Source organism: Haloferax sp. Atlit-4N, assembly GCF_003383025.1.
Lineage (GTDB): Archaea > Halobacteriota > Halobacteria > Halobacteriales > Haloferacaceae > Haloferax > Haloferax gibbonsii.
In genome coordinates this window covers 822,944-1,266,344 of the sequence record NZ_PSYY01000001.1, presented here as the reverse complement: position 1 = coordinate 1,266,344, position 443,401 = coordinate 822,944, and the positions used below count along the sequence as shown (strand labels likewise).

The following is a 443,401-nucleotide window of genomic DNA, read 5'->3' as shown; positions in this document are numbered from 1 at the left end:
GGGCGTGAGCGCCCCCGGTGAGGGCCCCCAGGAAGGCTCGCCGATGGCCTGACGGCTCGGCGACCTCGCACAATCCGGACGAACAATTATTATGGTCTGTTCTGTCTGTCGAGCCATGGCAGTCGAGTACGAGGCCGAGTCGGAATCGTTCGAGTGGGACATCCCCGAGGACTACAACATCCCCGCGGTCATCGAATCGCACGCCGACGCCTTCGGCGACCGCGTCGCCCTGAAGTTCCGCGACGCCGACGGCGGCCGCGAGGAGCGGACCTACGGCGACCTCCGGGACGACATGAACCGCTTCGCCAACGCGCTCGAATCCATGGACGTCGGGAAGGGCGACCGGCTCATCCACCTGCTTCCCCGCGACCCCGACGTGTTCGCCGTCCAGCTCGGCGCGCTCAAGCGCGGCGCGCTTCTCGTCCCCAGTTCCTCGATGCTCAAGCCCAAGGACATCGCGTTCCGCGCGAACGACTGCGAGGCGACGACCGCCGTCGTCCACGAGTCGCTCGTCGGCATGGTCGACGAGGTGCGCGACGAGACGCCGCTTTCGAACTTCGTCGTCCTCGGCGGCGACGCCGACGGCTGGTCCTCGTTTTCCGACCTCGTCGCCGACGAGTCCGCCGACCACGACGGCCCCGACCTCCGGGCCGAAGACCCGATGTCCATCAACTACACGTCGGGGACGACCGGCCAGCCCAAGCCGGTCCGCCACCGCCACCGCTGGATGCGCTGTTTCGAACTCGTCAACGCCCCCTACTGGTGGGGCGTCACGGCCGACGACGACCTCTCCGACGAACTGCTCTGGGCGACGACCGGAACCGGCTGGGCCAAGTGGTTCTGGAGCCCCGTCGGCGTCGGGCTGACGACCGGCGCGACCCAGTTCGTCTACCGCGGCGACTTCGAACCGGGCGCGTTCCTCGACATCATGGAAGAAGAGGGCGTCACCCGCCTCTGCGCCGTCCCGACCCAGTACCGGATGTTCGCCCAGCGCGACCTGGGCTCGTACGACCTCCGACTGAAAGAGGCGCTGTCGGCGGGCGAACCGCTCAACCGCGAACCCATCGAGGCGTTCCGCGAGGCGTTCGGCGTCATCCCGCGAGACGGCTACGGCCAGACCGAGACGGTCGCGCTCCTCACGAACTACCCCGGCATCGACGTGAAACCCGGCAGCATGGGCAAGCCGACGCCCGGCCTCGGCACGACCATCATCGACGAGAACGAGGCGGAGGTCGGCGTCGACGAAATCGGCGAAATCGCCGTCCCGGTCGGCTGTCCCGGCATCTTCGACGGCTACTACGAGAAGCCGAACCTCGACGAGAAGACGTTCTCGGGCGACTACTACCGCACCGGCGACCTCGCCTCCCGCGACGAGGACGGCTACTTCTTCTTCGAGGGGCGCGCCGACGACATCATCATCTCGGCGGGCTACCGGATCGGCCCCTTCGAGGTCGAAGACGCGCTCGTCTCCCACGAGGCGGTCGCGGAAGCCGCCGCGGTCGCCAGCCCGCACGAGGAGCGCGGCAGCATCGTCAAGGCGTTCGTCGTCCTCACCGACGGCTACGAGGGCTCCGACGACCTCGTGGACGAACTCCAGTCGTTCATGAAAGCGCAGACGGCCCCGTACAAGTACCCGCGCGAAATCGAGTTCGTCGCGGAACTGCCGAAGACCTCCTCGGGGAAGATTCGCCGCATCGAACTGCGCTCGCAGGAACGGGACTGAGCCGCGTCGCCCGGGGAACCCATTTCCCCTTTGTCACCTTTCTTTAGGCGTCGTCGCTTGGTGACGCCCATGTACATCGCGGACCAGACGTGGCCCGAACTCGGCGACTACGTGGCCGAATCGTCGCTCGCGGTCGTCCCCCTCGGCTCGACGGAACAGCACGGCCCGCACCTCCCGCTCGCCACAGACCACCTCATCGCGGAGGCGTTGGCCCGCGAGGCGGCCGACCGGACCGGCTACCTCTGCACGCCGACCGTCAACGTGGGCGTCAGCCCGCACCACCGCCAGTTCCACGGGACCATGTGGGTGGACGCGCCGCAGTTCCGCGACTACGTGGAGTCGATGACGCGGAACCTCGCGTACCACGGCGTCGACCGGGTCGTGTTCGTCAACGCCCACGGCGGCAACGTCCAGCACCTCCGGGAGGTCGGTCGCCGCCTCCGCGACGACGGCACCATGTACGCCATCGAGTGGATGTGGGACGAGTCGATTCCGGACCTCGTGACGGACCTGTTCGACCACCCCGGCCCCCACGGCGGGCCGAAGGAGACCTCAATGATCATGCACATCGCCCGCGACCTCGTCCGCGAGGGCGAACTCGACTCGGCCCGCGACGGCGGCGTCGTGGACCTGAGCGACGCCCACCTCCGCGAACACGGCGCGCGGACGTTCTACGACGCCGTCGAGAACTCCGGAAACGGCGTCTTCGGCGACCAGACCGACGCGTCGCCCGAAGCCGGCGAGGAACTGTTCGAGGCCGCTGCGGACCAGCTCGTCCGCCTGCTGTCGTGGCTCGACGACCAGCCGATTGCGGACCTGCTCGCGCCCGCGCACGTCGACCCGCAACCGGGCTCGCGTCGCTAATCAATCGACTGGCCGACACGCTCTTTTCTCCGCCGCCGAAGGGACGCCTATGACCGTCTGGGTCCTCGGCGACCAACTCGACCCGTCGGCCGCGCCGCTGCAGTCCGACGACCGCGTGCTGATGATAGAGGCCCACGCCTTCGGCGACCGACTGCCGTACCACCCCCAGAAGCTCGCGCTCGTCTTCTCGGCGATGCGGCACTTCCGCGACGACCTCCGCGAGCGCGGTTACGAGGTGACCTACGTCGAAGCCGAGACGTTCGGCGAGGGGCTCGACCGCTACTTCGACGCCGCGCCGGGTGACGACCTCGTCGCGATGGACCCGCCCAGTCACGGCGCGGGCGAGCGGCTTCGGGAACTCGTCGCCGCCCGCGGCGGGTCGCTCACGCTCGTCGAGAACGACCTGTTTCTCACGACGCCCGCCGACTTCGACGACTGGGCTGGCGACGCCGACGCCTACCGACAGGAACACTGGTACCGACACGCCCGCCGGGAGACGGGCGTCCTGATGGACGGCGACGGCCCCGTCGGCGGCGAGTGGAACTACGACGACCGGAACCGAGAGACGCCGCCGGAGGGGTGGACGCCGCCCGAGGCCCCGCGGTTCGAACCGGACGAGACGACGCGCGAGGTCATCGGGTTCGTCCGCGAGCGCTACCCCGACGCGTGGGGGTCGCCAGAACCGTTCGTCTGGCCGGTGACGCGCGAGGAGGCGAAGCAGGCGCTGTCGCACTTCGTCGAGGTCCGCCTTCCCGAGTTCGGCCCGTATCAGGACGCGATGGTCGACGGCGAGTGGGCGCTCTGTCACTCCCTGCTGTCGGCGGCCATCAACCTCGGCCTGCTCCACCCGCGCGAGGCGGTCGAGGCGGTCGAGGAAGCTTACGAGGCGGGCGACGCCCCGCTCAACAGCGCCGAGGGGTTCGTCCGGCAGGTCCTCGGCTGGCGGGAGTTCGTGCGGCACGTCTACCGGCGGTCGATGCCCGAACTGGCCGCGGCGAACCAACTCGACCAGACCGAATCGCTCCCGGAGGCGTACTGGACCGGCGAGACGGACATGCGCTGTCTCTCGGAGGCCGTGGGTCACGTCCGCGACCGCGGCTACGCCCACCACATCGAGCGCCTGATGGTGCTTTCGAACTTCGCGCTCGTCTACGGGGTCGACCCGGCGGAACTCGACCGCTGGTTCCACCTCGGCTTCGTCGACGCGTACCACTGGGTGACGACGCCGAACGTGGTCGCCATGGGCTCGTTCGGCACCGACGTGCTCTCGTCGAAGCCCTACGCCTCGTCGGGGAACTACGTCAACGAGATGTCCGACTACTGCTCGTCGTGTCCCTACGCGGTGTCGAAGACGACCGGCGAGAACGCCTGCCCGTTCAACGCGCTCTACTGGGACTTCCTGAAGGAGAACGAAGAACGCCTCCGGGGAACGGGCCGGATGGGGCTCATGTACTCCCACGTCGACCGGAAGGACGACGACGAGTGGGACGCCATCCGGGCGCGGGCCGACGAGATTCGGCGGATGGGCCGAGCGGGAACGCTCTGAGGCGAGCGACCGGAGCGACGACGAGCGACCACGACCCGACCGAGGCCGGCGACCGCGGGGCGCGAACGCCGCGGCTGGCGGGGTGAAAATGCAGAACTCTGTTCGCTGTCGAGTCGTCGTCGGGCGGAACGCGCCGGACTCAGAGTCGCGTGACGTTGACCGCTCGCGGGCCCTTGTCGGCCTGCTCGATGTCGAACTCCACTTCTTGGCCCTCTTCGAGGTCGGGGCCGCCGATGTCCTCCATGTGGAAGAACACGTCGTCGTCGTGGTCTTCGGTCTCGATGAAGCCGTAGCCGCCGGAGGACTTGAAGAATGCAACCTTACCTTTCGCCATTGCGTGTCGAAATGCACCGCTATCGGCCATAAGGATTCCGCCGATTGCTACCACAGACCGTGGTACTGTTTACTACCCTCCGAGTCAGTCGTCGCGCGGCTCTCGGCCGAGCGTGTGGAACTCCTCGTTCGGCCGCATGTCGGCGAACATCGCCATGCGGTTGCTGAGGTTGAAGAAGGCCGTGACCGCGCCGATGTCCCAGACCGCCTCCTCGGAGAAGCCGGCGTCGCGGAGTCGCTGCAGGTCGTCCTCGCCGACCTCGACGGGCGACTCGGTGAGTTTCACCGCCACGTCGAGCATCGTCTTGTGCTTCTCGGGGATGTCGGCGGTGCGGTAGTTGGCGACCAGTTGGTCCGCGAGCAGCGGGTCTTTCGCGTAGATGCGGACCAGCGCGCCGTGGGCGACGTTGCAGTAGTAACAGTGGTTGACGCCGGAGACGGCCACGATTATCATCTCGACCTCGTGGCGTTCGAGGTCGGTGTCCTCGACGAGGGCGTCGTGGTACTCGAAAAAGGGCCGGAAGTGCGAGGGCTTGTACGCGAAGGCGGCGAAGACGTTCGGGGTGAAGCCGGCGCGCTCGGTCTCGTCGTCGATGCGCTCGCGCAGGTCGTCCGGGAGGTCGTCGCGGTCGGGCACCGGGAAGCGGCGCATGGCGTCGTCGTCCATGCGTCTCCGCTCTCCCGGGCGGACCTTAACGATTCCTCAGGTTCGAGGGGCGCTCGCCGTCCCGAGTCCGGGGTCGCTCAGAGCGCGACCGAGAGGTACGCCGCCGCGGCCACGGCGAACACGCCGACGGCGAACAGGCCGTAGTTGGCGACGGTGTTGTCCGCGGTCCACAACGAGAGCGTGAACTTCCGGGACGAAAGCGGCCACAAGGGGCGGATGCCGGCCGGCGTGAGCACGTCGGCCAGGAGGTGCGCGAGGACGGTGAGCGCGCCCACGGCGAAGCCGAACGCGCCGAGCGCCGTCGCCGCGGCCTCGGGTTGGCCGGCGTTGCTGGCGAGGAGGTACGCGCCGCCGCCGCCGACGCCGCCGACGAGGGCCGCAAACAGGACCGTGTGGGTCGGCCCGCGGTGGGAGATGCCGGGGACGCGCATGTCGTAGTCGGGGAGCATCGCCAGCCAGCACATCGCCGCGCCGGCGGCGAACGCGAGTTCCGGGCGGCCGGCCTGCACGAGCGCGAAGCCGAGGGGGGCGAACACGAGGAGCGAGACGCCCCAGTGACCGAATCGGTACATCTGGTGTGCCCTCGCGCCCGCGGCGAACAAAACCTTTCGGCCTCCGCGACCGTCAGGGGAGCAATCGTTATCCCCGGTGGCCGCGATTTCCGCGGCATGAGCCAACACCTCTCGTCGTTCCTCTCGGGCCTGTCGGCGCTTGAGGTGACGGCCCTCGTGCTCCTCATCTCGGTCGGCGGCGCGTTCGTCATGGAGAAGGTGGTCATCCGCCTCCTGTTTCAGTACACCAGCCGAACCGAGACCTCGCTCGACAACATCGTCGTCCAAGAGCTTCGGTGGCCCATCGTCGTCACCGTCTCGTTGACCGGTATCTTCCTGTTCTCCAGGGCCCCCGCGGTCGCCGAGGCGCTCGTCGTCGATTCGGCGACGCTCAACGACTTCTTCGGCCTGCCGTCGCTGTCTGTCGGCATCGTCGTCTGGGCGTGGGCGCTCAACCGCCTCGTCAACCGCCTCGTCGAGGCGGTCAAGGACAAGGGCAGTCGCTACGACTTCGCGCCCGTCTTCTCGAACGTCTGGACCATCGTCGTCTCGGTCGGAACCATCGGCGCGCTGCTGTACATCTGGGGCATCGAAATCACGCCGCTTTTCGCCGGCGCGGGCATCGCCGGCATCGCCGTCGGCTTCGCCGCGAAAGACACCGTCGCCAACTTCTTCGGCGGCATCGCGCTGTACTTCGACGACACCTACAAAATCGGCGACTACGTCGTCCTCGACTCCGGTGAGGCCGGCACCGTCGTCAAGGTCGGCATCCGCTCGACCACGCTTCTCACCCGCGACGAACTGCTCGTGACGGTGCCGAACTCGGTGCTCAACGCCGCGAAAATCATCAACGAGTCCGCGCCGAACCGCCGCCGCCGGCTGAAGGTCCCGGTCGGCGTCGCCTACGGCACCGACGTGGACGAGTTCGAAGAACTCCTGACCGATATCGCCCTCGACGAGCCGCTCGTTCTCGACGCGCCCCGCCCGCGCCCGCGGTTCCGCCGGTTCGGCCCCGACGCGCTGGAGTACGAACTCGTCTGTTGGGTCAACAGCCCGCTCAAGCGCGGGAAGGCGACGCACAACCTCAACCGCGAGATATACAAGCGCCTGAACGACGCGGGCATCGGGATTCCGTTCCCCCAGCGAGACGTGCACGTCCACTCGGCCGACGCCGAGGCGACCAGGCAGTCGCCCGCGGCCGGACTCTCGAACGGCGGGGTCCGGCAACCGGCTCGCACCCCCGACGTGGCGGGCGAGGGCGCGGCCGACGAAGTCGCGGACGCGGACGCGGAAGCGACGACGGACGAAGACGACAGCGCCTACGACGAGTGAGCGACCGGCGTCGGCCGCCGCGAACGCCCGCGACGACCGCCCGCCGGGAACGTTAACCGCGGCGCGGCCGTGGCTCGGATATGCTCCAACTCGGCCCCGTGGACGGGCTCATCGAGACGTTCGGTCCCTTCGCGATTCCAGCCTTGCTGTTCGTCGCCGGGTTCGTCGGCTACCTCGTGCTCGTCGCGCTCGGGCGGACCGGCCGCGACGAGACCTGAGCCCGCTCCTCGACGACGATTCTACTCTTCGACGACGATAGTACCCGTCATGCCGGCGGCCTCGTGGGTACGCGGTAGTACGCGTGTTCGCCGGCCGTCTCGAAGGTGTGGCTGTAGGACTGGCCAGAGTAGACCTGCCTGATTATCGCAGAGAATCCGATTTCACGCGGGTCCAAAAGATTGTGCGGCGCTCGCTTCAGTCGGCCGTCGCCGACTCGTCGCCGCGGAACCGGTCCAGCGCCGACTCGAAGTCGCCGTCGTCTTCGACGGTGTCTTCCCACTCTTCGAGGCCGCGCTCGGCGCGGGTGCCCGCGATGGTGTTGTCGAAGAAGAAGGCGATGAGGCCGCCGACTGCCATACCGGTCGAACCGATGACGAAGACGGTGTCGGCGACGAGTTGGGTCCCGAGGACGGGGCCGACGAGCGCGACCTGCCGCATCCCCTCGCGGAACGCCGCCGCGCTCCCGACGTTACCCATGTAGGCGGGGACGGCGAGGCCGGCGAACATGGCGACGCCGACGATGAACACGTTACGCGAGGAGTCGAGGTCGACGTACTTCAGGTTCGAGAGGCCGACGGCGACGATTTGGCCGAACATGGCGACGTAGAGGCCGCCGACGATTGGGTCGGGAATCGTCGCGATGAGCTGTCCGAAGTAGCCGACGAAGCCCATGACGAGCATCACGACTGCGCCGACCTGCACGACGTAGCGGGAGGCCACGCCCGTGAGACCGATAGCGCCGATGTTCTCGGAGTAGGAGGTCGAGCCGCTGCCGCCCATGACGGCCGAGAAGACGTTCATCACGCCCTCCATGCCGATGCCGTGGTTGATGCGGCGCTCGGAGGGCGCGCCGACGCCCGAGAGCCGGGCGACGGCGTGGTAGTCACCGAAGGACTCGACCATCGAGGCCGCGACGCCCGCGAGCATCCCGATGATAAAGGAGGTCGTGAACTGCGGGATGCCGAAGGCGACCGAGCCCACGACGGGAAGCGCGACCGTCGTCGTCCCCGCGCCGCCCGCGAAGCCCCACTGCAGGGGGTAGATGGTCATGAGCGCCGGGGCCTCGACGACCGTCTGGAGGTTCACGTAGCCCGCCGCGCCGGGGGCGATGACCCCCGCGACCGAGAGGCCGGCGGCGACGACGTACGAGACGATGACGCCGAGCAGCACCGGGAACAGCTTGAACGCCGGGTGCGCGGTGTCGAGGTACTGCGAGAACAGGACGATGAGCGCGAGCGTCAGGCCGAGGAGCCACCAGTTGTTGGTCGCCGACGCGACCTGCGGGGCGTTGAAGAGCGACAGCCCGATGAGCGCGATGGTCGGCGCGATGACGACCGGCGAGATGAACTTTCGGAGACGTCCGAGCAGGCCGAAGTAGCCGACGAACACCTCGACGACGGCCGCGACGATAATCGCGCCCTGCAGTTGCAAGAGGGCGCTCTGCCACGCGACGCCCGACTGGTCGGCCGCCGTCGCTACGCCGATGACGGCGAGCGCCGGCGCGAGCATCGAGAAGGGCGCGCCCTGCACGATGGGATAGCGGTTCCCGAACGTCGTCTGCATCAGCGTCGCGATGCCGGAGACGACGAAGAACGTCCCGACGAACCGCGGCACCACGTCGGCGGGCATGCCGAGGGCTCCGGCGAGGATGAGGGGGACGGCGATGTTCGCGCCCACCATGGTGAGGTAGTGTTGGGCGCCGAGAAGGAGAGCGGTCGGAAGGGGTGGTTTGTCGTCGATACCGTACTGCACGAACGAGGAGGGAGAGGAGTCGTCCGTCACGACCATCCCCCCGTGTGTGGTGGTTCGCTCCCGAGCATGGTTGTCCGAGGATTTTGTTCAGACTATATATGTCCTGCTTTTCGCGCGCGTTCGGGGGGTAACGACTTTGTTTCACCGGTTTCATTCGTGACGCGTGACCGACCGACACGGACGTTCGAAGACGGGGAACCGCGACCGGTGGCTGTTCGGGTGGGCGCTGGGCTACGCCGCGGTGGGCGCGTCGTCGCTCGTCGTCCCGCTGTACGCCATCGAACTGGGAGCGAACGCGCTGTTCGTCGGCCTCATCGCCGCGACCGCCGCCTTCGCCGGCGCGCCGGGCGCGGTGCTCTGGGGCCGGCTGGCCGCCCGCGCGAAGCGCAGGCGACCGTTCATCCTCGTCGCGCTCGTGGCGACCGCCGGCGCGCTCTCTCTCACGGCCACCGTGTCGTCGCCGGCCGCGGTCCTCGTCGCCAACGCCCTGTTGTGGTTCGTCGTCGCCGCGGCCGCGCCGGTGTTGAACCTCATCGTCGTCGAGGGCGTCCCGTCGAAGGACTGGGACCGCCGCTTCGGCGTCCTCAACCACTATCAGGGGTACGGCTGGCTCGGCGGCCTCGTCGTCGGCGCGGTCTGGTCGGCGCTGGCCCCGCGGCTGTTCGGTCTCGACGCGCTCGCGGTCCAGCGGCGGTTCCTCGTCGCGGCCGCGGTCGCCGCCGCGCTCGGTGCCGTCCTCGTCCGCGTCTGGTACCCCGAGCGCTCGACGCTGTCGGCGCGGCGGTTCGCCCGCGTGTCGGCCAGTATCCGCCGGCAGAGCGGCCTCGTCGGGCGTTCGGTCCGCGCGGTCCCGTACGGTCCCTCGCGGCTCTACTGGGCGCTCCAGAGCCTCGACCTCGACGACCTCCGGGCGCGGATGAGCCCCGAACTCCTCCGGTACCTCGCGGCCGCGACGCTGTTTTTCGTCGGCTTCTCGGTCTTCTTCGGGCCGCTGCCCGCGTACCTCGTCGGCTCCGGCCGGACCGCCGACGAGGTGTTCGCCCTGTTCGTCCTGTCGAGTCTCGGGTCGGCGGTGAGCTACGCGAAGGTCGGCGCGTTCGCGGCGCGACACGACCCCCGTCGCCTCCAGGCCGGCGCGCTGGCGACTCGCGGACTCGCCTTCCCGGCGGTGGCGGTCGTCGGCACGCAGTTCGCGGCGCTCACCGCGCTCGTCACCCTCGGCGCGACGTTCCTCGTCATCGGCGTCACGTGGGCGGTCATCGCGGTGACGGCGACGGGGATGGTGACGCGACTCGCGCCCGACCGGATTCGCGGGGAGGCCCTCGGCGCGTACACGGCGCTTTCGAGCCTCGGCGGCGGAGTCGGGTCGGCGCTCGGCGGGTTCGTCGCCGACGCCGCCGGCTACGTCGCCGCGTTCGGCCTCGCGGGCGTCGTCGTGGGCTGTGCGCTCGTCGTGGTGTTACTCACCGGCGGGCGGGGCGTCGCGGCGGGAGAGCAGTCGCTCGCCGATTAGGTTCTCGAAAACGAAAGCGGGGCCGGTCGCGGGACGTCCCTACTCGATGGCGTGCACCGGCGAAATCCAGACGACGAGGTCGCCGTCGCGCTTGATGACGCCCTCGATGGAGTCGTCTTTTTCGAGTGGCGGGTCCTCCACGTCGTCCATCGAGACGCGCACGACCTGGTACACCTCGTCGACGAGCCAGCCGGTCGCGGCCTCGTCTTCGAACTTGTTGGGGTCGAAGATGACGATGCGCTTCGACTCGCCCTCGTCGTCGATGCTGAGAAGCGACTTCGGGTTGATGATGGACGTGGTCCGCCCGCGGAGGTCCATCACGCCCTCGACGTAGTCCGGCGCGTTCGGAACCGCCGTGAGCTGGCCCTTGTCGACGATTTCGCTCACGTACTCGATGTCGACGCAGTACGTCTCCGGGCCGAGTTGGAATTCCAGCACCTGTACTTCTTCGGCGGAGTCCTCCGCGTCGGTCTCGTCCGCGCTCATCTCGGTCGTGATTGCATCTTGTCGCATGGTCATCCCCGGCGGCGACATCCGCCGCCACCTGTCTGCTTCAGAGTGGTGAGATTCAGCGTATAAAGATACGTACCCGATTATCAGCCGTGATTATCCTCGCCGAGTGTTTATATACCCGATTTCCGAACCTCGGAGGTAGATGAGCGGTCAACGAAACGGCACACTAACGAATCCACCGAGCCCTCGGCGGGGGGGCCACTCGGCGTCGTCGAGTTCCCGCCGACCCGGAACCGCCGGGTGGGGACGATGAGCGCGTCCGCCGGCGCGGACCCGACTCGCGCGGTCGTCGTCGACGACTCGCGGTTCATGCGGACGCTGATTCGCACGCTCCTCGAGGACGCCGACGTCGAGGTCGTCGCCGAGGCGGCCGACGGCCGCGAGGCGATTTCGGTGGTCGAGGCGAACCGACCGGACGTCGTGACGATGGACATCGAGATGCCCGAGATGAACGGGCTCGACGCGGTCGAGGCCATCATGGAGGAGTGTCCGACGCCCGTCCTCATGCTCTCGGCGCACGCCGAGGAGGACGCCGACGTGACGTTCGAGGCGCTCGACCGAGGGGCGGTCGACTTCGTGACGAAACCGGGCGGCGAGGTCACCTCCGAGATGCCCCGCGTCAAGCGGGAACTGGTCGAGAAGATTCAGTCCGCCGCGGCGGTCGACCTCTCGGCGACGCGCCGGGGCTCCCGGCCGCCGAAGACGGAGCCGAAGCCGGCGGCGACCGCGGGGTCGAAACCGGCGTCTTCGGGGACGAGCGGGTCGCTGCCGACCGAGGGCTCGACGCTGATTATCGGCGCGTCCACGGGCGGGCCGAACGTCGTCGAGCGGTTGCTCGCGGCGCTCCCCGAGGAGGCCGGCCTCCGCGTGCTGGTCGTCCAGCACATGCCGGCCGGCTTCACGAAGCGCTTTGCGGCTCGGCTCGACGGCCGCTGTGACTACGAGGTCCAAGAGGCGAGCGACGGCGAGCGAATCGGCCCCGGGCAGATTCGCATCGCGCCCGGCGGTTCCCACCTCCTCGTGACCGGCGACCGGGCCGGACGTCTCCGGCTCGAACTCTCCGACGACGAGCCGCTTCACGGCGTCAAACCGGCTATCGACCTCACGATGGCGTCGGCCGCGGAGGCGGTGGACGCGCCGCTGGCCGGCGTGCTCCTCACCGGCATGGGCCGCGACGGCGTCGAGGGGATGACCCGAATCAAGCGGGCGGGCGGCCACACGGTCGCACAAGACGAATCGACCTCCGCGATCTTCGGAATGCCGAAGCGGGCCATCGAGGCCGGCTGTGTCGACACCGTCTCGGCCGACGGGCGAATCGCAGACGAAGCACTCCGCGGGCTCACTACCTGACCATGGACGAAGAACTCTACCAAGCATTCATCACCGAGAGCGAAGAGAGCATCACGCAGTTGAACAACTCCCTGCTGTCGCTGGAGTCGAACCCGGACGACACCGAGGCCATCGACGACATCTTCCGGCAGGCCCACACGCTGAAGGGGAACTTCGGGGCGATGGGATTCGACAACGCCGCGACGGTCGCCCACGCCGTCGAGGACCTCCTCGACGAGATTCGCCACGAGCGACTCGACGTGACGGCCGAGCGGATGGACCTCGTCTTCGACGGGATGGACCTCATCGTGGAGATTCTCCACGACATCGAGGAGAACGGCGAGTCCACCATCGACCCGACCGACACGGTCGAGGAGGTTCGCGCCGCCGTCGAAGACGGAGGTGACGCGGGAAACTCGAACCCGGCGGCGTCTGACGAGGCCGACCGCGAGTCGGTCGACCTCGACTCTCTCGCCGCCGACTGCGTCGACGCCGATGCGCTCGATGCGACCACGCTCACCCACGCCCACGTCGAACTCGACGCGGGCCAGATGAAGGGCGTCGACGCCGGCATCTTCCTCAGTAGCATCCCGGAAGAACTCGACGTGGTCGGGGCGAACCCGAACCGCGACGCCATCGAAGACGGCGAGTTCGGCGACGGCTTCGACCTGTTCGTGGCCGAGCGCGACGCCGCCGTCGTCGAAAGCGAACTCGGCGGGCTCTGGAAGGTCTCGACGGTCGAGACGACCGACGTGTCCGACGCGCTCGCCGCCGGCGACGAGGCCGCGGACGCCGACGACGCTCCGGCGGCCGAGTCGGAGGTTGACGCCGACGTTGACGCCCCGGCATCGGACGACTCCGACCGGTCTACTGACGCCGACGGCGCTGTCGACAGTGACAGTGATAGCGACGCTGCGTCCGACGACGCACCCAGCGTCGACGACGGGAGCGAAGGAGACGCCGACGAGGCCGAGTCGACCGAGAGCGACGAAGAATCGGAGTCCGGCACGGAGAAGAAAAAGGAGGCACGCTCCATCTCCGCGGTCAAGTCCGTCCGCGTGGACGTCGACCAGCTCGACGAACTCCACGAGCTCGTCGAGCAGTTGGTCACGAGCCGCATCAAGCTCAGAAACGCCATCGACGTGGGCCAGACGACCGCGCTCGACACGCTCGACGAACTGGACAAGATATCCTCGAACCTCCAGAACACCGTGATGGACATGCGGCTCATCCCGCTGAAGAAGGTGTTCGACAAGTTCCCCCGGCTCGTGCGCGACCTCGCCCGCGAGCAGGACAAACGCGTCTCGTTCAAGGTCGAGGGCGCGGACATCGAACTCGACCGCACCATCCTCGACGAGATTTCCGACCCGCTGATGCACGTCCTCCGGAACGCCGTCGACCACGGCATCGAAGCACCCGACGTGCGCGAGGAAAACGGCAAGTCCCGCACGGGGACCATCAGGCTCTCCGCGCGCCGCCAACACGACACCGTCATCGTGACCGTCGAGGACGACGGCGGCGGTATCGACGCCGACGCCGTCCGCGAGAAGGCCGTCGACAAGGGCGTTGCGACCCGCGAGGAGGTGAACCAGATGCCCGACAGCGAGGTGTACGACTACATCTTCCACCCCGGCTTTTCGACCAACGACGAAATCACGGACGTGTCCGGCCGCGGCGTCGGCATGGACGTGGTGAAGACGACCGTCGAATCGCTCGACGGCTCGGTGTCGGTCGAGAGCGAACCCGGCGAGGGAAGCACGTTCAACATCCGGCTGCCGGTGTCGGTCGCCATCATCAAGGTGCTTTTCGTGCAGGTCGAAGACCGCGAGTTCGGCGTCCCCATCAAGTACATCGACGAGATAAGCCGGCGCGACCGCGTCCAGACGGTCAGCGGCGCGGAGGTCATCGTCCACGAGGAGACCATCTTCCCGCTGATTCGGCTCCGCGAGGCGCTCGAAATCGACTCGCCCGAACCCGACGACGGCATGGTGGTTCGCATCCGTCCCGACGACAGGCAGGTCGCGCTCCACTGCGACGGCGTGACGAAACAGGAGGAAGTCGTCGTGACGCCCCTGCAAGGACCGCTGTCGGGCGTCGGCGGGCTGTCGGGAACGGCCGTCATCGGCGACGGCAACGTCATCCCGATTCTGGACGTCTCGACGCTCGAACTCCCCGCCGACGGCCAACAGGCGATGCGCGAGTTCGACCCGAGCCAGCTCCCCGACACCGCCGAGGAGGCGGCCGACTGATGCCCTCGTCGGCGACCGACGACCCGGCGTTCGGCCGGCTCTTGGACTACATCGAAGACTCCCTGCAGTTCCAGACGAGTTCGTACAACGACGCCTACCTCGACCGCCGAATCTCCGCGCGGATGCGGCGGCGACGCGTCGACGACTACGGGTCGTACCACGACCTCCTCACCGACGACGAGGAAGAACAGCAGGCGCTCCTCGACGCGCTGTCGGTCAACGTCACGAGTTTCTTCCGCAATCCCGAGGTGTGGGAGGCGCTCCGCGGGGTGCTCCGCGACCTGAGTTCGCGGGGGAGCCGCCACGACCCCATCAAGATATGGAGCGCGGCCTGCTCGGACGGCCGCGAGGCCTACTCGCTGGCGATGCTCGCCCACGACGACGACCGCGTCGACGAGCGCCGCATCGAAATCGTCGGCACGGACATCAAACGCGAGATTCTCCGCGCCGCCAGGGCGGGCGAGTACCGCGCCTCCGAGACGAACGACGTGGGCGAACAGCTCGACCCCATCGGCCGCTGGGAGCGCTTCGTCGACCGCGACGACGACACCTTCCGGGTGAAAGACGCCGTCACCGACATGGTCCGCTTCGAGCGACGCGACCTCATCCGCGAGGAGCCGCCGGGGACGTTCGACCTCGTCGTCTGCCGGAACCTGTTCATCTACATCAACGCCGAGTCGAAGCGGGCGGTCTTCGAGACGCTCGGCTCCGCGCTGAAGCCGGACGGGTACCTCACCATCGGTATGACAGAGACCATCCCGCCGACGTGTAGACAGCAGTTCGACCCCGTCGAGAAACGACTCCGCATCTACCGCGCGAGCGACGCCGCGGTCGGGAGGTGAGCGATGAAACCCGGTGAGCAAAAACTCGGAGACACCCGCGGGCGGTTCCTCCAAGTCATCAAGAACGGCCGGGAGATACACGACGTCGACTGGACGAGCGGCCGAATCCTGCTTTCGAACAGGCGGCTCATCCTCGCGGGCACGGGCGGCAAGCGGACGATTCAGCTCTCGAAGATACAGGAGTTCGGCGGCCGGTACGACGTGAACCAGCGCATCGCGACCGTCTCCGACTACTTCAGCGTCCACATCCCGTCGGGCGTCGTCCTGCTCGCGCCCGTCGACTACGACGAGTTCGAGACGGACTTCTTCGGGGCGCTCCTCAACACCGAGCAGTTCCTCGCGCGACATCCCGCAGTCGCCGGCGGCGTCGTCCAGAACACCGAGTGGGAAAAGTCCCGGCTCAAAGTCGAAGCGGAGGCCGTGAGCATGGCGACCGTCGGCGGCAAGTTCGTCGAGGTCCGCCTCGACGACATCGGCGACGTGAAGACCGGCGAGCGGACCATCGTCGACGAACACCGGAGCGTCATCGAGGTCGAACACTCCGACGACGAGGGGACGAGCCTCCAGACGTACATCTCCGGCTCCGACCGCGCCGTCAGTTTCCTCTACACGCTCCTCCGCGAGGGCGAGGAGCTTTCGGAGACCTCTATCGAGCTGAGCGAGACGGACAAACAGGTCCTCACGGCGCTGTACTCCGGCGTCTCCCCGTTCGACATCCCCAGCTTCCTCGGCCTCGACGTGGACGAAGTCGAGGAGCTCTTTCAGCGGCTCATCGACCACAACGTCGTCGAGGAGATTCGCGTCCGTCACGAGGTGCAGCTCAACGCCCGCGGCCGCAGCATCGCCTCCGACGCCATCAACGAACAGTAGTCAGCACTCGGTTTTTCGCGGCGCAGTCGCCGGACGGAGAGCGACGCGTCGCGCTCGTCAGTCGTCGCTCGCGCGCCGCGAGGCGCGTTCGAGCGCGATTCCGGCGTAGACGCCTCCCAACCAGACCCCGGCTAAGAGAACGATGCCCCGCACGCGCTCGCCGGGTTCGAAGCCTAGACCGTGAATCGCAAGAATCGGTAACAGAGCGCTCAAGACCCCGATTATCGTGTACCAGAAGTGGTCGTTCGGCCCGGACCACCGCCAGCGGTACGCGGGAAAGGCAACGAACCCGAAGCCAGCGATTGTGTACGTGAGAAGCAGGGTGACGCCGACCAACGCGTTGCCGTGTCGGAAGCCGAAGGAGTAGCTGACCGCACTTCCGATTCCCAGTCCGACGAGCGCCGAAGTCCGCGTCCGCATAGTGACAGAATTGGTTGAAGGGCTGATAGTTCTTCGCAACTACCGGACGGCACCGGTTCCGCCGGAAAACAGCTTCAGACGTTCACGTCTTCGATTTCCTCGTTGACGACGAACCGCCCCTGCGGCGTCAGCGAGGTCGGAAGCTCGTCGTCGCCGATGAGTTCCTCCTCGTGGAGCTTCTCCAGTTCCGCGTCGAGGACTGCCTCTTCGACGCCGAGGAGTTCGCTGAAGTCGACTTCCGCGGCCATCTCGCCGGCGGAGTACAGTCCGACGAGGACTTCGAGGCCCTGTTCCGTGACCTCGACGTTGCGGACGCCGGACTTTATCCAGTGGTAGACGAGTCGGAGGTAGCGCCCGAGGATGTTCATCTTCCGTCGCGAGTCGAGCGTTATCTCGGAGGTGACCGTCTGGCCCTGCTTGACGTGCTGGACCGAAAGCACCAGCCGCTTTTCGCCGTCGACGGTCCGTTCGAGCACCTCGAAGAAGATGACGCTCGCGAGGTCGATGTGGAACGGGTCGCCGTTCTCCGTGAGTGGGCCGTCGTCGTCGGGGAACGTGACGGCCTCGTAGTCGAGGTGGAGCCCGGAGGGTTGTCGCTCCGTGTCGAGGACGCGCCCGCCGATGCGGGCCGGGTGGGTGACCTGCGCGCGCGAGCCGTTGAGCGCCGCGCGGAACAGCAACAGCGAGAACTTCTCGATGGTATCTCGGTCGCCGCCGATGACGGTCGTCCGGCGCTGGCGACCGATGATGTAGCCGACCATCACCGTGTAGTCGAAGAACTCCTCGACCTCCGGGGGGACCTGTCCGACGGCGATGTCGAAGATGGAGGTGATGGGGATGACGGTCTTGGCCTTCGACGTGGCGAGGATGAGCCGGCGCTGGCTCATCAGGACGCGCCCCTTGACGGGCTCGAACGAGGCGTTGCCGCCGGCGACGAAGTTGGCGACGAAGTCGACGACGATGGACTCGCCGTCGCTGGTCTGTTTTTCCGTCTGTCTCTTCGAGCGCGCCCGCTCTTTTTCTTCGCGTTCGTCCGACGGTTCGGACTTCTTCCGGCGGTACGCCTGTAGGAGGTCGCTTTTCGCCACGTCGCCCCCCTCGGGCGCGCGGGAACGGGCCTCCTGTGGGGTCTGTTCGCCTGCCGCGTCTGGCATCGAATCTCGGGTCTGTTGTCCGTCTTCAGTCATATACTAATCAGCGCTCCTGCGAGCGACGAGGTGGCGACCGCCATCAGGGAGCCCACCCAGACGAGCATCACGAAGTGCAGGTAGGCGTTCGCCTTGTGTCCGCCGTCGACCATCCGAATCATGAGCGACGACAGGAGGGCGTTAAACAGGATGATGAGCGTCAGCATGTACTCGATGAAGGGCACGTCGTAGACGCCGGCGTAGATGAGCGTCCCGAACTGGAGGCTGTCGAGGTTCATCTGCGTCGAGAAGGACGCCAGAATCTCGACGACTTCCAGTCCGATGAAGAACGCGAACGACGCCGAGGCCGTGATGCCGTAGAGGACGCCGATGAGGGTGACCGTCGACTGCTTTCGCTGTCGGCGGAGCTTGATTATCTCGTTCATGTTACGGCTGATGAGCTCGCCGAGGAGCTTCGGTTTGCCACCCATCGACCGGCCGACGTTGTACATCTCGGAGAACTTCTGGACGAGGTAGGAGTTCGTCTCCGCGGTGAAGAAGAACCACGACCGGTCGGGGTCGAGCCGCATCCGAAGCCGCGTGTACAGCCGCGATATCTCCCGCGAAAGGACGCCGAAGTCCTTCGTCTTGAGCGTCTTCAGGACGGCCGTGGTCGTGCTCTGTTTCGCCGTCTCGGACGCCCCGAGCGCGCGGATGAACCCGGGGTACTCCTCGTCGCGCTCGCCGATGCGTTTCTCGTGGCGGCGCGCGACGATGCCGGGGACCGCAAGCGGCGTCAGCGGCGTCGAAATGAGGAGCGGAATCGGGAGTTCCATCATGATGGGCCGGACCGTCTCGCCGACGACGGTCAGGTTGAACGTGCCCAACGCGAGCACGAGCACCATCGTGATAGAGAGACCGACCGCGCCGTACAGGGTGATGTCTATCTGCCGGTCCGCCTTCGTCCGGTACTCGCGCTGGTGGAACCACAGCGGGTCGTACGGCGACATCGTCCGGATGACGAAGTAGAACCCCAACTGCACGAAGACGAAGAGCACGATGACCGCGCCGATGGTCATCGTCGCGTCGGTCCCGGTCAGGATGGGGAGGACGATGGCGTTGATGATGGCGAAGGTCATCGACAGAATCATCGAGAGATAGAGGTCCTTCATGACCTCCAGGTTCCCGAGGGCGCTCTCGTAGACGGTGATGTACTTCTGAATCATCGCGTTCTGCTCGCCGAGGAGGAAGTCGTCGATGCTCTGGCCGGCGTTGATGGAGTACGCGAGCCTGTCGAGGAAGTCCGCGAGGGGCTTCGACGGGACCTCTCGGGCCCGGCGCTGACAGGCGTCGTCGAGCGACTGGTTCCACGCGTCGACGAGCTGGACGATGCGGTTCATCTCGGTCGCTAGCTCGCCGTACTCCTCCTCGCGCGCGAGCGTTCGAAACACGGCGACGCGGTCGATGTTCGTCGTCGAGAGCACGGTCATGTGCGTGATGAGAAGGTGGAGTTGGTTCTCCAGACTGCGGCGCGTCTGCTCGACGAGGAGGCGCGGGTAGAGGACGGCCCCGCCCAACAGCAACACCCCGAGGAGGAACACGGGAATGCGGACGAGGAGGGGAAGCGGGAGCGCGATGGCGCCGGCCAGAGAGAGCATGAAGAACACGATGGCGGGGCCGAGCACCGCGAGCAGGTACCGCGGCAGCGCCATCGGCATCTTCTCGTAGGACTCGATGATGTCGCTGATGAAGTCCCGAACCTGCACCGCCTGCATCGACGCGCTCTGTTCCCCTGCCATGTCGTTACACCCTCGCCATGTCGAACGGCAGTCCCTCGACGCCGTCGCGCTGGTAGTCCTCGATGAGTTCGTTCACCTCGTGGTAGCCGAGGACGTTCTCCTGAATCGCCCGGCGGACGAGTTCGGCGCGGAACTGGATGTCGTCGTATATCTTCCGCGTGTCGTCGTAACCGAGGAGCGTCGCGACCTTCTGTTCCATGATGAAGGAGTTGTTCATCCCCTGGAAGATAATCTCGTCTTGGACGGGGTCCCAGTAGAACGCCTCGCGGGTGACGACGCCGCCCATCTCCTTCGAGTAGCCCTCGATTTCCTGCACGCTCGTCACCCGGCGGAGGATGTCGTTGCCCCGGCGGACGCGGTTCTGGAACAGCGCGATGTCGCAGTTGTCCATGAACGTCTCGGGGACGTTGATGGGGTCGCCGGTGAAGCGCTGAATCATGGAGACGATGTCGGACGCGTGGAACGTGAGCATCACCGGGTGACCGGTCTGGGCCGCCTGGAACGCCATGCGACCCTCCTCACCACGGACCTCCCCGACGATGATGTAGTCGGGGCGAGAGCGCAGCGCGGCCGCGACGAGGTCGAACATGTCGACTTCGGAGTCGGAGCCGCGTCCCTCGCGGGTGAGGAGTTGCTGCCACGTGTCGTGCGGCGGGAGCACCTCGGCGGTGTCCTCCGCGGTGTATATCTTCGAGTCCTGCGGGATGAACGAGAGGATGGCGTTGAGCGTCGTCGTCTTCCCCGACGCCGTCTCACCGACCACGAAGATAGTGCGTTCGTTCTCCAGCGCGATCCAGAGGTACGCGGCCAGTTCGGGCGAGAGCGTCCCCCACTTGGCGATTTGGAACACCGAAAGCGGCACGTCGTCGCCCTGACGGATGGTGAGCGACGACCCCTTCAGCGACACGTCGTCGGAGTAGATGATGTTGATACGCGAGCCGTCGGGGAGCGTGGAGTCCACGATGGGGTGGGCGTCGGAGACGGGGTCGCCGATGCGTTCGCCCATGTTGCGGAGCCAGTTATCGAACTGCTCCGTGCTGTCGAACTCGACGCTCGTCTCCAGCAGGCCGAACGTCCCGTGGTCGACGTCGACCTGGCTGGGGCCGATGACGTGAATGTCCTCGTTCTCCGGGTCGCGCATGATGGGTTCGAGCGGCCCGAGGCCGACGATGTCGCGGACGAGTCGGTACTGTATCTTGTCGTAGGTCGTCTGGGAGACCTCGATGCCGGCCACGTCGAGCCGCTTGGCAACCGAGCCGAGCGGCCCGCGGTCGTCGCCCTCGATGTGGACGATTTCGGAGAGCAACTCCTCGATGCGCTCTTCGTAGTCGGCGCTTTCTTCGGGCGCCGGCTTCGAGACGCTGCGTTCGAGCAGTTTGTCCTTGACCCGGCCGAACACCTCGAGCTCGTCGTCGTCCATCTCGGGTTCGATGGTGTAGTACTTCGTCGTCTCGCCGAAGTTGCCGTACACCTGGCAGAACACGGGGCCGCCCAGCGGGTAGATGATGTTCGGACGCCGGGACTCGTAGTCGCCCGGCTCGTCGACGAGCATCGGGAACTCGCCGGTGATCTGTCGGAACCGCTTGAGGTGGTCCCGCAGGTGCGGCCACTGCATCGCGAGGCGCTTGAGGTCGTCCGACAGCCTGGCGGAGCCGTGTTCGCTCGCCATCTACGCCACGCTCCTCGATTCGATGACGAGCCCGATTCCCGACCGGACCGAGAAGCCGACGCGGTCGCCGACCTGCTGGCCCATCCCCGCAAAGCGCTTCACGAAGATGTTCCGTCGGACGTCGTTTCCGACCTCCACCATCTCCAGTTCGAAGTAGACGTCGGCGATAGAGCGGAACGGGCCGATAGAGCCCTCGTCGACCGACGACGGGTCGACGGTGATGATGATGGTCTTGCCCTTCGTCGTCAGCTCGCGGAAAAACGAGATGATTTCGAGGGCGGCCTGCCGCTCGTCGTTCTGCCGGACCAGCGCCTCGAACTGCGGGTCGTTGCGCAGGATGGCGTCGAACGTGTCGATGATGATGACGTCGGCGTCCCAGAGCGTCTCGGCGTCCATCAGCCGGCGGAGGAGCTGCTTGCGCTCCTTCTGGCTGCTGCCGCCGGAGAGCGCGCCGCTGCTGTCGATTTCGGCCTGTAAGAACAGGATTCGCTCGTCGAGCAGATGCTTGACGATGTCGTACGAAAGCGAGTGCATCTGGTCGAGGAAGCCGCGGACGCCCAGCTCGGTCGAGACGAGCGTCACCACCGTTTCCTCGTCGCAGAAGCCGTAGCTGAATCGCTGCGACAGCACGCTTTTTCCGGCGCCGTAGTCCCCTTCGATGAGGACGATTGCACCCTTGGGGATGCCGCCGCCGAGTTCCTTTTCGAGACGGTCGTGCCCGGATAGCCCGAGAGAGAATTGACTGCTCATGATACGCGGAATTCGAACACCTCTTCGTCACCGTCGACGACGACGGTCATCCGGTAGTCGCCCGAGCTCAACGCGATGTCCGTCACCGTGAGTTCGATGACGTTGCTCGGCCGCCACTCGGTGCCGTCGACGACGTTCACCGTGACGTTGGTCTGATACTGTCCACCGACGATGATATCGAAGCCGCCGCTGGTCGCCGGGAGCGTCCTGAGGCCGGTGTTCTTGACGTATACCGAGAGGTTGTCGTTCGCGCCGTCGTAGACACCCGCCTGCGGGTCGCTTATGACTTCGATGTCGGTTCTGATCTCCGTGCTCACGTCGCCGCCGCGCTCGTCGAGCGAACTGCTGATGCCGGTCACGGTGTCGATGAGGACGCCCGAGACGCCGGCGGCGACGACGATACTGGCGATGAACAGGATGAGGCTCGGAACGGAGATGTCTGCCATTTAGTTCACCGCCCCCGTGGCGGCGACGCCGCTTCCGGTGACCACTTTCACGCGTGCGGGCGTGGGGTCGGCGTCGACGACGAGACTGAGGTTCTCGCCGGCGTACCAGAGGTCGGTTCCGGCGTCGCCGTCGACGGTCGCGTTGGCCGCCGGCACGTCGACGTAGGTGTTGTCGACGAGCAGGGTGGTCTCGCTCACCGAGAGCGTCTCCGAGCCGGCGTTCGTCAGGTTCACCGTGAGGCTCTCGTTGCCCGCGTCGTAGGTCGCGTTCGTGACGGCGATGTCCGTGTTCGTCCGTTCGAGGGCCCGCTCCGCGTCGGCGTCCTGCGCTTCGAGAACGTTCTCCGACGCGTTCGACGTCGCTGTGTACAGCGTCCCCGTGGCGACGAGGACGCCGAGGAAGATGACGGCGGTCGAGCCGCTAACACCGAATCCCATCGAATCTCCTCCCGTAGGCGACTAACTCCTCGTACAGTTGGCCCCGCGGGACGTCCTCCGCGAGCCGGCAGACGTACGCGAGGCTCGTCTGGTGGTCGTCGATGCGGAGTTCGCCCCCGTCGGCGTCAGCGACCGACGGCGCAATCTGTCCGACGTGGGCGTTCAGTTCGCTCTCGACGGCGCGCGATATCCAGTCCTGCTCCCGATACTGGCGGAGCGCGCGCGACGCGCCGAGCGCGCCGCCGACCGCGACGAGGTGTTCGACCCATTCGAGGACGAGTACCTCGGAGACGTAGTTCGACGGGAGAGCCGCCAGGTAGGCGTCGGACTCCTCGACCGCCGCGGACGGCTCGGGTTCGGCGGCCGCGTCGTCCTCGTCGTCGTCCGAAAGCTCGTCTTTGGCCATCGCCGCCGTGGCGTACTCCGCCTCTAGCTCGTCGAGCGTCTTGCGGACGTCACCGTCGGCGTCTTCGACCTCGGGTTCGTGTTCGGGCTCTGATGGTTCGTCGCTCGGGTCGTCGGTCTCGTCGGCCTCGTCGGCGACCGCTTCGAACTCGTCTTCGATGCCGCCGACCGGCTCGTCTTCGAACCCGTCTTCGAGGTCGACCGCCGCGTCGGCGAGGTCCGTTTCGGCGTCGTCCGCCTCCATTTCGTCCGCCTCTGCTTCGTTCGCCTCCGCTTCGTCTTCTTCGTCCCAGCCACCGCCCTCCTCGTACTGCTCTTTGAGGTCGTCGAAACTCGCGCCGCCCGCGGCACCCGAGTCGTCGGCTTCGTCGGCTTCGTCGGCCTCTTCGTCGCCGTCGTCGAGGGCGTCCGCGGGGCTCTCGCGCTCCGCTTCCGCGAGTTCGTCTTCCGCGGCGAGTTCCGCTTCCTTCGCGCCCTCCTCGGCGTCGAGTTCGCCGAAGTCGTCGTCGAAGAACGACTCGGCGTCGGCGTTCGCCACCTCGGGGTCGAGGTGCTCTTCGTCCTCGGCTTCCGCCTCGAAGAGCCCGAACGCTCCGCCGCCGTCGAGGCCGCCCATCTCGCGGGCGTCGTCGACGAACGGGTTGATGCCGCGGGTGACCATCTCGTAGATGTCGAGCAGTTTGCGAATCGTGTCGTCGAGCTCTTCGACGGTCTCACCGATCTGTTTGTTCTCTTCGCGGACGGTGTTCATCCCCGACGAGATGGCGCTTACTTCGTTCTCGAGTTCGCCGACGCGATCTTCGAGCTCTGCGAGTTCCTCGCTGTTGTCGTCGTCGAATCCGCCGAAATCGTCATCGTCGAATCCGTCGTCGAGGTCGTCGCCGAAGTCACCAAACTCGTCGGAGAGGTCGTCTATCCCCTCCTCGAATCCAAGTCCATCGTCTGATGACATGTGTTGTTCTTCCGTCTCCGTTTCGTCCCCGGCGTCAGCCGTGTCTTCGTCGTTCTGCCACTCCATCATGCTCGCAGCGAGCACCTCCGTACCGTTCGCGGGGCGCTTCGTTCGAGCGACGGCCTGTCACCCGGCCGAGCGGCGGACCGGCCGGGGCGGTCCGACGGACTCGGGGGAGCAGGTAACATTGGTGCAAGGTACGTAAGTCGGTACAAGAAAGTTCCCGTCCCGTTATCAGTCGCGATATTTTAGACGTTCGGAATTTTCGCCCGTCAAGTATGTAATAAAAGTCAGACGGCGCCGTAGCGGCGGTAAGAAGAATTATCCGGCGTCGGCACGGACGTTCTTCCGACAGCCAACACACGTTCCAACACAATCATGACAGAACTAGTCAAGACCGGTGTCGAAGGACTCGATTCCATCCTGAACGGCGGTATCGTCAAGAACGCCGCGGTGCTCATCAGCGGAAACCCGGGGACGGGAAAGAGTATCCTCGGCCTCCAGTACCTCTACAACGGCGTCGACCAGTTCGACGAGGGCGGCCTGTATCTCACCTTCGAGGAGACCGAAGACGACATCCGCGAGGCGGCCGAGTCCATCGGCTTCGACCGCTGGCACGAGTACGTCGAGTCCGGAGATATCAAGGTTTACGACAAGCGGACGCTCCTCCGCGACGGTGACTTCTCGACGACGCTCGACCGCATCCTCGGCGACCTCCAGGACACCAACTACGACCGACTCGTCCTCGACTCGCTGACGATGTTCCAGCTGTTTTTCGACGACGAGAAAGAACAGCGCCAGTACCTCCTGAAGTTCATCGACATTCTGAAGGACAGCGGCCTCACCTCGCTTCTGACCACCGAGCAGTCGGCCATCTTCCCCGAGACCGACATCGGCCTCGAGAACTTCCTGACCGACGGGAACATCTACCTCATCCAGAGCCCTGCGGGCGCGACGAGCAACCGCTACGTCTGGGTGGCGAAGATGCGCAAGCAGAGCATCAAGAACTCGATGTTCCCGCTGGAAATCGCACAGGGCGGCATCAAGATATACGAGCAGGCGGCCGGGTTCTCCATGGTCGGGGAGTCGCCGCCGTGGTTCGGCGAAGAGACCGAATAACCGCGGACTCGGCGGCGAGCGACCCCGGTCCCGACGGTTCCTTTTCTGTCTTCGCCGAATCGACTGTTCTGACGTCCCCGGACGCGGAGCGCGCGCCGCGCTCGTCAACTTCGCTCGGGGTCATTCGCTGCAGACGTCTCGACTCGACCGTGATAGTCGTCTCCCGAGCGAGCGTCGTCGATGCCGGCGTCTGAGAGCGTTGCCGTCTCAGTCCAATCGCTCCTGTGTGCGCGGTGTCTACGGACGCACGACAGCGCCGCCGCTCGGCGGCTGAGGTCGATAAAATGAACGGAAAGCGTGAAGTCGGGTTACAGTTCGACCGGTTCGCCCTGCGTCTTGCCCGCGAGCTGCTGGGGCATCGTCAGGATGACCTGCGTCGTACCGCCCGTGCGGGAAGTGATTTCGAGGGTGACCTGCTCGCCCGTCGAGAGGCCGCCGACGAGGTCGGTCTCGTCACCGTTGCTGTCCTCGATGGCGGCGGTGTCGATCTTGACCTCGTAGCGGTCGTTCATGCTGTTGAGGACACCGAACGAACTGTCGTCGTCGGTGACCTCGGTGAGACCGAACTCATCGGCGTCGGGGTTCGGCTCCGTCCCGTCGCCGTCGTACTGCGTCTGGTTAGTCAGAGTCTCGACGCTGTCACCGCTGAGGTACTTAATCGAGGTCTCGTTCATGTCCACCGCGTCCGAGCCGGCCGCCAGACGAACGGTGAGCGTGATGTTGTCGATGTCAGCCTCTCCGCCGACCGTTCCGTGCGTGTTGAGGACTTCGACGCGGTTGGTGACCTTGTTCACGGACTGCTCACCGGCGTCTTCGGCAGTCGCCTGCAGGAAGCCGGCCGTGTTCACGAGGACGCCCGCCGCGATTGCGGCGACCAGAACCATCGCGATGAAGACGATGAGCGTACCGATACCGACCTGACCGCGGTCGTCGTCAGTAATCTTGTTAAACATATGAATCTCCTTAGAGCGCGATCGGGTCGTTGTCGTCCTTACCCGCGAGCTGCTGGGGCATCGTCAGGATGACCTGCGTCGTGCCACCGTTGCGGCTGGTGATGTCGAGCTTGACCGTCTGGCCCGTCGCCGTTCCGTTGGCGGAGGAGCCTTCGACCGTCGAGGTGTTGATGACGATCTCAGCGCGGTCGGACTGCTCGTTGAGGACCTCGAACGAACCGTCGCTGTCCTCGAGGACGCCCGCGGTGAAGTTGTTCCCCGTCGTCAGGTTAGCGGGGTCTGCGGTGTCAGCGTTGTTGACGGTGTCGTTGTAGGTGAGCGTCCGCGCGGTCGTCTCACTCAGGTACTTGACCGTCGTGTCTTCAAGAGAGACACTTCCGGAACCGGCCGCGAGGCGGACGGTCAGGAAGACTTGGTCGACCGTGCGTTCCTCACCGGACTGGTTGACCAGCCCGTGCGCGTTGACGACGTCGACGCGGTTGGTGACCTTGTTCACAGATTGCTGTCCAGCGTCCTCGGCGGTAGCTTGCAGGAAGCCAGCCGTATTCACGAGGACGCCCGCCGCGATTGCGGCGACCAGAACCATCGCAATGAAGACGATGAGGGTCCCGATACCGACCTGACCCCGGTCTTCTTTGATGTTTTCGAACATGGGTTTCGTGGGTTTGGTCCCACACTCAGCGGGGAGCGGGGAACCGTCACTCGTCAACTTGGAGAGGTGCTACATAACGCTACGGCCCCCAATATCAAGAATGATATCACACGGCCGGTACGTCGATAAGTAAACTTCTTCGCACGCTCACGCGAGACGCTAGTCGACACTTACCTCAGGAAATATAAGAAAAGAGTCCGGAGCCGGAGCGGTTCAGTCCTGCGTAATCTTCCGCCACACGTCGTCGAGTTTGTTCTTCACCTCCGGGCGCTCGGTGACGCTGACCGTGTAGTCGTCGCCTTCGAAGCGGACGACGATTTCGTCGACTTCGCGGCGGTAAACGTTCGTCCGGCGGTGCTCGTCGGAGAGAACCCGGTCGTGAAGTTCGAGGAGGCCCGCCGCCGTCAGTTCCTCGATTCGGCGATAACAGGTCGCGATGGGGATATCCAGCATCTCGCTGAACTCCTGTGCCGAGTGCGGTTCGTCCGCGGCACGGAGGATGTCAGGGTTGTATTCGTTCCCCAGTGCGGAAAGGGTCCTGTCAGACTCCATAGATGGAAATTTATCGGAACGCACCGCTTGTCAATGTGTTGGTTGTCTCTCTGCCACGTTCTCAGTCATAGTAGTGAGTCTGTCACGCCCGGTGACGATGGGATTATATGCCACGGCACCGAGCATTCGCCGATGGACGACGAGGACGAACGTCCTCCCAATCACCCGCGGGAACAGGGTGTCGTCGGGGCGGACGAACTGGATATCAGCCGCGACGAGCACGTCGCGGCGCTCGACACGGGCCGGTACGTCATCTCGACGGGAGAAAACAGGCCGCCCGCGCCGGTCGACGACGGGGGCAGTGACGGTGACGGTGACGACCGCCGACCGCCCGGTCCGGACGGAGCGACCCAATCCGACTCCGAGCCGACCGGCGAGCGAGGAGAGAGCGACCGGAACACCGGCGCTCCCGAACTCGTCCTCCCGAAAGACCCGAAAAAACGGGCCGTGCTCGCCCGCCGGCTGCTCGCAGAGCGCGTCGGGGCAGTCAACGCGGACCACGCGCTCGTCACCACTGCCCTCGTCGATGGCGAGGTAACCCGCCACGAGACCGTCTCCGACGACGTGACCGAGGTCGTCAACTCGTTTCTCTCGTGGTACGCCGACGCTGTCGGCAGCCCCGACACGCCGCCCGACGAGGTGCTCGGCATCCTGCTTTTAGCCTCGGAAGTACAGGTCACCTATCCCGGTCGGGCCGTCGAGGCGCTCGCGACCGCGAACGGACTCGACCGCGACGACAGTATCGGTGACCTCCTCGACGCCGTCGAAGAGACCGGCGCTTCGTTCCCGCCGCGTCGACGATGATGCGACGGTGACAGGTTCCGGTTCGAGCATCGGAGCTCCCGAATCTCCGGGCGACACGATGTGACGCGGGCGAATCGCCCGTCCAATGCCGTATCATCCTTGATAATGGGGAGGAAGGGTTTATGGTGTGATTTTCGGAAATCTGGAGGTATGGCAAGCAAGGTACTGGTCGTGGACGATTCTGCGTTCATGCGGAACCTCCTCAAACAGCTCCTCGAGGGTGAACACGAAGTCGTCGGCGAGGCCGAAAACGGGGTCGAAGCGGTGGAACTCTACCGCGAACTCGAACCCGATGTCGTCACGATGGACGTCGTGATGCCGATTCGAAACGGCATCGAAGCGACGTCCGAAATCAAGTCGCTCGACGCCGGCGCATCGGTCATCATGTGCACGTCGGTCGGACAGGAAGAGAAGATGCGCGAAGCGGTCGAAGCGGGGGCAGACGGCTACATCACGAAACCGTTCCAGAAGCCGAACGTGCTCCAGGCTATCGCCGACGTGATTCAGGCAGAGGCATGAATCTCGACGTCCGGTCGCTTCGCACGTTCAGTCGGCTCGCCCACTCGGGCGCGGAGAAAGCCGCGGGTTCGCTGACCACGCTCGCCGGCATCGACACGTACGTCAACGTCACCAAGGTGGAACTCGGGACGAAGGCGGACGTCGAAAACGAGTTCGCCGAGCGCGACCTCGTGAGCGTCCACATCGGCTTTTCGGGCGGGTTGGACGGTCACACCGTGTTGGCGTTCTCGCCGGAGTCCGCAGAGCGTCTGGTCGACGCGCTGATGCCGGGTATCGACGCCACCGACGCCGAGGGTGAACTCGCCGAGAGTAGCCTGAAGGAGGTTGCGAACATCATGCTCGGCGGCTTCATCGACGGCTGGGCCGACTACCTCGACACCACCGTCGACATCACGACGCCGACCTACGTCGACGACGAAAACGACGGCCCGCTCGACCACGTCGACGCCGAGGGGTTCGAGAACGGCGGCGACGACGAGCACGTCCTCGTCTTCCGTAACCAGTTGGAGGCCGCGGACAACGCCATCGAGTTCGACCTGTACATGGTGCCGACCGCCTCGTCCATCGGGACCATCGTCGAGGCGAGCGGCGAGGACGGCGCGCTCCCGGTCGAGTCGTTCGCCGCCTTCTCCGAGATGATAAACGACGGCGCGAACCAGGCCTCGGAAGACATCACGGCGATGACGGGCATCGACACGACCGTCGAGGTGAGCCGGCTGAGCTTCGTCCCCATCGAGGGCGTCCCCATGTCGTTGACCGACGCGGTCCGCCGCGGCGTCGTGTTGGAGTTCAGCGGGACGCCGAGCGGTTACATCGCCATCCTCTTCGACGAGCCGTCGGCAGAGAACATCGCGAGCAGCCTCCTGCCGGGCATGGAAGGCGACGAGGCGATGCGCCAGAGCGCGATTCAAGAGATTGGCAACATCACCACCTCCGGCTTCCTCGACGGCTGGGCCAACGCGCTCGAGACGACCATCGACATCTCGCCGCCGAAGCACGTCCACGACATCGGGTCGGCCATCATCGACCCGCTCGCGACCGACCTCGCGCAGTCTCAGGAGTACGCGTTCCTCATCGATTCGACCATCCGGACGGACGACGACGAGTTCACCTGCGACATCTACGCGCTCCCCGACGAGACGGAGCTGCGCAAGGCGCTCAGGAAGCTCTCTCCCGCCGCGTGAACCCTCCGTAGAGGCACCCAGTAATGCAAGTATACACCACGGACACGCCCGCGGCTCGCTCCGGTCGAATCAAGGTCGGAATCGCCGATTACGCCGTCTCCGGCGACGAGAGCACGCTGACCACGAGCGGTCTCGGCTCCTGTATCGGCGTCGCGTTGTACGACCCCGAGACCGGCGTCTCCGGTCTCGCACACGCGATGCTCCCGGAGGCGGACGACGGCAGCGAGCCGGCGAAGTTCGTCGATACCGGCATCGAACTCCTGCTCTCGGAGATGCGAGCCGCCGGCGCGGACATAGACCGCGTCGTCGCGAAAATCGCCGGGGGAAGCACCATGTTCGACTTCACCTCGGCCGACGGCGACGGCAGTATCGGCGATAGAAACGTCGCCGCGACGCGAACGACGCTCGACGGGTTCGGCATCGACGTCGTCGCCGAAGACGTCGGTGGCTCCCACGGCCGCTCGTTGGAGCTCGACAGCCAGACCGGCGACCTCCGCGTTCGGAGCGCGAAGAGCGGCAACCACGTTCTCTGAGGGCGTCACCGGCCGAAGTTCGGCTCGACGACCGTCTCTCCTGTCTCTCGGCCGTCTCAACTGCGTCGAGCGCCGCCCGCGAGCAGGGAACCGAAAGCGGCCGACGCGTGAGAACCGACCGAAGCCGGTTCGACTCCCCATCCGAGATATCAGTTCTGATAGCGCCTCGAATAGATTTATGTCGCCTCCTTCGAATGCTTTCACCGAAACGGTACGATATCGCGTGTGACACCGCGAACAGCGCTCCGCGCTCTCCGCCGCCCTGAGTCGGGGGACTCGGGGGAGTCGTGCCGTCCCCAACGAGGTGACCTATGTACTTGGACCCGGACGAATACGACCCAGACGAACTTCGACGTATCGCGCGTGACGCCCCACGGCCCAGACGGAACGGTGACGGCCGGTTCGACGACAGCCGATTCGACGACGGCAGATTCGATGACAGCCGATTCGATGACGGCCGGTTCGACGACCGGAGTCCGTTCCGGTTCGACAACCCGCTTTTCGACCGGAGCCGACAGGAGGCGTCCGAAGCCCTCCGGTCGAGCCAGCTCGAACACCTGCTCGTCCACCAGTCTCGCGACGAGGAAGACGGCGTCGAAAAGCCGTACCTCCGCTCGCTGCCGGACAAGTACGGCGCGGAACGCGTCGTCTTCGACTGGCTCGAGTTCCTCGTCCTCAAGGGCGGGTTCAAGCGGGCGATGGACGCCCTCCGGTACTACCAGACGGTCGACTGGGTCACGCCCGGCGTCGAGGAGACGCTCCGGGACTACCTCCTCGGGTTCTCCGCTGACGTCGACGAACCGACCGACCTCGACGTCGACGACCACCTGCTGAGTCTGGTCTACGTCGCACGTCTCTCCTCGATGGTGTGACGCCGACCGACGGGTCTCGAATACGGTCTCTCCTTCCGACAACCGAGTGTATACCATGACTGCGCGAACCACCCGCCCGCCGAGTCCGAACCGAGTTGATACCGCATGACGAACGACGCAGCCGCCGCTACCGACGCTGGTGTGACCTCCGAGTCCGACGAGACCGACGTGCCGACGGCCGTCGGCGTCAAGTTCGGGAGCGCCCGGACGGCGCTCGCCTTCGACGACGGCGACGCGGCGAGGACGGTTCACCTCCCCTCGCGCCTGACCGACGGCGAAGACGCGCCCGCCGGCGACGAGGGCGTCCACGACGGCGGAGAGACAGTCCGGGTGTCCCCCGAGCGAGTCGAGTTCATGCTCCGCTCGGGCGTCCCGGCGACCGCCCGCGACGCCGAGTCGTTCGAGCGGTTCGTCCGCGAACTCTGCGCGCGACACGACCTCCCCGCCGAGAGCGCCGTCGTGTACGCGATGCCGACCGTCGACGACGATGTCGGCCTCGCGAACTTCGGCACCGCGGTCGGCGAGTGCGGCATCGGTGAGGCGCTCGCGCGAGGCTTCCCCGAATCGCTGTGCGCGTCGATTCCGGCGCTCGGCGACGGAATCGAGGCGGTCGACGAGGTCTTCGTCGCTCTCAACCTCGGCGCGACGAACCTCGAAGCGTGCGCGTACCGACGCGGAGAGCGGTTGCTCCCGTTCGTCTCCGCGGAGGCGTCCGGCGACCGCGTCGACCGGCGCATCGCCGAAGCGGTCGAAGCCGAGACGGGCGGGCGAGTGACGATCGACCCCGCCACCGCCCGCGAGTACAAGGAGACCCGCGCCGACTTCGGCGGGTTCGACCCCTTCACCGACGCGGTCGAACGCGGGAGCGAGGGCGCACACGAGTTCACCGTCGAACGGGGCGTGATGGAGCCGTTGGACGACTATCTCGACGACGTGGTCGCCGAGCTCTGCGATTTCTTCTCGCGACTGGCGAGCTCGCACATGAAAACCTATCAGCTCGCTCGCGCACGCCCGCTCGTCGTCTCCGGCGGGATGGCGTGCATTCCCGGACTGGTGGAGGAACTCGAAGCGCGTCTCGCCGCGGAACTCGACCGCCCGGTGAGCGTGGTCGTCCCCGACGACCCGGTGACCGCCGCGGCCGAGGGCGCACACAGACTCGCGGTGCGGCTCCGCGACGCGGCCTGAACGCTCGGCTCTCGGGTCGTCTCGTTTTCTGTTCGACTCACCCAGTCGCTGCGTAACTCAGTCCGTCTCCGACTCGGTCGCCACCGTTCCGCCGTCGCCGACGGAGACCGCTCGGTCGGCGCTCCGGAGGCCGACGATTGCGACGGTTCCCCTGGGGTCGTTCTCCGCGAACCGGAGCCGACCGTTCGAGCGGTCGATTATCCACTGGACCAACCAGAGCCCGAGCCCGCTGATGTGTTGGAGCGGCGTCTCGGTCCCCGATTCGAGGACGGAGAGCTCGGCGTCGGGGACGCCCGGCCCGTTGTCGGCGATTCGAATCTCCACGTAGTCGGTCGAGGTCGCCCTCCGCTCGACCGTGACGCCGACTTCCGGAATGACGCGGTCGTTGTGTTCGAGCGCGTTGTCGATGAGGTGTTTGATGGCCGATTCGATGAGGTCGTCCGCCGAGACCCACATCTCGTCGGGGAGGCTCCGGTGGACGATGGCCTCGGGGTAATCGGACTCGATGTCGTCCAACTGCGCCTCGATGCGCTCGACGACCTCGACGGGTTCGATTCCGGACGACCCGCGGGTCAGCGTCGTGTCGATGTGGCGAGTCTGCTCGCCGAGTTCGACCAGCGACGACGCCTTCCGCTTTATCGTTCGGGCGTGGTCTTTCGACTCGGCGGGGATGCGCTCGTCGAGGAGGAGGTCCGCGTGGCCGAGGATGACGTTCATGTCGTTTCTGAGGTCGTGTCGAAGGACGCGATTCAGCACCCGGAGGCGCTGTTCGTAGCGATGGCGACTGGTCACGTCCCGCGAGTTCAACACGACGCCGTCGACGGCGGGGTCGTCGAGGAGGTTCACACCGACCGTCTCGAACCGCCGCCACACGCCGTTCTTGTGGCGGATTCTGAACTCCGAGCGCACGGGAGAGTCGCCGGCTATCACCTCGTCGAGGCAGCCGGCGACCCGCTCTCTGTCTTCGGGGTGGACGAGGTCGAGCACCGACTCGCCGACGAGCGCGTCGGTCTGATAGCCGAGCACCTCGGTCATCGAGGGGCTCGTGTAGGTCCGTTCGCCGTCCTCGTTGAGGACGGTGATGACGTCCCGGGAGTTCTCGATGAGCGCGCGGAACTCCTCTTCGGTGTGCCGGCGCTCCGTCACGTCGTAGAAGACGAGCAAGAGTGCGCGGTCGTGCGTCTGGTCGCCGACCGCCTCGGAACGGATCTCGAAGTAACGACAGGTGCCTCCGTCTTCGACGACCGCCTCAGCCCTGTCTCGACCCTCCAGAACCGTCCGGACCTCGGCCGGAACGCGAACGCTTTCGAGGACCGACTCGCCGATGCACTCGTCGACCGGCCGCTCTAGGAGCTCCGAGGCGGCACCGTTCGATTCGACGATTCGGTCCTGTTCGTCGAGGACGACGACTGCGTCCCGCATCTCCGAGAGAATCGCGTCGCGGGCGATGGGTGTGATGTCGAACAGCTGGTGTCTGAAGAGCGCCCAGAGCACGACGACCGAGCTGACGCCGATAGAGAGGGGAACCGGGTTGATTCGAATCGGGAAAAAGAACTCACCGGCGAGTGCGGCGAGAGGTATGAGACCGGCGACGACGAGGAACCCGGCCTGTCGTCGATGGATGCTCGAACTCCGGAGATACGTCTTTCCGATGACGGTCAGCCCGGTGAGGGCGACGCCGGAGCCGTAAATCACGTGTACGACGAAGAGGAGTTCCGGACCGGGTGGGACGAGAAGGTGCAGACCGGCTCCTCCGGAGGTGTCCGGTGCGCTGGCCGCCCAGAGGTCGAGCGAGGACCCGAGGAGTCCGTGGGAGTGGTTCGTCAGCGCGAGGGCGATTGCGACGGCGGGCTCGACGGCGAGGAAGCCGACCATTCGGGTGGTGAGCAGTTGGTCCTCGCCGGCGTAGACGAGGGCGAAGATGAGCCATATCGTGGGGAGGACGGCCGCGCCGGCCCACGCCAGATACGCGTAGAACAACTCGGCACCCGGCGTCGTCGCGAGAAAGGCGAAGCCGTACGCGGTGGCCCAGATACTTCCGGAGAGCGTCAGGAGCGCGAACGGGAGGCGGACCCGCCGAGAGTAGAGTCGGAACCGACCGAGGACGACGAGCGTCACGACCCCCGCGAGGATGCCCGCGGCGAACAGCGCGTACGCGTACGGGAACTGCCCAACGCTGGTCATGAGTTGGTCGTGGTGCGCATCTGTGAGTCTCTGGAACTATTCTTTCCGATGAGTGTCACATCGGAGCGATATCAAACGTGTATCCGTTTCTGAACTTAAGCGGTTCGCCCTCTCTATCAACGCTGATACTTGGTTTCGGTTGAGAGACGAGCGGCCGGTTCGAGCGCCTCGTACGCCTTAATAAGGCCTTCATTCTCTGAATGGTCGGTTACATTATCAGAGATAACATCACGAGTAACGCCGACGGTTCTCGCGCGGCGCAGAAATGTCGATATTCGGACGTTCGCCCGAACGCTTAATTCGGATGGATGCACACGCAGGGATAGATGCCGCGCGAGTCACGTCGTCCCAACGTCGCCGAAGGCCCGAGCGGACCCGGACCCCGTCGGGACACCAGCGACCGGTCGTTCGACTGGGTCGACGCGCCGACGAATCGGACGTGGAGCGACGTGGCCCACGAGCGCCTGCTCGCGACGACCGCGGCGGTCACGTCGGACGGCGAGCCGTTTCTCGACGAGGTTCCGCGGACGCCGCGGGCCGAGCGGGTGCTCCTCGAGTGGTGCGTGCACCTCGTCGAGCGATTGGGCGGCCGCGGCGCGCTGGAGATGGCGTCGTACTACCGCGATATCGGCTGGATCGGCGACGGCCCCCACGACGCGATTCGCGAGCGCGTCGTCTCTTTTACCGTCCCCTCGGACTTCGAGGACGCGCCGACCGAAGAGGACCACGTCCGCAGTTTCTCGTACGTCGCCCGGCTGTCGGTGATGGCCGACTCGGAGTGAGAAGAGGACGGCTTCGACGAGTCCCTAGAGTCCGAGTTCGCGACCGATGATGAGGTGTTGAATCTCGCTCGTCCCCTCGCCGATTTCCATGAGCTTCGCGTCGCGGTAGAACCGCTGGGGGGCGAAGTCGGTCGTGTACCCGTAGCCGCCGAGCACCTGCACCGCGTCTTCGGCGACTTCGCGGGCGGCCTCCGAGGCGTCGAGTTTCGCCAGTGCGGACTCTCGACTGACCCGCTCGCCGGCGTCGTACCGCGTCGCCGCCTTGTGGGTGAGCAGTCGCGCGCGCTCGGTCTTGCGGTGCATCGAGACGAGTTTGTCGCGGATGGCGTCGAACTTCGCAATCGGCCGGTCGAACTGCTCGCGCTCTTGGGCGTACGATTTCGCGTGGCCGTACGCGCCCTCGGCGAGTCCCACCGAGAGCGCCGCGATGGAGATGCGGCCGCCGTCGAGCGTCTTCATCGTCTGCTTCCAGCCCTCGCCCTCCTCGCCGAGAAGTCGGTCTTCCGGAACCCAGCAGTCGTCGAAGGAGAGCTCGCAGGTCGGCGAGCAGTTGAGGCCCATCTTGTCCCACTCGGTCGTCACCTCGAAGCCGTCGTCGTTCTCCGGGTCGACGATGAACGTCGAGATGCCGTCGTAGCCCGCACCGGGGTCCGTGACGGCCTTCACGAGGACGGAGCCGGCGACGCTCGCGTTCGTGATGAACTGCTTCGTTCCGTTGATGACGTAGCCGTCGCCGTCCCGCTCCGCGACGGTGTCCATGTCGCTGGCGTCGCTCCCGGAACCGGGTTCGGTCAGGGCCCAGCCGCCGAGGTACTCGCCGGTCGCGAGCGGCGTGAGCCAGCGCTCCTTCTGCTCGTCGGTGCCGAACAGCTCGATGGGCTTCGACGCGAGGCTGACGTGGGCGGCGTACGACAGGCCGATACCGCCCGAGACGCGACCGAGCTCCTCCACGACGAGGGCGTACATCAGCTGGTCGCCGCCGAGGCCGCCGTACTCCTCGTCGATGGGGACGCCCATCACGTCCAACTCGGCCAACTGGTCGAATACCTCCGCGGGGAATCGGTGTTCGTCCTCGATGTCCTGCGCGATGGGGGCGATTTCTTCCTCGCAGAACTCGCGGACGGTGTCGCGAATCATCCGGTGTTCGGCCGGGATGTCGAAGTCCATGCGACCAACTATCGCCGTGTCGGACATAAACTAATCGAACGACCATGAAGGATTGTGCCGTCGCGGGCGGCGAAGCGGGGGCGGCCGACCGGTTTCGGACCGACCATTCCCGGCTGGTCCGCTCTCACCGCGTGGGAATAGGCGTCCGGGTCTTTTTGCGCCGCGGTCCGAGGCTCTCGTATGTACTCCCACATCCTCTTTCCGACCGACGGAAGCGACTGCGCCGACGCCGCCTTGGACCACGCCATCGAACACGCCCGCACCTACGACGCGACGCTCGTTGCGCTCTACGTCGCCGACGTGCGCGAGGTCGGCTACGCCGCGCCCGCGCTCTCGCTCGAACGGGTCCGAGAGGCGCTCCTCGAAAGCGGCGAGCAGGTGTTAGGCCGCGTCGCTGAGAGGGCCCGCGAGGCCGGCGTCGAGGTCGAAACCGTCGTCACCGAGGGCACCCCCGCGAGCGAGATTATCCGCCACGCCGACGAGCGAGACATCGACCTCGTCGTGATGGGCACCCACGGCCGAAGCGGCATCGACCGCTATCTCATCGGCAGCGTCGCCGAGCGCGTCGTCCGCGGCTCCGACGCACCCGTGTTGACCGTCCGACAGGAATCGGCGTAGGCCCACGAGGTTAAGCCGCCCCTCGTCTTACGGGGGTGCATGGACCTCCGTCGGCTCGTCCGCGGCCGCCTCGGGTGGCCGCGTCTGGAGACGGTCGCCCGCGAACTCGCCCGGCGATACGACCGCGACACCCTCCACATCCGATTTCTCGAGGCGGACAACTGGCTTTCGACCCCGATGGTCGTCGACGACGAGTGGTTCGTGAAGGTCATCTCCAAACAGAACTCGCTCGTCCACGCCGTCTTCACGACCGGACGGAACCTCGGCGCGTTCTCCAGCGGGACGGAGGGTTTCTTCGGCCACTTCGGGACGCCGCTCGAGATGGCCGAACACGAACTCGAAGCGACGAAGCGACTCCGAAACATCGGCCTGCAAGCGCCCGCGCCGGTCGAGGCGTTCGAGGTTGACGGCCTCGGCGTCCTCGTCCTCGAATACCTGCCGAACTTCCACACCCTCGACACCGCCCCGCGGGAGGAGGTCGAACGGCTCGCGCCCGAGCTGTTCGCGGCGCTCGCGGAGATGCACGACAACCACCTCGCCCACGGCGACCTCCGGGCGGAGAACGTCCTCGTCCGCGAGGACGGCATCTACTTCATCGACGCGACGAACGTCAACGACGAGGGGATGCGCGACGCCCGCGCGTACGACCTCGCCTGCGGGCTGGCGGCGCTCGAACCGCTCGTCGGTCCCAAGAAAGCCGTCGCCGCGGCGCTCGACTCCTACGAGGTGAACGCGCTCTTGGACGCCGTCGATTTCCTCGACTTCGTCAACATCCGGCCCGACCACGACTTCGACGCCGCGTCGCTCAAAGGCGAGATAGAAAAGCACGCGGCGTAGCTGTCTCCGGTTCCCCGTGTCTCGACGTCCTCCGACTCACTCGCAGGGGAGCGTGCCGTCGTAGCTCGCGTCGCCGACCACGACGACCCCGCACATCGCCTTCGAGCCGTGGACGCCGCAGTCGTACTGGTAGACGCCGGGGTCGTCGAACCGGTAGGTGACCCGCCCGTCGCGGCCGACCGTCTCGGACTGAAACGACCAGTCGGTCGCCGCGTCGTCGAGGCTCGCGGCGCGGACGTTATGCCGAAGCGCCTCTCTGTTCTCCCACGTGACCGTCGTCCCCGACTCGACCGACAGCCGCATCGGCGAGAAGGCGACGCTCTCCATGGTGACGAGCGGGTCGGACCCGTCGTCCGACGCCGGTTCGCTCGTCGGCGTTGGCGACTCGGTCACCGACGTTGGCGACTCGGTCGGTGTCGGCGTCGCCGTCGTGTCCGGCGACGTGGCCGTCTCCGGAGACGCCGTCGTCGCGGTTGTGGTCGCGGGCCCAGTCGGCTCCGTCTCGTCGTCCGTCTCTCCAGCGTCGTCGCCGCCGGTACAGCCGGCGAGCAGTCCGAGTCCGGCGGTCGCGGCGGCGAGGGCTCGTCGTCTCGTGAGTCGCATACCGGTGGTCGGGCCACCCGAAGAATAAGCGATGTCCCAAATTCCGCCCGACTGACGCCCCATCCCGCCGGGAACGGCGGGGGTCGTGGGCGGACCGCAGTTCAGCGGGAGTTCGGACGCGAGTCGCGGGCTACTCGCCCTCGACGCCCTCGTAGTCCGCGCCGCCCATGTAGAGCCGCGAGACTTCGGGGTCGTCGAGGAGGCCGTCGGCGTCGCCCTCGTAGGCGACGGTCCCCTGGTCGAGGACGTAGCCGCGGTCCGAGATGCCGAGCCCCTCGCGGGCGTTCTGCTCGACCATCAGGACCGCCGTCCCGAGTTCGTTCACCTTCTTCACGTCCTCGAACACCGACTTGACGATGTTGGGCGCGAGGCCCGCCGAGGGTTCGTCGATGAGGAGCACCTCGGGCTCCATCACGAGCGCCCGGGCGAACGCGAGCACCTGCCGCTGGCCGCCCGAGAGCGTCCGCGCCTTCGCCGAGCGCTTCTCGTCGAGAATCGAGAACTGGTCGTACAGCTCGTCGATTCGCGCTTGCAGGCCGCTCTCACGGGCGACCCCGCCCATCTTGAGGTTCTCGTCGATGGTGAGGGACGAAAAGACGTTGTCCACCTGCGGGACGTAGCCCATCCCGACGCGGACGAGGTCCTCCGGCTCCTCGCCGGTGATGTCCCGCCCGCTCAGTTCGACCGTCCCGGTCCACGGCTTGAGGAGGCCGAACACCGTCTTGAGGACGGTCGACTTCCCCGCGCCGTTCGGCCCGATGATGCAGACGATTTCGTCGGATTCGAGGTGGAGCGTCAGGTCCCGGAGGACCTGCACCTCGCCGTAGCCGCTGTCGACGCCCGAGACGTCGAGTGCGCGCTTCATGGGCCGGTCCCTCCGAGGTACGCCTCGATGACGCGGTCGTCCGAGCGGACTTCGTCCGGCGAGCCCTCCATGAGCACCTTCCCCTGGTCGAGGACGATGATGGGGTCTGCGAGGTCCATGATAAACGGCATGTCGTGTTCGATGATGAGGAAGGTCTGACCCTCCTCGTTGAGTTCGCGGATGAACCGCTTGATGTCGTTCGCGAGTGTCGGGTTGACCCCGGCGACCGGCTCGTCCAAAAGCAGGATGTCGGGGTTCGTCGTGAACGCCCGCGCCAGCTCGACGAGCTTCATCTGCCCGCCGGAGAGGTCGGTCGACGGCTGGTCGATGAGGTGCCCGATTTCGAACCGTTCGAGCAACTCGCGCGTCTGTTCGATGTTCGCCCGCTCCTCTTCGGTGACGTCGGAGCCGGAGAAGAAAAGCGAGAAGATGGACTCGCCTTTCTGCGGCCCGGGACCGACGAGCATCGCCTCGCGGACGGACATCCCCTCCAGCCGCCGGGGCGTCTGGAAGGTCCGAACGAGCCCTTTTCGGGCGCGCTCGTGCGGTTCGAGGTCGGTCACGTCCTCGCCGTTGACGGTGACGTGACCGGCGTCGTTCTCGTAGAAGCCGGAGATGAGGTTGAACAGCGTGGACTTGCCCGCGCCGTTCGGACCGATCATCCCGGTGATAGTCCCGCGTTGGACCTCGATGGAGACGCTGTCAGTGGCGACGAGGCCGCCGAACGCCTTCTCCAAGCCGGTCGTCTTCAGGACGACGTCCGACTTATCGAGGCGGGCACCCTCGTACGCGTCGTCGTTCATCGGTCGTCACCCCCGTTCGAGGAGGTGCCGCCGTCCGGGGCGGCACCCGACGCGGACGCGCCGCCGGCACCGCTCCCGTCGCGCGCCGCCGGCCAGATGAGTTCGTCCTTCGGCGGAAGGAGTCCGTCCTGCCGGAAGCGCATGATGAGGATGATGAGCCCGCCGACGAACAGCAGTCGAAGCGGGGCCAGGTCGACGCCGAGCGTCTGGATGAACCCGATGTCGTTGAGGAAGCGGGTCCCCTCGCGGATGGCGATGACGACGGCCGCGCCGACGACCGCCCCGCGGTTCGACCCGGTCCCGCCGAGGATGACGGCGATCCAGATGTAGAACGTCGTCAGGGGAACGAGGTCGGAGGGGTCGATGTAGAGGTTCAAGTGGGCGTAGAACGCCCCGGCGATGGCCATGATGACCGAGCCGATGACGAACGCCTGCATCTTGAACTGGTAGGTGTTTTTGCCGAGCGCCTTGGCGAGGTCCTCGTCGGACCGGATGGTCCGGAGGACGCGGCCCCACGGCGACCGGTGGACGCGCCGGAGGAACAGGTAGACGACAGCGATGAGAAAGACCACGACGGCGGCCGTCGTCGCGGCGTCGGTCAGCGGCAACCACGACAGGAGTTCCGGGATGCCGCTGATACCGCTCGACCCGGCGGTCCACTGGTCCTCGTTCAGGATGATGGCGCGGATGACTTCGGCGAGTCCGAGACTGGCGATGGCGAGGTAGTCCTCGCGCAGGCGGAGCGTCGGGATGCCGATGAGCACCGCGACGAACGCGCTCACGACGATGGCCGCGAGGAACCCGAACACCGGGTGGAGTCCGAGTCCGAGCGGGGAGTTCGGCGCGGTCAACAGCGCGGCGCAGTAGGCACCGATGCCCCAGAACGCCGCGACGGAGAAGTTGATGAGCCCGGCGTAGCCCCACTGGACGTTGAGTCCGAGCGAGAGCAGGGCGTACATCCCGACGAGCGCGATTTGGAACAGGAGGAACCGCGGCCCGATGACGCCGGTGAGGACGCCGACGACGAGCAGCACCGTGATGAGTCCGAGCGTCGCGAAGATGCGCCGCTCGGTCGCGTCGCGGACGAGCGTCTCGCTCACCCACGAGGACACGGCGCTCATCCGCTATCACCCGCGATTCCGCTCGGGCGAACGAGCAGGATGGCGACCATGATGACGAACGCGACGGCCGCGGCGTACCGCGAGCCGACCGGGATGATTCCCCACTGGTTGAAAAGCGGAACCAGTTCGTGGACCATCCCGATGACGAGGCCGCCGAGCATCGCGCCGTAGACGGAGCCGATGCCGCCGAGGATGACGGCGGCGAAGATGATAAGCAGGATGTCGAAGCCCATGCGCGGGCGGACGAGTTCCTCTAACCCGAGGAAGACGCCGCCGGCCGCGGCGAGCGCGCCGCCGATGAGCCACATGGCGAAGATGACCTCTCTCGTCCGAATCCCGCTGACGCGCGCGAGGTCCGCGTTGTCGGCGGTCGCGCGCATCTTCCGGCCGAGGGTCGTCCGCGTCAGCGTCAGGTGCAACGCCGTCACGAGGACGACAGTGAGCATCACGACGACGAGGTTGCGCGGCGTGACCGCGATGCCGAGCGTTTCGCGGACCCACGGTATCGGTCCCTGTCTGGGCACGCCGTAGCGCTCCGGCTCGGTTCCGAACGACAGGAACACGAGCGCGCGATAGACGAGCGCGACCCCGATACTGGAGATGAGCAGGCCGATGGAGTCGGACCCCTTCACCGGTTGGTAGACGACGCGGTCGGTGATGACGGAGATGACCGCCGCCGCGCCCATGCCGAACGCGAGCGCGAGGAAGAACCAAAGCGGCAGGCCGAACACGCCCGCGTCGCCCAGCATCGGTCGGAGGAACCCGACCGAGAACAGCGCGGAGAACGCCCCCACGGTCATGAGGTCGCCGTGGGCGAAGTTCGCGAAGTCCGCGATGCTGTAGACGAGCGACAGCCCGATGGCCGCGAGGACGATGATGCTCGAAAACACCACGCCGTTTGCGACGTACTGGAAGGGGCTGACTTGGAGCGGTATCACGGCTCGGTGGCCCCCCGAAGGGTCGTTCGGCGTCCGTTCCGTGCGTGCATGGTTAGCTCGTGATGTAGTCGCCGAAGACGTACTCGTGGTCCTGGACGCTGTAAATCTGGTAGTAGCCCGGCGGGTCGCCGTTCTCGTCGAGGTCGACCGGACCGCTGACGCCCTGATAGTTGATGTCGCTCGGTGAGCCGCCGTCGCGCAGGACGGCCGCGGCCTCCTCGAAGTTGAAGACCTCCTCGCCCTCGGGGCGGGTCACGTCGCGGACGACCGACGAAAGCGCCTCGCCGGAGAACTCGTCGGCAGCCTCGATGGCGAGCGCCGCCACCGTGACGGCGTCGTAGGCGTATGCCGACCAGACTGTCGGCGTCGCGTCGTAGTTCTCTTCGAACGCGGAGACGAAGTTCTGGTAGTTCTCCTGGTCCTGCGGGGCGCTCTCGGTGATACCCTTCATCCCGTCCATGCTGCCCGGGGCCGTGTTCTCGATGATGGAGTCGGCGACGGTTGACTCCGCGCCGTAGTAGTCGACGGTCGTGTTGTAGCCCTGGTCGAACCCCTCGTTGACCATGACGGTGTACTCGTTCGCGTAGGTGATGAAAATCCACGCCGAGGCGTCCGTCGAGGCCATCTCGGTGAGGATGCCGCTGTACGACGACTGACCCTGGTCGTGGGGCTCGTTGTAGGCGACGGTACCGCCGAGTTCGGACTCGAACGTCTCGGCGAACACGTCCGACAGCCCCGTCCCGTAGTCGTTGTTGATCCACGTGACGGCGACGGTGTCGTGGCCGTCGTCGCTGACGAGGCTGGCGAGCGCCTGCCCCTTCGCCGCCCCCGAGGGACTCATGCGGAGCAGTTCCGGCCGCGACGTGAGTTCGGGGCTCGTGCTGTTCTGGCTGATCTGGACGACGCCGGCGTCGTTGGTGACGCTGTCGTGGATGGCGATGGAGACGCCCGAGCCGACGGAGCCGATGAGGAGCGGCACGCCGTCTTGGTTGACGAGCTTCTGTGCGCCGTTGACCCCGCCCTGATTCGTACTCTCGTCGTCCTCGACGGAGATTCTCAGCGACCCACCCTCGGAGCCGATGCCGACATCGTTGATGGCGGCGAGCGCGAGTTCGCGACCGCGGGTGTTGCGCTCGCCGTAGGGCGCGAGCGACCCGGTGAGCGAATCGACCATGCCGATGGTGTACGACTCGCCGCTGCCACCGCTTTCCTCGGTCGTCGTGGTCTCCTCGCCGCCGCCACCGCCACTCTCCTCAGTCGTCGTGGCCGTGGTCGTGTCTTCGTCTTCGCCTTCGAGACAACCGGCGGTCGCCCCGACAAGTGAGAGTCCCGACAGCTTCAGCAGCGTTCTGCGGTCCATGTCGTGTGGTGACATAACAAGCTATGCTCCCCAATTATCGTAAATATACCTGTAACCGTCCATGGTCGGTGCGGCGAAACCCGCCGGACGAAACGAGTATCCGCGTTTTATTTCACCAATATTTTTCAGAATTATTTGGTAGGGTCTCTCTTTAGGGTACGTGTCTCACAATAGCCGGCCATGATACCCCCCATCGCGAACAACTTCGTGGCGGGTGAGACGGCCGACGGGGCGGTCTCGCACGTCGAGTCCCTGAACCGCGACGGCATCGCGGGGATACTGAACCTGCTCGGCGAGCACTACACCGACCGGGCCAACGCCGACGCCGACGCCGACGCGTACGTCGACCTCGTCCGCCAACTCGGCGCGACGAACCTCGACGGCTGTGTCTCGGTGAAGCCCTCGCAAATCGGCCTCGACATCGGCGACCGCGCCTTCCGGGAGAACCTCGACCGCATCGTCGACGCCGCGGACGCCGAGGGCGTGTTCGTCTGGGTCGACATGGAGGACCACGAGACGACCGACGTGACCCTCGACGCCGTCGACGACCTTGGCCACCGGACGGGCGGGAACGTGGGCGTCTGCGTGCAGGCGAACCTCAAGCGCACGCGCGACGACCTCGAACGCCTCGCGGAGGTGCCCGGGAAGGTCCGTCTCGTCAAAGGCGCGTACAACGAGCCCGCGTCCATCGCGTACAAGGAGAAGTCGAAGGTGGACGAGGTGTACGAAGAACTCCTCGAGTACATGTTCACCGAGTTCGACGACGGCGTCGCGGTCGGCAGTCACGACCCGCACATGATCGCGCACGCCCGCCACCTCCACGAGCGGTACGGGACGCCCTACGAGGTACAGATGCTCATGGGCGTGCGCGAGGACGGCCAGCGCGACCTCGCGGACGCCGACATCGAGATGTGGCAGTACGTTCCCTACGGGGACAAGTGGTTCTCTTACTTCTACCGGCGCGTCCGCGAGCGGAAGTCGAACGCGCTGTTCGCGCTCCGCGCCGTCGCCGGCATCTGAGTCGGAACGGGGACCTCGGCTCGCCTCGCGCTACTGCGGGTCGAGCAGTTTCGATTCCGCCTTTCGGAGGTGTTCGAGCAGCGTCGTCTTCGAGATGTCCATCTCGGCGGCGAGTTCGCGGGTGGAAACCTCGCGGGGCCAGCGGTAGTAGCCTTCCTCGCGCGCGAGTTCGAACGCCTGCCGCTGACTCCGGGTGAGCGTGTCGAGCCGCCGACTGCGCTCCGGTTCCGCGCCCTCGGACGTGGAGATGGAGGCGACGCGAATCTCGGCTCCGGTCTCGTCCATGACGGTCTCGATACGCGGCTGTATCTCCTCTCGCGCGCCCGCGAACCAGACCTCCCACCGCTCTCGGCCGTTTTCTATCTGCGTGGGGGCGCTGTGGACGAAGCCCTGCTTGAGCAACTGCGGACACATCATGTCGCTCGGGTCGTACTCCAAGAAGAACTCGCGGGCGACCGGGCCGGGCGCGACGTGCTTTCCGCGGGAGTCGAACCGCTCTTGCAGTTCCAACACTTCGCCGGTGAGGTCCGAGTCGGCGATGACGTCGAGGAGCGTTTCGACCTCGTCGAGCGACTCGCCGTAGGCGGTGAACAGCCCGTTCGACCGCTCGACGCCCGCGGTTGGGGCGTCGTAGATGGCGTGTGCGAGGATGCCGCCGTCGTACTCGCTCGTCGATTCTATCGCCCAGCAGTTCGGATGCCACAGGTCGAGCGTGAGGCGCGTGCCTTCACCTGACGTGCGCTCGCTCATACACCGGGTAATACGCCGCTACGTAAGATGTTGTCTGTGGTCGCTCGGGGGCGGACCGACGCGTCGACTCGGGCGCGTCCCTTCCATGGGAGGGTCCGGGGTTATTAATCCTAGTTGTGACTCTAGAGTCATATGCCGCAGGACGAATATCGACACTATATCGACGGCGAGTGGACGGACGGAACCGGCGACGAGACGTTCGAAAGCACGAACCCCGCGACGGGCGAGTCGCTGGGGACGTTCCGACGAGGGACGCCCGAGGACGTCGACGCCGCGGCGGCCGCGGCCGACGAGGCGTACGAGGAGTGGCGCGAACTCTCGCACATCGACCGCGCGGAGTACCTCTGGGACATCTACCACGAACTGCGCGACCGCACCGAAGAACTCGCGGAGGTCGTCACCAAAGAGTGCGGGAAGGAGATTTCCGAGGGCCGCGCCGACGTCATCGAGGCGTACCACATGGTCGAGTGGGCCGCGGGCGACGCCCGCCACCCCAAGGGCGACGTGATTCCCTCCGAGATTCCCGCGAAGGACGCCTACATGCGCCGCAAGCCCCGCGGCGTCGTCGGCTGTATCACCCCGTGGAACTTCCCCGTCGCCATCCCCTTCTGGCACATGGCCGTCGCGCTCGTCGAGGGCAACACCGTCGTCTGGAAGCCCGCCGAGCAGACGCCGTGGTGCGGTCAGATTATCGCCGAGATGTTCGAGGACGCCGGCATCCCCGACGGCGTGTTCAACATGGTGCAGGGCTTCGGCGACGCCGGCGCGACCATCGTCGACGACGAGCGCGTCGACTCCGTGCTGTTCACGGGCTCCGCCGAGGTCGGCCATGAGGTCGCGAGCAAGGTGGCCCAACAGCCCGGCAAACTCGCCGCGTGTGAGATGGGCGGCAAGAACAACATCGTCATCACGGAGAAGGCGGACCTCGACATCGCGGTCCACTCCGCGACGATGTCGTCGTTCAAGACCACCGGCCAGCGCTGTGTCTCCTCCGAGCGCATCGTCGTCCACGAGGACGTGTACGACGAGTTCAAGGAGCGCTTCGTCGAGAACGCCAAGAGCGTCTCCGTCGGCGACCCGCTCCGCGAGGACACCTTCATGGGCCCCCTCATCGAGGAGGGCCACAAGGAGAAGGTCACGAAGTACAACGAACTCGCGGAGAAGGAGGGCGTGAACGTCCTCGTCGACCGCACCGAACTCGACGCCGACGAGATTCCCGAGGGCCACGACGACGGCCACTGGGTCGGACCGTTCGTCTACGAGGCGGACCCCCACGACGACCTCCGTTGCACCCACGAGGAGGTCTTCGGCCCCCACGTCGCCCTGCTCAAGTACTCCGGCGACATCGAGGACGCCGTCGAGATTCAGAACGACACCGACTACGGTCTCGCCGGTGCCGTCATCTCCGAGGACTACCGCCAGATCAACTACTTCCGCGACCACGCCGAGGTCGGCCTCGCCTACGGGAACCTCCCGTGTATCGGCGCGGAGGTTCACCTCCCGTTCGGCGGCGTGAAGAAGTCCGGAAACGGCTACCCCTCGGCCCGCGAAATCATCGAGGCCGTCACCGAGCGCACCGCGTGGACGCTCAACAACTCCAAGGAGATTCGCATGGCGCAGGGCCTCTCCGCGGACATCAAGACCAAAGAAGACGAGTAAGGTCGGTCACCCGCCGCGGCCCCGCATCTGTCCCACGTTTTCGTTCCGTCGTTTCACCCGTCGTCCGCAGACTCTTCCTCTCCGCGAGCGGCCGCCGTAACGTAGACGCCGGGCATCTCCGTCTCCTCGACGGTCAGCGTCACCTCCTCGTCCTCCTCGGCCGGGCGGTCGGTCACGACGGTCACTGCTTCGATGGGGTCGCGGCGGACGAACGCCCAGACGAGGTCGAGTATCGAGGGGTGACCGCCCTTCCGGATGACGAGCACGTGCCGCGAGTCGGCCAGCGCCCGGAGTTCCGGCGACAGGTCCTCTTCGTCGAGTTCGTCCGGCGGGATGGCGTGCAGCACGTCGCCTCGAATCGTCTCGGTCATGGTGTCTCCACGGCCCCCGGCGGAAAGAAGCGTGCGCTCCGAGGCGCGGCCGGTATCGGCGACCGACGGCGCCGTGGCTCGGAGTGAAGCGGTCGTCAAAAGGCGGAGGCGAATTCGCCTCCCACCGAATCTCGTGTCACCAGTTGGCGAAGTGAGACGAGGGGAGTGCCCCCACCGGGCTTGGGGGCGTGAAACGACGTGGCCACGTCGTTTCGGATGCCGCAACGGACCCCGAAACGTTGCGGCGGGTGCGGCGGATGTGGAGTCGCCGACGACTGGCGAGAAAAGCGCCTATTGCGTCGGCGACTTTCGCTTAGGAGCCGCGATGTATAAACCCACCGCAACAGGGGTTCCCACGCCCCGTGAGCGCACGGTTCCCGCGGTCCGTCGCTCCGGACTCACCGTGAATGAGCGGTCGTCTCCGGCCTCAGGCGGTCGCTTCGAACTCGCGCCGGAGCGCCGATTCGAGGTTGTCGAGTTCGCGGTCGAGGTTGCGCTCGAAGAACGCCTCGACACCCGGCAGCCGGCCGTCGACGATGAACTCGTTGACGAGGCGGCTGCCGCCGTCGTGCTCTTCGATAGTGTGTTCGCCCGTCACTCGCATCACCCGCGACTTGCCGACGAACTTGACGTGCGTCGGCTCGTCGACTTCGATGTCTTCGGTCTCGACGGTCACCGTCGAGCGGATGAGCGGAATCGGCAGTTCGAGGTACCACGTCGCGTGGCGGCCGTCGTCGGCCACGTCGAAGCGGTCGACGACGCTGATAGCCCCCGCTCGCTTGGCCGGGTCGGCGATAAACTCCCAGACGCGCGCGCCGGGAGCGTCGAACTCGAAGGTTCGTTTCACGCGGACGGTCATGGGATACCATCACACCTCCACAGTAAAAAGCCGTGGAATCGCCTCAGCTTCGGGTGACGCGCCACGTCGTCGAGCGGGCGCGTCCCCACTTCTCGATTTCGACGTCCTCGGACTTCTCGGCCAGCCGCGGCAGACGGGACCCGACCTGCTTCGCGGTGAGACCGATGGCTTCGGCGATGTTCTTCGCCCGGAAGTAGCCCTCTCCACGGCTGACGCTGTCGCGGAGGTAGGCGAGAATGCGTTGTTCCTCGTCGGTGTACTCAGTCATCCTCGGGCCGTCTAGGGAATGGGCGTTATTAACGGTTACCCGTGTTCCTCAACGTTGATAGCTACTGGAACAGATGCGCACCGCAGACTGCCAGCGAGGCCGCGATAATCGCGACCATGAATCCGAGCGCCTTCGTCAACTGGTCCGGTCCGGCGACCATCAGCCCTGCGCCGACGAGCGTGAGCACGCCGAACAACGCCGCAAAGCCGATGGACTTGTCGGATTGCACCGTCTTGGTTTCCATGTTTCCGACCTTCGCGGGTGCGCACTTAGTTCATTCGACACCGCCTGTCGTGGGGCGGCGTGACGGGGGCGCGAGGCGTGCGGTGCGGTCCCACGGACCGACCCCGCGCTCGGCCGTTCGACATATGTACCACTAGTCTCGTGTGTCCACAACGATGGGACTGACATCCGCGCTGTTCGGCGGAAAACTCCGTATCGCACTCGTCGCGCTGGTGCTCGTCGCGGCCGGCGTCGGCGGGGCGTACGCGACCGGCGTCATCGGCGCGCCGAGCGTCGACCGGGTCGACAACCGGTTCGCCGGGGTCAACCAGACGGCGACGGTCATCGAGACCGACCTGTACGTCTCGAACCCCAACCCGCTGTCCGCGAACCTCTCGGGCCTCGAAGTCGACTACGGCGTCGAGATGAACGGGATTCGGATGGCGACGGGCGAGAAGGAAGGCGTCTCTATCGGGCGGGGGACCTCGGCGGTCCCGCTCCGGACGACCCTCGAAAACGAGCGCATCCCCGAGTGGTGGGTCTCGCACATCCAGAACGGCGAGCACACGGACCTCGTCGTGGACGCCAACGTCTCCTCGGAGACGCTGGGACAGACCTTCCAGGCGCCCGAGATAACCCGGAGCATCGACACCGACCTGCTGTCGGCGTTCAACTCCACGGAGACCCGCGAGATAGACGCGGACTCGCCGGTCGTCTCGGACCCCGTGTTGTACGTCAACGAGACGAGCGCCGAGTGGGGCGAGTCCACGAGCGAGCGCACGGCGCTCGAACTCACGTTCGTCGTCCACAACCCCAAGCCGTACCCGATTGCGGTCTCCGAACTCGGCTACGACATCTCCATGAACGACGTGGACGTGGGCGAGGGGACGACGAACTCCGAGTACGTCATCTCCCCGAAGTCGACGGAGACCATCGAGGCGACGACCTACATCCAAAACGACAAACTCGACGAGTGGTGGGTCTCGCACCTCGAACGCGACCAGACGACCGACCTGCGTATCGACTTCTACGCGAACCTCGACGCCGGCGGCACGACCCTCCGCGTCCCACTCGACCCGCTGACCTACGAGAAGACGTTCGAGACGGACATCTTCGGGAACAAGGCGGCGTCGGCGGGGAACGAGACGGCGACTGAGACGACGACGGCGACCGAGACGACCACGGAAACCGCGACCACCTCGACCGCGACTACAACTGAGACTTCGACAGACACCGCGACTGCGACGACAACGACGACAACGACGACAACCGAGACGACAACGACCACGTCGGACGACGAGACCACCACGTCGGACGGCGGGACCTCCACGACGGACGACGGCCTCCTGTAGCGGCCGCGTTCCGCCCCGCGGCGGCGGGGAGTCGAACCGTCGTTCGACCGTCCCGATTCGCCGAGAAATCTTCGGTGATTCCTGACTCAGCCGACAACCCTTTACCGTCGGACGAGATATTCGATGATATGACACGGAGTACCCACGCTCCTGATCGAGTTCTTCTCCCGTAATGAGAACCCTGTGTCCGTCGAGAGCGACGACGAAACCATCGTCGTCTCCTTTGGCGACCAGTCCTGTGAACTGTCCCGAGACGCCGCCGCCGACCTGCAGGAGGCTATCGGCTCGGCGCTGACCGAGAAACGAGAGTTCTTCCGCACGGCCGGCGAGTACCGTCGGGACGGCAGCTACGTCGTCTCCCGCCGCGGCGCGGACTCCACCGGCAACGCGAAGGTGTTCACCAGCTTCGACGAACTGCGTCGGCTGTACGACCGCCTGCCCGAGCGCTTTACCGCCGAGGACATCGGCCGAACCGGCATCACGGGGTCGCGGCGTCACATGATACTCCGGCACTTCGGCGAGCATCCGGCGTTCGACTGCCGCATCGCCAGTCGCAACCCGCTGACGGGCGAAAAAGAGTCGTCCGAGACCGAGAACAACGAGGCGATGGAAGTCATCGCCGACTGAGCGCGACGGCGCGCCGCCCGCGGTCTTTCGTTTCTCAGTCTATCGTGACGTGGTCCGACTCCTCGTTGAGCGCGAGGTTCGACGCGATTTCGGCGTTCCGCATCGCGTACTGCGCGGTCTGCTGGAGGCTCACGAGCACCTCGCGAATCTGGAGGAGCTTCTGGTTTTCCATCTCCGGGAGGTCGTTGAGGATGTCGCGCTCGCGGTCGCTTATCTCGCGGAACAGCTCTCGGCACTCGATGGTGAGGTCGTAGTCGCGCTCGACGACGGCCCGAACCGCGGTCGTCGTAATCTCGTCGACGTGGTCGGTGAACTCGCGGATGCGCCGCATCGTCGACTGGTCGACGTCGATGGTGTGCCCCTCGGCGTCCATGACGATGTTGGCGATGTCCTCGGCGTTGTCGGCGGTCAGTTCGAGGTTCTTCGCCACCGAGCGGTAACCGATGAGCGGGAAGCCGGAGTCGAGGCCGACCGCCCGCGCGAGGTTGGGGTTCTGGTAGGACGTGAAGATGAGCCGGAGCAGGAGGACGAAAATCTTGTTCGCCTGTCGCTCGCGGTTGAGCGCCCGCTGGGCGAGGTCGGGGTTGCCGTGGGCGAGCGCCTTGATGGCCTCGCCGCGCATCGTGCTCCCCGTGTTTTCGAGGCGCTCGAGCAGATTGTCGAGGCTGAAGTCCTCCGCGTCGACCGAGCAGCGAATCGCGATTCGCTCGGGCGTCTCCTCGATGACGCCGAGGCCCATGAGCTGGGTCTCGGCCTTGTAGACGGCGTTGATGTGGTCCGAATCGAGCGCGCCCTCGCTTTTCTCGATGTGGATGACGCGCCGTCCGAGGACGTACTGCGCCACGATGGCGCGTTCGAGCGCCTCCGCGTTCAGACTGTCAGCGCGAATCGTCGCCTTCGAGTCCTCCGTGTTGACCGACTCGGGAAGCACGGTCAGCGTTCCCTTGCCGCTCGTCCGAATCGTCACCTCGTCGCCCTTCTCGACGTTGTGTTCCTTGGCCCACTCCGCTGGAAGCGTCATCGCCAGCGTGGAGGGACCGAGACGCTGGACTTTCCGGGTTTCCATGTCAGTCAGAACCCATCCAATGACCTTAAATCTCACTATATTACACCCTCCATGAATAATGCCTTGTGGTTCTCATTGGAGATGGTTCCAAATATTAAATCATTCACGTCGAGCGTCCGGGACGGGGGGAGAGAACCGTCCCGTAGACCGGCGTATTAACGGCGCATTTCTCCGGAACGTCGTCGATACGGACAGATTATGACTGTCCAGACGGTTCATAACTTTACTTCTCCGACACCTCGTAATAAGTGCCTCCCTAGCGACAGGACTGCGGAGGTAACGGGGAGCAAGATGGTATCGAAAACCACACGACAAGAGATGGAGGGAATGCTCGGTCAAGTCCCGGGTTGGATGGAGAGCTTGGCCGAACCGGCGAGTGAGCACAGTTGGGGGCTCTTCCGCGACCTCAACCTCGGGAAAGACACCGAACTATCCGGGCGAGAGAAAGCACTCATCGGGGTCGGCGTCGCGGCCGCGACCAACTGTCCGTACTGTACCTACTTCCACAAAGAAGAGGCACGGTTGGACGGCGTCACAGACGAAGAACTCCGGGAGGCCGTCAACCTCGCCGCCGACACGAAGTACTTCTCGACGGTTCTCCACGGGAACGAGACCGACCTCGACGATTTCAAGACCGAAACGGACGAAATCGTCCAGTACATCACGGAACAACAGGCACCGGCTGACGACTGACGAGACGGTCGACGGGAGCGGCCTCTCGCTCGATTTTTCTGTTGGCGCGACGAGTCGACCGCGACTGAGGTGCGCCGCTCACTCGATTTTCATCATCCGCCGCTCGACCCGGCCCACGCGGACTTTCGTCCACCCGCGGAGGTCGGCGTCGAGGACCGGGTCGTCGGTGTCGACCCGGAGGACCGGAATCGCGTCGAGTTTCGACCGCGAGGCGACGACCGACACGTCGCAGCGGCGAATCACGTCGGGAGAGAGTTGGGGGTTGCCGCGGCCGAAGACGAACCCCTGTCCGCCGATGGGCGTGACGACGATGACGTTCTCCTCGCCGAGACTCGCCAGAATTTCGGCCTCGGTCGCGTCGCGGGCGAGTACCTCGCCGTCGCGGTAGACGTCGACGCCGAGCGGCGACCCGTCGATTCCCAACTCGGCTTTCACCGCGCCGACGGTGCTTCCGGGCCCGAGGACGTAGGTGACGCCCTCGGTCGCACGGATGTCGTCGGCGACGCCCGCGGCGAGCGCCTCGACGGTCCCGCCGCCGGTCTGTTTCGACGACTGGAGGTCCTCGGCGACGGGGACGTGCGCGACCGCCCGAAGCTCCGGCCTGACCTCGCCGGCGCGGTAGTCGTCCTCGTCGATGTCCATGACCTCGCGGGCCTCGGTCCGCTCGAACGAGGTGACGACGTGGGCGGCGTCTTCGGGCGAGACGGCGAAAACGGAGGAGTAGACCTTCACGCCCGCGGGGACGCCGAGCATCGGGACGTCGGTCCCGTCGAGCGCCTCGGCCACGTCCGCCGCGGTGCCGTCGCCGCCGACGAACAACACGAGGTCCGCGTCGGCGTCGACGAACGCCTCGACGGCGGCGACGGTGTCGGCCGCGCTCGTCTCGTCGCCGGACGGACCGCCGAGCACGTCGGGGTCGAACCCGGCGTCTCGGGCGGCCGACGCGCCCATCTCCCCGCCCCACGCGAGCAGTTCCGCCTCGGGGTCGGCCTCGAAGAGCCGCGAGAGCGCCCGTCGCGCCCGCTCCGGCGACCGCGGCTCCGCGCCGCGCGCTCTGGCCTCCTCGACTTTCCCGTCGGTTCCCTTCAGGCCGACCCGGCCGCCCATCCCCGCGACGGGGTTGACGACGACACCGATTCGCATGACTGAACGAACCCGCGCCCGGGGGAAAAGCGACGCGGTAGCCGGCGGTCGAACCGCCCGCCGCGAGCGGCGGTGCCGCGGGCAGCGCGCGTCGACCACGGCGGCGACGTTCAGCCCGCGCCGACCGTCGCCGGAACCTCACCGTTTAACAAGGGGACCGAGCAATTGTCATCCATGATTCCGTTAGAATCCGCCGGACAGGTGCTGCCGACCTCTGAGACGGCCGCGACCGTGCTTCTCGTGGGTATCCTCATGACCGCCGGGTGGCTCTGGTACCTCCAGCGCTGACCCGTCGGCCGACCGACCCTATTCTTCGTACGACTCGACTCGCGCTTCGAGCCACGCGGCCGCCGATTCGACGGTCCCCTCGTCGGCCCCGGCGAGTTTGATTCTGACGTGGTCGCCGGGGTAGCTCCCGACGGTCACGTCGAACTCCGATTGGACGGCCTCGAACCGCTCGATGAGCGAGCTTTCGGGCTCCGACGTGTGGACGAACCGGACGTGAGTCCGCTCGCCCGCGAACTCGTCGGCGACGCGGGCGAACATGGCTTTCATCTCGCCGGGGACGCCGGGGAGCACGTACACCGAGCCGACGACCGCGCCGGGCGCGACGCCCTCGTCGTTCGGGAGCATCCGCGACCCCGCGGGAAGGTCGGTCGTCCCCTCCACGAGGTCCGCCGCGGAGTAGCCGCCGTTCGTCTCCAGCCACTCCTCGGCGTCGGGGTTCCGCTCCAGAGAGCGACCGAACGCGGCCGCGACGGCCTCCATCGTCACGTCGTCGTGGGTCGGCCCGAGCCCGCCGGTGACGACGACGGCGTCGTACTCGGCGTGGTATTCGTTTACCACGCGGGCGATGTCGGCGACGCGGTCGGGGACCGTCGTCACGCGCTCGACGGAGACGCCCCGCTCTGTCAGTTCCGTGCACAACCACGTGGCGTTCGTGTTGACGGTGTCGCCGGCGAGGAGTTCGTCCCCGACGGTGACCACGGCGACTTGCATATCCCGAGGTAGCGGGCTGCGAGGCAAAAAAGCGTTCACACCGGCGACCCGAGTCGGCCGACCGACGCCGCGTCTATCGGGCGTCCGTCAGCGGTCGTCGTCTTCGACGTCCAAGCCGAGTTCCTGTCGGCGGTCGCGGAGCGCCTGAATCTGCCGGCGGTAGTAGAGTATCCCCGCGCCGCCGACGAGCACCGAGACGGCGGCGACCGCCGCGAAGATGCCGAGGTCGCGCTGGAGGTAGAACTGCACGACGACGTTCCCGTCGGTCACCTCGGGCCACCGGATGTGGAGCCGGTCGTCGACGACTTCAGTCTCGTAGCCCGACGGCCGGACCGACCCGAATATCGGGAAGTCGACGCGGCGGTCGGCGGGCAGGACGACCTCGTAGCTCCCCTCGACGAAGACGGGAAGCGAGAACCGCTTCGGCGAGGACGACGAACTGAAGGCGACTTTGCCGGCGCTCCCGGCGTCCGCGGGGAGCGTGACGTTCGTGATGCGGTCGTTCTGGGTCACGTCGCCGCCGCGGGCCTTCAGTTCGGTCCCGTTGATGACGGTCCCGTTCTCGTAGCGGTAGCGGACCGCCTCGACCGGAAGCGGCGTCCGACTGCCGAAGCCGTCGAACCGGTAGAGCTCGACGAACGAGTCGTTCATCTCGTAGACCGCGCGGAATCGGCCGTTGTCCTGGACGGTGATGTGCGCGTCCGTCTCGGCGGTCCACGCGTACTCGCCGTCGGGCGCGGCGTCGAGTCGGTCGTTCGAGACGCTGGATGTGCCGCCGAGACAGCCGGCGGTCACGAGGAGGAGGGCGAGCGCGGCGATACCGACGAGGAGTCGCCTGTTCATCGTCTTACTGGCCGATGACGCACTTCAGTTCGGCCGGCAGGTACGAGCCGATGCTGGCGAGGAGGCCCGGCGGGTCGGTCTCGTCCCGGCAGACGATGCTCTGTTCGAGGAGGCCGAGGCGCTCGACGGTCACGATGTCCTTCGCGTGACCGGCGCGGTTGACCGTCGCGCGGACCTCGCCGCGGGTCGCGCTGTTGACGTTGACGCGACCGCTGCCGCGGGTCCAGTCGTAGAGGCGGTCGACCTGCTCGTCGGCCAGCCGCGAGGGCTCGTCGTCGCCGCCGTAGACGAACGTCAGCGGCATGTGCTGGACGAGGCCGAAGCGGTCGCGAATCTGCGTCGCGGAGCCGCGGCCGAGGCCGAGTTCCTCGGTCGGGATGCGCACCTCGATGCCGGCGTCGAGGACGAAGCCGTCGTCGTCCCAGTGTTCGAGCGTGCCGACGTAGGTCTCACCGGCCGAGAGGTGCGGCGTGACTTCGCCCCACTCCTCGCGGAGGACGTTGCGCGCGACCGTCTCGTCGTCGCCGGAGACCGTCACGGAGATGAAATCGTCGTCGCGGACGCCGATGTCGTACTCCACGTCGAGGTCGCCGATGTCGTTGGCGACGAGCGAGGTGAGGCTGTCGAGCGCGCGGTCGCGGGCGTCGCCGTCGATGTAGCACTTCGTTGCGAGAACGACCATTCAGTTCGTCCCCGTCACTTCGACGTTGAGCTCGTCTCGAAGCTCTTCGATGCGTCGTTCCATCGCGTCGACGAGGTCGTCGTTGTCCATCGGTTCGAGGGGCGCGCCGGTCTCGGGGCACTGGAAGCCGAGCTCCATCGCCTCGGAGAACTCGAAGCGGATGCCGGCGGGCTCCGAGAGGTAGAACTCGTGGTCCCGCTCGTAGTCGAGTCGCTCCTCGAGCGCCTCGAGGAGGCGGTACATCTCCTCTTCGAGGTTCTCGGGGATGTTTTCGTAGTGGAACGTCCAGAGGTAGGTGAGCCAGCCGGAATCCTCGTCGCGGACGCGACGATACGACGCGAGGTCGTTCTCGTAGAGGATAAAGAGCGCACGACGCACGTCGTTGAGCTCGAGCCGCAGTTCCTCGGCGAGTTCCTCGTCGGTGACCTCGCCGTCCGGGGGTGCCGCCGCGACCGGCATCCCAGTGGGCCCAACCAACTCGTGGAGGTACTTCTGGATAACAGGGTCGTTCAGTAACTCCTCAAAAGCCATTGTGCGAAATGGCGTCAGGAACGCCATTAAGTCTTATTACTCCCGGGCAGCGGAGAACCGCCGGCGGGCGCGCCGACGCGTCCGATTACTCCTCGTCGGCCGGGACGACTTTCTTGCCCGTCGCCATCGGGACGACCCGGTTTTCGGCGTCTTCCCACTCGCGGTCGAGCTCGCGCCCGTCGAACAGGCGGTCGAGGAACACCGCGAGGCCGGCGACCTCCGAGTGCGGCTGGTTCGTGACGCCGACGTTCCAGTCCGCCCCCTCGTACACCTCGAAGGGGACCTTCTCCCCGCCGACGACGACGAGAAGCGGTTCTTCGGCGTGCGCCTCGCGGATGTCGGCCTCCACGTCCTGAACGCGCTCGCCGTACATCGTGAGGTGGACGACCTTGCCCTCCCAGTTGCGGATGACGCCGTTGAGCGCCTCGGTGAGTTCGACCTCGAAGGGGCCGCCGAACCGGCCCGTGATGTCCTCGACGGTCTCCATCGAGTGGCCGGCGTTGTCCGGGAGGATGACCCGGTCAGCGCCGAGCGCGCGGGCCGTCAGGCCGACGTGCGTCGTCATCCGGTCGTCGCGCCCCGGCCGGTGTCCGTACCGGAGGACGGCGACCTCGGGTTCGTTGTGCATGTCTCTCCGAAGACGGCGGGGGAAAGTGGCGCTTTCGGAACGCGGGCGGCGGCGCGGCGGTCCCTCGTTCGTTCGTCTGTTCGTCCGCCTGTCTATTCGTCCACCTGTCTGTCCCAGCGGTCGAGATTTATCTGCGCGCCCGCCGCAGACGTATCCATGAGCCACCGCCCCGAAGTCGGCGCGGGCGTCGAGCGCGCCGACCTGTCGAACCGAACCGTGCTCGTGACCGGCGCGACCTCCGGCGTCGGCCGCGAGACGGCGCTCGCCCTCGGTCGTCTCGGTGCGACCGTCTTCGTCCACGGCCGCGACCGGGACGCGGGTCGGACCGTCGCCGCGGCCGTGGAGGACGCCGGCGGCGACGCGGTCTTCTTTCGCGCCGACCTCGCCGAACGGGACACCGTGCGCCGCCTCGCCGAGGCGGTTCGCGACCGGACCGACCGCGTGGACGTGCTCGTCAACAACGCCGGCGCGCACTTCTCGACGGGCGAACTGACCGCCGACGGCGCGGAGAAGACGTTCGCCGTCAACCACCTCGCGCCGTTCGTCCTCACGCACGGGCTCCGCGACCTGCTTCCCGACGACGGTCGCGTCGTCACCGTCTCCTCGGAGGTCCACCGCCGGTTCGAGGGCCCGCTCGACGCGACGAGCCTCGACGACTACGACGGTCTCGACGCCTACGCCCGGTCGAAACTGGCGAACGTTCGCTTCACCGTCGGGCTCGCCGACAGGCTCGACGGCCCGACCGCGAACTGCTGTCACCCCGGCTTCGTCCCGTCGAGCGGCCTGTGGCGCGACGCCTCGCTCCCCGTCCGCGCCGGGGTCGGCCTGCTCTCCCGACTCCCGCGCCGACTCGTCGGCGGCTTCGCGGATACGCCGGCGACGGCCGCCGACACGCCCGTCTACCTCGCCGCGTCGCCGGCCGTCGCGGGAGTAACCGGGTCGTACTTCTCCGACTGCGCGCCGGCCGAGCCGTCGGCCGCGGCGACCGACCCCAAGCACGTCCGGGAGCTGTGGCGGCTGAGCGAGGACCTGACCGGAATCTCGTGGCCCCGGTAGCGCGGGCCGTCACCGACGCCCGGCCGCGGCCCGGAGGGGAAACGGACTTATCACTCGGTCGAATCATCTGAGCCATGTCGCTGGAACTCTCCGACAAGCGCGTCCTCGTGACCGGGGGCGCGGGACTCGTCGGCTCTCACCTCGCCGCGCGCCTCTCCGAGGATAACCACGTGGTCGTCGCCGACGACCTCTCGAAGGGGGACCGCGAGCAGGTCCCCGACGGCGTCGAGTTCGTACAGGCCGACATGACCGACCCCGACGACGTCGCCGAGGCCGTCACCGAGGACCTCGACATCGTCTTCCACTTCGCGGCCTACACGGACACGAACTACGGCAATCCCCGTCAGCTGTTCGAGGAGAACACCGAGATGACCTACAACATCCTCGAACGGATGCAGGAGGTCGGCGTGTCGAACATCTCCTTTACCTCCTCGTCGACGATTTACGGCGAGGCCCCTCGACCGACGCCCGAGGACTACGCGCCCCTCGAACCAATCAGCATCTACGGCTCCTCCAAGCTCGCCGACGAGGGCCTCTTGTCGACGTTCGCCCACTCCTACGACGTCACGGTCTACATGTACCGCTTCGCCAACATCGTCGGCCCGAACCAGCGCGGCAACGTCATCCCCGACTTCATCGAGAAGCTCCTCGAAGACCCCGAGACGCTCGAAATCCTCGGCGACGGCCGACAGGAGAAGTCCTACCTCCACGTCGAGGACTGCATCGACGCGATGTGCCACATCGTCGAGCACGCCGAGCGCGACTACAACGTCTACAACCTCGGCACGCGGACGACCACTTCGGTGACGACCATCGCGAACATCGTCGCCGACGTGCTGGACCTCGACCCCGAGTTCGAGTACACCGGCGGCGACCGCGGCTGGACCGGCGACGTGCCGAAGATGCGCCTCTCCATCGAGAAGCTCTCCGCGCTCGGCTGGGAGCCCGACGGGTCGAGCGACGAGGCCGTCCGCCGCGCGGCCGAGGAACTCGCCGAAGAGCTCCGCGCCGAGTACGAATAACGCCGACCGATACCCGCGGCCGACACCGCGGGGCGACGCCCGGCGGGCCCCGCAGTTCGCCCCGGGAGCGAGCCACCTTTCTACCGCGACTCCCTACCCCGGAGCGTGCAGGTCGTCGGCTACGATACCGGAACTCCCGCGCTGTTCGTGAGCGAGAGCGGCGGCATCGACTCGGTCGCGCTCGACCCCGGCACCGAACTCGACTACCGCCTCGGCGAGCGCCACTGCGCGGGCACCGTCCACGACGACCGACACGTCTCCTGCGACAACGACCGCGCACCCTACTGCTCGGACCACCGCCACACGTGGGTCTGCGCGAAGTGCACGGGGACGTGTCTGAAAGACGAGATGGACTGTTACGAGGACCACGCGGTCTACCTCGCGGCGTTCGCCCCCGACACGTTCAAAGTCGGCGTCACCCGCGAGTGGCGGCTCGACACCCGCCTGCGCGAGCAGGGCGCGGACCGCGCGGCCCACGTCCGAACGTTCTCCGATGGCCGCGTCGCCCGCGAGTACGAGGCCGAACTGGCGACCGAGATTCCGGACCGCATCCGCGTCCCGACCAAAATCGAGGGGTTCGGCCGGGCGGTCGACGCCGCGGCGTGGGACGCCCTCGTCGCCGAGTTCGACCCCATCGAGACGTTCGTGTTCGACTACGGTCTCGACCTCGACGGCTCGCCGGTCGCAGAAACCGTCGCCACGGGAACGGTCCGCGGCGTGAAGGGGCGCGTGCTCGTCCTCGACCACCGCGGGACGACCTACGCGGTCGACATGCGCGACCTCGTCGGCCACGAACTCGGCGACGGCGGGACCGACCGCGACCTCCAGTCGAGCCTCGGCGCGTTCGGGTGAGCGACGTCACGATTCTCAGAGACCGTCAGCACTTTCCGGGAGGACGGCCAACTCGCTCTCATGGCTGACGACGAACCCGCAGACGAGACGCAGACGCCCGACGAGGGCGACGACGGCGAAGAGGAGAAGTCGTTCCGCGAGCGGGTCGAAGAGATTCGACAGCGCCGCGAGAAAGAGCGCGAGGAAGGCGAGCGCCCCGACCCCGAAGAGATGATGGGCGGCGGCGGCCCCGGCGGCATGGGCGGCGGCGGCAACCCGTTCGCGCAGATGATGAGCGGCATGATGGGTGGCGGCGGCCCCGGCGGTATGGGCGGCGGCGGCGGCCCCGGCGGCATGGGCGGCGGTCCCGGAAGTATGGGCGGCGGCCCGCGCGACCCCGAGCAGGGAAGCGGAAGCGACGAACAGCTCGTCCGCGAGGTCCGACAGCTCCGCGACGAGGTCCGCGACGTGAACCGCGAACTGCGCCGCATCGCCGACGCGCTCGAAGGTCGCGACTAACGCGGTTTCGCAGTCGGTCTCGCTGTTTTTTATTCCGACGCCAACCGGTCGTAGAGCGCCGCGAGTCGGTCGACAGAGCGGTCGACGCTCACCTCGTCACGGCGGTCGAGACACCGCGCGCTGAGTGCCTCGCGTTCCGCCAGCGCCCGCCGAATCCCGTGGCGGAAGCCGTCTAAGTCGCCTGACTCGTAGTGGTAACCAGTCACGCCGTCGAGGACGGTGTCCTCCAGCGCGCCCTCGTTAACGCCGACGACGGGCGTCCCGCAGGCGTTGGCCTCCAGCGCGACGAGCCCCTGTGTCTCGACGGGGCTCGGAAAACAGAACACGTCGAGCGCGGAGTAGAACGCCGGCAGCTCCTCGCGGTCGAGGAAGCCGAGGAAGTGCGCGTCCACGCCGAGGTCGTCGGCGAGGGCTGACAGCTCGTCGCGGGCGGGGCCGTCGCCGCCGAAGACGAGCGTCGCGTCGAGGTCGGCCGCGGCCCGGACGAGTTCGTCGAGACGCTTCTCGTAGCCGTGGCGGCCCGTGTAACCGATGAGCGGGCCGTCGCCGAGGTCGTAGCGGCGGCGGAAGTCGTCGCCCTCGACGGGTTCGAACCGCTCCACGTCGATGCCGTTCGAGAGGACGACGATTTCGGCCTCGACGCCGACCTCGTCGACGAGGCGGCGCTCGGCGTCCTCGCTCGGGACGATGACCGCGTCGGCGCGGTCGAAGAACCATCGCTCGTACCGCTCGGCGGTGCGCTCGACGCCGCGCTCGATAGCGCCGACGGAGCTGAGGTACTCGGCGTACTCGCCGGTCGGGGTGTGGTAGGTCGCCACGAGCGGGAGGTCGCGCCGGCGGGCGAGTCGGAGGCCGGCCAGTCCGAGGCCGAACGGGGTGTGGGCGTGGACCACGTCGACGTCGTCGACGGCCCCCGGAATCCGCGGCGCGCCGATTCGAATCCCCTCGTAGAACGGGAAGGGAAGGCTTCGGACGCCGTACTCGCCGGGCTCGGGGTCGTAGTCTTCGTCCGCCGGGAACACCACGTCCATGCGACCGCCGCGGCGGTGCCACCGCTCGCGCCACGTCTGAATCGTGTAGGTGACGCCGTTGACGGTCGGTAGGTACGTGTCGGTGAACGCGGCGACCGACTGCATGGCCGTTCGTGCGACCCCGACGGGATAAACCGTTGTGACTTCCCGCTGGACTGTCGTGTGTTACCGAATCAATCGGCCGCCTCCCGGGGGTCGGCCAACGAGACTCGCCGGTCGGGGGGCGGCCACTCAGCCTTCGAGTCGCCCGGACAGCGCGTCCTCGTACGTCTCGACGAGCCTGTCGCCGACGCGGTCGAGGCTGTGTTCGGCGGCCGTCTCGCGGGCGTTCTCGCCGAGTCGCCGCCGGAGGTCGGGGTCGCGGGCGAGCAGGTCGAGCGCCCGGCGGAACTCCGCGTCGGTCGAACACTTCAGGCAGTCGTGGCCGTGGGTGTAGAACTCCTCGAACACCGGGATGTCGCGGAGGACGACCGCCTTCCCGCAGGCCATCGCTTCGAGGACGGCGATGCCCTGATTCTCGTTTTTCGTCGCGAAGAGGTAGACGTCGCCCGCGCCGAACGCGCCGCGGATGTCGTCTATCCACCCGGTGAACGTGACGTTCTCCGGGGCGTTTTCGACCCAGTATCGAACTTTCTTCGAGGCGTGCGGGCCGGTGTCGTAGGGGCCGAACCACGCGAAGTCGTAGTCGGTCTCCTGGGCGAGCGTGCAGAACGTCGTGAGGCCCTTGCGCTCGAAGACGTTGCCGACGGTGAAGACGGTCATGCCGTCGAGGTCGTACCTCTCTCGGTACTCGTCGCGGAGGTCCTCGAAGCCGTCGAGCGCCTCGGTGTCGACGCCGTTCGAAATCGGTCGAATCGGCGCGTCGACCGGGTAGGATTCGAGCGTTCGCTTCGTGTACTCGGAGGGACAGAGCACCACGTCGGCCTGCGAGTAGAACCACTTGAGGTACTTCCCGAGGGCGGGGGCGACCGCGGTCGACCCGCGGAAGCTCTCGGCGAAGTCCTCGCGGGTGACGTGCGAGTGGAGCACGAGCGGGATGTCGTTCCGTTTGGCGTGTCCGGCCACGGCGAGCGACCCGGGGCCGATGAGGTTGCAGTGGGCCACGTCGTAGTCGCGGACGACCCCGTCGCCCCGCAGGAGGCCCGCGGCACCCGCGGCGGCCGACTCGGGCCACGGGGAGGTGACGACCTCCACGTCGGTCGTGGCGAGGGCCGCCCGCTGCTGGTCGGTGGCGGTGCCGATGCCGCTGCGTTCGAGTTGCGAGGCGAACTCGAGGTAGTTCAGGACGCGCACAGTCGCCGTTTTTCCGGGTGGGGTATCACAGTACCGGCTTCGGCTCCGCGTCGCGGTTCGGAACGTCTTTGTCCGGGCCGCTCGCCCGAACGTGTATGAACATCGCGGAGGAGCGCATCGACCGACTCCACGACCTCGCCCGCGAGGCGGCGAGCGACCGCGACCACGAGCGCGCCCGCGAGTACGTCCGCCTCGCCCGCCGGGTCGCAGAGCGGAACCGCTGCGGCCTCCCGAAGGCGTTCCGCCGGTTCACCTGCGACGACTGCGACGCCTACCTCCGTCCCGGCGTCAACGCCCGCGTCCGGACCCGCGCCGGCGGCCGCGTCGTCGTCAGATGCGACTGCGGGGCGACGAAACGCTATCCGTACTGACCGCCCGCCGGCGATTCCGGCAGTATCGACCCGTTCTCGCGTGTGTACGACAACCAAACGGCCGCCAAAGCCTTACTATTGAAGCCCTCTGGCACATAGTGGAGGCCACACATGAACACGCAGGAGCTGCGAAAGGAGGCCCACGACGTCGACGTGACCGTCTGGGTGGGTAAGAGCGGAATCGAAGCGGTGGTCGGCGAACTCAACGACCAGCTGGCCGACCGGAACCTCGTGAAAGCGAAGTTCCTCCGGGCGGCGCTCGGCGGCACGACGGTCGACGAGGCGGCGGCTGACCTCGCAGACCGGGTGAACGCCGAACTGATAGAGACGAGGGGGAAGACCGCGGTCTACCACCGATGAACGCGCTCGCACTCCCGCTCCAACTGCAGGGTGACGGCGGCGCTATCGGTCGACTCCTCACCCAGCAGAACGTCCCGTACGCCGAGACGCTCGGGACGCTCCTGGGTCTCGTTCTCGGCTTCGTCGTCGTCTACATCGTCGGCAAGGCGGTCGTGTCGTCCGCGCTCAACCGCGTCCTCGACCGGCGCGGCGCGGAGGAACACGCCAAAAAGCCCCTGATGAAAATCGCGACCCTCGTCGTGGCGTTCGTCGCCCTCGGCGCGGGGTTCGCGTTCGCCGGCCTCGGCAACATCCTGCAGTCGCTCGCCACCATCGGCGCGGCCGCGACGCTCGCTATCGGCTTCGCGATGCAGGACGTCATCGCCAACTTCGTCGCCGGCATCTTCATCTTCACCGACAAGCCGTTCCGCATCAACGACTGGATTGAATGGGACGGCAACTCCGGCGTCGTCGAAGACATCTCCTTCCGCGTGACGCGCGTTCGCACCTTCGACAACGAACTGCTCACCGTGCCGAACTCGCAGCTCACCGACGGCGTCATCAAGAACCCCGTCGCGAAGGACAAACTCCGCCTGCAGGTGCCGTTCGGCATCGGCTACGACGACGACATCCAGCAGGCGACCGACATCATCCTCGACGAGGCCGAAAACCACGAGGGAATCATGACGACGCCCGAGCCGTCGGTCAGACTGACCGAACTCGGCGACTCGTCGGTCACGCTCAAGTCGCGCATCTGGATTTCCCAGCCCAGCCGCGCCGACTTCGTGAAGACCCGCGGCGAGTACGTTACCGCCGTCAAAGAGCGGTTCGACGAGGAGGGAATCGACATCCCCTACCCGAACCGCACCCTCAGCGGCGAACTCTCGGTCGGCGGCGCGGAGCGCCTCGCGCAGTCGAACGACTGAGGAAAAACAACGCCGACCGCGGGACCGACCCGCGGCGGTCGACCGCGACCCGATTTTTCCGACTCCCGACGCGCTGCCTAGAGTTCGATGCGCTCGACGAGCCTGTCGTCGGACTTCGTGTTGACCGCGACGATGCGGACGTGTTCTTCGAGACCGGAGCCGTCGAGTTTCGCCTTCAGGAGGTTGTCGACCTGATAGACGCCCGCGGCGTTCACCATCTCGATTTCGACGAGGACGGGGGAGTCCTCGCCGGGCTTCAGGACGACGTTGTTGATGGCGCGGCTGGAGAGCGTGTTGATGCCGCGGCCGCCCTTCTCGTAGGGGATGCGCGACCGGCCGCGCTCCATGTCGAGCGCGTCGGCGACGCGGATGACGCCGGCTTCGAGCGTGAGCGGGTCCTCCTCGCGGTGGTGACAGAGGATGGCGTGGAGGACTTCCGCCTTGATTCGGACCGCGTCGGCGAGGCCGTAGAACTCGGGGAGGAAGCGGTCGAGCACGTCCGACGCGAGCGGAATGGAGTAGTACGCGTGGTTGTCGCGGTGGACGATGTGACCGATGTCGTGCAGTTGCGCCGCGAGGGCGATGATGACCGCTTCGTCGGCCTCGTCGAGTCCCTGCTCGGCCGCGCCGTTGAACTCGCAGCCGCCGGCCTTGAGCAGGTCGTACAGCCGAAGCGCGCGGTTCAGAACGATTTCGATGTGCTTCGGGCCGTGGTCGTTGTAGCCCTTGCGCGTCACCGCGTTCACGTTCTGCGCTTCGAGGAGCGTCGTCACTTCCTCGTCGTCGAGGAGCGCGGGGAGCACCTCGTTGAGCTTCTCGTCGGGGAAGGCGTGGTCCGCCTCGGGGTCGTAGACGCGGCCGCCGTTCAGGGTGTCTTCGGTATCGCTCATGAACCGCAGGTGGTCGCACGGAGAGAAAAGAACTTGGGCTCCGAATCAGGTGCGCTAACGCGTCTCGTGGCGGGGTGCGCCTACGCGGCCTCGGTCGGTTCTTCGAGCTTCGCGGCGGCGGCCTCGACCGCGTCGTAGTCGGGTTCGACGCCGGGGTCGTCGCTGACCCACGCGTAGGTGACCTCGCCGTCTCCGTCGACGACGAACACCGCGCGCTTCGCCACGCGGTTGACGCCGAGGCTCGCGAAGTCCATCGCCACGTCGTAGGCGTCGACGAGTTCGCGGTTCGTGTCGCTGATGAGTCCGAAGTTGAGGCCGTTCTGCTCGGCGAACTCCGTCAGCGTGAACGGCGTGTCGATGCTGATGCCGTACACCGTCGCGCCGACGTCCTCGAAGTTGGCCATCTGGTCGCGGAAGGTGCACATCTCGGTGGTGCACGTGCCGGTGAAGGCCGCGGGGAAGAACGCGAGGACGATGGGCGCGTCGTCGAGGTTCTCGGAGAGCGTGAACGACTCGATGTCGCCGTCGATGTCGGTAAGCGGTGCGGTGAAGTCCGGGGCTGCGTCGCCGACTGATACCATACGGGTGGCATTCGACTCCGCACACATTATTTCACCGTCGTCGGAAATTCAGGGGACCGGTGGTGACGGACCGACCCAGTCGGCGCAGCGGAACGCCCGAGCGTGTCCGGCACCCCGGCCACAAGCTTTTCGTAGGAGCTACGCGCCGAGACGCGTCGATTCGGGCGATGCGGGAGTTCCGGTACGCCGATATTCCGTCTTTCCAGAACCCGCAGAAGGCAAAAAGCCTATAATTGCCACTAGGTAACGCAGAAATAGCGATGTTCGAGACCATCACTCCACTGTTCCCGGGACTCCCGGGCGGGCCCGAGCTGCTCGTCGTTCTGCTCATCGTCGTCCTGCTGTTCGGCGCGAACAAGATTCCGAAGCTCGCTCGGTCCTCCGGGCAGGCCATCGGCGAATTCCAGCGCGGCCGCGAGGAAATCGAGGACGAACTGCAGGATATGAAAGGCGACGACGAAGACGAAGACGACGCCACCGAGAGTTCGGCCGACTCGGTCGAAACCGAATCCGCTTCGACCAAATCGTCGAACTAACCGCAGCTCACTCTCTCTCTTCTGCCCGCGCAGGGCGAACCACGCGATTTTTGACCAGTCCTGAGAGATTGCGCCGTAGGGCGTGTGGCCTAGTGGACAGGGCGAGAGGTTCCTAACCTCTCGATCGCGGGTTCGAATCCCGTCACGCCCGTTATCGTGATGAGCGGAGCGAATCCGATAACGCAACGTGCGGGATTCGAATCGGGGAGCGAACGTCAGTGAGCGACCGGGGTTCGAATCCCGTCACGCCCGCTTCGCTCACTTCGTTCGCTCAGCGGCCGCGACGGACATCGCGAATCCTCCGGATTCGCTCAATCCCGTCACACCCGTTCGCCACTTCGTTCGCTCAGCGGCCGTTCCTGAGTCCCACTCGCTCTGCTCGCGGGATTCCCGTCACGCCCGCTTCGCTCGTCGCGACGCTCCTCGCTGCACGGCCGTGGTAGAATCGCAAACCCTCGGTTCCAATCCCGTCGCAAACGCCTCTGACTCACCGCTCTTTCGTCTCCACGGCGGAATCCCGGCCCGCAACGGCGACGGTCCGTCTCCCGTGTTGCACGACATATCAGAAAACAACTATCCCGCGGGCGTCCCTCGATTCGCCCCGGTTCACGCCGCGATAAAGCCCCGATTTAGCCGGCCGTCTGGATGCGTCGCCACGACCTTCCCTGATAAAATAGTATAAAAATACAACTTAAACAGGACTTAAACTGTGAATTAGCTGAGAAAAAGACTTTTCCATCGGCCCGGATACCCGGTGACAATGGCAACCGACGACGCCGACGGAGGGGAGCGAAAGGCGTTAACGGGTGATGTAACGCCGCCCGTGGAGAGCGACACCGCTCCGGAGCAGGCGTCGAACGCGCGCGTCGGGTCGTACACGTGGGCAGACTTTCTCGAGGAGTACGGAAGCGACGGCGACGTGGAAGCCCTCTACGGGACCGACCCGCGGACGCGACGCGACGCGCCCGGCACGTCCCGGTGGGAGGAAGACGACGAGCGGGCGGCCTCGACGCCGACCCGGACCGACTGGGACCGCGTCGACCTCGACCCCGAAGAGTACCTCGACTGTCACCCGGTCGACGCGGCGGAGTTCATCGGTAAGCGCGGCGCGCACGCGACGAACATCAACGAGCAGTTCGAGGCGTTTTGCGACCCCGAGACGACCCCCGTCGTCAAGGACGTCTGGCTGTGGGAACACTACAAGCGGGAGTACTACTACGAGGACGACGGTTCCCGCCCGCGGGATTCCGAGGGCGAAATCGTCCGCTTCGACGCCGAGGAGGCGCTCGGGTTCGACCCCGACTACATCGAGAACGCGCTCGCGCGGGCCGGCCAGCGCGCCGAGGAACTCGACGCCGTCGTCGAGGAGCGCACGGTCGACGTGGACCCCGAGTTCGACGAGGACGCGTTCTTCTCCAGCGTCGACGGCACGACCACGCTGGCGAACCGCTACGACCTCGAGAAGGCCGTCCCGATGGAGAAGAAGACGCACTTCCGCGAGGTCGAGCGCTACTGGGTGAACAAGCCCTACGCGTTCGTCATCATCTTCCACTCCGTCAAGGAAAACGAGAAGAAGTACTACGTGGTCGAACCGCACCTGAACCGCATCGAAGACGACCTGACGGAGTTCCTCACGAACAAGCTTCGGACCGCCATCAAGTACGGCGACGAGAGCGTCGTCGAGGGCGGCCGCGACAACCGCGGACGGGTCATCGAGGCCGAGACGTACGAACTGCTCTCGCGGTACGACCTCTACGACCCGCCGGCGACGGCATCCGCGGCTGGCAAAAGCGACGACGGCTCAGACGCTGACGGGGCGTCGGCTGCCTCTCCGGGCCTCGCGTCTCGGCTCGGACTGGGCGGCCTCCTCGGTGGCGGAGGTGGGTCGCCGGACGGCTCTTCGGCGACTCCCGCGACCGCCGGGCGATTCGGCGGACTCGGCGGCATCGGGTCCCGACTCGGGTTCGGTTCCGTCTTCGGCGGTCCCGCCCGCGACGCCGACGATGACGCCCCGCTCGGCGGCATCGACGGTATCGCCGCCCGACCCGAACCGGCGGTCCTCGCCGACGACGCCGACGACCTGAACGACTACCAGGTGCGAAAACTCCAGTACTACCTCCGCCGCGACTTCATCGGCTACGAGCGCATCGACGGCATCAAACACGACATCAACGTCGAGGACATCTCCTGCGACGGCTACAACTCGCCGGTGTTCGTCTACCACTCCGACTACGAGCAGATCATCTCGAACGTCTACCACGGCGAGGGCGAACTCGACGACTTCGTCGTGAAACTCGCCCAGCGCTCCGGGAAGGGCATCTCGAAGCGCCGCCCGCAGGTGGACGCGACGCTCCCCGACGGGTCTCGCGCGCAACTCACCCTCGGTCGCGAGGTGTCGGACCACGGGACGAACTACACCATCCGCCAGTTCAAGGACGTCCCCTTCACGCCCATCGACCTCATCAACTGGTCGACGTTCTCGCTGGAGGAGATGGCGTTCCTCTGGCTCTGCATCGAGAACGACAAGAGCCTCATCTTCGCGGGCGGCACGGCGTCGGGAAAGACCACCTCGCTCAACGCCGTCTCGCTTTTCATCCCGTCGAACACGAAAATCGTCTCCATCGAGGACACCCGCGAGGTCGAACTGCCCCAGCGTAACTGGATCGCCTCCGTCACCCGGCCGTCGTTCGCGGACGACGACAAGGGCGACGTGGACGAGTTCGACCTGCTCGAAGCCGCGCTCCGCCAGCGCCCGGACTACATCGTCATGGGCGAGATTCGCGGCGAGGAGGGCCGGACGCTGTTTCAGGTCATGTCCACGGGTCACACCACCTACACGACGTTCCACGCCGACTCGGTCGGCGAGGTGCTCAAGCGGTTTACGACCGCGCCCATCAACGTCTCGAAGACGATGTTCACCGCCCTCGACCTCGTGTCCATCCAGACCTCGACGCGGGTCGGCGGCAACAAGGTGCGCCGGAACAAGTCGCTCACCGAAATCAACCACTACGACCCCGAGAACGACGAGATAAACGTCCAAGACGTCTACCAGTGGCAGGCCGAGACCGACGAGTTCCTCCAGATGGGTTCGTCGAACACGCTCGAAGAGATCAAGTTCGACCGCGGCTGGAATCAGGAGACGCTCGAACTGGAGATTTTCAAGCGACAGGTCATCCTCGCGTACCTCATCGACCGCGGGCTCAACACCTACACGCAGGTCGCGGCGACGTTCCAGGCGTTCATCAACGACCAGGACACCATCCTCGGGCTGATGGCGACCGACGACCTCGAACGGAGCCTCGAAGACCTCCGGGAGATGGAGTCGGTCCACATCAACATCGACCCCGAGAGCGAGGCGATGGTCCCGCGACCCGACCCGCCGGAACACGTCCGAAAGCTGGCGAAGGAAATCCTCCGCCGGGCCGAAGACGAACTGTTCCCCGACTACCGCGACCGCGACGTGGGCGAGGTCGCGGAGGCGCTCAACCACATGCGCGACGAGCCGGACGTGGAGGCGACGCCCGGCGAGCGCGGCGAACTCGACTCGCTCGACGCGTCGACCCGAGACCCCGAACTCGACGAGGGAGACGACCGCGACGAACTGGACGCCGGCGACGAAACCCCCGAAATCGAAGGCGACGACGGGCCGTCCTCGCTCGACGGCGAGGACGAGACGCCGGCGCTGGAGGCGGGGCGCGACGAGGCGGACGCGGACCGCGAGGGCGACGAGCCGACCGGCTTCGGCGACACCAGCGGGGCGTTCGGCTTCGACGACGCGCCCTCCTTCCCCGACTCCGACGGCGACGACCCGGACCTCGACGACTTCTTCGGCGCGTTCGGTATCGACGACGAGTCGGACTCGGCCGCGGCTTCGGACGGCACGGCGGGGCGAGGCGAACCCGACAGGGCCGCCCCCGACGATGAGGCCGACGCCGACGACGCGGCCGACGAGACGTGGGGCGGGTTCGAGGCCGCCGAGGCCGACGACCCACACGAGGGCGACGAGGCCGACGACGCGGGCGCTCGCGGGGCCGACTCCGGAGAGGGCGAGTAGATGAGCAACCTCGATTCGAAGACCTCGGGCGGTCTCGACCGCAGCACCGACACCCTCGGCGACGCCTTCTACCCGCTGTTTCAGCTCATCTTCGACGAGGACGGCGAGTTCGTCGCCGACATCGAAGAAAAGCTGCAGCAGGCGCGGATGCCCGACACCGTCGAACTCTACCTCTCGCGGGCGCTCGCGGTCGGCGTGCTCGTCGGCCTCGCGCTGTGGCTCGTCGGGATGGTCGTCGGCTACGGCGTCTTCGCGCTCGGCCTCGTCTCGGCGGACTCGCTGAGCCTCGGCATTCCGGTCGGAAGCGAGTCCACGGCGGCCACGCTCCGGTCGCTCGCGATGCCCGCAGCCGTCGTCCTCTCGGGGCTCTTCTTCGGGTCGCTCGGCTTCGCAGGCGGGTTCGGGACGCTCGTTGCGATTCCGTACTCGACCGCGTCCGCCCGCAAGCGCGAGATAAACATGCTCCTGTCGGACTCCATCTCGTTCATGTACGCCCTTTCGGTGGGCGGGCTGAACCAACTGGAGATTCTGGAGGCGATGGCGCGCGCCGAAGACACCTACGGCGAGGTCTCCCGGGAGTTCCAGAGCATCGTCCAGGAGACGGAGTACTTCGGCACCGACTACCGAAACGCCATCCGCCAGCAGGCGATTTTGACCCCCTCGGACGACCTCTCGCAGTTCCTGACGGACATGCTCTCTATCGTCAACTCCGGCGGCAACATGCAGGGCTTCCTCGACGACAAGAAGGACAAACACCTCCGGACCGCGAAACAACAGCAAGAACAGACGCTGGAGACGATGGAACTATTCGGCGAGATGTACATGACGCTCTCGCTGTTTCCGCTGCTTCTCATCATCATCCTCGTCATCATGAGCATGCTCGGGGAGGCCCAGTCGAGGCTGCTGTACGCGACCGTCTACGGGCTCATCCCGCTGACCGGCGTCGGCTTCCTCGTCCTCGTCTCGACGGTCAAGCAGGACGAAATCGGCGACGGCTTCCTCAGCCCCGAAGACGAGAGCGACCGCCTGCAGGGCCAACAGCGCGAGGGGCTCGTCCACATGGGGCTCGTCGAGAGCTACGTCGGCGAGTTCAGCCTCTTTTCGCGCATCAAATCCCGCGAGGGGACGTTCAAGACGAAAGAACTCCTGCGCCGCCCGCATCTGTTCTTCAAGCGGCATCCGCTTTTCACCCTCGCGCTGACGGTGCCCGCGGCGCTCTCGCTCCTCGCCGTCTCCGTCGTCGAAGGTGCCGCCCCGACGACGTGGGACGGGATGGTTTCCAACCCCGTCTGGGGGACGTTCATCTGGTTCTACGTCCCGGTCTACCTCGTCGCGGTGCCGCTCGCCGTCTTCCACGAGTGGAACGTCCACTCGCGGGCGGCCATCACCGGGAAGCTCTCCGACAACCTCCGAAAACTGTCGAGCGCGAACGACACCGGCCAGACGCTCCTCGAGTCCATCAAGACCGTCTCGGACACCTCCTCGGGGAAGCTCGCCGACGAGTTCGAGGTGATGTACGCGAAGGTCCACTACGGGATGAGCCTCAAGGAGGCGCTCGTCGAGTTCAACAACAAGTACCACATCCCGCGGCTCGCCCGGACGGTCAAGCTCATCACGAAGGCCCAGGAGGCGTCGAGCCAGATAACCGAGGTCCTGACGACGGCCGCGCAGGCCTCCGAGAACCAAGACGACATCGAGCGCGAGCGCATCTCGCGGACCCGGATGCAGGTCGCAATCATCCTCATGACCTACGTGACGCTGCTGGCGGTGATGGCCATCCTGAAGACGCAGTTCCTCGACGTGATGGCCGGCCTCTCCTCGCAGGCGTCGAGTTCCGGCGGCGCGACGACCGGTGGCCCGAGCTTCGGCGGCGGCATCGACCCCGACCTGCTGTCGCTTCTGTTCTTCCACGGCGTCACCATCCAGGCGATGCTCTCGGGGTTCATCAGCGGCTACATCCGCAACGCGGACCTCCTCTCGGGGGTCAAGTTCGTCGTCATCCTCCAGACGCTCTCGCTCGCGGTGTGGATGGTGGTCGGCTGATGCGGCGACGCGGCCCGCCGGACGACCGACGCGAGACGAGCGGCCGGAGCGCCCGCGCCCAGACGACCATCGACTTCGCCGTCGGCGTCGGCATCTTCCTCCTTGCGGTCGCGTGGGTCGTCGGCACCATCCCGCAGATTCTCGACCCCTTCGAGGCCGAACAGGACCGCCCGCTCGTCGCGAACCGCGCCGCCGACTCGCTCACCCAGCGCCTGCTCGTCGACGACGAGAATCCGGACGTGCTCGACGCGGTCTGCACCGAGGCGTTCTTCGACGGGGACCCGCCGCCCGGCGACTGCGACTACGGGAGCGCCGACCCCAACGCCGCGACCGGAATCGACGCGTCCTACGGCCTCAACGTCACGCTCTCGCGGGGTGGGACCGTCGTCGAGACGACCGGCGAGCCGGTCTCGACAACCCGGAGCGTCGTCGCCGCCCGGCGGGCCGTCCTCCTCGACGGCGAACTCCACGAGCTATCGGTGAGGGTGTGGTGACCGTGTCTCGCGCACAGGCCCACGCGCTCGAAGCCATCGTCGCCGCGATGGTGCTCCTCGCCAGCGTCACGTTCGCGCTGCAGGTGACCGCGGTGACGCCCCTGACCGCGAGTACGTCGAGCCAGCACATCGAGAACCAGCAGGCCGCCGTCGCCGACGGCGTCCTGACGGCGGCCGCCGAGACCGGCGCGCTGAAGCGGACGGTGCTGTTCACGCACCCCGAAAACGGGAGCTTCTACGGCATCGACGCGCGCGGCTACTACGTCGACGGCGGCCCGCCGACCGCCTTCGGGGCGATGCTCGACGAGTCCTTCTTGGACCGCGGCATCGCGTTCAACGTCTACGTGCACTACCTCCGCGACCGGGAGGTCCGCCGGACGAGCCGACTCGTGTTCATGGGTGAACCGAGCGACCACGCCGTCTCGCGGACTCGGGTCGTGACGCTCGCGGACGACGACGCGCTGACCGAGCCGGGAACGTCGCCGGGCGGCGAGCCGCGCGCGGTCGAGACGACCAAGACGCTCGAATCGGTCGCCGCCGCGAGCGACGAGACGTATTTCATCCAAGACGGGAGCGCGGGGCCGCTCTACGGCGTCGTCGAAGTGGAGGTGGTCGTATGGCGGATGTGACCGACTCCTTCGAGCGCGCGAGCGACGAGGCGACGGGAGCCGCGCGCTTCACCGGCGACGACCGCGGCCAACTGATGCTCGTCGCCGCGCTCGCAATCGCGGTCCTCCTCGTCGGTCTCGCGCTGACGCTCAACACCGCGATTTACACGGAGAACCTCGCCACGCGGACGACCGATACGAGCCTCGACGGGGCGGTGAGCCACGGCCGCACGGTCGAAGCCGGCGCGGGAGTCCTCCTCGACGAGACCAACCGCGAGGGCGGAACGTACGCCGAACTCGCCGGCTCGTTCGACGAGACGTTCGGCAACTGGAGCGACGCGGCCGCGACGCTCGCCGCGGTCAGGGGAGCCGCGACGAACGCCTCGCGCGTCGACCACGTCGAGGGCACCCGAATCTCGCAGACCGACGCGGCGCGGAACTTCACGGACGGGAGCGAGTCGACCGACTGGACGCTCGCGAGCGACGTCGGCGTCCGCGGCGTTCGGTTCAACGTCTCGCGCGACTCGCTCGCGACGAGTAGCGGGTCGGCGTTCGAACTCGTCGTCGACGACGGGACGAACGTCGTCGAGACGGAGGTCTACCGGAATTCGACGCGGGCCTTCGTGACCGTCGAGGACGCCGGCGGGACGCGGGCGACCTGTAGCGTGGCGGCCGACGCGGGCGATTACGTCACGATTGACGTTGCCGACGGCCGACTCAACGGGACCGCCTGCGACCCGCTCGACGCGGTCCACACCGACCTCGACGGCACGGTCGCGGTCTCGTACCGGAACGCCGTGCAGGCCGAGGGGAGCTACGAACTGTACGTGAACGAGACGAACGCGACGGTGTTCGACGCGGCGAAGTACGCGTCCGCCGAGAGCGGGTCGTCGCCGGTCGCAGAGCAGGCGCTGTACGCCGTCACCGTCTCGTACGTCTACGAGACCGGCGAGACGTACGTCTACCGAGAGCTTCGGGTCGCGCCGGGTGAGATTGCGTGACGCCGCCGACGGCTCCGGACGGACGCGGGGACCGCGTTCGGCGCGGGAGCCGCGGGAGCCGCGCCCGCTCCCGCTCCCGTTCGACCGACCGCGGCGTCTCGACGGCGCTCGGCTACGTCCTCACGCTCTCCATCACGGTCGTTCTCATCTCGGGGCTGTTGGTCGCCGCCGGCGGCTTCGTCTCCGACGAGCGCGAGCGGGTCACCGAGACGGAACTCGACGTGGTCGGAAACCGGCTCGCGGCCGGCGTCGAATCGGTCGACCGAATCGGGGCCGCGCCGGGCGAGTCGCGGGTCGAGGCGACGGTTCGACTGCCCCCGAGGGTCGCTGGCACGACCTACTCCATCGAGGTGGTGTCGGGGTCGCCGAACGAACTCGTGCTCACTTCGACCGACCCCGAGGTGACGGTTCGCGTCCCCGTCTCGACCGAGACCTCGCTGACCGCGAGCCGGGTCGACGGCGGCGACGTGACCATCACCTACGACCCGTCGTCGGGGCTGGAGGTGAACTCGTGAGCGACCGCGCGGTGAGCGACACCCTCGGGTTCGTCTTCGTCTTCGCCATCGTCCTCTCGATGGTCGGTCTCGTGTCCGCCGTCGGGATGACCGGTCTCCAAGACGCCCGCGACGTGGAGCGCGTCAACAACGCCGAGCGCGCCCTCGACATCCTCGGCGACAACATGGAGGACATCGCCGACCGCGGCGCGCCGAGTCGGGCCACGGAGGTGAAGTTGCAGGACGCCCGCCTGACACTCGACCGCCCCGTCGAGTTCGTCGTCTCCGGGGAGTTGACGTCGGACCCGTCGGTCAACTTCACGAACACCTACGACGTCTCGCCGGTCGTCTACGCGGCCGATTCAAGCGACGAACGAGTGGTCTACGCGTTCGACGCGCTCCTCAGGACCCGCGGCGACAGCGGGACGTTCGTCCGGCGACCGTCGTTCGTGCTCACCGAAGAGCGGGTGTTGATTCCGGCGTTCGTGACGCGCCCCGACGAGGAGGCGACGACCTCGGTCGGCGGGTCGGGGACGTTCCTCATCCGAGCCGACAAGGCCGCGAGCGACGTGTTGGCCGCGCGGACCGACGGGCAGTACGACGTGAATCTAACCGTTCGCTCCCCGCGTGCGGCGCTCTGGCGCGCGGAGCTATCGAGCCGTCCCGACGTGACCTGCGACCCGGTCGTCCCGGCCGCGACGCCCGACGGCTATCCGAGCGTCTCGTGTTACGTGAACGGGGCCGACCGCGTCTACGTCGTCTCGACGTCGGTCGATATGACGTTCGCCGACTGAGGATAGGACGCCGCCACGGCCGGCTCCGGTCGCTCACTCGACGTCGACTTCGACCTCGTTTTCGGTGACGTGCAGGAAGGTGATGAACTGGCCGCCCTCGGCCTGGTCGTAGACGAGTTCGCCGCGCGAGCCTGCCTCGTCGACGCTCTGGCTGTTGCCCGGACCGTCCGTGACGGTCAGTTCGAACTGCGGCGCGGCCAGCGAGAAGTAGTGGTTGACGACGAAGTCCATCCGAGCGGTGTCGCCGTCGGCCTTCGAGAACGTCTGGCCGCCGTCGGCGTCGTGCTCGTCGAAGGTGACGCTGTCGTAGGCCTCGCCGTCGACGATTTCGGGGGCGAACTGCCACTTGTTCTGGTTGCCGAAGCCCTTGTCCGACTGGATGTCGCCGTAGGTCATCGTCTCCGAACTCGTGAAGTCGACGGTGAGTTCGGGGGTGCTGGTCGTGCAGTCGATGCTCACCGCGTCGCTCGTGTCCGGGTCGAGGTCGGTCGCCTGCCAACCGTGGTACCTGCCGTCCTCGGTGGCGTAGTAGAGCGTCAGGTCGAACGTGCCGTCGTAACTCCCGCTCTTGCACTTGTCGTCCGCCTGCACGTGGAGTTCGAGGTCCTTCTGGTCGCCGTCGTAGTACATCCCCCACTCCATGTTCTGGAGGTGCTGGTCGTTCGAGAGCGTGAGCGAGAACGCCGAGACGTTGTGGTTCGCGGCCATCCCGCGCACGTCGACCGACGTGCCCTCGTTCGGCATCTGGAACTCGCCGACGAGCCCGAGCGTCTCCAGTTCCACGCTCGCGGTCTGATTGGTGTCGTCGACCGTCACGGTGCCCTCACTCCGCGACTCGAAGAACGAGGCCCAACCGCGGTAGTGGTCGCTGTGGACCGTCACGACGACCGTCCCGTTGCTGACGGGGTTGTCGAAGGTGGCCGGTATCGTGTCGTAGCTCGCGGTGTCGTTGGGGTAGACGCGCCGAGCGCGCTCGGTCGCCGAGACCCTCGCGGACACGTCGCCCGACGCGGACCCGTCGCCGGCGACCCGAACGACCGGAAGCGTCAGCGTCGCGCCGCGGTAGTGGAACTCCGGCGGCGAGACCATCGTCGTCCCGCCGTCCTGCGTGCGCCAGACGCCGCCTCCTTCGTAGGCGATTCGGGCGTCGCCGTCGCGGTACTCGACGCTCCCGAGCGACTCGTTGTAGAGCTCTTGGTCGTCGCCGGCGTCCGTGTAGTTCTTGTGCGTGACGCGTATCCAGCCGGTGTCGTCGTCGACGACGTAGGTGCCGCCGCCGGTCCCGCCGAGGTCGACGAACTGCGTCTCTCCCTCGCCGAGCGCGGAGATGGCGACCCGCGAGTCGAACAGCGTCATCGAGTGCTCGGCGCGCGTCAGTTGGGACTCCTGTTTCGTCTCCTCGAGGGCGACCCCGCCGAGCGCGACGACGGCGGTCGTTCCGGCGACCGTAATCGCCAACAGGAGAACGACCGCAATCGGCGAGGTCTGCGCCGTCCGGTCTCTGACGACGCGATAGACCAGTGGAACACGGGGACGACCGCTCATTACCTGACTGAAGGCGACGCGGGGTGAAAACCTCGCGGGGTACCTGACAGTCTGGTAAGTGGAACCGTTCGCTGGGGCTGACCTGCGCCGCGTCGACCGGTTCCGTGTCAAGGAAAACGAATTTCACCGGGATACGAGACAGACAGACGAGTGACCGATGTCGGAGGACGCCGAGACGACAACCGGGCGGACGACGCGAAGGCGGAGAACCATCGACCGCGAGCGGATATTTCGCCGCGACGACTACACGTGTCAGAACTGCGGGCGCGAGTACGACGAGGGCTCGCACATCTTGGAGGTCGCCCATCAGCGCCCGGCGCGGGATTTCGAGAACCCCGACGATGCCGACGCCCCCGAGAACCTCGTCACGCTGTGTCCGAACTGCCACCGGCGGTTCGACATGGGCGAACTCGGCGACAGAATCGCGTCGAGCCTCCAGCGCGACTTCCGCGAGCGGGCGAAAGCGAGAAACCACGCGAGCACGGTCGAGGCGTTCGCGGGCGACGCCATCGAGATAACGAAACTGAACGTCCTCATCGCGAGCGTCTTCGGGACGGGCGTCACGGTGCTCCTCCAAGCGGACGTCGTGACGGACGTCTCCGCGTTGGTGAACTTCGGCGTCGGGTTCGGCGGACTCGCGTGGGTGCTATCCACGGGGTTCACCCTCTTGGCGTATCATTCGTGTCGCACCTCGGGAGCGAGTTCCAGCGCCATCGAGGAGGTCCTGGAGGGCGGCGACGACGACGAACTCCCCGAGGAGACGACGAAGATATACTACCGAAACGCCAGGCGGATCGGCATCGCAATCGGCCTGACGCTCAGCTGCGTCCTCCTGCTCATCGCGGGAATCGCCCTCGCGGCGACGGGTGATGGTGGGCTCGCGGCGCTCGTCGAGTAGATAGCGTGTATTGACCGATAGAGCACCCACAGGCGAGTCCCGATTGGTTCATCACCCGGTTCAATTGCCGGACTCACCGGGAGTCCCGCGAGCAGAACGAGACGGCACTGCCGTCTCGCATGACATGCGGGCGACTCGCGGGTCGCCCGCAGACGGAGCGAGTGGGACGTCGGCGAGTCCACGAACGACTGAAGGGAACGAAGTGACCGAAAGGAAGTGAGTGGACTCACCGGGATTTGAACTCACTCGCAACGCTCCGCGTTGCTCGCTGCTCAAATCCCGTCTCGAACAGACATCAATACAGTCGATACACGCCGCTCGCTACGCTCGCCGGTGGTATCGACAGAAGTTGATGGGCTCGCCGGGATTTGAACCCGAAGGAAGACGTGCTCGCTCACACGGTTCGCTGCGCGCGACTTCCAGGGCTTCAAATCCACGCGCTCGCTGCAGCGAGCGCTCTGCTCGCCATTTCTTCACTCCGTTCAGAAATGGACTCGCCGGGATTTGAACCCGGGGCCTCTCCCATGCCAAGGGAGTGATCTACCCCTGATCTACGAGCCCTCAAACGCAATCATTCATTCCCCGGTCGAATAAATAAGGGCTTCGAATCGTTCGACTGCTGTGGGGTGCGGACACAGATCGCATTCCGTCGGGGCCTTGCCTACGCGGGCCGAACTTCACAAACGTACACATCCGTGAACAGGTTTCGGAACGTCCCCATCCAATGCTCTTGGGTGTCCTGAAACTGGTCTGTGTGTGCTTTGACTTCCACGAGAACCGGGCCGCCGAACAGCTGTTGGTCGATACCAACGAGGTCTGGTGCGCCGGAGAACCCGAGTGCCTCACGCAAGCGCTCGAGGGGTTCGGTTCGGTCGAATATTTCGGTGAGAACCGTTTCAGACGTGTCGGTCCGCATCGGTCCGGCGATTTCGCGGAGGCCCCGTTCAATCGCGTCCGCGAATCTGACACGTGAAAATCGACCGTGTTCGTCCAGATTGTCGGTCTCCCACGCCGGCTCCGTATTGCATCGTTTGACATCCTCCCCGCGCTGAAGCGCGAGGATTCCCGACCGCCGTTGGGATATTGTGGTTTACGACGTGACCTGTTCTTGAGGTGCGAACGCACCAGTGTCCTTGTCAAACAACAACGTCGATGGCTGTGCCAACCAGCCGTTACTCCTATTCACCGACAAACTCGGTGAACTCGGAGATACTTTCTGCCGAATGTTCTCAGCACCGTTCACATCTGCATTCGCCACCGTACCGCACTCGTCACAGACGTACAACCCACGCTCCACGCGATTCACCTTACGCTTCCGACCACAACACGAACACGACTTCGACGTATCACGCTCAGACACCCGCTCAACCGCGATGCCCTCCATCTCGGCCTTGTATTCCAGCATTGAGGTGAACCGGTCGAACGCCCACGAATGCAGGTCGAGATTGCCGTGCTTGCCCCAATTCTTCGACTCACCGTTCCCCTCGTCCTCACGGATTCCCGAGAGGTCACCCACCACAATCGTTCCAACTTCTTCGTCCACACACCGTTGGACGATGTGTTTCGAAAGGGCGTGGAAGTAATAGGTGCGACGAGCCGACTTCTTCTGGTTCAACCGCGTCGCTTGGTCGGAGTCGGAGTCGCCACATCGAGCGATGCGCTTGCTGAAGTAGTAGTCGTCCTGCTTCAGACAGTTGAGCGGATACAGTTCGCTGTGGCCGTCTTCGTAGGCGAGTGCGGCAAAGTTGTTGATTCCGAGGTCAACACCTACGGTTTTCTCACCGGGCGCTTCGCTCACTTTACCTTCGACTTTGCAGACGAACTGTAGTTCCCACTCGGTTCCTGTCCAAACTGCTCGAACCTGTTGAACGCTCTCTACGGTGGAGAGGTCAACGTCAGGTCTTGTCTTGTATTCACAGAGGATGAAGTCCGACCAATACTCCTTGAGGTTCGAACCTTTCGAGAGTCGGACCCTCCCGTACTTGGTGTCGAGTTTGAAACCGGCGGCTTTGAACGTCACCGTGCTTCGGGGGTGTTCGTTGCCGTGTTTACGGTACTTCGGCGGGTTAGCCCGTGTCTCTCCGTTGCGTCGTTTGCCGTACCAGCCGGTGAACGCCTCAGCGAGTTCTTGCAGGACTCGCTGACTTGACTGCGAATGTAGGTCATCATAGCGTTCGTGCGACTTGAGGTACGAGGTGAGTTCGTTGTGACCGGGAATGTGGCCTATCTCCGACCACACGCGGTCGCAAACCCACCGTCCGACGTTCCAGAGTTTCGACGCTGAGAACCCGAGCGAATCGAGGTCGTCAGACACCTGTTGCTGGTTCCTGATGGAAGCAGTGTAGGTGCGGGTGACGACCTGTTTCGCCATACGTAACCTATGTCGAGAATATTACTTGAAGGTATGGATTACGCAGCGTGGAATATCCTGCCGTGCAATCAAGCGGTGGGTGTGTCGTTGATTGTCGGATTCATCCCCGCCCTAAAGGACGGGGCTTTCTCCTCGATTCTTCGTAACCGCTGTCGGCGTTATCCCGTATTGGCTTGTTGGAACGGCCGAGACGCGTTCCGAACGTTTCTCCGCTCCCGGCAACGAACCGACTCGTTTTTTCCGTCGCTGACGGAACGATTCGGTATGACTGACGACGACGCTCCCGAAGTCCCGGTCGTGTGCGAGGCCTGCGACACGACCACGCGCGTTTCGCTCTCCGAGGTCGCGGACGCCATCGAGCGACACAACGAACAGGTCCACGACGGGGACGACATCGCGCAGGTCGACCCCGAAATCGTCAAGCACGTGACCGACCTCGCGGCGAAGGACATGAGCGTGTTCGAAGACGAGGCGTGAGCCGCGGGAGGCGCTGGCGCGCCGCATCGGCTCTTTTCAGCCGCGGTAGCTCGGATACCGATTGCCGGACTTGTGGGACACCCGTAGCGGGGCAAACAGCTGACCCGGAATCCACCAGTTGTTCGAGTGCGAGTCCACGAACGACTGACGGAACGAAGTGACCGAAAGGAAGTGAGTGGACTCGCCGGGACTGAGCAAACCGGAGGTTTGCGAAGGTCGTGAACGGAGTTCACGGGATTTGAACTCACTCGCAACGCTCCGCGTTGCTCGCTGCTCAAATCCCGTCTCGAACAGACATCAATACAGTCGATACACGCGCGGCTCGCTGCGCTCGCCGGGAGTCCCGCGAGCAGAGCGAGTGGGACGTCGGCGAGTCCACGAACGACTGACGGAGCGAAGCGACGGAAGAAAGTGAGTGGACTCGCCGGGATTTGAACCCGAAGGAAGACGTGCTCGCTCACACGGTTCGCTGCGCGCGACTTCCAGGGCTTCAAACCCACGCGCTCGCTGCAGCGAGCGCTCTGCTCGCCATTTCTTCACTCCGTTCAGAAATGGACTCGCCGGGATTTGAACCCGGGGCCTCTCCCATGCCAAGGGAGTGATCTACCCCTGATCTACGAGCCCGCATCCTCCGATAGCCGTCGCCCGTTTAGAAGCCCTTCGATTCCGACCGAGGCGAGTTGAGGCCGAGTCGAATCCGAGTCGAAACGGTTTAACCCGGCGCGCGTGGACAACCCGATGGGAATCCAGCACGGCCGCAAATCTGACTCGCCCGGTTCGGGCTTGGGATTGCGGTAGTGCCCCAGCAGTCGGTGAGACGACTGCGGGGTACTCGTTTCTGCGGTCAGTGCGGTTCCAACCCGCAACAATGGCACGAATGCACACCCGCCGCCGTGGCTCGTCCAGCTCGGACAAGCCGGTGGCAGACGAAGCACCGGAGTGGAGCGACGTCGACGCGGCTGACATCGAAGCCCGCGTCGTCGAACTTGCAGAACAGGGCAAGGACCCGAGCCAGATCGGCCTGTCCCTGCGCGACGAAGGCGTCAAGGGCGTTCCCGTCCCGGACGTCAAGCTCGCCACGGGCAAGAAGGTCACCACCATCCTCGAGGAGAACGACGCCGCAGGCGACCTCCCCGAGGACCTCCGTAACCTCATGGAGCGCGCCGTCCGTCTCCGCGAGCACATGGAGGAGAACCAGCAGGACAAGTCCAACCGTCGCGCCCTGCAGAACACGGAATCGAAGATTCGTCGCCTCGTCTCGTACTACCGCGGCGACAAGCTCGACGACGACTTCACCTACAGCTACGACGTCGCTGTCGAACTCCTCGAAGAATAACTGAATGTCCGTGAGCCCCGCCGAACAGACACCCGCCGCCGACGCCGCCGCGACGCTCCGCGAGGCGACGTTCGTTCGCCTCCGCGTCAGCGCGAGCGGTGCCGCCGTCGCGGCCGCCGGTGTCATCGGCCGGGCGCTCAGGACACTCGACGTCCCCTTCCGCATCCGCGCGACCGACGCCCCGGACACTGTCGCAAACGACGACGTTGTGGCAGTCGTGGGCCTGTCGAACGCCGATGCGGACCTCGAACTCGACCCGACCGACGCCGTCTCTATCGTCCGCGAACTCGGGGTCGACCCCGACCCGGCGGTCGCGCTGGCCGGCTTCCACACCGCCGGCGTAGCCCCGGACGACGACCTCGCGGACGCCGCGGCCGACGCGGGCGTCGAAGCCGGACCCGGCGTGGCCGTCCCGACGGGCGACCTCGCAGACGGGCTGGCGCACTCGACGCTCGTCCACGCGTCGTTTTCGGCCGACAGGGAGCGCGCGCAGGCGACGCTCGCCGAACTGTCGCTCCCGGCCGAACTCGACGCGGACGCCCGCAGACGCGTCGCCTCCCTCGTCGCCATCGACGCGACGACCGGCGAGGCGACCGCCCGAGCGGCGACCGCCGTCGAGCGCGTCTTGCGCTCGGAGGCGACCCCGAACGGGCCGTTCGAAACCGTCGGCGGCTTCGCCGACGTGCTCGACGCGACCGTCCGGGAGTCGCCCGGAACCGCCGTCGCGCTGGCGCTCGGACACGGCGTTCGAGACGCGGCGCTCGACGCGTGGCGCGACCACGCGCAGGCGACCCACGGCGCGCTTCGCGAGGCGACGACGGGACGCTACGAGAGCCTCTACGCGCTCTCCTGTGACCTGTCGTCGCCGGGGCGACTCGCCACGGTGGCGAGGCTCGCCCGCGACTTCCGCTCGCCCGAGCCGACCGTTCTCGCGGTCGGCGTCGGTGCCGCGGCCCTCGTCTCGACCGGCCCCGCCGGACTGGACGAGGACCTCGCCGCGGCCGCGGACGAACTGCCGGACGCGTCCGCGACCGGGTCGCCGTCGGAGGCGACGATGACGTTCGACTCCGCGGCGGAGCCGAGCGACGTCGTCGCGGCCGTCAGGGAGGTGCGCCGATGACGCGGCGCTCGACCCTGCGGACGACCCACGACGACCCCGGTATCGTCGCCGGCGCGCTCGAACCGGACAACACGGAGTCGATGCGCACCCGAGTCGAGGGGGACGAACTCATCACCACAATCGAACGCGATTCGACCGGTGGCCTGCACGCCACGGTCGATGACTACGTCGTCAACGTGACGGTCGCCGAGACCGTCATCGAAGCCACACGAACGCACACAGACACTAACCATGAGTGAACGATCCGTCTCCAAGCAGAAGCGCGGAAAGCGATGGTACACCGTCATCGCTCCCGAGAATTTCGACCGTAAGGAACTCGGTTCGACCTTCGCGGACGAACCCGAGAAGATCAACGGTCGCACCGTCGAGTCCACCCTCGGCGAACTCAACGACGACCAGGGCGCGAACAACGTCAAGCTCACGTTCAAGATTACCGACGTGGGCAGCGACGCCGCCTACACCGAGTTCATCCAGCAGGAGCTCACCCGAGACTACCTCCGTAGCCTCGTCCGCCGCGGCGCGTCCAAAATCGAGGCCAACGTCACGGCTATCACCAAGGACGACTACCGCGTCCAGGTCCAGCCTGTCGCCTTCACCACGAAGAAGGCCGACCGCAGCCAGGAACACGAGATTCGTCGCATCATGACGAAGCTCACCCGCGAGGCCATCACGGGCCACACCTACGACGCGCTCACCGAGAGCGTCGTCGAAGGTCGCCTCTCGTCGGCCATCTACGGCGACGCGAAGGTCATCTACCCCCTGCGCCGCGTCGAGGTCAAGAAGTTCTCCCTCGAAGCCCGCCCCGAAGAGGTCGAGGCCGAAGAGGAAGCCGCCGTCAGCGTCGACGAGGACGACGTCGCAGTCGACGTCGACGAAGAGACCGAAGCGTAAGCCCGTCTCGCCGACGGCCCGACTTCGAATTTCGACTTTTTCGCGATAGCGCGCGGAGCGAGAGCCACGCCGCTCTCGGCCGTTGAATCCCGGGCGCGACGGTACGCGCCGAGTTTACTCCTCGACGACGATGGTGCCGACCATGCCGGCTTGCTCGTGGGGGATACAGAGGTACTCGTACTCGCCGGGCACGTCGAAGGTGTACGTGTAGGTCTCGCCGCTCCCGATGAGCCCGCCGAGCGAGTTAGAGTAGGCGTCGCGGGCGGCCTGCTCGGTCTCGTAGTTCCCGCTGGCGAAGAACGCGGCGTCCTCGGGAAGCGTGCCCTCGTAGGCGGTAACGGTGTGGCCGCGCGAACTCGTGTTCCGCCAGACGACCTCGTCGCCGACCTCGACGGTCAGCGTCGGCGGGTCGAACGCGACCGCGGTCATTCCGATGTCGAAGTCGTCGCCCGAAGCCATCAAGGTCGCACAGCCCGCGAGGCCGGTCGTCGCGGCCGCTCCGGCCGCCGCGAGGAACTGACGCCGCGTCCGACCGCCGTCCGAGGACCCGTGGTCTCGCATAGTCGCCTCTCGGGACGCGACCGATAAATGTCGCATGGTTCGCTCGCCGAACCGCCGAATCGACCGGGACCGGCCGGAACGCCGCCGGTTCGAGGTCGGTGCGCGGAGCCGCCCACCGACGGACGGAACGTAAGAGGGAAAGGGAAGGTACGCAATCGCATCGGTATGAGACCCCGATTCGTCGGTCGGTTGGGGCCCGCCGACGTGGTCACCGCCGGGAACGCGGCGCTCGGATTCGTCGCGGCGGTGCTGACCGCGGTCGACGTGCGCCTCGCGGCCAAGGCCATCCTGCTCGCCGCGATGGCCGACGGCCTCGACGGCGTGGTCGCCCGGCGCTACGGGGGAACCGACGCGGGCCCGTACCTCGATTCCCTCGCGGACGTGGCCTCCTTCGGCGTCGCCCCCGCCCTGCTCGTCGTCACCGTCGTCCGCGAGATGTGGGGCTTCGACCGGATTCGGGTCGTCGCCGGCGTCGCCGTCGCCGCACTGTTCGTCGCGGCCGCGGTCGTCAGACTGGCGCTCTACACCGCCTACGACAGCGGCTCCGACGAGACGGTCGGCGTGCCGACGACGCTCGCCGCGACGATTCTGTCGGCGGGCGTCCTCGTCGGCTTCGTCGAGCCGATGTTACTCGTCGTCCTCTCGGCGGTTATGGCCGCGCTCATGCTCTCGGACGTGACCTACCCGGACCTCCACGCGCAGGACGCGCTCGTCATGGGCGTGGTGCAGGGCCTCGCCATCGTCTGCTCGGGGACGCTCGGGCAGGGCTTTTCGTTCGGCTTGCTGTTCTTGGCGCTCGGCTACCTGTTTTTGGGGCCGCGCTTCTACTGGGGCTAATCGGCGCGACGAGAGCCGCGCGCCAGAGTCACATCCCCATGTCGGCCGCGTCGTCCGGGACCGGCAGGTCGTGCGGCGAGACGCCGAGGAGCTCCGCGGCGTGGTCCAAGGCCATGTCGAAGCCGTAGTAGCGTTCGAGTTCGTCGCCGTCGGCGGTCGGGCGGACTTTTAGCATGGCGTAGCCGTCGATGTTCTGGGCCACGGCGGCGGTTCGACCGTCGCGGTCGAATTCGAGGACGCGCTCAGAGTCGGTGACGTAGTACCGCGCGGTGACGCCGTTCGCTTCTTTGGTTGCGTCGGTCATGCGAGGCGCTAGGGAGTAGGGACTGTCTAAACTACCGGTTCCGGCGGGCGAGTCGTCGCGGCGGGCCGGCGGAACGAAAGTGACGTGTGTGTCTCCGCCGAGGGGTGAGCTATGTGGTTTCAGAGCGGCCGCCGGCGCGACCTTTGTGCCATCCTCTACGACGCGGGCGAACTCCGCGGACAGAAGCTGAAGACCCGACTGGAACGCTACTACGACCTCCGAATCGACCCCCAAGCGTTCTACGGGACGCTCGACGCGCTCGTCGAGGGGGACCACCTCGAACGGCGAACCGAGGGAATCTACGACGTGTACGGCCTCACCGACGCGGGCGCAGACCGGGTCGAATCGTACCACGCGTGGCTCGCGGAGCGGGTCGAAAACGGAGAGCGCCGGGTGGCCGACACAGCCGACGCGGACGAATCGGTCGTCGACTGACGGCTACTTCTGGAGCCAGTCGCCGATGGTGTTGCGGAGAATCTCGCTCGTCCCCTCGTAAATCTCGTTGAGCTTCGCGTCGCGGTAGTAGCGCTCGGCGGCGAAGTCCTTGGTGTAGCCGTAGCCGCCGTGAATCTGGATGCCCTCGTTCGCCACCTCGCGGCTGATTTCGCTGGCGTAGAGCTTCGCTTGCGCGGCCTCCTTGATGAACGTCTCGTCGCGTATCTTCAGGTCCGCGGCCTTGTGCATGAGGAGCTTCGCGGCCTGGACCTTCGTGTCCATGTCGGCCAGTTTGTGCTTGATGGCCTGGAAGTCGCCGATGGGCTGGTCGAACTGCTCGCGCTCGCCGGCGTACTTCACGGCGTCGTCGAGGGCGGCGCGGGCGATACCGATAGAGCGCGCCGCGATGGTGATGCGGCCGCCGTTGAGCGTCTTCAGCGCCTGCACGAAGCCGTCGCCCTCGTCACCGAGGAGCCGGTCCTCGGGGATGCGCATGTCGTCGAAGCGGAGTTCGGCGGTCGGACAGCCCTTGTCGCCGAGTTTGTGCTCCGTGCCCTCGACGACGAAGCCATCGTCCTCCTCGGGGCGGACGACGAACGACGAGATACCCTTGTTGCCCGCGTCGGGGTCGGTCTTGGCGAAGACGACGACGGTGTCCGCGACCGAGCCGTTCGAAATCCAGAGCTTGCCGCCGTCGACGACGTACTCGTCGCCGTCCTTGACCGCCGTGGTCTCCATGGCCGGCACGTCGCTGCCCGCGCCGGGTTCGGAGAGCGCGAACGCGCCGATGTCGGTGCCCTCGTTGACCGGCGTCAGGTAGGTCTGCTTCTGGTCCTCGTTCCCGAACTCGTAGAGCATGTTGCCGGCGAGGCTCGTGTGGGCGGCGACGATGGTGCCGAGGCCGCCGGAGCCGCGGGAAATCTCCTCGAGACCGATGGCGTAGGAGTGATAGTCGAGGCCGGCACCGCCGTACTCCTCGGGGAAGGGCATGCCCATCAAGCCGAGTTGGCCCATCTCGCGCACGAGGTCGGCAGGGAACTCGTCGGTCTCGTCTATCTCCGCCGCGCGAGGTTTGACCTCCTCGTCGACGAACTCCGAGACCATGTCCTTGATTTGCTTCTGCTCCGCAGTGAGCGCGAAGTCCATACGTGAGTCTGTCATCGACTATGCTTATGATTTTCTCCTGCGCCGTCTCGGCCGTTTGAGCGTGGACTCCCCCACGAGACTTTTTATCCCCCCTTCCGTAATACCGGTACGCTTCGAATGTCTCGACACGCCGATGCCCGGCCACCGGCAACTGATGACGACCTCGATTGGTGTCACGATGCAGTTCAGGGGGTCTCTCGTACCTTCGCCCTCACGGTCGACGTCCTCGACGAACCGATGGCGTCGCACATCTGTATCGGATATCTCCTCTGTCGAATCGCCGACACCGTGGAGGATTCGTCTTCAATCGCGCCCGACGAGCAGGCACACCTCCTTCGACTCTACGACCGCGCGCTCGACCCCGACGACGACACCACCGTCGACGAGTTCGTGAGCGCAGTACAGCCGCACCTCCCCCCGGAGGGCGAACAGTCCGACGACTGGATGGTCGTCGCCAACACCGCTCGGGTCTTCCGGACGTTCGAGGCGCTTCCGGAGGACGTGCGGGAGGCGGTCACGCCGCCGGTCCGCGAACTCGTCTCGGGCATGGCGATGTTCGTCGAACGCTACTCCCAGACCGGCGGGCTCCGCATCCAGTCCCGCGAGGAGTTAGAGGAGTACTGCTACTACGCCGCCGGCACCGTCGGCAACCTCATCACGAACCTCGTGACCCGCGGCAACGTCGACAGCGAGCGCCGCTCGCGGCTCTACGACACCGCCGAGGAGTTCGGCCTGCTCCTCCAGCTCGTGAACATCGCGAAGGACGTTCACGACGACTACACGGCGGAGAACAACGTCTACCTCCCCGCCGACTGGCTCGACGACGCGGGCGTCCCCCAAGAGGAGGTCGTCGCCCCCGAGCACAACGACCGGGCGGCCTCGGTGGTCAAGCGGACCGCCGACCACGCCAAGTCGTTCCTCGACGACGCCCAGACCTACCTGGAGACGGTGCCGCTCCGCGAGGGCAACACGCTCGCCGCGTGGGCGATTCCGTTCCTGCTCGCGGTCGGCACGCTCCGCGAACTCGTCGCCAACCCCGAACACGCGGTGACGGGTGAGGGGGTCAAAATCTCCCGCCAAGAGGTGTTCGCCGTCGTCTCCGAGATGAACGGCGCGAGCGCCGAGTCGCTCGCCGAGATGCGCGAAATCATCTCGCGCCAGCCGTTCCACCGAGCGACGACGAACGCCGACTGAACGACGCAGAGGCGCTGTCGGTCGGGCCCGGTTCTGTCTCGCTTCTCTTCTCGCGTCGCTTCGCGCCGAGCGCCGCCGAACGCGCCGGCAGCTTCGGGTCTCGCGAGCGCCGTGTTTCGCACCCGCGGCGGTCGCCGTCGGAACCGCGGTCCGAGACCCATGCGGTCCCGTGACGAACGCAGTTTGGGAGGATTTTTAGTAACCCAAGCATAACGGGCGTCTATGAGTACCGAAGAAGCACACGACGACCACGGCCATCACCTGCCGGCGGTTCAGGACTGGCCGCGCGGCTTCGGCGAGGCGAGCTGGTGGCCGTTCGTCACCGCCGTCGGGGGCGCGGGCATCTACGCCGGTGCCGGGCTGTACGTCATGGCACAGGACGGAATCGTCGGCCAGACGGCGGGCCCCGCCGTGTTCATCGGCAGTATCTTCCTCTTCCTGGCCGGACTCTACGGCTGGTTGTACCACGCGTTCGTGAGCCACTTCTGGTCGCGCGACGCGAGCCAGAAGAGCGCATCGAAGCTCCGTTGGGGCATGATTGCCTTCCTCGGCTCCGAACTCGGGACGTTCGGCGCGCTGTTCGCGTACTACTTCTTCATCCGCGCGGGAACGTGGCCACCGCAAGAGCTACCGCATCTCACCGGGTCACTGGTGTTGGCTAACACCGCCATCCTCATCGTGTCCAGTTTCACGCTCCACTGGGCGCACGTCGCCATCCGCGAGGAGAACCACCGTAACTTCATCCTCGGCCTCGCCGTCACGCTCCTGCTCGGCGTGATATTCATCGGCGGGCAGGTCTACGAGTACTACGAGTTCATCGTCCACTCGAACTTCTCCATCACCGACGGCATCTTCGGGTCGGCGTTCTACGGCCTCACCGGCCTGCACGGCCTCCACGTCAGCCTCGGCGCGGTGCTTCTCGGTATCGTCTTCGTCCGCGCGCTCCGCGGACAGTACTCCGCCGAGCGTCACGTCTCCGTCAGCACGGCCTCGATGTACTGGCACTTCGTGGACGTCGTCTGGATATTCCTCGTCGTCGTCCTCTACGTCGGCGCGGAAGTCGGCGCGTAACCCCCGTCGCCGCGACGCGACGGCGACCGATTCTTTTTTAATCTACTCCTCCGAGAGCCACGGACGCCGGCACGTCCTGTCGAGGGATGGTAACGGGCGTCCACTGCCATGGGTTGTTCGGACCACGTCCTCGGACGCGACGTGGACGTGTCGGACGTCTCGACCGCCGAGCGGCGGGTCCGGTACACCGACCGAGAGCCACGCCCACGTCCGCGACCGTAACCCTCGCCCGCGACCGCTCACCCGAACTGTTCGTTGAACCGGTAGATGTCCTCGTCCACGCCGGCGACGATGAGGTCGTCGTCGGCCTCGACTCGGAACTCCGGGCCGATTTCGGTGACGAGCGCGCCGTTTCGCTCGACGGCGATGACGGTGCAGTTCGTCCGAGCGCGAACGTCGGCCCCGGTGAGCGTCCGTCCCACGAGGCTGGGCGCGTGGGTCCGGACGATTTCTATCTGCGACTGGGGCGCGATGACCTCCTCGTCGAGGACCGTCGAGGCGAGCATCCGGCCGGCGACCGTCGACAGCGCGAGGACGTAGTCCGCGCCGGCGCGGTAGAGTTTGGCGATGCTCTCGGTCTCGTTGGCGCGGGCGATGACCTCCGTCTCCTCGGAGACGCGCTCGGAGACGAGCGTGGCGAACACCGCCGTCGTGTCGTTGTCGAGCGCGAGAAGGACGCCGCGAGCCTCGGTGACGTTCGCCTCCGAGAGCGTCTGCGGGTCGGTGATGTCGCCGACGAGGTCGACGCCGGGTTTGTCCCGCTTGTCGACGACGAGGTGCGGGACGCCGGCACTCGCCAGCGTCTCGGCCGCGGTCGAGCCGACCTCGCCGTACCCGGCGACGATGACGGTCCCGCGGCGAAACCGCCGCGCCGACGACAGCGTCAGCGCGCGGAGCTCTTCGAGCTGCTTCTCGCGGCCGACGACGAGCAGGATGGTGTGCTCGTCGATGACGGCGTCCGGGGCGGGCGGGGAGACGAACTCGCCGGTGAACCACGCGCCGATGACGTTGACCCCGGTGACTCCGCCGATGCCGCTCTCGGCGATGGTCCGCCCCTCGACGGGGCTCCCGCGCTGGACGAGCAGCTCCGCGACCTCGAAGTCCTCGCCGATTTCGATGGCGTCGCCGAGTTCCGAGGAGATGGACGTGGTCGCCTTGCCGGCGAGGCTCTCGCCGAGCAGTCGGCGCGGGGAGACGACCCGGTCGGCTCCGGCGTAGCGGTGGTAGTCGGCGACCTCGGGGTCCTCGATGAGGCTGACGACGCGGGCGTCGGGAGCGGCCTGCTTGGCGGCGAGGATGATGCTCGCGTTCGTCTCGTCGTCGTCGTCGGCGACGATGGCGAGCGCCTCGGCCGCGTTCGCGGCTTCGAGCGACTCGATGGCCTCGGGGTCGCCGTGGACGACCTCGTAGCCCTCGCCGTACAGTTCCTCGGCGCGGTCGCGGTCGGCTTCGAGAATCACGTAGGGCACGTCCATCGAGTCGAGTTCGTCCACGAGGGCGTCGCCGCGGGGGGTGAACGTACAGATGACGACGTGGTCCGTGCGCGTCGAGGTCGTCGGCGGCGCGGTCCGCAGGGCGTCTTCGACGAGCGGGACGAGAAACAGCGGGAGCGTGAGGAAGACGGTCGTGACGCCCGTGAGTTGCATCAGAATCGACAGCATGAGCAGCGGCGGGTGGTCGACCCAAAACCGGGTCTGTTCGCCGTAGCCCGTCGTCGTGAACGTCTCGACGACGACGTGGACCGCCTGCAGGAAGGTGATATCTTCCCCGGCGAAAAAGCCCGCCGCCCACTGGTAGGCGATGGAGAACGCGAGCATCAACAGCCCGGCTCCCGCGAGATAGCGACCGAGTCGCCGCTTCGCCTTCGACAACCCGGGGCCGTCGCCCGAAATAGACATAGTCGGGCTATGAGCGCCGGTGGCTAAAAGCGTCCTGACGCGGTAGTGCTCTCATGACCCGCCGACGGGACGCCGCGCTCGCGGGGTCGGTGCTCGTCCCCGCCGCGGTCGCGGCGGTCCTCCTACGGACGCCGGTGACACCGGGGCCGGTCCTCGTCGGCGTCGTCGGGGCGCTCGCGCTGGAAGCGGCGCTGTCGCTTCGGGCGTCGAGCGTCCGCGCGCTGTGGGAGCGACGAACCGTGCAGGCCGCCTCCGTCGCGGTCGCCGTCGTCGGAACCGCCCTGGGTGCCGTCGTCTTCGGACGCGCGACGCTACTCGCCGTCGCGGCCGGGCTCTCGACCTATCTGTTCCTCCTCGCCGCGGTCGAACTCCGGAGCCGTCGCCGAGGAGATAGCCGCCCGTGAGTCGGTCCCGCCGACCTGTTACGCGAGGAATACTTAACCCGCGCCCGTCCACCAGTACGGGTATGTGTAGCACACCGTCCGACAGCCGAGGCGACAGTCCGCGACCGTGACGCTCTCGGGGAGCAGCGGGGCGACTGCTCGGACGACCCGCCGGACGAGACGCCGCGTGCTCGAAACCGGCGGCGCGGCGGCAGCGGCCACGCTGGGGTTCGGCGCGCTCCTCGCGACCGAGTGGGTGTGGCTCGTCTCGCGCGCCGAGCCCTCGCCCGAGACCGCCGCGGCGACGTGGGCCGCCGGAACCCTGCTCGTCGTCGTCGGCCTCTGCGCGTACGCCTACGCGAACGCGGACGAGAACGTCGCGCCCGGCGGCGGAGCGACCGAGTCGGAGCCGGGGCGACCCTACGACGGCCTCGGGCTCCCGACCGCTGTCACGCTCGCTCGCGGCTTCCTCGTCGCGGGCGTCGCGGGCATCGCCGGCGTGGCGCTCTACGGGCCGCTGAGCCCGTCGTGGGCGTGGGCCGCCGCCGTCGGCTACGGGGCTGCGGCCGCGCTCGACGCCCTCGACGGAGCGCTCGCCCGCCGACTCGACCGCGTCAGCCGACTCGGCGCGCGACTCGACACCGCGGTCGACGCCTTCGGCCTCCTCGTGGCCCCGCTGGCCGGCGTCTTCCTCGGAGAACTCGCGTGGTGGTACCTCTCGGTCGGGGCGGCGCGGTACGTCTTTCTCCTCGGCCTCCGGCTCCGCGAGCGAGCGGGCCGACCGATGTTCGACCTCCCGCCTCGCGCCTCGCGGCGCGTCCTCGCCGGCGTCCAGATGGCCGTCGTCCCGCTGGCGCTCGCTCCCGGCGTCTTCGACGCGTGGATGCCCCTCGTGACCGGCGTCGCGGCGGCGGCGCTCCTGCTCGGGTTCGCTCGGGACTGGGGCTACGTCTCGGGCCGGGTCGGGAGAGAAGGCGACGGAAACGCGTCAGTTCCGGAGTAATCAGTCGAGTTCGGCCAACACGTCGAGGTTGTGGGCGACGTACGCGAGTTCGTCGCCCGCGAGGTCGTCGTGCCGGGCCTCGAGCCACCCGTCGAGGCTCTCGCGGTCGACCGCAGCCGACTCGCCGACCGACTCCTCGACGAAGCCGAGGACGCGGTCGAGGAAGATTCGCGCCTCGTCGTCGTGCGGCGGGTGGACGACCCAGTCGGAGCCGCCGGCGGCGACGACCGGCGCGCCGAGGTCGGGAAGGACCGAAAGGAGGTCGGAACCGGTGTCCGGCCCCGCGCGTTCGCCGCCGCGCATCGTCTCGTGATACGCGCCGAGAACCGCGTCGTCGTCGGGGTGACTCGGGCGGAACGCGGTTCGGCCGTCGAACGTGATAGGCGCGTAGAAGAGCCCCTCGTCCGTCAGCCGCGAGAGGAGCGCGTCGACCGCGCGGCGGAGCGGGAGCACGTCGAGGACCGCGTGCGCGACCACGAGGTCGATGGCCTTCGGGAGGACCGTCATCGCCTCGAAGAGGTCGCTCGTCACGTAGGTGAGAGAGACGCTGCGACCGTGGCGCTCGATGCGGAAGCCGTCGGGCGTCGGCTCGGCGGTCCAGCCGGCGGCGCGCGCCCACTTCGCGAACGCCGCGGCCGCGTGGTCGGCCATCCCGCGCTTCCGGTCGACCATGACGTACTTTATTTCGTCGTGCGCGTCGAAGACGCCCCACGAGAGGAGTCGCCGACACATCGCGCCCGTCCCCGCGCCGACGGAGACGACGCGAAGCGGCTGTCCCGACCGCGACTCGGCGCGCGCTTCCAGCCGGTCGATGAGACTGGCGAGGGTCGGTCGGTGGAGCGCGCGGTCGTCCACGGACTCCTTCGCGCGGAGGTAGTGGACGAACCGGTCGTCGTGGCTGGTCACGACCGCCCCGTCTCGGCGGACTCGTATAACCGTTCTCCCGACGCCGGCCCGACGGGTACGAGCGAATCGGTTACAGTGGGCACGCTGAAGTGTGAACTGAGCGAAACGTTCGCTCGATTCGCCCGGAAAGTATTTGATTCGGTTCCGGTGATGTAACCCCAAATGGATAGCGAGATTATCGACGCGGTGACCGGGTGGGACTCCGCGCCCGCCGGACGAGGCTACGGTGGCCTCCGGTCGCTCGCGGACGACGGCTTCACAGGAGCCGTCGTCGCTGGCATGACGTGGGGATTCATGCTCAACGGCCGTCTCCTCGGCGTCTTCGACGGGACGGTCGCGGATTTCGAGGGTGAATCGTTCGAGGCGCACCGCGCACCGGACCCGGCGCTGCCGCTTCTGTACGCGATGCGGGAGACCGGCGGCGACATCCGCGCGCAGTACTACACCGAGGAGACGCCGCTGGGGGACGCCGACGGAACGCTCTCGGCGGGCGGCTTCACCGGCTACGTCGAACTGTCCGAGAACGTGCTCTCGGGCGACTACTACGTTGTCTACCACGGGGGGAAGTCGATGAGCGCGGCCTTCGTCGGCAACAGCAAGCGACTCGTCACCGGCGACGACGCGTTCGAGCGCGCGAGCGACGAGGTCGGCATCTACAAAGTCTACGACGTGGACCTCGACCTCGTCGATATCCCGGAGCCCGAGTCCGACGAGGACGAGGACGCCGCGGGAGTCGCCGCGGCGGGCGGCGAGGCCGACGTGACGGACACGTCCGAAGAGCCGGAGACGCCGACGACCACGACCGCGGACGAGCCGAGTACGACCGCGGCAGCCGACGACGTCGCGTCGGAGCGCGCTGCCGACGGCGACGACAACCCCGCCGACGGGGAGCCGGAGCCGGCGACGGCCGACACCCCGGCGAGCGCGGAACCCCCGGCCGAGACCGCGGCCGACCCGGAGCCATCGACGCCCGACGACGACGGCACCGAGACGACCGACAACCCGTCCGCGGGCCCCATCGAGTCACAGTCCCCGGAGCCCGCCGAGACAGAGGCGGCAGCGACGGACCGGCCGGCGTCCGACGAACCGGCCTCGCCGATGTCCGAGGGGCCCGTCGTCGCCGACGCCCCGCAGAAGAACGGGGAAGCGTCGTCTCCGGACCCGCTCGCGGAGGACGGCGCGACCGACGACGACGTGTTCTCCGCCGAGGCGCAGTGGCGGAACGCCCGGTCGATACCCTCGCTCGACCCCCGCGACGCAAAGGGCGAGGCCGTGGACGACCGCCCCGGAACCCCCCGAAGCCGTCGGGGGAACACGACGCAGGCGACGCATCACCGTCCGTCCCGGAGTGGGACGGGCGGCGAGGCGCGACCGTCGCCGAAAGACCAGTCGAACCAGCAGCAGTCCCAGCCGACCGAACAGACGCCGGACGAGCCCGCCGTCGACCCGGCGGAAGCCGAGTCGCTGAAAGAACGAGTCGAGGCGCTGGCGACCGAACGCGACCGGCTCGAATCCGAGCGAAACGCCCTCCGCGAGGAGCGGGACGAACACCGCTCGCGCGCCGAGGAGCTCGAAGACCGCGTCGCCGAACTCGAATCCGAGGTCGAACGCCTCCGCGACCGGCTCGACGAGGCGGGTGTCCGGTCGACCGACCGGTCTATGTCGGCCGACGAGGCGCTCCGCGGGACGAACCTCTTCGTCCGCTACGCCCAGAAAGGGCAGGCGACGCTGGAGAAGGCCCACGACGGGCAAGCCTCCCGTGAGGAGGTCATCGAAAACCTCCGGCTGGAACACCACACCACGTTCGACACGGAGGGGCTCGGCATCGACGGCCAGCCCTACGAGGAGTTCCTCCGCGGGACGCCCGAGTACGGCTTCGCCAAGTGGGTCGTCACCGACCTGCTCTACGAAATCGGCGAGACGGGCAACCGGTCGAGCCTCGCCGGCGTCTTCGACTCGATTCCGAAGGCCGACCGAATCGAGCTGTACGGGAGCGTCTCGGTGCCCATCGGCGACGGCGAAACCGAGTCGCGGCAGTTCGACGTCATCGTCCGCGACCAGATGGGCGAGCCGCTGTTCGTGGCGAACCTGAACGACTCGCGGGACCCGGCGACCCAGCCGATGGTCACCCAACTCATCAAGGACTCGAAGGCCGTCGCCGACGCGAAAGAGACCCTCGGCTCGGCGTTCGTCGTCACGAGGAGCTTCTTCGAGCCGGAGGCGCTCGAAGCCGCCACGGCCGAGACCGGCGGCGGCCTCCTGAGTCGGTCGAAGCGCAAGAGCTTCGTGAAGCTCTCGCGGAAGCAGGGGTACCACCTCTGTCTGGTGGAGGCCCGCGGCGGCGAGTTCCACCTGAACGTCCCCGACCTCTGAGTCGGCGACGGCTCGCGTCGACCGGCGCCGTCGCTGTGTTATTTTTCGTTCTCGCGTTCCGCTCGCGGTCGCGCGCGAAGCGCCGCGGCTGTCGACGTTACTGAACGATAGTGAAACGACCGCGGGGCTCGGAGCGCGTCCGCGGCGAGTGTCCGTGGTGTCGTGTCGGAACCGTTCGGTACCGACTGAATCGAAGCGCAGCTAACGCGGTCGGTCCGATGTCGTGCCCGGAAAGACTCGTCGGACGAAACAGGATAGAACGACCGCGTGCGCCAGAAGTGTGGTTAGTTCTCGATTTCGGCCGCTTCCTCGATCTTCATCGATTCGAGTTTGCCGACGATTTCGTCGAGCTTGTCGTCGAGTTCGTCGACGAACTCTTGGGTGCGCTCGGTGGTGATTGCGCCCTGGCTGGAGGGTTCGATGAGGTTCTCTTCTTCGAGAACGCGGAGGGAGTAGCGGACCTTGTGGTGCGGGTAGCCTGTCTCGTTGGACATCTTCACGATGCCGATTGGCTCACTTTCGATGACCATCTTCAGGACCTGGAGATGGCGCTCCAACATATCGACTTCCTTCTCAAGTCGGTCTATCATGCCATTTGTTAACTCTTCTTGGGAGGCTTTAAGCCTTGCCCTCCGGGTCGGCGAATAATGAGATAACGCGACCTTAACGAGGACACTAATTAACCGTTGTGTTATCCGTCGTCACGCCAATGCGTGTTCATGGCGTATTCTTCGGCGACGACTCGATAATTAGGCACGAATGTGCATTGCTCGTCGGCCGCGACCGTAATCTGTTTAGTGCGGCGCGGGGAACGGCCGACGTATGACTGTTACCATCGTCGGTTCGCAACTCGGCGACGAGGGCAAAGGCGCGCTCGTCGACCTGTGGGGCGGCGACGCTGACATCGTCGTCCGCTATCAGGGCGGCGACAACGCCGGCCACACCGTCGTCGAAGACGGCGAGGAGTACAAGCTTTCGCTCGTCCCGAGCGGGGCCGTCCGCGACAAGGTCGGCGTCCTCGGAAACGGCTGTGTCATCAACCCCCGGACGCTGTTCTCCGAGATCGACGACCTCCGCGAGCGCGGCCTCGACCCCGACGTGCGCCTCGCCAAGCGCGCGCACGTCATCATGCCGTACCACCGCCGCCTCGACAACATCGAAGAGGAGGCGAAGGCCGACTCGGACCTCACCGTCGGCACGACCGGTCGCGGCATCGGCCCCACCTACGAGGACAAGGCGGGCCGCCGCGGCATCCGCGTCGGCGACCTGCTCGATCCCGACGTGCTCCGCCAGCGACTGGAGTACGTGGTTCCCAAGAAGAAGGCGCTCATCGAGGACGTGTACGGCCTCGAAGCCGGCGAGGAGTGCGACGTCGAAGCGCTCGTCGAGGAGTACACCGAAATCGGCCGCCGCCTCCGCGAGGACGACATGGCCGTCAACTGCGGCGACTTCCTCGCCGAGCGCCGCGAGGCCGGCGACAACGTGATGTTCGAGGGCGCACAGGGCACCCTCATCGACATCGACCACGGGAGCTACCCGTACGTGACCTCCTCGAACCCGACCGCGGGCGGCGCGGCCACCGGCACCGGCGTCGGCCCGACCGTCGTCGGACAGGGCGAGGTCGTCGGCATCGTCAAGGCCTACCTCTCCCGCGTCGGCGAGGGCCCGATGCCGACCGAACTGAAAGACGACGACCGCGAGGAGGAACTCGCCGACTTCATCCGCGAGAAGGGCGGCGAGTTCGGCACCGTCACCGGCCGTCCGCGCCGCATCGGCTGGCTCGACATGCCGATGCTCCGCCACGCCGCCCGCGTCAGCGGGTTCACCGGCATCGCGGTCAACCACCTCGACGTGCTCGCCGGCCTCGACGAGGTCACGGTCGGCCACGCCTACGAACTGGAGGGCGAGGAACGCCTGACGATGCCCGCGACGACCGAGCGCTGGGGCGAGTGCGAACCCGTCCTCAAGGAGTTCGACACGTGGCCGGAAGTGGACTGGGCGGCGGTCGCCGAGGAGGGTTACGACGCCATCCCCGACGCCGCACAGGACTACCTCGAATACCTCTCGGACGAACTCGACGTGCCGATTTACGCCGTCGGCGTCGGCCCGGGCCGCGAGCAGACGGTCCACCTCGAAAACCCGTTCGACAACTGAGCCTCGACGACCGGCCACCGATTCGCGGCTGACGCGACTGCGGCGGCCGTCCCCTCCGCCGAGCCCGCCGCGACGGCGGCGAACCCGTACGCTTTTACTTCGCGCAATCCACCGTCACGACGATGAAAGAATCCCTGATGGACATCCTCTGTGACCCCCTCGACAAGAGCGAACTCGAGCTGGAAGTCGACGAGCGCGACGGCGACGAAATCCTCGAGGGGCGGCTCATCGGTACGGTCACCGGCGAGGTGTACCCCATCGAGGACGGCATCCCGAACCTCCTGCCGCCGGACATGCGCGACGACTGAGGCGCGCACCTCATCGGACCTGAACGTTTTTCTATTCTCGTATCGACGGTGAAGCCGTGTCGAACGCGCCGCTCACCGTCACGCTGAACGACGAGCGCCCCCACGACCTCTCGGTAGCGCCGTCGTTCGCAACGAACGGCCCGTTCTCGGTCGAACTCGTGAACAAGGGACAGGCGGTGCACGTCCACCTCCACATCGACGACGAACTCTCGCGCGCGGCGAGCCTGTCCGAAGGAAATCACTTCGTCGACGGCGGCCAGACGAAGCACGTCGAGGTGTTCGTCACCCCGCCGCCGGAGCCAGTGTCGGGGAAGCTGAAGATAGTCTCCGGCCACGGCTCGGAGACGAGGTACGTCGACGTGACCGTCGAACCCGGCGAGGGCGGCAAACCGCCGGTCGACGTGGACGAGACGCTCTCGAAGCCCAAGCAACCCGACCCCGAGCCGAGCGTGACCGAAAGCATCGCCGACGTGTTCCCGAGCGTCGACCCGCGGGCCGCCCCGCTTTTCGGCCTCGCGCTCGTCGCGCTCGTCCTCGCGGTGGCGCTCGCGTCGGTGTTCGAGAGCTTCGCCATCACCCTCGGTGCCGGCGTCGTCGTCGGCGGCGTCCTCGCGGCGCTGGTGCTGACGATGCGGTGACGAAATCGGAAAACGAAACGCGGAGCGCTCGCGGCGCGACCTACTCGTCGTCGGACGCGTCGGTCGGGACGCCGCCGAGGTTGCCCTCGTCGTCGAACAGTTTCGCGCGCAGGAACCGCGCCCGGTAGCGGTTCGCGCCCTCGTACACGTCGCCCTCGCGGATGTCGTCGGTGCGGTCGTCCGCGACGGCCTCGATGATATCTTCGACCTGTTCCTTCTCCGAGGGCGTGAGTTCGAACTCGTACGTTTGGGTCCCCTCGCCCTCCAGCCGCGTCCACTTTCGGGACGCCGCGATGACGACGGAACACGGCTCGCGGCACGGGAACGCGCCGTCGCCGCCGTCCACGTCGAGGTCGGTGTCGTCGTCGTACTGCCACTCGCGGCGCTTGACGCACTGGCTGTCGTCGCAGCAGGCCTCCGCGACCCAGTCGACGTGCTCGTGGCCGTCGCCGCGGTTCCACGTCTTCACGACGCTGTACATCCCGGTCTGGCGGCCGATGGCGTCCTCCCAGTGGGCCACGTCGAGTTCGCCCCGGCGCTCGCGGTACCAGTTCGGCACCGACGCGGGGTAGAACGTCTCGACGGTCTCGACGAGGTCGCGAGCGTCGAGGTCGGGGAACACCCAGCCGCCGGCGAGGTTGTTGCCGGTCTTCAGCGGGCGATAGCGCCCCTTCTCGTCGTAGGTCGCCAACTGGCGGGCCGCGAGCGGTTCGCGGTAGGGGTCGAGGTCGTCGCGGTCGGCGTCGACCTCGTCGGCGTGGCGGAGTTCGTAGGACCGCTCGCCGTGGTCGTCGACGGTGACCGTGACGAGCAGTTGGCCCCACTCGCGGCTGACCCCGTCTCTGAGGGCGTCGTAGCGCTCGGGGACTGAGGCGGCGTCGCCGTCGTTCTCGCTGTCGTCTCCGTCTCCGTCTCCACCGTCGTCGCCTCCCGCATCGACGGACGCGCCCTCGACCCAGCGGAGGAACGCCCGCCGCTGGGGGCTGGACTCGCCGACGACCTCGGACCAGAAGTACCAGTTCGTCGCGTAGTCGTCGTAGTCGGCGAGGGCCTCGCGGAGACCTCCTTCCGTGAGCCCGTTCAGCGTCGAATCGGCGGTTTCGAGGCGGAATCCGTCGTCGGAACGGGAGACGGTGAACCCGTCGAGGGAGACGCCGTCGCCGGTCGCCGCGGCGTCGACGAGGGCGTCGAGGTGGTGCCCCATCAGTTCGCCTCCTGCGGCGTCTTCCGGGTGCGTTCGCGCACGACTTCGAGGCTGTTACCGATGTCGGCGCCCGCGTCGGCGGCGCGTTCGAGCACCACGTCGGCCATGAGTCCCTCGGTCCCGACCGCGCCGGCGTACCAGATGCGGTGGCCGTCGACCTCGGCGGGCACGTCGTAGCCCGTGCGGTAGTCGTCGGTCAGGCCCATGTCCTCCGGGATGTCCTCCTGGGTGTGGAACCCGTCGGCGATAAACAGCGGGACGACGACCACGTCCTCGGACTCGAAGTAGTCGGTCACGTCGTCGACCTCGGGTTCCTCGTCCATGTAGAGCGCCTGCACCTCGTCGAAGCGGTCCATCTCTCGGATGCGGTCGGCGTGGTACTCGATGGCTTTCGCGGAGTTCTCGTTGCGCTCGGTGCCGTGGCCGACGACGGCGAGGCCGAAGCCCTCGCCGACGTTCGGGTCGCCGGTGACCGTCTCGGCGCGGCGGACCAACACGTCGGTCATCGCCGCGTGGGTTCCGACCGGCCCGCAGTAGTGAATCGTCTTCTCGGGCACGTCCGTCGCGGAGAGGGTGACGTGCGACGCCGACAGGCCGTCGGAGTCCCAGTCGGCCACGTCCCACCCCTCGAGGCGGAGTTCGCGCGGGATGACCTGCTCCGTGAAGTAGCCCTCGCTGATGAAAAGCGGGACGACGTACACCTCGTCGGCCTCGACGGTCCGGAGCACCTCGCGAATCGACGGCTCTTCCTTCCAGAAGCCGGTCCGCACCTCGTCGAACGCGCCCACCTCGCGGACCGTGTCCGCGTGGTCGTAGGTGGGGGCGCTCGAATCCGGGTTCAGGTGCGACCCGTGCGCCACGATGACCAGGGCTTGCATGTCCGGGGGTTACGAGGCGACTGTCTTATGGACTTCGCATCGAAGAAAGGAATCTTCGGATTCGGACAACTCGCGTTCGCCACTCGTTCAGGAGACGCGAGACGGGGCGCGGGGAGTCGCGACCCGCGGACGACCGCGACAGCGCCCGGCGAGCGGCGCTTTTTTGCGCGCGCCCGACGACCCGGCAGACATGTCCCTCGCCGCCGACGCTCGCGACGCAGTCCGCGAACGACCGTACCTCCTCGCCGCGCTCCGCGCGGGCGTCGTCAACTACGCCGCCGCCGCGGCCGAACTCGACCTCGGCGACGACGAGGCGGTCGCGGCCGCGCTCCGCCGGTTCGCCGCCGACCTCCCGCCGCTCGAAGCCGACCCCCGAGACGCCGCCGTGACGATGCGAAGCGGCGTCGGCCTCGTGGGCGAGGACGTCGAGGAGACCGACGGCGACCCCGTGCTCTCGGTCGCCGGCGTCGACCTCGCGGGCGGCGGCCCGCTCACGGCTATCATCGCTGAGGGCGAGGTCGACCCGAAAGTCCTCGCCGCCGTCCTCTCCCGACTCGACGCCGAGTCCGTCGTCGTCGACGCCGCCGGCGTCGCGGGCGACGCGCTCGCCGTGGTCGTTCCGCGCCGACAGGGGGCCGCCGCCCTCCGCGTGGTCGAAGCGGCCGTCAGCGATTTATACGTCTGATTTCCGGCTATCAACCGTGATAGCCGGCGGCCGGCGCTTATTACCTCGGAGCCGGTGAGTACGTCAATGGTTTCGCCCAGCCCCCGCGACGACGCCGGGAACATCTCGCTTTCATCCACGGAACTCCTCGACGAGCTCGACCTCGACGCCGACGAGTTGGGCTGGCGGCAGTCGTTCGTCGGCTTCGACGACGAGGACGCCGCGCGCCTCGCGGACCTCCGGGGCGTCGTCGAGGCCCGCGACGAGGCGCTCGTCGACGGCTTCGTCGAGCCGATTCTCGCCAACGAGCGGACGACGGACGTCATCGACCGCTCGAAGACCGACCTCGACGGCCTCCGCGCGGTCGTCTCCGGCTACTACCGCTCGTTCACCGACGGGAACTACGACCGGAACCACTACGCGGCGCGCACGCGAATCGGCCTGCTCCACGACAAACTCGACATGCCGCTGCACTACTTCGGCGGGATGTTCGCCAACGTCACCGGCATCTTCGCGGACGAACTCCGCGAACGCGCCGTCGCCGACGCCACCGAGTCGCTGTCCGGCGACGACGCCGACCGCGTCGAACGCGCCGTCGAGGAGGCGTTCGCCGATATGATGGCCGTCGTCCGCGGGCTCAACCTCGACCGACAGGTCGTCAACGCCACCTACCTCTACTCGTACTCGCTGGACGTCCGCGAGGAGGTCCGCCGAGCCAGGGAGAGCCGCGGGAATCTGGAGTCGGTCGCGTCCCAGCTCCACGAGGAGACCGCCGGCACGAGCCAGAGCATCGCGGAAATCGAGGGGCTGGCGGCCCGACAGGCCGACATGACCGAGGAAATCGCCGCCGAGCTGTCGAACCTCAGCGCGACCGTCGAGGAGGTCGCGGCCACCGCCGACGACGTGTCCTCGCGGAGCGACGAGGCAACCACGCGGGCCGAGGAGGGCCGCGCCGAGGCCGGCGAGGCCATCGACGCGATGCGGCAGGTCGGCGACGACCGCGACGAGATCACCGTGAACGTCGAGGCGCTCGTGGCCGCCATCGACGAGATTCAGGACATCGTCGAGGTCATCGACGAGGTGGCAGACCGGACGAACCTGCTCGCGCTCAACGCCTCCATCGAGGCCGCCCGCGCCGGCGAGGCCGGCTCCGGGTTCGCCGTCGTCGCGGACGAGGTGAAGTCGCTCGCCAACGAGTCGAAGTCGCAGGCCGAGCGCATCGGCCAGATGATAGAGGACGTGACCGACCATATCGAGGACACCGCCGAGGCGCTGTCGTCGGCCGACGAGAACATCGACCACGGCATCGAGCGGGTCGAATCGACCGTCGAGAGCCTCGACGAGATAACCGACTCGGTCGCCGACGTGACCGACGGCATCGACGAGGTCGCGCGGGCGACCGACGAGCAGGCGACGCTCACCTCCGACATCGCCACCTTCGTCGACGACGCGGCGACGCAGGTCGACGAGGTGACCGCGGAGATAGACCGCATCTCCGAGAGCGTCTCCGAGCAGGCCGAACAGGCCGCCGACCTCGACACGGCCGTCGACAGTCTGGACCGCGAGGCCGACCTCGAATCGTTCCGCCGGCGCGCGGAGACGACGACCGACGGCGGCGTCGCGACCAGAGGCGGCCACTACGCGCTCGCGTCGGCGACGAACGCCGACCGCGCGGTCAGCAGAGACACGACACCGACGAACGCGACCGGCGACCGAGTCGGCAAAGCGGGGCCGGCCACGACCGACGGCGATGCGACCGACGGCGACCCGACGGACCGGATTCCGGCGTTCGTCAAGCGACTGCTCTCGGAGGAGACGCTGGCGAAGATTCGTCGCGGCGAGGCCGACCGTCCGGAGTGGACGAAGTAGCGGCGGCGACGGGGGCGACGGCCGCGAGGGTGACGACTGCGAGAGGGAGACGTTTGGCCCCGAGAGACCGACCGCGCTTCCGACGGGTTGAAAGTGGTCCCGGAAGTAGCCGAGTGTGATGACCCTGTCCGTGACCAACACCCTGACGGGAGAGCGCGAGGAGTTCGAGTCGCACGGCGACGAAGTGTTGCTCTACGTCTGCGGACTGACGGTCTCGGACGACGCCCACCTCGGCCACGCCCGCCTGTGGATGCACGCCGACCTGATGCACCGCTGGCTGGCCTACGAGGGCTACGACGTGCGCCACGTCGAGAACTTCACCGACGTGAACGAGAAGATAGCCGCCCGTATCGGCGAGGGCGACCTCGGCGACGACGAGGCGAGCGTCGCCGAGCACTTCGTCGGCGACGTGATTCGCGACATGCGCGGGCTCAACCTGAAGCGCGCCGAGGTCTACCCGCGCGTCTCCGAGCACATCCCCGAGATTATCGACCTCATTCGGACGCTCGTCGACCGCGGCCACGCCTACGAGTCAAACGGCTCCGTCTACTTCGACGTATCAACGTTCGACGACTACGGGAAGCTCTCGAACCAGAAACTCGAGGAACTGGAGTCGCGGGCCACGAAAGACGAGCGCTCCGAGAAGCGCAACCCGACCGACTTCGCGCTCTGGAAGGCCGGCGCGGTCGACCCCAAGACGGCCGCCGAACACCGGAACCCCGACCTCGAACCGCTCCACGAGCCGTGCGGCGAGACGTGGGAGTCGCCGTGGGGCGAGGGCCGACCCGGCTGGCACATCGAGTGCTCGGCGATGTCGATGACGCACCTCGGCGACACCCTCGACATCCACGTCGGCGGCCGCGACCTCGTGTTCCCGCACCACGAGAACGAAATCGCCCAATCGGAGGCGGCGACCGGCCAGCAGTTCGCCCGCTACTGGCTCCACGTCGGCCTGCTCCAGACCGAGGGCGACAAGATGAGTTCGAGCCTCGGCAACTTCTTCACCGTCGGCGACGCCCTCGACGAGTTCGGCGCGGACGTGATTCGGACGTTCTACCTCTCGACGGCCTACGGCTCCGAACAGACGTACTCCGAGGAGACCATCGCCGAGGCCGAAGAGCGCTGGGAGCGCCTCGAACGGGCCTACGAGGCCGCCGTCGACGCGGTCGACAGCCCCGACGCCCGGACGAAAGTCGAGGCGACGGAACTCCGCGACACCGTGACCGAGACCCACGAGCGCTTCCGCGAGGCGATGAACGACGACTTCAACGTCCGCGAGGCGATGGCCGAGCTGCTCGGCCTCGCCGGCGCGGTCAACCGCCACGTCGCCGACGCCGACGAGTACGACTACCGCGCGCTCCGGCGGGCAATCGAGGCGTTCGAGGACCTCGGCGGCGAGGTGTTCGGGCTCTCGTTCGGCGGCGCGGGCGAGGGCGGCGACGTGTCGGTCGCGGAAGACCTCGTGCAGCTCGTCTTGGACGTGCGCGAGGCCGAGCGCGATGCCGGCAACTACGAGCGCGCCGACGACCTGCGCGACGACCTGACGGCGCTCGGCGTCGAGGTCGAAGACGGCCCCGACGGCGCGACGTTCCGCTTCGAGTAGTCAGTCGAACCGAAACAGCACAACTGCGAGGTCGTCTCGCGCCGCCTCGTCGGCCGCGGTGCGACCGCCGCCGTTCTCCGAGAGTCCGAGTTCGCGAGCCAACAGGCTGTGCGCCGCGGCGTAGCGGTCGAGCAGGTCCGCGGCGAACTCCCCCGTGACGACCTCGCCGGTCGCGTCCCGCCGCCGGCCGCGGTACCACAGGCGGCACGCCATCGGCCGGCGGAAGTTCTTCCACCAGTTGCTCTCCGCTTCGGGCGTGACGGCGACGAGACCGCCGCCCGCGACGGCGTAGGCGACGGGGAACGTGTACCGCCGGCCGCTCTTGGGGCCGACGTAAGAGACGAGCACGAACCAGCGACTGGCGAGTCGATGGAGCGGTGAGCGGAGCACGCGACGCAGAAACGGGTTGGCGAACCGCTGTTCGAGGGTTCGCTGTGCGTCCGAAACGCGGGCGGTGGCGGTCGTCGGGGACATCTGTTCGCGTATTCGTACGACCCCGCCGGAGAAAAACCGGTCACACGCCGAACGGGTGCGAGGCAGGTGCGAAGCGGGTCACATCGTGAACAGGTGCGAGTCGTCCGGGATGTCGAACAGCCCCATCCTGACGCCCGCGTCGAGCCAGCCGTAGCCGTACGAAAACGACGCCAGCGCGTTCACCCAGTCGTCGTCGGCCTTGAAGTGCCGGCCGTCGTCGAGGTAGGATCCGGCCATCTCCAGGCAGTCGGCGGCTGCGTCGCCGAGGTGCGTCTCGTCGGGGACGGCCTGCACCGCCTCGTCGAGCGCGTCGGCGAGCATCCCCTCGTAGCGGTTCGTCTTCTCCTGTAGGTCGGCGGCCATGCGGAGTGATGCGTCGGCGACGGATACCGGTCTTTCGCTCCGCGCGCTTCGGAGCCCGTGGCATGCGTTATCGTGCCGGTGTTGTAGCGCTCCTCGCAATACAGCGAAACCTTAAGACACCGGTGTAGCGAACTATCGGCTATGACAGAGGACGCCGATTCGTTCGTGGAACACAGGAAACTCATCATCGCCGGCTCGGGCATCTCCGGGCTCTCGTCGGCCATCTACGCGGCCCGCTCCAACAACGAGCCGCTGGTGCTGGAGGGCGACGAGCCGGGCGGACAGCTCACGCTCACGACCGAGGTCGACAACTACCCCGGCTTCCCCGAGGGCATCTCCGGGCCGGAGCTCATCAACAACATGAAAGAGCAGGCCGAGCGCTTCGGCACGGAGATTCGCCACGGCATCATCGAGGACGTGGACGCCTCCGAGCGCCCGTTCACGGTCACGCTCAAGAACGGCGACGTGTACACCGCGGACGCCATCATCGCGGCGTCGGGCGCGTCGGCCCGCACCCTCGGCATCCCCGGCGAGGAGAACCTGATGGGCTACGGCCTGTCGACGTGTGCGACCTGCGACGGCGCGTTCTTCCGCGGCGAGAAAATCATGGTCATCGGCGGGGGCGACGCCGCCGTCGAGGAGGCCAACTTCCTCACGAAGTTCGCCTCGACGGTCTACCTCGTCCACCGCCGCGAGGAGTTCCGCGCCGAGGACTACTGGGTCGACCGCCTGATGGAGAAGGTCGACGAGGGCGAAATCGAACTCATGCTCAACACCGAGGCGACGGAGCTTCACGGCTCGCCCGAGGAGGGCGTCGACCACGTGACGCTCGTCCGCAACCCCGAGGGCCACCCGAGCAACAAGCTCGACGACCCCGAGACCGAGGAGTTCGACTTCGACGTGGGCGCGGTGTTCTACGCCATCGGCCACACGCCGAACGCCGACTACCTCGAGGGGACGGACGTCCAGCGCGACGACGACGGCTACATCGTCGCCAAGGGCGGCTCCGGCGGCGGCCAGACGGCGACCGACGTGCCCGGCATCTTCGCCGCGGGTGACGTGGTCGACTACCACTACCAGCAGGCCGCGACCGCCGGCGGCATGGGCGTGAAGGCCGCCCTCGACGCCGACGACTACCTCGAAGAGCTCGAACGCGAGGAAAAGCGGGCGGCCGCGGGCGCGGCCGAGTAAGGCGAGCGAGCGACCTCCGCGCTCGGCGTTCGGGTTTCACCCCACTCGATTTCTCTTCGGCTCCCTACGTCAGCGACCGCAACAGCCACGCGAGGATGAAGCTAATCGCCACGAAGATGAGGTAGACCCCCGGCGAGAAGCGCACGTCCACGACGCCGACCGCGCCCGCGACCGCCACGGCGAAGAGGACGAGTCCGACGCCGACGAGACCGTTCCCGAGGATGTTCGGGACCCCTCGTTTGGTTTCCATAGCCGCGGTTGGACTCGCCGAAAAATAAGCGTAGGGGGCTCTGTTGAAACCCTCAGTCGCTGATAGTTTTCTGAAGCCGTGCTGAATACAGGGAGCTAGTCGGTCAGGGAAAGCACTTAGGAGAGTAGACATATTGTCGGCCTATGTATCGTCGTGCCCTCCTTGTGACACTCGGATTAACCAGCGCAGGTTGTCTCTCAACGAATGACCCGACTGGGACCACATCTCCGACACCAACGTCGCAGACGGAGAGTGGAGGCTTGACGGCGAACGTTACGACCGTCACATATGATGGGACTGCTGGAGAGAACGAGGAGGGTGTGTCACTGTCTGCCGACTGTGACGCTCAAAGCGCGACACTCACCGGTTGGTTTTCAACCAACAGTTGCCGGACAATCACCATCCAGTCACTCCAATACGACACCGCCGAGAGGCGCGCAGAGCTGGTATTGTATCCACGGTGGACCGAATCAGAACCCCCTGAGAAAGTTGACTGTGCAGGAGCATCGTATCGCTATCAGGTCGAGCTTCAGGCACAGGACCAACTCCCGACAGACCTCAGTGTAGTCTACGAGCGGGCTGACGACAGGTCTTCAACGCAATTCACCGTCCGAAACAGTGAGTGTTCGTGAACAAACTGCCTCTAAGTTCAGCACACATCACCTGACAGGGATTGAGGTGGTCTCAGAGACCGTGCTGAATACATTCTCTGAGTGTTGCACGCTGCTTCTGACAGCATCCAGAGAGATCTCTGCGGTCGTGCTGAATACAGAGCGCATATTCAGCAGTTGCAGCTGATAGTGGAACGCACTTGCAGTACTCGGTGTGAATGGGTTATTCTCTCATCGGGGTGCCGTCCCCCCGCAGGAACCCGTATCCTATCAACAGCATAAGTACGAGGACGCCGACCGATGTTTCAGTCGCGTATTTGAGTCCAATCCCAATCATCAGCAGTAAATTTGCTACCAACAGAAAGAGGGCGGCATCTAGCCGCTTCTGGAGGGCCGTCTCGTTCATAGTGTCGTGTCACGAGGGGAGCGCGATAGTCATGACGGCTGTGAATACCCATCACCGCGCAGTTCGGACAGGACTGACCAGCAGCTCTCTTCCCCATCGAATGGTATCGGACGTCAGTGCTGAATGCACTCTCTGTCTGTGTCACGTATCTCTTGTCAGAACCTGAGGGTTTCAACAGAGCCGCGTAGGGTGCGTTCCCAGCGGGTGAAAGGGAACTTCAGTCGGCCGCGCCCGGACTCGCGTCGGCACCCGCGCCGCGCTCTTCTGGCGTCAGGTAGCACTGCGGGTCGGGACCGAACAGTTCGCCCGTCGCCGCGAGCGACCGAAGCCGCGAGGAGCCGCGGCAGACGTCCTGATACTGGCACGAAGCACACTTGCCGGTCAGATGCTCTTCCCGCTCGCGGAGCTTGGCGAGAAGCGGGTTCGACTCGTCGTCCCAGATGTCGCCGAACGGCCGGTCGCGGACGTTGCCGAGGCTGTACCCCTGCCAGAACTGCGTGAGGTGGACGTCGCCGCGGTAGTCCACGTCGGCGACGCGCTCGCCGGTCGGGTCGCCGCCGTTGACGCGGAGGTACCGGTGAATCCGCTCGGCGTGCTCGGCGTCGAGTTCGTCGCGGGCGTACTCGACCACGTAGGCGGAGTCGGCGTAGTTGCCGACCAGAAGCGTCTCTATCTCCTCGCCCTCGGCGTGGTACTCGCGGGTCATGTCGAACAGCCGGCGGACGGCGCGGCGCTGGGCCTCGTCGTCGAGGTCGGCGTCGGCGATGTCGCCGCCGCGGCCGCCGTAGTCGAGGTGGTAGAAGCAGAAGCGGTCGACGCCCACGTCGTACAGCAGGTCGACCACGTCCTCCATGTCGGCGGCGTTGTGCTCGGTGATGGTGTACCGGAGGCCGGTCTTGAGCCCCACCGACAGGCAGTTTTCGATGCCGCGGACGGCGGCGTCGAACGCGCCGTCTTTCCCGCGGAAGCGGTCGTTGCGCTCCTCTAACCCGTCGACTGAGACGCCGGCGTAGGAGAGCCCCGCGTCGCGGAGCGCCCGGGCCTTCTCCTCGGTGATGAGCGTCCCGTTGGTCGAAAGCACCGCCCGGATGCCGGCGTCGGTGGCGTAGTCGACGAGTTCGACGAGGTCCTCGCGGACGAGCGGCTCGCCGCCCGAAAACAGCAGGACGGGCACGTCGTAGGCCGCGAGGTCGTCGATGAGCCCCTTCGCCTCGGCGGTCGAGAGCTCGCCCTGTGCGGGGTCGAGGTCGGCCCCGGCGTAGCAGTGTTCGCAGTAGAGGTTACAGCGCCGCGTCGTGTTCCAGACCACGACCGGACGTTTCTGTTTCTCCTCGCGTATCTGGTCGATGTCGGCGTCGGGGTCGTCGTAGCGGAGGCCGTCGCCCTCGGCGCCCTGCCCGCACAGGAGCTTGCTGATGGAAATCACTCGACCGACACCCCGTTTTCGGCACGGCGGGCGGCCCCCGCCGTCTCGCCGTCCGCCGCGTCGCCCTTCGCGGCGAGGTCGTTCCCGCCGAGTCGGAGGAACTCGTCGGCCGGCGCGAGCCAGAGGTCCGCGTCGCCGTCGCCGAACAGCGTCCGCGCCTGCTCGGTCGCGAGGTCCTCGGCGGGCGCGCTCACGCTGCCGACGTGGCGCATCGGCTCGGCCGACGCGTCGCGGTAGAACACTTCCCACTGGCGGCTGCCGTCGATTCGCGGTCGTCGCCTCGGGTCGTCGTCGTCCATGTCGTCGCCTTCGGGTGGAGTGGCCACGCTCGTTTCGCCCGTTTTCAGCGCGTGGGAATCGAAGCTTTAGACTTGTTCGGCCACTCACTACGGCCAGCTAATGACGCAACGGTTCACCCGGCGGTCGGTTCTCCGCGCAACGGCGGCTTCGACAGGTATCGCGCTGTTGGCGGGCTGTTCGAGTTCGTCCGGCGACGGCTCCGGCGGCGCGGACGACGGCGGCGACTCGTCCGGCGGGGAGGACACCGCCGACCGCGAGATGCGGGACTTCGGCGGCTGGTTCGACCGGACGGGGAACTACGACGGCGTCCACGACCTGACGGGACAGGACACCGTCACGGTCGCGGTCGGCGCGGACGGCAACGGCGGCGGCTACGCGTTCGCCCCCGCCGCAGCCGAGGTCTCGCCGGGGACGACGGTCGTCTGGGAGTGGACCGGAAACGGCGGCACCCACAACGTCGTCAACCGCGAAGACGGGCTGTTCGAGTCGGAACTCACCGTCTCGGAGGGCCACACCTTCGAGTACACGTTCGAGGAGTCCGGCGAGTACAAGTACGTCTGCGTCCCGCACGAGACGCTCGGCATGGTCGGCGTCGTCGTCGTCGAGTAAGCGCGCGTCGTCGTCCTCGCGTCGTCGTCCGCGCGTCGTCGCGGGCGAGTGAACTCCTCGCCCCTCAGTCCGCGGGCAGGCCGGCCGGCGTCGGCGTCACGCGGACCGCAGGGCGTCGTTCAGCGGTGCGGTACAGAGGACGCAGCCGGTCTCCCGGAGCGTCCGCATCATCGGCTCGTTGACCCGATAGCGCTCGCCGCACTCGGGACAGGTCACGTCGAACTCGCGCATCGTTGCTCACCGGGTAGCGGTACGCCGCGGAGACCCGAGGGGGCGCACCCTGCATTCGCGGGGGGCTGATACCCCGTCGGCGCGTCTCATCTCGTCACCCCTGAAGGATGGCACCCATGAGCTTCTTTTGCGCCATGGCGAGGTGCTCGGAGAACGTCGAGGTCGTGATGCCGAGTTCGGTTGCGACCTCGCCCTTGTTCGCGCGCCGCGGGTGGTCGAAGTAGCCCATCTCGTGGGCCGTCTCCAGCACCTCGCGCTGGCGGTCGGTGAGCTGGCCGCGCTCGACCAACACGAGGTCCCGCGACTCGTCGGACGACGACTGGAGCAGTCGGCGCACGTCCACAGAGCCCGACGACTCCCGAAGGGAGGCGACCACGTCGCGGAGCGTCTCCACGTCGGGCGCGTGGAAGGTCAAAAACAGCGCGCCGTCGCGCGTCTGGACGTCCACGACCGGGCAGTCGAACGCCTCGACGCGCTCGCAGGGACAGCCGATGCCGCCCTCGCGGTCGAACCGGTAGACGCTCCCGTCGCCGTACTCGAACAACTCCTCCATCTCCTCTGGGACCTCGGCGTCGTCGTCGAAGACGAACTCCTCGACGACCGACCCGCGCTCGTTGGGAGCCATGCTCCGCGAGAGCGCGTAGCCCGAGGTGTCGCCCTCGGAGACGGTCGCGACCGGACAGCCGTCCGGCCCCGTCACTTTCAACTCCGCTCTGATGCCCGCTGCGCTCGTCATAAGAGTATGCAGTCGCTCCACCCCCTGATATAAACACCCCCGATACACCGGGCCTTTATATCGTGGTTCGTTTCCCCCGCCGACTGCCGTCGCGCGGACCACGGCGGGTCGCGGGGTGTATAAAGCGCCCCGCATATTCTGGGTGCCCTTCGACGGGCGACGCGGGCTAATCTACGGGCGAGCATGCAGACCGGCCTCAGACGCACGCCGACCGGACCGAAGCCCGCCGAACTGGAGGCGGAACAGGTGCTGGAAGCGCTCTCGGACCGCGCGTGCCGGCGAATCCTCACGACGCTACAGAGCGCGACCGAGCCGATGACCGCACAGGACCTCTCCGAGGTGTGCGACGTGCCGCTGTCGACGACCTACCGGAAGGTCGAACAGCTCTCGGAGGCGGCCCTGCTCGAAGAGACGCTCCAACTGCGGGCGAACGGGACCCACACCCACCAGTACCGGTCGAGCGTCGAGTCGGTCACCGTCTCGTTGAACGACGACCGAGGGCTCGAAGTCGCCCTCGGCGGAGACCGCTGATGGGGTCGGAGCCGGCGCACCCGCCGGACTCGGGGCGCGAACACCCCGTCCGCCCGCGGCTCGCGTCTCGGATGACCACGCATCCCGACGGGCGCGAGGAGTGCACGATTTACCCGGCCGACGCGACGCCCGAAGCGCAGCTAACCCGGTGGCTATCGGCGTTCGAGGGAAGCTTCGTCGACCTCGAAGCGATGGAGTGAGAGCGGCGTTACAGTCGGTCGGCGTCGACGCCGTCGTCGCCCTTGCTCCACGGACGCGGGCTGTCGAGCGCCATGAGGTACTCTTCTAAGAGGGTCGGAAACGCCCGCCCGCGGAGGTTTCGAAGGCCGAAGTCGGCGGCCCAACTGATGATGCCGGTGTCCTCCGTGACGACGCCGGCGTTCAGTTCGCGGGCGAGGATGAGGAGGTCGAAGTCCTCGCGGGAGTCGAGGACGCCCTGTCTGAGCGCGCCGCGGTAGTCCTCGCGGAGGTCGGAGATGACCTTGTCCACGTCGGAGAGCTTCGACCCGCCGTTGGACCGCTGTTTCGACTCCTCGGCCTTTCGGACGGCCTTCTCGGAGACGCGGAGCCCGCGGTTGACCCGGTCGGACATCTCGTCGATGAAGCGGTAGACGACCTCCGCGGGGATGTACACCTCGTAGCGGTCGGGGTGTTTCTTGATGACCCACGTGTCGAGTTTGCCGAGTACGTCCTCCGAGACGCCGCGCTCGCGCAGGATGTGTTCCAGCTCCGCGGCGATGGACGGCGGCATGTAACACGAGATGTTCAGGTCCAGCCGCGCGGCGGCGATGGTGTCGAGGAGCCGTTCGATTCCCTCCTCGAACGTCTCGTCGTCGTCTCGAATCTCCTCGGAGAGAAACAGCGAGGTGTCGAGCACGAACCGTTGTTTCAGCGGGTACTCGGCCATCGGTCGTCAATTGGTACCGCGGCACTATGACCCTTCCCCGTGATGAACGTGAGAGGAACCGCCGGAGAGACGGTCAGAACAGCGGTTCGATGCGGTCGTCGCCGGTCGAGACGAGGTCGTCGAGCGACGCCGCGCTGGACTCGCGCTTGGCGAGCATGTCGCGTTGGGTCTCGATGGCGACCGCCTGCAACTCTTTCACCCGCGGCACGTCGTAGACGCCCGACAGGAGCACGACCGCCGCGACGAAGTCCGAGTCGACGGGGTAGTCGCCGCCGCGAATCTCCATCGTCCCGGTCTCGTCTTCGAGCCACGTCCGCGCGCGCTCGATGCCGCGGCGCGAGAGCACGTCCGACGGGCCGGCGATGACGACGAGGCCGCGCTCCGCGCCGGCAATCTCGCAGGGCATCGTGAGCCGGCCGAGGGCGGCGCGGCGCACGAGACTGGTGATTCGGTTCGTCGAGTCGCCGCCGTCCTCGGCGTCGGCCTTCCCGCCGGAGAGCCGGGAGAGCAGGCCGCGCTTGGGGCGGTCGAGTTCGACGGCGGCGTAGCCGATAGTCGAGACGCCGCCGCTCCCGAGCGTGTTGATTATCTCGGAGGCGTCCACGACGGACTCCGCAACCGCGCCGGAGCCGTCGCCCTCGCCGGCGCTGAACAGCACGCCGAGGCGGCGAGCGAGTTCGGCGTTGAGGCTGCCGTAGCCGGATTCGAGCGACTCGCCGGTCTTCCGCCAGGCGTCGTTGTCGAACACGATGAGGTTGTCCACCTCGCGGACGAACGTCTGGAGCGACCGCGCGGCGTTGAGCGTGTAGATGCCGCCTTCGTCCCGCGCGGGGAGGATACCGAGGCCGTAGACGGGCTCGGTGTAGATGTGCTTCAGTTCGCGCGCGATGACGGGCGCGCCGCCCGAGCCGGTGCCGCCGCCGAGCCCGGCGACGACGAGAAACGCGTCTATCTCGTGGACCGGGAGGTCGTCGACCATCGAGAGCACGTCGCCCACGTCCTCCGCGGTCACCTCCGCGCCGAGTTCGTTGTCCGCGCCGACGCCGTGGCCCTTGACGCGCGTCAGACCGACGAGCACCTGCCGCGATTCGGGGACGTTTCGGAGCCCCCGGAGGTCCGCGCGAGCCGAGTTGACCGCGATGGCGTCGACGACGAACCCCGTCTTCGTCCGCCGCTCGTAGTCGACGAGGGCGTCGACGACCTTGCCGCCAGCCTGTCCGATACCGATGAGTGCGAGTTTCATGTCCGTGTTCCTCTCAGAAAACGAACCACTAGACGCGCGCTCAGGCCTTGAATATGCTGTGCGTAGCGCTGTGCAACGACAGCTTAATCGGAGAACAGGTCGGCCGCCGTGTCGTCGCCACCGGCGTCGTCGTGGGTCGGTTCTGCGTCGTTCGCGCCGGCGTCGGCGTCGCCCGGACCGGTTTCGCCGTCGCGGGTGCCGTCCGCGCCGTCGTCGCGCTCGCGGAACGAGTCGCAGGCGAGTTCGCCGACGACCGAGAGCAGGTCACCGGGTTCGACGATGGTGCCGCGCTCCCGGAGGCGCTCGTAGACCGCGAAGCCCTCGTCTCCCGCGTAGTTTCGCTCAGAGAAGGGGCGTTCCTCGACGAGGACGAGGCGGTCGGCCTCGGCGGCCGCGTCGAGGTTGGCGAGGTTGCCGTCTCCGACCTCCACGTCGGCGACGACGGTCACGTCGGCGGCTTCGACCCGCGACTCGACCGCGGCCCGCGCGGCGTCGTCGACGGGCGAGTACGGCGGCACGGTCACGAGGTCCGCGCCGACCCGGCGGGCCGCCTCGGCGTCCGTGTCGCCCTCGTTGAGCGCGCCGGCTGAGAGGGCGTAGCCGGCCGCCGAGAGCAGGTGGAGCGCCCGCGCGCCGGTGCCGCCCCCGCCGACGACGTGAACCCGACCGTTGGCGTCGTCCGACGACGGCGGGAGGGCGGTCACGTACACCGAACCGGTGACGGGGTGGCGGGAGACGACCGCCTCGGCGTCGAAGGCCTCGCGTAAGTGCTCCTCGGAGAGCACCGCCGCGGGGTCGCCCGCCGAGAGGATGCGCCCGCCCGACAGGAGGACGAGCGCGTCGCAGTAGTGGGCCGCGAGGTTGAGGTCGTGGATGGCCGCGACCGCGGTCGTCCCGTCCGCGACGAGGTCGGAGACGAGTTCGAGCGTGCGGACCTGGTGGTTGATGTCGAGGCTGGCGGTGGGTTCGTCGAGGAGCAAGACGGGCGTCTCCTGTGCCAGCGCGCGGGCGATGAGGACGCGCTGGCGCTCGCCGCCGCTGACCTCCGTCACCGGGCGGTCGGCAAGCGACTCGACGGCGGTCCGACGCATGGCGTCGTCGACGGCGGCCGTATCGCGCTCGCGCCAGCCGTCGAACCGCCCGCGGTGCGGGGTCCGCCCCATCTCGACGACGTCGCGGACGGGGAAGTCGAAGGTGACGCTCGTCGTCTGGGGGACCGTCGCCACGAGCCTGCTCGCCGCCTTCGACGACAGGGCGTGCACGTCCTCGCCGACGACGCGGACCGACCCCTCGTCGGGCGCGAGCGCGCCGTTGAGCGTCCGGAGCAGGGTCGTCTTCCCCGCGCCGTTGGGACCGATGAGGCCCACGAACGTTCCCTCGCCCACGTCGACGGAGACGGAGTCGAGAATCGAGTGTCCGCCGAGCGAGAGCGACACGTCGTCGAGTCGAATCGCCGGGCCGGCGTCGCCGAAGGGGTCGGAGTCGGCGGAGTCCGCGTCGGCACCGAGGTCGGTGTCGCCGGAGCGGTCGAAGTCGCTCACGGCGAGCGCACCTCCCGCGTGCGGAGCAGGTAGAGGAAGAACGGCGCGCCCACGGCGGCGGTGACGACGCCGACCGGTATCTCCGCGCCGCCGGAGCGGGCGACGGTGTCGGTGGCGACGAGGAACGATGCGCCCGCCAGCGCCGACGCCGGGAGCAACACCCGGTGGTCGGGGCCGACGAGCAGTCGGAGCATGTGGGGGACGACGAGGCCGACGAAGCCGATGACGCCGGAGACCGAGACGGCCGCGGCGGTGACGACGCTCGCGGTGGCGAGGAGCAGTTGTTTCGTCCGCTCGACCTCGATTCCGAGGGCGTGGGCGTCCTCCTCGCCGAGCAGCAGGACGTTCAGGTCGCGGGCGTGGACCAACAAGACGACGAACGGAAGCGGCAGGACGAGCGCGAGCATGCCGACCTCGCTCCACGTCGCGCCCGCGAGGTGGCCCATGAGCCAGAAGACGACCTGTCGGAGGCTCTCGCCGCTTTGGAGGAGGAGAAACGAGATGACCGCGCCGAGGAACGTCTGGATGGCGACGCCCGCGAGAAGCAGGGTCGCCACGGGCGTCCGACCGTTCTCGCTGGCGAGGAGGTAGACGACGAAGGCGGTGACGACGGCGCTGACGAAGGCCGCGCCCTCGAGACCGAACGGAATCGAAAGCGAAAGCACGATGGTCGCGACCGCGCCGACGGCGGCCCCCGAGGAGACGCCGACGATGGAGGGGTCGGCCATCGGATTGCGGAAGAAGCCCTGCATCACGGTTCCCGCGGTGGCGAGCGCGAAGCCGACGAGCGCCGCGAGGAGGATGCGCGGCAGGCGGACCGACAGCACGATGATGCGGGCGGGTCTCGGTACGGAGAACGCGAACGGCGAGACGAACTCCAGCGTCGGCGTCGGAACCGGCCCGACGAGGGGGAGGACCGTCGCGCCGCCGAGGGAGACGCCGACCGGGACGGGAACCGCGTCGGCGAGGATGGCGGCGACGGTCCGGGGCGGGATGGTCACGGCCCCGATGCCGGCGCTCACGACGACGACGAGAAGCAAGAGCCCGGAGAGGCCGAGCGACCACGTGGTCGCCCGCGTGCGAACGCTCATTGAACACAACCGCGCTTTCAGTAGGTAAATATTTATTGAACAGTCGCTGAGGCCACTACCGTGAACCGACAACTCGTCGTCGCCCTACTGGCGCTCGCGACCGTGTTCGCCGGGGTTCCGGCACCGGCCGCGGCCGCGGTAGACCAGACCGCACAGCAGCAGCCCGCGCAGTGTACGTTCCCGATGACAGTCACCGACGCCACGGGAACCGAAGTCACCATCACCGACGACCCCGAGCGGGTCGTCACGACCAACCCGAGCGCCGCCCAGACCATGTGGGAACTCGGCGCGCGCGACGAGGTCGTCGGCGTCTCGCAGTACGCCATGTACCTCGACGGCGCGTCGGAGAAGGGGAACGTCTCCGGCTCCGGCGGCCTCAACGTCGAGGCCGTCATCGGCCTCGAACCCGACCTCGTGCTCGTCCCGAACTCCTCGTACAACGCCGAGCCAGACCGCGTCGGACAGCTTCGCTCGGCGGACATCTCGGTCGTCGTCTTCGAGTCCGGGAAGTCGCTCGACGCCGTCGCCAACAAGACCGAGCGCGTCGGCCGCATGACCGGCAACTGCGAGGCCGGCGTCGAGCGCGCGGGCGAGATGCGCGAGTCGATGGAGCACATGCGACAGGCCCTCGACGGCGCGGAGCGTCCCGTCGGTCTCAACTCCTTTTTCGGCTACACCTCCGGCTCCGAGACGTTCATCTCCGACATCATGACGACCGCCGGCCTGCGCAACGGCGCGGCGGAGGCGAACCTCACCGGCTTCGCCCAGATTAACGAGGAACTCGTCGTCGACATGAACCCCGAGTACATCGTCGTCCCCGACCACGCGCCGGTGCCGAGCAGTCCGGCGTACAACAGCACGACGGCGATACAGGAGGGCAACGTCATCGTCATCGAGGCGCACAAGCTCCAACAGCCCGCCCCGCGCGCCATCGAGGCGAGCGAGGAGATTCTCGAAGCGGTCCACCCCGACGCCTACGAGCGCTACCAGCAGCTCGAAACCGAGTCGGCGACGGACGCCACCGAGAACGCAACTGAGACGACCGCGGACGCGGACGCGACCGAAACCGACGCGACCGAGTCGCCCGCGACGACCGAGTCGTCGGAATCGACCACCGAGAGCGACGCGCCCGGATTCGGCGTCGTCGTCGGCCTCGCCGCCATCGGCGCGGTCGTCCTGCTCGCGCGTCGCCGGTAACCGGACCGACCCGCGCGTCGTTTTCCACTTCTCGTCGTCCGGCTCCGTGAGACCACAACCGTATTACCGGCGGATGGCGGACACACGGGTATGGTCGAGAACGTCATCTACCCCGCCTACCTCGACGCCGCGCTCTCGCGCAGCGAGGGCCGACGGGTCGCCCAGTCCGCGGCGGTCGAAGCGCCGACCGTCGACGAGATTGCGAAGGCCGTCCAGCAGGTCGGCTACGACGCCGTCATCGAACGGGACAAGCGGTACTCTCGGGAGTTCGAAACCCGCGGGCGCGTCCTCGTGAACAACGCCGACGACGCCACGAAAAACGACATCGTGCAGGCGGTCGCCGCCTACGTCGGAATCCTCCGCGACTGATGCGGCGAATCGGCACGGTCTCCCGAACGGCGCAGGGACTCGCTATCGTCCGCCTCGACGACGACGACACGCCCGACATCGGAACCATGGTCCTCGACGAGTCGCTGTCGACGGTCGGCCGCATCGTGGACGTGTTCGGCCCGGTCGACCGCCCCTACGTCGCCGTCACGGCGGACGACGGCTCTCCCGCCCGACTCGTCGGCAACAAGCTCTACGCTCGCTGACGACTCCAGAGCGCAACCCCCATACTCCTCGGGTGGGAACGCCCCTGCATGTCACGCCGCGCCTATCGGGGGGTCGCCCTCGCCGCCCTCATCTTCCTCGTCGTGCAGGTGGGTGCGCTCGCCCTCGTGCCGACGTTCTTCGAACAGGGGTACCAGACGGTCGAAGACCCCACCGACCCGACGAACAGCCTCCTCTACATCGGCGCGATTATCGTCATGACCGCGTTCATGCTCGCGGCGTTCAAGTACGACCTCGACCAGCTCATCCGCCTCGTCATCGTCTTCACGAGCGGCCTGCTCGCGTGGTACGTCTTCGCCGCGCTCGTCCCCAACGGGTTGGTCGCCATCGCCCTCTCGGCGGGCGTCTCCCTCGCCCTGCTGGTCTACCCCGAGTGGTACGTCATCGACGCCGCCGGGGCGCTCATGGGTGCCGGCGCGGCCGCCCTGTTCGGCATCAGCTTCGGCCTCCTCCCGGCCATCGTGCTCCTTTCCGTCCTCGCCATCTACGACGCCATCAGCGTCTACAAGACGAAGCACATGCTCGACCTCGCGGAGGGCGTGATGGACCTCCGCATTCCGGTCGTGCTCGTCATCCCGACGACGCTGTCGTACTCGCTTCTCGACGACGACTTCGCCCGCGACGCCAACGAGGTCGGCGACGGCGAGAACGCGACTGACGGGGGCGAACCCGCGGGTGCGGTCGACGCGGAGACGGCTGACGCAGAAGCGGCTGACGCAGATACCGATGCCGATGCCGACGCCGACGCCGACGAGTCAGACCCCGGCGACCGCGACGCGTTCTTCATCGGCCTCGGCGACGCGGTCATGCCGACCGTGATGGTCGCCTCGGGCGCGTTCTTCTCCGAAGCGCCGTCGCTCGGTTTCGGTGCGCTCCCGGCACTCAATCTCCCGGCGCTCCTCGCCATGGTCGGGACGTTCGCCGGGTTCGCCGGGCTGATGTGGGCCGTGATGAAGGGGCGGGCGCACGCCGGCCTGCCGCTTCTCAACGGCGGCGCGATAGGCGGCTACCTCGTCGGCTCGGTCGTCGCGGGCGTCCCGCTCGTCTCCGCGCTCGGCCTCGCGCCGTACCTGTAAAAACCGGCGCCGTCGAAGTTCTCTGCCGGTGATTGTTTGTTGCGGCTGTGCTGGATAGAGCGCGAATCGGTCATGGTAACTTGCCGGGCTTCGGTCGTCCGAGTCGGCAGATGGAGAGCTATTCTTCAATCGTGAGTGTATAGCTCCACTCAAACTCTTCCCATGTCGTGTCCGCTCTAACTTTCGGCACAAATGATTCGGTAAAGCGGTGTTCCCCTGCGGGAAGACAACCCATATCTTCGGGTCGGTTACTCACCCACTTGTCCATCGTGGCCTCCAATATTTCCCGCTCCGGGTAATGCAGTACAGTGTATTCGGTCTGAATGCACTCTCCCGCATCGAGTGACTGCCATCTAAGCACGTCAGGAAGAACGAAGTGAACAAGATTCGTCTGCCAGCACCCCTCGACCGAGCGGTCCGGGATAATCTGTTCGTCTGTTCCGAAGGCGTGTTTCTGTACCTGACGGTCACTCGGAATGAGAACAAGCCATCCTTGGCCTTCACTCCAGATACTGGAGTACGGCTGGATTGCGCCGAAGCCAACCGTTTGCTCTTCGGAGGAAAGATTCTCAAATGAACCCCGAATCTGAGCAGGTGCATCGGATGAGAAATCGCGTAGCTTCTCCATACTGAGCTGGAAGGGTTTCTTGCTGGGTTGAGGGCCTTCAGTAACCGTGATACGAGGGTAGCGCCCAGAAGCCATAGAAAATCACGACTCCCCAACCAAGTAACATTATTGAACCGATTTGGGCGAAATCAGTACGCTAAGACGGTAGTTGATACGGACCCCAACTGAACGAGAGGTTTAGAATGTGGTCTGTGGGTAGAGCCTCTTTGTCGTGCTGAACTCACCCTCTACGTCTCGCACCCCATCTCTCCCACCTCTCTAGAATCCCAACAGCGGCGTAACGTCCGAGTTCCCCGACTTCACCTCACTCTTCGTCCGCGCCCTCGCGGACGCGAACCGCCATCCCCGCCTCGAAATCGAGCATCGCGTCCGCGGAGAGTTCCGCGCGACCGACGCCCAGCAGGTCGCCGTCGGGGCCGACGACGCACACCTCGTCGCCCGAGCGAACCGCCGGGTCGGCGTCGGTGACGAACTTGGCGAAGGCGTTCTTGCCGTCGCTGACGAACGGAACCGACTCGTCGCCGACGCGGACGACGTAGGCGTCGCCGTCGAGACTGTCGTAGAGGCGGCGGCCGCCGGCGACGCCGAGCGTGAACCGGCCGTCGGTGCCGTAGGAGGTGACGCGGTCGCCCTCGACGTACACCTGTCGCGGGCGGCCGCTGCGCGAGCGCGAGAGTTCGATGTCCGCGTCGGTCGGGAACAGCGCGTCGCCCGCGCCGGCCCCGAACTGGTAGTCGGCGACGACCCGGAGGTCGTCCAAATCGGTCGCGTGACCTTCGGTCATACCCAGTCGTTCGCCCCGCCGGCTAAAGTGGGTCGCGGTCCCGCCCGGCCGCGTGTACCGGGTTAGCACGCACGTTCGAGACGGAAAGCCCTAAGTACGGGACAGACCCCCGTCGGAGTATGTCTGTGGACGTTCGACTCGCCGCCGTGGGGACTGTGCTGCTGCTCGCGAGCAGCGCGCTCCTCACCCAGACGGCGCTCGACTGGCGGCTCCCGACGGTGCTCGCCGCCATCGCGGCGTTCGGCGCGGTCGCCACCGTCGCCCGACTGGCGACGCCAACGGCCTGACACGCCGCTCGCGGGCTCGGCCGCGACCCCAGTACGCCGCCGTCTCGACCCACCCGTTTTACGTATTATCGCATCGACACGTCGAGGTATGGCTGCGATTAGCTCCCTCCAGACCGCCCTCCGAGGCATCCGTTCGAACCCGGTGTTGTTCCTCGCCGGGCTCGCCTTAGGTCTCGTCACGCTCCCGCAACTCGCCACGCAGTTGGCGCAGATACCCATCGTCCCGACCGCCCTGATGGCGGTGACGTTCTTCGTCACGCCGTTCGTCGCCGCCGGCCTCTACGGGATGGCCGACGAGGCGGTCGACAGCGGGGGGTCGACCTCGCTTTCGACCCTGACCGACGTCGGCCGCGAGAAGTACGTCCCGATGCTCCTCGCGAACATCGTCCAACTCGGCATCGTCATCGCCTTCGGTATCGTGTTCCTCATCGCCGCGGTCGTCATGGCCATCTCGCTCGGCCTCGGCGGCCTCGCCGCCGGCGGTGGCGACGTCTCCAACTTCGCTCTCGGCGGCGGCTTCCTCGTCGGCCTCGCCGTGCTCGGCCTCATCGGGCTGGCGTACTTCGTCGTCATCTTCCTCGTTCAGTTCTACCCCGTCGCGGTCGTCGTCGGCGACAAGGGCGCAATCGAGTCGTTCGGCGAGAGCTACCGACTCGTCCGGAACAACATCGTCCCCTCGCTCGGCTACTCGGTCATCCGGTTCGTCGTCGGCCTCCTCATCAGCATCCCCGTCACGGGATTCATCGTCTTTCGGACGTTCCAGAACGTCCAGCAGGTACAGGACGCGGCGAACCCCGCGGCGGCGCAGGCGGGTCTCGGATTCTCGCCGACCGAAATCGCCGCCATCGCCGCCATCTCGCTGGCGACGCAGATGGTTCTGGCGACGTTCCAGTACGTCTACGCGGTCGCCTTCTTCGAGGCCCACGACTCGGGCTCGAACGGACCGGCCGGAACGGCCGGGCCCGATATCGACGGCGACTCGGTGATTCCGCAGTTCGAATAATCGCCCTGCGACCTACAGCAGGAACGTCTCTTTTCGTTCGGAGAGGTCGATGAACGCGTCCGCCGCCTCGACGAGTTCGTCCGCGGTGGACTCCTTGAACGCCATCACCTCGACGCGGACGCCCTCGTGGCGGAGGTGGGTACAGAGCCGCTCGAAGTCGCCGTCGCCCGAACAGAGGACGACCGTGTCCACGTGGTCGGCGAGGCTGACCGCGTCGAGCGCGATGCCGAGGTCCCAGTCGGCCTTCTTCGAGCCGTCGCCGAACGTCTTGATGTCCTTGATTTTCGTCTCGAAACCGATGTCGACGAGTGCATCGAAAAAACTCCCCTCGTCGGGCGAGTCCGCTCGGATGACGTAGGCGATGGCGCGGGTGAGCGCGCGGCCCGCCGTTCCCTTCTTGAGGAGCGACGAGTAGTCGATGTTCCGCGAGTACAGACTCTGTGCCGTATGGTAGAGGTTCTGCGCGTCGGCGAGGATGGCGACGCGCTGGTCGGGGTGAATCTCGGTCATTCGTACGACGCTTGGGCGGCGCGGGCTAATAACCGTCCGGGGAGGCGGGCACGCGTCGGACGAGTGTCCACCTCGGTGACCGGAAACCGGACGGAGAGCGCCCCAAAGCCGCCGGAGGCGGGCCGTCGAGGTCCGGCAGGTCCTGCAGACGACGCAAGTTATATTACGCTTCCAGCACCTGCATCCGGTGTGAACGACGCGACGCGGCCCTCGGAGGTCACCACACCCTCGACAGCGTCGCGTGCCGCTTTCTTTTCGAAAAAACGTGCGTACTGAATCGCTCGTTGCGGGAGTAGCGACCCCGTCTCGGGCGGCCTTCGGCTGACGCACGTTCCGGTCACACGACCGATACCGACCTTCCCACGACCGTCACCACACCCATCACCGACACATGACATCATTCGACTTCCGCGGCGTCTATCCCGCGATGACCACGCCGTTCCACGACGACGGCAGTATCGACTTCGAACAGTTCCAGGCCGACGTGCGACGCCTCGAAGAGGCCGGCGTCGACGGCATCGTGCCCGTCGGTTCGACCGGCGAGTCGGCGACGCTCACCCACGACGAACACGTCGAGGTCGTCGAGGCGGCCGTCGAGGCCGTCGAGGACGTGCCCGTCGTCGCCGGCTCCGGGTCGAACTCGACCCGCGAGGCGCTCGAACTCTCTCGGCGCTCCGCCGACGCCGGGGCCGACGCGCTGCTTCTCATCTCGCCGTACTACAACAAGCCCGAGCAGAGCGGTCTCGTCGAGCACTACCGGACCATCGCCGACGAAATCGACCTGCCGCAGATCGTCTACAACGTCCCCGGGCGCACCGGGAGCAACATCCTCCCCGAGACGGCCGCGACGCTCGCCGAGCACCCGAACATCACCGCCTACAAGGCCGCCAGCGGCGACCTCGGCCAGATTTCGGAGGTCGTCGAGCGGACCCGAGACGAGCAGTTCGCGGTGCTGTCGGGCGACGACGCGCTCACGCTCCCGATTCTCTCGGTCGGCGGCGTCGGAGCCATCTCGGTCACGGCGAACGTCGAGCCCGCGCGCGTCGGCGCGATGGTCCACTCGGCGCTGCAGGGCGACTACGAGCGCGCCCGGGACATCCACCACGACCTCGCCCCGCTGAACCGCCACCTGTTCTCCGAGACGAACCCCATCCCGGTCAAGGAGGCCATGGAGATTCGGGGTTACGGCCCGGCGAGCCTGCGCCCGCCGCTCACCCGCCTCACCGAGGAGAACACCGAGGAACTGCGCCGCCTGCTGTCCGACCTCGAAGCCGAACAGGCGATTCCGGACGGGGGTGCTGCCGAGTGACGGTCTCTCTCGGCGTCACCGGCGCGACCGGCCGCATGGGCGGGGAAGTCCTCGCCGCGGCCGCCGACCGCGACGACCTCTCGGTCGCCTTCGCGGTCAGCCGCTCGCCCGGCGACGAGGTCGAGGGCGTCGCCGTCGAGGACGCGGCCGACTTCGCCGACCTGCTCGCCTCGCGCGACCCCGACGTCGTGGTCGACTTCACCGGCCCGGGTTCCTGCATCGAGTACGCGTCGGCCTGCGCGGAGGCGGGCGTCGGCTTCGTCACCGGGACGACCGGGCTGAGCGAGGGCGGCTTCGACGCGCTCCGCGAGTCCGCATCGGAGGTCCCGGTGCTGTACGCCTCGAACTTCTCGCGCGGCATCGCGGCGCTCCGCCGGGCCGTCCGCGAGGCGGTTCCCGCCCTCGACGGCTACGACATCGAACTCACGGAGACGCACCACAACGCCAAGCGCGACGCCCCGAGCGGAACGGCGCTGACCATCCTCGACGACATCGACGAAGCACGCGGTGAGTCCCCGCGCGTCCACGGCCGCGAGGGCGAAGCGCCCCGGTCCGAGGGCGAAGTCGGCGTCCACGCTCGCCGGGCGGGGGATATTGCCGGTGAGCACGAGGTATTACTGGCTGGAAATCACGAGTCTCTTTCACTCACGCACCGCGCGGGGTCGCGGGGTGTCTTCGCCGCCGGCGCGCTCGACGCCGCGGCGTGGCTCTCCGACCGCGACGCCGGGTGGTACGACTTCACCGAGGTACTCGAATGAACCTGGAATCCGACGTACGAGACCTGTGGCAGCGATACAACGACGGCGACGTGGACGCCGAATCGGCGACCGTCGACGAACTCGACACGCTCGACGCGTTCCTCGACGCCCTCGAAGCGGGCGAGGTGCGCGCCGCCGAGAAGACCGGCTCCGACGTGACCTCGTGGGAGGCCAACGAGTGGGTCAAGCGGGGCATCCTGCTCAACTTCGGCCTGCGCGAGACGCTCGCCCGCGAGTACGGCGACGTCCGGTACCACGACGTGCTCCCCCTGCGCGACACCGAAGACCTCGGCGAGCGCGGCACGCGCAACACCCCGGACGGCACCGCCATCCGCCGCGGCGCGTACCTCGGCTCCGACTGCATCATGATGAGCCCCTCGTTCGTGAACGTCGGCGCGCACGTCGGCGACGGCACGCTCGTGGACTCCTGTGACACCGTCGGCTCCTGCGCGCAGATCGGCGCGAACGTCAAGCTCGGCGCGAACACGCTCATCGGCGGCGTGCTCGAACCCGTCGAGGACGCCCCGGTCGTCGTCGAAGACGGCGCGGCGCTCGGCGCGGGCTGTCGAGTCACCTCCGGCTTCGTCGTCGGCGAGAACTCCATCGTCGGCGAGAACACGCTTCTGACGCCCCGAATCCCCGTCTACGACCTCGTGGACGAGGAGATTTACTACGGCCACCTGCCCGCGAACCGCCGCGCCTTCACGCGCTTCGTGGAGTCGTCGCTCGGCGACCACGACCTGTTCGCCGGCGGCGCGTACAAGCCCGCGGTCGTCGCCCTCGACATCGAGGACGACACCCTCGACGCCACCCGTCGAGAGGAGGCGCTGCGCGAATGAGCGGCGGCGGGCCGGCCGTCCGGCGGCTCTCGGACTGGGACCGCGAGCACCTGCTGTCGCTCGCCGACGAGTTCGGCTCGCCGCTGTACGTGACCGACCTCCGTCGCGTCCGCGAGAACTGTCACCGACTCCGCGAGGCGTTCCCCGAGGCGCACGTCAGCTACGCCGTCAAGGCCCACGCCGGTCGCGCGGTGCTCGAAACCGTCCGCGAGGCCGGCGTCGACGCCGAGTGCGCCTCCGCGGGCGAAGTCGAGCGCGCCCTCGACGCCGGCTTCCCCGGCGAGCGCGTCCGCTACACGGCGGTCAACCCGCCGGACGCCGACCTCGACCACGTCGTCTCGCGGTGGGAGTCGAACCCCGAGATGACCGTCACGGTCGGCGCGGCGGACACTATCGACCGCCTGCGCGAGCGCGGCTTCGACGGTCGGCTCTGCCTTCGCGCGAACCCCGGCGTCGGCGCGGGCCACCACGAGAAGGTCACGACCGGCGGGCACGCGAAGTTCGGCATCCCCATCGACCGCGTCCCCGACATCGCCGCCGACGCGCGCGACGAGTTCGACCTCGTCGGCGTCCACGCCCACGCGGGAAGCGGCATCTCCGGCGACGACCTCTCGGCGCACCGCGAGTTGGTCCGCCGGATGGGCGACCTCGCCCGAGAGGTCGGCGACCTCGAATTCGTCGACGTGGGCGGCGGCTTCGGCGTCCCCTACCGCGAGGACGAACCGCCGCTCGACCTCGACGCCGTCGCCGACGCGACCCGCGAGGCGCTCGGCGAGGTGGACGCGCGACTCGCAATCGAACCCGGCCGCTACGTCGTCGCCGACGCCGGCGTCCTCCTCTCGCGGGTCAACACCGTGAAGGAGGCCCCCGAGACGACCGTCGTCGGCATCGACGCTGGTATGACGACCCTGCTCCGACCGGCGATGTACGACGCGTACCACGCGATTTCGAACCTCTCTCGGCCCGACGCCGACCCGGTTTCGACCATCGTCGCGGGCCCCGTCTGCGAGACGAGCGACGTGTTCGCCGACGGCCGCGAACTCCCCGAACCCGAGCGCGGCGACTGTCTCGCGCTCGGCAACGCGGGGGCGTACGGCTACGAGATGGCGAGCACCTACAACTCTCGTCCGCGCCCCCCGGAAGTCGTCCTCGACGCCGACGGCCCCCGACTGGCCCGCCGGCGCGAGACCCTCGACGACGTCACCGCACTCGAACGAACCGCATCCGAGCACATCCCCAACTGACCAAGCACCAACACAGAATCATGAGCGTACTCAACACCGTTCCCTTCGAAAAGTTCCACGGCACTGGAAACGACTTCTTCGTCGTCGACGCAGACGACCCGGTCCCGGACCGACCCGCCTTCGCCCGCACCCACTGCGACCGCGAGGCCGGAATCACCATGAGCGAGAGCGAACGCCGCGGCGCAGACGGCGTCCTGTTCCTCGCGCTCGAATCGCGCTACGACCCGCCGCGGGTCGTCATGACCCTCGTCCAGCCCGACGGCTCCGTCGCCGCCATGTGCGGCAACGGCGCTCGCGTCGCGGCCGCGTGGGCCGCCGAGCGAACCGGCACGAACGAAGTCATGATAGACACGCCCGCCGGGACCCGCCGCGCGAGCCTCGACGGCACCGACGTGACCGTCGAGATGGGCGCGCCCTCGTTTGCGCCCCGCGACGTACCGCTCGCGTCCGACGACGAACTCGTCGACACCGAGGTCGAGGGCCTGACCGTCACGGCCGTCAACACGGGCGTGCCCCACGCCGTCGCCTTCGTCGACGACGTGGACGACGTGGACCTCGAATCGGTCGCGCCGGCGGTCCGTCACGCACCGGTGTTCACCGAGGGCGCGAACGTCACGCTCGCCTCCCCCGACGGCGAGGGCGGCTTCCGTCAGCGCACCTTCGAGCGCGGCGTCGAAGGCGAGACGCAGTCCTGCGGCACCGGCGCGGTCGCCGTCGTCGCGGCCGCGAAGCGACTCGGACACGTCTCCGGTGACGACGCCGTAACCGTCACCCCGCCGGGCGGCGCGCTCTCCGTGACCGTCCCCGACGAGGGCTCCGCGCTCCTCGGCGGACCCGCCGTCTACGAGGGCGACGGCGAAGCCGACATCGTCTTCCGCGAGCGATGAGCGGCGACGCCGACGGGTTCGACCCCGTGGCGTTCCTCGAACGGGCCGTCCCCGTCGCGTCGAACGACGACGTGGGCGAGATGCGCGACCTGCTGGTCGAGACGCTCGAAGCCGAGGGCGTCTCCCCGACCGTGGACGACGCCGGCAACACCGTCGCCTCGAAGGGAGCGGCGGAGCCGGCGACGCACCTCGTCCTCAACACGCACATCGACACCGTCTCGCCGCACGTCCCGTACGACCGCGACGATGGCGTCATCCACGGCCGCGGCTCCTGCGATGCCAAGGGCCCACTCGCGGCCCTGCTTTCGGCCTTCTTCGCCGCCGACCCCGGCCCCGACGCCCGAGTGACGCTCGCCATCACGCCCGACGAGGAACTCCTCTCGACGGGCGCCGCCGAACTCGACCTCGACGGCGACATGTACATCGTCGGCGAGCCGACCGGCCTCGACGTCTGTACGGCCGCGAAGGGTCGGTTCGAGGGAACGGTGTCGCTGTCGGGCGTCGCCGCGCACGCGGCCGAGCCGCAGTCGGGCGTCAACGCCGTGGACGCGCTCGCGTCGGTCCTCGACGCGCTCCGGTCGTTCGACGACGACCGCGAGGCCCACCCCGAACTCGGCCCGGCGACGCTGACGCCGACGATGGTCGACGGCGGCGCGAACTCGAATCAGGTGCCCGCCGACTGCCGACTCGTGGTCGACCGCCGGAGCGTCCCGCCGGAGACGGCCGAGGGCTTCCGCGAGGAACTCGAATCGACGCTCCGGGCCGCCGCGCCCGACGACGTTGGCGTCGACTTCGCGCTCACGGAGCGCCCGACGCCGTTCCTCGAAGCGTTCGCGACCGACCCCGACCACGAACTCGTGACGGCGCTCGCTGCGGCCTCCCGAGACGCCGGCGGGCGGGCGGACGTCCGGCCCTTCACGGCCGCGACCGAGGCCTCCTACTTCTCGCCCGCGCCCGTCGTCGTCTTCGGTCCCGGCGACCTCGCCGACGACGAGGGCGCGGTCGCGCACGCCGACAGAGAGTACGTGCGCACCGACGACGTGCGAACCGCGGCCGCCGCGCTCCGCGCCGCCGTCGCCGCGCTCACCGCCTAACTGTTAATTAATCAAAACGTACTTGTTGTCCGAACGATACGTTTCGGACGATGCGCCCTCCCCATCTCGTCGTCTCCCTCCTCGTCGTCGTCGCGCTGTCGCTTCCGGGAGCCGTCGCCGCCGACGGCACCGTTATCGACCACTCCGGCGAGGGACTCACGCTCGACGCGGCCGATGACGAGCACATCCACGGGACGACCTCGTTCTCGTCCGGGACGCTCATCGGCGTCCGCGTGAAGTCCGTGGGTGACACCCACCCGTTCCTCGTCTCGAAGGCCGTCCGCGTCGGCGAAAACGGCACGTTCGACGTCACGTTCGACCTCTCGGAGCTGTCCCAGCTCCGCGGCGGTCCGGTTCAAGTCTCGATTCGCCACAACCAGCAGTCTATCTACCAAGAAAACGCCACGCTCGTGACGCACAACATGCCCGGTGACTCGACGCTCACGCCCGACGTCGAGACCACGGCGACGACGACCGAAACGGCCCCGCCGTCGACGGCGACGACGACCGATTCGCGGTCCGGGTTCGAGGTCCCCGGCTTCGGCGTCGGTGCGGGCGTCGCCGCGCTCTGCCTCGCGTCGTTCGCTGCGTACGCCCGGTTCTGACGGTCCGTCGCCCTCCCTCGCGCCGGAGCCCCGGAACGCAACGCCCTTTTCCCACCCGTTCCTGTGTCGGCGTATGTACGAGGCGGTCTACGCACACCCCGACGGCGAGAGTACGGCCAGCCGCGCCGCCGTCGCCGCCGGTCGGTACGACTACGACGGCGTCGTCGTCCGCGCGCTCGACGCCAGCCCCGACTACGACCGCCTGCGCGACGACCTCGACGTGGACCTCGTCGACGCCGTCGAAATCGACGCGTCGAACCCGGAACGCGCCAGCGGCGCGGTCGGGAACTACCGCCCGCAGCGCGAACTGCTCATCCTCCGCGGCGGCACGAACGCGCTCAACCGCTTCGCCGTCGAACAGCCGCGAGTGGACGTGCTCTCGCGTCCGATGGACGGCGACGGCAACTTCAATCACGTCCTCGCCAAGGCCGCCCGCGACAACGGCGTCCGCGTGGAGTTCGACTTCGGTCCGGTGCTTCGAAGCGACGGGGGGACTCGCGTACAGGCGATTTCGGCCCTTCGGAAGCTCCGCGAACTCGTCGAGTACTACGACGCGCCCTACGTCGTCTCCGCGACCCCGTCGTCGCACCTCCACCTGCGGAGCCCCCGCGAGCTGGCGGGGCTGGGCGAGGTCATCGGCTTCGACCCCGAGCAGGTGCTCGACGGCCTCCGCGAGTGGGGTCGCCTCGCGGCGCGCAACCGCGAGCGCATGTCCGAGTCGTTCATAGCCCCCGGCGTCAAACGGGGACGGTATGAAGAAGACGATTGAGGAACACGCCGCCCGCTTTTCCCACATCGCCGCGGAGTACGACGATTCGCAAGACAGCGATGAGTACCGCGCGTGCGTCTCGCTCGTCGTCCACTACGCCGACCCCTCCCCCGAGGACGTGGTCCTCGACCTCGGCACCGGAACGGGCGCTATCGCCCTCGCGCTCGCCCCCGACGCGAAGCGCGTCGTCGGCCGCGACATCAGCGAGGGGATGCTCGAACAGGCCCGAACCAAGGCGGCCGAAGTCGGCATCGAGAACGTCGAGTTCGGCGAGGGCCGGTTCCGCGAACCGAACGTGGACGACGACGAGCAAATCGACATCGTGGTCACGAACTTCGCCATGCACCACCTCTCCGACGAGGAGAAACGCGAGGCAATCGGGGTCATCGGCGACCTCGAACCCCGGCGGTTCGTCCTCGGCGACGTGATGTTCTTCGGGACGCCCGACCCCGACGAGCCGTTTTACTCGCCCGAGGTGGACGACCCCGCGACCGTCGGCTTCCTCGCCGACGCGCTCACGGACGCCGGGTTCGTCCTCACGGCCGTCGAGTCTGTCCACGAGCAGGTGGGCGTCCTCGTCGCCGAGCGAGCGCCGACCGCCGACGAGTGAACTGAGCCGATGAAACACCTGCCCAAACACCTCCGGCCGCGGCGGCGGTACCTCGCCGTCGAAGTCGAGACGTGGCCCGACGCCGACCTCGGCCGCGGGCCGTTCCAGCGCGAACTCTGGTACGCCGCCCAGAACCTCTACGGCGACGCCGGGAGCGCCGACGCCGACCTCACCGTCCTTGGATTCGACTACGCCGACGGTATCGCCGAGACTATCGTCCGCGCCCGTCGCGGTCACGTCGAAGACGCCCGGGCCGCGCTCGCCTGCATCGACGCCGTCGGCGGCGACCCCGTCGGGGTGAGAGTGCGAGGCGTCTCGGGGACAGTGCGTGCCTGTTCGGAAAGGTATTTACACGGCCGGGCCGGAATTTCCGAGGAGAGAACCGTCGTGTTCGAGAACGAATCCCGAACCGCCGTCGTCCGCGACTCACTCTTGGACGTCGGCGGTCCGGACGGGTTCACGGGCGCGACGCAACTCGATTTCGAGTGATATTCCATGCAGGGACAAGCGCAACAACAGGCGTACGACCGCGGGATTACGATCTTCTCGCCGGATGGTCGACTCTATCAGGTCGAATACGCTCGTGAGGCCGTCAAGCGCGGCACCGCGAGCATCGGCGTGCGAACGCCCGAGGGCGTCGTCCTCGCGGCGGACAAGCGCTCTCGATCGCCGCTGATGGAGCCGACGAGCGTCGAGAAGATTCACAAGGCGGACGACCACATCGGCATCGCGAGCGCCGGCCACGTCGCCGACGCCCGCCAGCTCATCGACTTCGCCCGCCGCCAGTCGCAGGTCAACCGCCTCCGCTACGGCGAACCCATCGGCATCGAGACGCTGACCAAGGAAGTCACCGACCACATCCAGCAGTACACGCAGGTCGGCGGCGCGCGCCCGTTCGGCGTCGCGCTCCTCATCGGCGGCGTCGAAAACGGCACCCCCCGTCTCTACGAGACGGACCCCTCGGGGACCCCCTACGAGTGGAAGGCCGTCTCCATCGGAGCCGACCGCGGCGACCACCAAGAGCACCTCGAAGAGAACTTCCGCGACGACCTGACCCTCGACGAGGGTATCGAACTCGCGCTCGAAGCCATCGGCTCGACCAGCGAGGAGGGCACCTCGCCCGACGGCGTCGACGTGGCGACGGTCTCCGCGGAGACCGAGCGCTTCGTCGAGCTGTCTAACGACGAAATCGAGAGCTACCTCGAAGCCAACGACCTGTTGGCGACCGAGGACGACGAACAGACCGAAGAGTAAACCGCGTCCCGCGGTTCCCGTTCTCGCGCGTTCTTCTTCGACTCCCATCCCCCCGAGCGACCGCACCGTCGGCTCGGACGCGGCGGGCGGAGCGTCGCGTCGCTCACGGTCGGTGACGGGTGCAAGCGAGACGCTGAACGGGATGAAAACAGACCCGGACGGAAGGGAAAACGGACCGGAAACAGAATCGGGAAAGCGGTCGTCTATCGGGTTCTCGAACGAGACCGCGGTCGTCTCAGTACTCCTCGTAGGCGAGATTCATGAGCCACTGCGAGAAGGCGTTGCTGTTGGCGTTTATCTCTTCTTCACCGATGAGCGGCGAGAGCATGTCGCCCGCCATCAGCATCGAGAAGCTGAGGTCGCGCGCGGCGGGTTCGAGGTAGTAGGTGGTGTGGCCGTTGTAGACGGTCTCGGTTCGCTTGATGAGACCGAGCGACTCCAGCACCTCGGCGATGCGGCTCCCCTTCCGGGAGGAGATGTCGAGTTCTTTCCAGAAGTCGCTCTGGTGGATGCCGCCCGACTCGCGGATGAGTTCCAGTCCCGCGTGCTCGTCGGAAGAAAGGTCTTGCTCGGCTTCGCTCGCGCTCATACCACCTACACGTCGTGCGAGCGGTTTAATCCTGACGTTCGACCGGTTCGAAGGCGGTCTGACACGGCGGGCCGTCGGCGAATTCGTAGGCGAATTCCGCCTCGCCGAGCGTGATGACCGACGACGAGCGCGTGCCGAACCGACCCTCCGGGTCGTGGACGCAGACGCCGAAGTCGTGGTCGCCCAGCGCCGCCTTCGCCCGCTCGCGCCACGCAGTCACCGACTCGTCAGGCTCGGGCTGGAGCGCCTCCTCCAATCGCCGGGCGTTGTCGGCCTGCCGCTCCCCAACTTCGGGCCGTCGCTCGGGGACGAACCACGAGTCGGGCGTGCCGACGTTGACGACCACGCGGACGCCGGGGTCGAAGTTCCGAACCGAGACGCTGCCGTCCCACTCGAAGAACAGCGCGGCGTTCTCGTCGGCGACGACGAGGTTGAAGCCGTCGTAGGTGTGGTCGTCGACCGCGTGTTCGACGAACCGGGCGGCGTCCTCGGCGGTCTCACGGCGGAGCGCGTCGCGGACGAGGTGCCCCCGGGAACGCTCGCCGCCCCCCGCGACCTCGACCCAGCGGTTGGTGATGCCGACGAAGACGCCGGCGTCGTTGTAGCCGACCCACGTCCCGCCCGCCTCGGCGTCCCGCGGGGCGACGATTGCGGGACCGTCGCCGTCGTCCCACCGCCGTGGCGGTTCGGCGGGCCTGCCGAGTTGCTCGTCGCGGTTGGCGGCGACGACGACCGGCGCGTCTTCGAACACCTGCCACGCGAGGATGAGTGTGCACACGAAGAGAGAGTAGGCACCCGGCGCAGAAAAACACCGGCTCCGACTGCTGACCCGGCCTCCGGCTCCCGGTCCAGTACCTGATTCGGCTCCCGAACGACCGGGAAACGCCACTCACTTGTCGGACCGCTCGTCGAGTTTCGTTTCCAGTTCCGCCACTCGGCGTTCGAGGTCCCGCCGCGGTTCGAGCACCCGCGAGGCGACCGCCTTCGCGGCGAGGCCGCCGGCGAGGAGAAGTATCAACAGGAGGGGAACGGCGACGACCAGCACGTGTGGGAACTCCGTCGAGAGCCAGTACGGGAGGAGGGACATACGCGAATCGAATCAAGTGTGTGACAAGAATTTGTCGAAGCGCGGGACCTGAGCCGGCAGCCGCGTCTCAGTCTTCGCTCTCCGAGTCGCCTTCGAACCGGCTCGGGTCCCGCGAGGCGAGCGCGACGTTCACGGCCGCGACGTTCTCCGGCACGTCGTGGACGCGGACGATGTCGGCCCCGCGGTCGGCGGCGATGGTCGTGCCCGCGACGGTCGCCGCGAGGTTGTCGCCCGGCTCCTCGCCGACGAGCGAGAACATCGACTTGTGGGAGTGGCCGACGAGAATCGGACAGCCGAGCGCGGCGAACTCGTCGGCGCGCCCGAGGAGTTCGAAGTTCTCGGCCTTCGACTTCCCGAAGCCGAGACCGGGGTCGACGATGAGGTTCCGCCGGGGGATGCCCGCCTTCTCGGCGAGTAACACCAGTTCGGTCAGTTCGTCGATGACGTCCTCGACCACGTCGTCGTAGTCGACCTCGCGGGACGGGTCGACCGGCGCGTCGATGCTGTGCATCACGATGACGGGCGTGTCGCGCTCGGCCGCGAGAAAGCGCATCTCGGGGTCTTCGAGGCCGGTCACGTCGTTGAGGATGTCCGCGCCGGCGTCGAGGGCGGCCTCGCCGACGGCCGCCTTCCGGGTGTCGACCGAGACGAGCACGTCGAGGTCGGCGATGGCCTCGATGACGGGCGCGACGCGGCGAATCTCCTCGTCGACCGGGACCTCGTCCGCGCCGGGACGGGTGCTCTCGCCGCCCACGTCGATGATGTCTACCCCGGCGTCGACCATCGCCCGCGCCTGTTCGACGGCGTCGTCGATGTCGTAGAACTCCCCGCCGTCGTGGAAGCTGTTCGGCGTCACGTTCAGGATACCCATGACGGCCGTGCCGTCGTCCCACGGGTACTCGCCGGCGTCGTCGCGGTCGGTGCCGCTCGCGCCGAACGCCTCCCGAATCTCCGCTGCGACCCCCGCGAGCGCGTACGGCCGGGCTTCGAGGGCCGCCGTCAGTCGCTCGAACTGGTCGAGCGTCCCGGTCAGGACCACGTCGACGAGTTCGCCGCCGAACTCGTGGCCCGAGACGGCGCAGTCGCCGCCGACGGACAGCAGTTCCTCGCGGAGCACTCGGGCCTGTCGGCGCTGGACGCGGGTGTGGACAGTTCGATTGACCGCCCGCTTCGCGCGCGCCCCCCGGTCGGCGGCGTCCGACACGTTCGCGCGTTCGAGCGTCCGGCGAGCGTCGTCGAGGGTGCGGTGGGATTTCGGGACGACCGCCCGCGTCCACGTCGTGCGCGCCTCGGCGACGACGTACAGCGAGCCGACGACGAGCACGCAGTCGTCCGGGGCGGCGCGGGCGCGAGCCAGGTCGAGCGCCGAGGCGACCGCGCCGCCGGTCTCCACTTCGGGGCCGTCGAGTCGCTCGAAGACGGACGACAGAATCTCGGGGTCTTCGCCCCGCGAGATGTCCGCCTTGCAGGTGACGACCGACGCGACCTCCGGGAGCGCTCCGACCATCTCGCTGTGGTCCTTGTCGTGCATCGCCCCGTAGACGAGGTGGAGGTCGTCGTAGTCGAACTCGTCGAGGACGGTGGCGACCTGCGCGCAGGCGTCGGGGTTGTGCGCGCCGTCGAGGACGACCGTCGGCTCCGTGCCCATGACCTCGAACCGACCCGGCCAGTGGGCGTTTCGGAGGCCGCGGTGAATCGCCTCCTCGTCGATGTCGGGGCGGACCTGCCGGGCGATCGAAACGGCGATACCGGCGTTTTGCGCCTGATACGCGCCCAAAAGCGGGATTCGAACGTCGAGCGTCTCGTCGTCGGTCTCGACGGTGACGGCGGCCTCCTGGTGGTTGACGCGGCCGCCGTAGGAGGCGCGAACGTCGGCGTCGGAGCCGGCGTCGCCGACGGTCAGCACGTCGCCGACCTCCTCGCGGATGACCGACAGCGCCTCGCCGGTCGCCCCGGTTACGAGCGGCGCGTCGGCGGGCGCGACGGCCGCTTTCGTCTTCGCGATTTCCGCGACGGTATCGCCGAGGACGGCGGTGTGTTCGAGCGAGACGTTGGTGACGGCGCTGGCGACCGGGTCGACGGCGCTCGTCGCGTCGAGTTCGCCGCCCATCCCGACTTCGAGGACCGCCACGTCCACGTCCGCGCGGTCGAAGTACCACAGCGCGAGCGCGGTCACGGTCTCGAAAAAGGTCAGCGGCTCGCCGTCGGCGGCCCGCTCGACGAGGTACGGCTTGGCTTCGGCCACGAACGTCGACAGCGCGGCCTTCGGAATCTTCCGGCCGTCGACGCGGATTCGCTCCCGCACGTCGTCGAAGTGCGGCGAGGTGTAGAGGCCGACGTGCGCGCCCGACTCGCGCAGTATCGCGTCGACCATCCGGGCGGTGCTTCCTTTGCCGTTCGACCCCGCGACCTGCACGAACGACACGCCTTCGTGGGGGTCGCCGAGGTGAGAGAGCAACCGCTGAATCGACTCGGTCCCCGGCTTGACCTGAAACCGCCGGAGGTCGAAAAGGAAGTTCACCGCCTCGTGGTACTCCATACGCGTGAGAAACCGGACGGTGGGCTTAGGCCTAACGCTCCACGTCACTCCTGCGACACGACGCCGGTCGCCCGACAGCCCCGACCGCCACCGCCGTCATCGGCGACGCTCCGCGGGCGACCCGGAACGTCACCGGAGTGCGCTTAACGCGCCGGAGTCAGTCGATATGAACGACGAGCACCGGGCGCTTGGCGTTCTCGATGACGCGCTCGGTGACGCTCCCGAGCGAGGTGAGTTTGTCGCGACCGGTCCGCCCGTGGGTTCCCATGACGACCACGTCGACGTCGTGTTCGTCGGCGTAGTCGAGGATGACCCGGTGCGGCACGCCGTCGCGGATTGCGGTCGCCGTCGAGGCCTTCCCCTCGCACTTCTCGGCGCACCGCTCGACCGCCTGTACCGCGTCGTCGCGGAGCGACTGGATGACCGCGTCCTGTTGGTCGCCGCCGGCGGCGAGGTACACCCGCTGGTCGACGACCGACAGCACGTGAATCTTCGACTCCGCGTCGGCGAGTTCGAGCGCGTGTTCGACCGCCTGCATCGTCCCCTCGCTCCCGTCGGTCGGCACCAGGATGTGTTCGTACATACCTCTGTGTTCGCCTCGCCGACACTTGAAGGGACACCGTCGGTGTTAGGACGTGGGAACGGTCTCGGGGCGTCTGGAAGTGAGAGAGGAGATGCCCAGTCGTGCCCAAAATCGCGCGAGACTCACATTCGTTCATCTCACTGACTTCCGTCACTAATCGTGGCGGAAACACCGAAGCACTCCCTCCGGTCGTGCTTCGAGCTTTAGACGCTCCTTCGCTCCGCTCAGTCGTGTCTAAAGCACCGCTGGCCGGTGAAGACCATCGCAATTCCGCGCTCGTCGCACGCCTCGATGACGTCCTCGTCGTTCACCGAGCCGCCGGGCTGGATGACCGCCTCGATGCCCGCGTCGGCCGCCTTCTCCACGCCGTCCGGGAACGGGAAGAACGCGTCGGAGGCCATGACGGCTCCCTGCGCGTCTTTGCCCTCGGCGTGTTCCTCAGCCTTCATCGCGGCGAGTTCGACCGCGTCGACGCGGGAGACCTGCCCCATGCCGACGCCGACCGTCTCGGTGCCCTTGGCGAAGAGAATCCCGTTGGACTTCACGTGCTTCAGGACCTTCCACGCGAACAGCATCGTCTCCAACTGCTCGTCCGTGGGTTCGGTCTCGGTGACGACTTCGAGGTCGTCCAGCGTCGGCGTCCAGAGGTCGCGCTCCTGAACGAGTCGCCCGCCGACGAGCGCCTTCTCGGTGTACGTCTCGGTCCGGTCGCCGAGTTCGCCCACATCGAGGACGCGGAGGTTCTTCTTCTCGGTCAGCACGTCGAGCGCGTCGTCGGTGTAGCCGGGCGCGACGACGACTTCCTTGAACGAGTCGATGATGAGTTCGGCCGTCTCGGCGTCGCACTCGCGGTTGAGCGCGACGATGCCGCCGAAGGCGCTCATCGGGTCGGTGGCGAGGGCGTCGGCGTAGGCCTCCGCGAGCGTGTCGGCGGTGGCGCAGCCGGCGGGGTTCGTGTGCTTGATGACCGCCGCGGCGGGCTCGTCGAACTCCTTGATGATGTTCAGCGCGCCGTCGGCGTCGTTGTAGTTGTTGTACGAAAGCCCCTTCGCGCCCTCGTTGAGCTGGGGCGCGCCGACGACCGACGCCTCGTCGCACGTCTCGTCCACGTAGACCGCGGCGTCCTGGTGCGGGTTCTCGCCGTAGCGGAGTTCGTCGTAGCGGTCCTCGGAGGTGACGCGGCGCTCGGGCAGCCCGGCGTCGACGTCGCCCTCGACGGTGACGGAATCGTCTTCGACCGTCACGCGGCCCTCGGCGAACCAGCGGACTGCGCGCGGGTAGGCCTTGAACTCGGCGTCGTAGAGGACGCGCGATTTGAGGTCGTCGGCGTCGTCGTCGGTGTAGACCGGAACGGCCTCCTGCGTGACGATGGGGCCGGCGTCGACCTCCTCGTTGACGACGTGGACCGTACAGCCGGTCGTCTTGACGCCGGCGTCGAGCACCTGTTCGTGGGCGTCCATGCCGGGGAACGCGGGGAGCAGCGACGGGTGGACGTTGAGCGTCGTCGGCGCGGCGTCGAGGAACGTCGAGGTGAGCACGCGCATGTAGCCGTCGAGGCAGACGAGGTCGAAGTCGTAGTCCGCGAGGGCGTCGAGGATGCGCTCCTCGTGGGACTCGCGGGCCTCGTCGTCGCCGCGCTCGACGACTTCGCTGGGGATGCCGTGTTCGTCCGCCCAGTCGAGGACGGGCGCGTCGGCGCTGTTCGAGACGACGACGCCGAGTTCCGCCCCGCCGGGGGCGCGGTCGGCGACGTTGCGAAGGTTTCGTCCGCGGTTGCTCGCGAGACCGGCGATGGTGACCATGTGAGAAAGGGGACTCGCGGCCCTCAAAGTGGTTGCGGTCCTCGACGGCAATATATACTCGATTGTGTATATGTGCGACGACACGCAGCCGCAGAGCGCGTCTGAGTGGGCATACTTGTGCGCAAGTATCGCCTCCGCGGCGGCGACGAACCCCCGGCGTTTAACCTCCCCCATCGTGACGACTCAGACATGACCGACGCCGACCGGCACGACCCGCTGTACGCGGTGTCCCCGCTCGACGGGCGATATGCCTCCCGAACCGCACCCCTCGCGCCGCACGTCAGCGAGGCCGCCCTCATGCGCGCCCGCGTTGAAGTCGAAGTGGAGTACCTCCTCGCGCTCGCCGACCTCGACGCGACGCCGCTTTCGTTCTCCGAGAGCGAGCGCGCCGACCTCCGAGCGCTCTACGAGGCGTTCGACGCCGACGACGCCGACCTCGTGAAACGGCTCGAAGTCGAGGGCGCGGAAGGCTTCTCGGCGACGAATCACGACGTGAAGGCCGTCGAGTACTTCATCCGAACCGAGACCGACGAGTCGGTCCACCCGTGGATTCACTTCGGGCTCACCTCCGAGGACGTGAACAACCTCGCCCAGCGTCTCATGGTGAAGGGCGCGGTCGAGGAGGTCCTCGTGCCCGAACTCCGGGACACCCGCGACGAACTCGTCTCGCTCGCGCGGGAGTTCCGCGACGTGCCCATGCTCGCGCGCACTCACGGGCAGCCCGCGACCCCGACGACGTTCGGCAAGGAGATGGCCGTCTACGCCGCCCGTCTCGGTCGGACGCTCGCCCGCGTCGAGGCCGCGACCGACGAACTCGCCGGCAAGCTCGCGGGCGCGTCGGGCGTCTACGCCGCCCACGTCGCCGCCTACCCCGACGTGGACTGGCGGGCGTTCTCCCGCGAGTTCGTCGGGTCGCTCGGCCTCGAACACACCGCGCTCGCCACGCAGGTCAACCCCTGCGACGACCTCGCGGCGCTGTTCGACGCCGTCCGCGGCGTCAACAACGTCCTCGTCGACCTCGACCGCGACGCGTGGCTCTACGTCTCCGACCGCTATCTGGGACAGGAGGCCGTCGAGGGCGAGACCGGCTCGTCGACGATGCCGCACAAGGTCAACCCCATCGACTTCGAGAACTCCGAGGGCAACCTCTCGAAGGCCAACGCGGACCTGACGTTCCTCGCCGACTACGTGACGACCTCGCGCCTCCAGCGCGACCTCTCGGACTCCACGGTCAAGCGCAACGTCGGCGCGGCGTTCGCCCACTGCCTCATCGGCTACAAGAAGACCCAGACCGGCCTCGGCAAGGTCGTCCCGAACGAGCAGGTCATGCGCGACGAACTCGACGACACGCCGGCCATCATCGGCGAGGCCGTCCAGACGATTCTCCGCCGCGAGGGCGACACGCAGGCCTACGAGCGAGTGAAGGAGCTCACCCGCGGCCGCGAGGTGACCCTCGACGACTTCCACGACCTCTTCGCGGACCTCGACGTTGACGAGGAAACTCGCGAGGAACTGCTCGCGCTCACGCCCGCGACGTACGTCGGTCTCGCGGACGAACTCGTCGACGACATCGAGAACTGAACCGTCGACCGGGTCGTCGGAACGTCGGCCCGGCGAAGCGGTACGCTACTTTCTGCGGTCGGTCGAACGCGTCGCTGAGCCGAGCGACCGTCAGGAGAAAACCGAGACCGCCTCAGAAGCCGACGGGCACGGGGTATCGGCTTCGGTGCGGTTCGGGCACGGGTTCGGCGAGCGCCGGCACGGTTGGGCTGGACAGGCTGGTCCGCGCGAGGCGGTTCGTCATGGGCTGGTGCGACGACGCAGGGCGCTCACCGTGGCTGAATTATTTACTCATCATAGAATAAGTCTTTTGGTGGGGTGGTGCATTGGTGGGGGTATGAAAGCAATCGCCGTCAAGCGCGGGGAAGACAAACCGGTCGTCATCGAGAAGCCGCGACCGGAACCCGACGTCGGGGAGGCGCTCGTCCGAACGCTTCGGGTCGGCGTGGACGGGACGGACCACGAGGTCATCGCCGGCGGCCACGGGGGGTTCCCCGAGGGCGAAGACCACCTCGTGCTCGGCCACGAGGCGGTCGGTATCGTCGTCGACCCGAACGGCACCGAACTGGAGGAAGGCGACATCGTCGTGCCGACGGTCCGCCGCCCCCCGGCGTCCGGGACGAACGAGTACTTCGAGAAGGACCAACCCGACATGGCTCCCGACGGGATGTACGCCGAGCGCGGTATCGTCGGCGCGCACGGGTTCATGTCCGAGTACTTCACCAGCCCGTCGGACTACCTCGTCCGCATCCCGCGCTCGCAGGCCGAACTCGGCTTCCTCATCGAGCCCATCTCCATCACCGAGAAGGCCCGCGAGCACGCCTACGCGAGCCGCTCCGCGTTCGACTGGACCCCCTCGTCGGCGCTCGTCCTCGGCAACGGGAGCCTCGGACTCCTGACGCTCGCCATGCTGAAAGCCGACGATAAGGGCTACGAGGACCTCTACTGCCTCGGTCGACGCGACCGCCCCGACCCGACCATCGACATCATGGAGAAGCTCGGCGCGACCTACGTCGACTCCCGCGAGACCTCGGTCGAGGAGATTCCGGACGCACACGAGCACATGGACTTCATCTACGAGGCGACCGGGTTCCCCAAACACGCCATCCAGTCGGTACAGGCGCTCGCGCCGAACGGCGTCGCGGCGCTCCTCGGCGTCCCGAGCGACTGGGAGTTCGAGGTCGACGCCGGCGCGTTCCACCGCGAGATGGTTCTCCACAACAAGGCGCTCGTCGGCAGCGTCAACTCCCACGTCAAGCACTTCGAGGCCGCGACCGTGACGTTCACCAAGCTCCCGCGGTGGTTCCTCCGCGACCTCGTCACCGGCGTCCACCCGCTTTCGGAGTTCGAAGCAGCATTCGAAGACGACGACACCACTATAAAAACGGCCATCGAATTCGATACTGTATGAAGAACGTCGACGACCTCATCGCCAGCGCGGCGGAGCTCGCGGACCGTGGCCTCTCGAAGGGCGAGATTGCCGACGAGTTGAACGTCTCCCGCGAGACCGCAAGCTGGCTGGTCGAACGGAGCGGCGCGGCGACCGAACCCGAACCCCAGGTAGAGCCCGACGGCCCCGACGACATCCACGTCGATTGGAACGCCATCGGCAGCGGCGGCAAGCGTCTCACCTACGTCGGGCGCGCGCTCGCCGACCTGCTCATGGAGACGAACGGCGAGGCCGACGTGACCGTCGGTATCGAGAAGGCGGGCGTCCCCCTCGCGACCTCCGTCTCGCGCGAACTCGAAACGACCCTCGCCGCCTACTCGCCCGCGAAACACCAGTGGGACGAAGGCGACATCGAGGACCTCGGCGGCGGCTTCTCCCGGAACTTCGCCCCCGTCGAGGGACGGAACTGCTTCATCGTCGACGACACGGTGACGAGCGGTACGACCCTCCGCGAGACTATCGACGCCATCCGCTCCGAGGGCGGCGAACCCCTCGCGTGCGTGGTCATCGTCGACAAGCAGGGCGTCGAAGAGATAGACGGCGTCCCGGTTCACTCGCTCATCAACGTCGTCCGCGTCGGCGAGCAGTAACGCCCAGCACGGGCCGCCGCGCAGTCGGAGTCGGCCCTGCGGACCGAACCCACCGGCGACGCAACTCCTTTGTCCGCCCGGCGGTTATCTGGGCGCATGACGTTCCAACCGGAGAGCTTGGACCCAGAGGAAGTACAGTCCCGCGTCGACGAAGCCGTCGCGGACAACCGCGTCGTCCTGTTCATGAAGGGTAACCGCCTGATGCCGCAGTGCGGCTACTCCGCGAAGGCGGTCGACCTCATCTCCCAGTACGTCGACGAGTTCGAGACCGTCGACGTGCTGCCCGCGCTCCCGCACTACCGCGAGGCGCTCAAGGAGAAAAGCGACTGGGAGACCATCCCCCAGACGTTCGTCGACGGCGAGTTCGTCGGCGGCAGCGACATCCTCGAAGAGCTCGACGAACGCGGCGAACTCGAAGCGACGCTGACCGGCGCGAACTGACCGCCGGAAGCGACCCCGGCAGACCGCCGGACCGCGGCCCGACGCCGACTTCTTATCTGTCGCCTAACGAGAAGGGGAGGCCATATAAGCCTCGAACTCGTACATGCACACAGGTATCGCCATCCGGGTGCGCCCGCACCGTGGCTCTCGTCGATACCGAAGCCAACAATGTCAGGCCGCGTATATCGACTCCATTCGACGTTGGAACTGCCACTCGAAGACGTGATGGACTACTTCGAAAACGACCCAGAACTGCCGCCTGAGGTCGAGAACGTAGACATCACCCGCCGAAACAACACCCTCATCATCAAAGCCGTCTCCGCCGACGACAACCTCAGCAAGTACACGCCGACGGCCCAGTTGAAAGCGAGCGTGACGGAAAATCGCGTCTACGAGGAAGAGCCGCCCCGAGCGGGCGCGCCCAACTGGGGAGACGACGAAGAAGAGGAGATACCCTCCGAACTCGTCGAGTTCGCCTGCTTCAAAGGCGACCTCGAAACCGTGCTCCAGAACACGGCGCTCCAGTACCCGATGTTCCTCGTCCTCCGCGAGATCGCGATGCTCTCGGAGAAGGGGACGCTGACCGCTATCACCGAGGAAAGCGACGAACTCCAGGCGACGCGCATCGTCGAGGGCGAAGTCCGCGCCGCCTCCGTCGAAGTCGTCGAGAACCCCCAGCAGAACGGGTCCTCGGACAGCGGAATCAACTGGCGCGACAACAAGTTCATCTCCTAACCGCGTCGTATCTTCCCACCCCGTCACCGCCGAGCCACGTGAGTCAGCGGCCCAAATCGTGTTCGGCGGTATCACGCATCACACTAATCCTCGGGCAAAAAGCATTTACACCGCCTAATTAGATGTAATTACACATCATGTCGGAAGCCGAAGCCTTCCCGGACTACCTCGACGTCGACTACACCGACGGCGAGGGCGAGACGCCGGAGGACTACCCGAGTATCGAGGACAAAATCGAGAAGGCCATCGAGGTCACGAAGCAGGGACTCGAGCAGTACGAGAACCCCGCCGTGATGTGGACCGGTGGCAAGGACTCCACGCTCACGCTCTACTTCATCAAGGAGGTCGCAGAGCGCTACGACCTCGAAGTCCCGCCGGCGGTCTTCATCGACCACTACCAGCACTTCGACGAGATCATGGACTTCGTCAAGCACTGGGCCGACGAGTGGGACCTCGACGTCATCTGGGCCCGCAACGAGGACGTCGGCGCGTACGTCGACGAGAACGGCCTCGAACCCGGCGACGACATCCCCGTCTCGGAACTCTCCGAGCACAACCAGCACCACATCCGCAACATCCTCGAGTACGAAGAGGACACCTTCCCCTTCCTGCTCGACACCTACGTCGGCAACCACCTGCTGAAGACCGTCGCGCTCAACGACACGCTCGAGGAGTACGACATCGACGGCGTCATCTCCGGCGTCCGCTGGGACGAACAGGAAGCCCGCGCCGACGAGACGTTCTTCAGCCCCCGTCACAACCCCGACATCTACCCCCCGCACGACCGCATTCAACCCATCCTCCAGTTCGAAGAGAGCGCCGTCTGGGACGCCTTCTGGTACTTCGCGGTCCCGGACACCGTCGAGAACTACCCCGAGGACGGCTACGTCCCCACGAGTGACACCGACCTCCCCGAGGGCGTCACGCAGGAGGACGTTCCCGTCTCGCCGAAGTACTTCGCCGGCTTCCGGAGTCTCGGCAGCGAGGTCTCGACCGACAAGTCCGCCGAGGAACCGGCGTGGCTGCAGGACATGGAAAACACGACCGAGCGCGCGGGCCGCGCCCAAGACAAAGAGGACCTGATGGAGCGCCTGCGCGACCTCGGCTACATGTGAAGTCGGTCGACGGCTAACCCGACGAGACGTTCTTTTTCGACGCTGGCTCCCCGACGCCGACTGCAGAGAGTGACCGCGACTGCGACTGTCTCGCAGCGGAAACAGGGATATCCTCGGCGAGCGACATCTGTGGCATGAGCCTCGCGTTCCCCGACTATCTCGACCTCGACTACGCCGACGGCCGAGACCAGACCGCCGCCGACTACCCGACGCTCGAAGACAAACTCCAGAAAGCGGCCGCGGTGACCGCGACCGCCCTCGAACAGTACGAGCGCCCGGCCGTCATGTGGACCGGCGGCAAGGACTCCACGCTCGTCCTCTACGTCGTCCGCGAGGTCGCCGCCGACATGGGCGTTCCCGTCCCGCCCGTCGTCTTTATCGACCACTTCGAGCACTTCGACGAGACCGAGGCGTTCGTCCGCGAGTGGGCCGACCGATGGGGCCTCGACCTCGTCGTCGCCCGCAACGAGGACTTCGCGCGACTCGGCGCGTCGCCCGGCGACGAGATTCCCCTCTCGAAGCTCGGCGACGACACCCGCCGCGAACTCGCCCGCCTCGGCTACGAGGGCGAGACCATCGTCCTCGACGCCGACACCTTCGAGGGTAACCACCTGCTGAAGACCGTCGCGCTCAACGACACACTCGAAGACCGCGGCTTCGACGGCGTCTTCTCGGGCGTCCGCTGGGACGAACAGGAAGCCCGCGCCGACGAGACGTTCTTCAGCCCCCGTCACGACTCCGAGAGATATCCGCCGCACGACCGCGTCCACTCCATCCTCCAGTTCGAGGAGGCCGACGTGTGGGCGGCGTTCTGGAACTACATCGTCCCCGACTCGGTCGAAGGCTACCCCGCGGGCCACGTCCCCGCCGCCCTCGACGACCTGCCCGAGGGCGTCGAACCCGCCGACCTCCCCGTCTCGCCGAAGTACTTCGAGGGCTACCGCTCGCTCGGCACCGAATCCGGCTCCGCGAAGTCCGACGACCGACCCGCGTGGGTGCAGGACCTCGGCGCGAGCGCGGAACGCGAGGGGCGCGCGCAGGACAAAGAGGACCTGATGGGTCGGCTTCGCGACTTGGGTTACATGTAATGCGAGCTGCTCGAAACGAGTCCGCGGCGTCCACACCGTAGCGCCTATCTCCCCCAACACGCTATCGCCTCCATGACAGCCGAGTGGGTCAGCCTCTTTTCGGGCGGGAAGGACTCCTCGTGGGCGCTCTACCGCGCGCTCGAGGAGGGTCTGAACGTCACCCGTCTTCTGACCGTCCACCCCAGCGACGACTCGTACATGTACCACGTGCCGGCGACCGACCTCGCCGCGCTCGCCGCCGAAAGCACCGGCATCGAACTCGTCGAGGTCCACCCCGGCGACCTCGAAGCGACCGACGCCGACGACTCGGGCGCGCAGGGCGACGCCGAACTCGAACCCCTCGAAGCGGCGCTGTCGGACCTCCAATCGGAGATCGACCTCGCGGGCGTCACGGCCGGAGCCATCGAAAGCGAGTTCCAGACCAACCGGATTCAGGCGATGTGCGACCGCCTCGGAATCGACCTGTTCGCCCCGCTGTGGCAGGAAGACCCCCGCGAACTCGGCGACGCCATGCTCGAGGCGGGCTTCGAAATCACCATCATCCAGGTCGCGGCCCACGGCCTCGACGAGTCGTGGCTCGGCCGGACGCTCGACGCCGACGCGCTCGACGAACTGGAGGCGCTCAACGAGCAGTACGGCGTCCACATTCTCGGTGAGGGCGGCGAGTTCGAGACGCTCGTCACCGACGGCCCGCACATGGACCGCCCCATCGAGCTGGAGTACGAGACGGAGTGGGAGGGGACTCACGGCAGGCTCCGCATCACCGACGCGTACCTCGGCTAAGAAAGAGCGTCCGCGGTTACAGTTCGGACCGCGTTCGCGTTACTGGCCGTTCGTCAGCCGCGAGTGCGCCCCGATGAGGGCGTTCGAGAGGTCGAGGCTCTCGATGTGCGTCTCCTCGTCGACGATGGAGTTCTTCAGCTCCGCGTTTCGGATGACCGCGCCGGGGAAGACCACGGACTCTTCGAGCACGGAGTCTTCGACCACCGCGTTGGCCATCACGTGGACGTTGGTGCCGACCTCGGTGTTCGTGAGCGTCGCCGACTCGTGGACGAAGTTCTCGCCGCCGAGGTACCACGCCACGGCGTCGAGGTAGCTCTGGGGCGTGCCGATGTCGAACCACGCGCCGTCGAACGTGTAGGCGAACACGTCGCCGTTCTGCTGGAGCCACTGCATGAACCAGCCGGGCTCGTCGGGGTTGTTGTCGCCGGAGAGATACTCGTCGAACTTGGGCAGGTCGTCCGCCGGGAAGGCGTAGCAGGCGATGGAGACGAGCGTGCTCTTGGGGTCTTCGGGCTTCTCCTGGAAGTTGATGACGCGGTCGCCGTCGAGTTCGACGAGGCCGTAGGACTTCGCGCGCTCCTTGTCGCCCACGTCGTAGGCGGCGAGACACGGCTCGTTTTTCTCGTAGAAGAAGTCCACGAAGTCGCCCACGTCGAAGCTGATGAGGTTGTCGCCCGCGATGACGACGAGGTCCTCTTCGACCTCCTCGCGGTCGATGAGCTGGGCGAGCGCGCCCACGACGCCGAACTTCTCGTCTTCCTCGCTGGTGTCTTCGACCGACAGCGTCGGCTTTTCGAACGGCGATTCGTCGATGTACTCCTCGAACGCGCCGGCGAAGCGCTCGTTCGTGCTCACGAACACCTCAGAGACCCGGTCGTCGGCTTCCAGGTCTTCGAAGATGGTGTCGATGACCGTCTGGTCGCCGACGGGCAAGAACATCTTGGGTCGGTGTTTGGTAATCGGCCACAGACGCGTTGCGTACCCACCGGCAAGGACGACTGCCTTCATATCCCCCAAATCCCGCCACGTGGACAAGGCCTTTTTGCATCCTCTCTATTCTGCTGACACTTCCGGGCGGAAGGCGGCGCAAGGGATTTTCCCTTCGACTCCAAATCGAGCGATATGACAGCCCGGGAGTCCGACACGACGGCCCGCCAGCGCATCGCCGACGCCCTCCGCGACGACCCCGCGACGGCCTCCGAGCTTTCGGCGAGCGTCGGCGTCTCGGTATCGTCGGTGTACGGCCACCTCCAGCACGTCGCTCAAACAGTCCACGGAGCGGACGGCGAGCAGTTCCTCGTCGCGCCGCCGGAGTGCAAACACTGCGGCTTCAGCGCCTTCGACGACCCCGTGAACTACCCCTCGCGGTGCCCGGAGTGTCGAAGCGAGGGCATCGAAGAGGCCGTGTTCAAAATCGAGTAGTCGGTCGGTCTAAAACGACGCCACGGTCCGATTGTGGTAGTCGAGGGAGTCGGCGTCGAGGTCGTGGTCCTCGCGGACCGAAAGCGAGGTGCCGTCCAACTCGCGTTCGTAGGCGTGGGCGATAGTGTACGTCTCGGGGTCGACGGCTATCATTCCGTAGTCGAAGTCAGCGTGGTGGTCCGGACAGAGAACGAGGAGATTCGCCTCGACGTCCGGGCCGTCGTGGGGCCGCCCGAGCGGTTTGAGATGGTGCGCCTCCGCGTAGCCGTCGTGGACTCCTCGACGGCGACGCTCTCCACAGATCTGGCACGTGTGAGAGTACCGCTCTTTCAACTCGGTCGCAAGCGCCGTGTTTCGAATGATTCGGCTTCGCGTCGTCTCGGTGCGTTCCGCGGGCGCGAGGTCCGCCGCGGCTTCTTCCTCGTCGATCCGCTCTCGCCTCTCGTGACGGCGGCGGAGCACGAATCGGTAGACGTCCCTGTCGTCTCCCTCGAACGGGCCGTGCGCGTAGTCGACGACTTCGACCTGACCCTGGTACTCCCAGTCAGCCCCGGCCGACCCTCGATGGAAGAAAAATATCGGTAACGGATGGTGTTTGGCCCGCGCGAGGAACTTGTTGCCACCGGTGAGCGTCTGGTCGCCGGTCCGCCCCTCTCCGATGTACGTGAACTGGCCGCCGGTCACGTCGTCACCGTACGGTCCGGTGTCGCTCGAAAAGAGGCGGAGATACCGCTGGTCGTCGTCGTCGTAGCAGATTTCGATGCCGCGGCCCGTCATTCCGCGGTCGAATCGGGACCGGAGTTCCGACCCGCTCAACCGCTCTCCGGGTTCGAGCGAGAGCCCTGCGAGTTTCACGACGGAACCGACGGACGAGTCACGAAAAAGGGTTCCCCACGATGGTTCGTTGCCACCGGGCGGTGCCGCTTATGCCGCGTCTAACTCGTCCAAGAGCGTCCGCGCCGCCGCCGACGAGGAGCCGGGACCGCGCGCGGTGATGAGGTCGCCGTCGACCGTGACGCTGGTGTCGCTGTCGAGTTCGGCGTCCCAGACGCCGCCGGCGGCCTTCACCTCGTCTTCGACCCAGTACGGGAGCTTTCGGCCGTCGGGCATCAGGTCGTTTTCGTCGACGATGCCTTCCTCCCACTCGTTGGGGAAGCCGGTGACCTCGCGTCCCTCGACGAGGAACGAGCCGTCGGCCTCGCGGGTGAACCCGAGGATGCCGACCGCGTGACAGACGACGAGCGCCTTCGAGTCGTCGCCGGCGACCGCCTGCAAGAGCGCCTGTCGGGCGTGTCGGTCCTGATTGACGTCCCACGCGGTTCCGTGGCCGCCGGGGAACACCACGGCGTCGTACTCGCGGGCGTCGACCTGCGCAATCGGCTCCGGATTCTGCAGTCGCTCGTCGTTCTCGTGGACCTCGACGACGCGTTCGGCGAGTTCCTCGCCGACCTCCTCGGGGTCGATAGAGCGCTCGTCGACGACCGGCGGCGCGCCCGTCGGCGTCGCGACCGCCACGTCCACTCCGGCGTCGGTCAGGGTAGTGAGCGGCTCGATGCATTCCTCTCCCCAGTAGCCGTCTTCGCTGACGATGAAAAGCGCCGATGTCATCGCTCCCGGGTACGGTCCGGCCACAAAAAGGCCCCGCGGAGGCGGAAATCCGCGGGGGAGGGCGGCGCGACGGTGAGGCGTCGTGGCCGCGTCGGTGTCGGGTCAGTCGTCGCCGTGTTCGTCGACGATGACGACTTCGCCATCTTCGACGGTGACGTTGATGAGCGTCTTGACGTGGTGGTCCGAGTCGTCGAGTTCGTTCGGGCCGGCCTTCTTGATGATGGCGACGGTGTCGACGACGTCCGCGCCGATGTGGTCGAGCGCGTCGAGGACGGCCTTCATCGTGCCGCCGGTCGAGAGCACGTCGTCGAGGACGAGCACGCGGTCGCCCTCGTTCACGTCGTTGATGAACATGTCGCCCTCGGAGTAGCCCGTCTGCTGGTGGAGCGAGACCTCGCCGTCGAGGCCGTACTCGCGCTTGCGGATGACGACGAGCGGGATGTCCGTCATGAGCGAGACGGCCGTCGAGATGTGGATTCCCATCGCCGCGGGCGTGACGATTTTGTCCACGTCTTCGAGGTTCGCCTTGCGGATGATCTTGATGACGATCTCGCGCAGGAGCCCCGGTTTCAGCATCGGAACGCCGTCGCTGATGGGGTGGACGAAGTACTCGTAATCTCCTTTTTCGATGATCGGCGCGTCGAGAAGGGACTGACGCAACTGGTCCATGGCGCCCGTTTTCCCGGTTAGGCATAAAATGTGGCGGTTCGATGGCTCTCGGACACGCCGACCCACGTCTCGCGGTATCGACTACCGTGGACCGACCGACGCCGAGCGCGACCGCTCTCCGACGACGGTCTCCGCACGGAGCGCGCCGCTCCGTGGACGGTTACATCCCGCCGAGAAGTTGTGACGCGGTCTTCACCAGCGGTTCGACGGTTTCGTCGGGCTCGACGAAAAGCAGCATGCCACGGCCGCCGCAGTAGACCTGCAACACACCGTAGCCGTCGCGTTCCTCGAACCGGTACTCGACGCTGTTCTGTACCGGACTAAGCCCGGAAAACAGCCCGCGCTCCATGAACTCGCGCCGAGTCTCCTCGGCGAGCGAACTCAGGTGCGTCACGAGTTCGTCGCGACTCCCGAAGTCCTCGCGGACCGACTCCCCGACGTGAAACAGGTCGAAGGCCGTCGCACCGTAGACGGCGACCAGAGAGACTGCCCCCTTCGCAGTCCCCCGAAGCGCGTCCATCGCGACCTCGCTGTCGGGCCCCGGTCCGTTGACGGATGCCATCCGTGACGGGTCGATTATCATTCGTTTCCCCCCTTGCCCTGACGCTGCGCGTCTCCCTGCCCGGAGCGCGCGCCTGGACGTATCATAGATGTCCGATTGTGAGTCAGTATTATAAATTTGAGGGTCACACTGGAGGTAATAATTCGCCCCCGCCAAATCCGGCCGGAGACCACCTGAAACCGTCGTCTACTACGAGACCTGACTCCCTGATTTGACCCCGGTCTCGAGGGCGGCGTTTCGACCCCCTCGTGGCTGGCAGGAACCGTTACGAAACGTGTCCGCGATCGGGATATCGCACAAACACATTGGTTTTTAATGAACTACAGTACCCGGATTTTCAGTTATCTCATCTCAAAACCAACAGACAGCGTAGTGGTTCGGGGTCGGTTCCGCCTTCTCCAGCATCCTAGGACGATTCGACAAATATTATCCTTTCATTTTGTCGATTGGCTACAAAACCCGATTGAAATATAAGCTTCCGTCCCATAGATAGCGTGAGTGACCGAACGCTGCGCCCAGTTTGAGTCACGACCATACCCATGATACACCAACCACTCGTACTCGGTGGAGAGCACGCGGGTCGCGCGCTCGCCGAGCGACTACTGGAGGAGTACGAATCCGTCACGTTCATCGACGAGAACGAGGCAGTGGTCGCCCACGCGATCGAACGCGGTATCGACGCGCGAGTCGCGGCGTTCGACGAGCCACAGTCCCTCCGAACCGCGTGGAACGCAGACGCGGACGCGGTCATCGTCGTGGGGCGGGTCGACCCGACGAACCTGCTTCTCACGCAGGCCTCGCGGACGACGTTCGACGTCGACCGAATCACCGTACTCGTTAACGACCCGCAGAACACGGACGTGTTCGAGGACCTCGGTGTGGAAGTCATCTGCGCCACGTCGCTCGTCACTGACATGGTCGTCGGGTCGAGCGCCGAACCGGCAGAGGACGCCCGAGCGGGAGGATAAACGTGGAAAAAACGCTCGAACGAGACCTCGGTCTCTTCTCGGTGCTCGCGATCAGTATCGGGGCGATGGTCGGCAGCGGAATCTTCATTTTACCGGCGCTTGCGATCGACATCGCGGGTCCCGCGGTTATCCTGGCGTACTTGATCGCCGGCATTCTCGTGCTGCCCGCGGCGCTGTCGAAATCCGAGATGGCGACGGCGATGCCCGAAGCCGGCGGCACCTACCTGTTCATCGAGCGAGGGATGGGCCCACTGTTGGGAACCATCGCCGGTATCGGCACGTGGTTCTCGCTCTCGTTCAAGGGTGCGCTCGCACTCGTCGGCGGCGTGCCGTACCTGCTGTTGCTGTTCGACGTCCCCTCCACGGTCGTCACGCCGGTCGCGCTCGCGCTCGCGGCGCTCCTCGTCGTCGTCAACCTCGTCGGGGCGAAACAGACCGGGAGGCTACAGGTCGGAATCGTCGCCATCATGCTCGTCGCGCTCGTCTGGTTCGTCCTCGGCGGGACGCCGACCGTCGAGTCGACGAACTTCCGTCCGTTCTTCAACGGCGGAGTCGGCGGCTTGCTCACCGCGACCGGTCTCGTGTTCGTCTCCTACGCGGGCGTGACGAAAGTAGCGAGCGTCGCCGAAGAGGTCGAAGACCCCGACCGAAACATCCCGCTCGGCATCCTCGGGTCGCTCGGGTTCACGACGGTCCTCTACGTCCTCATCGTCGCCGTGATGGTCGGAGTCACCGACCGCGGCGTCCTCGCCGAGAGCGCGACGCCGATGGCGCTCGCCGCGGAGGCGTCGCTCGGAACCGCCGGCGTCGTCGCCGTCGTCGTGGCTGCGGTCCTCGCGCTGGTCAGTACCGCGAACGCCGGGGTTCTCTCCTCGTCGCGGTACCCGTTCGCGATGAGCCGAGACAAACTCGCCCCGCCGTCGCTGTCGACGATTAGCGACCGGTTCGGAACCCCGAGCACGTCGATTACCCTCACGGGCGTCGTGCTGTTGCTCCTCATCGCGTTCGTTCCGCTGCTCGACATCGCGAAGCTCGCGAGCGCGTTCCAGCTCCTCGTGTTCGTCCTCATCAACCTCGCCGTCGTCGCGTTCCGAGAGGGACACGTCGAGTACGAACCGTCGTTCACCTCGCCGCTGTACCCGTGGATGCAGGTGTTCGGCGCGGTCAGCGGTCTCGTCCTCCTCACGCAGATGGGGACCGTCCCGCTCGTCGGCGCGGTCGTTCTCACAATCGCGGGTGCCCTCTGGTTCTTCGTCTACGCCCGGTCTCGCGTCGACCGCGAGGGCGCGGCCGCCGACGCTGTTCGCCAAGAGGTCAGCCGCAACGCGGTCGAACGAGCCGAAGCGGCCATCCAAGCGCACCGCGACGAGTACCACGCCCTCGTGGCGATTTCGCACGACATCTCGAAAGCCAGAGAGCGGGCGCTGATTCAGGTGGCTTCGAGGCTCGCTCGCGCCAACGACGGGCGGGTCACGGTCGCGCGGTTCGAGACGGTGCCGGACCAGACGTCCTTGGCCTACGCGTCAGCGGTCGAATCGCCCGCAGACGTCGAGTTCGAACGACAGACCGACGAGCTCGACGACGAGTTCGGCGTGCCGATACGGTGCGGCACCATCGTCACCCACGACACGCGACACGCGGTCGTCAACTACGCCGACAACCAGGACGTCGACTTCCTCCTCGTAGAGCACCCGACGGGGACAAAGCGCGTGAGCGAGCGGCTCTTCGGAACCGACACGTCGTGGATTCTCCGCCACGCACCCTGCGAAGCCGGTCTACTCAAGGGACCCGAACTCGACGGGATTCACACCGTCGAACTGCTCGCGAGCCAGGGGCCGTACGACCCGACGAAAGTCGCCGTCGCGGACGCGCTGGCGAGCGAGTCCGAGGGTCGAATCCACCTGAGCCACTGCGGGGACACCACCGACTCGGCGGCCCGGCGACAGTCCCTCGAACAGTACAAAGCCGACATCGCGGAGCTGTGTAGCGCTCCCGTCGAGATGGGGACGCTCTCCACGGACGGTGGCCGCCACGCCCCGTCGACCGAGAGCGACCTCCTCGTTGTGGCCGCCGACGAGTGGAACGGGGCGTCGGACGCGAAGGCGGTCATCGACGAGTGGAGCGGTTCGGTACTCGCGGTTCACGGTCAGGACGCGGCTCGGCGCGGGCGACTCATGCGCGCGCTCGACCGTCGGTTGTTCTGACCCCGGCGGACAGTTCACCGCGTTCCGCGCGTTCGTCGGTGGTTTACGCGACCAAAACACATATTTTCAGGAGCCCCATTGGTCGGCTCATGGCGTCGACATCCATCGACGAGCTCGATAGATACATCCTTTATGCGCTGCAGAAAGACGCGCGACACACGTCGGGAAACGATATCGCGTCCGCACGTAACGTCTCTTCGAGCACGGTTCGAAACCGGATTTCGAAGCTCGAATCGAGCGGGATTATCCGGGGGAGCCACCTCGACATCGACTACGAGGCGCTCGGCTACCAGCTCCACACGATCATCTTCTGTACGGCGCCGATTTCGAAGCGAGAAGAACTCGCGAAGAACGCCCTCTCGGTCGAGGGAGTCATCTCGGTTCGGGAGATCATGTCCGGCGAGAAGAACGTCCACATCGTCGCGCTCGGTCGAAACAGCGACGACCTGAGTCGCATCGGGCGCGAACTCAGCGATATGGGGTTCGAGATTGCGGAAGAAGAGATAATCCGCAACGAGTACACCTGTCCCTACAGCCCGTTCGCCGGAGACTCGACGAACGAGCCGTAACCCCGGATGTCGACGCCGTTTCAGCGGTCTCGATTGGACACTGCGACCCGCGTCTGACCGTCGGATAGCGGAAAGGGTTTTGCTTGGCTTTCGCTACAGACACGTAGTACCAATGAGCCAGTATCGAACGTCCCGACGAATCGTCCGGTCCGACTTCGGAGGTGGCTGATGCCCGATACGAGTTCCCGTATTCTCGTTCCGGTCGGAGAGTCGTCCACGTTCCGGAACACCGTCGCATACGCGGTCCGCGAGGCGCGGCGCATCGCCTCGGAGACCGGCGAAGAATCGACCGTTCACTTCGTGTACCCCGTCCGATGGCAACTGGTCGACGAGAGCGAGCGTTCAGCGGCCGACGCCGTCGCCGAAACCCTCGAACGGGCGCGCGTCTGGGCGAACGACGACCTCGACTACGACGACGACGGCGACCTCGACGCCGAGGACGTCTCGGTCTCTATCGAAACCGCCGTCGTCGGCGAGGACCGATACCTCTTCTCACCGAACGATTTCGCCGAAGTACTCCTCGAGTACGCTCGTGACCGCGGCCTCGACCGCATCGTTCTCGACCCGGAGTACCAACCCGGTGGGAGCGCACCGATGCTCCAGCCCCTCGAGTTCGAACTCGCGCGGTCGGGGCTACTGGTCGAGGAAGCGCCGGTCGACCGCGTCGTCGAGCGCAGCCGACTTCCCAGCCGAGCGAACGTCTCGAAGGCCCTCGCGATGTTCGGCGTCTCGTTCGGGTTCTACCTCCTCCTCGCGGGCGTCTTCGACACGTTCAACCTCGTCACCGGCGCGGTCTCCGCCGGCGTCGTGACGGCGGTCTTCGCGCGCATCTCGTTCGTGAACACGCCGTCCGCGACCGGAAGCGTCGCCCGAATCGCCCGCTTTCTCCTCTACGTTCCCTACCTGTTGTGGGAGATCGTGAAGGCCAACTTCTCCGTGGCCTACATCATCCTCCACCCGGACCTCCCCATCGACCCGGAGATGCAGCGGTACCGGGCGGCGATTTGGGGTGACCTCTCGGTGACGACCCTCGCGAACAGCATCACGCTCACGCCGGGGACCCTGACCGTCGATATGGACCGCGACAGTCTCATCATTCACTCGCTCACCGGCTCCGCCCGAGACGGGCTCGCGGGCGGCGCGCTCGAACGCGCCGTTCGGTTCGTCTTCTACGGACGCTCGGCGGCGCGTATCCCGACGCCCGCCGAGCGCGGGACGATAGCCTCGTGGACCGACGACGACCAAACGGACGGTGACGAGTGACGATGCTCGGACAGCTCTCGACGTTCGAGACGGTGTTACTCGGTGCCGCGGGCGCGTTCATCACGTTCGCGGTCGTCCTCCTGTACCGCGTCGTCCGCGGACCGACGATGGAAGACCGCGTCATCGCGATCAACGCCATCGGGACGAACACGGTCGTCGTGTTGGCGCTCGTCGCCGCCGCGTTCGGTCTCTCCGGATTCCTGGACGTCGCGCTCGTGTACGCGCTCTTGAACTTCCTCGCCAGCATCGCCATCTCCAAGTTCATCGTCGAGCGCGGGGGTGTCCTCTGAGATGACGCCCCTCGAATACCTCGTCGTGGGACTCGTCCTCGCGGGCGTCTTCTTCAGTTTCGTCGCGGTCGTCGGAATCATCCGACTGCCCGACCTCTACACCCGCGCCCACGCGACTTCGAAGAGCGATACGCTCGGAACGGTGCTCTCCCTCGGCGGAATCGCGCTCCTGTTCGGCGCGGAGGTCTCCGCCGTCAAGACGGTCTTGCTTCTGTTGTTCATGCTCATCACTAACCCGACGGCCGCTCACGCCATCGCACGGGCGGCCCACGACCAAGGTATCGAACCGTGGACCGCGAGCGATGAGGAGGGCGACTGAACGTGCAGTTACTCCTCTACGGCGTGTTGCTGACGTTCGTCGTCTTCGCCGCGCTCGCCGTGGCCTTCCTCCGAGACATCCTCAGCGCGATTATCGCGTTCGCCGGGTTCAGTTTCGGCGTCGCAATCGTCTACATTCTCCTCAGAGCGCCCGACGTCGCGCTGACGGAAGCGGCCGTCGGGGCGGGTGTCACGACGGTGTTGTTCCTCCTGGCAATCGTCCGAACGGTCCGGCCGGGCGGGGACCGACTCTTCGAGCGCGTCGCGTGGGGGCCCGCGATAATCGCGACCGGTCTCGTGGGCGTGTTGCTCACGACGGTTCGGTCGCTCCCCACTATCGGCGACCCGACCTCGCCGGTCGCGACCTCGGAGATCACCCGGTATTACCTCGAAAACGCCTATCCGCAGACCGAAGTCGAAAACGTCGTGACGGCGATTTTGGCCGCCTACCGCGGGTTCGACACGCTCGGTGAGGCCGCGGTCGTTCTCGCGGCGGGGCTCGCGGTCCTCGTCGTCCTCCGCAAGGAGGTGTACGTATGAGCGCCACCGACGGCTCTCTCAGCGCGTACGTCGAGAGTACGATTATCATGACGACGGTTCGCGTCGTCAGCCCGTTCGTGTTCACGTTCGGGCTGTTCGTCATGTTCCACGGCGCGGAGTCCGCCGGCGGCGGGTTCCAGGGCGGCGCGATTGTCGCGTCGAGCATCATCATGCTCGCGTTCGCGTTCGGTATCGAGCCGACGCGCGAGTGGCTCGACGACAGCGTCATCCGACTCCTCGTCGGCGTCGGCGCGACGACGTTCGTCGGTATCGGAATCGGTGCGCTCGCGTTCGACGGGGCGTTCCTGGAGTACGCCGCCTACGGTATCAGCCACGGCGTGAAGTACGGTATCGAACTCGTCGAACTCGGAATCGGCGCAATCGTCGCGGGCGTCATCGTCTCGCTGTTCATGAACCTCGCGGGTGGATTCAACCACGACTCCGGAGGTGACGACGCGTGATCGACCTCCTCACGACGCACTACAACTACGTCGCGAGCATCCTGCTGTTCGGTATCGGACTCTACGTCGTCATGGGCAGTCCGAACCTCGTCAAGAAGATCATCGGTATGAACATCTTCCAGGTCGGCATCTTCCTGTTTTTCGTGACGACCGGGTACGTCGACGGCGGGGCTCCGCCCGTGGTCGGCCACGGCGAAGAGACGTTCGTGAGCCCGCTTCCGCACGTGCTCATCCTGACGGCTATCGTCGTCGGGGTGAGCCTGACGGCGGTCGCGCTCGCGCTCGTCATCCGCATCTACGACGGCTACGGTTCGCTGGACGAAGACGTCATCAAGGAGGTGCAGGTCGATGACTGACGCGCTCGTCCTCCTCGTGGTCGTCCCCATCGCCGCGTCGCTGTTCCCCGTCGCTCTCGGGGGGCGGTTCGAGCGAATCGGTTGGTTCGTCGCGGCCGCGATGGGCCTCGTCCACCTCGGACTCTCCGCGACCGTCGCGGCGCGGGTTCTCGACGTCGGCCGGATCTCGTACGCCGTCGGTGGGTTCGAACCGCCGTTCGGCATCGAACTCGTCGCCGACGGCATCTCCGCGCCGCTGCTCGTGCTCGTGTCGCTTTCGACGCTCGGCGTGCTCGCTTACGCCCGCCGCGCGGGGCCGCACTCGAACGCGTTCTACAGCGAACTCGCACTGCTCACGGCCGGCATCTCCGGTGTCTTCGCGACCGCGGACGTGTTCAACCTGTACGTCTTCCTGGAGATTACGGGACTCGCGACCTACGCCCTCGTCGCCAGCGGTCGGTCGCCGAGCGCGGCGTTAGCGAGCCTCAAGTACCTGTTCGTCGGGACCATCGGCGCGTCCCTCTACCTGCTCGGCGTCGGGTACCTCTACATCATGACGGGGACGCTCAACATGGCGGACCTCACCGAGGCGGTCGCGTCTGTCGGCTACTCTTCGCCGGCGATACTGGCGAGCTTCGGGCTCATCGTGACGGGTCTCCTGGTCAAGGTCGCCGTCTTCCCGCTGCACACGTGGCAGCCCGGCGCCTACGCCGAGTCGCCCGACACCGTCAGCGCGTACATCTCCGCGCTCGTCTCGACGGCGGCCGGCTACGCGCTCGTCCGAATCATCTACGCGGTGTACACGACTGAGTTCCTCGACGAGGTCTCGCTCGCCGGCGACGCCCTCGTGGTGCTCGCGTCGGTGAGTATCGTCGTCGGGGCGGTCCTCGCGGTCATGCAGTCCGACCTCAAACGCATGCTCGCGTACTCCTCGGTCTCGCAGTTCGGTCTGGTCGTCGCCGCAATCGGCCTCGCGAACGAGACGGCGCTCGTCGGAGCGGTCGTCCACCTCGTGGGCCACGCGGTGATGAAAGGCGGGCTGTTCCTCACCGTCGGCGTATTCGCCACCGGTCTCGGCGTGCGGACGGTCGAGGACTTCGCGGGACTCGCCGCGAAGGCACCGGTGTCGAGCGCGGCGTTCGCCGTGCTCGCCTTCTCGATGGTCGGCATCCCGCCGGCCGTCGGGTTCGTCGGGAAGTGGAACATCGTCGTCGGTGCGGTCGAAGCCGGCGCGTGGTCCGTCGCGGCCGTCGTCGTGGTGAGCACGCTTCTCACCCTCGCGTACTTCGGCCGGGTCATCGAGCGAATGTACTTCACCGCGCCCGAACCCGAGGCTGACGCCGTCTCGACCGACGGCGGAAACGAAACCGTCGAGGTGTCGTTCGGCATGCGCGCGGTCGTCGTCGTCTCGGCGGTCGCCGCGGTGGTGCTCGGCGTTCTCGGCTCCGACCTCATCACCGTCATCCAACCGGCACTGGAGGTGTACTTCTAAATGACAGACGTTTTCTCACTGAGACCGCTCGCGGCGGTGCTAGCCGCGGCGGTCGGTATCGTCACTATCGTCGCATCGAAACGCAGTCCCAACGTCAGGGAGGGCTTCACCGTCCTCTCTGCGGTCTCCGCACTGGGTATCGTCGCAAGCATGGTTCCGGGGGTTCTCAACGGGACGACGTACGTCACCGACCTCGGGACGTTCGTCCCCGGAGTTCGGTTCGTCCTCCGGGCCGACCCGCTCGGGATGATATTCGCCCTGCTCGCGAGCCTCCTGTGGCTCATCACGAGCTTCTACAGCATCGGCTACATGCGCGGGCTGGACGAACACGCCCAGACGCGGTACTTCGCGGCCTTCGCGGGGAGCGTCAGCGCCGCCCTCGGCGTCGCGTTCGCCTCGAACCTCATCGTCCTGTACGTCTTCTACGAGCTGTTGACGGTGGCGACGTATCCGCTCGTCACGCACGACGAGACCGAGGAGGCCCGAAAGGCCGGTCGGAAGTACCTCGCGTACACCTTCGGTGGCGGGGTCGCCGCCCTGGCCGGGACGGCGCTCGTGTTCTTGACGACCGGAACCGTCGAGTTCTCCGCTGGCGGCATCGCCGCGCTCGCGAACGCCGACCCGGTCGTCGCGCGGGCCGCGTTCGCGCTGCTCGTCGCCGGCTTCGGCGTGAAGGCCGCGCTCATGCCGGTCCACTCGTGGCTCCCCGACGCGATGGTCGCCCCGACCCCGGTCTCCGGGTTGCTCCACGCCGTCGCGGTCGTCAAAAGCGGCGTGTTCGGTATCGCCCGCGTCATCCTCGACGTGTACGGTCCCGACGCAGTCGGCTCGCTCGGAGTCGGCCTTCCGCTCGCCGCGGTCGCCGCGTTCACCATCGTCGTCGCGAGTATCATCGCTCTCCGACAGGACAACCTCAAACGGCGGTTGGCGTACTCGACGGTCAGCCAGCTCTCGTACATCGTCCTCGGGTTGGCCCTACTCTCCCCCGCGGCGCTCGTCGGCGGGCTGCTCCACATCCCCGCCCACGCGTTCATGAAGCTCACTCTGTTCTTCTGTGCGGGCGTGATTCACGTCGAGACGCACACCGACGATATCAGCGATATGGCGGGAATCGGCCGGCGGATGCCGCTGACGATGATTGCGTTCACCGTCGCGAGCCTCGGGATGGCCGGCCTGCCGCTGGTCGCCGGGTTCGTCAGCAAGTGGTACCTCCTCATCGGGAGCATCGAGACGGGACAGACGGTCTTCGTGTTCGTGCTCTTGGCGTCCGGCCTGTTGAATATCGGCTACTTCTGGCCGGTCATCTACCAGGCGTTCTTCCAGACGCCGGAGGACTCGGACGCGAAACCGCTCATCGAGTTCCCCATCGGCGGCGTGCGGGCAGTCACCGACGGCGGGTCGAAAGACTCGGTCGCCGAGGGTGAGCAGTACGCCGTCGACCGGAATCCGAGCGACCACGTCGCCGTGGCCGACGGCGAGTCCGACCACGACGCCGCGACCGACGGCGAATCCGACCACGACCACCACCACGGCGGCGCACCGGCCGGCGGGTGGGAACGTCGTCGACTCGGCACCGAGAGCACGTGGTTCATGATGGCCCCGATTACGATTGCCGCGGCCGGCGCAATCGTCCTCGGGGTCGTTCCCCAGACGGCGGTGTTCCTCGCGCTCGTCCAGCGCGTCGTCGCCGACGTGACGGGGGTGGTGTTCTGATGTCGACAGCCACACTCCTGCCGCCGGCGTTCGTCGTGCTCGCGGTCGCGCTCGTCATGCCGTTCGTCTCGCGTCGGGTCGGGCACGCGCTGGGCGTGCTCTCGACCGGCGGGGTGGCCGTCTGGTCGCTTCTCGCCCCGGCCGGCGCACACCTGCCGGTGACGTTCCTCGGCTTCGACGCCGTGTTGTTCAACGTCGACGAGTTCTCCCGGTTGATGGGGATTATCTTCGGCCTCATCGGCGCGGCCGCCGTCCTCTACTCGTACTCGTCGGACGCGCGGAACATCCAGACGGCCTACGCCCTCGGTTACGTGGGGACGAGCCTCGGCGCGGTCTTCGCCGGCGACTGGCTCACCATGGTGTTCTTCTGGGAACTCATGGCGGTCACGAGCACGCTTCTCGTCTGGGACTACGGCGGCGAAGCGGTGCGCGCGGGCTACCGCTACGCGATTGCCCACGGGCTCGGCGGCAGCCTGCTCATGGGCGCTATCGTCTGGCACTACGTCGAGGTGGGGTCGTTCCTCTTCTCGGCGACCGGCGGTATCGCGGCCGGCGTTCCGGCCGCGCTCGCGGCGCTCGGTATCGGCGTCAACGTCGGATACGTCGGGTTGCACACGTGGCTTCCCGACACGTATCCGCGTCCCCACTTCGCCGCGAGCGTCTTCCTGTCGGTCTACACGACGAAGACCGGGGTTTACGGCCTCGCTCGCGCGTTCCCCGACGGGAACCTCGCAATCGCGTACATGGGGACCGCGATGGCCGTCGTCGGCGTCGGCTACGCGCTCATGCAAAACGACATGCGACGGCTCCTGGCGTACCACATCCAGTCGCAGGTCGGGTACATGGTCGCCGGCGTCGGCATCGGCACGGCGCTCGCGACCGCCGGCGCGTTCGCGCACGTCTACAACCACATCCTCTACAAGGCGCTGTTGTTCATGACCGCCGGCGTCGTCCTCTCGCGGACCGGCGAAGAGAACCTCAAGTACCTGGGGAACCTCCGTGGGGCGTTACCGGCGACCGCGCTCGCGTTCACCGTCGCCGCCCTCTCGATTAGCGGCTTCCCCGGCTTCAACGGGTTCGTCAGCAAGGGCATGATTACCGCCGCCGCCCACAAGGAGCATCTGGACGGCATCTTCTATCTCCTCCTCGCCGGGGGCGTCGGGACGTTCATGTCGTTCATCAAGTTCGGCTACTACGCGTTCTTCCGCGATGCGGACCGCGACTGGTCGCTCGACCGCGCCGGGACGGGCCAGTCGGTCGCGATGCTCAGCGTCGCGGGGCTCTGTGTCGCCTTCGGGCTGTACCCAGACGCGCTGTTCGCGATACTGCCCGGAAGCACCGCCGACGCGCACCCCTTCACGCTCAGCCACCTCGGCGAAGGGTTCGCGCTCGCCGTGCTCGGGGTCGTCGGCTTCGTGGTCGTGAAGAAACCGCTCTCGAAGGTCGGAGACGTGCCGGACGTCGACGCCGTGTTGAATCCCGCTGTCTTCTACGGCACCCGCGCGCTGGTTCGCGGCTCGACCGGTCTCTTCGCCGCCGTCGACCGCGTCGTCTCGACCGCGTCCTACGACGTCGCGGGCGCGATTGCGAACCCGTACCCCGCGTTGCGTCGGGTCGCCGGCGGCCTCGGCCGGACCGAGGCGGACTCGATTACCGTCGGGAGCCTTCGCGCGACGATTGCGACGAGTATCGCACTCGTCGTGTTGATACTCGGCGGCGTGCTCGTCGGACTACTCGCGTAGTCCCGAGCCGGCCCGGGTCGTTTTTTCACGAGAGTTCCGTTTTCAGTTCGTCAGCGACGCGCGCGCCGAGCCCGTCTTTCGACCCGACGTACTCGCTCGTCTCGTCGGCGCGGACGACGAGCGCGCGGGTCTCGTCCGCGCCCATGACGGAGGCGTCGTTGGCGACGACGAACGCGAGGCCGACGCGGTCCATGATGCGGCGGGCCTCGCCGACCATCGCCTCGTCGTCGCCGGTCGTCTCGGCTTTGAAGCCGACGATGGTGAGGTCGGGATGCGAACCGCGGACCGCGTCGATGAGCTTCGGCGCGGGTTCGAGGTCGAGCGTGCGCGCCTCGCCGGAGCGAATCTTCTGGTCGGCCGCCTCGACGGTGAAATCGGAGATGGCGGCCGCGGAGACGAGCGCGTCGGCGTCGGCGTCGACCGCGGCCTCGACGGCCTCCAGCATCTCGGCCGCCGACTCGACGGCGAGCACGTCGGCGTAGTGTACGTCGTCGCCGTCGTGGACGAGCGTCACGTCCGCGCCGCGAATCGCGAGCGCGCGGGCGACGGCGCGACCCGTGCGACCGGAGGCGCGGTTCGAGAGGGTTCGAATGGGGTCGATGGATTCGGTCGTCGCGCCGGCGGTGACGACGACCGACTTCCCGGCGAGCGACTGTTCGGTCGTCGCCGTCGCCACGCCGGTGACGATGGCCTCCTCGGTGGCGATTTTCGCCTTCCCCTCCTCGACGCGCGGGTCGACGAACTCCACGCCCCACGACCGCACCCGCTCGATGGCGTCGAGGACGCCGGGGTGGTCGTACATGGGCTCGTGCATCGCGGGCGCGACGACGACCGGGACGCCCGCGCCGATGGCGGTGGTCGCGGTGGTCGTCACGGGGGAGTCGTCGACGGCGGCGGCTATCTTGCCGACCGTGTTGGCGGTCGCGGGCGCGACGAGGAACACGTCGGCCCAGCCCTCGCGGCCGCAGAGTTCGACGTGTTCGACGCGGCCGGTAATCTCGGTCACGACGTCGTTGTCGGTGGCGAACTCGACGGCCCACGGGTGGATGATTCCCGTCGCGGCGTCGGTCATCACCGCGCGGACCGACGCGCCCCGCCGTCGGAGTTCGTGCGCCAACTCGACGACTTTCACGGCCGCGATACTCCCCGTCACCCCGAGCGCGACGTTCACACCTTCGAGCATTCACTCGTCTCTGCGCCCGCTATCGGTTAAAAGGATTCGCGTCCGCGCGGGGTGGTCTCGGACCGCACCCGCGCGAATCGGAGTCGGTTATTCGTCGAGTCGCCCGAGTTCGTCGTCGACGAGGCTCGGGTGCGTGCGCTGGGGCTCGTCGTGCGGTTCGGCGAAGAACTCGCGCATGACCTCGCGGGACTCGCGCTCGCGGCGGGCGCGCTCGTCGGCGTCTATCTCCTCGCAGGCCGGCGGCACCTCGCGGCCGCGGTCGGTGAAGTAGCCGGTCGGCGCGACCCAGTCGTTGTAGAACGCCGTCCCCGAGTCGTGGACCAGCGTGATAGCCGTCTCCGCGGCGTCGCCGGCGGCGACGACCGCCTGGTGGTAAATCTCGGTCAGTCGCCCCGCGGCGTAGATGCCGGGGACGGCGGTCCGGCCGAGGTCGTCCACGTCGACGTAGGTCTTCGACCCGGCGGCGCGGAGGTCGACGCCCGTGTCTTCGAGGTACGACGCGTCGGACCACGACGCCGCGACGACCCGCGACGCCTCGACGGTCTCTTCGCCGTCGTCGGTCTCGACGGTCGCGCGGAACAGCGGGTCGTCGTCGTCGCCGAGCACGTCGAGGTCGGTGACCCGGCCCGTCAGTTGGTCCGCGCCGTTTCGGTCGGCCTGTTCGGAGAGCAGGTCGGTGAACAGTCGGCTGTTGACGCCCGCCGGGAAGCCGGGGACGTTTTCGAGGTGGGCGTTTCGGCGAACGATCGGCTCGCCGTCGTTGACGACGAGGGTGTCGAGGCCGGCGCGCGCGAGGAACGTCGCGGCGGTGAGGCCAGCGACGCCGCCGCCGACGACGAGCGCGTCTCGTGGATTCGTCTCGCTCATGCCGTGCGATAGCTCAGCGGCGAGTAAAACCGTGCGGATGTCGCCGAAGTCTGCCGAATCCCGTGCCGCGCGAGACGCGCGCTACCGCCCCAGCGACGCGCTCGGGTCGTTGAGCCAGCGGTTCTCGGCCGCCTCGACGCTGACGAGCCCCGCGGAGTCGCCTTCCGGGGTCATCCGGACGCGAAGCCGCCAGCGACCGTCCGAGAGCGCCTCGCCGTCGATGAAGCGCACCGCCCGCTCGGGCGTCCGGCGGAGGAGCGACACGGCGATGGGGAGCGTCGGAATCCGGCCGGTCCGCTCCGCGAGCGCGTAGTCGCCGAAGGTGAGTTCCCACGTCCGAGAGCTGTCGTCGCCGTCGGTCCGAGCGTCGGTACGGGCGTTCGTGGGGACGTCAGTTTCGGACATCCCGCCGGTCCCGACATCGGCCTCGGCGTCGGGAATCGGCCGTACCGAGTAGCCCTCGACGAAGCCGGCCGTTTCGAGGTGCCCGAGCGTCGCGTCAACCGGGTTCGGCGTCGCAGTCGGACAAAACAGGTCCGCGGCCGCCTCGACGACCGCCCGCTGCTCGGCGGGCGAGAGGCGGACGTCCAGTTCGCTCATCAGGCTCCACACCAAGGTGAGACAGAAGTCGTCGTGGTCGTCGACGACCTCGGCCAGCGTGAGGTACGTCTCCATCGCGGCGGTCTCGGCCTCCCGGTGGCCGAGTTCCGACAGCGCCTCGAACAGCGCGCCCGCGGTGTCGTGACAGAAGGCACTGTAGCGGGTGTAGTCGTCTTCCGACCCCGCTGCGGCCGACCGAGGCGGCCCCTTCGACACCTCGTACACCTGCGGGTCGTCGTACGGGATGTTCGGGTCGTATCGCCGAAGCGCCGCCCGGTAGTCTCTCGTCAGTTCCGCGGCCGCCCCGGCGGTGCGCCGGTCCGGAAACCGCCGGCCCGTCGCGGCACCGGGCTCCGAACCAGTGCGACCGCACACTATCGCGTAGTCGCCGTCGGGACGCGCCAGCGACCGAATCTCGGCTCTGACGTCCCGAAGCGTCCCCCCCACCATCTCGGCTCTAGGTCGAGACACCGGCCGATTATAGGTTGCGATTGCGACGGCTGTCGGTCCCGCGGGAACGGGCGACGCGGCCCACAAGGCTTTGGTCCCGCCGACCCCATTCGACGCTCGTGGACGAGATAGCCGTCAGCACCGTCGTCTACCTGCCCCCCGAGGAGATATACGAGTTCCTCGTGGACTTCCCGCGGTACGCCGACTACTCGAAGCACCTGCGAGACGTGCGACAGTCGGGCGACGGGTCGCCGGGCACGCGGTACGCCCTGTACTTTTCGTGGTGGAAGCTCACCTACACCGCCGAGTCGAAGGTGACGGACGTCACCCCGCCGACGCGCATCGACTGGACCATCACCAAGGACGTCCACGCCGTCGGCCGCTGGCGGGTGGAGGAACTCGACGACCTGCCCGACGGGGCCCCGTCGGACGCCGACACCGCCTGTCGCGTCTTCTTCGAGGTCGAGTACGACCCCGACAGCGTCTCCGCGGGCGACATCGACCTCCCGCGGTTCGTCTCGCTGGGCTGGGTCATCGACAAACTCCGACCGGTGCTCCAGAAGGAGGCCGAGCGAATCGTCGAGCGAATCGTCGCCGACATCGAGGGGCGGCCGCGGCGCGTTGAACTCACGATACACGCGAAACCGGGGTCGTGAGCGACGGTGGCCGGGGTATTCGCGAAGGGAAATGCACATACGCGCCCGCCGTCCAACACAGGGGTATGACAGGGGCTGGTCTCTGGTGCGCGTGATAATCATCGGTGCCGGACAGGTCGGGTCGTCCATCGCGGCCGACCTCGACGAGACCCACGAGGTCGTCGTCATCGACTGCGACCCGGAGCGCGTCGACGAACTGAACTACTCGCTCGACGTGCTGGCGCTCCACGGCGACGGAACCTCCGTGGACACGCTCGAAGAGGCCGACGTCGAGCGCGCCGACATGGTCATCGCCTCGACCGACGACGACGAGACGAACATCGTCGCCTGCGCGACCGCCAAGGCCATCTCGAACGCGTTCACCATCGCCCGCGTCAAGAACACGGAGTACCTCCGGACGTGGCAGCGCTCGGAGAAGGCGTTCGGCATCGACTTCATGGTCTGTACGAACCTGCTCGCCGCGGAGTCCATCGTCCGCGTCGTCGGCCTCCCCGCCGCCCGCGACGTGGACCCCTTCGCGGGCGGGCAGGTCCAGATGGCCGAGTTCGAAGTCGACGAGGAGAGCCCCGTCGCCAACCAGACCGTGAGCGAGGCCGACCGGTTCGACTCGCTGACCTTCGCGGCCATCCTCCGCGACGGCGAGGTCACCATCCCCCGCGGGGACTCCGTCATCGGCCCCGGCGACCGCGTCGTCGTCATCGGCAGCCCCAAGAGCGTCCAAGGGTTCGCCAGTTCCGTCTCGCCGGACGAACCGCCGGGAACCGCCGAGGAGGTCGTCATCGTCGGCGGGAGCGAAATCGGCTACCACGTCGCCCGCCTGCTCGAAGAGCGCGGCTTCAAGCCCAGACTCATCGAGTACGACGCGGAGCGCGCCCGCGAACTCGCGGAGATGCTTCCGGGGACCATCGTCATGGAGAGCGACGCGACCGACGTGGACTTCCTCGAACGCGAGTACATCGGCGACGCCGACCTGCTCGTCTCGGCGCTCGACTCCGACGAGAAGAACCTGCTCGTGTCGCTGCTCGCCGCCCGCCTCGGCGTCGAACGCACCGTCGCCGTCATCGACACGACGCCGTACGTGGACCTGTTCGAGGCCGTCGGCGTCGACGTGGGCGTCAGCCCCCGCGAGGTCGTCGCCGAAGAGATAACGCGGTTCACCCGCGAGGGCGGCGCGGAGAACGTCGCACTCATCGAATCGGACAAGGCCGAGGTGCTCGAAATCGAAATCGACGCCGAGAGCGTCCTCGCCGGCAAGCCGATTCGGGAGTCGGTCGCGACGCTCCCCGAAGGCGTCGTCATCGGCGCGATAACCCGCCGTCGCGAGTTCATCACCCCCCGCGGCGACACCGTCATCGAACCCGGCGACCACGTCGTCGTCTTCGTCGATAGCTGCGTCATCGACGACGTGGGACCAAACCTGTAAGTCGGTCCGTCGCCGCACGGCCCCTCGTTCTGCGCCGAACACTCGACCCCGTCACGTCGTCGCGCGGGCGACCGCGAACCCGAACAGGGAAGAACCCGGCGCTCGGTACGTTAGTCCACGGATGAAATTGCGGGTCGATTACAGAGCCAGCCTGCGTCTCGTGGGGACCGTCCTGAAGTATCTCGCGGTCCCTCTTTGTTTCCCGCTCGTGGTCGCGCTGTACTACGGCGAGTCGGTGCTCCCGTTCGTCGTCACGATGGCCGTCACGGTCCTCGTCGGCGCGGGGCTCGAACGGCTCGCCGACGAGCCCGACATCGGGGCCCGCGAGGGCTTCCTGATGGTCGCGGTGACGTGGCTGGCCGTCACGATTGTCGGCGCGATACCGTTTCTCATCGAGGCCCACGGCATCCCCTTCCTCGCGTCGCCCATCCACCCCGAGTCGACCCTCGGGAGCCCGGTGAACGCGCTGTTCGAGACGATGAGCGGCTTCACCACGACCGGGGCGACGGTGCTCGGCGACATCTCGTTTAACTCCCACACCCGCGGCATCATGATGTGGCGACAGCTCACCCAGTGGCTCGGCGGGATGGGTATCGTCGTCCTCGCGGTCGCCATCCTCCCCGAACTCTCCGTGGGTGGCGCACAGCTGATGGACGCGGAAGCGCCCGGCCCCGGCATCGAGAAACTCACCCCGCGCATCGCCGAGACGGCCCGCGCGCTCTGGGGCGCGTACCTCGGCCTCACGGTGCTCGAAATCGTCCTCCTCTACGGCCTGCACGTCACCGGCAACGCCCCGAACATGGACGTGTACAACGCCATCGCCCACGGGCTGACGACGATGCCGACCGGCGGGTTCTCCCCGGAGGCCCGCAGCATCGAGGCGTTTTCGGCGGCCGCGCAGTGGGTCATCGTTCCCTTCATGGTCGCCGCCGGGACCAACTTCGCGCTCTTCTGGCACGTCCTCACGGGCGAGCCGAAGCGGCTGTTCCGGGACACCGAGTTCAAGTCCTACCTCGGCGTCATCGGGGTCATCTCGGCCATTCTCGCCGGAATTCTCTTCCTCGGCGACGGCCTCATGTCCGTCGCGCCGGCGGGCGAGACCTACGACCAACTCTACCTCGAAGGTATCCGCACGGCCATCATCGGCAACGTCGAACCCGCGGTCCGCCAGTCGGTGTTTCAGGTCGTCTCCATCGTCACGACGACCGGCTACGCCAGCATCGACTTCAACGCGTGGAGCGCGCCGACGCAGTACGGCCTCCTCTTCGCGATGTTCATCGGCGGCTCCGGCGGGTCGACCGGCGGCGCGGTCAAAATCGTCCGCTGGTACGTCATCGTGAAATCGCTCCGCCGAGAGCTGTTCACGACGGCCCACCCCGAGGCGGTCCGCCCGGTCAGGCTCGCGGGCCGCGCGGTCGACGAGCGGGCCATCCGCGGCATCTACGCCTTCACGCTCCTGTACCTCGTGCTCTTTTTCGTCTCGACCGGTCTGCTCCACCTCGACGCCGCGCGAACCGGCTTCGACGTGAGCATCCTCGAAACGATGAGCGCCGTCGCCGCGACCCTCGGGAACGTCGGGCCGGGCTTCGGCATCGTCGGCCCGATGGGGAGCTATCTCGACTTCTCCAACGGCTCGAAGCTGTACATGGTGCTTCTCATGTGGGTGGGCCGACTGGAGATTCTGCCCGTGCTGGTCATCTTTACGCCGGAGTACTGGCGGCGATAGCGCCGAAAAACAGGAGTCAGTGCCGCTTTTCGTCAGGGATTCAGCCCGTAGATGACCGACCGGGCGAACACCAACACCGGGATGATTTCGAGGCGGCCGACCCACATGTTGAAGAGGAACATCGTCTCGACCCACGGGTTCATCCACGGGCCGGTGATGCCCGTCGAGATGCCGACGTTCCCCTGCGCGGACGCGACTTCGAACAGCGCGTCGGCGTAGGTGAACTCCGGCCCGGCGAGGTTCACGAGGAGGACGCTCGACCCGACGAGCAACAGCAGCCAGAGCATCGAGACGATGGCCGCCTCGGAGAACTCGCGGTCCATCTCGGTCCGCGAGAGGCGACGACCGTTCATCTCGATGTTGACGATTGCGCTCTCGGGGAGGAAGACGCGGGAGAACTGCCAGCGGATGCCGCGGGCGATGGTGTAGCCGCGGATGATTTTGATGCCGCCGACGGTCGACCCGGCGGCCCCGCCGAGGGTCATCGCCCCCGACAGGAGAATCTTCCCGCCGTCGGACCACTCGCCGAGCGGCGCGGCCTGAAAGCCGGTGCAGGTGAGCGCGCTCACCCAGTGGAACGCGGCGTCGCGGACGGCGTCCGACTCCGGCCCGCCGACGACGCCCGAGAGTCCGAAGTAGTCCGCGGTCTCGACGAACGCCGACCCCGCGGTCGCGGGGAGACTGACGAGGTTCTGGACGGCCAGCGCGACCGCGCCGACGGCGAAGAGGACGAGGAGCCAACGCGTCTGGAGGTCGCCCCAGAGGCGGTCGACGTCGCGGTTCTTCAGGACGGCGTAGTGGACGGGGAAGGCGATTGCACCCAGCGCCATGATGGGGAGCAACACCGTCTCGATGAGCGGCGAGTCGTACGTCCCGATGGAGCCGTCGGTGACGGCGAACCCGCCGGTCGACAGGCCGGTCATCGCGTGGTTGAGCGCCTGCCACGCCGCCTCCCACAGCGGGAGCGCGGCCCCGTAGTCGCTGGCGCGGATGGCGAAAAAGAGGACGACCACCGACAGGAGCGTGTAGCCGACGAAAATCTTCCACACCGTCCGGACCGTCGAGACGACGCTCGGGTGAATCTTCTCCTCTCTGGCCTCGCCGCGGTAGAGCGCGTAGCTCCCGCTGCCGGGCCGCGAGAGGATGGAGACGGTGAGGACGATGACGCCCACGCCGCCGACCCACTGGATGAGCGAGCGCCACCACTGAATCGTCCGCGGGAGCGACGGTTCGTGGATGCCCATCGTGAGTCCGCTGCCGGTCCACCCGCTCATGCTCTCGAACAGGGCGTGTAAGGGGTCGCGGAAGTAGACGAGGCTCGACTGGGCGTAGTCGACCCCGGCGGGAACGAGCGCCGTGAACACGCTCTGCGGGGCGAACTGCGCCGTGAGGAAGAAGGGAAGCGACCCGAAGGCGGCGGTGGCGAACCAGCCCGCGGCGGCGATTATCATCCCGTGTTTCATGCGGGGCGCGGGGGCGTCTTCGAACGCCTTCCGCGCGCCCAGCCCGACGAACGCGGTCGCGCCCCCGGCGACGAGGAACGCGAGGGCGGCGTACCACTCGCCGAAGCCGACCGCGACGAGGACCGACGCGGTCATCAGCGCCGACTCCATGGCGAGGAGCGAGCCCACGTCGCGGCCGATGACCGCGAGGTCGGCGGGCCATCCCGAGACGGTTCGTCCGCGGCGGGGCATCAGTGGTCCTCGTAGTGGCCGAACACGTCGGTCACGTCGGGCGTCGCGCCCTTCGCGGAGTAGACCGTCAGGAGGTCGCCCGAACCGATGGTCGTGTTCCCGCGGGGCGTCACGGGGTCGTCGTCGCCCTCGCGCTCGATAGCGACTATGAGGGTGTCGCCGTCGAGGAGGTTCTCCTGGGCAGCCTCCTGAATCGTCATCCCCGTAATCGGCGCGTCCTCGTCGACGCGGATTTCGAACACCTCGGCGTGCTCGCCGATGCGCATGTAGTCGACGATGGACGGGCGCTTGACCGCCCGATAGAGGTACTCCGCGATGAGTCGCTGGGGGTTCTCCATCGTGTTGACGCCGATTTGGCGGTAGAGGCTCATGTGCTCGGGGTTGTGGACGACGGAGACGATGTCGGGGATGTCGAGCTCCTTCGCCAGAAGGCAGACCATGATGTTGGTCGCGTCCTTGTCCGTCGTCGTGATGATGGCGTCGGCGCGGTCCGCGCCGGCCTCGTCGAGCGTCTGTTTGACCGTGGCGTCGTCGTTGAGGACGAGGCAGTCGAACGTCGCGGCGGCCGCCTCGGCCTTCGCCTCGTCGCGCTCGACGACGACGACCTCGTTGCCGCCCTCGGTGGCGATTTCGATGAGCGGCGTGCCGATGTTGCCCGCACCGACGACGATGATGTACATGACGTTCCGGCGTGCGCATCGGGTGGTGGAAAAACTGTCGGCATGTCGTTTCGTTGGTCAAACGGGGACTTTCCGCGCAAACAGCTACCGAATGAGGCGTCGCCGCGTGTTCGGTCACCCTACTGGAGGGTAAACCGAGTGTTCGTCCAGCCCGCCCGCGCGTCTACGGCGTCTCGGTCGGGGTGGTGGACCGGATATTTATCAACAGATGTGGTATATGTGGACACATGACGGTCCCGGCCAGTCGGTCCCGCGACCAAGCGAGGGTCCGCCCGTGAGTCACTCGGGCGGGCGCGAACCGACGGTGAGTCTCAGTCTGCTCGACGCGACGATGGTCGGAATCGGCGCGATGATCGGCGCGGGAATCTTCGTGTTGACGGGGCTCGCAGTCGACATCTCCGGCCCGGCGGCCATCGTCGCGTTCGCCCTCAACGGCGGCGTGACGACCTTCACGGCGCTTTCGTACGCCGAACTCGCGGCCGCGATTCCGCGAAACGGCGGCGGGTACGCGTACGTCCGTGAGGTGTTTTCCGCACCCGTCGCCTTCGTCATGGGATGGACGCGGTGGTTCACGTACATGATCGCGGGGTCGCTGTACGCGCTCGGGTTCGCCTCGAACTTCGTCGAGTTCGGGCACATCTACGGCTACGCCCTTCCGGGGCCGCCGGTCCTGTACGCGCTCGGGGCCGTCGTGACGCTCGTGGCGCTCAACGCCCTCTCGACGGAAGCCTCGGGACGGGGCGAGACAGCCATCACGCTACTCAAAATCGCTATCCTCGGCGTGTTCGTCGCGTTCGGTCTCACGGCCGCGGACGCGGGGGAGTTCGACCCGCTTTTCACCGAGGGAGCGCTGTCGGTCCTCCCCGCGATGGGGCTGACGTTCATCGCGTTTCAGGGGTACGACCTCATCGCCACCGTCACCGAGGAAGTCGAGAACCCGCAGGTGAACATCCCGCGGGCCATCCTCCTCTCGGTCGCCGTCACCGTGGTCGTCTACCTGTTCGTCGTCTTCGTCGCCATCGGGACGCTCGGCGCGGACGGGCTCGCTGGCGCGGGCGAGACGGCAATCGCGCAGGCGGCGGAGGGCTTCATGCCGACGTTCCCGATAGTCGGAACGGGCGCGGCGCTCATCGCCTTCGGGGCGGTCTTTTCGACCATCTCGGCGCTCAACGCGGTCGTCATCGGGTCGTCCCGAGTGGCGTTCGCCATGGGCCGCGAGCGACAGTTACCCGCCCGCCTCGGCCGGTTCCACCACCGGTACGGGACGCCGCTCGTCGCCATTCTCGCGTCGGCCGTGGTGATGCTCGTCGCCGTCCTCGTCGTTCCCATCCGCATCGTCGGGAACCTTGCGAGCCTGTTCTCGCTTCTGGGGTTCATCATCGTCAACTACGCGTTGATTCGGCTTCGGCGGCGACAGCCGAACCTACAGCGACCTTTCGAAGTGCCGCTGTACCCCGTCACTCCGGTCCTCGGCATCGTCTGTAACGTGCTTTTGGGCCTCTTTATCGACTGGTTCACCTGGGTGCTGGCCATCGGTTGGCTCGTCGTCGGCGGCGGCGTCTACCTCCTCTTGTCGAGGCGCGACGACGTCGGCCCGGCGGGACCGCCCGAGATTCAGGACCCGGAGCCGATTGAACCGGCGGAGGGAGCCGACGACTGACCGACGAATCGACCCGAGCGTCCGAAGACTACCCGCCGACGAAACACCGCACCGAGACGACTACTACACACCGACACCAATTCACACACATGCCCGACCCAGTAACACACGATTTACGCGTCGTCGTCGCCGGCGGTGGAGAGTTGGGCCTGCGGACGGCCGAACTCCTCTCCGACCGGGGCCACGACGTGGTCATCGTCGAGGCGGACCCGGACCGAATCCCGGACGTCGCCGACAAGTACATCGCCACCGTCATCGAGGGGGACGCCTCCCGCCCGGAGATACTCAGACAGGCCCAACCCGAGCGGAGCGACGTGGTGGCCGCACTCACCGACGACGAGTCGACCAACTTCGCCGTCTGCCTGGCCGCGCAGCGGATGTCGGACGTTCGGACCGTCATGCGAATCACCGGGACGCCGGACGAACTCTACGAGGAGTTCGTGGACGGACTCGTCTTCCCAGAGCGACTCGGCGCGCGGGCGGCGACCAACGAAATCGCGAACGGCGGCGTTCGAACTATCGAAGACATCGGTGGCAACGTCGAAATCGTGGAGGTCGAAGTCGCCGAAGACGCGCCCGTCGCCGGCAAGCGACTCGACGAGGTTCGGCTCCCACAGGGGAGTCTCATCATCGTCGACTATCAGGGGAACCGAATCGGCGGCCCCGACACCGTCCTCGAAGCCGGTCACCGCTACGTGCTCGGCGTCGAGTCGGACGTGGCCGACGAAGTGATGAATCTGTTTCGGGGATAGTCCACCCGCGACGACGACCGACGACGCGGAACCGAGCGACTCGGTCGGCGCTCGGTGCCGTGAAAAGCCGTTCTCGTGTTAGTTCTCGACCGCGGACGCGGCGCGGACGATAGTCTCCTCGCCGAACTTCGGCCCGATGAGTTGGAGACCGACCGGGAGGCCGTCGGTCTCGCCCGCCGGCACCGAGATGGCGGGGAGGTTCGCGAGGTTCACCGGCACGGTGTTCGCGTCGGCGAGGTACATCTGCAGCGGGTCGTCGAGGCTCTCGCCGAGTTCGAACGGCGGGACCGGCATCGTCGGCGACGCGACCACGTCCACGTCCTCGAACGCCTCGTCGAAGTCCTGTTTGACCCACGCGCGGGCGTCCTGCGCCTTCGCGTAGTACTTGTCGTGGTAACCGGCAGAAAGGGCGTAGGTGCCGAGGAGGATGCGGCGCTTGACCTCGGAGCCGAAGCCGTCCTCGCGGGCGCGGGCGAACGCCTCGTTCCAGTTACCGTCGTAACCGCCGGACTTGCCGTAGCGGACCCCGTCGAAGCGGGCGAGGTTCGACGACGCCTCGGACATGGCGATGACGTAGTAGGCGGCGACGGCCTTCTCGACGGAGGGCATGCTGACCTCGCGGTACTCCGCGCCCTGCGCTTCGAGTTCGTCGAGCGCGGCCCAGAACGCCGCTTCGACGCCCTCGTCCGCGCCCTCGACGAACTCGGTCGGGACGCCGATGGTGAGCCCCTCGACGTCGCCGTCGGCGGCCGCGGCGTAGTTCGAGTCGGCACCGGCGTCGCGGGTCGTGCCGTCCCGGTCGTCGGGGCCGGCGATGACGTCGAGGAGCGCGGCGGCGTCCTCGACGGTCGGCGCGATGGGGCCGATCTGTTCGAGGGAGTTCGCGTAGGCGACGAGGCCGTACCGCGAGACGAGGCCGTAGGTCGGCTTGATGCCGACGACGCCGCAGAACGCCGCGGGACAGCGGATGGAGCCGCCGGTGTCGGTGCCGAGCGCGAGGTCGGCCTCGCCGGCGGCGACGGCGGCCGCGGAGCCGCCGGAGGAGCCGCCGGGGACGCGGGACTCGTCGACGGGGTTCTTCGTCGGGCCGAACGCCGAGGTCTCGGTCGTCGTCCCCATGCCGAACTCGTCCATGTTGGCCTTGCCGACGATGGTCGCGCCGGCGTCCTTCAGGAGTTCGACGACGGTCGCGTCGTACGGCGGGACGTAGTCTTCGAGCATCGCGGAGCCGCAGGTCGTCCGCAGCCCCTCCGTGGAGATGTTGTCCTTGACGGCGACCGTCTTGCCGGCCAGCGGGCCGTCGTCGGAGCCGTCGAGCGTCTCTTTCGTGATGAAGGCGTTCAGCGACATCTACGACACCCGCGGGCCCTTGAAGAAGCCGTCTTCGGTCTCTGCGGCGTTCGAGAGCGCCTCCTCTTGGGTGAGGCCGTCGCGGACCTCGTCGGGGCGCATCACGTTCACCAGTTCGTCCTCGCGGTCGACTTCGGGGACCTCGTCGAGGGCGTCGAAGTAGCCGAGGATGTCCGCGAACTGCGCCGCGAACTCCTCGACCTCGTCCTCGTCGAGGTCGACCCGCGCCAACTCGGCGACGTGTCGAACCTCGTCGGCGTCGACGGGCGTATCGCTCATGTATCGGAGGTGACGGAGACCGGGAGTAAGAGTTTCGGTGTGGGTCGTTTCCTCCGGTCCGCGGGGTGGGACCGCCCGGGCGAGCTCGCCGACGAGACGACTGGAACCGACCCTGCGAACACGGCCCATTCCGTCCTTCTGCCGCCGTCAGATATAAGTAACGAGGGTCAATACGAATAGACGGAGAACGACCGTTCCCAGTTGCTTCTCTCGCACACAAATGACAGAAAGTGTCCGACGTTTCACGACCGGCAACGCGCGCGTGCGCAATGAGAATACGAAAGATACCGAGCAGACCGACGCCGAGCGGGAGCAGACGCTCTCGTGTCCCGAGTGTGACTCGGAGAGTCTCGTCGCCGACTCCGAACACGGCGAGACGGTCTGTGAGGACTGCGGCCTCGTCGTGGAGGAAAACGAGATAGACCACGGCCCCGAGTGGCGCGCGTTCAACTCCTCGGAGAAAGACCAGAAGTCCCGCGTCGGCGCGCCCACGACGAACATGATGCACGACAAGGGGCTGTCGACCAACATCGGTTGGCAGAACAAAGACGCCTACGGGCGCTCGCTGTCGTCCCGCCAGCGCGAGAAGATGCAGCGACTTCGCACGTGGAACGAGCGGTTCCGCACCCGCGACTCCAAGGAGCGCAACCTGAAGCAGGCGCTCGGCGAAATCGACCGCATGGCCTCCGCGCTCGGCCTCCCGGATAACGTCCGCGAGACCGCCTCGGTCATCTATCGCCGCGCACTCGACGACGACTTGCTCCCCGGCCGCTCCATCGAGGGCGTCGCCACGTCGGCGCTGTACGCCGCCGCCCGCATGGCCGACACCCCGCGGTCGCTCGACGAGATTACGAGCGTCTCGCGCGTCGAGAAGGACGAAATCGCCCGCACCTACCGCTACGTCGTCCGCGAGCTGAAGCTCGAAATCAAGCCCGCCGACCCCGAGCAGTACGTCCCGCGGTTCGCCAGCGAACTCGGCCTCTCCGACGAGTCCGAGCGGCGCGCCCGACAGCTCTTGAAGAACGCCAAAGAACAGGGTGTCCACTCGGGCAAGTCCCCCGTCGGCCTCGCCGCCGCCGCCGTCTACGCGGCCTCGCTTCTCACCAACGAGAAGGTGACGCAGAACGAGGTCTCCGAGGTCGCAAACATCTCCGAGGTCACCATCCGCAACCGCTACCACGAACTCCTCGAAGCCGAAGAGCAGGTCCAACTGCCCTAACCCGGCCGGTTCGTTCGGTTCGCGCCGCCGCGTCTCGCTTCGCTTCGTTTCGTCTCGCTCCGTTTCGTCTCGTTTCGCAACAGCCATGCCGCTCGCTCCGGAGCCACAGCCATGGAGACGACCCGACATTTCACCTCGACCGTGTACATCGTCAACGACGGTGCGGTGGCGCTTCACCGACACGAGCGCCTCGGCATCCGCATCCCGCCGGGCGGCCACGTCGACCGCGACGAACTCCCCCACGAGGCCGGCCTCCGCGAGGTCCGCGAGGAGACGGGTCTCGACCCCGAACTCGTCGACGACACGCCGTCCGTTCCCGCGCCCGACGGCCGGGCGCTCCCCCAGCCCCGCCAGCAGATGCTCTACGACATCAACGTCCACGGCGACGGCTCGGTCGGTCACCAGCACATCGACCACATCTTCTACGCCCGCGTGGACTCCCGCGACATCGACCCCGCGGCGGGCGAAGCCGACCCCGAGGTCTGGTCGTGGTACGACGAGTCGGCCCTCCGCGAGAGCGACCTCGACCCCGACACGGTGCAGTTCGCGCTGGAGGCCATCGAGGTCGTGGCTAACACACGGTGATTTAATCTGAAAATCGGTATGCCACCCAAACCAGCCAACCTACCGTGGCTACTACGCCAATTCTAAGCGTCCACCAGATGAATAGTTGTTCGAATCCCATCGCTCGGACGGGGAGTTCACCCTAATTATAGCTTTTCCCCGACTCACTCCACCAACGACTCGACGTACCGCTGGACGTGGTTCTCCATCCGCCGCTTGAACCCCGCCTGCCGCGCGAGCCGGTCGAGTTCGCGCGAGGCGTAGGTCCCGTACTGGACCGCCTTCTTGTCCGCTTCCGCGACCGACTCGGGGAGCACGCCGCTCGCGGCCTCCCTGAGCGCGACCTTCCGCCGGTCGCCGTCGACGAGCAACTGGCCGGGAAGCGGGAGCGCCGCCGAGACCACGCGGTCGTGGAGCAGCGGCGCGACGGGTTCGACCCCGGCGGCGCGGAGGACGAGCAGGTCGCGTTCGAGCTGGTCGGGGAGCGTGAGAATCAGCTCGCGGGCGGCCCCGCGGACGGTTTCGGCCTCGACGCGCGGGTCGTCGGGGGCCTTCTGGACTTTGGCGTAGCCGCCGAACAGTTCGTCCGCGCCCTGTCCGACCGCGAGGCGGTCGTAGCCGTCTTCGGCGACCCGCTCGGCGAGCAGGTACAGGGGAAGGACGATTTGCACGTCCATCGGGTTCGTCCGGCCGAGCGCGGCGACGATTTCCGGGACGGCGCGTTCGAGCGCCTCGTGGGTGAGTTCGACCACGGCGAGGTCGCGGTCCATCGCGGCGGCGGCCTCGCGGGCGGCGGCGACGTCGTGGGAGCCCTCGAAGCCGGCGACGTAACAGGGGGCGTCGGGGACGCCGGCCGCGACGACCGCGGAGTCGACGCCGCCCGAGAAGGCCACGGCGAGACCGTCGTCGTCGACCGACCGAACCGAGTCGAAGACCGCGTCGCGGACGCGTTCGAGCGCGGCGTCGCGGTCGGTGGCTGCCGGCGGGTCGGGGAGCGACCAGACGCGTTCGTCGTCGCCGGCGGCCTCGCCGGTCGTCTCGCGGGCGTGACCGGCGGGGACGGCGACCGGGTCGTCGAGGTCGCGGTGGTCGAACGACCACCGCTCTGGGTCGTCGCGCTCGGAGAAGAGGGGCTGGCGACCGAGCACGTCGCGGACGAGTCGGCCGTCGAGTTCGCCCGCGAAGCCCGCGGTTCCGGGGAGCGGGTCGCGCTCGGCGAGGGCGCGCCGGACGAGGTCGGGGGACGCGCCGCGCATCAAAAGAGGTCCGTCAGCGCGTGTTTCAGGCGCCGGGTCGCGCCGCCCGCGGCCTGCCGGAACGAGATACGCCACGGGGTCTTGTTGCCGACGACGCTGGTTCGTCCCTCGGCGACGGCCGAGAGGATGGCTTCCGCGCTTCGGGTGTCGGTGCCGACCTCGGTGACGGCCTGTCCGACCATCTCCGCGATGTGAGCGTCGCTCCCGGCCGTCATCGGGAGGTTCCGCCGCTTGGCGAACCGCTCGGCGCGCTGGTTGGCGATGCCGGTGAGGAGCCGCGAGTTGTAGATTTCGATGGCGTCGGCGCTGGCCAGTTGCGCGCTGGAGATGTGCGGGGCGACGCCGTGACGCGACTTCTGGAAGGGGTGCGGGACGACGGCGATGCCGCCGGCGTCGTGGATGCGGTCGAGCGTCTCGTCGTACGACAACCCCGCGGGAATCAGTTCCTCGACGCCGAGCGCGAGCACGTGGCCCGCGGCGCAGGTGACTTCCATCCCGGGGATGCCGACCAGTCCGTAGTCGGCCGCGAGTTCCGCGGCTTCGAGGCTGGCGTCTATCTCGTCGTGGTCGGTCACGGCGAGGGCGTCCAAGCCGACCGCGACCGCCTGTTCGAGGAGGTACTCGATTGGGTCCCGGCCGTCGTAGGACAGAGACGAATGCGAGTGCAACTCGACCGATAACACACCGTCTCCTAACGATGGAGGCTAAAAAAGCGCCCCGGTCCCGGTGTGATTGGCGTGTGTACCTCACGCACGGCGCTGGGGTGTCTCGGGGCACTCCACCCGTTGATGACGACGATGCGAGAGACCGTCCGCGTCCGCGGACACTCCGCGCGCGCCGACATACCGCCGAAACTGGTCGAAATGTAAGAATACAGAAATAATATCGCGGGCGACGAACGTGTCGAACGGTGGCGTACCCACACCGCGTGGTTCCACCGGAGTGAGAGAGATGACCGTACGAGACATCGCACGACCGAGAGACGAACTGGTGACAGCGAGGGAAGACACGCCGATTCGAGAGCTGGCGAAGCTGATGGAGGACCGAAAGGTCGGTTCGGTCGTCGTCGCGGACGGCGACGACATCCGGGGTATCGTGACGGACCGCGACATCGCGCTCAAGTGCGTCGCCGCCGGCGGCGACGCGAGCGGGATGACGGCGAGAGACGCGATGACCGAGCGACCGTTCACCGTCGACGCCGACGTGGGCGTCTTCGACCTGTTCCGGCAGATGCGGGAACACGGCGTCCGGCGCGCGCCGATAACCGACGGCGGCAGGCTGACGGGTATCGTCACGATGGACGACCTGCTCGTGTTGCTCCAAGACGAGATGCACGAGCTGACGGAGATAATCCGCGCCGAGTCGCCGCCGTACACGCCCGCGTGAGTCGGATGCGGGCGACGACGGCGACTCCGACCACATTTTACGCACGTTCGTGCACATAGAAAGGGTTTACAATGTGCGTTCTGACCATACCAGTGAATGACGCTTTCCGACGCGGACCGCGACCTCGTCGTCGCCGAACTCGGTCGAGACCCGACGCCGGCCGAGGAGATACTCTTCGAAAACCTCTGGAGCGAACACTGCGCCTACCGGTCGTCTCGCCCGCTTCTGTCGGCGTTCGACTCGGAGGGCGACCAGGTCGTCATCGGTCCCGGTGACGACGCCGCGGTCGTCGCTCTGGACGACGACACCTACATCACGCTCGGTATCGAGAGCCACAACCACCCCTCCTACGTCGACCCCTACGACGGCGCGGCCACGGGCGTCGGCGGCATCGTCCGCGACACCCTCTCGATGGGCGCGTACCCCATCGCGCTCGCCGACTGCCTCTACTTCGGCGACTTCGACCGCGAGCACTCGCGGTACCTCCTCGACGGCGTCGTCGAGGGCATCGCCGACTACGGCAACGCCATCGGCGTCCCGACGGTGACCGGTTCGACCTCGTTCCACGAGAACTACGAGGGCAACCCGCTCGTCAACGTCGCCTGCGTCGGCCTCCTCTCGGCCGACCGCCTCGTCACGGCCGAAGCGCAGAAGGCGGGTAACAAACTCGTTCTCGTCGGCAGTTCGACCGGCCGCGACGGCCTCGGCGGCGCGTCCTTCGCCAGCGAGGACCTCGCGGAGGACGCCGAGACCGAAGACCGGCCCGCGGTGCAGGTCGGCGACCCCTACACGGAGAAACTGCTCATCGAGTGCAACGAGGCGCTCATCGACGAGGACCTCGTCGAGTCCGCCCGCGACCTCGGGGCCGCCGGTCTCGGCGGCGCGTCCTCCGAACTCGTCGCCAAGGGCGGTTTCGGCGCGGAAATCGACCTCGAGAAGGTCCACCAGCGCGAGCCGAACATGAACGCCTTCGAGATTCTCCTCTCGGAGTCCCAAGAGCGCATGTGCTACGAGGTGACCCCCGAGAACGTCGAGCGCGTGCAGGAACTCGCTGCCCGCTTCGACCTCGGGAGCGCCGTCATCGGCGAGGTCGCCGAGGGCAACTACGTCTGTACCTTCGACGGCGAACCCGTCGTCGACGTGCCCCCGGAGTTCCTCGCGGAGGGCGCGCCGATGAACGACCTCGACTCGGTCGAACCCGAGTCGGCGACGCGCGACCTGCCCGTGTTCGACCTCGAAGCGGCGTTCGAGGCGGTCGTCGCCGACCCCAACACGGCGTCGAAGCGCTGGGTCTACCGGCAGTACGACCACGAGGTCGGCCTGCGGACGGCCCGCCGCCCCGGCGACGACGCGGCGCTCCTCGACGTGCCCGAGGCCGACACGAAACTCGCGTTCACCGGCGGCGCGGACCCCAACTGGACGACCGCCGCGCCCTACGACGGCGCGCGCGCCGTCGCCTTCGAGAACGCGACCAACCTCGCCGCGAAGGGCGCGTCGCCCCTCGCGACGGTCGACTGCCTCAACGGCGGCAACCCCGAAAAGCCCGACGTGTACGGCGGCTTCAAGGGCATCGTCGACGGCCTCGCCGACATGTGCCGGGCGCTTTCGGTCCCGGTCGTCGGCGGCAACGTCTCGCTGTACAACGACTCCGTCTCCGGCCCGATTCCGCCGACGCCGACGCTGGCGATGGTCGGCAAGGCGGACGGCTCCTCGCCCGGCCTCTCGCTTTCGGGCGAGGGCGACCTGTTCCTCGTCGGCCACTCCGGCGGGGCGCTCGGCGGCTCGGCGGTCCTCGAACACGCCGGCGGCTCCGACGCCTTCCCGGCGCTCCCCGAGGACGCCGACGCCGCGACGGCGGTCGAGACGATTCAGGCCGTCGCCGCGGACGAGGCGACCGTCGCGGTCCACGACGTGAGCCACGGCGGCCTCGCGGTCGCGCTGGCCGAGATGGTCACCGAGGAGGTCGGCGCGGACGTGTCCGTCGCCGACTACGTCTCGCTGTTCGAGGAGACGCCCGGTCGTGTCGTCGTCGAGACGACCGACGAGGCCGCGCTCCGCGACCTCGCGGGCGACGTGCCCGTCGTCGACCTCGGAACGACGACCGACGACGCGACGCTCTCGGTCGCGGTCGACGGCGACGAGGCCGCCTACGACGCGGCCGATATCGCCGATCTGCGCGACGTGCTGGCTCGCGAACTCGACTGAACCGAAACTAAACTGAAAAAACGCGGTGCCGCGTCACACCGCTTTCGCTACGGTTCGAGGACGACTTTTCCGCTGCTCTTTCTGGCTTCGATGTACTCGTGGGCCGCCGCGGCGTCTTCGAGGGCGAACGTCTCGCCGACGACCACGTCGAGTTCGCCCGCGGCGAGCAGTTCGGACAGTTCCGGCACCGCGCCGAGAATCGACTCGGGACGCTGCTGCATGGCGCTTCCGAGGTGGAAGCCGATGACCGACTTGTTCTCGAACAGCAGGCGCGTCGGGTCCGCCTCGGCCGCGTCGCCGGACGCCGCGCCGTAGGTGACGAGTCGGCCGAAGTCGGCGAGGGCGTCCAGACTGCGCCGGAACGTCTCGCCGCCGACGCCGTCGAGGACGAGGTCGACGCCCGCGCCGTCGGTCTCGTCGGCGACGACCTCGCGGAAGTCCTCCTCGGTGTACTGGATGCCGTGGTCGAGTCCGAGGTCGGCCGCGAGGTCGAGTTTCTCCTCGGTGCTGGCCGTGCCGAACGTCTCGACGCCGGCGTGGGCGGCGAGTTGGACCGCCGCGGTGCCGACGCCGCCGGCGGCCGCCTGAATCAGCACGCGCTCGTCGTCGTCGAGGTCGCCCCACTCGTGGAGGCAGTTGTACGCGGTGAGGAACTGGACCGGGAAGCCGGCGGCCTCGGCGAACGACATCGACTCGGGCACGTCGAACAGCGTCGGGGCCGGCGTGGTGACGTACTCGGCGTACGCCCCGCCGCCGGTCATGGCGACGACGCGCTCGCCGACCTCGCGGTCGACGCCGTCGCCGACCGCGTCGATGGTCCCCGCGGCCTCCATTCCCGGCGTGTACGGCGGCTCCGGGCCGTCTCGGTAGGTCCCGCGCCGCTGCATGATGTCGGCGAAGTTGATGCCGGCGGCCTCGACGGCGATGCGGACCTCGCCCGGCCCCGGCTCGGGCGTCTCGGTCTCGCGCAGTTCGAGGCTGTCGGAGCTTCCGTACTCGGTGACGACGATAGATTTCACGCCGGGTCGTAGCGCCGGGGGTCGTAAAAGCGGAGAGAACGCGGAAGTTCGTACAAATTGCCGGTTCCGGGGGTCCCGAGCGCGCTTACGCCAGCGCCAGCGGGAGGCCGAACACGACGACGAGGCCGACGACGAGAACGAGGATACCGGTCGTGACCTGACTCATCGAGAAGTCCTGCATCGGGGAGGTGACGCGGGCGTCCTCGTCCGCGTGGTGGTCGTCGTGTCCGTGGTCGCCGTGGTCGTGGTCGTCGCTCATACGCGGGGCGACGGGTTCGCGGTACAAAAACGCACCTAACCGTCGTCCGCGGACGGCGCGACCGGCGCGGCCGACGAGTCGGCAGCCAGTCGCGGGAGAACGCCTCGCCGGACGGGGCAGGACCGGAACAGCACGGTCAGGTCCGGGACAGATACAGCACGACCAGAAACGCGAGCGCGAGCGGGAGGAACGGAATCGCGGCGTCGAGCGGGACCAGAAGCGCCACTATCGCGGCCATCACCACGAACTCGACGACCACCAGCAGACTGAGTAGCTCGGCTGAATCCACCATCGTTCGGACTGGAATCGCGTCGTGGTTCTCACGGACGGGTCATCAAGGTGGCTCTACCGCGGGGAACGGCGAGGGAACCGACTCAGTCTCGCGGTCACCGGGCGACTCGGCGAGGTGGTCGGAATTCCGCCCACCACCTGCCGTAGTCGAAACGGTGAAACGGCTCTTTCGCCAACGATTCGGTAGCGAATGCTCACGAAGCGCATCATCCCCTGTATCGACGTCGACCTCGACGAGGACGGGAACCCGGCCGTCTACACCGGCGTCAACTTCGAGGACCTGAAGTACACGGGCGACCCGGTTGAGATGGCCAAACTGTACAACGAGGCGGGCGCGGACGAGTTCGTCTTCCTCGACATCACCGCCTCCGCAGAGGGGCGCGAGACGATGCTCGACACCGTCTCGAAGGTCGCAGACGAGGTGTTCATCCCGCTGACCGTCGGCGGCGGTATCCGCACCCGCGACGACATCAAAGAGACGCTCCGCGCCGGCGCGGACAAGGTCTCTATCAACACCGCGGCGCTCCAGAACCCCGACCTCATCGAGGAGGGCGCGCGCTCCTTCGGCAGCCAGTGCATCGTCATCTCGGTGGACGCCCGGCGACGCTACGACGAGGACGGCGAGCACTACGTCGAGGTCGACGGCGAGTCCTGCTGGTTCGAGTGTACGGTCAAAGGCGGCCGCGAGGGAACCGGCGTCGACGTGGTCGAGTGGGCCCGCGAGGCCGAATCGCGCGGCGCGGGCGAGCTGTTCATCAACTCCATCGACGCCGACGGGACGAAAGACGGCTACGACATCCCGCTGACGAAGGCCGTCTGCGACAGCGTCTCGACGCCCGTCATCGCCTCCTCCGGCTGTGGCGGCCCCGATGACATGTACGAGGTCTTCACCGAGGCCGGCGCGGACGCCGGTCTCGCCGCTTCTATCTTCCACTTCGACGAGTACACCATTCGGGACGTCAAGGAGTACCTCGACGAGCGCGACGTGCCGGTGCGACTGTAAGCGTCCGCGTCCCTTCTCCGACACTCTTCGTCCCTCTTCGTCCCTCTTTCCGCGCCCGCCGCTGGCCCCGCCTGCCACTGACCCTGCCCGTCACTGACCCTGCCCGCCACCGACCCTGCCCGCCGGTCGTGCGCCCCCCGCACAGTCGGAACTAATCTTAACCCGCTCGCGCGCCGTATCTCGACCCGAGATGACCGACGACGCGTGGCTCGACGCCCTCCGAACGCACCGCGAAGAGAAGGACCGCTATCTCGCCGCGGACCGAAACTCGCCGATTCCGCCGGACCAGCGGGAGTTCTTCGACGGCCTCGACTACTTCGACCCCGACCCCGACCTCCGGTTCGAACTCGAACTCCGGGCGTACGACGACCCCGAGCGCATCACTATCGGCACCTCGACCGACGGCGAGCGCGAGTACCTCGCGTGGGGGCGCTTCGAGTTCGAGGTCGACGGAGAGGCATACTCCCTCGACGCCTATCGCGCCGACGCCGACGAGGACCGCCTGTGGGTTCCCTTCCGCGACGAGACGAACACCGAGGAGACCTACGGGGCCGGCCGCTACCTCGACCTCGAAGCCGCGGACCGGACCGACGACGGCCGGTGGGTCGTCGACTTCAACGACGCGTACAACCCGTTTTGCGCCTACTCGCCGCGCTACGAGTGTCCGCTCGTCCCGATGGAGAACTGGCTCGAAGTCCGTATCGAAGCCGGCGAGAAGGACTACGAGGGACCGGGCGGCGGAGACGAGTAACCGAGAAACGCGCCGCTCACGGTCGGAGCGAAACGAGAGAGAACCCGCAGATTACGCGTCGATACCGGCGCGGTAGGCGTCGGTGAAGTCGTCGGCGGTGCGCTGGACGCCGCGGGCGGCCTCCGCGAGCGCGTCGAGGGGGTCGACGCCGGGCTCCGTCTTGATGGAGAGGACGGGGTCCGTCTGTCCGCCGGACTGCTCGGGGTTCACGTCGTAGGTCGCGGCCGTGACGGTGTCGGTCTGGAGGAGTTCGCCCTTCAGGACGTTCATGAAGGTGTGGTCCTCGCCGCCGATTTCGATGCGGAGTTCCTCGTCGGTCTTGTCGATGACCCGCAGTTCCATGGCTCTCCGTTCCCTCCAGCGGCGTTTTAACGTTTCGTCTCGGGGACCGCGACCAGTTCGTCGAAGTCCGGGTCCGCGTCGAGGAGTTCGTACCGCCCGTCGCCGTCCGGGGCCGCGACGACGCCCTCGGCGACGAGGTGGTCCAAGTGGGCGAACGCCTCGCCGGGGCCGTGGAGAATGTGGATGGCCGAGAGGTCGCCGAACAGGCGCGCGCTCACGGTCCACGCGTCGGCCGGGCCGTGTTCGTCGAGGACCGAGACGACGCGCTCGGTTCGCTCGCGGTGGTGCTCGGCGATGACGCGCGCCCGGCCGGCGGGGTCGTCGATGGGGTCGCGGTGGCCGGGCCACGCCCGCGCGAAGTCGAGGTCGACGAGGCGCGCGAGGCTGTCGAGGTAGGTTTCGAGCGGGCGGTCGACCCGGAGGTCCGCGCCGCCGACGTTCGGGGTGTACTTCGGGAGAATCGCGTCGCCGACGAACGCCTCGCGGCCGCGCTCGCCGTCGAAGGCGAAGGCGCTCAGCCCCGCGGCGTGGCCGGGGAGGTGGACGACTTCGAGGTCGCCGTCGCCGGCGGCGATGCGGTCGCCGTCCTCGACGGGCGCCACGTCCACGCGGTCGCCTCGGAGGTCGTCGTGGCCGTCGAGGAACGCGGTCACTTCGGCGAGCGGTTCCTCGGGAATACGCCACTCCCCGAAGCGGCGCTCGCGAATCTCGCGCTCGGCCGCGATGGCGTCTGGGTCGCCCGCGACGATGCCCGCGTCGTCGGCGTGGACGTACACCGGCGCGCCGCTTTCGGCCTGCAGTTCGCCCGCGAGACCGGCGTGGTCGGCGTGCCAGTGGGTGAGGACGATTGCTTCGAGGTCGGCGACCCCGTAGCCGGCCGCGTCGAGTCCCTCGCGGAGGTCTCGGCGAACCGAGTCGGTCGCGACGCCGGCGTCGACCAGCGTCGGCCGGTCGCCGGGGAGGAGGTAGGCGTTGTTCAAGCCCTCGAAGACGGTGTTACCCAGCCGTATCCGTTCCATGCGGCCACCTGGCCGTCGAGCTTCATGATTATTCCGAATGGTCTTGGCGGCCCCAGCGTCCCGCGGTTTGTCGGGCGGTCGCCGTCGGCCGGTCCGTTGACGGCCCGGCTTGCCGACCGAACGCCCGGTACATTCAAAAGCCGGCGTTGCATCGAATCGCACGTCGAATGCCGGTGGACTTCTACGAACTCCTCGGGGTCGAACGCGACGCCGAGACGGCGGAGATAAAGCAGGCCTTTCGTCAGCGCGCTCGGGAGTACCACCCCGACGTCAACGACGACGAGCGAGCGACCGCGCAGTTCACCGTCGTCCGGAAGGCCTACGAAGTCCTCACCGACGACGCCGAGCGCGCCGACTACGACCGGATGGGCCACGGGACGTACGTCGAGAAGCGCCTCGACGGTCTGACGAAGTTCAAATACCCCGGGAAAGCCGGAGAGGACGGCGGTTCCGGCGGGTCGAACGCCGGCGACCGGTCGACTTCGAGTCGGTCGTCGGGGCGGTCGTCTTCGTCCACAACATCGTCTTCGTCCTCGTCGTCCTCGTCGCGGTCCACTTCTTCGTCGTCCCGGTCGTCGTCCTCCCGACGGTCGAGTTCCGGACGTGCGTCGTCTTCGTCCTCGACCGCGAGTTCGTCGCGGTCGAATCGGACGAGTCGCTCGCGCACCTCGGGGTCGGCTTCCTCGTCGTCCTCGTCGCGGTCCACGGGCTCCACACAGTCGACCACCGCGGGCGGGTCGTCGCGCACCCGCGCCCGAAACTCGCAGTCCGGTCGGACGGGGACGACCGGCCGGTTCGAACGCGAGCGCGGCGGGTCCGAGTCGGCGGCCGCGACCGCGTCCGGGTCGACGAACCCGCTTTGGTACGGGTGGGGCGTCTCGCTCCTCGCGCTCCTCGCGTACCTCGGCGGCTTCGCGTGGCACCTCGCGGGCGACGGCGCGGGATTCGTGACCGCGCTCGCGTCGCTCGACACCGCCGCGCCCGCCGCTGGACTCCTCGCGTCGTCGCCGCTGTCGCTGCCGAGCCTCGCGGCCCTGCAAGCCGCGGCCTCGACGTCGACGCCGACGGTGCTCGTCTTCCCGGTCGCGGCGGCGCTGCTCGCCGTCTCGCTCGCCGCTGTCATCGCTCGGTTCGGCCACGCGTGGACCACGTGGTTCTACGCGCTCGCGGCGACCGTGCCGCTGGCGCTCGTGGCGGCCGGCGCGGTCGGCGTCGGGCGACCCGTCGCGGTCGACCTCCTCGGGTTCGTCGTCTGTCCGCTCCTCGGAGCCGGCGGATTCGTCGTCGACGCGGGTCGGTATCTCTTCGCCTCGCGGTAACGTCTCGAACCGCGGCGTCGCCGTCGCCCACGATTTTTGTCGTTCGCGTCCGACGGTTCGGTATGGCCATCCCGACCGACTCGGTCCGGCGGTTCCGACTCCGCGGCGTGAACGCGTACCTCGTCTCCGACGGCTCGGAGACGGTGCTCGTCGACGCCGGGACGCCGCGGGACCGCGACCGACTCCTCCGCGGTCTCGCCCGCGTGGACCTCGACCCCGGCGCTATCGACCGGGTGCTCGTGACCCACTTCGACCTCGACCACGTCGGGACGCTCGCCTCGCTCAGCCTCCGCGACGACGTGCCGATTCACCTCGCCGAGCCGGACGCCTCGCACCTGACAGGCGCGTCGAAGCCGTCGCTCCGGTCGGCGAAGGGCGCGGCGCAGCGCGTGCTCACGTCGTTTCTCGACCGACCGACGAACCCCGTGGAGGTCGTCCGCGACGGCGACGAGCTCGGCGGCTTCGTCGCGTATCGGACGCCGGGACACACCCCCGGCCACACCGCGTTCGTCCACGAGGACCACGGCGTCGCGTTCGTCGGCGACATGGTCCGCGAGTCGAACGGGAGCCTCGGGCTGTTGCCGGGGGTACTCGCGACCGACGCCGCGGAGAACAGGCGGAGCGTCCGCGAGTTCGCGGCGCGCTGTCCGCCGGTCGACGTGGTCGCCATGGGACACGGCGAACCGGTCACGGCGTACGGATACGGCGCGCTGAAGCGACTCGCGGACAGGCTCTAATCCGACAGCGACCGCTCTCGGGAGGTATTACGCGGTCGCGTGACGGCGAGAAACCGAGCTGTCGCTCGTGTCTGAGTTAAGAGCGGGGACCGCGGCCGAGCGCAGGTCCCCGGACTGACCAAGCCACTGTGAGGAGCACCAGTCTCACAGCTGCCTGACGCGCCCGGCGGAAGTGAATCGAACCACGCGCGTCAACACCACGTTGGACACTAGTTGTAAAAAGTCCTTTGTTATCGCCAATTAGAACCACGCCCTCCAGAACGACTGGATAAATATGCTCTTATGTGAGTCATATAGCCGCATCAACTGAACATATCGTAACCTTCATGGTTGTTACTGGACGAACGAACGGCAGAATCGTGAAGAATCTATCGAATCCGCGGACGACGGTCGAATACGGCGGAAAATACGCTATCTGACCAGGTACGGGTCCGCTCCGGGCATGAAGCGACCGAGGTCTGACTCGCGGCGGAAGTCGGTCGACTGGAGCTCCAGCAGGCCGGCGACGAGTTCGTCGTGGTCGCCGTCGTCCCACTCGTCGGGGTCCTTGATGGGCAACACGAGAAAGCCGCTCCCGCGGAGTTCTTTCCCGTGGAGCGTCTCCATGTCGACGTCGGTCTTCCAGCCGACGGACGTGTAGTTGTTCAGGACGTGCTTCGTCGCCACCGCGCCGACCGGCAGGAGGACGTGGGCGGCGATGGCGCGGAGTTCCGCGTCGAAAAAGCGCTCCATGTCGGTGTAGTCGGCCGCCGACGGCGTCCCGTCCGGCACGCACATATGCAGATACGAGAAGAACGTGCGGTTCACCGTCGGTTCGTCGCCCGCCTTGGCCAGCAACTCGCCGTCTTCGAGCGCCGGGAACAGTCTGTCGCCCGCATCCCCCGAAAAGGGGATACCGGTCTCGATGCCCCCGTGGACGCCGGGGTGGTCGCCGATGACGTGGAAGTCGGCGTTGGCGTCGCCGTAGCCGGGGACGTACCGGTCACACGACGGTCGCATGTCGAACGGGTTTCTCGTGCGGTCGGTTACGTTTCTCACGGTACTCTCTGTGGGAGCGGTCGGTAAAGAAGACGTGGTTCGCCCCGATATCGTACACGAACGAGCGTGAGGGACGCGTCGAGAGAGAACGTCGTCCGCGCGGTCGCCCCGCCGAGGGCCTCGGTCAGAGTTCGACGCCCGAGGGGATGAGGCTCTGGCTCCGCAGGAGCGTCCCGTCGCCGTCGTAGACGAGGAACGTCGATTTCTCGAAGGTCTCGAAGTGGTCGCCCTCGATGGCCACGTCGACGCGGTAGCGGCCCTCGTCGTCGCCCGCGGCGCGCCCGTACTCGCGGGCCGCACGGATGAAGTCCAACACGTCGTCGGCGCGAGCGTTGAGTTCGAGGACGTAGTCGCCGGTGAGTCGGTCCGTCACGCTCACGACGCCTCGGGCGTCGGAGTCGTCGACGGAGTCTTGCAGCCGAAAGGAGACGTCCAGTTCCTCCGCGGCGAGCACGTCGCCGCTGGTCGAGAGGAACCGCGACCGGAGCTCCTCGGCCGGGCCGTAGAAGTCGATAGATACCGTCGGTTGGCGAGGGTCGCCGTCGTCCTCGTACCAATCGACATCGCGGACATCGAGTTCGAAGTAGTCACGCCGCATTCCGTACTGTCGATTGTACTGCGCGGCCTATTAACGTGACGCCGCCGGACCCTCGTTCCGACGCCGAAACCGGCCGATTACGCCGGTTCGACGCGCTCTCGACGCAACGGTTATCGGCCGCCGCCGCGAGCGGACCGCATATGGAACCCGTCAACCTCGACGAGAGCTTCGCGTCGTTCGACGAGACGTGGGCCCCGAGAATCGCCGCGGAGCTGAACGACTACGCGGTGAAGGTCGCGAAACTCGACGGCGAGTTCGTCTGGCACGCCCACGACGAGACCGACGAGCTGTTTCTCGTCCGCGACGGGCGGCTTCGAATCGAGTTCCGCGACCGCGACGACGCGGTACTCGGGTCGGGCGACCTCCTCGTGGTCCCCCGCGGCGTCGAACACCGGCCCGTGGCGCTCGAACCGACCGAGGTCCTCCTCGTCGAGCCGACCGAGACGCTCAACACCGGCGACGCCGAGGCGAGCGACCTGACTCACGGCGACCCCGAACGGCTCTCCTGAGGGGTGGCCGGGCGTGTTCGTTCCCGACCGCGGCCCCGTCGTCTCGTCGGCCCGCCCCTACTGTCGGTAGTTTTTACCTGTCAGCCCGTGCGATTGTCCTATGGTCTGGGTCCGCTCCGAACACGCGGGTGCGCTGGCCGTCGTCTCGACGTGGCTCTGTGCGCTCCTCCCGTGGAACGTCACGTACACGCCGAACCTCTCGGGCGTGAGCCTGCTTTTCGTCCGGTTCCCCTTCGCCGAGATTCAGTTCGCGTGGGGCCTCTCCAGCCGCGTCGCGGTCAGGAGCCCGCTGTCCGCGCTGTCGCTCCAGTCGGGACAGACCGTCGCGGTCGCCTACCAGGCGTGGGTCGTCGGCGCGGCCGTCCTGGCGCTCGCGGTCCTGTTCTCGCTGGTCTACTACCTGCGCGACGAGCGGGTCGAAGCCGGGCCGGTCGACCCCGTTCGGGTCCTCGGCGGCCTCCTCGGCGTCGTCGGCGTCGTCCTCGCCGCGTCGACGTATCTGCTCGCGACGCGCGGGCTTCCGGGCATCCCGCTCCCGCTCGGCGTCGTCATCTCGCTCGTTCTCGCCGGCGTGCTCCTGACGGTCGACCGGACCTGAACGCGAGCCGTGGGCCGGGTCGTTCTCGCCGAGTGACAGTCTCCCGCGCGGACCTTTTAAGTTCCAACCCCCCATACCTCCCGACCAACCAACCGGGTGACGATGGCACGAGATATCACGAGCGAGACGAAGGCGATGCGCGACCCGCGGGGCGACCGAGGGGTGTTGAGACTCCTCGCCGACGGGGAGTTCGACGCCGCGACCGCCGAGACCCAGCGGCTCCTGCGCCGGACCGCGGAGATGCTCCGGGGGTCGAAGCTCGACGTGCTCCCGCTGACGCCGGACGACACGCCGCTCGGGACCTACGAGATTCCCGAGGGCCACGAGGAGGTCGAGCGTTACTGGGTGAACGCCCCATTCGCCTACGTCGTCGTCACCTACGACACGGACGCGACCGCCCACCAGTACCACACCGTCGAACCCGACCTCGACGAGTTCGAGGCGTCGCTGCTCGAACGCGTTCGAACCGACGTGCGCGACCCGCTTTTGTACCGCCGCGAGGCGGACCCGCGGACCGAGTCGGCGCTCGTCGAAGAGCTCCAGTCGCTTCTCGAACAGTACGGGCTGGAACTCGACATGAACACCTTCTACACGCTGTTGTACTACCTCCGGCGGGACTTCCACGGCTACGGTCGCCTGGACCCGCTGATGAAGGACCCGCACATCGAGGACATCTCGTGTGACGGCTACGACCTGCCGCTTTTCGTCTACCACGACGAGTACACGGACATCGCCACCAACGTCTCGTTCGAGGCCGAGGAACTCGACAACTTCGTCATCCGCCTCGCCCAGCGCTCCGGCCAGCACATCAGCGTCGGCGACCCCGTCCTCGGGACGACGCTCCCGAACGGCGCGCGCGCCGAGTTGGCCCTCGGCGAGGAGGTCACCCCGCGCGGGTCGGCTTTCACCATCCGCCTCTACGCCGAAGAGCCGTTCACGCCCATCGACCTCGTTCGCTACGGCACGTTCTCCATCGAGCAGATGGCCTACCTGTGGCTCTGTATCGAACACAACAAGAGCCTCATCTTCGCGGGCGGCACCGCCTCGGGGAAGACCACCTCGATGAACGCGGTGTCGATGTTCGTCCCCCCGCGGTCGAAGGTGCTGTCCATCGAGGACACCCGCGAACTCGCGCTCTACCACGATAACTGGCTGTCGTCTGTCACCCGCGAGCGCCTCCACGAAGGGACCGACATCTCGATGTACGACCTGCTTCGCTCGGCGCTCCGGCACCGCCCCGAGTACATCATCGTCGGCGAGGTCCGCGGCGACGAGGCCGTGACGCTGTTCCAGGCGATGAACACGGGGCACACGACGTTCTCGACGATGCACGCCGACAGCATCGAGACGGTCATCAACCGCCTCGAAAACGAGCCCATCAACGTCCCGCGCGCGATGGTGCAGTCGCTCGACCTGCTGTGCGTCCAGACGCTCACCCGCCACGACGGCGAGCGCGTCCGCCGCTCGCAGACCATCGGCGAAATCGGCGACATCGACCAGCGGACCGGCGAACTCGACTACTCGTCGGCGTTCGCGTGGGAGCCAGAGACCGACACGTTCAGTCAGAACGACAGCTCGCTGCTCACCGAAATCCAGCGCGAGAACGGCTGGTCGCGGACGGAGCTCCGTCGGGAACTCCGTCGCCGCGAGGTGTTCCTCAAGTACCTCCTCGACAAGGACGTCTCGGACTACCGGCGCTTTACCGCGCTCATCAACGAGTACTACGCGGACTCCGAGGACGTGATGCGGCGCGTCGAGGCCGACGAGGACATCGTCGACGCCGGCACGGAGGCCTGAGATGGCCGCCGCGCAGTACCTGTACCTGCTCCCCCTCGTTCTCGCCGTCCTCCTCGTTCTCCCCGTCGTCCTGTCGCCGGTGAGCCGTTCGGCCGACCTCCTCGTCTCGCGGGTCGCCCTCTCCGTCTTCGGCTTCTACGTCGCCAACGAGAACCCCCGGCGCAGGGAGCAGCGAAACCAACTGCGAGCGGCCCACGTGAGCGTCACCCACCGCGTGTACGCCTCGCGGACGCTCCTCATGGCGGCCGTCTTCGGCGTCGCCGGGAGCGTCTTCGGCGTCTATCTCGCCGCGGTGACCCTCGAAACGCTCGCCGTTCAGTCCGAGGCGATTCGCGAAGTTCTTCCGGCCGCCCTCGGCTTCCTCGGCGGGCTCACGAGCATCCAGGCGCTCCCGCTCCGCGACCTGTTTCTCGCGCTCTTGCTTTCGAGCGCGACGCTCGGGGCGCTCCTCGCGCTCGGCGTCTACTGGGGTCGGTGGTACGTCCTCACCGAGCGCGCCCGCACCCGCTCGTCGGAAATCGAGGCGACGCTCCCGCGGACGGTCGCGTTCGTCTTCGCGCTGTCGCGGTCGGGGATGCCGTTCCCGCAGGTGCTGGAGACGCTGGCCCGAAACGAGGCAATCTACGGCGAGGCGGCGCGGGAGGTCAGCATCGTCGTCCGCGACATGGACGCCTTCGGCACCGACGTGCTCTCCGCCCTCCAGACGATGGCCACGCGGACGCCGAGCCCGAGCCTCGAAGAGTTCGCCGAGAACCTCGCCAGCGTGCTGGGGAGCGGTCGCAACCTCTCGTCGTTCCTCCAAGAGCAGTACGAGCGGTTTCAGGCGGAGGCGGAGGCCCAACAACAGCAGTACCTCGACCTCCTGTCGACGTTCGCCGAGGTGTACGTCACCGTCCTCGTGGCCGGGCCGCTGTTTTTCATCACCGTCCTCGTCGTCATCGGTCTCGTCCTCGCGGACACGCTGACGCTCATCCGAATCGTCGGCTACCTCGGCATCCCGCTGGCGAGTTTCGGCTTCGTCGTCTACATCGACAGCATCACCGAGTCGCTCCGGGGCGCGGCGGTCGCCGACGACGACGCGGAGACCGCGGGCGCGTCGCTCCGGCGCATCGACGCGACTGGCGGCGTCGGTTCGGCCCCGGCGACCGACGGCGGCGAGACCGACGCCGGAGGCGACCCGTGGCGCGCGAACCGCGAGCGACTCGCCGCCTACGACCGGTTCCGCGCGGTTCGCGACTGGTTCGACCGCCCGCTCGACACCCTCGGCCGCCATCCGCTCGCCACGCTCGCGCTCACCGTTCCGCTGGGGCTCGTCTGGGTCGCCCTGCGGACCACGTTCCCCGCGGACCCGACGCTCCTCGGCGTCGCCGACGCGGTGGACCAACACGTCGTGGAGGCCGCAATCGGCGCGCTCGTCGTCGTCTCGGCGTTTCACGAGCTTCGGAAGCGGCGGATTCGCGCCATCGAGCGGAGCATGCCCGACTTCCTCGACCGCCTCGCGAGCGTCAACGAGGCCGGGCTGACGGTCGTTCAGAGCCTCCGCCGGGTGTCCGCGTCGGACCTCGGCCCCCTCGGCGACGAGGTCGACCGAGCCGTCCGCGACATCGACTGGGGGGCCGACGCCCAGACCGCGCTCCGGCGGATGGACCGCCGGACGACGAGCCCGATGGTGTCGCGGTCGGTGACGCTCATCACCAACGCGATGAGCGCGAGCGGCGACCTCGCGCCCGTGCTCCGCATCGCGGCCAACGAGGCCCAAGACAGCCGCCGACTCGCCCGCGAGCGGAACCAGGAGATGGTCACCTACCTGCTCGTCATCTACATCTCGTTTCTCGTCTTCCTCGGCATCGTCGCCGCGCTGACGGTGTCGTTCATCCCGGCGGTCGAGCAGGCCAGCGCCGGTGCCATCGGCTCCGGCGAGGTCGCGGGCGTCACCTCCGGCGCGTTCTCCGGCCTCCGCGACGTGAACACCGCCTCCTACACGCTGTTGTTCTTCCACGTCACGGCGATTCAGGGGCTCTGCTCGGGACTCATCGCCGGACAGCTCGGCGAGGGACAGGTCGCCGACGGGGTCAAACACGCCGCCGTCCTGCTCGTCATCACCTACGTGACGTTCATGTTCATCTGAACCGGCGCGGCTCGGCCGACGACCGGAGCCGCCGGCCGCGCCCGCGACCCGTGCGGTCTTTGTCTCGCCGCCTCGACCGACCGGCATGGACGGAGACGAACCCCGAGACGGGGTCCGCGAGACGTACGACCGCATCGCGTCGCACTTCGCGTCGACCCGCGAGTACCCGTGGCCCGAAGTCGAGTCGTTCGTCGCCGACGCGACCGAGTCGGGGGCGGCGGCCCGCGCGCTCGACCTCGGCTGTGGCAACGGCCGGCACGTGGAACTCCTCGCCGCGCACGCCGAGGAAGTCGTCGGCCTCGACGTGAGCCGCGGCCTGCTCGACGAGGCGGTCGCGAGAGCGGCCGAGCGCGGCTTCGACGCCGGACTCGTGCAGGGCGACGCCTCGCGGCTCCCCTTCGCCGACGACGCCTTCGACCTCGCGGTGTACGTGGCGACGATTCACCACCTCGCGCCGCGGGCGGCGCGCGTGGCGAGCCTGAACGAACTCGCGCGCGTGCTCGACGCCGACGGCCGCGCGGTCGTCAGCGCGTGGAGCACCGCCCACGACACGTTCGACCGCGAGGACGGCTTCGACACGACGGTCGACTGGACGCTCCCCGGCGGCGAGACGGTGCCCCGATTTTACCACATCTACGCGCCCGACGAGTTCGACGCCGACCTCGACGCGAGCGACCTCGCAGTCGTCGAATCGACGGTGTCCAGCGGGAACTGCTACGCCGTCGTCGCCGGCCGCTGAACGTCGGTTGGGGATTGCGGGCGTCGCGGGCGCGGCTCGCAGTGTTAATTGCTAACACGTTCCGGGTGGATGCCGGCCGCGCACAGGTGATGTGGGCTTAAGAGCGCCGGGACGAATCTCCGTGTATGACCGAGACCGACGAACCACGGGAGTACGAGGTTGTCGTCGTTGGCGGCGGCCCCGCGGGGCTCCAGACCGCGCTCTACACGACGCGGCTGGGCCACGACACCGCGCTCGTGGACCGCGGCGGCGGCCGCGCGGCCATGATGCTCGACACGCACAACGTCATCGGCGTCACTGAGGACGTCTCCGGCAACGAGTTCCTCGAAACGGCGCGCGGGCAACTCGAAGACTACGGGACCGACATCCACCGCGACTTCGTGACCGACGCGGAGCGGTTGGACGACGGCCGGTTCCGCCTCGTCGGCAACGAGGGCGAGTTCGTCGCCGACCGCGTCGTCCTCGGCGTCGGCTTCAACGACGAGCGACCCGACCCGCCACTTCCCCGCACCGGGAAGGGCCTGCACTACTGCCTGCACTGCGACGCCTACATGTTCGTCGACGAGTCGGTGTACGTGATGGGCCACTCGGACTCCGCGGCCTACGTCGCCATGATAATGCTCAACTTCACCGACGAGGTGGACCTGCTGCTCCGCGGCGACGAGCCGACGTGGTCCGACGAGACGGACGAACTCGTCCGCGCGCACCCCGTCGACATCGTCGAATCGGAGATTTCGGGCATGACGAAGCGCGACGACGGCTGGCTGGAGAGCTTCGAGTTCGAAGACGGCACCGTCCGCGAGTACAAAGGCGGCTTCGCCATGTACGGCTCGAACTACAACACGACGCTGTTCGAGGCGCTCGACGTGGAGCTCAACGACGACGAGACGGTCCCGGTGGACGACCACGGCCGGACCAACGTCGACGGCGTGTTCGCGGTCGGCGACATCACCCCCGGTCACAACCAGATTCCGGTGGCGATGGGCAAGGGAGCGAAAGCCGGCATCGCCATCCACATGGAGCTCCGCGAGTTCCCCAAGAGCCTCGACGAGATTCGCGCCGAGGGCGCGGTGAGCGTCGACGACGTGCCCGGTATCTCCCCCGGACTGCTCGACAAGGCGAAACAGTTTAACGAGTCACACGCGGACGACTGAGGCCGTAATTCGGCGAAATTCGGTGAAAACCGAGGCGTACGAACACCCTTCTAAAGTTCTCTCGGCCAGTACGGTCTCCCACGATGAAACGTACTGGACTTGCGACTGTCTTGCTCGCGCTCATGGTCGTACTGGCCGGCTGCGCGGGCGGGACCGGCACGCTGACCGAGACGCAGACCGACGGGGCCGCCGACGCGACGACGACCGCGTCGTCCGACGGCGACGCCGCCCGGACGGGGACCGTGAACTTCTACGTGAGCGACGAGCAGAACGCCATCGCCGACTTCGAACACCTCAACGTCACCATCGAACGCGTGACGCTCGTCCGCGCGGACGGCGACGCCGAGTCGGAGACCGAGGTCGAAACCGAGGACGCAGACTCCGAGTCCGCCGAGAACGACACGAACGCCGACGCGGAGGCGAACGCGAGCGTCGAGGTCGAACTCGAAGCCAACGCGACGGCGAACGCGACGAACGCGTCCGCCTCGACCAACGGGTCGGTCGACGCTGACGCCGACGCCGACGCCGAGGTCGAAGAATCGGCCGAAGCGAACGACACCGACGCGGCCGAAGGCGAGTCGAGCGTCACCTACGAGGTCGACAACGTGACCGTCGACCTGACCGAACTGCAGGGCGAAAACGCGAGTCTCGTCGGCGAGTACGACGTGCCGGAGGGCAACTACACGAAGGTCTTCGTGCACGTGAGCGACGTGAACGGGACGCTGAAGACCGGCGAACGGGTCAACGTGAAGCTCCCGAGTAACAAGCTTCAGCTCAACACGGACTTCGAAGTCGGCAACGGCGAATCCGTCGACTTCGTCTTCGACATCACGGCGTTCGAGGCGGGCGGCAGCGGGAAGTACATCCTCAAGCCCGTCGTGAGCGAGTCCGGGACGGACGTGCCGATTACGAAGGTCGGCGCGGAAAAGAAGGCAGACGCGGAACCCGAGGCCGAGGCTGAGGCGAACGCCGAGGTCGAAGCGGGCGAAAACGGGACCGACGACGGCGAGCGCGCCGAAGTCGACGCCGAGAGCGACCTCACCGTGAGCTTCGACGGGAACGTCTCCGCCGGCGAGAACGTGACGGTGGTCGTCACGCGGAACGGGACGCCCGTGGAGAACGCGACGGTGACGATAAACGGCGAGACCGCCGGCACGACCGACGCCGACGGCGAGTTAGGCATCGCCATCCCCGACGAGCGGGACGTGACGGTCGTCGTCGTCGACGGTGAGACCGAGGCCGAGACGGAGTTCGAGTTCGAGTTCCTCGGGAGCGCCCCCGACAACCCCGCAGAGGGCGGCGAATCGACCTCCCTCGTCGCCTGACCGAAAAGGTAACATCCTTATTGGGGCGTCGAGAATGAAGGGATAGACGCGACGTTCGCGCGCACCGGTGTCTCGGCCGAGCGAAGCGAGACCGAGGCTCGGTGCGAGCGAGTGAAGCGAGCGAGCACCGGTGTTGAGACGGACGGAGTCCGTCGATGCACGGTGCGAATGAAATGAGCACCGGTGGTCTAATGGTAAGACATTGGCCTTCCAAGCCAATTATCTGGGTTCGATTCCCAGCCGGTGCATCTTCTCCGGACCGCTGTTCGCCACGGAGAGCGTTCAGCGACTCTCACGTCGTCGGAACTGGCGGTCATCCTTAACTATCGTTCCCACCATATTCGTGTGAGGTGTATTACAGATGAGTCTGCTCGACGGCCGCGTCGCGGTCGTCACCGGCGGTAGCTCGGGTATCGGACGGGGAATCGCGCTGGCCTACGCCGAGGCGGGCGCGGACGTGGTTGTCTGCGACATCCGCGAAGAGCCGAAGGAAGGCGGCGCGCCGACCCACGAGAAAATCGAATCGGACACCGACTCGTCGGCGACGTACGTCGAACTCGACGTGACCGACCCGGCCGCGTTCGAGGAGGCGATGGACGCCGCCGAGGCGTTCGGGGGCGTGGACGTGATGGTGAACAACGCCGGCATCTGGCGGCCCGAGGAGTTCCTCGAAGTCACCGAAGCGGAGTTCCAAGGGATGATGGACATCAACCTGAAGGGCGTCTACTTCGGGGCGCAGGCGGCCGCAACGCGAATGGTCGAGTCCGGCGGCGGAAGCATCATCAACGTCTCCAGCGTCAACGGCATCTTCGGCAACGGTAACTACCCGACGTACAGCGCGTCGAAGGGGGCCGTCCGGACGCTCTCGTACTCGCTCGCCCACGGGCTCGGCGGGGACAACGTCCGGGTGAACGCGATTCACCCCGGCGCTATCAAGACCAAAATCGGCCCGGAAGGGGCCGAGGAGACGAGCGAGGAACAGATGGCGCAGCTGAACGCGATGATTCCGCTCGGTCGGCAGGGCGAACCGGACGACGTGGCCGGCGTGGCGGTCTTCCTCGCCAGCGACCTCTCGAAGTACGTCACCGGCGAGTCCATCGTCGTCGACGGCGGCTGGACCAGTTGGCGGTGACGCGGGGCTGGCCCGCGGCTGACGCGGTCAGTTCCGAGGTTGAGGCGGGACCGATACGCGGTTGACGCGGTCGGTCCGACGCTCGGTCCGTCGTGCCGCTCGAACGTCCACGAGCCCCCGAGATACGCGGACTACGGCGACTTCGGGTCTCAATCCCGGACCGTCTCTCTTATCTTCCCCCCGAACGTAACCGAACGTAATGCTGGATTCCATTCCGCTGTTCCCCGGACTCCCGGGCGGCCCAGAACTGCTCATCGTCCTGCTCATCATCGTCCTCCTGTTCGGCGCGAACAAACTCCCCCAACTGGCCCGGTCGTCGGGCCAGGCGATGGGCGAGTTCCGCCGCGGCCGCGAGGAGATCGAAGACGAACTGAAGAAGGGCGCAGAGGAAGGCGAGAGCGACGACGACGAAGAAGAAGACGAGACCGAGGCCGCGGCCGAAGCGACCGAGACGGAAGCCGAGAACAAACAGTAAGCGTCTCCCCCGGGGAAACAGACCCCTTGTGCGGTATTTCAGTTCGCCGAGTGCCGACAGTCGCGCGTGCGGTACGCACCGCCGGAGCAAGGGCTCTCGGACGCTGTACGTCGAATCCGCGACCGAGAGACCGGCCGGTCGGCGGGTGACTGCGATGAGGTATGAATGGGTGGACAGCGAGGTTGCCCGGCGTTCCGACGTGGGGAATCCCGGTTGCCTCCTCCACCCCGCGATCCCTCGAGCGACGCACGTCCGATGGTCCGCTGCTCGCTTCCGCGCCTGGCGGGGTACCACCGATGAACCGCGCGAACCCTTCCCTGCGGAAGGGGTACGCGGAGCCGCTGTCCCCGAAGGACGAGGTTTCTACGTTGGCTTCCGGGGCCCGCGCCGGTCTGACCGGACGCGCCCGTGTTCGGTCCCCGCTGAAGACCTATTTCGCGGGTGAAGAGCAGGGCCTAACTGCCCGACCTAGTCCACTCCCTCATTATCCATCGACTGTTAAGGGCCTTTCGACTCGGGTGCGGTGAAATCGAGGGACACCGTCGGGGTGATTCGACGCGGCGCTCCGAGAGCGGAGCGCGAGAAAACGAGTCAATACCGGCGTCGACACCGGCACCGCCGACGCCGGCTTACAACACGCCGCGGGCGTACCACGCGCCGCCGACGAAGGTGACGAACGCGGCGGCCACGACCGACCAGCGGTGGTAGGTGAGCCACGAGTACTGCTGGTCGAAGCTGAACAGGAGCGTCGGGTCGATGGAGAACGACCACAGCGCGGCGATGCCGAGCATCGAAAGCGAGAGGACGAAGGCGAGTCCGGCGGCCGTCGCCGGGTCGGTCCGCTCCTGTCCGCCGGAGAGGAAGACGATGATTTCGAGGAGCGCGAGCATCCCGACGAAGGAGATGCCGACCGGACCGGCGGCGTAGTAGGCGGCCACCTGTCCGTCCCCACCCTCGATGGCGACGGCGGGAATCGCGACGGCGATTGCGAGGAGCAGCGCGCCGACGATTCCGACGGTCGGCGCGAGGCGTTCGGCGTCCATGGCCGGTCGTTCGGGCGACCGACTGATAAACGGTTTGAGACGTGCCGGCGAGGGATTGCCCGGTTTTAAATCGCGCTGCGACGACGTGCGCGTATGGACCGCGTAGCGATTATCGGTGCATCGATGACCCAGTTCGGGCAGCGAGACGCGTGGATTCGCGAACTGCTCGCGGAAGCGGGACAGGCCGCGCTCGCGGACGCCGACGTCTCACCCGACGAAATCGAGCACCTCTACGTCTCGAACATGGCGAGCGGCGAGTTCGAGGGCCAGACGGGCGTCCCGAACGCCCTCGCCCACGACCTCGCGGCGATGCCCGCCTACACCGCCCGAATCGACCAGACCTCCTCGTCCGGCGGCGCGGGCGTCTACGCCGCGTGGCAGTCGGTCGCCTCCGGCGCGTCCGACATGACGATGCTCGTCGGCGGCGAGAAGATGACCCACCGCTCGACCGCCGAGGCGACCGACGTTATCGCCTCGCTGACGCACCCGGTGGAGTACAAACACGGCGTGACGCTCCCCTCCTTCGCGGGGCTGACCGCACGGCTCTACCTCGACACCTACGACGCCCCGCGGGAGTCGCTCGGGAAGGTCGCCGTCAAGAACCACAAAAACGGCGTCGACAACCCCCACGCCCAGTTCCGCAAGGAGGTCGACCTCGACACCGTCATGGACTCGCCGGTCGTCGCCGACCCGCTTCGCCTCTACGACTTCTGTCCCATCACCGACGGCTCGGCGGCGCTCGTCTTCTGCCCCGAGTCGGTCGCCCGCGAGTACACCGACGACTACGCCGTCATCTCCGGCATCGGCGGCGCGACCGATACCCACGTCGTCCACGAGCGCGCCGACCCGACCACGATGGGCGGCGTCGTCAACTCCTCCGAAATCGCCTACGAGATGGCCGACCTCGAACCCGACGACATCGAGGTGGCCGAACTCCACGACATGTTCACCATCCTCGAGTTCCTCCAGTCGGAGGACCTCGGCTTCTTCGAGAAGGGCGAGGGCTGGAAGGCGGTCGAGGAGGGCGTCACGGACCGCGACGGCGACCTTCCCATCAACACGTCCGGCGGCCTGAAGTCGAAGGGCCACCCCCTCGGGGCCTCGGGCGTCGCGCAGGTGTACGAGATTTACAAACAGCTCATCGGTGACGCAGGCGAGCGGCAGGTCGACGCCGACGTGGGCCTCGCGTGCAACGTCGGCGGCTTCGGCAACTGCGTGACCACGACCATCATGGAGTCCCGATAATGTCCGACGACGAACCCGCGATGGAGGCGTACCGCTACCCCGACGGGAGCATCACCTACCCCGGCCACCCGGTCGGTCCCGGCGGCGAGGAACCGGTCGGCACGGTGGACCTCAGCGACTACACGGCGACGGTGCTGACGTGGACCACCTCCACGGCGACGCCGCCGGGCGTCCGCCAGCCAAACACGCTCGCAATCGTCGAGTTCGACGTGGACGGCGAACCCGTCCGCGCCATCGGGCAGGTCACCGGCGAGGACGACGTCGACATCGGCGACGAGGTCCGCCCGGTCTACTGCGAGGAACTCCGCGAACCCGGCGCGGGAATCCGCGAGCCCGCGAGTCAGGAGTGGGACGGCTACCGCTTCGAACCGCTCTGAGCGGGCGAGTGTTGATATAACTACACCTTCTATCTCGCGTATGAACCGCACCAGCGGCGTCACCTTCGCGCGCGACGCGGCGGTCGCCACGGCGGTGTTGGCCGGGCTGTACGGCCTCGGCTACGGCGTCCAGTTCCAACCGTTCCAACTGCCGACGTACCTGCTCATCGTCGGCTTCGACGCCCTCGAAGTCGCGTTCGGCTCCGCGGGCGCGGGCTACGACCTGTTTTTCGCCGCCTATCTCGTCGGCCTCGGCGTCGTCGCCGCGGGCGTCTCCCGTGTCGTCCGCGGGAAGTCGAAGACGACCGGCCTCGCGTGGTGGCGCGTCGGCGCGGCGTCGGCGCTGGCGGTCGTGGGCGTCATCTCGCTGCTGTTCGCGCTGTTGGTCCTCGTCAACGGCGTGCAGTTCACGCCCGTCCTCGTGACCGGCGGCGCGGGCATCGCGCTCCTCGCGCTCGCGGCGTGGGTCGGCGACGTGGTTCGCGTGGACGTTCGACCGGCGCGGTAACCGGGAATCGCTCCGCACGGAGGGCGCGCGTGCCGCCGCTCAGCGGTCGCTCGGCTCGTCGCCCGCATCGGCGTCGGACCCGTCTCCGTCGTCGTCGCCCGCCTCACCGCCCTTCACCTCGCGCTTAATCGACTCCAGTTCGGCGTCGACGTCGACCTTCGGCCCGTCGCTCTCGTCGTCCCCGCCGTCCGGGTCGGCCTCCTCTGTCACGTCGATTCGGACCGGCCCCGTGCCGACCGGCTCGGCGTCGCTGGAGGCGCGGCCCTCGTCGCGGGAACGCCGGGCGTCGTCGCGCCGTTGCCACTCCGATTCGAACGTGCGTTCGTCCTCGCGCCAGCGACGCTCTCGGGTCGTTCGCTCGCGCTCGGCCTCGGTGATTCGCTCGTCGAGTTCGTCGGCGAGCGAGCGGGCGCGGTCCATCACGTCGCGCGCCTCGGGGTTCGTCGGCAGGTCGGCCTCCGACAGCGCGTTTCTGAGTTCGTCGAGGGCGCGGTCGACGCCGGAGACGGCGCTCTTCGGGACGTTCCGCATCCGGGACTCCGTCTCGTTTCTGGCGTCTTCCATCGCGCGGCCGGGGTCGGACAGCCGCATGAGACGGCGGAGGAGTTCGAGGGAGGCGATGGTCGCTTCGAGGACGGCGATGACCGTCGGGATGGTGTACGACTCGGTGAATCGCAGTACCTCGCCGAACGTCGGCGGACGCGGGGGCCGAAAGCGGTCGTCGCCGTAGCCGCGTCGGTCGCGGCCGCGACCGCGGTCGCGCTCCTCGCGGAGTTCCGCGCCGAGTTCGTCGAGCGTGTCCCCGAGTTCGTCGAGTAAGTCGAGGATGTCGTCGTCGCGTCGTCGGTCGCTCATGGCCCACGGTTGGACCGCCGCGGGGATAAGCGTTCGAGGGATTCGAGGGGTGGCGGACCCGCGCGGGTCGGGGTCGGTACCCTACCGGCGCGGGACGGCGCGCTGGTACTGCGGCGGCCACGCCGCGTCGGCGTCGAGTTCCTCGGCGGCGTGGAGCGCGAAGTACGGGTCGCGGAGGTGCTCGCGCCCGACGATGGCGAGGTCGGCCCGGCCGTTGCTGACGACCTCGTCGGCGTGGCGCGCGGTTCGGATACCGCCGACCGCGCCGACCATCACGTCGGTCTCCTCGCGGATGACCTCGGCGAAGGGGACCTGATAGCCGGGGCCGGTGTTCGGAATCCGCTGGTCGGGGTGGATGCCGCCGGCGCTCACGTCGACGAGATCGACGCCGAGGTCGTCGAGGTCGGCCGCGAGGCGGACCGACTGCTCGATGTCCCACGAGTCGCGGTCGTCCAGCCAGTCGGTCGCGGAGATGCGGACGAAGACGGGCTTGTCGTCGGGCCAGACCTCGCGGACCGCTTCCGTGACCTCGCGGAGGAGCCGCGTCCGGTTCTCGAAGGAGCCGCCGTACTCGTCGTCGCGGCGGTTCGTGACCGGCGAGAGGAACTCGTGGAGGAGGTAGCCGTGGGCCGCGTGGACCTCGGCGATTTCGAAGCCGGCGTCGAGGGCGCGCTCGGCCGCGGCGCGGAAGTCGTCGACGACGCCGTCGATTCCGTCGGTCGAGAGCTTCCGGAGCGGCGGGGCCTCGCCCTCGTAGGGCCACGGCACGTCGCTGGGGGCGACGGTGGTCCACCCGCCGTCTTCGGGCGCGACCGGCTCGCTCCCCTCCCACGGCCGGGACTTGCTCGCCTTCCGGCCCGCGTGGGCGAGTTGGATTGCCGGTACGCTCCCCATCGACGAGACGAACGAGGTTATCTGCCGGAGCTTCTCGACGTGGTCGTCCGACCAGATGCCGAGGTCGTTCGGCGAGATGCGACCCTCCGGGGAGACGGCCGTCGCCTCGGACATGACGATGCCCGCGCCGCCGACGGCGCGGCTCCCGAGGTGGACGAGATGCCAGTCCTCGGCGAACCCGTCGGTCGAGGAGTACTGGCACATCGGCGAGACCATGATCCGGTTCCGAACCTCGGTGTCGCGGAGCGAGAGCGGCGTAAAGAGCGTGTCCGTCATCGACCCCGATTGGGCGGGGTCGGAAAAACCCCCCTCGGTTCCGGTGATGCAGTCCGGTTTCGGCTACTCCACCGACCCGACGAACGCGCGCTGTTCGGCGAGCAGGTCGCGGTCGAGCGTCCAGACGAGGTCGCGCTCGCCGCGGTTCAGCGCCGCCGCGACGACGCCGTCGGGTCTGACGACGAGCGAGCGTCCCGCGTACTCCGAGCCCGCGGAGCCGGAGACCGTTCCGCTCCCCGTCCGGTTCGCGCCGACGAGCCACCGCACCCCGTCGAGGGCGCGGGCGCGGCAGAGCAGTCGCCAGTTCGTCGAGTGGGCGGCGGGCCACGCGCCGACGACGAACAGGGCGTCGATTCGCTCGTCGGTCAGCGCGGCGCTGTCGCCGACGAAGTTCAGGTCGTAGCAGGTGAGCAGTCCCGTCCGTCCGGCGGGCGTGTCCGTGACGACGAGTTCGTCGCCCGGCGTGACGACCTCGGATTCGCCGCCCCAGAGGTGTCGCTTTCGGTAGACCGCGGCGGAGCCGTCGGGACGGACGTAGGCGGCCGCGTTGTAGAGCGTCTCGCCGTCGCGTTCGAGGTAGCCCGCGAGCACGTCGAGTTCGTTGTCGGCGGCGACGGACGCGAGGAAGTCGGTCGCGCGCTCCCGCGAGATTGCACCGCTGAAGGCGCGGTTGTCCGCGACGAAGCCCGTGAGCGCGTACTCGGAGAACAGCGCGATGTCGACCGACTCGGGGAGGTCGGCGACGCGGGCGCGCACGTCAGCCTCGTTTCGCGCCGGGTCGAGGTCGAACGCCGCGCGCTGTGGCACGGCGATGGTTGGACCGGTCACGCTCGGAGGAACGGACGGGCCGCGAAAAAGTGGCCCGGATGGAATCGGCGGTCGGTGCCACCCGGAGACGCGAAGCGAAGGGAAACGCTCTTTTTACAGTCGAACGGACTTCCGGCATATGAGTGACGGGGACGACGATACGACAGAACTCTCGCCCGAGAGCTTCGACGAGCGCCTGACCGAGGCCGAGGAGGCTCTCGAGGCGGCCGAGACCGAAGCCGACCTCGACGAGGTCGAGGCCACGCTCGACGACATCGAGGCCGACGTGGAGGCCGCGGACCTGCCCGAACCGGACGACGAAGACGAGGACGACCCCGCCGAGGAACTCGAATCGCGCCTGTCCGACCTGCGCGACGAACTCGAATCCCAGCGCGGTCCCTACGCCGAAGACGCCGTCGAGACGCTCGAAGAGGCCAAGTCCACCATCGCGGACACCCGGTGGACCGAGCAGGGCGAAGGCGAAATCGTCGCCGCGGTCGAGACGTTCGCCGACGAGTTCAACGGCGTGCTCGACGCGGGCGTCTCGGTCGACGGCGACGACGAGGACGCGCTGACCGCCGCCGTCGACGACGCCATCGCGGCCGTCGAAGCCGCCGACCTCGACGCCGACGAGGACGCGGAGACCATCGCGGACCTCATCGAGGTCGCCGACGGCCTCGCGGACGGCCTCGACGACGCCCAGGAGTGGGACGACCTCGAAACGCGAGAGAAGCTCCAAGTGCAGGGCTTCTACGACGTGCTCGGCCACTACAAGGACTACCCGCCGGAGCTGTCGGCGCTGAAGGAACACGAAAAGCGCGGCAACGTCGAGATGATCGCGCTCGCCTTCGAGAGCTTCCAGTCCGACTTCATGCAGGAGTACTGCATCGAGGCGTTCACGCGGATGAACGACGACAGCGCCTACGAGACCATCGAGGGGCAGGCCAAGCGCCGCGACAAGGGCGTCATCAAGGCCATCGGCAAGATGGCCGCCGAGGAGGGCGTCGAGATGCTCGTCGACTACGTCGACACCGACAGCGACCCCGCGCTCCAGAAGGTCGTGTTCAAGGCGCTCGGCGAAATCGGCTCCGAGGAGGCGACCCAGCCCATCGCGAACAAACTCGTCACCGAGAACGACAACGTCCGCTCGGCCGCCGCGCGCGCGCTCGGTCTCATCGGCGACACCCGCGCCGTCGAACCGCTCTCGGACGTCGCCGCCGACGACGACGTGGACTCCGTCCGCGCCAGCGCCGCGTGGGCGCTCCGACAGATCGGCACGGAAGACGCGCTCGAAGCGGCCGCCGGCTACGTCGACGACCGCTCGTTCCTCGTCCAGCGCGAGGCCGAACTCGCCGCCGAGTTCCTCGGCGACGACGTCGAAGCCGAAGCGACCGTCTGAGGCCGCACGACGACGCGACACCCTCGCGGTTCTGCGGTTCTCCTCTCGTGTTCTTTCTCTCGAAACCGCTCGCGCTGAGCCACCGGTCGCGAACGTTTTTGTAGGGTGACGCGACCACCGCGGGGTGTGTCACGTCGCGCTCTCGTCGCCGCGCTCGCCGCCTCGCTCGTGGTCCTGCTCGCGGCCGTCGTTCCCGCGCCGATAGCGGCCGCGCCGGGCGCGACGAACGCGACGAACGCGACCGACTCGCCCACGCCCGCCGACTCGTCGGCGTCCGGCGGCCCTCGAATCGTCTCCGCGCTGCCCGACCCGGCGACGCCCGGCGACCGCGGGGAGTTCGTCGCCGTCGCCGCGCCCGCGGGAACCGAACTCTCGCTGTCCGACGGCGAAGACACCGTCTCGTTCGCCGCACCCGGCGGGACGGTCGCCGTCGCCGCCGACCCGAACGCGGCGGCGAACCTGACCGACTTCCCCGTCGTCGCGCCCGGCCTCGGCCTCGCCAACGGTGGCGAGACGGTCACGCTCCGCGTCGTCGGTGACGGCGGCTACGAGGGGAGCGCCAGCGCCGCCATCGAAGGCGGAGACGGCGTCGTCGCCGACCGCCTTACCTACGACCGGAGCCGCGAGGGCGCGCTCCTCGAACGCCGGGACGGCGCGTGGTCGTGGTGGCCGCGGTCCCTCCCCCGACGGGACGTCGCGACCCACGGCCCCGCGAACGCGACGCTGTTCGTCCTTCCCGACTCGCCCGAGCGCCCGGTCTCGACGCTCCGGTCCGCCGACGAGCGGATTCTGCTCGCCGGCTACGTCGTCTCCTCCGCGCGCGTCGCCGACGAACTCGTCGCCGCCCGCGAGCGCGGCGTCGCCGTGTCGGTGCTGGTCGAAGACAGCCCGGTCGGCGGCTTTCCGCGGCGGTCGGCGCGGGTCCTCGACCGCCTCGTCGACGCCGGCGTCTCGGTCCGCGTCGTCGGCGACCCGCACTCGTTTCACCACCCGAAGTACGCCGTCGTCGACGACGCGGCGCTCGTGATGACCGAGAACTGGAAACCGGCCGGGACCGGCGGGCGAAAGAGCCGCGGCTGGGGCGTCGTCGCGCGCTCGCCGAGCGTCGCGGCCGACCTCGCGGCCACCTTCGCTGACGACGCGTCGCTCCCGGGGACGGCCCCGTGGGAGACGTACCGGGTCGGCCGGTCGTTCGTCCGCACCGAGTCGGCGAACGGCTCGTACCCCTCGCGCATCGCCCCCGAGTCCGTTCGAGTCGACCGCATCGCCGTCCTCCGCGCGCCCGACAACGCCGAGTCCGCGGTCGTCTCTCGACTCGACGCCGCCGACGCCCGAATCGACGTGTTACAGCCGACCGTCGAAGCGGACGGGCCGTTCGTCCGCGCGCTCAAGCGCGCCGCCGACCGCGGCGTCCGCGTTCGGCTCCTCCTCGGAAGCGCGTGGTACGTGGAGGAGGAAAACCGCGCGCTCGCGGAGCGGTTGAACGAGTGGGCCGACAGGACCGGAACGCCGCTTTCGGTCCGCCTCGCGCGACCCGGCGGCCGGTACGGCGCGATTCACGCGAAGGGCGTCGTCGCCGACGACACCGCGCTCGTCGGCAGTCTCAACTGGAACCGCCACTCGGCCCGCGAGAACCGCGAAGTCGTCCTCGCGCTGTCGGACCCGGCCGCGGCGGCGTACTTCCGCGGGGCGTTCGCGGCGGACTGGCGGGCGAGCGGGCGCGGGGCGGAGTCGAAGCCGGGGCTCGTCGCCGCGGCCGCCCTCGCGGTCGTCGTCGGAGTCGCGGCGCTCAGGCGACTGGAGTTCGAAGAATAAAATAAGTGTCCGCGTGAGCCGCGACTGCGACCTTACGCCGTCGTCGACAGCTCTTCGTCGATGTCGGCTTCGGCCATCTTCTCGACGAGGCTGTCGATGACCTCCTCGCGCATGCCGCTGACGAACTTGATGGAGCCGACGACGAGGTGACCGCCGCCGGAGACGCCGCCCCCGACGACTTCCTCGTTCAGTTCGGCGACCATCCGCGGGATGTCGAGGCGGACGCCGTCGGAGCGGAGGACGGCGAAGTCGGGGCCGTAGCCGATGGTGATGACCGGCTCGCCCGTCTCCTGGACCTTGCGGTCGTGGAGCTTGCCCGTGGTCTTGCCCGGCGCGGGGTAGGTAAAGCGGTGGGCCCACTTGTCGAGGTCGATGCGGTAGAGGTTGGCCCCGCTGTCGAGGCGCTCGTGTTCGAGGTGCGGTTCGGCCGCTTCGAGCTGACGGTCCACGTCGCGCTCGGCGCGCGTCGAGAGGAACTCGACGAGCTCGCGGTGTCGCTCCTCGTCGTCGCAGCCGACGTTGAGCACGTCGTTGACGATGGACGCGCCGTCGTTGTAGCGCAGCCAGTGGGCGGCGTAGTCGAGCGCCTCGCCCACGTCGAGGAGCTGTTCGCGGTCGTAGCCCTCGTCCTCGGCGAGCGCGATGTAGTTGTCCATGACCTCCGCCTTCGAGCGGTCCGACAGCCCGGCGACGGCGGGGACGTGACGCAGTTCGTCGGTCACGTCGGGGTGAATCATCCGCGCGAGTTCGACGCACATCATGCCGGTCGTGATGCGGTAGTCCTCGTCGTGGAGGTACGGGTTGACGTGCGCGTCGAGGAGGGGGTTGACCGCCTCGGGGTCGGGGTGGTGGTGGTCGACGACGGCGATGGGCACGTCGTAGTGCGCGAGGTTCTCGTAGGCGGGCACGTCCTCCTCGGTCGACCCGTTGTCGAGCATGAGCAGGAAGGGGAGCCGCTGACCGTGGCGGGCGCGGCCTTCGAGCGCGAAGTTCAGGTCGCGGGTCACGTCTTCCATCTCGTAGAACGGGGCCTTGCTCGGCAGGCGCTTGAACAGGTGACGCGGCGCGTCGGGGTCGTCGTGGACCTCGGTGATGAGGCGTTCGAGGGCCAGCTGGACCGGAACGGACGCGCACATGCCGTCGCCGTCGGCGTGGTGGCGGACGCGAATCGGGCGGCCTTCGAGGACCGTCCGGCGGAGCAGGCGCGCCACGTCTTCGAGGTCGCCGCGGAGCTTCTCGAACGCCGGCCACTCCACGAGCGGTTCGACCGGCTCGGGCTCGGCGCGCTCGTCGAGCGCGGCGTCGATGCGCTGGCGGGCGTCGGCCGCGGTCTCGTCGTCGAGAACCGTCAGCCCGTCGACTTCGAGCTGGCGGGTTCCCTCGTGGTCTTCGACGGTGCCGGCCATGCGGACCACGTCGTCGAGGTCGACTTCGGGGAACGCGCGGACGCCGGCCTCCTCGAAGGCGGCGGCCGCGACGATGCCGGAGTCGTCGGCGATGCGGAAGACCGTCGGGCCACCGGTCTGTTTAATCTGCGTGACGACGCCCTCGACGGTGACCGAATCGCCGACTGTAAGGTCGGAGATAGGCGTGATGATCGGCTCGTGGTCGACGGTCAGGGTGCGGTAGTCGTCGGGCGTTTCCTCGGCGAACGCGATGTCGCCGTTCTCTCGGACGGATTCGAGGCGGACGACCAATCGGTCGCCGACCTCGTAGTCGGTCGAGAGGTTGGACTCGTGGATGAGACCGGAGACGGAGTCGGAGATGTCGACGAAGATGCCGTACTCCACGACGCCGTTGACGACGGCGTGGTAGTAGGCGTCGGTCTCGACGTCGTCGGCGGTACAGTTCGGTGCGAGATCGTAGACGATAGGTCGTGCGTCCGAATTCGGACCCGAGTCGTCGCCGGAATCCCCGGCGTGCTCGTCGCTCATGGTCCCGCTAGGTCAGGGGGTAGTGTTAAGCTTTACAAAAGCATCTCACGTGCGCGACCGGTTCCCACGACTCGATTCGCCCCGAAAACTGCGGGGACCCGGGCGTCAGTACCCGAGTTCGTCAAGCGCGTCTTCGACCGACGGGACGTAGTCTCGTCCGAAGACGCGGACGTGTTCGAGGAGGGGAAACAGCGCGTAGACGGGCGAGCGCTCCTCGAAGAAGCCGTCGGCGATGGGTCGGGACTCGTCGTAGGCGTCGAAGAAATCGTCGCCGGCGGCGTCGAACCAGTCGATGTAGGCGAGTTCGACCTCGGGGTGGCCGTAGTAACACGCCGGGTCGAGGAAGGCGACGACGCGGTCGTCGCGGACGCGGAGGTTCGCGCCCCAGACGTCGCCGTGGACGAGTCGGGGTGCCGCCGGCTCGACGAGGAGCGCGTCGAGGTCGCCCGCGACCGACTCGATTCGCTCGGCGGTCGCGTCCGGGAGTCCCGAATCGAGCGCCGCATCGGTCCACGGGAGGAGGCGCTGGTCGCGGAAGAACTCGACCCACGAGTCGGTCCACGGGTTCGGCTGGCGGTACGGGCCGGAGAGCGTGTCGTAGGGGAAGCCGAACGCCGGCGCGGTCGTCTCGTGGAGCGCGGCGAGGTGGGCCGCGAGGTCGCGCTCGGCGGCGGGGGTCAACTCGGACGAACCCTCGACGTAGTCGAGGACGAGCAGGTCGGGGTCGGCGTGGTGGACCGCGGGGACCGGGAGCCCGGCGGAACCGAGCGAGTCGAGCATCGCGGCCTCCACATCGAGCGGCGTGTCGCCGACCTTGGCGACGACGGGGTCGCGCCCGTCGAAGTCGAGACGGTAGACGCGCCCGACGTGCCCGCCGTCGAGCTCGGTCGTCGCGGTCGGCGGCGCGTCCGCGGAGAGCGCGTTCGTCGCTCGGGCGACGAGATCGGAATCGAGCGTCACACCCGAGTTCGGGCGAGCACCGACCTCAGTATGGCGGTTCCGTTCCGGCGACCGACTCGGCGTTCCGGAACCCTTAGATGGAGCGCCCGCGGACGGTTCGGTATGCGACTCTTCCGGTCGCGGGAGGTCGTCGGCATCGCCGCCGACGCCCTCGACTTCGCGCTCGAAGCCTCTGCGGAGACGCATCCGAACGAGTACATGGGACTCCTCCGCGGCGAGGACGCCCGCCGACTCGGCGTCGACCGCGACGGCTACGTCGTGACGGACGTGCTCATCATCCCGGGGACCGTCTCAGACCCCTACAGCGCGACCGTCAGGAACGACCTCGTGCCGAACGACTTCCGCGCCGTCGGGTCGATTCACTCGCACCCGAACGGCGTCCTCAGACCGAGCGACGCCGACCTCGACACCTTCGGGAGCGGCCGGGTCCACATCATCATCGGCGCGCCCTACGGCCTCGATGACTGGGAGGCGTTCGACCAGTCGGGCGAGGTTCGCGACCTCGACGTGCTCGACGTCGACCTCCCCGACCCCGAATCGTTCTTCGACTTCACGCAGGACGACATCGACGCGGAGTTGGACCGATGAGACGGGTCATCGCCCAGGGGACCTTCGACATCCTCCACCCCGGCCACGTCCACTACCTGTCTGACGCCGCGTCGCTCGGCGACGAACTCCACGTCATCATCGCCCGCGGCGAGAACGTGACGCACAAGCCGAAGCCGATACTCGACGACCGCCAGCGCCGCGACATGGTCGCCGCGCTCGACGTGGTCGACGAGGCCCACCTCGGCCACGCCGAGGACATCTTCGTCCCTATCGAGAAAATCGACCCCGACGTCATCGTCCTCGGCTACGACCAACACCACGACGAGGCGGGCATCAAAGCCGCCCTCGACGCCCGCGGTATCGACTGCGAGGTCACGCGCGCGACGCCGCGCGAGCAGCGCCACGACGACGAACTCCTCTCGACGGGCCGCATCATCGACCGCATCGTCGAGCGGCGCTGCTGAGACCTCGCCCGCCTTCGAGGCACGACCCGATTCGATTCCGACGTTTCGAAGCATTCTCCGACGGCCGAACGCGACGAGCGCGAGCGTCGTCACTCGGCGGGGAGCGTCGAAAGAGAAGGGTGGTCCGTTACTGCGTGGAGTTCGTCGCGGTCGAGTTCGAGCCGCCGGACGACGACTCGCTGTTGGCCGACTGCTGCTCGTCGAGCCAGTTCTGGTACTCTTCCTGTGAGACGACTTCGACGGTGAAGTACATCTGAGAGTGCGCGACGCCGCAGTACTCAGTACAGTAGCCCTGGTAGGTGCCTTCCTCGTAGGCGACGGTCTTGATGGTGTTCGTCGAACCCGGCATCGCGTCCTGCTTGAGGCCGAGTTTAGGGACGTGGAATCCATGTATCACGTCCGTTGCGGTCACCTGGAAGTAGACCGGGCGGTCCTTGGGGATGACAATCTCGTTGCCGGACGTGAAGTTACCCTCCTCGGGGTAGTACATGTTCCAGCCCCACTGGTAGGCCTCGGCCGTGACGACGACCGGGTCGTCGTCCATGGCGATGTCGTTGCCCTGGTGCGTGACGTTTTCGTTGGCCAGCACGCCGTAGGAGGCGACGCCGACGAAAAGCAGGATAATCGCTGTCGCGATGGTCCACGTGATTTCGAGCCGGCGGTTCTCCTTGGTCGGCAGTGCGCGCTCGCTGTTGCGGAACTTGATGACCGTGTAGAGGAGGATGACCTCCACCAGCACGGTAATCGGGATAGCGACGTACAGCAGCTTCCCGTTGAGCTGATTGATAAGTTCCGACGTGGCGGACGCCTGCGCGGCGGCGGGGGTGGCAACGAGCGCCATCACGACCGTCGCGAGCAGGGACGCGAGCGCGAAACGCGTCTTTCTCATGCTGAGCGAGACTTAGGAACAACCGCATAAATGCATACCGACTCTCGGCCCGCCGTTTATCAACCCGCCCCCGCCATATCGGGGGGAGCGGCACCCGAACGCGAGGCGGAAAAGCGCGGGTCCTAAATACGGGACGGCCCAACAGGCCCGTAGGTGAATTTCGTGGCCACGAATCGCGATTCGAACACGTTCCACGGCCTGCTCGCCGCGACCGCGATGGGCGTCTATCTGCTGCTCATCGTCGGCGCGACGACCGCGCTCACGGACGCGACCGCCGCGTGTAGCGCCTGGCCCGCGTGCGGAGACGGCTTTTCGCTCCCCGCGACGCTCGACGGCTGGGTCGCCCTCGGCCACCGCGTCGCGGCCGTCCTCGTCGGTCTCCTCACGCTCGCCACGCTCGTCTCGGCGTGGCGGACCGACACGTCCCGCCGCGTGAGAGCGACCGTCACCGCGTCGGCGGTGCTCTACCCGGCGCAGGCCGGTCTCGGCGCGGTCGTCGCCACCGTCGGCGTCGGCCCCGCGCTCTCGACGCTCCACTTGGTTCTCGGGATGGTCATCTTCGGCGGCCTCGTCGCCGCGCTCGCGTGGACGCTCGAAGCGGCCACCGGCGACCCCGACGACGCGCCGGTCGGCACCCCCTCGATGAGTCCCCCGACCGACGACGGCGAGCGACCGCCCGTCCCGACCAAGCCTGTCGCCCGCGCGAAGGCGACGGTCAACGCGTACTTCCGGCTCATGAAGCCGCGGCTGATGTGGCTCCTCTGTCTCGTCGCGTCGGCGGCGATGGCGCTCGCCGGCACCGTCTCGCCCGGCCTCACGCCCGAGGTCATCGCGGCGACGCTCGGCGGCGGCGTCCTCTCTATCGGCGCATCCGGCACGTTCAACCACGTCCTCGAACGCGACGTGGACCGTCGGATGCAGCGGACCAGCGACCGGCCGCTCGCGGTCGACCTCGTCCCCGTCCGCAACGCCGTCGCGTTCGGCCTGCTCCTGACGGTCGCGTCGGTTGCGCTGTTCGCGTCCGTCAACTGGCTCGCGGCCGTCCTCGGCGTCGTCGCCATCGCCTTCTACAGCGTCGTCTACACGCTCATCCTGAAGCCAAACACGGTCCAGAACACCGTCATCGGCGGCGCGGCCGGCGCGCTTCCGGCGCTCATCGGCTGGGTCGCCGTCACCGGCGACATCGGCCTCGGGGGCGTCGTCCTCGCCGTGGTCATCTTCCTGTGGACGCCCGCGCACTTCTACAACCTCGCGCTGGCCTACAAGGACGACTACGCCCGCGGCGGCTTCCCGATGATGCCCGTCGTCCGCGGCGAGACCGAGACGCGAAAGCACATCCTCTGGTGGCTCGGCGCGACGCTCGTCGCCGCGGCCGGCCTCGCGGTCATGGACGCCCTCGGGGTCGTCTACCTCGTGACGAGCATCCTCTTCGGCGGCGCGTTCCTCTACTTCGTCGTGCGCCTGCACTACGAGCGCGACGACACCGCCGCGTTCCGGGCGTTCCACGCCTCGAACGCCTACCTCGGCATGCTGCTCCTCGCCATCGTCGTCGACACGCTCGCCCTCTGAGCCCCGACCGCTACTCCCCCACACATGGCAACCGCATCCGCACTTCCCCGCCCCTCGCGGGCCAGTCTGCTCCGCGCCGCCTTCGCCGTGAACACGACGCTGATTCTGGCGTTCGTCTACCTGCTTTTCACCGAGGCGAGCGTCGGCGCGCCGCGGTACGCGCTCTACGGCGTCGCGTGGGTCATCGTCGGCCTCTGGGTCATGTTCGACACCGACGTGGCACCGGCCTCGGCCGCGACGAAGCGCAAGGCGGCCGCCGTCGCGGTCGGTTACTTCGCGCTGTTGGCGGTCGCCGGCGGCCTCGTCACCTCGCCCGTGCCGGGCGGGACCGACGGCCTTCGCGTCGCCTTCCTCCCGCCGGGGTGGGGTCCGGCGCTCGTCTACGGCGGCGACCTGTTCAACCTCGTCCTCATGCCGGCGCGCGTGGTCGGCTACGCGGCGCTCGCGTTCCTCGTCTACGACACGGTCGTCGAGGCGGCGGGCGCGGCCGTCTCCGGGGTCGTCGGCCTGTTCTCCTGCGTCTCGTGTTCGTGGCCCATTCTCGCCTCGGTCGCCACGAGCGTCTTCGGCGGCGGGACGGCCATCGCGGCGACCGTGACGACGCTCTCGTACGACCTCTCGACGCTGGTCTTTCTCGTCACCGTCGTCTTGCTCCGGTGGCGGCCCGGCTTCGGGAAGTGACAGTCGCGGTCGCGGCAGCGGTCACTCGCCCCCTCGCTTTTACGCGCTCGCCGTGAACGTCCGACCATGACAAGCGTCGAAATCGAATACTGCGTTCCCTGCGGCTTCCTCGACCGCGCCGAGCAACTACAGCACGCGCTGCTCGAACAGTTCGGCGACCGGCTCGACCGCGTGGCGCTCGTGACGGGCGACCACGGCGTTCTCACCGTCACCGTCGACGACGAGCGCGTCTGGGACAAGTCGGAAGACGAGTTCGACCCGGACCTCGTGCTCCGGCGGGTCCGTCCGCACGTCGACTGAGCGGGGCGGGACGTGAAGTCACTCGAACACGCCGTCGTCGGGACGGTCGCCGGGGCGGTCGCCGCGGTCGCGTTGGACCCGCCGGGGAGCCTGCCGCTTCTCGTCGCCGGCGCGGTCTTCGTGAGCGTCTTCATCGACCTCGACCACTTCGTCATCGCCCGCGTCCAGCGCGGCGACTGGGCGAACCTGCGGCTCGCGGTGACGAACCCGCGGGTCGGCCTCCTCGACCAAGAGCGGGTGTTCGAGGAGTTCGGCACCGACTTCAACCGCAAGCGACTCCTGAGCCACCACCTCGTCGGCGGCGTCGCGGTCGGCGCGCTCGCGCTCTCGGGACTCGGGTCGCTCGCGGCGTTCCTCGCGGTCGTGCTCTACGTCCACGTCGTCTGCGATTTCCTGCGAGACCTCGGCATCGCGTGAAAAGAGTCGAACGCCGGTCCGGTCGCCCGCGCCGCCCGCGGTCGCTTAGTGGCCCCAGCGCCGACCGTCTTCGTCGTAGCGGGCGTTCATGATGCGCTCCCACTGGTCGGTCGAGATGTCCACGTCGGCCGCGCCGACGTTCTCGTCGAGTTGCTCGGTCGTCCGCGCGCCGACGATGGGGACGACGGTCGCCTCGGGGTAGTCCATCAGCCAGCGGAGCGCGACCTGCGCGGGGCTGGCGTCGACCTCGTCGGCGACCGCGCGAATCTCGTCGAGCACTTTCCAGCCGCGCTCGGAGACGTAGAACCGGTCGAACCGCTCGTCGAACGACCCGCGCGCGCCGTCGGGCGCGACGTACTCGGTGGGGTCGTCGGGGTCGGCGCGCTCGTACTTCCCCGTGAGGAAACCGCCAGCGAGCGGCGAGTACGGACAGACCGCGACGTCCTGGTCGCCGCAGACGTCGAGGTAGTCTTTCACGTCCTCGTAGTAGCCGGCGTGGAACAGCGGCTGGGTCACGTCGAAGCGGGCGTAGTCGTGCACGTCGGACTTCCACAGCGCCTTCGTGAGCTGCCACGAGGCCATCGTGGACGCGCCGAGGTAGTTGACCTTCCCCTCCTCGACGAGGCCGTTGAGCGCCCGGAGCGTCTCCTCGATGGGCGTCTCCTCGTCCCAGCGGTGGATGTAGTAGAGGTCGAGGTAGTCCGTGTCGAGTCGGTCGAGCGTGCCCTCGATCTGGTTTCGGATGTGGGTCCGCGAGAGGCCGCGACCGTTGGGGTTGTCCTCGTCGAACGGGAAGTACACCTTCGAGGCGAGGACGTAGTCCTCGCGGTCGCGCTCGGCCAGCCAGTTGCCGATGTACTCCTCGGACGTACCGTTCGGGTTGCCGTAGACGTTGGCGGTGTCGATGAAGTTCCCGCCGCGCTCCTCGAACGCGTCGAGGAGTTCGTGGGCCTCCTCCTCGTCGGTCTCCAGGACGCCGCTGCTCTTCCGTCCGAACCGCCACGTGCCGAAGCACAACTCAGAGACGCGGGTGCCGGTCGACCCGAGTCGTCGATAGTCGAGGCTCATGGTCGATGCCACGACGGCGGGCGACTAAAGCGTGCGAGTAGCGGCGAGACGTTCAGCCTTGTTCGTCGGCGTCGGGCGATTCGGCACGGGTCGCGTCCGTCTCGAACAGTTCGCGCGCGACCGGCGCGCCGCCGAGCGCGAGCGCGAGGAGGAGCACCGCGAACCCCACGGTGACGAACCCCTGTGACGGGTTCTCGGCGAGCGACGTGACGTGGAGGACCCCCCCGACCAACGCGAGTACGACGGCGAACCGCTGGAGGACTGCGTCGTCCATAGCCGACCCACGCCGGTCCCCCGGTAATTCCTTGCGACTCGCCCGCACGCTTTTGCGGCTTCCCCGCGACTGGTACGGCATGTTCAGAGTCGCAGGTATCGGCCTCGGAAGCCTCGGCGTGCTGGAATGCCGCCTCCTCAACGAACTCGACGGCGTGCGCGTGGTCGCCGGCGTCGACCCCGTAGACGAGGTTCGCGAGCGATTCGGAGACGAGTTCGACGTGCCGACCTACGAGACGACCAAGGAACTGCTGGACGCCGAGTTCCTCGACGCGGTGACCATCGCCTCGCCGCACACCAAGCACTTCGACCAGGCGCTCGCGTCGCTCGACGCCGACCTCCACGTCCACCTCGAAAAGCCGATGGTGACGGACCTCGGCGGCGCGCGGGCGCTCGTCGACCGCGCCGAGGAACGCGGCCTCACGCTCGCGGTCGGCTATCAGCGGCACTTCGACCCGCGGTTCCACGAACTGCGGCGCGTCGTCGACAGCGGTCGCATCGGCGACCCGCACATGGTGGTCTGCCACCTCGAACAGGAGTGGATTCGCTGGACGAAAGACGAGTGGCGCGGCGACCCGTCGCTGTCGGGCGGCGGCCAACTGTACGACTCGGGGTCGCACCTCCTCGACGCGATGCTCTGGGTGACGCGCTCGAAACCGGTGACGGTCGCCGCGGCGGTCGACCACCGCGGCCACGACGTGGACGTGAACTCGGCGCTCGCGGTCGTCCTCGACCGCGACGGCGACCGCCTCACCGCGAGCGTGGGCGTCTCCGGCGACGGACAGAGCGTCCCCGACCCCGGCGAGTCGCTCCGCGTCATCGGCACCGAGGGGATGGTCGCCTTCGACGGCGAGACCATCGAGGTGGCCGAGGGGGGGATGACCTACACCGCCACGCCGCCGACGCCCGACTTCGAGGAGTTGACCCGGAAGAAGCTCCGGAACTTCGTGGACGCCGCGCGCGACGAGGCCGACCTCGCCATCCCGGCCGAGGACGCTCTCCGAGTGACCGCGCTGACCGAGGCGGCCTACGAGTCGGCGACGACGGGCAGGCGAGTCAACGTCGACGGCGACGCCTGAGTCGCGGGCGCTGGAACGACCTGCCCCCGACCTCAGACGCCGGTCAACCGGTTCAGCGCGCCCGACGACCCGGTGACAATCGGCCGCCCGCTGGTGCAGACGTACAGTTCGCCGTCGGGGGCGCGGCCGAACGCGAGGACGTTCGTCCCGCCGTCGTCGCGGTCCGTCACGGGAATCTCCGCGATGTCCCACGGCCGCGACTCGCTCGGGCGGGCGGCGAACAGTCTCCCCTCGGACTGCCAGTCGGCGAAGACGTACGCGCCCGAGAGCGCCGGAATCGACTCGCCGCGGTAGACGTGGCCGCCGATGACGGCTACCCCGGACGGCCCGTCCCCACTGTGGGGGTACTCCAGCACCGGGTCGAGAAGCGGCGCGCCGTCGGGCGTCTCGGTCGGGCAGTCGTCGGCGCGGAAGCAGTGTGCGCCCTCGCGGACGTTCCAGCCGTAGTTGCCGCCGCGCTCCAGGAGGTTCACCTCCTCCCACGCGCCCTGTCCCACGTCGGCGACGTAACAGTCCTCGCCGTCGAACGAGAGCCGCCACGGGTTTCTGAGCCCCCACGCGTACTGCTCGTCGAGGCCGTCGGAGCCGACGAGCGGGTTGTCCTCGGGGATTCCGTACGGGCGGTCGTCGTCGCCGGAGACGCCGCCGGTCGAGTCGACGTCGATGCGGAGGACGCTCCCGAGGAGGTTCTCGGTCACGTCCTGTCCGTTGCCGCCCGCGACGGCGTCGTACCAGTCGTCGACGTGGCCGCGCCCCTCGTCGTTCGCGCCGCCGCCGTCGCCCGTGGCGACGTAGAGGTAGCCGTCCGGGCCGAACGCGACGGCTCCGGCGTTGTGGTTCGACTGGGGTTCGGGGAGTTCGAGCAGCACCCGCTCGGTGTCGGCCGAGACCGTCGTCGCCTCGGGGTCGACCGTCAGCTCGCTCAGGACGAACGTGTGGCTGTAGTTCGAGGGCGTCCCCGAGCGTCGCGGGGCGCTGTACCGCAGGTAGAGCCGCCCGTTGTCGGCGAAATCGGGGTGGAAGGCGACGCCGAGGAAGCCGCGCTCGTCGTAGCCGTTGAGGTCGACGACGCGGTCGGTGATGTCGAGGTACGGTTCGCTCTGTAGTCCCGAGTCGTCGTGCAGCCAGATTCGACCGGGCTGGTCGACGACGAACCGCCGCGACCCGCCGAACGCCTCGGGGACGGCAACGTCGACCGGCGAGGCGAACCCGGTCGCCAGTGTCTCGTAGGCGACTTCGAGGCCCGCGAGTGAGCCGTCGGACCCGCCGTTCGCGGTCGCGGTCGCCCCGTCAGTCTCGTCTGGCGTCGCGTCGCTGTCGGTCGTTCCCCCGGCTCCGTCGTCGGTCGGGGCGCTCGCACAGCCCGCGAGGCCGCCGAGGAGGGTCGCGCCGGTCGCGGCGAGGAAATCGCGTCGGGAACCGTTCATGTCGACGTAGAGCGGCGCGACCGGAGTAAGGCTTGCTACGACCGAGCTGGCGAGCCCTCTCCCGTTCGCCCACGGCCCCGCGACTCGAATCGAGCGGCGATTCCGAATCCCTTACCACCCGATAGTGACGACGGGTACGACATGGACGCGGTACTCGCCGCCGACGACCTCAGGAAGTCCTACGGCGACGTGGAGGCGCTCTCGGGCGTCTCCCTGTCGGTCGCCGAGGGAGAGGTCTTCGGCCTCATCGGTCCGAACGGCGCGGGGAAGACGACGCTGGTTCGCGCCCTCACGGGCACGACCGCGGTGGATTCGGGGTCGGCGGCCATCCTCGGGCGCGACCCGACCGAGGTCGACCGCCAGCGCCTCGGCGTCCTCCCGCAGGAGTTCCGACCCGCGGGTCGGCTCTCCGCCCGCGAACTCGTGGCCTACTACGCTGGGCTCTACGACGACGCCCGCGACCCCGACGCGGTGCTCGACGAGGTCGGCCTCGCCGACGCCGCCGACACGTGGTACGAGAACCTCTCGGGCGGCCAACAGCGCCGCGCCTGCATCGCCCTGACGCTCGTCAACGACCCCGACGTGCTGTTCTTGGACGAGCCGACGACCGGCATCGACCCCGCGGGCCGCCGGTCGCTGTGGGGGCTCGTCGAGGACCTCGCCGCCGGCGGGACGACGGTGTTTCTCACCAGCCACTCGATGGAGGAGATAGAGCGCCTCGCCGACCGCGTGGGCCTGCTCAACGCGGGCGAACTCGTCACGGTCGGCGAGCCGGACGACCTCGTTACCGAGTACGGCGGCGAGAGCCGCCTCGTCGTCCGGACCGACGGCGACGCCGACGCGGCCCTCGGGTCGGTGTCGCTGCCGACCGCGCTCGACGCGACGGTGTCGGGAGACGGCATCACCGTCCACGGCGTCGGCCCGCGCGACATCGGCGACGTGGTCGCCGCCTTCGACGACGCGGGCGTCGTCTACGAGTCGCTCGTCTGGAAACAGCCCGGCCTCGAAGAGGTCTACCTCTCGTTGACCGGCGAGCAGTTCGAGGCGGCCCGGCCCGCCGCGGCCGCCGCGGTCGGAGGTGACAGATGAGCCTCGCCGCCCGCGTCCGCGCTGAGTTCGTCGCCTCGTGGCACGCGTTCCTCCGGCGGCGGACGGCGGTGTTCTTCACGTTCTTCTTCCCCGCCATCATCGTCGTCATCTTCGGGGCGCTCGTGCAGACCCAGCCGACCGGCGGCGGCCTGTTCGCCGAGCCGAAGGAGTACTACATCGCCGGCTACCTCGCGGTCGTCGTGCTGTTCACCCCGCTGTCGCGCGTGGGTAGCACCATCGCGCGCCACCGCGAGGGAAGCCGCTTCGAGAAGCTGGCGACGACGCCGCTGTCTCGGGCCGAGTGGCTCCTCGCGCACTCGCTCGTCAACGTCGTCGTCATCGGCCTCGCGGCGCTGTTGCTCCTCGCGCTGTCGGCGCTCGTGACCGGCGCGTCGATTCCGCTGACGCCCGCGACGCTCGCCATCGTCCCCTTCGTCGCGCTCGGCGTGACGCTGTTTTGCGGCCTCGGGGCCGTCATCGGGAGCGTCGCCGACTCGCAGGACGGCGTCATCGCCGCGAGCAACGCTATCGCGCTTCCCCTGCTCTTCCTCTCGGAGACGTTCGTGACGCCCGACCTGCTCCCGCCGTGGTTCGTCCCGGCGCTGAACCTCTCGCCGCTCACGTACTTCGCCCGCGGCGTCCGGGCGCTCACCTACGGCGGCGGCGACTGGGTCACCAACCTCGCGGTGCTCGCGGTGCTCGCGGTCGCGTTCTTCGCGGCGGGCACAGCGGCGATTCCGCGGACCGACTGAGCCGGCGCACCACCCGCCCGCGGCGCTCGGGGGCGCTCGCGAGGGCGTCCGACGCGCCCGCAAACTCAAGCCTTAACCCGCGGCCGACCCCACGTGGGGGCATGGTCGAAACTGAGACGTACACCATCGAAGGACCGGACGGAGACACCGAAGCGCTCGAACTCCCCGCGGGCCTCGTCGACATCTTCTCGGAGCAGGGCGAAGACCCGACCGACGTCGTCGCCGACGTCGTCGTGCAGGCGTTCGCACAGCAGGCCCACGTCGTCGCTCACCACAGCGAGGGCGGCGCGCCGGCCGACATCGCCGAAATCAACGAGAAGATGGAAGAGCTGTTCGAAGAGCGCTTCGGCGTCCCGCTCTCGGACGCGCTCGGCCACTCGCACTAAGTCGAGTTCGCGGTCGCTGTTTTCTCTGCCGTTCCGAGTCGAAGGCGAGAGCCGCGCGTCTGAGCCGTCGTGGCGGGTCCGCGGCGCTCAGATGAACGCCAGCGGGACCATGATAGCGAAGCCGGCGGCGAGTCCGGCGAGCAGTTCGACCCGACCGCCGCGCGGGAGGCGCTCGCCGAGTTCGAGCGCCTCGGGGATGAACTCCGTGAGGACGAGAAAGACCATCGCGCCCGCGGCGAAGCCGAAGCCGAACGGGAGGAACTCCCGCGCGATGCGGACGAAGTAGAAGGCGATGACCGCGCCGATGGGCTGGGGCAGACTAGAGAAGATGGCCCACCAGACGAGCTTCCAGTTCGAGACGTTCATCGACCGGAGCGGGATGGAGATAGCCAGCCCCTCGGGGACGTTGTGAATCGAGATGGCGATAGTCATGAACACCGCGAGCAGCGGGACGACGAAGCCGAACAGCTGGAAGCCGCCGTCGAGGCCGAGGTCGGCGAAGGAGACGCCGACGGCGACGCCCTCGGGGAAGCTGTGGACGGTGAGGATGCCGAGAATCAACAGCAGTTTGCGGAAGTCGGCCTCCTCGTACTGCTTGGGGTTGACCTCCGCGCCCTCGATGACGTGGTGGGCGACGAGGACGAGCGCGACGCCCGCGAGCATCCCGATACCGAGTTGCAGCGGCGTCCCGTTGGCGAGGCCCTCGAAGACGAGTCCGAACAGCGACGCCGACACCATGATGCCCGAGGCGATGCCCCACAGCGCCACGTTCCAGCGGTCGCTCACGTCGGAGACGAAGAAGAACGGAATCGCGCCGAGTCCGGTCGCGATGGCCGTGACGAGCCCGGCGAGAAAGACGAACGCGAGCGCAGAAAACTGGTCCATACCGAACGTAATCATTCGGTGCCGATAAGTATTATCATATTCCATATACTTTTGGTTGGCCTAAAATATGAATTGCAGATAGCTGCGCTCTACTGATTTAGACGGGCCAAAAATCCCCGTCGTATTTATAATCTGCATTCTGATATATTCGTCGTCGAGAGCGATTGCTCGCCGGCGATAGACGGTGAAGAAAAGACGTCGGTTCCGCGGTACACTCGTACCGAGCGCACCGGGCGGAGCGTGTTCAGTCGTCGGCCGGCGACGCGCCCTCCGGCGAGTCGCTGTCGCCGCCCATGGGCGAGACGGGGGTGGCCGCGACGGAGCGGGCCGAACCCATCCAGCGCTCGACGTTGGCCGAGACGTAGTCGCGCGCGCCGAAGGCGACCGCGCCGCCGACGCCGATGGCGAGGGCCGCGGCGATGCCCCACGCGAACGCCTGCGCGATGGTGAACAGGATGGCCACGTCGATGCCCATCGTGCTCAGACCGATGACGACGGCGGTGAAGTAGAGGAACATCCGGGTTCCGACCGCGAAGACGCTCGTGTACGGCGTCTCGGTCGCGGCGCGGGTCCGCGTGATGGCGTCACCGATGAAGTCGGCGACGACGAACCCGAGGACGATGACGAGCAGGCCGGCCACGAACGACGGCGCGTACGACGCCGCGGTCGAGACCCATTCGGAGAACAGGTCGACCGCGAGCACGTCGGCGGCCGCGAGGACGGCGATGGCGTAGACGAACCACTTACCGAGCGTCCCGAACGCGCCCGAGACGGCCTTTTCGGTCCCGCCGAGAATCTTCCCGACGGGCGTCGCCAACACCGCCTTGTCGACCTCGACGCGGTCGGCGACCCGCGTGATGAGTCGGGCGGCGATGCTGCCGATGAACCAGCCGACGATGAGTATTAAGAGCGCGCCCACGAGCCGCGGGACGAACGCGAGCACGGCGTTAGTCAACTCTGCGATGGACTCTGTCAACGTGACTTGTAACGGGTACATTGTTCCGGGTGGAACATCGCGCGCCCGATAGTTAGTTAAGAATAGAAGAACCGTGAATAAAATTATCTCGTAATCGGAACCCTCCGATTTCGCCGATACTCGGAGAAACCGGACGGAGCGGCGGGCTGCGGGTCGAAACGTCCGTTCCTCGTTCGACTCGCTCACCGGCGAGACAGTCTCGGGTGCGGGTGCGTCCGCCGTGATTTAATCTCAGCTTGATTCGTCGCCGCGGTCGCGGGACTCGGTGCGCTCGTCGGCGAGGCGGCCGAGCTGTGTCGCGATTTCTTCCATGGCGACGACGAGCCGAGCGGCGTACCAGAGGACGACGACGGCGACGACGAGGAACACCCACGCGAGAATCTGCTGGGCGATGAGGAGCGCGTAGGCGAGCGTCAACACGAGGAAGACGACGACGGCGACTTTCGCGCCGGTGGACCGATGAAGCGGCGCGTCGGGGGAGGGGTTCGACACAACCCATCGTTTTCAGGGGATGACATTATGTGTTTGGCCGCCGCGGGCCGGCGGTGCCGACCCCCTACTGACGAGCGTAACCGGCCCAATTCTGTGGTATAAATCACGAACCATACCGATTAATTGCGCTACTGTATCGTGCCACCAAAGGCCGTGAGACGCCCCACACCACCGAGTTTATCAGTCAATGACGGGAATCAACAACCAATGGGAGAGCTATCCGAATTGTTCGCGCCGAACCGAATCGCGGTGGTCGGTGCGACCGAGCGCGAAGGAGCAATCGGGCGGGCAATCATGGACAACCTCATCGACGAGTTCGACGGTGAGGTCGTTCCGGTCAACCCCAAGTACGACGAACTGTTCGGCCTGCAGTGCTACGGCGACGTCGGCGAGACGAACGCCGACCTCGCGGTCATCGTCGTTCCCCCGAAGGTCGTCCTCCCCGCGATGAAGTCCGCCGGGGAAGCGGGCATCGAGAACGTGGTGGTCATCACCGCCGGCTTCGGCGAGACGGGCAGCGAGGGCGCCGCCCGCGAGCAGGAACTCCGCGACATCGCCGAGGAGTACGACCTCAACGTCGTCGGCCCGAACAGTCTGGGCATCATGAACACGGACGTCGGCATGAACGCGACGTTCGGCCCCGACATGGCCCTCGACGGCAACATGTCCTTCATGAGCCAGTCGGGCGCGTTCATCACGGCCGTCATCGACTGGGCCAACGACGAGGACATCGGCTTCAAGGACATCGTTTCGCTGGGTAACAAGGCCGTCCTCGACGAGGCCGACTTCATCGAGGCGTGGAACGACGACCCCGACACCGAGGTCATCATCGGCTACCTCGAAGGCATCTCGGCGGGCCGCGAGTTCATCGACTCCGCCCGCGACGTGACGAAGGACACGCCCATCGTCCTCGTCAAGTCCGGCAAGACCGACGCCGGCGCGCAGGCCGCCTCCTCGCACACCGGCACCATCGCCGGCTCCGACGCGGCCTACGAGGCCGGCCTCGAACAGGCTGGCGTCATCCGCGCGGACTCCGTCCAGCACCTGTTCGACACCGCCCGCGTGCTGGGCGACCAGCCGCTCCCCGAGAACAAGGACGTCGCCGTCATCACGAACGCCGGCGGTCCCGGCGTCATGACGACCGACGCCATCGGCGAGTCGGAGCTGAAGATGGCCGACTTCACCGACGAGACGCTCGAAGCCTTCTCCGAGTCGCTGCCCGCCGAGGGGAACATCTACAACCCGGTCGACATCGTCGGCGACGCCGACAACGCCCGGTTCAAGGAGGCCCTCGACGTGGCGCTCGCCGACGACAACGTCGGCATGGCGCTCGTCTTGACCTGTCCGACGGCCGTCCTCGACTACAACCAGCTCGCCGCCGACACCGTCGAACTCCAACAGGAGTACGACAAGCCCATCGCCGCCTGCTTCATGGGCGGCGAGCGCGTCGACGCCGCCTCCGACGTGATGAAAGACGCCGGCATCCCGAACTACTTCGACCCCTCGCGCGCCGTCGACGGCCTCGAAGCCCTCTCGGAGTACGCCGACATCCGCCAGCGCGAGTACGACGCGCCCACCGAGTTCGACGTGGACCGCGAGCGCGCCCGCGACATCCTCGAAACCGTCAAGGAGCGCGACGAGACCCGCCTCGGCGTCGAGGCGATGGAACTGCTCGACGCCTACGGCATCGAGACGCCGACGGGCGACATCGTCGACGACCCCGCCGACGCGCTCGACGTCGCGGAGCGCATCGACGGCGACGTCGTGATGAAAATCGTCAGCCCGGACATCCTCCACAAGTCCGACATCGGCGGCGTCAAGGTCGGCGTCGAAAACGAGGAGGTCTACGACGCCTACGAGGACCTCATCACCCGCGCGAAGAACTACCAGCCCGACGCCAACATCCTCGGCGTGCAGGTCCAGGAGATGGTGAACCTCGACGACGGCGTCGAGACCATCGTCGGCATGAACCGCGACCCGCAGTTCGGCCCGCTCATGATGTTCGGCCTCGGCGGCATCTTCGTGGAAATCCTCGAGGACACGACGTTCCGCGTCGCGCCCGTCTCCGAGGCGGAAGCCGAGGACATGACGAAGGAGATCGACGCCGCGCCGATGCTCCGCGGTGCCCGCGGGAACGACCCGGTCGACATCGGCGGCATCACGGAGACCATCCAGCGGCTCTCCCAACTGGTCACCGACTTCCCGGCCATCCTCGAACTCGACATCAACCCGCTCGTCGCGCTGCCGGACGGCGTGAAGGCCGTCGACGTTCGACTCACCGTCGACCCGGACGAACTTTAAACACTTCACCACCCTACCATTCAACAATGAACACGGTACTCGTCACCTCGACCGGAGAAAGCACCGGGAAGACCGCAATCACGCTCGCACTCGGCGTCCTCGCCAAGGAGCGCGGACTGGACGTGGGCTACATGAAGCCCAAGGGCACCCGCCTGCAGTCCAGCACCGGCAAGACCCTCGACGAGGACCCGATGCTCGCCCGCGAACTGCTCGACATCGACGCGGAGATGCACCAGCTCGAACCCGTCGTCTACTCCCCGACATTCATCCAGGGCGCGGTCCGCGGCAAGGAGAACGCCGAGGAGCTTTCGGAGGTCATCTCCCACCACTTCGAGGACATCTCGGCCGGCAAGGACCTGATGCTCGTCGAGGGAGGCGGCTCCTACCGCACCGGCGGCATCGTGGACCTCACCGACGGCGACGTGGCGAACCTCCTCGACGCCGAGGTCATCCTCGTCGCCGACTACCAGCACCCGAGCGACCTCGACGACGTGGTCGCGGCGGTCGAAGACATCGGCCCCGACCGCCTCGCGGGCGTCGTCTTCAACCGCGTGAGCGACGCCTCCTACGACGAGCTCGAAACGGAGGTCGCGCCGTTCCTCGAAGCCCGCGGCGTCCCCGTCCTCGGCGTCGTCCCGACCGAAAAGGACCTCGCGGGCGTCACCGTCGAGGAACTCGCGAACGAACTCGGCGCGGACTTCGCGACCGACGCGCCGACGGACGCCTTCGTCGAGCGCTTCCTCGTCGGCGCGATGGGCGGCGACGCGGCGCTTCGCTACTTCCGCCGCACGAAGAACGCCGCGGTCATCACCGGCGGCGACCGCGCGAACATCCAGCGCGCCGCGCTCGAAGCCCCCGGCGTCAAGTGCATCATCCTCACCGGCGGCCACCGACCCGTCGGGGCCGTCATCGGCAAGGCCGAAGAGAAGGGCGTCCCGGTCCTCCTCGTCAACGGCGACACGCTCTCCGTGACCGACCGCGCCGAGGACATCGTCAGCACGGGGCGCACCCGCGACGAGCGCACCGTCCGGCGCATGCGCGACCTGCTGTACGAACACGCCGACATCGACGCCATCATCGGGAACATCGAACCCTCCGGTGACGGCGCGGCCGACGACGACGAGTAACGACCGACGCGCCGATAGCGTCGACTGCGTTACTGCTTTTTCGGAATCCGGACTCAGACTCCGTTTCCGTCGCGCTCGCGCCCGTCGAGATAGTCGTTGACGAGCGACGGCGCGACGACGCCGACGGCGAGGAGGGCGAGAAACGAGACCGTGAACTGCCCGGTGGCCGCCTCCACGAGATACGCGACGGGGAGGGCGGCGAGGACGAAGGCGGTGACGACGAGCGTCTGTCGGGAGACCATACGCCCGCCACGTCAGTCAGGAAGTTAACAGCTTTGCGCCTAACAGCGCCAGCCGCGGTCGGTGTCGTTCAGGAGTTCCGCGCCGTCGTCGGTGACGACGACGAGGTCCTCGATTCGGACGCCGAACTCGTCGGGGAGGTAGATTCCCGGCTCGACGCTGAAGACGTTCCCGACCTCGAGTTCGCGGTCGCTCCCGGCGACGATGTAGGGCGCTTCGTGCACGTCGAGGCCGACGCCGTGGCCGGTCCGGTGGATGAATCGGTCGCCGTAGCCCGCCTCCTCGATGACCTCGCGGGCCGCGCGGTCGACGTCGCCGGCGGCGACGCCCGGTTCGACGGTCTCGACGGCCGCGGTCCGTGCGGCCTGCACGACGCCGTGGACCTCGGCGAACTCCGCGGGCGGCTCGCCGGCGAAGACGACGGTCCGCGTCTGGTCGCTCGGGTAGTGGTCGACGACGGTGCCGAAGTCGAGGACGACCGGGTCGCCCGACTCGATGACGCGGTCGCCGTGGCTGTGGTGGGGCATCGCGCCGTTGGGGCCGGAGCCGACGAGCGGGCCGAAGGGAATCCCCTCGCCGACCTCGTCGGCGAGGAGGCGCTCGATTTCGGCGGCGAGTTCGTTTTCGGTCATACCGACGGCGTCCGCACCCATGTCGCGGACGCGCTCGACCGCGCGGTCGACGGCCGCGCCGGCGCGGCGGAGCGCGTCGAGTTCGGCGTCGTCCTTCCGCGCGCGGAGCGGGGCGACGACCTCGCTCGCGAGCCCGAAGTCGGCGTCGGGGAGCGCCGTCCGGAGGTCCTGCGAGAAGCGCGCCCACATCGTGTCGTCGAGGAGGACGCGCCCGCCGGCGAGGTCGAGATTCGAGACCACGTCGGCGAGGGCGTCACGCGGGTCGTCGTCGTCGCTCCACGTGCGCACGTCTCCGACCCACGACTCGGTTCGGACCTGCGTCTCGTAGAGGTCGGGGACGAGAAACACCGGGTCGCCCTCGCGGGGGACGAAAAGCAGTAGGTGACGCTCCGCGGGTTCCTCGTCGAAGCCCGAGAGGTACAGCAGGTTTCGACTGGGGAACAGTACGGCGGCGTCGGCGTCCGCGTCGGCCAATCGTTCCTGACACGCGCGGGTCCGTCGTTCGAAGGGCGTCATGCGAGTGGATACGGGCGGCGGATGAAAAGCGTGGGCGGTCCGCGAGAGCGCGTCGAGGCGCGAACCATCGGGTGGGGCCGGTACGAGGGCGTCCCGCGGGCGGTCTACGCCCCGAGGTCGAGCGGGTCGTAGAGCTGGCCGGTGATGGACTCGAAGGCGTCGGAGGCGGTCACGAGGCCGACCACGGAGCCGCCTTCGGGGTCGCGGACCATGGCGAGTTCCTGATTCTCCGCCTGGAAGCGGTCGATGAGGTCGCTGACCGAGAGGTCCGAGAGAACCGAAAGCGGGGGCGCGGCGATGTCTTCGAGGCGGCGGTCGCCCGACTGGAGGCGGTCGATGTTCGAGAGGACCGTCGGCGCGTAGACGACGCCTCGAACGTCGTCGAGCGAGTCGCCGACGAGCGGGAACCGCGAGTGCTGGGGGTTCGCCCGGATTCGTTCGAGGCTCTCGTCGGTGCTCGCGCCGACCGAGAGCGCGACGACGCGGTCCGCGGGGACCATCACGTCGCGGACGGGTAACTCGCCGATGCGAAGCGCGTTCAGGACCTCCTCGCGGCGGTCCTCGGGGAGCGAGCCCTGCGCGAGGATGTCGCCCATCTGGCTTCGGACCTCGCCGCGGCTGAGGCGGGGTCCCTCGCCGGCGGAGCCGTCGCCGTCTTCCTCCTCGTCGATTTCGGCTTCCTGCCACGACCGGGTTATCTCGACGCCGACGAGCGACAGCAGGCGCTTTGCCAGCCAGTCGGCGACGACGATGACCGGGTACATGAGCTTCGTCCAGCCGTACAGGACGGGCGCGGTGTACTTCGCCACCGTGCGAGAGCGCTCGACGCCGAGGTACGTCGGCACCTGCTCGCCGAGGACGACGTGCGAGAGGTTGATGACGACGAGCGCCAGTCCGACCGACAGCGACGTGTGGGAACCCGCCGACCCGCCGCCGCCGAGGACCGCGTCGAAGGTGGCCGCGACGGCCGGTTCGGCGACGACGCCGAGGCCGACGCTGGCGATGGTAATCCCGACCTGACAGCCCGAGAGGTACACCTCCAGTCGCTCGGTCATCTCCCACGCGAGTTCGAGGCCGCGAGACCCCTCGAAGGCGGACTCGTCGAACTGCGGCACGCGCGTCATCGCGAACTCCGAGACGACGAAGAAGGCGTTCGCGAGCAACAACACGAGGCCGCCGCCGAGCCGGAGCGCGGTTTCGACACCTACCATGTGGGCCGAGCGTTCGACCCGGACTCCCCTGAGCGTGTCGGCTCCGGTACGACGTTGTGGTTTTTCGGGGAATTATTTTAAACTCAAAAATGTGCCGTAACAACTATGTTTTTCACGGCCGCGGTGTCTGGTATGCGTCAGCAACACAGGCGGACGTTCCTGAAACTGAGTGGTTCCCTCCTCGGTGGGGTCGCCGCCGGGTCGACCGTCGTCGCGGCCGAGCGGACCGACCGGTTCATCGTCGACCTCGGCGGCGGCGACGCGTCGGCGGCGACGAGCGCCGACCTGGAGGTCGTCTACGACCTCTCGCCGGCCGGCGTGGTGGTCGTCGAGGGGAGCGAGTCGGCCGTCTCCGCCCTGAACGCGGCCTACGCGCCCGACGTGGAGATAACGCTCGACGGGCCGGCGGTCGAGGACGCGGGTCCGGCCGATGCGGTCGACGAACCCGGCTACGCCGCGCAGTGGGACAAACAGAGCCAGCGGATTCCCGCGGTCCACGACGTGACCCGCGGGGAGGGCGCGCGCGTCGCCGTCATCGACACCGGCGTCGCCGCCGACCACCCGGACCTCGAACACGCGGTCAACGCGTCGCTCTCGCGGAACTTCACCGGCGACGGCTTCGGCGCGGGCGTCCCCGCGGGCGGCGGCCACGGCACCCACGTCGCGGGCATCGTCGCCGCGAACGACCGAAACGAGGCGGGCGTCGTCGGCTCCGCGCCGGGGGCCGAAGTCGTCGACTGCCGCGTGTTCTCGCCGAACACGCTGGCCTCGTTCGCCGACATCCTCGCGGCCCTCGTCTACAGCGCCGAAATCGGCTGCGACGCCGCGAACCTCAGCCTCGGTTCCTACCCGGTCCCGCGACAGGGCGAAGGGCAGTTCTACGGGAACGTGCTGAACAGGACGCTGACCCACGCCAACCGCTCGGGGACCGTCGTCGTCGTCGCCGCCGGCAACGACAGCGCCGACCTCCAGCACGACGGCGGCATCATCAGCCTCCCCAACGAGGGGGCGCAGGCGCTCAGCGTCAGCGCGACCGGACCCAAAGGGACCGCTTTCGACGCGGGCGACGCCGAGGAGGGACCGAAGACGCCGGCGTTCTACACGAACTACGGAACCAACGCCGTCGGCGTGGCCGCCCCGGGCGGCGACGCCCTCCTCTCCGCGCAGGAGACCCACCCCGAGACGTGGTTCTACGACCTCGTCTACAACACCGTCTCGACGCCCGCCTACGACGACGACGGGAACTACGTCGGCTCGGCGAACGGCTACGGCTGGAAGGCCGGCACCTCGATGGCCGCGCCGCAGGTCGCCGCCGCCGTCGCGCTCGTGCGGTCGGTCGAACCGGGTCTGAACGCGAATCAGGTCGCGTCGAAACTCGGCCGCACCGCGACCGTACCCGAGGGTTCCGACAAGGCGTACTACGGGGCCGGATACCTCGACCCGCTGGCCGCCGTCACCGAGTAACGGCCTCCGCACCCCCGAGAAAGTCCACCGAGCGAACTGATACCTTAGCTCTCGAACACCTTTATCTCGCGAGGCGTCGCATTGTCAGCTATGAGTTGGAAAGCAATCGACGCCCTCGACGACGCCCGTGACGCCACGGCGTCGCTCCTCCTCCCGTTCGACGCGGGTCGATGGGCGCGCCTCGCACTCATCGCCCTCTTCGTCGGCGGCCTCGGCGGGAGCGGCGGTGCCGGAAGCAACACCGGAACGACCACCCCGACCGGGGGCGGGTCGACCGACATCCCGGTCGACTCGCTGCCCGGCTTCGTGACGCCGGAAAACGTCCTCGCCGCGGTTATCGCGCTCGCGGCGGTCGCTATCGCCCTCAGCATCGTCTGGTCGTTCGTCGGCTCCGTGATGCAGTTCGTCCTCGTGGACGCCGTCGTCTCCAAGGACGTGCGCATCCGCGAACCGTTCCGCGAGCGCTTCTGGCTCGGCGTCAGGCTGTTCGGGTTCCAAGTCGGCCTGCTCGTCGCCGTGCTCGCAGTCATCGGAATCCCGGTCGCGGCGGTGTTCCTCGGCTCCGTCGCGTTCACGCCCGCGGTGGCCCTCTTCGCCATCCCGCTCGTACTGCTCGGGCTCCTGTTGGTGTTCGTGGTCGCCATCGTCATGCAGTTGACGACCGACTTCGTCGTCCCGACGATGATGGCCGAAGACCGCACCCTCCTCTCGTCGTGGGGGCGGGTCGTCCCGGTGTTCCGCGCCGAGTTCTCCGAGTTCGGGCTGTACGTCATCGTCCGGTTCATCCTCGGCATCCTCGCGAGCATCGGTATCGGCATCGCGGCCCTCCTCGCCCTGCTCGTCGTCGCCATCCCCTTCGCCATCGTCGGCGGCGGGGCGTTCCTCGCGCTCAACGCCGCGAACGTCGCGTTGACCTCGACGGTCGGACTGGTCGTCTTCGGCGCGCTCGGGCTCCTGTTCGTCCTCGCGGCCATCGCGGTCGGCGCGGTCGTCCAGATGCCCGTCGTGACCTACTTCCGGTACTACTCGCTGTTCTTACTCGGAAGCGCCGACGACTCGCTCGACCTCGTCTCGCAGTTCCGGTCCGACGACGACTCGTCGGCCCCGGAAGGCCCGACCCCCGCGTAAGGACCGGCGACTCACTTCGCCGTTCCGCGTCCTTTTTTCACGCCGTCGCCGACGTGACCGCCTCGCGGTCCAGCCGTCCGAGGAGCACGAGAATCGGAATCATCAGCGCGCCGCCGACGACGAACGGTGCCCAGAACGCGACGGCCGTGTAGAGCCCGCCGGCCAGCGCCGGCCCGAACGTCCGGGCGAGGCTCCCCGCGCTCTGGGTGAGGCCGAACGCGCCGCCCTGCTCGTCGTCCGTCGCCGAACGGGAGACGAGCGTGTTCAAGGAGACGTTCGTGAGGGCGTTGCCGAACGACAGCGGCGTCATCACGACGAGGAGCGCGAGCACGCCCGCCGGGAGGACGGGACCGACTGGAAGTATCCTTCCGAGGTCGGGGACGAACGCGCCCAGTTGGGGTGAAAAGGGGACGGCCGCGAGCGTGAGCACCTGAATCCCCGCGCCGGCGACCGCGAGCCGGTACTCGCCGAAGCGGTCGGTGAGCGGGCCGACGAGGCCGCCCTGAACGACCGCGAGGACGACGCCGACGTAGGTGAGGATAATCGCGTTCTCGGTCGCGCCGTAGCCGTACTGGTCGTTGGTGAGGAAGATGAACTGGCTTTCGAGCGCCGAGAAGGCGAAAGAGACGAGGAAGAAGGAGGCGACGAGCGTGCCCAGCCCGGGCGACCGGAGCGCAGAAAGGAGCTGTTGGACGCGGGACTCGCGGTCCCCGGCCGGCGTCCCGCGCGCTTCGGGCGGCCGCGACTCGGGCAGGACGAAGAACGCGACGACGAGGTTCGTTCCGGTGATGGCCGCGGCGGCGAAGCTCGGCAGCGAGAACTCGGAGACGGGGACGAACGCGGGCAGGAGGCCCCGGGCGGCCGCGACGACCGGCTCGCTGGCGAAGAAGCCGCCGAGCGCGGGGCCGAACACGAAGCCGAGGCCGAACGCGGCCCCGAGGAGACCGAGCCCCTTTGCACGCTCGTCCGCCGCGGTGATGTCGGCGATGTACGCCTGTGCGGTGGCGATATTGCCGCCCATCGCGCCCGCGAGCATCCGGGCGGCGAACAGCACCGCGAGCGACCCGGCGACGCCGAACAGGAGCCACGCGAGCACGCTTCCCGTGAGCGACAGGAGGAGCACGGGTCGCCGACCGCGGGAGTCCGAGAGGCGACCGAGGAAGGGCGCGGCGAGGAACTGCATCGCCGAGTAGGAGGCGATGAGCAGGCTCCCGACGAACTCCGTCGCCCCGAACGAGAGCGCGTACAGGGGAATCACCGGGATGAGGATACCGAAGCCGAGGAGGTCGACGAAGACGATGAAAAAGACCACCCCGAGCGCCCGACGCGGGTTCTCGACTGTCATCGTCTCTCCGTTGGCGGGGAGTCGAATAACCGCACCGATACCCTCCGTCTCGGAGGGTAAGCGGTGATTAATTAATACGTTGACAATCCTGAGTGTCAGTATGTCCTTCGAATGGGTCTCGTACTTCACGTGCGAGGAGTGTGGGTTGGAACGCCCGTCTCCGGAGGTCCCCTACGACCGCCTCGGATACGCCGTCTGCCCGAGTTGCGGCGCGGAGACGCGCCCGGCCGCCTCGGCGACGGTCGACGCCTCGACGCTGGTGGATGGGTAAGCACTTCGGGCTCGGACGACATCCACCGGTATGAGTTGGACGGAGGTCCGCCGAGACGACCGCATCGTGGAGTGGGAGCGGAGTGACGGCCACGCGACTATTCGGCTCCGTCGCGGGCCGAACGCGTGGCACGTCAGGGTCGACCGACTCTATCAGTCCGCCGAGGGCCGCGGCTACGAGGGCGAGCGGTTCGAGTCGGAATCCGAGGCCCGCGAGACCGTCGAGGCGTGGAAGGACGAGTACGACGTGGAGAACTGAACTGGGCTACTGGAGCCGGCGCGTCGTCTCGACCAGCGGGTGTCGCGCGTAGTCGACGATGTCGATGTCCGAGATAGATTTGAGGCCCTCCTTTTCGGCGGTCCGCTGCATGCCGAGTTCGACGGGGTCGTCGACGACGATGACGTAGGCGTCCATCTCCTCGATGCCGATTCGGTCGGCCGCGAGGACGCGGTGGTGGCCGTCGGCGAGGAGCAGCGTCCCGTTGTTGTCGATGACGACGAGCGGCTCCGCGAGGCCGCGTTCGAGTTCGTACCGTCGACCGTCGAGTTCGTCGGCGTAGACGCGGGCCTGCGTGGGAATGAGGTTCGAAAGCGAGACCGTGCGGCGCTCTTGGTGGACCGTGATGCCGTGAATCTGTTCGAGCGTCCGCATGAGTTTGCCCACTTTCTCCGGCGTCGCGCGCTCGATTTGGCTCCGGATGACGTCGGTGTTCGAGATGATGCCGACGAGGTTGCCCGCATCGTCGACGACCGGGAGCTTCTGGATTCCCGACCGGAGGATGACGCGGGCGGCGTCGTTCACGTCCATCTCGGGGTGAGCGACGACGAGGTCCGTCGCCATCACCGTCTCGATGGGGGCGGCGTCGTCGGCGAGGAGGATATCGCGCGCCGTGACGAATCCCTCGGCCTTGCGTCCGTCGCAGACGGGAAAGCCGTTGTGCCCGTCGCTCTCTGCGATGCGTTGGGCGACGTCCGCGACCGTGTCGGTCGGAGAGACGGTCTGGACCTCGCGCGTCATGTACTCCTTGACGGTCGCTTTGGTACTCATCTCCCACCCCATAGGGCCACCGTCGGCAAAAACGTGTGGGCGTTCACTCATCGAGCGGGTACTCGAAGGCCACGTCGGTATCCAGACTCGGCGTCGGCGTCGCGTGCTCCAGCGTCTCGAACATCCGCCCGGCGACGATGTCCGTGACGATGGTGGCGAGCGACTCCCGCGAGTCGTCGCCCACGTCGTCGAGGATGCCCAGTGGAATCTGTGCGCCCGCCATGTCCGCGTGGCCGCCGGCGCTCCCGATAGAGCCGAGGGCGTCGCGGAACGTCTCGCCGAGGTCGACTTTCGCCCCGCGGGCGCGACCGGAGACGTAGACGGTGCCGTCCATCAGGCCGTAGACGACCGTCACCTCGACGCCCTCCATCCCGAGGAGGTGGTCGGCGGCCTGCGCGAGCGCGTCCCGCTCGCGGATGTCGCCGACGTTCGTCGTGAGGACGTTCCCCCGAACGTCGCGGTTCGAGATGGCGCGGGCGAGCGTCTCCATCGTCTCGGAGGTCAGACTCGGCGTCTCGACCCGTTCGAGCAGGTCCACGTCGACGTGTGGGATGAGGAAGGCGGCGGCCTCGAAGTCGGCGGTCGAGACCTCCCGCGTGAAGTCGTTGGTGTCGACCTGAATCCCGAACAGGAGGGCCGTCGCCACCGTCGTGTCGGGGACGATTCCGAGCCGTTCGAGATACTCCGCGAGCAGCGTGCTCGTCGCGCCGACGCCGCGTCTGAGGTCCACGTACGCCGCTTCGACCGGCGCGCGCGGCGGATGGTGGTCGATGACGATGTCGATGGTCGTCTCCGGCGGCAGGCGGTCGTTGACGCCCGGTCGGGAGTGGTCGACGAGCGCGAAGCCGGCGTACTCGTCGTCCGCCGGAACCTCGTCGAGAACCCGAAGGTCCAAATCGAGGAGGTTCACGAGCGCGCGGTTCTCCTGATGAGAGATGTCGCCGAAGTAACACACGTCTGCGTCGACGCTCGCCCGCCGGGCGATGGCCTGCAACGCCAGCGCCGCGGCGATGGCGTCGGGGTCCGGGTTGTCGTGCATCACGACCGCGAGCCTGCCGTCGAGGTTTCGGAGGACCCGCATCAGGCGGTTCAACCGCTCCGTGTGCGACGTGCCGACGGCGTCGAGGATTCGCCCGGAGACGATTCGACGCGGGTCGATGACCTCGTCGGCGATCGCGTCGATGTCGGCGCGGACCGACGGGTCCGCGTCGTCGCCGAGGTAGACGACGAGCGGCGCGTCGGGGAATCGGTCGCGGGCCGCGCGCGCCGCGTCGAGGTTCGGCGCCGAGGACTGCCCGCCGACGATGACGAGGTCGACCGCGTCGGGGTAGTTCGACGGGTCTGCGGGGTCGCCCTCCCTCGCGGCGATGCCGTCCGAGCGGAGGTCATCGGCGCGGCCCTTCCGGTCCGTGACGACCGTTACCGTCCCCCCGCGGTCGGCGAGTAGCCCGACGAGGTTCCCGCCGAGCGACCCGCAGCCGAGAACCAGGCGACGTACCATACACGGAGGGTCGGACTCCGGCCGCAAAACCCTACCGTCCTCCCATCCGGCGATGATATTATGTCATGCCAACGCATGACACATATACGATGGAACTCGAGACGCAACTGCTCCCCGAGTCGCGAGCCGAGTCGTTCGTCCGAACCTGTCGAACCGTCGTCGGCGACGACCTCAGGAGCGTGACGTACTTCACGCACGACCGCTGCGACCAGATATACCTCCGAAGCGACCTCGAAGCCGACGCCGACCTCACCGGGTTCGTCGAACACGAGACCGACGGATTTCAGGCGCGGACCGCCTACCGCGGCTCCGAACTCGGGAACTACCGATACACCGTCCGTGCGTTCGACCACGGGTACCTCACCCGGGTGACGGCCGACGACAAGGGCGTGTTCGTCACCACCGACGGCCTGACGCTCAGGCGCTCCGAGGAGCTGGCGTCGGCGCTCGGCGAGTTACTGCGAGAATAAAAGAAACCGAATCGAACCGAATCGCCGAAACGCTCAGAAGAGCGCCGCGGCGACGGTCTGCGCCGTCTCGATGACGGGTTGGAAGCCGGGCAGGAGCAGGACCGTCCCGACCGCGGCGAAGATAATCGCCACGTAGAGACCGACCGGCTGGCTGCCGATTTCGAGGGGCTTCGACGGCTCCTCGATCCACATCGCCTTCACGACGCGGCTGTAGTAGAACAGCGACAGCGCGCTGTTGACCGCGCCGACCGCGGCGAGCCACCAGAAGCCCGACCCGATAGCCGACTCGAACAGGGCGTACTTCGAGAAGAAGCCGCCGAACGGCGGAAGCCCCGCGAGCGAGAACATGAAGACGGTCATCGCCGAGGCGGCGATGGGCGCCTTCGACGCGATACCGTTGTAGTCCTCGAAGGTGCGGCCGAGGCCCCACTTTTCGACCATGGCGATGAACAGGAACGCGCCCGTGTTCATGAAGCCGTAGACGAACAGGTGGGCCATGCTCGCGCCGAGCACGTCACCGTTCGCGGCACCGCCGTCGGTGGTGATCGCCGCGAGGCCGATGAGTGCGTACCCCGCGTGACCGATAGAGGAGTACGCGAGCATCCGCTTGACGTTGTTCTGGGTCGCCGCCGCGAAGTTACCGAGCGTCATGGTGACGACGGCGAGCACCGCGAACAGCAGCGACCAGTCGACGCTCCCGCCGCCGACCGCGGTGACGGTTTCGAGGGGGAACGCGACGGTGAACACGCGGAAGGCGACGGCGAAGCCGGCCGCCTTCGACGCCGACGAGAGGAACGCGCTCACGGGAGCGGGCGCGCCCTCGTAGGCCTCCGGGGCCCAGAAGTGGAACGGGACGGAGGCGGTCTTGAACGCGAAGCCCCCGGCGATCATCAGCACGCCGAGACCGAGGACGCCGACGAGTTCGGTGCCTTCGGCGAGCGACGCGGCGACTTCCGGGAGCACCAGCGAGCCGGTGACGGCGAACACGAGGCTGATACCGAACGCGAACACCGCCGACGACAGCGCGCCGATGAGGAAGTACTTCAGACCGGCCTCGATGCTGCCGCGGTCCTTCTTGAGGAACGCGACGAGCGCGTACGAGGGCAGGGACGCCAGTTCGAGGCTGATGAAGACGGTCGCCAGCGAGTTCGACATCCCCATGAGCGTCATGCCAGTCGTGGCGAATATCACGAGCGAGTAGAACTCACCCTGATGGGGCTCGTCCGCGAGGTAGTCGTAGGAGGCGACGGTCACCATCGCGGCGACGCTGGTGAAGATGAGCGTGAAGAACAGGCTCATCCCGTCGACGACGAGCGCGTCGCCGTACAGCGAGATAGCACCGCCTGTGGACTCCATGCCGGTTCCGCCGATGAGGAACCAGCCGGCGATGCCGCCGGCGGCGAGCGCGCCGAGCGTCGCCGTGCCGGCCAGAAGGCCGTTGTTCGTGGAGTCCGGGTCGATGGTGTCGATGAGCAGCAGCGCGAGCCCCGTCAGCGCGAGCACGATGGCGGGAGCCGTCGCCGCCCACTCCGGGAGCGTCTGGAGGGGCGTCATCTAGAACGCACCTCCCAGTTCGAGAATCGGGTTAACCGCGTCCTGAATCATCGTGAAGAAGATGTCCGGAGAGACACCGAGCACGATGGTGAGCAGGAGCAGCACCGCGAGGGGTGCGACGTCGTGGAACGGCGCTTCCGTGATGTCGTAGTCGCCGTCGAACCGGAAGGGTCCGAACAGCGTCCGCTGCATCGCGAACAGCAGGTAACCGGCGACGATGACGATACCGAACATCGCGGCGCCGGTAAACAGCGGCATGGCCTCCATCACCGTGGACTCGAACGCGCCCTTGAAGATGAAGAACTCGGCCGCGAAGCCGGCCATGAGCGGCAGACCCATGTACCCGAACGCGCCGGCGACGAAGATGCCCGCCGTGACGGGCATCCGGTCGGCGATGCCGGACATGTCCGACACCATGCGCGTGTGGGTCGTGTTGTAGATGACGCCGACGGCCATGAACATCAGTCCGGAGATGAGGCCGTGGGCGACCATCTGGAAGGTCGCACCGCCGACGCCGTAGGTGGTGTAGGCGATGAGACCGAGGATGACGTACCCCATCGACGAGACGGAGGAGTACGCGACGATGCGCTTGAGGTCCTGCTGGGCCAGCGCGAGCAGTGCGCCGTAGATGACGCTCGCGACGGCGAGCAGGGCGATGGGCAGCGCGAAGGCGCGCGCCGTCTCTGGCAGCATCGTGAAGTTGAACCGGAGCAGGGCGTACGTACCCATCTTCAGGAGGACCCCCGCCAGCATGACCGACACCGGCGTGGGGGCCTCAACGTGTGCGTCCGGCAGCCACGTGTGGAGCGGGGCGACCGGGACCTTCACCGCGAACCCGAAGAACATCGCGATGAACGCGACCGACGCGAGTGCGCCGGCCGACAGTCCCGCGAAGCTTCCGAGCTGTCCGGCCTGCAACGCCTGCGCGATTTCGGGCAGGCGGAACGACGAGATCGAGTCGCCGAGACCGAACACGAGCGAGATGAACCCGATGAACATCACGAGCGACGCGATGTTCGTGTAGACGAAGAACTTGATAGCCGCGTACTTGCGGCGCGGGCCACCCCAGACGCCGATGAGGAAGTACATCGGCAGGAGCACAGCCTCCCAGAAGATGAACCAGACGAAGAAGTCGAGCGCCGTGAAGACGCCGAGCAGGTTCGCCTCCATGAGAAGCATCAGGCCGAAGAACTGGGACTGACGCTCCGAGATGGGCGTCCACGCGCTGACGATAGCGAGCGTGGTGAGGATGGTCGTAAGGACGACAAGCGGCATGCTGATGCCGTCGACGCCGACCATCCAGTGGATGTCGTACTGGCCGAGTTGCAGCCAGGCGACGTCTGTCTCGAACGCGATGTTCCCGCCGAGTAAGGCGTTCCCGCTCGCGTCGTACTGTTGCCACATGTAGAGGCTCCCGACGACGGGAGCCAGACTCAGCGCGAAGGCCGCCTTGCCGGCGTACCGGTTCGGCACGACGAAGGTGACCAGCGCGGCGAGGAACGTGACTGCGATGAGCGCTTCGATTATCATGCGAACCAACCTCCGAGCAGACCGAGACCGAGAAGCAGCGCGGTCAGACCGAGCGTGAGGAGCGCGGCGTAGTTGCTCACCACACCGGTCTGAACGCGCTTGACGCGACCGCCAGCGAACAGACTCACGCTGGAGATACCGTTGACGACGCCGTCGACGATACCCTGGTCGAACTTATCGAGGACGCGCGAGATGGGTTGGACGACGCCGGTCGCGATCCAGACCTGGTACTCGTCTTGGTAGTAGTTGTTGTACAGTACGGTCTTGATGCTCCCGAGCTTGTCCGTGTGTTCGACGGGTTCGGGGACGTTGTACAGCACGTGCGCGAGCGCGGCACCGCCGAGCGCGAAGCCGAGCGAGACGGCCGCGCCGATGGCAACCGTTCCGGCCTCGCCGCCGATGTAGCCCGAACTGTACGGGATGAGTTCGGCGTAGTGGTGCGCGTTCAGCGAACTGAAGCTCCCGTCGAGGAACTGGTGTAGGAAGTCGATTCCCTCGATGCCGAAGAGCTTCTCGACCGGGACCATGTTGACGAGCCCGGTCGTCGCGGCGAGCACGCCGAGGACGGCGAGCGGACCCTTGACGTTCCAGCGAACGCCGTGGGGGTCACGCGCCGTTCCGGACCGTGGCTCGCCGTGGAAGGTGAGGAACACCATCCGGAAGGTGTAGAACCCCGTGAAGAACACGGCGAGCAGACCCATCGCGTACGCGGCGAGCAGAATCGGACTGCCGCCGAGGCCGTGAATGAGCGTCTCGTAGAGGACCTCGTCTTTCGACCAGAAGCCCGCGAACGGGACGATGCCCGCGAGGGCGAGCGACCCGGAGAGGAACGCGTAGTAGGTCACGGGCATCTTGTCTTTCAGACCGCCCATGTCCCACATGTTCTCGTTGTGGTGCATCGCGATGATGACCGAACCGGCACCGAGGAAGAGCAGCGCCTTGAAGAAGGCGTGCGTCATGAGGTGGAACGTCGCCGCGACGTAGCCACCGGCACCGAGGCCGAGCATCATGTAGCCGTACTGGCTGATAGTCGAGTACGCGAGCACCTGCTTGATCTCTTTCTTGACGACGCCCATGGTCGCCGCGAAGAGGGCGGTGAATCCGCCGATGAGGGCGATGATGGCGAGCGTCGTCGGCGTCAGCACGTAGAACCCGTACATCCGGGCGACGAGGTAGACGCCGGCCGCGACCATCGTCGCTGCGTGGATGAGCGCGGAGACGGGCGTCGGACCTTCCATCGCGTCCGGAAGCCACGTGTGCAGGGGGAACTGCGCGGACTTACCGACGACGCCTCCGAGAACGAGGAGGCCGACGACGGTGAACCACGCCTGTTCGCCCATGCCGAGGAACGTGTTGACCGAGTGTTCGCCAGCGAGCGCCTCCTCGGCGAGGACCGGGAAGGCATCGGGGCCCGCGAAGGCGGCGGAGCCGAACGTCGCGAAGACGGCGACGACGCCGATGAGGAAGAAGTAGTCACCGAAGCGGGTGACGAGGAACGCCTTCTTCGCGGCGCTCGGCGGGCCGTCCTGCCGGAAGTGGAAGCCGATGAGCAGGTAGGAACACAGGCCCACCAGTTCGAAGAACATGAACGCCATGAGCAGGTTGTCGGCGACGACGAACCCGAGCATGGAGGCCGTGAACAGGCCGAGTCCGGCGTAGTAACGCGGGAGGCCCGTCTCGCCCTCGTCGTTCATGTATCCGAGGCTGAAGATGTGGACGAGGAGCGCGACGAGCGTCACGATGACGAGCATCATCGACGAAAGCGGGTCGATGAGCAGACCGAACGTCAGGTTGATGGCGTCGAGGCCCTCCGCCCACGTGTAAATCGTTTGGTTGTAGGTCTGTCCGCCGCTGACGGCGAAGAACGTCGCGATGGACAGGACGAACGAGCCTGCCGTCGCGCCGATACCCGCCAGCGCGCCTCCCTTCGGCATGTACCGTCCCGCCCCGAGTGCGATCAGGAACGAGAGGAACGGGAGGAGGACGATGGCCGGAGCGAAGTCTAAGATACCTGCCATATATTACCACCTCATCGTGGTCGCGTTGGTCACGTCCACGTCGTCGAAGTTACGGTACAGTACGAGGATGATACCGATACCGACTGCGACCTCCGCGGCCGCGAGCGCCAGCGTGAACAGGGTGAACGTTTGCCCCGTGACGTTCCCCCAGTAGAGCGAGAACGCGACGAGATTGATGTTCGCGGCGTTCAGCATCAGTTCGACCGACATCAGGAACAACAGCGCGTTCCGTCGGGTCAAGAGGCCGAAAACGCCGATGCAGAACACGGCCGCCGACAAGAGCAGATAGTATTGCGGGGGCACCATCAGCGGTCATCCTCCTCGTCGTCGAACAACGTTCGCTTGAGTTCACGGCCGCCGTCGGTCAGAATAGTCCGCATCTGACCACCCTCCTCGCGCCGTGCGAGGTGGATGGCACCGTCAAGAGCGACGTCGAGCGTTACCGCGATGACGATGAACGCGGCGAGGAACCCTTCCCCGGCGACGTCCCCGAAGTCGAGGTTGAACATCGAATAGCCGATGCTCGCGGTTATGTTTGCTCCCTCTGCGAACCCCTGTGGGTTCGGGAACGACGCGCCGAGGAACACGACCGCCATCACGACGAACAGCGCGACGGCAGCCAGTCCGGGCACGAGGTGCGAACCGAGTTTCAGCTGCGGTTTCGTGGTCATGTACTACTCACCTCCGGATCGATACGCGTCAGCATCACGGCGAACGTGATGAGAATCAGTACCCCGCCGACGTAGACGAGGACTTGCATGGCGGCGAGGAACTCCGCCTGCAACATCACGTAATGCACCGCGACGCTCAAGAGCGCGCCCCCGAGCAGGAGTGCGGAATGCCAGATGTCCCGCACGAGGACGACGCCCAGGCTGCAGCCCACGGTGACGAGGGCGAACAGCGCGAACGCGATGGTTTCATAAACCATTGTGTATGTCTCCTTGAGATATCCCTTTGAACATTTCGAGAACGTCCTCAGCGTCCGGTAGCGGACGCGGGCTGACGGGACTCGAACGATTCACTCGCGGTCATGTTACTGGTAGTCGACCTCTCCTTCGCCCTCGCCGATCCACGCGTTGCGGTCGGGGTTGCGAGAGTTGAGCGGGTCGATATCCTTGTACCACGGGACGTTCTTGAGCTGTTCTTTGTTGTAGACGAAGTCGTTTTTCGTGTCCGCCGTGAACTCGAAGTTCTGCGTGAGTAGGATGGCGTCGACGGGACAGACCTCCTCGCACAGCCGGCAGTAGATACACTGGCCGATGTGGAGGTTGTACTGCTCGCCGTTGCGCTTGTCGTCCTGAACGATCTGAATCGTGTCGTTCGGACAGACGTTCTCACACTGACGGCACCAGATACACCGCTCTTGGCTGAACTTGTGGACGCCGCGGAAACGCGGGCTCACTTCTGGCGCGGTCTCGGGGTACTCGACCGTGAACGTCTCGCCGTCGAGCGCGTGCCTCAGCGTCACTGCCATGCCTTTCAGGATTCCGATCATACAATCACCCCCACGATGATGGCCGTGAGAACCAGGTTGGCGAAGGAGAGCACGAGCATCCCCTTCCAACCGATTTCGAGGAACTGGTCGACGCGAAGGCGCGGAATCGCGGAGCGCGCCCACTGGGTGAACAGGAAGAACGCCCAGATTTTGATGGTGAACCAGACGAATCCGGGCAGGACCGGGCCCGCCGGACCGCCGAGGAACAGCGTCGCCGCGATAGCGCCGCCGAGGAAGATGTGGATGAACTCACCGAGGTAGATGAGCACGAAGTAGACCGAGGAGTACTCGGTCTGGAACCCGGCGACAATCTCGGTCGGCGCTTCGGGGATGTCGAACGGGTTACGACCGACCTCCGCGAGGTTCGCGATGATGAACAGCGCGAACGCGAAGGGGTTCACGAACGCGAACCACGTCGGAATCGTCACGCCCGCGACCGAAAGCAGCGGCTCGGCCTGCACGGCGACGATTTCGCTCATGCGGAGCGACCCCGCGAAGATGACGACGGAGGCCGCCGTGACGACGAGCGGGATCTCGTAGGCGATGTTCGACGCGACCGCGCGGAGCGCGCCGATGAGCGAGAACTTGTTGTTCGATGCGTAGCCGGTCATGACGATGCCCAGCGAGGCGATAGACGCCGCGGCGAAGGCGAACGCGAGACCGGTCTCGGGGTCCGCGAGCTGGATGCCGTTACCCATCGGGATGACGGCGAATCCGAGCAGCGCGGAGAAGGGAATGACCATCGGCGCGAGGTCCCACGCGGGACGGTCGACGCCCTCGGGAACGATGAGTTCCTTCGACAGCAGTCGGACCGCGTCCGTGACGATGGTCAGGAGACCGAACGGACCGATTCGGTTGACTGCGATGCGGTCACCGAAGGCGGCCGTGATCTTCCGCTTCGCCCACGGTCCGGCGAACGCCGTCATGATGAGCATGATGTTGGCGATGAGGAACGCGCCAACGAGACCCCCGACGACGTCGCCGAGGATGCCTTCGAGACCGAGGAGGCCGCTGATCGTGTCCGGAAGGACCGCTTGCAGACTCATTACCGGTCCACCTCTCCGAGAACGATGTCGAGACTGCCGAGCGAGGCAATCATGTCCGGGATGTACTCACCCTCGGACATCTCGGGGAGCGTCTGGAGGTTCGAGAAGCACGGACTGCGGATCTTGAATCGGGCCGGCTTGTCGGTGCCGTCGGCGCGGATGTAGATGCCGAGTTCGCCCTTCGCGCCTTCGACGGCGCGGTAGATCTCCGTGTCCTCTTCGGGCTTCAGGGTGCGCGGAACGTTCGCCTGGATGTTCCGCTCGTCTTCGGGCCAGTCTTCGAGCAGGTCAACGCACTGCTGGATGATCTTGGCCGACTCCTCGACCTCGCGCATGCGCACGAGCAGGCGCGAGAAGTTGTCGCAGCCGTCCTCGACGACGACGTCCCAGTCGAGTTCGTCGTAGTAGCCGTAGGAGTCGTCGCGGCGGAGGTCGTAGTCGATGCCCGAGCCGCGGGCGACCGGTCCGGTCGCACCGTAGCTCTTGGCGACCTCAGGCGGCAGGACGCCCGTGCCGACCGTCCGCGCCTGGAGAATCTCGTTCGAGGTGATCATGTCGTGGTACTCCTCGAGCGCCTGCGGGAGCTCGTCGATGAAGTCGCGAATCTTCTCGAAGAACTCCTCGCGGGGTTCGGGGAGGTCCCAGACGACCCCGCCGAGCCGGAAGTAGTTGAACATCATGCGCTGACCGGTGAGGTCCTCCAGAATGTTCTGGACGATTTCGCGGTCCCGCATGGCGTACATGAAGATGGCCGTGAAGTCGCCGTACACGTCCAGCGCGAACGTGCCGAGCGCGATCATGTGCGACGCGATGCGGCACAGTTCCGCGCCCATCGTGCGGATGATCTGGGCGTACTCGGGGACCTCGATGTCCGCGAGGTCCTCCGCGGTGCGGGCGTAGGCCCACTCGTTCAGCAGTCCCGCCGAGATGTAGTCCCAGCGGTCGGGGTACGGCATAATCTGGTGCCGGTAGGTCCCCTGCTGACACATCTGCTCCTCGCAGCGGTGGAGGTAGCCGATGTCGGAATCGAGGTCGACCACCTGCTCGCCGTCGACGACCGTCTCGACGTGCAGCACGCCGTGGGTCGCCGGGTGGTGCGGCCCGATGTTGATGTACATCGTGTTGCTGTCCCCGGCGCGGTGGTCCTCCTCGAGCGGGTTAGCGTGCTCGCGGAGCGTCGCTATCTGCGGGCGGTCCTGGTCGTAGTCCAGTCCGAGCGGGTGACCCTGCCACGTGTCCGGAAGCAGGATGCGACGCAGGTCCGGGTGGTCCTCGTACTGGATGCCGACGAGGTCGTACGCCTCGCGCTCGTGCCAGTCGGCCGTCCGGAACACCGGCTCGGCGGACTGACTGACCGGGTTGTCCTTCGAGGTGGGCACGACGACCGAGACCTCGTCGGTCCGGTCGTCGAACTTCGTCAGATGGTAGATGGACTCGTAGCGGTCCTCGTACTCCTGTGCGGTCACACACGAGAGGTGGTCGAACCCGGCCTCGTCGCGGAGCTTGAACAGCGCGTCTTGGACCTCGTCGGGACGGATGACGAGCCCTGGCGCGTTCAGGTGTTCTTCGCGGCCGACGACGAGGTCGCCGAGCAGGTCGGCGAGTTCGTCGCCGCGGCTGACGCCCGATTCGAGTTCCGCGGGGTCGTCGGACTGTTGTTCTTCGAGGCTCATGGCGAATCAGCCCAGTTGTACCGCATGACGAGGTCTTCCTCGTCGATTTCCGCCGCGAGCTTGTCGACGATTTCGTCGCGTTCGAGGTCGCCGAACTGCTCCAGTTCGTACGGCTTGACCGTCACCGGGCTGGACTCGCCGTTCGCGATGCGCTCTTGGAGCTTCGCGATACCGTAGATGAGCGCCTCCGGGCGCGGCGGGCAGCCGGGGATGTGGATGTCAACCGGGATGACCTCTTCTGCGCCCTTGATGACGTTGTATCCCTCCTGGAACGGGCCGCCGGAAATCGTACACGACCCCATGCCGACGACGAACTTCGGTTCGGGCATCTGGTCGTAGACGCGCTTCATGCGCGGGGCGAACTTCGAGACGATGGTCCCCGGCACGATAATCACGTCGGCCTGTCGCGGCGACGCGCGCGGCACACCCGCCGCGAACCGGTCGAGGTCGTGCTTGATTCCGTAGGTGTGCATCATCTCGATGCTGCAGCACGCGATACCGAACTGCAGCATGAACATCGAGGACCCGCGGACCCAGTTCATGAACTTGTCGAACTTCGTGAGGATGAACGGTGACGAGCCGAACGCCTCCCGAAGCTTCGAGTTGAACCGGTCGTCCGCCCCCGCCATCCGGGCGTCGCGAGTCTCGGTCTGTACCTGTGTGTCGTCCGTGACGAATGGCTTCTGTTCGCTACTCATGCATCTTGCCTCTCTGTCTTACGACGGTTTGCCTGCGGGCTTTTGACCCACTTGACTGCGCCGTTGCGCCACGCCCAGACGAGGCCGACGACGAGGATACCGATGAAAACGAGCATCGGCGTCAGAATCGTCGCCAGCGACGCGCCCTGTTCGAGGGCCGAGCGGTAAATGACCGTCCACGGGAAAATCAGGACGGTCTCGATGTCGAACACGAGGAACAGCAGCGCGACCATGTAGTACTGAATGTTAAACTGGACGCGCGCCGTGCCTGTCGGCACCTCACCACTCTCGTACGTGGCACTCTTTCCTTGTTCCGGTACGCTTGGGCGCAGCAGCGCCGACACCGCCATCATCGCGAGCGGTATGCCGACACCAACCAGCCCCATCGCACCGATTGCAATCCAATCACTCATGCCGTGTCTCCCTGACGTGCGGCGGTTAGAAGCGCTCCCCTATAAACATTGATTTGTGTGTTTCGGGCGCGAGAGAGCTTCTATTTGGAAAATACGCGAGAGACGCCCGGAACCCCGCACGGGCAGGGTTTCGACGCCCGGAGCGACCCCCGATTGCGGAACACTGACCGGCGACGGCGGACGCTTCGCTACCGCGATTCGCGGAAGCCCGCGACGCCGAGGTCGTGGAGCGCGGCCGAGGTTTCGGCCACGTCGGAAACGAGGTCTTCGTGGTACTCGACGAGTCGGTCTTCGAGCTCGGGGTAGCCGCGGGAGAGCGCCTGTACGGCTGACAGCGCGGCGTTGAACGACTTGCCGGCGTCGACCGCGACGATGGGTGCGCCCGTCGGCATCCCGATGACCGAGTCGACCGACTTCTCCTGGACGGGGACGCCGACGACCGGAATCGGGTACGCGATGGAGGCGGTCATGTTCGGCAGGTCCGCGGACTTGCCGCCCGCGCCGGCGATGATGACCTCGACGCCGCGGTCGCGCGCGGTGTCGCCGTAGGCGTACATCAGGTCGGGCGTCCGGTGCGCGGAGACGACGTACGTCTCGTAGGTGAACCGCTCTTCGGGCGGCGCGTCGAAGTCGGTCTGCTCGCCGAACCCGAGCGTGTCCAGCGCCTCGTGCGCGCCGGACATCACGTCGAGGTCGGAGTCCGACCCCATGATGATGCCCACGTCGGGCGTCGTCTCGGGGTCGCGGTCGGCGTCGGCCTGTGCGTGCAGTTCGTCGATGAGGTCCCGTTCTGTCGTCATTGTGTATCAGTCGAAGTGAAGTCCGTCCCGGAGGTCTCGCGTGCGTGCGAGAAGCGGTTCGAGGTCGACGTCGTCGTCGCCGACGGCGGTGAGATGGCCCATCTTGCGGAGCGGGCGCACCTCGTCTTTGCCGTACCAGTGCAGCGAGACGCCCGATTCACCGAGGGCGTCGTCGAGGCCGCCGAGCCGCGCGGGTCGGCTCTCGTCGACGGTGCCGAGGACGTTCGCCATCACGGTGGGCGACCGGCGAGTCGTCGCGCCGAGCGGCCACCCGAGCACGGCGCGGACGTGCTGTTCGAACTGCGAGGTGAGCGCGCCCTCGATGGTCCAGTGGCCGGAGTTGTGCGGGCGCGGGGCGACCTCGTTGACGAGCACGTCGCCAGCCGCCGTCTCGAACAGTTCGATGCCGAAGACGCCGCGGCCGGGCAGGTGCGAAAGCACCTCGCGGGCGACGCGGTCGGCCTCCTCCCGCACTTCGTCGGTCGTCCGCGCCGGGACGACGGTCTCGCGGAGAATCTCCTCCTCGTGGACGTTCTCGCCCACGGGGAAGGTCCGAATCTCGTCTTCGCCGCGGACGCCGATGACCGACAGTTCGCGCTCGAAGTCGACGAACGCCTCGGCCATCGCCGGGCCGCCGACCGCCTCAATGGCGGACTCGGCGTCCTCGGGGTCGGTGACGGGGACGTTTCCGCGGCCGTCGTAGCCGCCGGTCCGGGCTTTCAGCATGACCGAGCCGAACTCGTCGAGCGCGTCGCGGAGGTCGGCCGCGTCGTCGACGCGGTGGAACGGCGGAATCGGAATGTCCGCCTCGCCGAAGGTGTCTTTCTGGACCAGTTTGTCCTCGATGGTCCGGAGCGCGTCGGGCGAGGGGTGGACCTCGATTCCCTCCTCGGCGGCCAGTTCGTCGAGCAGGTCCGGGTCGGCGAGTTCGATTTCGAACGTCAGCGCGTCGGCCCGCGCGGCGAGTTCCGCCATCGCCTCGGGGTCGTCGAAGTCGCCGACGATTTGGTCGGCGACGGCCGATGCCGGGCAGTCGGGTGTCGGGTCGAGCACGACGATGTCGACGCCGAGCGGTGCGGCGGCCTCGCCGAGCATACGCCCGAGCTGGCCCCCACCGACGACGCCGAGCGTGGATCCGGGTACGGTGACGGTCACAGTCGCGGGTTCAGTACGTCGGTGCATAAACGTTGCCACATTATGCGTTCAAATGAGCACATTCGTGGATATAAACGGTGTAGAAGACGCAGAACGGGCCGGGCGCTGGAACGCGTCGAACGCGGGGAAAATCGGTTCGTCGGACGCCGCCGACCGGCGTCAGCCCCGCGTCTCGTTCGCGGCGGCGAGGGCGTCCTCGTCGATGAAGACGACCACGTCCTCGCTCCAGAGTTTGAAGGCGTGCTGGCGCGCGACGTAGCCGTCGAGTTCGGATTCGAGTTCGGTTCGGTCCCACTCGTAGGCGATGACGACCGGCGGCGCGTCGGCGGTCACCTCGGAGACGTTCGCGTCCGGCGCGCTACTGGTACGCTCGACGCCCGAGCCCTCGAAGTACCACGGGAGCGGGAGTCGGCTGTGCCACGACGGCCCGCCGAGCGGGTTCGACTCGTTGGAGACGTAGAAGTGCGTCTCGTCGCTGTCCGGCGGGTGGGTCCCGTACAGGAGCACGTCGGTTCCGGGGTTGGCGGCCGAGACGCGCTCCACGTCGTCGAGCGTGGCCTTGAGGTCGTTTTCGGGTTGGGCCCACTGGAGCACCTCCTTGTCCTCGTCGGTCGAGGCGTTCCAGTAGTCGACGTTGGCGGCCGCGACGCCGCCGACCGAGGCGACGAGCACGAGCGCCGCGAGGCCGACGCCGACCGTGTCCTTGGCGTCGAGCGCCTGCACGCCGGAGCGGAAGACGAACGCCGCGCCGACCGCCGCCGGGACTGCGAGCGGGACGATCGCGTGGACGACGACCCACGGCGCTTGGATGTCGGTCGCCAGCGGGTAGCCGAAGATGCTCACGACGCCCCAGTAGGTCGCGAAGGCGACGAGCCACCGGACCCGCCCCGCGACGACGCCGTAGCGGTCCACGACGATGCCGACGAGCGCGAAGACGATGAGCACCGGCGCGCCGTAGACGAACGTTTCGAGGAAGTCCTTCAGATACGGGAGATACTCGTGGGATTGGTGTCCGCCGCCGAGCCAACTGCCGAACATCTCCGAAACCGCGCCGACGGTCCCGGCTTCGAGGACGGGCAGAACCGCAGTTGAACCGCCGAGCGCGTTCCAGAGGTCGGGCCGCGGCGCGTAGAAGAAGACGAAGACGGCGAGGAAGGCGAGCAGACCCCCGAGGACGCCCGCGGCGTACCGAATCGCGCCGTAACCGAGACTTCCCGCCCCGCGTGCGCGAAGTCGGTCGCGGATGCTCGCGGGCAGTTCCGAAAAGAGGATGTCGCGGGCGGACTCGCCGGCCGAGGTCCGGGCGAGCAGTCGGTGGTCGAAGACGAGGAACGCCGCCCCGAGGAAACACGCGAGGTAGACGACGTAGTTCTCCTTCGCCGCCGACCCGGTCGCGAAGGAGACGCCCGCGGGGATGAGGTAGGCGAGGCGGCCGGTGTCGTACGCGCGGACGACGAAGCCGAGCGCGACGAACGAGAAGGCGGCCACCAGCACGTCGTTGCGCATGAACCGCGAGTAGTAGACCAAGATGGGGTTCGCCGCGAAGAAGAGCGCGAGCGCGACCATCTCGTCGCGGCGGAGATGCTCTCGGAACAGCCAGACCGAAAGCGGAAGCAGGCCGCCGCCGACGGCAACAGGGAGCCGCGCCGTGAAATCGGTCGCCGGAAGGACGGCGAAGAGATAGTCGTTGACGACGGGGAGAAACGGGCCGTGGATGATGGGCCGGTAGGAGAACTCGCCGGTCTCGTGATAGCGCAGAATCCAGTAGCCGACGCGGCCTTCGTCCCAGTGGAAGATTCGGCCGCCGAGGTCGACGAGGCGGACGAGGAGGGCGACGACCACCGCGCCCGAAAGCGCCAGGAGGGAACGGGACCGAGTGACCGTCTCGGTCCCACTGTCAGTACTCATGCCCACCCATCGCAACGCCGACAATACAACTTTTGTGCTTGCCCGTCGCCGGAGACCAAATTCGGTCGGTGTCGGTAGTTCTTTTATCCGAGGCGGGAAGGGTCGGCCATGGTCTCACTCGGACTCGTCGTGGCCCGATTCAACTCGTCGGTCACGGAGCAGATGGAAGCGGCGGCCCGCGACGCGGCCGCCGAGCGCGACGCGGAGGTGGTCGAGACGATTCAGGTCCCCGGCGCGTACGACTCGCCCCTCGCGGCCGACCGACTCGCCCGCCGCGACGATATCGACGCCGTCGCCGTCGTCGGCGCAATCGTCACCGGCGACACCGACCACGACCGCGTCATCGCCGACGCGACCGCGAAGTCGCTGACTGAGGTCTCGTTGGACCGCGACACGCCGGTCTCGTTCGGCGTCTCCGGCCCCGGCATGAGCGGCGCGGAGGCGCGCGAGCGCGTCAGCAAAGGTGCGGAAGCGGTTTACGCTGCGACTGATATGGTGGAGGCGTTGGCATGAACTTCGATTTCAGCGACCGAGTCGGCCGCGTCGAACCGAGCGCGACGCTCGCCATCTCGAACCTCGCGAGCGAACTGGAAGCGCAGGGCGAAGACGTGGTCGACCTCTCGGTCGGCGCGCCGGACTTCCCGACTCCGGACAACATCACGCAGGCGGCGAAGGACGCGCTCGACGCGGGACACACGAGCTACACCTCGTCGAACGGAATCCCGGAACTCAAGGACGCAATCGCGGCGAAGCTCCGCGGCAACGGCGTCGACGCCGAGGCCGACGAGGTCATCGTCACGCCCGGCGGCAAGCAGGCGCTCTTCGAGACGTTCCAGACGCTCGTCGACGACGGTGACGAGGTCGTTCTCCTCGACCCCGCGTGGGTCTCCTACGAGGCGATGGTCAAACTCGCCGGCGGCACGCTCAGCCGCGTCGACCTCGCACAGCACGACTTCAGGCTCGAGCCCGCACTGGACGAACTCGCCGAGACGGTCTCCGACGAGACGAAGCTCCTCGTCGTCAACTCCCCGTCGAACCCGACGGGCGGCGTCTTCTCCGACGCGGCGCTCGAAGGCGTCCGCGACCTCGCGGTCGAACACGACTTCGCCGTCATCTCCGACGAGATTTACGAGCGCATCGTCTACGACGGCTTCGAGCACACCTCGCTGGGCTCCCTCGACGGGATGGAAGACCGCACCATCACCATCAACGGCTTCTCGAAGGCGTTCTCGATGACCGGCTGGCGGCTCGGCTACCTCCACGCCCCGTCGGACCTCATCTCGCAGGCCGGTAAGCTCCACTCGCACTCGGTCTCCTGCGCCGTGAACTTCGTCCAGCACGCCGGCGTCGAGGCGCTCTCGGAGCGCACCGACGACGACGTCGAGGAGATGCGACAGGCGTTCGAGGCCCGCCGCGACATGCTCGTGGACCTCCTCGCCGAACACGACGTTGATGTCGCCGTCCCGAAGGGCGCGTTCTACATGATGCTCCCCGTCGACGACGACGACCAGGCGTGGTGCGAGGGCGCGATTCAGGACGCGAAGGTCGCGACTGTCCCCGGTAGCGCCTTCAACGCGCCGGGCTACGCCCGCATCTCCTACGCCGCGAGCGAAGAGCGACTCCGCGAGGCCGTCGAGCGACTCGCCGATCACGACTACATCTGAGCCGCCCGCGGCGACCCGATTTTCCACCGTCGTATCGAGCCCCGAGAGCGCGTACTGGCAACTAATCTGACAGTGTGCTAGGGACGAACGTGATTTTTGTTGTCGTATCTTCGGTTAGATTTATGTCCACTACCACCTAGGTACTACTCGTACATACCGCTCTTCGGGTGGGTTCTCCGCGGACGGTCCGCGTATGTATGGAGCATACAACTCATGAAAATAAGACAACTACTAGCAGACGATGGTGCAGTCTCGCCGGTCATCGGCGTGATTCTGATGGTCGCGATTACGGTGATTCTCGCGGCCGTTATCGGGACGTTCGTCCTCGGACTGGGTGGGCAGACGGCGACCGCCCCGCAGGCGAGCTTCAGTTTCGATTACAACAACAACTCAGCGAATGTGGGGGGCAATGACGGTGTGAATGGTGACGTACTCAAGATCACTCACGAGAGTGGGTCACAAATTGCGTCCGCTCGGCTCTCAGTAGCGATTAGCGGCGCAGTAGACGGTGCAGGTACTAGTAAGTCGTTTACAACCGGACCAGACATACCGGACCCGATGAATGCCGGTAAAACAATTGAGATCAACGACAGCTCATTTGGTCTGGCAATGACGGGAACGGATCCAGATCTACCCGCTGCAGACGTTAACCTCGCAGGTGCGACCGTCCGCGTCGTCTGGACCGACGAGTCTGGTTCGAGTTCCGCGACTCTCCAGAGATGGTCTGGACCCAACGCCTAACCAACCTCAAAAAATTTTGCAGTAATCGGTCAACGCGCGGCCGACGACGCCCCATTTTTCATCAAAACTCCGCTCCCGTAGTCCCAACTACTTCCTGAGCGCCTCCACCGGCCGCTCGTTGGCCGCCTTCCACGCCGGGTACAGCCCCGAGAGGACGCTGGTGCCGACGCCGAATCCGACCGCGAGGACGATGTAGAGGAGGTTCGCCACCTGGAAGGTCGCGAGCGGGTCGTTCAGGACGAACGCGTTGAGCGCGACGCCCGCGCCGACCGCGAGTATCGCGCCGATGACGCCCCCGGCGACGCCGAGCAGGCCGGCCTCGGCGAGAATCATGCGAATCACGTCGCCGCGCTGGACGCCGACGGCGCGGAGGACGCCGATTTCCTGGCGGCGCTCGATGGTGCTCATGAGCATGACGTTCAGGATGCTCACGCCGGCGACGACCAGCGAGATGGAGCCGATGCCGATGAGGAAGGCGTTGAGGATGCCGAAGAACTCGTTGATGCCCGCCGTGATGGACTGGAGTTCGAACACCGAGACGCGCTCTTCGCGCTCGTTGAGGGCCTCGCGGATGGCGACCGCCGACTCGTTCGCGGCCTGTCCGGAGTCGGCGCTGACGACGACCTGCGAGTAGCCCGTGCCGTTGACGTCCTCGACGGGGACGATGACGGCGTTGTTCGGGCTGACGAGCGAGATGCCGCCCTGTTCGGCCAACACGGCCGAGACGCGGTAGGTTCGACCGTCGACGGAGATGGTGTTTCCGGGCTCGATGTCGAGCAGGCCGGCGGTGCCGGAGCCGACGAGCGCGCCCTGTCTGAGCCGGTCGGGGATACGCCCCTCCTCGGCCTCGTAGAGCGCGCCGGGGTCTTCCATCCCGTAGACCGTTGTGACGGTCTGTCGATCACCTCGCGAGACGAGTTTCGACTCGGAGCGGACGGGGACGACCGCGCCGTCGGTGACCGCGCGACGAATCTCGTCGACGTCGCGTTCGGTGAGTTCCTCGATTCCCTCCTGGAAGTTGGGCGAGACGCTGATCTCGTTGCCGATGTCGCCGAGTTGCTGGCTCGCGCCGGTGCGGAGCGTCGTGCCGAACATGCCGAGCGACGCGATGGCGAGGACGCCGATGATGATGCCGAGGACGGCGAGCCCCGAGCGGATGCGGTTGCGCGAGAGGTTCCGACGCGCCATCAACAGCGCGGGAACGCGCCGGAAGAGGTCGTCGAGGACGCTCACTGTATCCTCCCGTCGATGAGTTCGACCGTTCGGTCCGCGTAGTCGCCGAGTTGGGGGTCGTGAGTGACGGCGATGACCGCCACGTCGTCCTCGCGGCGAATCTCGTCGAACAGGTCGAGGACGCTCCGGCCGGTCTTCCGGTCGAGGTTCCCCGTCGGCTCGTCGGCGAGCAGGATGCGCGGCTCGTTGATGAGCGCCCGCGCGATGGCGACGCGCTGTTTCTGCCCGCCCGAGAGCTGGTCGGGTCGGTGGTCGAGGCGCTCGCCGAGGCCGACGCGTTCGAGCAGGCGCGTCGCCCGGTCGCGGGCGGTCGGGTCGTCGCCGAACAGCGTCGGCATTTCCACGTTTTCCAGCGCCGACAGCGTCGGAATCAGGTGGAAGCTCTGGAAGATGAAGCCGATAAAGCGCTTTCTGTGGACCGTCATCTCCCGGTCGGAGAGGTCGGTCACGTCCTGTCCGTCGAGGTAGACGGTCCCTTCAGTCGGCGTGTCGAGGAGGCCGAGGACGTTCAGCATCGTGGACTTCCCGCTACCCGAGGGCCCCATGACGGCGACGAACTCGCCGGGGTCGGCGTGGAAGTCCACGTCCCTGAGCGCCTCGACGACCTCGCCGCCGGTGTCGTAACGCTTCCAGACGCGTTGGAGTTCGATGATGTGGTTCATCTCGAATCAGCGTCGTCTGTAGGCGTAGATTCCGACGCCGACCACGACGAGGAGGGCGACGAGGCCGCCGACGAGGAGGAGCGTGGTGCCGAGACCGCCGCCGCCGTCGTTCGAGTCGACGGGTTGCGAGAGGTCGCTCACGTCCACCGTCGTTTCGACGGTCCGCTCGCGGCCGTCGGCGAGGTAGGTCACCTCGACCGGGACGGAGGTCACGCCGTCGTCGACGGTGGCGTAGAGGTCGAACGAGGCGAAGTCGCTCGCGGGCACCGAGCCGACGAAGTACTCCTTGTAGGGGCGCTCGGGAGTGACGCTGTCGGTCGGGACGACCCGGACGACGACGCTCTGGGCGTCGCTGAGGCCGACGTTGCTCGCGCTGCCCGAGATGTGTATCTTCCCGTCTTCGCGCTCCACGTCGACGCCGGTGAGCGAAATCCGACCGGGGGCGGCGACGTAGTCGATGGTCGTCGCCGCGGAGCCGTCGCGCCCGCCGGTCTCGTAGTCGGCGACCACGTCGAGCGTCGCGCGGTCGACCGACGAGACGTTCAGCCGGACGGTCCGGGTGGACTCGGCCGCGACGGTTCCGACGGGGTTCCCGACGACGGTCGCGTCGCCATCGCGAAGCGAGAGGACGAGGTCTTCGAGGGGCGCGTTGCCGAGGTTCGTCACGTCGACGACGACCGCGGGGCGAGCGCCGTCGCCGAGGGTCGCGTCGAGGCGGACGTTCTCTCGGAGTTCGTCGGCGGCGAGCGGCGCGGTGGTCGTCGTCGTCCGGGCGTTGCCGTCGGCGGTGGTGTAGCGCAGCGTCGCCGTCACCTCGGAGTCGGTCGCGCCGGGCGTCACGTCGAACTGGAACGTCTGGGCCTGTCCGGAGTCGAGGCGCGGGACGACGCGGGTGTCGTTCCGCACGGTCGCGTCCTCGGCCGCTACCGACAGTCGAAGGTTGCGCGCCACCTCCTCCTCGCCGTTCGAGACGGTGACCTGGACGGGCGTTTCCGTGCCGATGACCGCGTCGCCGACCTCGACGGTCACCTGCGGGCCGCCCTCGCGGACGCGGACGACGACGGGGTACTGGAGTCGCTGGACCTGGCCGTCGCTCCGGCCGACGACGGTCACGCGGAGGTCGTAGGTCCCCGCGTCGGCGAGTCGGACTGAAAGCGGGATTTGCAGGTCGCTCCCAGGTGGAATCGTCCCGAGGTCTTCGGCCCGCGCGAGGTCGTTCGAGCCGCTCGCGGTGCGGACGTACACGTCCGTCACTTGGAGGTTCGACGGGCTGTTCTGCGCGTTCTGTACGGTAGTCGAGAGGATGAACCGCTCGCCCGGCGTCGGCTGTGCGGGCGAGACGGAGACGTCGTCGATGTAAGCGGTCGCCTCCGCGCCGAGCGTCGGTGCCGGGAGTCCGGCGAACACGACGACGACGAGAAGGGCGACCGAGAGGGCGCGCCTGCTCATGTTTATCAATCCATATATCGAGAAGCCGACGGAAATACCTGCCGTGGCTGACGGTCGCACGAGGCCGAGCGTCTCGGCCCGGTTCGGGGGCCGTCGGTCGGCGAACCCCCGCTCGGCGAAGATACTTATGTGAGTCCGCCACCAGAACTGTGACAGATGCGCGTGCGTGACCTCCCGCTGTCGGCGGCCCTCGTCTCCCACTACGAGTCGGACGGTATCGAGGAACTCTACCCGCCGCAGGCCGCCGCGGTCGAGGCGGGCGTCGCGGAGGGCGGCCGCGTCGTCGCCGCCATTCCGACCGCCAGCGGCAAGACCTTCATCGCGGAACTCGCCATGCTCACCGCCGACGGGCCGGCGCTCTACATCGTTCCGCTTCGCGCGCTCGCCCGCGAGAAGTACGAGACGTTCGACCGACTTCCCGGCGTGAGCGTCGGCATCTCCACGGGCGACTTCGACGCGGACGAGGCGGCGCTCGGCGACCACGACATCGTCGTCGCCACGAGCGAGAAGGTCGACTCGGCGATTCGAAACGGCGCGCCGTGGGTCGAGCGCCTCGCCTGCGTCGTCGTCGACGAGGTCCACCTCCTCGGCGCGCTGGGGCGCGGACCGACGCTCGAAGTCACGCTGGCCACGCTCCAGCGCCGCGTTCCGGACCTCCAACTCGTCGCCCTCTCGGCGACCGTCGACAACCCCGAGGTCATCGCCGACTGGCTCGACGCGGCGTTGGTCGAGAGCACGTGGCGACCCGTCTCGCTCCGGACCGGCGTCTACGCCGACGAGACCGTCGAGTTCGACGACGGCACCGACCTCGACGTGGTCGTCCCCCCGACCGGCCCGAACGACGACGAGGCCACGGAGGCGACCGTCGCGCTCGTCGAAGACGCGGTCGAGACCGGCGGGCAGTGTCTCGCGTTCGTCCGGTCGCGCCGCGAGGCCGAGGCGCTCGCCGACCGCCTCGCCGACGAGGACCTCTCGCCCGCGCCCGCCCTCGGCGACGAACTCGACGAACTCGGCGGCACCGCGACCGGCCGCCAGCTCTCGGAGTGCGCCCGGACCGGCGTCGGCTTCCACCACGCCGGCCTGCGGAGCGCCCACCGGGTCGCCGTCGAGAACGCCTTTCGAGACCGCCGGCTCGCGGTCATCTGCGCGACGCCGACGCTCGCCGCCGGGGTGAACGTCCCCGCCCGCCGGGTCGTCATCCGCGACCAGAAGCGCTACACCGGCGACTCGATGGCGTGGATTCCCGTCCTCGACGTCCACCAGATGTGCGGCCGCGCCGGCCGCCCGCACCTCGATCCGTTCGGGGAGGCGGTCCTCGTCGGCGACGCGGACACGAAAGCCGAGCTGTTCGACCGCTACGTGACGGCCGACGCGGAGGCCGTGGACTCGCAGTTCGACGACCCCGAGGCGCTCCGGACGCACGTCCTCTCGGTCGTCGCCTCCGGGTTCGCCGACAGCCTCGACGGCGTCGCCGACGTGTTCTCGGCGACCTACTACGCCCACCAGAACCCGAGCGTGGACCTCGCGGGGCTCGTCGCCGACGTGGTCTCGGAGCTCGAAGCGATGGAGCTCCTCGACGCGACCGAGGGGATGCTGTCGGCGACGATGCTGGGCGCACAGACCTCCAGACAGTACGTCTCGCCGACGACCGGGGCCCGCATCGTCTCGGGCATCCGCACCATCGAGACGATGGCCGACGAGCACGTCACCGCCCGGACCGCCCTCGAAGTCGTCTGCGACACGCCGGACATGCACGACACCTACCTCGGCAACCGCGAGCGGGCACTGATGTACCAGTACGCCCGGAGCCACGCCACGGAGTTCACCACCGCGATGCACGACGCCGACCCCTTCGAGGAGTGGCTGACGGCGGTCAAGACCGCCCGTATCCTCCACGAGTGGACCGAGGGCTCGGACATCGAGGAACTCGTCGAGCGCTACCGAATCGGGCCGGGCGACGTGGAGTCCCGCGTGGAGCGCGCCGAGTGGTTGCTGGGCGCGGCCGACGCGCTCTGTGCCGCCCTCGACGCCGACGTGCCGGAGTTCCGCGAGGTCCGGGCGCTGCTGTCGCCCTGACGCGGAGGGCCGACCGCGTGACGCCCCCGCGGTGACCCCGTGACGTCCCCGTAATGACGCCGCTGCGCGCCGAACCGTTCTCCTTCGCGTCGAGGGGCCAAAGTCGCTTCGGGATGCCGTTTTAAGCTCCGCGGGAGCGTAGGCGAAGCTATGGGTATCACGTACGAAGACTTCCTCGACCTCGAGTACGAACCGACCGACGAGGACCTCGTCTGCACCTTCCGCATCGACCCCGCGACGGGGATGTCGACGGAGGCGGCGGCGAGTCGCGTGGCCTCGGAGTCCTCCAACGGCACGTGGGCGGCCCTCCAGACCGGCGCGGACTTCACCGACATGGGCGCGACGACGTTCGACATCGACGGCGACCTGATTCGGGTCGCCTACCCCGCCGGACTGTTCGAACCCGGAAACATGCCGCAGGTGCTGTCGTGCATCGCCGGCAACATCATGGGTATGAAGGCGGTCGATACGATTCGGCTCCTCGACTGCGAGTGGCCCGAGTCGGTCGTCTCGTCGTACCCCGGTCCGCTGTACGGGTCCTCGGTCCGCGAGGAGGTATTCGGCGTCACCGACCGCCCCATCACGGCGACGGTCCCCAAGCCGAAAGTCGGCCTCTCGACGGCGGCGCACGCGCAGGTCGGCTACGACGCGTGGGTCGGCGGCGTCGACCTCCTGAAGGACGACGAGAACCTGACCGACCAGGCGTTCAACCCCTTCTCCGACCGCCTCACGGAGTCGCTGTCGCTCCGCGACGACGCCGAGGACGAGACGGGCGAGAAGAAGTCCTACCTCATCAACGTCACCGCCGACACCCAGACGATGCTCGACCGGGTCGACGAGGTGGCCGCGCAGGGCGGCGAGTACGTCATGGTGGACATCATCACCGCGGGCTGGGCGGGCCTCCAGACCGTCCGCGAGCGCACCGAGAAACACGGCATCGCAATCCACGCCCACCGCGCCATGCACGCCGCCTTCGACCGGCTCCCGGCCCACGGCGTCTCGATGCGGGTGCTCGCGCAGGTGAGCCGCCTCTGCGGCGTCGACCAGCTCCACACCGGCACCGCCGGCCTCGGCAAGCTCGCCAACGAGGACACCGTCGGCATCAACGAGTGGCTCGCGGGCGACCTCTACGGGATGAACGACGTGCTGCCGGTCGCCTCCGGCGGGCTCCACCCCGGCCTGCTCCCCGACCTACTCGACGCCACGGGAACGAACGTCTGCGTCCAACTCGGCGGCGGCATCCACGGCCACCCCGACGGGACCCGCGCGGGCGCGGTCGCGCTCCGGTCGGCCATCGACGCCTACGTCGAGGGGCGGTCCATCTCGGAGGCCGCCGAGGAGACGCCCGAACTCGCCGTCGCCCTCGATAAGTGGGGGACGGAGACGCCGCGGTAGGGGCTGACGAGGCGGCGCGACCGCCGCCGCGGCCGCAAGTGTTGCTAGTTCGTGACAATCTCCAGAGATGTGTTGAGTTATTACTACAATATCGAAGAGGATATTCCCCGTCATTCCACGGTTCCCCGAAGTGGTTCGGGGGTCGAATATCGACGATAATAATTAGCGGGTGAGTTTTATACGGTTGTTTTTGCAGAGCTAAACTCAGAGCTATTCGGTCACACACCCGGCTGCTCGGCGTGTATTGGGGGGTGCCGGGGTCCGCCGATATCAACTAAATCATGAAGATACGAACGAAACTTATCGCGCTGTGTCTCGCCATCTCGCTGCTACCCGTGGCAGTCGTGGGCGTCGCAGGCGTCCAAGGGATGTCAAGTATTGGCGATTACGCACAAGAACAGAGCGAGGCGACGCTCGAAGCGCAGATTACCGGCGAGCTGAACCAAACCGTCGCCGCCCGGCAAGAGGAGATACAGAACCTGCTCGACGTCCGCCGAATCGACGCGCTCGCGCTGGCGGACTCGGCACCGGTACAGAACTACGAGGCCGCCCGGGCGGGCCAGATGGAACTCGTCCAGGAACAGAGCCAGGCGCAGTTAGGGTACATGGCGCTCCAGATGCGTGCGACCGTCGAGACGACGAAAGAGACGGTGCTCGCGAACCAGTACGGCGGCCGGGACTGGGAGGAACTCACCTCGGCAGAGCAGCAACAGGTGAAAGACCAAGTCGAGGCGCGAATCGCCGGGACGGCCGGAAACGGCGTTCAACAGAGTGGGACGCTCTCCGACGCGTTCCGACCGGGCTACGTCGGGTCGACCGGCTACGCGTTCGTCCTGAACGGCGACCTCGACTTCGTCGTCCACCACGGCCTCGAAGACGGGGTCAACGCCGTCGACGACACCGAGATATCGGCGTTCAACCAGGTGCCGGCCGAAATCGAGTCTAACGCCGCCGTTCGCAACGGCGAGGACTGGGGCATCGTCGAGTACGAGTGGGAAGACACCACGCAGGAGGGCAACCCCGTCGAGGAGAAGTTCGTCGCGTACGCCTACCACGAGGACTTCGACTGGGTGCTCGCGCCGAGCGTCTACTACTACGAGCTTCAGACGGCCGCCGTCGCCGACGCCCGCGGCCAGATTAACGACTCGTTCGAGAGCTACCTCAGAACGCGCTCCGTGACTATCGACGGCGAGGAACGCCCCGCCTACGACGAGGTTCTGTTCACCGACGAAAACGGACAGGGGATCGTCCAAACGGTTCGCACGGAAGACGGCATCACCACCCGGTCGGTGTCCGACGTCTCCTACGCCGAAGAGGAATGGTTCGAGAGCGCGACCGGACTTCAGGAGGGTGAAATCCAGGTCAGTGAGGTGGTACCGACCGACGACGGGACCACGGTCTACGTCACTGCGCCGGTCTACCACGGGGGCGAATTCACGGGGACCATCACGCTCCAGTTCAACTTCGACCTCCTCAACGTGCTCATCGACGACATCCAGGTCGGCGAGAGCGGTCACATGACCATCGTGGGCGAAGGGGGCAGGCTCCTGACCGATTCGAAGGAATCGCTCGGAACCGTCGAGGGCGAAGTCGCCGAGAACCTCTCGGCCGGCCTCGTCCAGCGCGGCCTCACCACCTACGAGACGGCCGGCGAAGGCGGCGACTCGGACCGGTACTTCGTCGGGTACGCGCCGCTCCACTTCGGCAACGGGCAGTACAAACTCGTCGCGACCGTCCCCGAGTCGGACGTGACGGGGCCGGTCAAACAGCTCGGACAGGCGATGAACAGTCGGGCAGACACCTCCCGGAACGTCATGCTCCTGTTAATCGTCGGTATCATCGTGGTCGTCGTCGGCGTCGGCTACGTCGCCGCGCGGTACTTCTCGGAGCCGATAGAGGCGCTTCGGGACCGCGCGCAGTCGCTCGCCCGCGGCCGGTTCGACGACGACGAAGACATCGACGCCAACGACGACGAACTCGGGGAGCTGGTCGAGGCGTTCGACGACATGCAGTCGAACCTCCAACGGCAGGTCTCGGCGCTTCGAACCGCCGGGAAGGAACTCGGCGACGGCAACCTCGACCAGAACCTCCGGACCGACCTGCCCGGCGAGTTCGGTGCCATCATGACCGACCTCGACGCCGGGATTCAAAAGCTCCAAGACGGCTTCGTCGAGGTGCAGTCCGTCGCCGACGAGTTCGCGGCGGTGAGCAACGAGACGGTGTCGAGCGCGAAGGAAATCGAGTCCGCGAGCCAGGAGACCGCGCGGTCGGTCGAGGAAATCGCCCACGGCGCGGAACAGCAGACCGAACGGCTCCAGACGGTCGCAAACGAGATGAACGACCTCTCGGCGACCATCGAGGAGGTCGCCGCCTCCGCCGACGGCGTCGTCCAGTCGGCGAACCAGGCCGTGTCGCTCGCCGACGAGGGGCGCGACCACGCCGCGGAGGCGACCGAGGAGATATCGACCATCGAGACCGAGGCCGACGAGGCGGTCGAGCGGGTCGAAGCCCTCGGCGAGCAGGTGGGCGAAATCAACGAAATCGTCCAACTCATCAACGACATCGCGGAGCAGACGGACCTGCTCGCGCTCAACGCATCCATCGAAGCGGCCCGCGCGGGCGAGGCCGGCGAGGGCTTCGCCGTCGTCGCCAACGAAATCAAGGCGCTGGCGAAGGAGGCCAGTCAGGCCACCGACGAGGTGGAAGCGCAAATCGACGAGGTGCGCGACCGCGCCGACGACACGGTCGACGACATGCAGTCCATGCAGAAGAGCGTCGAGAGCGGGTCCGAGACCATCGGCGACGCCATCGAGATGTTCGACCACATCTCCGGGGCGATTCGCGAGGCCGAACACGGCGTCGAGGAGATTTCGCAGGCGACCGAGAACCAGGCCGTCTCGACCGAGGAGGTCGTCTCGATGGTCGACGACGTGTCGAGCGTGAGCGAGGAGACGACCTCGGAGACGGCGACGGTCTCCGCGGCGACCGAAGAACAGACCGCCGCGATAAACGAAGTCACGCGGAACATCCGGCAGGTGTCGAAGTCCGCGGAGTCGCTCAAAGACCTCGTCGGACGGTTCGACGTCGGCGACACCGGCGGAAACGGGCGCGGCGGCGACGCTCCCGCGTCGGCCGGGACGTCCCCCGACGGGTCGCCGCCGTCGGGACCGCAGGCCGTCGCCGACGGGTCGGGTAACGCGACGGGCCCCGCCTCGCCGTCGGACGACTGAACCGTCGCCGGCGCGCGACACCCGCCGTCCCACCCCGGCTACCGGTCTACTTCTCCCATTATCGTGTCGAGACTCCCGAGCGCAGCGATGAGGTCCGGGATGTACTCGCCTTCGGCCATCTCGGGGAGTGACTGGAGGTTCGAAAACGAAGGGCCGCGAATCTTGAACCGCGCCGGGGTGTCGGTGCCGTCGGCGCGGATGTAGATGCCGAGTTCGCCCTTCGCGGCTTCGACCGCGCGGTAGACCTCGGTGTCGTCGTCCGGCTTGATGGTGCGCGGGACGTTCGACTGGATGGTCCGCTCGTCTTCGGGCCACTCTTCGAGCAGGTCGACGCACTGCGCGACGATTTTGGCCGACTCCTCGACCTCCCGGAGGCGGACGAGCAGGCGCGCGAAGTTGTCGCAGTCGTCCTCGACGGCGACCTGCCAGTCGAGTTCGTCGTAGTAGCCGTAGGGGTCGTCGCGGCGGAGGTCGTAGTCGATGCCGGAGCCGCGGGCAACCGGTCCCGTCACGCCGTAGTCCTTCGCCACCTCGGGCGGGAGGATACCGGTTTCGAGCGTGCGGGCCTGCAGAATCTCGTTCGCCGTCAGGAGGTCGTGGTACTCCCGCAGTTTCTCGGGGAGGCCGTCGACGAACGTCCGAATCTTCTCGAAGAACTCCTCGCGGGGTTCGGGGAGGTCCCAGACGACCCCGCCGAGCCGGAAGTAGTTGAACATCAGCCGCTGGCCCGTGAGGTCTTCGAGGACGTTCTGGACGAGTTCGCGGTCCCGCATGGCGTACATGAACGTCGCGGTGAAGTCGCCGACGACGTCGAGCGCGTACGCGCCGACCGCGAGCATGTGCGAGAGGATGCGGCTCAGTTCGGCCGCCAGCGTCCGGAGCACCTGCGCGTACTCGGGCACGTCGATGTCCGCCAGCGCCTCGGCGGTGCGGGCGTAGGCCCACTCGTTCAGGAGGCCGCCGCCGCCCCAGTCCCAGCGGTCGGGGTACGGCATAATCTGGTGCCGGTAGGTGCCCCGCTGGCACATCTGCTCCTCGCAGCGGTGGATGTAGCCGATGTCCGGCTCCACGTCGGCGACCTGCTCGCCGTCCAGCGTGACCTGCAGGTGCATCACGCCGTGGGTCGCCGGGTGGTGCGGCCCGATGTTGAGAAGCATCGTGTTCGAGCCGGCGCGGCCGTCCTCGGCCAGCGGGTTCGCGTTCTCGTCGTACCGGACCACCTGCGGGCGCGTCTGGTCGTAGTCCAACCCGAGCGGGTGACCCTGCCACGTCTCCGGCAGGAGGATACGACGTAAGTCCGGGTGTCCCTCGTACTCGATGCCGACGAGGTCGTACGCCTCGCGCTCGTGCCACTCGGCCGTCCGGAACACCGGCGCGGCCGACTGGCTGACGGGGTCGGAGCGGGGCGTCGGGACGACGACGCTCGCCTCTCGGGTCGGGTCGTCGTACGACTTCAGGTGGTAGACGGACTCGTAGCGGTCCTCGTACTCCTGGGCGGTCACACACGAGAGGTGGTCGAGGCCGAGGTCGTCGCGGAGCGTCGAGAGCGACGACTGCACCGCGTCGGGGCGAACCTGCACCGCGGGCGCGTGGACGTGCGCTTCGGTGGCGAGGACGGCGTCGCCCAACGCCCGCCGGAGCGCGTCGGCGTCGAGGGGACCGGAAGCGTCGGCGAGCGCGGCGGGGTCGGCGTCGGACTCGGGGGACTGCTGCGGGCGTTCGAGTGACATGACGGTTGACATCCGCCCGTTCGTCCGGTCGTCGGTTCGTCGTTCTGCCTCACGAGTGCGGCCGGTTTTTATGTCGCAGTCGAATCAATTCGCCGGCATGAAATCGGTCAGGCTTCGCTTCACGCCCGACGACGAACAGCTGCATCCGATGCACGAGTTCGTCGTCGAACACGAGGCGTTCGAGCGGACCGAACTCCACCACTGGAACCCGGCGGTGACCGACAGGAACACCATCGTCTTCGAGGTCTTCGGGACCGACGTCGAGGCCTACGAGGCGGCGCTCGCGGAGACGGAGCGCATCCTGTCGTACGAGCTCTCCCAGCTCCCAGGCGACTCCTTTTTCATCGTGGTCGACGAGCGGCTCGACGCGGCGGGAACGAGGCAGACGGCCGCCGTCACGCGGGGCGGGCTCATCGTCGTCCCGCCGGTCGTCTTCGACGGCGACGGGACGGTCTCGATGACGCTCGTCGGGACCGACGGGGCGCTCCAGTCGGCGGTCGAACAGCTCCCCGAGGGCCGCGGCCTCGAAGTCGTGCGGGTGCGGGAGTACACGGGGCCGGGGAGCGTTTCGGCCGGGTCGCTGTCGCCCCGCCAGCGCGAGGCCGTCGAGGCGGCCGTCGACTGCGGCTACTACCGCGAGCCGCGGACCGGGTCGGTCGCCGACGTGGCCGCGCGGCTCGACTGCTCGACGAGCACCGCGGCGGAGCACCTGCGAAAAGCGGAGATGAAAGTCATGGCCGACCTCGTCGGCCGGTCGTGACTAGGGCTCCGCCCACGGTTCGCTGGTCCCCTCGCCGAACAGTTCCCGCATCAGGATGACGATGCTCTCCGGCGGGAACTGCCCGCGCTCGGTGACGATGGCATCCACGTAGCGTGGCGGCGTCACGTCGAACGCGGGGTTCTTGACGGTCGGGTTGCCGAGCTCCGCGAGCGTCTCGTCGTCGACGACCTCGGCGGTGTCGCGCATCTCGATATCGACGGTGTGGCCGGTCATCGTCCCCGGGTGGAGCTTGAGCGTCTGGGCGGCGACCGTGATGGGCGTCCCCCGGTCGCGGGCGTTGACCGCGAGGCCGCTCGTCCCGATTTTGTTGATGACACTCCCGTCGGCCGCGACGGCGTCCGCGCCGACGAGCACGTGGTTCACGTCGTTGAGGTAGCGGCGGGCCGCCGAGTCGACGATGAGCGTGACGGGCACGCCCAGTTCGTGGAGTCGCTTCGCGGTGATGTGTCCCTGATTTCGCGGCCGCGTCTCCTTGACGACCGCCTCGATGTGCTTTCCCTGCTCAACCGCCGCCTCGACGCACGCCAGCGCGTCCGTCGAGTGGCAGTGGGTCATGATGGTGTCGCCGTCGCGGAGGCGGTTCGCGCCGACCTGTCCGAGGTCGGCCTGCGCCCGTTCGAGCCGGGCGCAGAACTCGTCGGCCGAGTCGACGACGTTCTGTCGGAGCCCCTCGACGGTCGTACTCGACATGCCGCGGAGGACGTACCGGAGGGCGTTTGGGAGGCTCACGGCCGTCGGCCGCGTCTCGTGGAGCGTCCGGGCGGCCGCGCGGAGCTCGGCCCGGAACGCCTCGGCGTCGGCGGCGTCGCTCTCCGTGGCCTGCGTCCGGAGCGCCCGAGCGGCCGCGTCGGCGATGGTCGCCGCGCCGCGAATCTCCATCGTGTCGATTTCCGTCGCGGTGCGTCGGACCTCGGGATGTACGCGGTCGTCCATGCGAGAACTACGGGCGTCGGACGCAAAAAGGTCGCCGCGGAGACGGCTCTCAGACCCGGTCGACGAGCGCCTCGTCGGGGTGTCGAACCCGGACGGTCTCGACGCGCTCGGTGAGCGCCTTCGCGTCGGCGAGCTTGTCTTCGGACTCGGCGTGGACCGTGAACAGCGTCTCGCCGCTGGCGGCCATCTCGCCGAGGCGGCGGTGGAGTTCGAGGCCAGCGCCGGGGTCTCTCGGCGCGCCGGCCCGGCGGGCGACCTCGTTGACGAGGCGGTTGTTGACGTGCGTGACCACGCCGTCGCGTTCGGCGCGGACCGCGACGGTGTGCCGCCCCGGCGAGAGGTCGGCGGCCTCCACGTCGGGGTCGCCGTTCTGCGCGGCGAGTATCTCGCGGAAGGTCTCTTCGGCCCGCCCGGAGTCGAGAATCTCGGCGGCGTCGGCGTCGACGCCGACGGACTCGAACAGCAGGTCGGCGAGGCGAACCGCCTTCATCCGCAGGTCGTTCGGACCGCCGCCGGCGAGGGTGGCGAGGACCTCGCGGGCTTCGAGCACGGGACCGACCCCGCGGCCGACCGGCGCGGCCCCGTTCGTGATGGCGCACTCGACCGCCATCCCGAGGTGGTCGCCGACGCGGTTGAAGTCCTTCGCGAGTTCGCGCGCCTCGGCGAGGCTCTCGACTTTCGCGCCCTCGCCGTAGGGGATGTCGACGACGACGTTGGTCGAGCCGGCGCTCTGTTTCTTCGAGAGGACGGAGGCGATGAGCTGCCCCTTCGGGTCGATGGAGAGCGGCGTCTCGGCGCGGATGATGCGGTCGTCGACCGGCGAGAGGTTCACCGCGCCGCCCCAGACGAGACAGCCGCCGGTCTTCCCGACGATGTCGCGTATCTCCGCGACGGAGAACTCCACGTCGCAGAGGACCTCCATCGTATCTGCGGTGCCCGCGGCCGAGGTGACGGCCCGCGAGGAGGTCTTCGGAATCTTCAGCCCCGCCGCGGCGACGATGGGGACGAGAATCGGCGTGACGCGGTTGCCCGCGACGCCCCCGATGGAGTGCTTGTCGGCGATGACCGGCTCTTCCCACGTGATCGTCTCGCCCACGTCCGCCATCGACTCCGTGAGGTGCATCGTCTCCTCCATCGACAGCCCGTTCGTGTAGGTCGCGGAGACGTACGCCCCGAGTTCCACGTCGGCGAGGCGCTCCTCGTAGATGTCGCGGACGAGTTGGGACAGTTCGTCGGCTTCGAGTTCGATGTCGTCGAGCTTCTTGCGGATGTAGTACACCGAGTCGGGTTGCGGCGCGACCGACACCTCGACCTCGCCCTCGATGTGACCGAGTCGGCGCGTCACGCCGAGGGTCCCCTCGGAAACGAGTTCGTCGGTCAGCTCCACGATGGCGATGGTCGTCCGCCCGTCTCGCCGCAGTTGGACGCGTTCGAGCGCGTGGACCCCGAGCTCGGCCGCGTCGCTCTCGTTCAGAAGGACCGTCGGCGACCGGGTTCCGATGTCGATGGGCTCGGCGAGGAGTTGCATACCCGAAGGTCGGACGAGAGCGCCAATAAATCGACCCCGAGTCTCGGGGGGAGAGAACGCTTACCCGAGGTGGGATTCGACGAGGTTCTTCAGGTCGTCGTAGCCGCGGACGCCCACGAGCTGTTCGACCGCCTCACCGTCGGCGAAAAGCACCATCGTCGGGACGCCCCGGACCTGGTACTGGGCGGCGAGTTCCTGGTTCGCGTCCACGTCGACCTTGGCGACCGCGGCGTCGGTGTTCTGCGCGAGCTTCTTCACCGTTGGTTCGAGCATCTTGCACGGACCGCACCAGTCCGCGTAGAAATCGACGAGCACCACGTCGTTCGTGGAGACGACGTCTTCCAGGTCCTCAGCGCCGTCGACGTGGACGGGCTCCGAGGGGGAAGCTGCGGCTTCTTTCGCCGTGCTTCCGCCGTCGCCGCGGAGCTGGGATTCGAGCTGTTCGCGTTTCTGCTGCCGGATATCGTTCAGTTCGTCGTCGGACATACCTACTGGTACCGGCCGCTCCCTAATAACGGTTTTGCACAATTTAAGCAATAATGCCTGCTGACATTGGTTCGTGGTGACGAGCGACACGCCCCGGGATATCGCTGCGGTTCACGACCGAGAGACGTGACAGAAACGGCGGGGGCGCGACCGCGAGTTACGGGCTGGTTCGGAGACGGTTCGAGCTGAGTCGGCCGGGGTCGGCCTCCCGAACCAGCTCAGTCGACGTACAGCGAGTAGGTGATGACCGCGAAGCCGACGAGCGTCAGCACCGAGTCGAAGAGCAGTCCGGTGGCGAGGTCGACGTTGAGAATCACGTCGAGCGCGCCGCCGAGCATCGCGCCGAGCGTGACGATACCGAAGCCGAGCGCGAGCGCGCGGAGCGACGCCGCCCCGGTGTTCCGGTACGCCTTGTAGCTGAAGTAGGTGATGAGCCCGCCGAGGACGAGGATGCCCGTCTTGACGACGATAATCATCGTCGTAATCGTCGGCGAGGCGCTGAGGTGCCCCATCAGGTCTCCCTCCGGACCCGCGACCAGATGTCCGCGAGGCGTTCGTCGGGCGTCTGCTCCGGGCGGCCGACCGCGACGTCGAAGTCGCGGTCCTCGTTGAGAGCGATTCGAACCTCGTCGAAGGCGACCTCGTAGGTCGTCGCGTGGTGACCGTCCGCGCGAATCTGGGTCCCCTCGGCGAGGAGCGCCGCCTCGGTGAGCAGGTCCAACTTCCTGTACGTCGTCGAAAGCGGGATGTCACACGTGTCTGAAATTTCACTTGCCGTCATGGGTTCTTCGAGTCCTCTGATGATGGCTCGTGCGTCCGCGTCGTCGAGCGCGTCGAGCACCGCCGTCAGTTCGGCCGACTCCATCGCGGACCGGTCGCGCGCCATTACCCAGATTGACCGACGAGAGCCTTATTAACCCACCGGGTCGGGCTCGTCGTCGTCCGCCGTCTCGGAGTCTGTGTCGTATGCTCCCTCCATTCTGAGGGTTCCCGCGCGGGCCAACACGTCGGGCGTTCGACAGACGCCCGGCGCGCCCGTCGCCTGCGGCACCGCGCAGTTGTTGCAGTTCTCGCAGACGACCCGCGTGTCGGCCGAGACGTCGCGGCCGAGCAGTCGCGCGGGGAGCTCCGGCTCGGCGTAAAACGGCCGCGCCATCCCGACGGCGTCGCAGGCGTCACCGAGCAGTCGGTCGATTTCGCCGCGCTCGCGGATGCCGCCCTCGCAGAGCACGGGCACCGAGACGGCGTCGCGGACCCGACGGCACAGGTCGGCGTTCCACGCCGGGTCGAAGTCGTACCACGCCGCCTCGATTCGGTTGCCGAGTTCGACGAGTCGCGCGCGAAGCGGGCCGCCGAAGGCCGCGGCGTAGCCGTCGCGGTAGCGGTCGTCGCGCCACGCGCGGACCGGGAACGACCCGCGGACGATGCTCGCGTCCCAGAACACCGACCCCGAGACGGGGACGAGCGCGTCGTAGCCCGCCCCGTCGAGTCGACGACAGAGTTCGACCGCGTCGTCCTCGGTCAGCCGTCGGCGGACGCCGGGCGGCGCGGCCGTCTCCGCCGGCACTTTCGTCATGAGCGGCACGTCGCCCGCCCGCGAGCGAACCTCGTCGGCGACGACCTCCAGAAACCGGACGCCGTCGCCGAACTCGTCGTCCCGGCGGTTGTAGAACGGCGAGAGGAACTGGTGGACGATACCCATGTTCGCGCCGGCGACGTGGACCACGTCGTAGCCGGCGTCGACGGCCATCGCCGCGGAGCGACCGAAGTCGGCCGCGAGGTCGTACACCTCGTCGGTCGTCATGACGCGCGCGTCGTAGTCGAGAAATCCGAGGGCGTCGAGGAGTCTGAGGAGTCGCGGCGGCCGGGAGACGGCGAGCTGTCGCAAACCCGGGTGGTCGCGTCGGTACTCGGCGTGCCACGTCTCCATGCTCCGCAGGCCGCCGTACTCCAACTGGACCGCGACGGCCGCGCCGTGGTCGTGGATTCGCTCGGTCACCGCCGACAGCGACGCCGCGAACTCCGGGTCCGCGATTCGCGTCATCCCCGGCGCGGCGCAGCCGCCCGCCTCGCGGACGATAGTCGCCCCCTGACAGATGAGTCCCGCACCGGCCCGCGCCGCGGGTTCGAGTTCGGCCGCGAGGCGCTCGGGGGTCTCGGGACCGGTCCCCGCGCATTCGAGCACCGGCGCGCGATAGAGCCTGTTTCGCAGCGTGAGCCCGCCGATGTCGAGCGGGTCGTCGAGCCGAGGAGTCGCCATGAGGACGACATGGCGCGCGAGCGACGTAAATCGACGCGACGGTCGTCGCCGCGTCAGTTCACCAACGGGTCCCGCCGCCGATATCGATAATCGCGCCGCAGCGCCCGCACTCCGACACCTGCAAGGGGTCCGAGCCGGCGTGTCGGACGACCACGCCACCGGGGCCCACGGGGGAACCGCACCGCTTGCAGACCGGACGTTTCGCCGTCATCTGTGGATACACATCTCTCGGAGAGACAGACGACTGCGGCGGAGATAGCCGTATTGTCCCGCGTCTGTCCGGACGAGGCCAGAAGCCGGTCAACCTTCTTACCCGTCGGCTCCGATGAACGTCCCATGGACCCCGAACCGTTCAGGTACGACTCGGAGGTGCCGCCGGGCGAGGTGCGACATCTCAGGTACGAAATCAGCGAAACGTACCTCGGCGACCCCGTCGAGATACCCGTCACTGTCATCAACGGCGAGCAGGGCGGGCCGTCGGTCTTCATGACCGCGGCGCTCCACGGCGACGAACTCAACGGCGTGAAGGTGATGCAGGAGGTCGCGAGCCGGTACAACCCCGCCGACATCCACGGTACCATCGTCTGCATCCACGTGGCGAACGTTCCGGGGTACCTCGCCCAACAGCGCTACATCCCCATCTACGACCTCGACCTGAACCGGTCGTTCCCCGGCCGCGACGGCGCGAACACGGCCGAGCGCATGGCGAACCAAATCTACCGTCGGTTCGTCGAGCCCTGCGACCTCGGCATCGACTTCCACACCTCGACGCGCAACCGGACGACGATGTACCACGTCCGCGCCGACATGAACCGCCCCGAGGTCGCCCGCCTCGCGCGGTCGTTCGGCGCGAACCTCATCCTCTCGGGCGAGGCCGAGGCGAGTTCGCTCCGCACCGTCGCCACGAACGACGGGATTCCGACCATCACCGTCGAGATGGGCCGCGCCCACCGCTTCCAGCCCGCGATGGTCGACCGCGCGCTCGAAGGCGTCGAGAGCGTCCTCGCCGAGTACGGCGTCCTCCCGAAGAAGCCGGTCAGCTGGCCGGGCTGGACGCGCGTCATCGACTCCGCGACGGACAAGACGTGGCTCCGCGCCGACGTGGGCGGCCTCGTCGAGATGCAGTACGGCGACGTGCCGCTGGTCCACGAGGGCGACACCATCTGCACCATCTCGGACCACTTCAAGACGAGAGAAAAGCGCGTCTCGGCCCCCTTCACCGGCCTCGTCGCCGGCGTCCTCCAGAACCCGGTCGCCGCGCCCGGTCACCCGCTTTGCCACCTCGTCAGCGTCGACGACGCGACGCTCCGCGAGATAGAGCGCGAAATCGAGGCCGGCGAGTTCACGGAACGCCCGTGGAGTTAGGCGAGTCGAGGTGAATCAGGTGCGGTCGCGTCGCTTGCGCCTCCGCACCCGCTCGCCACCCCGCTCTCACTCGGTCAGTCGTCCCCGCCGACCTGCTCGTGGGTGTGGTGGAAAAACCGGACGTGCGGCCGCCCGTCGCGTTCGACCGGCTCGAAGCAGACGCGACGGTACCGCTCGTTGTCGAGGAGGTTGACGAGCAGGCCGCGGTCGTGGAGCGAGACGGAGTCGTAGGGCGTCGAGCAGACGGGGCACAGCTCCGAGGCGGCGTCTTCGTCGGCGACTCCGGCGGCGTCAATCCCGCCCGCCGACAGTCCCGGGTCGCCCGCGTCGCCCACTGTTATTCCTCCGTCTCCGCCCCGACCGCGTCGGCGACCCGCGAGACCGTCTCGAACTCGTCGTCCGCGTAGGCGATGAACCGAACGTCGCGGAGCGAACTCGGCTCGAACGCCCGGAGTTCCTCGCAGATGAGTCGCGCGCCGTCGGCGAGGTCGAACCCGGCGACGCCGCAGCCGAGCGCCGGAATCACGAGCGACTCGCAACCGTGGTCGTCCGCGGCTCGCAGGGCGTTTCGCGTGGCGTCACGGATGCTCTCGGCGGTCGCCCGCCCGTCGCCGTAGTGTGGCATCGCCGCGGCGTGAATCACGACCTCGGCGTCGAGGTCGAAAGCGTCGGTGACGGCGACCGCGCCGAGGTCTATCGGCCCCTTCGCCATCGCGGCCTCGTTCAGTTCGGGACCGCCGCCGCGACGGAGCGCGCCCGCGACGCCCGACCCCATGCGGAGACTCGTTCCCGCGGCGTTCACCAGCGCGTCGGCCGACTGGGCGGCGATGTCGCCCTGCACGACGGTGAAGTTCATGTCAGGCGAGTCGGTCCATGTCCTCGTCGTCGAGGTCGATGTGCGAGGCCGCCACGTTGTCTCGGAGGTGCGAAACGCTGGACGTGCCGGGGATGGGGAGCATCACGTCGGCGCGGTGCAGGAGCCACGCGAGAGCGATTTGCTGGGTCGTTGCATCGTGTTTCGCCGCGACCGCGGAGACGGCGTCGGCCCGGTCGCCGAGGTCGCCCGCGCCGAGCGGGTACCACGGGATGAAGCCGATACCGTACTCCTCGCAGGCGTCGAGGCTCGCCTCGAACTCGCGGTCGCCGACGTTGAAGCGGTTCTGGACCGTGGCGATGTCGACGATGTCGCGCGCCTCGTCGAGCTGTTCGACCGAGACGTTCGAGAGGCCGACGTGCCGAATCAGTCCCTCGTCTTTCATCTCGGCGAGCGCGTGGACCGAGTCCTCGAAGGCGACGTGCGGGTCGGGTCGGTGGAGCTGATAGAGGTCGATGGTGTCGGTTCGGAGGCGGTCGAGGCTCCCGAGGACGGCGTTCCGGAGGTAGTCGGGGTCGCCGTTTGGCTTCCAGTCGCCGTCGGTGTTGCGAAGCAGGCCGCCCTTGGTGGCGACCACGAGGTCGTCCGGATAGGGCGCGAGCGCCTCGCCGATGAGGCGCTCGGAGACGGCGGGGCCGTAGGAGTCGGCCGTGTCGATGAGGTCGACGCCGTGGACGAGCGTCTCGTGGAGGACCTTTCGCGCGTTCTCCACGTCGTCGGGCTCGCCGATGATGTCGTCGCCGGTGATACGCATCGCGCCGAAGCCGAGTCGGTGTACCGTGAGGTCGCCGCCGATGTCGAACGTGCCGCTTTCGTTTTCGAGTCCCATGGGCGGAGATTGGTCGCCAGACAGGAGTTCGTTTCGGCGGGGTGGGCGGGTGACGGCAGCGAGCTCACGGACCCCGCAAGCGCCGAAACCCACACCCGTCGTCGGTCCTAACGGCCGTCATGGACCTCCTGTCGATGCGCTGGCGGCACACGCTGTTCGCCCACTGGCCGGTCGACCCCGACCTCGTGGAGCCGCGACTCCCCGACCGGCTCTCGGTGGCCACCCACGACGGGCGGGCGTGGCTCGGCGTCGTCTCGTTCGACATGACGGACATCCGCCCGCGCGGGTCGCCCGTGGGGCTCGGGTTCCCCGAGGTGAACCTCCGGACCTACGTCGAACCCGCCGACGGCGGCCCCCGCGGCGTCTACTTCTTCACCCTCGACGCCGCGGACCGCCTCGGCGTGACGATGGCCCGACTGGGCTACCGGCTCCCGTACCACTACGCGAACATCTCGGTCGAGGAGCGAGACGGCGCGGTCGACTACGAGAGCTATCGCCCGGCGACCGCCGAGACGCCGGAAGCGCGGTTCGAGGCGACCTACCGACCGACCGGCGAGGTTCGAACCCTCGAACCCGGCTCGCTCGACGCGTTCCTCGTCGAGAACTACCGGTTTTACACGGACGACTGGCCCGTCGTCATTGGCGACATCGACCACGACCCGTGGCCGATACAGGACGTGGAAGCGGAGATTCGCACGAACACGATGTTCGAGGCCTGCGGCTTCGACCACCCCGGCGGCGACCCGATACTCCACTACGCGGCCGACCTCGACGTGACGGCGAAGCCACCCGCCGTGCTTCGCTGAGGTCGGTGCCCCGGCGGTGACTCGCTGACTCGCTCACGCGCCGTCGTCCGCATCCAGCTCCCCGCCGGTCCCGCCCGAGCGAAGGTGAAACCTTCAAGCATCGCTGAACTAACCCGACGGACATGGCACTCATCGACACCGTGATGGCAACGCTCCACCTCGTCGTGGGCGGTCTCTGGACGGGGAGCGTCCTCTTTTTCGCGCTCGCCGTGTTGCCGACCGCCCGCGCCGGGAACATCCGCGCCGCCGCGTTCGAATCGGTGGTCTCGCGCCTGACGATGTGGTCTCGCGGGGCCTCGCTCGTGATGTTCGCGACCGGCGGCCACCTCGCCGGCACGCGCTACACGGTCGACAGCCTGTTCGGCTCCGGCCGCGGCCACCTCGTCCTCGGGATGCTCGCGCTCTGGTTCGTCCTGACCGGCCTCGTCGAAGTCGGCCGGGCCCGCGCGAAAGACGGCCTCGCGGAGAAGAAGGTCCGAACGCCCGCCGAGAAGGCCGCACCGTTCTACCTCGGTGCCGCGCTCGTCGCCGTCTTGCTCCTCGTCGACGCCGGCCTGCTCCTCAACTGACGCCGGAGCCGACTCCGGAGGGCTCCGGAGAGTATCTATATCTACGTTCTAAAATATATATTCTGTGCGACATGTTTATCATCTCGGTCCGGGTGAGTCCACGTGTATGCACGGGGACGAGACGCGCGCCACCGAGTCGCCGCTTCGAATCGAGTTGTGTCCCGACACCGGGCGGATACGCGTCCACCGGGAGACCGCGCTGGGGACGTTCACGCGGACCATCGACCGATGAGTCCGGACGCCCCGCCGACCATCGGGGAGACGCCGGTCGGGAAGTCGGCCGAGCGAGGCCCCGGCCCGGTGCTCGCGCGCCTCGCACGACCGGTCTCTGAGACGCCGACCCGGCTCGCGGTCGTCGCCGACCCGCACGTCACGCCGACGGGGTCCGGCACGTGGAAAGTCTACCACCGGAGCGAGACGCGGCTTCGGACCGCCGTCTCGACCATCGCCGACCTCGACGTCGACGCGACGGTCCTCCTCGGCGACCTGACCCGCGACGGCCGCCCCGAGGAGTACGAGGTCGTCGACGAAATCCTCCGCGACCTCCCGGGGCCGCGGGTCGCGGTCCCCGGCAACCACGACGTGCCGAAGCGCTGGGACGACTACGACGCCCCGACGCCGGCCGAGTTCGCGTCTCGCTACGCCGACGGCTCTCTCCCGTTCGTCCGCCGGGTCGGCGGCGTCGACATCGTCGGCCTCGACTCCGCCAGCGGCGGTCCGGGTCTCGCCCTCACCGACACCCACGAGGGGGCCGTACCCGACTCTCAACTCCGCTGGCTCGACACCGTCCTCGCTGACGCGGCGACTCCGGTCGTCGTCCTCCACCACAACGTCTTCCACCCCCGCCGCCACACCGGTCAGTTCCCCGACGCCGACTTCTACCAGCTCCGCAACGCCGACGACCTCGCCGCGGTGCTCGCGCGCCACGACGTGCCGCTGGTGCTCTCCGGGCACATCCACTGGCCCGCGACGGCGGTGCGAGGCGGCGTCCGCGAACTCATCGCCCCGGCGACCTGCTCGTTCCCGCAGTCGTTCGTCGTGGTCGACATCGACCGCCGCGGGACGACCGTCCGACTCGTCCCGCTTGCGGGACCGAAGGGCATGGCCGAGGCGTACACCCTCGCCGCCAGCGGGGCCGCCCACGGACAGGGTATCGCCGCGCACGCCGACCGCGGCCACCTGTCGGCGCTCCCCCTCGTCGACGAGCGAGCGCCGCCCGGGAGGGCCGTCGGCTCGGACGTTCCGGGGGCGGTCCGATGGCGGTGAGCCTCGACCGCCTCGACGACGCCCGCAGCGCCCTCCGCGCCGAGCGCCGCCGCTGCGTGGACGAACGCGAGGCGTTCCGGGCGTTCCGCCGGGAGGTCGCCGCGTCGCGGGCGACGGCGTCGACTCCGAATCAGGCCCCCGCGACCGCGACGCTCGTGGGCCAGCGGGGCGGGCGAGGAAGGACCGACGCGGCGCTCTCCGGCCTGCGCCGGAGCTACGAGCGGACCGTGATGTCCGTCCCGCACTACGACGAGGAGTACGGCGACTCCTTCGAAGAGAGCCTCGCCGCCGAGTTCGGCCCGGACGTGGCGACCGCGTTCCGGTCGGCGAGCGTCCTCTCGCCGCCGCTCCGGCGGACCGTCGCCGCGGCGGCCGCGTCGTCGCGAGACGAGCGCGAGAAGTTCATCGAAGTCGTCGACGAGGAGACCGAGTCGGTGGCGTCGATGCGCGGCGATATCGAAGCCCTCCTCGGACGGCTCGACGACCTCGACCGGACGCCGCTGTCCGAACGCGGCTTCGACGCGCTGCTGACGCTCTACGGCGACCTTTCCGCGCTCCGCGAGCGGCTCTCGGAGCTCGTCGCGGCGCGACAGGAGACGATTTCCCACCACCGGCGGGCGCTCTCCGGGCTGGTGCCGGACGTGACGGAGTTCCTCTACGCCGACCTGCCGGTCCGGTACCCGGTGCTCGCGACGCTCGCGGAGGTCGGCGCGACGCTCGACACCGCGACCCGCCGGGTCGAGCGTCGCCTCGCCGCCACACCGTAGGCCGATTCCCGCGGCCACAGTTATTTACCCGTTCGAAGAGACGCCGGAGTATACGATGTTCACGCGCTCGGAGGGATTCCCGTGAATCGCCTCCACCCCCGTATCCGTCTCCTCTGGGTCGCCCGAGCGGTCGTGTTCGCGCTCGTCGTCGGCGGCGTGGCGACCGCGGCGACGCTGTTCGCGCCCGTCTCGATACCCTCGTACGTCCCCGTCGCGGTCGGCGGCGTCTTCCTCGTCGTCGGCGTCGCCGTCGCCTTACTCCGGTATCGGGCGTGGGGCTACGAGGTCCGCGACGACTCGCTGTATCTCCAGCGCGGCGTCCTCACCAAGGTCAATACCGTCGTCCCGTTCGTCCGGGTCCAGCACGTCGACTCGACGCGCGGCCCGCTCGAACGACTCGTCGGCCTCGCGTCGACTGTCGTCTACACCGCCGGCTCCCGCGGCGCTGACGTGTCGATTCCCGGACTGACGCCGGAGGGCGCGGAGGACCTCCAAGACCGACTGAAGCGCCTCGCAATCGCGTCCGAGGGCGACGACGCGGTATGACCCGGCTGTCGCCGCTCTCGGTCCCCTACCGGGCGGTCCAGCGCAGCGCCAGCATCGTCTTCGCGCTCGCCTTCTTCGCCTTCACCGGCGGAACCGCCTTCGGCGGGTTCCTCGGCGGCCTCGGCTCCGTCGCGCTCGTCGGTGTCGTCGTGGTCGCCATCGCGGGCTACGAACTCGCCTACTTCCGGCGGTTCGAATACGAACTCACACCGGACACGCTGGACATCCGCTCGGGCGTGTTCTCCCGGCGCAACCGCGAGATACCCTACCGTCGCATCCAGAACGTCGACATCTCCCGCAACGTCGCCCAGCGGCTGGTCGGCATCGCCGCCGTGAACCTCGAAACCGCCGGCGGCGGCGAGACCGAGGGAAGTCTCCGCTTCGTCAGCTACGAGGAGGCCCGCCGCATCCAGTCGGAGGTCGCCCGCCTGAAGCGCGGCGGTACCGAGGGCGACGCGACCGAACCCGAACAGGAACTGCTGTTCGAACTGACGCCCCGAGAGCTGGCCATCGTCGGCGCGCTGTCGTTCGACCTCCGACTGCCCGGCCTCGTCTTCGTGTTCGGGTCGACCGCCTTCCCCATCGTCGCCTCGTACGTGGACGTGCCGGTCCCCGCCGGGAGCGTCGCGGCCGCGGGCGTCGGCGTCGTCGCGCTGGGACTCCTCGTCGCGCTCGTCTCGTGGGCCGCCGGCTTCGCCTCCGCGGTGGTGAACTACTACGGCTTCCGGCTGACCCGCGTCGGCGACGAACTCCAGTACGAACGCGGCCTCCTCCAGCGCTACAACGGGTCGATTCCGCTCGACAAGCTCCAGACGCTCACCGTCGAGGACAACCCCCTGAAGCGCCGGTTCGGCTACGCGACGCTCCTCGTGGAGACGGCGGGCTACGCCCCAAGCTCCGACGGGTCGAACGGGTCGGGCGGCGGCGGTCGCGGCTCCGAGGCGGCCATCCCGCTTGCGACCCGCGAGCGCGTGCTCGGCCTCGTCGCCGACCTCGAAGGCGTCGAGGAGCCGACGTTCGAAGGACCGCCGACGCGCATCCGCCGGCGTTACGCCGTCCGGTACTCGCTCGTCCTCGGCGCGGCGACCCTCGCGCTCTACGGGGCGAACCGGTTCCTCCCGCAGGAGGTTCCGTGGTTCGTGCCGCTGGCGCTCGTCCCGGTTGCGGTCGTCGCCGGCGCGCTGCAGTGGCGGCACCGCGGCTACGCGCTCGCCGAGAACCACTTCGTCACCCGAAACGGCTTCTGGAAGCGCGAGATGCGCTTCGTCCCCTACTACCGGGTCCAGACGGTCATCGAGCGGCGGACGGTTTTCCAGCGCCGCTGGCGCGTCTCGACGGTCACGGCGGACACGGCCGGGAGCATCTCCCTCGTCGGCGGCGACGCGACGGCCGTGGACATCGAAGTCGACGACGCGGCGGAGCTCCGGGAGACGCTGAACGACCGCCTCCGCGAAGCGCTGGCGGCGCGCCGGGAGGCGCGACAACAGTCCCGACAGGCCGCGCTCGGCATCCGCGCCGCGGAGCCGGGCCGCGACCCCGACGAATCGGACTCGGGCTCGACCCCTGACGTCGAGACCGACGTGAGCGAGACGCCCGAGTTCGTCGAGGAGGCCGAACCCGCGGTCGGCGGGGACGACGAAGACGCTGAGGAGGCCGGTGACGGCGACGAAGCCGAGGCGGACGACCCCTTCATCTGGGGCGAGTCGGTCGAGTCCGAACCCGAACCCGGGCCCGGACCCGAACCCGAGTCCGAAAGCGAGAGGGACGACGGAGCAGAGAACGACGACGACACCGACTCCGACTCGGACGACGGTGACGAAGGCGACGACGCCGACCAGACCGGCGACGCCGAGGACGAACCCGAGGAATCGAGCGACGAGCGGGGAGCTATATAGACGCGCGGACGCAACCTACACCAATGACGCGAACGGTGCTGGAGTCACTCTTGGCCGGGAACGCACGGCACGTCGAGAGCCTCGCCGCCGACCACTTCGACGGCGTGCGCGAGGCGCAGTCGCCGGCGGTCGTCTCGGTGAGCTGTTCGGACTCTCGCGTCCCCGCCGACGCGGCCTGGAGCGCCGACAGGGCCGGCGAGCTGTTCACGTCGGTCAACGTCGGCAACCAAGTGTGGACCGAGGTCGACGGGAGACTCGTCGTCAACGACGCCGTCGGCTACGCGGTCTCGGCGCTCAGGACGACCGACGTGGTCGTCCTCGGCCACACGGGCTGCGGCGCGGTGACGGCCGCCTACGAGACCGTCGCCGGCGGGAGCGTCGGGGACCTGCCCCCGGGGGTCGAAGCCGCCGTCTCGCGGCTCGTCCCGCTCGCCGAGGAAGCCCGCGAACTCGGCGTGTTCGACGCGGACACGCCGGGCGGCGAGGCGGTCAACCGACTCGTCGAGTACGCGGTCGTCCGGCAGGTGGAGTACCTCACCGAGAGCGACGAGGTGCCCGAATCGACCGACTGCTGGGGCTTCGTCTACGACTTCCAGCGCGTCTACGGCGACGCCGACGGCGCGGCCTACCTCGTCGCGGCCAACGGCGAGTCGGACCCCGACGCGCTCGCCGACGTGGTTCCCGATGGGTTCGAAGAACGCGTGCGGTCGATTCGGTAAGAAGCGATTGGCGGGTGGTTCGAGTCGGAGAGACTGACTCTGTTGACAACCGTGAGTTCCGGGATGGGTAGGGGGAAGGCTCATACCGAGTGTATTTTCACAGATTTCACTAGCTACACTCTTATCGCTGGGAACAGTACGTTCACTCGACGATGTCGATAGACAGGGAGACCTTCGAGAACACGAGCGAAGAGGAACTCACGGACCTGTCTGTCCCGGACCAAGTCCTCGGATTCCTCGTCGCCCACGACGACCGGGCGTTCCAGGCCCGCGAAATTGCGACACAGACAGACCTCGACGAGGGGGCGGTAAGCACCGCGCTGACCCGGTTGAAACAACGTGGACTCGTCGAGCACAAGGCGACCTACTGGGCAGTCACGACTGACGAGGACCGGCTGCACTCGTACAGTGGATACGAACGAGCGACGGCGCTGTTCAACGAACAGTTGGGGACCGAGAACAAAGACGAGTGGCAGGAACACGCACCCGAAGAAGCCCATCCGAGTCAGAGGGACGAGGTGTGACGGACGAAGAGAACACCCCGACGTACGAACCCGGGGATGTCGTCTTCGGTGACGACCCGTTCAAGGGTAACGAAGACGCGCGGCCGTGGCTCATCATCTCGAATCACGAGGGACAACCGTTTCACGGCGACCAGTACATCGCGTTGACGTTAACGACAAAGACGTGGCACGAGGATTTCCTCGAAATACCCGAGGCGAGTTGGTCACGTGGAGGCACCCCTGACGATAGTCGCATCGTCCCTTGGGGCGTCCAGTCACTCGGAAGCGGGGATATCGACTACTGGCAAGGAACGCTACGGGATGCAGTCGTCGAGGACGCAGTTCAGTCGTTGATCGGCTACCTCGAATAGCCACTCGTCTGATAACAGCGACGAGATGTGCTGAATCGCGGGCGCGGGTCGGTCATTGGCCAGTCGTCATCTGGACGGGGACCGAGAGTGAGAGATATGAGGATTATTATAAATCCCACAAGCTATCGCGCTATAAATGACATATTAACAACACATGGAGTTCATTGACATCGCTATCGCCGGAGCGATTCTTGCACTAATATCGCTCCCACTCGGTCTCATGCTAATTATTGTCGGATTGTCATTGCATTTCTTTCAAAAGTACCACTCTCGCCGTCTCGATGAAGCGGGTGAACGCTAGAAAACCACGAGGATTACTATGCACACCGACCTAACGGCTGTTTCTGGTCGCGTTAAACGAACATCGAAGTCTTGCTGAACTCTCCCGCTATAGTAGCGTTTGCAACTGGTTACACATCCAATCGCACGACAGCGTGCGATTGAGTGTACATTGACTTGCAAACGCTACTATAGTCTTGCACCTCACTTGTGACAGAAACTGGGGACGAAAACCAGTCGGAGAATACATCAGCAGCCGCTGTTCAGTACGACTCCAAACCTCAGCACCAATTGAGAACGTCAAAAAGCCGGCCAGTTCAGCCTGCCTCTCGATTCGGGCGACCCAGCCCCGCCTATCTCAGTCGTCTCGCGCGTCGTCGATGACGTTCGAGAACTCGCGGGCCGTCTCGGTGATGACCTCGAAGTCGCCGTTTTCGATTGCTTCGCCGTCCATGAGCGCGCCGCCCGCGCCGACGACGACCGCGCCGGCGTCGACGTAGTCCGCGGCGTTGTCGAGGCCGACGCCGCCGGTCGGCATCATCGGAATCTGGGGGAGCGGCCCCTTCATGCTCTTGAGGTGGCCGGGGCCGAGCGAGGAGGCGGGGAAGACCTTCACGAGGTCCGCGCCCGCGGAGTACGCGTCGACCGCCTCGGTCGGCGTCATGATGCCCGGCGCGACGAGCGTCCCGTAGCGGTTACAGGTCTCGACGACGCCCTCGTCGAAGTTCGGCCCGACGACGAACTCCGCGCCGGCCTGGATGGCCGCGTTGGCGGTCGGCGCGTCGAGGACGGTCCCGGCTCCGACGATTGCCTCACGGTCCGAGAAGGACGCCGACACCTCGCGGATGAGGTCCATCGCGTCGGGGTTGTCGGCCGTGATTTCGTAGGCGGTGACGCCGCCCTCGTGGAGCGCGTCGGCCACGTCGATGATGGTGTCCGCGTCCGCGCCGCGCATCACCGCGACGACGCCGCTGTCGGCGAGTCGTTGCATGTCCTCGTGTACGTCGAGTGCGACCATTGCTGTCTCGACGTTTACTACAGATAGTATTAAATTGGGGGCCTCGCGGCATCGTTTCGCTCGCGACCCGCGGCCGCCGCCACCGACCGCGTCGACGCCCGTGACAGTCGTGTCGGCTGTCACCACACGACACGCTCAAATCCGCTGGGCGCTAACCCGAGGTAAGCGACGCCCCGGCGGTATGTGCCGCCCCGTCGCACCACCATGCCAACGTATCCCGATTTCGAAGCGCTGTACCGCGACGTCATCCCCTCGGTCGTCTCCGTCTACGTCGGCGGCCGCCGCCGGCCCGGCGGGGCGGGGAGCGCCTTCGTCTACGACGACCGGCATCTCGTCACCAACGAGCACGTCTCTCGGCTCGCCGACGCCGCAGACGCCGGCCGGGTCGAACTCCGCTTTGCCGACGGGTCGTGGCGCGTCGGCGAGGTCGTGGGCGCGGACGCCTACACCGACCTCGCCGTCGTCGCCGTCGACGACCTGCCCGAAGACGCCGCGGCACTCCCGCTGGCGACCGAGAACCCCGCGCCGGGACGGTCGGTGGCCGCGCTCGGCAACCCGCTGGGGCTCGACGGCTCCATCTCCGCGGGTATCGTCTCCGGGGCGAACCGGTCGCTTCCCACCTCGAACGGGTTCGCCATCCCGGACGTGGTCCAGACGGACGCACCCATCAACCCCGGGAACTCGGGCGGGCCGCTCGTCGGATTCGCCGCCCCCGAGGGCGACTCGCCCGCCGACGGCGGCGACACCGCCGACCCCGGCTACGAGGTCGTCGGCGTCAACCGCGCTAAACAGGGCGACAACATCGGCTTCGCCGTCTCGCCCGTCATCGCCAACCGCATCCTTCCGGCCCTCGTCGCCGACGGCCGCTACCGCCACTCGTACCTCAGGGCGCGCACCCTCGACGTGACGCCGACCGTCGCCGAGGCGAACGGCCTCGACGCGCCTCACGGCGTCCTCGTCGTCGACGCCGCCGGTGCCGACAGTGACGAGGGGTTCCTCCGCGGCTGTCACGAATCGGCCGACTACCGCGGCGCTTCGATTCCCGTCGGCGGCGACGTGCTCGTCGCCATCGAGGGCAACCCGGTCCGCACCCACGAGGAACTGATGCGCTACCTCATCACCGAGACGCGACCCGGCGAACCGGTCGCCGTCGGCATCGTCCGCGGGGGCGACCCGCTGACGCTCGTCGTCGAACTCGACGAGCGCCCCGCCGTCGACCGCGACGACCGGACCGACAGGGACGGCGGCAGTCGCATCCCCGTGGAGTGACGCCCCGCGACCGAGTGCGGATAATCTTTTGACAGTTCTGCGCGAACTACGGACGTGACTCCGACATCGACGACCCTGACCGACGGCGGTTCGAACGTCGTCCCGCCGGACAAATCGCTGTTCGCCGAAATCGCGCCGCTACGGCTCGCCGTCGGCGTCGTTTTCTGCGCGTTCGCGGTCGGCGCGGTCGCGCTCGGCTGGCTCCCGCCGACGAGCGTCGACGTTATCGGCATCGCGCTCCTCTGTGTCGTCTTCCTCGCCGGGGGGTTCGTCCCGTTCAACGAGACGCTCGCGTTCTACGTCGCGCAGGCCGCCGCGTTCCTCGTCTGGGGCGCGCTCCGGCTTGCGGTCGACGGCTTCGACGTGATTCCGCTCCTCTTGGGCGCGGCCGGGGCCGTCGGCCTCGCGGTCTACGGCCGGCGGGCGCTCCGCGACGGGTTCAGAGCGTTGGTCTGAGCCGGGGTCGACTCACTCCCTGACGGTCAACACCGGCACGTCGGCGAGCCTGACGACCCGCTCCGTCGTACTCCCGAGAACCGCGTGTTCGAGACCGGTCCGTCCGTGCGTCGCCATCACCACGAGGTCCGCGTCGGCCTCGGCCGTCGCGTCGAGTATCTCCCGGTACGGCACGCCGATTCTGACCATCGTCTCGCAGGGGACGCCCGCGTCCGCGGCGAGCGACGCGACCTCTTCGACGGCCATCTCGGCGTCGTCGCGGAGGCTCGCCCGCACTCGCTCGACCGGCACGTCGGAAGCGGTCCACAGTCCGAGGTCGGCGGTGTCGATGACCGCGAGGGCGTGAATCGACGCCCCGTAGACGCCCGCGAGGTCGATAGCGCGACGGGCCGCCGCGCGGGAGCGGGCGCTGCCGTCGGTGGGGACGAGGACGGTGTGGTACATGTCATTCTATTGGTGTTCGAGCGGTATCGCTTTTCGCCTCGACGACGCGGCCGTCGGGTCGGCGCGGTCGCTCGGCGGGTCGGGTGACGGAGAACGGAGGCCAGCGGAGCCGGTCGTGCGGTCGGTGCGAACGCTCAGATACGGGTTCGGGGCCGGGGAGCGACCTGCCGGACGCCCGCGGCGGCCGCGACGAGCAGGCCGCCGAAGAGGACGGAGACGAGGAGTTCCGGCGCGACGGTCAGGCCTTCGATACCGCCGAACGTTGCGAACAGCGCGTAGCCGGCGACCGCCGTGAGGACGATGCCGATGACGACCGCGAGGCCGATTCCGGCCTTCATCAAGTCGAGGTTGCTCATGATCGCTTGTACCTACGCGAAACGACCGAATATAAACGGAGACTGCTTCCCAGCGACCGGGAAACGAAGCGGTCGTCTCCCACGCTATCGCGGGGGTTTTATGTCGATACGGCGGCGTCGCGTGGAGGAGTTCGCGGCGGCGATACAGAAAATCAGGCGTCGAAACGAGCGCTCGGTCTGTCGAAGCGTTGTTCGAGTCGTCGGCTACGCCGCCGACTCCGACCCCTCGCCGTAGAGCCCGTACAGCACGAACAGCAGGGCTAAAAAGAGGAACTCGATGACCGCCACGGCGATGAGCGGGAGCTCGACGTTGAAGAAGCCCGCCACCGTGCGCAGTTCGATGGCGACGGGGACGCTGAACGCGATGAGGATGAGCGCCCGCGCCTTCGTGAGCTTCACGCGACGACCCCCCAGAGGGTGTTGAACGCGCTCGTGACCGTCGTCATCACGAGGTCGAAGCCGGCCGAGACGGTCGCCGGAACGGGCAGGCCGCCGCCGAACAGTCCGCCGCCGTTCTGGATGATGCCGGCCAGCGGGAGCGTGTACGCGAGCACGACGAGCACCGCCGCGATACCGGTCCACATCGCGAGGTTGTCGAGGATACGCGGGCTCCCCTCGGGCCCCGAAAGCGGCTCGGGGAGGTACGAATCGACCGGCCGGTCGGACTCCTCGCCGAGCGAGGTCAGGAGGATGTTGAACAGGAACAGCACCACCGACAGGAACAGGAGCGTCCCGCCGAGGGCGATCTGCACCCGAAGCTCGAAGATGCTCCCGATGGGCGTCAGGAACTCGAAGTTCTGGTACTGCGGTTCGGCGGTGCGCCGCGGGATGCCGGCGAGGCCGGCGCGGTGCATCGCGTTCGACATGAACACCATGCCGACGAACCACATGATGACCTGCAGGAGGCCGATGGGACGGCTGTAGAGCTTCGTGCCCGTGACCTGCGGGACGAGCCAGTACGAGCCGGCCATCATCGTCAGCGCGACGGCCGTGCCGACGGTGAGGTGGAAGTGCCCCGGCACCCACAGCGTGTTGTGGATGAGGTAGTTGATGTTCATCCCGGCGTTTATCATGCCCGAGAAGCCGCCGGCGGCGAACATCGCACCCGCGAGGGCCATCCCGGTGAAGGCGGGGTCGCGCCACGGGAGCGCGCCGAGCCAGCGGAGGTAGCCCTCACCGCCGCGCTGGCGCGCGCCGTGTTCGACGCTGGCGACGACCGTAAAGGCCGTGAGCAGCGACGGGAGGAGTAGGAACATCGTGTTCGTCATGGCGATGAACTTGAAGCCCTCCGCGATGCCCGGGTCGAGGTACTGGTGGTGAATCCCGACCGGGGTCGAAAGCAGGAGGAACAGGAGGAACACCACGCGTGCGAGCGGGTCGCTGAACAGGCGACCGCCCGCGAGTTTGGGGAGCACGGTGTACCAAAGCAGGTACGCCGGCATCAGCCAGAAGTAGACGATGGGGTGGCCGAAGTACCAAAAGAGCGTCCGCGTCAGAAGCGGGTTGACGCTCTCGATGAGGCCGAGCGACCACGGGATGAGGAAGAACACCACCGAGACGGCGACGCCGAGGGTGGAGATGTACCACATAATCATGGTCGTGAGGACCATGAACGTCTGCAGCGGGATGCGCTCGTCCGGGTGGTCCTTTCGCCACGCGCGGTAGGAGAGGAACCAGTCCGCGCCGGAGAGCCACGTCCCGACGATGAACATCGCGAGCCCGATGTAGAATATCGGGTGGGCTTGGAGCGGCGCGTAGAACGTGAACAGCACGTCCGCGCTCATGCCGAGGTTCGGGACGAAGCCGCCGAGGATGGCGATGGTGGCCAGAACCGCGCCCGTCGTCATCAGGCCGACCCACGCCCACGAGAACAGCGCGCTCTCGGCGGGTCGGTCGAGGCTTCTGGCGACCGCCCAGTGGAACACCCCACAGAGGAAGAAGATGGTGAAGACGATGGCGAGCAGCACGCCGTGGCCCGTCAGCATGGTGTAGTAGTCCGCCGAGTCGATGACGCGGAGGACGTTCGTGCGGTGGAGCGCCTGGACGAGGCCGAAGAAGGCACCGATGCCGAGCGAGACGAACGCGATGAGGAAACTCGCCTTGATGATCGCCGCCTCGTCGGGGAACTTATCGACGAACTCGCCGCCGCCGCCGGATGCGGTCGCCATCAGTTCTCAGCCTCCCCTTGTGCCTGTTGCTGGTCGTACCAACTGTCGAATTCTTCCTGTTCCATAACCACAATCTTCCCTTCCATCACGTGGTGGCCGGAGCCACAGTACTCGTTGCACAGCATCCCGTACTCGCCCGGCTCGCCGAACTCGACGGTGAACTCCGCGACCTGCCCGGGGATGGCCATCGTGTTCGCGTTCGTGCCGACGACCTCGAAGCCGTGGATAACGTCGGCGGCGGTCACGTGAAACGTGACCGTGCTGCCGGCGGGAACGCGGAGCGGTTCGGTCGTGCCGGGTTCGAAGACGAACTGGCGAGCGACGACGTACACGTCGTAGCTGTTCTCGCCGTTGCGTTCGATGCCGGGGTCGCCGAACTTCGGATGCTGGTCGAGCGTCGCCGGGTCGACCGTTCCGCCCTTGTCGTCTATCATATCGATACCCGCGCCCGCGGCCCCGTAGGTAATCGTCCCGATGAACCCGACGATGAGGACGAGCGCCAGCGCCAACCAGAGTTTCTCGTAGGCGTGAATCTCCATCTATCCCACCACCGTGAGACCCCGTCCGAGGAACTCGACGAAGTACATGAACACCCACATGCCGATGAGAATCGCCATGTAGATGAGGACGATCACGAGCGTCCCGACCGGGTCGAAATCGTCGTGCCCGAGTTCGCGAACGATGCCGTCGTCGGCCGTCCCGACGATGGAGTCGACCGGGGGGTCTGCCTGCCCGGAATCACCTTGGGAATCCGCGTTTGCTGGCACGCCTCCGTCGGTGGAAGTGCGCGCGGCAGAGGACGCGGCTCCCTCTGCTGTCGAATCAACGGCCATACCCGGTCATGAGGAAGAACGGGACTTTAACGCAACACCCCATTCCAACGCGGTGGGAATGGGCGAAATCAGAAACACCGTGGTCGCGAATGGACCGGTATGGAACTCACGCCACGACGCGCCGGAACCGTCGCACTGCTCGCGCTCCTGCCAGCGGTCATCTTCGGCGTGACGAAAAACCCCCTCGCGGGCGTCGTCACGGCCGTCAACGTGCTCCTCATCTCCGCGGTCATCTACTTCCTGATGAGCCCGACCGAGGGCGGCCACGGTCACGACGGCGACGGCGACGCCGAGACCGACGGCGAACACGCCGCCTGAGATGGACGGCGGCATCTCGCTCGGACTGCCGGCCGCGACGCCCGAGGCCGTCGCGTTCCTCCTCGTGGGCCTCTTCGGCGGGGCGCACTGCCTCGGGATGTGCGGCCCGCTCGTCAGCGTCTACGCCGACCGCCTCGCCGACCGCGAGGGCGTCGACCGCCGGTCGCTCACCGTCCGACAGGTCCGGCAACACGCCCTGTTCAACGTCGGCCGGGCGCTGAGTTACGCGGCCATCGGGGCCGTCTTCGCCCTCGTCGGCGGCCTGTTTTTCGACGCGTTCGACTCGGTCGCCGCCGTCGGGAGCGGCGTCCGCGCGACGACCGGCCTGCTCGTCGGGGGCGCGATCATCCTCACCGGCGTCGGCTACCTCGTCGGGCAGTCGGCCGCCATCGACCGGTTCACCCCGACCGCGGTGACGCGCCTGTTCGGCCGCGTCAGCGGGTGGGCGACCGCCCGGGTCGATAGGCTCGTCGGCGGCCCGCGAATCCTCGGCCTCGGGGCGATTCACGGCCTGCTCCCGTGTCCCATCATCTATCCGGCGTACCTCTACGCCTTCTCGACGGGCGAACCGCTCCGGGCCGCCGCCCTGCTCGGCCTGCTCGGCCTCGGGACGATTCCGACGCTGTTCCTCTACGGGACGCTCCTCGGGCGCGTCTCGGCGCGGCGGCGGGCGACGCTCCACCGGGCGCTCGGGGCGGCGTTCCTCGTCCTCGGCTACATCCCGCTGTCCCACGGGCTGATGCTTCTGGGCGTGTCGGTCCCGCACCTTCACGTGCCCTTCTACCAACCGTTGTGACGATGTCGACCACGACGCGGTCCCGCGGGTCGGCCGGCGCCGGGAGCGACGCCGACGCCGAGGGCTGTGACCTCTGCGGACTGCCGACGCCGACGCCGCCCGTCACCGGCGACGACGTGTCCGGCGAGTTCTGCTGTCGCGGCTGTCTCGAAATCACCCGCGCGCTCGGCGACGCCGCGAGCGCCGACCCGGAGACGGTCGAGCGCGAACTCGCGGGCGGGGCCGACGAGGTGCCCGACGACGCCGAGCGAACGTACATGGCCGTCGACGGGATGCACTGCGCCACCTGCGAGGCGTTCGTCTCCGGGACCGCGCGGACCTGCGAGGGCGTCTACGCCGCGGAGGCCAGCTACGCCAACGACATGGTCCGGGTCACCTACGACCCGGAGACCGCCGACTTGGACGGCCTGTCGGGGACGCTCGCGCGCTACGGCTACGGCACGCGCGACCCCGAGGAGCGCGAGGCCGCCGAGCGGTCCGACAATCAGGTCGCCCGGTTCGTCATCGGCGGCGGCGTCTTCGGCATGATGGTGATGCTGTGGTACGTCCTGTTTCTGTACCCGACCTACGTCGGCGTCCAACCGGTCGTCGAACTCGGCGTGTTCGACGGCATCTACATCCTCGGCAACATCTGGGTGATGACCTCCATCGTCCTGTTCTACACCGGCTTTCCCATCCTCCGCGGGGCGCTCGTCAGCCTCCGCGCCGGCCAGCCGAACATGGACCTGCTCGTCTCGCTGGCGGCGACGAGCGCCTACGTCTACTCGACGGCCGCCGTCCTCGTCGGCGAGACCCACGTCTACTTCGACGTGACCGTCGCAATCATCCTCGTCGTCACGCTCGGCAACTACTACGAGGACCGCATCAAGCGGAAGGCCGCCGGGATGCTCTCGGACCTCGCGGCCTCCCGCGTCTCGGAGGCCCGGCGGCGAGTCGCCGGCGATGCCGACGGCTCCGGCGACACCGCCGTCGAGATGGTCGCGCTCGACGCGCTCGAACCGGGCGACCTCGTGGAAGTCCGGCCGGGCGAGCGCGTTCCGGTCGACGGAACCGTCCGCGAGGGGACCGCCGCGGTCGACGAGGCGCTCGTCACCGGCGAGTCGATGCCGCGGACGAAACGCCCCGGCTACGACGTGCTCGGCGGGACCGTCGTCACCGACCGCCCGCTCGTCGTCGCGGTCGGCGAGGACGCGACGAGCACGCTCGACCGGCTGGTCGAACTGCTCTGGGACATCCAGAGCGCCCGCTCGGGCGTCCAGCGCCTCGCCGACAAACTGGCGACCATCTTCGTCCCGACGGTGCTCGTCCTCGCCGCCGTCGCCTTCGGCTGGACGCTGTTCAGCGGCGGCACGCCGACGGACGCGTTCCTCGTCGGTCTCACGGTCCTCATCGTCTCGTGTCCCTGCGCGCTCGGCCTCGCCACGCCGCTGGCGGTCGCCTCGGGAATCAAGGAGGCCGCGAGTCGGGGCATCGTCGTCGCCTCCGAGGCCGTCTTCGAGGCCGTCCCCGACGTGGACGTGGTCGTCTTCGACAAGACCGGGACGCTCACCGACGGCGACATGGCGGTCCTTCGGGTCGTCGGCGACGAGACCGCCGCAGTCGCCGCGGCCGCCGCGCTGGAACGCTTCTCCGCCCACCCGCTCGCGACCGCCGTCGTGGAGGCGGCCGAGGACGCCGGCGCGTCGGTTCCCGAGGTCTCGGCCGATGGCGTGACCGTCCACGACCGCGGCGTCTCGGGCGAAGTCGACGGCGAGCGCGTCGTCGTCGGCCACCCCGACCTCCTCCGCGACGAGGGCGTGACGCTCGCGCCGGTCCACGAGACCGCCGTCGAGGCCGCCCGCGACGAGGGCGCGGTCCCGGTCGTCGTCGGATGGGCCGGGCGCTCTCGGGCGGTGCTCGTCGTCGGCGACGAACCGCGGGCGGCGTGGGACGACGTGGTCGCCGCCGTCGCCGAGGGGGGCCGCCGCGAGGTCGTGGTGCTCACGGGCGACTCCGAGCGCGCCGCGCGACGCTTCCGCGACCACCCGGACGTGACAGACGTGTTCGCGGGCGTCCCGCCGGAGGCGAAAGCCGAGACGGTCGAGCGCCTCCGAACCCGGGGGACCGTGGCGATGGTCGGCGACGGGAGCAACGACGCGCCCGCGCTCGCCGCCGCCGACATCGGCATCGCGCTCGGCACGGGGACGGACATCGCGGGCGACGCCGCCGACGCGGTGCTCGTCGGCCGCGACATCGACGCGATACCCGAGGTGTTCTCGCTTTCGGCCGGGGTGAACCGCCGCATCCGCGGCAACCTCGCGTGGGCGTTCGGCTACAACGCGGTCGCCATCCCGCTGGCCGCCCTCGGCGTGCTCAACCCGCTTTTCGCCGCCGTCGCCATGGGCACGTCGAGCCTGCTCGTCGTCGCCAACTCGGCGCGGTCGCTCGACTGAGACACCTTCTCGAGACGGTCGCCGAAAGCGGACCAATCAAGTCGCTCCGTCCCGTCGGGAACGATAATGACAGACGACCCCTTCTCGCTCGCCGTTCCGGAGGGGTGGACCGTCGAGACCGACGTGGACACCGACGAGGCGAGCGCTAAGACCGTCTACGAGTCGCCCGACTCGGACCGACGCGTCACCATCACCGAGTTCGCGCGCGGGCTGACGCTCTACTGGTGGGTCGACATCTTCGCGTTCGCCGACGGGGAGTGGCACCGCCGGGAGGTCGGCCTCGGCGACTCCTACCGAGACGCGGACGCCGTGAGCGACGCCGCACAGGACGCGCTCGACCGACTCTCGGTGTCCGGCGAGCGGGTCGAATCGATAGCCGACGACTGATTTATCACGGCCGCCGCACGACCGGCAGACATGTATCTCGTCGCCTACGACGGCTCCGCGCTGGCGAACGCAGCGCTCGACAGGGCCGCGCGGTTCGCATCGGCAACCGGCCACGACGTGCTCGCCGTCGCCGTCGTCCCGGACGATTCGAAGTACGCCGTCGAGGCGGGATGGGTCCCGTCACGGGAGGTCTTCGACCGCCAGACGGTCGTCGGGGAACTCCACAAAACCGCGGTCGACATCGCACCGTCGGCGTCGTTTCGGGCCGTGTCGGTCGGTCGAAACCCAGCCCCGGGGAACATCGTCGCGGAACTCAAAGCGGTCGCGTCCGAGACTGACGCGAGCGTCATCTTCGTCGGCAGCGGGAACGCTGGCCGCGTCATCGTCCCGCTCGTCAGCGTCGGCGGGAACGTCGCGAGCGACGACTCCCACGACGTGCACATCGTCCGCCACGCGTCCCCGGAAATCCACAGACGGTTCCCGAAGTCGCACTTCTATCTCCCCTGAATCCCCGACCCGTCGTCCAGCGAACTCGCCTCGCGCACCACCGTTTCATGTGTCGCGGCCGCGAACGTCACGTATGCGAGATATCAGGTACGTCTACACCGTCGGGACCGACCCCGAGACCGTCACCGAACGGCTTTCGAACGCCTCGTCGGGCGTGCTGTCACTGGCCGACGGCGGGCGCTCCTACGCGATTCCCGCGCACGTCTCCTACGACGCCGACGGCGGTCGACTCCTGTTCCGCCTGACCGACGACGGGCGAAGCGAGAAGTTCGCGTTCATCGAGGAGACCGAGGAGGCGACGTTCGTCTGCTACGAGGACGCGGGCAAAGACTCGTGGAGTATCATGGCCCGCGGGCCGATTCGCGTCCTCCCGGACGACGAGCGCCCCGACGCGACGACTATCAACGAACTGTTCGGCGGCGTCCGGGTGTTCGACGAGGAGGTCGACGACCTCGAGTTCCACCTCGTCGAACTCGAACTCGACGAGCTGACGGGCCGCGAAACCGCCAGATAAGCCGCCTCGCGGCCGAGCCCCGCTCCCCGCTGGCAGGAGCCATCGCGGTGCGGTAGAAAGAGCCCTCCGGGACCGGGAGCCGGGTCAGTAGAACCCGACGACCGGCTCGTCGGCGGCGAGCGACGTCGCCACCACTCGGTCGACGCGCGGGTGTTCACAGAGCCACCTGGCGATTTCCTCGGCCGTCTCGGCCAGTCGCTCGTCGTCGACCATGTTGAGCACCGGGACGACCCGCGCCGTCTCGGGCACGTCTTTCATCCCACCGCAGTCGTTCGACAGCACGGCGGCCACGTCCCACTCGGATATCGGGTCGCCGACGGCCGTGCCCGACACGTCGGAGACGAGTTCCGGTCGGTGGACGCGCTCGTCGGAAAGCGGCTCGCCGACGACCCGGACGCTGGCGACCGGGCAGACGAGGTCCGCCGTGTCGGGGAGTTGCGGTTCGTCCTCGCCGGGGGCTTTCAGCCAGCGCGACCGCGCTCCGTCGGCCTTGACGAGCACCACGTCGTCGGTGGCGCGCGCGACTCGGTCGACCGTCGCCGGGTCGTAGCCGCGGTAGCGGTCGGAGCGCTCGCGCTCCGGAACGACGCCGAGCGGGCGGGTCGGCGTCTCCGCGACCGCAGTCTCGGGGTCGTCCGTGACGATGACCTCGGCGACCTCGTCGTCGAAGATGGGGATGCGGACGGTGCTCGTGACCACGCCGTCGAGGTCGCGGGCGAGCCGGTAGAGAAGCGACTTCTTGCCACCCGCGCCGACGGCGCAGACGAGGTCGTCGGGGCCGATGCCGAGCGCGTCGGCGAGCGTCGGGGGCGATGTAGACGACGCGAACGGTTCGTCAGTCATCGGCGGCCACCTCCGGCTCGACCGCCACGCGGACGGCGCTGTGTTTGTACTCGGGAATCTTCGCCACCGGGTCGAGCGCGTCGCCCGTCAGCCGGTTCACGAGCGGGTCGGCGTAGTGGAACGTGGCGAAGACGGTCCCGCGGCGGACCGCGGGCGTCACCTCGGCCGCGACCGTGACACCGCCGCGGTCGTTTTCCACGCGCACGGTCGCGCCGTCTTCGATGCCGCGAGCGGCGGCGTCGTCGGGGTGAATCTGTAGGGAGTCCTCGCCGCGCATCCGCATCAGCACGCCCGACCGCCGGGTGAGCGCGCCGCTGTTGAAGTGTTGGAGGACCCGCCCCGTGATGAGTACGAGTTCGCCGTCGGCGGCGGGGTCCGCCGGGTCGACGTGTTCGACCACCCGGAACGGGGCGGTCTTCGACCCGGATTCGAACGCGTCGGCGTGGAGAATCGCCGTCCCCTCGGTCGCGCCAACCGGGAACGGCCAGCGCTGGCTTCCCGTGCCGATGCCCTCGTAGGACATGCCGGCGTAGATGGGCGTCACCCGCCGGAGTTCGTCGAAGACGCCCTCGGGGGTCGCGGGCGCGTCGAGGCCGGCCACGCGGGCGGCGAACTCCCGGAGGATATCGAGGTCGGCGCGGGCGTCCCCCGGCGGCGCGACATTTCGGTTCATCCGGATGACCTGTCGGTCGGTGTTCGTCACCGTCCCCGACTTCTCGGCCCAGACGCTCCCGGGAAGCACCACGTCGGCGAACTCGGCCGTCTCGGTCGGGAACACGTCGTGGACGACGCAGAAGTCGAGCGCCTCGAACGCCTCGCGGACGCGGTTCGCGTTCGGCTCGGTCACGGCGGGGTTCTCGCCGAAGACGTAGGCCGCTCGCACCTCGTCGCCGAAGCGGTGGGTCGCTTCGACCTCCGTGAGTCCCGGCAGGGCGGGCGGTTCGAACCCCCACACGTCGGCGACGGCGGCGCGGGCGTCGTCGTCGGTGACGGGTCGATACCCCGGCAGGACGTTCGGAAGCGCGCCCACGTCGCCCGCGCCCTGCACGTTGTTCTGCCCGCGGAGCGGGTTGACGCCGGTGCCCGCCTTCCCAACGTTGCCGGTCAGGAGCGGGAGGTTGATGAGCGCCTGCACGTTGTCGGTGCCGTAGTGGTGTTGGCTCATTCCCATCCCGGTGAAGATGGCCGCGCGGCCCGCCTCGCCGTAGGCTCTCGCGGCGGCGCGGAGGTCGTCGGCGTCGATGCCGGCGCGCTCGGCTTCCGCGTCGATATCGAGTCCCGAGAGGTGCTCGCGGAGCGCCTCGAACCCCGTGGTCCGCTCGGCGACGAACGCCTCGTCGACCAGTCCCTCCTCGACGACGACGGCGGCCATCGCGTTGAGAAGCGGGATATCGAATCCCGGCCTGACCGGGAGGTGGATGTCCGCCGCCTTCGTCGTCTGGTTCTCGCGGGGGTCGACGTGAATCATCGTCGTCCCCGACTTGAGCGCCGGAAGCAGGTACGACCGGAAGATGACCGGATGCTGTTCGGCGGGGTTCGCGCCGGTCACGAGGAACACGTCGGCCTCCCCGAGGTCCGAAAGCGAGTTGGTCATCGCCCCCGCGCCGAATCGGTCGCCCATCGCCGCCACCGTCGAGGCGTGACAGAGCCGCGCGCAGTTGTCGATGTTGTTCGTCCCGAGCGCCCGCGCCGCCTTCTGGAGCAGGTAGTTCTCCTCGTTCGTGCAGTTCGACGACGAGAAGAAGAACACCGAGTCGGGGCCGTGGTCGGCGACGGCGCGCGAGAACTCGCGTTCGATGCGGTCGAACGCCTCGTCCCACGTCGCCTCGACGAGCCGGCCGTTCACTCGCACCAGCGGGGTGGTCAGGCGCTCGTCGTGTTCGACCACGTCCCACGCCGCGGCTCCCTTCGGACAGAGTTCGCCCCGCGTGTTGACCGGGCCGTTCCACCCGACGGCGCTCCCCCGGTCGGCGTCGTAGCGGATGCCGCAGCCGACGCCGCAGTACGGACAGACGCTCTCGTTCGGTTCCGCCACCCGATTAGACACGCTGACACACCACACACATGGTCGAACGTGTGGCCCGAACGATATTCATCGTACCGCCGGCTTCGGCGGCGTGAAAATCGCCGGTGGACATACGTCCGCTCGTGTCGTTCGGTCGAACCGTGCACGAGCAGGCAACCGCGCATCGGGAGTCGGAGGACGCGAGCGGACGCGAGGACGTCCCGTGGCACGCGCTCGAACGCGAGGCGGCGCTGGAGCGACTCGAATCGAGCCGCGAGGGCCTCGACACCGACGAATCCGTCCGCCGACTCGACGAACACGGTCCGAACGAACTCGCCGACGAGGAGGGCGTCTCGCCGTTTTCGCTCCTCGTCTCGCAGTTCACCGGGCCGCTCATCCTCCTGCTTTTCTTTGCCGCCGGGCTCTCGCTCGCCGTCGGCCTCCTACCCGGCCGCGACCCGGGCTACACCGACGCGGCGCTCATCCTACTCATCCTGCTCGGAAACGGCCTGTTCGGCTTCGTGCAGGACTACCGCGCCGAACAGGCGCTCGCGGCGCTCCGGGAGATGGCGACGCCGGACGCGACGGTTCGACGCGGCGGCTCGATTCGGGCGGTCCCCGCGACCGAGGTCGTCCCGGGCGACGTGGTCGTCCTCGAAGCGGGCGACGCCGTCCCCGCCGACGCCCGCATCATCACCGCGGCCGACTGCCGGGCCGACGAATCGACGCTGACCGGCGAGAGCGTCCCGGTGGACAAGGCGGCCGACCCCGTCGAGGCCGACGCGGCGCTTGCCGACCGGGGGAGCGTCCTCCACGCCGGGACCACCGTGGTCAGGGGCCGCGCCGAGGCCGTCGTCGTCGCCACCGCGATGGACACCGAACTCGGGGCCATCGCCGACCAACTCGGGCAGGCCCGCCAGCGCGAGACGCCGTTCGAAATCGAGGTGGACCGCCTCGGCCGCCGCATCGGCGTCGGCATCGTCGCGCTCATCCTGCTCATCGCGGCGGTCCAGCTGTTCCTCACCGCGACCGACCCGGTGGTCGTGCTCCTCGTCGCCGTCACGCTCGCCGTCGCGGCCGTCCCCGAGGGCCTCCCGGCGGTCGTCACGCTCACCCTCGCGCTGGGGTCGCGGACGCTCATGGAGCGCAACGCGCTCGTCCGCAACCTCGCGGTCGTCGAGAGCCTCGGCGCGGTCGACTACATCGTCACCGACAAGACCGGCACGCTGACCGAAAACCGCATGACCGTCACCCGCGCGTGGCTTCCCGACGACCGGACGGTCGAACTGGACGGCGGTTCGGCGTCGGCCGGGACGGCCTCCGGAGACGGCGGCGCGTCGACCGCGGCCGACTCAGTATCCACGGCCGACTCGGCATCGGCGACCACCGCGGACCCGGAACCCAACTCGGACCCGGCGCTCGCGGCGCTCCTGTCCTGCGGGGCTCGCTGTAACGACACCAAGGAACTCGACGACGGAGCCCACCGGGGCGACCCCACCGAGGTCGCGCTCGTGAACGCCGCCGCCGACGCGGGCCTCGACGGCTCGCGCGACCCCGACGAGAGGCTCCGCGAAGTCCCCTTCACCTCCGAGCGAAAGCGCATGTCGGTCGTCGTCGACGCGTTCGACGCGCCCGGCGACGGCCCCGTCGCGCTCGTGAAGGGCGCGCCCGAGGAAATCGTCGCGCGGTGCGACCGCGTCCTCGTGGACGGCGAAATCGAATCACTCACCGACGAGCGCCGCGAGCGCGTCGAAGCGACCGTGGCCGCCTTCGCCGACGACGCCCTCCGCGTGCTCGGGTTCGCCTACGCGCCCGGTGCGGACCCCGACGACGACGACGAGACGCTCGAATCGGGACTCGTCTTCCTCGGGTTGCAGGGCATGACCGACCCGGCGCGCGAGGGCGTCGCCGAGGCGGTCGCCGACTGCCTCGACGCCGGGGTTCGGGTGACGATGGCGACCGGTGACACCCCGCGGACGGCCCGCGCCATCGCCCGCGAGGTCGGCATCGACGCCGACTCGGTCGTCACTGGCACCGAGGTGGCCGCCATGGACGACGAGGAACTCGGCCGGGTCGTCGAGGAGACGAACGTGTTCGCCCGCGTCGCGCCCGAGCACAAGGTCCGCATCCTCCGGGCGCTCCAGGACGCGGGCTACACGGTCGCGATGACCGGCGACGGCGTCAACGACGCGCCGGCGCTCGGCAACGCCGACGTGGGCATCGCCATGGGCGACCGCGGGACGCAGGTCGCACAGGGCGCGTCGGACGTGGTACTCCGCGACGACAACTTCGTCACCATCCGGGACGCTATCGCGGAGGGCCGCGGCATCTTCGACAACATCCGCAAGTTCGTCAACTACCTGCTGTCGGCGAACGCCGGCGAGGTGTTCGTCGTCTTCCTCGGGACGCTCCTCGGCGCGGCGCTGTTCCCCGCGGTGTTCGCGGCCGAGTCGGCGCTCGTCATCACGCCCGTCGCGCTCCTGTGGCTCAACCTCGTCACCGACGGCTTCCCCGCGCTCGCGCTCGGCGCGGACCCCAAGTCGGACGACGTGATGCGCAGGCCGCCGCGCCCGCGCGACGAGGGCGTCCTCGACCGCCGGACCGTCGCTTCGATTCTCGGCATCGGCGTCGCGCTCACCGCGACCGGACTGGGCGTGTTCTTCTACGCGCTCTCTCGGTCCGGCGACCTCGTCGTCGCCCAGACGGTGCTTTTCACCTTCCTCGTCACCGCCGAGTTGGTCCGCACGCAGTCGGTGCGGCTCCGCTACCGGCTGTCGCCGCTCTCGAACCCGTGGCTCCTCGGCGCAGTCGGGCTGTCGCTCGGGCTCCACCTCGTACTCCTCTACACGCCGGTCGCGGACCTCTTCGGCGTCGTCCCGCTCGGGCTCACCGAGTGGGGCTGGGTCGCGGGCGCGTTCGTCCCGTTCCTCGCCGCGAACCTGTGTCTGGTGTGGCTCAACGACCGGCTGTTTGCCCAGTGAGCGACCCGAGCGCGCCCATGAGCCGGTCGCGGTAGAGGTAGCCGAGGACCGACGCACCGAGCAGCGCGCCGACGAAGACCGCGGTGAGTTCGGCGTTGCCGTCGGCGGCGGCCGCGCCAGCGAGGTTCACGAGCAGGAAGCCGGGGAGCCGACCCACCGCCGCGACGAGGACGACCCTGCGGACCGGGATGTCGGTGAGGCCGGCGGCGAAGCAGATGGCGTCGTCGGGGAGGCCGGGAACCAGAAACACGAGAAAGAGGACGGCCAGCCCGTGGGTCTCCATCGCGTCGTCGAACACCGAGAGCGCGTCGGCGGTGACGACGCGTTCGACGTACGGGCGACCGAGAGACCGCGCGATTCCGACGGCGAGCGCCGTGCCGAGGACGATGCCGACCATGCTGTAGACCGTCCCCCAGAGCGCGCCGAACAGGTAGCCGCTGGCGAACCCGAGCGCCTGTCCGGGGATGGGCGCGACGAGGACCTGCGCGATCTGCACGCCGACGAACGCGAGGGGGGCGAGCGCGCCGAACCCGAGGAGCCACGCCCGCAGCGCGGTCGGGTTGGCGAGAAACGGGAAGCGGTCGACCAGCGTCGTGCCGGCGAGCGCGACGACGGCGACGACGACGGCGGCGAGCGCGAGCGTCCGCCACCGGTCGCGCGGCGACTCGAACAGTTCGGGGACGGATAGCACGGATGGCCCCTCGCACGCCGCGGAGAAAAACCCGGCGCGGGAGCGTTTTTGTGTCGAGATGACGTAGGAATAATCGTGATGGATACGATTCTCGTCGCCGTCGACGGCTCGCCGCTGTCGAAGCGAGCGTTCGAACAGGCCCTCGCGCACGCCGATTCGACGGTCGTCGCCCTGCACGTCATCGACCCGACGGACCCCGGCTACAGCGCGCCGCTCGACGTGGATATCAGCACGGAACCGCTCCACGGCTCCGAGGAGTGGTACGAACGCGCCGACGAACTCGCGGCCGACATCTTCGACGAACTCGCGGCGCTGGCCGACGGGAGCGGCGTGGAACTCCGGACCGAGACCCTCCGCGGAGACCCCGCGCGGACCATCGTCGACTTCGCGCGCCGGGAGGGCGTCGACGCCGTCTACCTCGGCGGCCACGGCCGCGCCGGCGAGACGGACCTGCTGTTCGGCAGCGTCGCCGAGTTGGTCTCCGGCCGTGCGCCGATGAGCGTGATGGTCGTCCGCTGAGGGTCGCCACTCACGCCTCACGGCTCGTCTGCCAGTCCCGAGCGACGCACCTCACTCGTCGTCGTCAGCCGGCGGCACGCACAGCACCGGAACGTCAGAGAGCCTGACGACCCGCTCCGCGACGCTTCCGAGCAGGTATCGCTCCAGCCCGCTCGTCCCGTGGGTGCCCATCACCACGAGGTCGATGCCGCGTTCCTCGCCGTAGTCGACGATTGTCTCGTGCGGCAGGCCGACCCGAATCTCCGTCTCGACGGGCACGTCGCGGTCGGCCGCCAAGTCGGCGACGACGCCGACGGCCGCCTCCCCGCGCGTCCGGGAATCGCCGTCGTCGACGGGCGCGTCCGCGTGTCCGGTCCGAACGTCGACGACGTAGAGGACGTGGAGCGCGGCCCCGTAGGTCGCCGCGAGGTCGACCGCGTACTCGGCGGCGCGGACCGCGTGGTCGCTGCCGTCGGTCGGGACGAGGATGTGGTCGAACATGCCGTCACAGACGCGCGCCGAGCGAATAAAACCGAACCCGGTCGCCCGGGCTTCGGCCTCCGGTCACCTCACGGCCGACCGAAGCCTCGCCACCACCGTCTCGATTCCCGGCCACCGGGAAGGAAGAGTCCGCCTTATGTCCGGAGCGAGCGTATCGTAATCCGGGTGGTGAGGAGCATGCAGACCGACCAACAACGGAGGGTAGAACTGTGGATTCGTCCGATTCGGGACGGCCTCGGCGAGGAACACCAGACGCTGGTGGTCCGACTCGAACGGCTCGCGGACGAAGGGCTCGTCGACGACGTGTGCGTCCGGACGTGGGGGCGCGAGGTGGATGTCGAGTCCGACACCGCGCCGACGAAACGAGACGCGGTCGTCCGCGAGCGACTCGCCGAGTGTCGGCTGTGGGCGCGAACGGAAGGGGTCGCGCTCCCGACGCTCGACGAGCGGGCGACGGTCGGGTCGGGCCGAATGGGCCCCGAACACGACGCGGTCGTCCTTCCGCCGACGCTGGGCGTCGTCTTCCGCGACGACGAAATCGAGGCCGTCTATCCGCACGAGCGAGACGATGGGACTCGAACGCTCGCCGACTGGGTCGAGACCGCCGAGTCGTTCCTCGGTATCGACCGCGAGCACGTCGAGGTGTAAGCGGGGACGAGTCTCCGACTCGTGGCTACGAAAACAACGCCACCCGGTCGAGACGGTCGATTTTCGAACGATGTGTTCCGCGAGAAACGTCGCCATCGACGGACGCGATTCCGGCGGCGTACGCCCGAATCACTCGCCCCAGACTCGGTACCGGAAGTGGGCCCGGGCAAGGCCCGACCGTGTCAGAGGCACCCCACTCGAACGACGACTGTCGTCGAGAGTGTGGGCGAATCATCGTTTCCTCGCCAGTCATCTATACTTGGTCCCTGATACATCAGGGTCGTATATACGTCCGGGGCGAAGCGTCACCCTTACTCGGAGCCGTGTAGTGGTGGGGGTATGAACGTCCCCTGCGTCCGCGTGCCCCGCGAGTCCGGCGAGGCGGCGCGCCGGCGCCTCGCCGACGCCGGCCTGCTCGACCACGACCACGAGATTACCGTCGCCGAGGGGACCCTCTACATTCCCGTCGTCGACGCCGACGCCGTCCCCGACGACCTGACGGTCGTCGACTACGAGCCACCCACCCGCGAGACGCAGACCACGCCCGCCGACCTGCTCGGCTTCGAACCCTCGTACGAGCGACTCGGCGACATCGTCATCCTCGACGAGGACGACCCCGACCGCGCCCGCGACATCGCCGACGCCATCGTCGCCTCGGACCTCAAGGCCGAGACCGTCGTCAACCGCGCCTCAAAGGTCAAAGGCGAGCTCCGCGTCCGCGACTGGGACGTGCTCGTCGGCGACTCGACCGAGACGGTCCACCGCGAGTACGGCCACGAGTTCCGGCTCGACATCGACACCGTCTACTTCTCGCCGCGGCTGGCGACCGAGCGCCACCGCGTCGTCGAGGCGATTCGCGAGGGCGAGCGCGTGTTCGACATGTTCGCCGGCGTCGGCCCCTTCGCGGTCCCCGCCGCCGCCGCGGGCGCGGAGGTCGTCGCCTGCGACCTCAACGAGGCGGCCGTCGAGTACCTCCGCGAGAACGCCGAGCGGAACGACGTGGCCGACCGACTCACCGCGATTCACGGCGACGTGCGCGAGGTCGCCGCCGACTACGAGGGCTGGGCCGACCGACTCATCATGAACCTCCCGCACAGCGCCAGCGATTTCCTCGACACGGCGGTCTGCCTCGCGAGCGACGAGTGCGTGATTCACCTCTACGACATCCAACACGAGGACGACCCGTTCGGACCGGGACTGGCCGCCGTCCGCGCCGCCGCCGAGCCGGCGTACGAGGTCGAAGTCGTAACCGAGCACGTCGTCCGGTCGTACGCCCCCCACGAGTACAACGTCTGTCTCGACGTTCGCCTGACGAAGCGGACGTGAGCGGGCTGGTGCCGAACGGCAGACACCGGGTTGATTCGCAAGTCTTAATTACGTAACCGGGGTACGGAAGAATGCGTTCGAAAGCCCACCGCGCCGGTGTAGCTCAGCTGGCAGAGCGATTCCTTCGTAAGGAATAGGCCGAGGGTTCAAATCCCTCCACCGGCTCTTTCTGCCGAACTCAAAACCCAGAGATGATGGTCCATCCCGCAGCAGCCGCGTCAGAACCACGCGCCCATCTCTGAGTAGTTGTGGACGCTCCGAAAAGGCGAGCGTCGACTAACCCGTTCGAGTAGTCGCCGTGCGAACGGCGGTCAGCCCGCGTCGAAACGTCCTCGAACTCGAACCCGAGCCGGACCTAAGCGCGTCGAGACCCGAGCGCGTCTTCTCGCCCGGTTCCGACCAGTAGGCAACCACTGCACCGACGGTCGCGGCGACGGGGCGTCGCAGGGGCGGCCTAAAATCCGATGTGTGACGTCGAACTCGGAATATCGTCGTCATCCTCGGCGTCCTCGTCGTCTCGGGCCGCGCCCTCGTAGAGATAGGTGTACTCGTCGTCAATCAGGAAGACGCCGCCGTCGGCGACCGTGACATCCACCTCGGGGAGACTGGTACCGGCCGCCTCGCCGTTTTCGCACGCGCCGGAACAGCCGTCGAACATCGACCCGTGTTTCGGGCAGATGATCTCGCCGTCGCGCATCGCCGCACCGGTCCCGCGGTCGAACCGCTGGTTCTCGTGGGTGCACGTGTTCGGCCACGCTTCGATGCCCGACTCGTCGTCGCATCGGACGAGGATGAGCTCTTTCGTCCGCGAATACGCGTCCTCCGCGGTGAACAGGTACGACCCGTTTTCGGGGACGTCGTCTACGGCCGCGACTCGGGTTCCATCGACCATCGGACACAGCTATCGACCGGGTCGAAAAGTAGCTATCGGCGCCGGCGAAACGGGTGCCCGAACCGCCTCCGTCGGCTACGCCGAGGTAAACCGGTCCCAAACGACCCGACAGTCGCTACAGAGGAATCCGGTGAACTCGTCTACCGCGTGTCTCCGAACCGTCGTATCCCGTCCGCACCGTTCACACCACATACCCACTCGTTCGGCGGAATATCGTATTGTTATGAATCTCATATCCGCTGACTCGACGCTCGGCGGGGCTGGGGTGCGGAATGTCGGTCAGCGGTCCCCGTCGAGGTTCACACCGCAGACGCCCGCTTCGTCGCCCATCTTCTCCACGCCGGGTGCGAACCGTCCCAACTCCCACGTGGGGTCGTGTCCGGTCTCCGCGCGGTGTTCTTCGATTCGGAGACGCGCGTCGGCGAGCTTAGAGAAGTGTTCTTCGAGGCCGCACGTCGGACAGGAGACCGTCGCACGAGGTGTCGACATCAGTCGAACGAAACGCGGCAGTCGAGAAAGTTCCGTCGGGTTCGGCGCCGGGGGCCAAAGAACGGTCGCTGGTGCGCGGTCGTCAGCCCATGACGAGACTCATCCACCGGTTACGCCGCACGAACTCCATGTTTTCGAGGTAGGCGTCGACGCCGAGGATACGACCCGCACCGAACGCACCGAGACCGAACAGCAACACCGCGTAGACGATGTGGTCGTCGACGACCCAGCCGTGAGCCAGCGGCAGTCCGGCGAGGATGCCGCCTTCGAGCGCCGCCGCCCAGTAGAACAGCATCATAACTGCGCCCCAGAAGGCGCTAAATCTGACGAACGCGCCGAGGATGAGCGCCAATCCCGCGAGCGTCAAGCCCCACATGTTCAGCATGTCGATGAGCGGGCTCCCCGCCATCGAACTCCACAGCCCCATCAGGGGGTTCCCCGCGGGAATCGCGTTGGCGAGGTAGCCCGCCGCGGTCCAGTTGTTCGAGGGGTCCGCATCGAGGTACGTCACGAGCTTCGTGATGCCGCCTTGGAACAGCGTCCACCCCATCACCACTCTGAGGAGGAAAAGCGAGTAGCCCACCCACCGCTCCGAGTAGTCGAACCGTACCGGTCGTCCGAACATCTCCGTCTCTAGTGTGCGGCTGTCGGTTGCCATGCAGAGGTGATATTTTCCGCCAAACTACAATAGTGTGTTGGACAATCTCAAACAATGGGCATCGTCGTCTCGTCGGAGGTCACGCCGCTTATCATCGCCCGCGACAGAGGACGGACATGCTCACTTTCATCGGCCTCGGGCTGTACGACGAGCGCTCCATCACCGTCGAAGGGCGGGAGGCGCTCGCGGACGCCGACCGCGCCTTCGCGGAGTTCTACACGAGCCACCTCGTCGGCGCGACCGTCGAGGAACTCGAAGCCTACCACGACATCGACATCGAGGTCCGCGACCGCGCCGGCGTCGAACAGGACCCCGAGCCGATACTCAACGCCGCGGAGGACGATCACGTCGCGTTCCTCACCGCCGGCGACACGATGATTTCGACCACGCACGTCGACCTGCGCCTCCGGGCCGAAGAACGCGGTATCGAGACGCGACTCGTCCACGGCGTGACCGCCCAGTCCGCCGCCAGCGGCCTGACTGGACTCCAGAACTACCGCTTCGGGAAGGCCGTGACGCTCCCGTTCCCGTACGTTCACGGCGGCGACCCGGTGCCGAAGAGCGTCGTCGACTCGCTCGAAGCGAACCGCGAACTCGGCTTGCACACGCTGGTCTACCTCGACATCAAGGTCGACTGGGAGGGTCGTCGCGGCGTCGAGGTCGACGGCGACCAGTACATGACCGCCGACTACGCCGCCGAACTCTTCGCCGAACACTGGGACGGCGACGCCCTGGGCGTGGCCGTCTGCCGGGCTGGGAGTCCGGACCCCGTCGTCGCGGCGGACCGGCTGTCGGCGCTCGCCGAGCGCGACTTCGGCGAACCGCTGCACATGCTCGTCATCCCCGGCGAGGTCCACCACGTCGAAGCCGACGCGCTCTCGGCGCTCGGCGGCGCGCCCGAAGAACTGTTCGACGACGAAAACTGAGGCGAGACGAGAATCGAACGAGAACGAGAACGAAACCGGAACTACGTCCGCACGGAGCCGACTACGCCCGGCCGTCGAGGCCCAACTCACTTCTGAGGTCGTACTCCTCGCCGGTCACCATATAGAGCACGTCTTCGATGACGGTGAGGAGTTCCGGCACCTCTTGGACGACGAGGTACGTGATGCCGACGAGGGCGACGACCGCGAGCGCCTGGCTGATGATGCGGTCGGAGATGAAAAACGACACCATGTAGGGGTCCGACGAGCCGAAGAGGAACAGAACCTCGTCGACGAACCACTGGAAGTACTGTTTGCCGACTGAGATGGTGATGAACGTCGTCCGCAGTAGGTTCAGCGCGTAGATGATGGGAACGGCGATAGCGAGTCCGCGGAGCTTCCGTCGCATCGGGGCGTCGACGGCGGCGATGAGCCCGGCGAAGATGGCGATGCTACCGAGACCGGTACAGGCGAGGACGACCGAGATTTCGATTCGGTGAGAGCCCTGCATCCACAGGAACGTGTTCAGATAGCCCTCGTCGCCGGGAATCATCTGGGGGGTGTAGCCCAGCGACTCGATGAGGAAGCGCGTCTGCGCCGCGACGGACTCCATGAGGACGCCCCGCGGGGCCGGGATGGTCGTCCCGAACAGCGTCAGCGCGGGAATCGTCTCGAAGGGAAGGTAGACCACGCCCATGGCGGCGACGGCCCGCGAGAGAACGAACAGCGTGTCGCGGCCGTTGTAGAGGAGCCACCCGGCGTAGAGCGACGCCGGGACGGCCGCGATGGTCAACAGCCCCTCGATGTAGCTCTTGTGAACGAGCGTGAAATGCGGGATGAGTTGGAGCCAGAAGACCGCAAACAACACCCACGCTGCGGTCATCACCCGCCGTCCGAGCTCGCGGTCTCGCCCGTTGGCGACCGCGCCGGCGACGAAGGTACCGATGACCAGCCACGCGAGGACGTCGGAGAGGAGACCGGGCATACGTGTTCGATGCGGTGGAGCGAATAAATCCCTTGTCGTTCCGGGCGTCGAATCCACGCGACCGTTGGGTCGACCCGAACGCGCAGCGCCGCCGCTGTGTGGGCGGTCGATAAAGAAGTGTTGAGGGGACCGGGAGAACCCCGGTGGTGGATTAGCGGTCGTTAGTTGTCGCGGCGGACTGCGAGGAGTGCCGCGGCGACGAGGGCGACGAGGGCGACAACGACACCGAAGCCAGGCGTGCTGGACTCGGTGGTCTCCTCGGTCGCTTCCTCAGTCGGCTCTTCGGTCGCGGTTGCCGTTTCCGTGGGCTCCTCGGTCGACTCTTCGGTGGTGGTCGTTTCCGTGGATTCCTCGGTGGTGGTCGTTTCCGCGGCCGTCGTCGTCTCCATGGCTTCGCCGACGATGCCGTCAGCGGTCGCATCGTCAGCCGTGCCGGAGTCGACGGAAGCCGTCACTTCGAACGTGTCGTTGAGGTTCTGCTCCGAGAAGTCGAACGCGGAGGAGAACGTGCCGTCGGCCTGCACGTACACCGAAGCGGTCTTCAGGAAGCGCGGCTGGGTGTCGCCGTCGGAGGTCACGCGGATGGTGAGTTCCGTACCGGGGGCGACGGTGGCCGTGCCCGAGATGGACTGCTCGGCGGCGTTACCGACCGCGAACTCGTCCTGGTCCAGTTCGAGTTCGGGGGTGACGACTTCGAACTCGTCGGATGCCGACTCGTCGTCTTCGGCGAGGTCACCGTCTTCGAGGACGGTGAACGTCGCGTTGAACGCGTCGTCGTCCTCGACTTCGTAGAGCGTCGAGGTGTTGTCGTAGTAGTCCGTGCGCGAGGCAGAGACGTCGTCGAGGTCGTAGACGATGAAGTACGTGTCGTTGTCACCGTCAGCGATGATCGTGGCGCTCGAGCTGTTGATACCCAGAACCTTCGCGTCGCGGTTCGGTCCGGGGTTCGTCTGCTCGACCGTGAGGTTGAACTGCGTGCCCGAGAGGGCGTCGAAGTTCGACGCGTCGAACGCGCCTTCGAGGCCCGTCGCGGAGACCTGCGTGACGACGACGTCGCCGTTAGCAAGCGAGTCCGTCTGCGTCAGGTTCTCGTTCTCGATGGCGTCGTAGACGTCTTCGGTCTCGGTGAGGTCAGCGCCCGTGGGTGCCGTCCAAGTGGCGACACTGTCGGTGCTGCGGTCTTCGAGGACGAGCGTCGCGACGTTGTCGGCCTCGCCGCCGGTGGCGACCTCGAGGTCGTAATCGCCGGCGTCGAGGGTCTCACCGCTCGGGATATCCGTGGTGATGTCCTCGACCGTGTACTCGTCGTCGCTGTCGTCAACGTCGAACGAGGAGGTCTTCTTCGGTGCGTAGCTGTTGAACAGAAGGACGACCTCACCGTCGTCGTTGTCGTCTTCGACGGTGACGTTCGCGCTGTAACCGAGGCTGTAGTCACCGATGGTGACCGTCCCGGTGTCCGTGCCGTCGAGCGTGACGGTGATTTCGGCGACGTCGCCGACCTGTTCGTTGATGACGGACGACGCGAAGTCACCCGTGGAGTCCTTGGCCTTCGAGACGGTGACCGTGTCGGACTCGAGCGTGACGCCCGTGAAGGCGTCAGTCGCCTCAATCGTGTACTCGCCAGCGTCGACCGAGCTCAGGTTGAAGTCGGCTTCACCCTGGCCGTTGAGCGTAACGGTCGTCTCGGTGTCCTCGACCTCGTCGCCGTCGTCGTCAAGTGCGACGATGTCGACGGTGCGGTCGCCCGCGTTAGCCGAGACGGAGCCTTCGATACCGTCCTTGGTCGTGATGTTGAGGTCGTCGACGGTGAGTTCGAGACCGAGGTCGCGAACGTCAACCTGCGCCTTCTGGGCGCCGCCGACCGTGAACTGGTACGTGTCGAGGGTCTTGCCGTCCGTGTCGAAGACGAAGACCTGACTGTTGGGGCCAGTGGAACCGGAGAACTGGTAGTTGTTGTCGTCGTCAGCGCCTTCGACTTCGACGTCGGTGTCCACCGCGCTCGCGACGACCGCGACGTTGGAGCCCTGGTAGGCCGTGTTGTTGGACTCGTTTGCGACGTAGATCGGAGCGAAGGTGACGTCCTCAGTCGCGGTGGCCGTGTTACCGGACGTGTCCGTCACGTTGTACGTGACTTCGAGGTCGTCGGTGTAAACCTGGCTGAGGGTGACGTTGACTTGGCCGCTGGAGACGGAGACGGACTGCGAGAGGTTGGTCTCGCCGTCCGTGACGTTCATCTCGTTGACCGTGACGGCCTCGTCGAAGGCGACTTCGACCTTCGGCGTGCCATCGTCGAAGTGGGTGGCGGAGTTGAAGTCAGCAGGGTTGGCGGCGGTGATCTCCACAGTATCGTGAACATCTTCCTGGGTGCCTACAGCGAAGGAGCCGGTTTCGACGGCCGAAACGTTGTAAGTGCCAGCAGAGATGTTGGAGTAGACCGAAATACCCGTGATACTGACCGTGTCGCCACCAGTGTAGCTGGTGTCACTTGCGGACGGTTCAGAGGCGTTGTAATAGCCGTCACCGTTCACGTCAATCCATGCGTGCAGTCCGGGGCTGTCCCCGCTGGTGTCGTCCGTGACATCAACGGCAACCGTTGCGGACGGGCCCTTGTCAACCGGCGTCGTGGTGACGTCGGGAGAGGAAGCCGCCGCAGCGGCAGTGCCCGTGAACGCGATGGACCCGGCAAAGACCGAGAAAACCATCAGCGCAGCGAGCAGAACCGCGCGAACTTGTTTGTTTGCTGTCATTGTTATAGATGAGTCTATAAGCGGCGAAGCAGCTTTTTCCCGTACGCCCGTGGGTAGTCGGGCGGGGGGATTACTCGCTGATTTTCACCTTGGGTAGGGGTACGAAAGCGACTCTCCGGAGATTGGATAAATACTTTGTGGAATGTCTCTCCGTGGAGAGCGTCGAGAGACGAGTACTGTTCAGCGAATAAACAGAACCGGCGGTGTGTTAGAAATTCTACCTGTTATTCCGGTGACTCGAAGTCGGCCGGGATGACTTCGATTTCGTGGCCGTCGGGGTCCTTGGTGAACGCGAACATGTCGTCGCAGGACTCGGGGTCGCGGTAGTCCTCGGCCTCGCGCTCCATGAGCGTCTCCCAGTAGTCGTGGAGGTCGTCGGCGCTGACGGCGAGGTGGCCCCACGCGTCGCCCATCTCGTAGCTCCGGCCGTCGTAGTTGTAGGTGAGTTCGACGGCCATCGCCTCTTCGGCCGCGCCCTCGGGCTTCATGAAGTAGTTCGCGAAGGTGTCGGACTCCCAGCGGCCGGTGTGCTCGTAGCCGAACTTGCGGGTCCAGAAGCCGAGCGCCTCGTCGGCGTCCTCGACGCGAATCATCGTGTGGTCGAGGCTCCACTTCGCGCCGTGGTCGCGCTTGACGATTTCGACCTCGTGGCCGTCGGGGTCCTTGACGAACGCGTAGCGACCGCCGCAGGACTCGGGGTCGCGGTAGTCCTCGACGCCCTCGTCCATGAGCTGCTGGTAGGAGGATTCGAGTTCGTCCTCGGGGACGCGGACCGCGATGTGGCCCCACGCGTCGCCCATCTCGTAGGTGTGGTCGCCGTGGTTGTAGGTGAGTTCGAGGACCGCGCCCTCCTCGTGGAGGTCCTCGGGACCGAGGTAGACGTTAGTGAACGTGTCGGCCTCCCAGCGACCCTTCTCCTCGTAGCCGAGGTGGGTCGTGTACCAGTCGAGCGACTCCTCGAGGTCTTCGACGCGAATCATCACGTGGTCGAGGGTTCCGGACATACCCGAGTGATGTGTCGCGCCGGCGAAAAACGTACCGAACGCGGAACCCACCGTCGATGGTTGCCACACGCCGTCTACCGGAACTTTCGGTCCGTTACGTGGTGCATAAGTACTCCCCGAAGTTACGATTCGGCAGTGTTCCCGGTCCCCAATCCCGTTCGCCTCCTCATCCTCGGCATCGGGCTGGCGCTCGCCCGACTAGGTCTCCTCGACCGCGAGCGCGCGGTCCGCATCGCCGACCTCTCGTGGCCCCGCGTCGTCACCGGCATCGCCCGGATGTCGAAGAACGCCGTCGACGTGGCGATGGTGGGTATCGCCTCCGGGACCGTCGCCATCACCGGCGTCGGGTTCGCCGGGCCGTACTGGGGGCTCGCCTTCGCACTCGGCGGCGGTATCGCCGGGGGGACCATCGCACTCGTCTCCCAGCGCTTCGGCGCGGACGCGATAGACGAGTTAGGACTCGCGGTACGGTCGAGCGCGCTCTTGACCGTCGTCGCCACGCTCCCCGTCACGGCCGTCTTCTGGCTGTTTCCCACCGAACTCATCTCCGTGCTGAGCAGCAACCAAGGAGCCATCGAACTCGGGGCGGCGTACCTCCGAATCGTCGGCCTCGGCGTCCCCTTCGCCGGCCTGAACCTCATCGGGAGCCGGGTCCTCGTCGGCAGCGACGACGCCTACACCGCGATGACGCTCCGCGCGAGCGGCGCGGTCATCAACATCGTCCTCAACGCGGTGCTCATCTTCGGCCTCGACATGGGCGTTGAGGGCGCCGCCCTCGGGACCGTCCTCTCGAACGTCGTCGTCGCCGGCGCGTTCGCAGTCGGCCTGTCTCGCGGGTCGCTTCCCGGGGTCGGCGCGTTCCCCGTCACCATCGACCCCTTCGGGTCGTTCGTCGACCCCCGGACGCTCGTCGACCTCGTCAAAATCGGCCTCCCCGTGATGGGTCGCGGGCTCGTCTGGACGGTCGCCGAGTTCCCGATGCTCGCCATCCTCGACAGCTTCGGGCCGGACGTGGTGGCGGCGTTCGTCATCGCCCGCCGTATCTGGGGACTGATGAACACCCCCGGCTGGGGATTCGGACTGGCGTCGTCGAGCCTCGTCGGGCAGGCGCTCGGCAAGGACGACGAGCAGACCGCCGAGGCTTACGGCAACGAAGTCATTCGGTTCGCCGTCGCCACGTACATCGTCTCGGCGGCCCTCGTGGCGATATTCGCTCGCCCCATCGTCCTCGGATTCGTGGACAACCCGGCTGATCCGGCGGTCCCCATCGCCATCGACCTCGTCTACGTCGCCTGCATCGCAGTCATCTTACAGGGCGTCTCCGGCGGGTCCGCGGGTCCGCTCGACGCCAGCGGCGACACCCGCTGGACGTTCGGCAGCCAGTTCGTCGGGATGTTCCTCGGGTCGATTCCGCTCACCTACATCGGCTCCGTCACTTCGCTTGGGCTCGTCGGACTCTATCTGGCGTTCCTCGCCGAGACGACGATTCCGGCGGCGCTGAACTACTACCGCTTCAAAACGGGGACGTGGAAGGCCGTCAGTCGAAACTACCGGCCCAAGACGGCCGCGGACGACTGAAGCGGCGTCACCGCGGGTCGCGCTCGCTCGCGCGCGACCAATACACGAACCCCGCCACGGCCCACAGGAGGACGGTACCGACCGGCCACGCGGTCCGTCCCGGTTGGACCGAAAACCCGCGGGCGACCTCTAACTGAGTCACGCCGGCGAGGGCGAGCCCGGCCGCGGTGAGTCGAACGTCCTCGCGGCCGAACAGGACGCCCGAGAGCGCGCTTCCGAGCGCGACGGCGTAGCAGGCGACGCCGACCGGCCACACGAGGATGTAGTCCGGAAGCCCCATCGTAAAACGCAGGAAGAAGTCGGTTATGGTCGTCACGCTCCCGGTCGAGGGGCCGACGAGCCCCCACGGGAACAGGAGCGTGAGAGCCCCGGTCGTGAACGTCTGGACGGACCACGGAACGAGACCGAGGACGAAGACGAGGAGTAGCTGGAGTCGGCGGCGCGCGGACGACCGCGAAGCCGACCGGGTCGCCGGGTCGGTCGTCACCGCTGGGCGATGATGCGGAGCACGTCCTCGTCGGCGAGGACGTGGTCGCGGCCGACCTGCTGGTCGTCGTGTTTCGCGCTCGGCCCGGAGACGCGTGCGAACCGGAACCGCTCGTCGAGTTTGGCCCCGAGTTCGTGGATGGCGTCGTCGATGGTGTCGCCCTCGCGGAGGACGAGCGGTTCGTCGTAGTCGACACCGCGGCCGGGCTTGTCCATGTAGATGCGGATGAGCCCGAGGGCGTCCCAGATCTCCTCTTTCAGCGCGTCGAGACCCTTCTCGGCCTCGGCGCTGATGAACGTGACCTCGTCGGGGTCGAGGCCGATCTCGCGGAGGTTCTCCTCGACGGTCGGGAGGTAGTCCTTGTCGATGAGGTCGGCCTTGTTGACGGCGACGATAGACGGCAGGTAGACGCGGTTTTTCATGATGCCGTCGACGAGTTCGTCGATGGTCGTCTCGCCGCGGAGGGTCACCTCGGCGTTGACGAAGCCGTGCTCGCGGAGGATGCCCTTGATGGTCTCCTCTTCGAGGTCGACGCTGTCGCTTTTTGTCACGTTGATGCCGCCTTTGCCCTTCTTGTTGATAGAGAGGTTCGGCGGGGACGTGTCGAGCCGAATCTTGTTGTTGTAGAGTTCGTGTTTCAGCCGCTCGTAGCGCTCTATCTCGAACACCGAGAGCATGAACACGACGAGGTCGGCGGTGCGGACGACCGAAAGGACCTCCTTGCCGCCGCCGCGACCGCCAGCGGCCCCCTCGATGAGGCCCGGCACGTCGAGTATCTGGATGTTCGCGCCCTTGTACTTCAGCATCCCCGGATTCACGTTGAGCGTCGTGAACTCGTACTCGCCCGTCTCGCTGTCGGCGTTGGTGAGGGCGTTGATGAGCGTCGATTTGCCGACGCTGGGGAAGCCGACGAGCGCGACCGTCGCGTCGCCGGTCTTCTCGACGGCGTACCCTTGGCCGCCGCCGGCCGAACTCTGGTTTTCGAGTTTCTCTTTCAGTTCCGCGAGTTTCGCCTTCAGCCGACCGATGTGCGCCTCGGTCGACTTGTTGTACGGCGTGTTAGATATCTCCTCGCGGATATCTTCGATCTCCTCCTCCAGTCCCATCGTCAACAGTTCCGCCGCGTCCGTCGAAAAACCCTTTCCTTCCGCGCGGCGGATTTCGACGCGCCGACGCGTCGGGTACCGTGGTAGTCTCGCGTGCGCGAACAGACAAGTATCGGCACGGTTATACACGACCCCTTCGACCGCCCGATGAACACCGATGCCCGACCCTCGGACGCTCCGCGATAGCACGCAAATCGTGCTCCCGTGCGACCTCTTGGAGAGCGTGCGCGACGACCTCGAAACGGAGTTCATCGTCTCCGTCCACCGAAAGGACGGCGGCACGTGCCGAATCATCGGGAGCCCGGTCGAGATTCGTGCGGTCAGTGACTTTCTCGCGCGACAGGGCATCTCCCTCCGCTAGTCTCGGTTCCGAAGGGCTTGTTACCACACAGTCCAACGGACGGGTATGGACGAAGCGCCGGGACTTTCCGACCAGTACCGCACGGCCAGTCCGTGGCCCGTGTTCATCGCGCTCGGGATACCCATCTCCGAGTTGGGTCTGTTGTTTGGCCTGTTTCCACTCGCCGTCGGCGGCCTGCTCCTGTTCGGCGGGAGCGTCGTCGGCATCCTCAAGGAGTCCGGCTACGTCACCTCGACGATTCGCGCAGTCACCGCGCTTGCGGCCATCTTCCTCGCGTTCGGCGCGGGACTCGCGTTCACCGACCTCGCCCTCGTCACCCGCGGCTACGCGGTCATCGCGGCCGCGATTCTGCTGGTGGTCGGCGGCGTCGTCTTCGAACTGTTCGTCCGCGAGCAGCGACAGACCTTCTGACCGCCGCGGACGCCCACGCGACCGTCCCACCCCGCCCCGACCGGACGAGAAACCAACAATCTATTTGAACAGCGTCCCCGACTGTCTCGATATGGCAACCAAGACGTTCGACAAGGAGACCATCCTCGACCTCACGGTCAACATGGTTCCGCTGGCCATCATCCTGTTTTTCGTGGTGGCTTTCACCTTCGTCAATCCGTTTGGGTTCGAATCGCTCACTTCGGGGCTCCAGTACACGCTTCTCATCGCGCCGTTCGTGCTCCTCGCCGCGCTCACCTACCTCTCGGGGAAGGCCATCGCGGGCTCCGAGAAGGAAGGCACCGTTTACGCGCCCGGACAGGCGACCGTTCCCGGCGCGAAGCCGCTTCACGAAGCGGAGGGCGAAGAGACGGCCGAACTCGAAGAATCGACGGATGACGACGCCGTCGAAGCCGCGGACGAGACGGCTTAAAGCACCTCGAATCGCAGGGCGGTCCCGAATCTTTCATTACCCTGCACTACTCAGGCACTTCCATGGAGGTTAACGGACAGTTAGCACTGACGGTGCTCATGGGGGTCTTCCTCATCGCCGTCGCCGCGTGGCTCGCGCGGGTCGAAGACTGGCGGTCGTACACCCCGCTCGCGGGCGGAGGCACGGTCGGTGGTACCGCAGAGCAGTACGTCTCGGAGGAGAAACCATCCGGGGTCATCCGTTGGTTGACGACGGTCGACCACAAGGACATCGGGATGCTCTACGGCGCGTACGCGCTCGTCGCGTTCGCCGTGGGCGGACTCATGGTCGTCCTGATGCGGATTGAACTGGCGGACCCGTCGATGACGCTTATCTCGAACACGTTCTACAACTCGTTGCTCACAAGCCACGGGATTACGATGCTGTTCCTGTTCGGGACGCCCATCATCGCCGCGTTCTCGAACTACTTTATCCCGCTTCTCATCGGCGCGGACGACATGGCGTTCCCGCGTATCAACGCCATCGCCTTTTGGCTCCTGCCGCCGGCGGCGCTTCTCATCTGGGCCGGGTTCTTCCCCATCCCGGACGTCATCCCGGCGCAGACGGCCTGGACGATGTACACGCCGCTCTCCGCCGGTGTCGGCTCCGGCAACCAGATGAACGCCGGCGTCGACCTGATGCTCCTCGGCCTGCACCTCTCCGGTGTCTCGGCCACGATGGGTGCGATCAACTTCATCGCGACCATCTTCACGGAGCGCAACGAGAAGGTCTCGTGGGCGAATCTCGACATCTTCTCGTGGACGATTCTGACCCAGTCGGGGCTCATCCTCTTCGCGTTCCCGCTTCTCGGCAGCGCCATCGTGATGCTGCTTCTCGACCGGAACTTCGGTACGATGTTCTTCTCGGTCGACGGCGGCGCGATTCTCTGGCAACACCTGTTTTGGTTCTTCGGCCACCCCGAAGTGTACATTCTCGTGTTGCCCCCGATGGGCATCGTGAGCCTCGTGCTCCCGCGCTTTGCGGGCCGTCGGCTCTTCGGGTTCAAGTTCGTCGTCTACTCCACGCTCGCCATCGGCGTCCTCTCGTTCGGCGTCTGGGCGCACCACATGTTCGCGACGGGTATCGACCCCCGTCTCCGCGCCTCGTTCATGGCCGTCTCGCTGGCCATCGCGATACCGAGCGCGGTCAAGACGTTCAACTGGATTACGACGATGTGGAACGGGAAGATTCGCCTCACGACGCCGATGCTGTTCTGTATCGGCTTCGTCTCGAACTTCATCATCGGCGGCGTGACGGGCGTCTTCCTCGCGTCGATTCCGGTGGACCTCGTGCTCCACGACACCTACTACGTCGTCGGACACTTCCACTACATCGTCATGGGTGCCATCGCCTTCGCCGGCTTCGCCGGGCTCTACTACTGGTTCCCCATCTACACCGGCCGGATGTACCAGGTCACGCTCGGTAAGTGGCACTTCTGGCTCTCGATGGTCGGGACGAACCTGACGTTCTTCGCGATGATTCTGCTCGGCTACGGCGGGATGCCGCGTCGCTACGCGACCTACCTGCCGCAGTTCGCGACGCTCCATCAGGTCGCCACGGTCGGCGCGCTCATCCTGCTCGTCGGCCAGATAATCTTCGTCTGGAACTTCGTCCAGTCGTGGCTCGAAGGCCGCGAAGTCCAAGACGGCGACCCGTGGGACCTCGCCGACGACGACCTCGTCACGGCCGAGTGGACCTGGTTCGAGCGCAAACTGGAGACGGCCGTCACCGACGGCGGCGAAGAAGAGACCGAACTCGCCACCGACGGCGGACAAACGGTCGACGACGCGGACGCGGAATCCGCGGACGACGCGTAGTCGACGCCGCTCGCCGGCGTTTCGGTTTCATTTTTCGGACGCTGTCTTTCGAGAGCGAACGCGCCCGACGGCGCTGACTGTCCGTGCGTCCACGCGCCCGCACTTGTGTTATCGTAGCTGTCGGTCGCTCGCGTGCGCTGAAACATCACGACATCGCCAGCGCCGCCGCTCGCGAGCGACGACGGTCACGGTGGAGAAAAGCGACTGCTCTCGATGCGGCGGCGCGGAAAACCGGGCGGTGCTCAGACGACGAGGAGGACGCCCGTCGCGAACATCAGTATCGCGATGGCCCCGAGCACGAGTCCGAGGATATCGGTATCCGACATAGCTCACCCTTAGGGCGTGCGGCAAAAGGTGCATCGGTACGCGGACGGGAACTGCCTCCTCCCGAGGCGAACGGAAACCCCTAACAGCGTCCGCCCCCGAGCGTGGACCGTGAGTTCGAACGTCGGCGGTCACCGCTTCGTCCTCGGACTGTACGCCGCCCTCGTCGCCGTCGCCGGGGCCGCGGGCTACCTCACGGGCACGTTCGTCTCGGGGCTCAGCGCCCCCCGGTTCCTCTTTCTGGTGCCGTTCCCGCCGACGCCCCTCGGCTTTGCGGCCTACGGCGCGCTGACCATCGCGCTCGTCCTCGGCGCCCCGCTCGCGCTCGTGGTCTACGTCTCGGCGGGACTCGACGACGCGGCCTAATTCGCACGAACGTTCAGCACAAATACTAAGACCGGCGACCGGGACGTGGTAGTATGTATCACGTGGTAATCGGTGTCGATGACGACGCGGAGCACGCGCTCGCGTGCGTCGAAGAGGTCGCGAATCTCCCCGGCGAACCCGACGAGAAGGAGGTGACGCTCGTCCACAGTTTCACCGACAACCCGAGCGGGGCGTCGGCGACGCAGATTCACTCGGTCCGGGAGGCCGGCGAGTTCCTCGAAGACCGCGGTATCGAGTACGACGTCAACGAGTCGTCGGGCGACCCCGCGGAGGTCATCATCGAGTTCGCCGACGAGGAGGACGCGGATCTCATCGTCACCGCCGGACGGAAGCGCTCGCCGGCGGGGAAGGCGCTGTTCGGGAGCGTCACGCAGACGGTGATTCTGAACTCCGAGCGGCCCGTCATGGTGACGGGCACGACGAAGCGAAAAGACTAGTAGACCCGGTCGAAGAGTCCCGCGACTTCGTCGGGGGTCTGACGGCCGGACGCTCGTTCTCGCAGGTCGCCGTCGCGAACGCACAGCACCGTCGGCGCCGCGTCGACCTCGAAAGACCGACAGAACTCGTCGGCCGTCTCGCCGTCGACGCCCGCGGCCGCGACGCCGTCCGGGACTCGGTCGAGGACAGCGCCGAGGTCCTCCTTCATCGCGTCACAGGGCTCGCAGAAGCGTCGCCAGACGAAAACGACGGCGTCCGAGTGGTCTGCGAGGTAGGATTCGAAGGTGTCGTCGTCGAGTTCGTCGAGCGGGGCCGGCACCGGCGACGACGAGGTCATCTCGACGAGCAGGCCCGCCATGACCAACAGCGAGTCCTGTTCGACCGGCGCGTCGAGGAACGACTTCGCCGCGAGGTAGGCGACCACGTCGGCTCTGGTGACGCCGAACTCGTCGAGTCGCTCCTCGACGTTCTCGGGCGCGACGCCGAAGAGGTCCGAGACCGTCTGGTGGAACTCCTCGGTCGAAACCGCGCCGTAGATGTCGTGGTAGACGGCGAGCGTCTTCTCGAACTCCGCCGTCGTCGAGAGCGTCCCGTCGGGCGCTTCGTCGACCGCGCCGGCGGCGATGAGCGTTTCGAGCGCCGTCTCGGGGTCGGCGTGGGTCGCGGCCACGGTCAGACCCCCAGGTACCGCTCGCGGGTCTCGTCGTCCTCGCGGAGTTCGTCGGCGCTCCCGTCGAAGACGATGCTCCCCTGGTCGATGACGTACGCGCGGTCGGCGAGTTTGATGGCCGCCGCGGCGTTCTGTTCGACGAGGAGGATGGTCGTCCCCGCGTCGCTGATGCGCTCGACCGCGTCCTCCACGTCCTCGATAATCTTGGGCGCGAGCCCCTCGTACGGCTCGTCGAGGAGAAGCAGGTCCGTGTTCTGCTTCAGAGCGCGCGCGATGGCGAGCATCTGCTGTTCGCCGCCCGAGAGCGTCCCCGCCCGCTGGTCCTTCCGCTCGTCCAGTCGAGGGAACTGGTCGTAGACCTCCTCGGTCGACATCCCCTTGTGACCGAACGACAGCGACCGACCCCACGTGTTGGACTTGTTGTTGACCACCTCGGCGAGGTGGAGGTTCTCCGCGACCGAGAGGTTCGGGAAGATGCGTCGCTCCTCGGGCACGAGGGAGATTCCCTGCACCGACACGTCTTCCGCGGCGACGCCCGTGATGTCGCCGCCCTTGAACCGAATTTGCCCCTTCCGAACGTCGGGCGGCGTCGCGCCGGCGATACACCGGAGCGTGGTGGTCTTGCCCGCGCCGTTGCGGCCGAGGAGCGCGCATATCTCGCCCTCCTCGACGCTCATCGAGAGGTCGCGGATGATGTGGCTCTCGCCGTAGTAGGCGTCGATACCGTCGATTTCGAGGAGGCTCATAGCTCGACACCTCCGAGGTACGCCTCTTGGACGGCTTCGTTGCCCCGAATCTCGTCGGGGGTCCCCTCGGCGATGATGCCGCCGCGGCTGAGGACGACGATGCGATCTGAGATGCTGAAGACGATTTCCATGTCGTGTTCGACGAGGACGAACGTGAGCCCGTGGTCGCGTTTGACCCGCTCGATGAGGTCGACCGTCGACTTCGTCTCCTCGGGAGACATGCCGGCGGTCGGTTCGTCCATGAGGAGCAGGTCGGGCTCGCTCGCGAGTGCGATACCGATTTCGAGGCGACGCTTGTCGCCGTAGGGAAGGTCGGTCGCGATAGTGTCCGCGCGGTCCAACAGCCCGACCGAGTCGAGCGTGTCGCGGGCGACGCCGTGTACGTCCGTGAGGCTGTCGCGGTGTCTCAGGAACTCGAAGCCGAACGCACCGCGCTCGGCCGCCAGCGCCGCGATTTCGGCGTTCTCCCTGACGGTGAGGTCGGGGAAGATAGAGGCGGTCTGGAACGACTTCGAGACGCCGCGTTGGACCACCTGATGCGGTTCGAGGCCGACGATTGACTCGCCTTTGAACCGGATATCGCCGCTCGTCGGGTCGAGCCGTCGCGTGATGAGGTTGATGAGCGTCGACTTCCCCGCGCCGTTCGGGCCGATGATAGAGACGCGCTCGTCCTCCTCGACGGTGAGGTTCACGTCGTCGGTCGCGACGAGGCCGCCGAACTCCTTGACGAGGTTCTCCGTTTCGAGGAGCGTCATTGGCCGCCACCTCCGTTCTCGGAGCGCGCGCGAAGTCGCTTCGCCGCCTTCGAACCGAGGTCGACCGCGAGTTCGCGGAGCCGGTTCAGGATGCCCCACAGGCCGTCCGGAACGACCCAGACGACCGCGACGAAGACGACGCCCAAGAGCAGGTGCCAGTAGAACCCGAAGTCCCGGACGAGCACGATGCCCGTGAAGGGAATCGTCAGCGCCTGGATGGTGCTGACGATGTTCTCGATGTAGAGGTACAGTCCGACACCGAGAACCGGTCCGAACATCGAGCCCGCGCCGCCGAGGACGGTCATGACGACGATGTCGCCGGACTCCGTCCAGAACAGCGACTGGAGCGGAACGTACGCACCGTGGATGGTAAAGAGGCTCCCGGCGACGCCCGCGAACCCGCCCGAGATGATGAACGCCATGAGCTTGTACCGCCAGACGTTGAGTCCGACGAACTCCGCGCGCTGTTCGTTCTCGCGGATGGCGCGGAACACCATCCCGTAGGGGGAGTTGAGGATGCGGTAGGCGACCGCGACCGCGCCGACGAAGAAGACGCCGACGAAGGCGTAGAGCCACGTTCCGAGGAGCATCCCGCCGATGGACGGCACGTCCGCTTCGAGGTGGATGACGCCGAGGAAACTGCCGACCTCGACGCCGGTCAGGCCGTTTTCGCCGTTGGTCAGGAACGCCAGCGGCGACGCGGCCATGTAGTAGAACATCTGGGCGAACGCCAGCGTGAGGATGGAGAAGTAGATGCCGCCGCGGCGGAGCGACAGGAAGCCGAGCACCCACGCGAGGAGCACGGCGAAAAGCGTCCCCGAGACGACCATCACGATGGGGTCGCCGCTGACGTTCTTGGCGACGATGCCCGCGGCGTACGCCGCGCCGCCCCAGAAGGCCGCGTGGCCGAACGAGAGCAGTCCGGTGTAGCCGAGCAGCAGGTCGAAGCCGATGGCGAAGATGCCCCAGATGAGGATGAGCGTCGCGAGGCTCTGGTAGCCCTGCAGGAACCCCGAGACGACGGGTGCGCGGGCGAAGAGGTACGGGAACACCGCGACGAGAATGGCCGTGATACCGACGACTGTCCCCTCGCGGCCGCGGAGTTTCTCCCAGCGACCGAAGAGGGTGCCGCCGACGAGCGCGTCCTTCGCGCTCGGGTTGGCGTCCTTCTCGCTCATGGCGTCACCTCTTCGTCGCCGAGGAGGCCCTGCGGCCGCGTCAGGAGGACGATGGCCGCGATGGCGTACAGGCCGACCTGCGACCACGCGGGCGCGAAGGAGACGAGGGCGGCGGTCGTGAGGCCGAAGACGATACCGCCGAGGACCGCGCCGGCGATGCTTCCGACCCCGCCGATGACGACCGTCAGGAACGCCGGAACGAGGATGTTCGTCCCGATGGTCGGGTTGACGACGTTCAGCGGGCCGCCGACGACGCCCGCAACCCCGGCGAGCGCCGCGCCGATGCCGAAGACCACGATGTACGGACGGGTGATTTTGATGCCGAGGAGTCGGACCATCTCGGCGTCGCGGGTCCCGGCGCGAACGACGAGACCGAAGTCGGTGTACTCGACGAGCAGGTACACGAGCGCCACGAGGACGGCCGTGATGCCGATGACCCAGAGCCGCCACTGCGGGAAGTTACCCACGATGGGCAGCGCTATCGGGCCGGAGACGGGAAGACCGGCGAACGAGCCGAACGAGAGGATTCGCTCGGGCTGTTCGAACGGCAGGCTGTTGCTGCCGAACAGGACGCGGAACAGCTCCTGAACGACGATTGCGAGCCCGAACGTGACGAGAATCTGGTCGGTGTCGGGCCGGTCGTAGAACGCCCGCGCGAGGTACCGCTCCATCAGCAGGCCGACGCCGAAGACGAAAAGCGGGACGAAAAGCAGGGCGGCGAAGAAGCCGATGTCGAGCCCGAAGCTCGAAAAGCCCCACTCGGCCAGTTTCCCGTTCGAAAGCGGGACGTTCAGCGCGACGAACAGCCCCGCGTACGTGCCGACGAGATACAGCGCGCCGTGCGCGAAGTTGACGAACTTGAGCGTGCCGAGGATGATGGAGAGACCGACCGCTAAGAGGACGTAGATAGCCCCCTGCTGCAGCCCGTTGAGCAGGATGACGAGTACGTCCGACAGAAGGCTCATCGCCCCTCACCTCCGCCTCGGATGTTCGAAGCGCGAACTACCATGGGTATGCTAAACTTACTCATTTACGTGTGCGTGGTTGTCTGCGATTAACTTTCATTAAGATAACGGTGGAGGTGAGTGTCTACTCGTAGGACCCGAGTTCACACTCGGCCGCCGGCCCGGCGTCGCACGCGTAGCCGAGGTCGTCGCGGCTGGTGATGTTGACGATGTTGAAGTACGTCCCCTCGCTCTGCTCGGAGGCGGGAAGCCCCTGGACGACCGGCACGTCTCGCTGCGCCTGGTGGTCGCAGCCGCGCATCGTCTCCGAGCCCATCCCGATGTTGTCGTACTCGTAGTCTTCGAGTTGCTTGATGACCTCCGGCGGGTAGAACGTGCCCGCGCGCTCGACGGCGGCCGCGTACTGGAGCGTCTGTGCGTACGCCAGTTGAGCGGGGCCCGACGGCGTCCGGTCGTACTCGTCTCGGAACGCCTGCGTGAACTCCTGCGACGGCGTGTTGTCTATCTGCGAGTCCCACGCGACGGTGCCGTAGATGCCCTCTATCGCACCGCCCGCCGCCTCCGCCATCGGGCGGTTGTACAGCGGAACGATGATCTCCATGTCCTCGTCGATACCGGCGTCGATGGCCTGCTGCATGGAGTTCGCGCCGTCGAGGCCGTAGTGGTTCAAGATGAGCACGTCCGCACCGGAGCTCTGTGCCTCCGAGAGGTACGTCGAGTAGTCGGACGTCCCGAGCGGGGTCGCGACCGACTCGATCTGCTCCCACCCTGCGACGTCCGTCATGAACTGCTCCATCGACGCCTGCTGGGTCTGCCCCCAACTGTAGTCGGCGTAGAGCTGGTAGAACTGCAGGTCCTCGCCGTAGGCGTCGCGGACGACCGGGGCGAGCGCCTGCCCCGTCATGTAGGCGTTGAACATCTCGCGGAAGGAGTAGCGGACGCAGTCTTTTCCGGTGGTGTCGTTCGAGTGCGTCAGACAGCACATGAACATGACTTTCTCGTTTTGACACAGCCCCTGCACCGCGATGGCGACCGCCGAGGACGACCCGCCCGAAATCATGATGGCGTCGTCGCGCTGAATCATCCCCGAGGCGGACTGCCGCGCCTGGTCCGCGTCCGTGGCCGTGTCCCCGTCCACGTGGTCGATGGTGTAGCCGAGGACGCCGTCGCCGGAGAGGTCGTCGAACTGCGAGTCGACCCAGCCGCCGCCCTCGTTGAGGTGCTTCACCGCGAGCTGATAGGCCCGAAGCTCGTCTTCACCCTCCGAGGCGTACGGTCCCGACTGCGGGACGTTGAAGCCGAACGTGGCCGTGTCGCCCTCGATGGGGAAGTTGCCCAGCGCCGGATACTCGTCGTCTCCGCCGCCACCCCCTCCACCGCCGCTTCCATCGCTTCCGTCACCGCCGCCGGTGCACCCCGCCAGCCCTGCCAAGCCAGCGGTCCCAACAGCACCAGTCGCCTTCAGCACGTCTCGTCGATTTAGAGACTTGTTATCCCGTGCCATAGACACATCGGCGGATACATCGTTAATAATAGTTATGTATGGATTCCCTATTACTTGTATTAACAATGATGATAGAACCGGGTCGTCTACGGGATAGTATAAGGGAGCCACCGGCCGGAGGCACCGGGGGAGCGGGCGCTTCGTTACGTCCCACGCGTTGCAGACGTAAAATACGCGCCGGTGGTGGACTTGCTCGCCACGTTCGTCCCCCTTAGGCCGGTCGTCGAGGGCGGCGAACAGAGCCGACGAACTCGCTTCAGTGAGGGCGCTGCGCCCGCGAGTCCGCAGCGTCGCCGACCGCGTGGGCGGGTCGACTATCGGTTCACAACTATCAGAATACTAGATATATATACGCGGATTCCACCGTTTCAACGTGATTCTCCCGGTTCGACAGCGACCGTTAAGCTCCCGCCCTTCGTGAATGTCCGATTTATAACTAACCCGGCAAAGCGCAAATAATGCATCAGCCACCCTCCGTGGCACTACTATGACAGACGACACGAACGACGGATTCAAACCGACAAGACGCTCCGTGCTCCGACTCGGCGCGATGTCGGCGCTCGGCATCGGTATCGGCATCCCCGCGGTTTCCGGCTCCGTGGCAGCGACCATGTGTCCCAAGACGCCCGGCTACTGGGCGAACCACGCGGAGTACAGCGACCCCGAAGACAACTGGGCGGTTCTCGGCGAGGGACCCAACTCGGAATACACCCTCCGCGACGTCACCAAGACCCACGACGAGTGGCGCGAGTTCCTCGTCGCGCCCACGAAGGGCGATAAGGCGAATATCATGGCGAAACACTACCTCGCCATCATCCTCAACCTCCGGAACAGACCGGGTAACGACCCGGGATGCACGAGTGGCGGCGCGACTATCCAGTACGGCTACTACGCGGGCTACACCATCGAGGAAGTCAAGAACATGGCCGGCACGTGGCTCAGTAACTCTAGCTGGGGAAGCAACGGCAACGGAAAACAGACGAGCTGGTACGCCGGCGGCGTCGACGGCGAGAAGCTCAAAGACACCCTCGACGCGTTCAACAACAACCCGGGTTCCCTCGGCCTCGACTGCCCCTGCAACGACCGCTGAACCGCGCACGCCCTCCAAACGAGACCCCTCGGCCGCGGTTAAGACCCTGCTACCCGCAGAAACGCGGGCTTAACGCGGTCGTTCCTATCCTTCCCCGACCATCCGCCCCTCGTCTTCCCACTCCCGCTCGCGCAGTTCGTACTTCTGAATCTTCCCGGTCGCGGTCTTCGGGAGTTCGGCGACGAACTCGATTTCCTTCGGCACCTTGTACGTCGCGATGCGCTCCCGACAGAACTCGATGAGCGCCTCGGCGGTGACGCCCGGCGCGTCGGGGTCGCCGCTCGTCGGCACGACGAACGCCTTCGGCGACTCGCCCCACTCGTCGGACGGGACGGGGATGACCGCCACGTCGGCGACCTCGTCGTGGTCGAACAGCGTGTCCTCCAGTTCGATGCTGGAGATGTTCTCGCCGCCGGAGATGATGATGTCCTTCTTGCGGTCCTGGATGCTGATGAAGCCGTTCTCGTCGACGACCGCGAGGTCACCCATGTGGTAGTAGCCCTCCAGCCGCGCCGAGAAGGCCTCCTCCGTCTCCTCGGGTTTGTTCCAGTACTTCTCCATCACCTGGTTGCCCGCGACGACGATTTCGCCGATGGACTGGTCGTCTCTCGGCACGTCGTTTCCGTCCTCGTCGACGACGCGAACGTCGGTGCCGAGGTAGCCGATACCCTGTTTCTTCTTCACGCCGAAACGGTCGTCGCCGTCCCCCAGGTAGCGACCGGCCTCCGAGGTCGTGATGAGCGGGCCGGTCTCGGTGGCCCCGTAGACGTGCATGAGCCGCCAGCCGAACTCGTCTTCGACGGTCCGAATCGTCGCCTCCGGCGGGGCCGCGCCCGCGGTCGCCGCCCGGACGGGGCTCGCGCCGGTCGTCTCGACACCGCCTTCCTCGCGGTAGTGTTTCATCAGGATGTTCAGCACCGTCGGCGCGGCGCAGAGATACGACACGTCCTCGTCGCGGATGGCGTCCAACACGGTCTCGGCGTCGACCCCGCGGGTGCAGACGTGCTTCGCGCCGTGTCCGGTAATCGCGTAGATGTGCCCCCAGCCGTTGACGTGGAACATCGGGAGCGTCCAGAGGTAGACGTCGTCGTCGGCGATGTCCTGGTGCATCGAGACGAGGTAGGCGTGAATCGTCTCCGCGCGGTGGGTCCGACAGACGCCCTTCGGGTCGCCGGTCGTCCCCGAGGTGTAGTTGATGGTGACGATGTCGTCTTCGCCCATCTCCGGGCGCTCGTAGTCGGTCGACTCCGCGACCAACTCGTCGAAGTCGAGCCACTCGCCGTCGGTCGACTCGGCGGCCTTCTCGGGGTCGTTCGTGACGAAAATCTCCGTCGGAATCTCGTCGCGGACCTCGTCTATCTTCTCGGCGAAGGCGTAGTCGGCGTAGACGGCCGTCACGTCCGCATCGTTCAGCATGTACTCGAAGTCGGCCGGGACGAGCCGGTAGTTCAGCGGCATGTGGACGGCTCCGAGCTGCATCGACCCGTAGGCGGCTTCGAGGTGGTAGTGGGTGTTCGGGTCGAGCACCGCGACCCGGTCTCCCTTCTCGACGCCGCGGGACTGGAGCGCCGCCGAGAAGCCGTCGGCGCGCTCGCCGAGTTCGTCGTAGGTAAAGCGCTCGCCGGTCGTCGCCACGACCGCCTCCTCGTCCCCGTAGTACCGCCGCGCGCGGTCGAGGAACTCCGTCACCAGGAGTGGTTTCTTCATACGCGCTATCCTTCACTAACGTTCAAAATAAATGTGCGGGCTGGTACCGCGGCGCGGATAATTGAGAACTATTCGCACACCGAGCCACAATATCCCACGACTCGCGCCGCGAGAGACTATATTACTACACAAACTATGCAGGAAAATACCTTATTCGAGGAGTCCGTAGCGCGCGTATGGCGCTTTCAGACTACACCGGGCGCTCGCCGACGGGCCGAGACGAGACCATCGTTCGCGTCGTCCCCCATCGGCTGTGGCGGCCGGGCGACGAGCGAATCGAACCCTGCACCTACAGCGGCGAGGAGATTCGGCTCTCCGAGAAACACCTCCTCGCCGTGGTCGAACGAGACGGCGTCCGGGAACGACTGTACTTCCGCGACGAGCCGTCGCTGTCGGCGTGGGTCGAAGAAAAGCCGCGATAGGACGGGGCCGACGGTGGTGGAGCCGGTGGTTACTCGCTTTCGACCTGCCGCTGAATCGACTCGACGATTTCGGGGTTCCGGAGCGTCGTCGTGTCGCCGAGTTCCTCGCCGTTCGCGATTTCCTCGAGGAGGCGGCGCATAATCTTCCCGGACCGCGTCTTCGGCAGTTCCGGCGTGAACACGACCATCTCGGGGCGGGCGATGGGCCCGATGGCGTCCTCGACGCCCTCGATGATGCGCTTTCGCATCTCGTCGTCTTCGTCCTGTCCCTCTTCGGTGATGACGTAGGCGTAGACCGCCTCGCCTTTCACCTCGTGATTGCCGCCGACGACGGCGGCCTCGGCGACGCCCTCAACGCCGACGATAGCCGACTCGATTTCCATCGTCCCGAGGCGGTGGCCCGAGACGTTGATGACGTCGTCCACGCGCCCGAGGATGGTGATGTAGTCGTCGCCGTCGATTTTCGCGCCGTCCTCGGGGAAGTAGACCCAGTCGTCGGGGTCGTCGCTGTCGGTGTCGGAGTACTCCTGCCAGTACTCCTGGATGAAGCGCTCGTCGTTCTTGTAGAGCGTCCGGAGCATCCCCGGCCACGGCTTGTTCACCGTGAGATAGCCAGCCCGACCGGCGTCGACCCGCTTTCCTTTCGTGTCGACGATTCGGGCGTCGATGCCCGGCAGCGGCGGGCCGGCGGAGCCGGGTTTCATCTTCTTGATTCCCGGGAGGGTCGTTATCATCATGCCGCCGGTCTCGGTCTGCCACCACGTGTCTACCACCGGGCAGTCCTCGTTGCCGATGTGCTTGTAGTACCACTTCCACGCCCGCGGATTGATGGGCTCACCCACGGTGCCGAGCAGGCGCAGACTCGACAGGTCGTGCTGTTCGGGGAACCTGCTGCCCCACTTCATGAACGCGCGAATCGCCGTCGGCGCGGTGTAGAAGATGTCGACGGCGTACTTCTCGATGATGTCCCACAGGCGGTCGCGGTCGGGGAAGTCGGGCGTCCCCTCGTACATGACCGTCGTCGTCCCGAGCGCCAGCGGGCCGTAGACGATGTAGGAGTGGCCCGTAATCCAGCCGATGTCGGCCGAACACCAGTACGTGTCTTCCTTCTCGATGTCGAGGACCGCGTGAGAGGTCCACGCGGCGTACGCGAGGTAGCCGCCGGTGGTGTGCTTGACGCCCTTCGGCTGTCCCGTCGTGCCCGAGGTGTACATCAGGAACAGCATGTCTTCGGCGTCGCGCTCGACGGGGTCGATTCGCTCGCCGGCGTGCTCGTCGAGGAGGTCGTCCCAGTCGTGCTGATTGCCCTTCAGGTCGTGGCCGAAGCCGTCGTCGCCGAGGCGGTCGACGACGACCGTCGCGTCGACACCGTGGTCGACGCCGTCGAGGCCCTCGTTGGCCTTGTCGAGGTGGTCGAGCGGGTCGCCGCGGCGGTAGTAGCCGTCGCAGGTGACGAGGAACCGGGAGTCCGCGGAGTTCATCCGCGTCGCCAGCGCGTCGGCGGAGAAGCCGCCGAAGACGACCGAGTGCGGCGCGCCGATGCGGGCGCACGCGAGCATGGCGATGGGCAGTTCGGGAATCATCGGCATGTAGAGCGTGACCACGTCGTCCTCCTCGACGCCGAGGTCGCGCAGCGCCGCCGCGAACTCGTTCACCTCGCGATAGAGGTCCTGATAGGTGTAGGTTCGCGTCTCGCCGTGTTCACCCTCCCACTTGATGGCGACGCGGTTCTTGTCCCCGTTCTCGACGTGCCGGTCGACGCAGTTGTACGAGACGTTGAGCTTGCCGCCCGTGAACCACTTGTAGAACGGCGGGTTCGAGTCGTCCAGCACCTCGTCGTACTCTTCGTCCCAGTCGAGCATCTCGGCGGCCCCCTCCCAACACTCGGGCCAGTTCTCCTCGAACTCGTCGTAGACGGCCGGGTCGGAGACGTTCGCTTGCGCGACGAACTCCTCGGAGGGTTCGAACTCCTCTTGCTCGACCAGCCGTGCCTCCAGTTCGGTGTCACCGTCTGCCATAGTACGTGCTAACTACACCAATCCTCCATGATAAATCTATGTAGTCCAGCAGTCCGAGCGGGGACTCTCGCCGCGGGCGGTCACCGGTCCGTCGGTCGGTTACGCGAGCCGGCGGCGCGCGTTCCAGTCAGCTAACGTTCATGTCATCCCCAACATTTCGGGCGGGTTCGCCGCGCCGGCGACTCTCACATCACGCCGATGGTCTCGCGGTAGGTGCCGTACTCCTCGGCGAACACGTCCATGATTTCGCCCATCGTGACGTACTCCTTGGCGGCGTCGACGAGCACCGGCATGACGTTCCCGCCGTTTCGGACCGTCTCGCGGAGTTCGTCGAGGGCGGCTTCGACCGCCTCGTCGTCGCGGTCTTCCTTGACGGATTCGAGGCGCGAGAGCTGTCGGTCCTGCACCTCGTCTTCGACGTGCAGCAGGTCGGGACGGCTGTCGTCGTCGCTGGCGTACTTGTTGACGCCGACGACGACCTCCTCGCCGTCTTCGACCCGCGACTGGTACTCGTAGGACGCCTCGCTTATCTCGCGGTGGTAGTAGCCCTCGTCGATACCGGCGAGGACGCCGTCGCGGACCGAGCCGTCGCCCATCTCCCGAATCTCCTCGATGTAGGCCATCGCCTCGGCCTCGATCTCGTCGGTCAGCGTCTCCACGAAGAAGCTCCCGCCGAGGGGGTCGATGACGTCGGCCGCGCCCGACTCCTCGGCGATTATCTGCTGGGTCCGCAGGGCGACGGTGACGGCCTCCTCCGAGGGGAGCGCCAACGCCTCGTCGAAGCTGTTCGTGTGGAGCGACTGCGTGCCGCCGAGGACGCCCGCGAGCGCCTGAATCGTGACGCGGACGATGTTGTTGAGCGGCTGTTGGGCCGTCAGCGACTGCCCCGCCGTCTGGGTGTGGAACTTCAACTGCTTCGAGCGCTCGTCTCCGGCGTCGTACCACTCCGACATCACGTCGTGGTAGATGCGGCGGGCGGCGCGGAACTTCGCCACCTCCTCGAAGATGGAGTTGTGGGAGTTGAAGAAAAACGACAGCTGGGGGGCGAACTCGTCCACGTCGAGGCCGCGGTCCACCGCGTCTTCGACGTAGGCGAAGCCGTCGGCGAGCGTGAACGCGAGTTCTTGAATCGCCGTCGACCCGGCCTCGCGGATGTGGTAGCCCGACACCGAGATGGGTCGGATGCGCGGGGTCTCCTCGGCGGCGAACTCGACGGTGTCGGTGACGAGTTTGAGCGACGGTTCCGGTGGGATGACCCACTCCTTCTGCGCGATGAACTCCTTGAGCATGTCGTTCTGGAAGGTGCCGCCTATCTGCTCGCGGGGGACGCCGCGGTTGTCCGCGAGCGCGACGTACATGGCGAAGACGACCGGCGCGGAGGGGTTGATGGTAAAGGAGGTCGTCACCTCGCCGATGTCGATGCCGTCGAACAGCACCTCCATGTCGCGGAGGGTGTCGACGGCGACGCCCTCCTTTCCGACCTCGCCGTCGGAAAGCGGGTCGTCGGAGTCCTTGCCCATGAGCGAGGGCATGTCGAACGCCGTCGAGAGCCCGGTCTGACCGTTCTCGATGAGGTAGTGGAAGCGCTCGTTGGTCTCTTTCGCCGTGCCGAAGCCGGCGAACTGCCGCATGGTCCACGTCCGCCCGCGGAACATCGTCGGGTACACCCCGCGCGTGTACGGGGACTCGCCGGGGAAGCCGAGGTCCGATTCGTAGTCGAGGTCGGCCACGTCGTCGGGGGTGTAGAGGTCCTCGACCTCGTGGTTCGAGACGGTGGCGAACCGGTCTTTGCGCTCGCCGCCCTTCTCCACGAAGGGGTCGCGGGTCTCCGATTCCCACTCGTCGCGCGCCTCGCGGATGGACGCCAAATCTTCCTCGTCGTACATGCTCGTGAATCCGTATGGACGATGATTAAGGATTCGGGTCGAAGTCGACCCGCCGGACGGCACGGGTCCGCCCCCGGGGCTTCGACGGACAGACCATCGCGCATATCACCCCCCGAAGACCTAGCCACCGGCATGTACGACCGCGCGACAGGCAGGGGGCACCTCGACGCGGCGGCTCACCCCGCCGGGGTCCCCGCATCCGACAGGGTCGGGCGCTGACCGATGGCGCTCGTCACGCCCGAGACGACCCGCTGGGTCGCCGCCGCGACGGCGCTCGTCTTCGTCCTCGCGAGCGTCTCCTTCGTCGTCCCCGCCTCGGGCTCCGTCGCGCCGGTCCCCTTCGACGACACCGTCAAGACCGGCGGCACGTCGGTCGACGTTCGCACGGCCGAAGTCGAGGGCTTCGAAGTCCCGCTCGCGCAGGTCCACTTCTCGCGGTACCGCTTCATCATCGGCTACTACGACGTGACCACGGCCGCCGCGGACGTGTCCACGGCCGAGAGCGCCCGCCAGTTCGGCGACCCGCTCGCGGTGTTCGTCACCGACTACGCGACGGTCTCGCCCGCGCTCGACGACGACGGCTACCTCCGAACCGAACACAACCGCAACCCCGGCTGGACGAAGGCGTCCGAGGCGTCGTTCGTCGTGGACGCCGGCGCGCGAGTCCCCTCCGGGCCGATTGCCGTCCCGTTTTCCGACGCCGACGCGGCGCGCTCGTTCGCTGACACCCACGGCGGCACGGTCGTCGATTGGGCGACGCTCCGCGACCGCGCCGGCGACCCGCTTTCGTCACGGCTCGACGCCTTCGAGTCGTCGGTCGCCGCCCACCACGAGTGGGCGAACCAGACCACCGCTGCGAGTGATGCGCTGTTCGACAGGCCCGTCTCGACCGTCGTCGGCGAGGACGCGCCGACCGTCGAAGCCGCCGTCGCGTCGGCCCCCGCGAACACGACCGTCTACGTCCCCGCGGGCACCTACTCGGTCGACGCGGTCGAACTGAACCGCTCGGTTACGCTCCTCGGAGCCGGACCCGAAACGCGGCTCGTCGGCGACGGAAACGGCAGCGTCGTCCACCTCCGCGCCGACCGGAGCGCGGTCGGGAACCTCTCTATCGCCGGGGTCGGCGAGACCGGGACCCGCCGGGTCCGCGCCAGCAACGAGTCCGTCGACTGGGACACCCGCGTCGAACTCGCCTACGGCCGCGGCGACGCCGGTGTCGTCCTCGACGGCGCGAACCAGTCGGCCGTCCGCGGGGTCGAAATCGACACGCCCGCGAGCGGCATCATCGCCCGCGAGAGCGCCGACAGCGTCGTCGACGGCGTGACCGTCCGCGGGGCCGACGAGCCCTCCGAGGGCTTCATGGGCGTCGTCCTCATCGGCGAGCGGTCGGTCGTGCAGGACTCGACGTTCCTCGACGGCCGCGACGGCGTCTACACCCACCGCGCCGACGGGAGCGTCGTCCGCGACAACCGCATGGAGGACGGTCGCTACGGCGTTCACCAGATGTACACCTCAGACGCGCTCGTCGCCGACAACGTCGTCCGCGGGGACCGCATCGGCGTCGTCCTCATGACCCGGCCCGTCGGCAACCTCGTCGTCGGAAACGACGTGCGCGAGTCGGACTTCGGGTTCATGCCCGCCGGGAGCGACACCTACGTCGCTGACAACGTCTTCGCCGGCAACGACTACGGCATGGACGTGAGCGGCGACCGGCAGGTGTACGTCGGAAACGTCGTCGCCGGAAACGGGGTCGGTATCCGCGGGAGTTCGACGTTCCCGACGAACGTCGTCGTTCGAAACGACATCGTGGACAACGACGTGCGCGTCGAGTCGTCGCTCGGCCCGATGCGGACGTGGACCGCCGGCGGCGAGGGCAACTACTGGGGCGACCTCCCGCTCGAAGACGCCGACGGCGACGGGGTCTACGACCGAGCGTACCAACCCTCCGGGGCGGTCGACGCCGAACTCGGCCGGGAACCCGGCGCGCTCGCGCTCTCGGAGTCGCCCGCGGTGCGCGCGCTCCGCCGCGCCCGCGACGCGGTGTCCGGCCTCCGCGGGTCCGGCGTCGTCGACGCCGCGCCGCGGGCCGAACCGGTCCGCCCCGAGACGCTCGCCGCCCTGAACGCGACGGAGGAGACCGATGGCTGACCGCGAATCGGCGGAGCCAGCGACTGACGAACCCACCACGATGTCGAACCCCGAACCCACGACGACGGCCGAGACGGATTCCGACGAATCGACGGGCGAGAGCGCCGCCGCCGCGGCCGCCGACCGACCGGCTATCGCCGCGACCGACCTCAGCCACGCCTTCGGCGACGTGCGCGTCCTCGACGGCGTCTCGCTGTCGGTCGCCCCCGGCGAAATCGTCGCGCTCGTCGGCCCCAACGGCTCGGGGAAGTCCACGCTCCTGCGGTTTCTCGCGCGGGTCCGCGCGCCCGACGAGGGAACGGTCACCATCGGAGCCAGTGACGGGCGCGCCCGCGTGGGCTACCTCCCGCAACAGCCCGGCTTCCGCGCCGGCTTCTCCGCGACCGACACGCTCGAATTCTACGCGCAGTTCGTGGACGACCACGTGGACGTGGCCGACGTGTTGGAGCGAGTCGGCCTCGCGGACGCCGCCGACCGCCGGGTCGACGCGCTCTCCGGCGGGATGACGCGCCTGCTCGGCCTCGGGCGGGCGCTCGTCGGCGACCCGGCCGTGGTCGTCCTCGACGAACCGGCCAGCGGCCTCGACCCCGGCATGGTCGAACGGCTGTTCGACATCGTCTCCGACCTCGCCGACGCGGGCGTCGCGGTCGTCCTCTCGTCGCACAACCTCGGCCCCGTCGAGCGGACCGCCGACCGCGTGGTCGTCCTCGACGGCGGGCGATTCGTCGCCGACGGCGACCCGCGAGCGGTGGTCGAATCGGTCGGCGCGGCCGACCTCCAGACCGCCTTCGGCGACCTCGTGGCGACCGAGGAGGTGACGGGGAGATGAGCGCCGGCGGCCGCGACGGCCTCGGCGACCTGTTCGCCATCGCGGCGCGCGAGCTTCGGACGGTCGTCAGGACCCCCGCGGTCGTCGCGCTCTCGGTCGTCTTCGCGCTGACCGTCGTCGCGGTCGCGGCCGCGGGCTCCGGCGCGCGCGGCGGGTACGTCCCGCTGGTGCTGGATTTGGTCCCGTTCGTGGAGGCGCTCGTCCCGCTTCTCGCCGTCGCGCTCTGCTACCGGGCGGTGCTCTCGGACCGCGAGTCGGGCGAACTCGACGTGCTCAGGACGTTCGACGTGTCTCGTCCGGCCTACGTCGGCGGCGTCTACCTCGGTCGCGGGCTCGCGCTCGTGTTCGTCGTCTTCGGGTCGCTGCTCGCCGCGGGCGCGACCGTCCCCGTCCTCTCGCCGCCGGACCCGACGTTCCTCGCGCTGAACGAGGCCGCCGACTCGCCGGTCGCGTTCCTCCGGTTTTCGGTCCTCGCCGTCCTGTTCGCCCTCGCGGTCGCGGCCGTCGCGCTCGCCGTCTCGGCCGCCGCGCGGACCGCCCGGCAGGCAATCGCGCTCGCCGTCGGCCTGCTCGTCGCCTTCGTCGTCGGCGTCGACGCCGCCGCCGTCGCCGGACTGGCCTCGGGGAGTCTCGGCATCGACGCGGTCCCGCTCGTCCTCGCGGCGAGCCCGAACGGCGCGTTTCGGTCGCTCGTCCTCGGCGTCGCCGTCGAGACCGGCGGTTCGACCTCGCCGGGCGCGGCGCTCGCGGGGCTCGTCGGGTGGGTCGCCGTCGCGCTCGCGGTCGCGGTGCTGACGGCGTGGCGACCGGTAGAATAGTGCTGGGCAGTGCTGGACAGCGCTGGGCGGGCGGGCAGGCGGTCGAAGCGCCTACCCGAAGTTCTCGACTTTCGCCGCGTCGGCGTCGCCGCCGGCCGCTTCGACCGCGTCGGTCGCGCGCTCGACGAAGTCGGCGAAGCCGTAGACGAACACCTGCTCGCCCTCGTCGCCGGTGAGCGCGTCGGAGACGGCGTCGGCGAGGGCGGACTCGTCGCCGGTGACGACGACGCTCGCGCCGTCGTCCCGGAGCGCGGAGAGCCGGTCTTCGTGCGCGGGCGCGTCGTCGAGGTAGACCACGGCGGCCTCGTTGCCGTCGGCGACCGCGGCCTCGGCGATGCCGACCGCGGGGCCGACGCCGGGGCCGCCCGCGAGGACGACCACGCGCGACTCGCCGTCGTAGTAGCTCTGACCGAACGGCCCGGAAATCTCGATGTCGTCGCCGGCGGCGAGCGAGTCGAGGTGCTGGCTGAACGGCCCGGCCTCCTCGGGGTCGATGCCGATGGTCACCTCGAACGTGTCGCCGACGCCGGGCGACGAGAGCGTGTAGAACCGCGCGTACGACTCGCCGTCGACCTCGGCGGAGAGTTTGACGAACTGGCCCGGTTCGGCCTCGAAGCCGTCGGGCGTCTCGAACTCGATGGCGACCGTTCCGGGGCCGACGTCGCGGACCGCGGCGACGGTGACGATTGCGTCCATGCGAGCGGCTTGGTCGCAGGCTCACAAGGGCCTTGCCTTCCCGGACGCGTGCGCCGGAGAGCAGGACAAACCGTCCCGGCCGTGCACATAGTGTGAACCGGAAAGAATTGCCACGAGAGGGCAAAACACACCTTGATTGGATGTTCGTCCAGTTATTTCCCACATAGGCGGGCCCTTATTTCACACAACCATCTCAATTAGCGCCTCTAAAACTTGTTCGTTAAATTTCTATATGTTACCGGTACCGTCGTTTAACACCAATTTTCAGAAGGCTTTTGACCCGGCTATGGGTAGATTTCACTCAGCATGCCTGCGGACTTCAACTGGGCCATCGGCGGCGAGGCTGGCGATGGCATCGACTCCACGGGGAAGATTTTCGCTCAGGCGCTATCCCGGGCTGGACGCCACGTGTTCACCTCTAAGGACTTCGCTTCGCGAATCCGGGGCGGATACACCGCGTACAAGGTTCGGACTGCCATCGACCCCGTACAGAGCGTCGTCGACCGACTCGACGTGCTCATCGCACTCACACAACGAACAATCGACGAGAACCTCGACGAACTGCACGAGGGCTCCGTCATCATCTACGACGGCGACCGCTCGACGATGGCGGACGTCGAAATCCCCGAGGGAATGGTCGGGCTGGACATCCCCCTCAAGGCGCTCGCCGAGGAGGCGGGCGGCGCTATCATGCGCAACGTCGTCGCGCTCGGCGCGGCGTGCGCCGTCGCAGACTTCCCCATCGAGAACCTCGACAGCGCGCTGCAGAAGCGCTTCGGCGGGAAGGGCGAGGCCATCGTCGAGAACAACAAGAAGGCGGCTCGCGCGGGCCTCGAATACGTCCACGACGAGTACGACCACGAGTTCGACTACGACCTCGAGACGACCGACGAGGACTACGTGCTCATCAACGGCGACCAGGCCATCGGCATGGGCGCCATCGCCGCCGGTTGCCGCTTCTACGCCGGCTACCCCATCACGCCCGCGACGGACGTGATGGAGTATCTCACCGGCCGCATCGAACGCTACGGCGGTCACGTCGTACAGGCGGAAGACGAACTCGCGGCCATCAACCTCGCGCTCGGTGCGGCACGCGCCGGCGCGCGGTCGATGACCGCGACGTCCGGTCCGGGTATCGACCTGATGACCGAGACGTTCGGTCTCGTCGCCACCTCGGAGACGCCGCTCGTCATCGTCGACGTGATGCGCTCCGGTCCCTCGACGGGGATGCCGACCAAGCAGGAACAGGGCGACCTCAACATGATGCTCTACGGCGGCCACGGCGAGATTCCGCGCTTCGTCGTCGCGCCGACGAGCATCGACGAGTGCTTCTGGAAGACCGTCGAAGCGTTCAACTTCGCCGAGAAGTACCAGGTTCCGGTCTACGTCGCGGCCGACCTCGCGATGGCGGTCACGGAACAGACGTTCTCTCCCGAGGCGTTCGACATGGACGAAGTCGAAATCGACCGCGGCAAGGTCGTCGACGACGACTCCATCGACGAGTGGCTCGACGAGGAAGGTCGCTTCCAGCCGCACGCGCTCACTGACGACGGCGTCAGCCCGCGCGCGTTCCCCGGCACGGAACAGGGCGCACACATGTCGACCGGTCTCGAACACGACGAACTCGGTCGGCGGACCGAAGACCGGTCGATGCGCGTCGAGCAGGTCGACAAGCGCGACCGGAAGGTCGAGACCGCAAAGGAGACCGAGGACTTCTCGCCGCGCGAGTTCGGTGACGCCGATTCGGACACGCTCATCCTCTCGTGGGGCTCCAACGAGGGCGTGCTCGTCGAGGCGCTCGACTTCCTCGAAGAGGACGGCATCGACGTTCGCTTCCTGTCGGTCCCGTACATGTTCCCGCGGCCGGACCTCACCGAGGAAATCGAGGCGGCAGACGAGGTCATCGTCGTCGAGTGTAACGCGACGGGGCAGTTCGCCAACGTCGTCGAGCACGACACATTGACCCGTGTCAAGCGCATTAACAAATACGACGGCGTCCGCTTCAAGGCGGACGAACTCGCAGACGAAATCAAAGCCACCCTCGACGCAGAGGAGGTCTCAGCATGAGCTCAAACGTCCGCTTCACCGACTTCAAGTCAGACAAACAACCGACCTGGTGTCCCGGCTGTGGGGACTTCGGGACGATGAACGGCATCATGAAAGCCCTCGCCAACTCCGGCACCGACCCCGACAACACGTTCATGGTCGCCGGTATCGGCTGTTCCGGGAAAATCGGGACGTACATGCACTCGTACGCCATCCACGGCGTCCACGGGCGCTCGCTCCCGGTCGCCGCCGGCGTCAAGCTGGCGAACCCCGACCTGACCGTCGTCGCCGCCGGCGGCGACGGTGACGGCTACTCCATCGGTGCGGGTCACTTCATCCACGCCGTCCGCCGCAACGTGGACATGGCCTACACCGTCATGGACAACCGCATCTACGGCCTCACGAAGGGGCAGGCCTCGCCGACCTCGCGCGAGGACTTCGAGACCTCGACGACCCCCGAGGGACCGAAGCAGCCCCCGGTCAACCCGCTCGCGCTGTCGCTCGCGGCCGGCGGCACGTTCATCGCGCAGTCGTTCGCGACGGACCACAAGCGCCACGCGGAAATCGTCCAGGAGGCCATCGAGCACGACGGCTTCGGCTTCGTGAACGTGTTCAGTCCCTGTGTCACGTTCAACGACGTGGACACCTACGACTACTTCCGCGACAACCTCGTGGACCTCGCGGACACCGACCACGACCCGACCGACTACGACGCGGCCAAAGAGAAGATTCTCGACTCGTCGAAGGAGTACGAGGGCGTCATCTACAAGGACGAAAGCTCCGTCTCCTACGAGGAGAAGTTCGGCGTCGACCAGAACATGTCGGACATCCCGTCGGGCGCGCCCGACGACGCGATGGACCTCGTCCGCGAGTTCTACTAACGCCGAACTCGCGGTCGACGCCGCGCCGCCCGCTCATCGAACTTCGACCGTTCTTTCGACCGTCCCCGGATGCTCGACAGCGCCCGCGAGCGCCGCGACCGCCTCGGTCTCGTCCACGTCCGCCCCGTGGACCGCGAGGACGACCACCACGTCGCCGTCGTGTTCGACCGTCGCGAGGTGGAGTTTCACTTCGGCCGTCCCGCCCTCGTAGGCGACCGTCTCGCCGTCGACTGCGGTCTCACCGGCTTCGACTTCGACCGTGCCAGCGTAGGTGACGAGTTCCGTCTCCGACCCGAGCATCGTGACGTTTCGCGCACCGACCTCGCGGACGCCGTTGACCTCGGGGACGTTTCCGAGCGCCTGCGCGTCGGCCAGCAAGTCGAGACCGGCCGCGACGAGCTCGCGGTTGCCGAGGTTCGAAAGCGGGTTGACCGACTGGCCGGCGACCTCGGCGTTCGGCGACGAGACGACCACGAGCGCCGTGATATCGTCGTCGTCGGTCGTCTTCGAGTATCCGGACACCCAGACGTCCGCGCCGACGGAGCGGGAGGCAGGACCGACGCCGACGTCGTACGAAAGCGGGACGACGGTGCTGTTGCCGTGGACATAACCGTGTGCCTCGTAGGTCGACGCGGGAATCGTCGCGGGCTGGGCCGCGAACGTGGTCGAGCCGCCGAGTCCACCGAGGCATCCCGCGAGCGCGACGACGAGCGCGAGCGCGAGGGCTGTGCGTAGTTGAGGCATGCCACCTAGAGGCGCTCTGAGAGTATGACAGTCTCGCCGCCGCGGAGAAAACCGGCCGGGCGAATCGAGGCGAACGGGTCGAACTGGGACCGTCGCCGGGACGCCCGCCAACCCGCTCGTTACTCTACCGACTCGACGTGGAGTCGGTAGCGCGTCCCGCAATCGAGACACCGGGCGTCGTCGGATTCGATGAGTTCCGTCACCAACACCTCGCCGAACTCGCAGTTCGGACACTCGTAGACGAGCGAGTCACCCGCGATGCGGTGTGCGAACGCGTTCGTGTTCTCTTCTGTCAAGGGTTCTGATGCGGACGACATTCCTGACCACCGTTCAGATATGCTACCACATGTCACATAAACTATCCGCCGCGGGACGTCGAAGGGTGTGAGACGCCGTGTGACACACTCTCGGGCCGTGAAAGCCGGAAATTCGCCCGCCCTTTCGGAACGTCTTTTCAACTCGCGGCCCACGGTTCGCCCATGACGGAGAACGCCGCTTCAGCGGACGACGCACCGCGGGCGAACGGGATGCCGATGCTCGGGCTCGGGACGTGGCAGAACACGAACGCCGACGAGTGTCGCAACGCGGTGCAGACGGCGCTGGAGATGGGCTACCGCCACATCGACACCGCCCAAGCGTACGAGAACGAAGCGGAGGTCGGCGAGGGCATCGCCGCCGCCGACGTCGACCGCGACGAGGTGTTCCTCGCGACGAAGGTGTGGGCCGACAAGCTGTCCCACGACGACGTCATCGAGAGCACCGAAGAGAGCCTCGAAAAGCTCGGCGTGGACTACGTCGACCTCCTGTACGTCCACTGGCCGTCCCGCGAGTACGACGCCGAAGAGACCCTCGCGGCGTTCGACGAACTCGTCGAACGCGGGCTGACAAAGCGCGTCGGCATCTCCAACTTCGAGCCCGAGCAGGTCCGCGAGGCCGTCGAACTGTCCGAGTCGGGCGCCTTCGCCAACCAGATCGAGATGCACCCGCTCCTCCAGCAGGAAGAGCTCCGCGAGGTCTGCGCCGAGGAGGACATCGAAATCGTCGCGTACTCGCCGCTCGCCCGCGGGAACGTCTTCGACGTCGACGTGCTGTCCGACATCGCCGAGAAGCACGACGCGAGCGAGGCGCAGGTGTCCTTGGCGTGGCTCCGCGAGAAGGGGGTCACCGCGATTCCGAAGGCGACGAGCGAGGGCCACATCCGCGACAACTGGGAGTCGCTCGCGCTCGACCTCGACGACGAAGACGTGGCCGCCATCGACGCCATCGAGACCGAAGAGCGCTGCATCGACCCCGACTTCGCGCCCTGGTAAGCGACTGAACCCGCGTTTTTCCGGTTCGCCTCTCGATTCGCCGTCGGAAGCCGCAACGGATTTGTCGAACGAGTCCCGACAGAATCGCATGGAATTCGACCTCCCCAAGACAGTCGCGTTGCTCGTCGCGCTCGTCGTCGTCGGAACCGCGGCCCTCGTCGGGATGGGCGTCATGGCCACGAGTACCGTACTGATGATGGTGACGCCCGCGATGCTCGTCTTCGGGGCTGTCTGTCTCGCCATCGGCGTCAAGCACGGCGAGTACCGAGCGGCGAACTAACGGCGCGGAGCGAAGCGACAAAGCGGCGCGGAATTCCCTTAGCTCTCGTTTTCTCGCGGCGTGTCGACCACGTCTTCGAGCGTCTCGTCCGAGACGCTCGCCGAGATGCGGACGCCCACGACGCTCACGACGATGCCGGCGACGATGAACATCGCCAGCCGCTGGACCGGCGTGAGCGCGAGCCGCCCGAGCAGTTCGAGGTTCGGCAACTCCCCCTGTCGTTCGAGGAGGAAACCGGCGAACCCGCGGACGACCAGCCCGATGGCGACGACGCCGAACGGGAGGTTCATGTACGACGTGGAGACGCGCTCGCTCCCGATGAGCTCGTCCAAGAGACGGCCCGCGCTCGCGGTCAGCGCGGCGAGCGCCAGCCACGGGACGCTGTGGTAGACGAACAGGAGCGACGGGACGAGCACCTCCTCGCTCCCGCCGACGCCCGGCGTCCGGATGGCGAGCGCGCCGAGGAACAGCCCGACGATGGCCAGCCCCGCGGCGACCGCGTAGGTGACGACCGACACCTGTCCGGAGTAGAGGGCGTCGCGAATCTGGTCGGGCGCGTCCGAGAGGAACTCGTCGATAGCGAGCCCCTTGTAGAGGAGCACCGCGCCCATCAAGGCGGCGAGCCCGGCCATCGCGACGGCGGGCGTGAACTGGACGAGAAGCAGCGGGACGAGGAGCAGTCCGACCCCGAGCGGGACGAGTATCGTCGAGCGAAGCTCCTCGTCGCCGAGGAACTGCTTGAGCAGGTAGTACGTCGACTCGATGTCGTGGGCCTGTCGGACCACCACGCGGTCGACCGCGTCGACCCGGAACCGGCTCTCGACGACGGGGACGAGCCGCTCGTCCTCCGCGCTGTCGATGACGACGACCGCGGACTCGACGTCGTACCGCTCGGCGAGGTCGTCGAGCTGTCGCGCGACGGCGCGGTCGGCTCCGACGGGGCTGTCGCTCGTTCCCGAGATGACCGCGATTTCTGCGTCCTCGCGCTCGTCCCTGAGTTCGCGCGTCGTCCGAAGCGCCGCGAGAAGGCAGTTGACGCTCGAATCCTCGGGGTCCGCGAGGCCCACGTCGGTGACGAGCGACCGAACCGCTTCCCAGCCGACGACGGGCGTCGAGAGCCCGGTCTTGCGGCCGATGTCGTTCGCCCGGTCGACACAGAGGACGAGCGTTGTCACGTCGAAGACGAACGCGGGCGCGGGCTAAAAAGCCTCCCAGTCGTCAGAACCGAAACGAAAAGCCGTCGTCCGGTTCGACCGACGAGGCGACCCCCGCGCCGAAGGCGTACGCCGCGCCCTCGACGCCGCCGCGGAGCCGGTCGGTGAGGCCGACCTCGGGGGTGAACTCCCTGACCGAGACCTCGTCGCGGCCGAGGAGTTCGGCGAGTCGGTCTTCCACGTCGTCGCGGGTGCCCAGCGAGTCGACCAGTCCGAGTTCGTGCGCCTCCTCGCCGAGGTAGACGCGGGCCTCCGTGTCGCGGACGACCTGCGGGTCCATGTCCCGGCCCTCGGCCACCCGTTCGACGAAGTCGTCGTAGTAGTCGTCGATGAGCCCCTGGAGGTACTCGCGTTCGTCCTCGGTCGGCTCCTTAAGCGCCATCCCGGCGTCTTTGTACTTCCCCGCGGCGAACCGCTCGTAGGAGAGGCCGACCTTGTCGGCCAGTTCCGAGGCGTTGACCGACGAGCCGATGACGCCGATGGAGCCGACGACGCTCACGTCGTGGGACCACAGCTCGTCGCAGCCGCTGGCGATCCAGTAGCCGCCCGAGGCGCAGGTGTCCGTGGCGTACGCGACCGTCGGCCCGTCGAAGTCGGCGGCCGCTCGGCGGATGTCGTCGCTCGGCAGCACCTCGCCGCCGGGCGTGTTCAGTTTGACGAGGAGCGCGTCGACGTTCTCGTCGTCGGCCGCGGCGTCGATCTGTTCGACGATGTCGTCGGCGGGCGTCCCGCCGCCGCGACCCGGAACGGGACCACCGCCGCCGTCGCGGGAAATTGGCCCTTCGACGGCGACCTCGGCCACGTCGTAGTCGGGGAAGGCCGCGGCGGCGAGCCTGCCGCCGACGCGGAGCGCGGCGACGACGGTTCCGATGACCAAGAGGAGCCCCGCGAGGTCCGCGAGCGTGTCGGGGACGCGGTAGAACAGGACCCAGCCGACCGCCGCCGCGACGACGGCGAGGACGACCACGATAGCCAACCGGTAGATGCGCGTGAAGCTGTCGGTCACGGTGAATCACTCATGGCTGTCGCTGGGGCTTCGAACGGGATAAAAATGATACGTCGCAAGCGCGACGAAGAGAGAGAAAGTGACCGGGGTTTAGAGCAGACCGGACTTCTGAAGCTTCATCAGGTCCTCGGTCTCGAGGGTCTCGCCTTCCTTGAACTTCTGGTAGATCTCCTCGGCCTCGGCCTTGGCGGCTTCGCGCTCCTCGGCGCGGGAGTCCTTGCGCTGGCGCTCTTCCTTCTTGTCCAGCTCGCGGAGGCGCTTCTGGACGCGGACGAAGTCCTCGTGGTGACGGTCGGCCGCTTCCTGGGCTTCGACGAAGAGCTCGTGCATCTCGTCGGCCTTGTCGCGGATGTCGTCGGCCTCGCGGTAGGCCTCGATCATCTGGTTGTGGTGTTCCTGGGCGTCGTCGGCCAGCTCGGTCACCTTCTGGTGGTGCTGGGACGCCTCGGAGCGGACCTCTTCTGCCTCTTCGATGAGTTCTTCGAGGTCACCGCTCTCTTCGACCTTGTCCTTTTTTTGACGAAGTTCTTCGCGCTTGTTCTCGATCTTCTCGATGAGCTCGCGCTCGTCTTCTGTCGAGAGGACTTCGGTCTGCTGGCGGAACTCGAGTTGCTCGATCTCCTCTTTGAGCTCGTCGATGTCCTTGCCGTCATCGAGCTCGAGGTCGCTTTTCATCTCGTCGACCTCGTCGAAGAGCTCGTTGGCCTTCGCGTTGAGCTCGTTGCGGCTCTGCTTGTGTTCCTGCACCTGCGAGTTCATTTCGTCGCGCTTCTCGCGGTGCTTCTGGGCTTCGTCGACCTTCTCGCGAGTCATCGCGTTGAGGTCGTCGCGCTTGGATGCGCGCTCAGAAGCCATCTGGTTTAGTTCATTGCGGCGGTCACGGAGTTGACCGGCGAGTTTGATGAGTTCGCCTTTCGAGCCGCTCTCGAGCTTTTCGTCTGGGAGATCGATGTTTCGTGCCTCGTCGAGTTCCTGCACGTCGAACTCGCTAAGTACTTCCTGCTTCGTTACCATGCGTAATCAATCCTCGATACCATCACCACTCCGTGCGTGGCGGCTGCTCGTGGGAGTGCGACCGACCGTGGATAAGAATTCCCGATCATTCTGCGTGCGATGCCGCCGGAACGCCGGAGGCGCTCAGGTACATACACATACAGGCGACCAGTTAATAAATACTTCGGTGGAAATTCGGGTGAAAACAGTTACCACACCGCTCGTATCGACCGTATTCACCATGTCAGTGTTTGCCATGGCCGTATATAAATGGGATGCGAACCGTGGGGGCTAAACCGAGTCGGGTCGGATGCCACGCCATGAGAGAAGTCATCCGCGCACGCGGCCACGAGCACGTGCGCGCCGAGCACGCGAGCACGTTCGAGGTGACGAGCGACGACTGGCTCACCCCCGCGGGCGACTGTATCATCGGCGTCGAGGCCGACCGTACCCCCGCCGACTTCGACCCGGCGTTCGTCGAGGCCTGTCAGTCCCACGACGCCACTATCGACGTGCGCGTCCGCGTGGACGCGGACGGCGACACCTACGAACAGACGGTCCGCGCCCGGGGACACCCGGACCTCTCCTTCGAGGGCGACCGCAGCGTCGTCTTCCGCACGAGCGACTACGTGGACGACCGGACGGGTGCGGTCGGCGCGGCCCACGCCGCCGCGGGCTTCGACCGCGACCTCGTCTCGGCGCTCGCCGACGGCGCGGAACTGACGGTCACCATCGAAGTCGAGTAGCGCCCGCGAGCGGCCGACCGGGCGAGACGACGAGATGCGCTTTTCACCGCGCGGTCGTAACCTTCGGGCATGCCCGAAGAACCCTCCGAGAACATCAGCGGCGGCGCGAGCGGCGGCGGTCGAGAGACGGCGTTCGACCCCGCCGACCCCGAAACCGCGACGCGCGCCGAGGTCGTCGTCGACCGACTCGGCGAACGCTACTGGCGGAAGGCCTACGGCGGACAGGGCGGCTTCGAGTGCCTCGTCCGGACGATTCTGAGTCAGAACACGAGCGACAAGGCGAGCCAGCCCGCCCACGACCAACTCATGGCGCAGTACGGCGGCGGCGACCTCGCCGAGTCGCTGGCGGCGGCCGACCGCGAGGGCATCGTCGAGGCCATCCGCTCCGGCGGGCTCTACAACCAGAAGTCGAAGCTCATCCAAGGCGTCGCCGAGGACGTGCTGGCCGACTTCGGGAGCGAGGCCGGTTTCGACCGCTACGTCCGCGAGGAAGACCCCTCGACGGTCCGCGACCGGCTCCTAGAGATGAAAGGCGTCGGCCCGAAGACCGCCGACTGCGTCCTCCTCTTTGCGGGCGGCCGCGGCGGCGTCTTCCCCGTCGATACGCACGTCCACCGCATCGCTCGGCGAATCGGGCTCGCGCCGGCCGACGCCGACCACGAGGGCGTTCGCGCGGCGCTCGAACGCGACATTCCCGACGAAAAATGCGGCTTCGGCCACACCGCGATGATTCAGTTCGGTCGCGAGTTCTGCACGGCCCGCAAACCCGCGTGTCTCGACGGCCCCGAGGCGTGCCCGATGGCCGACGTGTGCGACATGGTCGGCGTCGACGCGGCGGCGCAGTCCGTCACCGACCCCGCGGCCGCGGACGACTGATTAACAGGACTTCGTTTTGAGCCCGCTGACCGGCGAGCCGTCGTCCTCGTAGCTCGATTCGATACCCGAGTCGGCGAACATCGGGAGGTTCATCGAGTAGTCGTAGACGACGCTGAACCGCGAGAAGGGGTTCGAGAGGAACGCCGACGCGGGGCCGACGCCGTCGAACGCGACGCCCGCCCGGAGCTGGACCACGGAGTCGTTGCCGACGGAGCCGCTGGCTTCCATCCCGAAGCCGCCCTCGCCGCCGAGGTTCTCGAAGACCGAGAGGAAGACCACGAGGTCGATGCCCGCGCCCTCGCCGCCGATGTCGAACTGGTGGCCCTCGCCGGGGAAACACGGCGAGGTCGGGCCGGTCGCGGCGGCGACCGGGGCGGTCGCGACGGCGAGAATCACGGCGAGCGTCAGGGACGCGCGGGTCGCGGCGTTCATACCGTCGCCTCCGGCGCGCTGGTAATTAAGGATACGCCGCGGTTCTCAGGGATGATACCGTGTGTCGAAGCAAACGAAACCGCGGACGCAACTCGGACCCGGCGGTTACTCCTCGCCGTCGAGCTGTCTGATGAGTTCGTCGAGGACGGCGTCCGCGCTGGCGAGGTTGGTCGCCAGCGGCGTCTGGTGCACGTCACAGATGCGGAGCAGCGCGGTGATGTCCGGCTCGTGGGGCTGGGCGGTCAGCGGGTCGCGGAGGAAGATGACGCCGTCGCAGGTCTCGCTGGCTATCTCCGCGCCGATCTGCATGTCGCCGCCGAGCGGCCCGGACTGCTTGCGCTCGATGTCGAGGCCCGTGGCGTCGATGAGTCGCTGACCGGTCGTCCCCGTCGCCATGAGCTCGAAGCGTTCGAGGTCGGCCTGTCGCTCCTCGGCGAACGAGATGAGGTCCGGCTTCTTCTCGTCGTGAGCAATAAGTGCGAGACGCATGGCAAACACTCGTTCGAGCGTCGTGATTAATCTTCGCCCGGAAGCCGTCCGTGAGAAATCGTCGCGCGGCGGGGGATTGACGCGCCGGTGTGGTCGCCGTGGACGAGAGTCGTTACTTGAAGCGGAACGTCTCGAGGTTCTTCGGCGCGAACGTCCGCATGTTGTAGTCGTGGTAGAGCGCCGACGAGAGGTCCTGGACGGAGCGCTCGTCACCGTGGACGCACAGCACCTTCTCCGGGCGCGGATTCATCGTCTTGACGAAGTTCTCGAGGCCCTGCCGGTCGGCGTGACCGGAGAAGCCATCGACCGTCTCGACGTCCATCTTGAGCTTCAGCGTGTCCGACCGGCCCATGCCGTCGCGGCCGTTGACCGGAATCTCGTCCCAGCCGTTCTGGATGCGGCGGCCGAGCGTCCCCTGTGCCTGGTAGCCGACGAAGACCAGCCGGGACTTCGGGTCGGGGCCGACGTGGCGGAGCCACGACATGATGGGGCCGCCGGTGACCATCCCGGAAGTCGAGAGGATGATGGCCTGGTCGCCGTCGGCGACGTCCTGTCGCTCCTCTTCGCCGCCGTCGATGTGGTTGAACTCCTCGGCGAGGAACGGGTTTTCGTCCTCGTGGAAGATGCGGTCGCGGAGGTCGTCGCGGAGGTACTCGGGGTAGGTCGTGTGGATGGCCGTCGCCTCCCAGATCATCCCGTCGAGGTGGACGGGCATCTCCGGAATCTTACCGGAGCGCATCGCCTCTTCGAGGACCAGCATGATCTCTTGGGAGCGACCGACAGCGAACGCCGGGATGACGACCTTGCCGCCGCGGTCGTACGTCTCGTTTATGACCTCGATGAGACGCTTTTCGGAGTCCTGCTGGTCGGTCTGGTAGTCGTTGCGGCCGCCGTAGGTCGATTCGAGGACGAGCGTCTCCACGCGCGGGAAGTCGTTGACCGCGCCGTTGAACAGGCGGGTGTCCTCGTAGTGGATGTCGCCGGAGAACGCGACGTTGTAGAGGCCGTCGCCGATGTGGAAGTGCGAGACGGCGGAGCCGAGGATGTGGCCCGCGTTGTGGAAGGTGAGCTTCACGTCGGGCGCGATGTCGGTCACGTCGCCGTACTCCAGCGGGATGGTGTGCTTGATGGCCTCGCGGACCATCTCGGACTCGTACGGCGGGGTGCGACCTTCCTTCGAGGCGACGTCGAGGTAGTCGAGCGTGAGCAGACCCATGAGGTCGCGGGTCGGCTCAGTCGTGTAGATGGGTCCGTCGTAGCCGTACTTGAACAGAAGCGGGATGAGCGCCGAGTGGTCGAGGTGAGCGTGGGTGAGGACGACGGCGTCGAGCGAGTTCGCGCCCGACCCGAGCGCCTCGGGGACCTGCAGATACGGCACGTCGTCGGAGCCGGGCTTGTCGCCGCAGTCGACGAGGATGCGGGTCTCGGGCGTCGAGACGATGAAGGACGCGCGGCCGACTTCGCGGCAGCAGCCGAGAGTCGTGATGCGGACCCACTCGTCGTCCGAGAGCTGTTCGCGGTGAATCTGCCGACCGGTCCGTTCGAGGATGCGGCGGCGGTCCTCGCGTTCCTGCTTCAGAAAGTTGCGGACGTTCGAGACCGTCGAGGACTCGATGGGCGGGGTGCGGACGACTTCGGGCGTCCAACCGACTTTCTGCGTAATCTCGCGGAGCGTCGAGCCGTGGCGACCGATGACCATGCCCGGTTTCTCGGCCTCGATGACGACTTCGCCGGTGTCGATGTGGAAGTCGAGGTCGGTGACGCCGGCCTCCTCGGGGATGACACTCAGAATCTTGGGTTCGGCCTCTCGGGGGTCGGACAGCACGTCCGGATCCGGGCGAACCGTGATTCGCTTTCGGAGCTTACTCGCGAGTTTCCGGATGAGGTCGCCGTTCTGAGCGAACTTCTTCGGGTCGCGCGTGTAGACGACGAGTTCGGGACCCTCGTACTTGACGTCGGAAACCGAGATGTCGCGGGGGAGTTCGTTCGTAATCTCTGCCTTCAAATTCTCGAGTTGTTTATCTACGGAGCTCATAGTTACGAGCGACCCGTCCGGTCCTGCGCCGGCAGGTCTCGGGAACCCCTACCTCAGGAGCGTCGACACGAGACGGTCCACGTGTACGAGTGCCAGTCTCGGCCAACTGCGGAGAGAGCATAGTGAACTGAATACGGTGGTATCTCGACTGCGGGAAGAGGCAGGGAAAACCCGCTTACCCGACAGTACCATGTCGCCAGTATAAAACCCTTCGCAAAGTCGAAGCGTCTCGGGGCCGACCGACGACCATGGAACTCACACCGGCGGCCGTCTCGGCGGAACACGACTGGGTTCGAGAGCGCGCGGACGTGGTCGTCCCGCTCATCAACGAGACGCGACGGCGACTCGGCGAGCAGTTCGACACCCGCGTCGGCGAGGTCGACGACGCGGCCTACCTCGACGCGGTCGACGCAGTGTTCGCCGACGGCGAGGTCGGCGTCAACGTCGCGGCCTACGTGCGCATCCTCAAACAGTTGGACGTGCAGGACGACTATCCGGGGTTCGTCGTGGACGAGGTGCTCGGCCGCGAACTCGCGGCGACCATCGCCGGCGGCGAGCCGCTCCGACTGCTCGCGCAGGCGACGTTCCACTTCGCGGACGTGGCCGTCCACACCGACGGTCCCGCCGGACGCGACGACCTCGATGCCGCGCTCGCCGCGGGGTTTCAGACCCGCCTGCCGGGGTGGTCGTGGCGCGAGGGCGACTCACCGTTCGACAGCCGGCGCTGACGACGGGGCGGTGTCGCCAGAAAAAACCGTGTTCGGGCCGCTTACCACTCGATTCGGACGCGCTCCGACGACTGCTCGGACTCGCGTTCGGCCTGGGAATCGAGGTCGCTGAGACGTCCGCGGAACGCACCGGTACACTCCTCGCACGCGGTCACGTGCGCGAGAACGCCGTCCTCGTACTCCGCCATGACCGCCCGCGGGGTCCGCCGCGTCGGTCGTTCCGGTCCCATCCGGCCGATGCCGCGCACCTCGGGGTCGCCTAACCCCGCCAAGCGCTCGCCGCGCGTCGCCGCCCACCGCGCGTACGACGCGAGTCGGTCGCGGGCGCGGCGCTCGCGCGGGCTCAACTTGCCGGAAAGGTCCACGAATCGGTCCCACGTCTCGACCGTGTACTCCGAGACGAGGCCGCGTTCGACGATATCGTCCAGTCGCTCGATAACCGGTGTGAACTCCGCGCGCCGGCCGCTCGGAACCCACAGTTCGATTCGGACCGCCTCCTCCCGAGGAGTCGGCCGCTCGTCGCTCACAATTGTGTCCATTGTTAGCACGCCAACCACCACGTTCTGGTAGGACACCCGACGATATGTATCTATGCGTCCGCCGGAGTCGCCGAACGTCGTCGGCGAAAGACGGTCCGTGCGGCGGAGCGGCCCGCCGGCACCTTCGGGGCGTTTAAGGGTTCGCTGCGGCTACCGATGGGCAATGAGCGACGAGCAGGAACTCGGTATCACCGAGTCGAAGCAGTACAACACCGGCGAGTGGTACGCCGAGGTCGTCCAGAAGGCGGGCCTCGCGAACTACGGCCCGGAGGGGATGAGCGGCTTCATCGTGACCCGCCCGCGCGGCTACGCGCTGTGGGAGTCCATCCAGAACTACCTCGACGGCGAGTTCAAGAAGACGGGCGTCCAGAACGCGTACTTCCCGCTGTTTATCCCCGAGAGCTATCTCGAACGCGAGAAGGACATCGTCGAGGGCTTCGACCCCGAGGTCGCGTGGGTCACCCACGGCGGCCACGAGGAACTCGAAGAGCGCCTCGCCGTCCGCCCGACCTCCGAGTCCATCATCGCGCCCTACATGGCCCGGTGGGTCCGTAGCCACCGCGACCTCCCGCTCCGCGTGAACCAGTGGGCCTCCGTCGTGCGCTGGGAGGCCACGGAGACGAAGCCGTTCTTCCGCACCAAGGAGTTCCTCTGGCAGGAGGGCCACACGGCCCACGAGACCCGCGACGGCGCGTGGGACGAGACGATGACTCGCCTCTCGCAGTACCGGTCGCTCTACGAGGACGTGCTCGCCATCCCCGTGCTCCGCGGCGCGAAGCCGGAACACGACAAGTTCCCCGGCGCGGACACGACGACGACCGTCGAGGCGCTCATGCCCGACGGCAAGTCCGTGCAGGCCGGCACCTCCCACTACCTCGGCACCTCCTTCGCCGAGGCGTTCGACCTCACCTACACGACCGAAGACGAGGACGAAGAGCCCGCCCACACGACCTCGTGGGGCCTGTCGTGGCGCTCGCTCGGCGCGCTCATCATGACGCACTCCGACGACCAGGGCCTCGTCCTGCCGCCGACCATCGCGCCCGAGCAGGTCGTCATCGTCCCCATCTGGCAGGCCGACACGCAGGAGAAGGTCCTCGAGTACGCCGAGGACATCGCCGACGAGCTCGAAGACGCCGGCGTCCGCGTCGAACTCGACGCCCGCGACGAGCGCAACCCCGGGTTCAAGTTCAACGAGTGGGAGCTCAAGGGCGTCCCCGTGCGCTTCGAAATCGGCCCGAACGAGGTCGACGACGACGTCGTCACCGCCGTCCACCGACCCGACGGCGAGTCGGTCGAACTCGACCGCGAGAACATCGCCGAGGCCGTCCAAGAGCAGTTCGACGAGGTGTACGCGAAGCTCTACGCCGCCGCCGAGGAGAACCTCGAAGAGAACGTCCGCGAGGCGTCCGCCCGCAACGAGATTCTCGGCACCATCGGCCAGCACGGCGGCTACGTGAAAGCGCCGTGGTGCGGTGACGAGGCCTGCGAGGACGAGATTAAAGACCAGATCGCCGCCGAAATCGTCATGGTTCCCCTGAACGACGAGGACGCGGAGATTCACGACGGCGAGGACTGCGCGGTCTGCGGCGACGACGCCGAGGAGACCGCGTACTTCGCGAAGTCCTACTGAGCCGCCCGCCCCACAGTTCCACACGATTATTCATATTTTTCGTCGTGCGTCGAATCATCATTAGTCGACATACTATGTATGGATACATCCTTATATGACATTGTAACACCCTTATGGTTTCAGGAAAAGTTGCTTATGGTGGTAGCTGTATCATTGGCGTATGACCAAGCCACACATAGACGCACCCTTCGCTCAGGGCGGGTTAGCCGACCCGACCGACGAGCGGTCGAACTGCGGCGTTGGGGCCGTCGTAGACCTTGAAAACGGCGCCTCGCACCGAGTCGTCGCAGACAGCCTCGAACTCCTGGAGAACCTCGAGCACCGCGGCACCACGGGCGCCGAGGAGAACACCGGAGACGGGGCGGGTATCCTGTTCCAGCGACCGGACGAATTCTTCGAAGCAGTCCTCGAAACCGAGCTTCCGGACCGTTACGCGGCCGGTTCGGTGTTCATGCCGACCGACGACGAGGTCCGCGAGCGCGTTTCGGCGGTTGTCGAGGATTCGCTGGCCGACCACGGGCTGTCCGTGTTCGACTGGCGCGACGTGCCGACCGACAACTCCGAACTCGGCGCGACCGCGCTCGAATCGGAACCCGACGTCTGGCAACTGTTCGTCGAGCCGGCCGACGAGATGACCGCAGACGAGTTCGACCGGGCGCTCTACCTCGCCCGTCGCGCCGCCGAGAAGGCGGTCGATACCCTCGCCATCGAGGGCGCAGGCCGGTTCTACGTCTGCTCGCTCGACCGCAAGACCATCGTCTACAAGGGGCTGCTCACGGCCGAACAGCTCCCGAACTACTACCCCGACCTCGGCGACGAGCGGATGGTGACCGAACTCGCGCTCGTTCACGCGCGCTTCTCAACCAACACGCTGGGCGCGTGGCACCTCGCCCACCCGTACCGCCAGGTCATCCACAACGGCGAGATAAACACCATCCGCGGTAACGTCAACTGGATGCGCGCCCGCGAGACGGACCTCCAGCACGAGGCCTTCGGCGACGACATCGAGACGCTCAGGCCCATCACGAAGGCCGACCAGTCCGACACCGCGAGCGTCGACAACGCGGTCGAACTGCTCCTCAAGGGCGGCCGCGAACTCCCGCACGTCCTGCGGATGCTCATCCCCGAGGCGTACCGCAACGACGACGCGATGGACCAGGCGCGCCGCGACTGGTACGACTTCCACGCCTCGCTGGTCGAGCCGTGGGACGGCCCCGCGCTCGTCGCGGCGACCGACGGCGACCGCATCGCCGCCGTCCTCGACCGCAACGGACTCCGGCCGTGCCGCTACGAGGTGACGACCGACGGTCGCCTCATCGTCGCCAGCGAGGTCGGCGCGCTCGACACCGACCCCGCGGAAATCGAGTCCCGCGGCCGCCTCCAACCCGGCGAGATTTTCATGGCCGACCCCGACGAGGGCCGCGTCATCCCCGACGCCGAGGTGTTCGACTCCCTCACCGACGAGAAGTACGGCGAGTGGCTCGACGAACAGCAGCGCCACCTCGACGAGCTCGCCGGCGACGCGGACTCCACCTCGCGCGGACAGGTCGAGTCGCTCCGGGCGACGCAGGCGGCGTTCGGCTACACGCACGACCAGCTCAACCACATGATAGAGCCGATGGCCCGCGACGGCAAGGACCCCGTCGGCTCGATGGGCGACGACACGCCGCTTTCGGTGCTGTCGGACCTCAACCGCCCGCTGTTCACCTACTTCAAGCAGCTGTTCGCGCAGGTGTCGAACCCGCCTATCGACTACATCCGCGAGAAGCTCGTGACGAGCCTGGAGTCGCGGCTCGGCTTCCAGCGTAACCTGCTCGACGAGTCGGCCGACCACGCGCGCCAGCTCGTCCTCGACTCGCCCGTCCTCACGGACGCCGAGACGGCCGCCATCAAGGACCTCGACGACGACATGCGCAGCGCCGTCGTCGACATCACCTACGAGCAGGGCGGCGACCTCCGCGAGGCCATCGAGGCCGTCCGCGACGAGGCCAAGGCGGTCATCGAAGACGGCGCGGATATCGTCGTCCTCTCCGACCGCAACGTCGGCTCCGAGCGGGTCGCCATCCCGAGCCTGCTCGCGACGGGCGCGGTCCACCACAGCCTCGTCCGCAACGGCCTGCGGAACCACGCCGGGCTCGTCGTCGAATCCGGCGACCCCCGCGAGGTCCACCACCTCGCCACGCTCGTCGGCTACGGCGCGGGCGCGGTGAACCCCTACCTCGCCTACCAGACTATCGAGGACATCGTCGCCGGCCCCGACGGGGCCGACGAGGGCGAGGCCATCGACGCGTACGTTCACGCGCTCGAAGACGGCCTGCTCAAGACGATGGCCAAGATGGGCATCTCGACGGTCGAGAGCTACCGCGGCGCGCAGATCTTCGAAGCCGTCGGCCTCGCCTCCGACTTCGTCGCCGAGTACTTCGAGGGCACCGAAATCCGCACCGAGGGTATCGGACTCGACGTCATCGAAGAGGACCTGCTGACCCGCCACGCCGCCGCCTTCGGCGCGGACCCGAAGCTCGAACGGCAGGGCGAGTACGAGAACCGCTCGGCCGGCATCCACCACGGCTGGAACCCCCAGACCGTCGGCACGCTCCAGCAGTCGGTCCGCGCCGGCGACTACGAGAAGTACAAGGAGTTCGCCGAGCTGGTCAACGACCAGTCGGAGCAGCTGAAGGCGCTCCGCGGTCTGCTCGAGTTCGACTCCGACCGCGAGCCCGTGGACATCGACGAGGTCGAACCCGTCGAGGACATCGTCAAGCGCTTCTCAACGGCCGCGATGTCGCTCGGCAGCCTCTCGCCGGAGGCCCACGAGAACAACTCCATCGCGATGAACCGCATCGGCGGCAAGTCCAACTCCGGCGAGGGCGGCGAACCGCCGGAGCGCTTCGGCACCGAAAAAGAGTGTAACGTCAAGCAGGTCGCCTCCGGCCGCTTCGGCGTCACCTCGCATTACCTCTCGTCGGCCGACGAGATTCAGATCAAGATGGCGCAGGGCTCGAAGCCCGGCGAGGGCGGCCACCTCCCCGGCAAGAAGGTCAACGAGATGATCGCCCACGTCCGCTACGCGACGCCGGGCGTCGGCCTCATCTCGCCGCCGCCGCTGCACGACATCTACTCCATCGAGGACCTCAAACAGCTCATCTTCGACCTGAAGTCGGCCAACCCCGACGCCGACATCAACGTCAAGCTCGTCTCCGAGGCCGGTATCGGCACCATCGCCGCCGGCGTCTCGAAGGCGAAAGCCGACGTGGTCCACATCTCCGGCCACGACGGCGGCACCGGCGCGTCGCCGAAGACCTCCATCAAGAACGCGGGCCTCCCGTGGGAACTCGGCCTCGCCGAGGCCAACCAGATGCTCCGCGCGACGGGGCTTCGCTCCCGCATCCGCGTCTCCGTCGACGGCGGCATGAAGACCGGCCGCGACGTGGCAATCGCCGCCCTCCTCGGCGGCGAGGAGTACATCTTCGGGACCGCGTCGCTCGTCACCTCGGGCTGCGTGATGGCCCGCCAGTGCCACGAGAACACCTGTCCGGTCGGCGTCGCCACGCAGGACGAGAACCTGCGCCGCCGCTTCCCCGGCGAGCCCGACCACGTCATCAACTACATGACGTTCATCGCGGAGGAGCTCCGCGAGATCATGGCCGACCTCGGCTTCACCTCGCTCGACGAGATGATCGGTCGTCCGTCCCTGCTCCGGCAGATAGAGACGGACCACGAGAAGGCCAAGCACCTCGACCTCTCGTCGGTGCTGGCCGAGCCCAAGACGGGCGCGCGCCGCAAGACCGAAGAGCAGGTCCACGCGGACATCGGGACGCACGTCGACCACAAGCTCATCGACGAGGCCGCGGAGGCAATCGAGGACCGCGAGCCGGTCGTCATCCGCCGCGACCTCTCGAACGTCGACCGCGCGGTCGGCGCGATGCTCTCGAACCGCATCTCGAACGCCCACGGCGGCGAGGGCCTGCCGGACGACACCATCCGCTGCGAGTTCGACGGTATCGCCGGCCAGACGTTCGGCGGCTTCCTCGCCCGCGGCGTCACGATGCGGCTCACCGGGGCCGCGAACGACTACGTCGGCAAGGGCCTCTCCGGCGGCCGCGTCATCGTCAACACGCCCGCCGAGGCCAACTACGAGGCCGCAGAGAACATCCTCATCGGCAACGTCGCCCTCTACGGCGCGACGCAGGGCGAATGTTACGTCAACGGCCTCGCCGGCGAGCGCTTCGGCGTCCGCAACTCCGGCGTGAAGGCGGTCGTCGAAGGCGTCGGCGACCACGGCTGCGAGTACATGACCGGCGGCGTCGTCGCCGTACTCGGCGAGACGGGGCGCAACTTCGCCGCGGGCATGTCCGGCGGCGTGGCCTACGTCTACGACCCCGACGACGAGTTCGCCGCGAAGGCGAACACCGAGATGGTGACGCTCGAAACCCACCTCGACGACAAGGACGAGGCGATGCTCACCCGACTCGTCGAGAACCACCTCGCGTACACCGAGTCCGACCGCGCGGCCGAACTGCTCGACGACTGGCAGTCGGTGCTCGGCGACTTCGTGAAGGTGATGCCCGACGCGTACGCCGAGGTCATCGCCGAGGACGGCCGCGAGGACGTGCGTAACGAACTTCCGGCGAAGGCGGGCGCAATCGTCGACGCCGGTACCGACAGAGTCGGCGCAGCGACGACGAGCGACGACTGAGGACCGACTCGACCGTCAGCGACTGACGGTCCGGTCGCCATCCCGCGTTTTCTTGCTGTTCGGTGTGTTTTTTCGGACTGTTTCGTATCACTTACCGAACAGATAATGATGAGCCGTCCGGGGCCATGTCGGCGTGGACATGACCCGAGATTACTCGCGGCGGACAGTCCTCGCCACCCTCGGTGCCCTCACGGCATCCGGCGTGGCCGGCACCTCGCTCGCGGACAGTCACTCGACGGCAGAATCGGACACGGTCACGACCGAGGATTGGTCGCAGTCTCGTGCCGAACCGGGACGCACCGGCGCAGTCGCTCCCGAATCGGCGCCCGACGACGAGTACGCCGCCCTGTCGTGGCTGGACGGAACGTGGCATAAGACCAGCGCGAACGAGGTACTCGTCGACGACGGGGCCGTCTTCCAGACGTTCTACACCAACGACAGCACGTTCCGCGGGGGCGTCGTCGCCTACGAGGTCGACACGGGCGAAGAACGTTGGAAATACATCGCACCGGAGTACGGGGCGTCAGAGCCCGGAATCGGCCGGGTGACCGACACACCAGCCGTGGCAGAAGGGACGCTCTTCGTGACGAGCGAGGCAGGATACACCGATTCGGACGTCAAATACGGTGGCCTCCACGCGCTCGACTTGGATACCGGCGAAATTAATTGGCAGAAGACACCAGCGGACTACGCAAGTCCGGACGAGGAGTGGCTCGGGACGCCGCTCATCGCCGACGGCTCCCTCTACGTCCAGCACCTGACAAACGCCAGCGCAGACCCGGACCAACAGGAGTCGGTCGTCGCGGAACTCGACCCCGAGAGCGGCGAAGTCGTGTGGCGCTCCGACGCGTCGTACCGGTCCTATCCCTACATTGGCGACGACGAGACGCTCTACGGGATGGCGACGTACACCGACGCGGCGAACGAACTCGTCGCGTGGAACTCCAACGACGGGAGCAGGCGGTGGACGGCGGTGCTGGAAGACGGTGTGAACTTCGTCGACTCGGCCCACAAAAACGGTCGCATCTACCGTTCCTCCGGGAATCGGTTCCGAACGGACGAGATAAACCGAGTCGTCGCACACAGCGACGAGGACGGAAGCGTCGAGTGGGAGACGAGACTCACACCCGACGGCGAGGAGTCGGCGCGGTTCATCAGCGCACCGGCCGTCGCCGACGGCACCGTCTACGTCACCACCGCGCTCGACGTGGACTCGGTGGCCGAGGAGGGCGTCCTCTCGACGGTCTACGCGCTCGACGCCGACACCGGAGACACGCTGTGGACACACGACACCTCGACGGAACTCCACGGCGACCCGAGCGTCGCCGGCGACACCGTCTACCTCGGCGGGAGCGCCATCCCCAAGTCCGTCGGCGAGTTCGAACGCGAACGCCGACACCCCACGATACACGCGCTCTCGACCGAAGACGGGTCCCAGCAGTGGTCCTATCTGGTTCGACACGAGCAGGGCGCACCGTCCCGAAAAGCATCGACGCCGGCACTCGCGGGCGGACGAATCTTCGCCGGCTATCTGGAAGAAGAGTCCACCGAGCAGGCCGGGGTGTTCGCCCTCGAAGGGAGTCCCACCGCCCCCGATTCGAGGAATCTCCCGCGCTCCTCGGATGCCCCGGTCGCCCGCATCGTCACCGACCCCGAAGACGCCGACTCGACGGACCTCGATTCCGGGACCACCGTCGGCCTCGACGGAACCGCGTCGACGGGTGAGGTGGCGACCTACGAGTGGCAGTTCGGCGAGGGCGCATCGTTCGAAGAACGCGGTTCGACGACAGAGATCACGCTCGACTTCTGTGGCACACTCGACGTGACGCTCCGCGTCACCGGGCCGGATGGGAACCGGAGCACCGACACCGTCAGCCTCTCGACCGACTGATTTCGGGGGAAAGTCCCTCCGTCACCCCTCTGCCGTCCCATTTTTTCACCGACCGTCCGAACTCGACGATATGCCCCGCGAGTACGACAAACTCGTCCGCGACGACATTCCACGAATCATCCGCGAGTCGGGCGAGACGCCGGTCGTCCACGTCGCCGACGACGAGGAGTTCGACCGCCGACTACGCGAGAAACTGGTCGAAGAGGCCGAGGAGTTCGCCGAATCGGGACGCCCCGAAGAACTCGCAGACGTGTACGCCGTCGTGGACGCGGTTCTCGACCGGTGCGACGAGGACTGGGAGTGGGTCGAGACGGTGGCGAGAGAGAAGGCGGCCGAGCGCGGTGGATTCGAGGACGGCGTGGTACTCGAACGGGTGGAGTGAGACACCCACGAATAGCGCGGGTCCCCGGAACCCACCGCCGATTCTCCCACGTTTTTCACCGCGCGCGCCTTCGACCGAGACATGGACAACGCACTCGTCATCGGCGGCACGCGGTTCATCGGCCGCCACCTCGTCTCGGAACTCCTCGACAGCGGCTACGCCGTGACCATCTTCAACCGCGGGAACCACGACAACCCCTTCGAGGACGACCCGCGCGTCCAGCACGTCCAGGGCGACCGAACGGACGACGAGGCGCTTCGGACCGCGAAGCTGACCGTCGACCCCGACGCCGTCTTCGACTGCGTGGCGTACAAGCCCGCCGAGGTCGCCTCCGCGGTCGACATCTTCGCCGACGTGGACGCCTACGTCTACATCTCCAGCGGCGCGGCCTACGGAAGCGAGGTCATCCCGAAGCGCGAAAACGAGACGCCGCTGTGCGACTGCACCGACGAGCAGGCGGCAGACGACTCGGGCGCGAGCTACGGCCCGCGGAAGGCCGAGGGCGACCGCGTCGTCTTCGAGGCGGCCTCGCGGGGCATCAACGCGATGTCCGTCCGCCCGTGTATCGTCTACGGCCCCGAGGACTACACCGAGCGCCTCGACTACTGGATCGACCGCGTGCTGAACTACGACCGCGTCGTCGTCCCCGGCGACGGGACGAACGTCTGGCACCGCGCCTACGTCGAGGACGTGGCGAGCGCGATGCGCGTCGTCGCCGAGGAGGGCGAGGCCGGCGAGGCCTACAACGTCGGCGACAGGCGGCTCGTCACGCTCGAAGAGATGGTTCAGGTCATCGCCGACGCCGCGGGCACCGACGTCGAGGTGGTCCACGCGGGCGAGCGCGAACTCGCCGCGACGGACCTCTCGATGGACGATTTCATCCTCTACCGCGACTACCCGCACGTCCTCGCGACGGACAAACTCGCCCGTCTCGGGTGGGAGTCCACCCCCGTCGAGGAGGCGATGCGCCGGTCGGTCGCGGACCACCGCGACAGCGACCGCGACGGCTCCGAACACGACCCCGGCCGCGACGCCGAAGAACGCGTACTGTCGATTCTCGATACGCTCTGAGAGCGCCGGCGTTCAGCCGCTGAACTGGCCGTCGTGGTCCATCTCGGGGACCTCGTCTTCGAGCCACTCGCGGAACCACTTGACGCGCTTGAGCCGCTGGTGAGCGAAGCTCTGGGCCGTGTCGGTCTCGAGACGCGCGGACGCGTCGCGGCCGCGCTCGAAGACGCGCTCGACCATCTCGGCGGCGTCCATGTGCGTCCGCGCCTCGTAGCCCATCCGCAGGAGCATCAGCGCGGTGCCGTTCGCGCCGATCTTGTCGAGGATGTCGGCCTCGATGAGACAGCGCGTCTCCAGCGACACGTCCGTCAGCGGGCCCTGATACGAGTGGTCGGAGACGACCTGACACACCTGGTCGACGAAGGACTCGGGGTAGTCGCCGTGGGTGCTGAGGAACTCGCGGGCGACGCGAGCGCCCTCCTCGGCGTGGACCTCCTGGTCGGCTTCGAGCTTCGAGATGTCGTGAAAGAGCGCGGCGACGCGGACGACGTCGACGTCAGCGCCCTCGCGGTCGGCGATGCGCGTCGCGAGGTCGACGACGTTGAGGATGTGGTTGAACCGGTACTCCGCGGAGTGCCACGGGTACCAGCGCATCCGCCCGCCGTCGTCTTCGTTTTCGACGCTCGCAGAGAGATAGTCCGAGACGAAACGCTTCATATCCTCGAACTCCGCGTCGGAGACGGCCGACTCTTTGATTTCAACGCCCACGGCAGAACCTCCGTAGGTGTTGGCACGTGCGTATTCTCATTACACGGAATGAGGGTCGTTCCACTCTTAGGCGTTACGACCACCCTGAGTCGCGCGAACCGGGCTCTCGGGCGACCAGACCGGGTCTCGTGGCCGGCGGTGTGACTCGGTGCCACATCGGCGGGAGTTAACTCGAACGACCGCGTCGTCCCCGCCGTGACCGAAGCACGATACCTCGACGACGCGACGACACACGAGTTCGAGGCGACCGTCGAGACGGTCCGCGGAAGCGACCGCGTCGTCCTCGACCGGACCTATTTCTACCCGACCGGCGGCGGCCAACCGAACGACACGGGCACCCTATCGAGAGACGGCGAGAGCGGCGACGGCGAGACGTGGGACGTGACGGACGTGCGGAAACGCGACCGAATCGAACACGTCGTCGCGGGCGACGCCCCCGAGCCGGGAACGGCCGTCTTCGGACGCGTCGACGCGGCGCGGCGGCGGGCACACAGCCGCTACCACACGGCCCAGCATCTCCTCTCTGCGGTCCTCCTCGACGAGTTCGACGCCGAGACGACCGGTAACCAGCTGTACGCCGACCACGCGCATCTCGACTGCGCCTACGACCGCTTCGACGGCGACGACCTCCGGACCATCGAGACGCGCCTGAACGACCTCGTCGCGTCCGACCTCCCCGTTCGGTGGTACGGCCTCGACCGCGACGAGGCCGAGGCGACGCTCGACCCCGAGCGCACCCGACTGCACCTGCTTCCGGACTCGATTCGAGAGGTCCGAATCGTCGAAATCGGCGACCCGGACGACCCCTTCGACCGGACCGCCTGCGCGGGGACGCACGTCTCGGCGACGGGCGACATCGGCACGGTCTCCGTCACCGGCCGGACCACCCAGGGCTCGGCTCACGAGCGCGTGAACTTCGTCCTCGAATAGCCGATTCGACCCCGACCGAACCCGACTGACCGCCCGCGACTACGCCGACTGGGCCGCCTCGGTCCGCGCCCGCGGCTCGCACACCCAACCTTCCTTGACCGGGACCAGTTCGTAGCCCGCCTCCCTGAGCAGGGCCTTCGCCGCCGCCTCGTCGTGGCTCCCGCGGGCGTCGTGCAGTTCGAAATACACCGTCGGCCGGTGCTCGCGGAGGACCGTTTCCGCCCCCCGGAGCACGTTCAGGCCGAACCCCTCTACGTCCACCTTCAGGTGGTCCGGCGGCGGAACCGTCCCGGAATCGACGAGCGAGTCGAGCCGCCGCATCGACACCGACGCCGTGTCGACGACCTGCGCTTCCCACGCGCTCGCGTGGTCCCGCGAGAACGAACCCAACTCGTCGTAACTCGACAGGTGGAACTCCCGCGACTCGTCGGCCTCGCCGAGGCCGCACTCGAGAAGGTCCACCCGGTCGTCGAAGTCATTGACCTCGACGTTCGCCCGCAACTGGCCGACGACTTCGGGATGCGGTTCGACGGCGACCACCCGCGCGGAGGACTCGCTGGCCGCGGTTGCGAGCGTGTAGGTTCCCGTGTTCGCGCCCACGTCGACCACGACGTCATCGTCGTCGAGACCGAGCAACAGCGCCTGCAGGAGCACGTCGTTGCCGTGGCGGTTGTACAGTTCGTAGCTCCTGAAACTCGTGCGCCCGACGTGCTTCTTCGTGGCGACGAACCGTCGTTCGTAGTTCGCCCGAACGAGCGCGTAGTGGAGGGAGTACGCGAGGTGGCGAGCGGCCGACACCGGGTGCAGCAGAGACACGTTAGTATACTGTCATTGTCCGGTATTAAAAATCGCTCGGCGGCGTATTGTCGGCGGCGTTTTCGTCTGACCGACGCTTCGTGCGTCGAATCGTGGCCAAGCGACGTGCTCTTCGCGTTAGTTCGTCGGAGAAGTTTGAGTAGTCCCGGGCGGATTCGAACCGCCGTCAGCGGCTGTCTTCTCGGCACGCATTGAACCGTACCAATCCAAAGGCCGCTATGATTGGCCACTACACCACGGGACTTCGGTCACGTCGTTCACTCGTCCCCTGTGCCTCGCAATCTCTTCGAGATTGCTCACCACCACGGGACTGCGCACTCGTCGGTTGTCCGCTGGTAAATGAAAACGCTTCGGTTCCGGCCGGTCGCCGGCGGCGATTAATCGGCGACTTCCGTCTCCGTCTCGGGTTCCGCGCCGCACACCTCGAGATACTCGCAGGCGTCCGTCTCGGGGTCGAAACAGTCGGGGCACTCGGAGTTGCGGTCGATGATGGTGTCGAGTCGCTCCGCGATCATCCCGTCGATGACGGGTTCGAGTTCGCGGGCCTCCGCGCGGAACTCCTCGACGTCGAGGACGTTCGAGAGAAAGCGCTCGATGATGCAGTAGGTCTGGAGCGCGTCGCGAGCGCGGACGATTCCCTCGTCGGTGAGGGTGACGCCCTTGTACTTCTCGTGTTCGGCGAGGCCGCGGGATTCGAGTTTGCCGATCATCTCGTTCGCGCTCGCCGGGCTCACCTCCATCATGTCCGCGAGCGCGCCGGTGGCTGCCGGGCCGTTCTCCATCTCCTGCAGCAGGTAAATCGCCTTGACGTATTGGTCTGCCGTGTTCATCGTTTCACTCGCGGTCTTCCATGATTCGCGTTACTTCTTCTACGCCCTCGGCTTCCTCCTCGCGAATCGCCGACAGCGTCGCGACGAGTTCCTCGCGGTCGATAGAGAACTGTGCGTCGCTCGCCTCGATGGCCTCGATGACGTCGTCGTAGAACTTGTAGGCGGTCTCCTCGTTACAGAGTTGGTCGTAGAGAACGCCGTCGAAGTCCTCGGGTTTCGTCTGGCCGTACTGGGCTTCGACCAGCGCCTCTATCTCCTCGAAGGGGACGCTGTCGACCTCCAGCCGGTCGATGACGGCTTCGAGGCGTTCGCGGTGGTCGGCAGACTCCTCGGCGGCGTGCGAAAGAAGGGCTCGAACCTCCTCGTCGAGCGCGTCTTCGCCGAGTTCCTCGTGGTGGTGGTAGGCACGCGCCTCCACGACCTCTTCGAGGACGATACCGATCTGGAGGAGTCGGGCGAGCTGGTGGTCCGAGGTGACCTGATACCCGACGCTCACGGACTCGTCCCCCTCGACGTTCGAAGACACGGTCCCACGACGTACATACACACCTCTCCGGGAGTAACCGACTTAAGCGGTTCCCTCGCGGGTCGGCGGGACGAGAAAAACGGTCGTCGAAGCCGCGCCGCGGAGCGGTCTGCCTACCGCAGGCGGGCCGCGATGAGTTCCTCGAGGTCGTCGCGGAACTCGTCGACTTCGATCTCTTCGAGGACGGGGACGAAGAAGCCCTCCACGAGCATGTTACGGGCCTGTTCTTCGGGGATGGACCGAGAGACCATGTAGAAGAGGTCCTCGGCGTCGACCTGCCCGACGGAGGCGGCGTGAGACGCCTCGGTGTCGTGGTTGTTGATGATGAGCTTCGGCGACGCGTCGGCCTCGGACTGGTCCGAGAGCATCAGCGTGTTCTCGCGCTGGTAGGAGTTCGTACTCCACGCGTCGCGGCCGACGTCCTGGACGCCCTCGTACACCGAGCGCGCCTCGTCGTCGAGGACGCCGCGGGTCACGAGGTCGGCCGTCGTGTTCTCGGCCTTGTGCCAGACGCGGGCGTTGACGTCGAGGTGCTGGTCGTCGTGACCGAAGAACGCGCCGACGATTTTCGTCTCCGACGCTTCGCCGTTGAGTTCGGTCTCGACGTCGCTGCGGGTGAGCCGCGAGCCGAGGTTCCCCTCGATCCAGTTGACGGTCGAGTAGGTGTCGGCGTCGGCGCGCTTGAGCGAGTACGTGTACGTCTCCTCGTCGAGGTTCTGCAGGGAGCCGTACTGGACGTACGAGTTCTCGCCCGCGTCGATTTCGACGAGGTTCGAGAAGTACCGCGCGTCGTCGACGCTGTCGCCGGACTCGACGGCTTCGAGGATGGTGACCGACGAGGACTTCTCGGTGACGACGAGCGTGTGGCTGAACAGCGACCGAGAGTTCATCTCGGCGCGAATCTTCACGTCCTCGGCGTCGACGCCCTCGGGGACGTAGATGAACGTGCCCGTCGTGAACAGCGCCGCCGAGAGGGCGGTGAGGTAGTTCGACTGGGGGTCGACGACGGAGCCGAAGCGCTCCTCGATGAGGTCGCCGTACTCGGAGAGCGCCTCCGTGAAGGGGAGGACGACGACGCCCTCGGGCGACTCGCGGGTCGTCTCGTCGGCCTGGTTCAGCGGGTCGACGAGCGACTCGAAGTCGAGCGCTTCGAGGTTCGTCCAGCGGCGACCGGGCGTCTGGATGACGTCCGGCAGTTCGAGCTCGTCGAGTGCTTCGAGGGCCTCGAGTCGGGTCTCGAGGAGCCACTCCGGCTCGTCCCGTGCGTCCGAAATCTCTCGTACCGTCTCTGCGGACAGGTTTGCGGGAAGTTGCGCACTCATTGGTTATCCGAGGCTACCCTCCATCTCGAGTTCGACGAGTCGGTTGAGTTCGACCGCGTACTCGATGGGCAGTTCCTCCGTGATGGGTTCGATGAACCCGGAGACGATCATCTGCTTCGCGTCGTCGTCGTCGAGACCGCGCGACTGGAGGTAGAAGATGTCCTCGTCGCCGATCTTGCCGACGGTCGCCTCGTGGGCGACGTCCACCGTGGACTCGTTGATCTCCATGTACGGCATCGTGTCCGAGGTGGACTCGTTGTCGAACATGAGCGCGTCACACTCGACCGCGGTCGAGGAGTTCTTCGCGCCGTTGGCGATGTGGACGAGACCGCGGTAGTTCGTGCGGCCGCCGTCCTTCGAGATGGACTTCGACTCGATGGTCGACTTCGTCTCGGGGGCGTTGTGGTACACCTTCGCGCCGGTGTCGATGTTCTGGCCCTCGCCCGCGAAGGCGATGGTGATGTGGTTGTCGGAGGCGCCGCGGCCCTTCAGAATCGAGGCCGGGTACAGCATGGTGGCCTTCGAGCCCATCGAGCCCGAAATCCACTCCATGCGGCCGCCCTTCTCGACGATGGCGCGCTTGGTGTTGAGGTTGTAGGTGTTCTTCGACCAGTTCTGGACGGTCGAGTACTGGACGTGGGCGTCCTCGCCGACGAACACTTCGACGCCGCCGGAGTGGAGGTTGAACGCGGAGTACTTGGGAGCCGAACAGCCCTCGATGTAGTGGACTTCGGAGCCCTTCTCCGCGACGATGAGCGTGTGCTCGAACTGGCCCATGCCCTCGGAGTTCATGCGGAAGTACGCCTGGACCGGCATCTCGACCGTCACGTCCTCGGGGACGTAGACGAACGAGCCGCCGGACCAGATAGCGCCGTGAAGCGCCGCGAACTTGTTGTCGCTCGGGGGGACGCACTTCGTCATGAAGTACTCCTTGACGATGTCTTCGTGCTCCTGGACCGCCTGGTCCATGTTCATGAAGACGACGCCTTTCTCCTCCCAGCGCTCCTGCATGTTCTGGTAGACGACTTCGGACTCGTACTGGGCGCCGACGCCAGAGAGGGCGTTCTTCTCGGCTTCCGGGATACCCAGTTTGTCGAAGGTGTCCTTGATGTCGTCCGGCAGGTCGCGCCAGTCGTCGACGCCGCCGCGGACTTCCACGTCGGGTCGGATGTACGGGACGATTTCGTCCACGTTGACCTCGGAGAGGTCAGGCTGGCCGGGCCAGTCGGTCGGCATCGGCATCTTCTGGTACTGCTTGAGCGCGCGAAGGCGGCGCTCGAGCATCCATTCGGGCTCGTCTTTGTCCTCCGAGATGACGCGGATGGTCTCTTCGGTGAGACCCTTCTCGGCCACGAACGCGGCCTTCTGCTCCTTCTTGAACTCGAAGCGAGCTTCCGTGTCTGTCTCTTTGAGGTGGTCTTGGTCGGAACTCATGATGTTGGGGGATTACGCGGCTTCGTACACTTCCTCACGGACCCAGTCGTAGCCCTTGTCTTCGAGTTCGGACGCGAGCGAGGCGTCGCCGCTCTTGACGACCTTGCCGTCCAGCATGATGTGGACGTGGTCCGGCTCGACGTATTCGAGGATACGCTGGTAGTGAGTGATCTGGAGGATACCGGTGCCCTGCTCGTCGCGCAGCGCGTTGATACCCTTCGAGACGTCCTGCAGGCGGTCGATGTCGAGACCGGAGTCGATCTCGTCGAGAACCGCAATCGACGGTTCGAGAATCGCGGCCTGAAGGACCTCGTTTTGTTTCTTCTCGCCGCCGGAGAACCCGGCGTTGAGGTAGCGCTGCATGAACTTCTCGTCCATGTCGAGAAGCTCCATCTTCTCTTTGAGGAGCTTCTGGAACTCGGCGACGCCGACTTCGCCGTCGTCGACGTTACCCTCCATCGGGGAGGTGTCGTAGCCGGCTTCCTCTTCTTCTTCCTCGTCGTCCTCGCCGAAGAGGAGCTCCTCGCGCTCGTCGATCTTCGCGTTGAGCGCGGTGCGGAGGAAGTTCGTCATGGTGACGCCCTCGATTTCCGCGGGGTACTGGAAGCCGAGGAAGATGCCGAGCGCGGCGCGCTCGTTCGGCTCCAGTTCCAGAAGGTTCCACGTGCGGGCGTCGTCCGGAATTTCGAGGTCGCCGAAGTCGTCGTCCTCCAGGTGGAGGAGGATTTCGCCGTCGGTTACCTCGTAGGCGGGGTGCCCGGCGATGATTTTAGAAGTCGTAGACTTGCCGGACCCGTTGGGACCCATCAGTGCGTGGATCTCTCCGGATTTGACTTCCAGGTCGACACCTCGCAGAATCTGCTCACCGTCTTCCTCCGCGACACGTGCGTGGAGGTTCTTGATCTCGAGAGTTGCCATCGTTGGTTCGTTGCCTCGTACTCGAAGGGTGGGGAGTATCGCCCATAATGCTTGCGCATTCACCCCCGCCACCTTTTGTAGAAAGAAAATTTGTTTTCAAAACCGCAAAGAATCACGGCAGTTCGGAACACTCGTCCGGGTTTCGGACAGCCGAACGACGTTACGGTATCGCCATCTACGTAACTGAATTTGGTTTCATCGCCTGGTGATACGACCGGTCACATGAAGCTCCCGAGGCCGGTCTGTTCCTGACCGCTTTTCACCTCGTCCCACGACATCCCGAGCGCCTCGATGACGCGGGAGATGGGCCCTTCGAGCGTCTTGGTGAGCATCGTGTCCCAGTCGACCTCGAACGCCTCTGGAATCTGGTCGGCGTACTCGAAGCAGATGACGTCGGGGTCGCGCTTGAACTCGCGGTAGAGGTCGTCGACCTGCGGGTCGAACTCGCCGGTCTCCATCTCGCGGAACCACGACGGGTGGACCTTCCTGAGGTAGACCCGCTTCGGCTTCGAGCCCCGCCCGAAGTTCGTCCCGAGGAAGGCGTTGGCGTACTGCGCCCCGCGGACGTGCGCGGTCGGCGTCTCGTACGCCGAGAGGCGCTTGCCGATTCCGCCGGGGATGCCGGCCTGTTCGAGCGGCAGGTTCCCCGACTCGAAGTCGGTGATGATGTCGTGGAGGTAGTCTTTGATGACTTCCGTCTCCTCGCCGTGGACGATCATGTCGATGACGTTCTTCTGGACCTCTTTCGTTATCTGCGCGATGTCCGAGCGCTTGTACTCGAACCCCGTGATGTCGATGTCGTCGACGTCCTTGCCCTCCTTCCAGACGATGTGACCCGCGTAGCGCTTTTTCTTCCCCGCCTGGAAGAACCGCCGGTAGAGCTTCTCGAACTCGATTTGGAAGCGGTGTTCGTCCGCGCCCAACTCGTCGCGCGCGAAGTCGTCGTAGGCGGCGTTGATGTGCTCCTCGATGTCGAACGACTGCTCGATGGCTTCTTCTTTCGACACGTCGGGGCCGAGTTCGAGCATGACGCTGTCGGTGTTGTGAAGGACAATACCTCCAACACCGTCGACGAAGTTTTCGTTTTCTTCGACGCTCAGGTCGTACACGTAGCCGTCGTGGTCGACTTCGGTCAGCACGGGGTCTCGGCCTTCCCGGTAGGAGCTACACGTCCGAATAGTGTACGAGCCTTTGCTGTCCCGATACTTGAGCGAGTGTTTTTGTCCCCGTTGCGTGAGCAACATCGAGAGACCGGCAGCAAGTTCTCGGCTCGTCGTCTCGAAGTCGAAGTTTCGCTGTGCGTACGCTTCGGTGTATCGTGGGAATTCGCGAGATCCATCGCCTTCGACGAGCAACGTCAGGAACAAGTCTTGCTTCTCCTCAGGAAGGTGGAAGACGAATGAGGGGATCCGTTTACCACGCGACGTCTGCCCTGCGAACTCGCGGAAGAACACAGCAGCGAGTTCGTTCATCATCTGCAGTTTCAGCGTCTCGTCGTTGTACGTGACCGACGCACCGCCTGTGTCCGTTTGATACTCGACGGTTCGCTCCGCTCGTCGGTCGCTCGTAATGATACCGGCGGTCGTGTTCTCGAACAGTCGAGAGTAATCTCGCTGGAGTTGGGCTAGCCACTCACGGTCGGATTCAGCGATACTTGCCCCGAATTTCGACGCCGCCGTCTCGCCAGTGGATGCGCTTCCTTCAGGGACGTACGCACCGAGGAGCCGAATGAGTGCTGCACCGTCTTCGCTGTCGATATCGACGAATCGTTTGACTTTGACGGTCGAGTCGACGTCTCGGTGGTGCTCGTGGCCGAACCAGACATACTCGTCGTCCGCGTGGATTTGTTTCCGCTTCGTTATCGAATTATCGCTCCCGACGCTCCGTCCGTCCTCGTACTCGCGTTCGTACCCACGAAGGACCTCGTAGACGTCGACCTGCTCGACAGGCTCGACGTCGGGCACCCCGGAGACGCGATACGGCTCCGCCACGTCGTCCGGAGAGACAGTTGTGAGGCCGCCTTCACCGGGGACGACGTACGAGTGGTCTCTCGTCGTCGTCGACTCACCGAACTTGTGTTGGAGGTTCACCACCGGTTTGTCCGTTTTATGGCGAATCGCCTGCGCAATCGGCTGCCACTCCGCCTCTCCATCTTCGTTCACAGAGAGGGCCTCCCACCCGTCGAGCGCTCGGCGAGTCTTCCCGGGAGTGGCACTTGCGACGACGTCCCCGTCGGCAGCGATGAGTACCTCAGACTCAGTCGTTCCGCGGGCAAACAAGTCCTCGATAGGAAGGGTTCGAACAGTCCCACCGGGGTCTCTGACGACGACCGGGCGATCTCCCGTCACGCTGTCGCCGTAGGCCACGTCGTAGCCGATTTGGTTCGCGGCCTGTTCCGTGAACTCGATGACCTTCCGCCCGGTCGCCGTCACCGCCGCGCCCATCTCCTTGTCGTAGAGTCGGAAGCGGTCCCAGCCCAGCACGCCGTACAGGGAGTTCATGATGACCTTCACCGCGGCCTGCTGGCGGTCGAACTGCTCGTACTCCGACGAGCCGGGGTCGTGGGAGTTCCGAAGCGACTTCTTTTCCTCGCGCTCGGTGAGGAGTTCGTCGACCATCTCCCGAATCATGCCGTCCGGCTCCTGCTGGAAGTGCGTCCCGTTGGGCGCGCGGAACATCTCCCCGTCGTAGCGCTCGGGGTCGACTTTCGTCTCCGGCGACGCGTTGATGGTCACCATGCACATCGGGTACAGCGACTTCAGGTCGAGCACCGTGACGTTCTCCTTGACGCCGGTGATGGGGTCGAAGACGGCACCGCCCTCGTAGTCCTCCGACTCCTGTTTGCCCTTCGAGGGGAGCGCGAACTCGCCGTGGACCTTGTGGAGCACGTAGATGTCGACGGTGTCGCCGGGCGTCGGCGCGTCTTCGAGCTTACAGCCGACGAACGTCCGCACCTCGTCCCAGAAGGCGATGATGTCCTGCTTCCGGTCGATTTCGACGCACAGCTCCACGTCGCGGAGGTTGTATTCGAGCAGGCGCTCGGGGTCTTCCTCCCAGAGGTCGCCGATGTCGCCCGAGTAGCGCTCCTTGCCCGCGTCGAGTTCGAGTTCGCCCACCGCGTCGAGGCGGTAGGATTCGAGTTCGGTGAACTGGGTGCGCTTGTAGGCGTACAGCAGGTCGAAGACGACGCGCCCTTTGATGTCCGGGCCGCCCCAGCCGCCGCGCCAGACCTCGCCGAGCCGCGACATGCGGTTGTAGTCGAGGTTCAGGTCGGTCGTCCTGTCGACCTCCTCCAACCGGTCGAGGAAGTACGGCGCGTCGAAGTCCTCGAAGTTCCACCCGGTGAGGATGTCGGGGTCGGTCTCCTCGATGTACGAGAGGAAGGCGTCGAGCATCGCCGCCTCCTCGTCGAACGTCCTGACCTCCACGTCCGCGTCCTCCCCGAGGAACTCGTAGTTCGGCAGCGACTCCGGGCGCTTGCCGAGGCCCTCGTCGGCGACGGCGTGCCAGACGACGTACTCGTCGCGGTAGGAGTCGTGGCTGGTGAGACAGATAATCGGCTCTTCGCCCTCCTCGGGGAAGCCGTTCCGGTCGTTGACCTCGATGTCGAAGGTGTTCACCCGAAGGCTCGCGTCGACCGCCGCGGGCGCGACCTCCTGGTGGGGAACCTGAATCGACCCGTCGTCGAGGCGGCGCTCGGGGACGCGGACGCCGCTTTTGATGTCCTTGTCGATGAGCAGGCGGTTCGGAAAGAGGATGTCCGCCTCGTAGTGGTCGAACTCGTCGCGAATCTGGCCGACGTCGCGGGGGGTGCGGCCGTAAATCTTCGTTAGCTCCTCGCCACGGATGCTCTCGTAGCCGTCCTCGGTGCCGGTGATGACGTCCTTGTCGAGCGCGTCGTCGTCGAGGCTGTCCGTGGGCGCGTAGAAGTACGGCCGGAACCCGAGCACGCGGACGTGTTCGGTCTCGTCGTCCGCCGTCCGACCGAAGATGTGAATCACCGGGTACTCGTCGCGGCCCGCGCCCTCGATGGTGTAGTCGACCTGCGTGACGGCCAGTTCGACCGTCCCGTCCGGGTCGGGAAACCGCACCTCGTCCGTGTCGATGACGTCGGAGACGTGCTGGCCGGCGTCGCCGGCGACGATGGCGGCCTCCTCGTCAGGCCGCGCGTCGCCCGCGCCGTCGGCGTCGTTCCCCCCGAAGTCGGTCAGACCCGTCTGCGTCATGCCAGTCGCTTCGATGGCGCGGCTAAAAACCCCGGCGTTTCCGCGAACTGCACCCCGAACCACGGAAAGACATATATCCATGTGTGACATTCCTTGTCACACGATATGACCGACCACGCAACTCCGGAGCGGTGGGATGGCACGATCGACGGCGACGGACCGGCTGGTCCGACGGGAGCCGAGACGGTCGAATCCTACGATATCGACGGTGGCGTGGTGTTCTACGACGCGGAGAACCCACTCGCGTGGGTCGAGGCATCGCGGTCGATGCGCCTCGACGACTGCGCCTGACTCGGCCGAAACGGACACTTTTTCTCGGCACGGCGTCTCGACGCGAGCGTGACGGACGACGAGCGACGCGAGGGAACGCCCGCCGCTGACGCGGAAGACGAAGGCGACGACGCGGAGCGTCCGTCGGCGGACATGGCCTCGAAAATCGACCCCGAAACGCGATGGGGCGACCCCGAGGCCCGCTGGGGAGACCCGGAAGCCCGCTGGGGGAACCCCGAAAAGGAGCTCCCGACGATTCCCCGCGTTCGCATCCCCGGCGAGGACGCCGACGAGGATTCGGACGGCGAGAGCGACGGCGACGACGCGCCGGAGTTCTCCCCCGACGTGAACCCCGAGGTAGCCCGCCTGTTCTGGGCGAGCGTCGTCCTCGCGAACGTCGGCCTCGCGGGAGTCACGGTCGGCCCGATGCTCGCCTACTTCCGCGGCGACACGCTCCTCGGCGCAGGCCTGTTTCTGTTCGGTGTGGTCGTGCTCGCCCGCGTCTACTCCGTCTACCGAGAGTTCAAGCGAGGGGAGTGGCGGGACGACGAGGACGATGCGAACGATGCGGACGACGGTGATGTAAGCGACACCGACGAAGACGCTCCCGAGCGCAACCGCTAACAGTCGTCGCGCCCTTCGCCGAGACATATGCGAACCGTTCGCGGGCCAGACGGCCGGACGTACCTCCTCGTCAAGCAGTCGAGCGACGCCAGCCGCGTCCGCGACCCGGAGACCGGCGAGGAGCGACACCTGCCGAACGACGAACTCGAAGCCGTGAGCGGCGAGTCTCCGCTCGAAACCGCCGCACGAGCCGTTCCCGAGCCGGTCCGGGAGATACTCGTCGCGGTCCCGACCGAGCGCGGACTGGGCTTGCTCGTCGACCTCGTCGACCGCGGGCCGCTCCCCGCGGTCGACCTCCTCGGGGCCTACGACCTCTGCGAGAGCGACCTCCACGGCCTCCTGACCGAGTTCCGGGTCGCCGGCCTCGTCGCCGAGACCACGGTCTACGGGGAGCGCGGCTACGAGGCGACTGAGACCGCGAAAGAAGGGGTCGAACTGCTGCGGGCGAGCGAATAGGGTCACTCGCGGCGGAACCGACCCGCTCTCAGTCGTCCGCGAGCGCGCTCTCGACGGTCGGCGCGTCGGTTCGCTCGACCGTCGAGCGGTTCGTCGTCGGGTTCTTCTCCACGCGGACGAGGTCGTCGGCCGCACCGACCAGCTCGTCGTCGTGGCTGACGATGAGAATCTGCTTGACGCCGCGGTTCTGCATGTCCTCGACGAGGTCGACCAGCCGCGAGACGTGGCCGTCGTCGAGGAAGACCGTCGGCTCGTCGAGGATGAGCGGCGGGAGCGGTGCCGCGCCGTCGATACCCTCGGCGAGGAGCCGGTAGATGGCACACCGGAGGCTGAGGTTGAACAGGGCGCGCTCGCCGCCCGAGAGCTGTTCGGGTTCGAGCGCGGTGCCGTCCTTCTGGAACACCGTCAAGCCGTACTCGCCGTCGAGCCGGATGCGCGAGTAGGCGTCGTTGGCGTAGACGAGGTCGAACGTCTCGTTGAGCATCCGTTCGAGCACCTCGACGTTGCGCTGGCGAAGCTCCGCCCGGAGGTCGCCGTAGGTCGATTCGAGCGTCGACACCTCCTCGTGGACCGATTCGAGGGCGTCGACGCGCTCGGAGAGGTGTTCGCGGCGCTCCCGGAGGCCGTCCAACTGTTCGAGTTCGGCCTCGACGCCGCCGACGCGGCTCTGGAGTTCGTCGCGCTTGTCTCGCAGTTCGGGAAGCACTTCGTCTTCGACCCGTTCGAGGTACGCCGCGGCCTTCTGCTTGCGCTGTCTCGCCCCCTCGACCGCCTCCTCGTCGACCGTCTCTCGGAGTTCGTCGCGGCGCTCGCGACGCTCTCGGAGGTGTTCGCGGCGCTCGCGGTTCACGTCTGCGAGCGTCTCGCGCTTCTCGCGGAGCCGGTCCCGCGCGTCGATTTTCTCGGCTCGCGCGTCGACCAGCGACTCGACGCGGTCGAGTCGGTCGCGCCGCTCGTCGAGTGCTTCGAGGTCCGCTTCGAGCGACTCGACCGTCTCCGCGACCTCCTCGGCCCGCTCGGCCTGCGTCGTCGCGGCCTCGCGTTTCTCCTCGGCCTCGGCTTCGAGTTCCGCGGCGGCCTCGCGCTTCTCCGCGGCGGCCTCCCGGCGGCTCTCGACGGTCTCCTCGCGGTCGGCGATGCGTTCTTCGGCGAGGTCGAGTTTGTCGCGCTGAGAGCCCGCGCGGTTCTCGATTTCGACCAGTGCCTCGGCCGCCTCGACGGCCGCCGAGCGCGACTCGACGTCCGATTCGAGCGAGTCGAGGTCGGCTTCCAGCGATTCGACGGCGGCCTCGCGCTCGCTGATGGCGTCGACGTGGGGCGAGCCCTCGACCGGCTGCCCGCACTCGGGGCACTTGCCCGCGTCGCGGAGGCGCTCGGCCTCGGCGAGACGCTCGCGCGCGTTCTTCAGTTCGGTCTCCGTCTCCGCGAGCGACTCGCGGGCGTCGGACCGCGCCTCACGCCGTTTTTCGAGGAGGTCGGCGGCCTCGCCGAGTTCGACGGGGGCGTCCTCGAACCGCGCTTCGGCGTCGTCGAGCGACGACCGAAGCTCCGCGCGCGTCTCGCGGAACGATTCGAGCTCCCGCTCGGCCTCGGCGGCGGTCTCCGCGTCGGCCTCGGCGGCCTCGCGTTTCTCCTCGGCGCGCGATTCGAGGTCGGCGGCGCGCTCGGCGAGCCGCTCGGCCTGCGTCTCGAACGCCTGCGCCCGCGTCCGCGCCTCGGAGAGGTCGTCGCGCAGCCCGGATTCGCGCTCCGAAAGCGCCTCCCGCGCGCCGGCAATCGCCTCGTCGCTCGCGTCGTCGAGGTCGGCCCGGTCGAGGGCGTCGTCGATGTCGGATTCGAGGTCGTCGGCGGTGGCGTCGAGTTCGCGGACGCGCTCCGAGAGGTCGTCGCGCTTCGTCTCGTCCGTGGAGATTTTCGCGGTCAGGTCCTCGATTGCCGCCTCGACCTCGTCGAGTCGCTCCCGCTTTTCGGCGTGCTCGTCGAGCGTCGCCTCGGCGGCGTCGAGCGCCGCCTTCGCCTTGTCGCGCTGGCCCTCGTAGTTCGAAATCTCCTCGTCGAGGGAGTCGAGTTCGGATTCGAGCGCGTTGAGCGTCGCGTGGAGGTCCGCCTCCTCTTTCGTCTCGATTTGCGACTCGACGTCTTCGAGGACGCTCCGCTTTCTCGTCAGCACGTCTTCGACCCCGAGCCGAGCGTTGCCGGCGCGCTCGCGGTACGTTTCGAGCTTTCCGAGCTGCAGGAGGTCGTCTATCATGTCCTGGCGCTGGCTCGGCGTCGCGTTGATGAGCTTGTTGACCTCGCCCTGCTGGACGTACGCGCAGTTCACGAACGCCTCGGCGTCCATGCGCAAGAGCGACGCGACGTGCCGGCGAACGTCTCGCGCGCCCTCGACGGTTCCCTCGGGGCCTTCGAGGACGCATTTGGCGGTGGTCGCGCGGTCGCCGGAGACGCGAATCCGACGCTCGATGCGGTACTCGCCGCCGTCGTGGACGAATTCGAGCGCGATTTCGGCGTCGTCGGCGCCCGTCGTCACCACGTCTTCGAGCGTCCCCGCGAGCGCCTTCGAGCCGTAGAGCGCGAAGAAACACGCTTCGAGGAGCGACGACTTGCCGCTGCCGTTGACGCCGTGGATGACCGTAACGCCGTCTCTGAGGTCGAGTTCGGCGTCCTCGTAGGGTTTGAAGTTCCGGATGGCGATTCGGGTGAACCTCACGCGAAATCACCCAGCGAACTGTCTTGGCTCGCCGCCGGTTCCGCGGCGGCCTCCGAGTCGGATTCGGTCGTCGTTTCAGCGGTGGTCTCGGTCGTCGTCCCTGTGTCGGACTCGGCCGCGTCTTCGGCGGCTTCCGCGTCCTCAGCGTCCGCCGTGCCCTCGATGGCCTCCGAATCCTCGGCCTCGACGCCGTCGTCGCTCTCGATGTCATCCTCGCTCTCGGCGGCGACGAAGGCTCCCGGGTCGTCGGAGAGCAGCGATTCGACGCGCTCGCGGACCTCGTCGCGGACGTTCGAGTCGGCGACCTTGCTCGCCCGGACCGTCTCGTCCACGTCGAGGGCGGCGCTCGACAGGCCCATCTCGCGGACCCGCTCGCGCACCGCGTCGTCGGGGTCGGCGAAGCTCACGTCGGTCGCCAGTTCCGCGCCGTCGTCGATATCGCGCTTGTCGTTGACGCGGGCGACGAGCGCGCCCTCCTCGACGGCGAACGACTCGACCGCCGCGGGCGTGACGGCGTCGCCCTCGCCTCGCAGTTCGACGATGACGACCGCGTCTTCGAGGTCGAACTCGCGGACCCGCTGGCGGACGCGCTCGATGCCCTCGTCGCCGGCGAGGTCGACCTCGACGAAGGCGAACGGTCGCGTTTCGAGGGTGCGCCGACGGATGTCGACCTCGTCGGGCCCGAACTGAACGAGGTTGTACCCGCGCGGGTCGCGCTCGCTCGCGCTCGCGCGCTCGGTCGACCCGCAGTAGGTCACCCACGTCCCGTCGAGTTCGGCGGTGTCGGGGACGTGGTTGTCGCCGAGGAGGACCGCGTCGAAGTCGACGTTCGACTCGGCGAGGACGGTTTCGGTCTCCCAGTCGGCGTGCGCGAAGGGCGTGAACAGACCGTGGGCGACGAGCACCGCGCGCTCGGCGTCGTGCGGTTCGAACTGGTAGTCGAGTTCGTCTCGGCGCGAGCGCGGGACGTGGTCGAGCCCGTAGAACGCCACGTCGCCGACGACGTGGGGGTCGCGTCCGAGTCTCGTCGCCAGTCCGAGGCGCTCGAAGAGGTCGAGCCACTGGCCCCCGCGGGTCGACTCGTGGTTGCCGACGATGGCGAGGAAGGGAATCCCGGCGTCGTCGAGGCGGCGGAGCGCGGCGAGCGTCCCGAGGAGGTCGGGGAGTTCGGGACGGCGGTCGTGGTAGAGGTCGCCGGCGTGGACGACGGCGTCCACGTCTCCGTCGAGCGCGTCCGCGACGACCCGCTCGAAGGCGTCGAGGAAGTCCTGTCGGCGCTCCGGCGAGTGGTACTGCTGATACCCGATGTGGGTGTCGCCGGTGTGTATCACCCGTGTCATCTATCAACCGGTTCGCCACCGCCGCTGAAAACGGTTGTGCGACCGGAGCGGAAGTGGTCGGCGTCCCGCGGTCGCCGCTGTGCGGTTCGGGAGCGCCGATTCGACACCTCGGTCGCGCCCGCGTCGACGAGCGCGCCGCGCAGGCGGTCGAGGTCCGCGAGGAGCGCCCGACCGGTGCGCGCGCACTCGCGGTGTCCGCGCCGGGCGGCCTCGCCGACCGCTCGGCGGAGCGTTAGTTCGCCTCCGTCGGAGAGAAACTGGGCGGCAGAACGGAGCGACTCGAAGGCGTTTCGCGCCTCGGCGACGACTTCGGCGGGCGGGCGCGACTCGTAGTCGGGGATACCGGCGTCAGCGTCGGCGTCAGCGTCGGCGTCGGCGAGCGCGGCGAGCGCGCGGCCGACGTCGTCGGGAGCGGGCGAAGACATGCGGCGACGTGGCCGCGCGTTCGGATTTAAATGTTGAGCGTGTAGAGGCGCTTGCGCGCGTCGGAGAACGAAAATCGGGAGTCGACCGCGCCCTCGTCTTCCAGCCGGGAGAGCGCGTAGCGGACGGTACGCGGGGGGAGAAGCGATTCTTCGGCGATTTGGCTCTGGGTGAGCGTGTCCTCGTAGTCGAGAATCTTCGCGACCAACTTCGCGCTCGGGGGCATGTCCCGAACCGATTCCCACCGGTCGTCTGACTGGGGCTCGGACTCGCGTTCGACTGCTTCCGTGGTGCTCATCGTACGAGGTACCATGCAATGCTATTAGATAATATTTGCTATCCAGATTTATTACTATGAGGAATTTATGTGACGCGCGTCAGACTCGTCATCCGGGCGGCAGACGGGCCCTAGGCGGCGAATCCCTCACACACCCGAAGCCTCTTATGAACCTGCACCCTATGCCGGATGATGACCGATACTGTGGACGACGTCGACCTCCCCTACGATAAGGACTCGGCGTCGCAGCAGGAGAAGATCACCGCCCTTCAAGAGCGGCTCGAAGTTCTCGAAACGCAGAACGAGGAGATGCGCGACAAGCTCCTCGACACGAACGCCGAGAACAACAAGTATCAACAGAAGCTCGAGCGGCTTACCCACGAGAACAAGAAGCTCAAGCAGTCGCCGCTCTTCGTTGCGACGGTTCAGGAAATCACCGACGAGGGGGTCATCATCAAGCAGCACGGTAACAACCAAGAGGCCCTCACCGAAGTGACAGACGAGATGCGCGAGGAGCTCGAACCCGACGCGCGCGTCGCCGTGAACAACTCCCTCTCTATCGTCAAGCGACTCGACAAGGAGACGGACGTCCGGGCTCGCGTGATGCAGGTCGAACACAGCCCCGACGTGACCTACGAGGACATCGGCGGACTCGAAGAGCAGATGCAGGAGGTCCGCGAGACGGTCGAGATGCCGCTCGACCGCCCCGAGATGTTCGAGAAGGTCGGCATCGACCCGCCGTCCGGCGTGCTCCTGTACGGCCCGCCGGGGACCGGTAAGACGATGCTCGCGAAGGCCGTCGCCAACCAGACGAACGCCTCGTTCATCAAGATGGCCGGCTCCGAGCTGGTGCACAAGTTCATCGGCGAGGGCGCGAAGCTCGTCCGCGACCTGTTCGAGGTCGCCCGCGAGAACGAGCCCGCCGTCATCTTCATCGACGAGATAGACGCCATCGCCTCGAAGCGCACGGACTCGAAGACCTCCGGCGACGCCGAGGTCCAGCGCACGATGATGCAGCTGCTCGCCGAGATGGACGGCTTCGACGAGCGCGGCAACATCCGCATCATCGCGGCGACCAACCGCTTCGACATGCTCGACCCCGCGATTCTCCGGCCGGGGCGGTTCGACCGCCTCATCGAGGTGCCCAAGCCGAACGAAGACGGCCGCGAGATAATCTTCCAGATTCACACCCGGAAGATGAACGTCTCCGACGACGTGGACTTCGTCGAACTCGCCGAGATGGCCGACAACGCCTCCGGTGCCGACATCAAGGCCGTCTGTACGGAAGCGGGGATGTTCGCCATCCGCGACGACCGCACGGAGATATACATGCAGGACTTCCTCGACGCCTGGGAGAAGATTCAGCAGGAAGCCTCGGACGAGACGGAAGTCTCCCGCGCGTTCGCGTAACCGACGCGAGTCGCGTTTCGTTTCGGCTTTCGGTTCTACCTTCGCTTTTCGCGCGACGCCGACCGCCGAGTGGCTACGCGGCGAACGCGAAGTACGGCAGGACGAACAGCGCGAGGAACATCGCGGCGAGGATGAGACCGTACCCGCCGAGCGTCGCGGCCGCGGTCAACCACGATTCGCGCCGGCCGGGGAGTTCGAGCGCGGACATGCTCGGTCGGTCGCGGTCGTGAATCATAAATCGTCGGGTTCGCGCGGCCGAATCGAGCGCGTCACCGGGCGGCGTCGGTCGGGGTGGCCGAGTCGGTCGGGTCGGCAGGTCCCGTCTCCGACGCGGACCCCATCAGGTAGCCGCCGAACCCGATGAACCACAGGAGCACCGGGTAGGCGACGTAGCGCTCGATACCACCCGCGCCGAGGAACGAAAGCGGGTGCGGGAGGCCGAGGAGGCCGAACGCGAAGATGCTCGCCAGGAGGGCGAGGACGAACCCGCCCACCGCGACCGAGAGATACCGGAACGGGGTCTCGATGACCCGCGCGGCGACGACCGCGGAGAGGCCGCCGGCGAAGAACGTCAGGAGGGCGAACAGCCCGTGCATCGGGGCTTCGCTCCCGTCAAAGACGCCCACGCCGAGGATGCCCACGCCGAGCATCGCGACGGCGGCGGTGACGACGCGGTCGCGAAGCGCCCGGTGCGCGAAGTAGCTCGCGCCGAGGACCAACAGCCCCGAAAGCACCATCGTCGCGTTGAAAATCGTCGCCGACGGCTGGAGGATGATGCTGTTTGGCGGCCTCGTCGCACCGAGGTCGCTTATCTCCTGTACGCCCGCGTTGTAGCCGGGGTAGAACGCCTCGGCGGTGATGATTCCCATGAACGCGAGCAGGCCGAACGCGAACAGCATCGCGCCGGCGACGAACCGGTCGCGCCGGCGGTCGTGTGCGCCCGGCGTCTCGGCGATTCGTTCGGGTCGCGTCTCGGTCGGCGGACTGCCGTCCCGTCGGGAGTCGGTGGTTGGTGTCATCGTGCTCACTCCGTCCGTCTAGACGACTGACGCGTCGATAACACCGAACGCTGGCTCTTAAACCGCGAGAATCCGGACGGTCAGGAATCCGCACGGTCAGGAATCCGCACCCCTCGCCCCAACCCGAACGACTGAAACCGACCGGGTCGCACCCACAGGTATGGGCACGCCACTCGAAAGCCGCGAGGCGCAAGCCGAGGAGGTCCTCGACCGACTGTACGAGGAGTACCCCGACACCACCATCTCGCTTTCCTACTCGAACCGCCTCGAACTGCTCATCGCCGTCATGCTCTCGGCGCAGTGTACCGACGAGCGCGTCAACAAGGTCACCGCGGAGCTGTTCGAGAAGTACGACGGCGCCGCGGACTACGCCGCCGCCGACCAAGAGGAGTTAGCCGACGACATCAGCTCCATCACCTACTACAACAACAAGGCGAAGTACATCCGCTCCGCGTGCGCGGACATCATCGAGAAGCACGACGGCGAGGTTCCGGACACCATGTCGGCGCTGACCGACCTCGCCGGCGTCGGCCGGAAGACCGCGAACGTCGTCCTCCAGCACGGCCACGACATCGTGGAGGGAATCGTCGTCGACACCCACGTCCAGCGGCTCTCGCGCCGCCTCGGGCTGACAGAAGAGGAGTACCCCGAGCGAATCGAGGAGGACCTGATGCCGGTCGTCCCCGAGCGCGACTGGCAGCAGTTCACCCACCTGTTCATCAGCCACGGCCGGGCCGTCTGCGACGCGCGCAACCCCGACTGCGACGCCTGCGTGCTCGAAGACGTCTGCCCCTCGTCGAAGCTCGACCACGAGGTCGACCTCGCCAGCGGCGAGGCGTGGTGAGCGCTCAGACGAACACGTAACCGCTCAGGTAGCGGTAGATACCGAGCAACCACGCGAACACCCAGAAGATGACGTAGCCGAAGACGCCGACGCGGAGGCGGCCGCGCCACGCGCCCATGTTCTCGTGGAGGTCGTCGAGTGACAGGTCTTGGTCCGGGTCGCGGTAGAGGTCCGCCTCCCACTTGGCCTGGAAGATGCGGACGATTCCCGTGAGCGCGAAGACGAGCATCGCGTACGCCTGCAGGCCGAGAATCGCGTGCAGGGCGCTGAGGCCGTTGAGTTGCTGAAAGAGCCGCGGGAGCATCCACGTGACGACCGGGACCGTGTTCAACACGAGCCCGGGGAAGATGATTTTGAGGTGGTAGACGAGCACGTCCCACGACACCGTCTCGGCGTCGATCATTATCCACGCGCCGTAGAGGTAAAACGGGAAGCTGGCCGTGACGGTAATCGCGGCGAGCGTGGCGAGCGTCGTCTCGTCTGCCATCGCACGGCGTTAGCACCCGGTCGGCCTAAAGGGACCGATGCGCCGCGTCCCGTTCGAGCGCTAGACCACGCGACAGGAGCTAAACGTCGGCCGCGACCGCCGGGATTCGAGCACCGGACCACCGCCGTTCGAGCGCTGGACCAGCGAGCGGTCGCGTCCGATGGGCGGCTCGTGGCCGACCGCACGCGACGAACGCGGTTCGGGGTCGGAACACGTTTACCGGCGTGGACCCTACTCCGTGGCGATGTCAGACTCGTCTTCCGCCCCGGCCGACGACGGCTCGTCACCGGACGCGGACGCCGACGCCGCGATGTCCGACGCGGAGCTCGCGGCCCTCCGCGAGGAGGTCGAAGCCAAGTACGACTTCGAGAACTTCGGCCCGGCCGACATGGCGAAGATGACCCCCGAAGAGTGGGACGCCGCGTTCGACCCCGACTCGTGGGTCGTCGGCGAGGAGTTGCTCGACCGCGTCGAACAGGAACTCCGCTACCGCGTCGCGATTCGCGAAGTGTTCGCCGTCCTCGAACGCGTGACGGAAAACGGCGAGCCACGGATTCTCGCGTACTCCGACGAGGGCTACGCCGTCGTCTACCCGGACGGGAGCGTCGAGGGCGAAGGGACCGTCCTCCGCGACGTGAAACCGACCGTCGCGCTCTGTTCGATGGAGGACTTCGAGGTGAACGACGCGCCCGAGACCGTCAGGCTCCCCGAACCCGAAGAGGTCGCACAGGGGACCGGCGACTTCGGCAACCGAATGCTCCAAATCGTCGCGTTCGGGCAGCTACTCGGCGGGTTCGCGCTCATCGGCGCGTGGCTCGTCCTCCCCGACCTCGATTCGATTATCGCGCCGCTGGCCGGCCTGGGCTTTCTCGTCATCGGCTTTTTCCTCTTCGTCGTCGTGGCGAACGCCCGGCTCTCGGACCGCTTCCGCGCCGAGGAGTACCGAGACAGGCTCCGCGTCATGGGTCTCGAAGGCGGGTCGCGCCCCGAGTTCGTCCCGACGTTCGACGGGGACGAGAACGTCGCGTCCTTGGTCGAGGCCCCCGAGGGAGACGCCCTCAGTTCTGAGGGCTGAGACCGGCGCGCGCTCACCTCGCAAACACCCTCCGTGACGGCATAGTCGGTGGGTTTAAGCGCGTCCCATCCTGACGAACGACCGTATGAAAAGGCGGGAGTTTCTCCGAACGGCTGGCGGTGCGACAGCCGCCGCGACCGCTGCCGCCGGGACCGCTGCTGCGCAGGAAGGCGGCGGTGGAGCGCAGGTTCAACCCGACTTCGGTGGCTACCTCGACGGCATCGACGGAGGCTACGAAGACCTCCGCGGTCAGAGCGAAGTCACCATCGAGGTCGGCGCGTCCGGCAACGGAGGTAACCTTGCGTTCGGACCGGCTGGCATCTGGATCGACCCCGGCACGACCGTGACGTGGGAGTGGACCGGCGAAGGCGGCGGCCACAACGTCGTCGCGAGCGAGGGCGCGTCGCTCGACTCCGGCGCGTCCGTCTCCGAGGCCGGAACGACCTACGAGTTCACGTTCGAGAACGGTGGCATCACGAAGTACCACTGCGTGCCCCACGAGGCGCTCGGCATGCTCGGCGCGGTCGCCGTCGGCGACGACGTGGCGACTATCAGCACCGGCGGTGGCGGCGAGAAGGAACTGCACGAACTCGGCGTCCCGATTCAGGCCCACTGGGTCGGCTCGGCGACGATTCTGGGCATCCTCGTCACCATCATCTACACGTTCTTCATCTTGAAGTACGGCGAGTCCCCAAATACGGGTAACACCGGAGGTGGCGAATAATGTCTTCGACCGGCAGCACATACGGCGATATTCACCGATACGAACCGGCGCGCGAGAGCACCGCAGCGGCCATCGCAATCGTCCTCCTGACGATTATCGAGGTCGTGTTCGTGTTCCTCTTCACCTACGGCTTCGTCTCCGGGTGGGGCCTGACGGACACGGGGAACATGTTCCTCGGCGGCGTCCTCGCCGTCATCTTCGTGGACCTCGCGTTCATCCTCGCGCTGTACCGCAAGGAGTTCCTCCCCGACGTGATGATCGTGAAAAAGCGGCGTCGCAAGTGGGAAGACCTCTACGTCCGCGAAGAGGACGTCGACGGTGTCACCTTCAGCAGCGACGACGCGTGGGAACAGGTCAAACGCGCGGTGTACCCCTACTACAAGCGATAAACCATGAGTCTCGAACGCAAAGACGACTACGACCACAAGGCCTGGATGAAAAAGAAGGACCTCACCCCGGTCGAGGCCACCTTCCTCACCACGCTCATCTGGCTGGATAAGCGACTCCGCATCGTCGATTATCTGGAACTTCTGGAGACGCTCTACTACCGAGTCAACCTCCAGATGCCGAAGAGCCACACCGAGCAGTACAACCTCGACAACAAGTTCTGGTACTGGTACCCCCTGTACACGCTCGGCTTGTTCTCGACGCTCGCGTACGTCGTCGCGGCGATAAGTGGTGCCCTTCTCGGGTTCTACTACTCCCCGGCGACGACCGGTGACCCCACGACGGCCTACAGCAGTATCGAATTCATCATGCGCGACCTGCAGTTCGGCTTCATGCTCCGCTCCGTCCACCGCTGGGCGGCGCAGGTCATGGTCGCGGCCGTGTTCCTGCACATGCTCCGTGTCTACTTCACGGGGTCGTACAAGGAACCCCGTGAGCTGAACTGGCTTCTCGGCATCGTCCTGATCAGCCTGACGATGGTGTTCGGGTACACCGGATACCTCCTCCCGTGGGACCAGCTAGCCTACTGGGCGGGGCAGATCGGCGTCGAGATGTCGCTGTCGGTCCCGCTCGCCGGTGAGTGGGTCGCACAGCTCCTGTTCGGCGGCTTCTCGCTGAGCCAGTCGACGCTACAGCGCATGTACATCATCCACGTGTTCCTGCTCCCGTTCGTCGTGACGACGCTCATCGCGATCCACATCGGCATCGTGTGGGTGCAGGGCATCGCGGAGCCGCACTGAGGTGACAATCATGAGCGACAACGAACCCGAAAACGAGGAGATTCGATCCGACGGCGCGGGCATCGTGGCCCCGGACGACGAGACGCCCACGTGGAGCGAGCGCAAGGCTCGCAAGACGGGGCTCTCCCGGCTCACCTACGAGTACTTCGAGCGCGCACGTCGTGAAGACCAGGACCTTCGCACGGAGTCCGACTACGTCGAACGCGACGTCTTGGCGTTCCCCACGTGGCCCCACGAGACCGTCCGTAACCTCTCGATTGCGTCGTTCTTCGTCGGGATGATTCTGTTCCTCTCGGCGACCATGCCGCCGCACATCGGCAACCCCGCGAATCCGTCGAGCACCCCGGCGATTATCCTGCCCGACTGGTACCTCTACTGGTCGTTCGGCCTGCTCAAGCTCAACCCGCTGAACCCCGAGCTGGCCATCCTCGGCGGACAGAAGCTGATGGCCGACCGTACCTACGGCGTGCTGGCGAACGGCGTCGTCGTCGGCTTCATCGCCATCGTGCCCTTCCTCAACAAGGGCTCGGCCCGGCGACCCGTCGAGCAGCCGTTCTGGTCCGCTGTCGGCGTCTTCGGCGTGGTGTTCGCGATGACCATCTCGCTTCTGGCCATCAAGAACCTCATGCCGATGAACGTCGACCTGCTGTTCGACCTGACGTTCCTGCTCCCGTTCGTCTTCGGGACCATCACCTACGCGGTGCTGAAGACGATGCGCGAGGGGTACATGTACAACCTCAACCGCCGCTACTACCGGCTTCGCCCGCCGAAATAGAGCGGAACCACTACCAACCGTCCCTTCTTAGCGTCACTGATGACAGACAGCGACGCAACCGGTCGAACCGGCGACGCCGACGAGACGCGGCGGGGACGCCGTGGCCGGCGCGACATCGTCGTTCCCATGCGGCTCTACAAGACTATCACCGTCTTCTCGACGCTCATCGCCGTCGTCAGCGTGGTTCTCGGCTTCGTCTTCCTCGACGCCGCGACGCTGCAAGTGAGCGCGCTCCGCGCGGTCATCGCGGGCGCGCTCGGCGCGCTCGGAATCGGCGTCGCGGACGGCCTACTGAGCACGGCCCTCGCGGTCTTCGGACTCGGCATCATCGCGTTCGGCGCGGTCGTCTACACGCTCGGCACCCGATTTCGCGCCCAAGGAATGGGAAAGTCTCAAGAGGACTCCGGCGAAGACTCGAACAATGGCTGACGAATTCATCAAGGGTCTGGGTATCCTGACCGGGTCCGGACTCGCGTGGCTGGTGCTCGCGTCGTGGTACCGGACGAGCAGTTTCGAGAGCACACAACAGCTCATCGAGCCGCTGTCGTCCGGCGCGACCGAGGGACTGTTCAACATCATCGCCGTCACCCTGATGGACGTGTTCCTCTGGTTCGCGCTTCTCGGCGCGCTCACCTTCTGGGTGCTCATCCCGGCGGGTCACCAGATTATGTCCGCGCTCGAAGAGCGCCGCAACGCGCAGTAAGCCGACACCGCGCTCCGTTCTCCTCTCATCTCGCTTCGAGTCGACGAAGAACCCCCACAATAGCGGTCGCCCTCCCCGCCGCTCCCGCGTCGGATTGGAAAAACTCTAATGAGTCTCGCTCCGACGGTCCTGTATGCACCCACTACAGTTCCTCGTCCCGCTCGACCAGTTGGCGGCGGTCGAACCGGTCGTCCCGCACGTGGCGCTCGTGCTCGTGCTTGCGAACTTCGCGACGCGCTTCCTCGGTCACCGGTCGCACGTCCGACAGGCCAAGGAGGGTGGAGAGGAGGCAGTCTCCCGGTACCTCCCGCACTCGATTAGTTCGGGTGCGCTCGTCCTGACCTCGTTCCTCTACCTGCTCGTCGAGCCGCACGGCGGCATGGTGCTGACCGTGCTGGTCGTCGGGATGTTCGTCACCGACTTCTTCGAGTTCGAAGCGCGTAAGGTCGAAGCCCGCACCGACAAGCCGCTCGAACGCCCGAACGGCTCGCTCGTCGCCGCGACGCTCGTGCTCCTGTACGCGGCGTTCCAGAGCCTCTTCTTCCTCGTCGCGGACTACTGGAACCTCATCGTCTAACTCCGCGACGCACTCTTCTCCGCGTCGTCACGCTCGCACCGCTCACGAGGAACACGTATTTTCGCCGCGCCGAGCGCCGCCGCTCGGTGTCTGAATCACGGCCGAGCGAGGCGCTCACTCGACGAGGAGCGGAACGCTCCCGTCGCGGTCGATGACCACCGACTCGGACGGGAGAACTTCCCGGACGACCTCGTCGTCGGCGACGAGGGACACGGGCGCGTCGTCGCGTTCGACCGACAGCCGGACGGGCGGTTGGAGGACCCACGAGTCCGTCTGCGTCGCGTACGGTGAGACGGGGACGACGGCGAGCCCGGCGGCCGGACCGACGACCGCGCCGCCCGCGGCGCGCGCGTAGCCGGAACTCCCGAGCGGCGTGGCGACGACGACGCCGTCGGCGCGGAACTCGTCGACCGGCGTCCAGCGCGCCGCCGCGCGCGACTCGTCGGTCGGGTCCGACGAGAAGGGGACCGCGGCCTCCGCGCGGGCGACGCCGTACTCGGAGATGTGTGCCGGTTCGCTCGTAACGAGCATCGCGTCGAGGAGCGCGCGACCCGCCGCGTCCCCGCCGACGCGGAGCGAGAGCGTCGGGTGGTCGACGACTCGACCGTCACCCGCCGCGACCGCGGACAGCCGCGATTCGAGTCCGCGCCGCGGGGTCGACCACGGCGCGCCGCAGTCGACGGGGACGACCGGACACGACCACTCGGAGCCGAGCGCGACCGTCGAGAGCGCCGACTCGCCGACCGCGACGACGGCGTCCGCCTCGGCCGACGTCGGTTCGACCGACGCACCGGCCGCTCTGACGGCGGTGGCGACCGAGTCGTCACCGACGATACCGAATCTCATCGTCGTCCACCCGCGGCGAGCCCCCGTAGCATCGTCCCGTGCTACGCCGCCGCGAATAAAAGCCCTCGTGGTTCGGTTGCGCGAGGTCCGGCGCGACCCGAGCGGGACGGGCGCGTCGCCGACCGCCTCAGAACGGCCAGTCGCCGGTGACTTTCATCCCCTCGGCCTGGTCTTCGGCTTCCAGCGCCGCCGCGATGTCCGCCGGGTCGGCGTGGGGAATCTCGCGGTCGGCGTCGGCGAGTTCGACGGTCAGTTCCGTCAGGAGAATCGCCTGCTCGCGGAGCGTCCGCGATTCCAGTTTCTCGATGGTGTCGGCGTGGGTGTGGCCCCACCCGCGGCCGCGGCCCTCCTTTTCGCTGCCGACCATGTACGCCGGGACGCCGCGGGCGACGAACGGCCAGTGGTCGCTGTGGGGGAGCTGTTCGGGAAGCGTCGAAATATCGTGGTCGAACCGCTCTGCGACGGCGTCGGCGGCGGCTTCGAGCTCGTCGAAGCCATGGGTCGTGAGCTTGAGCGTCCGCCCAGCGACGACGCCGTCGTTGTTGACGATGGCCTTCACGTTCGCCCGGTCGTCGCCGAGGCGGTCGGCCTCGTAGTCGGAGCCGACGAGCCCGACTTCCTCCGCGCCGAAGCAGACGAAGCGGACGCGCGTGTCGAGTTCGTCCTCGCGGGCGGCGAGCGCGCGGGCGACCTCGACCACCATCGCGGTGCCCGCGCCGTTGTCCATCGCGCCCTCGGCGATATCGTGGGCGTCGAGGTGGCTCGTGACGAGCACCTCCTCGTCGGTGTCGGGGCCGAGTTCGGCGTGGACGTTCCCGCTTTCGGCCGCGGGCGTCTCGCAGGTCACGTCGACGGTCACCTCGTCGCCGTCGAACCGGCGACGGAGGCGCGCGCCGACCTCCTTGCTCACGCCGACGGCGGGGATGTCGCCGATGGGCGCTTCGGCGGTGCCGACGCTCCCCGTGGGCGGGAGTTGGCCGGGGACGTGGTTGGCGAAGACGAACGCGGCCGCGCCGGCCTCGACGGCGTAGTAGTACTTCTCGCGGCGGTGGATGAAGCGGTCGTAGTGGTCGGGGACCGTCGTGGAGACGACGACGACCTTCCCCGAGAGGTCGCGGTCGAAGTCCTCGGGCAGCCCGTAGCCGAGGTCGACCAGCTCGCCGCTCGCTGTTCCGGCGGGGCTGCGCGGGAGCGCGATGCAGTCCTGCGTGGTGTCTGCGGCGTAGAGGGCGCTGTCGCCGCGCTCCCAGCCTTGAATCTCGAACGGGTCGATGCGAGCGTTGCGCGCGCCGACGCGTTCGAGGGCGTCTCGGGTCGCCTCCATCGCCTCGCGCTCGCCGGGCGAGCCAGTCATCCGGTTGCCGATGTCGACGAGCGTCTCCAGGTGGTTCCAGCCGACCTCGCTGGTGAACGTGTCGCCTATCCAGTCACTCATAGTGGTCCGTCTCGCGGGGCCGTGGTAACCGTTGCGATGGGTCGAAAACGCGGCGGTGGTAAGGCGGAGAAATCGACCGACATCGGCGAGGCGGTCGCGCCGAGGTGTCGCGGCCGCGACGGCGAGCGAACGGGGCCGAACCGCGACTCGGCCCACGGACGAACGGCAGGTTCAAGGACCATCTATCACGTACGTTCATTCATGACTGACGTGCGAATCGCCGGGGTCGGACTGACGAAGTTCGGCAGTCACCCCGAGCGAACCGGTCGCGACCTGTTCGCGGAGGCCGCCCTCGCCGCCCGCGAGGACGCCGGCGTCTCCCGCGACGACTACGAGGAGATCTTCTACGGCAACTTCATGGGCGAACTCGCCGAGAAGCAGGGCCACCAGGGGCCGGTCATGGCCGAGGCCGCCGGCCTCGACTGCCCCGCGACCCGCTACGAGCAGGCCTGCGCCTCCGCGGGCGTCGCCTTCCGACAGGCCGTCGCCGCGATTCGGAGCGGCGCGGCCGACGTGGTCCTCGCCGGCGGCATGGAGCGCATGAACAACCTCGGGACCGCCGAGGTGACCCAGTCGCTCGCCATCGCCGCGGACGAACTGTTCGAGGTCCGCGCGGGCGTCACGTTCCCGGGCGCGTACGCGCTCATGGCTCGCGCGTACTTCGACGCCTTCGGCGGCGACAGCGAGGACCTCGCGCACATCGCGGTGAAGAACCACGCCAACGCGATGCACAACGACTACGCGCAGTTCCACCGCGAAATCACCGTCGACGACGCGCTCGAAAGCCCCGTCGTCGCCGACCCGCTCACCCTCTACGACGCCTGCCCCATCACCGACGGCGCGAGCGCGGTCGTCCTCGTCAGCGACGACTACGCCGAGCGACGCGGCCTCGACGCGCCCGTCTCCGTCACCGGGTCGGGGCAGGGCGGCGACAAGGCCGCGCTCCAAGACAGACCCCACCTCGCGCGGACGCCCGCAGCGACGAAAGCCGCCGACGCGGCCTACGCGGACGCCGGCATCGGCCCCGACGACGTGGACGTGGCCGAGGTCCACGACTGCTTTACCATCGCCGAGGTGCTCGCGCTCGAATCGCTCGGCCTCTACGACCACGGCGAGGGAGTCGGCGCGGCCGCCCGCGGCGAGACGACCCGCGACGGCGACCTCCCGGTGAACCTCTCGGGCGGCCTCAAGGCGAAGGGCCACCCCGTCGGCGCGACGGGGACCGCCCAAATCGTCGAGATGACGAAGCTCCTGCGCGGCGACCACGGCAACAGCGACGCCGTCCCGGACGCTCGGGTCGGCGTCACCCACAACGCGGGCGGAACCGTCGCCAGCGCGGTCGTCCACGTCTTGGAGGTGGACCGATGAGCGACACCGGCTACGACGAGTGGCTGGCCGCAATCGCCGACGGCGAGGGCTACTACCTCGCGTGTCCGGACGGTCACGGTTCGCTCCCGCCGCGGCGCTCCTGTCCGCACTGCGGCGCGGCCGAGTTGACGGCGGAACCGCTCCCGGAGACGGGCGAGGTACTCACCTTCACCGAGGTGCACGTCCCCGCGCCGAACTTCGCAGACGAAGCGCCCTACGTGACGGCCATCGCGTCGTTCGGCCCCGTCAAACTCACGGGCGTCGTCCGCGACCTCCCCGCCGACGAGGTCGACCTCGGAACGACCGTCTCGGTAGACGTGGCCACGAACGCGACGACTGACGAGCGGTTGCTCGTGTTCCGGCCCGCGAGCGAGTAGCGCCACACTCGTCGCACGTTATCTCTCGCGCGCCTCGACGGCCTCCAGCGGCGAGCGCCAGCCGAAGACGTACGAACCGAGGAGCCACGCCCAGAAGCCGGCCGCGAGGAGCGCGATAGCTCCGTACAGGAACAGCGAGAACAGCGACAGGGAGTCGAACATCGGTTCAGTTCAGGGGGTTGGGTCGGGTTGGGTCGGTTCGGCTCGTGGTCGCGGCCGCGGCCGCTGCTTCGGCCCCGTTCAGTCGAGGGCGTCGCGGACGGTGTCGACGAAGGCGTTCGGGAACTCGACGTGCGGGAGCAACATCGCGTCGTCGAAGACGACGAGCGTGCAGTCCGCGGCGTCCGCGAGGTCGCGGCCCCGCTTCAGCGGCGTGATGTCGCTCTCGCGGCCCCAGACGAGCGTCGTCGGGACGTCGAGAGCCGACAGCGCCTCGCCGAGGTCGACGTCGGTGTTGAGGTAGCCGGAGATGAACGACGCCGGCGCGAAGCGCGCGCCCTCCTGGTGGGCGGTGCGCCACTCGTACTCCTGCCACTCCTCGCCCGCCTTCTCGGGGTCGTAGTAGCCGTGGTCGGCGTTGAAGTAGCGAATCGACGGCCGGGAGGCGACGACGTTGAACAGCGCCTCGCCGACGACCGGCGCGCGGACGAGTTCGCGGAGCCACTCCTTGGGGTCCGGGCCGCCGCGCGACGTGGGACAGACGAGGACGAACCGCGAGACCGACACGTCGTCTCGCTCCGCGGCGGCGACGGCGTAGGCCGCGGTGAGCGACGAGGCGACGACCGCGGGGTCGTCGTACTCGGCGAGGAAGTCGCCGACGAAGTCCTCGTAGAGCGCGGGCGAGTAGTACAGCGCCGGCCGGTCCGAAAGCCCGAATCCGGGGAGGTCGGGCGCGACGACGTGGTAGTCCTCGGCGAGGGTCGAAAACACCTCGCGGAACTCGCCGGACGACCCCGCGGCGTTGATGCCGTGGAGGAAGACGAGCGTCGGGTCGTCCTCGTCGCCGGCTTCGACGTACGAGACGTCCATGCCGCGCCAGCGGTACGTCCCGTGGTTTCCGGAGAGCGGCGGTTCGAGGGGACCCACGCGTTTCGAGAGGGCGGCGTTGGTCGCGGCGGCGAGACCGACGCCCGCTGCGGCCAGTCCGATGGCTCGTCGGAGTTTCATGTCACGTAGATGGTGCGCGGTGGCCTTAATTCGCCCGCCCGTGGCGGGGTGGTGGGCAGGAAAAACGTCGGCTCGGCACCCGACGTCAGTCGTCTCGCCCGTCCAGACATTCCCGGAGCGGTTCGAGCACGTCTTCTGCGACCGCGTAGGGGTCCGTCTCCTTTTCGACGACCGCCTCGGCGAACGCGTCGACTCCGCCGCGGCGGTCGAGCTCGGCTTCGAGGAGCCGGTTCACGTCGCTTCGGAGGAGCTGGCGAATCTCTTCTCCCGCGCGCTTGCGGGCCTTCTCCGCCAACTCACCGGAGGCGTCGAGGTAGTCGCGGTGGTCGTCCAGCGTCTCGACCAACTCGTCGATTCCCTCGCCGGTCGTGGCGACGGTTTCGAGGACCTGCGGCGTCCAGACGGGCGGTTCGTCGGCGTCGGAAGGGGCGTCCTCGCCGGCCTCGCCGGTCTCGGTCTCACCCGTGTCCGCGTGGTCGCCGTGCCCGCCGTGTCCGTGACCGGCGTCGTCGAACGCCTCGGCCCCATGGTGGCCGGTGTCGAGGTTCGCCCGCGGGTCGTCGCGGAGGTGAATCATCTCCTGTAGCTCCGCGACGGTGCGCGACGCGCCCTCCATGTCGGCCTTGTTGACGACGAACAGGTCGCCGATTTCGAGGATGCCCGCCTTGAGCATCTGCACGTCGTCGCCGCTGCCGGGTTGGACGAGGACGACGACCGTGTCCGCGGTCTTCACCACGTCCACCTCGTTTTGCCCCGCGCCGACCGTCTCGATGATGATGCGGTCTTTCCCGAAGGCGTCGAGCGCCTTCACGGCGTCCGCGGTGGCGGTCGAGAGGCCGCCGAGCTGACCGCGGGCGCTCATCGACCGGAAGAACACGTCCATGTCGCCGACGTTCGAGGCCATGCGGATGCGGTCGCCGAGGACGGCCCCGCCGGTGTACGGCGAGGAGGGGTCCACGGCGATGACGCCGACCGTTTCTCCCTGGTCGCGGTAGTGCTTCGCAAGCTTGTCGACGAGCGTCGACTTGCCGGCACCGGGACTGCCCGTGATGCCGACGACGGAGGCGTCGCCCGTGTGGGCGTGGAGTTCCGAGACGATGTCCCGGTAGCCCGGCGACTGCGACTCGATTTTCGTGATGGCCCGCGCGAGCGCTCGGTGCTCGCCGTCGAGGAGTCGCTCGACGAGGTCGGATTCGACCGCCCGGCTCATCGTCACGCTCGCTCGGGCGCGTTTTCCTTCACGAAGTCGATGGTCTCCTGCATCGGCGTGCCGGGACCGAAGATGGCGTCGACGCCCTGTTCGAGGAGTCTCGGCCGGTCTTCTTCGGGGATGATGCCGCCGACGATGACGAGCGTGTCGTCGAGCGCGCCGTACTCTTCGAGGCCGGCCATCACCTTCGGGACGAGCGTGTTGTGCGCGCCGGAGAGGATAGAGATGCCCAGTACGTCCACGTCCTCTTGGACCGTCGCCTGAATAATCTCGTCCGGAGCGCGATGCAGTCCGGAGTAGATGACTTCGAAGCCCGCGTCGCGGAAGGCGCGAGAGATGACGTGTGCACCGCGGTCGTGGCCGTCCAGTCCCACCTTCGCGATGAGACACCGGATCGTTCGCTGTTCGGAGTCCGCGCTCATAGACGGGGATTCGATGTCCCGCGCTTTGACTCTAACGGAAAATAAGGCAGGTCCGATTCAGTCGTCCGCGGCGGGCGCGCTCCGGACGTACTCGTCGAGGAAGTCGGCTATCTGGGAGTACGCCTCGATGCGGTTCTCCAGTTTGGAAAAGCCGTGGCCCTCGTCGTCGAAGATGAGTTCGCGGACGTGGGCGTGTTCCCTCGCCTCCTCGACGAGCTGGTGGGCCTCGCTGACCGGCACCCGCGGGTCGTTCTCGCCGTGGAGGACGAAAAGCGGCGCGCGAATCTTCTCGACGTTGTTGATGGGCGAGATGGATTCGAGGAACTCGCGGTCGTCTTCGAGCGACCCGTACTCGGCCTCGCGGAGTTCGCGCCGCCAGTCGCCCGTGTTTTCGAGGAACGTCACGAAGTTGGCGATGCCGACGATGTCGACGCCGGCGGCCCACAGGTCCGGGTACTCGGTCATCGCCGCGAGCACCATGAACCCGCCGTACGAGCCGCCCATGGCGACGATTTTGTCGGGGTCGACAGCCGGGTGGTCGTGGAGCCACTCGACGGCGGCTTCGATGTCCGCGACGGAGTCCATCCGCTTTTCGACGTCGTCGAGGTGGCCGTACGCCTTCCCGTAGCCCGCGGAGCCGCGGACGTTCGGCTCGAAGTAGGCGTAGCCCCGCGAGAGGAAGTACTGCTTGACCGCCGAGAACGACGGTCTACGCTGGGACTCCGGCCCGCCGTGGATGTCCACGATGACGGGCGTCTCGCCCTCCGGCGACTCCTCGGGGAGCGTGAAGAACGCCGGGATGTCGCGGCCGTCGAACGTCGGATACCGGACGAGCTCGGGCGGCACGAACGTGTCCCGCGGGATGCCCGCCGTCGCCGCGAGCGTCCATCGCTCGGCGTCGCCCGTGGCCAACTCGACCACGTAGACGTTCGCGGTGTCGGCGCTGGCGGTGACGGTGACCGCGGCGCGCTCGCCGTCCGGGGAGAACGAGACGCCGCCGGCGACACCGTTCGGCAGGTCGGGTTGGGGGAGCACGTCGATGCGGTCGGGCGCGGTGAGTTCGCCGAAGGTGAGTTCCGTGTACCCCTCGACGTTCCGGGAGTAGACGAGCCGACGCGACTCGCGGTCGATGCTGATGCCGTCCAGTTCGTGGTCGCCGCCGGTGTCGACGGTCGTGAACTCCCCGGAGGCGAGTTCGTAGCGGACGAGTTCCAGCGTGTCGCTCCCGCGGTCGGTCACCATGTAGACGTTCTCTCCGTCGGGCCCCCACTCGGGGCTCTGGAAGCGGACCGTCCCCTGATGCGGCGTGAGGTGGGTCAGCTCGCCCGTGGCGAGGTCGAGGACCGACACGTCCTGGTCGAAGTTCGAGTACGCCTCCTGGACGATGAGCTTCGAGTCGTCGGGCGAGAAGCCGCCGACGGTGAGCCAGCCGTCGCCCTCGTGGACGAGTTCGGCGTCAGTGCCGCTCGCGTCGCGGGCCTGCACGTACACGTCGAAGACGGCGTTGTCGCGGCGGTTCGAGGTGAACGCGAACCGCTCGCCGTCGTGGCTCCAGCCGCCCCAGCGGTGCTTGGCGTCCGGGTGTTCGGTCAGGTTCTCGATGACGCCGGTGTCGGGTTCGAGTCGGAACAACTGCGCGCGCTCGTTGCCGCCTTTGTCCATGCCGAAGGCGAGTTCGGGGCGCTCGGGCGACCACGAGGCGAAGGTGACGCGTTCCTCGTAGAACGTCCGCTGTTCGGGCCACGCGCCGGGCGAATCGACCGTCCAGACCTGCGGGACGCCCGTCGTGTCCATGAGGAACGACAGGCGCTCGCCGTCGGCCGAGAACGAGGCGCCGTAGGCGCTCCTGATGTTCAGGTAGCGCTCGATGTCGTACGTTCGCATACCTCGAATTGCCCCGGCGACGAGAAATCGGTTTGGGTGTCAGAAGTCCGAAAGCCGCGCGTCCTCGCGGTCGGTCCACCCGCGCATCTTCGCGTAGGCCTCGGGGTTCGTCGGCACGCCCTCGGTGTTGAGCAGGCGCTCCGGGTACAGTTCGAAGGCGATGCCGATGAGTTGGTACTCCAGTTCTTCGAGGTACGGCCGCGTGTCGGGGTACGGCCCCTCGGTGCCGACCGCCCACGGTTCGACCCAGAAGTAGACCGGTTCGCGGAGCCGCGGCGGGTCGGTCGAGGCGAACAGCGCGTCCACCCAGCGGTCGTACTTCCCCGGCCCGTCGCCGCGGAAGACCGCCGACGAGAGGTCGCCGACGTGGTAGTAGTTCCCGTAGCCCCAGCGCGCGAGTTTGCCGTCGTTGGTATCGACGTTCTTGAGGTTGCTGTTGAGGTCGGTGCCGGACGCGCCGAACTTCCCGCACTTGCCGAGGTACCGGGGGACCACCTCGTCGCCGTCGAGGGTGTACATCATGTAGACGAGCCCCTCGTAGCGGCCCTCGCGTCGGTCGTAGTCGGCGACGACGCGACCGCCGGCCTCGCGGAGTCGGCGCTCCATGCGCTCGCCGCGGCGGAGCGTCCGCCGGCCGGAACGGCCGTACGCGATGGTCTCGACGGTCCCGTCGGCGGCGGTCTCGAAAAGTGAAATCGGGTCCGCGGCGTCGACGAAGCGGTCGACGAAGCGGTCCCAGAGCGCGCGTTTCGTCTCGGTCACGCGACGACCGAACTCAGATCATGTCTTCGGCCTTGAGGCCGGCGATGATGTCGTCGACGAGGCTCTCGGCGTCCTCGTACGGGAAGTCCTGGTGCTTGCCGAGCTTCGCGGCCAGCTCCATCGCCGTGATGGTCACGTCGTCGGCCTTGAACTTCGTGCCCGGACCGTTCGGGAGCGCGGGGACGAGAGACATCTGGTTCTTCACGGGGAAATCGGCGTTCGCGAAGGCGTCCATGAACTGCTCGCGGAGCTGAGCTTCGGTGTCGGACATACCGTGTACCTACGTAGAGAGGTGGAAAAGGGTTCCGGAACAATAATGAATATATTTAGAGTTCTTTGCGAGACGGCGCGGCGGCCCGCCGAGTGTCGGCACGCTCGCCCGGGACTGATGGACTTATCTACAACGGCAATTCATGCACTCGCATGGACTTCGACTTCGACCGCCTGAAGCAACTCACCGAGACCAGCGGTGTCCCCGGCTACGAGGACCGAATCCGCGCGCTCGTCCGCGAGGACCTCGAAGCGACGACCGACTCCGTCCGGGTCGACGCGATGGGCAACGTCGTCGGCACCATCGAGGGCGAAGGCGACTACGAGGTCGCCGTCGCCGCCCACATGGACGAAATCGGCTTCATGGTCCGTCACGTCAACGACGAGGGCTTCCTGCAGCTCGACGCCCTCGGCGGCTGGGACCCCCGCGTCCTGAAGGCCCAGCGCGTGACGGTTCACGCCGAAGACGGGGACTTCACCGGCGTCATCGGCTCGGTCCCCCCGCACACGCTGACTGAAGAACAGAAGCAGAAAGAGCCGAAAGTCGAGGACGTGTACGTCGACCTCGGCCTCCCCGCAGAGACCGTCGAGGAGACCGTCTCCGTCGGCGACCTCGTGACGATGGAGCAGACGACCGTCCGCATGGGGAACCACGTGACGGGCAAGGCCATCGACGACCGCGTCTGCCTGTTCGCCATGCTGGAGGCCGCCCGACGCATCGAGAACCCCGAGGTGACGGTCCACTTCGCCGCGACGGTCCAGGAGGAAGTCGGCCTCCGCGGCGCGCAGGCGCTCGGCGTCGACCTCGACCCCGACCTCGCGCTCGGCCTCGACACCACCGTCGCCAACGACGTGCCCGGATTCGACCCCGCAGACCACGTCACGAAACTCGGCGAGGGCGCGGGCATCAAGCTCAAGGACTCCAGCGCCATCGCCAACCCGAAGGTCCACCGTCGCCTCCGCAGCGTGGCCGAGGACAACGACATCGCCTACCAGCTGGAACTGCTCCCCGCGGGCGGCACCGACACCGGCGGCTTCCAGAACAGCTACGGCGCGAAGCCCGTCGGCGCGATTTCGATGCCGACGCGCTACCTCCACACCGTCACCGAGAGCGTCCACGAGGACGACGTGGTCGCTTACATCGACCTCCTGACGGCCTTCCTGGAGAGCGAGACGGGCGAGTTCGACTACACGCTGTAGGCGACCCCCCGACGGCGCGGCCGATACCGCGGGGCGCCCCCCTATATCGAGGCGCGGCACCCCCGACCGGCGGACGAGAACCAAAGTATTCACTACAGGCCCACACCAAGCGGCGGACATGACCGACGGCAACGTGGATATGTCTCGGCGGGCGTTCCTCGGGGCGGCCGCTGGCGGCGCGGCGGTCGCCGCCACTTCCGGCACGGCCGCGGCGCAGACGGAAGAACCAGACTTCGGTGGCCACCTCGACGGCATCGACGGGGGTTACGAAGACCTCCGCGGCCAGAGCGAGGTCACCATCGAAGTGGGCGCGGAAGGTAACGGCGGCGCACTCGCGTTCGCGCCCGCCGGCGTCTGGATAGACACCGGAACGACCGTGACGTGGGAGTGGACCGGCGAGGGCGGCGGCCACAACGTCGTCGCGAGCGAGGGCGCGTCGCTCGACTCCGGCTCGGCCGTCTCCGAGGCCGGAAGCACCTACGAATACACCTTCGAAGAGGGCGACGCGGGCATCACGAAGTACCACTGCGTGCCCCACGAGGCGCTCGGCATGCTCGGCGCGGTCGCCGTCGGCAGCGACGTGCCGACCGTCAGCACCGGCGGTGGCGGCGGTTCGAACCTCCCGCAGGTCCCCGACAGCGCGAAGTCCCTCGGCGTGGCCACGACGTTCGCGATGGTCGCGACGCTCGGCCTCGCGTACTTCTTCATGAAGTACGGTGGCGACTACGACGTCCAGGACTGACGCGGTCGTCGCTCCTCTCGATTTTCACCAGTCACGAGCGGCCGCACTCGCTCGGGTTCGGTCGCCGCCTCGGCCGCCGCCGGCACGGTGGCCGAGTCAGAAGAAGCCGTAGTCGTCGCGCTCGGTCTCGTACACCGACTCGTACTGTTCGATGACACGCCGGTAGTCGTAGCTCGCGAAGTCGTCGTCGACCGTCTCGTGGTCGTACCTGCGGGCGGCGACGATTTCGTCCGCGAGTTCCTGCGGACTCGTGACGAGCGACCCGCGCTCGCGGCCCTCGACGAGTTCGTGGGCCGACGACCGAGCCTGATACTCGACGATGGACACACAGCCGCAGGCGAGCGCCCACAGCAGGTTCGTCGCGAAAGGCTCGACCGTCGCCGTCTGCGCGAAGACGTGCGCGCCCTTCATGATGGGCACCGCCTCGTCAGCCGGGAGTTCGCCGAGGAACTCCACGCGGTCGTCGATGCGGAGGTCGCGGGCGGTCTGTTCGGCCGTCGAGCGCTCCGGGCCGTCGCCGATGACGGCGGCGGACCACTCCTTGTCGCGGAGTTCCGCGAGCGCGAGGAGGAAGCTCTCGACGTTCGCGTGCTCGTCGAGGTCGCGGGCGTACACCACGTCCGCGCGCTCCTCGGCGTCGGCGCTCCGGACGAGGTCCATGCTGATGGGCTCGGGGACGAGACGGGTCGCGTCGACCGGCGCGCCGAGTTCGCGGACCTGCGTGCGGACCATCTCGGAGGGGACCAAGACGGCGTTCGGGGCCTTCGCCGCCCGCCGGTAGGCCCGCGAGCCGCCGCGGTCGTCGCGGGTCCACCAGTCGGCGACGACCGGCGTCCGGAGGAACCGCGCCGCGGTCTTGACCGCCGCGACGTGCGACGGCGGGTAGCTCGCGACCTGAATCACGTCGGGGGAAACCTCGCGGAGGGCGAAGGGAACGCGGGAGGCGAAGCCGCCGACGGAGGGCGCGTCGGTCACGCGGTGATAGGTCACCCCGTCTTGTTTGAACTCGACGACCTCGCCGTCCCACCACTTCGCACAGAGCACCGTCACCTCGTGGTCGCGCTCGGCGAGGAGTTCGGCCGTCCGTCGGAGCCGTCTGGTCGCTCCCGTCTCCTCGTGGTGCGTCGTGTACATCGAGACGAGCGCGACTCGCATATTCGCCGCCACTACGCCGCGCAATAAAAATCCACAGTTTTCGAGGGCGCGACACGAGCGGCCGCCGGAGCGCCGACAGAACGGAGCGCGGTCCGGCGACGCGCCTCAGAGCCCGACGGCGGGTGCGACGAGCGCGCCCGCGGACTCGACGGCGGTGACCGTGTACTCCCAGCTGTAGATGTGGTTGAGAAGCAGGTACGTCACGACGCCGAGGGCGAGCGAGACGAGCCACGCGCCGGCCGCGATGCGGCCGACCTTCCGGTGGGGCGTCTCGGTCCGGAGTTCGCGCTCGGAGTGGGTTATCCCGAGGATGAGCGCGTAGAGGACGACCGGCACCGAGACGATAGAGAGGATGATGTGAATCGCCAGCATCGCCAGATACGGGTAGTACGCGAACGCGGGGCCGACGAACTCCTTGGTGCCGCCGCCGCCGATTTTGGCGAGGTACATCACCAGGAAGACGAGGATGAGGCCGAACGACGTGACCATCGCGGCCGCGTGCTTCTTGACCTCGTCGCGGCGAATCCAGCGCCAGCCCGCCGCGATGACGAGGACGTTCACCGTGTTCACGACGGCGATGGCGTCGGAGAGGAGGTTCACCTGTGGGAGCGACAGGTCGGGGAAGACCCTGCCGGGGACGACGCCGAGGAACGTCCCGATGACGAGGGCGTACCCGACGACCGAGAGGACGGCGGTCGCGGCCGCGGGGTGTTCCTTCAGGGGGTTGTCTGCGCTCGCAGTTGCCATGGGCGGGGCTTGGGAAGACGGCGTATTCCGTCTTCGGGTTCCGGACGGCGTTTGAGAGTGGTACCACCAAGACTCGACTCAATCCACGACTGTGCGAAGTCGACTTGCTTCGGTCGGAACCCCGTGTTACGGAGTCCCGAGAGCATCACGTGGAGTGACACGAAAGTGCTGTACCACGAGCGAGGACGGAGGCCGAGTCTCGTGGCTTTTTCCCTCCAGGTTTTTGCGCCGAGTGGTCGTCCCGCGACCCGAGGCGTAAAAAGGTGGGCTTAGATGACGCCGGTGATGGTTGCCGCCTCGATGGCCGCCTCCTCGCTCACGCCGTTGCCGAGAATCGTGTAGCGGTCGCGAATCTCGTGCGCGGTCGTGAGCGCCTCGATAATCGTCTCGTCGTCGATGCCGAGTTCGTCCGCGGTCGTCGGCGCGCCCATCGTCGACAGGGCGTCGCGGATGTCGGTCCACTCGCCGCGCGCGCCGCTGTGGAAGTACTCGGTCATGATGGAGCCGACGCCGACCTGATGCCCGTGGAGGGCGCTTCCGGGGGCGATGCGGTCGAGCTGGTGCGAAAAGAGGTGCTCCGCGCCCGACGCGGGCCGCGAGGAGCCGGCGATGGACATGGCGACGCCCGAGGAGACGAGCGCCTTCGTCACGATCCACGCGGACTCTTCGAGCCCCGGTTTGATGGAGTCGGCGCTGCCGACGAGCATCTCGGCGGTCATCTGCGAGAGCGCGCCCGCGTACTCGGAGTACTCGACGTTCTTCAGGCGGTGGGCCAGCTCCCAGTCTTTGACCGCGGTGTAGTTCGAGATGATGTCGGCGCAGCCGGCGGTCGTGAGCTCCCACGGAGCCTCCGCGAGCAGTTCCGTGTCGGCGACGACCGCGAGCGGCGGGTCGGCGGCGACCGAGTGGCGGGTGTCGCCCTCGGGAATCGAGGACCGACCCGAGACGATGCCGTCGTGGCTCGCCGCCGTCGGGACCGAGATGAACCCGCAGTCGAGGCGGTCGGAGGCCATCTTCGCCACGTCGATGGGCTTGCCGCCGCCGAGGGCGATGAGGTAGCCCGCGTCGGCCTCGCGCGCCGCGTCGACGACGCGCTCGACCGACTCGAAGCTCGCGCGGTCCAAGGAGACCGAGGAGATACCGTCGAACTGCTCGCGGACCCGGTCGCCGGCGATGCGGTTCGGCGACGGACTCGTGACGAGAAACGGCTCGCCCGAGAGGTACAACTCGTCGACCGCGGCCGAGAGGTCGTCGAGCACGCCGTGGCCCTGAAGGACGCTCCGGGGCAGCTTTATCCACGTCGATTTGTCGAACATACGCGGAAATCGGCCACGGCGGTTCATAGTGTTTCTCGTCTCGGCGGCCGGACGGCCCCCCGTCTGTCACCCCGAGCGCGACACGGTAACCCGGTTTGGGCCGCCTCGTGGGACAGTATCTCAACGTACCGAACCGTAGTTTGATTTATCACGTTTCGCTTCGCACGAAAGACACCCGCAGACGCGCGGGTAGACAACCCATGGCACACAGACGGCAGTTCCTCGCGACGACAGCAGCAGCGCTCTCCGGACTCGCGGCCCTCGGAAGCGGTTCCGCCGCCGCCGCGTCGGTTCCGCACGTCTCGACGCGCGACCACTTCGACGACGACGGCTCGCTCGCGTCCGGTCACACCACCCGCGGCTACGACACCTCCGGCGACGTGCCCGGCGTCGACGCCGGGTGCGCCTCCGACCTGACCGTGTTCGTCCACGGCTGGGACAAGGACGGCGACGACCCCGAGGCGGCCGCCCTCGACAAGATAGCGACGGCCGACGCCGAACTCTCCGCCGCCGGCTACGGCGGGGCGGTCGTCGGCTACACGTGGGACAACGACAAGGGCGGCGGCTGGGACTACGGCTGGTCCGAGTCGCAGGACATCGCCCAGGCGAACGGCCGCAAACTCGCGCAGTTCGCCGTCGACCTCAAGGCGGCCTGTCCGGGCGCGACCCTCCGGTTCGCCAGCCACTCGCTCGGCGCGCAGGTCGTCTTCAGCGCGCTCCGAACCCTCGACGGCCGAAGCGATTGGACCGACCCGGGCCACGAGGTGGCGACCGTCCACCCGTTCGGGGCCGCGACCGACAACGAGGTCCCCGGGGAGGAAGAAGGGCGAGCCACCTACGAGGCCATCCGCGACCGGACCGGCCACGTTCACAACTACTACAACGAGGCCGACGACGTGCTCCAGTGGGTGTACAACACCATCGAGTTCGACCAGGCACTCGGCGAGACCGGTCTCGAAGACGGCGACACGCCGCCCGGGAACTACACCGACCACGACGTGGAGGGGCAGGTCGGCGACGACCACAGCAACTACCTGAACACGATTGCCGACGACATCGTCGGCGACATGTAGCGGCTCAGAAACTCATTTTTCCGCGCGTCAGAGCACGAGCGACTGCACCGCGTCCCAGATGAAGACGACGCCGAAGCCGCCGAGAACGACGGCGCTGACGGCGGCGACGGCGGGCGCGAAGGAGTCGACGCGCTGTTCGGCCGCGACGAGCGCCGCGGGGAACCCGGTCACCCAGAGCGCGATACCGCCGAAGAAGCCGAGGATGAGCGCCGGGCTGCCCGTCTCGACGATGAGCAGATTCGACAGCGACGCGCCGAGATAGGGCGTGTGGGCGAGCACGTCGACGGTCCCGGTTTCGAGCAGGCCGACGCCGATGGTGAGCCAGAACAGAATCTGATAGGGGTTCGTCAGCGCGAGCACGAACGCCTTCGTGAAGCCGGCGCTGTCCTCGTCGGGGTCGGCGGCCTCGCGGAACGTGGTGTCCGTCTCCTGTGCCGCGCCGTAGGCGAAGTAGAGCATGAGGACGCCCCCGGCACCGACCATGACGGCCTGCACCGTCGGGAACTGCTCGACGAACGCGACGAGACCGAGCGCCGCGAGGACGAAAAACAGCGCGTCGGCGCTCATCGCGCCGAGTCCGGCGCGAGCGCCCGCGGTCCACCCGCGGACGACGCTCTCCTCGGCGATGACGGCGTTCATCGGGCCGGGCGGCGCGGCGAGGGCCAGCCCGAACACCAAGCCGGCACCCAAGGACGGGAGGAGGGTAGACATGGCTCTCTCTTGGGCGCGATGCCGTGAAAAATGGCGCGGAAGCGACGGCGCAGGGGTTCAGCCCCCCGAACAGATAGTCGGCCGCCGGTCAGACCAGCGCGAGGACGGCGTCGCTGACGGTGCCGACGAGCGTCTCCCAGACGGAGAAGTCGGTGGCCATGGCGAGCAGGGTATCGACGGCGAAGAAGCCGAACAGGGCGGCCGCGCCGAGGTACGCCTTGCGCGTGTCGACCCGGCCCGAGAAGCGGTGGAAGAAGTACGCGTTGGCGATGCTCACGGGGATGATGGCGAGCATCTCACCCACCCAGATGGCCGAGGTCGCGCCGTACTGCACGGCCAGACCGATGGTGACGAGTTGGGTCTTGTCGCCGAACTCGCCAGCGGCCATCATGGCGAAGATGGGCAGAAAGCCGCCGAAGCCCTGCGTCGACAGTTCGCGACCGAACACCGTCGGCGCGTCGTCGAATCCGGAGACGCCGCCGTCGGTGGTCGCGACCTCGCTCCCCGCGGACGCGTCGGGTGCAGCGCGATAGAGCAACACCGCGAACGTGGCGAACAGGACGGCGGTGATGGCGTCGAGCGCGGCCGGCGGGAGCGCGCTCTTGAGCGCCTGCCCGAGCATGATTTCGAGGGCCGTCCAGAGTGCGAACGCCGACCCCGCGGCCGCGACGACGACCTTCGGGTCGAAGCGGGTCGAGAGGCCCGCGATGATGAACTGGACCTTCTCGCCCGGCAGGACCGCAAGTTGGGAGACGAGGGCGATGACGAGAATCTCCCACCAGCCGGTCACGCCGGCGACACCTCCTCGCTACTCGGCTCGTCGGGCGGTCGGACGCGAATCGTTCGGGCCACCGACTCCGGGAGGCTCTGCTCGCGCCCGTCGTCGCCGACGCGCACCGTCACCATTCCGAAGGGGGCGATGTCGGTCACTTCGATGGTCGTGCCGGGCGTGACGCCGGCCTCGGAGAGGTACTCCAACTCCGCGGGGTCCCGGTCGCTGACACGGGCGACGACGAGGTGGTCACCGACCTCGCACTCGGAGAGCGCCGACAGCCCCGAGGAGTCCGGCGGCGTGAGGTCGGCGCTCGGAATGGGGTCGCCGTGGGGGTCGACCTCGGGTTCGCCGAGGGCGGCCGCGACCCGCTTTTCGAACTCCTCGCTGATGTGGTGTTCGAGCGCGTCCGCCTCGTCGTGGACCTCGCTCCACGAGTAGTCGAGGTGCTCCGTGAGGTACGCCTCCAAGAGGCGGTGGTGGCGGAGGACTTCCAGCGCGACGGTCTCGCCTTCCGTGGTCAGTTCGACGCCCTTGTACTTCTCGCGGTCGACCAGCCCGCGCTCTTCGAGCTTGCCGACCATGCTCGTCACGGTCGGCGGCGTCTTCCCGAGGTACTCCGCGATGTCGGAGGTCGAAACCGGCGGTCCCTGCTCCATCTGGAGCGTGTAGATTGCCTTCAGGTAGTCCTCCATCACGTCGCTCAACATACCACGGATTAGATGCGTCTAAAGTAAAAGTCTGATGGAGGTAACGTGGACGTTCGAACGGGGAACCAGCCGGCCGAAGCGGTCCTCAGACGCCCTGTCCCATCAGGTGACTGCGGAGGATGTCGGCGTTCTTCGTCCCGGACTCGGTGTTGACGACGACGACCGTGTCGTCCTCGTCGAACTCGTCCGCGAGTTCCCACGCGCCGGCGAGCGCGACGCCGCCCGCGGGACCGACCTCGACGCCGGCGGTCTGGGCGGCGGTGACGGCGGATTCGAGCGCGTCGTCGTCGCTGACGGCGACGGCCGCGCCGCCGGACTCGCGGACGGCACGGAGCGCGAGCGACCCGCCCGCGGGGTCCGGAATCTCCAGTTCGCCGACGATGGTGTCCGGGTGGTTCCACGCCTCGTGGGCGTCGCTTTCGGCCTCCCACGCGGTGGTGACCGGCGAGCACCCGACGGACTGCGCGGCGACGAGTTTGGGGACCGACTCGACCAGTCCGAGTTCGACGAGGTCGGAAAAGCCCTTGTGGACGCCGTAGGCGAGTTCGCCGGTCGAGACGGGGACGACGACCCAGTCGGGCACCGACCAGTCGAGGCGCTCTGCGACCTCGTAGGCGATGGTCTTCGCGCCGTCGTGGCGGTAGGGGTTGTCGAACTCCTGGAGCGTGTGCCAGTCGCTCTTGAGCTGTTCGTGGAGCGCCGAGAGGGCGTCGGGGTAGCGCCCGCCGACGACCTTCATCTGGCCGCCGTGGACGTTCACCATGGCCTTGTTCGGGAACGGCGTCCGCGAGGGGACGAAGCCGTAGGAGCGAGCGTCCACGAGGCCCGCGTAGGAGGCCGCCGACTGCGCGCCGTTGCCGGGCGAGGCGTGCGCGACGACCTCGGCGTCGGCCTCGCGCGCGGCGGTGACGGCGAGCGAGAAGCCGCGGTCGAGGAACGTCCCGGTCGGGTTGCGGCCCTCGTCCTTGATGAGGAAGGAGCCGACGCCGGCCTCCTCGCCGAGCGCGTCGGCCGCGACGAGCGGCGTCGCGCCCTCGTTGGCGGTCACCGGCTCCGCGAAGGGGAGCAGTTCGCGGTAGCGCCACATCGTGTCGAAGGGGCGCTCGGCGAGCGTCTCGGCGTCCCACTCGACCGCGTCGAGGTCGTAGGTGGGGTCAAGCGGCGCGTCGGCGTCGCTCGCGCCGGTCGCGTCCGCGTCGTACTCGTCGCCGGTCTCCGTGCACACCAGCCCGGAGAAGGTGTCGGACGTCTGCATGGGCGGGGCTTACGGGGGGAGGGACTAAGCCCTTCCCGTCGGCCGATGGCCGCCACCCGTAGCGGCTTTGTGTCGCCCGTCCGAGAGACGAGATATGGACGATAGCCACATCGCGGTCGTCGGTGCGGGCCTCGCGGGCCTCGTCGCCGCGCGACACCTCGCCGCCGACGGGGCCGACGTGACCGTCGTGGAGCGGCGCGACGACGTCGGCGGACGGGTCCGCACCCGGACGAAAGACGGCTTCACGCTCGACCGCGGGTTTCAGGTCCTCTTCACCGACTACCCCGCGGTCCGGCGGGAGCTCGACCTCGACGCGCTCGACCTCCGGCGGTTCACGCCCGGCGCGACCATCTGCCGACCGAGCAGGCGCGCGGTCCTCTCGGACCCCTTCCGCGACATCGGGAGCCTGTTCGAGTCCGTCCGCAACCCCGAGGTGACGACGAGCGACAAGCTCCGGACGCTGGCGCTCAGACAGGACGTGAGCACCCGCGACGAAGAGGGAATCTTCGCCTCGGCGGACCGGAGCATCCGGTCGTACCTCCGCGACTGGGGCTTCTCCGAGGACTACATCGAGCACTTCGTCGCGCCCTTCTACGGCGGCATCACGCTCGACCGCTCGCTCTCCTCGTCGAAGCGGGTGTTCGAGTACACCTTCAAGATGCTCTCGACGGGGAGCACCGCGGTCCCCGCGGCGGGGATGCAGGCAGTTCCCGAGCAACTCGCCGACGCCGCCCGCGACGAGGGCGCGACCGTCCGCCTCGGCGAGCGCGTCGAGTCGGTCGAGTCCGACGGCGACGGCGCGGTCGTCACCACGGGCCGCGAGTCGCTCGAAGCCGACGCGGTCGTCGTCGCCACCGACCCCAAGGAGGCGCGACGACTGACCGGCGTCGGGTCGATTCCGACCGAGGCACACGGCTGCGTCACCCAGTACTACACGCTCCCGAGCGGGAGCGGCCTCGACGCGGGCAAGCGAATCATGCTCAACGCGCCGAGCCCCGACCCCAACACGGTCGTCCCGCTGTCGACCGTCGCACCGGAGTACGCCCCGCCGGGCGCTGAAATCCTGAACGCGACGTTCCTCGGTGCGGCCGCACAGGACAACTCCGAGGAGGAACTGTTCGAGAAGACTCGGCGGACGCTCGAAGCGTGGTACCCCGACCGCTACTTCGACGACCTCGAACTGCTCCACACCGACTACATCTCCTTCGCCCAGTTCGCCCAACCGCCCGGCGTCCACGAGTCGCTTCCGGACGCCCGCGACGCCCCCGGCCGGGCGTACCTCGCTGGCGACTACACCGCGTGGTCGTCGATTCAGGGCGCGATGCGGAGCGGGAAAGAGGCGGCCGACGCCGTCCGCGACGACCTCTCGTAGACTCTCACGCGCTCCGCTGTCATTTTTCTACTCACCGCCCACTTCGACAGTCAGAGCAACCGACGGAGCTTCCCCAGCGGCGGGAACGTGAGCGTCTCGCCCGCCTCCGCGTCGCGGACGAGCGGCCTGAAATCGTCCGCGTCGCGCACCAGCGGCGAGTCGAAGTCGGCCCCGCGCATCCCGTTTACTTCGACGCCCGCGGCGAGGCGGGTGAACGCCGGGAGCATCAGCACGTCGCCGCCGCGGTAGGCGTCGGGGCCGTAGAGGACGCAGGGTCGCCGCCGACCCTCGACGGCGAGCGTCGGGTGGTCGTGGCCGACGACGTACCGGTCGGCGTCGCCGTCGGGCTCGCGGTGGCCGTGGCAGACGAGCGTCCCGTCCGCGAGGCGGTACTCGTCGTGTACGTCTCCCGACCAGCCCTCCGCGAGCATCGTGTCGTGGTTGCCGGCGACGAACACCGGGTCGGCACCGGCGTCGCCGCACGTCTCCGCGAGGGCTTCGAGGGCCGCGACGTGGCGCTCCGTGACGCGGTCGAACCGGTGGAGCACGTCGCCGGCGAAGACGACCTCGCCGGGGGCGAACTCGGCGCAGTAGGCTCGCAGGCGCTCCGCGAGGTCGGTCCCCTCGCCGAGCGGAAAATCGACCGCCGAGGCGTCCGCTCGGCCGACGTGGAGGTCCGAGAGGACGAGCGCGTCGGCGTCGGGGAAGAAGACGGCGCGCTCGCGGACGGAGACGCGGGTCACGACCGAATCGAGGGGCGTCGGAGACAAATCACCATCGGCGGCGTGCGCCGGGGCGAACGCCCGCGAGAGGCCGGCGGAATTGGAGGTGGAGCCGGCGTCGGAGCAGGGGCCTTTTTAGTCGGTGCGTCCCACGTTCGGCACATGAGCGGCGCACTGGAGGACAAGCGCACCGCGACCCGCTTTCGCATCCTCGCCGAGATAGCCGACCGGCAGCCGGCGGTGAGTCAGGGCGAAATCGCCGAGGCGGTCGGGGTGACGAGTCAGGCGGTCTCCGAGTACATCCGCGACCTCGTCGAAGACGGGCTCGTCGAAAAGCAGGGCCGGTCGCGCTACCGCGTGACGAAAGAGGGCGTCGACTGGCTGTTTCAGGAGGCGCGCGCCCTCCAGCGGTTCGCCGAACACGTCACCGACGACGTGCTGGAGAGCGTCAACGAGGACGCCGCAATCGTCACCGACGACGTGGCGGCCGGCGACACGGTGACCCTGTCGCTCCGCGACGGCCTGCTACACGCCACGCCCGGCGACGACGGGCCGGCCATCGGCGTCGCGACCACCGACGCCGAGGCGGGCGACGCGGCCAGCGTCACCGGCTTCGAGGGCGTCATCGAGATGGAGCCCGGTTCGGTCCGCGTGCTGCAGGTGCCGCCCGCGCGGCTCGCCGAGTCCGACGCGGTCGACGCGGACGCGCTCGCGGCGGCGTGCGACGAGGCCGACATCGTCGTCGCCGCGGGCGTCGAGGCCGTCGTCGCCTGCCGCGACGCATCGGTCGACGTGCGGACGTGGTTCGCGCCGGGCGAGGTCGCCGCCGACGCCGCGGCCCGCGGACTCGACGCCGCGGTCGTCGCCAGCACAGACACCGCCGGGCGCGTGACCGACGCGCTCCGCGACGCGGGCGTGCTGTTCGAAGTGACGGAGCCGTAGCTCCGCGCCGGTTTCGGGGTTTCTCGACGTCGAATTCGCCGCTTAACTCTCCGCGTGTTCTCGGGCCATCGTGTACGCCTCCCGTAGCTCGCGGAACCGCTCGCGGTCGCCGCCGTGGTCGGGGTGTACGTCCTTCACCCGCGCGCGATAGGCGTCTCTGACGGCGTCCGAGGAGGCGTTCGCGGGGAGGTCGAGCCGGTCGAACGCGGCCGACACGGGGTCGTCGAGGTCGGCCAGTTCGGGCTCGATGTCCGGCACGTCGAAGGGGAGCCGCCGGCCGAGTTGGCCGCCGGGCATCTCGTGTTCGCAGAGGACGGCGTAGACGCCGGCGCGTTCGAGGCGGAAGAACGCCTGCGCGTCGAAGGTGATGGCGACGCCGCGGTCGGGGAGGAAGAACGCCACCGTCTCGCCGCGGATCGGGCGGTCCTCGACGAACCGCTCGTCGATGGCGGTGAGGTAGTCGCGGATTTCGTGGCGGCGGCGGCCCGTCCCGTCGACGCGGGGGCCGCGGGAGACCCGCCGCTCCGGGAAGACACGACCGCCGACGACGAAGACGCCGGCGACGACGACGGAGGCGACCGCGCCCGCGGCGAGGCCGACGAGGAGCCACGGCGGGAGCAGAAAGACCCACTCCGGAAGCACGCTAGAAGTCACGTGGCGAGCGATTATGAACCCCTCGCTGCCCGTACCGATTTGCCGCGGGAGAACGAAGAGCCGGCATGCGACCGATTCGCTTCGAGGAGGCCGACAGCGCTGAGCGAACCCAAATCGGCGAGGGACTGACGCGACCGGCCGTCGCCGCCGGACGACTGGAGACGGGCCGCGCCGAGGGGAAGTACTTCCTCCGACACGACGACGGCTGTGGGGTCTGCGGGAAGCCGGTCGAAGCCGGGTCGACGTTCTACCTCGACCCGGACACCGGCGAAATCCTCTGCGAAGAACACGGACGGGCGCGCCGAGAGTCCTGAGAACGTCCGTCTCCGGGTCGACGCCGCAATTTCATACTCGCCTTCGAGTGAGTTTTCATTCATACTTGTTTCGTTCGCAAACTTCTTTATCGGGGTGCGGGACCATACGAACATCACATGGCTGTAGTCTGGCTGGACGACGTACGGGCTGACGACCTCGACCTGGTCGGCGGGAAAGGCGCGTCGCTGGGCGAACTAACCGGTGCGGGGCTTCCCGTCCCGCCGGGATTCGTCGTGACGGCGAGCACGTACCGCGCGTTCATCGAGGACGCGGGCATCGACGACGAGCTGTTCGCCGCGGTCGAGGTCGACCACGAGGACTCCGAGGCGCTGCAGGCGGCCCACGAGACGGCGCACGACCTCATCATGGAGACGCCGATGCCGGACGACGTGCGGGAGGAAATCCTCGACGCCTACCGGAGCGTCGGCGAGGGCGACGCCTTCGTCGCCGTCCGGTCGTCCGCGACGGCCGAGGACCTGCCGGACGCCTCCTTCGCGGGCCAACAGGAGACGTTCCTGAACATCACCGAGGAGGACCTCCTCGACCGCGTCAAGGAGTGTTGGGCCTCGCTGTTCTCCGAGCGCGCCATCTACTACCGCAACCGCAAGGGCTTCCCCCACGACAAGGTCGACATCGCGGTGGTCGTCCAGCAGATGGTCGACGCCGAGAAGTCCGGCGTGATGTTCACCCGACACCCCTCGACCGGCAAGAAGGAGATTATCATCGAGGCCGCGTGGGGTCTCGGCGAAGCCGTCGTCTCCGGCACCGTCTCGCCCGACAACTACGTCATCAGCCGCGAGACCGGCGAGGTCGAGACGGCGACCATCGCGGACAAGAAGACGATGTGCGTCCGCGACGAGGAGAGCGGCGAGACCGTCATGCGCGACGTGCCGAGCGACCGCCGCCACGAGCGCGTCCTCACCGACGACGAGGTCTCCCGCCTGCTCGAACTCGGCGAACTGGTCGAAGACCACTACGAGACGCCGCAGGACGTGGAGTGGGCCGTCTACGAGGGCGAGGTCTACATGCTCCAGTCGCGCCCGATTACGACTATCGCCGAGGCTGACGACGGCGAGGAAGACGAGGGCGACAGCGGACGTTCGCGGGCGGCCGCGACCGGCGACGACGTGCTCATCCGCGGCCTCGGCGCGAGCCCCGGCATCGCCTCCGGCCGCGCCCGCATCGTCACCAAGCTCGACCACCTCGACCAGGTCGCCGAGGGCGACATCATCGTCACCGAGATGACCATGCCCGACATGGTGCCCGCGATGAAGCGCGCCGCCGGCATCGTCACCGACGAGGGCGGCATGACCTCCCACGCGGCCATCGTCTCCCGCGAACTCGGCGTGCCCGCGGTCGTCGGTACCGGCGACGGGACGAAGACCCTCGAAGACGGCGAGGTCGTCACCATCGACGGCGACAAGGGAACCGTCCGCGAGGGCGAAGAGCCCGAGGAGAAACAGCGCCAGCCCGTCGAGGAGGCCCGCCCCAAGACGCCCGTCAAGCCGATGACCGCGACCGAGGTCAAGGTCAACGTCTCCATCCCCGAGGCGGCCGAGCGCGCCGCCGCGACGGGCGCTGACGGCGTCGGCCTGCTCCGCATCGAGCACATGGTCCTGACGCTCGGCAAGACCCCCGAGCGGTTCATCGAGCAGAACGGCGAGCGCGCCTACGTGGACGAAATCGTCTCTGGCGTCCGCGAGGCCGCAGAGGAGTTCTACCCGCGGCCGGTCCGCGTCCGCACCCTCGACGCGCCGACAGACGAGTTCCGACAGCTCGAAGGCGGCGAGAACGAGCCGCGCGAGCACAACCCGATGCTCGGCTACCGCGGCATCCGTCGGGGCCTCGACAACCCGAGCGTTTTCCGCCTCGAACTGCAGGCGTTCCGCCGCCTGTTCGACATGGGCTACGACAACCTCGAAGTCATGTTCCCGCTCGTCAACGACGCCGAGGACGTGCTGCGGGCGAAAGAGCACATGCGCGAGGCCGGCATCGACCCCGAAAAGCGCGAGTGGGGCGTCATGATAGAGACGCCGGCCGCGGCGCTCTGCATCGAAGAGCTCGCCGACGCCGGCATCGACTTCGCCTCGTTCGGCACGAACGACCTGACGCAGTACACCCTCGCGGTGGACCGCAACAACGAGCACGTCGCCGACATCTACGACGAACTGCACCCGGCGGTGCTCAAACTCATCGGCGACACCATCGAGACGTGCCGCGAGGTCGGCGTGAAGACGAGCATCTGCGGGCAGGCCGGCTCGAAGCCCAAGATGGTTCAGTTCCTCGTCGACAAGGGCGTCAGCTCCATCTCGGCCAACATCGACGCCGTCCGCGACGTGCAACACGAGGTCAAGCGCGTCGAACAGCGGCTCCTCCTCGACTCGGTTCGCTGACCCCGGCGAACGTCGAGGTCGAACCACCCTCTCCCGTCTTTTCTCGTCCGGGTAGCGACGCCATCGGCTGGGCGACGTGGCGCAATGGAGCGGAACCGATATACTGGGTGTGGTTATAGTGGGATGCATGCAGCGCGCGGCACCGCAGGAGTTCGACCGCGTCCTCTCTTCGATGTGCACCCGACCGCACCCGGCCGCCCGGAAGGCCGCAGAGCGGTTCTTTGCCACCAACCCCGGCGACCCGGCGACCTATCAGGCCGTCGCCGCCCTCGAAGAAGACGCACTCTCGTACCTCGGCGACATCACCGGCCTCTCGGCCCCCCACGGCTACGTGACAAGCGGCGGGACCGAGGCCAACATCCAGGCCATCCGAGCCGCGCGCAACCACGCCCGCGACGACGACCCGAACGTCGTCGCCCCCGAGAGCATCCACTTCAGTTTCCAGAAGGCCGCCGACGTGCTCGACGTGGAGCTCCGAATCGTCCCCGTCGACGACGACTACCGCGCGAACGTCGCGGCCGTCCGCGAGGCCGTCGACGACCACACCGTCCTCGTCGCCGGCGTCGCCGGCACGACCGAGTTCGGCCGCGTCGACCCGATACCCGAGCTGACCGCGGTCGCCCACGACGCCGGCGCGCTGATGCACGTCGACGCCGCGTGGGGCGGGTTCATCCTCCCCTTCACCGACCACGAGTGGTCGTTCGCTCACGCGCCAATCGACTCGATGACCATCGACCCCCACAAGTACGGGCAGGCGGTCGTCCCCGCCGGCGGCCTGTTGTTCCGCGAGAAGTCGGTCGTCGACTCGCTGGCAGTCGACACGCCGTACCTCGAATCCGCGTCGCAGGCGAGCCTCACCGGCACCCGAAGCGGCGCGGGCGTCGCCTCCGCGGCCGCCGCGATGCGCGAACTCTGGCCCGACGGCTACCGCGACGCCTACGAGCGCCAGCAGGCGAACGCCGAGTGGTTCTACGACGAACTCCGCTCTCGGGGCTACGACGCGGTCGAACCGGACCTCCCGCTGGTCGCCGCGAGCGTCCCCGACGGGCAGTTCGAGTCGCTTCGGGACCTCGGCTGGCGTATCTCGCGGACCGCGAGCGGCGAACTCCGCATCGTCTGCATGCCGCACGTCTCCCGCGAGTCGCTCCGGGCGTTCCTCTCGGACCTCGACGACCTCCGGTCGGGGCCGACGCGCAACTGAGCCGGTCCGAACCTGAAAACTTACAACCGACTGGCTTCGACCCTCTCGTGTGTCTCTCACCGCGTTCGCATCGCTCGCAGACCTGACGCTCAGTCTGTACCCCGACTTCTCGTGGCTCTCGTCGCTCGTCGAGACGGCCACCGGCTGGGTCGGGCTGGTCATCATCTTCGCGTACTCGTTTCTCATCGCCTTCGCCCTCCCGGGCGTGAGCGAAATCGTCCTCGCCGCCCCGCTCGACCTCGGGCTCCCCTACGGCGCGAAGCTGGCGGTCATCATCCTCGTCAGCGGCGCGGGCAAGGCCGCAGGCAGCGTCTTCGCCTTCTACATCGGCCGTCAGACGACGGAGTCGGGCTACGTCGAACGGGCGCTCGAACGGCTCCCGGTCGACGTGATGGGGTGGACCGAGCGCAAGGCCGTCCAAATCGCACAGAACTGGGGCTTCGCCGGACTCGCGGCCGCGCTCTGCGTGCCGGGCTTTCCCGACACGCTCTCGATTTACGCGTTTTCGGTCCTCGAAGACGACTACCTCAAGTTCGCGGCCGCGACGTTCGTCGGCTCCTGCGGCCGACTCATCGTGACGGTCATCGGTATCGAGGCGGCGCTGGCGTTCCTCTGAGCGGGGCGCGCGCGGGTCGGCTCACCTCGCTGTCGTCGTCGCGCCGCCGTCAGTACCGCTGTCAGCCGCTCGCTTCCGAGCCCGTCGCCGTCTCGGACGTCGCCTCGAACGACTCGACGGACGCGTAGTTGACGACGACGAACGCGACGAAGAGGACGGCCGCGAGCGCCGCGAACGACAGCGACAGCGTCCGGCACGTGGCCGCGGACAGGCCGAGGCGTCGGCCGACCGACTCGATTGCGAAGACACCGGCGAGCGCGAGCGAGACGCCGATGGCGAGAATCCAGCCGCCGCCGAGCGGCGACTGCGGGACGAGAAGGAGACCGTAGCCGGAGACGAACAGCCCGAGGAGGATGGCGAACACGGCGGCGAAGCCGACGCTCCGGGCGGGTTGGGAGGCGGTAGTCGTAGTCACGCCGAACAGGGCGTCGGCCGACGAGATAGCGGTTGCGTGACTCGTGCTGGCGCGTCGCCGTCGCGGTCGTCCGCAGCCCGGTCGTCCGCAGTCCGGTCGAGTGCGGCGGTCCCGAGCGGTCCCGATAATTTATAGGCGCGCTCGGCTTCAGTACCGGTGTGACCGCGACGGGTCTCCCCGACAACATGCGTATGCGCGCTCCCTTTTAGCCGCGGGTGGACCCGCCTCCGGCCGTCGCCTCGGTAACGTGAGACGACGGTCGGGTCCGGCGAACCTCGGGGCGATATCGCACCGCCAGACAGACGCATCCGAAGCGGCGGGCTTTAGGCCCGCTTCCGAGATACACGACACATATGAGTCACGAGGACTTCCCCACGGAGAAGCCAGCGGTGGTGACGTGTGGACTGCCGTACGCCAACGGCGACCTCCACATCGGCCACCTCAGAACGTACGTCGGCGGCGACATCTACAGTCGCTCGCTGCGAACACTCGGCCAAAAGACGGCCTTCGTCAGCGGGTCGGACATGCACGGCACGCCCGTCGCCGTCAACGCCGAGAAAGAGGGCGTCACGCCCGAGGAGTTCGCGCTCCGCCACCACGAGAAGTACGAGGCGACGTTCCCCCGCTTCAACATCGAGTTCGACAACTACGGCCACACCCACGACGAGACGAACACCGAACTGACCCAGGAAATCGTCCGCACGCTCGAAGCCGAGGGCTACGTCTACGAGAAGGAGATTCCGGTCGCCTACGACCCCGAGGCGGACCAGTGGCTCCCCGACCGCTTCGTCGAGGGCGCCTGTCCGTACTGCGGCGCGCACGCCCGCGGCGACGAGTGCGACGAGGGCTGCGGCCGCCACCTCGAACCCGGCGAAATCGAAGACCCGACCTCGACGCTCACCGGCAACGCCGCGGAGTACCGCGAGCGCGAGCACAAGTTCTTCGCGGTCTCCGACCTCCAAGACTATCTCCAGGAGTTCATCGACCGCCTCGAAGGCACCTCGAACGCCCAGAACCAGCCCCGCGAGTGGATAGAGGGCGAACTGCAGGACTGGTGTATCACCCGCGACATGGACTGGGGCATCGACTACCCCGGCGTCTCCGAATCCTCGGCGGATTCGGAGGCAGACCAGACGGAGTCTGGGCGTGACGATAGCGACGACCTCGTGCTGTACGTCTGGGTCGACGCGCCAATCGAATACATCTCCTCGACCAAGCAGTACACGGAGCGCGTCGGCGCCGACACCTTCGACTGGGAGGCCGCGTGGAAGGACGCCGGTGTCTCTGAATCCGACGCGGGTTCGGAGGCTCGCCGGACGGAGTCCGGCGGTGACATCGTCCACATCATCGGCCGCGACATCATCCAGCACCACACCGTCTTCTGGCCGGCGATGCTCCGCGGCGCGGGCTACGTCGAGCCGCGCGCGGTCATGGCCTCCGGCTTCATCACGCTCAACGGCAAGGGCTTTTCCACCTCGCGCAACCGCGCCGTCTGGGCCGACGAGTACCTCGACGAGGGCTTCCACCCCGACCTGCTGCGGTACTACCTCGCCACCAACGGCGGATTCCAGCAGGACGTGGACTTCTCGTGGTCGAAGTTCAAAGACCGCGTGAACAGCGAACTCGTCGGCACGGTCGGCAACTTCCTCTACCGGTCGATGCTCTTCGCGTACCGCAACTTCGAGGGGACGCCCGAGGCTGAGGTGTCCGAGGAAGTCGAAGCCCGCATTCAGGAGGCCATCGACGAGTTCGAAGCCGGCATCAACGACTACTCGGTCCGGAAGTCCGGCAACGCCGCCGTCCGCCTCGCGCAGTTCGGCAACGAGTACATCCAGCACAACGAGCCGTGGAAGCTCACCGACGAGGACCCCGAGGCCGCGGCGCAGGTCATCCGCGACTGCGTCCAAATCGCGAAGGCCATCGCCGTGCTGTTCTTCCCCGTCGCGCCGGGCAAGATGCAGGCGCTCTGGGAGCAACTCGGCGAGGACGGCTCGGTGACCGACACCGGCGTCGACGACGCCTTCGAAGCTCCACCGGCGTCCTTCGGCGAGCCCGAGGCGCTGTTCGAGAAAATCGAAGACGAGCGCGTCGAGGAGCTCAACGAGAAGCTCGAAGCGCGCGTGGCCGAGACGGAATCCGAAAGCGACGAGTCCGACGAGGACGCCGAGGAGGATATGGACGCAGACTCCGACTCTGACGCCGACATCGACTTCGAACCCCTCGCCGACGACCGCATCTCCTTCGAGGACTTCCAGGAGCTCGACATCCGCGTGGGCGAAATCGTCGCCGCCGAGGGCATCGACGGCGCGGACAAACTCGCCAAGCTCACCGTCGACATCGGCGTCGAAGAGCGCCAAATCGTCGCCGGCATCAAACAGCTCCACGACCTCGACTCGCTCGCCGGGTCGAAGGTCATCATCGTCGCCAACCTCGAGAAGGCCGAGCTGTTCGGCGTCGAGTCCAACGGGATGCTGTTGGCCGCGGGCGACGAGGCCGACATCCTGACGACCCACGGCGACGCCGTCCCCGGCACGAAAGTCCAGTAAGCGACCGTCTGCGACCCGATACGCGACCGCTCGCGACCCGATTTTTCCGACGCGCCGTCTCGACCGCCCCACCGCCCTCGTATCAGGCGTGGACCACAGCGCCTAACTGCGCCGACTCCCGAGCGTCGCCCATGCGAATCGGAAGACGGGAAGCGGTCGGAATCGTCGTCGCGCTCGCGGTGTTCGCGGGCGTCGTCGCCGCGGTCACGGGCGGCGGCGCGGGCACCCTGACCGTCGAGCGCGTGGACGAACTCCCGCAGGGACAGGGCGCGGTGGCCTTCGGCAACCTCGACCCCGACCAACGCGAGACGTTCGAGGAGGCAGTCTCGACCGGCGAACCGGCGGCGATACCGAACGAGGCCGCGAGAAACGAGTTCGCCGACCCCGGCTACGTCCGGTACGACGGCGACATCTACCGGACGACCGTCTCCGACTGAGTCGGCGTTCGACGCTCGAATCCCGCGTCGCAACCGGAGCCGATTTGAGCGGCGACACTGGAGCGCCGCCATGCGACTCAGCGTGTTACTCGCCGCGGCGCTCGTCGTCTCGACGGGCTGTCTCGGCGGCGCGAGCGGGACCGCGAGACTGAGCGTCGCCCGGGTCGACGACCTCCCGCAGGGCGAGGGAGCCGTCTCGTACCAGAACCTCGCGCCGGCCCAGCAGTCGGCGTTTCGGGAGGCGCTCGGAGGCGAGACCGTGACCCTCCGGGAGGGAACGGACAGAAACGAGTTCCGCGACCCCGGCTACGTCAGACACGACGGAGAAATTTACCGAACGACCATTATAGTTTCGTGACGGCGACCGAGCGGTCAGTTCGACGGGCGAACTATAGAGAGTACGTATGCGAACCCGTTACTCGACACCGAGTTCATCATCGGGCTTTTTTATCAGTCACTCGTAGGCGACGCCATGAGAAACGCAAAAATCGTCTGCACCCTCGGTCCCGCGTCCTTCGACCGGGAGACGATTCGCGGGCTCGCCGACGCCGGCATGAGCGTCGCCCGGATGAACGCGAGCCACGGCAACGTCGAACACCGGTCCGACGTCATCGACAGCATCCGCGCCGTCGACGACGCGACCGACGAACCGCTCGCGGCCATGCTCGACCTGCAGGGCCCCGAGGTCCGAACCGCCGACATCGACGAGGACATCTACCTCGAAACCGGAAGCGAGGTCCGCTTCTACGAGGGCGACGACGCCACGCCCGAGGCGGTCGGGCTGTCGTACTCCATCACCGCCGCGGAGTCCGGCGACACCATCCTCCTCGACGACGGCCGCATCGAGGCCACCGTCGAGCGCGTCGAGGACGACTCGGTCCACGCGACCATCGTCTCCGGCGGGAAGCTCAGTTCGCGCAAGGGCGTGAACGTCCCCGGCGTCGACCTCGACATCGACCTCATCACCGACTCCGACTACGAGAACCTGAAGCTCGCCGCGAAGAAGGAAGTCGACTACGTCGCCGCCTCGTTCATCCGCGACGCGGAGGACGTCTACACCATCAGCGACACCCTCGAGAACCTCGGCGCGGAGATTCCCATCATCGCCAAAATCGAGCGCGCCGGCGCGGTCGAGAACCTCGACGAAATCATCCAGGCGGCCCACGGCGTGATGGTCGCCCGCGGCGACCTCGGCGTCGAGTGCCCCCTCGAAGAGGTTCCCATCATCCAGAAGCGCACCATCCGCAAAGCGCAGGCCGCGGGCGCGCCGGTCATCACCGCGACCGAGATGCTCGACTCGATGGTCCGCTCGCGCCGCCCGACCCGCGCGGAGGCGTCCGACGTGGCCAACGCCGTCCTCGACGGCACCGACGCCGTGATGCTCTCCGGCGAGACCGCCGTCGGCGACCACCCCGTCCGCGTCGTCGAGACGATGTCCCGCATCGTCGAGGAAGTCGAAGAGAGCCCCGAGTACGACGAGAGCCAAGAACAGCGCGTCCCGACCGCCGACGAGGGCTCCCGCACCGAGGCGCTGGCCCGCTCGGCGCGCTACCTCGCCCGCGACGTGAACGCCGCGGCCGTCGTCGCCGTCTCCGAGTCCGGTTACACCGCCCGGAAGACCGCGAAGTTCCGCCCCGGCGTCCCCGTCGTCGCCGTCACGCCGAACGACCGGACGCGCCGTCAGCTCGCCGTCTCGTGGGGCGTCTCGGCGCAGTACGCCGACTACAGCCCGAGCGTGGAGGGCGTCATGGACGACGCCGTCACCGCCGCGCTCGACGCCGGCGTCGCGGAGTCCGGCGACACCATCGTCGTCCTCTCCGGCATGATGACGGAGCTCGAAGGGACGAACACGACGAACATGCTCAAGGTCCACGTCGCCGCCGAGCCCGTCGCCACGGGCCGGAAAATCGTCAGCGGCCGGGTCGCCGGCCCCCTCTACCGCACCGAGGACGGCGACCTCACGGACGTGCCCGAGGGCGCGATTCTCGCGCTGTCGGCCGAGTTCGACGGCGAGTTCGACGGCGACGCCGACAAGCTCGCCGGAATCGTCGACGCCCGCGCGGGCATGACCGGCTACCCGGCGCTCGTCGCGCGCGAACTCGACATCCCGATGGTGTCGGGCGCGCCGCTCCCGAAGACCATCAAGCAGGGCGCGACCGTCACGCTCCACGCCGAGCGCGGCATCGTCTACGAGGGCGACGTCATCAGCCACGACCGCGGCAACCGGCAGTAGTGCGGTAGCCCTTTCCCGCCGCGACGCCTACCCACGATTCGATGTCCCGCGCACCCTCTCCCGAGGCCGAAGACGACCGCGACGGCGACGGCGAGTGGCGCTTCGGCGTCGACGACGTCGGCCCCGACGGCATCGTCGACGACGAACCCGAGATCGAACAGCTCCCCATCGAGCCCGGGTCACCGCGGGCCGAAAACGTCGCGTTCGTGTTCCTCGGCGTCCTCCTCGCGGTCGGGCTCATCGTCATCACCGTGTTCCCGGGCGCGGTCTGACCGCCCAACGGCGCGCCGGTCGCGAGCCGCCGCGAGGTCCGAACCTCGACCATCCGACTTTCCGTTTTGATAATCGGGACTGTTGATTTATGTGACCCCGAGGGGAACCACCGTCAACCCCCCGACCGGGACACACCAAATGAGTTACGCAGTCCGCGCACCCTCCGTGTTGGTCGCCGCGTTGATTCTCCTCGCGGCGCTCTGGGTTCCGACGCCCGCAGTCGCCGCCGACGAGCCGACCGCGTCGTTCGGCGAGGACGTTACCACCGTCACCCGCGGTGACGTCGTCGAGATACGTGTCCAGCACTCCCAGCCGGGCACGCTCCACATCGGCGGCGACGGTTACGGCTACCACCTGACCGTCGCCCTCGTCGGGTCGGGGACGACCACCCTGACCGTCGACACCTACAACTCGACCGGCGCGCCCGAGACGTACGTCTCCGGTGGCGGCAACAAGACGCTCCACACCGGCCACCTCGGCGAGCCCATCGAGCCGGCGACGTACATGATGAACGTCACCATCGACGGCGTCGAACGCGCCATCGGCCAACTCGACGTCGCGGAGCGCGGGAACACGTCGGCGACGACCAACGTCGCGCCCGCGAGCCTGAACGACTCCGACGCGTCGGTGTCGCCCGGGGACGTTCGGGGCGTGATGACCGAGCGGACGACCGTCGCCAAGGGCGACCTCGCGGTCGTCCGCCTCGACGAGAGCGGGCTCGAATCGGCGCTGAACCCGGACGACGTGACCGGCGGCGCGAACGCGCGCGGTATCGAAATCACGCTGAATCAGCTCGAAGTCCGGCCGAACCGAGAACAACAGACGTTCCTCGCGACGCCGGAAAACGGGACGACCGTCGTCACCGACTTCGAGAACGACGAGGTGTTGGTCGTCTGGGACACCTCGGAGCTCCCGCTGGAAGGTGACACCGAGGAGTACGAACTGCAGGTGACGCTCCGCGGCGACCACAGCGACTTCGTCGACGAGGACACCATCACGGCGCGCTCGCGGGTGCGGCTCGTCGAACCGACCGTCTCCATCGAGGTGCGAAACGAGACGGTGTACCCGTGGGAGTCACTGCGGGTGAACGTCACCGGTGAGACCACCCTCGCGCCGAACAGCGTCGTCGAACTCCGGGCGCGCGCCCCCGGCCAGCCGTTCTTGAGGCTCGTGCCGATGACGGTCACGGCGAACCGGACCGTCTCGCAGAACCTCACGTTCGCGCCCGAGGACCGCGGGCTCACGTTCCCGCTTTGGGTGCGCGACTACCGCGACGAGACCGAACACACGATGCGCATCCTCGACTCCGAGGCGAACCTCCGGTTCGTCGACCAGGAGACCGACGGGACGTTCGTCACCATCAGCCGCGTGAACCTCTCGGTCGGCGGCTTCGTCGCCGTCGAGACCGCCGACGAGGAGCCGCTGGGGACGAGCGCGTACCTCCCGCCGGGGACGCATCGAAACGTCGTCGTAGACTTCGACCGCCGACAGTTGGCCGACGCGGAGTTGCTCGCCATCGCCTACGCGGACCGCGACCGCGACGGGAACTTCTCGGTCGCGGTCGACGCGCCGTACCGGACCGGCGGCGACGGTAATGGTACCGACGGCAACGCGACCGCGGACGACAACGAGACGGTCGGCACCATCGTCGCCGACGACGCGATGGTCCGACTCGAACCCGGCGCGAAGACGCCGACGCCGACGGCCACGCCGACCGCGACGACAACAGAACCGACCGCGGAAACGACAACCGAGACGCCGTTCCCGGTCGTCGAACGGACGCCGCTGGAACCGGCCGCCGCCGGAACGAACACTGGAATCCCGTTCTCGCCGGGGCTGACGGTCGTCGCGCTCGTCCTCACCGGACTGGCCGCGCGGCGACTGCGACGCTGACGAACACCGAGGCGACAAGATGACACACGACCGACGCGGACACGACCGACGACCCGCCCCCGACGGACCGGAGGGACGCGAACAGTGACGAGACTCGTCGAACTCGAACCGACGAAGTTCGTCCACTTCCTCTCGGACCTCTGGACCCAACGGAACTGGCAGACGAACGCCCAGCCCCGAGGCGAAGGTCGATACCTCGTACAGGGGCAGCGCGGCGACGGCACGAAAGGGCTCATGCTCGTGCTCCCGTCCGTCGAGACGACGGTGGGAACGGGGCACGTCAAGGGGTTCGTCGCGCACGCGAAAAAACGCGGCATCGACACCGTCGTCGTCGCCACGCAGGGCGAGTTCGACGACTCGGTCCGCGGGTTCGCCACGAACCACGACGTGACGCTGCTCGACCGCGACGAACTCGGCGAGACCGTCGCCGACGAGGGACTCGAACAGACCGTCAAACAGTACACGGACGGCGAGGTGTTCGAGACGGCGGAGGTCGAGTTCGGCCTGCCGTTCGACCTGCCCGAGCCGGTCGAAGAGGCGTTGGCGTCGCTCCCGATAGCCGCCGTACGCGAACGGCTCGCCGGGCTCACCGGCGACGGCGACGGGGGTGGGGGCGGCGGCGACGACTCCTCGGGCGGTTCGCTCCGCGACAGGCTGCCGTCGTCGGTCGACGACCTGAAGTCCGGGTCGCCGCCGAGCGTCCGCGTCGTCGTCGTCGCCGTCCTGTTGCTCGTCCTCGCGCTCGGTTCCGTGGCCGTACTCGGGCCGATGGTGGACGGGCTCGGCGGGTCGAGCGCCGGCGGAAACGGCGTCGCCGTCTCCGCGCTCTCGGGCGCGAGCACCGACTCGGCCGACCTGGTCGCTCGGTGGAACGCGCGGACGGCAGACTCGCTTCAGGTGGGTAACCAAACGTACGCCGCGCCGGAGGGAGAGCGGTTCGTCGTCGTCGGACTCAATGCGACGGCCGCGAGCGGCTCACCCGGGAACCTACCGCAGTCGGCGCTCGTGTTCGAGTCTGACGGCGTCAGCTACGGTCACCAGCCGCTGTCGAACGCGACCGGCTTCGACAACGGCGCGCTGTTCGCTCCCGGCGAGAGCACGCACGTCTGGACCGTCTTCGCCGTGCCGACGAACGCGACCACCGGGACCGTCCTCGTCCAGCCGACGAACGAGGACACCGTGGCGTTCGTCCACGACGACACCGTCTCGACCGACCCGAACGGCGACGACTGAGCGCGGGCGAGTCCGCCCCGCCACGGGAATCGCGCACCGACCGCGGCCCCCGCGACGAATTCGACCCTCAATCCTTAATCGGGCGACGGCCCTAGAGCCGGTATGGCATACCTGCCGTTCCCGTTACAGACCGGTCTCATCACCCCCGAGACGCTTCCGCTGTTGCTCGTGCTCGCGGGGCTCGGCCTGTCGCTCGCGGAGGCCATCGCCCCCGGCGCACATTTCGTCGTCCTCGGCGTCGCCCTCCTCGCGGCGGGACTGGCCGGCCTCCTCATCGCGCCGCTCGCGACCCCGCTTATCCTGGGTCTGCTCGTCTTCGTCTTCGGCGCGCTCGCGCTCTACGGCTACCGAGAGCTCGACCTCTACGGCGGGAAAGGAGAGGGAAAGACGAGCGACTCGGACGCGTTGACGGGGAAGATGGGGCGCGTCACCGAGCGCGTCACGCCGACCAGCGGCGAGGTCAAACTCGACGAGGGCGGCTTTAACCCCTACTACGCCGCCCGCTCTGTCCACGGCGAACTGGAGGAAGGAACCGAAGTCATCGTCGTCGACCCCGGCGGCGGCAACGTCGTGACCGTCGAGGGAGTCGGCCCCGGCGAAGACGAAATCGACCGCGAACTCGCCCGCGAGCGGGCGCGGCAGCGACGCGAGGAGTCCGCGGAGCGCGAAGAAGAACTCGAACGAGAGGGTACCGAAGGCGTCTGACCGGCGGCCGCCGCGCGCCGACCGGCGCGGTTCGGGCCGACTGCGCCCTCGTCGCCGCCGAAATCGTCCGACGTGACGGCCGCACCACACGAATACTTATCATTCGTCCAACCCAACACGGGCGTATGGACTTACTTGCCCTCCAGGCGGGACTGGGCATCGGAGGCGTCGTCGTCGGCCTCCTCGTGCTCGTCCTCGCCATCGTGACGGTGTATCAGATGGTCGAAATCGTGGACGCCTACGAGAAGAAGGCGCTCACGGTGTTCGGGGAGTACCGACGCCTCCTCGAACCGGGTATCAACTTCATCCCGCCGTTCGTCTCTCGGACCTACGCGTTCGACATGCGGACCCAGACGCTCGACGTGCCCCGACAGGAAGCCATCACGCGCGACAACTCGCCGGTGACCGCCGACGCCGTCGTCTACATCAAGGTGATGGACGCGAAGAAGGCGTTCCTCGAGGTCGACAACTACAAGCGCGCCGTCTCCAACCTCGCCCAGACGACCCTCCGGGCCGTCCTCGGCGACATGGAGCTCGACGACACGCTCAACAAGCGTCAGGAAATCAACGCGCGCATCCGCAAGGAACTCGACGAGCCGACCGACGAGTGGGGCGTCCGCGTCGAGTCCGTCGAGGTCCGCGAGGTCAACCCCAGCGCCGACGTGCAGCAGGCGATGGAACAGCAGACCTCCGCCGAGCGCCGCCGCCGCGCCATGATTCTCGAAGCGCAGGGTGAACGCCGCTCCGCCGTCGAGACCGCGGAGGGTGAAAAGCAGTCGAACATCATCCGCGCGCAGGGTGAAAAGCAGTCGCAGATTCTCGAAGCGCAGGGTGACGCAATCTCGACGGTCCTCCGCGCGAAATCCGCCGAGTCGATGGGCGAGCGCGCCATCATCGACAAGGGCATGGAGACGCTCGAACGCATCGGACAGGGCGAGTCCACGACGTTCGTCCTCCCGCAGGAGCTCACGTCGCTCGTCGGCCGCTACGGCAAACAGCTCACCGGCTCCGACGTGCAGGACATGGAAGGCCTCTCCAGCAAGCAGTTCGACGAGGAGACCCGCGAACTCATCGGGCTCGACGACATCGAGGAGATTCTCGGCCAGATAGACCAGGCCGCCGAGATGGACGTCGAACAGCTCGAACAGGAGGCCGAAGCCATCAAGGCCGGCGCCGAGGTCAACGACATCAAGTCGCCCGACGAGGTCATCGCCGAGGCCGACGAGGAAGAAGAACCCATCAAGTCGTCCGACGAGGTCGTCGCCGAAAGCGAGGGCGCCGACGACGCGGCCGCGACCGGCGGGTCGGCGGACACGGAGACCGCGAGCAACGGGCAACCCGACGCCGACGATGACGGCGACGACGAAAGCGAGATGTCCTTCGAGAAGGACCTCGAATAGTCGCATCGGCGGACGGTCCCGGACTCGGACGGTTGTAAATGCCGAAGCCCTTTTCTTCGCGCCGTCTCGTATGTGGGAGTAGATGTCGAACCGCCGGGTAGACGAAGACAAGCGCGCGACCCTCCGTCGGTTCGCCGCGCTCGGGGCCGCCACGCCGCTCGTGGGCCTCGGGGGTGGCGACGACAGCGAGGACGACTCGTCCGGGTCGAGCGACGCGCGGGACGCCATCGTCGGCTACGTCGCGTCCACGCCCGGCGCGCACTTCTCGAAGGTCCGCGACGACCTCAAGTTAGGGACCGGCGAGACGCAGTACCACCTCCGGAACCTCGTCGACGACGACACGCTCGAAGTGCGCCGCGACGGCGACTACAAGCGGTTTTTCCCCGCGAGTCGGTTCTCCGAGTTCGAGCAGGTCGCGCTCGGCTATCTCCGCCGCGACACGCCGCGCGGGATGCTCGTCCACCTGCTTCGCGACCCCGACGCGACGGGAAGCGAACTCGCCGACCGCCTCGGCGTCTCGCGGGCGACGGTGAGCACGTACGCGAAGAAACTCGACGCCGTGGGCCTCCTCTCGCGCGAGGACGGCTACGCGGTCCGCAACCCCGAGACGGTCATCACGCTCCTGATTCGCTACGCCGACTCCTTCGGCTCCGACGCCGCGGCGTTCGCCGACGACGCGGCCGAACTCATCCGGTTCGACCCCTGACGAGGTCGGACGAGTCGAGGCCGGCGGTCGAGACGGGCGACTGACGCTGTACCGTGTGACGGTTCCGTGTCCATACCGACTCCCAGCGGCGGGGCTGGGACGCGAGAAAACCCGAAAAACGGGGATGGAACGACGCGTGGGTGGGAGACGACGGCGTTCCGGGTGGGAGCGGCGCGAGGGAGGACGCGCCGGGGTGCACGCCGAGGACGGCGTGCGGCGGGGCCTGAGTGAAACGTCAGCGGGGGCTCAGACGGTCACCTTCCACGTGGTGCCCGAGGAGTAGCCCCACTTCTCGACGCTCACGTCGAAGTCGCCGTCGAGGATGGGGCGCATGTTCGCGCCGACCTCCTTCGCCGAGAGGTCGAGGTCGTCGGCGATGAGGCGGGACTTGAAGTACGTCTTCGCCCCGGCGTTGGAGCGGAGGTAGTCGAGGATGCGGCGCTGTTTCTCCGAGAGACTGCGGTTGGCGTCGAGGACCTCGCCCTCGACTGCGGTCGCGGAGGCGGTCGTGCTCATACCTACACAGAGAGACGAGACGCCTATCAGGGGTTTGGTACGGGAACTTAACACGGCGCTGTCTTGCGATTTTCACCGAAAACGAGCCGCCGGGAGGGCTTCACCGAGCCGTCGCAGGTACAGTCGCCTAACACCCACGCGACGCGGACACACCAACGAGGGAACAGGCCGGACGCATCGGAGCGCGTCGGGCCGCGCCGGGGCGCATCGAAGCGGCCGCCGAACACCCGAACGTTCCGAACTGTCCGTCTCACGGACCGTACCTGTTCCAAGACAGAAAATTCATACGCGGATAGCGGCCATACGACGACAATGGGTCGCCCGACAGAACGACGCCCGGCCGCCGCGACCGCGGCCGGCGTCGAAGTGAGCGTCGTCCTCCCCGCCTACAACGAGGCGCGGACCATCGAAAACACGGTCCGCGTCACCGTCGAGACGCTCGAATCGTTCCTCCCCGCCGACGCCTTCGAAGTCATCGTGGCCGAAGACGGCTGCGACGACGAGACGCCGGAGATAGCCGACCGGTTGGCCGCCGAGGACGACCGGATTCGCCACTACCACAGCGACGCCCGCCTCGGTCGCGGCGGCGCGCTCGAACGCGCCTTCGAGGCCGCCCGTGGCGACACGCTCGTCTACTTCGACACGGACCTCGCGACGGACATGCGCCACCTCGAAGAGCTGGTCGAGCGCGTCCGCTCCGGCGAGTACGACGCCGCGACCGGGTCGCGCTGGATGCCCGACCGCGTCGCCGACCGCCCGCGGAAACGCGGCGTGCCGAGCCGGGCCTACAACGGGCTCGTCCGCCTGTTCCTCCGCTCGGACCTCCGCGACCACCAGTGCGGCTTCAAGGCGTTCAGCCGCGAGGCGTTCGAGGCGCTCCGCGACGACGTGGAAGACAACCACTGGTTTTGGGACACGGAGATGCTCGTCCGCGCCCAGCGCGCGGGCTTTCGGGTCGCCGAGTTCCCCGTGGACTGGGAGCCGAAAGGCGACACGAAAGTCGACCTCGTCCGCGACATCCTCGGGATGGGGAGCCAGATTCTCCGGACGTGGTGGCAGCTCACGGTCCGGCCGCGCATCACCCGCCGGGTGACCATCGTCGCCGGCCTGCTTTTGACCGTCCTCGCGCTCGCGCTGATGACGCTCTACATCGACCCCTCGGAGGTCATCGCGGTCCTCGGCGAGGCCGACCCCGCGCTCGTCGCGGCCGCGGCGCTAATCTACGTCGTCTCGTGGCCGCTTCGGGGGATTCGCTACCGCGACATCCTCGCCGAGCTCGGCTACCGCGAGAAGGCGGGCTTCCTCACGGGGGCGATATTCATCAGTCAGACCGGGAATCTCGTGTTCCCCGCCCGCGCGGGCGACGCCGTGCGCGCCTACGTCGTGAAGGCACGCCGGAACATCCCGTACCCCTCGGGCTTCGCGTCGCTCGCGGTCGAGCGCGTCTTCGACCTGCTCACCATCGCGGGGCTCGCGGGCGTCGTCCTCGTCGGCCTCGCGGCGACCGGCGGCCTCGACGACATCGCCACGGTGCTCGCGACCGGCGTGAGCGGCGGCACGGTCGACGTGTCCGCCGACGACGTGCGCACCGTCGCCTACGTCGCCACCGGCGTCGGCGTCGTCGCCATTCTCGGCGTCATCGGCATCGCGCTGTCGGCCCGCGCGGACCGGAACGTCGTCCGGGCGTTCGTCGGCCGGTTCTCGTCGGACTCCTACGTCGAACTCGTCGCGGGCGTCATCGAGCAGTTCGTCTCCGACCTGCAGGCGGTCGCCGGCAACCGCGCCGCCTTCGGCCGCGTCGGCCTGACGAGCCTCGCCATCTGGACCGTCGACGTGGTGACGGCCGTCGTCGTCCTGCTCGCGCTCGGCGTCGACATCGACCCCGTCGTCCTCGTCGGCGTCTCGTTTTTCGCCGTGAGCGTCGGCAACCTCGCGAAGGTGCTCCCGCTCTCGCCCGGCGGCGTCGGCCTCTACGAAATCGCCTTCACGGTGTTCATGGCCGCCCTCGCGCCGATTACGCCCGCGGCCGCGCTCGCCGCGGCGGTCCTCGACCACGCGGTGAAAAACGCCGTCACCATCGTCGGCGGCGTCGCGTCGATGCTGTCGCTCAACGTCTCGCTGACGACCGCGGTCGAAGAGAGCGCCGACGTGCGCGACCGCGACCACGAACTCGCCGAGTCGGAGTAACGGAGCGACTCAGTACAGTTCACACCGGAAGGGCGCGAACGCGCCCGTCACGGCCGATTCGAGCGCGTCGGTTCGGGTGAGCCGACCGCCGGTGAACACGCCCGCCGCGCCCTCGTTTTTCGCGATGTCGTCGGTGCCGAGCACGTCGTCCATCACCGGCCCGAGTTCCTCGCCCGCGTCGATGCGGTCCACGATGCGGGCGGGGAGCGGGAGGCTCGGCCCCGCGGCGCGACCGACGCGCTCGCCGTCGGTCACGGCCGCCCACATCACGAGATACGTGTCCCGCCCGTCGGTGCCGTCGCCGGCCGGGAAGGTCGCGACGCCGCCCTCAATGCCGACGCCGAAGTCGTAGTCGCCCGCGTCGAGCGCCCGCTCCGCGCGGGTGACCGCGCCCGCGATGGTCTCGTCGTTCCCCGTCGGCTGTTCGGAGACGCCGGAGTCGACGGCGACCGCCGCCACGGAGGCGTCGGGGCAGGTTCGTTCGACCGCGCGCCGCTTCACCGGGTTGCCGCTTCCGACCGCGATGTCCATGTCGGTAGCGCGTCGCCCGGTTATTTCCCTTCGTCGGATTCGGTCGCGGTCGCGGGCTCCCACGGCTCGGGGAAGTCGGCGTCGGGGTGTAGCAGTCGCGCGAGGCGGTCGACGCCGGAGACGACCGCCGGGCTCGGCTGGTTGAGAAGCGAGTCGTCGACGGCGTGGACCGCGGCGTCGAGATTCCACCCGCGGGCCTCGAACGCCTCGGGGTCGCCGCGCTCGCCCTTCCCGCAGGGGTGGAGAACAACGTGGTCGGGGTCGGCGGCCGCGACGGTCTCGGGGTCGACTTCGGCGGACCGCTCGCCGGGCGCGACGAGCGGGGCGGACCCGCCGGCGGCGCGGACGAGGTCGGGGACCCAGTTGCCGGCGGCCATCGGCGGGTCGGCCCACTCCTCGCAGTAGACGGTCGGGCGGTCGCGGTCGGCGACCGCGTCGGCGACGCGGGCGAGGTGGTCGCGGCAGTCCTCGGCGAGCGTCGCGCCGGCGCTGGCGTCGCCCGCGGCGTCGCAGACGACGGGAAACGAGTCGAACACCTCGGCGAGCGTCGCGGGCGCGACGTGGAACACGTCGTAGCCGCGGTCGCGGGCCGCCGCCGCGACGTCCGACTGGAGGTCGTCGCAGGTGCAGACGGCGTCGGCGTCGAGTTCGTCGACCCGGTCGAAATCGGGGTTCAGCCAGCCGCCGACGACCGGCTTGTCGGTCGGCGAGTGAGCGGTCGCCCCGACGACGTGAGCGTCGAGACCGGCGGCATCGAGGATGGCCGTCGCGCTCGGCGCGAGCGAGACGACGCGGGGGTGGGCGGCCATGCGTAGTCGTGGCAACGCCCCTTCGAGAAAAGTATGTATCGCGTTACGGTCGGTGGGAAGCCGCCGCTGAGTGACCGGTGAATCGCCGAATCCCTCATGAACCTCAATCACCCGTGCGACGGCCTCACACAGCCAAACGAGGCCGCTCGCCGAAAGCGATACCAAACCATTTATGCGGTCGTCTGCGGTTGCTGGTGTTACGGACAGCATCCGGGTTCTAGCCGCCTCTAACCACCCCATCCCGGAGCACCCGCCGTCGTATCCATGAGTGAACGAATCTGGACCCGAAACCCCGGCGCACAGGAGCAGGAACGAAACACGCAGAACGGCCGACAGGAGGCCGAAACCGAACAGGAAGACACGAAGGGCGACACGCTGCAGTGTCCCGAGTGCGGCGGTCACGTCGTCACCGACGACGAACACGGCGAGACCGTCTGTAACGACTGCGGACTCGTCGTGACCGCGGACTCCGTCGACCGCGGCCCCGAGTGGCGCGCGTTCGACGCCCGCGAGAAAGACGAGAAGTCCCGCGTCGGCGCGCCGACGACCAACACGATGCACGACAAGGGCCTGTCGACGAACATCGACTGGCGCGACCGCGACGCGTACGGGAACTCCCTCGGCGCGCGCCAGCGCCAGAAGATGCAGCGGCTCCGCAAGTGGAACGAGCGGTTCCGCACCCGCGACTCCAAAGAGCGCAACCTGAAGCAGGCGCTCGGCGAAATCGACCGCATGGCCTCCGCGCTCGGCCTGCCCGAGAACGTCCGCGAGACGGCGTCGGTCATCTACCGCCGCGCGCTCGACGACGACCTGCTGCCCGGCCGCTCCATCGAGGGCGTCGCCACGTCGTGTACCTACGCCGCCGCCCGCATGGCCGGCGTCCCGCGCTCGCTCGACGAAATCGCGGAGGTCTCGCGCGTCGAGAAGAGCGAGGTCGCCCGCACCTACCGCTACATCGCCCGCGAACTCTCGCTGGAGGTCAAGCCCGCCGACCCCGAGCAGTACGTCCCGCGGTTCGCCAGCGAACTCGGCCTCTCCGACGAGTCGAAGATGCGCGCGCGCCAACTCCTGAAGAACGCCAAGGAGAAGGGCGTCCACTCGGGTAAGTCGCCGGTCGGCCTCGCCGCCGCCGCCGTCTACGCCGCCGCCCTCCTCACCAACGAGAAGACCACGCAGGCCGCCGTCAGCGACGTGGCCGACATCTCCGAGGTCACCATCCGCAACCGCTACCACGAACTCCTCGAAGCCGAGGAGAACCTCGGCCTCGTCTGAGCACGCGCGCCGGACGACCGCGCCGGACGGCGGTTCGAATCGGACGAGACGACTCGATTTTCGGTTATTCGCTCGCCAGCGGCGGCGCTCGACGCTGCGAGCGGCCGGCCGGGGCTTCGAACCGCGGGGACCGGCGGCGCGGGGGCGACCGGCTCCGCACCGAGGCGAAGGGTTTTGTTTCGGGGCGAACACGTCCGTACGATGCGCACGACTCACGCCCTCACGGTGGGCGACGCCGCCGACACCGGACTCGCCGACGAGAGCGTGAACCTCGTCGTCACGTCGCCGCCGTACCCCATGATAGAGATGTGGGACGACCTCTTTTCGGCGCGCGACGACGCCGTCGCGGCGGCGCTCGACGAGGGCGACGGCGACGCCGCGTTCGAGGCGATGCACGAGCAGCTCGACGCCGTCTGGGACGAGGTGGCCCGCGTGCTCGCCCCCGGCGGGCTGGCTTGCGTGAACGTCGGCGACGCGACCCGGAGCCTCGACGGGTCGTTTCGCCAGTACCCCAACCACGCCCGCGTGCTCACCGCGCTCGGCGAGCGCGGGCTGACGCCGCTTCCGGACGCCGTCTGGCGCAAGCCGACCAACAGCCTGACGAAGTTCATGGGGTCGGGAACGCTCCCGACGAACGCCTACGTCACGCTCGAACACGAGTACGTGCTCGTGGTCCGCAAGGGCGAAGCGCGGTCGTTCCCGCCGGGCGACGACCGGCGCTACGAGAGCGCCTTCTTCTGGGAGGAGCGAAACCGCTGGTTCTCCGACCTCTGGGAGTTCGGCGGGACCGCCCAGCGCCTCGATTCGGGCACTAGAGAGCGCTCGGCGGCGTTCCCCGTCGAGCTTCCGCTCCGGCTGATTCGGATGTACTCCGTCTACGGCGACACCGTCTTCGACCCCTTCGCCGGGACCGGGACGACGACGCTCGCGGCCATGCTCGCGGGCCGGAACTCGGTCGGCTACGACCTCGACGCCGACCTCGTCTCCGGGTTCGAAACGCGGCTCGACGACCTCCCGGAACGCTCGCACGCGGAGGTCGAACGCCGGCTCGACGACCACCGGGAGTTCGTCGCCGACCGCGACGAGCGCCCCGGCCACGACGCCGAGCACTACGACTTCCCGGTCGTGACGAAACAGGAGCGTCGCATCCGTCTGTACCGCGTGACGTCGGTCGAGGCGTCGGCCGACGGGTCGGACCGCGAGTTCGTCGTCGAACACGAACCGCACGACGGGGCCGGGGCCGCCAGCGCCGCGGGGACGACGCCGACTTCGGAAGACGCGCAGACGACCGACTAACCTCGAAACGCTCGAATCCGGGGCGTTCGAACGCGTCCCGTCGGGCTTCGGTTTCGGTTGACTGACTATCGGATAATCCAGACGTTTAAGAGTGCGGACGACGACGCCAACGAACAATGCCCGATGCTCGTCGTCGCGCGTTCGTCGCAGCCCTCGTCGGCGTGGTTGGTGCCTCGCTCGGAATCGCCGGGGCGGGCCACGTCTACCTCCGCGAGTGGCGACGCGCGATTGCGTGGTTCACCTTCGTCGTCGGCGCGGGGCTGGTGTTGCTCTCGACGTTCGCCGACCCGGCGACCGTGACCGTGGACTCGGTTCCGAGAGAGGTGCTGATTCCCGTCCTCGGACTGCTGTTCCTGAGCGCGTTCGACGCCTACCGCGTCGGGATTCGCCCCCGCGGCCGCAACGCGAACGGCGAGCCGACCTGTCCGGTCTGCGGCGGCGAACTCGACCGAAACCTCGACTTCTGTCCGTGGTGTGCGACGGAACTCGAGTGGTACACGGTCGAAGGATAAGGCGCTCGCGTCGGCGGTCCGCCCCGAAAAAACGGTTCTCCGGAATTACTTCTCGATGATGCTCTCTTCGACGGCCTCGCCGAAGTGGCGAGCCGTGTCCTCGTAGTAGATGAGCATCTCGTCGCCGGGTTCGAGGTCCGTGACCGCGGTCCGTCCCTCACGGGTGTGGACCTTGATGGTCTCGGCGTTCTGCAGGAGCGTGGTGACGCGGTCGCCTTCGTAGTCGGCGGAGATTCGGAACATCGGTCGCTTTTCTATCTTCACGCGCCCGACGATGGCCTCGCGGGTGTTCCCGTTCGTGTCGATGAGCTGCACCTCGTCGCCGCTTTCGAGTTCGGAGAGGTAGACGGTGCCGCCGTCGGGGGTCCGCGCGTAGGCGTGGACCGCGCCGGCGTTGACCCTGAACGGCCGAGACGCGACGTACGGGGATTTCGCCGTCTCGGCGTGGACAAAGAAAAGGCCGCGAGCCATCGAGCCGACGAGCATCCCCTCGTCGTGGTCCATGATGGTGCCCGTGTCGACGCAGACGCGGTCGGCCATGCCCGTGCGTTCGACCTCCGTGACCTCGGCCCAGACGAGGTCGAGCGACTCGCGTTCGGCCTCGTCGCGGACCTCGACGGTCTTTCGAATCTCGTCTGGGTCGTCGCTGTCGAGGAGGACGCCGTCGGAGCCGAGTTCGAGCGTCTCGAAGGCGGTCTTGGCCTCCTCGGCGGTCGTGACGCCAGCGATGAGGTCGGTCTCGTCGCCGATGCGGGCGATGAGGTTCTCCAGCGGGATGATGGTCCAGTCCTCGCCGATGACGATGGTGTAGTCGCCGTCGCGGGCGGCCTCCTCGGCGAACGCCTCGTAGTCCTTGCTCAGAATGCGGACGTACGACCCGTTTGCGAGGTCGTCGCCGCGGCGGAGCGTCGTCAGGTCGGCAGAACCGGAGAAATCGGAGGGGAGTTCGACGGTCGCGTCGCCCTCGCCGTCCTTGCCGACGATATAGGCGTCGGCGAGCGCCTCGGGGTCCGCGTCGTCTTCTTCCGCTTCCATCACGTGAACGTCGGCGTCGGTCCGGAACGCGGCGATGTTGACGTCACCGAGTTCGCGCACCTTCTCGACGTCGGCCTCGTCGACGAGAACCCAGTCGACGCCGGCTTCCAGTCCGGCCGTGATGCGTCGCTTCCGCGTCTCCCAGTCGCCGACCGCGTCGTCGGCTTTGAGCCAGACGCTTCGTGTCATTATCGACTTCACTCGGTGGGTGGGCTTGAACGTGGCGAATGAATCAACGGACGGCGAACGGGTCCCTCGGGGTCGGTGCGGCCGCGCCCCCGCAATTCTATATCGCGCTATACGATTTATTTTGGGGAACCCGGGTCGAAATTCGGAGTCGCACGACCGATTCGAACGCGCTGACGCGAGTCCGAGACTCCGGCTGTTGGGTCCGGAAAACGGGTTCGTAGAGCACACGGTGGTTACGCCCGAGTTCGGAGGGTAACCCGCGGTCGAATCGAAGACTTCGACCGGGGCTGTCGAGTCCAAAACGTCGTTCAGATAGGACGGTGACTGAGACGCAGTTCGGAACGAAATTTCGCGGTCAGACAGGTCGACCGCGGCGGTCAGTCGAGAGACGAATCGACTGCACGGCCCGGAATCGATTGTGATGCCCGAACCTCCGACGGGTTGGGAGGCGAGTTCGACCGGGCTATCGCGGTACTGACTCCAGGCACAGAATCGGTCGGAACCGTACACGCACCACCCGACATTCCGCACGAAACTCCGGGGGTTGCGGTGGGAAAGACGCACGGCCGTCACCGTCATCGACAGCGGGCCGGTGACTCGGGTCGCGTTCCGGGAACGGTACGCCGTCGCCGACACAGAAAGACGGAGCAATCGAATCCGGGCCGAGTTGGACCGTTCGGCGAGCGCCGGACGGGAAGTCGAACTGTGTTGGGTTCGACCGAGGGTCGTCGAGAAATACTAGCCCGCGCGGCGTTTCCCGACCAAATCGAAGCTCGATAAACCAGTTACGGCGATATGAAATCGGTTAGAACGCGTCCAGCCCCGTCTGGACCGCGCCGCGCTCGTGGTCGAGGAGCGCGCGCTTCAGTTCGACGCCGGCGGCGGCGGAGAAGCCGCCGAGGGAGTCCGCGCCGACGACGCGGTGACACGGGACGACGAGCGGGACCGGGTTCCGCCCGCAGGCCTGGCCGACGGCGACCGCGTGGCTGTCGAGTTCGGCCGCGACCTCGCCGTAGGTGCGCGTCTCGCCGTACGGAATCGACGCCATCACGCGCATCACGTCGCCGGTAAAGGAGTCGGGAAATCGCACGTCCACGTCGAACTCGCGTCGCTCCCCGCGTTCGTACTCGGCGAGCTGTGTTCGGAGCGAGTCGGTCGGACATCCGAGGAGTCGTTCGTCCACGTCGACCGCGAACTCCCACATCGTGACGCGCATGCTCGGGGTTCGCGCTCGGCGGGTATCTATCTGTAGGCTGGCTACCGAAGGGAGCCGAAAACAGAACCGTCGTTCGAAGAGGGCCGCGTTACGCTTCGATTCCGAGGCCGGCGCGTTCGAGAGCCGTATCGGCGTCGGCGTCGTCGTGGATGACGGCGCTCACGGCGCGGGTGATGGCTTCGGGGTTCTCGTGTTGGAAGATGGAACGGCCCATCGAGACGCCGGCCGCGCCGGCGTCCATCGTGCCGCGGACCATCTCGACCGTCTCGCGGTCGGTGCCGCGGCTCCCGCCGGCGATGACGACCGGCAGGCGCGTGGCCTCGACGACGCGGCCGAAGGAGTCGGCGTCACCGCTGTAGGCCGTCTTCACCACGTCGGCACCGACTTCCTCGGCGAGGCGGACGGCGTGGGCGAGCGCCTCGGGGTCCTGTTCGTCGATGCCGGGGCCGCGGGCGTAGGACATCGCGAGCACGGGCACGCCGAAGTCGGCGGCGCGGGAACAGAGGTCGGCGAGCTGGGTCATCTGGTCGGGCTCGTAGTTCGAGCCGACGTTGATGTGGAAGGAGACGGCGTCGGCACCGACGCGGAGGGCGTCTTCGACGGTGCCGGTGAGTCGCTTGTCGTTTTCGTCCGGGCCGATGACGGTCGAGCCGTTTACGTGGACGATGTAGCCTTTACCGTTCTTGTTCGGGTGGACGCGCGGGGCGGTGCCCTTGTGCGTGAGGACGGCGTCCGCGCCGCCGCGGGTGATGCCGTCGATGGTGGATTCGATGTCGACGAGGCCCGTGACCGGGCCGAGGGTGATGCCGTGGTCCATCGGGACGATGAGGTATCGCCCGTCTGTGGAGATGCGTTCGAGTCGTGCGGAGAGTCCGATGTCTGTGTTCATGTATGAGAAAGGGTGGCAGAGCGGTTATGTGCGTTCCGGATGCGGTGGGCGTTGCGAGGCGCCGGCCACTGCACCTTCTTTCAGTTCGCGGGCGAGCGTTTCGAGGCGGTCGGCGACCGTCTCGGCGTCGTCGCCGTTCTCGTGGCCGTCGGCGACTATGTCCACGAGCGCGCTCCCGACGATGATGCCGTCGGCGCCGCTCGCGACGATGCGCTCCGCGTGGTCGCCGCTGCTGATACCGAAGCCGACCGCCTTGGGCACGTCGTAGTCGGCGAGTCGTTCGAGCGACGAGCCGGTCTGGTCGGAGACGCTCGACTGCGCGCCCGTCGTGCCGAGACGCGCCTGCACGTAGACGTAGCCCGAGACCTGTTCCATCATGCGGTCGAGGCGCTCGCCGCGGGTCGTCGGCGCGACGATGAAGACGAGGTCGAGGCCGAACTCGTCGCAGGCCTCGCGGAGCGGGCCGGCCTCCTCGGCCGGCAGGTCGGGAACGACGAAGCCCTCGATTCCGACCTCGGCCGCCTTCTCGACGAACGGCCGCGGGCCGGGGTCGTCTCCGTAGCGGTAGATGAGGTTGTAGTAGGTCATACAGACCAGCGGCACCGACACGTCGAGGTCCTCGACGAACTCGAAGAAGCGCGTCGGCGTCATGCCGCCTTCGAGCGACCGAACCACCGCGTTCTGGATGGTCGGCCCCTCGGCGATGGGCTCCGAGAACGGAAGCCCGAGTTCGATGATATCCGCGCCGCCGCGTTCGAGCGCCTCGACGTATTTCAGCGAGGACTCGTAGTCGGGGTCGCCGGCGGCGAGGTACGGGATGAACGCCGGGCCGTCGGCGAAGGCGTCTTCGAGCGACATCACAGGCCCCCCGTGAACTCGTCCATGTTCGGCGCGATGTCGATGTCGCGCTCGTAGGTCTCCTCGATGGCCGATTCGAGGTCCTTGTCGCCGCGGCCGGAGACGTTGACGACGACGTACTCGCCGAGGGCGTCCGCCTCCGCCGAGTCGGGCGCGTCGGGGCCGGCGACCGATTCGAGGTAGCCGAACGCGTGGGCCGACTCCAGCGCGGGGATGATACCCTCCATCTGCGAGAGCCGGTGGAACGCGGTCAGCGCCTCGTCGTCGTCGACGTTGACGGCGGTGACGCGACCGGTGTCCACGAGGTACGCGAGTTCGGGACCGACGCCGGCGTAGTCGAGCCCGGACGACACCGAGTGCGACTCCATAATCTGTCCGTCGCGGTCCTGGAGGATCCGGGTGCGAGCGCCGTGGAGGATGCCCTCCGACCCGGTCGTGAGCGACGCCGAGTTGGGCGCGACGCCGGCTTCCTCGTCGACTTCGAGCGTCGAGCCGCCGGCCTCGACGGCGTAGAGCGCGGTCTCCTCGTCGTCGACGAACTCGGCGAACGCGCCCATCGTGTTCGAGCCGCCGCCCGCGCAGGCGACGACGGCGTCGGGGAGCCGACCCAGTTTCTCTCTGGCCTGCGTGCGGGCCTCCTCGGAGATGACCGACTGGAAGTCGCGGACCATGCTCGGGAACGGGTGCGGGCCGACGACGGAGCCGATGACGTAGTGCGTGTCTTCGACGTTGGTCGCCCAGTCGCGCATCGTCTCGGAGATGGCCTCCTTGAGCGTGCCGCGGCCGACCGTGACGGGGTTCACCTCGGAGCCGTTGAGCTTCATCCGGAAGACGTTGGGGCGCTGGCGGTTGATGTCGCGTTCGCCCATGTAAATCTCGCAGGGCATATCGAGGTGGGCGCAGGCCATCGCCGTGGCGGTGCCGTGCTGGCCCGCGCCGGTCTCGGCGATGATGCGCTCTTTGCCCATGTACTTCGCCAGTAGGACCTGCCCGAGCGCGTTGTTGAGCTTGTGCGCGCCGCCGTGAAGCAGGTCCTCGCGCTTGAGGTAGACCTCGCGGTCGTAGCGCTCGGAGAGCCGGTCCGCGCGCTGAAGCGGCGTCGGCCGACCGCCGAAGTCCCGCAGTCGCGCGCGGAAGTCGTCCATGAAGCCGTCCTCGTTGTCGAGGACGTACCGCTCGTACGCGTCGGTCAGTTCCTCGATGGCCGGCATGAGGGCCTCGGGAACGTACTGTCCGCCGTAGTCGCCGAATTTGCCGTCTGCGCTCATTGTGTGAGTGTCTCCGTGTTCCGTCGTACGTCGCCGTCCATGATGGCGGTCCCGACGAGGAGGGCGTCGGCACCGGCCTCGCGCATCCGCCGCGCGTCTTCGACCGTCTTCACGCCGCTTTCGGCCACGAGAAGCACGTCGTCGGGCGCTTCCGGCGCGAGTTCCTCGAACGTGCCGAGGTCGACTTCGAGTTTCCCGAGGTCGCGGTTGTTGATGCCGACGATGTCGGCTCCGGCCGCGAGCGCCGCGGTGAGTTCCTCGCGCGTGTGGACCTCCACGAGCGGCTGGAAGCCGCGGTCGCGAGCCGCCTCGACGAGGTCGGAGAGGTCATCGTGTTCTCGCGGGCCTCGCCCGCTCGAATCGCCCGCGGAACTCTGTTCCGCGCTGCCAACGAACCGCGCGATGAGGAGCACGAGGTCGGATTCCACGACGTCAAGTTGGTCCTCGTTCATGATGAAGTCCTTGCGGAGGACGGGCACGTCGACGGCCTCCCGGATTTGCCGCAGCGACTCGGCCGAGCCGCCGAAGTGCTCGGGCTCTGTGAGGACCGACAGCGCCGTCGCGCCGCCGGCGACCATCTCGCGGGCCAGTTCGACCGGGTCGTCCTCGCGGACGCCCT

At 67.4% G+C, this 443,401-nt stretch carries 460 protein-coding genes, 6 tRNA genes, 1 other RNA gene and 2 pseudogenes (2 of these 469 cut by a window edge); 244 read left to right on the top strand and 225 right to left on the bottom strand.

Annotation, left to right across the window (positions count from 1 at the left end; genetic code table 11):
- The 4 genes from C5C07_RS06615 to C5C07_RS06600 all read left to right on the top strand — a co-directional run.
- Positions 1 to 52, top strand: the end of a protein-coding gene (locus tag C5C07_RS06615; RefSeq protein ID WP_115804761.1) for a polymer-forming cytoskeletal protein. It extends 1,070 nt beyond the left edge of the window; only the last 52 of its 1,122 coding nucleotides appear in the window; its start codon lies beyond the left edge, outside the window; its stop codon occupies positions 50 to 52.
- A gap of 63 nt (positions 53 to 115) precedes the next feature.
- On the top strand, positions 116 to 1,723 hold the full coding sequence (locus tag C5C07_RS06610; protein ID WP_115804760.1) for an acyl-CoA synthetase: 1,608 nt from the start codon (positions 116 to 118) through the stop codon (positions 1,721 to 1,723).
- A gap of 69 nt (positions 1,724 to 1,792) precedes the next feature.
- A complete protein-coding gene (locus C5C07_RS06605) occupies positions 1,793 to 2,587 on the top strand; it encodes a creatininase family protein (protein WP_004977339.1) in 795 nt (264 codons plus the stop codon).
- Between the two features lie 49 nt (positions 2,588 to 2,636).
- Positions 2,637 to 4,133 (top strand): cryptochrome/photolyase family protein, encoded by a 1,497-nt coding sequence (locus C5C07_RS06600; protein WP_004977340.1) that lies wholly within the window; start codon positions 2,637 to 2,639, stop codon positions 4,131 to 4,133.
- A 139-nt stretch (positions 4,134 to 4,272) separates the two neighbouring features.
- Here the strand turns inward: C5C07_RS06600 and C5C07_RS06595 are convergent, their stop codons facing one another.
- From C5C07_RS06595 to C5C07_RS06585, 3 genes are all read right to left on the bottom strand, one after another.
- The gene (locus C5C07_RS06595) at positions 4,273 to 4,467 is read right to left on the bottom strand and encodes a cold-shock protein (protein WP_004967996.1); all 195 of its coding nucleotides are present in this window, start codon (positions 4,465 to 4,467) and stop codon (positions 4,273 to 4,275) included.
- Positions 4,468 to 4,551: 84 nt separating this feature from the next.
- A complete protein-coding gene (locus tag C5C07_RS06590; protein ID WP_050458946.1) occupies positions 4,552 to 5,133 on the bottom strand; it encodes a peroxidase-related enzyme in 582 nt (193 codons plus the stop codon).
- A 77-nt stretch (positions 5,134 to 5,210) separates the two neighbouring features.
- A complete protein-coding gene (locus tag C5C07_RS06585) occupies positions 5,211 to 5,705 on the bottom strand; it encodes a metal-dependent hydrolase (RefSeq protein ID WP_004977344.1) in 495 nt (164 codons plus the stop codon).
- Between the two features lie 96 nt (positions 5,706 to 5,801).
- On the opposite strand from C5C07_RS06585, the gene C5C07_RS06580 reads away from it, so the two are divergent.
- Together C5C07_RS06580 and C5C07_RS21625 are read left to right on the top strand one after the other, a co-directional pair.
- Positions 5,802 to 7,016, top strand: a complete 1,215-nt coding sequence (locus C5C07_RS06580) for a mechanosensitive ion channel family protein (protein WP_115804759.1) — start codon at positions 5,802 to 5,804, stop codon at positions 7,014 to 7,016.
- 80 nt (positions 7,017 to 7,096) lie between these two features.
- A complete protein-coding gene (locus C5C07_RS21625) occupies positions 7,097 to 7,234 on the top strand; it encodes a hypothetical protein (protein WP_008092934.1) in 138 nt (45 codons plus the stop codon).
- A 21-nt stretch (positions 7,235 to 7,255) separates the two neighbouring features.
- Here C5C07_RS21625 and C5C07_RS22420 read toward each other — a convergent pair.
- Positions 7,256 to 7,368 (bottom strand): annotated as a pseudogene (locus tag C5C07_RS22420) (plastocyanin/azurin family copper-binding protein); the annotation flags it as partial.
- A 62-nt stretch (positions 7,369 to 7,430) separates the two neighbouring features.
- On the bottom strand, positions 7,431 to 9,023 hold the full coding sequence (locus C5C07_RS06575; protein ID WP_050458944.1) for a uracil-xanthine permease family protein: 1,593 nt from the start codon (positions 9,021 to 9,023) through the stop codon (positions 7,431 to 7,433).
- 127 nt (positions 9,024 to 9,150) lie between these two features.
- Here C5C07_RS06575 and C5C07_RS06570 point away from each other — a divergent pair, with 127 nt between their 5' ends.
- Positions 9,151 to 10,500, top strand: coding sequence for an MFS transporter (locus C5C07_RS06570; protein WP_115804758.1), 1,350 nt, complete (start codon positions 9,151 to 9,153; stop codon positions 10,498 to 10,500).
- A 39-nt stretch (positions 10,501 to 10,539) separates the two neighbouring features.
- On the opposite strand, the gene C5C07_RS06565 is transcribed toward C5C07_RS06570, so the two are convergent.
- Positions 10,540 to 11,013 carry a chemotaxis protein CheW gene (locus tag C5C07_RS06565; RefSeq protein WP_042662095.1) on the bottom strand — a complete coding sequence of 158 codons (474 nt, stop codon included), beginning with the start codon at positions 11,011 to 11,013 and terminating at the stop codon, positions 10,540 to 10,542.
- A 249-nt stretch (positions 11,014 to 11,262) separates the two neighbouring features.
- Between C5C07_RS06565 and C5C07_RS06560 the strand changes: the two genes are divergently transcribed.
- From C5C07_RS06560 to C5C07_RS06545, 4 genes are read left to right on the top strand one after another with little or no spacing between them, the layout of a single operon-like run.
- On the top strand, positions 11,263 to 12,363 hold the full coding sequence (locus C5C07_RS06560) for a chemotaxis response regulator protein-glutamate methylesterase (protein ID WP_050459899.1): 1,101 nt from the start codon (positions 11,263 to 11,265) through the stop codon (positions 12,361 to 12,363).
- Positions 12,364 to 12,365: 2 nt separating this feature from the next.
- On the top strand, positions 12,366 to 14,591 hold the full coding sequence (locus tag C5C07_RS06555) for a chemotaxis protein CheA (protein ID WP_115804756.1): 2,226 nt from the start codon (positions 12,366 to 12,368) through the stop codon (positions 14,589 to 14,591).
- Positions 14,591 to 15,433, top strand: a complete 843-nt coding sequence (locus C5C07_RS06550) for a protein-glutamate O-methyltransferase CheR (protein WP_050458941.1) — start codon at positions 14,591 to 14,593, stop codon at positions 15,431 to 15,433. The genes C5C07_RS06555 and C5C07_RS06550 overlap by 1 nt, the downstream gene beginning before the upstream one ends.
- Before the next feature lie 3 nt (positions 15,434 to 15,436).
- Positions 15,437 to 16,303 (top strand): CheF family chemotaxis protein, encoded by an 867-nt coding sequence (locus tag C5C07_RS06545; protein ID WP_004977353.1) that lies wholly within the window; start codon positions 15,437 to 15,439, stop codon positions 16,301 to 16,303.
- A gap of 57 nt (positions 16,304 to 16,360) precedes the next feature.
- Here C5C07_RS06545 and C5C07_RS06540 read toward each other — a convergent pair whose 3' ends face one another.
- The 8 genes from C5C07_RS06540 to C5C07_RS06505 form a co-directional block, all read right to left on the bottom strand.
- Positions 16,361 to 16,723: a hypothetical protein gene (locus C5C07_RS06540; protein WP_050458940.1), complete on the bottom strand. Its 363-nt coding sequence runs from the start codon at positions 16,721 to 16,723 to the stop codon at positions 16,361 to 16,363.
- Between the two features lie 74 nt (positions 16,724 to 16,797).
- Positions 16,798 to 17,811 carry a CheF family chemotaxis protein gene (locus tag C5C07_RS06535; protein WP_193363464.1) on the bottom strand — a complete coding sequence of 338 codons (1,014 nt, stop codon included), beginning with the start codon at positions 17,809 to 17,811 and terminating at the stop codon, positions 16,798 to 16,800.
- Between the two features lie 95 nt (positions 17,812 to 17,906).
- Positions 17,907 to 19,649 (bottom strand): archaellar assembly protein FlaJ, encoded by a 1,743-nt coding sequence (gene flaJ, locus C5C07_RS06530; RefSeq protein ID WP_004977356.1) that lies wholly within the window; start codon positions 19,647 to 19,649, stop codon positions 17,907 to 17,909.
- A gap of 4 nt (positions 19,650 to 19,653) precedes the next feature.
- On the bottom strand, positions 19,654 to 21,318 hold the full coding sequence (locus C5C07_RS06525; protein ID WP_004977357.1) for a type II/IV secretion system ATPase subunit: 1,665 nt from the start codon (positions 21,316 to 21,318) through the stop codon (positions 19,654 to 19,656).
- A complete protein-coding gene (locus C5C07_RS06520; RefSeq protein WP_004970800.1) occupies positions 21,319 to 22,068 on the bottom strand; it encodes an ATPase domain-containing protein in 750 nt (249 codons plus the stop codon).
- On the bottom strand, positions 22,065 to 22,514 hold the full coding sequence (locus tag C5C07_RS06515; protein ID WP_050458939.1) for a CARDB domain-containing protein: 450 nt from the start codon (positions 22,512 to 22,514) through the stop codon (positions 22,065 to 22,067). Before C5C07_RS06515 ends, C5C07_RS06520 begins: the two co-directional genes overlap by 4 nt.
- Positions 22,515 to 22,952, bottom strand: a complete 438-nt coding sequence (locus tag C5C07_RS06510) for a fla cluster protein FlaF (protein ID WP_008092920.1) — start codon at positions 22,950 to 22,952, stop codon at positions 22,515 to 22,517. It abuts the gene before it with no gap.
- Positions 22,936 to 24,378: a flagella accessory protein C gene (locus C5C07_RS06505; protein ID WP_231608302.1), complete on the bottom strand. Its 1,443-nt coding sequence runs from the start codon at positions 24,376 to 24,378 to the stop codon at positions 22,936 to 22,938. The genes C5C07_RS06510 and C5C07_RS06505 overlap by 17 nt, the downstream gene beginning before the upstream one ends.
- A gap of 309 nt (positions 24,379 to 24,687) precedes the next feature.
- Here C5C07_RS06505 and C5C07_RS06500 point away from each other — a divergent pair, with 309 nt between their 5' ends.
- Positions 24,688 to 25,428 (top strand): ATPase domain-containing protein, encoded by a 741-nt coding sequence (locus tag C5C07_RS06500; protein WP_004977361.1) that lies wholly within the window; start codon positions 24,688 to 24,690, stop codon positions 25,426 to 25,428.
- 308 nt (positions 25,429 to 25,736) lie between these two features.
- Here the strand turns inward: C5C07_RS06500 and flgA2 are convergent, their stop codons facing one another.
- From flgA2 to C5C07_RS06485, 3 genes are all read right to left on the bottom strand, one after another.
- The gene (gene flgA2 / locus C5C07_RS06495) at positions 25,737 to 26,381 is read right to left on the bottom strand and encodes a flagellin A2 (RefSeq protein WP_004977362.1); all 645 of its coding nucleotides are present in this window, start codon (positions 26,379 to 26,381) and stop codon (positions 25,737 to 25,739) included.
- 10 nt (positions 26,382 to 26,391) lie between these two features.
- Positions 26,392 to 27,033: a flagellin A1 gene (gene flgA1 / locus C5C07_RS06490; RefSeq protein ID WP_004977363.1), complete on the bottom strand. Its 642-nt coding sequence runs from the start codon at positions 27,031 to 27,033 to the stop codon at positions 26,392 to 26,394.
- A 213-nt stretch (positions 27,034 to 27,246) separates the two neighbouring features.
- Positions 27,247 to 27,585, bottom strand: a complete 339-nt coding sequence (locus tag C5C07_RS06485; RefSeq protein ID WP_004043733.1) for a helix-turn-helix domain-containing protein — start codon at positions 27,583 to 27,585, stop codon at positions 27,247 to 27,249.
- 132 nt (positions 27,586 to 27,717) lie between these two features.
- On the opposite strand from C5C07_RS06485, the gene C5C07_RS06480 reads away from it, so the two are divergent.
- The 6 genes from C5C07_RS06480 to C5C07_RS06455 all read left to right on the top strand — a co-directional run bounded on the left by C5C07_RS06480 (position 27,718) and on the right by C5C07_RS06455 (position 32,682).
- Positions 27,718 to 28,389, top strand: a complete 672-nt coding sequence (locus C5C07_RS06480; protein ID WP_050458938.1) for a hypothetical protein — start codon at positions 27,718 to 27,720, stop codon at positions 28,387 to 28,389.
- Between the two features lie 150 nt (positions 28,390 to 28,539).
- On the top strand, positions 28,540 to 28,908 hold the full coding sequence (gene cheY / locus C5C07_RS06475; protein WP_004043735.1) for a chemotaxis protein CheY: 369 nt from the start codon (positions 28,540 to 28,542) through the stop codon (positions 28,906 to 28,908).
- A complete protein-coding gene (locus C5C07_RS06470; protein WP_050458937.1) occupies positions 28,905 to 30,092 on the top strand; it encodes a chemotaxis protein CheC in 1,188 nt (395 codons plus the stop codon). Before cheY ends, C5C07_RS06470 begins: the two co-directional genes overlap by 4 nt.
- 23 nt (positions 30,093 to 30,115) lie before the next feature.
- Complete coding sequence (locus tag C5C07_RS06465) at positions 30,116 to 30,625, top strand: chemotaxis protein CheD (protein ID WP_004977367.1); 510 nt, start codon at positions 30,116 to 30,118, stop codon at positions 30,623 to 30,625.
- A gap of 311 nt (positions 30,626 to 30,936) precedes the next feature.
- Complete coding sequence (locus C5C07_RS06460) at positions 30,937 to 31,497, top strand: FlaD/FlaE family flagellar protein (RefSeq protein WP_004977369.1); 561 nt, start codon at positions 30,937 to 30,939, stop codon at positions 31,495 to 31,497.
- Positions 31,498 to 31,602: 105 nt separating this feature from the next.
- Positions 31,603 to 32,682, top strand: a complete 1,080-nt coding sequence (locus C5C07_RS06455) for a hypothetical protein (RefSeq protein WP_115804755.1) — start codon at positions 31,603 to 31,605, stop codon at positions 32,680 to 32,682.
- 57 nt (positions 32,683 to 32,739) lie between these two features.
- On the opposite strand, the gene C5C07_RS06450 is transcribed toward C5C07_RS06455, so the two are convergent.
- Positions 32,740 to 34,866 (bottom strand): histidine kinase N-terminal 7TM domain-containing protein, encoded by a 2,127-nt coding sequence (locus C5C07_RS06450; protein WP_004977374.1) that lies wholly within the window; start codon positions 34,864 to 34,866, stop codon positions 32,740 to 32,742.
- Positions 34,867 to 35,192: 326 nt separating this feature from the next.
- Between C5C07_RS06450 and C5C07_RS06445 the strand changes: the two genes are divergently transcribed.
- Positions 35,193 to 35,648, top strand: a complete 456-nt coding sequence (locus tag C5C07_RS06445) for a FlaD/FlaE family flagellar protein (RefSeq protein ID WP_004977375.1) — start codon at positions 35,193 to 35,195, stop codon at positions 35,646 to 35,648.
- Between the two features lie 24 nt (positions 35,649 to 35,672).
- On the opposite strand, the gene C5C07_RS06440 is transcribed toward C5C07_RS06445, so the two are convergent.
- Positions 35,673 to 36,815: an acyl-CoA dehydrogenase family protein gene (locus C5C07_RS06440; RefSeq protein ID WP_004977376.1), complete on the bottom strand. Its 1,143-nt coding sequence runs from the start codon at positions 36,813 to 36,815 to the stop codon at positions 35,673 to 35,675.
- Between the two features lie 180 nt (positions 36,816 to 36,995).
- Between C5C07_RS06440 and C5C07_RS06435 the strand changes: the two genes are divergently transcribed.
- The gene (locus tag C5C07_RS06435; RefSeq protein WP_115804754.1) at positions 36,996 to 37,433 is read left to right on the top strand and encodes a universal stress protein; all 438 of its coding nucleotides are present in this window, start codon (positions 36,996 to 36,998) and stop codon (positions 37,431 to 37,433) included.
- 39 nt (positions 37,434 to 37,472) lie between these two features.
- Positions 37,473 to 38,270 carry an RIO1 family regulatory kinase/ATPase gene (locus tag C5C07_RS06430; RefSeq protein ID WP_004977379.1) on the top strand — a complete coding sequence of 266 codons (798 nt, stop codon included), beginning with the start codon at positions 37,473 to 37,475 and terminating at the stop codon, positions 38,268 to 38,270.
- Between the two features lie 36 nt (positions 38,271 to 38,306).
- Here the strand turns inward: C5C07_RS06430 and C5C07_RS06425 are convergent, their stop codons facing one another.
- The 6 genes from C5C07_RS06425 to C5C07_RS06400 form a co-directional block, all read right to left on the bottom strand.
- Positions 38,307 to 38,873: a plastocyanin/azurin family copper-binding protein gene (locus C5C07_RS06425; RefSeq protein ID WP_115804753.1), complete on the bottom strand. Its 567-nt coding sequence runs from the start codon at positions 38,871 to 38,873 to the stop codon at positions 38,307 to 38,309.
- Between the two features lie 130 nt (positions 38,874 to 39,003).
- On the bottom strand, positions 39,004 to 39,738 hold the full coding sequence (locus C5C07_RS06420) for an ABC transporter ATP-binding protein (RefSeq protein WP_004977382.1): 735 nt from the start codon (positions 39,736 to 39,738) through the stop codon (positions 39,004 to 39,006).
- A complete protein-coding gene (locus C5C07_RS06415; protein ID WP_115804752.1) occupies positions 39,735 to 40,541 on the bottom strand; it encodes an ABC transporter ATP-binding protein in 807 nt (268 codons plus the stop codon). Before C5C07_RS06415 ends, C5C07_RS06420 begins: the two co-directional genes overlap by 4 nt.
- Positions 40,538 to 41,662, bottom strand: coding sequence for a branched-chain amino acid ABC transporter permease (locus C5C07_RS06410; RefSeq protein ID WP_050458929.1), 1,125 nt, complete (start codon positions 41,660 to 41,662; stop codon positions 40,538 to 40,540). The genes C5C07_RS06415 and C5C07_RS06410 overlap by 4 nt, the downstream gene beginning before the upstream one ends.
- The gene (locus tag C5C07_RS06405; protein WP_004977385.1) at positions 41,659 to 42,600 is read right to left on the bottom strand and encodes a branched-chain amino acid ABC transporter permease; all 942 of its coding nucleotides are present in this window, start codon (positions 42,598 to 42,600) and stop codon (positions 41,659 to 41,661) included. Before C5C07_RS06405 ends, C5C07_RS06410 begins: the two co-directional genes overlap by 4 nt.
- Positions 42,601 to 42,652: 52 nt before the next feature.
- The gene (locus C5C07_RS06400; RefSeq protein WP_004977387.1) at positions 42,653 to 43,960 is read right to left on the bottom strand and encodes an ABC transporter substrate-binding protein; all 1,308 of its coding nucleotides are present in this window, start codon (positions 43,958 to 43,960) and stop codon (positions 42,653 to 42,655) included.
- 180 nt (positions 43,961 to 44,140) lie between these two features.
- On the opposite strand from C5C07_RS06400, the gene C5C07_RS06395 reads away from it, so the two are divergent.
- Positions 44,141 to 44,980: a proline dehydrogenase family protein gene (locus tag C5C07_RS06395; RefSeq protein WP_004977389.1), complete on the top strand. Its 840-nt coding sequence runs from the start codon at positions 44,141 to 44,143 to the stop codon at positions 44,978 to 44,980.
- A 30-nt stretch (positions 44,981 to 45,010) separates the two neighbouring features.
- On the opposite strand, the gene C5C07_RS06390 is transcribed toward C5C07_RS06395, so the two are convergent.
- Positions 45,011 to 45,730 carry a helix-turn-helix domain-containing protein gene (locus tag C5C07_RS06390; protein ID WP_004977390.1) on the bottom strand — a complete coding sequence of 240 codons (720 nt, stop codon included), beginning with the start codon at positions 45,728 to 45,730 and terminating at the stop codon, positions 45,011 to 45,013.
- Between the two features lie 132 nt (positions 45,731 to 45,862).
- Here C5C07_RS06390 and C5C07_RS06385 point away from each other — a divergent pair, with 132 nt between their 5' ends.
- A complete protein-coding gene (locus tag C5C07_RS06385; protein WP_004977392.1) occupies positions 45,863 to 47,389 on the top strand; it encodes an aldehyde dehydrogenase family protein in 1,527 nt (508 codons plus the stop codon).
- 53 nt (positions 47,390 to 47,442) lie between these two features.
- On the opposite strand, the gene C5C07_RS06380 is transcribed toward C5C07_RS06385, so the two are convergent.
- From C5C07_RS06380 to C5C07_RS06365, 4 genes are all read right to left on the bottom strand, one after another.
- The gene (locus C5C07_RS06380) at positions 47,443 to 47,760 is read right to left on the bottom strand and encodes a hypothetical protein (RefSeq protein WP_049905233.1); all 318 of its coding nucleotides are present in this window, start codon (positions 47,758 to 47,760) and stop codon (positions 47,443 to 47,445) included.
- A 427-nt stretch (positions 47,761 to 48,187) separates the two neighbouring features.
- Positions 48,188 to 48,619 carry an SRPBCC family protein gene (locus tag C5C07_RS06375; protein WP_004977395.1) on the bottom strand — a complete coding sequence of 144 codons (432 nt, stop codon included), beginning with the start codon at positions 48,617 to 48,619 and terminating at the stop codon, positions 48,188 to 48,190.
- A 43-nt stretch (positions 48,620 to 48,662) separates the two neighbouring features.
- Positions 48,663 to 48,887, bottom strand: a complete 225-nt coding sequence (locus C5C07_RS06370) for a hypothetical protein (RefSeq protein WP_004043755.1) — start codon at positions 48,885 to 48,887, stop codon at positions 48,663 to 48,665.
- A gap of 61 nt (positions 48,888 to 48,948) precedes the next feature.
- The gene (locus C5C07_RS06365; protein WP_004043756.1) at positions 48,949 to 49,131 is read right to left on the bottom strand and encodes a hypothetical protein; all 183 of its coding nucleotides are present in this window, start codon (positions 49,129 to 49,131) and stop codon (positions 48,949 to 48,951) included.
- A 154-nt stretch (positions 49,132 to 49,285) separates the two neighbouring features.
- Between C5C07_RS06365 and C5C07_RS06360 the strand changes: the two genes are divergently transcribed.
- Positions 49,286 to 50,461: an LEA type 2 family protein gene (locus C5C07_RS06360; protein WP_115804750.1), complete on the top strand. Its 1,176-nt coding sequence runs from the start codon at positions 49,286 to 49,288 to the stop codon at positions 50,459 to 50,461.
- Positions 50,462 to 50,644: 183 nt separating this feature from the next.
- A complete protein-coding gene (locus C5C07_RS06355; RefSeq protein WP_004977401.1) occupies positions 50,645 to 51,088 on the top strand; it encodes a hypothetical protein in 444 nt (147 codons plus the stop codon).
- Positions 51,089 to 51,122: 34 nt separating this feature from the next.
- Here C5C07_RS06355 and C5C07_RS06350 read toward each other — a convergent pair whose 3' ends face one another.
- Complete coding sequence (locus C5C07_RS06350) at positions 51,123 to 52,154, bottom strand: phosphate uptake regulator PhoU (protein ID WP_050458925.1); 1,032 nt, start codon at positions 52,152 to 52,154, stop codon at positions 51,123 to 51,125.
- Positions 52,155 to 52,472: 318 nt separating this feature from the next.
- On the opposite strand from C5C07_RS06350, the gene C5C07_RS06345 reads away from it, so the two are divergent.
- Positions 52,473 to 52,847: a carboxymuconolactone decarboxylase family protein gene (locus C5C07_RS06345; protein WP_004977403.1), complete on the top strand. Its 375-nt coding sequence runs from the start codon at positions 52,473 to 52,475 to the stop codon at positions 52,845 to 52,847.
- A 78-nt stretch (positions 52,848 to 52,925) separates the two neighbouring features.
- On the opposite strand, the gene C5C07_RS06340 is transcribed toward C5C07_RS06345, so the two are convergent.
- The 6 genes from C5C07_RS06340 to C5C07_RS06315 form a co-directional block, all read right to left on the bottom strand.
- Positions 52,926 to 53,990, bottom strand: coding sequence for an ATP-NAD kinase family protein (locus tag C5C07_RS06340; protein WP_050458923.1), 1,065 nt, complete (start codon positions 53,988 to 53,990; stop codon positions 52,926 to 52,928).
- Between the two features lie 306 nt (positions 53,991 to 54,296).
- Complete coding sequence (locus C5C07_RS06335; RefSeq protein WP_115804749.1) at positions 54,297 to 54,989, bottom strand: molybdopterin-binding protein; 693 nt, start codon at positions 54,987 to 54,989, stop codon at positions 54,297 to 54,299.
- 87 nt (positions 54,990 to 55,076) lie between these two features.
- Positions 55,077 to 55,832 (bottom strand): DUF5803 family protein, encoded by a 756-nt coding sequence (locus C5C07_RS06330; protein WP_050458922.1) that lies wholly within the window; start codon positions 55,830 to 55,832, stop codon positions 55,077 to 55,079.
- A gap of 4 nt (positions 55,833 to 55,836) precedes the next feature.
- A complete protein-coding gene (locus tag C5C07_RS06325) occupies positions 55,837 to 56,514 on the bottom strand; it encodes a DUF2110 family protein (protein ID WP_004977408.1) in 678 nt (225 codons plus the stop codon).
- Positions 56,515 to 57,045, bottom strand: a complete 531-nt coding sequence (locus tag C5C07_RS06320) for a transcription factor TFIIE subunit alpha (RefSeq protein WP_004977409.1) — start codon at positions 57,043 to 57,045, stop codon at positions 56,515 to 56,517. It lies immediately after the preceding gene.
- Between the two features lie 85 nt (positions 57,046 to 57,130).
- On the bottom strand, positions 57,131 to 57,673 hold the full coding sequence (locus C5C07_RS06315; protein WP_004970839.1) for a tRNA (cytidine(56)-2'-O)-methyltransferase: 543 nt from the start codon (positions 57,671 to 57,673) through the stop codon (positions 57,131 to 57,133).
- Positions 57,674 to 57,829: 156 nt separating this feature from the next.
- Between C5C07_RS06315 and C5C07_RS06310 the strand changes: the two genes are divergently transcribed.
- From C5C07_RS06310 to C5C07_RS06295, 4 genes are all read left to right on the top strand, one after another.
- A complete protein-coding gene (locus tag C5C07_RS06310; protein WP_115804748.1) occupies positions 57,830 to 58,729 on the top strand; it encodes an SDR family oxidoreductase in 900 nt (299 codons plus the stop codon).
- 74 nt (positions 58,730 to 58,803) lie between these two features.
- Positions 58,804 to 59,751 (top strand): NAD-dependent epimerase/dehydratase family protein, encoded by a 948-nt coding sequence (locus C5C07_RS06305; protein ID WP_004977411.1) that lies wholly within the window; start codon positions 58,804 to 58,806, stop codon positions 59,749 to 59,751.
- A gap of 105 nt (positions 59,752 to 59,856) precedes the next feature.
- Complete coding sequence (locus C5C07_RS06300) at positions 59,857 to 60,603, top strand: DUF2797 domain-containing protein (protein WP_115804747.1); 747 nt, start codon at positions 59,857 to 59,859, stop codon at positions 60,601 to 60,603.
- Between the two features lie 60 nt (positions 60,604 to 60,663).
- Complete coding sequence (locus tag C5C07_RS06295) at positions 60,664 to 61,101, top strand: hypothetical protein (RefSeq protein ID WP_004977413.1); 438 nt, start codon at positions 60,664 to 60,666, stop codon at positions 61,099 to 61,101.
- Between the two features lie 29 nt (positions 61,102 to 61,130).
- Here the strand turns inward: C5C07_RS06295 and C5C07_RS06290 are convergent, their stop codons facing one another.
- Positions 61,131 to 62,237: a glycosyltransferase gene (locus tag C5C07_RS06290; RefSeq protein ID WP_050458920.1), complete on the bottom strand. Its 1,107-nt coding sequence runs from the start codon at positions 62,235 to 62,237 to the stop codon at positions 61,131 to 61,133.
- Positions 62,238 to 62,363: 126 nt separating this feature from the next.
- Positions 62,364 to 63,425, bottom strand: a complete 1,062-nt coding sequence (locus tag C5C07_RS06285) for a glycosyltransferase family 4 protein (protein ID WP_004977415.1) — start codon at positions 63,423 to 63,425, stop codon at positions 62,364 to 62,366.
- 95 nt (positions 63,426 to 63,520) lie between these two features.
- Between C5C07_RS06285 and C5C07_RS06280 the strand changes: the two genes are divergently transcribed.
- From C5C07_RS06280 to C5C07_RS06270, 3 genes are all read left to right on the top strand, one after another.
- The gene (locus C5C07_RS06280) at positions 63,521 to 63,796 is read left to right on the top strand and encodes a ribonuclease P protein component 4 (RefSeq protein ID WP_004977416.1); all 276 of its coding nucleotides are present in this window, start codon (positions 63,521 to 63,523) and stop codon (positions 63,794 to 63,796) included.
- A gap of 111 nt (positions 63,797 to 63,907) precedes the next feature.
- The gene (locus C5C07_RS06275) at positions 63,908 to 64,156 is read left to right on the top strand and encodes a YhbY family RNA-binding protein (protein WP_004977417.1); all 249 of its coding nucleotides are present in this window, start codon (positions 63,908 to 63,910) and stop codon (positions 64,154 to 64,156) included.
- The gene (locus C5C07_RS06270; protein WP_004977418.1) at positions 64,153 to 65,061 is read left to right on the top strand and encodes a mechanosensitive ion channel family protein; all 909 of its coding nucleotides are present in this window, start codon (positions 64,153 to 64,155) and stop codon (positions 65,059 to 65,061) included. The genes C5C07_RS06275 and C5C07_RS06270 overlap by 4 nt, the downstream gene beginning before the upstream one ends.
- A gap of 77 nt (positions 65,062 to 65,138) precedes the next feature.
- On the opposite strand, the gene C5C07_RS06265 is transcribed toward C5C07_RS06270, so the two are convergent.
- On the bottom strand, positions 65,139 to 65,951 hold the full coding sequence (locus C5C07_RS06265; protein WP_050458917.1) for an HD domain-containing protein: 813 nt from the start codon (positions 65,949 to 65,951) through the stop codon (positions 65,139 to 65,141).
- A gap of 80 nt (positions 65,952 to 66,031) precedes the next feature.
- Positions 66,032 to 66,532 (bottom strand): redoxin domain-containing protein, encoded by a 501-nt coding sequence (locus C5C07_RS06260; RefSeq protein ID WP_004977420.1) that lies wholly within the window; start codon positions 66,530 to 66,532, stop codon positions 66,032 to 66,034.
- 260 nt (positions 66,533 to 66,792) lie between these two features.
- Between C5C07_RS06260 and C5C07_RS06255 the strand changes: the two genes are divergently transcribed.
- From C5C07_RS06255 to C5C07_RS06215, 9 genes are all read left to right on the top strand, one after another.
- Entirely contained in the window at positions 66,793 to 67,068 is a 276-nt protein-coding gene (locus C5C07_RS06255; protein ID WP_004977421.1) for a twin-arginine translocase TatA/TatE family subunit, read from the top strand.
- 78 nt (positions 67,069 to 67,146) lie between these two features.
- Positions 67,147 to 67,219, top strand: a tRNA-Arg gene (locus C5C07_RS06250).
- A gap of 609 nt (positions 67,220 to 67,828) precedes the next feature.
- The gene (locus C5C07_RS06245) at positions 67,829 to 71,122 is read left to right on the top strand and encodes a type II/IV secretion system ATPase subunit (protein WP_115804746.1); all 3,294 of its coding nucleotides are present in this window, start codon (positions 67,829 to 67,831) and stop codon (positions 71,120 to 71,122) included.
- Positions 71,123 to 73,165, top strand: a complete 2,043-nt coding sequence (locus C5C07_RS06240; protein WP_004977425.1) for a type II secretion system F family protein — start codon at positions 71,123 to 71,125, stop codon at positions 73,163 to 73,165. It abuts the gene before it with no gap.
- Complete coding sequence (locus C5C07_RS06235; protein ID WP_004977426.1) at positions 73,165 to 73,659, top strand: hypothetical protein; 495 nt, start codon at positions 73,165 to 73,167, stop codon at positions 73,657 to 73,659. Before C5C07_RS06240 ends, C5C07_RS06235 begins: the two co-directional genes overlap by 1 nt.
- Positions 73,653 to 74,288, top strand: coding sequence for a hypothetical protein (locus tag C5C07_RS06230; protein ID WP_004977427.1), 636 nt, complete (start codon positions 73,653 to 73,655; stop codon positions 74,286 to 74,288). The genes C5C07_RS06235 and C5C07_RS06230 overlap by 7 nt, the downstream gene beginning before the upstream one ends.
- Positions 74,276 to 75,268, top strand: a complete 993-nt coding sequence (locus C5C07_RS06225; RefSeq protein ID WP_004977428.1) for a hypothetical protein — start codon at positions 74,276 to 74,278, stop codon at positions 75,266 to 75,268. The genes C5C07_RS06230 and C5C07_RS06225 overlap by 13 nt, the downstream gene beginning before the upstream one ends.
- Positions 75,265 to 75,783 carry a hypothetical protein gene (locus C5C07_RS06220; RefSeq protein WP_115804745.1) on the top strand — a complete coding sequence of 173 codons (519 nt, stop codon included), beginning with the start codon at positions 75,265 to 75,267 and terminating at the stop codon, positions 75,781 to 75,783. Before C5C07_RS06225 ends, C5C07_RS06220 begins: the two co-directional genes overlap by 4 nt.
- Complete coding sequence (locus C5C07_RS06215; protein ID WP_004977430.1) at positions 75,780 to 76,556, top strand: hypothetical protein; 777 nt, start codon at positions 75,780 to 75,782, stop codon at positions 76,554 to 76,556. The genes C5C07_RS06220 and C5C07_RS06215 overlap by 4 nt, the downstream gene beginning before the upstream one ends.
- A gap of 33 nt (positions 76,557 to 76,589) precedes the next feature.
- Here the strand turns inward: C5C07_RS06215 and C5C07_RS06210 are convergent, their stop codons facing one another.
- A complete protein-coding gene (locus C5C07_RS06210) occupies positions 76,590 to 78,101 on the bottom strand; it encodes a hypothetical protein (RefSeq protein WP_115804744.1) in 1,512 nt (503 codons plus the stop codon).
- Between the two features lie 157 nt (positions 78,102 to 78,258).
- Here C5C07_RS06210 and C5C07_RS06205 point away from each other — a divergent pair, with 157 nt between their 5' ends.
- Positions 78,259 to 78,999, top strand: a complete 741-nt coding sequence (locus C5C07_RS06205; RefSeq protein ID WP_115804743.1) for an HNH endonuclease — start codon at positions 78,259 to 78,261, stop codon at positions 78,997 to 78,999.
- Positions 79,000 to 79,488: 489 nt separating this feature from the next.
- On the opposite strand, the gene C5C07_RS06200 is transcribed toward C5C07_RS06205, so the two are convergent.
- From C5C07_RS06200 to C5C07_RS06190, 3 genes are all read right to left on the bottom strand, one after another.
- Positions 79,489 to 79,560 (bottom strand) — tRNA-Ala (locus C5C07_RS06200).
- Between the two features lie 100 nt (positions 79,561 to 79,660).
- Positions 79,661 to 79,915 (bottom strand): VRR-NUC domain-containing protein, encoded by a 255-nt coding sequence (locus tag C5C07_RS22205; RefSeq protein ID WP_115804742.1) that lies wholly within the window; start codon positions 79,913 to 79,915, stop codon positions 79,661 to 79,663.
- 174 nt (positions 79,916 to 80,089) lie between these two features.
- Positions 80,090 to 81,370: an RNA-guided endonuclease TnpB family protein gene (locus C5C07_RS06190; protein ID WP_115804741.1), complete on the bottom strand. Its 1,281-nt coding sequence runs from the start codon at positions 81,368 to 81,370 to the stop codon at positions 80,090 to 80,092.
- 264 nt (positions 81,371 to 81,634) lie between these two features.
- Between C5C07_RS06190 and C5C07_RS06185 the strand changes: the two genes are divergently transcribed.
- The gene (locus C5C07_RS06185) at positions 81,635 to 81,847 is read left to right on the top strand and encodes a hypothetical protein (protein ID WP_004977436.1); all 213 of its coding nucleotides are present in this window, start codon (positions 81,635 to 81,637) and stop codon (positions 81,845 to 81,847) included.
- A 552-nt stretch (positions 81,848 to 82,399) separates the two neighbouring features.
- Here the strand turns inward: C5C07_RS06185 and C5C07_RS06180 are convergent.
- Positions 82,400 to 82,471 (bottom strand) — tRNA-Ala (locus tag C5C07_RS06180).
- A gap of 244 nt (positions 82,472 to 82,715) precedes the next feature.
- Here C5C07_RS06180 and C5C07_RS06175 point away from each other — a divergent pair.
- From C5C07_RS06175 to C5C07_RS06160, 4 genes are read left to right on the top strand one after another with little or no spacing between them, the layout of a single operon-like run.
- The gene (locus C5C07_RS06175; protein ID WP_004977438.1) at positions 82,716 to 83,183 is read left to right on the top strand and encodes a 30S ribosomal protein S15; all 468 of its coding nucleotides are present in this window, start codon (positions 82,716 to 82,718) and stop codon (positions 83,181 to 83,183) included.
- Between the two features lie 4 nt (positions 83,184 to 83,187).
- Positions 83,188 to 84,303, top strand: a complete 1,116-nt coding sequence (locus C5C07_RS06170; RefSeq protein ID WP_115804740.1) for an exonuclease — start codon at positions 83,188 to 83,190, stop codon at positions 84,301 to 84,303.
- Complete coding sequence (locus C5C07_RS06165; protein ID WP_004977441.1) at positions 84,300 to 84,542, top strand: KEOPS complex subunit Pcc1; 243 nt, start codon at positions 84,300 to 84,302, stop codon at positions 84,540 to 84,542. Before C5C07_RS06170 ends, C5C07_RS06165 begins: the two co-directional genes overlap by 4 nt.
- Entirely contained in the window at positions 84,535 to 85,194 is a 660-nt protein-coding gene (locus C5C07_RS06160; protein WP_004977443.1) for a 30S ribosomal protein S3ae, read from the top strand. The genes C5C07_RS06165 and C5C07_RS06160 overlap by 8 nt, the downstream gene beginning before the upstream one ends.
- 114 nt (positions 85,195 to 85,308) lie before the next feature.
- Here the strand turns inward: C5C07_RS06160 and C5C07_RS06155 are convergent, their stop codons facing one another.
- Positions 85,309 to 85,755: a plastocyanin/azurin family copper-binding protein gene (locus C5C07_RS06155; protein ID WP_050458909.1), complete on the bottom strand. Its 447-nt coding sequence runs from the start codon at positions 85,753 to 85,755 to the stop codon at positions 85,309 to 85,311.
- A 165-nt stretch (positions 85,756 to 85,920) separates the two neighbouring features.
- On the opposite strand from C5C07_RS06155, the gene C5C07_RS06150 reads away from it, so the two are divergent.
- Complete coding sequence (locus tag C5C07_RS06150; RefSeq protein ID WP_008092815.1) at positions 85,921 to 86,592, top strand: protein sorting system archaetidylserine synthase; 672 nt, start codon at positions 85,921 to 85,923, stop codon at positions 86,590 to 86,592.
- Between the two features lie 28 nt (positions 86,593 to 86,620).
- On the opposite strand, the gene C5C07_RS06145 is transcribed toward C5C07_RS06150, so the two are convergent.
- Positions 86,621 to 86,896 carry a hypothetical protein gene (locus tag C5C07_RS06145; protein ID WP_004977446.1) on the bottom strand — a complete coding sequence of 92 codons (276 nt, stop codon included), beginning with the start codon at positions 86,894 to 86,896 and terminating at the stop codon, positions 86,621 to 86,623.
- A gap of 111 nt (positions 86,897 to 87,007) precedes the next feature.
- Between C5C07_RS06145 and C5C07_RS06140 the strand changes: the two genes are divergently transcribed.
- Entirely contained in the window at positions 87,008 to 87,331 is a 324-nt protein-coding gene (locus tag C5C07_RS06140) for a DNA-binding protein (protein WP_115804739.1), read from the top strand.
- A gap of 3 nt (positions 87,332 to 87,334) precedes the next feature.
- On the opposite strand, the gene C5C07_RS06135 is transcribed toward C5C07_RS06140, so the two are convergent.
- Positions 87,335 to 88,477, bottom strand: coding sequence for an acyl-CoA dehydrogenase (locus C5C07_RS06135; protein WP_115804738.1), 1,143 nt, complete (start codon positions 88,475 to 88,477; stop codon positions 87,335 to 87,337).
- 117 nt (positions 88,478 to 88,594) lie between these two features.
- Here C5C07_RS06135 and C5C07_RS06130 point away from each other — a divergent pair, with 117 nt between their 5' ends.
- Together C5C07_RS06130 and C5C07_RS06125 are read left to right on the top strand one after the other, a co-directional pair.
- The gene (locus tag C5C07_RS06130) at positions 88,595 to 89,671 is read left to right on the top strand and encodes a phytoene/squalene synthase family protein (protein WP_050458907.1); all 1,077 of its coding nucleotides are present in this window, start codon (positions 88,595 to 88,597) and stop codon (positions 89,669 to 89,671) included.
- A gap of 222 nt (positions 89,672 to 89,893) precedes the next feature.
- Positions 89,894 to 90,742: a heme-copper oxidase subunit III gene (locus C5C07_RS06125; protein ID WP_004977455.1), complete on the top strand. Its 849-nt coding sequence runs from the start codon at positions 89,894 to 89,896 to the stop codon at positions 90,740 to 90,742.
- A gap of 239 nt (positions 90,743 to 90,981) precedes the next feature.
- Here the strand turns inward: C5C07_RS06125 and C5C07_RS06120 are convergent, their stop codons facing one another.
- Positions 90,982 to 92,640 (bottom strand): TrkA family potassium uptake protein, encoded by a 1,659-nt coding sequence (locus tag C5C07_RS06120; RefSeq protein WP_115804737.1) that lies wholly within the window; start codon positions 92,638 to 92,640, stop codon positions 90,982 to 90,984.
- A 53-nt stretch (positions 92,641 to 92,693) separates the two neighbouring features.
- Here C5C07_RS06120 and C5C07_RS06115 point away from each other — a divergent pair, with 53 nt between their 5' ends.
- Positions 92,694 to 93,044, top strand: a complete 351-nt coding sequence (locus tag C5C07_RS06115) for a hypothetical protein (protein WP_115804736.1) — start codon at positions 92,694 to 92,696, stop codon at positions 93,042 to 93,044.
- Positions 93,045 to 93,210: 166 nt separating this feature from the next.
- On the top strand, positions 93,211 to 94,026 hold the full coding sequence (locus C5C07_RS06110) for a CDP-alcohol phosphatidyltransferase family protein (RefSeq protein WP_115804735.1): 816 nt from the start codon (positions 93,211 to 93,213) through the stop codon (positions 94,024 to 94,026).
- Here C5C07_RS06110 and C5C07_RS06105 read toward each other — a convergent pair whose 3' ends face one another.
- Positions 94,027 to 94,932 (bottom strand): hypothetical protein, encoded by a 906-nt coding sequence (locus C5C07_RS06105; protein WP_004977462.1) that lies wholly within the window; start codon positions 94,930 to 94,932, stop codon positions 94,027 to 94,029.
- A 162-nt stretch (positions 94,933 to 95,094) separates the two neighbouring features.
- Here C5C07_RS06105 and C5C07_RS06100 point away from each other — a divergent pair, with 162 nt between their 5' ends.
- A complete protein-coding gene (locus tag C5C07_RS06100) occupies positions 95,095 to 97,305 on the top strand; it encodes a hypothetical protein (protein WP_115804734.1) in 2,211 nt (736 codons plus the stop codon).
- A 284-nt stretch (positions 97,306 to 97,589) separates the two neighbouring features.
- Here C5C07_RS06100 and C5C07_RS06095 read toward each other — a convergent pair whose 3' ends face one another.
- Positions 97,590 to 97,895 carry a hypothetical protein gene (locus C5C07_RS06095; protein WP_004043804.1) on the bottom strand — a complete coding sequence of 102 codons (306 nt, stop codon included), beginning with the start codon at positions 97,893 to 97,895 and terminating at the stop codon, positions 97,590 to 97,592.
- A 232-nt stretch (positions 97,896 to 98,127) separates the two neighbouring features.
- On the opposite strand from C5C07_RS06095, the gene C5C07_RS06090 reads away from it, so the two are divergent.
- From C5C07_RS06090 to C5C07_RS06080, 3 genes are all read left to right on the top strand, one after another.
- The gene (locus C5C07_RS06090) at positions 98,128 to 99,459 is read left to right on the top strand and encodes an adenylosuccinate synthase (protein WP_004977464.1); all 1,332 of its coding nucleotides are present in this window, start codon (positions 98,128 to 98,130) and stop codon (positions 99,457 to 99,459) included.
- Between the two features lie 122 nt (positions 99,460 to 99,581).
- Complete coding sequence (locus C5C07_RS06085) at positions 99,582 to 99,767, top strand: methytransferase partner Trm112 (protein ID WP_049905248.1); 186 nt, start codon at positions 99,582 to 99,584, stop codon at positions 99,765 to 99,767.
- Between the two features lie 56 nt (positions 99,768 to 99,823).
- Positions 99,824 to 100,405: a hypothetical protein gene (locus C5C07_RS06080; RefSeq protein ID WP_050458903.1), complete on the top strand. Its 582-nt coding sequence runs from the start codon at positions 99,824 to 99,826 to the stop codon at positions 100,403 to 100,405.
- Between the two features lie 40 nt (positions 100,406 to 100,445).
- Here the strand turns inward: C5C07_RS06080 and C5C07_RS06075 are convergent, their stop codons facing one another.
- Positions 100,446 to 101,609 carry a DR2241 family protein gene (locus C5C07_RS06075; RefSeq protein WP_004977467.1) on the bottom strand — a complete coding sequence of 388 codons (1,164 nt, stop codon included), beginning with the start codon at positions 101,607 to 101,609 and terminating at the stop codon, positions 100,446 to 100,448.
- Entirely contained in the window at positions 101,609 to 102,487 is an 879-nt protein-coding gene (locus C5C07_RS06070) for a CbiX/SirB N-terminal domain-containing protein (RefSeq protein WP_004977468.1), read from the bottom strand. Before C5C07_RS06070 ends, C5C07_RS06075 begins: the two co-directional genes overlap by 1 nt.
- Before the next feature lie 190 nt (positions 102,488 to 102,677).
- Between C5C07_RS06070 and C5C07_RS06065 the strand changes: the two genes are divergently transcribed.
- The 3 genes from C5C07_RS06065 (at position 102,678) to cysS (ending at position 106,623) form a co-directional block, all read left to right on the top strand.
- Positions 102,678 to 103,172 (top strand): hypothetical protein, encoded by a 495-nt coding sequence (locus C5C07_RS06065; RefSeq protein ID WP_004977469.1) that lies wholly within the window; start codon positions 102,678 to 102,680, stop codon positions 103,170 to 103,172.
- 66 nt (positions 103,173 to 103,238) lie between these two features.
- Positions 103,239 to 105,020 carry a globin-coupled sensor protein gene (locus C5C07_RS06060; RefSeq protein ID WP_004977470.1) on the top strand — a complete coding sequence of 594 codons (1,782 nt, stop codon included), beginning with the start codon at positions 103,239 to 103,241 and terminating at the stop codon, positions 105,018 to 105,020.
- 118 nt (positions 105,021 to 105,138) lie between these two features.
- Positions 105,139 to 106,623 carry a cysteine--tRNA ligase gene (gene cysS, locus C5C07_RS06055; RefSeq protein WP_115804733.1) on the top strand — a complete coding sequence of 495 codons (1,485 nt, stop codon included), beginning with the start codon at positions 105,139 to 105,141 and terminating at the stop codon, positions 106,621 to 106,623.
- Here cysS and C5C07_RS06050 read toward each other — a convergent pair whose 3' ends face one another.
- Together C5C07_RS06050 and C5C07_RS06045 are read right to left on the bottom strand one after the other, a co-directional pair.
- On the bottom strand, positions 106,624 to 107,097 hold the full coding sequence (locus tag C5C07_RS06050; RefSeq protein WP_004977472.1) for a hypothetical protein: 474 nt from the start codon (positions 107,095 to 107,097) through the stop codon (positions 106,624 to 106,626).
- Positions 107,098 to 107,175: 78 nt separating this feature from the next.
- Positions 107,176 to 107,460: a DUF357 domain-containing protein gene (locus C5C07_RS06045; RefSeq protein WP_004977473.1), complete on the bottom strand. Its 285-nt coding sequence runs from the start codon at positions 107,458 to 107,460 to the stop codon at positions 107,176 to 107,178.
- 141 nt (positions 107,461 to 107,601) lie between these two features.
- Here C5C07_RS06045 and C5C07_RS06040 point away from each other — a divergent pair, with 141 nt between their 5' ends.
- Positions 107,602 to 108,651 (top strand): NAD(P)/FAD-dependent oxidoreductase, encoded by a 1,050-nt coding sequence (locus C5C07_RS06040; RefSeq protein WP_115804732.1) that lies wholly within the window; start codon positions 107,602 to 107,604, stop codon positions 108,649 to 108,651.
- Between the two features lie 64 nt (positions 108,652 to 108,715).
- Here the strand turns inward: C5C07_RS06040 and C5C07_RS06035 are convergent, their stop codons facing one another.
- The 4 genes from C5C07_RS06035 to C5C07_RS06020 all read right to left on the bottom strand — a co-directional run bounded on the left by C5C07_RS06035 (position 108,716) and on the right by C5C07_RS06020 (position 111,670).
- A complete protein-coding gene (locus C5C07_RS06035) occupies positions 108,716 to 108,901 on the bottom strand; it encodes a hypothetical protein (protein WP_004977475.1) in 186 nt (61 codons plus the stop codon).
- An 834-nt stretch (positions 108,902 to 109,735) separates the two neighbouring features.
- Positions 109,736 to 109,918, bottom strand: coding sequence for a hypothetical protein (locus tag C5C07_RS06030; protein WP_115804731.1), 183 nt, complete (start codon positions 109,916 to 109,918; stop codon positions 109,736 to 109,738).
- A 217-nt stretch (positions 109,919 to 110,135) separates the two neighbouring features.
- Positions 110,136 to 111,344 (bottom strand): TIGR04347 family pseudo-SAM/SPASM protein, encoded by a 1,209-nt coding sequence (locus C5C07_RS06025; RefSeq protein ID WP_004977476.1) that lies wholly within the window; start codon positions 111,342 to 111,344, stop codon positions 110,136 to 110,138.
- Positions 111,341 to 111,670, bottom strand: a complete 330-nt coding sequence (locus C5C07_RS06020; protein ID WP_394338703.1) for an Htur_1727 family rSAM-partnered candidate RiPP — start codon at positions 111,668 to 111,670, stop codon at positions 111,341 to 111,343. Before C5C07_RS06020 ends, C5C07_RS06025 begins: the two co-directional genes overlap by 4 nt.
- 73 nt (positions 111,671 to 111,743) lie before the next feature.
- Here C5C07_RS06020 and C5C07_RS06015 point away from each other — a divergent pair, with 73 nt between their 5' ends.
- Positions 111,744 to 112,253, top strand: coding sequence for a halocyanin domain-containing protein (locus tag C5C07_RS06015; protein ID WP_049905249.1), 510 nt, complete (start codon positions 111,744 to 111,746; stop codon positions 112,251 to 112,253).
- A gap of 96 nt (positions 112,254 to 112,349) precedes the next feature.
- Here the strand turns inward: C5C07_RS06015 and C5C07_RS22095 are convergent, their stop codons facing one another.
- Complete coding sequence (locus C5C07_RS22095) at positions 112,350 to 112,484, bottom strand: hypothetical protein (RefSeq protein WP_004977481.1); 135 nt, start codon at positions 112,482 to 112,484, stop codon at positions 112,350 to 112,352.
- A 94-nt stretch (positions 112,485 to 112,578) separates the two neighbouring features.
- On the bottom strand, positions 112,579 to 113,220 hold the full coding sequence (locus tag C5C07_RS06010; RefSeq protein WP_004977482.1) for a helix-turn-helix domain-containing protein: 642 nt from the start codon (positions 113,218 to 113,220) through the stop codon (positions 112,579 to 112,581).
- 183 nt (positions 113,221 to 113,403) lie between these two features.
- Here C5C07_RS06010 and C5C07_RS06005 point away from each other — a divergent pair, with 183 nt between their 5' ends.
- Together C5C07_RS06005 and C5C07_RS06000 are read left to right on the top strand one after the other, a co-directional pair.
- Positions 113,404 to 113,751 (top strand): helix-turn-helix domain-containing protein, encoded by a 348-nt coding sequence (locus C5C07_RS06005; protein WP_050458894.1) that lies wholly within the window; start codon positions 113,404 to 113,406, stop codon positions 113,749 to 113,751.
- Positions 113,751 to 113,951, top strand: a complete 201-nt coding sequence (locus tag C5C07_RS06000) for a hypothetical protein (protein WP_115804729.1) — start codon at positions 113,751 to 113,753, stop codon at positions 113,949 to 113,951. Before C5C07_RS06005 ends, C5C07_RS06000 begins: the two co-directional genes overlap by 1 nt.
- Before the next feature lie 8 nt (positions 113,952 to 113,959).
- Here the strand turns inward: C5C07_RS06000 and C5C07_RS05995 are convergent, their stop codons facing one another.
- The 4 genes from C5C07_RS05995 to btuC form a co-directional block, all read right to left on the bottom strand.
- Positions 113,960 to 114,658: an RNA ligase partner protein gene (locus tag C5C07_RS05995; protein WP_008092760.1), complete on the bottom strand. Its 699-nt coding sequence runs from the start codon at positions 114,656 to 114,658 to the stop codon at positions 113,960 to 113,962.
- Positions 114,659 to 114,731: 73 nt separating this feature from the next.
- Complete coding sequence (cetZ3, locus tag C5C07_RS05990) at positions 114,732 to 115,901, bottom strand: tubulin-like protein CetZ3 (RefSeq protein WP_115804728.1); 1,170 nt, start codon at positions 115,899 to 115,901, stop codon at positions 114,732 to 114,734.
- An 83-nt stretch (positions 115,902 to 115,984) separates the two neighbouring features.
- On the bottom strand, positions 115,985 to 117,442 hold the full coding sequence (locus tag C5C07_RS05985; protein WP_004977488.1) for a heme ABC transporter ATP-binding protein: 1,458 nt from the start codon (positions 117,440 to 117,442) through the stop codon (positions 115,985 to 115,987).
- Positions 117,439 to 118,533: a vitamin B12 ABC transporter permease BtuC gene (btuC, locus tag C5C07_RS05980; protein WP_004977489.1), complete on the bottom strand. Its 1,095-nt coding sequence runs from the start codon at positions 118,531 to 118,533 to the stop codon at positions 117,439 to 117,441. The genes C5C07_RS05985 and btuC overlap by 4 nt, the downstream gene beginning before the upstream one ends.
- Positions 118,534 to 118,593: 60 nt before the next feature.
- Between btuC and C5C07_RS05975 the strand changes: the two genes are divergently transcribed.
- The 4 genes from C5C07_RS05975 to C5C07_RS05960 all read left to right on the top strand — a co-directional run bounded on the left by C5C07_RS05975 (position 118,594) and on the right by C5C07_RS05960 (position 121,418).
- Entirely contained in the window at positions 118,594 to 119,730 is a 1,137-nt protein-coding gene (locus C5C07_RS05975; protein ID WP_115804727.1) for a PGF-CTERM-anchored ABC transporter substrate-binding protein, read from the top strand.
- Between the two features lie 90 nt (positions 119,731 to 119,820).
- The gene (gene srp19, locus C5C07_RS05970) at positions 119,821 to 120,099 is read left to right on the top strand and encodes a signal recognition particle subunit SRP19 (protein WP_004977493.1); all 279 of its coding nucleotides are present in this window, start codon (positions 119,821 to 119,823) and stop codon (positions 120,097 to 120,099) included.
- On the top strand, positions 120,099 to 120,323 hold the full coding sequence (locus tag C5C07_RS05965; protein ID WP_115804726.1) for an H/ACA ribonucleoprotein complex subunit GAR1: 225 nt from the start codon (positions 120,099 to 120,101) through the stop codon (positions 120,321 to 120,323). Before srp19 ends, C5C07_RS05965 begins: the two co-directional genes overlap by 1 nt.
- A gap of 48 nt (positions 120,324 to 120,371) precedes the next feature.
- Positions 120,372 to 121,418 carry a presenilin family intramembrane aspartyl protease PSH gene (locus C5C07_RS05960; protein WP_115804725.1) on the top strand — a complete coding sequence of 349 codons (1,047 nt, stop codon included), beginning with the start codon at positions 120,372 to 120,374 and terminating at the stop codon, positions 121,416 to 121,418.
- A 118-nt stretch (positions 121,419 to 121,536) separates the two neighbouring features.
- Here C5C07_RS05960 and C5C07_RS05955 read toward each other — a convergent pair whose 3' ends face one another.
- The gene (locus tag C5C07_RS05955) at positions 121,537 to 122,046 is read right to left on the bottom strand and encodes a hypothetical protein (RefSeq protein ID WP_233510289.1); all 510 of its coding nucleotides are present in this window, start codon (positions 122,044 to 122,046) and stop codon (positions 121,537 to 121,539) included.
- 304 nt (positions 122,047 to 122,350) lie between these two features.
- Positions 122,351 to 122,830, bottom strand: coding sequence for a PUA domain-containing protein (locus tag C5C07_RS05950; protein WP_004977500.1), 480 nt, complete (start codon positions 122,828 to 122,830; stop codon positions 122,351 to 122,353).
- Positions 122,831 to 122,949: 119 nt separating this feature from the next.
- Here C5C07_RS05950 and C5C07_RS21265 point away from each other — a divergent pair, with 119 nt between their 5' ends.
- On the top strand, positions 122,950 to 123,117 hold the full coding sequence (locus tag C5C07_RS21265; protein WP_156224355.1) for a hypothetical protein: 168 nt from the start codon (positions 122,950 to 122,952) through the stop codon (positions 123,115 to 123,117).
- Between the two features lie 88 nt (positions 123,118 to 123,205).
- Positions 123,206 to 124,120, top strand: a complete 915-nt coding sequence (locus tag C5C07_RS05945; protein WP_004977503.1) for a hypothetical protein — start codon at positions 123,206 to 123,208, stop codon at positions 124,118 to 124,120.
- 12 nt (positions 124,121 to 124,132) lie between these two features.
- On the opposite strand, the gene C5C07_RS05940 is transcribed toward C5C07_RS05945, so the two are convergent.
- On the bottom strand, positions 124,133 to 124,630 hold the full coding sequence (locus C5C07_RS05940) for an NYN domain-containing protein (RefSeq protein ID WP_004977506.1): 498 nt from the start codon (positions 124,628 to 124,630) through the stop codon (positions 124,133 to 124,135).
- Between the two features lie 391 nt (positions 124,631 to 125,021).
- Here C5C07_RS05940 and dapA point away from each other — a divergent pair, with 391 nt between their 5' ends.
- The 11 genes from dapA to psmA all read left to right on the top strand — a co-directional run bounded on the left by dapA (position 125,022) and on the right by psmA (position 133,999).
- Complete coding sequence (dapA, locus tag C5C07_RS05935) at positions 125,022 to 125,939, top strand: 4-hydroxy-tetrahydrodipicolinate synthase (RefSeq protein WP_004977507.1); 918 nt, start codon at positions 125,022 to 125,024, stop codon at positions 125,937 to 125,939.
- Positions 125,936 to 126,697 carry a 4-hydroxy-tetrahydrodipicolinate reductase gene (gene dapB, locus C5C07_RS05930; protein WP_004977508.1) on the top strand — a complete coding sequence of 254 codons (762 nt, stop codon included), beginning with the start codon at positions 125,936 to 125,938 and terminating at the stop codon, positions 126,695 to 126,697. Before dapA ends, dapB begins: the two co-directional genes overlap by 4 nt.
- Positions 126,694 to 127,536, top strand: a complete 843-nt coding sequence (locus tag C5C07_RS05925) for a 2,3,4,5-tetrahydropyridine-2,6-dicarboxylate N-succinyltransferase (protein ID WP_004977509.1) — start codon at positions 126,694 to 126,696, stop codon at positions 127,534 to 127,536. Before dapB ends, C5C07_RS05925 begins: the two co-directional genes overlap by 4 nt.
- Positions 127,533 to 128,780, top strand: coding sequence for a diaminopimelate decarboxylase (gene lysA, locus C5C07_RS05920; RefSeq protein WP_004977510.1), 1,248 nt, complete (start codon positions 127,533 to 127,535; stop codon positions 128,778 to 128,780). Before C5C07_RS05925 ends, lysA begins: the two co-directional genes overlap by 4 nt.
- Before the next feature lie 20 nt (positions 128,781 to 128,800).
- The gene (gene dapF / locus C5C07_RS05915) at positions 128,801 to 129,667 is read left to right on the top strand and encodes a diaminopimelate epimerase (RefSeq protein ID WP_115804723.1); all 867 of its coding nucleotides are present in this window, start codon (positions 128,801 to 128,803) and stop codon (positions 129,665 to 129,667) included.
- Positions 129,664 to 130,761: a M20 family metallopeptidase gene (locus tag C5C07_RS05910; protein ID WP_115804722.1), complete on the top strand. Its 1,098-nt coding sequence runs from the start codon at positions 129,664 to 129,666 to the stop codon at positions 130,759 to 130,761. The genes dapF and C5C07_RS05910 overlap by 4 nt, the downstream gene beginning before the upstream one ends.
- Positions 130,762 to 130,811: 50 nt before the next feature.
- Positions 130,812 to 131,366 carry a BGTF surface domain-containing protein gene (locus C5C07_RS05905; RefSeq protein ID WP_004977513.1) on the top strand — a complete coding sequence of 185 codons (555 nt, stop codon included), beginning with the start codon at positions 130,812 to 130,814 and terminating at the stop codon, positions 131,364 to 131,366.
- 73 nt (positions 131,367 to 131,439) lie between these two features.
- On the top strand, positions 131,440 to 132,135 hold the full coding sequence (locus C5C07_RS05900; RefSeq protein WP_004977514.1) for an RNase P subunit p30 family protein: 696 nt from the start codon (positions 131,440 to 131,442) through the stop codon (positions 132,133 to 132,135).
- Positions 132,119 to 132,745 (top strand): class I SAM-dependent methyltransferase, encoded by a 627-nt coding sequence (locus tag C5C07_RS05895; RefSeq protein WP_115804721.1) that lies wholly within the window; start codon positions 132,119 to 132,121, stop codon positions 132,743 to 132,745. The genes C5C07_RS05900 and C5C07_RS05895 overlap by 17 nt, the downstream gene beginning before the upstream one ends.
- Positions 132,746 to 132,754: 9 nt before the next feature.
- Entirely contained in the window at positions 132,755 to 133,234 is a 480-nt protein-coding gene (locus C5C07_RS05890) for an Rpp14/Pop5 family protein (protein ID WP_004977516.1), read from the top strand.
- Positions 133,235 to 133,240: 6 nt separating this feature from the next.
- Positions 133,241 to 133,999 carry an archaeal proteasome endopeptidase complex subunit alpha gene (psmA, locus tag C5C07_RS05885; RefSeq protein ID WP_004977517.1) on the top strand — a complete coding sequence of 253 codons (759 nt, stop codon included), beginning with the start codon at positions 133,241 to 133,243 and terminating at the stop codon, positions 133,997 to 133,999.
- 235 nt (positions 134,000 to 134,234) lie between these two features.
- On the opposite strand, the gene C5C07_RS05880 is transcribed toward psmA, so the two are convergent.
- From C5C07_RS05880 to purH, 6 genes are all read right to left on the bottom strand, one after another.
- Entirely contained in the window at positions 134,235 to 134,588 is a 354-nt protein-coding gene (locus C5C07_RS05880) for a hypothetical protein (protein ID WP_004977518.1), read from the bottom strand.
- A gap of 25 nt (positions 134,589 to 134,613) precedes the next feature.
- The gene (locus C5C07_RS05875; protein WP_115804720.1) at positions 134,614 to 135,366 is read right to left on the bottom strand and encodes an NRDE family protein; all 753 of its coding nucleotides are present in this window, start codon (positions 135,364 to 135,366) and stop codon (positions 134,614 to 134,616) included.
- A gap of 111 nt (positions 135,367 to 135,477) precedes the next feature.
- Positions 135,478 to 135,675: a hypothetical protein gene (locus tag C5C07_RS05870; protein ID WP_115804719.1), complete on the bottom strand. Its 198-nt coding sequence runs from the start codon at positions 135,673 to 135,675 to the stop codon at positions 135,478 to 135,480.
- Between the two features lie 67 nt (positions 135,676 to 135,742).
- Complete coding sequence (gene folP, locus C5C07_RS05865) at positions 135,743 to 138,214, bottom strand: dihydropteroate synthase (RefSeq protein ID WP_115804718.1); 2,472 nt, start codon at positions 138,212 to 138,214, stop codon at positions 135,743 to 135,745.
- A 157-nt stretch (positions 138,215 to 138,371) separates the two neighbouring features.
- Positions 138,372 to 138,797 carry a universal stress protein gene (locus tag C5C07_RS05860; protein ID WP_004977521.1) on the bottom strand — a complete coding sequence of 142 codons (426 nt, stop codon included), beginning with the start codon at positions 138,795 to 138,797 and terminating at the stop codon, positions 138,372 to 138,374.
- 224 nt (positions 138,798 to 139,021) lie between these two features.
- Positions 139,022 to 140,599: a bifunctional phosphoribosylaminoimidazolecarboxamide formyltransferase/IMP cyclohydrolase gene (purH, locus tag C5C07_RS05855; RefSeq protein WP_050458881.1), complete on the bottom strand. Its 1,578-nt coding sequence runs from the start codon at positions 140,597 to 140,599 to the stop codon at positions 139,022 to 139,024.
- 189 nt (positions 140,600 to 140,788) lie between these two features.
- Here purH and purB point away from each other — a divergent pair, with 189 nt between their 5' ends.
- The 8 genes from purB (at position 140,789) to C5C07_RS05815 (ending at position 148,361) form a co-directional block, all read left to right on the top strand.
- Positions 140,789 to 142,180 carry an adenylosuccinate lyase gene (purB, locus tag C5C07_RS05850; protein ID WP_115804717.1) on the top strand — a complete coding sequence of 464 codons (1,392 nt, stop codon included), beginning with the start codon at positions 140,789 to 140,791 and terminating at the stop codon, positions 142,178 to 142,180.
- Positions 142,181 to 142,496: 316 nt separating this feature from the next.
- Positions 142,497 to 143,570, top strand: a complete 1,074-nt coding sequence (locus C5C07_RS05845) for a glucose 1-dehydrogenase (RefSeq protein ID WP_115804716.1) — start codon at positions 142,497 to 142,499, stop codon at positions 143,568 to 143,570.
- Entirely contained in the window at positions 143,567 to 144,199 is a 633-nt protein-coding gene (gfcR, locus tag C5C07_RS05840) for a transcriptional regulator GfcR (protein WP_004977525.1), read from the top strand. The genes C5C07_RS05845 and gfcR overlap by 4 nt, the downstream gene beginning before the upstream one ends.
- 96 nt (positions 144,200 to 144,295) lie before the next feature.
- On the top strand, positions 144,296 to 144,640 hold the full coding sequence (locus C5C07_RS05835; RefSeq protein ID WP_004977526.1) for a glutaredoxin: 345 nt from the start codon (positions 144,296 to 144,298) through the stop codon (positions 144,638 to 144,640).
- Positions 144,641 to 144,808: 168 nt separating this feature from the next.
- Entirely contained in the window at positions 144,809 to 145,375 is a 567-nt protein-coding gene (locus tag C5C07_RS05830) for a hypothetical protein (protein WP_004977527.1), read from the top strand.
- A 137-nt stretch (positions 145,376 to 145,512) separates the two neighbouring features.
- Positions 145,513 to 146,490, top strand: coding sequence for a phosphoadenosine phosphosulfate reductase family protein (locus C5C07_RS05825; protein WP_004977528.1), 978 nt, complete (start codon positions 145,513 to 145,515; stop codon positions 146,488 to 146,490).
- A gap of 134 nt (positions 146,491 to 146,624) precedes the next feature.
- Positions 146,625 to 147,578 (top strand): phosphoadenosine phosphosulfate reductase family protein, encoded by a 954-nt coding sequence (locus C5C07_RS05820; protein WP_115804715.1) that lies wholly within the window; start codon positions 146,625 to 146,627, stop codon positions 147,576 to 147,578.
- 72 nt (positions 147,579 to 147,650) lie between these two features.
- A complete protein-coding gene (locus C5C07_RS05815; protein ID WP_050458878.1) occupies positions 147,651 to 148,361 on the top strand; it encodes a diphthine--ammonia ligase in 711 nt (236 codons plus the stop codon).
- Between the two features lie 39 nt (positions 148,362 to 148,400).
- Here the strand turns inward: C5C07_RS05815 and C5C07_RS05810 are convergent, their stop codons facing one another.
- Positions 148,401 to 149,369, bottom strand: coding sequence for a sugar phosphate nucleotidyltransferase (locus C5C07_RS05810; protein WP_004977531.1), 969 nt, complete (start codon positions 149,367 to 149,369; stop codon positions 148,401 to 148,403).
- 114 nt (positions 149,370 to 149,483) lie between these two features.
- On the opposite strand from C5C07_RS05810, the gene C5C07_RS05805 reads away from it, so the two are divergent.
- Positions 149,484 to 149,783: a transcriptional regulator gene (locus C5C07_RS05805; RefSeq protein WP_004063969.1), complete on the top strand. Its 300-nt coding sequence runs from the start codon at positions 149,484 to 149,486 to the stop codon at positions 149,781 to 149,783.
- 9 nt (positions 149,784 to 149,792) lie between these two features.
- On the opposite strand, the gene C5C07_RS05800 is transcribed toward C5C07_RS05805, so the two are convergent.
- From C5C07_RS05800 to C5C07_RS05785, 4 genes are all read right to left on the bottom strand, one after another.
- Entirely contained in the window at positions 149,793 to 150,638 is an 846-nt protein-coding gene (locus C5C07_RS05800) for an HNH endonuclease (RefSeq protein WP_115804714.1), read from the bottom strand.
- Positions 150,639 to 150,707: 69 nt separating this feature from the next.
- Positions 150,708 to 151,391, bottom strand: coding sequence for a type 1 glutamine amidotransferase domain-containing protein (locus tag C5C07_RS05795; RefSeq protein ID WP_115804713.1), 684 nt, complete (start codon positions 151,389 to 151,391; stop codon positions 150,708 to 150,710).
- Between the two features lie 102 nt (positions 151,392 to 151,493).
- Complete coding sequence (gene hpt, locus C5C07_RS05790) at positions 151,494 to 152,060, bottom strand: hypoxanthine/guanine phosphoribosyltransferase (protein WP_004977534.1); 567 nt, start codon at positions 152,058 to 152,060, stop codon at positions 151,494 to 151,496.
- Between the two features lie 160 nt (positions 152,061 to 152,220).
- A complete protein-coding gene (locus C5C07_RS05785; RefSeq protein WP_004977535.1) occupies positions 152,221 to 152,622 on the bottom strand; it encodes a hypothetical protein in 402 nt (133 codons plus the stop codon).
- Positions 152,623 to 153,161: 539 nt separating this feature from the next.
- Here C5C07_RS05785 and C5C07_RS05780 point away from each other — a divergent pair.
- The 12 genes from C5C07_RS05780 to C5C07_RS05725 all read left to right on the top strand — a co-directional run bounded on the left by C5C07_RS05780 (position 153,162) and on the right by C5C07_RS05725 (position 164,517).
- Positions 153,162 to 153,590 carry an NAD-binding protein gene (locus tag C5C07_RS05780; protein ID WP_004977536.1) on the top strand — a complete coding sequence of 143 codons (429 nt, stop codon included), beginning with the start codon at positions 153,162 to 153,164 and terminating at the stop codon, positions 153,588 to 153,590.
- A gap of 2 nt (positions 153,591 to 153,592) precedes the next feature.
- Positions 153,593 to 155,794 carry a universal stress protein gene (locus C5C07_RS05775; protein ID WP_004977537.1) on the top strand — a complete coding sequence of 734 codons (2,202 nt, stop codon included), beginning with the start codon at positions 153,593 to 153,595 and terminating at the stop codon, positions 155,792 to 155,794.
- An 89-nt stretch (positions 155,795 to 155,883) separates the two neighbouring features.
- Positions 155,884 to 156,363: an Lrp/AsnC family transcriptional regulator gene (locus C5C07_RS05770; RefSeq protein ID WP_004977538.1), complete on the top strand. Its 480-nt coding sequence runs from the start codon at positions 155,884 to 155,886 to the stop codon at positions 156,361 to 156,363.
- A gap of 168 nt (positions 156,364 to 156,531) precedes the next feature.
- Positions 156,532 to 157,626: a monovalent cation/H+ antiporter subunit E gene (locus C5C07_RS05765; protein WP_004977539.1), complete on the top strand. Its 1,095-nt coding sequence runs from the start codon at positions 156,532 to 156,534 to the stop codon at positions 157,624 to 157,626.
- Between the two features lie 2 nt (positions 157,627 to 157,628).
- Positions 157,629 to 157,916 carry a cation:proton antiporter gene (locus tag C5C07_RS05760; protein WP_008092688.1) on the top strand — a complete coding sequence of 96 codons (288 nt, stop codon included), beginning with the start codon at positions 157,629 to 157,631 and terminating at the stop codon, positions 157,914 to 157,916.
- Between the two features lies 1 nt (position 157,917).
- Positions 157,918 to 158,235, top strand: coding sequence for a monovalent cation/H(+) antiporter subunit G (gene mnhG, locus C5C07_RS05755; RefSeq protein WP_004977541.1), 318 nt, complete (start codon positions 157,918 to 157,920; stop codon positions 158,233 to 158,235).
- A gap of 2 nt (positions 158,236 to 158,237) precedes the next feature.
- A complete protein-coding gene (locus C5C07_RS05750) occupies positions 158,238 to 158,774 on the top strand; it encodes a DUF4040 domain-containing protein (protein ID WP_004977542.1) in 537 nt (178 codons plus the stop codon).
- Positions 158,771 to 159,235, top strand: coding sequence for an MnhB domain-containing protein (locus tag C5C07_RS05745; protein WP_004977543.1), 465 nt, complete (start codon positions 158,771 to 158,773; stop codon positions 159,233 to 159,235). Before C5C07_RS05750 ends, C5C07_RS05745 begins: the two co-directional genes overlap by 4 nt.
- Positions 159,232 to 159,591 carry a cation:proton antiporter subunit C gene (locus C5C07_RS05740; protein WP_004977544.1) on the top strand — a complete coding sequence of 120 codons (360 nt, stop codon included), beginning with the start codon at positions 159,232 to 159,234 and terminating at the stop codon, positions 159,589 to 159,591. The genes C5C07_RS05745 and C5C07_RS05740 overlap by 4 nt, the downstream gene beginning before the upstream one ends.
- Positions 159,584 to 161,062, top strand: coding sequence for a monovalent cation/H+ antiporter subunit D family protein (locus tag C5C07_RS05735; protein WP_050458873.1), 1,479 nt, complete (start codon positions 159,584 to 159,586; stop codon positions 161,060 to 161,062). Before C5C07_RS05740 ends, C5C07_RS05735 begins: the two co-directional genes overlap by 8 nt.
- Positions 161,063 to 162,775 carry a cation:proton antiporter gene (locus C5C07_RS05730; protein WP_115804712.1) on the top strand — a complete coding sequence of 571 codons (1,713 nt, stop codon included), beginning with the start codon at positions 161,063 to 161,065 and terminating at the stop codon, positions 162,773 to 162,775.
- On the top strand, positions 162,775 to 164,517 hold the full coding sequence (locus tag C5C07_RS05725; RefSeq protein WP_004977547.1) for a Na(+)/H(+) antiporter subunit D: 1,743 nt from the start codon (positions 162,775 to 162,777) through the stop codon (positions 164,515 to 164,517). The genes C5C07_RS05730 and C5C07_RS05725 overlap by 1 nt, the downstream gene beginning before the upstream one ends.
- A gap of 25 nt (positions 164,518 to 164,542) precedes the next feature.
- Here the strand turns inward: C5C07_RS05725 and coaBC are convergent, their stop codons facing one another.
- The 3 genes from coaBC to C5C07_RS05710 all read right to left on the bottom strand — a co-directional run bounded on the left by coaBC (position 164,543) and on the right by C5C07_RS05710 (position 167,617).
- Complete coding sequence (gene coaBC / locus C5C07_RS05720; RefSeq protein ID WP_004977548.1) at positions 164,543 to 165,700, bottom strand: bifunctional phosphopantothenoylcysteine decarboxylase/phosphopantothenate--cysteine ligase CoaBC; 1,158 nt, start codon at positions 165,698 to 165,700, stop codon at positions 164,543 to 164,545.
- 87 nt (positions 165,701 to 165,787) lie between these two features.
- On the bottom strand, positions 165,788 to 166,567 hold the full coding sequence (locus C5C07_RS05715) for an FAD-dependent oxidoreductase (RefSeq protein WP_115804711.1): 780 nt from the start codon (positions 166,565 to 166,567) through the stop codon (positions 165,788 to 165,790).
- A gap of 81 nt (positions 166,568 to 166,648) precedes the next feature.
- A complete protein-coding gene (locus tag C5C07_RS05710) occupies positions 166,649 to 167,617 on the bottom strand; it encodes a hypothetical protein (protein WP_115804710.1) in 969 nt (322 codons plus the stop codon).
- A gap of 119 nt (positions 167,618 to 167,736) precedes the next feature.
- Here C5C07_RS05710 and C5C07_RS05705 point away from each other — a divergent pair, with 119 nt between their 5' ends.
- The 3 genes from C5C07_RS05705 to C5C07_RS05695 all read left to right on the top strand — a co-directional run bounded on the left by C5C07_RS05705 (position 167,737) and on the right by C5C07_RS05695 (position 171,422).
- A complete protein-coding gene (locus tag C5C07_RS05705) occupies positions 167,737 to 168,273 on the top strand; it encodes a type II toxin-antitoxin system RatA family toxin (RefSeq protein ID WP_115804709.1) in 537 nt (178 codons plus the stop codon).
- 85 nt (positions 168,274 to 168,358) lie between these two features.
- Complete coding sequence (gene trkA, locus C5C07_RS05700) at positions 168,359 to 169,696, top strand: Trk system potassium transporter TrkA (RefSeq protein WP_004977552.1); 1,338 nt, start codon at positions 168,359 to 168,361, stop codon at positions 169,694 to 169,696.
- 121 nt (positions 169,697 to 169,817) lie between these two features.
- Complete coding sequence (locus C5C07_RS05695) at positions 169,818 to 171,422, top strand: TrkH family potassium uptake protein (RefSeq protein WP_049905250.1); 1,605 nt, start codon at positions 169,818 to 169,820, stop codon at positions 171,420 to 171,422.
- Positions 171,423 to 171,454: 32 nt separating this feature from the next.
- Here the strand turns inward: C5C07_RS05695 and C5C07_RS05690 are convergent, their stop codons facing one another.
- Entirely contained in the window at positions 171,455 to 173,116 is a 1,662-nt protein-coding gene (locus C5C07_RS05690; protein WP_115804708.1) for a TrkH family potassium uptake protein, read from the bottom strand.
- Positions 173,116 to 173,796 carry a TrkA family potassium uptake protein gene (locus tag C5C07_RS05685; RefSeq protein ID WP_004977555.1) on the bottom strand — a complete coding sequence of 227 codons (681 nt, stop codon included), beginning with the start codon at positions 173,794 to 173,796 and terminating at the stop codon, positions 173,116 to 173,118. Before C5C07_RS05685 ends, C5C07_RS05690 begins: the two co-directional genes overlap by 1 nt.
- Positions 173,797 to 174,070: 274 nt before the next feature.
- On the opposite strand from C5C07_RS05685, the gene C5C07_RS05680 reads away from it, so the two are divergent.
- Complete coding sequence (locus C5C07_RS05680; RefSeq protein ID WP_004977556.1) at positions 174,071 to 175,456, top strand: APC family permease; 1,386 nt, start codon at positions 174,071 to 174,073, stop codon at positions 175,454 to 175,456.
- Between the two features lie 89 nt (positions 175,457 to 175,545).
- Positions 175,546 to 176,208 carry a TrkA family potassium uptake protein gene (locus C5C07_RS05675; RefSeq protein ID WP_049905251.1) on the top strand — a complete coding sequence of 221 codons (663 nt, stop codon included), beginning with the start codon at positions 175,546 to 175,548 and terminating at the stop codon, positions 176,206 to 176,208.
- A gap of 78 nt (positions 176,209 to 176,286) precedes the next feature.
- Here the strand turns inward: C5C07_RS05675 and gatA are convergent, their stop codons facing one another.
- Positions 176,287 to 177,558 (bottom strand): Asp-tRNA(Asn)/Glu-tRNA(Gln) amidotransferase subunit GatA, encoded by a 1,272-nt coding sequence (gene gatA / locus C5C07_RS05670; RefSeq protein WP_004977558.1) that lies wholly within the window; start codon positions 177,556 to 177,558, stop codon positions 176,287 to 176,289.
- Positions 177,559 to 177,837 (bottom strand): Asp-tRNA(Asn)/Glu-tRNA(Gln) amidotransferase subunit GatC, encoded by a 279-nt coding sequence (gene gatC / locus C5C07_RS05665; RefSeq protein ID WP_004064004.1) that lies wholly within the window; start codon positions 177,835 to 177,837, stop codon positions 177,559 to 177,561.
- A 262-nt stretch (positions 177,838 to 178,099) separates the two neighbouring features.
- On the opposite strand from gatC, the gene C5C07_RS05660 reads away from it, so the two are divergent.
- Both C5C07_RS05660 and C5C07_RS05655 read left to right on the top strand, forming a co-directional pair.
- A complete protein-coding gene (locus tag C5C07_RS05660) occupies positions 178,100 to 179,056 on the top strand; it encodes a transcription initiation factor IIB family protein (RefSeq protein WP_004977560.1) in 957 nt (318 codons plus the stop codon).
- Positions 179,057 to 179,167: 111 nt separating this feature from the next.
- The gene (locus C5C07_RS05655) at positions 179,168 to 179,641 is read left to right on the top strand and encodes an NUDIX hydrolase (RefSeq protein WP_115804706.1); all 474 of its coding nucleotides are present in this window, start codon (positions 179,168 to 179,170) and stop codon (positions 179,639 to 179,641) included.
- Positions 179,642 to 179,784: 143 nt separating this feature from the next.
- Here the strand turns inward: C5C07_RS05655 and C5C07_RS05650 are convergent, their stop codons facing one another.
- Together C5C07_RS05650 and C5C07_RS05645 are read right to left on the bottom strand one after the other, a co-directional pair.
- Complete coding sequence (locus tag C5C07_RS05650; RefSeq protein ID WP_115804705.1) at positions 179,785 to 180,876, bottom strand: asparagine synthase-related protein; 1,092 nt, start codon at positions 180,874 to 180,876, stop codon at positions 179,785 to 179,787.
- Entirely contained in the window at positions 180,876 to 181,559 is a 684-nt protein-coding gene (locus C5C07_RS05645; RefSeq protein ID WP_115804704.1) for a PHP domain-containing protein, read from the bottom strand. The genes C5C07_RS05650 and C5C07_RS05645 overlap by 1 nt, the downstream gene beginning before the upstream one ends.
- Positions 181,560 to 181,827: 268 nt before the next feature.
- Between C5C07_RS05645 and C5C07_RS05640 the strand changes: the two genes are divergently transcribed.
- Together C5C07_RS05640 and purL are read left to right on the top strand one after the other, a co-directional pair.
- Positions 181,828 to 182,262 (top strand): CBS domain-containing protein, encoded by a 435-nt coding sequence (locus C5C07_RS05640; protein WP_115804703.1) that lies wholly within the window; start codon positions 181,828 to 181,830, stop codon positions 182,260 to 182,262.
- A 96-nt stretch (positions 182,263 to 182,358) separates the two neighbouring features.
- Entirely contained in the window at positions 182,359 to 184,467 is a 2,109-nt protein-coding gene (gene purL / locus C5C07_RS05635) for a phosphoribosylformylglycinamidine synthase subunit PurL (RefSeq protein ID WP_050458860.1), read from the top strand.
- Positions 184,468 to 184,514: 47 nt separating this feature from the next.
- Here the strand turns inward: purL and C5C07_RS05630 are convergent, their stop codons facing one another.
- The 3 genes from C5C07_RS05630 to C5C07_RS21615 all read right to left on the bottom strand — a co-directional run bounded on the left by C5C07_RS05630 (position 184,515) and on the right by C5C07_RS21615 (position 186,037).
- On the bottom strand, positions 184,515 to 185,486 hold the full coding sequence (locus C5C07_RS05630) for a zinc-binding dehydrogenase (RefSeq protein WP_115804702.1): 972 nt from the start codon (positions 185,484 to 185,486) through the stop codon (positions 184,515 to 184,517).
- A gap of 85 nt (positions 185,487 to 185,571) precedes the next feature.
- Positions 185,572 to 185,745, bottom strand: a complete 174-nt coding sequence (locus C5C07_RS21620) for a hypothetical protein (RefSeq protein ID WP_162832764.1) — start codon at positions 185,743 to 185,745, stop codon at positions 185,572 to 185,574.
- 136 nt (positions 185,746 to 185,881) lie between these two features.
- Positions 185,882 to 186,037 (bottom strand): hypothetical protein, encoded by a 156-nt coding sequence (locus C5C07_RS21615; RefSeq protein ID WP_199522722.1) that lies wholly within the window; start codon positions 186,035 to 186,037, stop codon positions 185,882 to 185,884.
- Between the two features lie 189 nt (positions 186,038 to 186,226).
- On the opposite strand from C5C07_RS21615, the gene hisF reads away from it, so the two are divergent.
- Both hisF and C5C07_RS05620 read left to right on the top strand, forming a co-directional pair.
- Complete coding sequence (gene hisF, locus C5C07_RS05625) at positions 186,227 to 187,039, top strand: imidazole glycerol phosphate synthase subunit HisF (protein WP_115804701.1); 813 nt, start codon at positions 186,227 to 186,229, stop codon at positions 187,037 to 187,039.
- A gap of 190 nt (positions 187,040 to 187,229) precedes the next feature.
- A complete protein-coding gene (locus C5C07_RS05620) occupies positions 187,230 to 187,790 on the top strand; it encodes a DUF1684 domain-containing protein (RefSeq protein WP_050458858.1) in 561 nt (186 codons plus the stop codon).
- Positions 187,791 to 187,841: 51 nt separating this feature from the next.
- On the opposite strand, the gene C5C07_RS05615 is transcribed toward C5C07_RS05620, so the two are convergent.
- Both C5C07_RS05615 and C5C07_RS05610 read right to left on the bottom strand, forming a co-directional pair.
- Positions 187,842 to 188,132 carry a DNA-directed RNA polymerase subunit L gene (locus C5C07_RS05615; RefSeq protein ID WP_004970976.1) on the bottom strand — a complete coding sequence of 97 codons (291 nt, stop codon included), beginning with the start codon at positions 188,130 to 188,132 and terminating at the stop codon, positions 187,842 to 187,844.
- Positions 188,133 to 188,158: 26 nt separating this feature from the next.
- A complete protein-coding gene (locus C5C07_RS05610; protein WP_115804700.1) occupies positions 188,159 to 189,151 on the bottom strand; it encodes an MBL fold metallo-hydrolase in 993 nt (330 codons plus the stop codon).
- Positions 189,152 to 189,318: 167 nt separating this feature from the next.
- On the opposite strand from C5C07_RS05610, the gene C5C07_RS05605 reads away from it, so the two are divergent.
- Positions 189,319 to 190,470 (top strand): J domain-containing protein, encoded by a 1,152-nt coding sequence (locus C5C07_RS05605; protein WP_004977572.1) that lies wholly within the window; start codon positions 189,319 to 189,321, stop codon positions 190,468 to 190,470.
- A gap of 62 nt (positions 190,471 to 190,532) precedes the next feature.
- Positions 190,533 to 191,207 carry an MBL fold metallo-hydrolase gene (locus tag C5C07_RS05600; RefSeq protein WP_115804699.1) on the top strand — a complete coding sequence of 225 codons (675 nt, stop codon included), beginning with the start codon at positions 190,533 to 190,535 and terminating at the stop codon, positions 191,205 to 191,207.
- A gap of 411 nt (positions 191,208 to 191,618) precedes the next feature.
- On the opposite strand, the gene C5C07_RS05595 is transcribed toward C5C07_RS05600, so the two are convergent.
- Together C5C07_RS05595 and C5C07_RS05590 are read right to left on the bottom strand one after the other, a co-directional pair.
- Positions 191,619 to 192,245 (bottom strand): uracil-DNA glycosylase family protein, encoded by a 627-nt coding sequence (locus C5C07_RS05595; protein ID WP_115804698.1) that lies wholly within the window; start codon positions 192,243 to 192,245, stop codon positions 191,619 to 191,621.
- Between the two features lie 124 nt (positions 192,246 to 192,369).
- Positions 192,370 to 192,843 carry a DUF5793 family protein gene (locus C5C07_RS05590; protein ID WP_004977575.1) on the bottom strand — a complete coding sequence of 158 codons (474 nt, stop codon included), beginning with the start codon at positions 192,841 to 192,843 and terminating at the stop codon, positions 192,370 to 192,372.
- Positions 192,844 to 192,983: 140 nt separating this feature from the next.
- Between C5C07_RS05590 and C5C07_RS05585 the strand changes: the two genes are divergently transcribed.
- From C5C07_RS05585 to C5C07_RS05540, 10 genes are all read left to right on the top strand, one after another.
- Entirely contained in the window at positions 192,984 to 193,352 is a 369-nt protein-coding gene (locus tag C5C07_RS05585; RefSeq protein ID WP_049905254.1) for a cupin domain-containing protein, read from the top strand.
- Between the two features lie 100 nt (positions 193,353 to 193,452).
- Positions 193,453 to 193,950 (top strand): hypothetical protein, encoded by a 498-nt coding sequence (locus C5C07_RS05580; protein ID WP_004977578.1) that lies wholly within the window; start codon positions 193,453 to 193,455, stop codon positions 193,948 to 193,950.
- Between the two features lie 135 nt (positions 193,951 to 194,085).
- Positions 194,086 to 195,747: a type II/IV secretion system ATPase subunit gene (locus tag C5C07_RS05575; protein WP_115804943.1), complete on the top strand. Its 1,662-nt coding sequence runs from the start codon at positions 194,086 to 194,088 to the stop codon at positions 195,745 to 195,747.
- Between the two features lies 1 nt (position 195,748).
- Positions 195,749 to 197,875: a type II secretion system F family protein gene (locus C5C07_RS05570; protein ID WP_004977580.1), complete on the top strand. Its 2,127-nt coding sequence runs from the start codon at positions 195,749 to 195,751 to the stop codon at positions 197,873 to 197,875.
- An 85-nt stretch (positions 197,876 to 197,960) separates the two neighbouring features.
- Entirely contained in the window at positions 197,961 to 198,614 is a 654-nt protein-coding gene (locus C5C07_RS05565) for a class I SAM-dependent methyltransferase (RefSeq protein WP_004977582.1), read from the top strand.
- Between the two features lie 125 nt (positions 198,615 to 198,739).
- The gene (locus tag C5C07_RS05560; protein ID WP_004977584.1) at positions 198,740 to 199,768 is read left to right on the top strand and encodes an NAD(P)/FAD-dependent oxidoreductase; all 1,029 of its coding nucleotides are present in this window, start codon (positions 198,740 to 198,742) and stop codon (positions 199,766 to 199,768) included.
- A 122-nt stretch (positions 199,769 to 199,890) separates the two neighbouring features.
- Positions 199,891 to 201,093 (top strand): DUF4382 domain-containing protein, encoded by a 1,203-nt coding sequence (locus C5C07_RS05555; protein ID WP_115804697.1) that lies wholly within the window; start codon positions 199,891 to 199,893, stop codon positions 201,091 to 201,093.
- A gap of 177 nt (positions 201,094 to 201,270) precedes the next feature.
- Positions 201,271 to 201,341: transfer RNA gene (locus C5C07_RS05550), tRNA-Gly, on the top strand.
- A 113-nt stretch (positions 201,342 to 201,454) separates the two neighbouring features.
- Positions 201,455 to 202,225 (top strand): SDR family oxidoreductase, encoded by a 771-nt coding sequence (locus tag C5C07_RS05545; RefSeq protein WP_004977586.1) that lies wholly within the window; start codon positions 201,455 to 201,457, stop codon positions 202,223 to 202,225.
- Positions 202,226 to 202,424: 199 nt separating this feature from the next.
- On the top strand, positions 202,425 to 202,700 hold the full coding sequence (locus C5C07_RS05540; RefSeq protein WP_004977587.1) for a twin-arginine translocase TatA/TatE family subunit: 276 nt from the start codon (positions 202,425 to 202,427) through the stop codon (positions 202,698 to 202,700).
- A gap of 167 nt (positions 202,701 to 202,867) precedes the next feature.
- On the opposite strand, the gene ffs is transcribed toward C5C07_RS05540, so the two are convergent.
- Positions 202,868 to 203,179: signal recognition particle sRNA (ffs, locus tag C5C07_RS05535), an RNA gene on the bottom strand.
- A gap of 150 nt (positions 203,180 to 203,329) precedes the next feature.
- Positions 203,330 to 203,743 (bottom strand): hypothetical protein, encoded by a 414-nt coding sequence (locus C5C07_RS05530; protein ID WP_004977588.1) that lies wholly within the window; start codon positions 203,741 to 203,743, stop codon positions 203,330 to 203,332.
- A gap of 93 nt (positions 203,744 to 203,836) precedes the next feature.
- Here C5C07_RS05530 and C5C07_RS05525 point away from each other — a divergent pair, with 93 nt between their 5' ends.
- Genes C5C07_RS05525 through C5C07_RS05515 form a run of 3 tightly spaced genes read left to right on the top strand, consistent with a single transcriptional unit; the run spans position 203,837 to position 205,873 of the window.
- Positions 203,837 to 204,988 (top strand): acetyl-CoA acyltransferase, encoded by a 1,152-nt coding sequence (locus tag C5C07_RS05525; RefSeq protein WP_004977589.1) that lies wholly within the window; start codon positions 203,837 to 203,839, stop codon positions 204,986 to 204,988.
- Positions 204,988 to 205,365: an OB-fold domain-containing protein gene (locus C5C07_RS05520; protein ID WP_004977590.1), complete on the top strand. Its 378-nt coding sequence runs from the start codon at positions 204,988 to 204,990 to the stop codon at positions 205,363 to 205,365. Before C5C07_RS05525 ends, C5C07_RS05520 begins: the two co-directional genes overlap by 1 nt.
- A 40-nt stretch (positions 205,366 to 205,405) precedes the next feature.
- Positions 205,406 to 205,873 (top strand): hypothetical protein, encoded by a 468-nt coding sequence (locus C5C07_RS05515; RefSeq protein WP_115804696.1) that lies wholly within the window; start codon positions 205,406 to 205,408, stop codon positions 205,871 to 205,873.
- A gap of 39 nt (positions 205,874 to 205,912) precedes the next feature.
- Here C5C07_RS05515 and C5C07_RS05510 read toward each other — a convergent pair whose 3' ends face one another.
- The 3 genes from C5C07_RS05510 to C5C07_RS05500 form a co-directional block, all read right to left on the bottom strand.
- On the bottom strand, positions 205,913 to 206,728 hold the full coding sequence (locus C5C07_RS05510; RefSeq protein WP_115804695.1) for a hypothetical protein: 816 nt from the start codon (positions 206,726 to 206,728) through the stop codon (positions 205,913 to 205,915).
- Positions 206,729 to 206,809: 81 nt separating this feature from the next.
- The gene (locus tag C5C07_RS05505) at positions 206,810 to 207,898 is read right to left on the bottom strand and encodes an NADH:flavin oxidoreductase/NADH oxidase (protein WP_115804694.1); all 1,089 of its coding nucleotides are present in this window, start codon (positions 207,896 to 207,898) and stop codon (positions 206,810 to 206,812) included.
- A 63-nt stretch (positions 207,899 to 207,961) separates the two neighbouring features.
- Complete coding sequence (locus tag C5C07_RS05500) at positions 207,962 to 208,726, bottom strand: carbon-nitrogen hydrolase family protein (protein WP_050458850.1); 765 nt, start codon at positions 208,724 to 208,726, stop codon at positions 207,962 to 207,964.
- A 118-nt stretch (positions 208,727 to 208,844) separates the two neighbouring features.
- Between C5C07_RS05500 and C5C07_RS05495 the strand changes: the two genes are divergently transcribed.
- Together C5C07_RS05495 and C5C07_RS05490 are read left to right on the top strand one after the other, a co-directional pair.
- Positions 208,845 to 210,104, top strand: a complete 1,260-nt coding sequence (locus tag C5C07_RS05495; RefSeq protein WP_050458849.1) for a HEAT repeat domain-containing protein — start codon at positions 208,845 to 208,847, stop codon at positions 210,102 to 210,104.
- Positions 210,105 to 210,230: 126 nt separating this feature from the next.
- Positions 210,231 to 211,919 carry a phosphatidylserine/phosphatidylglycerophosphate/cardiolipin synthase family protein gene (locus C5C07_RS05490; RefSeq protein WP_115804693.1) on the top strand — a complete coding sequence of 563 codons (1,689 nt, stop codon included), beginning with the start codon at positions 210,231 to 210,233 and terminating at the stop codon, positions 211,917 to 211,919.
- Between the two features lie 32 nt (positions 211,920 to 211,951).
- On the opposite strand, the gene C5C07_RS05485 is transcribed toward C5C07_RS05490, so the two are convergent.
- Together C5C07_RS05485 and C5C07_RS05480 are read right to left on the bottom strand one after the other, a co-directional pair.
- On the bottom strand, positions 211,952 to 213,853 hold the full coding sequence (locus C5C07_RS05485) for a DHH family phosphoesterase (RefSeq protein ID WP_115804692.1): 1,902 nt from the start codon (positions 213,851 to 213,853) through the stop codon (positions 211,952 to 211,954).
- Between the two features lie 105 nt (positions 213,854 to 213,958).
- Positions 213,959 to 214,813 carry a fructosamine kinase family protein gene (locus tag C5C07_RS05480; RefSeq protein WP_050458846.1) on the bottom strand — a complete coding sequence of 285 codons (855 nt, stop codon included), beginning with the start codon at positions 214,811 to 214,813 and terminating at the stop codon, positions 213,959 to 213,961.
- A 102-nt stretch (positions 214,814 to 214,915) separates the two neighbouring features.
- Here C5C07_RS05480 and C5C07_RS05475 point away from each other — a divergent pair, with 102 nt between their 5' ends.
- Together C5C07_RS05475 and C5C07_RS05470 are read left to right on the top strand one after the other, a co-directional pair.
- Entirely contained in the window at positions 214,916 to 215,401 is a 486-nt protein-coding gene (locus C5C07_RS05475) for a Mov34/MPN/PAD-1 family protein (protein WP_004977600.1), read from the top strand.
- Positions 215,398 to 215,826 (top strand): adenylyltransferase/cytidyltransferase family protein, encoded by a 429-nt coding sequence (locus C5C07_RS05470; RefSeq protein ID WP_004977601.1) that lies wholly within the window; start codon positions 215,398 to 215,400, stop codon positions 215,824 to 215,826. Before C5C07_RS05475 ends, C5C07_RS05470 begins: the two co-directional genes overlap by 4 nt.
- A gap of 127 nt (positions 215,827 to 215,953) precedes the next feature.
- Here C5C07_RS05470 and coxB read toward each other — a convergent pair whose 3' ends face one another.
- Positions 215,954 to 216,715, bottom strand: coding sequence for a cytochrome c oxidase subunit II (coxB, locus tag C5C07_RS05465; RefSeq protein ID WP_004977602.1), 762 nt, complete (start codon positions 216,713 to 216,715; stop codon positions 215,954 to 215,956).
- Positions 216,716 to 216,877: 162 nt separating this feature from the next.
- On the opposite strand from coxB, the gene C5C07_RS05460 reads away from it, so the two are divergent.
- The 4 genes from C5C07_RS05460 (at position 216,878) to C5C07_RS05445 (ending at position 219,682) form a co-directional block, all read left to right on the top strand.
- On the top strand, positions 216,878 to 218,284 hold the full coding sequence (locus tag C5C07_RS05460) for a heme o synthase (protein WP_115804942.1): 1,407 nt from the start codon (positions 216,878 to 216,880) through the stop codon (positions 218,282 to 218,284).
- Positions 218,285 to 218,308: 24 nt separating this feature from the next.
- Complete coding sequence (locus C5C07_RS05455; protein WP_049905256.1) at positions 218,309 to 218,965, top strand: hypothetical protein; 657 nt, start codon at positions 218,309 to 218,311, stop codon at positions 218,963 to 218,965.
- Positions 218,966 to 219,031: 66 nt separating this feature from the next.
- Positions 219,032 to 219,265: a SelT/SelW/SelH family protein gene (locus C5C07_RS05450; protein WP_004977605.1), complete on the top strand. Its 234-nt coding sequence runs from the start codon at positions 219,032 to 219,034 to the stop codon at positions 219,263 to 219,265.
- A gap of 12 nt (positions 219,266 to 219,277) precedes the next feature.
- Positions 219,278 to 219,682, top strand: coding sequence for a metal-dependent hydrolase (locus tag C5C07_RS05445; protein WP_050458844.1), 405 nt, complete (start codon positions 219,278 to 219,280; stop codon positions 219,680 to 219,682).
- Between the two features lie 45 nt (positions 219,683 to 219,727).
- Here the strand turns inward: C5C07_RS05445 and C5C07_RS05440 are convergent, their stop codons facing one another.
- Complete coding sequence (locus C5C07_RS05440; RefSeq protein ID WP_115804691.1) at positions 219,728 to 220,750, bottom strand: aldo/keto reductase; 1,023 nt, start codon at positions 220,748 to 220,750, stop codon at positions 219,728 to 219,730.
- Positions 220,751 to 220,802: 52 nt separating this feature from the next.
- The gene (locus C5C07_RS05435) at positions 220,803 to 221,024 is read right to left on the bottom strand and encodes a hypothetical protein (protein ID WP_115804690.1); all 222 of its coding nucleotides are present in this window, start codon (positions 221,022 to 221,024) and stop codon (positions 220,803 to 220,805) included.
- A gap of 79 nt (positions 221,025 to 221,103) precedes the next feature.
- On the opposite strand from C5C07_RS05435, the gene C5C07_RS05430 reads away from it, so the two are divergent.
- Positions 221,104 to 222,102, top strand: a complete 999-nt coding sequence (locus C5C07_RS05430) for a Gfo/Idh/MocA family protein (protein WP_115804689.1) — start codon at positions 221,104 to 221,106, stop codon at positions 222,100 to 222,102.
- A gap of 32 nt (positions 222,103 to 222,134) precedes the next feature.
- Here the strand turns inward: C5C07_RS05430 and C5C07_RS05425 are convergent, their stop codons facing one another.
- On the bottom strand, positions 222,135 to 223,529 hold the full coding sequence (locus C5C07_RS05425; protein ID WP_115804688.1) for a sorbosone dehydrogenase family protein: 1,395 nt from the start codon (positions 223,527 to 223,529) through the stop codon (positions 222,135 to 222,137).
- 141 nt (positions 223,530 to 223,670) lie between these two features.
- Between C5C07_RS05425 and C5C07_RS05420 the strand changes: the two genes are divergently transcribed.
- The 3 genes from C5C07_RS05420 to C5C07_RS05410 all read left to right on the top strand — a co-directional run bounded on the left by C5C07_RS05420 (position 223,671) and on the right by C5C07_RS05410 (position 225,756).
- A complete protein-coding gene (locus C5C07_RS05420; protein ID WP_004977612.1) occupies positions 223,671 to 224,618 on the top strand; it encodes an ABC transporter ATP-binding protein in 948 nt (315 codons plus the stop codon).
- Positions 224,615 to 225,370, top strand: a complete 756-nt coding sequence (locus C5C07_RS05415) for an ABC transporter permease (protein ID WP_004977614.1) — start codon at positions 224,615 to 224,617, stop codon at positions 225,368 to 225,370. Before C5C07_RS05420 ends, C5C07_RS05415 begins: the two co-directional genes overlap by 4 nt.
- Before the next feature lie 101 nt (positions 225,371 to 225,471).
- A complete protein-coding gene (locus C5C07_RS05410; protein WP_004977618.1) occupies positions 225,472 to 225,756 on the top strand; it encodes a hypothetical protein in 285 nt (94 codons plus the stop codon).
- Between the two features lie 87 nt (positions 225,757 to 225,843).
- Here C5C07_RS05410 and C5C07_RS05405 read toward each other — a convergent pair whose 3' ends face one another.
- The 3 genes from C5C07_RS05405 to C5C07_RS05395 all read right to left on the bottom strand — a co-directional run bounded on the left by C5C07_RS05405 (position 225,844) and on the right by C5C07_RS05395 (position 228,109).
- Complete coding sequence (locus C5C07_RS05405; RefSeq protein WP_004977619.1) at positions 225,844 to 226,641, bottom strand: ZIP family metal transporter; 798 nt, start codon at positions 226,639 to 226,641, stop codon at positions 225,844 to 225,846.
- 244 nt (positions 226,642 to 226,885) lie between these two features.
- On the bottom strand, positions 226,886 to 227,638 hold the full coding sequence (locus C5C07_RS05400; protein WP_004977620.1) for a hypothetical protein: 753 nt from the start codon (positions 227,636 to 227,638) through the stop codon (positions 226,886 to 226,888).
- 210 nt (positions 227,639 to 227,848) lie between these two features.
- Positions 227,849 to 228,109, bottom strand: coding sequence for a hypothetical protein (locus C5C07_RS05395; RefSeq protein ID WP_004977621.1), 261 nt, complete (start codon positions 228,107 to 228,109; stop codon positions 227,849 to 227,851).
- 207 nt (positions 228,110 to 228,316) lie between these two features.
- Here C5C07_RS05395 and C5C07_RS05390 point away from each other — a divergent pair, with 207 nt between their 5' ends.
- Both C5C07_RS05390 and C5C07_RS05385 read left to right on the top strand, forming a co-directional pair.
- On the top strand, positions 228,317 to 230,410 hold the full coding sequence (locus C5C07_RS05390) for an acetate--CoA ligase family protein (protein WP_004977622.1): 2,094 nt from the start codon (positions 228,317 to 228,319) through the stop codon (positions 230,408 to 230,410).
- Positions 230,411 to 230,436: 26 nt separating this feature from the next.
- A complete protein-coding gene (locus tag C5C07_RS05385) occupies positions 230,437 to 231,537 on the top strand; it encodes a phosphotransacetylase family protein (RefSeq protein ID WP_115804687.1) in 1,101 nt (366 codons plus the stop codon).
- Positions 231,538 to 231,590: 53 nt separating this feature from the next.
- Here the strand turns inward: C5C07_RS05385 and C5C07_RS05380 are convergent, their stop codons facing one another.
- From C5C07_RS05380 to C5C07_RS05370, 3 genes are all read right to left on the bottom strand, one after another.
- On the bottom strand, positions 231,591 to 231,779 hold the full coding sequence (locus C5C07_RS05380; protein ID WP_004977625.1) for a hypothetical protein: 189 nt from the start codon (positions 231,777 to 231,779) through the stop codon (positions 231,591 to 231,593).
- Positions 231,780 to 231,818: 39 nt separating this feature from the next.
- A complete protein-coding gene (locus C5C07_RS05375; protein WP_115804686.1) occupies positions 231,819 to 232,925 on the bottom strand; it encodes a Xaa-Pro peptidase family protein in 1,107 nt (368 codons plus the stop codon).
- A 104-nt stretch (positions 232,926 to 233,029) separates the two neighbouring features.
- Positions 233,030 to 234,136 carry a hemolysin family protein gene (locus C5C07_RS05370; protein ID WP_115804685.1) on the bottom strand — a complete coding sequence of 369 codons (1,107 nt, stop codon included), beginning with the start codon at positions 234,134 to 234,136 and terminating at the stop codon, positions 233,030 to 233,032.
- 132 nt (positions 234,137 to 234,268) lie between these two features.
- Between C5C07_RS05370 and C5C07_RS05365 the strand changes: the two genes are divergently transcribed.
- Entirely contained in the window at positions 234,269 to 235,600 is a 1,332-nt protein-coding gene (locus C5C07_RS05365; RefSeq protein ID WP_115804941.1) for a S8 family serine peptidase, read from the top strand.
- Positions 235,601 to 235,690: 90 nt separating this feature from the next.
- Complete coding sequence (locus C5C07_RS05360) at positions 235,691 to 236,728, top strand: hypothetical protein (protein WP_115804684.1); 1,038 nt, start codon at positions 235,691 to 235,693, stop codon at positions 236,726 to 236,728.
- A 37-nt stretch (positions 236,729 to 236,765) separates the two neighbouring features.
- Here the strand turns inward: C5C07_RS05360 and C5C07_RS05355 are convergent, their stop codons facing one another.
- Positions 236,766 to 238,073, bottom strand: coding sequence for a tetracycline resistance MFS efflux pump (locus tag C5C07_RS05355; protein WP_004977630.1), 1,308 nt, complete (start codon positions 238,071 to 238,073; stop codon positions 236,766 to 236,768).
- Between the two features lie 100 nt (positions 238,074 to 238,173).
- On the opposite strand from C5C07_RS05355, the gene C5C07_RS21610 reads away from it, so the two are divergent.
- Entirely contained in the window at positions 238,174 to 238,344 is a 171-nt protein-coding gene (locus C5C07_RS21610; protein WP_004977631.1) for a hypothetical protein, read from the top strand.
- A 30-nt stretch (positions 238,345 to 238,374) separates the two neighbouring features.
- Positions 238,375 to 238,602: a hypothetical protein gene (locus tag C5C07_RS05350; protein ID WP_004977632.1), complete on the top strand. Its 228-nt coding sequence runs from the start codon at positions 238,375 to 238,377 to the stop codon at positions 238,600 to 238,602.
- Between the two features lie 6 nt (positions 238,603 to 238,608).
- On the opposite strand, the gene C5C07_RS05345 is transcribed toward C5C07_RS05350, so the two are convergent.
- Entirely contained in the window at positions 238,609 to 239,391 is a 783-nt protein-coding gene (locus C5C07_RS05345) for a CBS domain-containing protein (protein WP_004977633.1), read from the bottom strand.
- A 43-nt stretch (positions 239,392 to 239,434) separates the two neighbouring features.
- Positions 239,435 to 240,892: a DHHA1 domain-containing protein gene (locus C5C07_RS05340; RefSeq protein WP_004977634.1), complete on the bottom strand. Its 1,458-nt coding sequence runs from the start codon at positions 240,890 to 240,892 to the stop codon at positions 239,435 to 239,437.
- A gap of 89 nt (positions 240,893 to 240,981) precedes the next feature.
- Here C5C07_RS05340 and C5C07_RS05335 point away from each other — a divergent pair, with 89 nt between their 5' ends.
- The gene (locus C5C07_RS05335) at positions 240,982 to 241,362 is read left to right on the top strand and encodes a hypothetical protein (RefSeq protein WP_008092512.1); all 381 of its coding nucleotides are present in this window, start codon (positions 240,982 to 240,984) and stop codon (positions 241,360 to 241,362) included.
- A 33-nt stretch (positions 241,363 to 241,395) separates the two neighbouring features.
- Here C5C07_RS05335 and C5C07_RS05330 read toward each other — a convergent pair whose 3' ends face one another.
- The 14 genes from C5C07_RS05330 to C5C07_RS05265 all read right to left on the bottom strand — a co-directional run bounded on the left by C5C07_RS05330 (position 241,396) and on the right by C5C07_RS05265 (position 255,652).
- Entirely contained in the window at positions 241,396 to 242,916 is a 1,521-nt protein-coding gene (locus C5C07_RS05330; RefSeq protein ID WP_004977636.1) for an NADH-quinone oxidoreductase subunit N, read from the bottom strand.
- Positions 242,917 to 244,446: a NuoM family protein gene (locus C5C07_RS05325; protein WP_004977637.1), complete on the bottom strand. Its 1,530-nt coding sequence runs from the start codon at positions 244,444 to 244,446 to the stop codon at positions 242,917 to 242,919.
- The gene (nuoL, locus tag C5C07_RS05320; protein WP_004977638.1) at positions 244,443 to 246,464 is read right to left on the bottom strand and encodes an NADH-quinone oxidoreductase subunit L; all 2,022 of its coding nucleotides are present in this window, start codon (positions 246,462 to 246,464) and stop codon (positions 244,443 to 244,445) included. Before nuoL ends, C5C07_RS05325 begins: the two co-directional genes overlap by 4 nt.
- A 3-nt stretch (positions 246,465 to 246,467) precedes the next feature.
- Positions 246,468 to 246,770 carry an NADH-quinone oxidoreductase subunit NuoK gene (gene nuoK / locus C5C07_RS05315; protein WP_004977639.1) on the bottom strand — a complete coding sequence of 101 codons (303 nt, stop codon included), beginning with the start codon at positions 246,768 to 246,770 and terminating at the stop codon, positions 246,468 to 246,470.
- Positions 246,770 to 247,135 carry an NADH-quinone oxidoreductase subunit J gene (locus C5C07_RS05310; protein ID WP_004977640.1) on the bottom strand — a complete coding sequence of 122 codons (366 nt, stop codon included), beginning with the start codon at positions 247,133 to 247,135 and terminating at the stop codon, positions 246,770 to 246,772. Before C5C07_RS05310 ends, nuoK begins: the two co-directional genes overlap by 1 nt.
- Complete coding sequence (locus tag C5C07_RS05305; RefSeq protein ID WP_004977641.1) at positions 247,132 to 247,392, bottom strand: NADH-quinone oxidoreductase subunit J; 261 nt, start codon at positions 247,390 to 247,392, stop codon at positions 247,132 to 247,134. Before C5C07_RS05305 ends, C5C07_RS05310 begins: the two co-directional genes overlap by 4 nt.
- 105 nt (positions 247,393 to 247,497) lie before the next feature.
- Positions 247,498 to 247,959: an NADH-quinone oxidoreductase subunit I gene (locus tag C5C07_RS05300; RefSeq protein WP_004977642.1), complete on the bottom strand. Its 462-nt coding sequence runs from the start codon at positions 247,957 to 247,959 to the stop codon at positions 247,498 to 247,500.
- Positions 247,956 to 249,005 (bottom strand): complex I subunit 1 family protein, encoded by a 1,050-nt coding sequence (locus C5C07_RS05295; protein ID WP_004977643.1) that lies wholly within the window; start codon positions 249,003 to 249,005, stop codon positions 247,956 to 247,958. Before C5C07_RS05295 ends, C5C07_RS05300 begins: the two co-directional genes overlap by 4 nt.
- The gene (locus C5C07_RS05290) at positions 249,005 to 250,678 is read right to left on the bottom strand and encodes an NADH-quinone oxidoreductase subunit D (RefSeq protein ID WP_004977644.1); all 1,674 of its coding nucleotides are present in this window, start codon (positions 250,676 to 250,678) and stop codon (positions 249,005 to 249,007) included. The genes C5C07_RS05295 and C5C07_RS05290 overlap by 1 nt, the downstream gene beginning before the upstream one ends.
- Positions 250,675 to 251,376, bottom strand: a complete 702-nt coding sequence (locus C5C07_RS05285) for an NADH-quinone oxidoreductase subunit B (protein WP_004977645.1) — start codon at positions 251,374 to 251,376, stop codon at positions 250,675 to 250,677. The genes C5C07_RS05290 and C5C07_RS05285 overlap by 4 nt, the downstream gene beginning before the upstream one ends.
- A complete protein-coding gene (locus C5C07_RS05280) occupies positions 251,373 to 251,789 on the bottom strand; it encodes an NADH-quinone oxidoreductase subunit A (protein WP_004977646.1) in 417 nt (138 codons plus the stop codon). The genes C5C07_RS05285 and C5C07_RS05280 overlap by 4 nt, the downstream gene beginning before the upstream one ends.
- Before the next feature lie 188 nt (positions 251,790 to 251,977).
- Positions 251,978 to 252,589: a 5-(carboxyamino)imidazole ribonucleotide mutase gene (gene purE / locus C5C07_RS05275; RefSeq protein ID WP_049968279.1), complete on the bottom strand. Its 612-nt coding sequence runs from the start codon at positions 252,587 to 252,589 to the stop codon at positions 251,978 to 251,980.
- Between the two features lie 6 nt (positions 252,590 to 252,595).
- Positions 252,596 to 253,744 carry a 5-(carboxyamino)imidazole ribonucleotide synthase gene (locus C5C07_RS05270; protein ID WP_115804683.1) on the bottom strand — a complete coding sequence of 383 codons (1,149 nt, stop codon included), beginning with the start codon at positions 253,742 to 253,744 and terminating at the stop codon, positions 252,596 to 252,598.
- A 159-nt stretch (positions 253,745 to 253,903) separates the two neighbouring features.
- The gene (locus C5C07_RS05265; RefSeq protein ID WP_115804682.1) at positions 253,904 to 255,652 is read right to left on the bottom strand and encodes a flippase activity-associated protein Agl23; all 1,749 of its coding nucleotides are present in this window, start codon (positions 255,650 to 255,652) and stop codon (positions 253,904 to 253,906) included.
- Between the two features lie 108 nt (positions 255,653 to 255,760).
- On the opposite strand from C5C07_RS05265, the gene ribH reads away from it, so the two are divergent.
- The 3 genes from ribH (at position 255,761) to C5C07_RS05250 (ending at position 258,057) form a co-directional block, all read left to right on the top strand.
- A complete protein-coding gene (gene ribH, locus C5C07_RS05260; protein WP_004977650.1) occupies positions 255,761 to 256,165 on the top strand; it encodes a 6,7-dimethyl-8-ribityllumazine synthase in 405 nt (134 codons plus the stop codon).
- A complete protein-coding gene (locus tag C5C07_RS05255) occupies positions 256,162 to 257,316 on the top strand; it encodes a pyridoxal phosphate-dependent aminotransferase (protein ID WP_115804681.1) in 1,155 nt (384 codons plus the stop codon). Before ribH ends, C5C07_RS05255 begins: the two co-directional genes overlap by 4 nt.
- A 213-nt stretch (positions 257,317 to 257,529) precedes the next feature.
- Positions 257,530 to 258,057 carry a type IV pilin gene (locus tag C5C07_RS05250; protein WP_115804680.1) on the top strand — a complete coding sequence of 176 codons (528 nt, stop codon included), beginning with the start codon at positions 257,530 to 257,532 and terminating at the stop codon, positions 258,055 to 258,057.
- Positions 258,058 to 258,144: 87 nt separating this feature from the next.
- Here the strand turns inward: C5C07_RS05250 and C5C07_RS05245 are convergent, their stop codons facing one another.
- From C5C07_RS05245 to C5C07_RS05235, 3 genes are read right to left on the bottom strand one after another with little or no spacing between them, the layout of a single operon-like run.
- Entirely contained in the window at positions 258,145 to 259,290 is a 1,146-nt protein-coding gene (locus C5C07_RS05245; RefSeq protein ID WP_004977653.1) for an ABC transporter permease, read from the bottom strand.
- Complete coding sequence (locus C5C07_RS05240; protein ID WP_004977654.1) at positions 259,287 to 259,952, bottom strand: ABC transporter ATP-binding protein; 666 nt, start codon at positions 259,950 to 259,952, stop codon at positions 259,287 to 259,289. Before C5C07_RS05240 ends, C5C07_RS05245 begins: the two co-directional genes overlap by 4 nt.
- A 6-nt stretch (positions 259,953 to 259,958) precedes the next feature.
- On the bottom strand, positions 259,959 to 261,401 hold the full coding sequence (locus C5C07_RS05235) for a hypothetical protein (protein WP_004977655.1): 1,443 nt from the start codon (positions 261,399 to 261,401) through the stop codon (positions 259,959 to 259,961).
- 156 nt (positions 261,402 to 261,557) lie between these two features.
- Between C5C07_RS05235 and C5C07_RS05230 the strand changes: the two genes are divergently transcribed.
- From C5C07_RS05230 to C5C07_RS22410, 4 genes and pseudogenes are all read left to right on the top strand, one after another.
- Positions 261,558 to 263,477: a DEAD/DEAH box helicase gene (locus C5C07_RS05230; protein ID WP_115804679.1), complete on the top strand. Its 1,920-nt coding sequence runs from the start codon at positions 261,558 to 261,560 to the stop codon at positions 263,475 to 263,477.
- Positions 263,478 to 263,627: 150 nt separating this feature from the next.
- Positions 263,628 to 264,872, top strand: coding sequence for a type III ribulose-bisphosphate carboxylase (gene rbcL, locus C5C07_RS05225; protein ID WP_004977657.1), 1,245 nt, complete (start codon positions 263,628 to 263,630; stop codon positions 264,870 to 264,872).
- Between the two features lie 281 nt (positions 264,873 to 265,153).
- Positions 265,154 to 266,884, top strand: a pseudogene (locus C5C07_RS22415) (cache domain-containing protein); the annotation flags it as partial.
- Complete coding sequence (locus C5C07_RS22410; protein ID WP_394338704.1) at positions 266,879 to 268,102, top strand: methyl-accepting chemotaxis protein; 1,224 nt, start codon at positions 266,879 to 266,881, stop codon at positions 268,100 to 268,102. The pseudogene C5C07_RS22415 and the gene C5C07_RS22410, both read left to right, overlap by 6 nt.
- A gap of 38 nt (positions 268,103 to 268,140) precedes the next feature.
- Here C5C07_RS22410 and C5C07_RS05215 read toward each other — a convergent pair whose 3' ends face one another.
- The gene (locus C5C07_RS05215; protein ID WP_115804940.1) at positions 268,141 to 269,832 is read right to left on the bottom strand and encodes an NADH-quinone oxidoreductase subunit D; all 1,692 of its coding nucleotides are present in this window, start codon (positions 269,830 to 269,832) and stop codon (positions 268,141 to 268,143) included.
- Positions 269,833 to 269,929: 97 nt separating this feature from the next.
- On the opposite strand from C5C07_RS05215, the gene C5C07_RS05210 reads away from it, so the two are divergent.
- Entirely contained in the window at positions 269,930 to 270,592 is a 663-nt protein-coding gene (locus tag C5C07_RS05210; protein WP_050458829.1) for a helix-turn-helix domain-containing protein, read from the top strand.
- Here the strand turns inward: C5C07_RS05210 and C5C07_RS05205 are convergent, their stop codons facing one another.
- The 6 genes from C5C07_RS05205 to C5C07_RS05180 form a co-directional block, all read right to left on the bottom strand.
- Entirely contained in the window at positions 270,593 to 271,546 is a 954-nt protein-coding gene (locus tag C5C07_RS05205; RefSeq protein ID WP_004972298.1) for a ribose 1,5-bisphosphate isomerase, read from the bottom strand.
- A 49-nt stretch (positions 271,547 to 271,595) separates the two neighbouring features.
- On the bottom strand, positions 271,596 to 273,074 hold the full coding sequence (locus C5C07_RS05200) for an AMP phosphorylase (RefSeq protein WP_004972300.1): 1,479 nt from the start codon (positions 273,072 to 273,074) through the stop codon (positions 271,596 to 271,598).
- A gap of 60 nt (positions 273,075 to 273,134) precedes the next feature.
- Complete coding sequence (trxA, locus tag C5C07_RS05195) at positions 273,135 to 273,560, bottom strand: thioredoxin (protein WP_004972302.1); 426 nt, start codon at positions 273,558 to 273,560, stop codon at positions 273,135 to 273,137.
- Positions 273,561 to 273,778: 218 nt separating this feature from the next.
- Positions 273,779 to 274,072 carry a hypothetical protein gene (locus C5C07_RS05190; protein ID WP_004972305.1) on the bottom strand — a complete coding sequence of 98 codons (294 nt, stop codon included), beginning with the start codon at positions 274,070 to 274,072 and terminating at the stop codon, positions 273,779 to 273,781.
- Positions 274,072 to 274,446, bottom strand: a complete 375-nt coding sequence (locus C5C07_RS05185; RefSeq protein ID WP_004972307.1) for a helix-turn-helix domain-containing protein — start codon at positions 274,444 to 274,446, stop codon at positions 274,072 to 274,074. Before C5C07_RS05185 ends, C5C07_RS05190 begins: the two co-directional genes overlap by 1 nt.
- A 27-nt stretch (positions 274,447 to 274,473) precedes the next feature.
- Entirely contained in the window at positions 274,474 to 275,820 is a 1,347-nt protein-coding gene (locus tag C5C07_RS05180) for an NADH:flavin oxidoreductase (protein WP_115804677.1), read from the bottom strand.
- Positions 275,821 to 276,156: 336 nt separating this feature from the next.
- On the opposite strand from C5C07_RS05180, the gene C5C07_RS05175 reads away from it, so the two are divergent.
- Positions 276,157 to 277,185: a succinylglutamate desuccinylase/aspartoacylase family protein gene (locus C5C07_RS05175; RefSeq protein ID WP_004972312.1), complete on the top strand. Its 1,029-nt coding sequence runs from the start codon at positions 276,157 to 276,159 to the stop codon at positions 277,183 to 277,185.
- 74 nt (positions 277,186 to 277,259) lie between these two features.
- On the opposite strand, the gene C5C07_RS05170 is transcribed toward C5C07_RS05175, so the two are convergent.
- Genes C5C07_RS05170 through C5C07_RS05160 form a run of 3 tightly spaced genes read right to left on the bottom strand, consistent with a single transcriptional unit; the run spans position 277,260 to position 278,888 of the window.
- Positions 277,260 to 277,520, bottom strand: coding sequence for a hypothetical protein (locus tag C5C07_RS05170; protein WP_233510286.1), 261 nt, complete (start codon positions 277,518 to 277,520; stop codon positions 277,260 to 277,262).
- 2 nt (positions 277,521 to 277,522) lie between these two features.
- Positions 277,523 to 278,041 carry a macro domain-containing protein gene (locus C5C07_RS05165; protein ID WP_004972317.1) on the bottom strand — a complete coding sequence of 173 codons (519 nt, stop codon included), beginning with the start codon at positions 278,039 to 278,041 and terminating at the stop codon, positions 277,523 to 277,525.
- A 1-nt stretch (position 278,042) separates the two neighbouring features.
- Positions 278,043 to 278,888: an aldo/keto reductase gene (locus tag C5C07_RS05160; RefSeq protein ID WP_004972319.1), complete on the bottom strand. Its 846-nt coding sequence runs from the start codon at positions 278,886 to 278,888 to the stop codon at positions 278,043 to 278,045.
- Between the two features lie 119 nt (positions 278,889 to 279,007).
- Between C5C07_RS05160 and C5C07_RS05155 the strand changes: the two genes are divergently transcribed.
- The 10 genes from C5C07_RS05155 (at position 279,008) to C5C07_RS05115 (ending at position 286,330) form a co-directional block, all read left to right on the top strand.
- Positions 279,008 to 279,694, top strand: coding sequence for a YqjF family protein (locus tag C5C07_RS05155; RefSeq protein WP_115804676.1), 687 nt, complete (start codon positions 279,008 to 279,010; stop codon positions 279,692 to 279,694).
- A 122-nt stretch (positions 279,695 to 279,816) separates the two neighbouring features.
- Positions 279,817 to 280,263, top strand: coding sequence for a hypothetical protein (locus tag C5C07_RS05150; protein WP_004972323.1), 447 nt, complete (start codon positions 279,817 to 279,819; stop codon positions 280,261 to 280,263).
- Between the two features lie 106 nt (positions 280,264 to 280,369).
- Positions 280,370 to 280,495 (top strand): hypothetical protein, encoded by a 126-nt coding sequence (locus tag C5C07_RS22090; RefSeq protein WP_004043988.1) that lies wholly within the window; start codon positions 280,370 to 280,372, stop codon positions 280,493 to 280,495.
- On the top strand, positions 280,492 to 281,529 hold the full coding sequence (locus C5C07_RS05145) for a metallophosphoesterase (RefSeq protein WP_050458822.1): 1,038 nt from the start codon (positions 280,492 to 280,494) through the stop codon (positions 281,527 to 281,529). The genes C5C07_RS22090 and C5C07_RS05145 overlap by 4 nt, the downstream gene beginning before the upstream one ends.
- Positions 281,520 to 282,296 (top strand): hypothetical protein, encoded by a 777-nt coding sequence (locus tag C5C07_RS05140; protein WP_115804675.1) that lies wholly within the window; start codon positions 281,520 to 281,522, stop codon positions 282,294 to 282,296. The genes C5C07_RS05145 and C5C07_RS05140 overlap by 10 nt, the downstream gene beginning before the upstream one ends.
- Before the next feature lie 81 nt (positions 282,297 to 282,377).
- The gene (locus tag C5C07_RS05135) at positions 282,378 to 282,842 is read left to right on the top strand and encodes a PH domain-containing protein (RefSeq protein ID WP_004972329.1); all 465 of its coding nucleotides are present in this window, start codon (positions 282,378 to 282,380) and stop codon (positions 282,840 to 282,842) included.
- The gene (locus tag C5C07_RS05130; RefSeq protein WP_115804674.1) at positions 282,839 to 284,737 is read left to right on the top strand and encodes a PH domain-containing protein; all 1,899 of its coding nucleotides are present in this window, start codon (positions 282,839 to 282,841) and stop codon (positions 284,735 to 284,737) included. Before C5C07_RS05135 ends, C5C07_RS05130 begins: the two co-directional genes overlap by 4 nt.
- 23 nt (positions 284,738 to 284,760) lie before the next feature.
- Complete coding sequence (locus C5C07_RS05125) at positions 284,761 to 285,456, top strand: carbonic anhydrase (RefSeq protein ID WP_004972335.1); 696 nt, start codon at positions 284,761 to 284,763, stop codon at positions 285,454 to 285,456.
- A 152-nt stretch (positions 285,457 to 285,608) separates the two neighbouring features.
- Positions 285,609 to 285,980 (top strand): helix-turn-helix domain-containing protein, encoded by a 372-nt coding sequence (locus C5C07_RS05120; protein WP_004064181.1) that lies wholly within the window; start codon positions 285,609 to 285,611, stop codon positions 285,978 to 285,980.
- Positions 285,977 to 286,330 (top strand): hypothetical protein, encoded by a 354-nt coding sequence (locus C5C07_RS05115; protein ID WP_004064183.1) that lies wholly within the window; start codon positions 285,977 to 285,979, stop codon positions 286,328 to 286,330. Before C5C07_RS05120 ends, C5C07_RS05115 begins: the two co-directional genes overlap by 4 nt.
- A 637-nt stretch (positions 286,331 to 286,967) precedes the next feature.
- Here the strand turns inward: C5C07_RS05115 and C5C07_RS05110 are convergent.
- The gene (locus tag C5C07_RS05110; protein ID WP_004972338.1) at positions 286,968 to 287,627 is read right to left on the bottom strand and encodes a bifunctional 4-hydroxy-2-oxoglutarate aldolase/2-dehydro-3-deoxy-phosphogluconate aldolase; all 660 of its coding nucleotides are present in this window, start codon (positions 287,625 to 287,627) and stop codon (positions 286,968 to 286,970) included.
- Positions 287,628 to 287,831: 204 nt separating this feature from the next.
- Between C5C07_RS05110 and C5C07_RS05105 the strand changes: the two genes are divergently transcribed.
- Together C5C07_RS05105 and C5C07_RS05100 are read left to right on the top strand one after the other, a co-directional pair.
- Positions 287,832 to 288,896, top strand: a complete 1,065-nt coding sequence (locus C5C07_RS05105) for a S1C family serine protease (protein WP_050458818.1) — start codon at positions 287,832 to 287,834, stop codon at positions 288,894 to 288,896.
- A 54-nt stretch (positions 288,897 to 288,950) separates the two neighbouring features.
- Complete coding sequence (locus C5C07_RS05100; protein ID WP_115804673.1) at positions 288,951 to 289,352, top strand: hypothetical protein; 402 nt, start codon at positions 288,951 to 288,953, stop codon at positions 289,350 to 289,352.
- A 12-nt stretch (positions 289,353 to 289,364) separates the two neighbouring features.
- On the opposite strand, the gene C5C07_RS05095 is transcribed toward C5C07_RS05100, so the two are convergent.
- From C5C07_RS05095 to C5C07_RS05070, 6 genes are all read right to left on the bottom strand, one after another.
- Entirely contained in the window at positions 289,365 to 289,796 is a 432-nt protein-coding gene (locus C5C07_RS05095; protein ID WP_115804672.1) for a universal stress protein, read from the bottom strand.
- A gap of 134 nt (positions 289,797 to 289,930) precedes the next feature.
- The gene (locus tag C5C07_RS05090) at positions 289,931 to 290,152 is read right to left on the bottom strand and encodes a hypothetical protein (RefSeq protein WP_004972345.1); all 222 of its coding nucleotides are present in this window, start codon (positions 290,150 to 290,152) and stop codon (positions 289,931 to 289,933) included.
- Between the two features lie 204 nt (positions 290,153 to 290,356).
- Positions 290,357 to 290,551, bottom strand: coding sequence for a hypothetical protein (locus C5C07_RS05085; RefSeq protein WP_004971074.1), 195 nt, complete (start codon positions 290,549 to 290,551; stop codon positions 290,357 to 290,359).
- The gene (locus C5C07_RS05080) at positions 290,548 to 292,320 is read right to left on the bottom strand and encodes a b(o/a)3-type cytochrome-c oxidase subunit 1 (RefSeq protein WP_004972349.1); all 1,773 of its coding nucleotides are present in this window, start codon (positions 292,318 to 292,320) and stop codon (positions 290,548 to 290,550) included. Before C5C07_RS05080 ends, C5C07_RS05085 begins: the two co-directional genes overlap by 4 nt.
- The gene (locus C5C07_RS05075; protein WP_004972350.1) at positions 292,320 to 292,859 is read right to left on the bottom strand and encodes a cytochrome c oxidase subunit II; all 540 of its coding nucleotides are present in this window, start codon (positions 292,857 to 292,859) and stop codon (positions 292,320 to 292,322) included. The genes C5C07_RS05080 and C5C07_RS05075 overlap by 1 nt, the downstream gene beginning before the upstream one ends.
- On the bottom strand, positions 292,860 to 293,087 hold the full coding sequence (locus C5C07_RS05070) for a hypothetical protein (protein ID WP_004972352.1): 228 nt from the start codon (positions 293,085 to 293,087) through the stop codon (positions 292,860 to 292,862).
- 165 nt (positions 293,088 to 293,252) lie between these two features.
- Between C5C07_RS05070 and C5C07_RS05065 the strand changes: the two genes are divergently transcribed.
- From C5C07_RS05065 to C5C07_RS05040, 6 genes are all read left to right on the top strand, one after another.
- The gene (locus C5C07_RS05065) at positions 293,253 to 293,471 is read left to right on the top strand and encodes a hypothetical protein (protein ID WP_004972354.1); all 219 of its coding nucleotides are present in this window, start codon (positions 293,253 to 293,255) and stop codon (positions 293,469 to 293,471) included.
- Between the two features lies 1 nt (position 293,472).
- Entirely contained in the window at positions 293,473 to 294,267 is a 795-nt protein-coding gene (locus tag C5C07_RS05060) for a sulfite exporter TauE/SafE family protein (protein ID WP_004972355.1), read from the top strand.
- A gap of 2 nt (positions 294,268 to 294,269) precedes the next feature.
- Positions 294,270 to 296,699, top strand: a complete 2,430-nt coding sequence (locus C5C07_RS05055) for a heavy metal translocating P-type ATPase (protein WP_115804671.1) — start codon at positions 294,270 to 294,272, stop codon at positions 296,697 to 296,699.
- 66 nt (positions 296,700 to 296,765) lie between these two features.
- Positions 296,766 to 297,086 (top strand): hypothetical protein, encoded by a 321-nt coding sequence (locus C5C07_RS05050; protein WP_004972360.1) that lies wholly within the window; start codon positions 296,766 to 296,768, stop codon positions 297,084 to 297,086.
- 30 nt (positions 297,087 to 297,116) lie between these two features.
- On the top strand, positions 297,117 to 297,593 hold the full coding sequence (locus C5C07_RS05045) for a universal stress protein (protein ID WP_004972363.1): 477 nt from the start codon (positions 297,117 to 297,119) through the stop codon (positions 297,591 to 297,593).
- Between the two features lie 73 nt (positions 297,594 to 297,666).
- Positions 297,667 to 298,107, top strand: coding sequence for a pyridoxamine 5'-phosphate oxidase family protein (locus C5C07_RS05040; protein ID WP_004972367.1), 441 nt, complete (start codon positions 297,667 to 297,669; stop codon positions 298,105 to 298,107).
- An 84-nt stretch (positions 298,108 to 298,191) separates the two neighbouring features.
- Here the strand turns inward: C5C07_RS05040 and yqeC are convergent, their stop codons facing one another.
- On the bottom strand, positions 298,192 to 298,950 hold the full coding sequence (gene yqeC, locus C5C07_RS05035; RefSeq protein WP_004972368.1) for a selenium cofactor biosynthesis protein YqeC: 759 nt from the start codon (positions 298,948 to 298,950) through the stop codon (positions 298,192 to 298,194).
- On the bottom strand, positions 298,943 to 300,985 hold the full coding sequence (gene fdhF / locus C5C07_RS05030; protein WP_115804670.1) for a formate dehydrogenase subunit alpha: 2,043 nt from the start codon (positions 300,983 to 300,985) through the stop codon (positions 298,943 to 298,945). The genes yqeC and fdhF overlap by 8 nt, the downstream gene beginning before the upstream one ends.
- 95 nt (positions 300,986 to 301,080) lie before the next feature.
- Between fdhF and C5C07_RS05025 the strand changes: the two genes are divergently transcribed.
- The gene (locus C5C07_RS05025; RefSeq protein ID WP_115804669.1) at positions 301,081 to 303,936 is read left to right on the top strand and encodes a cation-transporting P-type ATPase; all 2,856 of its coding nucleotides are present in this window, start codon (positions 301,081 to 301,083) and stop codon (positions 303,934 to 303,936) included.
- Here C5C07_RS05025 and C5C07_RS05020 read toward each other — a convergent pair.
- On the bottom strand, positions 303,911 to 304,627 hold the full coding sequence (locus tag C5C07_RS05020) for a TVP38/TMEM64 family protein (RefSeq protein WP_004972373.1): 717 nt from the start codon (positions 304,625 to 304,627) through the stop codon (positions 303,911 to 303,913). The two genes, C5C07_RS05025 and C5C07_RS05020, sit on opposite strands and share 26 nt — an antisense overlap.
- A 78-nt stretch (positions 304,628 to 304,705) precedes the next feature.
- Here C5C07_RS05020 and C5C07_RS05015 point away from each other — a divergent pair, with 78 nt between their 5' ends.
- Complete coding sequence (locus C5C07_RS05015) at positions 304,706 to 305,146, top strand: universal stress protein (RefSeq protein WP_004972377.1); 441 nt, start codon at positions 304,706 to 304,708, stop codon at positions 305,144 to 305,146.
- A gap of 51 nt (positions 305,147 to 305,197) precedes the next feature.
- On the opposite strand, the gene C5C07_RS05010 is transcribed toward C5C07_RS05015, so the two are convergent.
- Positions 305,198 to 305,626: a universal stress protein gene (locus C5C07_RS05010; RefSeq protein WP_004972379.1), complete on the bottom strand. Its 429-nt coding sequence runs from the start codon at positions 305,624 to 305,626 to the stop codon at positions 305,198 to 305,200.
- Between the two features lie 177 nt (positions 305,627 to 305,803).
- Here C5C07_RS05010 and C5C07_RS05005 point away from each other — a divergent pair, with 177 nt between their 5' ends.
- The 3 genes from C5C07_RS05005 (at position 305,804) to C5C07_RS04995 (ending at position 307,765) form a co-directional block, all read left to right on the top strand.
- A complete protein-coding gene (locus C5C07_RS05005) occupies positions 305,804 to 306,274 on the top strand; it encodes an HTH domain-containing protein (protein ID WP_004972383.1) in 471 nt (156 codons plus the stop codon).
- Positions 306,275 to 306,613: 339 nt separating this feature from the next.
- Complete coding sequence (locus C5C07_RS05000) at positions 306,614 to 307,600, top strand: class I SAM-dependent methyltransferase family protein (RefSeq protein WP_115804668.1); 987 nt, start codon at positions 306,614 to 306,616, stop codon at positions 307,598 to 307,600.
- Positions 307,601 to 307,692: 92 nt separating this feature from the next.
- Positions 307,693 to 307,765: transfer RNA gene (locus C5C07_RS04995), tRNA-Thr, on the top strand.
- Between the two features lie 289 nt (positions 307,766 to 308,054).
- Here the strand turns inward: C5C07_RS04995 and C5C07_RS04990 are convergent.
- From C5C07_RS04990 to C5C07_RS04980, 3 genes are all read right to left on the bottom strand, one after another.
- Complete coding sequence (locus C5C07_RS04990) at positions 308,055 to 308,492, bottom strand: Rieske (2Fe-2S) protein (protein ID WP_115804667.1); 438 nt, start codon at positions 308,490 to 308,492, stop codon at positions 308,055 to 308,057.
- A gap of 279 nt (positions 308,493 to 308,771) precedes the next feature.
- A complete protein-coding gene (locus C5C07_RS04985; protein ID WP_004972506.1) occupies positions 308,772 to 308,981 on the bottom strand; it encodes a hypothetical protein in 210 nt (69 codons plus the stop codon).
- 82 nt (positions 308,982 to 309,063) lie between these two features.
- A complete protein-coding gene (locus tag C5C07_RS04980) occupies positions 309,064 to 309,606 on the bottom strand; it encodes a DoxX family protein (RefSeq protein WP_004972507.1) in 543 nt (180 codons plus the stop codon).
- Between the two features lie 149 nt (positions 309,607 to 309,755).
- On the opposite strand from C5C07_RS04980, the gene dph5 reads away from it, so the two are divergent.
- The gene (dph5, locus tag C5C07_RS04975; RefSeq protein WP_115804666.1) at positions 309,756 to 310,565 is read left to right on the top strand and encodes a diphthine synthase; all 810 of its coding nucleotides are present in this window, start codon (positions 309,756 to 309,758) and stop codon (positions 310,563 to 310,565) included.
- Positions 310,566 to 310,626: 61 nt separating this feature from the next.
- On the opposite strand, the gene artA is transcribed toward dph5, so the two are convergent.
- The 3 genes from artA to C5C07_RS04960 all read right to left on the bottom strand — a co-directional run bounded on the left by artA (position 310,627) and on the right by C5C07_RS04960 (position 315,298).
- Positions 310,627 to 311,547, bottom strand: a complete 921-nt coding sequence (gene artA / locus C5C07_RS04970) for an archaeosortase A (RefSeq protein WP_004972511.1) — start codon at positions 311,545 to 311,547, stop codon at positions 310,627 to 310,629.
- Positions 311,548 to 311,708: 161 nt separating this feature from the next.
- A complete protein-coding gene (locus tag C5C07_RS04965; protein WP_394338702.1) occupies positions 311,709 to 314,249 on the bottom strand; it encodes an ArtA-dependent S-layer glycoprotein in 2,541 nt (846 codons plus the stop codon).
- 269 nt (positions 314,250 to 314,518) lie between these two features.
- Complete coding sequence (locus C5C07_RS04960; protein ID WP_049904940.1) at positions 314,519 to 315,298, bottom strand: VOC family protein; 780 nt, start codon at positions 315,296 to 315,298, stop codon at positions 314,519 to 314,521.
- A 135-nt stretch (positions 315,299 to 315,433) separates the two neighbouring features.
- On the opposite strand from C5C07_RS04960, the gene C5C07_RS04955 reads away from it, so the two are divergent.
- Positions 315,434 to 316,876: an MATE family efflux transporter gene (locus C5C07_RS04955; protein WP_050458808.1), complete on the top strand. Its 1,443-nt coding sequence runs from the start codon at positions 315,434 to 315,436 to the stop codon at positions 316,874 to 316,876.
- A gap of 7 nt (positions 316,877 to 316,883) precedes the next feature.
- Here C5C07_RS04955 and C5C07_RS04950 read toward each other — a convergent pair whose 3' ends face one another.
- Entirely contained in the window at positions 316,884 to 317,363 is a 480-nt protein-coding gene (locus C5C07_RS04950) for a TIGR04206 family protein (RefSeq protein ID WP_004972515.1), read from the bottom strand.
- Positions 317,360 to 318,469, bottom strand: a complete 1,110-nt coding sequence (locus tag C5C07_RS04945) for a GTP-binding protein (RefSeq protein WP_004972516.1) — start codon at positions 318,467 to 318,469, stop codon at positions 317,360 to 317,362. The genes C5C07_RS04950 and C5C07_RS04945 overlap by 4 nt, the downstream gene beginning before the upstream one ends.
- Positions 318,470 to 318,626: 157 nt before the next feature.
- Here C5C07_RS04945 and C5C07_RS04940 point away from each other — a divergent pair, with 157 nt between their 5' ends.
- The 6 genes from C5C07_RS04940 to C5C07_RS04915 all read left to right on the top strand — a co-directional run bounded on the left by C5C07_RS04940 (position 318,627) and on the right by C5C07_RS04915 (position 322,696).
- Complete coding sequence (locus C5C07_RS04940; RefSeq protein ID WP_050458807.1) at positions 318,627 to 318,830, top strand: hypothetical protein; 204 nt, start codon at positions 318,627 to 318,629, stop codon at positions 318,828 to 318,830.
- Between the two features lie 45 nt (positions 318,831 to 318,875).
- Positions 318,876 to 319,241, top strand: a complete 366-nt coding sequence (locus C5C07_RS04935) for a cox cluster protein (RefSeq protein ID WP_115804664.1) — start codon at positions 318,876 to 318,878, stop codon at positions 319,239 to 319,241.
- A gap of 91 nt (positions 319,242 to 319,332) precedes the next feature.
- Complete coding sequence (locus C5C07_RS04930) at positions 319,333 to 319,692, top strand: DUF6684 family protein (RefSeq protein WP_049904941.1); 360 nt, start codon at positions 319,333 to 319,335, stop codon at positions 319,690 to 319,692.
- A 98-nt stretch (positions 319,693 to 319,790) separates the two neighbouring features.
- Entirely contained in the window at positions 319,791 to 321,548 is a 1,758-nt protein-coding gene (locus tag C5C07_RS04925) for a cbb3-type cytochrome c oxidase subunit I (protein ID WP_004972520.1), read from the top strand.
- A gap of 435 nt (positions 321,549 to 321,983) precedes the next feature.
- A complete protein-coding gene (locus C5C07_RS04920) occupies positions 321,984 to 322,238 on the top strand; it encodes a hypothetical protein (RefSeq protein ID WP_004972521.1) in 255 nt (84 codons plus the stop codon).
- Between the two features lie 53 nt (positions 322,239 to 322,291).
- Positions 322,292 to 322,696, top strand: coding sequence for a universal stress protein (locus C5C07_RS04915; protein WP_004972522.1), 405 nt, complete (start codon positions 322,292 to 322,294; stop codon positions 322,694 to 322,696).
- Here the strand turns inward: C5C07_RS04915 and C5C07_RS04910 are convergent.
- The 6 genes from C5C07_RS04910 to C5C07_RS04885 all read right to left on the bottom strand — a co-directional run bounded on the left by C5C07_RS04910 (position 322,693) and on the right by C5C07_RS04885 (position 328,443).
- Positions 322,693 to 323,367, bottom strand: a complete 675-nt coding sequence (locus tag C5C07_RS04910; RefSeq protein ID WP_115804663.1) for a co-chaperone YbbN — start codon at positions 323,365 to 323,367, stop codon at positions 322,693 to 322,695. The two genes, C5C07_RS04915 and C5C07_RS04910, sit on opposite strands and share 4 nt — an antisense overlap.
- Positions 323,368 to 323,369: 2 nt before the next feature.
- Positions 323,370 to 324,113, bottom strand: a complete 744-nt coding sequence (locus C5C07_RS04905; RefSeq protein ID WP_115804662.1) for an ABC transporter ATP-binding protein — start codon at positions 324,111 to 324,113, stop codon at positions 323,370 to 323,372.
- Positions 324,110 to 324,868, bottom strand: a complete 759-nt coding sequence (locus C5C07_RS04900) for an ABC transporter ATP-binding protein (protein WP_004972525.1) — start codon at positions 324,866 to 324,868, stop codon at positions 324,110 to 324,112. The genes C5C07_RS04905 and C5C07_RS04900 overlap by 4 nt, the downstream gene beginning before the upstream one ends.
- On the bottom strand, positions 324,865 to 326,046 hold the full coding sequence (locus C5C07_RS04895; protein WP_004972526.1) for a branched-chain amino acid ABC transporter permease: 1,182 nt from the start codon (positions 326,044 to 326,046) through the stop codon (positions 324,865 to 324,867). Before C5C07_RS04895 ends, C5C07_RS04900 begins: the two co-directional genes overlap by 4 nt.
- A complete protein-coding gene (locus C5C07_RS04890; RefSeq protein ID WP_050458806.1) occupies positions 326,043 to 327,011 on the bottom strand; it encodes a branched-chain amino acid ABC transporter permease in 969 nt (322 codons plus the stop codon). Before C5C07_RS04890 ends, C5C07_RS04895 begins: the two co-directional genes overlap by 4 nt.
- A gap of 124 nt (positions 327,012 to 327,135) precedes the next feature.
- On the bottom strand, positions 327,136 to 328,443 hold the full coding sequence (locus C5C07_RS04885; RefSeq protein WP_197092924.1) for a substrate-binding protein: 1,308 nt from the start codon (positions 328,441 to 328,443) through the stop codon (positions 327,136 to 327,138).
- A gap of 559 nt (positions 328,444 to 329,002) precedes the next feature.
- On the opposite strand from C5C07_RS04885, the gene C5C07_RS04880 reads away from it, so the two are divergent.
- Positions 329,003 to 329,605 (top strand): Tat pathway signal protein, encoded by a 603-nt coding sequence (locus C5C07_RS04880; protein ID WP_115804661.1) that lies wholly within the window; start codon positions 329,003 to 329,005, stop codon positions 329,603 to 329,605.
- Positions 329,606 to 329,689: 84 nt separating this feature from the next.
- Here C5C07_RS04880 and C5C07_RS04875 read toward each other — a convergent pair whose 3' ends face one another.
- Positions 329,690 to 331,312 (bottom strand): long-chain-fatty-acid--CoA ligase, encoded by a 1,623-nt coding sequence (locus tag C5C07_RS04875; protein WP_115804660.1) that lies wholly within the window; start codon positions 331,310 to 331,312, stop codon positions 329,690 to 329,692.
- Positions 331,313 to 331,488: 176 nt separating this feature from the next.
- Between C5C07_RS04875 and C5C07_RS04870 the strand changes: the two genes are divergently transcribed.
- Positions 331,489 to 331,734, top strand: coding sequence for a hypothetical protein (locus tag C5C07_RS04870; RefSeq protein ID WP_004972531.1), 246 nt, complete (start codon positions 331,489 to 331,491; stop codon positions 331,732 to 331,734).
- 29 nt (positions 331,735 to 331,763) lie between these two features.
- On the opposite strand, the gene acs is transcribed toward C5C07_RS04870, so the two are convergent.
- Together acs and C5C07_RS04860 are read right to left on the bottom strand one after the other, a co-directional pair.
- Positions 331,764 to 333,752 carry an acetate--CoA ligase gene (gene acs, locus C5C07_RS04865; RefSeq protein ID WP_004972532.1) on the bottom strand — a complete coding sequence of 663 codons (1,989 nt, stop codon included), beginning with the start codon at positions 333,750 to 333,752 and terminating at the stop codon, positions 331,764 to 331,766.
- 185 nt (positions 333,753 to 333,937) lie between these two features.
- Complete coding sequence (locus C5C07_RS04860) at positions 333,938 to 335,638, bottom strand: methylmalonyl-CoA mutase (RefSeq protein WP_004972533.1); 1,701 nt, start codon at positions 335,636 to 335,638, stop codon at positions 333,938 to 333,940.
- A 222-nt stretch (positions 335,639 to 335,860) separates the two neighbouring features.
- Between C5C07_RS04860 and C5C07_RS04855 the strand changes: the two genes are divergently transcribed.
- Genes C5C07_RS04855 through C5C07_RS04845 form a run of 3 tightly spaced genes read left to right on the top strand, consistent with a single transcriptional unit; the run spans position 335,861 to position 339,433 of the window.
- Positions 335,861 to 337,786, top strand: coding sequence for a NosD domain-containing protein (locus C5C07_RS04855; protein WP_115804659.1), 1,926 nt, complete (start codon positions 335,861 to 335,863; stop codon positions 337,784 to 337,786).
- Entirely contained in the window at positions 337,779 to 338,615 is an 837-nt protein-coding gene (locus C5C07_RS04850) for an ABC transporter ATP-binding protein (RefSeq protein ID WP_004972535.1), read from the top strand. The genes C5C07_RS04855 and C5C07_RS04850 overlap by 8 nt, the downstream gene beginning before the upstream one ends.
- A complete protein-coding gene (locus C5C07_RS04845) occupies positions 338,612 to 339,433 on the top strand; it encodes an ABC transporter permease subunit (RefSeq protein ID WP_004972536.1) in 822 nt (273 codons plus the stop codon). The genes C5C07_RS04850 and C5C07_RS04845 overlap by 4 nt, the downstream gene beginning before the upstream one ends.
- A gap of 51 nt (positions 339,434 to 339,484) precedes the next feature.
- Here the strand turns inward: C5C07_RS04845 and C5C07_RS04840 are convergent, their stop codons facing one another.
- Positions 339,485 to 340,129, bottom strand: coding sequence for an FAD-dependent oxidoreductase (locus C5C07_RS04840; RefSeq protein ID WP_115804658.1), 645 nt, complete (start codon positions 340,127 to 340,129; stop codon positions 339,485 to 339,487).
- Positions 340,130 to 340,435: 306 nt separating this feature from the next.
- Between C5C07_RS04840 and C5C07_RS04835 the strand changes: the two genes are divergently transcribed.
- Entirely contained in the window at positions 340,436 to 342,196 is a 1,761-nt protein-coding gene (locus C5C07_RS04835; protein WP_115804657.1) for a 2-oxoacid:acceptor oxidoreductase subunit alpha, read from the top strand.
- Entirely contained in the window at positions 342,193 to 343,056 is an 864-nt protein-coding gene (locus C5C07_RS04830; RefSeq protein WP_004972539.1) for a 2-oxoacid:ferredoxin oxidoreductase subunit beta, read from the top strand. The genes C5C07_RS04835 and C5C07_RS04830 overlap by 4 nt, the downstream gene beginning before the upstream one ends.
- Before the next feature lie 33 nt (positions 343,057 to 343,089).
- Here the strand turns inward: C5C07_RS04830 and C5C07_RS04825 are convergent, their stop codons facing one another.
- Positions 343,090 to 343,800, bottom strand: a complete 711-nt coding sequence (locus tag C5C07_RS04825; protein ID WP_004972540.1) for a DUF6517 family protein — start codon at positions 343,798 to 343,800, stop codon at positions 343,090 to 343,092.
- A gap of 119 nt (positions 343,801 to 343,919) precedes the next feature.
- Positions 343,920 to 344,117: a hypothetical protein gene (locus tag C5C07_RS04820; RefSeq protein ID WP_049904942.1), complete on the bottom strand. Its 198-nt coding sequence runs from the start codon at positions 344,115 to 344,117 to the stop codon at positions 343,920 to 343,922.
- A gap of 210 nt (positions 344,118 to 344,327) precedes the next feature.
- On the opposite strand from C5C07_RS04820, the gene C5C07_RS04815 reads away from it, so the two are divergent.
- Together C5C07_RS04815 and C5C07_RS04810 are read left to right on the top strand one after the other, a co-directional pair.
- Positions 344,328 to 345,110 carry an aldo/keto reductase gene (locus C5C07_RS04815; RefSeq protein ID WP_004972542.1) on the top strand — a complete coding sequence of 261 codons (783 nt, stop codon included), beginning with the start codon at positions 344,328 to 344,330 and terminating at the stop codon, positions 345,108 to 345,110.
- An 88-nt stretch (positions 345,111 to 345,198) separates the two neighbouring features.
- Positions 345,199 to 345,390 (top strand): hypothetical protein, encoded by a 192-nt coding sequence (locus C5C07_RS04810; RefSeq protein ID WP_004972543.1) that lies wholly within the window; start codon positions 345,199 to 345,201, stop codon positions 345,388 to 345,390.
- Positions 345,391 to 345,428: 38 nt separating this feature from the next.
- Here C5C07_RS04810 and C5C07_RS04805 read toward each other — a convergent pair whose 3' ends face one another.
- The 3 genes from C5C07_RS04805 to C5C07_RS04795 all read right to left on the bottom strand — a co-directional run bounded on the left by C5C07_RS04805 (position 345,429) and on the right by C5C07_RS04795 (position 348,624).
- On the bottom strand, positions 345,429 to 346,565 hold the full coding sequence (locus C5C07_RS04805) for a DUF373 family protein (protein ID WP_004972544.1): 1,137 nt from the start codon (positions 346,563 to 346,565) through the stop codon (positions 345,429 to 345,431).
- Positions 346,566 to 346,608: 43 nt separating this feature from the next.
- Entirely contained in the window at positions 346,609 to 347,610 is a 1,002-nt protein-coding gene (sppA, locus tag C5C07_RS04800) for a signal peptide peptidase SppA (protein ID WP_115804656.1), read from the bottom strand.
- A 90-nt stretch (positions 347,611 to 347,700) separates the two neighbouring features.
- Positions 347,701 to 348,624 carry a coiled-coil protein gene (locus tag C5C07_RS04795; RefSeq protein WP_004972546.1) on the bottom strand — a complete coding sequence of 308 codons (924 nt, stop codon included), beginning with the start codon at positions 348,622 to 348,624 and terminating at the stop codon, positions 347,701 to 347,703.
- 299 nt (positions 348,625 to 348,923) lie between these two features.
- On the opposite strand from C5C07_RS04795, the gene C5C07_RS04790 reads away from it, so the two are divergent.
- Both C5C07_RS04790 and nth (C5C07_RS04785) read left to right on the top strand, forming a co-directional pair.
- Positions 348,924 to 349,349 carry a DUF371 domain-containing protein gene (locus C5C07_RS04790; protein WP_004972547.1) on the top strand — a complete coding sequence of 142 codons (426 nt, stop codon included), beginning with the start codon at positions 348,924 to 348,926 and terminating at the stop codon, positions 349,347 to 349,349.
- Between the two features lie 69 nt (positions 349,350 to 349,418).
- Complete coding sequence (gene nth, locus C5C07_RS04785; protein WP_004972548.1) at positions 349,419 to 350,225, top strand: endonuclease III; 807 nt, start codon at positions 349,419 to 349,421, stop codon at positions 350,223 to 350,225.
- Here nth (C5C07_RS04785) and C5C07_RS04780 read toward each other — a convergent pair whose 3' ends face one another.
- From C5C07_RS04780 to C5C07_RS04770, 3 genes are all read right to left on the bottom strand, one after another.
- The gene (locus C5C07_RS04780; RefSeq protein ID WP_004972549.1) at positions 350,226 to 350,657 is read right to left on the bottom strand and encodes a hypothetical protein; all 432 of its coding nucleotides are present in this window, start codon (positions 350,655 to 350,657) and stop codon (positions 350,226 to 350,228) included.
- A gap of 105 nt (positions 350,658 to 350,762) precedes the next feature.
- Positions 350,763 to 351,146: a methylglyoxal synthase gene (locus C5C07_RS04775; protein ID WP_004972550.1), complete on the bottom strand. Its 384-nt coding sequence runs from the start codon at positions 351,144 to 351,146 to the stop codon at positions 350,763 to 350,765.
- A gap of 112 nt (positions 351,147 to 351,258) precedes the next feature.
- Positions 351,259 to 353,181: a beta-CASP ribonuclease aCPSF1 gene (locus C5C07_RS04770; RefSeq protein WP_115804655.1), complete on the bottom strand. Its 1,923-nt coding sequence runs from the start codon at positions 353,179 to 353,181 to the stop codon at positions 351,259 to 351,261.
- A 248-nt stretch (positions 353,182 to 353,429) separates the two neighbouring features.
- Between C5C07_RS04770 and C5C07_RS04765 the strand changes: the two genes are divergently transcribed.
- Positions 353,430 to 353,909 carry a hypothetical protein gene (locus C5C07_RS04765; RefSeq protein WP_115804654.1) on the top strand — a complete coding sequence of 160 codons (480 nt, stop codon included), beginning with the start codon at positions 353,430 to 353,432 and terminating at the stop codon, positions 353,907 to 353,909.
- Positions 353,910 to 353,950: 41 nt separating this feature from the next.
- On the opposite strand, the gene C5C07_RS04760 is transcribed toward C5C07_RS04765, so the two are convergent.
- A complete protein-coding gene (locus C5C07_RS04760) occupies positions 353,951 to 354,448 on the bottom strand; it encodes an HTH domain-containing protein (RefSeq protein WP_115804653.1) in 498 nt (165 codons plus the stop codon).
- Positions 354,449 to 354,611: 163 nt separating this feature from the next.
- Between C5C07_RS04760 and proS the strand changes: the two genes are divergently transcribed.
- The 5 genes from proS to C5C07_RS04735 all read left to right on the top strand — a co-directional run bounded on the left by proS (position 354,612) and on the right by C5C07_RS04735 (position 364,118).
- Positions 354,612 to 356,078 carry a proline--tRNA ligase gene (proS, locus tag C5C07_RS04755; RefSeq protein ID WP_004972554.1) on the top strand — a complete coding sequence of 489 codons (1,467 nt, stop codon included), beginning with the start codon at positions 354,612 to 354,614 and terminating at the stop codon, positions 356,076 to 356,078.
- Between the two features lie 160 nt (positions 356,079 to 356,238).
- Positions 356,239 to 360,774: a glutamate synthase large subunit gene (gltB, locus tag C5C07_RS04750; RefSeq protein ID WP_115804652.1), complete on the top strand. Its 4,536-nt coding sequence runs from the start codon at positions 356,239 to 356,241 to the stop codon at positions 360,772 to 360,774.
- Positions 360,775 to 360,913: 139 nt separating this feature from the next.
- The gene (locus C5C07_RS04745; RefSeq protein WP_115804938.1) at positions 360,914 to 362,665 is read left to right on the top strand and encodes a PQQ-binding-like beta-propeller repeat protein; all 1,752 of its coding nucleotides are present in this window, start codon (positions 360,914 to 360,916) and stop codon (positions 362,663 to 362,665) included.
- Between the two features lie 70 nt (positions 362,666 to 362,735).
- Positions 362,736 to 363,047: a nucleoside triphosphate pyrophosphohydrolase gene (locus tag C5C07_RS04740; RefSeq protein ID WP_115804651.1), complete on the top strand. Its 312-nt coding sequence runs from the start codon at positions 362,736 to 362,738 to the stop codon at positions 363,045 to 363,047.
- A gap of 81 nt (positions 363,048 to 363,128) precedes the next feature.
- On the top strand, positions 363,129 to 364,118 hold the full coding sequence (locus tag C5C07_RS04735; RefSeq protein ID WP_004972560.1) for an NAD-dependent epimerase/dehydratase family protein: 990 nt from the start codon (positions 363,129 to 363,131) through the stop codon (positions 364,116 to 364,118).
- Positions 364,119 to 364,130: 12 nt separating this feature from the next.
- Here C5C07_RS04735 and C5C07_RS04730 read toward each other — a convergent pair whose 3' ends face one another.
- Positions 364,131 to 364,823, bottom strand: coding sequence for an HD domain-containing protein (locus tag C5C07_RS04730; protein ID WP_004972562.1), 693 nt, complete (start codon positions 364,821 to 364,823; stop codon positions 364,131 to 364,133).
- A gap of 195 nt (positions 364,824 to 365,018) precedes the next feature.
- Here C5C07_RS04730 and C5C07_RS04725 point away from each other — a divergent pair, with 195 nt between their 5' ends.
- Complete coding sequence (locus C5C07_RS04725; RefSeq protein ID WP_004972563.1) at positions 365,019 to 365,753, top strand: alanyl-tRNA editing protein; 735 nt, start codon at positions 365,019 to 365,021, stop codon at positions 365,751 to 365,753.
- Between the two features lie 39 nt (positions 365,754 to 365,792).
- On the opposite strand, the gene C5C07_RS04720 is transcribed toward C5C07_RS04725, so the two are convergent.
- The 8 genes from C5C07_RS04720 to C5C07_RS04685 all read right to left on the bottom strand — a co-directional run bounded on the left by C5C07_RS04720 (position 365,793) and on the right by C5C07_RS04685 (position 375,825).
- Positions 365,793 to 366,551 carry an FkbM family methyltransferase gene (locus C5C07_RS04720; RefSeq protein WP_115804937.1) on the bottom strand — a complete coding sequence of 253 codons (759 nt, stop codon included), beginning with the start codon at positions 366,549 to 366,551 and terminating at the stop codon, positions 365,793 to 365,795.
- 158 nt (positions 366,552 to 366,709) lie between these two features.
- Positions 366,710 to 366,813: transfer RNA gene (locus C5C07_RS04715), tRNA-Gln, on the bottom strand.
- Between the two features lie 133 nt (positions 366,814 to 366,946).
- Complete coding sequence (locus C5C07_RS04710) at positions 366,947 to 367,399, bottom strand: metal-dependent transcriptional regulator (protein ID WP_004972567.1); 453 nt, start codon at positions 367,397 to 367,399, stop codon at positions 366,947 to 366,949.
- 4 nt (positions 367,400 to 367,403) lie between these two features.
- The gene (locus C5C07_RS04705; protein ID WP_004972568.1) at positions 367,404 to 367,895 is read right to left on the bottom strand and encodes a hypothetical protein; all 492 of its coding nucleotides are present in this window, start codon (positions 367,893 to 367,895) and stop codon (positions 367,404 to 367,406) included.
- A gap of 143 nt (positions 367,896 to 368,038) precedes the next feature.
- The gene (sufD, locus tag C5C07_RS04700; RefSeq protein WP_004972569.1) at positions 368,039 to 369,247 is read right to left on the bottom strand and encodes a Fe-S cluster assembly protein SufD; all 1,209 of its coding nucleotides are present in this window, start codon (positions 369,245 to 369,247) and stop codon (positions 368,039 to 368,041) included.
- Positions 369,248 to 369,250: 3 nt separating this feature from the next.
- A complete protein-coding gene (sufB, locus tag C5C07_RS04695; protein ID WP_004044077.1) occupies positions 369,251 to 370,681 on the bottom strand; it encodes a Fe-S cluster assembly protein SufB in 1,431 nt (476 codons plus the stop codon).
- Positions 370,682 to 370,693: 12 nt separating this feature from the next.
- The gene (locus C5C07_RS04690; RefSeq protein WP_042663526.1) at positions 370,694 to 371,599 is read right to left on the bottom strand and encodes an ABC transporter ATP-binding protein; all 906 of its coding nucleotides are present in this window, start codon (positions 371,597 to 371,599) and stop codon (positions 370,694 to 370,696) included.
- 218 nt (positions 371,600 to 371,817) lie between these two features.
- A complete protein-coding gene (locus tag C5C07_RS04685; protein ID WP_115804650.1) occupies positions 371,818 to 375,825 on the bottom strand; it encodes a DNA polymerase domain-containing protein in 4,008 nt (1,335 codons plus the stop codon).
- A 105-nt stretch (positions 375,826 to 375,930) separates the two neighbouring features.
- On the opposite strand from C5C07_RS04685, the gene C5C07_RS04680 reads away from it, so the two are divergent.
- Genes C5C07_RS04680 through C5C07_RS04670 form a run of 3 tightly spaced genes read left to right on the top strand, consistent with a single transcriptional unit; the run spans position 375,931 to position 377,175 of the window.
- Positions 375,931 to 376,116 carry a hypothetical protein gene (locus C5C07_RS04680; RefSeq protein WP_004972572.1) on the top strand — a complete coding sequence of 62 codons (186 nt, stop codon included), beginning with the start codon at positions 375,931 to 375,933 and terminating at the stop codon, positions 376,114 to 376,116.
- 48 nt (positions 376,117 to 376,164) lie between these two features.
- Positions 376,165 to 376,719 (top strand): hypothetical protein, encoded by a 555-nt coding sequence (locus C5C07_RS04675; protein ID WP_004972573.1) that lies wholly within the window; start codon positions 376,165 to 376,167, stop codon positions 376,717 to 376,719.
- Positions 376,720 to 376,746: 27 nt separating this feature from the next.
- Positions 376,747 to 377,175: a hypothetical protein gene (locus tag C5C07_RS04670; protein WP_004972574.1), complete on the top strand. Its 429-nt coding sequence runs from the start codon at positions 376,747 to 376,749 to the stop codon at positions 377,173 to 377,175.
- Between the two features lie 28 nt (positions 377,176 to 377,203).
- Here C5C07_RS04670 and rad50 read toward each other — a convergent pair whose 3' ends face one another.
- The 4 genes from rad50 to C5C07_RS04650 are packed head-to-tail and all read right to left on the bottom strand — an operon-like array spanning position 377,204 to position 381,946.
- Positions 377,204 to 379,885 carry a DNA double-strand break repair ATPase Rad50 gene (rad50, locus tag C5C07_RS04665; RefSeq protein ID WP_115804649.1) on the bottom strand — a complete coding sequence of 894 codons (2,682 nt, stop codon included), beginning with the start codon at positions 379,883 to 379,885 and terminating at the stop codon, positions 377,204 to 377,206.
- Complete coding sequence (gene mre11 / locus C5C07_RS04660) at positions 379,882 to 381,225, bottom strand: DNA double-strand break repair protein Mre11 (protein ID WP_115804648.1); 1,344 nt, start codon at positions 381,223 to 381,225, stop codon at positions 379,882 to 379,884. Before mre11 ends, rad50 begins: the two co-directional genes overlap by 4 nt.
- Positions 381,222 to 381,650 (bottom strand): hypothetical protein, encoded by a 429-nt coding sequence (locus tag C5C07_RS04655; protein WP_115804647.1) that lies wholly within the window; start codon positions 381,648 to 381,650, stop codon positions 381,222 to 381,224. The genes mre11 and C5C07_RS04655 overlap by 4 nt, the downstream gene beginning before the upstream one ends.
- A 26-nt stretch (positions 381,651 to 381,676) precedes the next feature.
- Entirely contained in the window at positions 381,677 to 381,946 is a 270-nt protein-coding gene (locus tag C5C07_RS04650) for a helix-turn-helix domain-containing protein (protein WP_004972579.1), read from the bottom strand.
- A 171-nt stretch (positions 381,947 to 382,117) separates the two neighbouring features.
- On the opposite strand from C5C07_RS04650, the gene C5C07_RS04645 reads away from it, so the two are divergent.
- On the top strand, positions 382,118 to 383,335 hold the full coding sequence (locus tag C5C07_RS04645; RefSeq protein ID WP_004971162.1) for a proteasome-activating nucleotidase: 1,218 nt from the start codon (positions 382,118 to 382,120) through the stop codon (positions 383,333 to 383,335).
- A 73-nt stretch (positions 383,336 to 383,408) separates the two neighbouring features.
- On the opposite strand, the gene C5C07_RS22085 is transcribed toward C5C07_RS04645, so the two are convergent.
- Together C5C07_RS22085 and C5C07_RS04640 are read right to left on the bottom strand one after the other, a co-directional pair.
- Positions 383,409 to 383,543: a hypothetical protein gene (locus C5C07_RS22085; protein ID WP_004972580.1), complete on the bottom strand. Its 135-nt coding sequence runs from the start codon at positions 383,541 to 383,543 to the stop codon at positions 383,409 to 383,411.
- Positions 383,544 to 383,604: 61 nt separating this feature from the next.
- Positions 383,605 to 384,354 carry a DUF998 domain-containing protein gene (locus tag C5C07_RS04640; protein WP_115804646.1) on the bottom strand — a complete coding sequence of 250 codons (750 nt, stop codon included), beginning with the start codon at positions 384,352 to 384,354 and terminating at the stop codon, positions 383,605 to 383,607.
- A 160-nt stretch (positions 384,355 to 384,514) separates the two neighbouring features.
- On the opposite strand from C5C07_RS04640, the gene nth (C5C07_RS04635) reads away from it, so the two are divergent.
- Positions 384,515 to 385,198, top strand: coding sequence for an endonuclease III (gene nth, locus C5C07_RS04635; RefSeq protein ID WP_050458787.1), 684 nt, complete (start codon positions 384,515 to 384,517; stop codon positions 385,196 to 385,198).
- Positions 385,199 to 385,202: 4 nt separating this feature from the next.
- Here nth (C5C07_RS04635) and C5C07_RS04630 read toward each other — a convergent pair whose 3' ends face one another.
- On the bottom strand, positions 385,203 to 385,685 hold the full coding sequence (locus C5C07_RS04630; RefSeq protein WP_115804645.1) for a hypothetical protein: 483 nt from the start codon (positions 385,683 to 385,685) through the stop codon (positions 385,203 to 385,205).
- 244 nt (positions 385,686 to 385,929) lie between these two features.
- Between C5C07_RS04630 and C5C07_RS04625 the strand changes: the two genes are divergently transcribed.
- The 8 genes from C5C07_RS04625 to C5C07_RS04590 all read left to right on the top strand — a co-directional run bounded on the left by C5C07_RS04625 (position 385,930) and on the right by C5C07_RS04590 (position 390,726).
- The gene (locus C5C07_RS04625; protein ID WP_049904945.1) at positions 385,930 to 386,760 is read left to right on the top strand and encodes a hypothetical protein; all 831 of its coding nucleotides are present in this window, start codon (positions 385,930 to 385,932) and stop codon (positions 386,758 to 386,760) included.
- 85 nt (positions 386,761 to 386,845) lie between these two features.
- On the top strand, positions 386,846 to 387,484 hold the full coding sequence (locus tag C5C07_RS04620; RefSeq protein ID WP_004972585.1) for a halocyanin domain-containing protein: 639 nt from the start codon (positions 386,846 to 386,848) through the stop codon (positions 387,482 to 387,484).
- The gene (locus tag C5C07_RS04615) at positions 387,484 to 387,873 is read left to right on the top strand and encodes a hypothetical protein (RefSeq protein WP_004971171.1); all 390 of its coding nucleotides are present in this window, start codon (positions 387,484 to 387,486) and stop codon (positions 387,871 to 387,873) included. Before C5C07_RS04620 ends, C5C07_RS04615 begins: the two co-directional genes overlap by 1 nt.
- Before the next feature lie 3 nt (positions 387,874 to 387,876).
- Positions 387,877 to 388,671: a cytochrome bc complex cytochrome b subunit gene (locus C5C07_RS04610; protein ID WP_004972586.1), complete on the top strand. Its 795-nt coding sequence runs from the start codon at positions 387,877 to 387,879 to the stop codon at positions 388,669 to 388,671.
- Between the two features lie 10 nt (positions 388,672 to 388,681).
- Positions 388,682 to 389,446, top strand: a complete 765-nt coding sequence (locus C5C07_RS04605) for a cytochrome bc complex cytochrome b subunit (RefSeq protein ID WP_004972588.1) — start codon at positions 388,682 to 388,684, stop codon at positions 389,444 to 389,446.
- A 39-nt stretch (positions 389,447 to 389,485) separates the two neighbouring features.
- Complete coding sequence (locus C5C07_RS04600) at positions 389,486 to 389,875, top strand: hypothetical protein (RefSeq protein WP_004972590.1); 390 nt, start codon at positions 389,486 to 389,488, stop codon at positions 389,873 to 389,875.
- Positions 389,868 to 390,149 carry a hypothetical protein gene (locus C5C07_RS04595; RefSeq protein ID WP_004972591.1) on the top strand — a complete coding sequence of 94 codons (282 nt, stop codon included), beginning with the start codon at positions 389,868 to 389,870 and terminating at the stop codon, positions 390,147 to 390,149. The genes C5C07_RS04600 and C5C07_RS04595 overlap by 8 nt, the downstream gene beginning before the upstream one ends.
- Before the next feature lie 133 nt (positions 390,150 to 390,282).
- The gene (locus tag C5C07_RS04590) at positions 390,283 to 390,726 is read left to right on the top strand and encodes a hypothetical protein (RefSeq protein WP_004972593.1); all 444 of its coding nucleotides are present in this window, start codon (positions 390,283 to 390,285) and stop codon (positions 390,724 to 390,726) included.
- A gap of 114 nt (positions 390,727 to 390,840) precedes the next feature.
- Here the strand turns inward: C5C07_RS04590 and C5C07_RS04585 are convergent, their stop codons facing one another.
- Both C5C07_RS04585 and C5C07_RS04580 read right to left on the bottom strand, forming a co-directional pair.
- Positions 390,841 to 391,572, bottom strand: a complete 732-nt coding sequence (locus C5C07_RS04585; protein WP_004972594.1) for an NAD(+)/NADH kinase — start codon at positions 391,570 to 391,572, stop codon at positions 390,841 to 390,843.
- 127 nt (positions 391,573 to 391,699) lie between these two features.
- Complete coding sequence (locus C5C07_RS04580) at positions 391,700 to 393,007, bottom strand: M28 family peptidase (protein ID WP_004972595.1); 1,308 nt, start codon at positions 393,005 to 393,007, stop codon at positions 391,700 to 391,702.
- Between the two features lie 201 nt (positions 393,008 to 393,208).
- On the opposite strand from C5C07_RS04580, the gene C5C07_RS04575 reads away from it, so the two are divergent.
- Positions 393,209 to 394,375 (top strand): thiolase domain-containing protein, encoded by a 1,167-nt coding sequence (locus tag C5C07_RS04575; RefSeq protein ID WP_004972597.1) that lies wholly within the window; start codon positions 393,209 to 393,211, stop codon positions 394,373 to 394,375.
- The gene (locus C5C07_RS04570) at positions 394,372 to 394,752 is read left to right on the top strand and encodes a Zn-ribbon domain-containing OB-fold protein (RefSeq protein WP_115804644.1); all 381 of its coding nucleotides are present in this window, start codon (positions 394,372 to 394,374) and stop codon (positions 394,750 to 394,752) included. Before C5C07_RS04575 ends, C5C07_RS04570 begins: the two co-directional genes overlap by 4 nt.
- An 18-nt stretch (positions 394,753 to 394,770) precedes the next feature.
- On the opposite strand, the gene C5C07_RS21605 is transcribed toward C5C07_RS04570, so the two are convergent.
- From C5C07_RS21605 to C5C07_RS04540, 7 genes are all read right to left on the bottom strand, one after another.
- Positions 394,771 to 394,914: a hypothetical protein gene (locus C5C07_RS21605; RefSeq protein WP_004972600.1), complete on the bottom strand. Its 144-nt coding sequence runs from the start codon at positions 394,912 to 394,914 to the stop codon at positions 394,771 to 394,773.
- 78 nt (positions 394,915 to 394,992) lie between these two features.
- The gene (locus C5C07_RS04565) at positions 394,993 to 395,919 is read right to left on the bottom strand and encodes an alpha/beta fold hydrolase (RefSeq protein ID WP_004972601.1); all 927 of its coding nucleotides are present in this window, start codon (positions 395,917 to 395,919) and stop codon (positions 394,993 to 394,995) included.
- An 85-nt stretch (positions 395,920 to 396,004) separates the two neighbouring features.
- Positions 396,005 to 397,129, bottom strand: a complete 1,125-nt coding sequence (gene meaB / locus C5C07_RS04560) for a methylmalonyl Co-A mutase-associated GTPase MeaB (protein ID WP_115804643.1) — start codon at positions 397,127 to 397,129, stop codon at positions 396,005 to 396,007.
- A gap of 2 nt (positions 397,130 to 397,131) precedes the next feature.
- Positions 397,132 to 397,551, bottom strand: a complete 420-nt coding sequence (locus C5C07_RS04555) for a cobalamin B12-binding domain-containing protein (protein ID WP_004972603.1) — start codon at positions 397,549 to 397,551, stop codon at positions 397,132 to 397,134.
- Between the two features lie 57 nt (positions 397,552 to 397,608).
- Entirely contained in the window at positions 397,609 to 399,435 is a 1,827-nt protein-coding gene (locus tag C5C07_RS04550; RefSeq protein WP_115804642.1) for a S9 family peptidase, read from the bottom strand.
- 39 nt (positions 399,436 to 399,474) lie between these two features.
- Entirely contained in the window at positions 399,475 to 400,197 is a 723-nt protein-coding gene (locus C5C07_RS04545) for a hypothetical protein (protein ID WP_115804641.1), read from the bottom strand.
- A 13-nt stretch (positions 400,198 to 400,210) separates the two neighbouring features.
- The gene (locus tag C5C07_RS04540; protein WP_004972607.1) at positions 400,211 to 400,468 is read right to left on the bottom strand and encodes an MTH865 family protein; all 258 of its coding nucleotides are present in this window, start codon (positions 400,466 to 400,468) and stop codon (positions 400,211 to 400,213) included.
- Positions 400,469 to 400,620: 152 nt separating this feature from the next.
- Here C5C07_RS04540 and C5C07_RS04535 point away from each other — a divergent pair, with 152 nt between their 5' ends.
- Positions 400,621 to 401,667: a M42 family metallopeptidase gene (locus tag C5C07_RS04535; protein WP_115804640.1), complete on the top strand. Its 1,047-nt coding sequence runs from the start codon at positions 400,621 to 400,623 to the stop codon at positions 401,665 to 401,667.
- A 118-nt stretch (positions 401,668 to 401,785) separates the two neighbouring features.
- A complete protein-coding gene (locus C5C07_RS04530) occupies positions 401,786 to 402,409 on the top strand; it encodes a halocyanin domain-containing protein (protein ID WP_004972609.1) in 624 nt (207 codons plus the stop codon).
- 96 nt (positions 402,410 to 402,505) lie between these two features.
- On the opposite strand, the gene C5C07_RS04525 is transcribed toward C5C07_RS04530, so the two are convergent.
- The 3 genes from C5C07_RS04525 to C5C07_RS04515 form a co-directional block, all read right to left on the bottom strand.
- Positions 402,506 to 403,564 (bottom strand): glycosyltransferase family 4 protein, encoded by a 1,059-nt coding sequence (locus tag C5C07_RS04525; protein ID WP_004972612.1) that lies wholly within the window; start codon positions 403,562 to 403,564, stop codon positions 402,506 to 402,508.
- Between the two features lie 105 nt (positions 403,565 to 403,669).
- Positions 403,670 to 404,311, bottom strand: a complete 642-nt coding sequence (locus C5C07_RS04520; RefSeq protein ID WP_050458781.1) for a DUF420 domain-containing protein — start codon at positions 404,309 to 404,311, stop codon at positions 403,670 to 403,672.
- 269 nt (positions 404,312 to 404,580) lie between these two features.
- Entirely contained in the window at positions 404,581 to 405,627 is a 1,047-nt protein-coding gene (locus tag C5C07_RS04515) for an NAD(P)-dependent glycerol-1-phosphate dehydrogenase (RefSeq protein ID WP_004972614.1), read from the bottom strand.
- A gap of 200 nt (positions 405,628 to 405,827) precedes the next feature.
- Between C5C07_RS04515 and C5C07_RS04510 the strand changes: the two genes are divergently transcribed.
- Positions 405,828 to 406,700, top strand: a complete 873-nt coding sequence (locus tag C5C07_RS04510) for an alpha/beta hydrolase (RefSeq protein WP_115804639.1) — start codon at positions 405,828 to 405,830, stop codon at positions 406,698 to 406,700.
- A gap of 27 nt (positions 406,701 to 406,727) precedes the next feature.
- On the opposite strand, the gene C5C07_RS04505 is transcribed toward C5C07_RS04510, so the two are convergent.
- The 4 genes from C5C07_RS04505 to C5C07_RS04490 all read right to left on the bottom strand — a co-directional run bounded on the left by C5C07_RS04505 (position 406,728) and on the right by C5C07_RS04490 (position 410,148).
- Entirely contained in the window at positions 406,728 to 407,375 is a 648-nt protein-coding gene (locus C5C07_RS04505; RefSeq protein ID WP_115804936.1) for a LysE family translocator, read from the bottom strand.
- Between the two features lie 124 nt (positions 407,376 to 407,499).
- Positions 407,500 to 408,201: a TMEM165/GDT1 family protein gene (locus C5C07_RS04500; protein WP_004972617.1), complete on the bottom strand. Its 702-nt coding sequence runs from the start codon at positions 408,199 to 408,201 to the stop codon at positions 407,500 to 407,502.
- The gene (locus tag C5C07_RS04495) at positions 408,198 to 408,893 is read right to left on the bottom strand and encodes a metal-dependent transcriptional regulator (RefSeq protein WP_004972618.1); all 696 of its coding nucleotides are present in this window, start codon (positions 408,891 to 408,893) and stop codon (positions 408,198 to 408,200) included. The genes C5C07_RS04500 and C5C07_RS04495 overlap by 4 nt, the downstream gene beginning before the upstream one ends.
- 85 nt (positions 408,894 to 408,978) lie before the next feature.
- The gene (locus C5C07_RS04490; RefSeq protein WP_050458779.1) at positions 408,979 to 410,148 is read right to left on the bottom strand and encodes a threonine synthase; all 1,170 of its coding nucleotides are present in this window, start codon (positions 410,146 to 410,148) and stop codon (positions 408,979 to 408,981) included.
- Positions 410,149 to 410,242: 94 nt separating this feature from the next.
- On the opposite strand from C5C07_RS04490, the gene C5C07_RS04485 reads away from it, so the two are divergent.
- Complete coding sequence (locus tag C5C07_RS04485) at positions 410,243 to 411,520, top strand: NAD(P)/FAD-dependent oxidoreductase (protein WP_115804638.1); 1,278 nt, start codon at positions 410,243 to 410,245, stop codon at positions 411,518 to 411,520.
- Positions 411,521 to 411,570: 50 nt separating this feature from the next.
- Here C5C07_RS04485 and C5C07_RS04480 read toward each other — a convergent pair whose 3' ends face one another.
- Complete coding sequence (locus tag C5C07_RS04480) at positions 411,571 to 412,263, bottom strand: metallophosphoesterase (RefSeq protein WP_050458776.1); 693 nt, start codon at positions 412,261 to 412,263, stop codon at positions 411,571 to 411,573.
- 141 nt (positions 412,264 to 412,404) lie between these two features.
- On the opposite strand from C5C07_RS04480, the gene C5C07_RS04475 reads away from it, so the two are divergent.
- Positions 412,405 to 413,184, top strand: a complete 780-nt coding sequence (locus C5C07_RS04475) for a MarR family transcriptional regulator (protein ID WP_004972623.1) — start codon at positions 412,405 to 412,407, stop codon at positions 413,182 to 413,184.
- Positions 413,185 to 413,226: 42 nt separating this feature from the next.
- Here C5C07_RS04475 and C5C07_RS04470 read toward each other — a convergent pair whose 3' ends face one another.
- Positions 413,227 to 413,826 carry a J domain-containing protein gene (locus C5C07_RS04470; RefSeq protein ID WP_115804637.1) on the bottom strand — a complete coding sequence of 200 codons (600 nt, stop codon included), beginning with the start codon at positions 413,824 to 413,826 and terminating at the stop codon, positions 413,227 to 413,229.
- A 77-nt stretch (positions 413,827 to 413,903) separates the two neighbouring features.
- Here C5C07_RS04470 and C5C07_RS04465 point away from each other — a divergent pair, with 77 nt between their 5' ends.
- The 4 genes from C5C07_RS04465 (at position 413,904) to C5C07_RS04450 (ending at position 418,363) form a co-directional block, all read left to right on the top strand.
- Entirely contained in the window at positions 413,904 to 414,152 is a 249-nt protein-coding gene (locus tag C5C07_RS04465) for a hypothetical protein (protein ID WP_115804636.1), read from the top strand.
- Positions 414,153 to 414,269: 117 nt separating this feature from the next.
- Complete coding sequence (gene ppsA / locus C5C07_RS04460) at positions 414,270 to 416,546, top strand: phosphoenolpyruvate synthase (protein ID WP_050458772.1); 2,277 nt, start codon at positions 414,270 to 414,272, stop codon at positions 416,544 to 416,546.
- Between the two features lie 127 nt (positions 416,547 to 416,673).
- Complete coding sequence (gene mfnA / locus C5C07_RS04455; protein WP_115804635.1) at positions 416,674 to 417,747, top strand: tyrosine decarboxylase MfnA; 1,074 nt, start codon at positions 416,674 to 416,676, stop codon at positions 417,745 to 417,747.
- A 49-nt stretch (positions 417,748 to 417,796) separates the two neighbouring features.
- Positions 417,797 to 418,363, top strand: a complete 567-nt coding sequence (locus tag C5C07_RS04450) for a YqaA family protein (RefSeq protein WP_004972628.1) — start codon at positions 417,797 to 417,799, stop codon at positions 418,361 to 418,363.
- Positions 418,364 to 418,424: 61 nt separating this feature from the next.
- On the opposite strand, the gene C5C07_RS04445 is transcribed toward C5C07_RS04450, so the two are convergent.
- Complete coding sequence (locus tag C5C07_RS04445; protein ID WP_050458770.1) at positions 418,425 to 418,778, bottom strand: hypothetical protein; 354 nt, start codon at positions 418,776 to 418,778, stop codon at positions 418,425 to 418,427.
- Positions 418,779 to 419,131: 353 nt separating this feature from the next.
- On the opposite strand from C5C07_RS04445, the gene metG reads away from it, so the two are divergent.
- The 10 genes from metG (at position 419,132) to C5C07_RS04395 (ending at position 430,204) form a co-directional block, all read left to right on the top strand.
- Positions 419,132 to 421,324 (top strand): methionine--tRNA ligase, encoded by a 2,193-nt coding sequence (gene metG, locus C5C07_RS04440; protein ID WP_115804634.1) that lies wholly within the window; start codon positions 419,132 to 419,134, stop codon positions 421,322 to 421,324.
- A 131-nt stretch (positions 421,325 to 421,455) separates the two neighbouring features.
- A complete protein-coding gene (locus C5C07_RS04435; RefSeq protein ID WP_004972631.1) occupies positions 421,456 to 421,761 on the top strand; it encodes a hypothetical protein in 306 nt (101 codons plus the stop codon).
- 70 nt (positions 421,762 to 421,831) lie between these two features.
- Positions 421,832 to 422,119 (top strand): hypothetical protein, encoded by a 288-nt coding sequence (locus C5C07_RS04430; RefSeq protein WP_115804633.1) that lies wholly within the window; start codon positions 421,832 to 421,834, stop codon positions 422,117 to 422,119.
- 114 nt (positions 422,120 to 422,233) lie between these two features.
- On the top strand, positions 422,234 to 423,994 hold the full coding sequence (pyk, locus tag C5C07_RS04425) for a pyruvate kinase (RefSeq protein ID WP_004972633.1): 1,761 nt from the start codon (positions 422,234 to 422,236) through the stop codon (positions 423,992 to 423,994).
- A 41-nt stretch (positions 423,995 to 424,035) separates the two neighbouring features.
- Entirely contained in the window at positions 424,036 to 424,266 is a 231-nt protein-coding gene (locus C5C07_RS04420) for a hypothetical protein (protein WP_004972634.1), read from the top strand.
- Positions 424,267 to 424,405: 139 nt separating this feature from the next.
- Positions 424,406 to 426,160 (top strand): hypothetical protein, encoded by a 1,755-nt coding sequence (locus C5C07_RS04415; protein ID WP_004972635.1) that lies wholly within the window; start codon positions 424,406 to 424,408, stop codon positions 426,158 to 426,160.
- 84 nt (positions 426,161 to 426,244) lie between these two features.
- Positions 426,245 to 427,393 carry a restriction endonuclease gene (locus tag C5C07_RS04410; protein WP_004972636.1) on the top strand — a complete coding sequence of 383 codons (1,149 nt, stop codon included), beginning with the start codon at positions 426,245 to 426,247 and terminating at the stop codon, positions 427,391 to 427,393.
- Positions 427,394 to 427,495: 102 nt separating this feature from the next.
- Positions 427,496 to 428,098 (top strand): NfeD family protein, encoded by a 603-nt coding sequence (locus C5C07_RS04405; RefSeq protein ID WP_004972638.1) that lies wholly within the window; start codon positions 427,496 to 427,498, stop codon positions 428,096 to 428,098.
- A 125-nt stretch (positions 428,099 to 428,223) separates the two neighbouring features.
- On the top strand, positions 428,224 to 429,498 hold the full coding sequence (locus C5C07_RS04400) for an SPFH domain-containing protein (protein WP_115804632.1): 1,275 nt from the start codon (positions 428,224 to 428,226) through the stop codon (positions 429,496 to 429,498).
- 82 nt (positions 429,499 to 429,580) lie between these two features.
- Entirely contained in the window at positions 429,581 to 430,204 is a 624-nt protein-coding gene (locus C5C07_RS04395; protein WP_004972642.1) for a MarR family transcriptional regulator, read from the top strand.
- Positions 430,205 to 430,450: 246 nt separating this feature from the next.
- Here the strand turns inward: C5C07_RS04395 and C5C07_RS04390 are convergent, their stop codons facing one another.
- Positions 430,451 to 430,720 (bottom strand): hypothetical protein, encoded by a 270-nt coding sequence (locus tag C5C07_RS04390; RefSeq protein WP_004972643.1) that lies wholly within the window; start codon positions 430,718 to 430,720, stop codon positions 430,451 to 430,453.
- 312 nt (positions 430,721 to 431,032) lie between these two features.
- Here C5C07_RS04390 and aglD point away from each other — a divergent pair, with 312 nt between their 5' ends.
- Complete coding sequence (aglD, locus tag C5C07_RS04385) at positions 431,033 to 432,907, top strand: flippase domain-containing glycosyltransferase AglD (protein ID WP_004972645.1); 1,875 nt, start codon at positions 431,033 to 431,035, stop codon at positions 432,905 to 432,907.
- A gap of 9 nt (positions 432,908 to 432,916) precedes the next feature.
- Here aglD and yjjX read toward each other — a convergent pair whose 3' ends face one another.
- A complete protein-coding gene (gene yjjX, locus C5C07_RS04380) occupies positions 432,917 to 433,438 on the bottom strand; it encodes an inosine/xanthosine triphosphatase (protein ID WP_004972648.1) in 522 nt (173 codons plus the stop codon).
- 20 nt (positions 433,439 to 433,458) lie between these two features.
- Positions 433,459 to 434,247, bottom strand: coding sequence for a helical backbone metal receptor (locus C5C07_RS04375; protein ID WP_115804631.1), 789 nt, complete (start codon positions 434,245 to 434,247; stop codon positions 433,459 to 433,461).
- 264 nt (positions 434,248 to 434,511) lie between these two features.
- On the opposite strand from C5C07_RS04375, the gene C5C07_RS04370 reads away from it, so the two are divergent.
- From C5C07_RS04370 to C5C07_RS04360, 3 genes are all read left to right on the top strand, one after another.
- Positions 434,512 to 435,519, top strand: coding sequence for a transcription initiation factor IIB family protein (locus C5C07_RS04370; RefSeq protein WP_004971221.1), 1,008 nt, complete (start codon positions 434,512 to 434,514; stop codon positions 435,517 to 435,519).
- Between the two features lie 201 nt (positions 435,520 to 435,720).
- Positions 435,721 to 436,815 carry a site-specific DNA-methyltransferase gene (locus tag C5C07_RS04365; protein WP_115804630.1) on the top strand — a complete coding sequence of 365 codons (1,095 nt, stop codon included), beginning with the start codon at positions 435,721 to 435,723 and terminating at the stop codon, positions 436,813 to 436,815.
- A gap of 116 nt (positions 436,816 to 436,931) precedes the next feature.
- A complete protein-coding gene (locus C5C07_RS04360) occupies positions 436,932 to 437,327 on the top strand; it encodes a hypothetical protein (protein WP_004972655.1) in 396 nt (131 codons plus the stop codon).
- A gap of 45 nt (positions 437,328 to 437,372) precedes the next feature.
- On the opposite strand, the gene C5C07_RS04355 is transcribed toward C5C07_RS04360, so the two are convergent.
- From C5C07_RS04355 to trpC, 6 genes are all read right to left on the bottom strand, one after another.
- The gene (locus C5C07_RS04355) at positions 437,373 to 438,551 is read right to left on the bottom strand and encodes a 3-dehydroquinate synthase II (protein WP_004972657.1); all 1,179 of its coding nucleotides are present in this window, start codon (positions 438,549 to 438,551) and stop codon (positions 437,373 to 437,375) included.
- Between the two features lie 805 nt (positions 438,552 to 439,356).
- Positions 439,357 to 439,767, bottom strand: a complete 411-nt coding sequence (locus C5C07_RS04350) for a methylated-DNA--[protein]-cysteine S-methyltransferase (RefSeq protein ID WP_004972659.1) — start codon at positions 439,765 to 439,767, stop codon at positions 439,357 to 439,359.
- Between the two features lie 88 nt (positions 439,768 to 439,855).
- Positions 439,856 to 440,656: a 2-amino-3,7-dideoxy-D-threo-hept-6-ulosonate synthase gene (locus C5C07_RS04345; protein ID WP_004972661.1), complete on the bottom strand. Its 801-nt coding sequence runs from the start codon at positions 440,654 to 440,656 to the stop codon at positions 439,856 to 439,858.
- Between the two features lie 24 nt (positions 440,657 to 440,680).
- Positions 440,681 to 441,514: a tryptophan synthase subunit alpha gene (gene trpA / locus C5C07_RS04340; RefSeq protein WP_050458757.1), complete on the bottom strand. Its 834-nt coding sequence runs from the start codon at positions 441,512 to 441,514 to the stop codon at positions 440,681 to 440,683.
- Positions 441,514 to 442,782, bottom strand: coding sequence for a tryptophan synthase subunit beta (trpB, locus tag C5C07_RS04335; RefSeq protein ID WP_115804629.1), 1,269 nt, complete (start codon positions 442,780 to 442,782; stop codon positions 441,514 to 441,516). Before trpB ends, trpA begins: the two co-directional genes overlap by 1 nt.
- A protein-coding gene (gene trpC, locus C5C07_RS04330) for an indole-3-glycerol phosphate synthase (RefSeq protein WP_115804628.1) crosses the window boundary here: on the bottom strand, positions 442,779 to 443,401 show its 3' portion. The gene runs 187 nt beyond the window's last position; only the last 623 of its 810 coding nucleotides appear in the window; its start codon lies beyond the right edge, outside the window; the stop codon is at positions 442,779 to 442,781. The genes trpB and trpC overlap by 4 nt, the downstream gene beginning before the upstream one ends.

Coding starts and splice junctions, on each gene's coding strand:
- C5C07_RS06610 (WP_115804760.1), top strand. CDS start 116: ATGGCAGTCGAGTACGAGGCCGAGTCGGAATCGTTCGAGTGGGACATC.
- C5C07_RS06605 (WP_004977339.1), top strand. CDS start 1,793: ATGTACATCGCGGACCAGACGTGGCCCGAACTCGGCGACTACGTGGCC.
- C5C07_RS06600 (WP_004977340.1), top strand. CDS start 2,637: ATGACCGTCTGGGTCCTCGGCGACCAACTCGACCCGTCGGCCGCGCCG.
- C5C07_RS06595 (WP_004967996.1), bottom strand. CDS start 4,467: ATGGCGAAAGGTAAGGTTGCATTCTTCAAGTCCTCCGGCGGCTACGGC.
- C5C07_RS06590 (WP_050458946.1), bottom strand. CDS start 5,133: ATGGACGACGACGCCATGCGCCGCTTCCCGGTGCCCGACCGCGACGAC.
- C5C07_RS06585 (WP_004977344.1), bottom strand. CDS start 5,705: ATGTACCGATTCGGTCACTGGGGCGTCTCGCTCCTCGTGTTCGCCCCC.
- C5C07_RS06580 (WP_115804759.1), top strand. CDS start 5,802: ATGAGCCAACACCTCTCGTCGTTCCTCTCGGGCCTGTCGGCGCTTGAG.
- C5C07_RS21625 (WP_008092934.1), top strand. CDS start 7,097: ATGCTCCAACTCGGCCCCGTGGACGGGCTCATCGAGACGTTCGGTCCC.
- C5C07_RS06575 (WP_050458944.1), bottom strand. CDS start 9,023: ATGGTCGTGACGGACGACTCCTCTCCCTCCTCGTTCGTGCAGTACGGT.
- C5C07_RS06565 (WP_042662095.1), bottom strand. CDS start 11,013: ATGCGACAAGATGCAATCACGACCGAGATGAGCGCGGACGAGACCGAC.
- C5C07_RS06560 (WP_050459899.1), top strand. CDS start 11,263: ATGAGCGCGTCCGCCGGCGCGGACCCGACTCGCGCGGTCGTCGTCGAC.
- C5C07_RS06555 (WP_115804756.1), top strand. CDS start 12,366: ATGGACGAAGAACTCTACCAAGCATTCATCACCGAGAGCGAAGAGAGC.
- C5C07_RS06550 (WP_050458941.1), top strand. CDS start 14,591: ATGCCCTCGTCGGCGACCGACGACCCGGCGTTCGGCCGGCTCTTGGAC.
- C5C07_RS06545 (WP_004977353.1), top strand. CDS start 15,437: ATGAAACCCGGTGAGCAAAAACTCGGAGACACCCGCGGGCGGTTCCTC.
- C5C07_RS06540 (WP_050458940.1), bottom strand. CDS start 16,723: ATGCGGACGCGGACTTCGGCGCTCGTCGGACTGGGAATCGGAAGTGCG.
- flaJ (WP_004977356.1), bottom strand. CDS start 19,649: ATGGCAGGGGAACAGAGCGCGTCGATGCAGGCGGTGCAGGTTCGGGAC.
- C5C07_RS06525 (WP_004977357.1), bottom strand. CDS start 21,318: ATGGCGAGCGAACACGGCTCCGCCAGGCTGTCGGACGACCTCAAGCGC.
- C5C07_RS06520 (WP_004970800.1), bottom strand. CDS start 22,068: ATGAGCAGTCAATTCTCTCTCGGGCTATCCGGGCACGACCGTCTCGAA.
- C5C07_RS06515 (WP_050458939.1), bottom strand. CDS start 22,514: ATGGCAGACATCTCCGTTCCGAGCCTCATCCTGTTCATCGCCAGTATC.
- C5C07_RS06510 (WP_008092920.1), bottom strand. CDS start 22,952: ATGGGATTCGGTGTTAGCGGCTCGACCGCCGTCATCTTCCTCGGCGTC.
- C5C07_RS06505 (WP_231608302.1), bottom strand. CDS start 24,378: ATGATGGAGTGGCAGAACGACGAAGACACGGCTGACGCCGGGGACGAA.
- C5C07_RS06500 (WP_004977361.1), top strand. CDS start 24,688: ATGACAGAACTAGTCAAGACCGGTGTCGAAGGACTCGATTCCATCCTG.
- flgA2 (WP_004977362.1), bottom strand. CDS start 26,381: ATGTTTAACAAGATTACTGACGACGACCGCGGTCAGGTCGGTATCGGT.
- flgA1 (WP_004977363.1), bottom strand. CDS start 27,033: ATGTTCGAAAACATCAAAGAAGACCGGGGTCAGGTCGGTATCGGGACC.
- C5C07_RS06485 (WP_004043733.1), bottom strand. CDS start 27,585: ATGGAGTCTGACAGGACCCTTTCCGCACTGGGGAACGAATACAACCCT.
- C5C07_RS06480 (WP_050458938.1), top strand. CDS start 27,718: ATGGACGACGAGGACGAACGTCCTCCCAATCACCCGCGGGAACAGGGT.
- cheY (WP_004043735.1), top strand. CDS start 28,540: ATGGCAAGCAAGGTACTGGTCGTGGACGATTCTGCGTTCATGCGGAAC.
- C5C07_RS06470 (WP_050458937.1), top strand. CDS start 28,905: ATGAATCTCGACGTCCGGTCGCTTCGCACGTTCAGTCGGCTCGCCCAC.
- C5C07_RS06465 (WP_004977367.1), top strand. CDS start 30,116: ATGCAAGTATACACCACGGACACGCCCGCGGCTCGCTCCGGTCGAATC.
- C5C07_RS06460 (WP_004977369.1), top strand. CDS start 30,937: ATGTACTTGGACCCGGACGAATACGACCCAGACGAACTTCGACGTATC.
- C5C07_RS06455 (WP_115804755.1), top strand. CDS start 31,603: ATGACGAACGACGCAGCCGCCGCTACCGACGCTGGTGTGACCTCCGAG.
- C5C07_RS06450 (WP_004977374.1), bottom strand. CDS start 34,866: ATGACCAGCGTTGGGCAGTTCCCGTACGCGTACGCGCTGTTCGCCGCG.
- C5C07_RS06445 (WP_004977375.1), top strand. CDS start 35,193: ATGCCGCGCGAGTCACGTCGTCCCAACGTCGCCGAAGGCCCGAGCGGA.
- C5C07_RS06440 (WP_004977376.1), bottom strand. CDS start 36,815: ATGGACTTCGACATCCCGGCCGAACACCGGATGATTCGCGACACCGTC.
- C5C07_RS06435 (WP_115804754.1), top strand. CDS start 36,996: ATGTACTCCCACATCCTCTTTCCGACCGACGGAAGCGACTGCGCCGAC.
- C5C07_RS06430 (WP_004977379.1), top strand. CDS start 37,473: ATGGACCTCCGTCGGCTCGTCCGCGGCCGCCTCGGGTGGCCGCGTCTG.
- C5C07_RS06425 (WP_115804753.1), bottom strand. CDS start 38,873: ATGCGACTCACGAGACGACGAGCCCTCGCCGCCGCGACCGCCGGACTC.
- C5C07_RS06420 (WP_004977382.1), bottom strand. CDS start 39,738: ATGAAGCGCGCACTCGACGTCTCGGGCGTCGACAGCGGCTACGGCGAG.
- C5C07_RS06415 (WP_115804752.1), bottom strand. CDS start 40,541: ATGAACGACGACGCGTACGAGGGTGCCCGCCTCGATAAGTCGGACGTC.
- C5C07_RS06410 (WP_050458929.1), bottom strand. CDS start 41,662: ATGAGCGCCGTGTCCTCGTGGGTGAGCGAGACGCTCGTCCGCGACGCG.
- C5C07_RS06400 (WP_004977387.1), bottom strand. CDS start 43,960: ATGGACCGCAGAACGCTGCTGAAGCTGTCGGGACTCTCACTTGTCGGG.
- C5C07_RS06395 (WP_004977389.1), top strand. CDS start 44,141: ATGATACCCCCCATCGCGAACAACTTCGTGGCGGGTGAGACGGCCGAC.
- C5C07_RS06390 (WP_004977390.1), bottom strand. CDS start 45,730: ATGAGCGAGCGCACGTCAGGTGAAGGCACGCGCCTCACGCTCGACCTG.
- C5C07_RS06385 (WP_004977392.1), top strand. CDS start 45,863: ATGCCGCAGGACGAATATCGACACTATATCGACGGCGAGTGGACGGAC.
- C5C07_RS06380 (WP_049905233.1), bottom strand. CDS start 47,760: ATGACCGAGACGATTCGAGGCGACGTGCTGCACGCCATCCCGCCGGAC.
- C5C07_RS06375 (WP_004977395.1), bottom strand. CDS start 48,619: ATGACCGTCCGCGTGAAACGAACCTTCGAGTTCGACGCTCCCGGCGCG.
- C5C07_RS06370 (WP_004043755.1), bottom strand. CDS start 48,887: ATGACTGAGTACACCGACGAGGAACAACGCATTCTCGCCTACCTCCGC.
- C5C07_RS06365 (WP_004043756.1), bottom strand. CDS start 49,131: ATGGAAACCAAGACGGTGCAATCCGACAAGTCCATCGGCTTTGCGGCG.
- C5C07_RS06360 (WP_115804750.1), top strand. CDS start 49,286: ATGGGACTGACATCCGCGCTGTTCGGCGGAAAACTCCGTATCGCACTC.
- C5C07_RS06350 (WP_050458925.1), bottom strand. CDS start 52,154: ATGGAAACCCGGAAAGTCCAGCGTCTCGGTCCCTCCACGCTGGCGATG.
- C5C07_RS06345 (WP_004977403.1), top strand. CDS start 52,473: ATGGAGGGAATGCTCGGTCAAGTCCCGGGTTGGATGGAGAGCTTGGCC.
- C5C07_RS06340 (WP_050458923.1), bottom strand. CDS start 53,990: ATGCGAATCGGTGTCGTCGTCAACCCCGTCGCGGGGATGGGCGGCCGG.
- C5C07_RS06335 (WP_115804749.1), bottom strand. CDS start 54,989: ATGCAAGTCGCCGTGGTCACCGTCGGGGACGAACTCCTCGCCGGCGAC.
- C5C07_RS06330 (WP_050458922.1), bottom strand. CDS start 55,832: ATGAACAGGCGACTCCTCGTCGGTATCGCCGCGCTCGCCCTCCTCCTC.
- C5C07_RS06325 (WP_004977408.1), bottom strand. CDS start 56,514: ATGGTCGTTCTCGCAACGAAGTGCTACATCGACGGCGACGCCCGCGAC.
- C5C07_RS06320 (WP_004977409.1), bottom strand. CDS start 57,045: ATGGCTTTTGAGGAGTTACTGAACGACCCTGTTATCCAGAAGTACCTC.
- C5C07_RS06315 (WP_004970839.1), bottom strand. CDS start 57,673: ATGCACAACGAACCCGAGGTCGCCGTCCTCCGGTACGGACACCGGCCG.
- C5C07_RS06310 (WP_115804748.1), top strand. CDS start 57,830: ATGAGCCACCGCCCCGAAGTCGGCGCGGGCGTCGAGCGCGCCGACCTG.
- C5C07_RS06305 (WP_004977411.1), top strand. CDS start 58,804: ATGTCGCTGGAACTCTCCGACAAGCGCGTCCTCGTGACCGGGGGCGCG.
- C5C07_RS06295 (WP_004977413.1), top strand. CDS start 60,664: ATGGCTGACGACGAACCCGCAGACGAGACGCAGACGCCCGACGAGGGC.
- C5C07_RS06290 (WP_050458920.1), bottom strand. CDS start 62,237: ATGCAGTCGGTCGCCGCGTTCACCGACACGTACCTACCGACCGTCAAC.
- C5C07_RS06280 (WP_004977416.1), top strand. CDS start 63,521: ATGAACATCGCGGAGGAGCGCATCGACCGACTCCACGACCTCGCCCGC.
- C5C07_RS06275 (WP_004977417.1), top strand. CDS start 63,908: ATGAACACGCAGGAGCTGCGAAAGGAGGCCCACGACGTCGACGTGACC.
- C5C07_RS06270 (WP_004977418.1), top strand. CDS start 64,153: ATGAACGCGCTCGCACTCCCGCTCCAACTGCAGGGTGACGGCGGCGCT.
- C5C07_RS06265 (WP_050458917.1), bottom strand. CDS start 65,951: ATGAGCGATACCGAAGACACCCTGAACGGCGGCCGCGTCTACGACCCC.
- C5C07_RS06260 (WP_004977420.1), bottom strand. CDS start 66,532: ATGGTATCAGTCGGCGACGCAGCCCCGGACTTCACCGCACCGCTTACC.
- C5C07_RS06255 (WP_004977421.1), top strand. CDS start 66,793: ATGTTCGAGACCATCACTCCACTGTTCCCGGGACTCCCGGGCGGGCCC.
- C5C07_RS06245 (WP_115804746.1), top strand. CDS start 67,829: ATGGCAACCGACGACGCCGACGGAGGGGAGCGAAAGGCGTTAACGGGT.
- C5C07_RS06240 (WP_004977425.1), top strand. CDS start 71,123: ATGAGCAACCTCGATTCGAAGACCTCGGGCGGTCTCGACCGCAGCACC.
- C5C07_RS06235 (WP_004977426.1), top strand. CDS start 73,165: ATGCGGCGACGCGGCCCGCCGGACGACCGACGCGAGACGAGCGGCCGG.
- C5C07_RS06225 (WP_004977428.1), top strand. CDS start 74,276: ATGGCGGATGTGACCGACTCCTTCGAGCGCGCGAGCGACGAGGCGACG.
- C5C07_RS06210 (WP_115804744.1), bottom strand. CDS start 78,101: ATGAGCGGTCGTCCCCGTGTTCCACTGGTCTATCGCGTCGTCAGAGAC.
- C5C07_RS06205 (WP_115804743.1), top strand. CDS start 78,259: ATGTCGGAGGACGCCGAGACGACAACCGGGCGGACGACGCGAAGGCGG.
- C5C07_RS22205 (WP_115804742.1), bottom strand. CDS start 79,915: ATGCGGACCGACACGTCTGAAACGGTTCTCACCGAAATATTCGACCGA.
- C5C07_RS06190 (WP_115804741.1), bottom strand. CDS start 81,370: ATGGCGAAACAGGTCGTCACCCGCACCTACACTGCTTCCATCAGGAAC.
- C5C07_RS06185 (WP_004977436.1), top strand. CDS start 81,635: ATGACTGACGACGACGCTCCCGAAGTCCCGGTCGTGTGCGAGGCCTGC.
- C5C07_RS06175 (WP_004977438.1), top strand. CDS start 82,716: ATGGCACGAATGCACACCCGCCGCCGTGGCTCGTCCAGCTCGGACAAG.
- C5C07_RS06170 (WP_115804740.1), top strand. CDS start 83,188: ATGTCCGTGAGCCCCGCCGAACAGACACCCGCCGCCGACGCCGCCGCG.
- C5C07_RS06165 (WP_004977441.1), top strand. CDS start 84,300: ATGACGCGGCGCTCGACCCTGCGGACGACCCACGACGACCCCGGTATC.
- C5C07_RS06160 (WP_004977443.1), top strand. CDS start 84,535: ATGAGTGAACGATCCGTCTCCAAGCAGAAGCGCGGAAAGCGATGGTAC.
- C5C07_RS06155 (WP_050458909.1), bottom strand. CDS start 85,755: ATGCGAGACCACGGGTCCTCGGACGGCGGTCGGACGCGGCGTCAGTTC.
- C5C07_RS06150 (WP_008092815.1), top strand. CDS start 85,921: ATGAGACCCCGATTCGTCGGTCGGTTGGGGCCCGCCGACGTGGTCACC.
- C5C07_RS06145 (WP_004977446.1), bottom strand. CDS start 86,896: ATGACCGACGCAACCAAAGAAGCGAACGGCGTCACCGCGCGGTACTAC.
- C5C07_RS06140 (WP_115804739.1), top strand. CDS start 87,008: ATGTGGTTTCAGAGCGGCCGCCGGCGCGACCTTTGTGCCATCCTCTAC.
- C5C07_RS06135 (WP_115804738.1), bottom strand. CDS start 88,477: ATGGACTTCGCGCTCACTGCGGAGCAGAAGCAAATCAAGGACATGGTC.
- C5C07_RS06130 (WP_050458907.1), top strand. CDS start 88,595: ATGTCTCGACACGCCGATGCCCGGCCACCGGCAACTGATGACGACCTC.
- C5C07_RS06125 (WP_004977455.1), top strand. CDS start 89,894: ATGAGTACCGAAGAAGCACACGACGACCACGGCCATCACCTGCCGGCG.
- C5C07_RS06120 (WP_115804737.1), bottom strand. CDS start 92,640: ATGTCTATTTCGGGCGACGGCCCCGGGTTGTCGAAGGCGAAGCGGCGA.
- C5C07_RS06115 (WP_115804736.1), top strand. CDS start 92,694: ATGACCCGCCGACGGGACGCCGCGCTCGCGGGGTCGGTGCTCGTCCCC.
- C5C07_RS06100 (WP_115804734.1), top strand. CDS start 95,095: ATGGATAGCGAGATTATCGACGCGGTGACCGGGTGGGACTCCGCGCCC.
- C5C07_RS06095 (WP_004043804.1), bottom strand. CDS start 97,895: ATGATAGACCGACTTGAGAAGGAAGTCGATATGTTGGAGCGCCATCTC.
- C5C07_RS06090 (WP_004977464.1), top strand. CDS start 98,128: ATGACTGTTACCATCGTCGGTTCGCAACTCGGCGACGAGGGCAAAGGC.
- C5C07_RS06085 (WP_049905248.1), top strand. CDS start 99,582: ATGAAAGAATCCCTGATGGACATCCTCTGTGACCCCCTCGACAAGAGC.
- C5C07_RS06075 (WP_004977467.1), bottom strand. CDS start 101,609: ATGGGGCACCACCTCGACGCCCTCGTCGACGCCGCGGCGACCGGCGAC.
- C5C07_RS06070 (WP_004977468.1), bottom strand. CDS start 102,487: ATGCAAGCCCTGGTCATCGTGGCGCACGGGTCGCACCTGAACCCGGAT.
- C5C07_RS06065 (WP_004977469.1), top strand. CDS start 102,678: ATGTCCCTCGCCGCCGACGCTCGCGACGCAGTCCGCGAACGACCGTAC.
- C5C07_RS06060 (WP_004977470.1), top strand. CDS start 103,239: ATGGTTTCGCCCAGCCCCCGCGACGACGCCGGGAACATCTCGCTTTCA.
- cysS (WP_115804733.1), top strand. CDS start 105,139: ATGACCCTGTCCGTGACCAACACCCTGACGGGAGAGCGCGAGGAGTTC.
- C5C07_RS06050 (WP_004977472.1), bottom strand. CDS start 107,097: ATGTCCCCGACGACCGCCACCGCCCGCGTTTCGGACGCACAGCGAACC.
- C5C07_RS06045 (WP_004977473.1), bottom strand. CDS start 107,460: ATGGCCGCCGACCTACAGGAGAAGACGAACCGCTACGAGGGGATGCTC.
- C5C07_RS06040 (WP_115804732.1), top strand. CDS start 107,602: ATGACAGAGGACGCCGATTCGTTCGTGGAACACAGGAAACTCATCATC.
- C5C07_RS06035 (WP_004977475.1), bottom strand. CDS start 108,901: ATGGAAACCAAACGAGGGGTCCCGAACATCCTCGGGAACGGTCTCGTC.
- C5C07_RS06030 (WP_115804731.1), bottom strand. CDS start 109,918: ATGAACGAGACGGCCCTCCAGAAGCGGCTAGATGCCGCCCTCTTTCTG.
- C5C07_RS06015 (WP_049905249.1), top strand. CDS start 111,744: ATGACGCAACGGTTCACCCGGCGGTCGGTTCTCCGCGCAACGGCGGCT.
- C5C07_RS22095 (WP_004977481.1), bottom strand. CDS start 112,484: ATGCGCGAGTTCGACGTGACCTGTCCCGAGTGCGGCGAGCGCTATCGG.
- C5C07_RS06010 (WP_004977482.1), bottom strand. CDS start 113,220: ATGACGAGCGCAGCGGGCATCAGAGCGGAGTTGAAAGTGACGGGGCCG.
- C5C07_RS06005 (WP_050458894.1), top strand. CDS start 113,404: ATGCAGACCGGCCTCAGACGCACGCCGACCGGACCGAAGCCCGCCGAA.
- C5C07_RS06000 (WP_115804729.1), top strand. CDS start 113,751: ATGGGGTCGGAGCCGGCGCACCCGCCGGACTCGGGGCGCGAACACCCC.
- C5C07_RS05995 (WP_008092760.1), bottom strand. CDS start 114,658: ATGGCCGAGTACCCGCTGAAACAACGGTTCGTGCTCGACACCTCGCTG.
- cetZ3 (WP_115804728.1), bottom strand. CDS start 115,901: ATGAAACTCGCACTCATCGGTATCGGACAGGCTGGCGGCAAGGTCGTC.
- btuC (WP_004977489.1), bottom strand. CDS start 118,533: ATGAGCGTTCGCACGCGGGCGACCACGTGGTCGCTCGGCCTCTCCGGG.
- srp19 (WP_004977493.1), top strand. CDS start 119,821: ATGGTCGAGAACGTCATCTACCCCGCCTACCTCGACGCCGCGCTCTCG.
- C5C07_RS05965 (WP_115804726.1), top strand. CDS start 120,099: ATGCGGCGAATCGGCACGGTCTCCCGAACGGCGCAGGGACTCGCTATC.
- C5C07_RS05960 (WP_115804725.1), top strand. CDS start 120,372: ATGTCACGCCGCGCCTATCGGGGGGTCGCCCTCGCCGCCCTCATCTTC.
- C5C07_RS05955 (WP_233510289.1), bottom strand. CDS start 122,046: ATGGAGAAGCTACGCGATTTCTCATCCGATGCACCTGCTCAGATTCGG.
- C5C07_RS05950 (WP_004977500.1), bottom strand. CDS start 122,830: ATGACCGAAGGTCACGCGACCGATTTGGACGACCTCCGGGTCGTCGCC.
- C5C07_RS21265 (WP_156224355.1), top strand. CDS start 122,950: ATGTCTGTGGACGTTCGACTCGCCGCCGTGGGGACTGTGCTGCTGCTC.
- C5C07_RS05945 (WP_004977503.1), top strand. CDS start 123,206: ATGGCTGCGATTAGCTCCCTCCAGACCGCCCTCCGAGGCATCCGTTCG.
- C5C07_RS05940 (WP_004977506.1), bottom strand. CDS start 124,630: ATGACCGAGATTCACCCCGACCAGCGCGTCGCCATCCTCGCCGACGCG.
- dapA (WP_004977507.1), top strand. CDS start 125,022: ATGACATCATTCGACTTCCGCGGCGTCTATCCCGCGATGACCACGCCG.
- C5C07_RS05925 (WP_004977509.1), top strand. CDS start 126,694: ATGAACCTGGAATCCGACGTACGAGACCTGTGGCAGCGATACAACGAC.
- lysA (WP_004977510.1), top strand. CDS start 127,533: ATGAGCGGCGGCGGGCCGGCCGTCCGGCGGCTCTCGGACTGGGACCGC.
- dapF (WP_115804723.1), top strand. CDS start 128,801: ATGAGCGTACTCAACACCGTTCCCTTCGAAAAGTTCCACGGCACTGGA.
- C5C07_RS05910 (WP_115804722.1), top strand. CDS start 129,664: ATGAGCGGCGACGCCGACGGGTTCGACCCCGTGGCGTTCCTCGAACGG.
- C5C07_RS05905 (WP_004977513.1), top strand. CDS start 130,812: ATGCGCCCTCCCCATCTCGTCGTCTCCCTCCTCGTCGTCGTCGCGCTG.
- C5C07_RS05900 (WP_004977514.1), top strand. CDS start 131,440: ATGTACGAGGCGGTCTACGCACACCCCGACGGCGAGAGTACGGCCAGC.
- C5C07_RS05895 (WP_115804721.1), top strand. CDS start 132,119: ATGAAGAAGACGATTGAGGAACACGCCGCCCGCTTTTCCCACATCGCC.
- C5C07_RS05890 (WP_004977516.1), top strand. CDS start 132,755: ATGAAACACCTGCCCAAACACCTCCGGCCGCGGCGGCGGTACCTCGCC.
- psmA (WP_004977517.1), top strand. CDS start 133,241: ATGCAGGGACAAGCGCAACAACAGGCGTACGACCGCGGGATTACGATC.
- C5C07_RS05880 (WP_004977518.1), bottom strand. CDS start 134,588: ATGAGCGCGAGCGAAGCCGAGCAAGACCTTTCTTCCGACGAGCACGCG.
- C5C07_RS05870 (WP_115804719.1), bottom strand. CDS start 135,675: ATGTCCCTCCTCCCGTACTGGCTCTCGACGGAGTTCCCACACGTGCTG.
- folP (WP_115804718.1), bottom strand. CDS start 138,214: ATGGAGTACCACGAGGCGGTGAACTTCCTTTTCGACCTCCGGCGGTTT.
- C5C07_RS05860 (WP_004977521.1), bottom strand. CDS start 138,797: ATGTACGAACACATCCTGGTGCCGACCGACGGGAGCGAGGGGACGATG.
- purH (WP_050458881.1), bottom strand. CDS start 140,599: ATGGTCACCATCGCCGGTCTCGCGAGCAACCGCGGACGAAACCTTCGC.
- purB (WP_115804717.1), top strand. CDS start 140,789: ATGACCGACGCCGACCGGCACGACCCGCTGTACGCGGTGTCCCCGCTC.
- C5C07_RS05845 (WP_115804716.1), top strand. CDS start 142,497: ATGAAAGCAATCGCCGTCAAGCGCGGGGAAGACAAACCGGTCGTCATC.
- gfcR (WP_004977525.1), top strand. CDS start 143,567: ATGAAGAACGTCGACGACCTCATCGCCAGCGCGGCGGAGCTCGCGGAC.
- C5C07_RS05835 (WP_004977526.1), top strand. CDS start 144,296: ATGACGTTCCAACCGGAGAGCTTGGACCCAGAGGAAGTACAGTCCCGC.
- C5C07_RS05830 (WP_004977527.1), top strand. CDS start 144,809: ATGTCAGGCCGCGTATATCGACTCCATTCGACGTTGGAACTGCCACTC.
- C5C07_RS05825 (WP_004977528.1), top strand. CDS start 145,513: ATGTCGGAAGCCGAAGCCTTCCCGGACTACCTCGACGTCGACTACACC.
- C5C07_RS05820 (WP_115804715.1), top strand. CDS start 146,625: ATGAGCCTCGCGTTCCCCGACTATCTCGACCTCGACTACGCCGACGGC.
- C5C07_RS05815 (WP_050458878.1), top strand. CDS start 147,651: ATGACAGCCGAGTGGGTCAGCCTCTTTTCGGGCGGGAAGGACTCCTCG.
- C5C07_RS05810 (WP_004977531.1), bottom strand. CDS start 149,369: ATGAAGGCAGTCGTCCTTGCCGGTGGGTACGCAACGCGTCTGTGGCCG.
- C5C07_RS05805 (WP_004063969.1), top strand. CDS start 149,484: ATGACAGCCCGGGAGTCCGACACGACGGCCCGCCAGCGCATCGCCGAC.
- C5C07_RS05795 (WP_115804713.1), bottom strand. CDS start 151,391: ATGACATCGGCGCTTTTCATCGTCAGCGAAGACGGCTACTGGGGAGAG.
- hpt (WP_004977534.1), bottom strand. CDS start 152,060: ATGGACCAGTTGCGTCAGTCCCTTCTCGACGCGCCGATCATCGAAAAA.
- C5C07_RS05785 (WP_004977535.1), bottom strand. CDS start 152,622: ATGGCATCCGTCAACGGACCGGGGCCCGACAGCGAGGTCGCGATGGAC.
- C5C07_RS05780 (WP_004977536.1), top strand. CDS start 153,162: ATGATACACCAACCACTCGTACTCGGTGGAGAGCACGCGGGTCGCGCG.
- C5C07_RS05770 (WP_004977538.1), top strand. CDS start 155,884: ATGGCGTCGACATCCATCGACGAGCTCGATAGATACATCCTTTATGCG.
- C5C07_RS05765 (WP_004977539.1), top strand. CDS start 156,532: ATGCCCGATACGAGTTCCCGTATTCTCGTTCCGGTCGGAGAGTCGTCC.
- C5C07_RS05760 (WP_008092688.1), top strand. CDS start 157,629: ATGCTCGGACAGCTCTCGACGTTCGAGACGGTGTTACTCGGTGCCGCG.
- mnhG (WP_004977541.1), top strand. CDS start 157,918: ATGACGCCCCTCGAATACCTCGTCGTGGGACTCGTCCTCGCGGGCGTC.
- C5C07_RS05745 (WP_004977543.1), top strand. CDS start 158,771: ATGAGCGCCACCGACGGCTCTCTCAGCGCGTACGTCGAGAGTACGATT.
- C5C07_RS05735 (WP_050458873.1), top strand. CDS start 159,584: ATGACTGACGCGCTCGTCCTCCTCGTGGTCGTCCCCATCGCCGCGTCG.
- C5C07_RS05730 (WP_115804712.1), top strand. CDS start 161,063: ATGACAGACGTTTTCTCACTGAGACCGCTCGCGGCGGTGCTAGCCGCG.
- C5C07_RS05725 (WP_004977547.1), top strand. CDS start 162,775: ATGTCGACAGCCACACTCCTGCCGCCGGCGTTCGTCGTGCTCGCGGTC.
- coaBC (WP_004977548.1), bottom strand. CDS start 165,700: ATGCTCGAAGGTGTGAACGTCGCGCTCGGGGTGACGGGGAGTATCGCG.
- C5C07_RS05715 (WP_115804711.1), bottom strand. CDS start 166,567: ATGAGCGAGACGAATCCACGAGACGCGCTCGTCGTCGGCGGCGGCGTC.
- C5C07_RS05710 (WP_115804710.1), bottom strand. CDS start 167,617: ATGGTGGGGGGGACGCTTCGGGACGTCAGAGCCGAGATTCGGTCGCTG.
- C5C07_RS05695 (WP_049905250.1), top strand. CDS start 169,818: ATGAAATTGCGGGTCGATTACAGAGCCAGCCTGCGTCTCGTGGGGACC.
- C5C07_RS05690 (WP_115804708.1), bottom strand. CDS start 173,116: ATGCCCCGCCGCGGACGAACCGTCTCGGGATGGCCCGCCGACCTCGCG.
- C5C07_RS05685 (WP_004977555.1), bottom strand. CDS start 173,796: ATGTACATCATCGTCGTCGGTGCGGGCAACATCGGCACGCCGCTCATC.
- C5C07_RS05675 (WP_049905251.1), top strand. CDS start 175,546: ATGCCCGACCCAGTAACACACGATTTACGCGTCGTCGTCGCCGGCGGT.
- gatA (WP_004977558.1), bottom strand. CDS start 177,558: ATGTCGCTGAACGCCTTCATCACGAAAGAGACGCTCGACGGCTCCGAC.
- gatC (WP_004064004.1), bottom strand. CDS start 177,837: ATGAGCGATACGCCCGTCGACGCCGACGAGGTTCGACACGTCGCCGAG.
- C5C07_RS05655 (WP_115804706.1), top strand. CDS start 179,168: ATGGAGACGACCCGACATTTCACCTCGACCGTGTACATCGTCAACGAC.
- C5C07_RS05650 (WP_115804705.1), bottom strand. CDS start 180,876: ATGCGCGGCGCGTCCCCCGACCTCGTCCGGCGCGCCCTCGCCGAGCGC.
- C5C07_RS05640 (WP_115804703.1), top strand. CDS start 181,828: ATGACCGTACGAGACATCGCACGACCGAGAGACGAACTGGTGACAGCG.
- purL (WP_050458860.1), top strand. CDS start 182,359: ATGACGCTTTCCGACGCGGACCGCGACCTCGTCGTCGCCGAACTCGGT.
- C5C07_RS21620 (WP_162832764.1), bottom strand. CDS start 185,745: ATGAGCGACGACCACGACCACGGCGACCACGGACACGACGACCACCAC.
- C5C07_RS21615 (WP_199522722.1), bottom strand. CDS start 186,037: ATGGTGGATTCAGCCGAGCTACTCAGTCTGCTGGTGGTCGTCGAGTTC.
- hisF (WP_115804701.1), top strand. CDS start 186,227: ATGCTCACGAAGCGCATCATCCCCTGTATCGACGTCGACCTCGACGAG.
- C5C07_RS05620 (WP_050458858.1), top strand. CDS start 187,230: ATGACCGACGACGCGTGGCTCGACGCCCTCCGAACGCACCGCGAAGAG.
- C5C07_RS05615 (WP_004970976.1), bottom strand. CDS start 188,132: ATGGAACTGCGGGTCATCGACAAGACCGACGAGGAACTCCGCATCGAA.
- C5C07_RS05610 (WP_115804700.1), bottom strand. CDS start 189,151: ATGGAACGGATACGGCTGGGTAACACCGTCTTCGAGGGCTTGAACAAC.
- C5C07_RS05605 (WP_004977572.1), top strand. CDS start 189,319: ATGCCGGTGGACTTCTACGAACTCCTCGGGGTCGAACGCGACGCCGAG.
- C5C07_RS05600 (WP_115804699.1), top strand. CDS start 190,533: ATGGCCATCCCGACCGACTCGGTCCGGCGGTTCCGACTCCGCGGCGTG.
- C5C07_RS05590 (WP_004977575.1), bottom strand. CDS start 192,843: ATGCGGCGTGACTACTTCGAACTCGATGTCCGCGATGTCGATTGGTAC.
- C5C07_RS05585 (WP_049905254.1), top strand. CDS start 192,984: ATGGAACCCGTCAACCTCGACGAGAGCTTCGCGTCGTTCGACGAGACG.
- C5C07_RS05580 (WP_004977578.1), top strand. CDS start 193,453: ATGGTCTGGGTCCGCTCCGAACACGCGGGTGCGCTGGCCGTCGTCTCG.
- C5C07_RS05575 (WP_115804943.1), top strand. CDS start 194,086: ATGCGCGACCCGCGGGGCGACCGAGGGGTGTTGAGACTCCTCGCCGAC.
- C5C07_RS05570 (WP_004977580.1), top strand. CDS start 195,749: ATGGCCGCCGCGCAGTACCTGTACCTGCTCCCCCTCGTTCTCGCCGTC.
- C5C07_RS05565 (WP_004977582.1), top strand. CDS start 197,961: ATGGACGGAGACGAACCCCGAGACGGGGTCCGCGAGACGTACGACCGC.
- C5C07_RS05560 (WP_004977584.1), top strand. CDS start 198,740: ATGACCGAGACCGACGAACCACGGGAGTACGAGGTTGTCGTCGTTGGC.
- C5C07_RS05555 (WP_115804697.1), top strand. CDS start 199,891: ATGGTCGTACTGGCCGGCTGCGCGGGCGGGACCGGCACGCTGACCGAG.
- C5C07_RS05545 (WP_004977586.1), top strand. CDS start 201,455: ATGAGTCTGCTCGACGGCCGCGTCGCGGTCGTCACCGGCGGTAGCTCG.
- C5C07_RS05540 (WP_004977587.1), top strand. CDS start 202,425: ATGCTGGATTCCATTCCGCTGTTCCCCGGACTCCCGGGCGGCCCAGAA.
- C5C07_RS05530 (WP_004977588.1), bottom strand. CDS start 203,743: ATGGACGCCGAACGCCTCGCGCCGACCGTCGGAATCGTCGGCGCGCTG.
- C5C07_RS05525 (WP_004977589.1), top strand. CDS start 203,837: ATGGACCGCGTAGCGATTATCGGTGCATCGATGACCCAGTTCGGGCAG.
- C5C07_RS05520 (WP_004977590.1), top strand. CDS start 204,988: ATGTCCGACGACGAACCCGCGATGGAGGCGTACCGCTACCCCGACGGG.
- C5C07_RS05515 (WP_115804696.1), top strand. CDS start 205,406: ATGAACCGCACCAGCGGCGTCACCTTCGCGCGCGACGCGGCGGTCGCC.
- C5C07_RS05510 (WP_115804695.1), bottom strand. CDS start 206,728: ATGAGCGACCGACGACGCGACGACGACATCCTCGACTTACTCGACGAA.
- C5C07_RS05505 (WP_115804694.1), bottom strand. CDS start 207,898: ATGACGGACACGCTCTTTACGCCGCTCTCGCTCCGCGACACCGAGGTT.
- C5C07_RS05495 (WP_050458849.1), top strand. CDS start 208,845: ATGAGTGACGGGGACGACGATACGACAGAACTCTCGCCCGAGAGCTTC.
- C5C07_RS05485 (WP_115804692.1), bottom strand. CDS start 213,853: ATGAGCGACGAGCACGCCGGGGATTCCGGCGACGACTCGGGTCCGAAT.
- C5C07_RS05475 (WP_004977600.1), top strand. CDS start 214,916: ATGCGACTCTTCCGGTCGCGGGAGGTCGTCGGCATCGCCGCCGACGCC.
- C5C07_RS05470 (WP_004977601.1), top strand. CDS start 215,398: ATGAGACGGGTCATCGCCCAGGGGACCTTCGACATCCTCCACCCCGGC.
- coxB (WP_004977602.1), bottom strand. CDS start 216,715: ATGAGAAAGACGCGTTTCGCGCTCGCGTCCCTGCTCGCGACGGTCGTG.
- C5C07_RS05455 (WP_049905256.1), top strand. CDS start 218,309: ATGGCAACCGCATCCGCACTTCCCCGCCCCTCGCGGGCCAGTCTGCTC.
- C5C07_RS05450 (WP_004977605.1), top strand. CDS start 219,032: ATGACAAGCGTCGAAATCGAATACTGCGTTCCCTGCGGCTTCCTCGAC.
- C5C07_RS05440 (WP_115804691.1), bottom strand. CDS start 220,750: ATGAGCCTCGACTATCGACGACTCGGGTCGACCGGCACCCGCGTCTCT.
- C5C07_RS05435 (WP_115804690.1), bottom strand. CDS start 221,024: ATGGACGACGCAGTCCTCCAGCGGTTCGCCGTCGTACTCGCGTTGGTC.
- C5C07_RS05430 (WP_115804689.1), top strand. CDS start 221,104: ATGTTCAGAGTCGCAGGTATCGGCCTCGGAAGCCTCGGCGTGCTGGAA.
- C5C07_RS05425 (WP_115804688.1), bottom strand. CDS start 223,529: ATGAACGGTTCCCGACGCGATTTCCTCGCCGCGACCGGCGCGACCCTC.
- C5C07_RS05420 (WP_004977612.1), top strand. CDS start 223,671: ATGGACGCGGTACTCGCCGCCGACGACCTCAGGAAGTCCTACGGCGAC.
- C5C07_RS05415 (WP_004977614.1), top strand. CDS start 224,615: ATGAGCCTCGCCGCCCGCGTCCGCGCTGAGTTCGTCGCCTCGTGGCAC.
- C5C07_RS05410 (WP_004977618.1), top strand. CDS start 225,472: ATGGTCGAAACTGAGACGTACACCATCGAAGGACCGGACGGAGACACC.
- C5C07_RS05405 (WP_004977619.1), bottom strand. CDS start 226,641: ATGGACCAGTTTTCTGCGCTCGCGTTCGTCTTTCTCGCCGGGCTCGTC.
- C5C07_RS05400 (WP_004977620.1), bottom strand. CDS start 227,638: ATGTACCCGTTACAAGTCACGTTGACAGAGTCCATCGCAGAGTTGACT.
- C5C07_RS05390 (WP_004977622.1), top strand. CDS start 228,317: ATGGGAGAGCTATCCGAATTGTTCGCGCCGAACCGAATCGCGGTGGTC.
- C5C07_RS05385 (WP_115804687.1), top strand. CDS start 230,437: ATGAACACGGTACTCGTCACCTCGACCGGAGAAAGCACCGGGAAGACC.
- C5C07_RS05380 (WP_004977625.1), bottom strand. CDS start 231,779: ATGGTCTCCCGACAGACGCTCGTCGTCACCGCCTTCGTCCTCGCCGCC.
- C5C07_RS05375 (WP_115804686.1), bottom strand. CDS start 232,925: ATGACGCCCTTCGAACGACGGACCCGCGCGTGTCAGGAACGATTGGCC.
- C5C07_RS05370 (WP_115804685.1), bottom strand. CDS start 234,136: ATGGTAGGTGTCGAAACCGCGCTCCGGCTCGGCGGCGGCCTCGTGTTG.
- C5C07_RS05365 (WP_115804941.1), top strand. CDS start 234,269: ATGCGTCAGCAACACAGGCGGACGTTCCTGAAACTGAGTGGTTCCCTC.
- C5C07_RS05360 (WP_115804684.1), top strand. CDS start 235,691: ATGAGTTGGAAAGCAATCGACGCCCTCGACGACGCCCGTGACGCCACG.
- C5C07_RS05355 (WP_004977630.1), bottom strand. CDS start 238,073: ATGACAGTCGAGAACCCGCGTCGGGCGCTCGGGGTGGTCTTTTTCATC.
- C5C07_RS21610 (WP_004977631.1), top strand. CDS start 238,174: ATGTCCTTCGAATGGGTCTCGTACTTCACGTGCGAGGAGTGTGGGTTG.
- C5C07_RS05350 (WP_004977632.1), top strand. CDS start 238,375: ATGAGTTGGACGGAGGTCCGCCGAGACGACCGCATCGTGGAGTGGGAG.
- C5C07_RS05345 (WP_004977633.1), bottom strand. CDS start 239,391: ATGAGTACCAAAGCGACCGTCAAGGAGTACATGACGCGCGAGGTCCAG.
- C5C07_RS05340 (WP_004977634.1), bottom strand. CDS start 240,892: ATGGTACGTCGCCTGGTTCTCGGCTGCGGGTCGCTCGGCGGGAACCTC.
- C5C07_RS05335 (WP_008092512.1), top strand. CDS start 240,982: ATGGAACTCGAGACGCAACTGCTCCCCGAGTCGCGAGCCGAGTCGTTC.
- C5C07_RS05330 (WP_004977636.1), bottom strand. CDS start 242,916: ATGACGCCCCTCCAGACGCTCCCGGAGTGGGCGGCGACGGCTCCCGCC.
- C5C07_RS05325 (WP_004977637.1), bottom strand. CDS start 244,446: ATGATAATCGAAGCGCTCATCGCAGTCACGTTCCTCGCCGCGCTGGTC.
- nuoL (WP_004977638.1), bottom strand. CDS start 246,464: ATGGCAGGTATCTTAGACTTCGCTCCGGCCATCGTCCTCCTCCCGTTC.
- nuoK (WP_004977639.1), bottom strand. CDS start 246,770: ATGGTGCCCCCGCAATACTATCTGCTCTTGTCGGCGGCCGTGTTCTGC.
- C5C07_RS05310 (WP_004977640.1), bottom strand. CDS start 247,135: ATGACCACGAAACCGCAGCTGAAACTCGGTTCGCACCTCGTGCCCGGA.
- C5C07_RS05305 (WP_004977641.1), bottom strand. CDS start 247,392: ATGGTTTATGAAACCATCGCGTTCGCGCTGTTCGCCCTCGTCACCGTG.
- C5C07_RS05300 (WP_004977642.1), bottom strand. CDS start 247,959: ATGATCGGAATCCTGAAAGGCATGGCAGTGACGCTGAGGCACGCGCTC.
- C5C07_RS05295 (WP_004977643.1), bottom strand. CDS start 249,005: ATGAGTCTGCAAGCGGTCCTTCCGGACACGATCAGCGGCCTCCTCGGT.
- C5C07_RS05290 (WP_004977644.1), bottom strand. CDS start 250,678: ATGAGCCTCGAAGAACAACAGTCCGACGACCCCGCGGAACTCGAATCG.
- C5C07_RS05285 (WP_004977645.1), bottom strand. CDS start 251,376: ATGAGTAGCGAACAGAAGCCATTCGTCACGGACGACACACAGGTACAG.
- C5C07_RS05280 (WP_004977646.1), bottom strand. CDS start 251,789: ATGAGTGATTGGATTGCAATCGGTGCGATGGGGCTGGTTGGTGTCGGC.
- purE (WP_049968279.1), bottom strand. CDS start 252,589: ATGACGACAGAACGGGACCTCATCGACGAACTGCACGCACAGGCCGAC.
- C5C07_RS05265 (WP_115804682.1), bottom strand. CDS start 255,652: ATGAGTACTGACAGTGGGACCGAGACGGTCACTCGGTCCCGTTCCCTC.
- ribH (WP_004977650.1), top strand. CDS start 255,761: ATGGTCTCACTCGGACTCGTCGTGGCCCGATTCAACTCGTCGGTCACG.
- C5C07_RS05255 (WP_115804681.1), top strand. CDS start 256,162: ATGAACTTCGATTTCAGCGACCGAGTCGGCCGCGTCGAACCGAGCGCG.
- C5C07_RS05250 (WP_115804680.1), top strand. CDS start 257,530: ATGAAAATAAGACAACTACTAGCAGACGATGGTGCAGTCTCGCCGGTC.
- C5C07_RS05240 (WP_004977654.1), bottom strand. CDS start 259,952: ATGAACCACATCATCGAACTCCAACGCGTCTGGAAGCGTTACGACACC.
- C5C07_RS05235 (WP_004977655.1), bottom strand. CDS start 261,401: ATGAGCAGGCGCGCCCTCTCGGTCGCCCTTCTCGTCGTCGTCGTGTTC.
- C5C07_RS05230 (WP_115804679.1), top strand. CDS start 261,558: ATGCGCGTGCGTGACCTCCCGCTGTCGGCGGCCCTCGTCTCCCACTAC.
- rbcL (WP_004977657.1), top strand. CDS start 263,628: ATGGGTATCACGTACGAAGACTTCCTCGACCTCGAGTACGAACCGACC.
- C5C07_RS22410 (WP_394338704.1), top strand. CDS start 266,879: ATGCAGTCGAACCTCCAACGGCAGGTCTCGGCGCTTCGAACCGCCGGG.
- C5C07_RS05215 (WP_115804940.1), bottom strand. CDS start 269,832: ATGTCACTCGAACGCCCGCAGCAGTCCCCCGAGTCCGACGCCGACCCC.
- C5C07_RS05210 (WP_050458829.1), top strand. CDS start 269,930: ATGAAATCGGTCAGGCTTCGCTTCACGCCCGACGACGAACAGCTGCAT.
- C5C07_RS05205 (WP_004972298.1), bottom strand. CDS start 271,546: ATGGACGACCGCGTACATCCCGAGGTCCGACGCACCGCGACGGAAATC.
- C5C07_RS05200 (WP_004972300.1), bottom strand. CDS start 273,074: ATGCAACTCCTCGCCGAGCCCATCGACATCGGAACCCGGTCGCCGACG.
- trxA (WP_004972302.1), bottom strand. CDS start 273,560: ATGTCCGACGACGAACTGAACGATATCCGGCAGCAGAAACGCGAACAG.
- C5C07_RS05190 (WP_004972305.1), bottom strand. CDS start 274,072: ATGGGGCACCTCAGCGCCTCGCCGACGATTACGACGATGATTATCGTC.
- C5C07_RS05185 (WP_004972307.1), bottom strand. CDS start 274,446: ATGGCGCGCGACCGGTCCGCGATGGAGTCGGCCGAACTGACGGCGGTG.
- C5C07_RS05180 (WP_115804677.1), bottom strand. CDS start 275,820: ATGGCGACTCCTCGGCTCGACGACCCGCTCGACATCGGCGGGCTCACG.
- C5C07_RS05175 (WP_004972312.1), top strand. CDS start 276,157: ATGGACCCCGAACCGTTCAGGTACGACTCGGAGGTGCCGCCGGGCGAG.
- C5C07_RS05165 (WP_004972317.1), bottom strand. CDS start 278,041: ATGAACTTCACCGTCGTGCAGGGCGACATCGCCGCCCAGTCGGCCGAC.
- C5C07_RS05160 (WP_004972319.1), bottom strand. CDS start 278,888: ATGGGACTCGAAAACGAAAGCGGCACGTTCGACATCGGCGGCGACCTC.
- C5C07_RS05155 (WP_115804676.1), top strand. CDS start 279,008: ATGGACCTCCTGTCGATGCGCTGGCGGCACACGCTGTTCGCCCACTGG.
- C5C07_RS05150 (WP_004972323.1), top strand. CDS start 279,817: ATGGCACTCATCGACACCGTGATGGCAACGCTCCACCTCGTCGTGGGC.
- C5C07_RS22090 (WP_004043988.1), top strand. CDS start 280,370: ATGCACGGGGACGAGACGCGCGCCACCGAGTCGCCGCTTCGAATCGAG.
- C5C07_RS05145 (WP_050458822.1), top strand. CDS start 280,492: ATGAGTCCGGACGCCCCGCCGACCATCGGGGAGACGCCGGTCGGGAAG.
- C5C07_RS05140 (WP_115804675.1), top strand. CDS start 281,520: ATGGCGGTGAGCCTCGACCGCCTCGACGACGCCCGCAGCGCCCTCCGC.
- C5C07_RS05130 (WP_115804674.1), top strand. CDS start 282,839: ATGACCCGGCTGTCGCCGCTCTCGGTCCCCTACCGGGCGGTCCAGCGC.
- C5C07_RS05125 (WP_004972335.1), top strand. CDS start 284,761: ATGACGCGAACGGTGCTGGAGTCACTCTTGGCCGGGAACGCACGGCAC.
- C5C07_RS05120 (WP_004064181.1), top strand. CDS start 285,609: ATGTCGATAGACAGGGAGACCTTCGAGAACACGAGCGAAGAGGAACTC.
- C5C07_RS05110 (WP_004972338.1), bottom strand. CDS start 287,627: ATGGTCGCACTCGACGTACACGAGGACATGCAACGACTCGCCGACAGC.
- C5C07_RS05105 (WP_050458818.1), top strand. CDS start 287,832: ATGCCAACGTATCCCGATTTCGAAGCGCTGTACCGCGACGTCATCCCC.
- C5C07_RS05095 (WP_115804672.1), bottom strand. CDS start 289,796: ATGTACCACACCGTCCTCGTCCCCACCGACGGCAGCGCCCGCTCCCGC.
- C5C07_RS05090 (WP_004972345.1), bottom strand. CDS start 290,152: ATGAGCAACCTCGACTTGATGAAGGCCGGAATCGGCCTCGCGGTCGTC.
- C5C07_RS05080 (WP_004972349.1), bottom strand. CDS start 292,320: ATGGCGACCGCATCCGGCGGCGGCGGCGAGTTCGTCGATAAGTTCCCC.
- C5C07_RS05075 (WP_004972350.1), bottom strand. CDS start 292,859: ATGGAGATTCACGCCTACGAGAAACTCTGGTTGGCGCTGGCGCTCGTC.
- C5C07_RS05065 (WP_004972354.1), top strand. CDS start 293,253: ATGGAACTCACGCCACGACGCGCCGGAACCGTCGCACTGCTCGCGCTC.
- C5C07_RS05060 (WP_004972355.1), top strand. CDS start 293,473: ATGGACGGCGGCATCTCGCTCGGACTGCCGGCCGCGACGCCCGAGGCC.
- C5C07_RS05055 (WP_115804671.1), top strand. CDS start 294,270: ATGTCGACCACGACGCGGTCCCGCGGGTCGGCCGGCGCCGGGAGCGAC.
- C5C07_RS05050 (WP_004972360.1), top strand. CDS start 296,766: ATGACAGACGACCCCTTCTCGCTCGCCGTTCCGGAGGGGTGGACCGTC.
- C5C07_RS05045 (WP_004972363.1), top strand. CDS start 297,117: ATGTATCTCGTCGCCTACGACGGCTCCGCGCTGGCGAACGCAGCGCTC.
- C5C07_RS05040 (WP_004972367.1), top strand. CDS start 297,667: ATGCGAGATATCAGGTACGTCTACACCGTCGGGACCGACCCCGAGACC.
- yqeC (WP_004972368.1), bottom strand. CDS start 298,950: ATGACTGACGAACCGTTCGCGTCGTCTACATCGCCCCCGACGCTCGCC.
- C5C07_RS05015 (WP_004972377.1), top strand. CDS start 304,706: ATGGATACGATTCTCGTCGCCGTCGACGGCTCGCCGCTGTCGAAGCGA.
- C5C07_RS05010 (WP_004972379.1), bottom strand. CDS start 305,626: ATGTTCGACCACATCCTCGTCCCGACCGACGGCAGCGACCACGCGGTC.
- C5C07_RS05005 (WP_004972383.1), top strand. CDS start 305,804: ATGCAGACCGACCAACAACGGAGGGTAGAACTGTGGATTCGTCCGATT.
- C5C07_RS05000 (WP_115804668.1), top strand. CDS start 306,614: ATGAACGTCCCCTGCGTCCGCGTGCCCCGCGAGTCCGGCGAGGCGGCG.
- C5C07_RS04990 (WP_115804667.1), bottom strand. CDS start 308,492: ATGGTCGATGGAACCCGAGTCGCGGCCGTAGACGACGTCCCCGAAAAC.
- C5C07_RS04985 (WP_004972506.1), bottom strand. CDS start 308,981: ATGTCGACACCTCGTGCGACGGTCTCCTGTCCGACGTGCGGCCTCGAA.
- C5C07_RS04980 (WP_004972507.1), bottom strand. CDS start 309,606: ATGTTCGGACGACCGGTACGGTTCGACTACTCGGAGCGGTGGGTGGGC.
- dph5 (WP_115804666.1), top strand. CDS start 309,756: ATGCTCACTTTCATCGGCCTCGGGCTGTACGACGAGCGCTCCATCACC.
- artA (WP_004972511.1), bottom strand. CDS start 311,547: ATGCCCGGTCTCCTCTCCGACGTCCTCGCGTGGCTGGTCATCGGTACC.
- C5C07_RS04965 (WP_394338702.1), bottom strand. CDS start 314,249: ATGGTTTTCTCGGTCTTTGCCGGGTCCATCGCGTTCACGGGCACTGCC.
- C5C07_RS04960 (WP_049904940.1), bottom strand. CDS start 315,298: ATGTCCGGAACCCTCGACCACGTGATGATTCGCGTCGAAGACCTCGAG.
- C5C07_RS04945 (WP_004972516.1), bottom strand. CDS start 318,469: ATGGGACTGGAGGAGGAGATCGAAGATATCCGCGAGGAGATATCTAAC.
- C5C07_RS04940 (WP_050458807.1), top strand. CDS start 318,627: ATGCCCGACCCTCGGACGCTCCGCGATAGCACGCAAATCGTGCTCCCG.
- C5C07_RS04935 (WP_115804664.1), top strand. CDS start 318,876: ATGGACGAAGCGCCGGGACTTTCCGACCAGTACCGCACGGCCAGTCCG.
- C5C07_RS04930 (WP_049904941.1), top strand. CDS start 319,333: ATGGCAACCAAGACGTTCGACAAGGAGACCATCCTCGACCTCACGGTC.
- C5C07_RS04925 (WP_004972520.1), top strand. CDS start 319,791: ATGGGGGTCTTCCTCATCGCCGTCGCCGCGTGGCTCGCGCGGGTCGAA.
- C5C07_RS04915 (WP_004972522.1), top strand. CDS start 322,292: ATGTATCACGTGGTAATCGGTGTCGATGACGACGCGGAGCACGCGCTC.
- C5C07_RS04905 (WP_115804662.1), bottom strand. CDS start 324,113: ATGAGCCTCCTCGAAATCGACGGTATCGACGCCTACTACGGCGAGAGC.
- C5C07_RS04900 (WP_004972525.1), bottom strand. CDS start 324,868: ATGACGCTCCTCGAAACGGAGAACCTCGTCAAGGAGTTCGGCGGCCTC.
- C5C07_RS04895 (WP_004972526.1), bottom strand. CDS start 326,046: ATGAGCGAGAAGGACGCCAACCCGAGCGCGAAGGACGCGCTCGTCGGC.
- C5C07_RS04890 (WP_050458806.1), bottom strand. CDS start 327,011: ATGAGCCTTCTGTCGGACGTACTCGTCATCCTGCTCAACGGGCTGCAG.
- C5C07_RS04880 (WP_115804661.1), top strand. CDS start 329,003: ATGACAGACGACACGAACGACGGATTCAAACCGACAAGACGCTCCGTG.
- C5C07_RS04875 (WP_115804660.1), bottom strand. CDS start 331,312: ATGAAGAAACCACTCCTGGTGACGGAGTTCCTCGACCGCGCGCGGCGG.
- C5C07_RS04870 (WP_004972531.1), top strand. CDS start 331,489: ATGGCGCTTTCAGACTACACCGGGCGCTCGCCGACGGGCCGAGACGAG.
- acs (WP_004972532.1), bottom strand. CDS start 333,752: ATGGCAGACGGTGACACCGAACTGGAGGCACGGCTGGTCGAGCAAGAG.
- C5C07_RS04860 (WP_004972533.1), bottom strand. CDS start 335,638: ATGTACGACGAGGAAGATTTGGCGTCCATCCGCGAGGCGCGCGACGAG.
- C5C07_RS04855 (WP_115804659.1), top strand. CDS start 335,861: ATGGCGCTCGTCACGCCCGAGACGACCCGCTGGGTCGCCGCCGCGACG.
- C5C07_RS04850 (WP_004972535.1), top strand. CDS start 337,779: ATGGCTGACCGCGAATCGGCGGAGCCAGCGACTGACGAACCCACCACG.
- C5C07_RS04845 (WP_004972536.1), top strand. CDS start 338,612: ATGAGCGCCGGCGGCCGCGACGGCCTCGGCGACCTGTTCGCCATCGCG.
- C5C07_RS04840 (WP_115804658.1), bottom strand. CDS start 340,129: ATGGACGCAATCGTCACCGTCGCCGCGGTCCGCGACGTCGGCCCCGGA.
- C5C07_RS04835 (WP_115804657.1), top strand. CDS start 340,436: ATGCCTGCGGACTTCAACTGGGCCATCGGCGGCGAGGCTGGCGATGGC.
- C5C07_RS04830 (WP_004972539.1), top strand. CDS start 342,193: ATGAGCTCAAACGTCCGCTTCACCGACTTCAAGTCAGACAAACAACCG.
- C5C07_RS04825 (WP_004972540.1), bottom strand. CDS start 343,800: ATGCCTCAACTACGCACAGCCCTCGCGCTCGCGCTCGTCGTCGCGCTC.
- C5C07_RS04820 (WP_049904942.1), bottom strand. CDS start 344,117: ATGTCGTCCGCATCAGAACCCTTGACAGAAGAGAACACGAACGCGTTC.
- C5C07_RS04815 (WP_004972542.1), top strand. CDS start 344,328: ATGCCGATGCTCGGGCTCGGGACGTGGCAGAACACGAACGCCGACGAG.
- C5C07_RS04810 (WP_004972543.1), top strand. CDS start 345,199: ATGGAATTCGACCTCCCCAAGACAGTCGCGTTGCTCGTCGCGCTCGTC.
- C5C07_RS04795 (WP_004972546.1), bottom strand. CDS start 348,624: ATGGTAACGAAGCAGGAAGTACTTAGCGAGTTCGACGTGCAGGAACTC.
- C5C07_RS04790 (WP_004972547.1), top strand. CDS start 348,924: ATGAGAGAAGTCATCCGCGCACGCGGCCACGAGCACGTGCGCGCCGAG.
- nth (WP_004972548.1), top strand. CDS start 349,419: ATGCCCGAAGAACCCTCCGAGAACATCAGCGGCGGCGCGAGCGGCGGC.
- C5C07_RS04780 (WP_004972549.1), bottom strand. CDS start 350,657: ATGAACGCCGCGACCCGCGCGTCCCTGACGCTCGCCGTGATTCTCGCC.
- C5C07_RS04775 (WP_004972550.1), bottom strand. CDS start 351,146: ATGCGTCTCGCACTTATTGCTCACGACGAGAAGAAGCCGGACCTCATC.
- C5C07_RS04770 (WP_115804655.1), bottom strand. CDS start 353,181: ATGAGCTCCGTAGATAAACAACTCGAGAATTTGAAGGCAGAGATTACG.
- C5C07_RS04765 (WP_115804654.1), top strand. CDS start 353,430: ATGGAACTCACACCGGCGGCCGTCTCGGCGGAACACGACTGGGTTCGA.
- C5C07_RS04760 (WP_115804653.1), bottom strand. CDS start 354,448: ATGGACACAATTGTGAGCGACGAGCGGCCGACTCCTCGGGAGGAGGCG.
- proS (WP_004972554.1), top strand. CDS start 354,612: ATGAGCGACGAGCAGGAACTCGGTATCACCGAGTCGAAGCAGTACAAC.
- gltB (WP_115804652.1), top strand. CDS start 356,239: ATGACCAAGCCACACATAGACGCACCCTTCGCTCAGGGCGGGTTAGCC.
- C5C07_RS04745 (WP_115804938.1), top strand. CDS start 360,914: ATGACCCGAGATTACTCGCGGCGGACAGTCCTCGCCACCCTCGGTGCC.
- C5C07_RS04740 (WP_115804651.1), top strand. CDS start 362,736: ATGCCCCGCGAGTACGACAAACTCGTCCGCGACGACATTCCACGAATC.
- C5C07_RS04735 (WP_004972560.1), top strand. CDS start 363,129: ATGGACAACGCACTCGTCATCGGCGGCACGCGGTTCATCGGCCGCCAC.
- C5C07_RS04710 (WP_004972567.1), bottom strand. CDS start 367,399: ATGAACACGGCAGACCAATACGTCAAGGCGATTTACCTGCTGCAGGAG.
- sufD (WP_004972569.1), bottom strand. CDS start 369,247: ATGAGTGCGCAACTTCCCGCAAACCTGTCCGCAGAGACGGTACGAGAG.
- sufB (WP_004044077.1), bottom strand. CDS start 370,681: ATGAGTTCCGACCAAGACCACCTCAAAGAGACAGACACGGAAGCTCGC.
- C5C07_RS04690 (WP_042663526.1), bottom strand. CDS start 371,599: ATGGCAACTCTCGAGATCAAGAACCTCCACGCACGTGTCGCGGAGGAA.
- C5C07_RS04685 (WP_115804650.1), bottom strand. CDS start 375,825: ATGACGCAGACGGGTCTGACCGACTTCGGGGGGAACGACGCCGACGGC.
- C5C07_RS04680 (WP_004972572.1), top strand. CDS start 375,931: ATGACCGACCACGCAACTCCGGAGCGGTGGGATGGCACGATCGACGGC.
- C5C07_RS04670 (WP_004972574.1), top strand. CDS start 376,747: ATGCGAACCGTTCGCGGGCCAGACGGCCGGACGTACCTCCTCGTCAAG.
- mre11 (WP_115804648.1), bottom strand. CDS start 381,225: ATGACACGGGTGATACACACCGGCGACACCCACATCGGGTATCAGCAG.
- C5C07_RS04655 (WP_115804647.1), bottom strand. CDS start 381,650: ATGTCTTCGCCCGCTCCCGACGACGTCGGCCGCGCGCTCGCCGCGCTC.
- C5C07_RS04650 (WP_004972579.1), bottom strand. CDS start 381,946: ATGAGCACCACGGAAGCAGTCGAACGCGAGTCCGAGCCCCAGTCAGAC.
- C5C07_RS04645 (WP_004971162.1), top strand. CDS start 382,118: ATGACCGATACTGTGGACGACGTCGACCTCCCCTACGATAAGGACTCG.
- C5C07_RS22085 (WP_004972580.1), bottom strand. CDS start 383,543: ATGTCCGCGCTCGAACTCCCCGGCCGGCGCGAATCGTGGTTGACCGCG.
- C5C07_RS04640 (WP_115804646.1), bottom strand. CDS start 384,354: ATGACACCAACCACCGACTCCCGACGGGACGGCAGTCCGCCGACCGAG.
- nth (WP_050458787.1), top strand. CDS start 384,515: ATGGGCACGCCACTCGAAAGCCGCGAGGCGCAAGCCGAGGAGGTCCTC.
- C5C07_RS04630 (WP_115804645.1), bottom strand. CDS start 385,685: ATGGCAGACGAGACGACGCTCGCCACGCTCGCCGCGATTACCGTCACG.
- C5C07_RS04625 (WP_049904945.1), top strand. CDS start 385,930: ATGTCAGACTCGTCTTCCGCCCCGGCCGACGACGGCTCGTCACCGGAC.
- C5C07_RS04620 (WP_004972585.1), top strand. CDS start 386,846: ATGAAAAGGCGGGAGTTTCTCCGAACGGCTGGCGGTGCGACAGCCGCC.
- C5C07_RS04615 (WP_004971171.1), top strand. CDS start 387,484: ATGTCTTCGACCGGCAGCACATACGGCGATATTCACCGATACGAACCG.
- C5C07_RS04610 (WP_004972586.1), top strand. CDS start 387,877: ATGAGTCTCGAACGCAAAGACGACTACGACCACAAGGCCTGGATGAAA.
- C5C07_RS04605 (WP_004972588.1), top strand. CDS start 388,682: ATGAGCGACAACGAACCCGAAAACGAGGAGATTCGATCCGACGGCGCG.
- C5C07_RS04600 (WP_004972590.1), top strand. CDS start 389,486: ATGACAGACAGCGACGCAACCGGTCGAACCGGCGACGCCGACGAGACG.
- C5C07_RS04595 (WP_004972591.1), top strand. CDS start 389,868: ATGGCTGACGAATTCATCAAGGGTCTGGGTATCCTGACCGGGTCCGGA.
- C5C07_RS04590 (WP_004972593.1), top strand. CDS start 390,283: ATGCACCCACTACAGTTCCTCGTCCCGCTCGACCAGTTGGCGGCGGTC.
- C5C07_RS04585 (WP_004972594.1), bottom strand. CDS start 391,572: ATGAGATTCGGTATCGTCGGTGACGACTCGGTCGCCACCGCCGTCAGA.
- C5C07_RS04580 (WP_004972595.1), bottom strand. CDS start 393,007: ATGAGTGACTGGATAGGCGACACGTTCACCAGCGAGGTCGGCTGGAAC.
- C5C07_RS04575 (WP_004972597.1), top strand. CDS start 393,209: ATGACTGACGTGCGAATCGCCGGGGTCGGACTGACGAAGTTCGGCAGT.
- C5C07_RS04570 (WP_115804644.1), top strand. CDS start 394,372: ATGAGCGACACCGGCTACGACGAGTGGCTGGCCGCAATCGCCGACGGC.
- C5C07_RS21605 (WP_004972600.1), bottom strand. CDS start 394,914: ATGTTCGACTCCCTGTCGCTGTTCTCGCTGTTCCTGTACGGAGCTATC.
- C5C07_RS04565 (WP_004972601.1), bottom strand. CDS start 395,919: ATGAAACTCCGACGAGCCATCGGACTGGCCGCAGCGGGCGTCGGTCTC.
- meaB (WP_115804643.1), bottom strand. CDS start 397,129: ATGAGCCGGGCGGTCGAATCCGACCTCGTCGAGCGACTCCTCGACGGC.
- C5C07_RS04555 (WP_004972603.1), bottom strand. CDS start 397,551: ATGAGCGCGGACTCCGAACAGCGAACGATCCGGTGTCTCATCGCGAAG.
- C5C07_RS04550 (WP_115804642.1), bottom strand. CDS start 399,435: ATGCGAACGTACGACATCGAGCGCTACCTGAACATCAGGAGCGCCTAC.
- C5C07_RS04540 (WP_004972607.1), bottom strand. CDS start 400,468: ATGTCCGACACCGAAGCTCAGCTCCGCGAGCAGTTCATGGACGCCTTC.
- C5C07_RS04535 (WP_115804640.1), top strand. CDS start 400,621: ATGGACTTCGACTTCGACCGCCTGAAGCAACTCACCGAGACCAGCGGT.
- C5C07_RS04530 (WP_004972609.1), top strand. CDS start 401,786: ATGACCGACGGCAACGTGGATATGTCTCGGCGGGCGTTCCTCGGGGCG.
- C5C07_RS04525 (WP_004972612.1), bottom strand. CDS start 403,564: ATGCGAGTCGCGCTCGTCTCGATGTACACGACGCACCACGAGGAGACG.
- C5C07_RS04520 (WP_050458781.1), bottom strand. CDS start 404,311: ATGGCAACTGCGAGCGCAGACAACCCCCTGAAGGAACACCCCGCGGCC.
- C5C07_RS04515 (WP_004972614.1), bottom strand. CDS start 405,627: ATGTTCGACAAATCGACGTGGATAAAGCTGCCCCGGAGCGTCCTTCAG.
- C5C07_RS04510 (WP_115804639.1), top strand. CDS start 405,828: ATGGCACACAGACGGCAGTTCCTCGCGACGACAGCAGCAGCGCTCTCC.
- C5C07_RS04495 (WP_004972618.1), bottom strand. CDS start 408,893: ATGTTGAGCGACGTGATGGAGGACTACCTGAAGGCAATCTACACGCTC.
- C5C07_RS04490 (WP_050458779.1), bottom strand. CDS start 410,148: ATGCAGACGTCCGACACCTTCTCCGGGCTGGTGTGCACGGAGACCGGC.
- C5C07_RS04485 (WP_115804638.1), top strand. CDS start 410,243: ATGGACGATAGCCACATCGCGGTCGTCGGTGCGGGCCTCGCGGGCCTC.
- C5C07_RS04475 (WP_004972623.1), top strand. CDS start 412,405: ATGAGCGGCGCACTGGAGGACAAGCGCACCGCGACCCGCTTTCGCATC.
- C5C07_RS04465 (WP_115804636.1), top strand. CDS start 413,904: ATGCGACCGATTCGCTTCGAGGAGGCCGACAGCGCTGAGCGAACCCAA.
- ppsA (WP_050458772.1), top strand. CDS start 414,270: ATGGCTGTAGTCTGGCTGGACGACGTACGGGCTGACGACCTCGACCTG.
- mfnA (WP_115804635.1), top strand. CDS start 416,674: ATGCAGCGCGCGGCACCGCAGGAGTTCGACCGCGTCCTCTCTTCGATG.
- metG (WP_115804634.1), top strand. CDS start 419,132: ATGAGTCACGAGGACTTCCCCACGGAGAAGCCAGCGGTGGTGACGTGT.
- C5C07_RS04435 (WP_004972631.1), top strand. CDS start 421,456: ATGCGAATCGGAAGACGGGAAGCGGTCGGAATCGTCGTCGCGCTCGCG.
- C5C07_RS04430 (WP_115804633.1), top strand. CDS start 421,832: ATGCGACTCAGCGTGTTACTCGCCGCGGCGCTCGTCGTCTCGACGGGC.
- pyk (WP_004972633.1), top strand. CDS start 422,234: ATGAGAAACGCAAAAATCGTCTGCACCCTCGGTCCCGCGTCCTTCGAC.
- C5C07_RS04420 (WP_004972634.1), top strand. CDS start 424,036: ATGTCCCGCGCACCCTCTCCCGAGGCCGAAGACGACCGCGACGGCGAC.
- C5C07_RS04415 (WP_004972635.1), top strand. CDS start 424,406: ATGAGTTACGCAGTCCGCGCACCCTCCGTGTTGGTCGCCGCGTTGATT.
- C5C07_RS04405 (WP_004972638.1), top strand. CDS start 427,496: ATGGCATACCTGCCGTTCCCGTTACAGACCGGTCTCATCACCCCCGAG.
- C5C07_RS04400 (WP_115804632.1), top strand. CDS start 428,224: ATGGACTTACTTGCCCTCCAGGCGGGACTGGGCATCGGAGGCGTCGTC.
- C5C07_RS04395 (WP_004972642.1), top strand. CDS start 429,581: ATGTCGAACCGCCGGGTAGACGAAGACAAGCGCGCGACCCTCCGTCGG.
- C5C07_RS04390 (WP_004972643.1), bottom strand. CDS start 430,720: ATGAGCACGACCGCCTCCGCGACCGCAGTCGAGGGCGAGGTCCTCGAC.
- aglD (WP_004972645.1), top strand. CDS start 431,033: ATGGGTCGCCCGACAGAACGACGCCCGGCCGCCGCGACCGCGGCCGGC.
- yjjX (WP_004972648.1), bottom strand. CDS start 433,438: ATGGACATCGCGGTCGGAAGCGGCAACCCGGTGAAGCGGCGCGCGGTC.
- C5C07_RS04375 (WP_115804631.1), bottom strand. CDS start 434,247: ATGGCCGCCCACCCCCGCGTCGTCTCGCTCGCGCCGAGCGCGACGGCC.
- C5C07_RS04370 (WP_004971221.1), top strand. CDS start 434,512: ATGAGTGAACGAATCTGGACCCGAAACCCCGGCGCACAGGAGCAGGAA.
- C5C07_RS04365 (WP_115804630.1), top strand. CDS start 435,721: ATGCGCACGACTCACGCCCTCACGGTGGGCGACGCCGCCGACACCGGA.
- C5C07_RS04360 (WP_004972655.1), top strand. CDS start 436,932: ATGCCCGATGCTCGTCGTCGCGCGTTCGTCGCAGCCCTCGTCGGCGTG.
- C5C07_RS04355 (WP_004972657.1), bottom strand. CDS start 438,551: ATGACACGAAGCGTCTGGCTCAAAGCCGACGACGCGGTCGGCGACTGG.
- C5C07_RS04350 (WP_004972659.1), bottom strand. CDS start 439,767: ATGCGCGTCACGATGTGGGAGTTCGCGGTCGACGTGGACGAACGACTC.
- C5C07_RS04345 (WP_004972661.1), bottom strand. CDS start 440,656: ATGAACACAGACATCGGACTCTCCGCACGACTCGAACGCATCTCCACA.
- trpA (WP_050458757.1), bottom strand. CDS start 441,514: ATGTCGCTCGAAGACGCCTTCGCCGACGGCCCGGCGTTCATCCCGTAC.
- trpB (WP_115804629.1), bottom strand. CDS start 442,782: ATGAGCGCAGACGGCAAATTCGGCGACTACGGCGGACAGTACGTTCCC.